The organism is Allobosea sp. LjRoot237 (assembly GCF_964253285.1).
GTDB lineage: Bacteria > Pseudomonadota > Alphaproteobacteria > Rhizobiales > Beijerinckiaceae > Allobosea.
This window is the reverse complement of record NZ_CAXUQP020000001.1, coordinates 5,291,114-5,679,484: the sequence shown is the minus strand read 5'-3', so window position 1 is coordinate 5,679,484 and position 388,371 is coordinate 5,291,114. Positions and strand designations below refer to the sequence as shown.

At 66.6% G+C, this 388,371-nt stretch carries 376 protein-coding genes, 1 tRNA gene and 2 pseudogenes (1 of these 379 running past the window's edge); 194 read left to right on the top strand and 185 right to left on the bottom strand.

Features of this window, described 5'->3' with window-relative positions; translation table 11 throughout:
* The 3 genes from ACSQ24_RS27580 to ACSQ24_RS27570 all read left to right on the top strand — a co-directional run.
* Nucleotides 1-216, top strand: a 216-nt coding sequence (locus ACSQ24_RS27580; protein ID WP_436097784.1) for a hypothetical protein, incomplete at its 5' end; no start/stop codon positions are given.
* Nucleotides 217-286: 70 nt separating this feature from the next.
* A complete protein-coding gene (locus ACSQ24_RS27575; protein WP_436097783.1) occupies nucleotides 287-2,317 on the top strand; it encodes a M23 family metallopeptidase in 2,031 nt (676 codons plus the stop codon).
* 24 nt (nucleotides 2,318-2,341) lie between these two features.
* Nucleotides 2,342-3,259 (top strand): AEC family transporter, encoded by a 918-nt coding sequence (locus ACSQ24_RS27570; RefSeq protein WP_436097782.1) that lies wholly within the window; start codon nucleotides 2,342-2,344, stop codon nucleotides 3,257-3,259.
* A gap of 30 nt (nucleotides 3,260-3,289) precedes the next feature.
* On the opposite strand, the gene gluQRS is transcribed toward ACSQ24_RS27570, so the two are convergent.
* Nucleotides 3,290-4,174, bottom strand: coding sequence for a tRNA glutamyl-Q(34) synthetase GluQRS (gene gluQRS, locus ACSQ24_RS27565; protein WP_436097781.1), 885 nt, complete (start codon nucleotides 4,172-4,174; stop codon nucleotides 3,290-3,292).
* A gap of 89 nt (nucleotides 4,175-4,263) precedes the next feature.
* Here gluQRS and ACSQ24_RS27560 point away from each other — a divergent pair, with 89 nt between their 5' ends.
* Nucleotides 4,264-4,905, top strand: coding sequence for a DNA-3-methyladenine glycosylase family protein (locus tag ACSQ24_RS27560; RefSeq protein ID WP_436097780.1), 642 nt, complete (start codon nucleotides 4,264-4,266; stop codon nucleotides 4,903-4,905).
* Nucleotides 4,906-5,058: 153 nt separating this feature from the next.
* Here the strand turns inward: ACSQ24_RS27560 and ACSQ24_RS27555 are convergent, their stop codons facing one another.
* Together ACSQ24_RS27555 and ACSQ24_RS27550 are read right to left on the bottom strand one after the other, a co-directional pair.
* Nucleotides 5,059-5,844: an HpcH/HpaI aldolase family protein gene (locus ACSQ24_RS27555; RefSeq protein ID WP_436097779.1), complete on the bottom strand. Its 786-nt coding sequence runs from the start codon at nucleotides 5,842-5,844 to the stop codon at nucleotides 5,059-5,061.
* A gap of 146 nt (nucleotides 5,845-5,990) precedes the next feature.
* Complete coding sequence (locus ACSQ24_RS27550) at nucleotides 5,991-6,314, bottom strand: DUF1476 domain-containing protein (protein WP_436097778.1); 324 nt, start codon at nucleotides 6,312-6,314, stop codon at nucleotides 5,991-5,993.
* 345 nt (nucleotides 6,315-6,659) lie between these two features.
* Here ACSQ24_RS27550 and purC point away from each other — a divergent pair, with 345 nt between their 5' ends.
* The 6 genes from purC (at nucleotide 6,660) to ACSQ24_RS27520 (ending at nucleotide 10,093) form a co-directional block, all read left to right on the top strand.
* A complete protein-coding gene (purC, locus tag ACSQ24_RS27545; protein WP_126114755.1) occupies nucleotides 6,660-7,454 on the top strand; it encodes a phosphoribosylaminoimidazolesuccinocarboxamide synthase in 795 nt (264 codons plus the stop codon).
* 62 nt (nucleotides 7,455-7,516) lie between these two features.
* A complete protein-coding gene (locus ACSQ24_RS27540; RefSeq protein ID WP_436097777.1) occupies nucleotides 7,517-8,050 on the top strand; it encodes a hypothetical protein in 534 nt (177 codons plus the stop codon).
* A 65-nt stretch (nucleotides 8,051-8,115) separates the two neighbouring features.
* Entirely contained in the window at nucleotides 8,116-8,358 is a 243-nt protein-coding gene (purS, locus tag ACSQ24_RS27535; RefSeq protein WP_152012628.1) for a phosphoribosylformylglycinamidine synthase subunit PurS, read from the top strand.
* Nucleotides 8,359-8,370: 12 nt separating this feature from the next.
* Nucleotides 8,371-8,955: a hypothetical protein gene (locus tag ACSQ24_RS27530; RefSeq protein WP_436097776.1), complete on the top strand. Its 585-nt coding sequence runs from the start codon at nucleotides 8,371-8,373 to the stop codon at nucleotides 8,953-8,955.
* A 17-nt stretch (nucleotides 8,956-8,972) separates the two neighbouring features.
* A complete protein-coding gene (gene purQ, locus ACSQ24_RS27525; protein ID WP_436097775.1) occupies nucleotides 8,973-9,668 on the top strand; it encodes a phosphoribosylformylglycinamidine synthase subunit PurQ in 696 nt (231 codons plus the stop codon).
* A complete protein-coding gene (locus tag ACSQ24_RS27520) occupies nucleotides 9,665-10,093 on the top strand; it encodes a hypothetical protein (RefSeq protein ID WP_436097774.1) in 429 nt (142 codons plus the stop codon). Before purQ ends, ACSQ24_RS27520 begins: the two co-directional genes overlap by 4 nt.
* Nucleotides 10,094-10,191: 98 nt before the next feature.
* Here ACSQ24_RS27520 and ACSQ24_RS27515 read toward each other — a convergent pair whose 3' ends face one another.
* The 3 genes from ACSQ24_RS27515 to ACSQ24_RS27505 are packed head-to-tail and all read right to left on the bottom strand — an operon-like array spanning nucleotide 10,192 to nucleotide 11,710.
* On the bottom strand, nucleotides 10,192-10,785 hold the full coding sequence (locus ACSQ24_RS27515; protein ID WP_436097773.1) for a DsbE family thiol:disulfide interchange protein: 594 nt from the start codon (nucleotides 10,783-10,785) through the stop codon (nucleotides 10,192-10,194).
* Nucleotides 10,782-10,952 carry a heme exporter protein CcmD gene (gene ccmD / locus ACSQ24_RS27510; RefSeq protein ID WP_436097772.1) on the bottom strand — a complete coding sequence of 57 codons (171 nt, stop codon included), beginning with the start codon at nucleotides 10,950-10,952 and terminating at the stop codon, nucleotides 10,782-10,784. Before ccmD ends, ACSQ24_RS27515 begins: the two co-directional genes overlap by 4 nt.
* A complete protein-coding gene (locus tag ACSQ24_RS27505; RefSeq protein ID WP_436097771.1) occupies nucleotides 10,952-11,710 on the bottom strand; it encodes a heme ABC transporter permease in 759 nt (252 codons plus the stop codon). The genes ccmD and ACSQ24_RS27505 overlap by 1 nt, the downstream gene beginning before the upstream one ends.
* 142 nt (nucleotides 11,711-11,852) lie before the next feature.
* Between ACSQ24_RS27505 and ACSQ24_RS27500 the strand changes: the two genes are divergently transcribed.
* Nucleotides 11,853-12,026: a hypothetical protein gene (locus ACSQ24_RS27500; RefSeq protein WP_436097770.1), complete on the top strand. Its 174-nt coding sequence runs from the start codon at nucleotides 11,853-11,855 to the stop codon at nucleotides 12,024-12,026.
* On the opposite strand, the gene ccmB is transcribed toward ACSQ24_RS27500, so the two are convergent.
* Nucleotides 12,014-12,679, bottom strand: coding sequence for a heme exporter protein CcmB (ccmB, locus tag ACSQ24_RS27495; protein WP_436097769.1), 666 nt, complete (start codon nucleotides 12,677-12,679; stop codon nucleotides 12,014-12,016). The genes ACSQ24_RS27500 and ccmB overlap by 13 nt on opposite strands.
* The gene (gene ccmA, locus ACSQ24_RS27490; protein ID WP_436097768.1) at nucleotides 12,676-13,296 is read right to left on the bottom strand and encodes a heme ABC exporter ATP-binding protein CcmA; all 621 of its coding nucleotides are present in this window, start codon (nucleotides 13,294-13,296) and stop codon (nucleotides 12,676-12,678) included. The genes ccmB and ccmA overlap by 4 nt, the downstream gene beginning before the upstream one ends.
* 235 nt (nucleotides 13,297-13,531) lie before the next feature.
* Between ccmA and acnA the strand changes: the two genes are divergently transcribed.
* The 11 genes from acnA (at nucleotide 13,532) to ACSQ24_RS27435 (ending at nucleotide 24,135) form a co-directional block, all read left to right on the top strand.
* Nucleotides 13,532-16,231, top strand: a complete 2,700-nt coding sequence (gene acnA, locus ACSQ24_RS27485; RefSeq protein ID WP_436097767.1) for an aconitate hydratase AcnA — start codon at nucleotides 13,532-13,534, stop codon at nucleotides 16,229-16,231.
* A 194-nt stretch (nucleotides 16,232-16,425) separates the two neighbouring features.
* Nucleotides 16,426-16,707 (top strand): acyl carrier protein, encoded by a 282-nt coding sequence (locus tag ACSQ24_RS27480; RefSeq protein WP_066473700.1) that lies wholly within the window; start codon nucleotides 16,426-16,428, stop codon nucleotides 16,705-16,707.
* A 215-nt stretch (nucleotides 16,708-16,922) separates the two neighbouring features.
* Nucleotides 16,923-17,384, top strand: coding sequence for a 3-hydroxyacyl-ACP dehydratase FabZ family protein (locus ACSQ24_RS27475; RefSeq protein WP_436097766.1), 462 nt, complete (start codon nucleotides 16,923-16,925; stop codon nucleotides 17,382-17,384).
* Between the two features lies 1 nt (nucleotide 17,385).
* Complete coding sequence (locus ACSQ24_RS27470) at nucleotides 17,386-18,516, top strand: beta-ketoacyl-ACP synthase (protein WP_436097765.1); 1,131 nt, start codon at nucleotides 17,386-17,388, stop codon at nucleotides 18,514-18,516.
* Between the two features lie 11 nt (nucleotides 18,517-18,527).
* On the top strand, nucleotides 18,528-19,811 hold the full coding sequence (locus tag ACSQ24_RS27465; RefSeq protein ID WP_436097764.1) for a beta-ketoacyl-ACP synthase: 1,284 nt from the start codon (nucleotides 18,528-18,530) through the stop codon (nucleotides 19,809-19,811).
* A complete protein-coding gene (locus ACSQ24_RS27460; protein WP_436097763.1) occupies nucleotides 19,808-20,554 on the top strand; it encodes an SDR family oxidoreductase in 747 nt (248 codons plus the stop codon). Before ACSQ24_RS27465 ends, ACSQ24_RS27460 begins: the two co-directional genes overlap by 4 nt.
* Before the next feature lie 99 nt (nucleotides 20,555-20,653).
* A complete protein-coding gene (locus ACSQ24_RS27455; protein ID WP_436097762.1) occupies nucleotides 20,654-20,905 on the top strand; it encodes a CopG family ribbon-helix-helix protein in 252 nt (83 codons plus the stop codon).
* On the top strand, nucleotides 20,902-21,186 hold the full coding sequence (locus ACSQ24_RS27450) for a type II toxin-antitoxin system RelE/ParE family toxin (protein ID WP_436097761.1): 285 nt from the start codon (nucleotides 20,902-20,904) through the stop codon (nucleotides 21,184-21,186). Before ACSQ24_RS27455 ends, ACSQ24_RS27450 begins: the two co-directional genes overlap by 4 nt.
* Before the next feature lie 18 nt (nucleotides 21,187-21,204).
* The gene (locus ACSQ24_RS27445; protein WP_436097760.1) at nucleotides 21,205-22,227 is read left to right on the top strand and encodes a zinc-binding dehydrogenase; all 1,023 of its coding nucleotides are present in this window, start codon (nucleotides 21,205-21,207) and stop codon (nucleotides 22,225-22,227) included.
* A gap of 60 nt (nucleotides 22,228-22,287) precedes the next feature.
* Nucleotides 22,288-23,316, top strand: coding sequence for a lipid A biosynthesis lauroyl acyltransferase (locus tag ACSQ24_RS27440; protein ID WP_436097759.1), 1,029 nt, complete (start codon nucleotides 22,288-22,290; stop codon nucleotides 23,314-23,316).
* A gap of 69 nt (nucleotides 23,317-23,385) precedes the next feature.
* Entirely contained in the window at nucleotides 23,386-24,135 is a 750-nt protein-coding gene (locus tag ACSQ24_RS27435; protein WP_436097758.1) for a DUF1223 domain-containing protein, read from the top strand.
* Nucleotides 24,136-24,201: 66 nt separating this feature from the next.
* Here ACSQ24_RS27435 and ACSQ24_RS27430 read toward each other — a convergent pair whose 3' ends face one another.
* From ACSQ24_RS27430 to ACSQ24_RS27420, 3 genes are all read right to left on the bottom strand, one after another.
* The gene (locus tag ACSQ24_RS27430; RefSeq protein WP_436097757.1) at nucleotides 24,202-24,810 is read right to left on the bottom strand and encodes a TPM domain-containing protein; all 609 of its coding nucleotides are present in this window, start codon (nucleotides 24,808-24,810) and stop codon (nucleotides 24,202-24,204) included.
* A 1-nt stretch (nucleotide 24,811) separates the two neighbouring features.
* The gene (locus tag ACSQ24_RS27425; protein ID WP_436097756.1) at nucleotides 24,812-25,624 is read right to left on the bottom strand and encodes a TPM domain-containing protein; all 813 of its coding nucleotides are present in this window, start codon (nucleotides 25,622-25,624) and stop codon (nucleotides 24,812-24,814) included.
* A 200-nt stretch (nucleotides 25,625-25,824) separates the two neighbouring features.
* A complete protein-coding gene (locus ACSQ24_RS27420) occupies nucleotides 25,825-26,391 on the bottom strand; it encodes a LemA family protein (protein ID WP_436097981.1) in 567 nt (188 codons plus the stop codon).
* A gap of 181 nt (nucleotides 26,392-26,572) precedes the next feature.
* On the opposite strand from ACSQ24_RS27420, the gene ggt (ACSQ24_RS27415) reads away from it, so the two are divergent.
* Complete coding sequence (ggt, locus tag ACSQ24_RS27415; protein WP_436097755.1) at nucleotides 26,573-28,333, top strand: gamma-glutamyltransferase; 1,761 nt, start codon at nucleotides 26,573-26,575, stop codon at nucleotides 28,331-28,333.
* A gap of 118 nt (nucleotides 28,334-28,451) precedes the next feature.
* Here the strand turns inward: ggt (ACSQ24_RS27415) and ACSQ24_RS27410 are convergent, their stop codons facing one another.
* From ACSQ24_RS27410 to ACSQ24_RS27400, 3 genes are all read right to left on the bottom strand, one after another.
* On the bottom strand, nucleotides 28,452-28,940 hold the full coding sequence (locus ACSQ24_RS27410) for a hypothetical protein (protein ID WP_436097754.1): 489 nt from the start codon (nucleotides 28,938-28,940) through the stop codon (nucleotides 28,452-28,454).
* Between the two features lies 1 nt (nucleotide 28,941).
* Complete coding sequence (rlmN, locus tag ACSQ24_RS27405; RefSeq protein WP_436097753.1) at nucleotides 28,942-30,165, bottom strand: 23S rRNA (adenine(2503)-C(2))-methyltransferase RlmN; 1,224 nt, start codon at nucleotides 30,163-30,165, stop codon at nucleotides 28,942-28,944.
* Nucleotides 30,166-30,245: 80 nt separating this feature from the next.
* Nucleotides 30,246-30,848, bottom strand: coding sequence for an invasion associated locus B family protein (locus tag ACSQ24_RS27400; protein ID WP_436097752.1), 603 nt, complete (start codon nucleotides 30,846-30,848; stop codon nucleotides 30,246-30,248).
* A 254-nt stretch (nucleotides 30,849-31,102) separates the two neighbouring features.
* On the opposite strand from ACSQ24_RS27400, the gene ACSQ24_RS27395 reads away from it, so the two are divergent.
* A complete protein-coding gene (locus ACSQ24_RS27395; RefSeq protein ID WP_436097751.1) occupies nucleotides 31,103-32,074 on the top strand; it encodes an NADPH:quinone oxidoreductase family protein in 972 nt (323 codons plus the stop codon).
* A gap of 4 nt (nucleotides 32,075-32,078) precedes the next feature.
* On the opposite strand, the gene ACSQ24_RS27390 is transcribed toward ACSQ24_RS27395, so the two are convergent.
* On the bottom strand, nucleotides 32,079-32,459 hold the full coding sequence (locus tag ACSQ24_RS27390; protein WP_436097750.1) for a YkvA family protein: 381 nt from the start codon (nucleotides 32,457-32,459) through the stop codon (nucleotides 32,079-32,081).
* 170 nt (nucleotides 32,460-32,629) lie between these two features.
* Here ACSQ24_RS27390 and ACSQ24_RS27385 point away from each other — a divergent pair, with 170 nt between their 5' ends.
* The gene (locus tag ACSQ24_RS27385) at nucleotides 32,630-33,415 is read left to right on the top strand and encodes an SDR family NAD(P)-dependent oxidoreductase (protein WP_436097749.1); all 786 of its coding nucleotides are present in this window, start codon (nucleotides 32,630-32,632) and stop codon (nucleotides 33,413-33,415) included.
* Nucleotides 33,416-33,422: 7 nt separating this feature from the next.
* On the opposite strand, the gene ACSQ24_RS27380 is transcribed toward ACSQ24_RS27385, so the two are convergent.
* The gene (locus tag ACSQ24_RS27380; RefSeq protein WP_436097748.1) at nucleotides 33,423-34,289 is read right to left on the bottom strand and encodes a LysR family transcriptional regulator; all 867 of its coding nucleotides are present in this window, start codon (nucleotides 34,287-34,289) and stop codon (nucleotides 33,423-33,425) included.
* Between the two features lie 132 nt (nucleotides 34,290-34,421).
* Here ACSQ24_RS27380 and ACSQ24_RS27375 point away from each other — a divergent pair, with 132 nt between their 5' ends.
* Nucleotides 34,422-35,273: an SDR family NAD(P)-dependent oxidoreductase gene (locus ACSQ24_RS27375; protein ID WP_436097747.1), complete on the top strand. Its 852-nt coding sequence runs from the start codon at nucleotides 34,422-34,424 to the stop codon at nucleotides 35,271-35,273.
* Between the two features lie 7 nt (nucleotides 35,274-35,280).
* Here ACSQ24_RS27375 and ACSQ24_RS27370 read toward each other — a convergent pair whose 3' ends face one another.
* Both ACSQ24_RS27370 and ftsY read right to left on the bottom strand, forming a co-directional pair.
* Nucleotides 35,281-35,904, bottom strand: coding sequence for a septation protein A (locus tag ACSQ24_RS27370; RefSeq protein WP_436097746.1), 624 nt, complete (start codon nucleotides 35,902-35,904; stop codon nucleotides 35,281-35,283).
* On the bottom strand, nucleotides 35,901-37,256 hold the full coding sequence (gene ftsY, locus ACSQ24_RS27365) for a signal recognition particle-docking protein FtsY (protein ID WP_436097745.1): 1,356 nt from the start codon (nucleotides 37,254-37,256) through the stop codon (nucleotides 35,901-35,903). The genes ACSQ24_RS27370 and ftsY overlap by 4 nt, the downstream gene beginning before the upstream one ends.
* Between ftsY and ACSQ24_RS27360 the strand changes: the two genes are divergently transcribed.
* From ACSQ24_RS27360 to ACSQ24_RS27350, 3 genes are all read left to right on the top strand, one after another.
* The gene (locus ACSQ24_RS27360; RefSeq protein WP_436097744.1) at nucleotides 37,199-37,873 is read left to right on the top strand and encodes an RluA family pseudouridine synthase; all 675 of its coding nucleotides are present in this window, start codon (nucleotides 37,199-37,201) and stop codon (nucleotides 37,871-37,873) included. The two genes, ftsY and ACSQ24_RS27360, sit on opposite strands and share 58 nt — an antisense overlap.
* A 94-nt stretch (nucleotides 37,874-37,967) precedes the next feature.
* Nucleotides 37,968-38,621 carry a DUF6875 domain-containing protein gene (locus tag ACSQ24_RS27355; protein ID WP_436097743.1) on the top strand — a complete coding sequence of 218 codons (654 nt, stop codon included), beginning with the start codon at nucleotides 37,968-37,970 and terminating at the stop codon, nucleotides 38,619-38,621.
* 2 nt (nucleotides 38,622-38,623) lie between these two features.
* Complete coding sequence (locus ACSQ24_RS27350; protein ID WP_436097742.1) at nucleotides 38,624-39,811, top strand: GNAT family N-acetyltransferase; 1,188 nt, start codon at nucleotides 38,624-38,626, stop codon at nucleotides 39,809-39,811.
* Here the strand turns inward: ACSQ24_RS27350 and ACSQ24_RS27345 are convergent.
* From ACSQ24_RS27345 to ACSQ24_RS27330, 4 genes are all read right to left on the bottom strand, one after another.
* On the bottom strand, nucleotides 39,808-40,110 hold the full coding sequence (locus ACSQ24_RS27345; protein WP_436097980.1) for a 4a-hydroxytetrahydrobiopterin dehydratase: 303 nt from the start codon (nucleotides 40,108-40,110) through the stop codon (nucleotides 39,808-39,810). The genes ACSQ24_RS27350 and ACSQ24_RS27345 overlap by 4 nt on opposite strands.
* Before the next feature lie 2 nt (nucleotides 40,111-40,112).
* Complete coding sequence (gene thpR, locus ACSQ24_RS27340; protein ID WP_436097741.1) at nucleotides 40,113-40,691, bottom strand: RNA 2',3'-cyclic phosphodiesterase; 579 nt, start codon at nucleotides 40,689-40,691, stop codon at nucleotides 40,113-40,115.
* A gap of 88 nt (nucleotides 40,692-40,779) precedes the next feature.
* Entirely contained in the window at nucleotides 40,780-41,835 is a 1,056-nt protein-coding gene (locus ACSQ24_RS27335) for an aldo/keto reductase (RefSeq protein WP_436097740.1), read from the bottom strand.
* Between the two features lie 75 nt (nucleotides 41,836-41,910).
* Nucleotides 41,911-42,684 carry an arylesterase gene (locus tag ACSQ24_RS27330; protein ID WP_436097739.1) on the bottom strand — a complete coding sequence of 258 codons (774 nt, stop codon included), beginning with the start codon at nucleotides 42,682-42,684 and terminating at the stop codon, nucleotides 41,911-41,913.
* Between ACSQ24_RS27330 and ACSQ24_RS27325 the strand changes: the two genes are divergently transcribed.
* The 3 genes from ACSQ24_RS27325 to ACSQ24_RS27315 all read left to right on the top strand — a co-directional run bounded on the left by ACSQ24_RS27325 (nucleotide 42,683) and on the right by ACSQ24_RS27315 (nucleotide 46,984).
* On the top strand, nucleotides 42,683-43,393 hold the full coding sequence (locus tag ACSQ24_RS27325; protein WP_436097738.1) for an ABC transporter ATP-binding protein: 711 nt from the start codon (nucleotides 42,683-42,685) through the stop codon (nucleotides 43,391-43,393). The two genes, ACSQ24_RS27330 and ACSQ24_RS27325, sit on opposite strands and share 2 nt — an antisense overlap.
* 1 nt (nucleotide 43,394) lies before the next feature.
* A complete protein-coding gene (locus tag ACSQ24_RS27320; protein ID WP_436097737.1) occupies nucleotides 43,395-45,989 on the top strand; it encodes an ABC transporter permease in 2,595 nt (864 codons plus the stop codon).
* Nucleotides 45,990-46,207: 218 nt separating this feature from the next.
* Nucleotides 46,208-46,984: a Bax inhibitor-1/YccA family protein gene (locus tag ACSQ24_RS27315; protein WP_436097736.1), complete on the top strand. Its 777-nt coding sequence runs from the start codon at nucleotides 46,208-46,210 to the stop codon at nucleotides 46,982-46,984.
* Between the two features lie 79 nt (nucleotides 46,985-47,063).
* On the opposite strand, the gene ACSQ24_RS27310 is transcribed toward ACSQ24_RS27315, so the two are convergent.
* Together ACSQ24_RS27310 and ACSQ24_RS27305 are read right to left on the bottom strand one after the other, a co-directional pair.
* On the bottom strand, nucleotides 47,064-47,432 hold the full coding sequence (locus ACSQ24_RS27310; RefSeq protein WP_436097735.1) for a DUF2794 domain-containing protein: 369 nt from the start codon (nucleotides 47,430-47,432) through the stop codon (nucleotides 47,064-47,066).
* Nucleotides 47,433-47,749: 317 nt separating this feature from the next.
* Nucleotides 47,750-48,298: a peroxidase-related enzyme gene (locus ACSQ24_RS27305; protein ID WP_436097979.1), complete on the bottom strand. Its 549-nt coding sequence runs from the start codon at nucleotides 48,296-48,298 to the stop codon at nucleotides 47,750-47,752.
* A 223-nt stretch (nucleotides 48,299-48,521) separates the two neighbouring features.
* Here ACSQ24_RS27305 and ACSQ24_RS27300 point away from each other — a divergent pair, with 223 nt between their 5' ends.
* On the top strand, nucleotides 48,522-53,360 hold the full coding sequence (locus ACSQ24_RS27300; RefSeq protein ID WP_436097734.1) for an NAD-glutamate dehydrogenase: 4,839 nt from the start codon (nucleotides 48,522-48,524) through the stop codon (nucleotides 53,358-53,360).
* Between the two features lie 45 nt (nucleotides 53,361-53,405).
* Complete coding sequence (locus ACSQ24_RS27295) at nucleotides 53,406-53,591, top strand: Trm112 family protein (protein ID WP_436097978.1); 186 nt, start codon at nucleotides 53,406-53,408, stop codon at nucleotides 53,589-53,591.
* 142 nt (nucleotides 53,592-53,733) lie between these two features.
* Here the strand turns inward: ACSQ24_RS27295 and ACSQ24_RS27290 are convergent, their stop codons facing one another.
* A complete protein-coding gene (locus ACSQ24_RS27290; protein WP_436097733.1) occupies nucleotides 53,734-54,987 on the bottom strand; it encodes a ubiquinone biosynthesis hydroxylase in 1,254 nt (417 codons plus the stop codon).
* 117 nt (nucleotides 54,988-55,104) lie between these two features.
* On the opposite strand from ACSQ24_RS27290, the gene tesB reads away from it, so the two are divergent.
* From tesB to ACSQ24_RS27275, 3 genes are all read left to right on the top strand, one after another.
* Nucleotides 55,105-55,971 (top strand): acyl-CoA thioesterase II, encoded by an 867-nt coding sequence (gene tesB / locus ACSQ24_RS27285; protein WP_436097732.1) that lies wholly within the window; start codon nucleotides 55,105-55,107, stop codon nucleotides 55,969-55,971.
* A 233-nt stretch (nucleotides 55,972-56,204) separates the two neighbouring features.
* Nucleotides 56,205-56,543, top strand: a complete 339-nt coding sequence (locus tag ACSQ24_RS27280; RefSeq protein ID WP_057192020.1) for a P-II family nitrogen regulator — start codon at nucleotides 56,205-56,207, stop codon at nucleotides 56,541-56,543.
* Nucleotides 56,544-56,572: 29 nt separating this feature from the next.
* Entirely contained in the window at nucleotides 56,573-58,051 is a 1,479-nt protein-coding gene (locus ACSQ24_RS27275) for an ammonium transporter (protein WP_436097731.1), read from the top strand.
* 82 nt (nucleotides 58,052-58,133) lie between these two features.
* On the opposite strand, the gene ACSQ24_RS27270 is transcribed toward ACSQ24_RS27275, so the two are convergent.
* Both ACSQ24_RS27270 and ACSQ24_RS27265 read right to left on the bottom strand, forming a co-directional pair.
* Nucleotides 58,134-58,934 (bottom strand): class I SAM-dependent methyltransferase, encoded by an 801-nt coding sequence (locus ACSQ24_RS27270; RefSeq protein WP_436097730.1) that lies wholly within the window; start codon nucleotides 58,932-58,934, stop codon nucleotides 58,134-58,136.
* 97 nt (nucleotides 58,935-59,031) lie between these two features.
* The gene (locus ACSQ24_RS27265; RefSeq protein WP_436097729.1) at nucleotides 59,032-59,373 is read right to left on the bottom strand and encodes an antibiotic biosynthesis monooxygenase family protein; all 342 of its coding nucleotides are present in this window, start codon (nucleotides 59,371-59,373) and stop codon (nucleotides 59,032-59,034) included.
* Nucleotides 59,374-59,550: 177 nt separating this feature from the next.
* On the opposite strand from ACSQ24_RS27265, the gene ACSQ24_RS27260 reads away from it, so the two are divergent.
* The 3 genes from ACSQ24_RS27260 to xth all read left to right on the top strand — a co-directional run bounded on the left by ACSQ24_RS27260 (nucleotide 59,551) and on the right by xth (nucleotide 64,012).
* The gene (locus tag ACSQ24_RS27260; protein ID WP_436097728.1) at nucleotides 59,551-62,124 is read left to right on the top strand and encodes a DNA translocase FtsK 4TM domain-containing protein; all 2,574 of its coding nucleotides are present in this window, start codon (nucleotides 59,551-59,553) and stop codon (nucleotides 62,122-62,124) included.
* Nucleotides 62,125-62,276: 152 nt separating this feature from the next.
* The gene (locus tag ACSQ24_RS27255) at nucleotides 62,277-63,122 is read left to right on the top strand and encodes an outer-membrane lipoprotein carrier protein LolA (protein ID WP_436097727.1); all 846 of its coding nucleotides are present in this window, start codon (nucleotides 62,277-62,279) and stop codon (nucleotides 63,120-63,122) included.
* 74 nt (nucleotides 63,123-63,196) lie between these two features.
* Complete coding sequence (gene xth, locus ACSQ24_RS27250; protein WP_436097726.1) at nucleotides 63,197-64,012, top strand: exodeoxyribonuclease III; 816 nt, start codon at nucleotides 63,197-63,199, stop codon at nucleotides 64,010-64,012.
* A 6-nt stretch (nucleotides 64,013-64,018) separates the two neighbouring features.
* Here xth and ACSQ24_RS27245 read toward each other — a convergent pair whose 3' ends face one another.
* Both ACSQ24_RS27245 and ACSQ24_RS27240 read right to left on the bottom strand, forming a co-directional pair.
* Nucleotides 64,019-64,483, bottom strand: coding sequence for a cyclic nucleotide-binding domain-containing protein (locus tag ACSQ24_RS27245; protein ID WP_436097725.1), 465 nt, complete (start codon nucleotides 64,481-64,483; stop codon nucleotides 64,019-64,021).
* Between the two features lie 7 nt (nucleotides 64,484-64,490).
* Nucleotides 64,491-65,177 (bottom strand): response regulator transcription factor, encoded by a 687-nt coding sequence (locus ACSQ24_RS27240; protein WP_436097724.1) that lies wholly within the window; start codon nucleotides 65,175-65,177, stop codon nucleotides 64,491-64,493.
* 195 nt (nucleotides 65,178-65,372) lie between these two features.
* Here ACSQ24_RS27240 and ACSQ24_RS27235 point away from each other — a divergent pair, with 195 nt between their 5' ends.
* On the top strand, nucleotides 65,373-65,927 hold the full coding sequence (locus tag ACSQ24_RS27235; protein ID WP_436097723.1) for a L,D-transpeptidase family protein: 555 nt from the start codon (nucleotides 65,373-65,375) through the stop codon (nucleotides 65,925-65,927).
* 130 nt (nucleotides 65,928-66,057) lie between these two features.
* Complete coding sequence (locus ACSQ24_RS27230; RefSeq protein WP_436097722.1) at nucleotides 66,058-66,435, top strand: VOC family protein; 378 nt, start codon at nucleotides 66,058-66,060, stop codon at nucleotides 66,433-66,435.
* A 14-nt stretch (nucleotides 66,436-66,449) separates the two neighbouring features.
* Here the strand turns inward: ACSQ24_RS27230 and ACSQ24_RS27225 are convergent, their stop codons facing one another.
* The gene (locus tag ACSQ24_RS27225; protein WP_436097721.1) at nucleotides 66,450-67,121 is read right to left on the bottom strand and encodes a YggS family pyridoxal phosphate-dependent enzyme; all 672 of its coding nucleotides are present in this window, start codon (nucleotides 67,119-67,121) and stop codon (nucleotides 66,450-66,452) included.
* A 111-nt stretch (nucleotides 67,122-67,232) separates the two neighbouring features.
* Here ACSQ24_RS27225 and leuS point away from each other — a divergent pair, with 111 nt between their 5' ends.
* The 3 genes from leuS to holA are packed head-to-tail and all read left to right on the top strand — an operon-like array spanning nucleotide 67,233 to nucleotide 71,423.
* Nucleotides 67,233-69,857 carry a leucine--tRNA ligase gene (leuS, locus tag ACSQ24_RS27220; RefSeq protein ID WP_436097720.1) on the top strand — a complete coding sequence of 875 codons (2,625 nt, stop codon included), beginning with the start codon at nucleotides 67,233-67,235 and terminating at the stop codon, nucleotides 69,855-69,857.
* A 10-nt stretch (nucleotides 69,858-69,867) separates the two neighbouring features.
* Nucleotides 69,868-70,389, top strand: a complete 522-nt coding sequence (lptE, locus tag ACSQ24_RS27215; RefSeq protein WP_436097719.1) for an LPS assembly lipoprotein LptE — start codon at nucleotides 69,868-69,870, stop codon at nucleotides 70,387-70,389.
* An 11-nt stretch (nucleotides 70,390-70,400) separates the two neighbouring features.
* Complete coding sequence (holA, locus tag ACSQ24_RS27210) at nucleotides 70,401-71,423, top strand: DNA polymerase III subunit delta (RefSeq protein ID WP_436097718.1); 1,023 nt, start codon at nucleotides 70,401-70,403, stop codon at nucleotides 71,421-71,423.
* On the opposite strand, the gene ACSQ24_RS27205 is transcribed toward holA, so the two are convergent.
* From ACSQ24_RS27205 to mnmE, 5 genes are read right to left on the bottom strand one after another with little or no spacing between them, the layout of a single operon-like run.
* Nucleotides 71,424-72,305, bottom strand: coding sequence for a ParB/RepB/Spo0J family partition protein (locus ACSQ24_RS27205; protein WP_436097717.1), 882 nt, complete (start codon nucleotides 72,303-72,305; stop codon nucleotides 71,424-71,426).
* A gap of 29 nt (nucleotides 72,306-72,334) precedes the next feature.
* Entirely contained in the window at nucleotides 72,335-73,165 is an 831-nt protein-coding gene (locus ACSQ24_RS27200) for a ParA family protein (RefSeq protein ID WP_436097716.1), read from the bottom strand.
* Nucleotides 73,165-73,869 (bottom strand): 16S rRNA (guanine(527)-N(7))-methyltransferase RsmG, encoded by a 705-nt coding sequence (gene rsmG / locus ACSQ24_RS27195; RefSeq protein WP_436097715.1) that lies wholly within the window; start codon nucleotides 73,867-73,869, stop codon nucleotides 73,165-73,167. The genes ACSQ24_RS27200 and rsmG overlap by 1 nt, the downstream gene beginning before the upstream one ends.
* On the bottom strand, nucleotides 73,823-75,715 hold the full coding sequence (gene mnmG / locus ACSQ24_RS27190; protein WP_436097714.1) for a tRNA uridine-5-carboxymethylaminomethyl(34) synthesis enzyme MnmG: 1,893 nt from the start codon (nucleotides 75,713-75,715) through the stop codon (nucleotides 73,823-73,825). The genes rsmG and mnmG overlap by 47 nt, the downstream gene beginning before the upstream one ends.
* A 45-nt stretch (nucleotides 75,716-75,760) precedes the next feature.
* A complete protein-coding gene (gene mnmE / locus ACSQ24_RS27185) occupies nucleotides 75,761-77,059 on the bottom strand; it encodes a tRNA uridine-5-carboxymethylaminomethyl(34) synthesis GTPase MnmE (RefSeq protein WP_436097713.1) in 1,299 nt (432 codons plus the stop codon).
* A 32-nt stretch (nucleotides 77,060-77,091) separates the two neighbouring features.
* On the opposite strand from mnmE, the gene ACSQ24_RS27180 reads away from it, so the two are divergent.
* On the top strand, nucleotides 77,092-79,089 hold the full coding sequence (locus tag ACSQ24_RS27180; protein ID WP_436097712.1) for a thioredoxin domain-containing protein: 1,998 nt from the start codon (nucleotides 77,092-77,094) through the stop codon (nucleotides 79,087-79,089).
* Nucleotides 79,090-79,170: 81 nt separating this feature from the next.
* Here ACSQ24_RS27180 and rho read toward each other — a convergent pair whose 3' ends face one another.
* The 3 genes from rho to hemE all read right to left on the bottom strand — a co-directional run bounded on the left by rho (nucleotide 79,171) and on the right by hemE (nucleotide 82,129).
* A complete protein-coding gene (gene rho / locus ACSQ24_RS27175; protein WP_436097711.1) occupies nucleotides 79,171-80,436 on the bottom strand; it encodes a transcription termination factor Rho in 1,266 nt (421 codons plus the stop codon).
* A 220-nt stretch (nucleotides 80,437-80,656) separates the two neighbouring features.
* The gene (gene hemJ / locus ACSQ24_RS27170; protein ID WP_436097710.1) at nucleotides 80,657-81,082 is read right to left on the bottom strand and encodes a protoporphyrinogen oxidase HemJ; all 426 of its coding nucleotides are present in this window, start codon (nucleotides 81,080-81,082) and stop codon (nucleotides 80,657-80,659) included.
* A gap of 12 nt (nucleotides 81,083-81,094) precedes the next feature.
* Entirely contained in the window at nucleotides 81,095-82,129 is a 1,035-nt protein-coding gene (gene hemE / locus ACSQ24_RS27165; protein ID WP_436097709.1) for a uroporphyrinogen decarboxylase, read from the bottom strand.
* 441 nt (nucleotides 82,130-82,570) lie between these two features.
* Here hemE and ACSQ24_RS27160 point away from each other — a divergent pair, with 441 nt between their 5' ends.
* The 5 genes from ACSQ24_RS27160 to dnaQ are packed head-to-tail and all read left to right on the top strand — an operon-like array spanning nucleotide 82,571 to nucleotide 86,218.
* Complete coding sequence (locus tag ACSQ24_RS27160) at nucleotides 82,571-83,401, top strand: pyruvate, water dikinase regulatory protein (RefSeq protein WP_436097708.1); 831 nt, start codon at nucleotides 82,571-82,573, stop codon at nucleotides 83,399-83,401.
* On the top strand, nucleotides 83,398-84,021 hold the full coding sequence (locus ACSQ24_RS27155; RefSeq protein WP_436097707.1) for a Maf family protein: 624 nt from the start codon (nucleotides 83,398-83,400) through the stop codon (nucleotides 84,019-84,021). The genes ACSQ24_RS27160 and ACSQ24_RS27155 overlap by 4 nt, the downstream gene beginning before the upstream one ends.
* Nucleotides 84,022-84,040: 19 nt before the next feature.
* Nucleotides 84,041-84,874: a shikimate dehydrogenase gene (locus tag ACSQ24_RS27150; protein WP_436097706.1), complete on the top strand. Its 834-nt coding sequence runs from the start codon at nucleotides 84,041-84,043 to the stop codon at nucleotides 84,872-84,874.
* 22 nt (nucleotides 84,875-84,896) lie between these two features.
* Entirely contained in the window at nucleotides 84,897-85,508 is a 612-nt protein-coding gene (gene coaE / locus ACSQ24_RS27145; RefSeq protein WP_436097705.1) for a dephospho-CoA kinase, read from the top strand.
* Between the two features lie 2 nt (nucleotides 85,509-85,510).
* Nucleotides 85,511-86,218, top strand: coding sequence for a DNA polymerase III subunit epsilon (gene dnaQ / locus ACSQ24_RS27140; protein ID WP_436097704.1), 708 nt, complete (start codon nucleotides 85,511-85,513; stop codon nucleotides 86,216-86,218).
* 47 nt (nucleotides 86,219-86,265) lie between these two features.
* Here the strand turns inward: dnaQ and ACSQ24_RS27135 are convergent, their stop codons facing one another.
* Together ACSQ24_RS27135 and secB are read right to left on the bottom strand one after the other, a co-directional pair.
* Entirely contained in the window at nucleotides 86,266-87,009 is a 744-nt protein-coding gene (locus ACSQ24_RS27135; protein WP_436097703.1) for a TerC family protein, read from the bottom strand.
* Nucleotides 87,010-87,167: 158 nt separating this feature from the next.
* Nucleotides 87,168-87,671, bottom strand: coding sequence for a protein-export chaperone SecB (secB, locus tag ACSQ24_RS27130; protein ID WP_436097702.1), 504 nt, complete (start codon nucleotides 87,669-87,671; stop codon nucleotides 87,168-87,170).
* A gap of 243 nt (nucleotides 87,672-87,914) precedes the next feature.
* Here secB and ACSQ24_RS27125 point away from each other — a divergent pair, with 243 nt between their 5' ends.
* From ACSQ24_RS27125 to ACSQ24_RS27105, 5 genes are read left to right on the top strand one after another with little or no spacing between them, the layout of a single operon-like run.
* The gene (locus tag ACSQ24_RS27125; protein WP_436097701.1) at nucleotides 87,915-88,640 is read left to right on the top strand and encodes a Tim44/TimA family putative adaptor protein; all 726 of its coding nucleotides are present in this window, start codon (nucleotides 87,915-87,917) and stop codon (nucleotides 88,638-88,640) included.
* Nucleotides 88,641-88,687: 47 nt separating this feature from the next.
* On the top strand, nucleotides 88,688-89,800 hold the full coding sequence (gene mltA, locus ACSQ24_RS27120; RefSeq protein ID WP_436097700.1) for a murein transglycosylase A: 1,113 nt from the start codon (nucleotides 88,688-88,690) through the stop codon (nucleotides 89,798-89,800).
* A gap of 3 nt (nucleotides 89,801-89,803) precedes the next feature.
* Nucleotides 89,804-90,364, top strand: a complete 561-nt coding sequence (locus ACSQ24_RS27115) for a Smr/MutS family protein (protein ID WP_436097699.1) — start codon at nucleotides 89,804-89,806, stop codon at nucleotides 90,362-90,364.
* Nucleotides 90,364-90,738: a helix-turn-helix domain-containing protein gene (locus tag ACSQ24_RS27110; protein ID WP_436097698.1), complete on the top strand. Its 375-nt coding sequence runs from the start codon at nucleotides 90,364-90,366 to the stop codon at nucleotides 90,736-90,738. The genes ACSQ24_RS27115 and ACSQ24_RS27110 overlap by 1 nt, the downstream gene beginning before the upstream one ends.
* 56 nt (nucleotides 90,739-90,794) lie before the next feature.
* Complete coding sequence (locus tag ACSQ24_RS27105) at nucleotides 90,795-91,793, top strand: adenosine kinase (RefSeq protein WP_436097697.1); 999 nt, start codon at nucleotides 90,795-90,797, stop codon at nucleotides 91,791-91,793.
* Nucleotides 91,794-91,966: 173 nt separating this feature from the next.
* Here ACSQ24_RS27105 and hemA read toward each other — a convergent pair whose 3' ends face one another.
* A complete protein-coding gene (hemA, locus tag ACSQ24_RS27100; RefSeq protein ID WP_436097696.1) occupies nucleotides 91,967-93,178 on the bottom strand; it encodes a 5-aminolevulinate synthase in 1,212 nt (403 codons plus the stop codon).
* 205 nt (nucleotides 93,179-93,383) lie between these two features.
* Between hemA and ACSQ24_RS27095 the strand changes: the two genes are divergently transcribed.
* Nucleotides 93,384-95,015 (top strand): HAL/PAL/TAL family ammonia-lyase, encoded by a 1,632-nt coding sequence (locus tag ACSQ24_RS27095; protein ID WP_436097695.1) that lies wholly within the window; start codon nucleotides 93,384-93,386, stop codon nucleotides 95,013-95,015.
* Nucleotides 95,016-95,252: 237 nt separating this feature from the next.
* On the opposite strand, the gene ACSQ24_RS27090 is transcribed toward ACSQ24_RS27095, so the two are convergent.
* The 3 genes from ACSQ24_RS27090 to rpsO all read right to left on the bottom strand — a co-directional run bounded on the left by ACSQ24_RS27090 (nucleotide 95,253) and on the right by rpsO (nucleotide 98,744).
* Nucleotides 95,253-95,885 carry a pyridoxamine 5'-phosphate oxidase family protein gene (locus tag ACSQ24_RS27090; protein ID WP_436097694.1) on the bottom strand — a complete coding sequence of 211 codons (633 nt, stop codon included), beginning with the start codon at nucleotides 95,883-95,885 and terminating at the stop codon, nucleotides 95,253-95,255.
* Between the two features lie 136 nt (nucleotides 95,886-96,021).
* Entirely contained in the window at nucleotides 96,022-98,193 is a 2,172-nt protein-coding gene (gene pnp, locus ACSQ24_RS27085; protein ID WP_436097693.1) for a polyribonucleotide nucleotidyltransferase, read from the bottom strand.
* 281 nt (nucleotides 98,194-98,474) lie between these two features.
* Nucleotides 98,475-98,744, bottom strand: a complete 270-nt coding sequence (gene rpsO, locus ACSQ24_RS27080; protein ID WP_126114668.1) for a 30S ribosomal protein S15 — start codon at nucleotides 98,742-98,744, stop codon at nucleotides 98,475-98,477.
* A gap of 184 nt (nucleotides 98,745-98,928) precedes the next feature.
* On the opposite strand from rpsO, the gene ACSQ24_RS27075 reads away from it, so the two are divergent.
* From ACSQ24_RS27075 to ligD, 4 genes are all read left to right on the top strand, one after another.
* Nucleotides 98,929-99,426 carry an NUDIX domain-containing protein gene (locus ACSQ24_RS27075; RefSeq protein ID WP_436097692.1) on the top strand — a complete coding sequence of 166 codons (498 nt, stop codon included), beginning with the start codon at nucleotides 98,929-98,931 and terminating at the stop codon, nucleotides 99,424-99,426.
* Nucleotides 99,427-99,514: 88 nt separating this feature from the next.
* Entirely contained in the window at nucleotides 99,515-99,748 is a 234-nt protein-coding gene (locus ACSQ24_RS27070; protein ID WP_436097691.1) for a hypothetical protein, read from the top strand.
* Nucleotides 99,748-100,638 (top strand): Ku protein, encoded by an 891-nt coding sequence (locus tag ACSQ24_RS27065; RefSeq protein WP_436097690.1) that lies wholly within the window; start codon nucleotides 99,748-99,750, stop codon nucleotides 100,636-100,638. Before ACSQ24_RS27070 ends, ACSQ24_RS27065 begins: the two co-directional genes overlap by 1 nt.
* A gap of 18 nt (nucleotides 100,639-100,656) precedes the next feature.
* Nucleotides 100,657-103,191 (top strand): DNA ligase D, encoded by a 2,535-nt coding sequence (gene ligD, locus ACSQ24_RS27060; RefSeq protein WP_436097689.1) that lies wholly within the window; start codon nucleotides 100,657-100,659, stop codon nucleotides 103,189-103,191.
* Here the strand turns inward: ligD and ACSQ24_RS27055 are convergent, their stop codons facing one another.
* The gene (locus ACSQ24_RS27055; protein ID WP_436097688.1) at nucleotides 103,192-103,563 is read right to left on the bottom strand and encodes a winged helix-turn-helix transcriptional regulator; all 372 of its coding nucleotides are present in this window, start codon (nucleotides 103,561-103,563) and stop codon (nucleotides 103,192-103,194) included. It abuts the gene before it with no gap.
* Between the two features lie 119 nt (nucleotides 103,564-103,682).
* Here ACSQ24_RS27055 and ACSQ24_RS27050 point away from each other — a divergent pair, with 119 nt between their 5' ends.
* Entirely contained in the window at nucleotides 103,683-104,294 is a 612-nt protein-coding gene (locus ACSQ24_RS27050) for an NAD(P)-dependent oxidoreductase (protein WP_436097687.1), read from the top strand.
* Nucleotides 104,295-104,331: 37 nt separating this feature from the next.
* Here ACSQ24_RS27050 and ACSQ24_RS27045 read toward each other — a convergent pair whose 3' ends face one another.
* Nucleotides 104,332-104,718 (bottom strand): Atu4866 domain-containing protein, encoded by a 387-nt coding sequence (locus ACSQ24_RS27045; protein WP_436097686.1) that lies wholly within the window; start codon nucleotides 104,716-104,718, stop codon nucleotides 104,332-104,334.
* 298 nt (nucleotides 104,719-105,016) lie between these two features.
* Between ACSQ24_RS27045 and ACSQ24_RS27040 the strand changes: the two genes are divergently transcribed.
* Nucleotides 105,017-105,916, top strand: coding sequence for an AraC family transcriptional regulator (locus ACSQ24_RS27040; protein ID WP_436097685.1), 900 nt, complete (start codon nucleotides 105,017-105,019; stop codon nucleotides 105,914-105,916).
* A 19-nt stretch (nucleotides 105,917-105,935) separates the two neighbouring features.
* On the opposite strand, the gene ACSQ24_RS27035 is transcribed toward ACSQ24_RS27040, so the two are convergent.
* The 7 genes from ACSQ24_RS27035 to rimP all read right to left on the bottom strand — a co-directional run bounded on the left by ACSQ24_RS27035 (nucleotide 105,936) and on the right by rimP (nucleotide 115,486).
* On the bottom strand, nucleotides 105,936-107,993 hold the full coding sequence (locus ACSQ24_RS27035; RefSeq protein WP_436097684.1) for a methyl-accepting chemotaxis protein: 2,058 nt from the start codon (nucleotides 107,991-107,993) through the stop codon (nucleotides 105,936-105,938).
* A 172-nt stretch (nucleotides 107,994-108,165) separates the two neighbouring features.
* Nucleotides 108,166-109,107, bottom strand: a complete 942-nt coding sequence (truB, locus tag ACSQ24_RS27030) for a tRNA pseudouridine(55) synthase TruB (protein WP_436097683.1) — start codon at nucleotides 109,105-109,107, stop codon at nucleotides 108,166-108,168.
* Nucleotides 109,094-109,549 (bottom strand): 30S ribosome-binding factor RbfA, encoded by a 456-nt coding sequence (gene rbfA / locus ACSQ24_RS27025; protein ID WP_436097682.1) that lies wholly within the window; start codon nucleotides 109,547-109,549, stop codon nucleotides 109,094-109,096. The genes truB and rbfA overlap by 14 nt, the downstream gene beginning before the upstream one ends.
* 99 nt (nucleotides 109,550-109,648) lie before the next feature.
* Nucleotides 109,649-112,483 carry a translation initiation factor IF-2 gene (gene infB / locus ACSQ24_RS27020; RefSeq protein ID WP_436097681.1) on the bottom strand — a complete coding sequence of 945 codons (2,835 nt, stop codon included), beginning with the start codon at nucleotides 112,481-112,483 and terminating at the stop codon, nucleotides 109,649-109,651.
* Complete coding sequence (locus ACSQ24_RS27015; RefSeq protein WP_436097680.1) at nucleotides 112,480-113,169, bottom strand: RNA-binding protein; 690 nt, start codon at nucleotides 113,167-113,169, stop codon at nucleotides 112,480-112,482. The genes infB and ACSQ24_RS27015 overlap by 4 nt, the downstream gene beginning before the upstream one ends.
* 17 nt (nucleotides 113,170-113,186) lie before the next feature.
* The gene (gene nusA, locus ACSQ24_RS27010) at nucleotides 113,187-114,782 is read right to left on the bottom strand and encodes a transcription termination factor NusA (RefSeq protein ID WP_436097679.1); all 1,596 of its coding nucleotides are present in this window, start codon (nucleotides 114,780-114,782) and stop codon (nucleotides 113,187-113,189) included.
* Between the two features lie 5 nt (nucleotides 114,783-114,787).
* Nucleotides 114,788-115,486: a ribosome maturation factor RimP gene (rimP, locus tag ACSQ24_RS27005; protein WP_436097678.1), complete on the bottom strand. Its 699-nt coding sequence runs from the start codon at nucleotides 115,484-115,486 to the stop codon at nucleotides 114,788-114,790.
* 310 nt (nucleotides 115,487-115,796) lie between these two features.
* Here rimP and ACSQ24_RS27000 point away from each other — a divergent pair, with 310 nt between their 5' ends.
* The gene (locus tag ACSQ24_RS27000; RefSeq protein WP_436097677.1) at nucleotides 115,797-116,912 is read left to right on the top strand and encodes a DUF2336 domain-containing protein; all 1,116 of its coding nucleotides are present in this window, start codon (nucleotides 115,797-115,799) and stop codon (nucleotides 116,910-116,912) included.
* Here ACSQ24_RS27000 and trmB read toward each other — a convergent pair.
* The 3 genes from trmB to ACSQ24_RS26985 form a co-directional block, all read right to left on the bottom strand.
* Nucleotides 116,860-117,552 carry a tRNA (guanine(46)-N(7))-methyltransferase TrmB gene (gene trmB / locus ACSQ24_RS26995; protein WP_436097676.1) on the bottom strand — a complete coding sequence of 231 codons (693 nt, stop codon included), beginning with the start codon at nucleotides 117,550-117,552 and terminating at the stop codon, nucleotides 116,860-116,862. The genes ACSQ24_RS27000 and trmB overlap by 53 nt on opposite strands.
* An 80-nt stretch (nucleotides 117,553-117,632) precedes the next feature.
* On the bottom strand, nucleotides 117,633-118,838 hold the full coding sequence (gene metK, locus ACSQ24_RS26990; RefSeq protein WP_436097675.1) for a methionine adenosyltransferase: 1,206 nt from the start codon (nucleotides 118,836-118,838) through the stop codon (nucleotides 117,633-117,635).
* A 157-nt stretch (nucleotides 118,839-118,995) separates the two neighbouring features.
* On the bottom strand, nucleotides 118,996-119,409 hold the full coding sequence (locus ACSQ24_RS26985) for a helix-turn-helix domain-containing protein (RefSeq protein WP_436097674.1): 414 nt from the start codon (nucleotides 119,407-119,409) through the stop codon (nucleotides 118,996-118,998).
* 146 nt (nucleotides 119,410-119,555) lie between these two features.
* Between ACSQ24_RS26985 and ACSQ24_RS26980 the strand changes: the two genes are divergently transcribed.
* The 3 genes from ACSQ24_RS26980 (at nucleotide 119,556) to ACSQ24_RS26970 (ending at nucleotide 121,304) form a co-directional block, all read left to right on the top strand.
* The gene (locus ACSQ24_RS26980) at nucleotides 119,556-120,287 is read left to right on the top strand and encodes an autoinducer binding domain-containing protein (protein WP_436097673.1); all 732 of its coding nucleotides are present in this window, start codon (nucleotides 119,556-119,558) and stop codon (nucleotides 120,285-120,287) included.
* 92 nt (nucleotides 120,288-120,379) lie between these two features.
* Nucleotides 120,380-121,024 (top strand): acyl-homoserine-lactone synthase, encoded by a 645-nt coding sequence (locus ACSQ24_RS26975; protein WP_436097672.1) that lies wholly within the window; start codon nucleotides 120,380-120,382, stop codon nucleotides 121,022-121,024.
* Nucleotides 121,017-121,304, top strand: a complete 288-nt coding sequence (locus tag ACSQ24_RS26970; protein ID WP_436097671.1) for a hypothetical protein — start codon at nucleotides 121,017-121,019, stop codon at nucleotides 121,302-121,304. Before ACSQ24_RS26975 ends, ACSQ24_RS26970 begins: the two co-directional genes overlap by 8 nt.
* A gap of 105 nt (nucleotides 121,305-121,409) precedes the next feature.
* Here the strand turns inward: ACSQ24_RS26970 and ACSQ24_RS26965 are convergent, their stop codons facing one another.
* From ACSQ24_RS26965 to hslV, 16 genes are all read right to left on the bottom strand, one after another.
* Nucleotides 121,410-121,829 carry a helix-turn-helix domain-containing protein gene (locus tag ACSQ24_RS26965; RefSeq protein WP_436097670.1) on the bottom strand — a complete coding sequence of 140 codons (420 nt, stop codon included), beginning with the start codon at nucleotides 121,827-121,829 and terminating at the stop codon, nucleotides 121,410-121,412.
* Between the two features lie 109 nt (nucleotides 121,830-121,938).
* Nucleotides 121,939-123,537 (bottom strand): apolipoprotein N-acyltransferase, encoded by a 1,599-nt coding sequence (lnt, locus tag ACSQ24_RS26960; RefSeq protein ID WP_436097669.1) that lies wholly within the window; start codon nucleotides 123,535-123,537, stop codon nucleotides 121,939-121,941.
* Entirely contained in the window at nucleotides 123,534-124,526 is a 993-nt protein-coding gene (locus tag ACSQ24_RS26955) for a hemolysin family protein (protein WP_436097668.1), read from the bottom strand. The genes lnt and ACSQ24_RS26955 overlap by 4 nt, the downstream gene beginning before the upstream one ends.
* Nucleotides 124,523-125,005: an rRNA maturation RNase YbeY gene (ybeY, locus tag ACSQ24_RS26950; RefSeq protein WP_436097667.1), complete on the bottom strand. Its 483-nt coding sequence runs from the start codon at nucleotides 125,003-125,005 to the stop codon at nucleotides 124,523-124,525. The genes ACSQ24_RS26955 and ybeY overlap by 4 nt, the downstream gene beginning before the upstream one ends.
* Before the next feature lie 116 nt (nucleotides 125,006-125,121).
* Nucleotides 125,122-126,273, bottom strand: coding sequence for a PhoH family protein (locus tag ACSQ24_RS26945; RefSeq protein WP_436097666.1), 1,152 nt, complete (start codon nucleotides 126,271-126,273; stop codon nucleotides 125,122-125,124).
* Between the two features lie 207 nt (nucleotides 126,274-126,480).
* Entirely contained in the window at nucleotides 126,481-127,833 is a 1,353-nt protein-coding gene (gene miaB, locus ACSQ24_RS26940) for a tRNA (N6-isopentenyl adenosine(37)-C2)-methylthiotransferase MiaB (RefSeq protein WP_436097665.1), read from the bottom strand.
* A gap of 125 nt (nucleotides 127,834-127,958) precedes the next feature.
* On the bottom strand, nucleotides 127,959-128,756 hold the full coding sequence (locus tag ACSQ24_RS26935) for a lysophospholipid acyltransferase family protein (RefSeq protein ID WP_436097664.1): 798 nt from the start codon (nucleotides 128,754-128,756) through the stop codon (nucleotides 127,959-127,961).
* 95 nt (nucleotides 128,757-128,851) lie between these two features.
* A complete protein-coding gene (locus ACSQ24_RS26930; protein ID WP_436097663.1) occupies nucleotides 128,852-129,349 on the bottom strand; it encodes a GNAT family N-acetyltransferase in 498 nt (165 codons plus the stop codon).
* 6 nt (nucleotides 129,350-129,355) lie between these two features.
* Entirely contained in the window at nucleotides 129,356-130,039 is a 684-nt protein-coding gene (tsaB, locus tag ACSQ24_RS26925) for a tRNA (adenosine(37)-N6)-threonylcarbamoyltransferase complex dimerization subunit type 1 TsaB (protein WP_436097662.1), read from the bottom strand.
* A gap of 175 nt (nucleotides 130,040-130,214) precedes the next feature.
* Nucleotides 130,215-130,781 (bottom strand): NifU family protein, encoded by a 567-nt coding sequence (locus ACSQ24_RS26920; RefSeq protein WP_436097661.1) that lies wholly within the window; start codon nucleotides 130,779-130,781, stop codon nucleotides 130,215-130,217.
* A gap of 91 nt (nucleotides 130,782-130,872) precedes the next feature.
* The gene (locus ACSQ24_RS26915; RefSeq protein WP_436097660.1) at nucleotides 130,873-131,367 is read right to left on the bottom strand and encodes a universal stress protein; all 495 of its coding nucleotides are present in this window, start codon (nucleotides 131,365-131,367) and stop codon (nucleotides 130,873-130,875) included.
* 193 nt (nucleotides 131,368-131,560) lie between these two features.
* On the bottom strand, nucleotides 131,561-132,622 hold the full coding sequence (gene trpS, locus ACSQ24_RS26910; RefSeq protein ID WP_436097659.1) for a tryptophan--tRNA ligase: 1,062 nt from the start codon (nucleotides 132,620-132,622) through the stop codon (nucleotides 131,561-131,563).
* Nucleotides 132,623-132,675: 53 nt separating this feature from the next.
* Nucleotides 132,676-134,280, bottom strand: coding sequence for a murein biosynthesis integral membrane protein MurJ (gene murJ, locus ACSQ24_RS26905; protein WP_436097658.1), 1,605 nt, complete (start codon nucleotides 134,278-134,280; stop codon nucleotides 132,676-132,678).
* Entirely contained in the window at nucleotides 134,277-135,584 is a 1,308-nt protein-coding gene (gene hslU / locus ACSQ24_RS26900; protein WP_436097657.1) for an ATP-dependent protease ATPase subunit HslU, read from the bottom strand. Before hslU ends, murJ begins: the two co-directional genes overlap by 4 nt.
* Nucleotides 135,584-136,084 (bottom strand): GNAT family N-acetyltransferase, encoded by a 501-nt coding sequence (locus tag ACSQ24_RS26895; protein WP_436097656.1) that lies wholly within the window; start codon nucleotides 136,082-136,084, stop codon nucleotides 135,584-135,586. Before ACSQ24_RS26895 ends, hslU begins: the two co-directional genes overlap by 1 nt.
* Nucleotides 136,081-136,650, bottom strand: coding sequence for an ATP-dependent protease subunit HslV (hslV, locus tag ACSQ24_RS26890; protein ID WP_436097655.1), 570 nt, complete (start codon nucleotides 136,648-136,650; stop codon nucleotides 136,081-136,083). Before hslV ends, ACSQ24_RS26895 begins: the two co-directional genes overlap by 4 nt.
* Before the next feature lie 41 nt (nucleotides 136,651-136,691).
* Between hslV and ACSQ24_RS26885 the strand changes: the two genes are divergently transcribed.
* From ACSQ24_RS26885 to hisA, 5 genes are all read left to right on the top strand, one after another.
* Complete coding sequence (locus tag ACSQ24_RS26885; protein ID WP_436097654.1) at nucleotides 136,692-137,198, top strand: hypothetical protein; 507 nt, start codon at nucleotides 136,692-136,694, stop codon at nucleotides 137,196-137,198.
* A 166-nt stretch (nucleotides 137,199-137,364) separates the two neighbouring features.
* Nucleotides 137,365-137,952 carry an imidazoleglycerol-phosphate dehydratase HisB gene (hisB, locus tag ACSQ24_RS26880; RefSeq protein WP_436097653.1) on the top strand — a complete coding sequence of 196 codons (588 nt, stop codon included), beginning with the start codon at nucleotides 137,365-137,367 and terminating at the stop codon, nucleotides 137,950-137,952.
* Between the two features lie 12 nt (nucleotides 137,953-137,964).
* A complete protein-coding gene (locus ACSQ24_RS26875) occupies nucleotides 137,965-138,456 on the top strand; it encodes a DUF2628 domain-containing protein (RefSeq protein ID WP_436097652.1) in 492 nt (163 codons plus the stop codon).
* Nucleotides 138,453-139,109: an imidazole glycerol phosphate synthase subunit HisH gene (gene hisH / locus ACSQ24_RS26870; protein ID WP_436097651.1), complete on the top strand. Its 657-nt coding sequence runs from the start codon at nucleotides 138,453-138,455 to the stop codon at nucleotides 139,107-139,109. Before ACSQ24_RS26875 ends, hisH begins: the two co-directional genes overlap by 4 nt.
* Entirely contained in the window at nucleotides 139,097-139,840 is a 744-nt protein-coding gene (hisA, locus tag ACSQ24_RS26865) for a 1-(5-phosphoribosyl)-5-[(5-phosphoribosylamino)methylideneamino]imidazole-4-carboxamide isomerase (RefSeq protein WP_436097650.1), read from the top strand. Before hisH ends, hisA begins: the two co-directional genes overlap by 13 nt.
* 15 nt (nucleotides 139,841-139,855) lie before the next feature.
* Here the strand turns inward: hisA and ACSQ24_RS26860 are convergent, their stop codons facing one another.
* Both ACSQ24_RS26860 and ACSQ24_RS26855 read right to left on the bottom strand, forming a co-directional pair.
* On the bottom strand, nucleotides 139,856-140,566 hold the full coding sequence (locus tag ACSQ24_RS26860; protein WP_436097649.1) for a carbonic anhydrase: 711 nt from the start codon (nucleotides 140,564-140,566) through the stop codon (nucleotides 139,856-139,858).
* Between the two features lie 53 nt (nucleotides 140,567-140,619).
* Complete coding sequence (locus ACSQ24_RS26855; RefSeq protein WP_436097648.1) at nucleotides 140,620-141,417, bottom strand: transporter substrate-binding domain-containing protein; 798 nt, start codon at nucleotides 141,415-141,417, stop codon at nucleotides 140,620-140,622.
* Between the two features lie 152 nt (nucleotides 141,418-141,569).
* Here ACSQ24_RS26855 and hisF point away from each other — a divergent pair, with 152 nt between their 5' ends.
* From hisF to ACSQ24_RS26820, 7 genes are all read left to right on the top strand, one after another.
* Nucleotides 141,570-142,334 (top strand): imidazole glycerol phosphate synthase subunit HisF, encoded by a 765-nt coding sequence (hisF, locus tag ACSQ24_RS26850; protein WP_436097647.1) that lies wholly within the window; start codon nucleotides 141,570-141,572, stop codon nucleotides 142,332-142,334.
* Between the two features lie 4 nt (nucleotides 142,335-142,338).
* The gene (locus ACSQ24_RS26845; protein ID WP_436097646.1) at nucleotides 142,339-142,659 is read left to right on the top strand and encodes a phosphoribosyl-ATP diphosphatase; all 321 of its coding nucleotides are present in this window, start codon (nucleotides 142,339-142,341) and stop codon (nucleotides 142,657-142,659) included.
* 52 nt (nucleotides 142,660-142,711) lie between these two features.
* A complete protein-coding gene (coaA, locus tag ACSQ24_RS26840; protein ID WP_436097645.1) occupies nucleotides 142,712-143,686 on the top strand; it encodes a type I pantothenate kinase in 975 nt (324 codons plus the stop codon).
* Nucleotides 143,687-143,719: 33 nt separating this feature from the next.
* The gene (locus ACSQ24_RS26835) at nucleotides 143,720-144,247 is read left to right on the top strand and encodes a DUF1697 domain-containing protein (RefSeq protein ID WP_436097644.1); all 528 of its coding nucleotides are present in this window, start codon (nucleotides 143,720-143,722) and stop codon (nucleotides 144,245-144,247) included.
* 41 nt (nucleotides 144,248-144,288) lie between these two features.
* Nucleotides 144,289-144,744 (top strand): YqaA family protein, encoded by a 456-nt coding sequence (locus tag ACSQ24_RS26830; protein WP_436097643.1) that lies wholly within the window; start codon nucleotides 144,289-144,291, stop codon nucleotides 144,742-144,744.
* Nucleotides 144,745-144,805: 61 nt separating this feature from the next.
* Complete coding sequence (locus tag ACSQ24_RS26825; RefSeq protein ID WP_436097642.1) at nucleotides 144,806-145,156, top strand: RidA family protein; 351 nt, start codon at nucleotides 144,806-144,808, stop codon at nucleotides 145,154-145,156.
* Nucleotides 145,157-145,190: 34 nt separating this feature from the next.
* Nucleotides 145,191-146,576: a hypothetical protein gene (locus tag ACSQ24_RS26820; RefSeq protein WP_436097641.1), complete on the top strand. Its 1,386-nt coding sequence runs from the start codon at nucleotides 145,191-145,193 to the stop codon at nucleotides 146,574-146,576.
* Here ACSQ24_RS26820 and ACSQ24_RS26815 read toward each other — a convergent pair whose 3' ends face one another.
* Nucleotides 146,577-147,728, bottom strand: coding sequence for an aminotransferase (locus ACSQ24_RS26815; protein ID WP_436097640.1), 1,152 nt, complete (start codon nucleotides 147,726-147,728; stop codon nucleotides 146,577-146,579).
* Between the two features lie 277 nt (nucleotides 147,729-148,005).
* Here ACSQ24_RS26815 and ACSQ24_RS26810 point away from each other — a divergent pair, with 277 nt between their 5' ends.
* The 3 genes from ACSQ24_RS26810 to ACSQ24_RS26800 all read left to right on the top strand — a co-directional run bounded on the left by ACSQ24_RS26810 (nucleotide 148,006) and on the right by ACSQ24_RS26800 (nucleotide 152,260).
* Nucleotides 148,006-149,490, top strand: a complete 1,485-nt coding sequence (locus tag ACSQ24_RS26810) for a cobyric acid synthase (protein WP_436097639.1) — start codon at nucleotides 148,006-148,008, stop codon at nucleotides 149,488-149,490.
* A gap of 148 nt (nucleotides 149,491-149,638) precedes the next feature.
* Nucleotides 149,639-150,235, top strand: a complete 597-nt coding sequence (locus tag ACSQ24_RS26805; RefSeq protein ID WP_436097638.1) for a TetR/AcrR family transcriptional regulator — start codon at nucleotides 149,639-149,641, stop codon at nucleotides 150,233-150,235.
* 57 nt (nucleotides 150,236-150,292) lie between these two features.
* A complete protein-coding gene (locus ACSQ24_RS26800) occupies nucleotides 150,293-152,260 on the top strand; it encodes an SDR family NAD(P)-dependent oxidoreductase (RefSeq protein WP_436097637.1) in 1,968 nt (655 codons plus the stop codon).
* Here the strand turns inward: ACSQ24_RS26800 and ACSQ24_RS26795 are convergent.
* Together ACSQ24_RS26795 and ACSQ24_RS26790 are read right to left on the bottom strand one after the other, a co-directional pair.
* Nucleotides 152,181-153,113 carry an NAD-dependent epimerase/dehydratase family protein gene (locus ACSQ24_RS26795; RefSeq protein ID WP_436097636.1) on the bottom strand — a complete coding sequence of 311 codons (933 nt, stop codon included), beginning with the start codon at nucleotides 153,111-153,113 and terminating at the stop codon, nucleotides 152,181-152,183. The genes ACSQ24_RS26800 and ACSQ24_RS26795 overlap by 80 nt on opposite strands.
* Nucleotides 153,110-154,129 (bottom strand): glycosyl transferase, encoded by a 1,020-nt coding sequence (locus tag ACSQ24_RS26790; RefSeq protein WP_436097635.1) that lies wholly within the window; start codon nucleotides 154,127-154,129, stop codon nucleotides 153,110-153,112. The genes ACSQ24_RS26795 and ACSQ24_RS26790 overlap by 4 nt, the downstream gene beginning before the upstream one ends.
* Nucleotides 154,130-154,200: 71 nt before the next feature.
* Here ACSQ24_RS26790 and ACSQ24_RS26785 point away from each other — a divergent pair, with 71 nt between their 5' ends.
* A complete protein-coding gene (locus ACSQ24_RS26785; protein WP_436097634.1) occupies nucleotides 154,201-154,674 on the top strand; it encodes an MmcB family DNA repair protein in 474 nt (157 codons plus the stop codon).
* Nucleotides 154,675-154,780: 106 nt separating this feature from the next.
* Complete coding sequence (locus ACSQ24_RS26780) at nucleotides 154,781-155,233, top strand: hypothetical protein (protein WP_436097633.1); 453 nt, start codon at nucleotides 154,781-154,783, stop codon at nucleotides 155,231-155,233.
* A gap of 23 nt (nucleotides 155,234-155,256) precedes the next feature.
* Here ACSQ24_RS26780 and ACSQ24_RS26775 read toward each other — a convergent pair whose 3' ends face one another.
* From ACSQ24_RS26775 to ACSQ24_RS26765, 3 genes are all read right to left on the bottom strand, one after another.
* A complete protein-coding gene (locus tag ACSQ24_RS26775) occupies nucleotides 155,257-155,700 on the bottom strand; it encodes a group III truncated hemoglobin (protein WP_436097632.1) in 444 nt (147 codons plus the stop codon).
* A 25-nt stretch (nucleotides 155,701-155,725) separates the two neighbouring features.
* Nucleotides 155,726-156,301 (bottom strand): ActR/PrrA/RegA family redox response regulator transcription factor, encoded by a 576-nt coding sequence (locus tag ACSQ24_RS26770; protein ID WP_436097631.1) that lies wholly within the window; start codon nucleotides 156,299-156,301, stop codon nucleotides 155,726-155,728.
* Nucleotides 156,302-156,376: 75 nt separating this feature from the next.
* Nucleotides 156,377-157,693: an ActS/PrrB/RegB family redox-sensitive histidine kinase gene (locus tag ACSQ24_RS26765; protein ID WP_436097977.1), complete on the bottom strand. Its 1,317-nt coding sequence runs from the start codon at nucleotides 157,691-157,693 to the stop codon at nucleotides 156,377-156,379.
* 215 nt (nucleotides 157,694-157,908) lie between these two features.
* On the opposite strand from ACSQ24_RS26765, the gene ACSQ24_RS26760 reads away from it, so the two are divergent.
* Nucleotides 157,909-159,210, top strand: coding sequence for a polyhydroxyalkanoate depolymerase (locus ACSQ24_RS26760; protein WP_436097630.1), 1,302 nt, complete (start codon nucleotides 157,909-157,911; stop codon nucleotides 159,208-159,210).
* A gap of 9 nt (nucleotides 159,211-159,219) precedes the next feature.
* Here ACSQ24_RS26760 and rhuM read toward each other — a convergent pair whose 3' ends face one another.
* A complete protein-coding gene (rhuM, locus tag ACSQ24_RS26755) occupies nucleotides 159,220-160,332 on the bottom strand; it encodes a RhuM family protein (protein WP_436097629.1) in 1,113 nt (370 codons plus the stop codon).
* A 79-nt stretch (nucleotides 160,333-160,411) separates the two neighbouring features.
* On the opposite strand from rhuM, the gene ACSQ24_RS26750 reads away from it, so the two are divergent.
* The gene (locus ACSQ24_RS26750; protein ID WP_436097628.1) at nucleotides 160,412-161,152 is read left to right on the top strand and encodes a M48 family metallopeptidase; all 741 of its coding nucleotides are present in this window, start codon (nucleotides 160,412-160,414) and stop codon (nucleotides 161,150-161,152) included.
* Between the two features lie 10 nt (nucleotides 161,153-161,162).
* On the opposite strand, the gene ACSQ24_RS26745 is transcribed toward ACSQ24_RS26750, so the two are convergent.
* Nucleotides 161,163-162,704: an MFS transporter gene (locus ACSQ24_RS26745; RefSeq protein WP_436097627.1), complete on the bottom strand. Its 1,542-nt coding sequence runs from the start codon at nucleotides 162,702-162,704 to the stop codon at nucleotides 161,163-161,165.
* Between the two features lie 122 nt (nucleotides 162,705-162,826).
* On the opposite strand from ACSQ24_RS26745, the gene ACSQ24_RS26740 reads away from it, so the two are divergent.
* Nucleotides 162,827-163,693 carry a LysR family transcriptional regulator gene (locus tag ACSQ24_RS26740; protein WP_436097626.1) on the top strand — a complete coding sequence of 289 codons (867 nt, stop codon included), beginning with the start codon at nucleotides 162,827-162,829 and terminating at the stop codon, nucleotides 163,691-163,693.
* Between the two features lie 11 nt (nucleotides 163,694-163,704).
* Here ACSQ24_RS26740 and ACSQ24_RS26735 read toward each other — a convergent pair whose 3' ends face one another.
* From ACSQ24_RS26735 to ACSQ24_RS26725, 3 genes are all read right to left on the bottom strand, one after another.
* The gene (locus tag ACSQ24_RS26735) at nucleotides 163,705-164,715 is read right to left on the bottom strand and encodes an Lnb N-terminal periplasmic domain-containing protein (protein ID WP_436097625.1); all 1,011 of its coding nucleotides are present in this window, start codon (nucleotides 164,713-164,715) and stop codon (nucleotides 163,705-163,707) included.
* Nucleotides 164,716-164,752: 37 nt separating this feature from the next.
* Entirely contained in the window at nucleotides 164,753-166,363 is a 1,611-nt protein-coding gene (locus tag ACSQ24_RS26730; protein ID WP_436097624.1) for a phosphoenolpyruvate carboxykinase, read from the bottom strand.
* A 209-nt stretch (nucleotides 166,364-166,572) separates the two neighbouring features.
* Entirely contained in the window at nucleotides 166,573-167,322 is a 750-nt protein-coding gene (locus ACSQ24_RS26725) for a HugZ family protein (protein WP_436097623.1), read from the bottom strand.
* Nucleotides 167,323-167,470: 148 nt separating this feature from the next.
* Between ACSQ24_RS26725 and ACSQ24_RS26720 the strand changes: the two genes are divergently transcribed.
* The 8 genes from ACSQ24_RS26720 (at nucleotide 167,471) to tsaE (ending at nucleotide 177,531) form a co-directional block, all read left to right on the top strand.
* Complete coding sequence (locus ACSQ24_RS26720; protein ID WP_436097622.1) at nucleotides 167,471-168,172, top strand: response regulator; 702 nt, start codon at nucleotides 167,471-167,473, stop codon at nucleotides 168,170-168,172.
* Nucleotides 168,173-168,235: 63 nt separating this feature from the next.
* A complete protein-coding gene (locus ACSQ24_RS26715; RefSeq protein WP_436097621.1) occupies nucleotides 168,236-170,029 on the top strand; it encodes a stimulus-sensing domain-containing protein in 1,794 nt (597 codons plus the stop codon).
* Nucleotides 170,026-170,478, top strand: coding sequence for an HPr kinase/phosphorylase (locus ACSQ24_RS26710; RefSeq protein WP_436097620.1), 453 nt, complete (start codon nucleotides 170,026-170,028; stop codon nucleotides 170,476-170,478). Before ACSQ24_RS26715 ends, ACSQ24_RS26710 begins: the two co-directional genes overlap by 4 nt.
* Nucleotides 170,479-170,580: 102 nt before the next feature.
* The gene (locus ACSQ24_RS26705; protein WP_129160293.1) at nucleotides 170,581-170,982 is read left to right on the top strand and encodes a PTS sugar transporter subunit IIA; all 402 of its coding nucleotides are present in this window, start codon (nucleotides 170,581-170,583) and stop codon (nucleotides 170,980-170,982) included.
* A gap of 17 nt (nucleotides 170,983-170,999) precedes the next feature.
* Nucleotides 171,000-171,332 (top strand): HPr family phosphocarrier protein, encoded by a 333-nt coding sequence (locus tag ACSQ24_RS26700; protein ID WP_436097619.1) that lies wholly within the window; start codon nucleotides 171,000-171,002, stop codon nucleotides 171,330-171,332.
* A 288-nt stretch (nucleotides 171,333-171,620) separates the two neighbouring features.
* Nucleotides 171,621-173,021 carry an adenosylhomocysteinase gene (ahcY, locus tag ACSQ24_RS26695; RefSeq protein ID WP_436097618.1) on the top strand — a complete coding sequence of 467 codons (1,401 nt, stop codon included), beginning with the start codon at nucleotides 171,621-171,623 and terminating at the stop codon, nucleotides 173,019-173,021.
* Nucleotides 173,022-173,500: 479 nt separating this feature from the next.
* A complete protein-coding gene (locus ACSQ24_RS26690; protein ID WP_436097617.1) occupies nucleotides 173,501-175,945 on the top strand; it encodes an ATP-binding protein in 2,445 nt (814 codons plus the stop codon).
* Nucleotides 175,942-177,531, top strand: a complete 1,590-nt coding sequence (gene tsaE / locus ACSQ24_RS26685; protein WP_436097616.1) for a tRNA (adenosine(37)-N6)-threonylcarbamoyltransferase complex ATPase subunit type 1 TsaE — start codon at nucleotides 175,942-175,944, stop codon at nucleotides 177,529-177,531. Before ACSQ24_RS26690 ends, tsaE begins: the two co-directional genes overlap by 4 nt.
* 272 nt (nucleotides 177,532-177,803) lie before the next feature.
* Here tsaE and ACSQ24_RS26680 read toward each other — a convergent pair whose 3' ends face one another.
* From ACSQ24_RS26680 to rph, 4 genes are all read right to left on the bottom strand, one after another.
* Complete coding sequence (locus ACSQ24_RS26680) at nucleotides 177,804-179,027, bottom strand: SMP-30/gluconolactonase/LRE family protein (RefSeq protein WP_436097615.1); 1,224 nt, start codon at nucleotides 179,025-179,027, stop codon at nucleotides 177,804-177,806.
* A gap of 179 nt (nucleotides 179,028-179,206) precedes the next feature.
* Nucleotides 179,207-180,409 (bottom strand): radical SAM family heme chaperone HemW, encoded by a 1,203-nt coding sequence (gene hemW / locus ACSQ24_RS26675; RefSeq protein ID WP_436097614.1) that lies wholly within the window; start codon nucleotides 180,407-180,409, stop codon nucleotides 179,207-179,209.
* Nucleotides 180,406-181,053, bottom strand: a complete 648-nt coding sequence (gene rdgB, locus ACSQ24_RS26670) for an RdgB/HAM1 family non-canonical purine NTP pyrophosphatase (RefSeq protein ID WP_436097613.1) — start codon at nucleotides 181,051-181,053, stop codon at nucleotides 180,406-180,408. Before rdgB ends, hemW begins: the two co-directional genes overlap by 4 nt.
* Nucleotides 181,054-181,057: 4 nt before the next feature.
* On the bottom strand, nucleotides 181,058-181,774 hold the full coding sequence (gene rph / locus ACSQ24_RS26665; protein ID WP_436097612.1) for a ribonuclease PH: 717 nt from the start codon (nucleotides 181,772-181,774) through the stop codon (nucleotides 181,058-181,060).
* A 136-nt stretch (nucleotides 181,775-181,910) separates the two neighbouring features.
* Between rph and hrcA the strand changes: the two genes are divergently transcribed.
* Nucleotides 181,911-182,993 carry a heat-inducible transcriptional repressor HrcA gene (hrcA, locus tag ACSQ24_RS26660; RefSeq protein ID WP_436097611.1) on the top strand — a complete coding sequence of 361 codons (1,083 nt, stop codon included), beginning with the start codon at nucleotides 181,911-181,913 and terminating at the stop codon, nucleotides 182,991-182,993.
* The gene (locus ACSQ24_RS26655; RefSeq protein WP_436097610.1) at nucleotides 182,990-183,646 is read left to right on the top strand and encodes an ankyrin repeat domain-containing protein; all 657 of its coding nucleotides are present in this window, start codon (nucleotides 182,990-182,992) and stop codon (nucleotides 183,644-183,646) included. The genes hrcA and ACSQ24_RS26655 overlap by 4 nt, the downstream gene beginning before the upstream one ends.
* An 11-nt stretch (nucleotides 183,647-183,657) precedes the next feature.
* Here ACSQ24_RS26655 and ACSQ24_RS26650 read toward each other — a convergent pair whose 3' ends face one another.
* The 11 genes from ACSQ24_RS26650 to ACSQ24_RS26600 form a co-directional block, all read right to left on the bottom strand.
* On the bottom strand, nucleotides 183,658-184,011 hold the full coding sequence (locus ACSQ24_RS26650) for a cupin domain-containing protein (RefSeq protein ID WP_436097609.1): 354 nt from the start codon (nucleotides 184,009-184,011) through the stop codon (nucleotides 183,658-183,660).
* A 1-nt stretch (nucleotide 184,012) separates the two neighbouring features.
* The gene (locus ACSQ24_RS26645; RefSeq protein ID WP_436097608.1) at nucleotides 184,013-184,627 is read right to left on the bottom strand and encodes a LysE family translocator; all 615 of its coding nucleotides are present in this window, start codon (nucleotides 184,625-184,627) and stop codon (nucleotides 184,013-184,015) included.
* Between the two features lie 87 nt (nucleotides 184,628-184,714).
* Complete coding sequence (locus tag ACSQ24_RS26640; RefSeq protein WP_436097607.1) at nucleotides 184,715-186,034, bottom strand: methyl-accepting chemotaxis protein; 1,320 nt, start codon at nucleotides 186,032-186,034, stop codon at nucleotides 184,715-184,717.
* A gap of 71 nt (nucleotides 186,035-186,105) precedes the next feature.
* Nucleotides 186,106-187,233, bottom strand: coding sequence for a DNA replication/repair protein RecF (gene recF, locus ACSQ24_RS26635; RefSeq protein ID WP_436097606.1), 1,128 nt, complete (start codon nucleotides 187,231-187,233; stop codon nucleotides 186,106-186,108).
* 13 nt (nucleotides 187,234-187,246) lie between these two features.
* Nucleotides 187,247-188,365 (bottom strand): DNA polymerase III subunit beta, encoded by a 1,119-nt coding sequence (gene dnaN / locus ACSQ24_RS26630; RefSeq protein WP_436097605.1) that lies wholly within the window; start codon nucleotides 188,363-188,365, stop codon nucleotides 187,247-187,249.
* Between the two features lie 132 nt (nucleotides 188,366-188,497).
* On the bottom strand, nucleotides 188,498-190,012 hold the full coding sequence (gene dnaA, locus ACSQ24_RS26625; RefSeq protein WP_436097604.1) for a chromosomal replication initiator protein DnaA: 1,515 nt from the start codon (nucleotides 190,010-190,012) through the stop codon (nucleotides 188,498-188,500).
* Nucleotides 189,978-190,136, bottom strand: coding sequence for a hypothetical protein (locus tag ACSQ24_RS26620; RefSeq protein ID WP_436097603.1), 159 nt, complete (start codon nucleotides 190,134-190,136; stop codon nucleotides 189,978-189,980). Before ACSQ24_RS26620 ends, dnaA begins: the two co-directional genes overlap by 35 nt.
* Before the next feature lie 661 nt (nucleotides 190,137-190,797).
* Complete coding sequence (gene rpsT / locus ACSQ24_RS26615; protein WP_126114587.1) at nucleotides 190,798-191,064, bottom strand: 30S ribosomal protein S20; 267 nt, start codon at nucleotides 191,062-191,064, stop codon at nucleotides 190,798-190,800.
* 170 nt (nucleotides 191,065-191,234) lie between these two features.
* A complete protein-coding gene (locus ACSQ24_RS26610) occupies nucleotides 191,235-191,630 on the bottom strand; it encodes a RidA family protein (protein WP_436097602.1) in 396 nt (131 codons plus the stop codon).
* Nucleotides 191,627-192,625 (bottom strand): threo-3-hydroxy-L-aspartate ammonia-lyase, encoded by a 999-nt coding sequence (locus ACSQ24_RS26605; protein ID WP_436097601.1) that lies wholly within the window; start codon nucleotides 192,623-192,625, stop codon nucleotides 191,627-191,629. Before ACSQ24_RS26605 ends, ACSQ24_RS26610 begins: the two co-directional genes overlap by 4 nt.
* A 118-nt stretch (nucleotides 192,626-192,743) precedes the next feature.
* Nucleotides 192,744-193,517 carry an enoyl-CoA hydratase gene (locus ACSQ24_RS26600; RefSeq protein WP_436097600.1) on the bottom strand — a complete coding sequence of 258 codons (774 nt, stop codon included), beginning with the start codon at nucleotides 193,515-193,517 and terminating at the stop codon, nucleotides 192,744-192,746.
* A gap of 293 nt (nucleotides 193,518-193,810) precedes the next feature.
* Between ACSQ24_RS26600 and ACSQ24_RS26595 the strand changes: the two genes are divergently transcribed.
* Nucleotides 193,811-194,284 (top strand): SRPBCC family protein, encoded by a 474-nt coding sequence (locus ACSQ24_RS26595; protein ID WP_436097599.1) that lies wholly within the window; start codon nucleotides 193,811-193,813, stop codon nucleotides 194,282-194,284.
* Between the two features lie 3 nt (nucleotides 194,285-194,287).
* Here ACSQ24_RS26595 and mutM read toward each other — a convergent pair whose 3' ends face one another.
* Nucleotides 194,288-195,178: a bifunctional DNA-formamidopyrimidine glycosylase/DNA-(apurinic or apyrimidinic site) lyase gene (gene mutM, locus ACSQ24_RS26590; RefSeq protein ID WP_436097598.1), complete on the bottom strand. Its 891-nt coding sequence runs from the start codon at nucleotides 195,176-195,178 to the stop codon at nucleotides 194,288-194,290.
* A 95-nt stretch (nucleotides 195,179-195,273) separates the two neighbouring features.
* Here mutM and ubiE point away from each other — a divergent pair, with 95 nt between their 5' ends.
* The 3 genes from ubiE to ACSQ24_RS26575 all read left to right on the top strand — a co-directional run bounded on the left by ubiE (nucleotide 195,274) and on the right by ACSQ24_RS26575 (nucleotide 198,447).
* Nucleotides 195,274-196,035 (top strand): bifunctional demethylmenaquinone methyltransferase/2-methoxy-6-polyprenyl-1,4-benzoquinol methylase UbiE, encoded by a 762-nt coding sequence (gene ubiE / locus ACSQ24_RS26585; protein WP_436097597.1) that lies wholly within the window; start codon nucleotides 195,274-195,276, stop codon nucleotides 196,033-196,035.
* 34 nt (nucleotides 196,036-196,069) lie between these two features.
* Nucleotides 196,070-197,629, top strand: a complete 1,560-nt coding sequence (ubiB, locus tag ACSQ24_RS26580; protein WP_436097596.1) for a 2-polyprenylphenol 6-hydroxylase — start codon at nucleotides 196,070-196,072, stop codon at nucleotides 197,627-197,629.
* Between the two features lie 182 nt (nucleotides 197,630-197,811).
* The gene (locus ACSQ24_RS26575) at nucleotides 197,812-198,447 is read left to right on the top strand and encodes a L,D-transpeptidase (protein ID WP_436097595.1); all 636 of its coding nucleotides are present in this window, start codon (nucleotides 197,812-197,814) and stop codon (nucleotides 198,445-198,447) included.
* On the opposite strand, the gene ACSQ24_RS26570 is transcribed toward ACSQ24_RS26575, so the two are convergent.
* Nucleotides 198,444-199,328 (bottom strand): hypothetical protein, encoded by an 885-nt coding sequence (locus ACSQ24_RS26570; protein ID WP_436097594.1) that lies wholly within the window; start codon nucleotides 199,326-199,328, stop codon nucleotides 198,444-198,446. The two genes, ACSQ24_RS26575 and ACSQ24_RS26570, sit on opposite strands and share 4 nt — an antisense overlap.
* Nucleotides 199,329-199,580: 252 nt before the next feature.
* On the opposite strand from ACSQ24_RS26570, the gene ACSQ24_RS26565 reads away from it, so the two are divergent.
* The 3 genes from ACSQ24_RS26565 (at nucleotide 199,581) to ACSQ24_RS26555 (ending at nucleotide 203,055) form a co-directional block, all read left to right on the top strand.
* Nucleotides 199,581-200,477 (top strand): 2-dehydro-3-deoxygalactonokinase, encoded by an 897-nt coding sequence (locus tag ACSQ24_RS26565; RefSeq protein ID WP_436097593.1) that lies wholly within the window; start codon nucleotides 199,581-199,583, stop codon nucleotides 200,475-200,477.
* Entirely contained in the window at nucleotides 200,474-201,382 is a 909-nt protein-coding gene (locus ACSQ24_RS26560; RefSeq protein WP_436097592.1) for a ribokinase, read from the top strand. Before ACSQ24_RS26565 ends, ACSQ24_RS26560 begins: the two co-directional genes overlap by 4 nt.
* 173 nt (nucleotides 201,383-201,555) lie before the next feature.
* Entirely contained in the window at nucleotides 201,556-203,055 is a 1,500-nt protein-coding gene (locus tag ACSQ24_RS26555; RefSeq protein WP_436097591.1) for a phosphomannomutase/phosphoglucomutase, read from the top strand.
* Nucleotides 203,056-203,086: 31 nt separating this feature from the next.
* On the opposite strand, the gene ACSQ24_RS26550 is transcribed toward ACSQ24_RS26555, so the two are convergent.
* Entirely contained in the window at nucleotides 203,087-203,557 is a 471-nt protein-coding gene (locus tag ACSQ24_RS26550; protein WP_436097976.1) for a pilus assembly protein N-terminal domain-containing protein, read from the bottom strand.
* Between the two features lie 495 nt (nucleotides 203,558-204,052).
* On the opposite strand from ACSQ24_RS26550, the gene ACSQ24_RS26545 reads away from it, so the two are divergent.
* The 9 genes from ACSQ24_RS26545 to ACSQ24_RS26505 all read left to right on the top strand — a co-directional run bounded on the left by ACSQ24_RS26545 (nucleotide 204,053) and on the right by ACSQ24_RS26505 (nucleotide 212,731).
* The gene (locus tag ACSQ24_RS26545) at nucleotides 204,053-204,217 is read left to right on the top strand and encodes a Flp family type IVb pilin (protein ID WP_436097590.1); all 165 of its coding nucleotides are present in this window, start codon (nucleotides 204,053-204,055) and stop codon (nucleotides 204,215-204,217) included.
* Between the two features lie 160 nt (nucleotides 204,218-204,377).
* Nucleotides 204,378-204,890, top strand: coding sequence for an A24 family peptidase (locus ACSQ24_RS26540; protein WP_436097589.1), 513 nt, complete (start codon nucleotides 204,378-204,380; stop codon nucleotides 204,888-204,890).
* Nucleotides 204,891-205,016: 126 nt separating this feature from the next.
* A complete protein-coding gene (cpaB, locus tag ACSQ24_RS26535; protein WP_436097588.1) occupies nucleotides 205,017-205,793 on the top strand; it encodes a Flp pilus assembly protein CpaB in 777 nt (258 codons plus the stop codon).
* Complete coding sequence (locus tag ACSQ24_RS26530; RefSeq protein ID WP_436097587.1) at nucleotides 205,790-207,280, top strand: type II and III secretion system protein family protein; 1,491 nt, start codon at nucleotides 205,790-205,792, stop codon at nucleotides 207,278-207,280. The genes cpaB and ACSQ24_RS26530 overlap by 4 nt, the downstream gene beginning before the upstream one ends.
* A gap of 18 nt (nucleotides 207,281-207,298) precedes the next feature.
* The gene (locus tag ACSQ24_RS26525; protein WP_436097586.1) at nucleotides 207,299-208,042 is read left to right on the top strand and encodes a CpaD family pilus assembly protein; all 744 of its coding nucleotides are present in this window, start codon (nucleotides 207,299-207,301) and stop codon (nucleotides 208,040-208,042) included.
* An 8-nt stretch (nucleotides 208,043-208,050) separates the two neighbouring features.
* The gene (locus ACSQ24_RS26520; protein ID WP_436097975.1) at nucleotides 208,051-209,298 is read left to right on the top strand and encodes an AAA family ATPase; all 1,248 of its coding nucleotides are present in this window, start codon (nucleotides 208,051-208,053) and stop codon (nucleotides 209,296-209,298) included.
* A 2-nt stretch (nucleotides 209,299-209,300) separates the two neighbouring features.
* Complete coding sequence (locus ACSQ24_RS26515; protein ID WP_436097585.1) at nucleotides 209,301-210,740, top strand: CpaF family protein; 1,440 nt, start codon at nucleotides 209,301-209,303, stop codon at nucleotides 210,738-210,740.
* Nucleotides 210,741-210,760: 20 nt separating this feature from the next.
* Nucleotides 210,761-211,741, top strand: a complete 981-nt coding sequence (locus tag ACSQ24_RS26510; RefSeq protein WP_436097584.1) for a type II secretion system F family protein — start codon at nucleotides 210,761-210,763, stop codon at nucleotides 211,739-211,741.
* Between the two features lie 12 nt (nucleotides 211,742-211,753).
* Nucleotides 211,754-212,731, top strand: coding sequence for a type II secretion system F family protein (locus ACSQ24_RS26505; protein ID WP_436097583.1), 978 nt, complete (start codon nucleotides 211,754-211,756; stop codon nucleotides 212,729-212,731).
* Between the two features lie 32 nt (nucleotides 212,732-212,763).
* On the opposite strand, the gene ACSQ24_RS26500 is transcribed toward ACSQ24_RS26505, so the two are convergent.
* The 4 genes from ACSQ24_RS26500 to ACSQ24_RS26485 form a co-directional block, all read right to left on the bottom strand.
* Nucleotides 212,764-213,918, bottom strand: a complete 1,155-nt coding sequence (locus ACSQ24_RS26500; protein WP_436097582.1) for an NAD(P)/FAD-dependent oxidoreductase — start codon at nucleotides 213,916-213,918, stop codon at nucleotides 212,764-212,766.
* On the bottom strand, nucleotides 213,915-215,276 hold the full coding sequence (locus tag ACSQ24_RS26495; protein WP_436097581.1) for an FAD-dependent oxidoreductase: 1,362 nt from the start codon (nucleotides 215,274-215,276) through the stop codon (nucleotides 213,915-213,917). Before ACSQ24_RS26495 ends, ACSQ24_RS26500 begins: the two co-directional genes overlap by 4 nt.
* On the bottom strand, nucleotides 215,269-215,583 hold the full coding sequence (locus ACSQ24_RS26490) for a (2Fe-2S)-binding protein (RefSeq protein WP_436097580.1): 315 nt from the start codon (nucleotides 215,581-215,583) through the stop codon (nucleotides 215,269-215,271). Before ACSQ24_RS26490 ends, ACSQ24_RS26495 begins: the two co-directional genes overlap by 8 nt.
* An 88-nt stretch (nucleotides 215,584-215,671) precedes the next feature.
* The gene (locus ACSQ24_RS26485; RefSeq protein WP_436097579.1) at nucleotides 215,672-216,496 is read right to left on the bottom strand and encodes an IclR family transcriptional regulator; all 825 of its coding nucleotides are present in this window, start codon (nucleotides 216,494-216,496) and stop codon (nucleotides 215,672-215,674) included.
* A gap of 121 nt (nucleotides 216,497-216,617) precedes the next feature.
* Here ACSQ24_RS26485 and ACSQ24_RS26480 point away from each other — a divergent pair, with 121 nt between their 5' ends.
* The 6 genes from ACSQ24_RS26480 (at nucleotide 216,618) to ACSQ24_RS26455 (ending at nucleotide 224,015) form a co-directional block, all read left to right on the top strand.
* Nucleotides 216,618-217,391 (top strand): enoyl-CoA hydratase/isomerase family protein, encoded by a 774-nt coding sequence (locus ACSQ24_RS26480; RefSeq protein WP_436097578.1) that lies wholly within the window; start codon nucleotides 216,618-216,620, stop codon nucleotides 217,389-217,391.
* A 63-nt stretch (nucleotides 217,392-217,454) separates the two neighbouring features.
* Nucleotides 217,455-218,522 (top strand): ABC transporter substrate-binding protein, encoded by a 1,068-nt coding sequence (locus tag ACSQ24_RS26475; protein WP_436097577.1) that lies wholly within the window; start codon nucleotides 217,455-217,457, stop codon nucleotides 218,520-218,522.
* A gap of 23 nt (nucleotides 218,523-218,545) precedes the next feature.
* Nucleotides 218,546-219,622 carry an ABC transporter ATP-binding protein gene (locus ACSQ24_RS26470; protein WP_436097576.1) on the top strand — a complete coding sequence of 359 codons (1,077 nt, stop codon included), beginning with the start codon at nucleotides 218,546-218,548 and terminating at the stop codon, nucleotides 219,620-219,622.
* The gene (locus tag ACSQ24_RS26465) at nucleotides 219,619-221,373 is read left to right on the top strand and encodes an ABC transporter permease subunit (protein WP_436097575.1); all 1,755 of its coding nucleotides are present in this window, start codon (nucleotides 219,619-219,621) and stop codon (nucleotides 221,371-221,373) included. Before ACSQ24_RS26470 ends, ACSQ24_RS26465 begins: the two co-directional genes overlap by 4 nt.
* Nucleotides 221,374-221,395: 22 nt before the next feature.
* Complete coding sequence (locus ACSQ24_RS26460) at nucleotides 221,396-222,931, top strand: class I adenylate-forming enzyme family protein (RefSeq protein ID WP_436097574.1); 1,536 nt, start codon at nucleotides 221,396-221,398, stop codon at nucleotides 222,929-222,931.
* A 1-nt stretch (nucleotide 222,932) separates the two neighbouring features.
* A complete protein-coding gene (locus ACSQ24_RS26455; protein WP_436097573.1) occupies nucleotides 222,933-224,015 on the top strand; it encodes a hypothetical protein in 1,083 nt (360 codons plus the stop codon).
* Nucleotides 224,016-224,209: 194 nt separating this feature from the next.
* Here ACSQ24_RS26455 and ACSQ24_RS26450 read toward each other — a convergent pair whose 3' ends face one another.
* From ACSQ24_RS26450 to ACSQ24_RS26395, 12 genes are all read right to left on the bottom strand, one after another.
* Nucleotides 224,210-224,851, bottom strand: coding sequence for an alpha/beta hydrolase family protein (locus ACSQ24_RS26450; RefSeq protein WP_436097572.1), 642 nt, complete (start codon nucleotides 224,849-224,851; stop codon nucleotides 224,210-224,212).
* 169 nt (nucleotides 224,852-225,020) lie between these two features.
* A complete protein-coding gene (locus ACSQ24_RS26445; protein ID WP_436097571.1) occupies nucleotides 225,021-226,016 on the bottom strand; it encodes an ABC transporter ATP-binding protein in 996 nt (331 codons plus the stop codon).
* Nucleotides 226,013-227,050: an ABC transporter ATP-binding protein gene (locus ACSQ24_RS26440; protein WP_436097570.1), complete on the bottom strand. Its 1,038-nt coding sequence runs from the start codon at nucleotides 227,048-227,050 to the stop codon at nucleotides 226,013-226,015. Before ACSQ24_RS26440 ends, ACSQ24_RS26445 begins: the two co-directional genes overlap by 4 nt.
* Nucleotides 227,051-227,055: 5 nt before the next feature.
* The gene (locus tag ACSQ24_RS26435; protein ID WP_436097569.1) at nucleotides 227,056-227,949 is read right to left on the bottom strand and encodes an ABC transporter permease; all 894 of its coding nucleotides are present in this window, start codon (nucleotides 227,947-227,949) and stop codon (nucleotides 227,056-227,058) included.
* A gap of 1 nt (nucleotide 227,950) precedes the next feature.
* The gene (locus ACSQ24_RS26430) at nucleotides 227,951-228,904 is read right to left on the bottom strand and encodes an ABC transporter permease (protein WP_436097568.1); all 954 of its coding nucleotides are present in this window, start codon (nucleotides 228,902-228,904) and stop codon (nucleotides 227,951-227,953) included.
* A 27-nt stretch (nucleotides 228,905-228,931) separates the two neighbouring features.
* Entirely contained in the window at nucleotides 228,932-230,530 is a 1,599-nt protein-coding gene (locus ACSQ24_RS26425) for an ABC transporter substrate-binding protein (RefSeq protein ID WP_436097567.1), read from the bottom strand.
* Nucleotides 230,531-230,682: 152 nt separating this feature from the next.
* Nucleotides 230,683-232,335, bottom strand: a complete 1,653-nt coding sequence (locus ACSQ24_RS26420; RefSeq protein WP_436097566.1) for an ABC transporter substrate-binding protein — start codon at nucleotides 232,333-232,335, stop codon at nucleotides 230,683-230,685.
* 109 nt (nucleotides 232,336-232,444) lie between these two features.
* Nucleotides 232,445-233,308 carry a formyltetrahydrofolate deformylase gene (gene purU, locus ACSQ24_RS26415; protein ID WP_436097565.1) on the bottom strand — a complete coding sequence of 288 codons (864 nt, stop codon included), beginning with the start codon at nucleotides 233,306-233,308 and terminating at the stop codon, nucleotides 232,445-232,447.
* Nucleotides 233,309-233,395: 87 nt separating this feature from the next.
* On the bottom strand, nucleotides 233,396-234,028 hold the full coding sequence (locus tag ACSQ24_RS26410; protein ID WP_436097564.1) for a sarcosine oxidase subunit gamma: 633 nt from the start codon (nucleotides 234,026-234,028) through the stop codon (nucleotides 233,396-233,398).
* On the bottom strand, nucleotides 234,021-237,002 hold the full coding sequence (locus tag ACSQ24_RS26405) for a sarcosine oxidase subunit alpha family protein (RefSeq protein ID WP_436097563.1): 2,982 nt from the start codon (nucleotides 237,000-237,002) through the stop codon (nucleotides 234,021-234,023). The genes ACSQ24_RS26410 and ACSQ24_RS26405 overlap by 8 nt, the downstream gene beginning before the upstream one ends.
* Entirely contained in the window at nucleotides 236,999-237,274 is a 276-nt protein-coding gene (locus ACSQ24_RS26400) for a sarcosine oxidase subunit delta (RefSeq protein ID WP_436097562.1), read from the bottom strand. The genes ACSQ24_RS26405 and ACSQ24_RS26400 overlap by 4 nt, the downstream gene beginning before the upstream one ends.
* A gap of 21 nt (nucleotides 237,275-237,295) precedes the next feature.
* A complete protein-coding gene (locus tag ACSQ24_RS26395) occupies nucleotides 237,296-238,546 on the bottom strand; it encodes a sarcosine oxidase subunit beta family protein (protein ID WP_436097561.1) in 1,251 nt (416 codons plus the stop codon).
* A 55-nt stretch (nucleotides 238,547-238,601) separates the two neighbouring features.
* Between ACSQ24_RS26395 and ACSQ24_RS26390 the strand changes: the two genes are divergently transcribed.
* From ACSQ24_RS26390 to ACSQ24_RS26355, 8 genes are all read left to right on the top strand, one after another.
* Nucleotides 238,602-239,603, top strand: coding sequence for a GlxA family transcriptional regulator (locus tag ACSQ24_RS26390; protein WP_436097560.1), 1,002 nt, complete (start codon nucleotides 238,602-238,604; stop codon nucleotides 239,601-239,603).
* Nucleotides 239,604-239,690: 87 nt separating this feature from the next.
* On the top strand, nucleotides 239,691-240,512 hold the full coding sequence (locus tag ACSQ24_RS26385) for a transporter substrate-binding domain-containing protein (protein ID WP_436097559.1): 822 nt from the start codon (nucleotides 239,691-239,693) through the stop codon (nucleotides 240,510-240,512).
* Between the two features lie 108 nt (nucleotides 240,513-240,620).
* Nucleotides 240,621-241,370 (top strand): amino acid ABC transporter permease, encoded by a 750-nt coding sequence (locus ACSQ24_RS26380; RefSeq protein WP_436097558.1) that lies wholly within the window; start codon nucleotides 240,621-240,623, stop codon nucleotides 241,368-241,370.
* A complete protein-coding gene (locus tag ACSQ24_RS26375) occupies nucleotides 241,367-242,218 on the top strand; it encodes an amino acid ABC transporter permease (protein ID WP_436097557.1) in 852 nt (283 codons plus the stop codon). Before ACSQ24_RS26380 ends, ACSQ24_RS26375 begins: the two co-directional genes overlap by 4 nt.
* A gap of 2 nt (nucleotides 242,219-242,220) precedes the next feature.
* Complete coding sequence (locus ACSQ24_RS26370) at nucleotides 242,221-242,973, top strand: amino acid ABC transporter ATP-binding protein (protein WP_436097556.1); 753 nt, start codon at nucleotides 242,221-242,223, stop codon at nucleotides 242,971-242,973.
* A 114-nt stretch (nucleotides 242,974-243,087) separates the two neighbouring features.
* A complete protein-coding gene (locus ACSQ24_RS26365; protein ID WP_436097555.1) occupies nucleotides 243,088-244,698 on the top strand; it encodes an FAD-dependent oxidoreductase in 1,611 nt (536 codons plus the stop codon).
* 19 nt (nucleotides 244,699-244,717) lie between these two features.
* Nucleotides 244,718-245,884, top strand: a complete 1,167-nt coding sequence (locus ACSQ24_RS26360; protein ID WP_436097554.1) for an NAD(P)/FAD-dependent oxidoreductase — start codon at nucleotides 244,718-244,720, stop codon at nucleotides 245,882-245,884.
* A 158-nt stretch (nucleotides 245,885-246,042) separates the two neighbouring features.
* Complete coding sequence (locus tag ACSQ24_RS26355; RefSeq protein ID WP_436097553.1) at nucleotides 246,043-246,879, top strand: peptidoglycan-binding protein; 837 nt, start codon at nucleotides 246,043-246,045, stop codon at nucleotides 246,877-246,879.
* 3 nt (nucleotides 246,880-246,882) lie between these two features.
* On the opposite strand, the gene ACSQ24_RS26350 is transcribed toward ACSQ24_RS26355, so the two are convergent.
* Together ACSQ24_RS26350 and ACSQ24_RS26345 are read right to left on the bottom strand one after the other, a co-directional pair.
* Nucleotides 246,883-247,941, bottom strand: coding sequence for a 2Fe-2S iron-sulfur cluster-binding protein (locus ACSQ24_RS26350; RefSeq protein ID WP_436097552.1), 1,059 nt, complete (start codon nucleotides 247,939-247,941; stop codon nucleotides 246,883-246,885).
* Nucleotides 247,938-249,176, bottom strand: a complete 1,239-nt coding sequence (locus tag ACSQ24_RS26345; protein ID WP_436097551.1) for an aromatic ring-hydroxylating oxygenase subunit alpha — start codon at nucleotides 249,174-249,176, stop codon at nucleotides 247,938-247,940. Before ACSQ24_RS26345 ends, ACSQ24_RS26350 begins: the two co-directional genes overlap by 4 nt.
* Nucleotides 249,177-249,360: 184 nt before the next feature.
* Between ACSQ24_RS26345 and ACSQ24_RS26340 the strand changes: the two genes are divergently transcribed.
* The 8 genes from ACSQ24_RS26340 (at nucleotide 249,361) to ACSQ24_RS26305 (ending at nucleotide 256,453) form a co-directional block, all read left to right on the top strand.
* Nucleotides 249,361-250,353 (top strand): GlxA family transcriptional regulator, encoded by a 993-nt coding sequence (locus ACSQ24_RS26340; RefSeq protein ID WP_436097550.1) that lies wholly within the window; start codon nucleotides 249,361-249,363, stop codon nucleotides 250,351-250,353.
* A gap of 139 nt (nucleotides 250,354-250,492) precedes the next feature.
* Nucleotides 250,493-251,125, top strand: a complete 633-nt coding sequence (locus ACSQ24_RS26335) for an ABC transporter permease (protein ID WP_436097549.1) — start codon at nucleotides 250,493-250,495, stop codon at nucleotides 251,123-251,125.
* The gene (locus ACSQ24_RS26330) at nucleotides 251,122-252,228 is read left to right on the top strand and encodes an ABC transporter ATP-binding protein (RefSeq protein ID WP_436097548.1); all 1,107 of its coding nucleotides are present in this window, start codon (nucleotides 251,122-251,124) and stop codon (nucleotides 252,226-252,228) included. The genes ACSQ24_RS26335 and ACSQ24_RS26330 overlap by 4 nt, the downstream gene beginning before the upstream one ends.
* A gap of 1 nt (nucleotide 252,229) precedes the next feature.
* Nucleotides 252,230-252,958 carry an ABC transporter permease gene (locus ACSQ24_RS26325; RefSeq protein WP_436097547.1) on the top strand — a complete coding sequence of 243 codons (729 nt, stop codon included), beginning with the start codon at nucleotides 252,230-252,232 and terminating at the stop codon, nucleotides 252,956-252,958.
* Between the two features lie 37 nt (nucleotides 252,959-252,995).
* On the top strand, nucleotides 252,996-253,886 hold the full coding sequence (locus ACSQ24_RS26320; protein WP_436097546.1) for a glycine betaine ABC transporter substrate-binding protein: 891 nt from the start codon (nucleotides 252,996-252,998) through the stop codon (nucleotides 253,884-253,886).
* 29 nt (nucleotides 253,887-253,915) lie between these two features.
* Nucleotides 253,916-254,773, top strand: a complete 858-nt coding sequence (locus tag ACSQ24_RS26315; RefSeq protein ID WP_436097545.1) for a nitrilase-related carbon-nitrogen hydrolase — start codon at nucleotides 253,916-253,918, stop codon at nucleotides 254,771-254,773.
* Nucleotides 254,770-256,107, top strand: a complete 1,338-nt coding sequence (locus tag ACSQ24_RS26310) for an MmgE/PrpD family protein (RefSeq protein ID WP_436097544.1) — start codon at nucleotides 254,770-254,772, stop codon at nucleotides 256,105-256,107. The genes ACSQ24_RS26315 and ACSQ24_RS26310 overlap by 4 nt, the downstream gene beginning before the upstream one ends.
* A gap of 85 nt (nucleotides 256,108-256,192) precedes the next feature.
* Nucleotides 256,193-256,453 (top strand): hypothetical protein, encoded by a 261-nt coding sequence (locus ACSQ24_RS26305; RefSeq protein ID WP_436097543.1) that lies wholly within the window; start codon nucleotides 256,193-256,195, stop codon nucleotides 256,451-256,453.
* 110 nt (nucleotides 256,454-256,563) lie between these two features.
* Here ACSQ24_RS26305 and ACSQ24_RS26300 read toward each other — a convergent pair whose 3' ends face one another.
* From ACSQ24_RS26300 to ACSQ24_RS26280, 5 genes are all read right to left on the bottom strand, one after another.
* A complete protein-coding gene (locus ACSQ24_RS26300; RefSeq protein ID WP_436097542.1) occupies nucleotides 256,564-257,268 on the bottom strand; it encodes a fumarylacetoacetate hydrolase family protein in 705 nt (234 codons plus the stop codon).
* A 32-nt stretch (nucleotides 257,269-257,300) separates the two neighbouring features.
* Nucleotides 257,301-258,053 carry an ABC transporter permease gene (locus ACSQ24_RS26295; RefSeq protein ID WP_436097541.1) on the bottom strand — a complete coding sequence of 251 codons (753 nt, stop codon included), beginning with the start codon at nucleotides 258,051-258,053 and terminating at the stop codon, nucleotides 257,301-257,303.
* Between the two features lie 9 nt (nucleotides 258,054-258,062).
* Nucleotides 258,063-258,890: an ABC transporter ATP-binding protein gene (locus tag ACSQ24_RS26290; RefSeq protein ID WP_436097540.1), complete on the bottom strand. Its 828-nt coding sequence runs from the start codon at nucleotides 258,888-258,890 to the stop codon at nucleotides 258,063-258,065.
* Nucleotides 258,887-259,705: an ABC transporter permease gene (locus tag ACSQ24_RS26285; protein WP_436097539.1), complete on the bottom strand. Its 819-nt coding sequence runs from the start codon at nucleotides 259,703-259,705 to the stop codon at nucleotides 258,887-258,889. The genes ACSQ24_RS26290 and ACSQ24_RS26285 overlap by 4 nt, the downstream gene beginning before the upstream one ends.
* Before the next feature lie 93 nt (nucleotides 259,706-259,798).
* Nucleotides 259,799-260,785 carry an ABC transporter substrate-binding protein gene (locus tag ACSQ24_RS26280; protein WP_436097538.1) on the bottom strand — a complete coding sequence of 329 codons (987 nt, stop codon included), beginning with the start codon at nucleotides 260,783-260,785 and terminating at the stop codon, nucleotides 259,799-259,801.
* A gap of 204 nt (nucleotides 260,786-260,989) precedes the next feature.
* Between ACSQ24_RS26280 and ACSQ24_RS26275 the strand changes: the two genes are divergently transcribed.
* The gene (locus tag ACSQ24_RS26275) at nucleotides 260,990-261,712 is read left to right on the top strand and encodes a FadR/GntR family transcriptional regulator (protein ID WP_436097537.1); all 723 of its coding nucleotides are present in this window, start codon (nucleotides 260,990-260,992) and stop codon (nucleotides 261,710-261,712) included.
* Nucleotides 261,713-261,969: 257 nt separating this feature from the next.
* Here the strand turns inward: ACSQ24_RS26275 and ACSQ24_RS26270 are convergent, their stop codons facing one another.
* From ACSQ24_RS26270 to ACSQ24_RS26235, 8 genes are all read right to left on the bottom strand, one after another.
* Nucleotides 261,970-262,566, bottom strand: coding sequence for a GNAT family N-acetyltransferase (locus ACSQ24_RS26270; RefSeq protein ID WP_436097536.1), 597 nt, complete (start codon nucleotides 262,564-262,566; stop codon nucleotides 261,970-261,972).
* 142 nt (nucleotides 262,567-262,708) lie between these two features.
* Nucleotides 262,709-263,968: a TRAP transporter large permease gene (locus tag ACSQ24_RS26265; RefSeq protein ID WP_436097535.1), complete on the bottom strand. Its 1,260-nt coding sequence runs from the start codon at nucleotides 263,966-263,968 to the stop codon at nucleotides 262,709-262,711.
* Nucleotides 263,965-264,465, bottom strand: a complete 501-nt coding sequence (locus ACSQ24_RS26260; RefSeq protein ID WP_436097534.1) for a TRAP transporter small permease — start codon at nucleotides 264,463-264,465, stop codon at nucleotides 263,965-263,967. The genes ACSQ24_RS26265 and ACSQ24_RS26260 overlap by 4 nt, the downstream gene beginning before the upstream one ends.
* A 62-nt stretch (nucleotides 264,466-264,527) precedes the next feature.
* Entirely contained in the window at nucleotides 264,528-265,544 is a 1,017-nt protein-coding gene (locus ACSQ24_RS26255) for a TRAP transporter substrate-binding protein (protein WP_436097533.1), read from the bottom strand.
* Between the two features lie 55 nt (nucleotides 265,545-265,599).
* Complete coding sequence (locus ACSQ24_RS26250; protein ID WP_436097532.1) at nucleotides 265,600-266,484, bottom strand: NAD(P)-dependent oxidoreductase; 885 nt, start codon at nucleotides 266,482-266,484, stop codon at nucleotides 265,600-265,602.
* Nucleotides 266,485-266,531: 47 nt separating this feature from the next.
* A complete protein-coding gene (locus tag ACSQ24_RS26245) occupies nucleotides 266,532-267,545 on the bottom strand; it encodes a transketolase family protein (protein ID WP_436097531.1) in 1,014 nt (337 codons plus the stop codon).
* Nucleotides 267,542-268,384, bottom strand: coding sequence for a transketolase (locus tag ACSQ24_RS26240; protein ID WP_436097530.1), 843 nt, complete (start codon nucleotides 268,382-268,384; stop codon nucleotides 267,542-267,544). The genes ACSQ24_RS26245 and ACSQ24_RS26240 overlap by 4 nt, the downstream gene beginning before the upstream one ends.
* A 17-nt stretch (nucleotides 268,385-268,401) precedes the next feature.
* On the bottom strand, nucleotides 268,402-269,154 hold the full coding sequence (locus ACSQ24_RS26235) for an SDR family NAD(P)-dependent oxidoreductase (protein WP_436097529.1): 753 nt from the start codon (nucleotides 269,152-269,154) through the stop codon (nucleotides 268,402-268,404).
* Between the two features lie 138 nt (nucleotides 269,155-269,292).
* Here ACSQ24_RS26235 and ACSQ24_RS26230 point away from each other — a divergent pair, with 138 nt between their 5' ends.
* Complete coding sequence (locus ACSQ24_RS26230; RefSeq protein ID WP_436097528.1) at nucleotides 269,293-270,195, top strand: LysR substrate-binding domain-containing protein; 903 nt, start codon at nucleotides 269,293-269,295, stop codon at nucleotides 270,193-270,195.
* Between the two features lie 107 nt (nucleotides 270,196-270,302).
* On the opposite strand, the gene ACSQ24_RS26225 is transcribed toward ACSQ24_RS26230, so the two are convergent.
* Nucleotides 270,303-271,163, bottom strand: a complete 861-nt coding sequence (locus ACSQ24_RS26225; RefSeq protein ID WP_436097527.1) for a tetratricopeptide repeat protein — start codon at nucleotides 271,161-271,163, stop codon at nucleotides 270,303-270,305.
* Between the two features lie 98 nt (nucleotides 271,164-271,261).
* Between ACSQ24_RS26225 and ACSQ24_RS26220 the strand changes: the two genes are divergently transcribed.
* The 3 genes from ACSQ24_RS26220 (at nucleotide 271,262) to ACSQ24_RS26210 (ending at nucleotide 274,118) form a co-directional block, all read left to right on the top strand.
* The gene (locus ACSQ24_RS26220) at nucleotides 271,262-272,686 is read left to right on the top strand and encodes a leucyl aminopeptidase family protein (protein WP_436097526.1); all 1,425 of its coding nucleotides are present in this window, start codon (nucleotides 271,262-271,264) and stop codon (nucleotides 272,684-272,686) included.
* 181 nt (nucleotides 272,687-272,867) lie between these two features.
* On the top strand, nucleotides 272,868-273,221 hold the full coding sequence (locus tag ACSQ24_RS26215; protein ID WP_436097525.1) for a MarR family transcriptional regulator: 354 nt from the start codon (nucleotides 272,868-272,870) through the stop codon (nucleotides 273,219-273,221).
* 39 nt (nucleotides 273,222-273,260) lie between these two features.
* Nucleotides 273,261-274,118, top strand: coding sequence for a C40 family peptidase (locus ACSQ24_RS26210; protein WP_436097524.1), 858 nt, complete (start codon nucleotides 273,261-273,263; stop codon nucleotides 274,116-274,118).
* A 177-nt stretch (nucleotides 274,119-274,295) separates the two neighbouring features.
* Here ACSQ24_RS26210 and ACSQ24_RS26205 read toward each other — a convergent pair whose 3' ends face one another.
* From ACSQ24_RS26205 to ACSQ24_RS26155, 11 genes are all read right to left on the bottom strand, one after another.
* Entirely contained in the window at nucleotides 274,296-275,240 is a 945-nt protein-coding gene (locus ACSQ24_RS26205; protein ID WP_436097523.1) for a 2-hydroxyacid dehydrogenase, read from the bottom strand.
* Nucleotides 275,241-275,356: 116 nt separating this feature from the next.
* A complete protein-coding gene (gene deoA / locus ACSQ24_RS26200; protein ID WP_436097522.1) occupies nucleotides 275,357-276,664 on the bottom strand; it encodes a thymidine phosphorylase in 1,308 nt (435 codons plus the stop codon).
* A complete protein-coding gene (gene deoC / locus ACSQ24_RS26195) occupies nucleotides 276,664-277,425 on the bottom strand; it encodes a deoxyribose-phosphate aldolase (protein WP_436097974.1) in 762 nt (253 codons plus the stop codon). The genes deoA and deoC overlap by 1 nt, the downstream gene beginning before the upstream one ends.
* Nucleotides 277,426-277,430: 5 nt before the next feature.
* Nucleotides 277,431-278,243, bottom strand: coding sequence for a purine-nucleoside phosphorylase (locus ACSQ24_RS26190; protein ID WP_436097521.1), 813 nt, complete (start codon nucleotides 278,241-278,243; stop codon nucleotides 277,431-277,433).
* Between the two features lie 63 nt (nucleotides 278,244-278,306).
* Nucleotides 278,307-278,717: a cytidine deaminase gene (locus ACSQ24_RS26185; protein ID WP_436097520.1), complete on the bottom strand. Its 411-nt coding sequence runs from the start codon at nucleotides 278,715-278,717 to the stop codon at nucleotides 278,307-278,309.
* Nucleotides 278,718-278,720: 3 nt separating this feature from the next.
* Nucleotides 278,721-279,692: an ABC transporter permease gene (locus tag ACSQ24_RS26180; RefSeq protein ID WP_436097519.1), complete on the bottom strand. Its 972-nt coding sequence runs from the start codon at nucleotides 279,690-279,692 to the stop codon at nucleotides 278,721-278,723.
* 121 nt (nucleotides 279,693-279,813) lie between these two features.
* On the bottom strand, nucleotides 279,814-280,920 hold the full coding sequence (locus tag ACSQ24_RS26175; RefSeq protein ID WP_436097518.1) for an ABC transporter permease: 1,107 nt from the start codon (nucleotides 280,918-280,920) through the stop codon (nucleotides 279,814-279,816).
* 217 nt (nucleotides 280,921-281,137) lie between these two features.
* Nucleotides 281,138-282,673 carry an ABC transporter ATP-binding protein gene (locus ACSQ24_RS26170; RefSeq protein WP_436097517.1) on the bottom strand — a complete coding sequence of 512 codons (1,536 nt, stop codon included), beginning with the start codon at nucleotides 282,671-282,673 and terminating at the stop codon, nucleotides 281,138-281,140.
* Nucleotides 282,670-283,407, bottom strand: a complete 738-nt coding sequence (locus tag ACSQ24_RS26165) for an MBL fold metallo-hydrolase (protein WP_436097516.1) — start codon at nucleotides 283,405-283,407, stop codon at nucleotides 282,670-282,672. The genes ACSQ24_RS26170 and ACSQ24_RS26165 overlap by 4 nt, the downstream gene beginning before the upstream one ends.
* Nucleotides 283,408-283,432: 25 nt before the next feature.
* The gene (locus ACSQ24_RS26160) at nucleotides 283,433-284,434 is read right to left on the bottom strand and encodes a BMP family lipoprotein (RefSeq protein ID WP_436097515.1); all 1,002 of its coding nucleotides are present in this window, start codon (nucleotides 284,432-284,434) and stop codon (nucleotides 283,433-283,435) included.
* A gap of 132 nt (nucleotides 284,435-284,566) precedes the next feature.
* Entirely contained in the window at nucleotides 284,567-285,337 is a 771-nt protein-coding gene (locus ACSQ24_RS26155; RefSeq protein WP_436097514.1) for an SDR family oxidoreductase, read from the bottom strand.
* A gap of 127 nt (nucleotides 285,338-285,464) precedes the next feature.
* Here ACSQ24_RS26155 and ACSQ24_RS26150 point away from each other — a divergent pair, with 127 nt between their 5' ends.
* Complete coding sequence (locus ACSQ24_RS26150) at nucleotides 285,465-286,253, top strand: HesA/MoeB/ThiF family protein (protein ID WP_436097513.1); 789 nt, start codon at nucleotides 285,465-285,467, stop codon at nucleotides 286,251-286,253.
* Nucleotide 286,254: 1 nt separating this feature from the next.
* Here ACSQ24_RS26150 and gshB read toward each other — a convergent pair whose 3' ends face one another.
* From gshB to rsmI, 3 genes are all read right to left on the bottom strand, one after another.
* A complete protein-coding gene (gene gshB, locus ACSQ24_RS26145; protein ID WP_436097512.1) occupies nucleotides 286,255-287,202 on the bottom strand; it encodes a glutathione synthase in 948 nt (315 codons plus the stop codon).
* Nucleotides 287,203-287,471: 269 nt separating this feature from the next.
* Entirely contained in the window at nucleotides 287,472-287,852 is a 381-nt protein-coding gene (locus tag ACSQ24_RS26140) for a YraN family protein (RefSeq protein ID WP_436097511.1), read from the bottom strand.
* Nucleotides 287,849-288,769: a 16S rRNA (cytidine(1402)-2'-O)-methyltransferase gene (gene rsmI / locus ACSQ24_RS26135; protein WP_436097510.1), complete on the bottom strand. Its 921-nt coding sequence runs from the start codon at nucleotides 288,767-288,769 to the stop codon at nucleotides 287,849-287,851. Before rsmI ends, ACSQ24_RS26140 begins: the two co-directional genes overlap by 4 nt.
* 172 nt (nucleotides 288,770-288,941) lie before the next feature.
* Between rsmI and ACSQ24_RS26130 the strand changes: the two genes are divergently transcribed.
* A complete protein-coding gene (locus ACSQ24_RS26130) occupies nucleotides 288,942-290,144 on the top strand; it encodes a penicillin-binding protein activator (RefSeq protein ID WP_436097509.1) in 1,203 nt (400 codons plus the stop codon).
* Nucleotides 290,145-290,275: 131 nt separating this feature from the next.
* Here ACSQ24_RS26130 and ACSQ24_RS26125 read toward each other — a convergent pair whose 3' ends face one another.
* Nucleotides 290,276-292,564 carry an NADP-dependent malic enzyme gene (locus ACSQ24_RS26125; protein ID WP_436097508.1) on the bottom strand — a complete coding sequence of 763 codons (2,289 nt, stop codon included), beginning with the start codon at nucleotides 292,562-292,564 and terminating at the stop codon, nucleotides 290,276-290,278.
* A gap of 131 nt (nucleotides 292,565-292,695) precedes the next feature.
* Nucleotides 292,696-294,528: a methyl-accepting chemotaxis protein gene (locus tag ACSQ24_RS26120; RefSeq protein WP_436097507.1), complete on the bottom strand. Its 1,833-nt coding sequence runs from the start codon at nucleotides 294,526-294,528 to the stop codon at nucleotides 292,696-292,698.
* Between the two features lie 103 nt (nucleotides 294,529-294,631).
* On the opposite strand from ACSQ24_RS26120, the gene mutS reads away from it, so the two are divergent.
* Complete coding sequence (gene mutS / locus ACSQ24_RS26115) at nucleotides 294,632-297,358, top strand: DNA mismatch repair protein MutS (RefSeq protein WP_436097506.1); 2,727 nt, start codon at nucleotides 294,632-294,634, stop codon at nucleotides 297,356-297,358.
* Here mutS and ACSQ24_RS26110 read toward each other — a convergent pair.
* Together ACSQ24_RS26110 and ACSQ24_RS26105 are read right to left on the bottom strand one after the other, a co-directional pair.
* Nucleotides 297,342-298,562, bottom strand: a complete 1,221-nt coding sequence (locus tag ACSQ24_RS26110) for an NAD(P)/FAD-dependent oxidoreductase (protein WP_436097505.1) — start codon at nucleotides 298,560-298,562, stop codon at nucleotides 297,342-297,344. The genes mutS and ACSQ24_RS26110 overlap by 17 nt on opposite strands.
* On the bottom strand, nucleotides 298,559-299,602 hold the full coding sequence (locus ACSQ24_RS26105) for a GMP reductase (RefSeq protein WP_436097504.1): 1,044 nt from the start codon (nucleotides 299,600-299,602) through the stop codon (nucleotides 298,559-298,561). The genes ACSQ24_RS26110 and ACSQ24_RS26105 overlap by 4 nt, the downstream gene beginning before the upstream one ends.
* A 189-nt stretch (nucleotides 299,603-299,791) precedes the next feature.
* On the opposite strand from ACSQ24_RS26105, the gene ACSQ24_RS26100 reads away from it, so the two are divergent.
* The 14 genes from ACSQ24_RS26100 (at nucleotide 299,792) to phoB (ending at nucleotide 313,066) form a co-directional block, all read left to right on the top strand.
* Nucleotides 299,792-300,145: an ArsR/SmtB family transcription factor gene (locus tag ACSQ24_RS26100; RefSeq protein ID WP_436097503.1), complete on the top strand. Its 354-nt coding sequence runs from the start codon at nucleotides 299,792-299,794 to the stop codon at nucleotides 300,143-300,145.
* Nucleotides 300,142-300,615, top strand: a complete 474-nt coding sequence (locus tag ACSQ24_RS26095; protein ID WP_436097502.1) for an SRPBCC family protein — start codon at nucleotides 300,142-300,144, stop codon at nucleotides 300,613-300,615. Before ACSQ24_RS26100 ends, ACSQ24_RS26095 begins: the two co-directional genes overlap by 4 nt.
* 58 nt (nucleotides 300,616-300,673) lie before the next feature.
* A complete protein-coding gene (locus ACSQ24_RS26090; protein WP_436097501.1) occupies nucleotides 300,674-300,805 on the top strand; it encodes a hypothetical protein in 132 nt (43 codons plus the stop codon).
* A gap of 80 nt (nucleotides 300,806-300,885) precedes the next feature.
* Nucleotides 300,886-302,679 carry an ABC transporter ATP-binding protein/permease gene (locus ACSQ24_RS26085; RefSeq protein ID WP_436097500.1) on the top strand — a complete coding sequence of 598 codons (1,794 nt, stop codon included), beginning with the start codon at nucleotides 300,886-300,888 and terminating at the stop codon, nucleotides 302,677-302,679.
* Between the two features lie 71 nt (nucleotides 302,680-302,750).
* On the top strand, nucleotides 302,751-303,314 hold the full coding sequence (locus ACSQ24_RS26080; protein WP_436097499.1) for a hypothetical protein: 564 nt from the start codon (nucleotides 302,751-302,753) through the stop codon (nucleotides 303,312-303,314).
* A 327-nt stretch (nucleotides 303,315-303,641) separates the two neighbouring features.
* Nucleotides 303,642-305,165, top strand: a complete 1,524-nt coding sequence (locus ACSQ24_RS26075; RefSeq protein ID WP_436097498.1) for an ABC-F family ATP-binding cassette domain-containing protein — start codon at nucleotides 303,642-303,644, stop codon at nucleotides 305,163-305,165.
* 203 nt (nucleotides 305,166-305,368) lie between these two features.
* Nucleotides 305,369-306,316, top strand: coding sequence for a lysylphosphatidylglycerol synthase domain-containing protein (locus ACSQ24_RS26070; protein WP_436097497.1), 948 nt, complete (start codon nucleotides 305,369-305,371; stop codon nucleotides 306,314-306,316).
* Between the two features lie 133 nt (nucleotides 306,317-306,449).
* On the top strand, nucleotides 306,450-307,502 hold the full coding sequence (locus ACSQ24_RS26065) for an ATP-binding protein (protein ID WP_436097496.1): 1,053 nt from the start codon (nucleotides 306,450-306,452) through the stop codon (nucleotides 307,500-307,502).
* Nucleotides 307,503-307,610: 108 nt separating this feature from the next.
* A complete protein-coding gene (pstS, locus tag ACSQ24_RS26060) occupies nucleotides 307,611-308,636 on the top strand; it encodes a phosphate ABC transporter substrate-binding protein PstS (protein ID WP_436097495.1) in 1,026 nt (341 codons plus the stop codon).
* Nucleotides 308,637-308,873: 237 nt separating this feature from the next.
* On the top strand, nucleotides 308,874-309,842 hold the full coding sequence (gene pstC / locus ACSQ24_RS26055) for a phosphate ABC transporter permease subunit PstC (RefSeq protein ID WP_436097494.1): 969 nt from the start codon (nucleotides 308,874-308,876) through the stop codon (nucleotides 309,840-309,842).
* A gap of 19 nt (nucleotides 309,843-309,861) precedes the next feature.
* Nucleotides 309,862-310,746 (top strand): phosphate ABC transporter permease PstA, encoded by an 885-nt coding sequence (pstA, locus tag ACSQ24_RS26050; RefSeq protein ID WP_436097973.1) that lies wholly within the window; start codon nucleotides 309,862-309,864, stop codon nucleotides 310,744-310,746.
* A gap of 22 nt (nucleotides 310,747-310,768) precedes the next feature.
* Nucleotides 310,769-311,575 (top strand): phosphate ABC transporter ATP-binding protein PstB, encoded by an 807-nt coding sequence (gene pstB / locus ACSQ24_RS26045; protein ID WP_436097493.1) that lies wholly within the window; start codon nucleotides 310,769-310,771, stop codon nucleotides 311,573-311,575.
* Between the two features lie 40 nt (nucleotides 311,576-311,615).
* On the top strand, nucleotides 311,616-312,338 hold the full coding sequence (gene phoU, locus ACSQ24_RS26040; protein ID WP_436097492.1) for a phosphate signaling complex protein PhoU: 723 nt from the start codon (nucleotides 311,616-311,618) through the stop codon (nucleotides 312,336-312,338).
* Between the two features lie 29 nt (nucleotides 312,339-312,367).
* Nucleotides 312,368-313,066, top strand: a complete 699-nt coding sequence (gene phoB, locus ACSQ24_RS26035; RefSeq protein WP_436097491.1) for a phosphate regulon transcriptional regulator PhoB — start codon at nucleotides 312,368-312,370, stop codon at nucleotides 313,064-313,066.
* A gap of 8 nt (nucleotides 313,067-313,074) precedes the next feature.
* Here the strand turns inward: phoB and ACSQ24_RS26030 are convergent, their stop codons facing one another.
* From ACSQ24_RS26030 to ACSQ24_RS26020, 3 genes are all read right to left on the bottom strand, one after another.
* Nucleotides 313,075-313,395 (bottom strand): YnfA family protein, encoded by a 321-nt coding sequence (locus ACSQ24_RS26030; protein ID WP_436097490.1) that lies wholly within the window; start codon nucleotides 313,393-313,395, stop codon nucleotides 313,075-313,077.
* Nucleotides 313,395-313,832, bottom strand: coding sequence for an NUDIX hydrolase (locus tag ACSQ24_RS26025; RefSeq protein ID WP_436097489.1), 438 nt, complete (start codon nucleotides 313,830-313,832; stop codon nucleotides 313,395-313,397). The genes ACSQ24_RS26030 and ACSQ24_RS26025 overlap by 1 nt, the downstream gene beginning before the upstream one ends.
* Before the next feature lie 88 nt (nucleotides 313,833-313,920).
* Nucleotides 313,921-314,469: a GcrA family cell cycle regulator gene (locus ACSQ24_RS26020; protein ID WP_436097488.1), complete on the bottom strand. Its 549-nt coding sequence runs from the start codon at nucleotides 314,467-314,469 to the stop codon at nucleotides 313,921-313,923.
* 393 nt (nucleotides 314,470-314,862) lie between these two features.
* Here ACSQ24_RS26020 and ACSQ24_RS26015 point away from each other — a divergent pair, with 393 nt between their 5' ends.
* Genes ACSQ24_RS26015 through ACSQ24_RS26000 form a run of 4 tightly spaced genes read left to right on the top strand, consistent with a single transcriptional unit; the run spans nucleotide 314,863 to nucleotide 318,165 of the window.
* Nucleotides 314,863-315,018, top strand: a complete 156-nt coding sequence (locus tag ACSQ24_RS26015; RefSeq protein WP_436097487.1) for a hypothetical protein — start codon at nucleotides 314,863-314,865, stop codon at nucleotides 315,016-315,018.
* Nucleotides 315,015-316,235, top strand: a complete 1,221-nt coding sequence (locus ACSQ24_RS26010) for an aspartate aminotransferase family protein (RefSeq protein ID WP_436097486.1) — start codon at nucleotides 315,015-315,017, stop codon at nucleotides 316,233-316,235. The genes ACSQ24_RS26015 and ACSQ24_RS26010 overlap by 4 nt, the downstream gene beginning before the upstream one ends.
* Before the next feature lie 2 nt (nucleotides 316,236-316,237).
* Nucleotides 316,238-317,167, top strand: a complete 930-nt coding sequence (gene argF / locus ACSQ24_RS26005) for an ornithine carbamoyltransferase (RefSeq protein WP_436097485.1) — start codon at nucleotides 316,238-316,240, stop codon at nucleotides 317,165-317,167.
* Entirely contained in the window at nucleotides 317,167-318,165 is a 999-nt protein-coding gene (locus tag ACSQ24_RS26000) for an Hsp33 family molecular chaperone (RefSeq protein ID WP_436097484.1), read from the top strand. The genes argF and ACSQ24_RS26000 overlap by 1 nt, the downstream gene beginning before the upstream one ends.
* Nucleotides 318,166-318,331: 166 nt before the next feature.
* On the opposite strand, the gene argE is transcribed toward ACSQ24_RS26000, so the two are convergent.
* Both argE and apaG read right to left on the bottom strand, forming a co-directional pair.
* Nucleotides 318,332-319,501 carry an acetylornithine deacetylase gene (gene argE / locus ACSQ24_RS25995; RefSeq protein WP_436097972.1) on the bottom strand — a complete coding sequence of 390 codons (1,170 nt, stop codon included), beginning with the start codon at nucleotides 319,499-319,501 and terminating at the stop codon, nucleotides 318,332-318,334.
* 2 nt (nucleotides 319,502-319,503) lie between these two features.
* Nucleotides 319,504-319,896, bottom strand: a complete 393-nt coding sequence (apaG, locus tag ACSQ24_RS25990; RefSeq protein ID WP_436097483.1) for a Co2+/Mg2+ efflux protein ApaG — start codon at nucleotides 319,894-319,896, stop codon at nucleotides 319,504-319,506.
* Nucleotides 319,897-320,122: 226 nt separating this feature from the next.
* Here apaG and ACSQ24_RS25985 point away from each other — a divergent pair, with 226 nt between their 5' ends.
* From ACSQ24_RS25985 to ACSQ24_RS25965, 5 genes are all read left to right on the top strand, one after another.
* On the top strand, nucleotides 320,123-321,280 hold the full coding sequence (locus ACSQ24_RS25985; RefSeq protein ID WP_436097482.1) for a 2'-deoxycytidine 5'-triphosphate deaminase: 1,158 nt from the start codon (nucleotides 320,123-320,125) through the stop codon (nucleotides 321,278-321,280).
* A 264-nt stretch (nucleotides 321,281-321,544) separates the two neighbouring features.
* Nucleotides 321,545-321,850 (top strand): hypothetical protein, encoded by a 306-nt coding sequence (locus tag ACSQ24_RS25980; RefSeq protein ID WP_126114519.1) that lies wholly within the window; start codon nucleotides 321,545-321,547, stop codon nucleotides 321,848-321,850.
* 128 nt (nucleotides 321,851-321,978) lie between these two features.
* Nucleotides 321,979-322,053, top strand: a tRNA-Gly gene (locus ACSQ24_RS25975).
* Nucleotides 322,054-322,148: 95 nt separating this feature from the next.
* Nucleotides 322,149-322,325 carry a hypothetical protein gene (locus tag ACSQ24_RS25970; RefSeq protein WP_436097481.1) on the top strand — a complete coding sequence of 59 codons (177 nt, stop codon included), beginning with the start codon at nucleotides 322,149-322,151 and terminating at the stop codon, nucleotides 322,323-322,325.
* Between the two features lie 23 nt (nucleotides 322,326-322,348).
* On the top strand, nucleotides 322,349-322,951 hold the full coding sequence (locus ACSQ24_RS25965) for an SCO family protein (protein WP_436097480.1): 603 nt from the start codon (nucleotides 322,349-322,351) through the stop codon (nucleotides 322,949-322,951).
* Nucleotides 322,952-322,963: 12 nt separating this feature from the next.
* On the opposite strand, the gene ACSQ24_RS25960 is transcribed toward ACSQ24_RS25965, so the two are convergent.
* Nucleotides 322,964-324,760: a glycosyltransferase family 2 protein gene (locus ACSQ24_RS25960; RefSeq protein ID WP_436097479.1), complete on the bottom strand. Its 1,797-nt coding sequence runs from the start codon at nucleotides 324,758-324,760 to the stop codon at nucleotides 322,964-322,966.
* Between the two features lie 617 nt (nucleotides 324,761-325,377).
* On the opposite strand from ACSQ24_RS25960, the gene ACSQ24_RS25955 reads away from it, so the two are divergent.
* The 7 genes and pseudogenes from ACSQ24_RS25955 to ACSQ24_RS25925 all read left to right on the top strand — a co-directional run bounded on the left by ACSQ24_RS25955 (nucleotide 325,378) and on the right by ACSQ24_RS25925 (nucleotide 331,748).
* Nucleotides 325,378-326,367, top strand: a complete 990-nt coding sequence (locus ACSQ24_RS25955; protein WP_436097478.1) for an ABC transporter substrate-binding protein — start codon at nucleotides 325,378-325,380, stop codon at nucleotides 326,365-326,367.
* Entirely contained in the window at nucleotides 326,364-327,206 is an 843-nt protein-coding gene (locus ACSQ24_RS25950; RefSeq protein WP_436097477.1) for an ABC transporter ATP-binding protein, read from the top strand. Before ACSQ24_RS25955 ends, ACSQ24_RS25950 begins: the two co-directional genes overlap by 4 nt.
* A 3-nt stretch (nucleotides 327,207-327,209) precedes the next feature.
* Nucleotides 327,210-327,956 (top strand): ABC transporter permease, encoded by a 747-nt coding sequence (locus tag ACSQ24_RS25945; protein WP_436097476.1) that lies wholly within the window; start codon nucleotides 327,210-327,212, stop codon nucleotides 327,954-327,956.
* 5 nt (nucleotides 327,957-327,961) lie between these two features.
* Nucleotides 327,962-328,693 (top strand): ABC transporter permease, encoded by a 732-nt coding sequence (locus ACSQ24_RS25940; RefSeq protein ID WP_436097475.1) that lies wholly within the window; start codon nucleotides 327,962-327,964, stop codon nucleotides 328,691-328,693.
* A 94-nt stretch (nucleotides 328,694-328,787) separates the two neighbouring features.
* The gene (locus ACSQ24_RS25935) at nucleotides 328,788-329,054 is read left to right on the top strand and encodes a hypothetical protein (RefSeq protein WP_436097474.1); all 267 of its coding nucleotides are present in this window, start codon (nucleotides 328,788-328,790) and stop codon (nucleotides 329,052-329,054) included.
* A 110-nt stretch (nucleotides 329,055-329,164) separates the two neighbouring features.
* Nucleotides 329,165-329,352, top strand: a pseudogene (locus tag ACSQ24_RS25930) (integrase core domain-containing protein); the annotation flags it as partial.
* Between the two features lie 134 nt (nucleotides 329,353-329,486).
* Nucleotides 329,487-331,748 (top strand): response regulator, encoded by a 2,262-nt coding sequence (locus ACSQ24_RS25925; protein WP_436097473.1) that lies wholly within the window; start codon nucleotides 329,487-329,489, stop codon nucleotides 331,746-331,748.
* On the opposite strand, the gene ACSQ24_RS25920 is transcribed toward ACSQ24_RS25925, so the two are convergent.
* A complete protein-coding gene (locus ACSQ24_RS25920) occupies nucleotides 331,706-332,488 on the bottom strand; it encodes a response regulator transcription factor (RefSeq protein ID WP_436097472.1) in 783 nt (260 codons plus the stop codon). The two genes, ACSQ24_RS25925 and ACSQ24_RS25920, sit on opposite strands and share 43 nt — an antisense overlap.
* Before the next feature lie 118 nt (nucleotides 332,489-332,606).
* Between ACSQ24_RS25920 and ACSQ24_RS25915 the strand changes: the two genes are divergently transcribed.
* The 5 genes from ACSQ24_RS25915 (at nucleotide 332,607) to ACSQ24_RS25895 (ending at nucleotide 339,973) form a co-directional block, all read left to right on the top strand.
* Nucleotides 332,607-333,668 carry an ABC transporter substrate-binding protein gene (locus ACSQ24_RS25915; protein WP_436097471.1) on the top strand — a complete coding sequence of 354 codons (1,062 nt, stop codon included), beginning with the start codon at nucleotides 332,607-332,609 and terminating at the stop codon, nucleotides 333,666-333,668.
* Nucleotides 333,665-334,579, top strand: coding sequence for an ABC transporter permease (locus ACSQ24_RS25910; RefSeq protein ID WP_436097470.1), 915 nt, complete (start codon nucleotides 333,665-333,667; stop codon nucleotides 334,577-334,579). Before ACSQ24_RS25915 ends, ACSQ24_RS25910 begins: the two co-directional genes overlap by 4 nt.
* Nucleotides 334,580-334,581: 2 nt before the next feature.
* A complete protein-coding gene (locus ACSQ24_RS25905; RefSeq protein ID WP_436097469.1) occupies nucleotides 334,582-335,406 on the top strand; it encodes an ABC transporter permease in 825 nt (274 codons plus the stop codon).
* A 10-nt stretch (nucleotides 335,407-335,416) separates the two neighbouring features.
* Nucleotides 335,417-336,481: an ABC transporter ATP-binding protein gene (locus ACSQ24_RS25900; protein ID WP_436097468.1), complete on the top strand. Its 1,065-nt coding sequence runs from the start codon at nucleotides 335,417-335,419 to the stop codon at nucleotides 336,479-336,481.
* A 102-nt stretch (nucleotides 336,482-336,583) separates the two neighbouring features.
* A complete protein-coding gene (locus tag ACSQ24_RS25895) occupies nucleotides 336,584-339,973 on the top strand; it encodes a molybdopterin-dependent oxidoreductase (RefSeq protein ID WP_436097467.1) in 3,390 nt (1,129 codons plus the stop codon).
* A 167-nt stretch (nucleotides 339,974-340,140) separates the two neighbouring features.
* Here ACSQ24_RS25895 and ACSQ24_RS25890 read toward each other — a convergent pair whose 3' ends face one another.
* From ACSQ24_RS25890 to ACSQ24_RS25855, 8 genes are read right to left on the bottom strand one after another with little or no spacing between them, the layout of a single operon-like run.
* Nucleotides 340,141-341,073 carry a dihydrodipicolinate synthase family protein gene (locus ACSQ24_RS25890; protein WP_436097466.1) on the bottom strand — a complete coding sequence of 311 codons (933 nt, stop codon included), beginning with the start codon at nucleotides 341,071-341,073 and terminating at the stop codon, nucleotides 340,141-340,143.
* 10 nt (nucleotides 341,074-341,083) lie between these two features.
* Nucleotides 341,084-341,869: an SDR family oxidoreductase gene (locus tag ACSQ24_RS25885; RefSeq protein WP_436097465.1), complete on the bottom strand. Its 786-nt coding sequence runs from the start codon at nucleotides 341,867-341,869 to the stop codon at nucleotides 341,084-341,086.
* A 7-nt stretch (nucleotides 341,870-341,876) separates the two neighbouring features.
* Nucleotides 341,877-342,602 carry a GntR family transcriptional regulator gene (locus ACSQ24_RS25880; protein ID WP_436097464.1) on the bottom strand — a complete coding sequence of 242 codons (726 nt, stop codon included), beginning with the start codon at nucleotides 342,600-342,602 and terminating at the stop codon, nucleotides 341,877-341,879.
* Nucleotides 342,602-343,609, bottom strand: a complete 1,008-nt coding sequence (locus ACSQ24_RS25875; protein WP_436097463.1) for a Gfo/Idh/MocA family protein — start codon at nucleotides 343,607-343,609, stop codon at nucleotides 342,602-342,604. The genes ACSQ24_RS25880 and ACSQ24_RS25875 overlap by 1 nt, the downstream gene beginning before the upstream one ends.
* Nucleotides 343,606-344,760, bottom strand: a complete 1,155-nt coding sequence (locus ACSQ24_RS25870) for an ABC transporter ATP-binding protein (protein WP_436097462.1) — start codon at nucleotides 344,758-344,760, stop codon at nucleotides 343,606-343,608. Before ACSQ24_RS25870 ends, ACSQ24_RS25875 begins: the two co-directional genes overlap by 4 nt.
* A gap of 15 nt (nucleotides 344,761-344,775) precedes the next feature.
* Nucleotides 344,776-345,615 (bottom strand): carbohydrate ABC transporter permease, encoded by an 840-nt coding sequence (locus tag ACSQ24_RS25865; RefSeq protein WP_436097461.1) that lies wholly within the window; start codon nucleotides 345,613-345,615, stop codon nucleotides 344,776-344,778.
* Nucleotides 345,616-345,617: 2 nt separating this feature from the next.
* Nucleotides 345,618-346,580 carry a carbohydrate ABC transporter permease gene (locus tag ACSQ24_RS25860; RefSeq protein WP_436097460.1) on the bottom strand — a complete coding sequence of 321 codons (963 nt, stop codon included), beginning with the start codon at nucleotides 346,578-346,580 and terminating at the stop codon, nucleotides 345,618-345,620.
* A gap of 4 nt (nucleotides 346,581-346,584) precedes the next feature.
* Nucleotides 346,585-347,856, bottom strand: a complete 1,272-nt coding sequence (locus ACSQ24_RS25855) for an ABC transporter substrate-binding protein (RefSeq protein WP_436097459.1) — start codon at nucleotides 347,854-347,856, stop codon at nucleotides 346,585-346,587.
* Between the two features lie 193 nt (nucleotides 347,857-348,049).
* Here ACSQ24_RS25855 and ACSQ24_RS25850 point away from each other — a divergent pair, with 193 nt between their 5' ends.
* From ACSQ24_RS25850 to ACSQ24_RS25835, 4 genes are all read left to right on the top strand, one after another.
* Complete coding sequence (locus tag ACSQ24_RS25850; protein WP_436097458.1) at nucleotides 348,050-349,756, top strand: IlvD/Edd family dehydratase; 1,707 nt, start codon at nucleotides 348,050-348,052, stop codon at nucleotides 349,754-349,756.
* Between the two features lie 15 nt (nucleotides 349,757-349,771).
* Nucleotides 349,772-350,710, top strand: a complete 939-nt coding sequence (locus ACSQ24_RS25845) for an SMP-30/gluconolactonase/LRE family protein (RefSeq protein WP_436097457.1) — start codon at nucleotides 349,772-349,774, stop codon at nucleotides 350,708-350,710.
* 796 nt (nucleotides 350,711-351,506) lie between these two features.
* The gene (locus ACSQ24_RS25840; RefSeq protein ID WP_436097456.1) at nucleotides 351,507-352,490 is read left to right on the top strand and encodes a Bug family tripartite tricarboxylate transporter substrate binding protein; all 984 of its coding nucleotides are present in this window, start codon (nucleotides 351,507-351,509) and stop codon (nucleotides 352,488-352,490) included.
* 102 nt (nucleotides 352,491-352,592) lie between these two features.
* Nucleotides 352,593-353,252 (top strand): TetR/AcrR family transcriptional regulator, encoded by a 660-nt coding sequence (locus tag ACSQ24_RS25835; protein WP_436097455.1) that lies wholly within the window; start codon nucleotides 352,593-352,595, stop codon nucleotides 353,250-353,252.
* A gap of 126 nt (nucleotides 353,253-353,378) precedes the next feature.
* Here the strand turns inward: ACSQ24_RS25835 and ACSQ24_RS25830 are convergent, their stop codons facing one another.
* From ACSQ24_RS25830 to ACSQ24_RS25785, 10 genes are all read right to left on the bottom strand, one after another.
* Complete coding sequence (locus tag ACSQ24_RS25830; protein ID WP_436097454.1) at nucleotides 353,379-354,245, bottom strand: sugar phosphate isomerase/epimerase family protein; 867 nt, start codon at nucleotides 354,243-354,245, stop codon at nucleotides 353,379-353,381.
* Nucleotides 354,246-354,248: 3 nt separating this feature from the next.
* Nucleotides 354,249-355,436, bottom strand: coding sequence for a dihydrodipicolinate synthase family protein (locus tag ACSQ24_RS25825; RefSeq protein WP_436097453.1), 1,188 nt, complete (start codon nucleotides 355,434-355,436; stop codon nucleotides 354,249-354,251).
* A 44-nt stretch (nucleotides 355,437-355,480) separates the two neighbouring features.
* Complete coding sequence (locus ACSQ24_RS25820; RefSeq protein ID WP_436097971.1) at nucleotides 355,481-356,605, bottom strand: Gfo/Idh/MocA family protein; 1,125 nt, start codon at nucleotides 356,603-356,605, stop codon at nucleotides 355,481-355,483.
* Nucleotides 356,606-356,834: 229 nt separating this feature from the next.
* Entirely contained in the window at nucleotides 356,835-358,130 is a 1,296-nt protein-coding gene (locus ACSQ24_RS25815; protein WP_436097452.1) for an NAD(P)/FAD-dependent oxidoreductase, read from the bottom strand.
* A 101-nt stretch (nucleotides 358,131-358,231) separates the two neighbouring features.
* A complete protein-coding gene (locus ACSQ24_RS25810; protein ID WP_436097451.1) occupies nucleotides 358,232-359,857 on the bottom strand; it encodes a dipeptide ABC transporter ATP-binding protein in 1,626 nt (541 codons plus the stop codon).
* Nucleotides 359,854-360,735, bottom strand: coding sequence for an ABC transporter permease (locus tag ACSQ24_RS25805; RefSeq protein WP_436097450.1), 882 nt, complete (start codon nucleotides 360,733-360,735; stop codon nucleotides 359,854-359,856). Before ACSQ24_RS25805 ends, ACSQ24_RS25810 begins: the two co-directional genes overlap by 4 nt.
* Nucleotides 360,736-360,743: 8 nt before the next feature.
* Nucleotides 360,744-361,685 (bottom strand): ABC transporter permease, encoded by a 942-nt coding sequence (locus ACSQ24_RS25800; protein ID WP_436097449.1) that lies wholly within the window; start codon nucleotides 361,683-361,685, stop codon nucleotides 360,744-360,746.
* Entirely contained in the window at nucleotides 361,685-363,262 is a 1,578-nt protein-coding gene (locus ACSQ24_RS25795) for an ABC transporter substrate-binding protein (RefSeq protein ID WP_436097448.1), read from the bottom strand. The genes ACSQ24_RS25800 and ACSQ24_RS25795 overlap by 1 nt, the downstream gene beginning before the upstream one ends.
* A gap of 61 nt (nucleotides 363,263-363,323) precedes the next feature.
* Nucleotides 363,324-365,018 carry a gamma-glutamyltransferase gene (gene ggt / locus ACSQ24_RS25790; protein WP_436097447.1) on the bottom strand — a complete coding sequence of 565 codons (1,695 nt, stop codon included), beginning with the start codon at nucleotides 365,016-365,018 and terminating at the stop codon, nucleotides 363,324-363,326.
* 93 nt (nucleotides 365,019-365,111) lie between these two features.
* The gene (locus ACSQ24_RS25785; RefSeq protein WP_436097446.1) at nucleotides 365,112-366,047 is read right to left on the bottom strand and encodes a LysR substrate-binding domain-containing protein; all 936 of its coding nucleotides are present in this window, start codon (nucleotides 366,045-366,047) and stop codon (nucleotides 365,112-365,114) included.
* Nucleotides 366,048-366,182: 135 nt separating this feature from the next.
* Here ACSQ24_RS25785 and ACSQ24_RS25780 point away from each other — a divergent pair, with 135 nt between their 5' ends.
* From ACSQ24_RS25780 to ACSQ24_RS25750, 7 genes are all read left to right on the top strand, one after another.
* Nucleotides 366,183-368,501 (top strand): molybdopterin guanine dinucleotide-containing S/N-oxide reductase, encoded by a 2,319-nt coding sequence (locus tag ACSQ24_RS25780; protein WP_436097445.1) that lies wholly within the window; start codon nucleotides 366,183-366,185, stop codon nucleotides 368,499-368,501.
* A complete protein-coding gene (locus ACSQ24_RS25775) occupies nucleotides 368,498-369,706 on the top strand; it encodes a CaiB/BaiF CoA transferase family protein (RefSeq protein WP_436097444.1) in 1,209 nt (402 codons plus the stop codon). Before ACSQ24_RS25780 ends, ACSQ24_RS25775 begins: the two co-directional genes overlap by 4 nt.
* A gap of 270 nt (nucleotides 369,707-369,976) precedes the next feature.
* Nucleotides 369,977-370,501 (top strand): RNA polymerase sigma factor, encoded by a 525-nt coding sequence (locus ACSQ24_RS25770; RefSeq protein ID WP_436097443.1) that lies wholly within the window; start codon nucleotides 369,977-369,979, stop codon nucleotides 370,499-370,501.
* A gap of 112 nt (nucleotides 370,502-370,613) precedes the next feature.
* Nucleotides 370,614-371,570: a FecR family protein gene (locus tag ACSQ24_RS25765; RefSeq protein ID WP_436097442.1), complete on the top strand. Its 957-nt coding sequence runs from the start codon at nucleotides 370,614-370,616 to the stop codon at nucleotides 371,568-371,570.
* 107 nt (nucleotides 371,571-371,677) lie between these two features.
* Nucleotides 371,678-373,966 carry a TonB-dependent receptor gene (locus tag ACSQ24_RS25760; protein ID WP_436097441.1) on the top strand — a complete coding sequence of 763 codons (2,289 nt, stop codon included), beginning with the start codon at nucleotides 371,678-371,680 and terminating at the stop codon, nucleotides 373,964-373,966.
* A gap of 12 nt (nucleotides 373,967-373,978) precedes the next feature.
* Nucleotides 373,979-375,088 (top strand): ABC transporter substrate-binding protein, encoded by a 1,110-nt coding sequence (locus ACSQ24_RS25755; RefSeq protein ID WP_436097440.1) that lies wholly within the window; start codon nucleotides 373,979-373,981, stop codon nucleotides 375,086-375,088.
* On the top strand, nucleotides 375,085-375,831 hold the full coding sequence (locus tag ACSQ24_RS25750; RefSeq protein ID WP_436097439.1) for a siderophore-interacting protein: 747 nt from the start codon (nucleotides 375,085-375,087) through the stop codon (nucleotides 375,829-375,831). Before ACSQ24_RS25755 ends, ACSQ24_RS25750 begins: the two co-directional genes overlap by 4 nt.
* Nucleotides 375,832-376,030: 199 nt before the next feature.
* On the opposite strand, the pseudogene ACSQ24_RS25745 reads toward ACSQ24_RS25750, so the two are convergent.
* A pseudogene (locus ACSQ24_RS25745) lies at nucleotides 376,031-376,255 on the bottom strand (transposase); the annotation flags it as partial.
* Between the two features lie 207 nt (nucleotides 376,256-376,462).
* Here ACSQ24_RS25745 and ACSQ24_RS25740 point away from each other — a divergent pair.
* Nucleotides 376,463-378,904: a hypothetical protein gene (locus tag ACSQ24_RS25740; protein ID WP_436097438.1), complete on the top strand. Its 2,442-nt coding sequence runs from the start codon at nucleotides 376,463-376,465 to the stop codon at nucleotides 378,902-378,904.
* A 372-nt stretch (nucleotides 378,905-379,276) separates the two neighbouring features.
* Nucleotides 379,277-379,513 carry a hypothetical protein gene (locus ACSQ24_RS25735; RefSeq protein WP_436097437.1) on the top strand — a complete coding sequence of 79 codons (237 nt, stop codon included), beginning with the start codon at nucleotides 379,277-379,279 and terminating at the stop codon, nucleotides 379,511-379,513.
* On the opposite strand, the gene ACSQ24_RS25730 is transcribed toward ACSQ24_RS25735, so the two are convergent.
* From ACSQ24_RS25730 to ACSQ24_RS25715, 4 genes are all read right to left on the bottom strand, one after another.
* On the bottom strand, nucleotides 379,449-379,784 hold the full coding sequence (locus tag ACSQ24_RS25730) for a hypothetical protein (RefSeq protein WP_436097436.1): 336 nt from the start codon (nucleotides 379,782-379,784) through the stop codon (nucleotides 379,449-379,451). The genes ACSQ24_RS25735 and ACSQ24_RS25730 overlap by 65 nt on opposite strands.
* 356 nt (nucleotides 379,785-380,140) lie before the next feature.
* Nucleotides 380,141-380,908 (bottom strand): alpha/beta fold hydrolase, encoded by a 768-nt coding sequence (locus ACSQ24_RS25725; RefSeq protein WP_436097970.1) that lies wholly within the window; start codon nucleotides 380,906-380,908, stop codon nucleotides 380,141-380,143.
* Between the two features lie 146 nt (nucleotides 380,909-381,054).
* Nucleotides 381,055-381,990 carry a pirin family protein gene (locus ACSQ24_RS25720; RefSeq protein ID WP_436097435.1) on the bottom strand — a complete coding sequence of 312 codons (936 nt, stop codon included), beginning with the start codon at nucleotides 381,988-381,990 and terminating at the stop codon, nucleotides 381,055-381,057.
* A 143-nt stretch (nucleotides 381,991-382,133) separates the two neighbouring features.
* Nucleotides 382,134-383,027, bottom strand: coding sequence for a LysR family transcriptional regulator (locus ACSQ24_RS25715; protein ID WP_436097434.1), 894 nt, complete (start codon nucleotides 383,025-383,027; stop codon nucleotides 382,134-382,136).
* Nucleotides 383,028-383,178: 151 nt separating this feature from the next.
* Between ACSQ24_RS25715 and ACSQ24_RS25710 the strand changes: the two genes are divergently transcribed.
* Genes ACSQ24_RS25710 through ACSQ24_RS25700 form a run of 3 tightly spaced genes read left to right on the top strand, consistent with a single transcriptional unit; the run spans nucleotide 383,179 to nucleotide 386,935 of the window.
* The gene (locus tag ACSQ24_RS25710; RefSeq protein ID WP_436097433.1) at nucleotides 383,179-383,832 is read left to right on the top strand and encodes a hydrolase; all 654 of its coding nucleotides are present in this window, start codon (nucleotides 383,179-383,181) and stop codon (nucleotides 383,830-383,832) included.
* A 9-nt stretch (nucleotides 383,833-383,841) separates the two neighbouring features.
* Nucleotides 383,842-385,374 carry an alginate export family protein gene (locus tag ACSQ24_RS25705; protein ID WP_436097432.1) on the top strand — a complete coding sequence of 511 codons (1,533 nt, stop codon included), beginning with the start codon at nucleotides 383,842-383,844 and terminating at the stop codon, nucleotides 385,372-385,374.
* Nucleotides 385,375-385,426: 52 nt separating this feature from the next.
* Nucleotides 385,427-386,935: an Atu2307/SP_0267 family LLM class monooxygenase gene (locus ACSQ24_RS25700; RefSeq protein WP_436097431.1), complete on the top strand. Its 1,509-nt coding sequence runs from the start codon at nucleotides 385,427-385,429 to the stop codon at nucleotides 386,933-386,935.
* 242 nt (nucleotides 386,936-387,177) lie between these two features.
* Here ACSQ24_RS25700 and ACSQ24_RS25695 read toward each other — a convergent pair whose 3' ends face one another.
* Both ACSQ24_RS25695 and ACSQ24_RS25690 read right to left on the bottom strand, forming a co-directional pair.
* Nucleotides 387,178-388,155 (bottom strand): ABC transporter ATP-binding protein, encoded by a 978-nt coding sequence (locus ACSQ24_RS25695; protein ID WP_436097430.1) that lies wholly within the window; start codon nucleotides 388,153-388,155, stop codon nucleotides 387,178-387,180.
* Nucleotides 388,152-388,371 carry the final stretch of an ABC transporter ATP-binding protein gene (locus tag ACSQ24_RS25690; protein ID WP_436097429.1) on the bottom strand. 761 nt of this gene lie beyond the right edge of the window, so only the last 220 of its 981 coding nucleotides appear in the window; its start codon lies off the right edge, out of view; it ends in the stop codon at nucleotides 388,152-388,154. The genes ACSQ24_RS25695 and ACSQ24_RS25690 overlap by 4 nt, the downstream gene beginning before the upstream one ends.

Below are 388,371 nucleotides of genomic sequence, written 5' to 3'. Positions count from 1 at the left end.
GGGACGCGCTTTTTTATCCGGCTCGCGATTTCAGCGGTTTTTCACCGCTTCCCGGGACTTCGGATGATCCGCTTCCACCTCGATGGCAGCGGGCCTCGCCTGCAAACAGCCGCAATTATTTCCCACAGCCGCAATGTCTGCGCGGCGGCATCTGCCGGGGCCCGGCCCTCAAGATTGATTCCGGCGCGTGACGAAGGCATGCTCTCTTCTATATAGGGTCCATGCACACTCACGGCATCGAGCCCGGCGCCCGTCGGGTGCTTTTCATGGATTCGCCAGACGCCCTATGAACGCCCCTCCGGATCTGAGAGCGCCGCATGAGCCGCTGACGCCGGAAGCGACGGCGCTGCTCGTCGATCTCGGAATCGAGCCGCCGATCACCCCGGCGGGCTCCGCGCCTGCCGGCATGGATCGTCGCGGTGTCTCGCTGCGCTGGCTTGCCGCCTGCCTGTTGGTCGGCTCCTGCGGTGCAGCACTGCTCGGCGGCGCCATTCTCGTCGCGGTGCGCGGCGACACCAGTTTCGCCGAGCGCCCGGAACCGATCACCCTGCATCAGACCACCTCGGTCGGCGGCGGCGCCCGCAAAGGCGACAAGCTCGTCGCCGAGCAGCCGATCGCCTCCGCGCGGCACACGCTGCGCGCGCCGATGTCCCAGCGTATCGGCGACCGTGAAGTCATCCGGGTCCGCCCCTTTGTCAGGCTCTCGACCAATCTCTCGCTGACCAGCGGCGTCTACGCCACCAACATCCCGCCATTCAATCCGCTGCGACTCTTCGCCGAGGGAGCGCCCGGCAGCGAGCGCTATGCCGAGCCGGTCAGCGAGATGCCGGATGCGGACGTCTCGATCACCAAGCGCGATCTCGCCGATCTGCCGGTCACGCCGGGCAAGGCCAATCTGACCGACGCCGACGTGATCAACCAGATGGAGGAAGAGCGCGCCAATCTCGCCGCCGCCGACCGCCGGGCCGCCTTGCCGATCCCGCCGCAGCTGATGTTGAGCCGCACGCTCGCGCAAGGCAGCCAGGCCGCCGGCGCCGGCAGTCTGCTCTCCTATGCGCCTGCGACCGACACCTCGTTCTCGGGCATCGAGGTCCGTGTCGTTCCGGAGAACGTGACAAACGCGCCGAAGACCCCGATCGCCGCTTCGCGCGAGCCGCTGGTCGAGGAGAAGTTGCTGATCACCCGTCGCGGCGAGAATTTCGAGACTGTGGTTCGCAATGCCGGAGCGAGCCGCGACCAGATCGTCTCGATGATGAAGGCCTTCGACGGGCGGGTGAAGGTCGCTGCCCTGCCGGAAGGCCAGGTGCTGCAGGCGCTGTTCGCGCCCGGCCCGCGCCCCGGCGATCCACGTCAGATCGCTCGCGTCGCCTTGCTCGAGAACGGGCGCCCTTCGGCGATGATCGCGATCAACGACAAGGGCCTCTTCGTTCCCGTGGCCTTGCCGAAGGCCGAGACGATCGGCCCGCAACCAAAATCGCAGGCCAATCCGGAGGAGGACGAAGAGGATGAAGAGGAAGGCGGTACGGGTGCGCGCCTCTATGAGAGCCTTTATGAGACCGGACTGCGCCATGACCTGCCGCGCCCGTTGATCGACGAACTCGTGCGCATCTTCTCCTATGACCTGGATTTCCAGCAGCGTGTGCGCGGCGGCGACAATCTCGAGGTCATCTTCACCGACGAGGACGAGGGCGAGCGCGCCGAGATTCTTTCGGCCACGCTCACCATCGGTGGCGAGACCAGGCAGGTTTTCCGCTATCAGGCGCCCGAGGACGGGCTGATCGACTATTTCGACCCGGAAGGCCGGTCGCTGAAGAAGTTCCTGCTGCGCAAGCCGATCACGGACGCCGAAATGCGTTCGGGCTTCGGCATGCGCTATCACCCGATCATGCGCTATTCGAAGATGCACACCGGCGTCGACTGGGCCAACAAGATCGGGACGCCGATCCTCGCCGCCGGCAACGGCACGATCATCAAGGCGGAGTGGGATTCAGGCTATGGCCGCCGCATCGAGATCCAGCACGCCAACGGCTACGTCACGGCCTATTCACACCAGTCGGCTTTCGCCAAGGGCATCGCGCCCGGCGTCAAGGTCCGCCAGGGCCAGGTGATCGGCTTCCTCGGCAATACCGGTCTCTCGACCGGCCCGCATCTGCACTACGAGGTCATGGTCAACGGCAATTTCGTCAACCCGATGAAGATCAAGGTGCCGCGCGGCCGCGAGCTCGACGGCAAGGCCCTCGCCGAATTCAAGCGCCAGCGCGACGAGGTCCAGGGCCTGATCGAAAAGGCCGGAGGCCAGACCGCGCAATTGCGCTGACAGTTCACTCCTGTTACCGGCCAGATGCTCTCCTCGCTGCTCATCGTCCTGCCTGTCTTCGGCCTGATCGCGATCGGCTATGCTGCGCGCTGGGTGAAACTGCTGCGCGAAACCACCGGCGAGGGTCTCTCCGACTTCGTCTTCGTCCTCGCCGTGCCCTGCCTGCTGTTCAAGACCTTGGCGACGGCTGCGATCCCGCCGGACCAGCCCTGGGGCTACTGGGTCTCCTATTTCACCGGCCTCGCGATCGTCTGGGTCATCGCCCAGCTCGTGGCGCGACAGCTGTTCGCCCGCAAAGGCCCCGAGCTCGTCGTCTCCGGCTTTGCCGCGGCGCAGTCGAACACCGTCTTCGTCGGCGTGCCGATGATCCTGAAGGCCTATGGCGAAGCCGGCGCCGTCCCGCTCGGCCTGCTGCTCGCGGTGCATCTGCCGGTGACGATGACGGCCGCGACCATGCTCGCCGAAGGCCGGGGCACCTCGCCGCTCCTGTTGCTGAAACGGCTGTTCACCCACCCGATCGTCGTCGGCATCCTGCTCGGCAGCGCAGCGCGCCCCTTCGTTGCCCTGGTTCCAACGCCACTCTGGTCGATCGTCGACTTGATCGCGGGCGCGGCCGTTCCCTGCGCGCTGATCAGCCTCGGCATTGCGCTCCGGCGCTACGGACTCGCCTCCGGCATCGGCCTGCCGGCGGTGTTGAGCTTCCTCAAGCTCGTGCTGCACCCGCTGATCGTCTTCCTGCTCGCGACGAAGGTATTCGCCATGCCGGTTGCCTGGGCCGGCGTCGCCGTGCTCTTTGCCGCCTGCCCTTGCGGGATCAACGCCTATCTCTTCGCCGAGCGCTACAAGCAGGGCGTCGCCGACGCCTCCAGCGCGATCGCGCTCTCGACCGCGCTCTCGCTCTTCACGACGATCGGCTGGCTGACCTTCCTCGGGGTTGGCTGACCGAGCGGCCCTTGCCCGATCGGCAGCGATTCACGTGAAACCGAGCTGCCTTCGAATCGCTTCTGGCGTCATCCCTTGCGCCCGCAGATCGGCGAGGCTCTGCGACAGCCGGCTCTTCGCAAGCTTCTGACCGCCCTCATCCAGCAGCAGCGCATGGAAATGATAGCGCGGCGTCGCCAGGCCGAGCAGGCGCTGCAACAGGACATGGATGTCGGTCGCAGCCTCGAGGTCCTCACCCCGCACGACGTGGCTGACGCCCTGCAGCGCGTCGTCGGTGACCACCGAAAGATGATAGCTCGTCGGCACATCCTTTCGCGCCAGCACGACATCACCCCAGCGCGCCGGATCGACCGCGACCTCGCGCTCCTCTCCATTGCCGTCGAAGAGGCGGTAGGTGAGTGCTTCGCTCGCTGTTCGTGCCAGCGCCCGGTCCATCGCGAGCCGCAGCACATGTAGTTCGCCTGCCTCGATGCGCCGCTGCACATCCGCCTCGCTCAGCAAGCGGCACATCCCCAGATAGAGCGGCGCACCGTCGGGATCGCGCGGCCAGGGCATTCCGGTCTCGGCCTCGCGCCGTTGGACCGCGTCCTTCACCTCCTGCCGCGAACAGAAGCACGGATAGACCAGTCCCAGCGCGTCGAGCCGATCCAGCGCCCGGCGATAATCGTCGAAATGCTCGGATTGCCGCCGGGCATCGGGCGAGAAGGATATTCCGAGCCAGGCGAGATCGTCATGGATGCCTTGCTCGAACTCAGGCCGACAGCGGGCGCGATCGATATCCTCGATCCTAAGCAGGAGATCGCCGCCAAGACGCGCCGCCAGCCGCTCATTGGCCAGGGCCGAATAGGCATGGCCGAGATGCAGCCGCCCGTTCGGGCTCGGCGCAAACCGGAAGACAGGGGAAGACGATGCCATCCTCTCCTGTCTATGGTCTGCCGTGAGCACAGCCAAGCCTGGCATCCTGACAGGAACCGGAACGGCGATCGGCGATAGACCGGACCAGCATGACGACGATTTCCTGCATTGCCGATCTCGAAGAAGGCATGGCGACCCTCGTCGCCCTTGATCCCGTCTGGGAGCGGATCATCGCTCGCACCGGCATCCCGCCTTTGCGCCGGCGCGAGAGCGGCTTCCTCAGCCTCGCCTCGATCATCGTCTCACAGCAGCTCTCGGTGGCGAGCGCCCGCGCAGTCTGGAGCCGGGTCGAAAGCGTGCTCAGCCCCCTGACGCCGGAACGCGTCCTCGCCGCCGATGACGAAGAGATGCGGCTCTCGGGCCTGTCGCGGCCGAAGCAGAAAACGCTGCGCGCCGTCGCTGCCGCCATCGTCGAGAGCCGGCTCGATCTTGCCGGCCTCGAGGCGGCGACACCGGAGTTCGTCCACGCACATATGACGGCCGTCTCCGGCATCGGCCCCTGGACTGCGGATGTCTACCTGCTGTTCTGCCTTGGCCATCGCGACGGCTTCGCCGCCGGCGACCTCGCGGTCCAGGAGGCGGCGAAAGTCGCCTTCGACCTGCCGGTGCGGCCGAAACCAGCCGAGCTGACCGAACTGGCAGAGGCGTGGCGCCCCTGGCGCGGCGTCGCCGCGCGCCTGCTCTGGGCCTATTATGCCGCGCTGAAATCGCGCGAGGGCATCAACGCCTGAGACTTCGCAGGTGTTTCGACACCTGCAGCCCTCATCCTGAGGAGCGGACATGTGTCCGCGTCTCGAAGGATGTTCGAACGGTCCCTGGAGCCTCCTGAAGCATCCTTCGAGACGCAGCCTCCGGCCGCATCCTCAGGATGAGGGCTCAGCAGGTCAGCCCTTGATCACCTTCAGCGCCGCCTGGCTCGCCGCGCGCAGCAGGCCGGTATCGCTCATCACCGTGACCAGACGCGCGCCCATCTCGACGCCCTGCTTGGCGCGCTCCGCCGTTGCCGCATAGAAGGCGACCGGCTTCTTCACCGCATTCGCCCGCGCCACGATATGGCGCAGCGCATCGTCGACTTCCTTGGCCGAGGCATTAACGGAGGCGCCGCCGGACAGCGCGATCGAGAGATCGGACGGGCCGACGAAGAGTGCGTCGATCCCGTCGAGGGCAAGAATGTCGTCGACGATCGCCATCGCCTCGCGGGTCTCGATCATCGCGAAGGTCAGCGAGAAATCGTTGGCCTGCTTGAGATAGCTGTTCTGGTCGAGCCCGGAAGCGCCGAGGCCGCCATAGCTGCCCCAGCTGCGCTCGCCGAGCGGCGGATATTTGGCATAGGCCGCAAGCCGGCGCGCATCCTCGATCGTGTTGATCATCGGCGCGATCACGCCCGAGGCGCCGGAATCGAACAGCTTCGAGACGTTCTGGAACTCGCCGACCGGAATGCGCGCTATGGCCGGCTTGCCGGCAGCGTTGATCAGCGGGATCGCCCGGATGACCTCTGCCAGCGTGATCGGGCCATGCTGCATGTCGAGCGTGACCGCATCGAAGCCTTCCTGGGCCAGGATCGCGGCGATGCTCGGATCAGGCAGCCCGCACCAGGCGGAGAGCAGTGTCTCGCCCCTGGCGAGGCGATCGGCGAGCGAGGACAGCACGGTCGGCTTGGCGGTGGTCATGAGCGCATTCATCCGGTTGCCCGCTCTTTCACCACTGGCGGGTCCACCGACCCTGAACCGAACCGGCGGTGAAAGGCAAACGCTGCGGCATGCGCCATGCTCAAGGGCGCAATGCGGCCAAGGCCGCCTTGCGCCCGAGCGATCTCTCAGCGGCCAGCCTGGATCTCGTCGGCGGCCTTGATCAGCAGCTCGGTCATGGTCTGGCGGATCTCGTCGTCGGCGACGGTGACGCTGCCAGCGGCGAAATCGGCCTTGACCTTGCGCAGCACGTCGTCGTCGCCGGCCTCCTCGAAATCGGCGAGCACGACCGACTTGGCATAGGCGTCGGCATCGGCGCCGCTCTTGCCGAGCTTCTCCGCTGCCCACAGGCCGAGCAGCTTGTTGCGCCGGGCCGTCGCCTTGAAGCGCAGCTCCTCGTCATGCGCGAACTTGTTCTCGTAGGCGTCCTTGCGCTGGTCGAAGGTGGTCATGGGGTTTCTTATCCTCTTCGGAGCGGCAATCTTGCTGCGGCGCGATATCAGCTTCGCCATATAGCAATGTGATGGCGGTGCGGGCTAGAGGCCATGCCGTTCAAGCCGATCCAACCCAGTCGAACCAGGCGCCGGCGTACCGCCTCAGGCGCTTTGTTGCGTTTGCAGCACGAAAGGCCCATATAGCGCGAAGTGTGGCCGGTTCTTAGGGAGCAAGGCCCGCATGAACCAGCCGGACCGGCGCGCCAGGATCGAACTCGACAGAGCAACGAGATTGCGCGAGAGCGTGCTGAAAAGGGCCATGATCCCGCCGCGGGCAACCGCGACCAGAGAGAGGCCGACCCTTTGGATTTCCTCAAGCCACGGTATATCCCGATGAACCGCCGCCGTCGCATTTACGAAGGCAAGGCGAAGGTCCTCTATGAGGGACCGGAGCCCGGAACGCTGATCCAGCATTTCAAGGACGACGCGACCGCCTTCAATGCCAAGAAGCATGAAGTGATCGACGGCAAGGGCGTGCTGAACAACCGCATCTCCGAGCACATCTTCAGCAACCTGAACGATATCGGCGTCCCCACGCATTTCATCCGCCGGCTCAACATGCGTGAGCAGCTGATTCGCGAGGTCGAGATCATTCCGCTCGAGGTCGTGGTCCGCAATGTCGCGGCCGGCTCGCTCTCGACCAAGCTCGGCATCGAGGAAGGCACCCAGCTGCCGCGCTCGATCATCGAGTTCTACTACAAGAACGACGCGCTGGGCGATCCGATGGTCTCGGAAGAGCACATCACCGCCTTCGGCTGGGCGACGCCGCAGGAAATCGACGACATCATGGCGCTCGCCATCCGTGTCAACGACTTCCTGTCCGGCCTCTTCCTCGGCGCCGGCATCCGTCTCGTCGACTTCAAGATCGAGTGCGGCCGGCTCTGGGAAGGCGAGATGATGCGCATCGTCGTTGCCGATGAGATCAGCCCCGATTCCTGCCGTCTCTGGGACATCCGGTCGAAGGACAAGATGGACAAGGATCGCTTCCGCCGCGATCTGGGCGGGCTGATCGAGGCCTATACCGAAGTGGCGCGCCGCCTCGGCATCCTCGGCGAGAACGAAAAGCCGGGCCCGGCAGGCCCCCGGCTGGTGCAATAATTGCCGCGCCTGGTGCAGTGACCGCCGCGGCTACCGAGACTCTGATTGTCGGACGGGAGCGCTTGCGCTCCCGTTTGCGTTTGGGCGTACTCTCGCTGGGCGCTCTGCTGATCGCCGGCTGCGCCGACCATTTCGGCCCGGGCCTGGTCCAGCTCGCCGCCGGTCGCGGCTGGGAGCCGTTGCCGATCCAGAACTGGGTGGTCAACGACGGCATCAATCCGAAGGCGATGGTCTTCTGCACGCCGCAGGACTGCCAGCGTCCAGGTGTCGCCGCGCTGCTGAGCTTCGAAGGCCGTGAAGCCGCCGACATGGCAAGGACGCTCGCGCTCGATCCGGCGCGGCTGGCGCGGGAATTCTCGAAACGCCCAAAGGCGAAGCAGGCCGACAAGCCGGCGAGCACGACCACGGTCTCCCGCTTCAAGCAGGAGGGCACCGATGGCATCCTCGTCGAGATCCGCGCCAAGGATGGCGGCCGCCTGGCCTCGACCGCCATCCTCTACGCCCGCAAGGACACTACGCTCGCCATGGCGATCGCAGTGACCGATGATTCGCAAGCCGCCCAGGATTTCGCCCGCGCCACCTGGGCGAGCCGCTGAAATGGTTGAGCCTCCATCGATTCGCGGTTAAGCGAACCCACAAGCGCCCTGTTCCGGAGATCACGATGAAAGCCCGCGTCACCGTCACCCTCAAGACCGGCGTGCTCGACCCGCAGGGCAAGGCGATCGAGGGCGCGCTGAAATCGCTCGGCATCGACGGCGTCGGCTCCGTCCGCCAGGGCAAGGTCTTCGACATCGAGCTCGACGGCGCCGACAAGGCCGCCGCCGAGGCCGCCCTCAAGGCCGCCTGCGAGAAGCTCCTCGCCAACACCGTGATCGAGAATTACCGCGTCGAGCTGGTTGGCTGACCAATGCCCCACATGATCAAGATCGGCCTCGCCGCTCTGCTGGCTCTCGCGCTCGGCGCCTGCCAAACAACCGTAACCAAACCGAACCGGCTGACTGAAGCTGAATTCGACGCACCGATCCGGCCGGGCGAGACCCGGCTGCGCCTGCAGAATGTCGATCGCGAGAAATGGCAGGGTCGCGGCATCGACACGCTCAGCGCCGCGCGCACCGTCTTCGTTTGCCGGCCGCTGGCATGTCCTGCCCCCTCCGCAGTCATCTATGCGCGTCTCGCTAGTCCGACCCGCAAGCCCGACCCGCAGGCGCTGCTCGATCTGGCACAGCGTGTCGCCGAAAAAGCGGCACAGGAGGGTGCAGCAATCACGGCTACGCCGCGAACGGGAACGACCAAGGGCTTCCCGTCCTTCAGCTTCGCCTACACCAAGCAGCGCGACGGCAAGACTGAATTCAGCCGGTCGACTTCGGTCTTCGCCGGCTCGCTTGCATTCAACATCCTGTCGATCTCGCAAAACGAAGCGGCAGCGGGCCGCCATCTCGACGAATTTCTCAGGTCGGTCGAGGTCGTCGATGGCGGCCCACGCCGCAGCGCCAGCCGTTGATAGGAAAGGGCCATCCCATGCGCGCCGCCGTCATCACCTTCCCCGGCTCGAACCGCGACGGCGACGTCGCCAAGGCGCTGCGCCAGGCCGGCGCGACCGTCGACCATGTCTGGCATGCCGACCATGAGCTGCCGGCCGGAACCGACCTCGTCGTCCTGCCCGGCGGCTTCTCCTATGGCGACTATCTGCGCTGCGGCGCCATCGCCGGACGCGCCCACATCATGGACGCGACGCGGGCGCATGCGGCGCGCGGCGGCCTCGTCCTCGGCATCTGCAACGGCTTCCAGATCGCCTGCGAGGCCGGGCTGCTGCCCGGCGTGCTCGCCCGTAACGCCAACCTCAAATTCGTCTGCAAGCGCCAGCACCTCAAGGTCGAGCGCAACGACACCGCCTTCACGTCGGCCTATACCAAGGGCCAGGTGATCGACGTCTGCATCGCCCATGGCGAGGGCAACTATATCTGCGACCCCGAGACGCTCGCCCGGCTCGAAGGCGAGGGCCTCGTTGCCTTCCGCTATTGTGACTCCGAAGGCCGGATCACGGCCGAAGCCGATCCGAACGGCTCGCTCAATCACATCGCCGGCATCTACTCAGCCAGCCGCAACGTCCTCGGCCTGATGCCGCATCCGGAGAACCTGATCGACGGCCTCGTCGGCGGCACCGACGGGCGCGGCATGTTCGAAAGCCTGGTCGGTGGGAAAAAGGCCGCGTGAGCGAGGCGCCCCCGCTCGTCGAGGGCCGCCAGCCGCTCGTCCCGGACTGGAGTCTCGTGCTGCCCTTCCCGATGGCCCGCCGTGTCGAGGATGGCTCGCTGGTCTTCTGGCATAGTCCGCGTGGTCTGACCTTCTGGCTCAACGCTTACGATGCCGGTGATCCGGAGGATGCGCTTGCCGAATGGCGGGAAATCCACGCCTCGGCCGCTTTCGATCTGATCGAGGAGCGCGAGACCGACTTCATCCGTTTCGCTTATCGTCTCCATGAAGGGGCGGAAGACGAGCGCCAGCCTGCATTCTATGGCTTCGCCTGCGCACGTGACGGCGGGCAGATCCACATCGCCGGCTATTTCGATGAGCCGAGCCTGCTCGATGCCGTACTCGCGACCTGGCGCAGCCTGCGCTTCGGCCCGCCGCTGCAATAGAGCATTTCCAAGCGAAGTGGCACCGGTTCGCGTGAAGAAAATGCGATAAAACAAAGAACCAGAGCGCTTCTGCAGTTTGGGAAACGTTCTGGACCGCTTCAGCTGCCCTTCTGCGCCCGCGCCAGCAATCGCGACGCCGCCGGACCGTCGAGCGGGCCGACATGCTTATCGAGGATGCGCCCGTCCGGCCCGATCAGGAAGGTCTCGGGCACGCCGTAGACGCCCCAGTCGATCGCGGCGCGGCCGTTGCGATCGACGCCGACGGCGGAGTAGGGATTACCGAGCGCGCCGAGGACGCGGCGGGCATTCTCGGCCTCGTCCTTGTAGTTGAAGCCGACGAGCGCAACCTTGCCTCCCTTCACCGCAGCTGAATCTGCCATGGCGACGAGGAAGGGATGCTCGACCCGGCAGGGCGCACACCAGCTCGCGAAGACATTGACGATCGTTGTCTTGCCCTTGGCCAGATCCGCCATGCTGAAAGTCGGCACGGGCTGACCGTCACGCTGCAGCCCTTCGAGCGGAGGCAATGTGATCGCCGGAGCCGGCTTGCCGATCAGGGCCGATGGCACCTTGCTGGCGTCACCGGAGAACAACCCCTTGGCGAACACCGCGGCCAGCGCCGCAAAAATCAGCAGCGGGATCGCATAGAGCCAGGGCGAGCGCCGCGGCGGTGAGGTCGCAGCCTCGCTCATGACGTGGCTCCGCTGCGGCGGCCCGCCCCACGTTCCTCCAACGCCGCCAAGGCCCGCCTCTGCGCGCGCCGGTCGACCAGGATAGCTGCCGCAAGGCCGGAGAGAATCACCGCCGCCGCCAGATAGGCGGCGAGGATGAAGCCGGCATGGGGTCCAAGTGCGTCCATCATTGCGCCGCCTGCAAGGACAGCCGGTCGAGCCGCTCGGCCTCGAAGATCGTCAGCGTTCTGACCCGTCGGCGCAGGATCTCGGCCTGCATCGCGGCGCAGTGCAACGCGAGCGCCAGCAACGTGAAGCCGAGCGCGGTGATCAGCAGCGGCCAGAGCATCGAGGCATGGATGGTCGAGCCACCGAGCCGGAGCACCGAGGCCGGCTGATGCAAGGTGCTCCACCAGTCGACCGAGAACTTGATGATCGGAATGTTGACGCAGCCGACCAGCGTCAGGATCGCGACGGCGCGGCCGGCACGGGATGGCTCATCGATGGCGCGGCGCAGCGCGAAGACGCCGAGATAGAGCAGGAACAGCACCAGCATCGAGGTCAGGCGCGCATCCCAGACCCAGTAGGTCCCCCACATCGGCTTGCCCCAGAACGAGCCGGTGAGCAGGCAGATCAGCGCGAAGCAGGCGCCGATCGGCGCCGCCGCCTGTTGGGCGATGTCGGCAAGCGGATGGCGCCAGACCAGGACGCCAAGCGCGGAGAGCGCCATCATCGAATAGAACATCAGCGCCAGCCAGGCGGCCGGCACATGGATGTACATGATCTTGATCGTCTCACCCTGCTGGTAGTCGGCGGGAGCAACGAACCAGACGAGATAGAAGCCGATGGCGAGCAGCAATGCCGCCGCACCCGTGAGCCAGGGCAGCAGCACACTCGACAGGCGCATGAAGCGCGCCGGATTGGCCAGTTCGGTAAGGCTCGCCATGGAGGTGGTGGCCGGCTCTGCTCTTAATTTCAACGAGAGAGCATGTAGCAATCGCCGGCCCGGCTCACAATCGACCTTGCAGCCCTGCGACGATGCGGCCCGGACGGCGCTAGTCCTTCTCGGGCGCGCCTGACTATCGCGCGTGCTCGACGTTTTCGGCGTCGCCGAAGAAATCCAGGCGCGTTTCAGCCAAGACAATGTCGCGTTCGAGGATATCACTACGATGATCGCCCGTCTCGGGGCTCAGTCAGGCTGCGCACTTGAACTCGACGCCGATGCGCATTCTCCCGGCACGAGCGTGGTCTATTCCGGCTGACGCAGCGCGCCTGCCGCTGCGATGCAGCCAATCGCAGCCGAGGCCAGCGAAAGAGCTCCGAGGATCAGCAACGGGCTCTGCAGCGACATCGGGCTGCGGCTGATATCCGCGACCGAAACACCGAAGATCAAGACCGGCACGCAGAGCGGCGCGACCAGGATCGGCAGGATCAGGCCGCCGCGGCGCAGGCTCGCGGTCAGCCCCGCCGCCGCCGCTCCAATAAAGCTCAGGGACGGCGTGCCGAGCGCCAGACTCGCCATCAGTGACAACACTCCCTCTGCCGGCAGGGCGACGAGCAGGCCGAGCAGCGGCGCGGCCAAGGTCAGCGGCAGGCCGGTCGTCAGCCAGTGTGCCAGCGCCTTGGCAAGCACGGCGAGCTCCAATGGCAGCGGCGTGCCACGGATCAGGTCAAGCGAACCGTCCTCCTCATCGGCCTGAAACAGGCGGTCGAGCCCAATCAGCGTCGCCAGCAGCGCCCCCAGCCAAAGGATCGCCGGACCGATCCGCGACAGCAGGTTGAGGTCGGGCCCGAGCGCGAATGGGATCAGGACGACGACCGTCAGAAAGAAGACCAGCGCGAGCTCACCGCCGCCACCGGCCCGCACCGCCAAGGCGAGATCACGCTTCAGGATGGCGAGGAAGGCGCGGCTCACAGTCCGATCCTGAGTTCGCGCGCGCCGTCGAGGCCGAGTGGCCCGTGGGTCGCAGCAAGAATTGCTCCTCCCGCCGCCAGATGCGCCTGCATCAGCCCGGAGAGCATCGCCTGCGAACCGGTATCGAGCGCCGCCATCGGCTCGTCGAGCAGCCAGATCGGCCGCGATGCCACCAGGAGCCGCGCCAGCGCCACGCGCCGGCGCTGACCGGCGGAGAGGTAGCCGGCCGGCAGCGCCCCGACATGCGGCAGGCCGACCGTGGCGAGTGCATCGGCCGGCGTCAGGCGCGGCGCGCCAAGCAGGTCCTGCGCGAACTGCAGGTTCTCCGTTGCCGTCAGCGCAGTCTTCAATCCGTCGCGGTGGCCGATGAGATGAGCCGCTTCTGCCAATGGCATGTCGTCGAGTCCCTCGAGCCTGATCGCCCCGGCTTCAGGGCGCAAACGCCCGCACAGCATGGCGATCAGGCTCGACTTGCCGGCGCCATTGCGGCCGGTCAGCGCGATCGCCTCGCCACTCGCCAGACGAAAGCCCACGCCGTCGAAGATCGCACGACCGCCGCGGCGGCAAACGAGCCCTTCGGCAGTCAGGGCGAATGTCTGGAACCGAGTCTGCGTCACGCCGAGCCTGTCTTCCGAAGCGTCATTAGCTCTTCACCTGACGCATATCGAGCCTGTAGCGGCCTTCTTGGAATTGATCTATAGAACCCGTGGCTACGCCGCACGCCGATCCGGCGCGGGGCTCGGGCACTCCCGGGGCGGCGAGCGCGTCATGCGCAATAGGCCTTCGACCGGATTCATCCGCAAGGACGGTCCGGCTCGCGACCGCAACCCCTTGATCAGGATGTAAGCCCTCATGGCCTCGCTCGATTCATTCAAGTGCCGGAAGACGCTGACCGTCGGCACCAGGACATACGTCTATTATTCGCTGCCCGACGCTGAGGCGAATGGCCTTCCCGGCATCTCGAAGCTGCCCTTCTCGATGAAGGTGCTGCTCGAGAACCTGCTGCGCTTCGAGGACGGCCGCTCGGTCACCAAGACCGACATCGAGGCCTTCGTCGCCTGGCTCGACGACAAGGGCAAGGGTGGCAAGGAGATCGGCTTCCGCCCCGCCCGCGTGCTGATGCAGGACTTCACCGGCGTTCCGGCGGTGGTCGACCTGGCGGCGATGCGCGACGGCGTCGTTGCGCTCGGCGGCGACCCGGCCAAGATCAACCCTCTCGTTCCGGTCGACCTCGTCATCGACCACTCGGTGATCGTCGACGAATTCGGCACGCCCAAGGCGCTGTCGCAGAATGTCGAGCTCGAATACGAGCGCAATGGCGAGCGCTATCGCTTCCTGAAATGGGGCCAGGGCGCCTTCGACAATTTCCGCGTCGTGCCGCCCGGCACCGGCATCTGCCACCAGGTCAACCTCGAATACCTCGCCCAGACCGTCTGGACCCGTAAGGAGACCATCGATGGCGTCGAGGTCGAGGTCGCCTATCCCGACACCGTCGTCGGCACCGATTCGCACACCACCATGGTCAATGGCCTCGCCGTTCTCGGCTGGGGCGTCGGCGGCATCGAGGCCGAGGCCGCCATGCTCGGCCAGCCGCAGTCGATGCTGCTGCCGGAGGTGATCGGCTTCAAGCTCACCGGCTCGCTGCGCGAGGGCATCACCGCGACCGACCTCGTGCTGACCGTCACCCAGATGCTGCGCAAGAAGGGCGTCGTCGGCAAGTTCGTCGAGTTCTTCGGCCCCGGCCTCTACAATCTGACGCTGGCCGACCGCGCCACCATCGCCAATATGGGCCCGGAATATGGCGCCACCTGCGGCTTCTTCCCGGTCGATGCTGAAACCCTCGACTACCTGACCACGACCGGCCGCACTGCCGAGCGCATCGCGCTGGTCGAGGCCTACAGCAAGGCACAGGAGCTGTTCGCGACCCGCGAGACGGCCGACCCGGTTTTCACCGACACGCTCGAGCTCGACCTGACCACGGTCCAGCCCTCGATGGCCGGTCCGAAGCGCCCCGAGGGCCGCGTCGATCTCGGCGCCGTCGCCAAGGGCTTCGCCGCCGCGATGGACACCGAGTACAAGAAGGGCGCCGAGATTGCCCGCCGCGTGCCCGTCGAGGGCCGCGACCATGACCTCGGCCATGGCGACGTCGTCATCGCCGCCATCACCTCCTGCACCAACACCTCCAACCCCTCGGTGCTGATGGCGGCGGGCCTGCTCGCCCGCAACGCGGTCGCCAAGGGCCTCAAGGTCAAGCCCTGGGTCAAGACCTCGCTGGCCCCCGGCTCGCAGGTCGTTGCGGAATACCTCGCCAAATCCGGCCTGCAGACCGATCTCGACACCCTCGGCTTCAACCTGGTCGGCTTCGGCTGCACCACCTGCATCGGCAATTCCGGCCCGCTGCCCGCGCCGATCTCGAAGGCGATCAACGAGCAGGGGCTGATCGCTGGCGCCGTGATCTCCGGCAACCGCAATTTCGAGGGCCGCGTCTCGCCCGACGTGCAGGCGAACTACCTGGCATCACCGCCGCTGGTCGTCGCCTACGCGCTCGCCGGCTCGGTCCAGATGGACCTGACCAGCGAGCCGCTCGGCACCGGCTCGGACGGCAAGCCGGTCTTCCTCAAGGACATCTGGCCTTCCAACAAGGAGATCCAGAGCTTCATCGCCCAGAACGTCACGCGCGCCATCTTCGAGGCGAAATACGCCGACGTGTTCAAGGGCGACGAGCACTGGCAGGCGGTCAAGACCCCGTCGAGCCAGACCTATGCCTGGGAAGACGCATCGACCTACGTCCAGAACCCGCCCTATTTCCAGGGCATCAACAAGACCCCGACGCCGGTCACCGACATTGTCGGCGCCCGCATCCTCGGCCTGTTCGGCGACAAGATCACCACTGACCACATCTCGCCGGCCGGCTCGATCAAGGCAGCCTCGCCTGCCGGCCATTACCTGAGCGAGCATGGCGTCGCCGTCGCCGACTTCAACCAATACGGAACGAGGCGCGGCAATCATGAGGTGATGATGCGCGGCACCTTCGCCAATATCCGCATCCGTAACCACATGATGGGGCCGAACGGACGCGAGGGTGGCTACACCATCCACTATCCGAGCAAGGAGGAGCTGCCGATCTACGACGCCTCGATGCGCTATCAGGCCGAGAAGGTGCCACTGGTGATCTTCGCCGGCGTCGAATACGGCAACGGCTCGTCGCGCGACTGGGCGGCCAAGGGCACCAACCTGCTCGGCGTCAAGGCCGTGATCGCCCAGAGCTTCGAGCGCATCCACCGCTCGAACCTGGTCGGCATGGGCGTGGTGCCGTTCACCCTGCAGGAAGGCACAAGCTGGGCCTCGCTCGACCTCAAGGGCGACGAGATCGTCTCGATCAAGGGCCTCGCCACCGTCAAGCCGCGCCAGATGCTCGAAGCCGAGATCACCTATGCCAACGGCAAGGTGAAGAAGGTTCCGATCCTCTGCCGCATCGATACGCTCGATGAGCTCGACTACTTCAAGAACGCCGGCATCCTGCATTACGTGCTGCGCGGCATCGCGGCGTAAGGTTCGGCATCGACGATACTGGACGCCCGGTCCTGGAGCCGGGCGTCTCTCTTTGGCCCCAACGGTTGTCCTATCCTGCACGCAGGTGTAAGGGGGCGTCACAGTCATCCTCGGCGGGGGGCTTGGGGCAGGCGCGGGGCGAACGCGCCCGGACGCCGTCCGCCATCATCATCATTCACGACGGGAGCACCCGCATGTCCGCCACGTTCGAGACGGTCGCCGGCATTATTTCGGAGACTTGCGACATTCCTCGCGAGAAGATCACGCCCCAGAGCCACGCGATCGACGATCTCGGCATCGACTCCCTCGCTTTCCTCGACATCGCCTTCGCGATCGACAAGGCCTTCGGCATCAAGCTGCCGCTGGAGCAGTGGACCCAGGAGGTCAACGAGGGCAAGGCGCCGGCCGAGCAGTATTTCGTGCTCGAGAACCTGTGCAAGCGAATCGACGATCTCGTCGCCGCCAAGGCCGCCTGAACGAGCCCTGGCCCGTCCGGGCCAGCGCAAGAGCAGGATGCGAAAAAGTGAGAACCGGTTTTTTCACGAAGATCCTGCTCTCACTCTTTAATGAGAGACGGATCCAGATATCAGATGGAAACGCGAAGCGATTCCATCTGACATCATCCGGCTCTGGACGTTGACACGCCGCAGGCGGGGTAAGACCCGATCGCGGCGAGACGGGTTGGAGCCGCATGCGCCTCGAATATTTCGAGATGATCGACAAGGTCGAGAGCTTCGATCCGGCGAACAAGCGGATCCTGACCCGCTCGACCGTTCCGACTGAGAGCCCGGTCTTCGAGGGCCACTTCCCGGGCCACCCGCTCGTTCCCGGCGTGCTGCTCACCGAAACCATGGCCCAGGCCTCGGGCTATCTGCTTCTCGGTCTGAACGGCCTGACGCAGATGCCGTTCCTGATGATGGTCGACAAGGCGCGCTTCCGCACCTTCGTCGAACCCAACGCCGTGCTCGACGTCAGCGCCGAGCTCGTCCACGAGGGCTCCGGCTACGCTGCGACAAAGGCAAGGATCGCGATCGCCGGTAAGCCGATCTGCGATGCCGAGCTGCGCTTCCGCCTGATGCCGTTCCCCGCCGATATGCGCACCCTGATGCAGAGCCGCATCGCTGCCATCGGCCTCTCGCCGGAGGCAGCCTGACATGGCCCGCGACGTCGTCATCACCGGCATCGGCCTCGTCTCCAGTCTTGGCGAGGGCGTCGAGATCCACGCGCAGGCGCTTGCGACCAACGCAGCGCCGGTCATCGATGCGCAGGGCTTCGCGCCCTACCCGCTGCACCCGCTGAAGCCGCTCGAGCTCGACCGGCAGATCCCGAAGAAGTCGGACCAGCGCCAGATGGAGCCCTGGCAGCGCCTCGGCGTCTATGCCGCGGGCCTTGCCCTCGACGATGCCGGACTGAAGCAAGACGTTGAGGCGAAGAGCCAGCTCCAGGTCATCGTCGCCGCCGGCGGCGGCGAGCGCGACCACGCCGTCGATGCCGCCGTGCTGGCCGGTCTGCGCAATGCGAACCAGCCGGGCGCTTTCCTCAACGAACGGCTGATGAGCGATCTCAGGCCGACGCTGTTCCTGGCCCAGCTCTCCAACCTGCTCGCCGGCAATATCGGCATCGTCCACGGCATCACCGGCGCCTCGCGCACACTGATGGGCGAGGAGCAGGCCGGCGTCGACGCCATCCGCACCGCCCAGGCCCGCATCGCGGCCGGCCAGGCCGATGTCATCCTCGTCGGCGGCGCCTACAATGCCGAGCGCCGCGACATGCTGCTGCTCTTCGAGCTCGGCGGCTATCTGCGCACCGGGGACTTCGCCCCCGTCTTCGCGCGGGCCGATCAGCCCGGCCTGATCACCGGCAGCGCCGGCGCCTTCCTCGTGCTCGAATCGGCTGAGCGCGCCGCGGCGCGCGGCGCCAAGGTGCATGCCCGCCTGAGCCACGCCGCCGCTCATCGCAGCCGCCGCCAGCCCGGCTCGGTCGCCAAGGCGCTCGACGATTTGCTCGCCGGCTTCGGGCCCCTTGCGCCCGACGCACTCGCGATCTCCGCCGCGACCGGCTGCGCCGGCATTACCGACGAAGAGGCGGCCGCGATCGCCAAGGCTGTCCCCCAGTCGCGCCGCATCGCCGCCGGCGATCTCGTCGGCCATTCCATCGAAGCTGCCTTCCCGGTCTCGGTTGCGCTCGCCGCGGCCGCGCTTTCGACCGGCGCGGCGAATGAAGCAATCGTCACCGGCGCAGCGCATTGGCGCGGCGAAGGCGCGGCCCGCCTGGTCAAGGCTTGAGGAGAGGCGTCATGGGTGCAAACCATCGCGACAGCCAGGGCCGACCGATCGTCGCCGTCACCGGCCTCGGTATCGTCACCTCGCTCGGACAGGGCAAGGATGCCAACTGGGAAGCGCTGACCGCCGGGCGTTCCGGCATTCACCGCATCGAGCGCTTCCCGACCGAGGGTCTGCGCACCACCATCGCAGCAACGGTCGACTTCCTGTTCGACGGGTCCTTCGCCGCCCCGGAACTCTCCGAGAAACTCGCCACGCTCGCCGCAGACGAAGCCGTCGCGCAGAGCGGCCTCGGCGAGTCCGGTGATTTTCCCGGCGAACTCTTCATGGCGGTGCCGCCGGTCGAGATGGAATGGCCCCAGAAGCAGGAACTGGCGCAGGCGATCGAGGGCGATACGGATTACGACGCACTGCTGCGCGTTGCCGCCGGCCACAAGCACCAGCCGATGCACGAACTCTTCCTGTTCGGTGGTGTCGCCGAGCACATCGCCGAGAAGTTCGGCACCAAGGGCTCGCCGATTTCGCTGTCGACCGCCTGCTCCTCGGGCGCGACTGCGATCCAGATGGGCGTCGAGGCGATCCGGAGGGGCGAGACTGAAGCTGCCTTGTGCATCGGCACCGACGGCTCGGTGCATGCCGAGGCGCTGATCCGCTTCTCGCTGCTCTCGGCCCTGTCGACCCAGAACGACCCGCCGGAGGCCTCCGCCAAGCCGTTCTCGAAGAACCGCGACGGCTTCGTCATGGGCGAGGGTGCCGGTGCGCTGGTGCTGGAGGATTACGACCACGCGCTCGCCCGCGGCGCGACCATCCTCGGCATCGTCGCCGGCTGCGGCGAGCGTGGCGACGGCTTCCACCGCACCCGCTCGAGCCCGGACGGCAAGCCGGCGATCCTCGCCATGCAGGACGCGCTCGCCGATGCCGGGCTGACCCCTGATGACGTCGACTACATCAACGCGCACGGCACCTCGACGCCCGAGAACGACAAGATGGAGGCGATGAGCTGCTCTGCCGTCTTCGGCGAGCGCATGGCGAAGCTGCCGATCTCCTCGAACAAGTCGATGCTCGGCCATACCTTGACCGCCGCCGGCGCCGTCGAGGCGGTGATCTCGCTGTTGACCATCGCGAACGGTCGCATCCCGCCGACGATCAACTACAGCCAGCCCGACCCGGCGATCGCGATCGACGTCGTCCCCAACCAGGCCCGCGACGCCGAGGTGCGCACCGTGCTGTCGAACTCCTTCGGCTTCGGCGGCCAGAACACCTGTCTCGTGCTGACCGCCGGGCCGAAAGCAGCATGAGCCGGGTTCTCGTCACCGGCGGCGCCAAGGGCGTCGGCGCCGCGATCGTGCGGGCTCTGGCCGCATCCGGCCATGATGTCGACTTCACCTATCGCTCCTCGGGCGAGCAGGCGCAGGCGCTCGCCGCCGAGATCGCGGCGACCGAGCCAGGTCGGACCGTGCGCGCTTTGTCGCTCGACCTCTCCGACAAGGCAGCGCTCGACGCCTTCTGCGAGCAGTGCGAGGGCGAAGCCTATTTCGGCTTCGTCCACAATGCCGGCCAGCCCTATGACGCGCTGGCCGCCATGCTGGTGCAGGACAAGGCCGAGGCGGCGATGCAGGTCAATTTCTGGGCCTTCACCCGTCTCGCCAAAAGCCTGATGCGCGGCATGATCCGCGCCAAGGCCGGCCGCATCGTCGCGATCGGCTCGGTCGCGGCGCTGCGCGGCAACCCCGGCAACGCCGCCTATGCCGCCTCCAAGGGCGCGCTGATCTCCTATGCCAAGACGCTCGCGGTTGAGACCGGCAAGCGCGGCGTCACCGTCAACGTGATCGCGCCGGGCTTCGTCGACACCGACATGATGGCGCCCTACGCCGCCTATCGCGACAAGATGGAAGGCCAGATTCCGGCCGGCCGCTTCGCCAGGCCGGATGAGGTCGCCGGTCTCGCGGCCTTCCTGCTGAGCCCTCCAGCGGCCTACATCACCGGTACGGTCCTGCCGGTAGATGGCGGGTTGACTGCGCAGATGGGCGTGCATCGCTAACGGTCGGCGCCAGCGCTTCACGTGAAACATGGTGAACGGCCAGCGCTTGGCGAAGGGCCGGAAACCACCTATGTTCACTTCGAACCGGAGTGAACCATCATGACGGCAGCCTTCACAATTCGGCTCGACGGCGAGACGCTCGCCAAGCTCGACGCGCTGGCGGCAGATACCGATCGCTCGCGCAACTGGCTCGCTGCCAAAGCGATCGAGGCCTACATTGAGCTCAATGCCTGGCAGATCGCCCACATCAGGGAAGGCATCGCTCAGGCCGATCGCGGTGAGTTCGCCACGGAGGAGGAACTCGATGCGATAGAGACGGAACTGCAGGCGCGCATCGCTTCGACCAAATGAAGCTTCTCTGGACCGCGCGAGCGAGGGCTGACCTCCGCGAGATCGCCCACTATGTCGCCGAGTTCAGCCCAGCTGCGGCGCTCATGCTCGTTCGTCGGCTCCGATCCGTCGCTGTTCAACTGGTTGACTATCCGCATAGCGGAAGGGCGGGGCGGGTAGAAGAAACGCGCGAACTCGTGGTAGCCGGCACTAACTACATTCTTCCCTATCGTGTCCGCGACGGACGCGTCGAAATCCTCGCGGTTCTGCATGCCTCGCGGCAATGGCCGGACCAGCTCTGACAAGGCTCGAACCTCCCCATGCTCTCGCTCCAGCTCCATGGCGACCGCGACCTCCGCCTCGAACAGATCGAGCCGCCGCCGCCGCCGGCCGCCGGCGAGGTCCAGATCCGCGTTCGTGCGGTCGGCCTTAACTATCTCGACCTCTGGGGCTTCCGCGGCATGGCCTTCGCCAAGCGCAAGATGCCGCAGGCGGCCGGCGTCGAGGCTGCGGGTGAGGTCGTTGCCGTCGGCGAGGGCGTCTCGCGTTTCCGCGAAGGCGACACGGTGACCATGTACGGCGCCGAGACCTGCGGCCACTGCAAGGCCTGCCGCGAGGGCCGCGACAATCTCTGCGAGAACGTCGCCGGCATCATGGGCTTCCATATCGACGGCTTCGCCCGCGAGCTGGTCAACCGGCCCGAGCGCCTGGTGATCAAGGCGCCGAAGGGCGTCTCCTTCGAGGAAGCCGCCTGCGCCCCGATCGGCTTCGGCACCGTCCAGCATATGCTGTTCGACAATGCCAAGCTGGAGCCCGGCGAATCCATCCTCGTCCATGCCGGCGGCTCCGGCATCGGCACGGCGGCGATCCTGATGGCCAAGGCGATCGGCTGCACCGTCTACACCACCGTCGGCGACGATGAGAAGGGCGAGAAGGCAAAGGCGCTCGGCGCCGATTTCGTCGTCAACTACAAGACCGAGCGCTTCGAGGGCGAGGTCCGGCGCCTGACCAAGCGCAAGGGCGTCGACGTCGTCTTCGAGCATGTCGGCGCCGATACCTGGAACGGCTCGCTGCTCTGCCTGAAGCGCGGCGGCCGCCTCGTCACCTGCGGCGCCACCTCGGGCCCCTCGGCGACGATCAACCTGATGCAGCTGTTCCAGCAGCAGTACCGGATCACCGGCTCCTTCGGCTGCCGGATGGAGAACATCGCCCAGTCGCTCGACAAGATGGCTGCCGGCATGAAGCCGGTAATCGATGCGGTTTTCCCGCTGTCCAAGTTCGAGCAGGGCCTCGCCCGGATCGAGGGCCGCAAGGTCTTCGGCAAGGTCATCGTCACGCTCTGAGCAGTGCCGCAAGCGGGCGCGACTTGACGCGCCGGCTGCAATCCCGCAAGTCGCGCCGCAATGGCGAGGTCCGGTCCGGACGTTGCGCCGGCGGACCGGGCTGGGATCTTGAGGCAGCTGAAGCAATTCGCGACGCGCATCGGCGCTGCGCTGATGATCGGGCTCATCCGCGCGGTCTTCGCCTTCCTGCGCGCGCTCGGGCCAGAGCGGGCCTCCGATCTCGGCGGCTGGCTCTTGCGCAGCGTCAGCCCGCTGATCCCGGTCAACCGCGTCGCCTATGCCAATATCCGCGCCGCCTTCCCAGGGATCGCCGAGGCCGAGGTTCGCCGCATCGCCCGCGGCGGCTGGGAGAATCTCGGTCGCACCGTCGCCGAATACGCTCATCTCAAGACGCTGTTCGACTATGACTATCACAACCCCGATCCGAATGGCCGGATCGAGGTCGTCGGCATCGAGCACTTCATCGCGCTGAAGGACGACGAGAGGCCGGGCCTGATTTTCTCGACCCATCTCGGCAACTGGGAATTGCCGGCGATCTGCGCCGCCACCTACGATCTCGACACCACCGCCGTCTTCCGCGCGCCCAATGATCCGGCGATCGCGGCAGTGGTCCACGAGATCCGCTCCGGCGCCATGGGTGGGCTCGCCGCCGCCAAGCAGGGCGCGGCCTTCGCCATGCAGGGCGTGCTCGAGAATGGCGGCCATCTCGGCATGCTGATCGACCAGCATTTCACCCGCGGCGTGGTCGTGCCCTTCCTTGGCCGCCCGGCGTTGACCAATCCGATCCTTGGCAAGTTCGCCCGCCGCTTCGAGTGCCCGGTGCACGGCGTGCGCGTCATCCGCCTGCCGAACCGGCGCTTCCGCATCGAACTGACCCCGCCGCTCGACCTGCCGCGCGACGCCAATGGCGAGATCGACGTCACCGGCGCCATGGCGATGATGACCGCGGTGGTCGAGGGCTGGGTCCGCGAGCATCCCGAGCAATGGCTCTGGATGCACCGGCGCTGGCGGCCAAACCTGATCGGCACCGAGGCTTTGGCACGTTTTCGCGAGCAGGCGCCGCCGAAGCCGGTTTTCAAGGCAACGTGATTTCCAATTGAGTGGAGAGTAGCGCTTTTGGTAACCGCCTGCTTTTATACAGGCGTCGAGTTCGAATTGATGGTCCACCACATCAGCAAGATCGCTGCTGCCACATTCCTCCTGCTCGCAGGATTGCCGGCGCATGCCCAGCAGCCTGCGGCGCGGCCGAAGGCGGTGGTCGAGCTCTTCACCAGCCAGGGCTGCTCCTCCTGCCCGGCCGCGGATGCGCTCTTTGTCGAGCTGGCCAAGGATCCGCGACTGATCACGCTGACGTTGCCTGTGACCTACTGGGACTATCTCGGCTGGAAGGACACGCTCGGCCAGGAGGTCTTCGGCAAGCGCCAGAAGCTCTATGCCAAGGCGCGCGGCGACGGCCAGATTTACACGCCGCAGGCCGTGGTCAACGGCACCGCCCATATCGTCGGCTCCGACAAGGGCGGCATCGACAAGCTCGTCCAGGAGCAGGGCAAGGACGGCTTCGCGGTGAAGGTCGACCTCGCCGAGGCGGACGGCGCGCTGCGCGTCGCCTTGGGCGCAGCCTCTTATCAGAGCGAGAAGCCGGCCGTGGTCTGGCTGCTCCAGGTCAGCCGTACCGCCAGCGTGCCGATCGAACGCGGCGAGAACAGCGGCAAGACCGTGACCTACGCCAATGTCGTGCGCGGCATTAGCCGCATCGGCGAATGGAATGGCGCAGCTGCGACCCTGAGCGTGCCGCTGGAGACTGTCCGCTCCGCCGCGAAGGCTGACGCTTACGTCGTGCTGGTCCAGGGCGACCTCTACGCCCGCCAGAGCGCGATCATCGGGGCCGCACGCGGTCCGGCGAAGTAGGCCGCCAGAGTATTTTCAAGCGAAGCGGTACCCGTTCGCGTGAAGAAAATGCGATAAAATATAGAACTACAGGATCACCACCTTGTTCGGGAGTTCGTCGACGTCGTCGGCGGCCGGCGGGGCATGGGCGGCGAGCACGGCGCCGACATCGCGCACCGCCGCGATCAGCCCCTCGCGCAGAGCGTCCTGCGCCGCCGCTGCGAGCAGAGGCTCGACGATTCTTTGCCAGGCCTCGCCGTCGACCTTGGCCGAGATGCCGGCATCGGCTACCATCTCGGCATAGCGTTCCTGCACGGCGATGTAGAGCAGGACGCCGGTGCGCCCGCGCGTCAGCGTCAACCCGCGCGCCGTGAATTCGCGCAGCGCCGTCTCATGCGCCTGCCGCCGCTTGACGAAGCCCGGCACGAAGCGCCCGCCGCGCCCATACCAGAGCAGCGTCGCGAGCAGCAGCGCCGCCGCGATCAATTGGGTCAGGAAGATGCTCGCCGCGCTCAGCGTCGTCAGCAGCAGGAATGGCCAGGGCACGAACAGCGAGAGCGCCAGCGCCAGCACGAGCGGCACCGCGACATAGCTCCCCGCTGCCCGGTCGACAACCACGACGATCTCACCGGAGGTCTGGCTCTCGGCCTCGCGCACGGCTTCGGCGATGGCGTCGCGATCGTCGGAATTCAGCATCTCACCAATCCCCCGAAGCACCGCCGCCACCGGACGAGCCGCCGCCGCCCGAGAACCCGCCCGTGCTCGAACCGGAGCTCCAGCCGCCAGAGGAGGAGCCGCCGCCCCAGCCTGAGCCGCCGGATGGCGGCAGGACGATCCAGCGCCCATCCCGTGTCCGGTGCTGGCGCGCACCACCGGAGGAGCGCCCGAGCTCCCGCATGAAGCTCACGATCAGGATGAACACCATGATCATGACGAAAATCACCGCGGCCGTTTCGACCCAGGACGATTCGTCGCTGCGGATTTGCGCACGCCGCTGCCATTCCTCGGCATCACCGGTGAGGATCGACAGGATCGCGTCGACGCCGCCCTCGATGCCCCCGGCGAAATCGCCGTTCTTGAACTTGGGCGCGACCGCCGTGGTGATGATCACCTTGGAGAGCGCGTCGGTCAGCGCGCCTTCCAGCCCGTAGCCGACCTCGATCCGGACCTTGCGCTCGTTCGGCGCGACCAGCAGCAGCAGGCCGTTGTTCTTCGCCTTGTCGCCGAGCTTCCAGGCCCGGAACAGGCCGTTGGCGAATTCCTCGATCGGGTAGCCTTGCAGCGACGGCAGCGTCGTGACCACGACCTGGTCGCTGGTCTTCTCTTCATGCGTCTTCAGCTTCTGCTCGATCCGGCTGAGCGCCTCGGCGTTGAGCAGATTCGCATTGTCGACGATGCGGCCGGTGAGGGCGGGATAGCTCGGCTCAGCGGCCGCGGCGAGGAATGGGCAGAAAAGGAAAAGGAGCAGAACGGCGAGCAAGCGCCGCAGTGGCGCTGCCGACTCAGGCACACGCGCCTCTCTCCCCCCTTGTGGGGGAGAGCTGGAGAGGGGGGTAGTCAGCCGTGAGGGAAAACGCCTCGCTTTACCGGCTCGCGCGCCGAGCCGGGAGCAGAGCGCTGCAAAGCCCCCCTCCCAACCCTCCCCCACAAGGGGGGAGGGCTCCCGTCGAGCCAACCATCGCGATATCAGCATGCGCGGCACAAAGCCGCTCAGAACTTCACCGCCGGCGGCCGCTCCGCTCCTGTCGTCGCCGAGAAGCTCTCCATCGGCTTAGCGCCCCAGAACAGCTTCGCCCAGATCACGCCCGGGAAGGTCCGGATCTCCGTGTTGAAGGCTTGCACCGTCTGGATGTAGTCGCGCCGGGCCACCGCAACCCGGTTCTCGGTGCCCTCAAGCTGCGACTGCAGGGCAAGGAAGTTCTGGTTCGACTTGAGCTCCGGATAGCGCTCCACCGTCACCAACAGCCGCCCGAGCGCACCGCTGAGCTGGTTCTGCGCGTCCTGGTATTCCTTGAACTTGGCGGGATCGGTGATGGTCGAGGCGTCGACCTTGACCTGCGTCGCCTTGGCACGCGCCTCGATCACCTGGGTCAGCACCTCGCGCTCCTGCTGGGCATAGCCCCTCACGGTCTCGACCAGGTTTGGGATCAGATCGGCGCGGCGCTGATACTGGTTCTGGACCTCGCCCCAGGCTCCCTTCGCCTTCTCCTCCAGCGTCGGCACGTTGTTGTAGCCGCATCCCGCCAGCGCGAGGCCGAGCAGCCCGACCAGCAACATGGCGAGGGGCCGGCGAAACACCAAAGACTGCGCGAGCACCATGACGAACCCCTTCGGCTAGGCAGGACAAATCGGATGCCGACCATAGCTGCGCCGCCGGGCAGATCAAACCAGCGCCACAGGCATGGCGCGCAAGTCGACAAGCGCGTTAGTCTGCGCAGCCAACGAGGAGGAGTGGACCATGCCGCTTACATCGTCCGCATTGGGCATCCGCTCGATCATTGCTCTCGGCCTTTGGTTCGCCGCTGTAACCGCAGCCCCCGCTCAAACCTTGGCGCCCGCGCCCGAAGCCGCTACCGGCCGCACTGCCAAGACGCTCGGCACCGCCCAGCGCTACATGGCCGCTGCTGCCAATCCGCTCGCCGCTGCGGCCGGCCGCGACATCCTGCGCGCCGGCGGCAGCGCCACCGACGCCGCGATCGCGATCCAGCTCGTGCTCAACCTGGTCGAGCCGCAAAGCTCGGGCATCGGCGGCGGCGCCTTCTTCGTCTACTGGGACGAGGCCGGCCGGAAGCTGACGACACTCGACGGGCGCGAGACCGCGCCAAAGGCCGCAAAGCCCGAGCGCTTCCTTGGCGCCGACGGCAAGCCGATGAAGTTCGTCGACGCCGTGGTCGGCGGCCGCTCGGTCGGCGTGCCCGGCACGGTCAGGCTGCTTGAAGCGGCGCACCAGCGCTGGGGCAAGCTGCCCTGGGCCGAGGTCTTCGCCCCGGCGATCAAGCTGGCAGAGGAAGGCTTCGCGATTTCGCCGCGTCTGGGCGGCCTGCTGGCGCTGGAAAAGAACCTCGGCAAGGACGCCCAGGCTGCGCCCTATTTCTACGAAGCCGACGGCAAGCCCAAACCGGTCGGCGCGATCCTGAAGAACCCGGCCTTCGCCGTCACCCTGCGCGCCATCGCCGGCCGCGGCGCCGACGCCTTCTATGAGGGTGCGATCGCGCAGGACATCGTCGCGACGGTGACCGGCCACAAGGACAACCCCGGCGACATCACGCTCGACGACCTCAAAGGCTACAAGGTCGAGGAACGCGCGCCGCTCTGCGGCCGCTATCGCGTCTATACGCTCTGCGGCATGGGCCCACCGAGCTCGGGCGCCATCGCCGTGCAGCAGATCCTCGGCATCCTCGCGACCAGGGACATGGCTCGCCTCGGCGCCGGGGCCGAGGCGGCGCACTGGTTTGCCGAGGCCGGCAGGCTCGCCTTCGCCGACCGGGCGCTCTATCTCGGCGACCCCGCCTTCGTCAGCGTCCCGGCCGCCGGCCTGATCGACGAGGGCTATATTGGGGATCGGGCGAAGCTGGTCAGCCCTGACAAGGCGATGGGCAAGGCCGTCGCCGGCAACCCGCCAAACAAGCGCGCCATGCTGCTCGCGCCCTCCGACGGCGTCGAGAACGGCACCAGCCATATCTCGGTGATCGACGGCGAGGGCAATGCCGTCTCGATGACGACGACGATCGAGGACGGCTTCGGCTCGCGCCTGATGACCAAGGGCGGCTTCCTGCTCAACAACGAATTGACCGATTTCTCCTTCGCGCCGTCAGAAGATGGCAAACCGGTCGCCAACCGGGTCGAGCCCGGCAAGCGGCCGCGCTCCTCGATGGCGCCGACCATCGTCTTCGACGCCTTCGGCCGGCTCCATGCCGTCACCGGCTCGCCCGGGGGCAGCCAGATCATCGGCTATGTCGCCAAGACGCTCGTCGCCCTGCTCGACTGGAAGATGGACCCGCAACGCGCCGTCGATCTCGCCAATTTCGGCAACCGCAACGGCCCGACCGAGCTGGAAAAGAGCAGCGAGGCCGAAGCCTGGAAGGCGGCGCTCGAAGCCAAGGGGCATGAGATCAGGCTGATCGAGATGACCTCGGGCATCCAGGCGATCGTCAAGACGCCGGAAGGCTATCTCGGCGGCGCCGACGGAAGGCGCGAGGGCGTCGCGATCGGGGATTAACCATCGTCATTCTCGGGCGCAGCGAAGCGCAGACCCGAGAATCTCATGACCAGAAGGCGATGACCGGAACCTCGTCCGGCCTGAGAGCTCGGATCACGCCCGAGCATGACGTGCGAGATCAGGCCTGCTGCGCTGGCGTCCGCGGCTCCCCGCCGGCCCCACGGCCCGCGATCACCCAGTAGACGGACCCGGTTGCGGCGCCGACCAGGAAGAGCGCCGCCACGACCTGCAGTTCACGCGCGCTCGGCGTCCGGGCCATGCCGAGCATGGCGAGCGGCAGTAAAGCCGCCAGGAGGCCGGTGAGGCCGCTCTGGATCAATCCGCTGCGCAGGCGGAACAGCTCGGAGCCAACAGCGACCAGCACCACCGGCAAGACGAGGATGGCGAAGCCGAGCCGGCCGAGCAGAGCAAAAGCGGCTTCCGCCGTCGGGCCGGGATCGAAGCCGCGCTCGGCCTGATCGAACAGCGCCGCGAGCAGGCGCTCGAAGCCGCCGCCGATCAGCAGGCCGAGATCGGGCGAAGCGACGCCAGCAAACAACAGCGCGATCAGGCCGACGCCGATGGCGAACAGCAGCGCAAATGGAATCAGCAGCAGCCAGCGCAGCATGTCAGTGCGCGGCCGCCGTAGTTTCGGCTTCGTCCTGCTCCAGCATCAGCCGGGCGCGGGCCGAAAGCTTCTCGGTCTCGCTCTTGAGCTGGCCGCAGGCGGCGAGGATGTCGCGACCGCGCGGCGTGCGCACCGGCGAGGCATAGCCAGCCTTGAAGACGATCTCGGAAAAGCGTTCGATCCGCTCCCAGTCCGAGCATTCATAACGCGTGCCGGGCCAAGGGTTGAACGGGATCAGGTTGATCTTGGCCGGAATGCCCTTGAGCAGACGCACCAGTTCGCGCGCCTCGGCGTCGGAGTCGTTGACGCCCTTCAGCATCACATACTCGAAGGTGATTCGCTTGGCATTCGACAGGCCCGGATAGTTCCGGCAAGCCTCGAGCAGGTCCTTGATCGGGTATTTCTTGTTGAGCGGCACCAGCTCGTTGCGCAATTCGTCGCGCACGGCATGCAGCGAGATCGCCAGCATCGTGCCCATCTGCGCGCCCAGCGCCTCGATCTGCGGCACCACGCCCGAGGTCGAGACGGTGATGCGCCGGCGCCCGAGCGACAGGCCCTGGTCGTCGGAGATCACCGCGATCGCATCGCGCACCCCGTCGAAATTGTAGAGCGGTTCGCCCATGCCCATGAAGACGATGTTCGAGACGAAGCGCCCGCCATCATTGGGAACGAAGGCGCCATCGGGCGCGGCGCGATTCGGGAAATCGCCGAGCCGCTCGCGTGCCACCATCAACTGGGTGACGATTTCCTCGGTGGTAAGATTGCGCACCAGCCGCTGCGTGCCGGTATGGCAGAAGGTGCAGGTCAGCGTGCAGCCGACCTGGCTGGAGACGCAGAGCGTGCCGCGGTCGACCTCCGGAATATAGACGCATTCGATCTCGGCGCCGCGGTCGCGTGGGCCGGTCGGCGCCATGCGCAGCAGCCATTTGCGCGTACCGTCGGTCGAGACTTGCTCGGCGGTGACTTCCGGCAGGTCGAGCGTGAAATGCTCGGCGAGCTGGGCGCGCAGGCCCTTGCCGATCGTCGTCATCTCCTGGAAGTCGCGGACGCCGTAATGGTAGATCCAGTTCCAGAGCTGATCGACGCGCATGCGCCGCTCCTTCCCGGGAACACCGATCTCGGCCAGGGCCTCGTCAAGGCCGGCGCGCGTGCGCCCGGCCAGGGATGGCCGCCGCATAACAGGTTCGGCCGCCGGGAGGGCGGCTTCAGCAACAGAGAGATTCATCGGAACTCGGCTCGCAACGGGCGCTTCCCGCCCGGAATTGGCCGCCTCATAACACGAGAGCGGCCTATCACGAAATCACCTTACTTGCAGGCGTCTTCGGCCCGCTTGACGATCTGCGAGATGCCGGCGAGCGAATACTTGTCGCTGGTTGCGTTGCCGCGCTTCGAGGTGCCCTTGATCTCGAGGCCAGCGCCCTTGCGCAGCGCATCGAGCATGCGGCCTTCCTCGGCCGGGTTCTTCAGCCAGACATTCTGGCCCTTAGCGACCAGCGCGAAGCGGTCGCTGCCGATGATCGCCTGATGCTCGACATCTTCCTTGAGGTCGAAATTCATGACGAGGCTGATCTCGTTGCGCACGCCCTCGCCTGGGCGGCTTGAGATGAACAGCAGCCCCTCGACATCCTTGAGATTTGCGGGAACGCGGGTTTCGGCCTTGGACAAGGCGTAGCAGATCTTCGAGCGGCCCTGCTGCGAGGAGAAGGCCTGCCATTTGCCGGCGGTTTCGAGCAGGAGCGCCTGGCCCTGCCCGCCGGCCGCGGCGGTCTTCGCCGGCTGTGGCTTGGCGGGAGCGCGCTGCGCCTGCGCTTGCGCTGGAGCGCCCGCAAAGGTCAGGGCCGCCAGGCCGAGCAGGGCAGCGGCCTGGAACGAAAGACGGGCGGAGGAGAGAGCCGGAATGCGAATCATGGATCGCTACTAACCAACAAAAATCTTAACGCCGAATGGAGAATGCGCGGGATCGGCGATCCGGATTGACGCAACGCGCCGGATAGGATGTCACGATCCTGGCGAAAATGCGAACGCTCGCGGTTGGTTCGCCGATCGGGCGACGCCTTCTCCTTCAATAGTTTAGGACCGCCCCGCGCTCTGTTCCGTTCGGCTTGCGCCTGTGCCAGCCTCAGGCGGACACGAACGGATCAAACACTCGGGATGGACAATCGATGAAGGCGCTGCTCTGCGAGGCCCTCGGACCGGCGGAGACCCTGGTGATCCGCGATCTGCCCGAACCGAAGCCCGGACCCGGCGAGATCGCGATCCAGGTCAGGGCCGCGGCGCTCAACTTCTTCGATACGCTGGTTATCCAGGGCCGCTATCAGGTGAAGCCGCCGCTGCCCTTCTCACCCTCGGCTGAATGTGCCGGCGTGGTCAGCGCCGTCGGTGATGGCGTTACCGGGTGGCGGGTCGGCGAACGCGTCGCCGCCTGGCTCGGCCATGGCGCGGCCCGCGAGACGGTGGTGGTTCCCACCGATGCGGCCATCCGAATCCCGGATAGTCTCGACGACCATCAGGCCGCCGGCCTCTTCGTCACCTATGGCACGGCGATGCACGGGCTGATCCAGCGCGGCGGGATCAGGCCGGGCGAAACGCTCGCCATTCTCGGCGCGGCTGGCGGCGCGGGCCTCGCCGCAGTCGAGATCGGCGCCCTGCTCGGCGCACGGGTGATCGCCTGCGCCTCCTCGCCGGAGAAACTCGCCCTCGCCCGCGGGCATGGCGCGCAGGAGGGGCTGGACTATGCCGCCGATGATCTCCGGGCGGGTCTGCGGCGTCTGGTTCCCGATGGTGTGGACGTGCTCTACGACACGGTCGGCGGCGAGCTTGCCGAGCCGGCGCTGCGCTCAATGGGTTGGGGCGGGCGCTATCTCGTCGTCGGCTTCGCCGGCGGCGAGATCCCGAAGATCCCGCTCAACCTCTTGCTGCTGAAGGGCTGCGACCTGCGCGGCGTGTTCTGGGGCGATTTCGTCAGGCGCGATCCAGCCGGCCACCGCGCCAATATGGAGCGCCTGCTGGCCTGGGCCGCGGCCGGGAAGATCCGCGCCCATGTCCATGCCGCCTTCCCGCTGGAGCAGGCCGCCGAGGCGCTGGCGCTGATCGCCGGCCGCAAGGTCCAGGGCAAGGTCGTGCTGGTTCCCTGACCGATCAGAGGTCGGTCAGCATCTCCTTGGCCCTCTCGCGATGCTGCGGCGTGATCGAGCCGGCGACGGCAGCGAGCGCTGCAGCAATCACCGCGGCATCATCCGTGAAGCCGAGCAACGGCATCACGTCGGGCAGGGCGTCGAGCGGCAGCACGAAATAGCCGAGCGCCGCCAGCAGCGTCAGCTTGACCCGCCGTGGCGTCGCCGGATCGCGCGCGCAGACCCAGGCGGCGAGCAGGTCCTCAGCGAAGGGAATGCGCTTCGCCACCCGTTTCAGCCGGCCGATGAACTCGGACCCGAAACGCGCCTCGTCACGCAGGCTCTTGCGGATCGCCGCCATCTCCTCGCGCGTGAAACTCTGTCCGAAACCGAAGCTGTCGCTCATCTATCCTCTCCCTTGACGTGCCAAGTCTAGCCCGCCGTCGACGCAAAAATGTGGCCCCGCATGGAAGCCTGCACAAGGGATCGACTCATAATCGCACGCGCAAACTGCTTGGATGACGAGCATCGCCCCTCTAAAGCCCATTCAGCACTGTCAAAAGCTTGGGGAACGCCATGAAGCTCGACTCCTCCGTTTCCGCCATCGTCACCGGCGGCGCCTCTGGCCTCGGCGAGGGCACGGCCCGCATGCTCGCCAGCCATGGCGTCAAGGTCGCGCTGTTCGACCTCAATGCCGAGCGCGGCGAAGAGGTGGCGAAAGAGATCGGCGGACTGTTCTGCCTCTGCGACGTCACCAGCGAGCAATCGGTCGACACCGCCCTCGAAAAGGCCCGCGCTGCCCATGGCGTCGCCCGCATCGTCGTCAACTGCGCCGGCATCGCGCCCGGCCGCCGCGTCGTCTCAAAGAAGCGCGACACCGGCGAGCTCGTCGCCCATGACCTCGCCACCTTCGAGAAGGCGGTCGCGATCAATCTGACCGGCACCTTCCGCCTGATCGCCAAATCGGCGGTCGCGCTCGCCGCGCTCGATCCGGTCACCGAGGATGGCGGCCGCGGCGTCTTCGTCTGCACGGCCTCCGTCGCCGCCGAGGACGGCCAGATCGGCCAGGCCGCCTATGCCGCCTCGAAAGCCGGCGTCGTCGGCCTGACGCTGCCGGTCGCGCGCGATCTTGCCGGGGTCGGCATCCGCGTCGTCACGATCATGCCAGGGCTGTTCGAGACACCGATGTTCGCCGGCCTGCCGGACGAGGCCCGCGCCTCGCTCGCCGTCTCGGTGCCGCACCCCTCACGCCTCGGCCGGGCCTCGGAATATGCCGCGCTGGTCAGGAGCATCGTCGAGAACGACATGCTGAACGGCACCGCGATCCGCCTCGACGGCGCCATCCGGCTCGCGCCGAAATAGCTGGCCATTAGCGCAACCTCGTCCTGGCGAAATCGATGAAGGCCCGCAGCTTCGGCAGGACCTGGTGGCGCGACGGGAAATACAGAAAGAAGCCCGGCGTCTGCGGGCAGAACGGCTCGAGTACGCGCTCCAGCAGCCCGCGCTGGCAGAGCGGCTTGGCCACGGGGTCGAGCATATAGGCGAGGCCCAGCCCCATCACCGCCGCCGAGATCATCACATTGGCCTCGTTGGCGATGATCGGCCCGTCGACGGCGAGCGCGAATTCTCGCCCGTCCTCTTCGAACTCCCAATGGTAGAGGCTGCGGTCGCTCTGGCGGAAATTGATGCAGGCGTGCCGCTTCAGCTCTTCCGGGCGCTGCGGCCGGCCGTGCCTAACGAAATAATCGGGTGAGCCGACCACCGCGAGCCGAAACGGCGCGCTCAACGGCACCGCCACCATGTCGGCCTCGACCAGCTCGCCGATGCGGATGCCGGCGTCGAAACCCTCCGTGACGATATTGGCGAAACGGTCGTCGACATGGATCTCGACCTGGACCTCCGGATAGCTCGCGCAGAACTCGGCGAGGATCGGCTCGATCAGGCTCGGTAGCGCCACGCGCGGCACGTTCAGCCGCAGCAGGCCGCTCGGCTTGTTTCCGAGGCTCGACGCCTCCCGGAATGCCGAAAGGATGTCGTCGACCGCAGGGCGCGCCCGCTCCAGGAAGCGTCGCCCCGCCTCGGTCGGCGCGACGTCGCGGGTCGTGCGCGCCAGCAGCGCGACGCCGGCCCGCCGCTCCAGCGCCCGCACGCTCTGGCTGATGGCCGAAGGCGTGACGCCGAGCGCCGCTGCTGCCGCGGTGAAGGAGCGCTTCTCCGCCACGGTCAGAAGGGCCACCAGCCCATCGAGATCACCACGCCGCATTATGTAGCAGTACTGAAAGATACGTTCAGAATACAGCAGATTATCGCAGATATCGCCGAGGACTAGGTTCCCCGCATCGAGCAACACTCTCCGCAGGAGACCGCCATGACCGACGGGACCGACGACCGTCGCGCCTTCATCCGCACCGCCATGGCCGGCGGCCTCGGCGTCGGCCTGATCGCCACTGCCCGCGCCCAGCCGGCTCCGTCCGGCGCCCTTATCGGCAAGGTCGTGCTGATCACCGGCGCCACCTCCGGCATCGGTCGCATCACTGCCGAGCTCTTCGCCGCACAGGGCGCCAGGGTCGCCTTCTGCGGCCGGCGCGAGGCGCTCGGCCGCGAGGTCGAGGCCGGCATCCGCGCCAAGGGCGGCGATGCCTTCTATGTTCGGGCCGATGTTCGTGATGAAGGAGAGGTCAAAGCCTTCGTCGACGCGGTCATCGCCCGCTATGGCCGGCTCGACATCGCCTTCAACAATGCCGGCGCCGACAAGCCCCCCGCTCCGATCGCCGAGACAGCCGCTGACGGCTTCGACGACCTGATCGCCACCAATCTGCGCGGCGTCTTCCTCGCCATGAAGCACGAATTGCCGCATCTGGTCCGAACCAAGGGTGCCATCGTCAACATGGCCTCGATCGGCGGCCGCCATGCCTTCCCGAACATCATCGGCTACGGCGCCTCGAAGGCGGCGGTGATCCACATGACCAAAGCGGCCGCGCAGGAATACGGCCTCGACGTCCGCGTCAACGCGATCGCACCCGGGCCGATCGAGACGGCCATGCTCGAGCGCGTGCGCCGCGACTGGAAGGTGACGAGCGAGCAGCTCGCCAGCGCCTATCCGGCCAAGCGCATCGGCCGGCCGGAGGAAGTCGCCGAACTCGTGCTCTGGCTGGCGAGCCCCGCGGCGTCCTACGTCAACGGCCAGACCGTCGGCGTCGACGGCGGCGGGTTGGCTTGAGAAAAACCTACTCCGCCGCTTCCGGCCGCTTGATCTCGTGCTTGAGGATCAGCGGCGTCTGGGCAAGGGCGAAGATCATGGTCAGCGGCATCACGCCCCAGACCTTGAAGGCGACCCAGAAATCCTGGGTCTGCGTCCGCCAGATCACCTCGTTCAACACCGCAAGCACGAAGAAGAACAGGCCCCAGCGCAGGGTCAGCTTGCGCCAGCCCTCCTCGTCGAGCTGCAGCACGCTGTCGAGCACTAGCGCCAGCAGCGAGCGGCCGAAATAGAGCCCGCCGAGCAGTATGCAGCCGAACAGCGTGTTCACGATCGTCGGCTTGACCTTGATGAAAAAGGCGTCGTCGAGCGCGAGCGTCAGCCCGCCGAAGACGGTGACCACGACTGCATTGACGATCGCCATGCGCGGCAGGTGGTTCATCACGATCTTCGACAACACCAGCGCGATCAGCGAGGCCGCGATGAAGATGCCGGTGGCGACGAAGATGCGCCGGTCCTCGGCCACGCCGAACCAGCGATCGCCATAGGAGTTGGCGAAGAAGAAGATCGCCAGCGGCCCGAATTCGAGCGCCAGCTTGAGCAGCGGATTGATCGGTTTTGCCTCGCTCGGGCTCGCCGCCGTCCCGCTCATGCCGCTTCTCCCAGTCCTGCCACGGCACGGGCGAAATCACGCGCCGAGAACGGTTCGAGGTCGTCGACGCTCTCGCCGACGCCGATGAAATGCACGGGCAGGCCGAACTGCGCCGCCAAGGCGACGAGGATGCCGCCGCGCGCCGTGCCGTCGAGCTTGGTCATCACCAGGCCGGTGACGCCGGCGGTCTCGCGGAAGGCCTCGACCTGGCTGACCGCGTTCTGGCCGACCGTCGCGTCGAGCACGAGCAGCGCCGTATGCGGCGCTTCTGCGTCGAGCTTGCGGATCACCCGCACCACCTTGGCCAGTTCGTCCATCAGCCCCGTCTTGTTCTGCAGCCGCCCGGCCGTGTCGATCAGCAATACGTCGGTGCCGTTGGCCCTGGCCTTTTGCAACGCCTCAAAGGCGAGCCCGGCCGCATCGGCGCCCTGTTGACCGGCGATGACCTCGGCTCCGGTGCGCTCGCCCCAGACCTTGAGCTGCTCGATCGCCGCGGCACGGAACGTGTCGCCCGCCGCCAGCATCACCGATTTGCCCTCGGCCCGGAACTTGGCCGCGAGCTTGCCGATCGTCGTCGTCTTGCCCGAGCCATTGACCCCCACCATCAGGATCACGAACGGCTTTTTGGTGGCGTCGATCGCAAGCGGGGTGGCGACCGGCATCAGGATCGCCTCGACCTCGCGCGCCAGGATCGCCTTCACCTCATCGGGCTCGATCTGCTTGTCATAGCGACCTTCGCCGACCGCCTTGGCGATCCGGGCCGAGGTCGCGAGGCCAAGATCGGCCTGGATCAGGATATCCTCGAGATCCTCCAGTGTCCCGGCGTCGAGCTTGCGCTTGGTGAAGAGGTCGCTGATGCCTGTCGTCAACGCGGAGGAGGTGCGCGACAGCCCGTCCCGCAGCCGGCGCCACCAGCTGCGCTTGGGCTGTACGGGCTCCGGCGCCGCAATCGGCAAGGGCGCGGCTTCGCCGAGCAGAATCTCGGGCGCGAGCGGCGCCTCGGGCTCGGCTTCGGGCACAATCTCCGCTGCAGGCTCGGCCGGCGGCTCGGAGAGAGGAGTGGGCGCCGGTTCCGGCAGCGGCATCTCCGCCGGCTGATCCAGTCCGAACAGCTTCGAGAAGAAGCCGCGTTTCTTCGGTTCGGTCTCGCTCATCACCCGTCCTGCTACCGCAAATTCCGGCGCTGCTGGTTGCGCTGCACGGCGGCCTTGGTTAGCGCAATGCCATGACCACGCCCGAGCGACCAGCCCTTTCGCAGGACGACCTGCCCTTCGCGCTACTGCATCGCGACGCGATGATGCTCGTGATCGACAAGCCGGCGGGGCTTCCGGTGCATCGCGGCCCGGCGGCAAAAGGCCGCATCATCCCGGTTCTGACCGACCATCTCGACGCCCTGCGCTTCGGCCTGCCGCGACGCCCGGAGGCCGCGCACCGTCTCGACAAGGATACGTCGGGCTGCCTCGTGCTCGGCCGTCACCCCCGCGCCATGGCGCAGCTCAACCAGCTTTTCCGCGACGGTCGCATCGGAAAAACATACTGGGCGGTCGTCGAAGGCGAGCCTGCCGAGGACGAGGGCCTCATCGATCTGCCGCTCGGGAAACGCTCGCCTGAGCGCGGCTGGTGGATGAAACCGGACCCGGATGGCCTGCCCTCGCAGACACGCTACCGCGTGCTCGGCCGCGGTCGTTTCAATGACATGGCCACTGCCTGGCTGGCACTCGAGCCGCTGACCGGCCGCACGCACCAATTGCGCGTGCATTGTGCCTCGAGCTTCGGGCCGATCCACGGTGACGAAATCTACGGCACGGCGCCGCGCGACACCGGGCCAGGCTTGCACCTGCATGCGCAAAGCGTCTCGATCCCGCTCAACCCGAAGCGCGAGCCAGTGAACGTCACTGCGCCGCCGCCGCCGCATATGCACGCGGCGCTCGCGGCCTGCGGCTGGCCAGGCGGCGATAAGCTTTCCTAAACCCTAACGCCGCGATGGCTTGCGACAAGACCTCGTCAACCATTCTCTAAGGCGTTCCTGCTATCCCCGGTTGCAGAGATCGCGGGGCTTTTTCATGCTGAACAGGGTAGCGAGAACGGCGGAAGCGCGCGATGCGCTGCTGACCTTCGCGCAGGCGCGCGCCGACGTCGCCGCCGAGCCCCAGACGAATGCCGCGCTCGCCACCCTGATGAGCTGGGTCGAGGGCTATCTGATGCGCGAGCATCCGGAACTCGGCCGCACCGGCGCCGTCTGCCCATTCACCCGCCAGGCAGCCCGTATCGATACGGCGCGCCTTGCGGTCTGCACTGCCGGCCCGGACGAGGAGGAGCGCGCCTTCACACTTATCCGCAGCTGTTTCGGGGCGCTCGACGCGATTCCCTGCAAGCCGGGCATGGCACATTTCCGCACCGTCATCATCGGCTTTCCCGGCTGTGCCGACGCGCGCGGCGTCGCAATGCTGCAGCGCGTCCAGAAACGGCACAAAGTCTACTCCCTGGCCCGTGGCCGGATGGTCGGGCTGATGCACGAAACCTCCGAGGCTCCGGGATTGTGGAACCACGAATTTCGTCCCTTGCGAGCGCCGCTGCCGGTGCTCGCCATCCGCCACATGGTCGAGCATGACGCCCCTTTCGCCGCCCGCCATCCGCTCCTGCTCGTGCCCTATCTCGCGAAGTTCCGCCTGGCAGGTGGACGGCGCCTGATCGACCATCTCCGCGGCCAGGGTTGAGCATGCGCGCCAAGCCCATGCAGGCGGTTGCCGAAGGATCGCCCTCGCCCGATGGCAGGGCCGCTACCGGCTTTGCCGTCGAGATTCTGACGGGCCGCGATGCCTTCCTGGCTCTGAAGCCGGAATGGGACGCGCTTTTCGCACGCGCCGGCCTGCCGCATCAGCTTTTCCAGCGTCATGCCTTCCTGCGGCATTGGTGCGACCACTACCTTGTTGCCGGTGATCGCCTTTGCCTCGTCGTTGGTCGCGAGGCCGGGCGCCTGGTCATGCTCTGGCCGTTGGAACGCCGGCACCGCCTCGGCCTCGAACTGGTGCGCCTGATGGGAGCGCCGGTCGCGCAATTCGGTGATGTCCTCATCGAGGCCGACCCGCGGCGCGAACACTGGCTGGAGCGCGGCTGGGAGGCGCTGCGCCGGCGCGGTGTCGATCTGGTCGAGCTGCGCCTGGTGCGGGACGACGGCGCGCTCGGCCATTGCAACCGACTTGGTCTGACTACTCCGGTGGTGAACCAGGAAGCACCGTTCGCCGATCTGGCCTTGCGGGTGGCACCTGACGGGCCGAGCCTCGCTTATCCCGCGCGCGATCGCTCCAGCTACCGCCGTCGCCTGCGCCGTCTCACCGAGCGAGGCGAGATCGCCTTCACCAGCATCGAGCCGGGCGAAGAGGCAGCTGCACTAGCCGAGCAGGCCGCCTTGATGAAACGGGGAGCGCTCGCCCAGCACGGCATTGTCGCGCCCGCCGTGGCGGATCCCCGCTTCGCTCGCTTCTTCGCGGGGCTTGCTGCCGACCTGGATGACGAAGCGGGCCTGCGCCTCTCTGTCGTCAGCTGCGACGGGTGTCCAATCGGGATCGATCTCTCTTTCGATTGCAAGGGACGCAGTTTCGGCCACGTCATCGCCAGCGATCCGAGTTTCGAGCGGGAAGGTCTGGGCCGCGTGCTGGTTCACCACGCCTTCGCCAGCGCCAGGACACGCGGCAGCTCGATTTTCGACCTGCTGGCCCCCGCCGATCCCTATAAGCAAGAACATGCCGACGGGGCCGTGCCAGTGCGCGATTTCACCGTGCCGCTGAGCTGGCGCGGACAGCTCGCCTGCGATTTCGCCCTGCCGCACCTGCGCCCGACACTGAAGGCGATCGCCAAGCGACTCCCGGCGGGCTGGGTCCGGCGCTTGACGAGCCCGGGCAGCTAGCTCGCCATCGCATCCATGGCGCGCGCCAGCCTGACGTCGAGCTCGGTCAGACCGCCGGCATCATGCGTCGACAGCGTCACCTCGACCGTCTTGTAGACATTCGACCACTCCGGGTGATGGTCGAGCTTTTCGGCGAGTAGCGCGACCCGGCTCATCCAGCCGAAGGCCTCGTTGAAGTCGCGGAAGACGAAGCGCTTGCTCATCGCCTCGCGGCCCTCGACCAGCGTCCAGCCTGTGAGGACCGACAACGCCTCCTTGCGGGCCTCCGGACTCAAGCGTTTCGGCCGGTCATGTCCCAATGTCACCTCCGCTGCGAAAGCGCGCCGAGTGGGCGATTCGGATAGTGCAGGCCGAGCGGATAGGCCGCCTCCAGCACATAGGGCCCGCCGCCGATCGAATCACGCGAGGACATCAGCGCGAATCGGCGCGCCGTGAAACTGATCGGGCGCACGATCGGATGCGTGGCGAGATAATGGGCGACATCGGCAGGCAATGAATCGCGCAGCCGGGCCAGCGTCACATGCGGCGTGAACTTCCGCGATTCGGGCGGCAGCCCGAGCCGTCGCACCAAGCGTTCCAGTTCGGCCTGCAGCTCGTTGAGCTTCTGCGAAGGCTGGACGCGCGCGAACACCGCGCGCGGCCGGTCGCCGCCGAAACTGCCGAGCTGATCGAGCGTGATGACCAGCGGCTCGCCGCCGACATCGTTGAGAAAGCTGTCGATGTCATGGGCCGTGCGCCGGTCGACATCGCCGAGGAAGCGCAAGGTGATGTGATAGTCGGCGGGCTCGATCCAGCGGGCGCCAACCAATCCGCCGCGATGCAGCGTCAGGCTCGAGGCGACCTCAGCGGGAACTTCCAGGGCGGTGAATAGCCGGGGCATGGCGAACCAGTGCCAGTGATTTGTGACTCTGGCGAGACGCGAGCCTCGCACCATGCACCGCTGCCGACAAGCCGGCTCTGCTTCCCGCTCATGGGCAGGGGTTGCCGACGCGCTGATGGATCGCATCGATCTTCGCCTCGAGCTCGGGTGAGATCGCAACCGTAGCCGAGCCGATCGCTGTCCTGAGCTGCTCCATGCTGGTCGCCCCGATGATGTTCGAGGTGACGAAGCAGCGCGAGGTCACGAAGGCCTGTGCCATCTGCACGGGATCGAGCCCGGCCTCATCGGCAAGCGCGATATAGGCCTTGATCGCCAAGTCTGCGCCCGCGGTCTGGTAGCGCTGGGCGCGATCGAACAGCGTCGTACGGGCGCCAGCCGGCCGGGCGCCGTCGAGATATTTGCCGGAGAGATAGCCCTGGGCCAGCGGTGAATAAGCCAGCAGCCCGACCTGCTCGCGCATGGCGATCTCGGCCAGCGCCGTCTCGAAGGTCCGGTTCAGGAGATTGTAGGCGTTCTGGATCGACTGCACGCGCGGGCGGCCATTCCCCTTCGCCTCGGCAAGGAAATTCATCGTGCCCCAGGCACTCTCGTTCGACAGGCCGAGATGGCGGATCTTGCCGGCCTTGACGATTCCCGCGAAGGCGTCGAGCTGCTCGGCGATCGGCGTCTCGTCCTCGGCCTGCGTGAAGGCCGCCTGGTTGAAGCGCGTCGGGTTCGAGCCCCAGGCCATCGGTCGGTCGGGGAAATGGATCTGGTAGAGGTCGATATAGTCGGTCTGCAGCCGCTTCAGGCTCTTGTCGACGGCTTCCTCGATCTGCCGGCGATTGACCCGAGTCGGCCCCTTATCGTCGCGGAACCAGTCATTGGCCGAGCGGCCGACCACCTTGGAGGCGAGGATCACCTTGTCGCGATTGCCGCGCGCCTTAAACCAAGTGCCGATGATCCGCTCGGTCGAGCCTTGCGTCTCCGCCGTGGGCGGGATCGAATAGAGCTCGGCCGTGTCGAAGAAGTTCACGCCTTGGTCGAGCGCGTAATCCATCTGCTCATGCCCCTCGGCCTCCGTGTTCTGCTGACCCCAGGTCATCGTGCCCAGGCAGATCGCCGAGACCTTGAGATCGGTGCGGCCGAGACGGCGGTATTCCATGGCGAAAAGCTCCGATAGCGGACGCACCGGAAGCGCGCCGCGCATGACTAGGGTGATGGCAGGGTGCGCCCTAGCTCAGGAGCGCGGGCGCAGGGAGAAAAGGAACCGCTCCACCGTCGGCAGGATGCGCTGCGCGATGACGCGCACGCCCTCAACCTTCGGATGCAGCATGTCGGGCTGGTTCAATAACCGGTCCCCGGCGATCCCGTCCAGAAAGAAGGGATAGAGAACGAGCCCGTGCTTCTCGGCGAGTTTCGGATAGATGGCATCGAAACGGGCGACATAGTCCGGACCGTTGCTGCGCGGCGCGTACATGCCGGCAAGCAGGACCGAGATGCCGCGCGCCTTCAGCCCGGTCACGATTGCGTCAAGCGACCTCTCGGTCAGTGCCGGATCGACACCGCGCAAGGCGTCATTGGCGCCGAGCTCGAGGATGACGCCGTCGGTCCCGTCAGGCACCGACCAGTCGAGCCGCTCCAGCCCGCCCTGCGAGGTATCGCCGGAGACGCCGGCATTGGCGATCTCGACCGAAATCCCCTTGTCGCGCAGCATCTTCTCCAGCACCGCCGGAAAGGCGGCGCTGCCCGGCAGATTGTAGCCGGCAGTCAAGCTGTCGCCGAACGCGACCAACTTGAAAGGCTTGGTCTGGGCGAAGGCGGAGCTGTTCATTGAAAAAGAACTCAAGCTGGCGAAGACGAGCAGCATCGCCGCCCAAATGCGCGGCGACAGCTGGATTCGAGACGCTAAGCGCCCATATCGGGTGACGGCGCGACGCATGGCGGTTCTTGTCCCTTCGGCTCGGAATGAAAGTCGAAGCGGCGGCATCGGACGGGATGAAAGCGGAAACATGGCGGTGAGCGAGGCAACCCCGACGATCGAACTCAGCGACGTCGAGCTCAGTCTGGGGCGTGGCGCTGCCCGCGTCCATATCCTCAAAGGCGTCTCGCTGACCATCCCGCAAGGGCAGGCCACCGGCCTCGTCGGCCCCTCCGGTTCCGGCAAATCGACCTTGCTAATGACGATGGCCGGGTTGGAGCGGCCCGATTCCGGGCTGGTGAAGGTCGCCGGACAGGATCTCGGCCTGCTCGGCGAGGACGCACTCGCCATCTTCCGTGGCCGCCATATCGGCATCGTCTTCCAGTCCTTCCACCTCGTGCCGACCATGACGGCGCGTGAGAACGTGGCGCTGCCGCTCGAGCTCGCCGGCATCGACGATGCTCTCGAGCGCGCTGCCGCCGAATTGCGCAATGTCGGCCTCGGCGAACGCATGGACCACTACCCGGCCCAGCTCTCCGGCGGCGAGCAGCAGCGCGTCGCCATCGCCCGCGCGGTCGCACCCGACCCGGCGATCCTCGTCGCCGACGAGCCGACCGGCAATCTCGACGAGAGCACCGGCCGCTCGATCGTCGACCTGATCTTCGCGCTCCGGCGCGAGCGCGGCGCCACGCTCGTGCTCGTCACCCACGATCTGTCGCTGGCCGCAAACTGCGACCGCACCGTGCGCCTGCGGGCCGGCCGCATCGAGACCGAGGCCGGCACCGAGGCACTGGCGATCTGACATGCACGCTCCCGTCAGACCGTCGGCTACTCCTTCCAGTCCCACACGCAGGCCTGTCGGCCTGAAGCTCGCCCTGCGCCTCGCCTGGCGCGACCTGCGTGGCGGCCTGCGCGGCTTTGGTGTCTTCATCGCCTGTCTCTCCCTCGGCGTCATGGCGATTGCCGCCGTCTCCTCGGCCTCGCGCGGCTTGAGCGAAGGCCTCGGCCGCGAGGGTCGACGCATCCTCGGCGGCGATGCCGCCTTCAGCCTGATCCATCGCGAGCTGACCGCGGAAGAGCATGCCTTCCTCGCCCGCCATGGCGAGGTTTCGACCATTGCGACGCTGCGCAGCATGGCCAATGCCGGCGAGAAGGGCGCAGCGCTGGTCGAGCTCAAGGCCGTCGACGGCTCCTATCCGAGCATCGGCGAATTGCGCACCGACCCGTCAGCACCGGCCGCCGATCTGCTCGCCCTGCGTGATGGTGTCTATGGCGGTATCGCCGATCCCGTCCTGCTCGGCCGGCTCGATCTCAAGCCCGGCGACACCGTGCTGATCGGCTCCGCCCGGGTGCAGCTGCGCGCCAATCTTGTCTCCGAGCCCGACAAGATCGCTGCCGGCGTCGGCTTCGGGCCGCGCCTGATCCTCTCGCAAGACGCTCTCCGCGCCTCCGACCTGCTCCAGCCCGGCAGCCTGGTTCGCTGGACGGCCCGCGTGGTTCTGCCGGCGGGGGCAAACACCGACGTCGCGCTCGACGCCCTGTTGGCTGACGCCACACGCGAGCAGCCGAATGCGGGCTGGGAAGTCCGCTCGCGCGCCAACGCCGCGCCGAACTTCCAACGCAATATCGAGCGCTTCACCCAGTTCCTGACGCTGGTCGGCCTGACTGCGCTTCTGGTCGGCGGCGTCGGCGTCGCCAATGCGGTGCGCCGCTTCGTCGAGGCCAAGCGGCTCGACTTCGCCACGCTGAAGGCGATCGGCGCCACCGGCGGCCGGGTCGTCGCCATCCATCTGATCGAAGTCATGCTGATCGCCGGTATCGGCATCGCGATCGGGCTCGCGCTCGGCGCGGCGGCGCCCTTTGCGCTGGGCTACGCGCTCGCCGACATCCTGCCGCTGCCGTTCGAGCCGACCCTGGCGCCGGCCGAACTCGCTATCGCCGCCCTCTACGGCCTGCTGACAGCGCTGGTCTTCGCCATCATCCCGCTCGGCCGCGCTCATGACGTGCCGGTCTCGGCTCTGTTCCGCGACCAGGTCGAACCTGACCGGCGCCAGCCGCGCTGGGTCTACAAAGCGATCTTCCTGGCCGCGCTCGCCGGCCTCGTCGGCGTCGCGCTTGCCTTCGCCTATGACCGGCGCATCGCGCTGATCTACATCGCCGCCGCCGGAGGCGTCTTCCTTCTCTTGCGCCTGGTTGCCCTTGGGCTGATGGCGCTGGCGCGCCGCGCCGGGCGCCCGCGCCGGCCGGCGCTTCGGATGGCGCTTGCCAACACCTATCGTCCGGGCGCGCTGACCCAGTCGCTCGTGCTGTCGCTCGGTCTCGGCGTCGCGCTGCTGTCGACCCTCGCCTTCATCGATGTCAGCCTGAGGCGGCAACTGACCCAGTCGCTGCCGCAGAAGGCGCCGAGCTTCTTCTTCCTCGACATCCCCAACGCCCAAGCGGCCGAGTTCGACCGCTTCCTAAGCGAGCAGCGCCCCGGCGCGCATGTCGAGCGCGTGCCGATGATGCGCGGGCGGATCGTCAGCGTGAACGACGTCCCCGCCGAACAGATCAAGGCGAGCGAGCAGATGGCCTGGGTGCTGGAGGGCGATCGCGGCATCACCTATTCCGCGACGATGCCCGAAGCCTCCAGGCTCGCTTCGGGTGAATGGTGGCCGGAAGGCTATCGCGGCGAGCCGCTGGTCTCCTTCGACGCCCGCGCTGTCGAGGGGCTGGGGCTGAAGCTCGGCGACAGGCTCACGGTCAACGTGCTCGGCCGCAACATCACCGCGCGCATCGCCAATTTCCGCGACATCGAATGGCGCTCGCTCGGCATCAACTTCGTCATGGTGTTCTCGCCGAACACCTTCGCCGGCGCACCGCACACCAACCTCGCCACCGTGACCGACAACGGCGCGGCAGCCACCACCAGCGATGCGGTCCTGATGCGCCAGCTTGCCATCGCCTTCCCGGCTGTGACGGCGGTCAGGGTCAAGGACGCACTGGAGGCGGTCAACACCATCGTCAGCCAGCTCGCCGGCGCGATTCGCGGCGCCTCTAGCCTCGCCATCGCTGCAAGCCTGCTGGTTCTCGCGGGGGCGCTGGCGGCCGGGCAGAGGGCGCGGCTCTATGACGCGATGATCCTGAAGACGCTCGGCGCCACCCGTCGCTTCATACTTTCGTCGTACGTCCTCGAATACGCAGGCATCGGCATTGTTTCTGCCCTGTTCGGGCTCCTGGCAGGTGCCGCGGCCGGATGGGGCGTCGTCACGCAAGTGATGAAGATAGATTTCGTCTTCGATCCAACAGGCGCCATCATCGCTGCGACTGCAGCCGTCGTGGTCACCGTCGCGTTCGGATTGGTCGGGACGCTACAAATACTGTCGAAAGCGCCAGCTTCTCATCTGCGGAATTTATGAGTTCTGACTCATCGCAGCGCGGCATAAACATGAACGGAGTGTAATGTTGCATCGACTGGCCGGTGAAATTCTATGCCGGCGGCGGCGCTAACCATGCTTGCCTCTTGTAAGGCCGCGCGATCCCCATCATATTTCGCAGTGTCGCGACGATGGTGCGCGGCGGTGGGCGCCGCAACGGCGGTTATCCACCAGGCAAAGTTTCAAGGGGAACTCTCTCCATGAGCGATTTCGACCGCAACGCTCAGGTCTGGGGCGCCGGCCGCGCCCAGCAGACCAGCGCTGCCGAGCTGGACCAGGGCCTGCGCTCGTTCATGCTCGGCGTCTACAACAACATGACGATCGGCTTGGCCATCACCGGCCTGATGGCGATCGGCATCTCGATGCTGGCGATCGCCGGCTACTCGCCCTCGGGCAAGGTCACCGCGCTGACGCCGCTGGGCGACTTGCTGTTCCGCAGCCAGCTGCGCTGGGTCATTATGCTGGCGCCGCTCGCCTTCATCCTGTTCTTCTCGTTCAAGGCCGAGAGCATGAGCTCGTCCTCGGCCCGCGCCATGTTCTTCGCCTTTGCGGCGGTGATGGGCGTATCGATGGCAGCGATCTTCCTCGTCTTCACCAGCGAGTCGATCGCCCGCGTGTTCTTCATCACCGCAGCCTCCTTCGCTGGTCTCAGCCTCTACGGCTACACCACGAAGAAGTCGCTCTCGGGCATCGGCTCGTTCCTGATCATGGGCCTGATCGGCCTGGTGATCGCCTCGGTCGTGAACCTGTTCCTGCAGTCGGGCCCGCTCGGCTTCGTCATCTCGGTGATCGGCGTGCTGGTCTTCGCCGGCCTGACCGCCTGGGATACGCAGCGCCTGAAGGAAATGTACCTGTACTCGGACCTCGACTCCGAGTCGGCTGCGAAGCTTTCGGTGAACGGCGCCCTGTCGCTCTACCTGAACTTCGTCAACATGTTCCAGATGCTGCTTTCGCTCTTCGGCTCCAAGCAGGAGTGATCAGGGCGACAGCCTGAAAACACGAAGCCCCGGCCGCAAGGCCGGGGCTTTTCTTTTGGGTCAGCCTTGTGTGGCGATCTCAGCCCACTACACTCAGCCGCTTGTCGAGCACTTTGAGCACCCGGCTCAACTCGGCTCCGCGCTTCAGGATCAGCCCGGTCGCGGTCACCACCGAATAGGTGCCCTGCCGCCTCGCCAGCGACGGGTCCTTGACGATCCGGTAGAGCGGCACTTCGGCTGCGCGACGAAAGACTGAGAACTGCGCCTTGTTGCGCAGGAAATCGATGGCGTAGTCACGCCACTCACCGGCCGCGACCATCCGGCCGTAGAGGTTGAGCAGCTCGTTCAGCTCACGGCGATCGAAGGTGACGGAAGAGGGCGCGGCGGCGGCCGGAAAGGCGACGACCGCGCCTGCTCGCTGCGCTGGCGGAATTTCGCTTTCGCTCATCGCGCCTCCTATTCATCGCCTGCCGTTACCCGGCAAGAGATGATGCGCCCAACCCCCGGGCCCTGGCAAGACAGCTTGATGACGGCGCCGAGACCTTCCTCCGCCTTCAGCGCGATTGCCATGATTTTGCCGCGCTTGCGCCAAGCGAGCGCCCCGTTGCGGCGTTCAACTCCGATTCGTTGCCTAGACGGCCCGGCCTGTCCGGTTCCGGACACGTCAGCCCCCCAGCCCCTCCGGCGCTGCGGCGGGTCGGGCCAACTAGTCCAGGCTAACTTACGGCTGGCGGTTTCCGCCGGCCGTTTTCTTTGACCGGAAGCTCAGCGCGACGCGCCGTGATATTCGGGATTGGGCCGCATATCGACCGCCGAGGCGATCCGATTCGACATGTTGAAAAAGGCGGCGACCGCGCCGATGTCCCAGATATCGCGCTCGCCAAAGCCGGCCTTGCGCAAGGTCTCCCGATCCTCTTCCTCGATCCTGTGCGGCGCCTCGGTCAGCTTCACCGAAAAATCGAGCATGGCGCGGTGGCGGGGGGAGAGCTGCGCGGCGCGATAGTTCATCACCATCATCTCGCCGAGAACCGGATCGCCGGAGAGCTGGCGTACCGCCTGACCATGCGCGGTGAGGCAGTAATAGCAGCGATTCACGCTGGAGACCGCGACCGCAATCATCTCGCGCTCCAGCTTCGACAGGCCGGACGGCGCCAGCATCAGGTCGTTGTAGAAGGTGGCGAAGGCAGAGAGCTTGGCGTCATCATGCGCATAGGCCGTGAGGACATTCGGCACATAGCCGAGCTTCTCCTCGCATTTGGCGAAATAGGCCTGCATCTCCTCCGAAAGCGCGGCGCGCGGCAACGCGAGTGCCATCACGGCAGGCTGTGCGTCCTGCTTCGCAGGCACCTCGCCCACCATCGCTTTGTCATGCTTCTTCGTCATCTCTGCACTCCTCGCGCTGATATCCGCGCGGATCGGGCACAAGCTGCCGTTTCCGCGCCATATTGGTGCAATCTGGCCGCTAGCCTGCGACGAAAGTTGCAGAGGCCTGAGAGCTATGTCATCGCTGCGGCAAAATAGCAGGGGGAAGATGACGATGGCTAAGCGGGAAGCGAATGCCACGGCTGCAGCCGTGATCGCAATCGAGACCACCGCTCGCGAGCTCGGCTCGGCGATGCCCGCAGAATTCCCCAAGCTGCTTTACGGCCGTACCGTCGCCGAGGATCTCGTCGCGCTGCCGGCCGACTTGCTCGCCCGTGCTGCCGACGCCGCCTATGTGCACCTAACCAGCCGGCGCAAGCCCGGTGAGCCCAATCTGCGTTTCCGGGACGAGGCTGTCGCAGATGGTGGGCGCGAACGCCAGATCACGATCCTCGAGGTCGTCAACGACAACAAGCCGTTCCTGCTCGATTCCACCCTCGCCGAGCTGGCCGAGCAGGGCTACGAGCCGCGTCTGGTCGCCCATCCCATCCTTGCCGTGGTGCGTAAGGACAACGGCACCTTCGAATCGCTCGCCGGTGAAGCCGCCGGTCGCGCCGTCGAAGGTACGCGCCGCGAAAGCCTGATCCATATCCATCTCGACCGGATCGACACGCCCGAGGCGCGCGACCGGCTCGCCGCCGGCCTGGCCCGCGTCTATGTCGATGTCGGCCTCGCCGTCGACGACTGGGCCGCAATGCGCGGCCGCATCACCGAGGTGATCCAGTCCTACCGCGCCAACCCGCCTCCGCTGCCGGAGGACGAGGTCACCGAGGCGCTGAACTTCCTCGAATGGATCGCCAGCGACAATTTCACCCTGCTCGGCGTGCGCGCTTATCGCTTCGCCGGCGGCGACACCGCCGCCGACCCGGTCGATTCCTCCGGCCTAGGCATCCTGCGCGATCCGGATGTTCGGGTCCTGCGCAAGAATCGCGAACTCGTGGTGATGACGCCTGAGATTCGCGCCTTCCTGGCCAAGCCGCAGGCGCTGATCATCACCAAGGCCAACGTCAAGAGCCGTGTCCATCGCCGCGTCCATCTCGACTATGTCGGGATCAAGCTCTTCACCGCCGATGGCAGGCTCGACGGCGAATTGCGCATCGTCGGCCTTCTGACCTCGAACGCCTATACCGGCACCGCCCGCGCCATTCCCTATCTTCGTCTCAAGGTCGCGCGCGTCCTCAAGAGCACCGGCTTCGATCCGTCGAGCTATTCCGGCCGCGCCCTCTACAGCGTGCTCGACGCTTTCCCGCGCGACGAGCTCTTCCAGATCGATGTCGAGACGCTGGAACGCTTTGCGCTCGACATCATGCAGCTGACGGAGCGGCCACGCATCCGCGCGCTCGCCCGCGCCGACGAGTTCGACCGTTTCGTCTCGGCGCTCGTCTTCATCCCGAAGGACCGCTACGATACCACCGTGCGCCGCCGCGTCGGCGAGTTCCTCGCGCGCATCTATCAGGGCCGCGTTTCCGCCGCCTATCCGGCCTATCCGGAAGGCCCGCTCGCACGCACGCACTATATCATCGGCCGCGACGAGGGCCGCACGCCCAAGATCGACCGCGGCACGCTCGAGGCCGGCATCGCCGCGATCGTGCGGACCTGGGGCGATGGGCTGAAGGATGCGCTCGACGCGCAGAAGGCGGGCCCGGCCGCACGCTCACTAGCCGAGCGCTATGCCGAGGCCTTCGGCGCCGCCTATCGCGAGCGCTATTCCGCCGAGGATGCGCTGATCGATATCGACATGCTGCAGAAGCTGTCGGATGAGCGCCCCCGCGCCGTCAATCTCTACCGCCGTGAGGGCGACGGCCCGACCCGCGCCAACCTCAAGCTGTTCTCACGCGGCGCCGCGATCTCGCTGTCGGCACGCGTGCCGATGCTGGAGAACATGGGCTTCCGCGTCGTCAACGAGCGCACCTTCAACATCACGCCGCAGCAGAATGGCGGGGCCAGCGCCGACACGCGCGTCTGGCTGCACGACATGACGCTGGAGCGCGCCAGCGGCGGCGAGATCGACATCGAGAATCTCGATCCGACGATCGAAGCGGCGCTGATGGCGCAGTTCCGCGGTCTCACCGAATCCGACCGCTTCGACCAGCTCGTGCTCGCCGCCGGCCTCGCCTGGCGCGAGGCGGCGCTGCTGCGGGCGCTCGGCCGCTATCTGCGCCAGGTCGGCGCGCCCTATGCGCAGGATTACATCGCCGATGCACTGACCCGCCATTCCGGCATCGCCACCGGCCTGGTCAAGCTCTTCATCGCCAAGTTTGATCCTCGCTTGTCCGACGAGAAGCGGGCCGAGCAGGTGACAGCCGAGCGCGAGCGCATCGAAGCTGCGCTCGCCGACGTGACCAGCCTCGACGAGGACCGCATCCTGCGCCGCTTCGTCAACCTGATCGACGCAGGCCAGCGCACCAACTTCTTCCAGATCGGCCCCGACGGGCATCCGCGCGGCACGATCTCGTTCAAGTTCGCCTCCGGTCAGGTCGATGGCATGCCGCTGCCGCGCCCGCTCTACGAGATCTTCGTCTACTCACCACGCGTCGAAGGCGTGCACATGCGCTTCGGCAAGGTTGCGCGCGGCGGCCTGCGCTGGTCAGACCGGTCGCAGGACTTCCGCACCGAGGTGCTCGGGCTGGTCAAGGCACAGCAAGTCAAGAACGCCGTCATCGTGCCGGTCGGCGCCAAGGGCGGCTTCGTGCCCAAGCAATTGCCGCCGGCGAGCGACCGCCAGGCATGGCTCGCCGAAGGCACCGAGAGCTATCGCATCTTCGTGCGCACCTTGCTCGAGCTCACTGATAATCTCGATGGCGAGACGGTCGTGCCGCCGCCGGACACGGTCCGCCATGACGGCGATGACCCTTACCTCGTCGTCGCCGCCGACAAGGGCACCGCGACCTTCTCCGACACCGCCAATGCACTCTCGGCCGAGAAGCATCACTGGCTCGGCGACGCTTTCGCCTCCGGCGGCTCGCAGGGCTACGACCACAAGGGCATGGGCATCACGGCGCGCGGCGCCTGGGAGGCGGTGAAACGCCATTTCCGCGAGATCGACGTCGATATCCAGACGACGCCCTTCACCGTCGCCGGCGTCGGCGACATGTCCGGCGATGTCTTCGGCAACGGCATGCTGCTCTCGCCGGCGATCAAGCTCGTCGCCGCCTTTGACCATCGCGATATCTTCCTCGACCCCGATCCCGATTCGGCAAAGAGCCTGGCCGAGCGCCAGCGCATCTTCGCGCTGCCGCGCTCCTCCTGGGCCGACTACGATAAGTCGCTGATTTCCAAGGGCGGCGGGATCTTCTCGCGCCAGGCTAAGAGCATCACGCTCTCGGCCGAGGTGCGACAGGCGCTCGATTTCGACAAGGCGCAGGTCACGCCGGCCGAGTTGATGACCGCGATCCTGAAGGCGCCGGTCGACCTGCTCTGGTTCGGCGGTATCGGCACCTATATCCGCGCCGGCGACGAGAGCGACGCCCAGGTCGGCGACCGCGCCAATGACGCGATCCGCATCGCCGGCGCCGATCTGCGCGCCAAGGTGATCGGCGAGGGCGCCAATCTCGGCGCGACCCAGCGTGGCCGCATCGAGGCCGCGCGTCAGGGCGTGCGCCTCAATACTGACGCGATCGACAACTCCGCCGGCGTCAACACCTCCGACGTCGAGGTCAACATCAAGATCGCACTCGCCGACCCGGTCCGCGACGGCCGCCTGCCCGAGAAGAAGCGCAACGCTTTGCTCGCGCAGATGACCGACGAGGTTGGCTTGCTCGTCCTGCGCAACAATTACCTGCAGAGCCTGGCGCTCTCGCTGACCGAGGCGCAGGGCATCCAGGCCACGCCGCATCTACGCCGGCTGATGGTGCAGCTCGAGGAGGACGGCCGGCTCGACCGCAGCGTCGAGTACCTGCCGTCCGACGCGGTCCTGATCGAGCGCGAGAAGCGCGGCGAGGGTCTGACCCGGCCAGAGCTCGCGGTCCTGCTCGCCTATGCCAAGCTCGCTTTGCATGACGCGCTGCTCGACTCGGCCATCCCCGACGATCCCTATCTGAAGAGCGAGCTCGTCCGCTATTTCCCGCAGCCGCTGCGCGAGGGCTATGGCGCTGAGATCGCAGGCCACAAGCTGCGCCGCGAGATCGTCGCGACCCAGCTCGCCAACGCCATCATCAACCGCGGTGGCCCGGCCATCGTCTCGACACTGGCCGACCAGACCCGCGCCGAGGCTCCGGCGATCGCCGCCGCCTACGCCGTCGCGCGCGATTCCTTCGACCTGATCGTGCTCAACGGCGCCATCGACGCGCTCGACGCCAAGCTGCCGGGCAAGATCCAGACCGGGCTCTACGCCGCTGCGCAGGAACTCGTCGTCGACCGGATGCGCTGGTTCCTGCGCCGCGGCGTCGCCATGCCTGGCACGATCGAGCAGACTGTGGTGCACTATGCCAAGGGCGGCGCGGCGCTGGAGGTTGCGTTGGCCGAGCTGCTGCCGGAGGCAGCGGCCCAGGCGCGCACCGCCCGCATCGCCGCGCTGACGGCCGAAGGCGTGCCCGAGCCGCTGGCAGTGCGCGTTGCCAGCTTGCCCTGGCTCGCCGAGGCGACTGACATCGTCGACATCGCCAGCCGCACCAAGCGCGACATCGTCGACGTCGCGCGGATTCATTTCGCTGCCGATTCGGTCTTCGGCTTCTCGACGCTCGCCTCCTCGGCCGCTGCCGTGCCGGCGACCGACGACTATGAGCGTCTGGCGCGCCAGCGCGCGGTCGAGACGCTGACCGACGCCCATGCCGGGCTGACGCAGGAGATCGCGACTGGCAAATCGGGCCCCGATGCGCTGAAGGACTGGCTGGCAGAACGGGGCGCCGACGCCGAACGCACCCGCGCTACCGTCTCGGCCATTGCCATGTCCGGCCTCTCCCTGCCAAAGCTGATGGTGGCGGCCGGGATGCTGGCCGATCTGCCACGCCGGTAAGGCCGAGAAGAGAGTTTGGCGATGAGCCCCGAAGACGAGAGTACGATGCCGGCTGCGACGCGAATCGATCCGAAGCTGCTGGAGATTCTCGTCTGCCCGGTCACCAAGGGCACGCTCGAATACGACGCCGCCCGTCAGGAGCTGATCAGCCGCGCCGCCAAGCTCGCCTATCCGATCCGCGACGGCATCCCGATCATGCTGCCGGAAGAGGCCCGGCAGCTGGAGGGATAACACTGGAAATTGCAGGTCCTACTTGGGCTGACTCAAGTAAGATTCGGGTATGCGCGGAGGCTTGCTGCGTGACCTGCTGAGAATAATCAGGTCCGACTCGGTATGGCCGGGTCTGATTCTGCGTCACGGCAACAAGGAGTGCCTACAGCATCTCGCCCTTGAGCAGGCGTGGCGTCGATCCCGCCAACCCGGCGGCCTCGCGGATGAAGAGGCGCTTCAGCCCCGGCATGCGCTCGACCAGGCCGAGCCCGAGATCGCGCGCCAACCGCAGCGGCGTCGAATCGTTCGAGAACAGCCGATTGAGCCCGTCGGTGACGACACCCATGGCGACCGTGTCGAAGCGCCGCGCCTTCTCATAGGCCTCGAGCACGTCCGCACCGCCGACGTCGAGGCCGAGCCGGGCGGCATCGACGATCGCCTCGGCCAGAGCCGCCACGTCCTTCAGCCCAAGATTGAGCCCCTGGCCGGCGATCGGATGGATGACATGAGCGGCATCGCCGAGCAGCGCCAGCCGCTCGCCGACGAAACGGCGTGCCACGCCGAAGGAGAGGGGATGGGCGCCCGGGCGGCTTTCCATGGTGATCTCGCCGAGTTCGAGGCCGAAACGGCGCTCGACTTCGAGCAGCAGGTCGCTTTCATCGAGCGCCAGCAGCGCCGCGACGTTCTCGCTTGCTTCCGTCCAGACGATCGAGGAGCGATGGCCGAGCTTGCCGCCATCGGCCAAAGGCAGGATCGCGAACGGGCCGGACGGCAGGAAGTGCTCGACCGCCCGCCCCTCATGCGGCCGCTCATGGCCGATGGTCGCGACGATCCCCGATTGCGGATAGGACCAGCCGACCCAGCCGATGCCGGCCTGCTCGCGGAGCTTGGAACGCGCCCCGTCCGCCGCGACCAGCAAGGCGCAATCGAGTCTCTCGCCGCCCGCGAAGCTCACCGCAGTCATATCGCCTTCGTCGGCTGCGCCCGAGCGGACGCCCTCGGCCCGCAGCTCGACGCCATTGGCGCGCGAGACCTGGAGTAGTGCCGCCATCAACGCGCCATTCTCGACCATATGGGCGAAGGGCTGACCAGGTTCGACCTCGCCGTCGAAGCTGAGAAAAACCGGCCGCACCAGATCCGGTGTGCGGCTGTCGGTGATCACCATCTCGGTCATCGGCGTCGCCGCCGTTTCCGCCAGGCGCCAGACGCCGAGCGCTTCCAGCATGTTGCGCGCTGCCGCCGCGACAGCATAGGCGCGGCTATCGGCTCGCGCCGGCCCGGCCAGCGCCGGATCGGCGACGATCACGCAAAAGCTCTCGCCCAGTGCCTGCTTCAGAGCGACCGCCAGCGTCAGCCCGGCGACGCCGCCGCCGGCGATGACGATGCGCTGGCTCGCATTTTCGGGGCTCTGCACCATGGCCTTCCTCGCATCGCACCGCTTGACGCGGCCGGATCGCTCGTTGCTGATGCAACCCTGCCGTCTTGCCTAGAGCCGGCCCGGGCCGCAAGCCCGCGCCGAGCCGGTTTCCTGCCGATGACCCGCACCACCGACACCCTGCTCTCGATCTTCGATCTCGAACCACTTGGACACAACCGGTTCCAGGGTCGCAGCCCCGACAATGGCTGGACCCGCGTCTTCGGCGGCCAGGTGATCGGCCAAGCGCTCTATGCCGCCTGCAAGACGGTCGAGGAGCGCCAGCCCCATTCGCTCCACGCTTATTTTCTCCTTCCGGGCGATCCGCAAATCCCGATCGTCTACGAGGTCGAGCGCCTGCGCGATGGCGGCTCGTTCACGACGCGGCGCGTGCTCGCACTGCAGAAAGGCGCCGCGATCTTCGCGATGTCGGCCTCCTTCCAGATCGCCGAGCCGGGCTACGATCACCAGATGCCGATGCCGGCAGTACCGATGCCGGAGGACCTGCCAGATCGCGACGGTATGGAGCGCGACGTGCTGCCGCACATGCCCGAGGCGGTGCGCGCCTATTACCGGCGCGAGCGACCGATCGAGATCCGCCCGGTCGAGATGAGCCGCTACGCCGCAGACGGATCGCGGGAGCCGAGATTCGACGTCTGGGTCAGGGCCTCGCAGAAATTGTCGGACGAGCCGGCGCTGCACCAGAGCGTGCTCGCCTATGCCTCCGACCTGATGCTGCTCGATTCCAGTCTGATCGCCCATGGCACCAGCGTCTTCGACCGGCGTATCCAGGCGGCGAGCCTCGATCACGCGCTCTGGTTCCACCGGCCCTTCCGCGCCGATGACTGGCTGCTCTATGCCCAGGACAGCCCCTCGGCTTCGGGCGCGCGCGGCTTTTCGCGTGGGCTGATCTTCGACCGGGAGGGGCATCTCGTCGCCTCGGTCGCGCAGGAAGGGCTGATCCGGCCTCGCCCCGACCGCGTTTGAGCAAAAGCCGCCTGCTTTCTAGGCATCTGCCTAATTATTAGCCAGTATAGCCCGCTGATGCCCGCCTGATCGTGGCGGAATCGCGGCATTGCCCGCTGACGCGCCACATCTCCCGGTTGGCACGCTGCTTGATAGGTCGACCACGACGCGCCTGGCTCCACAAGCGCGCAGAGGCGCAACGAGGTCGTCCGGACTGAAGGTTTGGCGGCGCAGAAAGCGGGGGTAACCCAGCCATGAAGATCGTGATGGCTATCATCAAGCCGTTCAAGCTGGAGGAGGTGCGCGACGGGCTCACCGCCATCGGCGTGCACGGGCTGACCGTGACCGAAGTGAAAGGCTATGGCCGCCAGAAGGGCCATACCGAAATCTACCGCGGCGCTGAATACGCCGTGAGCTTCCTGCCGAAGATCAAGATCGAGGTCGCCGTCACCGACGATCTCGTCGCCAAGGTGATCGAGGCCATCACCGCCGCCGCCCGCACCGGCCAGATCGGCGACGGCAAGATCTTCGTCTCGTCGATCGAGAAGGCCGTGCGCATCCGCACCGGCGAGACCGACGGCGACGCCCTCTGATCCCGACCTTCCGTCCAGGAGTTTCAACAATGAAGATCAAGACCCTTAACCGGGCTGGGCTGGTCGGGCTGGCGCTCGCCGCGATGGCCGGCGCCGCGCTGGCGCAGACCCCCGCCGCGCCACCTGCCCCCGTGCCCAACAAGGGCGACGTCGCCTTCATGATGAGCTCGACGATCCTCGTCCTGCTCATGACCGTGCCCGGCCTCGCTCTGTTCTATGGCGGCCTCGTCCGCAGCAAGAACATGCTCTCGGTGCTGACCCAGGTCTTCGCCATCGTCTGCATCGTCAGCCTGATGTGGATCATCTTCGGCTACTCGCTCGCCTTCACCAATGGCGGCGGCCTCAACGATTTCGTCGGCGGCTTCTCCAAGGCTTTCCTGCGCGGCGTCGACGGCAATTCGACCGTCGCGACCTTCTCCAACGGCGTCGTCATTCCGGAATATGTCTATATCGCCTTCCAGATGACCTTCGCCTGCATCACGCCGGCCCTCATCGTCGGCGCCTTCGCCGAGCGCATGAAGTTCTCGGCGCTGCTGCTCTTCATCGTGCTCTGGGTCACCTTCATCTACTTCCCGATGGCCCACATGGTCTGGTACTGGGGCGGGCCTGATGCGGTCGGCAATGCCGCCAAGGCGCTGGCCGAGGCCGGCGCGGACGGCAAGGTCGCGGCCCAGGCCGCGCTCGACGCGGTCAACGCCGATGCCGGCATGCTGTTCAAGTGGGGCGCGCTCGACTTCGCCGGCGGCACCGTCGTGCACATCAACGCCGGTATCGCGGGTCTGGTCGGCTGCATGCTGATCGGCAAGCGCATCGGCTTTGGCAAGGAGCTGATGGCTCCGCATTCGTTGACCATGACGCTGATCGGCGCCGCCTTGCTCTGGGTCGGCTGGTTCGGCTTCAATGCCGGCTCCAACCTCGAAGCCAATGGCACGGCCGGCCTTGCCATGATCAACACCTTCGTCGCCACGGCGGCGGCGGCCGTCGCCTGGCTGTTCGTCGAATGGGCGGTCAAGGGCAAGCCATCCATGCTCGGCATGGTCTCGGGCGCGGTCGCTGGCCTCGTCGCCGTCACCCCGGCCGCGGGCTTTGCCGGCCCGATGGGCTCGATCGTGCTCGGGCTGATCGCCGGCGCGGTCTGCTTCGTCTTCTGCTCGACCGTCAAGAACGCGCTCGGCTACGACGACTCGCTTGACGTCTTTGGTATCCACTGCATCGGCGGTATCATCGGCGCACTCGGCACCGGCATCCTGGTCAACCAGGCGCTCGGCGGCGCGGGCATCCCCGACTATGCGACCAAGCCGGGCGAGCTGGTCGCCGCGACCTACGAGTTCGGGACCGCCTTCATGGCCCAGCTCAAGGCGGTGCTGTTCACCCTGGTGTTCAGCGGCGTCGGCTCGGCAATCCTCTACAAGATCGTCGACGTGATCGTCGGCCTGCGCGTCCCGGCCGACCAGGAGCGCGAAGGCCTCGACATCGCCGAACACGGCGAGCGCGCCTATCACGACTGAGCGCCGGCTGGTCTCACGTGAAACATCGCCCCGGCGGGAAACCGCCGGGCTTTTCATTACCGCGGGAAAGCCCGCCGCCGGCTCAGTGAACGGTGCCCCGGCATGCCCAGGCGACATTCGCGAAAGACCGCGGACCGTCGGGCCGGCCGGCCTCGTAGGCGTCGCGCACGGCCGCATCGACGCGCGCGCGTTCTGCGGTATCGAGCGTAGCCACATATTTGCCGAGTGGCCCTTCGCCCGCAGCAATCGGCGCCCAGAAATCGTCGAAGTTCCAGTAGTCCATGCGTATCATCAGCTCGGTCTCTTCGACGTCCGCGAGCCCCTGCTCGACAAAGGCGCGCCTCATTTCGCCCGGTTGCGTCATCGGCTGGAAGCAGTAGCGGGCGCGCATCTGACGCCCGCCTTCGCTCAGCACCGAAACTGTATCGACCATCATGCGCATGCCCGGCATGCCGCCATAATGATCCCACACCGCCGCTGCGACCACGCCGCCCGGGCGCACGACGCGGACCATCTCGGCAATTGCCTTGCCGGTCTCGGGCACGAAATGGAGCACGAGCAGCGCCATGGCCCGGTCGAACAAGCCATTCTCGAACGGCAGGGCGCAGGCATCGGCCTGCCGAATGCTGATGCGCCGGTCGCTGTTGCGCCGAGTCGCTTCCGCGACGAAGACGGGGGAAAAGTCGATCGCGGCGATTTCGGCGGGCTTCGCGGATTCGGCCAGCGTGAAGGTTAGGCTGCCGGTGCCGCAACCGACATCGAGAACGCGCTCGCCATCGGCAACCCCGGCAAAGTCGATGAACAGGGACGCGAGCTTTTTGCTCCAGCGGCCCATGAGTTGCTCGTAGCCGGCCGCATCGTGGATGGTGAAGCTTGAGGCCATCGAACTCTCCTCGTGACAGGTCGGGAAAGTGGGCTCCGACAGCACGACAATAGGCCAACCGCGATGCTGGGAGAGCCGCTCGAACGGAGGATGTGGCTCACTCTTTGTCTGCAGTGCGGTCGAGCACGATCTCGAGCACCTGCACGCCCTCCGGCAATTCGATCAGGAATTCGGCATCGCGTTCGAGATGATGGATCCGGCGCGGATCGGGCCCGGCGAAGCGCGACATCGCCTCGACGCTCTCCCAATACGAGATCGTCACGAACTCGCTCTCGGTCTTCCGAGCCTCGCGGAACATCTGCGCACCGAGCGCCTTTTTGGCCAGCGGCCTGACGCCGACCTCAAGCAGGTAATCCGCATAGGCATCGGCCTTCTCCGGCACGGTCCGGCCGCGCCAGATCCGGGCAATCCGCGCAATTCTGTCATCGCCGTCGGCCATCTCGCCCTCCTCGCTATCGCTTGTCGAAGAATGCTTTGCTCGCGCCATCGTTCCCCAACCTCGCGACAGCACGCGTCGGCAGCGCAAGGTTAAGCGCGCCTTAACCGGACCTTCCTAACCTGCCGGTTCGATGGGGCGGTCTCAGCCGCCTTCCTCACGCCCGCAGACTACGGCCCGATGCGCACGATCCGACGCTCCTCATCGCTGATCGACCGCCTGCCCGATCCGGTGCGGGAGTTCCTGTCGCGCCGCGCCGCCGAGATCGGCGGCATGGCGATGCTCGCGCTGATGGTCGCCGTCGCGGTCGCCCTCGCCACCTGGTCGGTGGACGATCCCAGCCTCAACAACGCCACGCGCGGCACCGTGCGCAACCTGCTCGGCCGTCCCGGCGCGATGATTGCCGACCTCGCCATGCAGTTGCTCGGCCTCGGCGTAGTCGCGTTGCTGCTGCCGCCGCTGCTCTGGTCGCTCAGGCTGATCCGCTTCCATCTCTTTGATCGCAGCGCGCTCAAGCTCGTGCTCTGGGTCATCGGCATCGTCTCGACCGCCGCGGTGGCGAGCGCCCTGCCGGCGACGCCGCGCTGGCCGCTGCCGACCGGCATGGGCGGCGTGATCGGCGACGCGCTGCTGCATGGCACCCGCAATATCGTCGGGCTCTCCGGCACCGCGCTCGGCGGCCTCGTCGCCTTCGTCTTCGCCGGCATCGCCATCCTCTCGGTCACGGCCGCTGCCGGCTTCGGCCTCGTCACGGACGCCGATCCCGATCTCGACAACGACGATGATCCGGCCTGGGCCGATTCGGACGACCGCCGCGACGACGAGCCGGGCCTGTCGGTGATCCTGATCGGCTGGCTTGCCCATGGCGCCATGGCGCTGAAGGCCGCGATCATGCGCCGTCTGCCGCGGCCGCCACAGCCGGCCTCGGCGAGCGCCGGCTCGGTGCCGGCACCGGTGCAGACCGGCCGGGTCCGCCGCGAGCCCAACTTCGCCGGCGAACCAGAGCCTTACAGGTCACCTGTCGTCGTCCCGGAACTTGCGCGCGCAGCAGCTATCAGACCGGGAACGAGTGCCCGCCCGGCCTATGACGATGATGACGAGCCATTCGAGGCGCAGGATCTGCGCGACCTCAATGCGCCGCGCGTCACGCAGCCCGCGCGCGCCCCCAAGCCGGGCAAGCGTCTGACGCGCGAGGCCCAACCCTCGCTGCTCGAGCGCGACGGCTTCGAATTGCCTCCGCTGACCTATCTGGCCGAGCCAAAGAAATTGCCGGCGAGCACCGTCTCCACCGACGCGCTGGAACAGAATGCCACCTTGCTCGAAGGGGTGCTCGAGGATTTCGGCGTGCGCGGCGAGATCAGCCAGGTCCGCCCCGGCCCTGTTGTGACGCTGTACGAGCTTGAGCCTGCGCCTGGGACGAAGAGCTCGCGTGTGATCTCGCTTGCGGACGACATCGCGCGGTCGATGAGCGCGATCTCGGCGCGTGTCGCGGTGGTGCAGGGCAAGAACGCGATCGGCATCGAACTGCCCAACGCCAAGCGCGAGACCGTCTTCCTGCGCGAGTTGCTCGCCAGCCAGGATTTCGAGGGCACCAAGCACAAGCTGGCGCTCTGCCTCGGCAAGACCATCGGCGGCGAGCCGGTGATCGCCGATCTTGCCCGCATGCCGCATCTGCTCGTCGCCGGCACCACCGGCTCGGGCAAATCGGTCGCGATCAACACCATGATCCTGTCGATTCTCTACCGGCTGAAGCCGGAAGAGTGCCGGCTGATCATGGTCGATCCCAAGATGCTCGAGCTCTCGGTCTATGACGGCATCCCGCATCTGCTCACCCCGGTCGTCACCGACCCGAAGAAGGCGGTCGTCGCGCTGAAATGGGCGGTGCGCGAGATGGAGGAGCGCTACAAGAAGATGTCGAAGCTCGGTGTGCGCAACATCGACGGCTTCAATGTCCGGGTCGGCGAGGCGCTCGCGGCGGGCGAGGTCATCACCCGCACGGTCCAGACCGGCTTCGACAAGCATTCGGGCGAGGCGATCTACGAGGAGGAGGCGATGGACCTGTCGCCTCTGCCCTACATCGTCGTGATCGTCGACGAGATGGCCGACCTGATGATGGTCGCCGGCAAGGAGATCGAGGGCACGATCCAGCGCCTGGCCCAGATGGCGCGCGCGGCCGGCATCCATGTCGTGCTCGCCACCCAGCGCCCTTCCGTCGACGTGATCACCGGCACGATCAAGGCGAACTTCCCGACGCGGATCTCCTTCCAGGTCACCTCGAAGATCGACAGCCGCACGATCCTCGGCGAGATGGGCGCCGAGCAGCTGCTCGGCCAGGGCGACATGCTCTACATGGCCGGCGGCGGGCGGATCACCCGCGTGCACGGGCCGTTCGTCTCGGACGCCGAGGTCGAAAAGGTCGTGGCGCATCTGAAGACGCAAGGGCGGCCGGACTATCTCGACGCGGTCACCGCCGAGGACGAGGCCGGAACGGCTGAGGACGAGGACGGCGCGGTCTTCGACAAGAGCGCGATGGGCGCCGAGAGCGACGACCCCTATGAGCAGGCGGTGGCGGTCGTGCTGCGCGACAAGAAGGCCTCGACCTCCTATATCCAGCGCCGCCTGCAGATCGGCTACAACCGCGCCGCCTCGATCATGGAGCGGATGGAGAACGAGGGCATCGTCGGCCCGGCCAACCACGCCGGTAAACGCGAGATCCTCGTCGAAGCCGGAAGAGCACGCGAAGACGAGGACTGAGGGGCGGGCGCGGCCAAGTGACGCGAAACCGGTCCTGAAAATGCCATCAGCCCGGTGCAACCTCGCCGCCTACTGAAGCGTTGAACCCTTGCCTGCCAGCCTTGGCGGCACGATATTTCGCCAGAACGCTGCCAACCGGACATCCGAGCTCCATGACCAGTCTCTCGCCCATGTCAGCCTTCGCAGCCGCCGCCCTGGCGCTCGCGCTGGCCTCGGGCCAGGTCTTCGCCCAGCCGCTCGACATCAAGCCCAGCGGCCAGCCCGCTGTCGCCGCCCGCCCGGCTCAGCGCGCACTTCCCCTGCCGCCGGTCCGACCGCCGGGCCTCGGCCTGCCACGCGCCGAGGCTGCTGCACAGCCCGCCCGGACGACATCGGCACCGCCCCCCGCGCAGGAGCCTGTCGTCACCGCGAACAACGAGCCGCGCGCAACGCCGGCTGCCAAGCCGTTGAGGCCTAGCGCTCCCCTGTCGAAGGCTGAGGCCGTCGAGCGATTGAACGCCTATTTCAACGGCTTCTCGACACTGCAGGGCGACTTCATCCAGTTCGCCGCCGACGGCCGCCGCTTCGAGGGCAAGCTCTATATCCAGCGCCCGGGCAAGATGCGCTTCGAATACCGGCCGCCCGTGACGATGGAGGTCATCGCCGACGGGACTTCGGTGGCGATCCGCGATCGCAAGCTCGCCACCCAGGATCTCTACTCGATCGGCCAGACCCCGCTGAAGTTCCTGCTCAAAGAGCAGATGAATCTTGAGAAGGACAGCATCGTCACCGGCGTCAGCACCAAGGGCGACATCCTCTCGCTCAAGCTCGAGGACCGCTCGACCCTGGGCGGCACCTCGAAGATCACCCTGAACTTCGACCTTGCCGCCAACGCGCTGCGGCAATGGGTGGTGATCGACCCGCAGGGCTACGAGACTTCGGTCTCGGTCTACAATCTCGACACCCAGCGCCGGCCAGACCAGAAGAACTTCGTGATCAACTACGAGCGGGTGCTCTGAGCGGCGCAGCAGCGCTTGCTTTTCGGAGGCTGACGACCCAGTTTCCGGCTTCCCTTTCCGCCGGATTTCCCCGCGTGCAGCTCAGCGTCACCACCTGGAACATCAATTCGGTGCGCCTGCGCATCGGGATGGTCACCGACTTCCTGAAGGCCCACCAGCCCGATGTCCTCTGCCTGCAGGAGACCAAGACGCCGGACGAGCAGTTCCCGGCGAAGGCCTTCACCGAGGTCGGTTATGTCCACCAGGCCTTCATCGGCAACAAGGGCTACAACGGCGTCGCCATCGTCTCGAAGCTGCCCTTCTCCGAGACCGAAGCGATGGCGATGTGCGAGCGCAACGACGCCCGACATATGACCATCGTGCTCGATCAGGGCGCCGGCGCGGCTGCCGGCATCGCCATCCATAATTTCTACATCCCGGCCGGCGGCGACATCGCCGATCCCGAGGCCAATCCGAAATTCGCCCACAAGCTGCAATTCCTCGATGCCATCGGCGCCTGGGGCATCGCCCGCAATCCGGCCGGGCGGCCGAGCATCCTGGTCGGCGATCTCAATATCGCGCCCTACGAGCACGATGTCTGGAGTCACAAGCAGCTGCTCGACGTCGTCAGCCACACCCCGATCGAGACCTCGGCGCTGGAGAAGCTGCGCAGCGAGCTCGGCTGGACCGATGCCGCCCGCACGCTCAGGCCCGAGCCCGAAAAACTCTACAGCTGGTGGAGCTATCGCGCCGCCGACTGGCAGGCCTCGAATCGCGGCCGCCGTCTCGACCATATCTGGCTTTCGGACGGACTGAAGCCGACGCTGCGCGACCTCTCCTTCCTGAGCGAGGCCCGCGGCTGGGAGCGCCCCTCTGATCACGTTCCGGTGACGGTCCAGCTGGAACTCTGATCGCCGTCAGCGCAGGTCGATCGCCCTGAGTGCCGCCCCGACCGAGGCAAGCTCGCTGTTGAAATCATGCAGGCGCTCAGCGACTGCAGCGGCGATCGCCTGCGCAGAATCGGGTGATTCGCCGAGGACGCGGCGCATCACGCTGCGCGCCAGGCGCATCACCTGGGTCGGCTCGCGTGCGATCGCCGTCACCGGACGCTCCAGCGCCGTGAACAGTGCGAGCTCGCCGATCAGCGTACCCGGCCCGACAACCTCGTCTGCCGGCCGGCCGTCATCCTCGCGCTTCAGCGCCACCGTCCCGGATACGACGAGAAAAGCCCCGTCCGAGCCTTCGCCGCGCCGGAACAGCACGTCGCCGGCGCGCAGGGTCCGGGTCTCGGCGGCGAAGGCGACGAGGCGCAGCGCATCGCGATCCATCAGGCCCAGCAGCGGCTGACGGGCCAGCAGGGTGATGTCGTCGTTGAGCGACATCCGGCGCTTAAGGGTTCAGCCGGTAGCCACCGGCATCGGTGACGAGCAGCCGTGCATTGGCGGGATCCGGCTCGATCTTCTGGCGCAGGCGGTAGATATGGGTCTCGAGCGTGTGCGTCGTGACCTGCGAATTATAACCCCAGACCTCCTGCAGCAAGGTCTCGCGCGCGATCGGCTTGCGGCCGGCGCGGTAGAGGAAGCGCAGGATCGCCGTTTCCTTCTCGGTGAGCTTGGTTTTCGAACCCTTGGCGCTGACCAGGAGCTTGGACCCCGGATGGAAGGTGTAGGGGCCGACCTGGAAGATCGCGTCCTCGCTCGCCTCGTACTGCCGAAGATGCGCGCGGATACGCGCCAGCAGCACGGCGAACTTGAACGGCTTCACCACATAATCATTGGCGCCGGCCTCGAGCCCGAGCACGGTGTCGGCGTCCGAGCTCTGCCCGGTCAGCATCACCACCGGCCCCTTGAAGCCGTTCTTGCGCATCAGCTTCACCGCCTCGCGGCCATCCATGTCGGGCAGGCCGACATCCATGACCACGAGGTCGATACGCTCGGCCTGGACAGCCTTGAGGCTCGCCGTCGCGGTCGGCGCCGACGATACCTTGAATTCGTCGTAGAGCGCGAGCTGCTCGGCGAGCGCATCGCGCAGCGTCTGGTCGTCATCGACCAGCAGGATATGGTGGGTAGCCGACATGGAGCGATTCAGCCCGTTTGCGTTGGCGCGACATTAGAGCATGTTCGGGAGAAGTGGGAGCCACCTTTACGGGCGGGCTCATGCTCCAACATATTGAGTTCAGCGCAGATTCTGACGGTCCGGCTGGCGCCGGTCAAACCGAAAGCGCGCTGGATGGCGCTAAACAGACGGCAGATCACGCAAGATGGATGTCCTGTGAAGAAACGTGATGATGGCGCCGCAGCCGGCGGGCGGCTGACCCGGCTCGTGGTGGTGCGCTCGGTGCGCGATCGCCGCCAGGGCTTCCTGATCGCCGGTTCCGCGGCCTTTCCCTGCGCCCTCGGCCGCTCCGGCATCGTCGTCACCAAGCGCGAAGGCGATGGCGGCACGCCGCGGGCCAAGCTGCCGCTACGCCGGGTCTTCTACCGCGCCGACAGGCTGCCACGGCCATCGAGCCTCTTGCCGGTCCGCGCAATCACGCCGCGCGACGCCTGGTGCGACGATCAGAACGACCGGCGCTACAATCGCCTGATCGACCGCCCACCCGGCGAGGCCGAGGAGCGGCTCGCCCGCGCCGACAACCTCTACGACGTCATCGTCGAGCTCGGCTGGAACGATGCGCCCGTCCAGCGCGGCCGCGGCAGCGCAATTTTCTGGCATCTCGCCCGATCGGGCTTCACGCCGACTGCCGGCTGCGTCGCCGTGACCGGCGACATCTTCGGCAAGATTCTGCCGCGGCTGGCGCGGCGCTGCGCCATCGTGGTGCGCTAGCCGCTTGCAAGCTGGCGCGGACCGAGGATACTAGTTTCGAGCACCGTCTCGCCGATCGATTTTCAGGAGCGCTGGACTGCGCGGGCACCGTCCCGCTCAGGAAAGCCAGCTCCCAGCAAGAGACTGTGCCATGACTGATTCAATCCCGACCGGGATCGGCTTCGGCCGCGTCGCCGCGATGTTCCCCGTCAAGGATATGGAGCGCGCCTGCGCCTTCTATGTCGGCGTGCTCGGCTTCACCAAGACCTTCGAGAACGGCCAGCCGGTCGGCTTCATGATACTCAAGAAGGGCAGGGCCGAGATTCACCTGACCCTGCAGCAGGACCACAAGGCCGCGCCCTTCAACATTGCCCATATCATGGTCGATGATGTCGACGCCTTTCATGAGCTCTGCCGCGGTCACGGGCTACGCATCGTTAAGGGTTTGCGCGACCAGGATTACGGCTTGCGCGCTTTCGTCTTCGAGGATCCCGACGGCAATCGCATCGACGTCGGCCAGCCAATCTAGGCGACCGACATCTGTCAGCCGCGCGCGCCAAAAATCGCGCTGCCCACCCTGACATGGGTGGAGCCGAGCTGGATCGCTGCCTCGTAGTCGGCGCTCATACCCATCGACAGAATCGCCAGATCGTTGCGCTTGGCGATCTTGGCGAGCAGAGCGAAATGCGGCGAAGGCTGATCCTCGGCCGGGGGAATGCACATCAGCCCCGCGATCATCAGCCCGTAGCGGCTCCGGCACAGCTCGAGGAAAGCGTCGACCTCGCCGGGCAGCACGCCGCCCTTTTGCGGCTCGGCGCCGGTGTTGACCTGCACGATCAGCTGCGGCGCCTTGCCGGCGCGCTCGATCTCGCGGGCAAGCTCCTTGGCAAGGCTTTCGCGGTCGAGCGAGTGGATCACATCGAAGAGCGCGACAGCCTCGCGCGCCTTGTTCGACTGCAACGGCCCGATCATGTGCAGCCTGGCCTGCGGGAAGCGCTCACGCAGCGCCGGCCACTTGGCCGTGGCCTCCTGCACGTAATTCTCACCGAAATCGATCTGCCCGGCTTCCAGCGGCGGCACGATCACCTCCGCTGGCTTGGTCTTGGAGACCGCGACAAGCGTCACTGCCTCGGGCTCGCGGCCGAAATCGCGCGCGGCGCGGGCGATCGCCGCCCGCGTCTCCTGCAGCCTTGCCGCAACATCCTGCATCGCCATCGCCTTTCGTCCGCCACGCACGGCGCCCAAGCCGTTCTGAACGTTGACCGGGCGCGTTGCTTCGTGTCCTAGTCCGCGCAACTCCGATCACGCAAGAACGACACGATCAGCATGGCCGTCGAACGCTACAATCCGAAGGAAGCCGAACCGAAATGGCGCAAGGTCTGGGATGAGCGCAAGCTCTTCGAGACCCGCAATGACGACCCGCGGCCGAGCTATTACGTGCTCGAAATGTTCCCCTATCCGTCGGGGCGCATCCATATGGGCCATGTCCGCAACTATGCCATGGGCGACGTGGTGGCGCGCTACAAGCGCGCCAAGGGCTTTGCTGTGCTGCACCCGATGGGCTGGGACGCCTTCGGACTGCCGGCTGAGAACGCCGCCAAGGCCAACAAGGTCCATCCGCGCGACTGGACCTATGCCAATATCGCGACCATGCGCGGTCAGCTGCAGTCTATGGGCCTGTCGCTCGACTGGAGCCGTGAGCTCGCCACCTGCGATGCCAGCTATTACCAGCACCAGCAGAAGCTCTTTCTCGATTTCCTGAAAGCCGGGCTGGTCGACCGCAAGACCGCCAAGGTCAACTGGGATCCGGTCGACGAGACCGTACTCGCCAACGAGCAGGTCATCGACGGCCGCGGCTGGCGCTCGGGCGCACCGGTCGAGATTCGCGAGCTGACGCAATGGTTCTTCAAGATCACCGCTTTCGGCCAGGAGCTGAATGACGCGCTCGACGGGCTGAGCCGCTGGCCGGACAAGGTCCGGCTGATGCAGAAGAACTGGATCGGCCGCTCGGAAGGGCTGCTGGTTCGTTTCGTACTCGAATCGAATTCGCTGAAGCAGGACGAGGTCGAGGTCTATACGACACGCCCCGACACGCTGTTCGGCGCGAAGTTCATCGCGGTCGCGCCTGACCATCCTTTGGCCAAAGCCGCCGCCGAAACGAACCTGGCGCTGCAGGACTTCATTGCGGAATGCAAGAAGACCGGCACGGCCCAGGAGAATATCGACAAGGCCGAGAAGCAGGGCTTCGACACCGGCCTTCGCGCCGCCCATCCCTTTGATCCGTCATGGACTTTGCCGGTCTATGTCGCGAACTTCGTGTTGATGGAATATGGCACCGGCGCGATCTTCGGCTGCCCCGCGCACGACCAGCGTGACCTCGACTTCGTCAACAAGTACGAGCTCGGAAACACCCCGGTGGTCTGCCCTGAAGGCGTGGATCCGGCGAGCTTCATCATCACCGATACCGCCTATGTCGACGATGGCCGGATGATCAATTCGCGCTTCCTCGATGGCATGACCATTCCGGAAGCGAAAGAAGATGTCGCCAGACGTCTGGAGGCCGAAACCCTCGGCAACCGCTCTGTCGCCCAGCGCAAGGTCAATTTCCGTCTGCGCGATTGGGGCATTTCGCGCCAGCGCTACTGGGGCTGTCCGATCCCGATCATCCACTGCGAGAGCTGCGGCGTCGTGCCGGTGCCGGAGCAGGATCTGCCGGTCAAGCTCCCCGACGACGTCTCCTTCGACAAGCCTGGCAACCCGCTCGACCATCATCCGAGCTGGAAGCATGTCGCCTGCCCGCAATGCGGCAAGCCGGCGCGGCGCGAGACCGACACCATGGACACCTTCGTCGATTCGTCCTGGTATTTTGCCCGCTTCACCGATCCCTGGCGGACTGACAGCCCGACCGACCGCAAGGCCGTCGACCGTTTCCTGCCGATCGACCAGTATATCGGCGGCGTCGAGCATGCGATCCTGCATCTGCTCTATTCGCGCTTCTTCACCCGGGCGATGAAGGCGACCGGCCATGCCGGCCTGGACGAACCTTTCGACGGCATGTTCACGCAAGGCATGGTCGTCCACGAGACCTATCGGGCTGAGGACGGCTCCTGGATCGAGCCCGGCAATGTCCGGATCGAAGCGACCGGCAATGAGCGCCGCGGCTTCGACGTTGAGACCGGGGTTCCGATCGAGATCGGCCCGATCGAGAAGATGTCGAAGTCGAAGAAGAATGTCGTCGATCCCGACGACATCATCGCCTCCTACGGTGCCGACACCGCCCGCTGGTTCATGCTGTCGGATTCGCCGCCCGATCGCGACGTGATCTGGAGCGACGAGGGTGTCCAGGGCGCTGCCCGCTTCGTGCAGCGGCTCTGGCGCCTCGTCGCCGAGATCGGCGAGCGCGTCGGCAGCAAGCCCGCCCTGCCGGCGAGTTTCTCGGAGCCCGCGCTCGCCTTGCGCAAGGCGAGCCATCGCGCTCTTCATGCCGTCGGCGCCGATATCGAGCGGCTCGGTTTCAACCGTTGCGTCGCGCATATCTACACGCTGACCAACGCGATCGGCAAAGCCCTCGACGCTGCAGCCGAGTCGGCCGATATCCCCGCCGATATCGCCTTCTCGCTGCATGAATCCGCCATGATCGCCACGCAGCTTGTCGCGCCGATGATGCCGCATCTGGCCGAGGAATGCTGGCAGGCTCTCGGGCTCCCCGGCCTCGCCGGCGAAGCCGCCTGGCCCAAGGCAGAAACGGATTTGTTACAGGATGACAGCAAGATCCTGCCAGTACAGGTCAACGGCAAGAAGCGGGCAGAGGTGACGGTGCCCGCCGATGCCGATACGGTGGCAGTCGAGGCGATCGTGCGCGCCTCCGAGGCTGTCGCCAGGGCTCTCGAGAACCGGCCGATCCGCAAGGTGATCGTGGTGCCGGGGAGGATCGTAAATGTCGTCGTCTGAGACCGGAGCCATGACGCGCCATCGTCCGCTGGCGCTCGTAGCCGTGCTCGCCTTTGCTGCGCTTGCTGGCGGCTGCTTCCAGCCGCTTTATGGCGAGGGCACGGTCAGCAGGGTCGGCGGCAATGTCCGCAATGCCATGCTCGGCATCGAGGTACCTGAGATCAAGGGCTTGGTCGGCCACTACCTGCGCAACGAGCTCGTCTTCGAGTTCGACGGCGGCGGCGAGCCAGACCGGCAGAAGATCCTGAAGCTTACCGCGACCACAAGCGAAACGCTCGAGGTCATCACGGTCGACTACGCCAATGGCCGCGCCGATTCCGCTGTTCTGGTCGCCACGGCCGACTGGCAACTGGTCCGCGCCGGTTCGAACGAGGTGGTGGCTTCAGGCCAGAGCGTCGTCCGGGCACCCTATGAGCGCTCGCAGCAGCGTTTTGCCTCGCTGCGTGCCGCGCGCGACGCTCAGGTCCGCGCTGCGAAGAACCTGGCTCAGCTGATCAAGGCTCGCGTCGCCGCTTCGCTCGTCAGCGGCTGAGGCAGCTTTCCATGGCGATGGTCAAGGCGCATGAGGCCGATCGCGCGCTCGCGCGCCCGGACCCGGCTTGGCGCCTGTTCCTCTTCTATGGCCCCGATGCTGGACTGATTTCCGAGCGGGCCGCCGCCTTGGCTCGTAGTAGCGTCGACGACCCTCACGACGCCTTCCAGCTGATCCGCATGGATGGCGACGACATCGCCTCCGATCCTCTGAAGCTGGTCGACGAGGCCAATACCATCGGGCTGTTCGGCGGATGCCGCGCGATCCGCGTCTCGCCGACCTCGCGTCCGCTCGTGTCCGCGGTCGAACCGTTGCTGGCGACGCCGTCGCAGGACGCGATCGTGATCGTCGAGGCCGGTGACCTGCAGAAGAGCAATCCGCTGCGGATGGCCTGTGAGCGCGCGAAATCCGCGCTCGCCGTGCCTTGCTATGGCGATGCGGCGCGCGATCTCGGCACGATTGTCGACGAGATGGCTCGGGCGGCCGGCAAGAGCATCGACCGAAGCACCCGAGACCTTCTGACCGGCCTGCTCGGCGGCGACCGCCAGACCTCCCGTCAGGAGATCGACAAGCTGATCCTCTATGCTGGCAATGACCCGGCCTTGACGGCTGCCCATGTCGAAGCCGTCGTCGGCGATACCGCTCAGCGCGAGCAAGCCGGCGTGGTCGATGCTGTCTTCGCTGGCCGCCTGCCGAGCCTCGATCTCGCGCTCGCCAAGCTCAGCAGCGAAGGGCTGGATCAGGGTGTGCTGCTCGGCGCAGTTCTGCGCCATGCGCTTGCGCTCCTGAAGGCGAAGCTCGCCATAGAAAGCGGTAAGCCGACGCGCGAAGCGATCGGTGCCATGCGGCTGCCCTACCCGCGCATTGCAACTGCGGAAGCCGCGCTCAGCGCCTGGCCGGCGACGAGGCTGCGTGACGCCGTGACAATCCTCGGAACGGCGATACTGGCCGTGCGCCGTGACGGCGACATGGCGAAGCCCATTGCCGCCCGCGCGCTCTGGACGCTCAGCCGAATGTCCGGCAAGGGGCGCTGATCAAGCTTTCAGGCGCCGGCAGAGTGCGTCGAGCTGCTCCAGCGTTTTGTAACTGATCCGCATCTCGCCGCCACCGGTCGCGCGGTGCTGGATCGAGACTCCGAGGCCGAGCGCCTCTTCCAGCGCTTTCTCGACCGCGCGGGTATCCGGATCTTTCTCCGGTTTCGGAGCCGCGGCTCGCACCGGCTTGTTCTCGCTGCGCGCCTCGTCCTGGCCGAGCCGCTCGATGTCGCGGACGGTAAGGCTTTGTTCGACAATGCGTTTCGCGACCTGTTCCGGATCCGAAACAGCGAGCAACGCGCGGGCATGGCCGGCCGAGACCGACCCTTCGCTGACCATTTGCTTGACCGGCTCAGGCAATTTGCTCAGGCGCAACGTGTTCGCCACATGCGAGCGGCTCTTGCCGATCACCTTGGCGAGGTCGTTCTGGGTATAGTCGAATTCGGCGATCAACCGCTCATAACCGGCCGCCTCTTCCATCGCATTGAGATCAGCGCGCTGGACGTTCTCGACGATGGCGATTTCGAGGGCCTCGCGATCATTGGCCTCGACCAGGATCACCGGCACATCATGCAACTCAGCGCGCTGCGCGGCCCGCCAGCGCCGTTCGCCGGCGATGATCTCGTAGGCGTCGATCATGCCCGGGATCGCGCGCACGATAATTGGCTGCAAGATGCCGCGCTCGCGCACCGAGGCGGCCAAATCCTCCAGCTCCGCGTCGTTGAAGGTCTTGCGTGGATTGCGCGCATTCGGACGCAGGAACTCGACCGGAACCTTGCGCTGCCCGCGGGCCCGCTCGAGTGCACCGATCTCATCGCCGACATCGCCGATCAAAGCGGCGAGACCACGGCCAAGACGCGAACGTCCCTGTTCCTCGACCATTGCCATTCCTCTTGAACCCTTCACCCGCTTCAGGCCGCGGCGCGCAAGCTGCGCTCGCGCCTGATCACCTCCGAGGCCAGCTTCAGATAGGCCTGCGAACCCGCACAGCGTAGGTCATAGAGCAGCGCCGGCTTGCCATAAGACGGCGCCTCCGAGATCCGCACATTGCGCGGAATCACCGTCTCGTAGACCTTGTCGCCGAGAAAATCGCGGACATCGGCCATGACCTGGCCGGAAAGGTTGTTGCGCGGATCGTACATGGTCAGCACCACGCCCTGGATGATCAGGCGGGGGTTGAGGCCGGCGCGGACCTGCTCGACCGTCTTGAGCAGCTGACTGAGACCTTCCAGCGCGAAGAACTCGCATTGCAGCGGCACCAGCACCGCATCCGCCGCGGTCATGGCGTTGATGGTGATCAAGCTGAGCGAGGGCGGGCAGTCGATCAGGATATAGGTCAGGTCGCTGCAGCGCTGGTCGTCGACGAGTTCATCGATCGACTTCTTTAGTCGCGTCGCCCTGTCCTTGGCGCTAGCGATCTCCAGCTCGACGCCAAGCAGGTCGAGCGTCGACGGCGCCAGGAACAGATTGGGAACAGCCGTGGCCTGCATCGCCATGCCGAGCCCGATGTCGCCACAGAGCACGTCGTAGGTCGAAGCCTTCCGGCTCTTGCGATCGACGCCGAGCCCCGTCGAGGCATTGCCCTGCGGGTCAAGATCGATGATCAGCACCTTCTCGCCGATCGCAGCGAGTGCCGTACCGAGATTGATCGCGGTCGTGGTCTTGCCGACCCCGCCTTTCTGATTGGCGAGCGCCAGAACGCGCGGTCGCGCCGGAACGGAAATAGAGAGAGGTTCGGTCATCAATCCGCCCGTTTCTCGGCGCCGCTGATCACCAGGATAGCAGCCGCCGAATCCGTCAAGGATGGAAACGTTGTGGCTTGAATCTTCCAATATTTAGCCGCAGCGGTCAATTCCGCATCTAGATGTTGTCCCTTTGGAAAGACTCCCGTCACCCCGGTTCTCAACAGCTCTTTGCACCAGTCGAGCAGGAGCGGCAACGGCGCCAGCGCCCGCGCCGTCACAGCATCGACCTTGCCGACAAAGCCATCGACAACGTCCTCGATGCGAGCCGCATGCACGGTTACCGGCGCGCCTGTCAGCCGCGCGACGTGGCGCAGGAAGGCGCATTTGCGGGCATTGCTCTCGACCAGGTCGATATGACCGCCCAGCTCCGCCAGCCTGATGCCGAGCACCAGACCTGGAAAACCGCCGCCCGAGCCTAGATCGAGCCAGCGTCGAGCTTGCGGCGCGCGCTCCAGTAATTGCAGCGAGTCAGCAATATGCCGGGTCCAGACCTTGTCCAGCGTCGTACCCGAGACCAGGTTCTTCGCTTGCTGCCAGCGCCGAAGCTCGCCGACCAGAATGGCAAGGCGCTCCTCTGTTTCACGTGAAACAGGCGTCAAGCGAAAAGCGCGGCGCCTGTCCTCGTTATCCCCCTTATCAACAGAACTCACAGGGTCATGCCTCGACGCGCGACGTGCGCCCGGCTTTGTGCCTGCGCGCATGCGCCGCCAGCAAGGTTAAAGCCGCTGGGGTCATGCCCTCAATTCGGCCCGCTTGCGCCAAATTGCCCGGCCAGGCAGCTTTCAGCTTGAGCCGCAATTCGTTCGACAAGCCGGATATCCCGTCGAGGTCGAGATCGCTCGGTAGCGCAAGGGCCAGATCACGCTGATAGGAATCGATCTCCGCCGCCTGCCGGTCGAGATAGACCGCATAGGTCGCATCGGCCGCAACGCGAGCCCGTACCGTTTCGGAGAATGCCTCAAGATCGGGCCAGATTCGGATCAGCACCTCGAAATCAGCCGTCGGATAGGACAGAATCTGGAAGGCCGAACGCCTGACTCCGTCCCGGTTCAGCTCCAGCCCCGCCGCAGCGGCCTCCGTGGGCGACAAGACCCGCTCACGCAACACTTCGGTAAGCTTAACGATCTCCAACTGGCGGTCCTCATAGCGCTCACGACGGACCGTACTGACGAGGCCATACGCGATCCCAAGCGGCGTCAGGCGCTCGTCGGCGTTGTCCACGCGCAACGACAGCCGGAACTCGGCGCGGGAGGTGAACATCCGGTACGGCTCCGTAACGCCACGTGTCACCAGATCATCGACCATCACGCCGATATAGGATTGCGTGCGATCCAGGCCAACCGGCTCGCTGCCGCCGGCGCGGCGTGCCGCGTTGAGGCCAGCAAGCAGCCCCTGCGCCGCTGCTTCCTCGTAGCCGGTGGTGCCATTGATCTGCCCGGCGAGGAAGAGGCCAGCGACCGCCCGCGTCTCGAGTGTCGGCTTCAACGCACGCGGATCGACATAATCGTACTCAATCGCATAGCCCGGCCGCAGCATCACCGCCTGCTCCAGGCCCGGGATTGTCTTCAACAGTCCGAGCTGCACATCCTCCGGCAGCGAGGTTGAGATTCCGTTCGGATAGACCGTCGGATCGTCAAGACCCTCGGGCTCGAGGAAAATCTGGTGGCCGTCACGATCGCCGAAGCGGCCGACCTTGTCCTCGATCGACGGGCAATAACGCGGCCCGCGCCCTTCGATCTGCCCGGAGAACATCGGAGCCCGGTGCAGGTTGGCGCGGATCAGATCATGCGTCGCCAACGTCGTCCGCGTCACGCCGCAGCTGATCTGCGGCGTGGTGATCGCCTCGGTCATCGCCGAGAACGGTTCCGGCGGATCGTCGCCCGGCTGCATCTCCAGGCCGGACCAGTCGATCGTACGACCGTCCAGCCGCGGCGGCGTCCCAGTTTTAAGCCTTCCGAGCGGAAAGTTGTGACGTTCCAGCGTGGCGGAGAGACCGAGCGAGGGCGCTTCGCCGACCCGGCCGGCCGGGATCTTCTGTTCGCCGATATGGATCAGGCCACGCAGGAACGTGCCGGTGGTGAGCACGACCGTTCCGCAGGCGAATCGACGACCGTCCGCGAGTACAACGCCGGCAATGGCGCCTGCCTTGATATCCAGATCGAACGCCTCACCCTCGATCAGGGTGAGATTGTCCGGAACGGCCAGCGCAGCCTGCACCGCCTCACGATAGAGCTTGCGGTCGGCCTGGGCCCGTGGCCCCCGTACTGCCGAACCCTTGCGCCGGTTGAGCATGCGGAACTGGATGCCACCCTGGTCGGCGCAGCGCGCCATGATCCCGTCGAGCGCATCGATCTCACGCACAAGATGGCCCTTGCCGAGCCCACCGATCGCCGGGTTGCACGACATAGCGCCGACGGTCGCAATCTGCTGGGTGATCAGCGCCGTCCTGGCGCCGACACGCGCAGCCGCAGCCGCGGCTTCCGCCCCGGCATGGCCGCCGCCCACCACGACGACATCGTAGTGCCCGTTCGCCCGCGCATCCGACATGAGCCTTCGCTAGCCAAGCCCGATCACGAGGTCAACGAAAACCGCTTATTTGCCGATGCAGAAACCGGAAAACAGGCTGTCGAGCACATCCTCGACATCGACCTTGCCGATCAGGCGCTCCAGCGCCCTGACCGCGAGGCGCAGCTCTTCCGCAATCAGCTCCGGCTGCTCATGCGGAAGCATGGCAGCGCGCTCGATAGCAACCACAGCATCTGCCACCGCGACACGCTGGCGCTCGCGGGTGACGAGCGCAGGCTCCGCCTGGCCCAGCTTGCCCAGGCGAACTGCAATGGTGTCGATCAGCTCGGGCAACCCAGCTCCCGTTACGGCTGACACGCCGATTTCCCCAGGGCGGGCAGTTCCACCAAGATCGGTCATCGTCGCGATAACCAAAGCGTCGCCTTGAGATTGTTCCGCTTCCGAATCGGGGGAGCGCAAGCTCAGAACCAGATCTGCGTGTGCCACTCTCTGCCGGGCGCGCCTCACGCCTTCGGCCTCGACCGCATCGCTACTCTCGCGCAAGCCAGCGGTGTCGACGAGCACGACAGGAATGCCGCTCAAGTCCAACCTCACCTCGATCGCGTCCCGCGTCGTTCCCGCAATCGGCGAGACGATCGCGACGTCGCGACGTGCCAACGCATTGAGCAGACTGGACTTGCCCGCATTGGGCGGCCCGGCGAGGACGACCACGAAGCCTTCTCGGACGCGCTCGCCAGCTTCGAAACTGCCTAGCGCGGAACGCAAGCTAGCGAGCGTGGCCTGCGCTGCCGCTACCGCATCGACGATCAATGGGCCTCCAACGTCGCTCTCGTCCGAAAAATCGATCTCAGCCTCGAGCAACGTCATCGCCTTGATTAGAGCGCTCCGCCATTCGCCGGCAGCGCGGCCAAGGGCACCTTCCATCTGACGCAGTGCCTGCTTGCGCTGCCATTCCGTCTCCGAATCGATCAGGTCCGCGAGCCCCTCGACAGCGGCCAGGTCGAGCTTGCCTGCCTCGAAGGCACGGCGGGTGAATTCGCCGGCTTCGGCCATGCGCAAGCCTGGCAGCGCGGTGAGTACCGAGAGCAGGCGTGACAGCACCGCGCGCGAGCCATGGATATGGAATTCGGCGACATCCTCACCAGTAAAGCTCGCGGGCGCAGGGAAGAACAGCACCAGGCCATGGTCGATGACCGCACCATCATGATCGCGCAGGGCTCGGTAAGCGGCCTTGCGTGCCTCGGGCACGGCTCCAGCGATCGTTTCGAGGACGAATCGGACGCGTTCGCCCGAGACCCGCACCACTGCGACACCGGCGCGCCCGGCACCGGAGGACAGTGCCACAATCGTCGGATAGGCTTTCACCGCTCGTTCCCGCCAGGGCTGGAGTTTCGCCGATGAACCGCCTGAAGCATGCCGCCAGTCCCTATCTGCTGCAACACGCCGAGAACCCCGTCGAATGGTGGGAATGGAGCGACGAGGCTTTCGCCCACGCCCGTGCCAGCAATCGCCCTGTCCTGCTCTCCGTCGGTTACGCTGCCTGCCATTGGTGCCATGTCATGGCGCATGAGAGCTTCGAGAACCCGGCCATCGCTGCGGTGATGAACGAGCTCTTCGTGAACATCAAGGTCGACCGCGAGGAGCGGCCCGATATCGACCATGTCTATATGAGCGCCCTGCACACCCTCGGAGAGCAGGGCGGCTGGCCACTGACCATGTTCCTCGACAGCGAAGGCGCGCCGTTCTGGGGCGGCACTTACTTCCCGCCGACCTCGCGTTATGGCCGGCCGGGCTTCATCGACGTGCTCCGGCAAATCGCCGGCCTCTATCGCAGCGATCGCGAGCGCATCGACCGCAATGCCGCAGCCATTGGCGAGGCGCTGCAGCAGAGCCTCCAGCGCGCCACGGAGGTCAGCGAGCCCGATCTCGACCATCTCGCCAGCCAGATCGCGCGCCGCTTCGACCGCGACCATGGTGGCCTCGGCGGAGCCCAGAAATTTCCGAACCCCAGCCTGGTCGAACTGCTTTGGCGCCATGGCGCCCGCAGCGGCGACGAGGCCTCCCGCGAAGCTGCCAGCCGCACCCTGGTGCAGATGGCGCGCGGCGGCATCCATGACCATCTCGGCGGCGGCTTTGCCCGCTATACCGTCGACGAGCGCTGGCTCGTGCCGCATTTCGAGAAGATGCTCTACGACAACGCCCAGCTGCTGCCCCTTTACGCGCTCGAGGCGGCGCGCACCGGCGATCCGCTTCTGTACGAAGCGGCGGACGGGATCGTCAGCTGGCTGAAGCGCGACATGCTGCTATCTGAAGGCGCCTTTGCCGCCAGTCTCGACGCCGATTCGGAAGGGGTGGAGGGCAAATTCTATGTCTGGACGCTTCCCGAGCTGAGCGAGGTTCTCGGCCCGGAAGACGCTGCCCTTTTAGCCCGCCACTACGACGTGACCGCCGACGGCAATTGGGAAGGCCATGCCATCCTCAACCGGCTGGATACGCCTGATCCGCCTCCAGAGGTGGCTGCCAGGCTCACCGAGCTCCGCACGCGCCTGCTGTCTGTCCGTAGCGAGCGCGTCCCCCCTGGCCGTGACGACAAGATCCTCGCCGACTGGAACGGCCTGATGATTTCAGGTCTCGTCCGCGCTGCCGGCATTGTCGACCGCAAGGACTGGATCAACCTCGCCGCCGACGCCTTTCGTTTCGTTGCCGAATCCATGGCGGTTGGCGAAGGCCTTGCTCATTCCTATCGGGCCGGCCGCCTAATTGCCCCAGGCTTTGCGCTCGATCACGCCGCCATGGCCGAGGCGGCCCTCGCGCTGCACGACTTCACCGGTGAGCAGCACTACCTTGATCTCGCCAGACGTTGGAGCACCCATCTCGACCGGTACTACCGCGAGGCTGACTCTGGCCTCCTGCGCATGACGCGTGCGGACAGTGCGGCCCTACCGATCATACCCAGGCCGACTCATGACGACGCCGTGCCCAACGCCAACGGCCTACATGCCGCCAACCTGCTGCGGATCGCGGCGCAATCCGGACCGCCGGAGGATCGCGAATGGGCCGACCGTTTCCTGGCGGTCATACTCGCTGCTGCGGTCCATGCTCCGATGGCGCATGGCTCGGTTCTCAACGCCTATGACCTCGCCCGCAACGGCGTCGAGATCGTGCTGGCAGGTCCGGAGCGGGAAATCTTCCGGCGGGCAGCCCTGGCACTACCGCATCTGACGACCATGCTGGTCGACTGCCCCGACCCGGACGGGTTACCGCCCGAGCATCCGGCGCATGCTTACGCGAGGCAGGCAGGAACTGGTGCCGCTTTCGTCTGCCTGCGCGGCCGCTGCCTGCCGCCTGTCACGGAGCCGAATCGATTGGCGGAGGCCGTCGCAAGCGCGCGCTGAGCCTCGGGACACATCGCAAAAGAAAAGGCCCCGGCAACAGAGCCGAGGCCTTTTCCATATCGCTCAGGCGACGATCGTCGATCAAGTGTTCATCGAGTCGAAGAATTCGGAATTCTGTTTGGTCTGGCGCAGCTTGTCCAAGAGGAACTCGATCGCGTCCTGTGGACCCATCGGGTTGAGAATGCGGCGCAGCACATAGGTCTTCTGCAGGTCGGAGCGCGGCGTGATGAGCTCTTCCTTGCGGGTGCCGGACTTGATGATGTCGATCGCCGGGAAGATGCGCTTGTCGGCCACCTTGCGGTCGAGAATGATTTCCGAGTTACCCGTGCCCTTGAACTCCTCGAAGATCACCTCGTCCATGCGGCTGCCAGTGTCGATCAGCGCGGTCGCGACGATGGTCAGCGAGCCGCCTTCCTCGATATTGCGGGCCGCGCCGAAGAAGCGCTTCGGACGCTGCAGGGCGTTGGCGTCGACACCGCCGGTCAGCACCTTGCCGGAGGACGGCACGACCGTGTTGTAGGCGCGGCCGAGACGGGTGATCGAATCGAGCAGGATGACGACGTCGCGGCCATGCTCGACCAGACGCTTGGCCTTCTCGATCACCATCTCCGCAACCTGGACGTGGCGGGTCGCCGGCTCGTCGAAGGTCGAGGACACCACCTCGCCCTTCACCGAGCGCTGCATGTCGGTGACTTCTTCCGGCCGCTCGTCGATCAGCAGCACGATCAGGTAGCATTCGGGATGATTGGTCGTGATCGACTGCGCGATGTTCTGCAGCAGCACGGTCTTGCCGGTGCGCGGGGGCGCCACGATCAGGGCACGCTGGCCCTTGCCGACCGGCGCGACGATGTCGATGACGCGCGGCGAGAAATCCTTCTTGGTCGGATCCTGAACCTCGAGCTTCAGCCGCTCATCGGGATAGAGCGGCGTCAGATTGTCGAAGTGGATCTTGTGCTTGATCTTCTCCGGATCCTCGAAGTTGATCGTGTTGACCTTGAGCAGGGCGAAATAGCGCTCGCCATCTTTCGGTCCGCGGATCGGGCCTTCGACGGTATCGCCGGTACGCAGGCCGAATTTCCGGATCTGGGTGGGCGAGACGTAGATATCGTCCGGTCCGGGCAGATAGTTCGAATCGGAGGAGCGCAGGAAGCCGAAGCCGTCCTGGAGGACTTCGACGACGCCTTCGCCGAGAATCTCGGTTTCCTGGGAAGCGAGCTGCTTCAGGATCGCGAACATGAGCTCCTGCTTGCGCATCGTGCTCGCGTTCTCGACCTCCATGCCTTCGGCAAAGGTGAGCAGCTCGGTCGGCGATTTCGCCTTGAGTTCGTGGAGTTTGATTTCCCGCATGGGGCACCCGGGTTGAGCAGGCCTGCATAGAGGCGGGCCAGACGGCAGTGAGGGATCGACGGGGACGAAGGGCTGGGAGCCCCACTTGTCAGGATGTCGTGTCGGCAGGCGAAAGCCGCCGTGGCACGAACCGTCGACGATAGGGAAGGACGCGAACAGAAGGCGCAGAGGCTTGATAACCGCTTTCCCCGCCGGGCTCAAGCGGGAAACCGCGCCGATCTCAGAACGGCTTGACGATCACCAGGATGACGATTCCAGCCATCAGCAGCGCCGGCACCTCATTGAGAATGCGATAGAAGCGCGCCGGCTTGTCGTTGCGGTCTTCGGCGAAGGCTCTGACCCTGCCGCTCAGATAGCCATGCAGGCCCGAAAGGACAAGGACCAGCGCGATCTTGCCATGCAGCCAGCCGCCCTTGAAGCCGAAAGCGCTCCAGGCGAGGTAGAGCCCGAGCACCCAGGCAACGATCATCGCGGGGTTGATGATCCCCTTGAGCAGCCGGCGCTCCATGATCTTGAAGGTCTCGGACTGGATCGAGCCGGTCTGCGCCTCGGCATGGTAGACCATCAGGCGCGGCAGATAGAGCATCCCGGCCATCCAGGCGATCACCGCCATCACGTGGAAAGCCTTGATCCATTCGTAAGCCATAGGATCGATCCTTCAGGCGCGCACCAGCTCGACGAGCCGCTCGACATGAGCGATCGGCGTGTCCGGCAGAATGCCATGCCCGAGATTGAACACGAACGGACCTGCGCCGAATGCCGCACGGATCGCCTCGACCTCCCGATCCAGCTCCGGGCCACCCGCACGGAGCAATTGCGGGTCGAGATGACCCTGCACCGGGACCAGCGTCTGGATCGCGTCGCGCGCAAAAGTCCGGTCGATCTCGGTCTCGAGCCCGACGGCATCAACACCGGTACCGCGAATGTAATCGGGAGTGCCGGCGCCGGCCCCGCGCGGAAAGCCGATGATCCTAGCCTGCGGGTGGCGAGCGCGAACCAGATCGACGATTCGCCGGGTGGGTTCGACGCACCAGCGCTTGAAATCCTCCGGCCCCAGCGAACCTGCCCAGCTATCGAAGATCTGCACGACGTCGACGCCAGCCTCGATCTGGGCATTGAGGTAAGCAGCTGAATTAACGACAAGCCGGTCGATTAACCTGGCGAACAGCTCAGGGTCACGGCGGAACAGCTCCTTCGCTGGCCCTTGATCCGGGGTGCCTCGTCCTGCGACCATATAGGTCGCCACCGTCCAGGGCGCACCGCAGAAGCCGATCAGCGCGGTTCCCGCGGGAAGAGCCGCCTTCACCCGGCGAACCGTCTCGTAGACTGGCGCCAGCACGTCCGGATCGATCTCCTCATGGATCTCGCCAAATCGACTTTCGTCGGCGACAGGCTCCAGCCGTGGTCCTTCACCTTGCGCAAACCAGAGCTTCTGCCCGAGCGCATGCGGTATCACAAGAATGTCGGAGAACAGGATCGCGGCATCGAAGCCGAAGCGCCTGATCGGCTGCAGTGTCACTTCCGCGGCCATATCGGGATTGTAGCAAAGGTCGAGGAACCCACCCGCCTTGGCCCGGAGCTCACGATACTCCGGCAGATAGCGCCCTGCCTGACGCATCATCCAGAGTGGAGGTTTCGGCAATATCTCGCCGGAAAGGGCACGGAGGAAAAGGCTTTGGGTCATGAAACGCATCGGGCTCTTGGCCCTTCTTCTAAAAGAATCTCTTCTAAGAGAGTCTTCTGTTTTGACTCTTGGATAGGGGCACATAGCCCGCCCCAAGATTGTCCACAACCGGTCCACAGGCCATGCCCGGGCAAGTGGGGCGGCCCTTGCGCCGGGGGAGGGCCTTAACAGTTTCTTAACCAATTGGTTTCTGCTCGGAGGCGCGGTCTCGCGCCGCGCCCCAAAATGATTCACGTGAAACATCGACATTCGGCCCACAGGCGAATGCCTGTTGAGCTTTCGCCGAGTTATCCCGTCCGTCCGCGGCAGGGTTCCGGCTGAGCCCAGTTATCCCCACTTGTCCCGGCCAGCTGAAACGGTGTCCCGCTCCGCCCGTCGGACGAAAGAGGGATTCCCCCGCTGGCTGAACACCTCTAGAGCTGAGTTGGAGATGGGCCGGCGGGGGAAGCCGTGGCGCGTAATTATTTTCACCTGCACCTGGTCTCCGATGCGACCGGCGAGACCCTGATCGCGGTCAGCCGTGCGGCGGCTGCGCAGTATGAGGCGGTCTCGGCGATCGAGCACGTCTATCCGCTCGTCCGTTCCGAGAACCAGTTGTCGCGCGTGCTCGCCGAGATCGAGACCTCTCCAGGCGTGGTGCTTTATACGCTGGTCGAGCCGGAATGGTCGGAGCGGCTGGAGGCATTCTGCCGCGAGATCGGTTGCCCTTGCCTCTCGGTGCTGCAGCCGGTGCTGTCGCTTTTTCAATCTTATCTCGGCCAAGCCGCAGCGCCGCGGCCTGGCGCGCAGCACATGCTCAACGCCGAGTACTTCCGGCGCATCGATGCGATGAATTACACGCTGATGCATGATGACGGCCAGCTCGGCGGCGATCTCGAAAGCGCCGATGTCATCCTTGTCGGCATCAGCCGGACCTCGAAGACGCCGACTAGCATCTATCTCGCCAATCGCGGCATCAAGACCGCCAACATCCCACTCGTGCCGAACGTGCCGCTTCCCCTCGAGCTCGAGAGCTTGAAGAAGCCTTTGGTCGTCGGTCTCGTCGCCAGTGCCGAACGCATCATCCAGATCCGGCAGAACAGGCTCCTATCGCTAAAGGCGGATGACGAGACGCCCTATGTCGATCCCGATGCAGTTGCCGATGAGGTCACCCAGTCGCGTCGGCTCTGCGCGCGCCGGGGTTGGCCAGTCATCGACGTTACCCGCCGCTCGATCGAGGAAACCGCCGCGGGAATCCTCGATCTGCTGCGCGATCACCGTATGAAGTTCATCGCGACGTGACGGCTCAAGCGACATTCTGGCGAGGCGACCGGCCACTCATCCTCGCCTCCGGCAGTGCGACGCGCCTGCAGTTGCTCGAAGCTGCGGGGGTGTCGGTCGAAGTGATCAAGCCGGTCGTCGATGAGAGGGCAATCGAAGCGGAGTTCCTCGCCGTTGGCGGACCGCCTGCGGGCGTCGCTGCAGCGCTGGCTGAAGCCAAGGCCCTGTCGGTCTCGCCACGTCACTCCGATCGGATTGTCCTGGCGGCGGACCAGATGCTGATCTGCGAAGGCCGGCCATTTCATAAGCCGGAGGATGCGGCCGCCGCCGCACGGCAGATCGCCAAGCTCGCCGGTCGCAAGCACGTGCTCACATCGGCATTCGCCCTGGCCCGTGATAATCAGATCATCAGCCGCGGCACTAGCAGCGCGACGCTTGCAATGCGCCCGCTGACACCGGACTTCATCGAGGACTATGTCGGGCAGGCGGGCCAGGCAGCGATTACGAGCGTCGGCGGCTATCAGCTCGAAGGGCTGGGTATCCACTTGTTCGAGGCCATCGAGGGCGATCATTTCACCATCCTCGGCCTGCCGATGCTGAGCCTGCTCGCCACGCTCCGCGACCTTGATCTCGTCGCATGACCTTCGCCCCAAGCTTCATATGACCAAGCGCTGCTTCATCATCGGCCATCCGGTCGCGCATTCCCGCTCGCCGCTGATCCATGGCCACTGGCTCGCCGAGCATGGGCTGGCCGGCAGCTATGAGCGCGTCGAGGTGCCGCCTGCCGAGGTGCCCGCTCTCATCGCGCGGCTGCGCGCCGGCGAATTCGTGGGCGGCAACGTCACCGTGCCAAACAAGGAAATCGTGCTGCCGCTGCTCGATCGGCTCAGCGAGACGGCGCGGGCCATGGGTGCTGCCAACACGCTCTGGATGGAAGATGGCCGGCTCTACGGTGACAACACCGACGCCTATGGCTTCCTTGCCCATCTCGATGCCTGCGTGCCGGGCTGGGCAGGGCGGACCGAGACGGCGCTCATCCTTGGCGCGGGGGGCGCAGCCCGCGCGGTCATTTATGGCCTCGTTGAACGCGGCCTCAGCCGCATCCTGCTAGCCAATCGCAGCCCGGATCGCGCGGTCGAGTTGGCGGCAGCCTTCCCCAAGACGGTTGAGGCATGGCCTTGGCAGGAGATCTCCGGGTTGGTCGGCCAGAGCAATCTGATCGTCAACACGACCTCTCTCGGCATGTCTGGCCAGGCTCCGCTGGAGATCGACCTCTCCGGCTTGCGTCCTGGCACGATCGTCGACGATATCGTCTACGTCCCACTCGAGACGCCGCTGCTTGCCGAGGCCAGACTCCATGGCGGCATTCCGGTCGACGGGCTCGGGATGTTGCTGCACCAGGCGGTGCCGGGTTTTGAGCGCTGGTTCGGCGTCCGGCCGCAAGTAACAGATGCGCTGCGGGCGAAGCTCGAAGCCGATATTCCTGCTGGATGAGCATGATGGCGGAGGTGATGCCATGACCTTCCTGCTCGGCCTCACCGGTTCGATCGGCATGGGCAAGTCGACGACCTCGGCGATGTTCCGTACGGCCGGGGTGCCCGTCCATGACGCTGACCAGGCGGTGCATGACCTTTATGCCGGCGCTGCAGCGCCGCAGATCGAGGCAGCCTTCGCGGGGACAACGGTGGATGGTGTCGTCGACCGGGCCAAACTCTCGGCCGCGGTGCTTGGCCGACCCGAGGCACTGGCTAAGCTCGAGGCCATCGTCCATCCACTGGTGCGCGCTGAGGAGCAGGCCTTCCTGGCACAATGCCGCAAGGGTGGCGCGACAGTGGCTGTGCTCGACGTACCGCTTCTGCTGGAGACGAGTGGGGAGGGGCGCTGCGACGCCATCGTCGTCGTCACCGCGCCCGCCGAGGTCCAGCGCAAGCGTGTCCTCGGCCGTCCTGGCATGAGCGAGGAGAAGTTCGCAGCGATCCTTGCCCGCCAGATACCGGATGCGGAGAAGCGGCGCCGGGCCCATTTCCTTGTGGACACCTCGCGCGGGCTCGTGGCCGCCGAGCGCCAGGTCCGCTCTATCCTGAACGCCGTCGCCGGCCGCTTCGGCCAAACTGAAAGGGCGGGCTGAGCATGCGCGAGATCGTTCTCGACACCGAGACCACCGGCGTCGAACCCTTGAAGGGTGATCGCATCGTCGAGATCGGCTGCGTCGAGCTCGTCAATCATTGCCCGACCGGCCGCAATTACCACGTCTACATCAATCCCGAGCGGAACATGCCGGACGGCGCCTTCAGGGTGCACGGGCTTTCCGAGACTTTCCTCTCCGACAAGCCGGTCTTCGCTGCGGTCGCCGCCGAGTTCGCCGCCTTCATCGCGGATGCCAGGCTGGTCATTCATAACGCGGCCTTCGACGTCGGCTTCATCAATATGGAGTTCGGCCGGCTTGGCCTGCCCTCGATCGTGCCGGCGCTCGTGGTCGACACGCTGGCGATGGCGCGGCGCAAGCATCCTGGCGCGAGCAACAGCCTGGACGCGCTCTGCGCCCGCTACGGCATCGACAACAGCCGTCGTACCAAGCATGGCGCGCTGCTCGACTCCGAGATCCTGGCCGAGGTCTATATCGAGCTGATCGGCGGCAAGCAGACGAGCCTCGGTCTCGGCATAGCTGCTGCCGGCAGGGCTGGCGTTGGAGTTGCCGTCACGACCGAGCGGCCGGTTCGCCAGCGGCCGCTCGGTCCGCGTCTCACGCCTGAGGAGCGAGCCGCCCACGAAGCCTTCGTGGCGAAGCTCAAGGGGCCGCTCTGGCGCGGCTATCTCGGCCTGCCCGAGGAGGCGTGAGGCCGGCCGTCATGCACGGCCAGGGCCGAGCATGACGATCCCGTCGATTACTCCACCCGCTTCCGGATCGCTCGACGCGACATCATGTTCAGCCCCTCGATCAGGGCCGAGAAGGCCATCGCCGCGTAGATGTAGCCCTTAGGGATATGGGCGCCGAAGCCCTCGCCGATCAGCGTGCCGCCGATCATCAGGAGGAAGCCGAGCGCCAGCATCACGATCGTCGGGTTCTTGTCGATGAAGCGCGCCAGCGGGTCGGCTGCGAGCAGCATCACCAGCACCGCGACGATCACCGCGATCACCATCACCGGCACATGGTCGGTCATGCCGACCGCGGTGATGATACTGTCGATAGAGAAGACGAGGTCGAGCAGCAGGATCTGGAAGATCACGCCGCCGAAGGTCACGGCTGCGGCCGCTCCCCCATCGAACATGTCCGGCCCGTGATCCGGATCGACCTTGTGGTGGATCTCCTTGGTCGCCTTCCAGACCAGGAACAGGCCGCCGGCGATCAGGATGATGTCGCGCCAGGAGAAGACCTTGCCGAAGACCGAGAACACCGGCGCGGTGAGCTGCACGATGAAGGCGACGGTCGAGAGCAGGCTGAGCCGTAGGACCAGTGCCAGGCCTATGCCGATCTTGCGGCCGCGCGAGCGCTGATGCTCGGGCAGCTTGTTGGTCAGGATCGAGATGAAGATGAGGTTGTCGATACCGAGCACGACCTCCATGGCGATCAGGGCGCCGAGCGCCGCCCATATGGCTGGGTCGGCGGCGAGCGTCATAAGGGCATCCATGGAAATCGTGAACCTCGCGGAAATGGCGCGCCGGAACGGGCACCTCTGGCGAGGTCGAGATGGAAAGCAGCTGGCTGCTTCGCAAGCAGCTGCGCAAATAAACAATAAAAAGAGCCCCGGAGGGCTCTTTTCTGTCTCTTGTGCCTGGCAGCTAGCGCTCAGGCGTTCGGAGTACCTTGCTGTGCCTGCATCTCCTCGAGACGCTGGCGGTAGAGCTGGGCGAAGTCGATCGGGTCGATATAGAGCGGCGGGAAGCCGCCATTGCGCACCGCATCGGCGACGATCGCCCGGGCGAACGGGAAGAGCAGGCGCGGGCAGTCGATCATCACGACCGCGTGCAGCTGCTCCTGCGGCACGCCGAGGATGCGGAAGACACCGGCATAGCTCAGCTCGAACGCGAACAGCGTCTCGTCATTCAGCGTTGCCTTGCCCTCGAGCGTGAGGATCGTCTCGATGTCGTTCTCGCCGAGCGCATTGGCGTGGACATTGACCTGGAGGCCGATCTGCGGCCCGCCCTGCTGTTGCTGCTGGGTCAGCGAGCGCGGAGCATTGGGGTTCTCGAAGGAGAAATCCTTGATGTACTGGACCAGCGTGTTGAGGCTGGGCCCCTGCTGGTTGGCGGCGCCGGCGCCGTTGCCGTTTTCGTTGGCCATCGGTCCCATCACTATCTGCACAAAATCATCAGGAAATTCCGTGCCGTGGCCGGAACTGCCCGGCAAGGCGGCGGCGCCGGGCTCGCGTCGGCTATCATGGCAGCGGGGCTGGCACAAGCGAAGCGAGCTCTCACGCCCTTGTCGCGCACCGGGGGTGGATGTTACGAGCCTCCCTCACCATATCCGTTCGATGACGGGCGGCAGAAGCGCGCCCGCGCGGGAACGAGTTTTCGAGGTTCGGATCAGCCGGCGATGCAGAATTTCGATATGACGACCCTGGTCTTCCTGGCCCTGGCCGTTTTCGTCGCCTGGAAACTGCGCTCGGTTCTGGGCCAGAAGACCGGGCACGAGAAGCCGCCGGTCGATCCATTCGCGCGTCGTGAGGCGCCGCCCCTGCGTCCTGACCAGGCGAGCAATGGCGAGCGCCGCGACAATGTCGTCCGGTTGCCGGGCGCCGCCAATGATGCCGCGGCTGCCCCGGTGGCCGACGCGGAGCGCTGGAAGGACATTGCCGAGCCAGGATCGCCCATCGCCGTCGGCCTCGACGCCATCGCTCGTCAGGAGCCACGCTTCGATGCACCGGGTTTCCTTGGCGGTGCGAAGTCGGCCTACGAGACCATCGTCACCGCCTTTGCTCGCGGTGATCGCAAGACCTTGAAGGGCCTGCTCGCCAAGGAAGTCTATGACGGCTTCGAGCAGGCGATCGCCGAGCGCGAGAAGCGCGGCGAGAAGGCCGAATCCAATTTCGTCTCGATCGACAAGGCCGAGATCACCGCGGTCGACGTCAAGGGCAAGGCCGCGAATGTCACCATCGCCTTCGTCTCGCAGTTGATCAGCGCGGTCCGCGATGCGCAGGGCAATGTCGTCGACGGCAGCGCCGAGGCGGTCTCCGAGGTCAACGACGTCTGGACCTTCTCGCGTCAGCTCGGCAGCCGCGATCCGAACTGGCTGCTGGTCGCCACCGAATCGGCCGCGTGATTCGTGCCGCCGGTCTCGTTCTGGGGCTGCTTGCCGCAGGCCTATCGATGACCGGCGCCGAAGCTTCATCTCCACCTCTGCCGCAGGGCGCCCGGGCCGAGCCCGTGGCGCCCGCCATGCTTTCCGGCTGGGGCGTCGACGATCAACGCGTCACCCTGGGCCTGTTCGCGCAGGGCTGCGAGACCGATCCACCGCTGCGCCAAGGGGCAACTTCGCCTCCCGCCTTGGCGGTGCTCTGCACGAAGGCCGCAGCTCTGCTTGCGGCGGGAGAGCCGAGCCGCGAGACAGCCCGCCGCTTCTTCGAGGATAACTTCGCCTTCTGGCGCATTCGTCCTACCGGCGCCGAGCGTGGTTTCATGACCGGTTATTTCGAGCCGGAATTCGAGGGCTCGCTGACGCGCTCGGACGCCTTTCCGACGCCGCTCTATGGACGCCCTGCCGACCTCGTGACCAAGATGCCAGGCGACGACTGGCCCGGCCTCGATCCGACCCTGACCTCCGCCCGCCGGATGGCCAAGGGGCTGGAGGCTTTTCCGGATCGCACCGCGATCGAGGAGGGTGCGCTCGCCGGTCAGGGGCTCGAGATCCTCTGGATGCGCGATCCGGTCGACCGCTTCGTCCTCCAGGTCCAGGGCTCGGGCCGGATTCGCTTGCCGGACGGCAAGGTGACGCGCCTCGTCTATGCCGGGCGCAACGGCCACCCCTACACCTCGCTCGGGCGCGAGCTCAGCCGGCGCGAGAACATCCCGCCCGAGCAGATGACGATGGACAAGCTCATCGCCCGGCTGAAGGCTGATGCTGGCTTCGCCCGCGAGCTGATCCGGCTCAACCGCTCCTTCGTCTTCTTCGCTCGCAACGATGATCTCCCGGCCGACTCCGGCCCGATCGGTGGCGCCGGCCTGCCGTTGACGCCGCTGCGCAGCGTCGCGGTCGACCGTTCGCTCTGGCCCTATGGCATGCCGGCCTGGATCGAGACCGAGATTCCCGACGGCAAGGGCGGCAGCGAGAGGCTGGCCCGGCTCGTCCTGGCCCAGGATACGGGAACCGCGATCGTCGGCCCGGCCCGGCTCGATCTCTTTATCGGCTCGGGCGCGGAAGCCGGTCATCGCGCCGGCCTGATCCGGCACCCCTTCGATTTCGTCGTGCTCTGGCCGCGCTGAGCCATGCGACGGCGCGGCAAGCTCCTCTCCGAGGCGGAACTCGCGCTCTGGCGCCAGGTCGCGCGCACGGTCAAGCCGCTACCCGGCCGCGCGCCGGTCGAAGCCGAGCCGGAAGCGAAAACGGAAAAGCCGCCCCCGCCCGTAGAGAGTGCCCAGCCTCCCGCAGCGCCTGCGCTCAAGGGGCACCCAGCGAAGCTCACCGCGCCACCGCTGGTGCCGTTGGAACGGCGCATGCGTACGCAATTGCGTCGTGGCCAGCAGGGCGTCGAAGCGGTGATCGACCTGCACGGCCTGCGCCAGGACGAGGCGCATTCGGCCTTGCGCGGCTTCCTACGCCAGCAGCAGCAGCGTGGCGCGAAGCTCGTTCTGGTGGTTACCGGCAAGGGCATTGCCGGCGATGTCCCTTATGGCGAGGAACGCGGCATCCTGCGCCGCAACGTTCCGCACTGGCTGCGGCTGCCGGATCTGCGACCCCTCGTGCTCGGCTTCGACGAGGCCGAGCAGCGTCACGGTGGAGCAGGGGCGCTCTATATCCGCCTGCGCCGCAGTCGGGAGCTGGACTGATGACGCCGTTCGGCCGCCGCGTTCGCGAATTGCGCGCTGCCCGCGGCGTCACGCTGGCGCAGATGGCGCAGGCGCTCGGCGTCACCCCGGCCTATCTCTCCGCGCTGGAGCACGGCAAGCGCGGCCAGCCTACCTTCACGCTGATCCAGGGCGCCATCCATCATCTCGGCGTGATCTGGGACGAGGCCGACGAACTGATCCGCCTCGCCGAGCTCTCCCATCCGCGCGTCGTGATCGACACGGCCGGTCTCGAACCGGAAGCGACGCTGTTCGCAAACCGCCTCGCCCATGAGGTAGAATGGCTCGGCCCGTCCGATCTGGCGGCCCTGACTTCGATCCTCGACAGTGCCGCGCGGCGGCGCGGCGGCGCTTGACCTCACCGGTCGGCAATGCGACACGCCGCCATCCTCCTGCTATCACGGACCTTTTCATGACCTCCAAGCGCTACGACGTGCTCGCCCTCGGCAATGCCATCGTCGACGTTTTCGCTTCGGCGGAGGAAGATTTCCTCGTCAGCCATGGACTCGCCAAGGGCGCGATGATGCTGATCGACGAGGCGAGGGCCGAGCTGCTCTATGGCGCGATGGGTCCGGGCAAATATGTTTCGGGCGGCTCGGCGGCCAACACCGCCGCGGGCCTCGCTTCCTTCGGCGGGCGCAGCGCCTTTATCGGCAAGGTCAAGGCCGACGAGCTCGGCAAGCTCTATCGCCATGATCTGACCTCGCAGGGCGTTGCCTTCGACACGGCGGCTGCGGCGGATGGTCCAGCCACGGCGCGCTCCTTCATCATCGTCACGCCGGACGGCGAGCGCACCATGAACACCTATCTCGGCGCCTGCCAGGGCCTGATGCCGGCCGATGTCGATGCGGCGACGGTCGAGAACGCCGATATCGTCTATCTCGAAGGCTATCTCTGGGATCCGCCGGCGGCCAAGGACGCCTTCCGCAAGGCCTCGGAGCTTGCCCACAAGGCCGGCGGACGGGTGGCCATCACCCTGTCCGATTCCTTCTGCGTCGACCGCTATCGCGACGAGTTCCTCGGTCTGGTACGCAACGGCCTGGTCGACCTCGTCTTCGCCAACGAGCATGAGCTGAAGAGTCTGTACCAGACCGCCGATTTCGACACGGCGCTGGCCGGTCTGCGGGCGGAGAACATCCTCGCCGTGGTGACGCGCTCCGAGAACGGCGCGCTGGCGGTGACGCCGGAGGGGATCGTGGCCGAGCCGGTCTTCCCGGTCGAGCGCGTGGTTGACGCCACCGGTGCCGGCGATCTCTTCGCCGCCGGCTTCCTGTTCGGCCTGACCTCGGGCCGCGAGACTTGTGATTGCCTGCGCCTCGGCGCGCTGGCGGCGGCCGAGATCATCAGCCATGTCGGCGCACGCCCGGACGTCAACCTGAAGACGCTCGCCGGCAATAACGGCCTGCTCTGAGTGACAGCCTTTCCCTTCTCCCCTTGCGGGAGAAGGTGGCCCGAAGGGCCGGATGAGGGGTCGCGCAGGTCTGGGCGATTTCAGCGCTTTCCGATCGGGTGCTCGCGATCAGCGTCGTGAGACCCCTCACCCTAACCCTCTCCCGCAAGGGGAGAGGGGATTTCTCGCGCCCGTCAGGCCGCCCGCTTTAACCCGACGGCGCCCCAGATCTCGCTGAGGGCGCCGACCAGCGCGGCGATGTCCTCGTCCGAATGCAGCGGCGTCGGCGTGATGCGCAGCCGCTCACCGCCGCGCGCCACGGTCGGGTAGTTGATCGGCTGGACGTAGATCGCAAAGCGCTCCAGCAATTCGTCGCTGATCCGCTTGCACAGCGCGGCATCGCCGACCATCACCGGCACGATATGGCTCGGATTGGGCAGATGCGGGATGCCGGCCTGGTCGAGCTGGCGGCGCAGACTGCGCACCCTGTCCTGCTGCCCCTCGCGCTCGGCCGAACTCGCCTTGAGATGCCGGATCGCGGCCAGCGCACCGGCGGCGAGCGCCGGCGGCAGCGAGCTCGAGAAGATGAAGCCTGAGGCGAAGCTGCGGATGAAGTCACAGAGCGCAGCCGAGCCGGTGACATAGCCGCCCATCACGCCGAAAGACTTGGCCAGCGTGCCCTCGATCAGGTCGAGCCGGTGGCTAAGCCCGTCGCGCTCGCTGACGCCGCCCCCGCGCGGGCCGTAGAGCCCGACGGCATGGACCTCGTCGATATAGGTCATCGCGCCGAACTCGTCGGCGAGATCGCAGAACGCGGCGACCGGGGCGATGTCGCCATCCATCGAATAGACCGACTCGAAGGCGATCAGCTTCGGCCGGGCCGGGTCGATCGCCTGGAGCTTGCGGCGCAGGTCGTCCGCGTCGTTATGGGCGAAGATCAGCTTCTCGGCCCGCGAATGCCGGATGCCCTCGATCATCGAGGCATGGTTGGCCGCATCGGTCAGCACGACGCAGCCGGGAATGCGCGCAGCGAGCGTCGAGAGCGAGGCCCAGTTCGACATGTAGCCGGAGTTGAACAGCAGCGCCGCTTCCTTGCCGTGCAAATCGGCGAGCTCGCGCTCCAGAAGGACGTGATAGTGATTGGTTCCGGCGATATTGCGGGTGCCGCCGGCACCGGCGCCGCAATTGTCGAGTGCTTCGCGCATCGCCGCGAGCACCGCCGGGTGCTGGCCCATGCCGAGATAATCGTTCGAGCACCAGACGGTGACCTCGCGTGGCCCGCCGGCGCCGTGGAAGGTGGCTCGCGGAAAGCGGCCGGCGCGGCGCTCGAGATCGGCGAAGACGCGATAGCGGCCCTCGGCCCTGAGGCTGTCGAGTTCGCTGCGGAAAAAGGCTTCGAAATCCATCGTGACGCTCCTGGCGGCACCTTTGAGGGATTCCAGGCGCGGGGTAAAGGCGCGCCGATGTCGCGCCGCAGCAGGCCGCGACGGCCCATCCTAGCGCAAACTGCGCCACTTCATGCAAGGTGCTTTTCGGTTCCGGGTAGGAATGGGCCTTTCCCTTTGGCGCCATGGCCCGTTAGATCGGTGGCGAAGCTGACGAGGACAGGCCATGGCGGTAACGATCGACGGACGCACCCTGAAGGGCCGGCAGGTGCTGCGCGTGGCCCGGCCCGGCGCCTCCGGCCGCTATGAGAAGGCAAATCTCGCGCCGGCGGCGCGCGCGGCGATCGCGGCGACGCGGGCCCATATCGACGCCAATTTCATGAACGACGAAGCCCCGTTCATGTATTCCTTCAACACCGGCGTCGGCCTGTTCAAGGACCAGCGCGTGCTGATGTCGGAGATGACCGAGTATCAGCGCAAGAGCGTCTACGCCCACGCCACCGGCATCGGCGAGCCCTTCCCGGAGGACGTCACGCGCGCCACCATGCTGCTGCGCGCCAACGCCTTCGCCTCGAACTATTCCGGTCCGCAGGTCGCGCTGGTCGAGCGCCTGCTCGCCTGCCTCAACGCCGGCGTCCATCCGGTGATCCCGCAGAAGGGCTCGGTTGGCGCTTCCGGCGATCTCGCGCCGCTCGCCCATATGTCGGCGGCGGTCTGCGGCTTCGAGGAGGGCGAAGCCGTTTACAAGGGCAAGCGGATGAAGGCCCGCGATGCCCTGGCGCGGGCTGGGCTGGAGCCGGACTTCAAGCTTGGCGCCAAGGACGCGTCTGCCCTGATCAACGGCTCGACCGTCTCGCTCGCGCTCGGCGTGCTCGCGACGGAAGACGCAAAGCGCCTGATCAAGGCGGCCGATATCGGGCTGGCGCTCTCGCTCGAAGCGATGCGCGGCGAGCTCGCCGCCTTCGATCCGCGCGTCCATGCCGCCCGTCCGCATCCCGGCCAGGCGCTGGTCGCGCGCAACCTGCTCAAGATCACGCAGGCCTCGAAGCGCTGCTCGGCCTCGGCCCGCGAGACGATCTATCCTGACGAGATCGGCCGCACGCCGGGCAAGCCGCCGGCGCCGCGCGTGCAGGACGTCTATTCGCTGCGCTGCGCTCCGCAGGTGCACGGCCCGGCGCGCGAGGCGCTCGACTATGTCAGCCGCATCATCGCGACCGAGACCAATTCGGCGACCGACAACCCGCTGATCTTCCCCGAGGATGACGGCTACCGCGTCATCTCCGGCGGCCATTTCCACGGCCAGTACGTCGCCCAGGCGATGGATCTGCTCGCCATCGCCATGACCGATCTCGGCTCGATCTGCGAGCGCCGGCTCGCCCGCCTGGTCGACCCGACCATGAGCTACGGCCTGCCGCGCAACCTGCTCGCCGGCAAGCGCGGGTTGAACACCGGCTTTGCGACGGTGCAGTGCTCGATGTCGGCGCTTGTGATGGAGAACCGCACCCTGTCGTCGCCCGGCTCGGTCGATTCGATCCCCGGCAAATCGAATGCCGAGGACCATGTCTCGAACTCGACCTGGTGTGGACGCAAGGCGCGCACCGTCGTCGAGAATGTCGAGATGATCATCGCCGCCGAGATCCTGATGGCCTGCCAGGCGCTGTCGCTGATCGCCGAGACGGCCAAGGCCCACCCGCTCGGCAAGGGCACGCAGGCGGCGCTCGAGGCGCTGCGCCAGACGATCCCGCCGGCGCTCAATGGCGACCGCTGGTATGCTGCCGAGATGAATCAGGCGACGGCACTGGTGCGTTCCGGCGCAATCGTCGAGGCGGTCGAGGCGGTGGTGGGGGTGTTGGAGTAGGCTCCGACGTTACTTCGAAAGGCGCGAGGAACCCCTCTCCTGGAAGGAGAGGGGCAGGGGTGAGGTGTTCGGAGCGGAAACGTTGGCCTGAACCCGGCCGGGCGGTGAGCGTCCGCGGCACTGGTCAAGCGGCCTACACCTCACCCTACCCTCTCCTTACAGGAGAGGGTTCCCGCGTTTCGTGGCGACGGTTGAGCATCTAATGGCCGCGCTCCGCCCGGGACGACTCGCGCTCGATTAGTATAGCGTCGCCTTGACCCGCTCCGGCAGCGCCTTGTCGTAGGCCTCGCCATCGAACGTCTCTGCCGCAGCGCGAGCCGAAATCTCCCGCAGGATCGTGCCGGCGCTCGGCAGCGCCCGCTTGTCGACCTGCGTTGCCGGGTTCCAGAGGTCGGCGCGCACCACTGCGCGCGAGCACTGGAAGTAGGCCGCCTCGACGGTGACGACGATCACGCAGGCTGGCAGCTTTCCAGCCATCTCGAAGCGCGCACATAGCTCCGGCTCGGTCGAGAGCACCGCAGTGCCGTTGACGCGCAGGGTTTCGCCATATCCGGGGATCAAAAAGAGCATTCCGATTCGATTGTCGGACAGAAGATTCTTCAATGAATCGAGGCGGTTATTGCCTCTTCGGTCCGGAATCAGCAGCGTTTTGGCGTCGCTGACCGCAACGAAGCCCGGCAGATCCCCGCGCGGCGAGCAATCCAGGCCATCCGGACCGTTGGTCGCCAGCACGAAAAACGGCGAGGCCGCGATCAGCGCGCCGTAGTTGGCATCGATGTGATCGATCTCCTTGATCACCGAAGCCGGCGCGATCGGGTTGGGATAGAGCGCGACGAGCTGCTCGGGCGAAGTGATGCGGTGCGCGGTCATGCTGGCCTCCGAAGGCGATAAGTCTAGACTATTTGAATTTGCCGCAACGCACCAGAGGGACCCTCAAAAAGAAACGCCCCGCATCGCAGGATGCGGGGCGTCTGATTCACGTGAAACGCTCAGCGTTTCGGGCGCCTCAGTTTTCGGCGCCCTGGCGCTCGCGGGACTTCTCTGCGTCGCGCTCGGCCTTCAGCTTCTCGGTGATGTCCTCGCCGGTGGTCTGGTCGACGACCTTCATCGACAAGCGGACCTTGCCGCGCTCGTCCATGCCGAGGAACTTGACCTTGACCTTCTCGCCTTCCTTGACGACGTCCGAAACCTTCTGGACCCGGTTGGGGGCCAGCTCGGAGATATGGACGAGGCCATCCTTGGCACCGAAGAAGTTCACGAAGGCGCCGAACTCCATGACCTTCACGACGGTGCCGTCATAGATCATGCCCGGCTCGGCTTCCGAGACGATCGACTTGATCCACTTGATCGCCGCTTCGATCGACTTGCCGTCGGCCGAGGCGATCTTGATGGTGCCGTCGTCCTCGATGTTGACCTTGGCGCCGGTCTTCTCGACGATCTCGCGGATGACCTTGCCGCCGGAGCCGATGACTTCGCGGATCTTGTCGACCGGAATCTTCATCGTCTCGATGCGCGGGGCATATTCGCCGAGCTGGCCACGGGCCACCGAAAGCGCCTTGTTCATCTCGCTGAGGATGTGATCGCGGCCGCCCTTGGCCTGGTCGAGGGCGACCTTCATGATCTCCTCGGTGATGCCGGCGATCTTGATGTCCATCTGCAGCGAGGTAATGCCCTCGGCCGTACCGGCGACCTTGAAGTCCATGTCGCCGAGATGATCCTCGTCGCCGAGGATGTCGGAGAGCACTGCGAAGCGCTCGCCTTCCAGGATCAGGCCCATGGCGATGCCCGCGACCGGCGCCTTCAGCGGCACGCCGGCATCCATCAGCGCCAGCGAGGTGCCGCAGACGGTGGCCATCGAGGAGGAGCCGTTCGACTCGGTGATCTCCGAGACGACGCGGATCGTGTAGGGGAACTCCGACTTCGCCGGCAGCATCGGGCGGATGGCGCGCCAGGCGAGCTTGCCGTGTCCGATCTCGCGACGGCCGGGCGAACCCATGCGGCCGGCTTCACCAACCGAATAGGGTGGGAAGTTGTAGTGCAGCAGGAAGGTTTCCTTGTAGGTGCCTTCCAGCGAGTCGATGTACTGCTCGTCGTCGCCGGTGCCGAGGGTCGTCACGACCAGCGCCTGCGTCTCGCCGCGGGTGAACAGCGCCGAGCCGTGGGTGCGCGGCAGGATGCCGGCTTCCGAGACGATCTTGCGGACGGTCTTGAGGTCGCGGCCGTCGATGCGGACGCCGTCGTCGAGGATGGTCCAGCGCACGACCTTGGCCTGGGCTTCCTTGAACTGGCCGCCGACCTGCTCCTTGGTGAAGGTGGTCTTGCCGTCCGGCGTCTCCGAGACGAGCACCTGGACCTTGGCCTTGGCGGCGTCCAGGGCCTTGTAGCGCTCGGCCTTGGTGGTGATCTTGTAGGCGGCGCGGATATCCGCATCGACCAGCTTGAGCACGGCCTCCAGCACGACCGAATTGTCGGCCGGCACGTAGTCGCGCGGCTCCTTGGCGGCCTTCTCGGCCAGGCGGATGATCGCGTCGATGACCGGCTGGAAGTGCTTGTGGCCGAACATCACGGCGCCGAGCATGATCTCCTCGGAGAGCTGCTTGGCCTCCGACTCGACCATCAGGACGGCGTCGGGCGTGCCGGCGACGACGAGGTCGAGCTGCGACTCCTTGATCTCGTCGACCAGCGGATTGAGCTTGTAGGCGCCGTCGAAGTAGCCGACGCGGGCAGCGCCGACCGGGCCCATGAAGGGCACGCCCGACAGCGTCAGGGCGGCGGAGGCGGCGACCATCGCGACGATGTCGGGATCGTTCTCGAGGTCATGCTGCAGCACGGTGCAGACGACCTGCGTCTCATTGCGATAGCCCTCGACGAAGAGCGGGCGGATCGGCCGGTCGATCAGGCGCGAAACCAGCGTCTCCTTCTCGGTCGGGCGTCCCTCGCGCTTGAAATAGCCACCGGGAATGCGGCCGGCGGCGAAGGTCTTTTCCTGGTAGTTCACGGTCAGCGGGAAGAAGTCGATCCCGGCCTTCGGCGACTTGGCGGAGACGACGGTCGCGAGCACGACGGTCTCGCCATAGGTCGCGAGCACGGCCGCGTCGGCCTGGCGGGCGATCTTGCCGGTTTCGAGGACGAGCTTGCGGCCGCCCCAGATCAGCTCTTCGGTTTGGATGTCGAACATGGATTTTCTTTCGGTCGGATGCGATCCGTCCGGCGTCGCTCGAGCCCATGGGCAAGACGGCGGAACGTCCGGGATATGCTTGAAGGAAGCGGCGCCCGGGCGCTCGGCGATCCTGCCATGGACGTCGCTGACGCCGGCGGATCATGCGGAAGGCCGCCCCATGCGGCTGCCGCACTGGAAGGGGCGTCGCGTCATTGCGGCGCTCCCGGACAAGGCCGTTGATACGACCCCTTAGCAGAACCGCCCGGAGCAGCGAGGCACCGGGCGGAATTCGGTCTCGATCAGCGGCGGATGCCGAGCTTCTCGATCAGCGTCTTGTAGCGCGCTTCTTCCTTGCCCTTGAGGTAGTCGAGCAGGGAGCGGCGCTGCGAGACCAGCTTGAGCAGGCCGCGACGCGAATGGTTGTCCTTGGTGTGGGACTTGAAGTGGCCGGTCAGGTTGTTGATGCGCTCGGTGAGGATCGCGACCTGGACTTCCGGCGAACCGGTATCGTTCGGCTTGGTGGCGTGTTCGTTGATGAGCGCGGTCTTGCGCTCGGCAGTGATCGACATCGTCATGTCCTTTGGTTCGGTGTTGATCTGGCGGGCCAGGCCGGGATGTCGTCCAGCAGGGTCCGAAGCCCGCATCCGCCTCATCACGGAAGGGATGCGCAGCCGGCCATCGGGCCGGTTGCCCGGGCATATACACGAAACTGGCGGAAACGCTAGCATGCAGCGTCGCGACGGAGAGAAGAGCATGAAGCAAGTCGAGGAAAGACGGGCCGTGCGCGCTCTCATCCTCACGCCGGAACGGGAGACATTACTCTTCCGCCTGCGACCGCCGGGGGAGACGCGGTGCTTCTGGATCGCGCCGGGCGGCGGGCTCGATCAGGGCGAGACGATCGAGGACGGGCTGAAGCGCGAGCTCCGCGAAGAGCTCGGGCTGGTCGAGTTCAGGGTCGGCGCGCTGGTCTGGCGCCGCCACCATACCTTCGACTGGGGCGCTCGCCGGATATCGCAGCGCGAGGAGTATCGCATCGTCGAGGTCGCACGCTTCGATCCCGTCATGATTGACGAGGTCGAAGCGCAGAACGTCGTCGAGCATCGCTGGTGGCCGGTTGCCGAGCTCGACAGCGTGCAGGAGCCGCTCACGCCATTGAGCCTGCCGGCGATCCTGACGCGATATTTTGCCGAGGGCGCGCCCGACCCGGTTCCGCCTGAGGAGGTGCTGGTGGACGATGAGCCAGCTCGCTGACTCCGAGGCACTGCCCGCCGGAACCTCTGCCGGCTCCAAAGGTTGACTCGCCGCAGGTCTCCAAACCAGGTCGAGTATCATGCCAGCCATGCCGAAGGATCGCCTCATCGCCGCGCTCGGCGCCCAGCTGCGGGCTGAGCGCGAGACCCGCGATGCGCTTGCCGATGTGATCGCCAACGGCCAACTCGACCCGGAGATCCTACTGGCGATCCTCTCCGATCCAGTGCCGGTCGTGACCCGTGACGAGATCGTCCGGGCCGAGGCCTGGCTGCGCGGCCTGCCGCCGGCCTTCCCGGCCCGCCCGGCGCTGAGGGCGGCCTGATGGCGCCCCGCCCGGCCTGGAAGGGCTATCTTAAGCTCTCGCTGGTCTCCTGCGCCGTCGAACTGACCTCGGCGACAGACCATAGCGAGAAGGTCTCCTTCCGCGTCATCAACCGCAAGACCGGCAATACCGTCCGGCGGCAATATATCGACAGCGTCAGCGGCAAGCCGGTCGATCCCGACGACGAGGTCAAGGGCTACGAGATCGGCGGCGACGAATACCTGCTCATCGAGGAGGACGAGATCGACGCGGTCCAGATCGAGAGCTCACATACACTGTCGATCGAGCAGTTCGTCGATCGCGCCGCAATCCCGCAGGTCTATTTCGACCAACCCTATTATCTCAGCCCGTCCGACGAGGTCTCGGAAGAGGCCTTCGCCGTGATCCGCGAGGCGATGGCGAAGCAGAAGAAGGCCGGCATCGCCCGCATCGTGCTTTATCGCCGCGAGCGGCCGGCGATGATCGAACCCTTCGACAAGGGGCTGCTGCTGACAACGCTGCGCTACGACAAGACCGTGCGCCAGCCGAACGAGGTCTTCGACGGCCTGCGCAAGGGCAAGCTCGACGAGGAGCTGGTCGATCTTGCCACCCACATCATCGAGAAGAAGCAGGCGAAGTTCGATCCCAGTGGCTTCGAGGACCACTATGAGGAAGCGCTGCTCGACCTGATCGAGGCCAAGCGCAAGGGCAAGAAGCCGCCGGTGGCGAAGCCGGCCGAGCGTCCCTCCAATGTCGTCAACCTGTTCGAGGCGCTGAAGAAGAGCCTTGGCGAGGAGAGCGGCTCGTCGGCCGAGACGCCGCGCAAATCAGCCGCTCGCGGCAAGAAGCCAGCGGGCGCGCGAAAGCCGACTCAAAAGCCTGCGGCCGGCAAGGCCAAGAAAAGCGCCTGACCGGCGTCGGAGGGCGCCATGGCCAATCTCGACCTCTATCGTTCGAAGCGCGATTTCTCCCGCACCCGCGAGCCGAAAGGTGCTGCCGGCCGCCGGAAGGCCGCTCAGGCCGGCGGTGCCTTCGTGATCCACAAGCACGCCGCCCGCCGCCTCCATTACGATCTCAGGCTCGAGCATGGCGGCGTGCTCTGGTCCTGGGCGGTGACGCGGGGGCCGAGTCTCGACCCGGGGGAGAAGCGCCTCGCCGTCCATGTCGAGGACCATCCGCTCGAATACGGCTCCTTCGAAGGCACGATTCCGGAAGGCGAATACGGCGCCGGCTCCGTGGTCGTCTGGGACGAGGGCAAATGGATTCCAGAGGGCGATCCGGTGCGCGGCATGGAAAAAGGCCACCTTGCCTTCGCGCTCGAAGGCCACAAGCTGGCTGGCCGCTGGCATCTGGTGCGGCTGAAACCACGCCGCGGCGAGAAGCGCGACAACTGGCTGCTGATCAAGGTCGACGACGATTTCGCTCGCGACGACGAGGACATCCTGGAAACCGCGCCGGATTCGGTGAAGTCGGGCAGGAGCGTCGAGGAGATTGGCAAGGATCCCGGAGGGGACGTCTGGTCGACCGACGAAAAGCCCGCGAAAGGCCGCAAGTCCGAGGTTGCCAAGTCCAAGCCGGCAAAAGCCAAGGCCACCGGGCGCTCAGCGAAGGCCAAGGGCGAGCAGCTGCCGCGCTTCGTCGAGCCATGTTTGGCAACCTTGCAGGATAAGCCACCGGCCGGCGAAGCCTGGCTGCACGAGGTCAAGTTCGACGGTTATCGGCTGCAGGCGCGGATCTCCGACGGAAAGGTCAAGCTGCTCACCCGCACCGGGCTCGACTGGACCGAGCGCTTTGGTAGCCGCATCACCGATGCTTTCGGCGCGCTGCCTTGCGAGACCGCGCTGATCGATGGCGAGGTCGTGGCGCTGGGCGAGAGCGGCATCTCCTCCTTCTCCGCCCTCCAGGCGGCATTGTCGGAGGACAAGACTGCGAACCTCGTCTTCTTCGCCTTCGATCTGCTGCATCTCGACGGCGAGAACCTGCAGGCCGAGCCTCTGCTCGCCCGCAAGGGCCTGCTCGAGGAGCTGTTAGGGTCAGCAGGACCGGATGCGCCACTGCGCTATTCCGAGCATTTCGTCGAGCCGGGCCAGACCATGCTGCGCCATGCCTGCCGCATGGGGCTGGAGGGCGTGATCTCAAAGCGCGCCGAGGCGCCTTATCGCAGCGGGCGTGGGCGGGACTGGGTCAAGTCGAAATGCACGCAGCGGCAGGAATTCGTCATCGCCGGCTATGTGCCCTCGAGAACCTCGCGCAACCAGCTCGGCTCGCTCGTCCTCGGCTATCATGAGGATGGCGAACTGAAGCCCGCCGGCCGGGTCGGCACCGGCTTCACTCGCAACTCGGCCGCCGCGCTGAAAAAAACGCTCGATGCCATCGCCGCGGACGCTTCGCCCTTTTCAGGCGAAGCCGGCCGCGAGCGCGGTATCGTCTGGGTCAAGCCCGATCTCGTCGCCGAGATCGCCTTCGGCTCCTGGACGGCCTCGAAGACCCTGCGGCATTCGGCCTTCCTCGGCCTGCGCGAGGACAAGCCGGCGCAGGAGGTGGTCGAGGAAAAGCCCGTCAAGGCCGTAACGAAGACGTCACGAGCAGCGAAGCCCGCTGGCAAGCCCGCAGCCGGGCCGGAGACCGCCGTGAAACTGAGCAATCCAGACAAGCCGCTCTGGCCCGATATCGGCTTCACCAAGCAGGATCTGCTCGACTATTACGCCAGCGTTTGGGAGCGCATGGCGCCGTTCGTGGTCGAGCGCCCGCTGAGCCTGCTGCGTGCGCCCGACGGCGTCGGCGGACAGGTCTTCTTCCAGAAGCACGCTGGCGCCGGCCTGCATAAGGCGGTCTCGCGTATGAAGGACAAGGATGGCGAGGAACTGCTCTTCATCCGCGATTTCGACGGTCTTGCCGCGCTGGTTCAACTTGGCACGGTCGAGGTTCATGTCTGGGGCGCGACCATCGACGCGGTCGAGACGCCTGACCAGATCATCTTCGATCTCGACCCCGACAAGGGCGTTCCGATGGAGCGGGTGCGCGAGGCGGCGCTGAGCGTGCGCCAGCGCCTCGAAGAGCTCGGCTTCGAGAGCTTCCTCAAGACCTCCGGCGGCAAGGGCTTCCACGTCGTGCTGCCGCTGAAGCCGAAAGCGGACTGGGACGAGGTCAAGGGCTTTGCACGCGACTTCGCCAAGGCGATGGAGCAGGCCGAACCGAAGCTCTACACCGCGACCCTGTCGAAGAAGGCGCGCAAGGGCCGCATCTTCATCGACTATCTCCGCAATGGCCGCGGCTCGACCGCGATCGCGCCGTTCTCGACGAGGGCTCGCCCCGGCGCCGCGGTCGCCATGCCGATCGCCTGGGAGATGCTGGAGAAGGGATTGGCGCCCGACGCCTTCAAGGCGCCGGAGGTTATGCAGGAGGGCCCGCCGGATGACGCCTGGACCGCGTTCCTCAAGCCGAAACGTTCGCTGAAGCGCTGATCAGGCGGCGGCCTCGCCGTGGTCGTAGCGGCGCTGCGCTTCCTCGACCTCGCCGATATGAGCTTCGGCCCAGCGCGTCAGCGCCGCGACCGTGCCGGCGAGCGTGTGGCCAAGCGGCGTGAGGGAGTACTCGACCGTGACCGGCACTGTCGGGAAGGCGCGGCGGGTGATCAGGCCGTCGCGCTCCAGGCTCTTCAGCGTCTGCGACAGCATCTTCTGCGAGATGTTCTCGATCTTGCGGCGCAGCTCGTTGAAGCGCAGCGTTTCCTGCTCCAGCAGGATCAGCACCAGCACGGCCCATTTGTCGCCGATCCGGTCGAGCACCTGCCTTGTCGGGCAGCGGGCGTCGAATGCGTCGGGGCGGTGCAGCATGGCAGGTTTCCGGCAGGTGACCTTGTGGCGTGAAAGTGCCTTCTTGAGGGAAAATCTCACATGCGCCATCTGGTGTCCATCGGGATGTTGGTTCCCATCAGATACTAGGGGTATCGATCATGAAGATTGCTCTCATCGGCGCCACTGGCTTCATCGGCTCGCGCCTGCTCGCCGAGCTGACCAGCCGCGGCCACCAGGTCACTGCCATCGTGCGCAATCCGGAGAAGGTGCCGCAGGGCGCCGGTGTGACCGCGAAGACCGGCGATGTCTACGACAAGGACGGGCTCGCCGCCCTGCTCGCCGGCCATGATGCGACGATCAGCGCGGTGCACTTCTCCGCAAGCGATCCGGCGACGCTGCTCGCCGCAGTGAAGCAGTCCGGCGTGAAGCGCTATCTCGTCGTCGGCGGCGCCGGCAGCCTTGAGGTCGCGCCCGGCGTGAAGCTGTTCGACACGCCCGAATTCCCGGCGATCTATCTGGATGAAGCCAGGAAGGGCGGTGCCTTCCTCGACCTGCTGAAGGGCGAGAGTGGTCTCGACTGGACCTTCCTCTCGCCCTCCGCCGTGATCGCGCCGGGCGAGCGCACCGGCCAGTTCCGCCTCGGCAAGGATCAGCTCCTGGTCGACGGCAAGGGCCAGAGCCGAATCTCGGCCGAGGACTATGCCGTCGCTTTGGTCGACGAGCTGGAGGCGCCGGCGCATGCGCGCCAGCGCTTTACTGTCGGCTATTGAGGCAGGAGGCCTACTCCAACCTCAAGATCGAGACGCTTCACCGGTCAGGTTGGACCAACCTGGCCGGATCCAGCTGCATGGTCCGGCGAAAACGCTTCTCGCCGAATGCGAGCTGGCCGCGGCGGAGTTCGCCGCGCCAGACATGGCCGGCATCGCTCTCGAAATAGAGCAGCGACGCATCGACCTCGTAGCGGCCGGCGTGGCTCGGCGCCTGATCGCGCTGCTTGCCGAAGCGGCCATTGGGCCGCAGATCGAGCCGGATGGCGCCGTCCTCGCTGACCCAGCGGCCGAGCACGGCGAGCTCGGCTTTGGTCAATGGCTCGGGGAGCTCGAGATCGATCTCGAGCGGACGAACCACCGGCTTAGCCGGCGCGATGATCGACGCGATCGCGCCGAGCGACTGGATGACCTGGCTGAAGGGCATGATGTCCTCCTTTTGTTCAGGGTGTTGGGCGGTGCAGATAGCGCCGCCTCTGACAGGAACATGTCAGTAGTGACCGGCACGGGACGCCAGGGCGTTTGCCCATGGGTCCGTTGTTCATCAACGCTGCCGGTATGATCCGACGATGCACCGGCGCAGGCGAGACGCGGTAGATCGATCCGCCGCGATCATTGCCTGATCCTCCAGTGATGGGGCCAAGCCATCGCAAAACCCTGGTGCTTCCTTATATGAAAGTCCGAAGCCGAGGCGGCTCCCGTCGTTGGTGAAGGAGGATTCTCGCATGCGTCAGGTCGAGGAACTCGCCGCGCTGATCGAGCGCTTCGCGCCGACCGACGGTGTTCACATGACGCCGATCCCGCGGTTGAAGGTGGTCCGCCTCTCGCAGCCGAGCGAGCCGATGCATGGCCTGCACGAGCCGGCGCTCTGCGTCATCGCCCAAGGCGCCAAGCAGGTGATCCTGGGTGACCGGATCTATCGCTACGATGCGGCGCACAGTCTCGTCGTCTCGCTCGATCTGCCCGTCATTGGTCAGGTGATCGAGGCGACGCCGGACAAGCCCTATCTCTGCGTCAAGCTCGAGCTCGACCCGCTCGCCATCAGCGCGCTCATGCTGGAATCAGCGCCCCTCGCCGAGCGGGAGCTGCCGCCTGGCTCGGGTATGACAGTCAGCCCGATGACACCAGTCCTGCTCGATGCCGTGCTCCGGCTGACCAACCTGTTGGCCAATCCTGCCGACGTTCCGGTTCTCGCGCCGTTGGCCGAGCGCGAGATCCTGTACCGTCTGCTGACCGGCGAGCAGGCGGCGCGCCTGCGCCAGATCGCAGTGGCGGAGAGCAAGTTGCAGCAGGTCAATCGCGCCATCGGCTGGATCAAGCGCAACTACCGCAAGCCTTTCAGCATCGAGATCGTCGCCACCGAGGCACGGATGAGCCCCTCGGCGCTGCATCAGCATTTCAAGGCCGTGACGGCGATGAGCCCGCTGCAATACCAAAAGCAGCTGCGGCTGCAGGAAGCCCGCCGGCTGATCCTGGCTAATGCGCAGGACGCGGCCTCGGCGGGTTTCGAGGTCGGCTATGAAAGCCCCTCGCAGTTCAGCCGGGAATACAGCCGCCTGTTCGGCGCTCCGCCGCTGCGCGATGTCGCCCGTCTGCGCGGCGGCGAAGCGGTCTTCAGCGGCTGAGCGCTCGGCTTAACAGCCCTCAGAACTCCTCCCAGCCATCGTCGCCGGCGCGACCGTTGGCGACCTTTCGGGTCGGTGCAGCTGGCGCGTGTTCGCGGCGTGGCGCGGTGGCCTTGCTCTGGGCGAAGGCGGCTTCGGCAAGCTGGCGCAGCCGCTGGGGCTCGGATTCCGCCGCGGTCGGCCTGACGCCAGGCCTGGCTACGCGGGTAGCCGCCGGCCGCGCCATGGGGCCGGCAGAGACCGATCCGGCGGCCATGGCGACGCTGGCGCTGCTTCCGGTGCGGAAGCTCGCGACCAGCGTGTTGAGCTCGCCGATGCGGCCCGACAGCGCCCCGGCCGAGGCGGCGCTCTGTTCGGCCAGCGCGGCGTTGGCCTGCGTCATCTCGTCGAGATGGGCAACCGCCTGGCTCATCTCGTCGATGCCATGCGCCTGCTCGGCCGAGGCTGCCGAGATCTCCTGGATGGTGCCGGTGACCTTCTGCGAGGCCGACAGGATCTTCTCCAGCGAGTCGCCGGCCCGGCGCACCAGCTTGACCCCGGTCTCGACCTCGCTGTTCGAGGAGGAGATCAGCCCGGAAATGTCCTTGGCCGCCTCGCTCGAGCGCTGCGCCAGGGTACGGACCTCGCTGGCGACGACGGCGAAGCCCTTGCCGGCATCGCCGGCACGGGCGGCTTCCACCGCTGCGTTGAGCGCGAGCAGGTTGGTCTGGAAGGCGATGTCGTCGATCACCCGGATGATGTCGGAGATCTTCTTCGAGGCTTCCTCGATCCGGGCCATGGCCGCGACCGCCTCGCCGGCGATGGCGCCGCCATCCTGCGCCGCCTTCATCGCCTCCTCGGCGATCGCCGCCGCCTGGCGCGCGCCTTGCGCCGAGGCCTTCACCGAAGCGGCCAGCTCCTCCGTCGTCGCGGCGGTCTCCTCCAGCGAGGAGGCCTGCTCCTCGGTGCGCTTCGACAGATCGTCCGCGCCCGTGTTGATCTCACGCGCCGCCATGCCGACCTCCGACGCCGTCGACTGGATCGTCGAGACGGTCGCGGACAGGCGATCGACGGCTTCGTTGAAATCGGCACGCAGCTGTTCGTATTCCGCCGGGAAGGCATCTTCGATCCGGCAGGTCAGGTCCGCCTGGGCGAGGCGCTCCAGCCCGGAGGCGAGGGTGCGGACGATCGCCTCCTGCTGTCGTGCATGGTCGCGCTGCTGCTCTGCCGCGCGCTCACGCTCTACCTGGTTGCTGCGGCGCTCGGTATCGCTGCGTTCCGATTGCTCTGCCGCTTCGGTCTCCAGCCGCGCCTTCTCGATTGCTGCCTGGCGCAGGATGGCGACCGCATCGGCCATGGCCGCGACCTCGTCGCCGCTGCGCAGCTTAGGCGGTTCGCTGGCAAGATCGCCGGCTGCGAGCTTCAGCATCGTTTCCTTGAGCTGGCCGAGAGGCCTCAACATCCGGCGCGTCAGCCAGAACAGCAGTGCTCCGCCGATCGCAGCGATCGCAAGGCCCGCGGCGATGTTGTTGCGGATCATCTCGTCGATGACGGTGAGGAAGTCCGATTGCTTGATCCCGACATAGAGAATGCCGATCACCGCATTGTTCGATTTCTGGACGATTGGCTCGTAGATGGTGAAATAGGGAATGCCGAGGATATCGGCGGCGCCGGAATAGGTCCTGCGATCCTTGAAGACGGCATCATGGGCCGGGCCCTGCGCCAGCTTGGTGCCGACCGCACGCGAGCCGTCCGGCTTCTGCACATTCGTCGAGACGCGGGTGTCGCCCATGAACACGGTCGCCGTCCCGCCGGAGAGCGCCTTGACCTTGTCGACCGCGGCGAAGTTGCCGTTCACCAGGTCGGGGCCGAAATAGAGCTTGTCGCCATCGAGGCGCGGCTCGCCCTTGGAGGTCAGGACATCGCGCAACAGGTTGCTGTTGACGATCAGGCTGGCCTGAGCCCGTTCGCGCATCGCGCTGTCGGCCGCGCGGATCGACAGGACGACCGACGCAGCCACGGCGGCGGCGATGATGACAACCCCGAGGATGGTGAGACGGTTCGAGATGGGTAGCCAGAGCGAGGCGAGCTTCTTCACGGGCGGCTCCTTGAGGGGGCCGAGACCGGCCAGCACTTAAGAACCCGTCCAAACTGGTAAATTTCGTTTTAAAAGATGCCGAATTCGGCTGAAAACCGTTTATTTTAACGGGGATTCGTCCCATTCAGTACGAAGTTCACCACGATATACGTGTGCTTCGCATGGCGTTCTTCTAAAGGTTGAAGACGCGATGCGGGACGAATTCGCCCTGTGCGATCGAGCCGGTGGCGATCAAGACGCCGCCACTCACGGCATAGACCGCCTCGGCTTCCAGCGGCGCGTCGCGGCCGCGCAGCAGCACGCTCTGGCCGCGCTTGAGCCTGAGCGCGGCATCGCGATGCACAGTGATCTCGGGGATCAGCGCCAGCGCGGCCGAGACCGGTAGAAGCGCCTCTGTGGCGTTGCCGCCATCGCGCAGCGCCTCGACGGTCGCTGCATCCGCCACCGCGAACGGCCCGACACGGGTCCGGCGCAAATGCGCGACATGGCCGAGGCAGCCGAGCGCCAGGCCGAGGTCGCGGGCGATCGCGCGGACATAGGTGCCCTTGCCGCATTCGGCCTCGAAGGTCGTGGTTGGGCCATCGTGCCGGACGATGCGCAGCGCGGTGATCTCGACCGGGCGGGCCTGCAGCGTCACCTCCTCGCCGTCGCGGGCGAGGTCGTAGGCGCGCTCACCGGCGATCTTGATCGCCGAGAACTTTGGGGGCACCTGCTGGATCGTCCCGGTGAAGCGCGGCAGCAGGGCCGCGATCGCCGCCTCATCAGGACGCTGCTCCGAAGTCGCGACGACCTTGCCCTCGGTATCGTCGGTGTCAGTCTGCGAGCCCCAGGCGACGGTGAATTCATAGGCCTTGCGACCATCCATCACGAAGGGGACCGTCTTCGTCGCCTCGCCGAGCGCGATCGGCAGCAGCCCCGACGCCAGCGGATCGAGCGTGCCGGCATGGCCGGCCTTCTTGGCGCAGAAGGCGCGCTTCACCACGGCGACGGCATGGGTCGAGGTCATGCCGACCGGCTTGTCGAGCACCACCCAGCCATGCACGTCGCGCTTCTTCGGGCGCGGCGGTCGGCCGCCATCGGTCTCCGCCGGGCGGTTCTCGTCAGTCGTCATCATCGTGCTTGTCTTGTTGGTCCGGCTGGTCCTGATCGATGCGCAGCGGCTGTTTCAGGATGTCTTGGCGCACCTTGTCCGAATAGAGCAGCGCATCGATGCGCTCGGCCTCAGCGAAGCTCTCATCCCGCAGGAAGCGGACGTTCGGCGCGTATTTCAGGTTCACGCGATGGGCGATTTCGCCGCGGATGTAGCGCGTATGGGAGGCCAGCGCCTTCAACACCGGCGCGACGTCCTGGCCGCCAAGCGGCATGATGTAGCAGGTCGCGAGCTTGAGATCGGGCGAGAGCCGGACCTCAGGGACGGTGATGACGTGCTTGGCCAGCACATCGTCATGGATGTCGCCGCGCGCCAGCATCTCGGCGAGCGCATGCCGGATCAGTTCGCCGACGCGCAATTGCCGCTGCGAGGGCCCGGAGCCCTGTGTGTTTGGTTTTTTTGCCATGGTTCTCGTTCTCCGGGATCGGACCGGACGGACGGGTTTGAAACGTCATGGCCGGGCGAAAGCCCGGCCATCTGGACTATCCGGGAGCAAGCGAGCCGATCAGAGGGTCCGCTTGATCTCCTCGACGCGATAGCACTCGATTACGTCGCCGGCGCGCATATCCTGATAGTTCTCGAAGGACATGCCGCACTCCTGGCCGGCCACAACTTCCTTGGCGTCGTCCTTGAAGCGCTTGAGCTGGGCGAGCTTGCCCTCGTGAACCACGACGTTGTCGCGGATCAGGCGGACATTGGCGCCGCGCTCGATCGTGCCGTCGGTGACGCGGCAGCCGGCGATCTTGCCGACCTTCGAGACGTTGAAGATCTCGAGGATCTGGGCATTGCCGAGCATGGTCTCGCGCAGCGTCGGGGCCAGCAGGCCCGACATCGCCGCCTTAACGTCATCCACGAGGTTGTAGATGATGTTGTAGTAGCGGATCTCGACGCCGGCCCGTTCGGCCGCCTCGCGCGCTTCCTTGTGGGCACGCACGTTGAAGCCGATCACGGCGGCGCCCGAAGCCTGCGCGAGCGTGACATCGGATTCGGTGATGCCGCCGACGCCGGACGAGAGCACGCGAGCGCGGACCTCGTCATTGCCGACCTTTTCGAGCGTGCCGACGATAGCCTCGACCGAACCCTGCACGTCGCCCTTGACGACGAGCGGGAATTCCTTGCGGCCAGCGCCTTCCTTGAGGTCGCGCATCATCTCGGCGAGCGAGCGGCCGGCGCCCGATCCGCCGCCGCGTGCGGCGATACGGTCGCGCTTCTGGCGTTCACGGTAATCGGTGATCTCGCGGGCCCGCGCCTCGGACTCGACAACCGCGACGCGGTCACCGGCCTCCGGCGTGCCGTTGAAGCCGAGCACCTCGACCGGGAGCGATGGCGACGCTTCCTTGATCTGGGCACCGGTATCGCCGATGAGCGCGCGGACGCGGCCCCATTCCGAGCCGGCGACGATGATGTCGCCGGTGCGCAATGTACCGCGCTGGACCAGCACGGTCGCGACCGGGCCACGGCCGCGGTCGAGCTTGGCCTCGATCACGGTACCTTCGGCGGCGCGCTCTGGATTGGCCTTCAGGTCGAGCAGCTCGGCCTGAAGGGCGATCGCCTCGAGCAGCTTGTCGAGGTTCTTGCCGGTCTTGGCCGAGACCTCGATTTCCAGCGTCTCGCCGCCGAGCGTCTCGACCTGGATCTCGTATTGCAGCAGCTCGGAACGCACGCGATCCGGGTTGGCGTCCGCCTTGTCGATCTTGTTGATCGCCACGATCAGCGGCACCTTGGCCGCCTTGGCGTGGTTGATGGCCTCGACCGTCTGCGGCATGACGCCGTCATCGGCCGCGACGACGAGCACTACGACGTCCGTCACCTTGGCGCCGCGGGCGCGCATCGCCGTGAAGGCGGCGTGGCCGGGCGTGTCGATGAAGGTCACCTTCGCGCCGTTCGGCGTCGTCACCTGATAGGCGCCGATATGCTGGGTGATGCCGCCGGCTTCGCCGGTCACGACATGGGTCTGCCGGATCGCGTCGAGCAGCGAAGTCTTGCCGTGGTCGACATGGCCCATGATGGTCACGACCGGCGGGCGCGAAACCAGGGTCTCGTCGGTGTCCGGCGTGTCGAACAGGCCTTCCTCGACGTCGGATTCGGCGACGCGCTTGACGGTGTGGCCCATTTCCTCGGCCACGAGCTGGGCGGTGTCGGCGTCGATCACGTCGGTGATCTTGTGCATCGCGCCCTGCTTCATCAGCAGGCGGATGACGTCGACGCCCCGCTCGGTCATGCGGTTGGCGAGTTCCTGGATGGTGATCGTCTCCGGGATGATCACCTCACGCATCACGCGTTCCTTGGCGACGTCCGAAGCGCGATGACCCGTCATGCGCTGCACGCGGCGGCGGAAGGAAGCGAGCGAGCGGGTCCGCTCGTCGTCTCCGCCAGTCGCGGTCGACAGCGTCAGGCGGCCGCGCGGCTTCTCGCCGACCTTGGGCGTCTTGGGCGCAGGGGCCGGCGCGCCTCGGGGTGCGCCGGGAGCTCCACCCGGGCGGCGGAAGGCGGGACGCGCCTCGCCATCATCGGGGCGGCTGCGCGGAGCGCCAGCGGATGGCGCCTGCCGGACCGGCCGGGCGACGACCGGCTCGGCGGGCGCGCTCGCATCGGGGCGCGGCGGACGCGGCGAATCCGGCCGCGGCGGCCGGAAATCCAGACGCGGCGGACGGGCGCCGACATCGCGTGCCGGCGGGCGCGGCCCACCGAATTCGCGCGGCTCCCGTGGTCCAGAAGGAGCGGGGCGCGGTGTCTGCGTGTAGGTCGAGGCCGGGGGAGCGCTGGCAGGTACTGCTGCATCGCGCACCGGCGCGGGCCGCGGCGGCGCAGCCTCCTCGCTCATGCGCTGGCGGGCCGCGCTCTCGGCCCGGCGCTTGTGCTCGTCCTCCTGCCGGCGGCGGTCTTCTTCCTCGCGCTGGCGGGCCTGGGCGGCCTCGCGCTCGGCGCGCTCACGCTGTTCGCGGGCGGCGCGCTGGCGCGCTTCCTCCTCGGCGTGGGAGCGGGCTTCGGCCTCGCTGGCGCGTGCATCGGAGAGGGCGCGCTGGCGCGCATCCTTCTCGTCGTCGGAGAGCGTGCGCAGCAGCATGCCGCTGGCCGGCCGGTTGACCTGCGGCGGCGCCTGAGGCGGTTGCGGCCGCGGTGGTGTCGGAGCCTGAGGCGGCTGGGGGGCGCGCGCTACGGGAGCCGGAGCCGGCTCGTGGCCGGCGACGCGGCGCTTGACCTCGACGACGACCTGCTTCGAGCGCCCATGCGAGAAGCTCTGTCGGACAGTGCTCTGTTCGACAGGCCGCTTCAGCGACAACGTCTTGGGAGGCGTCACGCTCAAGGTCTTGTCGCCGGGGGTCTTGGTATCACTCATTCCGCTTTCGGTCCTGCCGGTTCGGTCTTCGTCTGGTCACGCGCGTCGGATTCAGTCGGGTCGATAAACGCCGTTTCGCCAGCATCGTTCGTCCGAAAACGGACGAGCCGACGCCAGCGCGCGAGGAAACCCTCAGTCGCCGGACCCGGAGCAAGCGCTGCATGTATCACATGCTCACGCCCGAGCGCCAGTTCCAGTTCAGCCGAGGCGAAAATCGCCACGACCGGTATGTCTTTCGGCGTCGCCGCCCGCCGGAGCGCCTGGCCGATCTTGCGCCTGCCGTCCTCTGCACCGTCGCTAGCGGCGATCACCGCAGCGGGGCGTCCGGCTCCTGCCTGCGCCTCGACCTTGGCGAAGCCGGTCGAGACCAGCCCTGCCTTGTTCGCCATGGCAAGCGCCTGGATCGCATCCCTGACCAGCAGGGCGTCGACCTCGGCCGCGAGATCAGGCGACACCGTCACCTTCGTCTTCAGCGAGCGCTCGAAGGCGCGCCGCTTGACCGCTTCGCCGACCGCAGCAGCACTGAGCGAGACCCAGACGCCGCGCCCCGGCAATTTGCGCCTGATGTCCGGCACCAGCGCGTCGCCGGGGCCGACCACGAAGCGGATCAAATCCTCCGGCGCCCGTGCCTGCCGCGTCAGCGCGCAGGTCCGTTCCGGACCTTCGCGCAGGCCGCGCCGGTTCATCTCGATGTCGCTCCGGCTCAGGCCTGCGACTCCTCGGTCTCGGTTTCGGTCTCAGCCTCGGGCTCTGGCGCCTCGATCCAGCCCGCCTTGACGCGCGCCGCCATCACAATCGCCTCGGCCTCCTGCCGAGACAGGTCGAAACCGTCGAGATAGCCGGAATGACGGGTGGACTCGCCATCCTTGCGCTCGGTCCAGCCGACGAGGTCATCGGTGGCGCAGCCGGCGAGGTCCTCTACGTTCTTCACGTCGTTCTCGCCGAGCGCGACCATCATCGCCGTGGTGATGCCTTCGACCTCGCGCAGCTCGTCCGCGACACCCAGCGCCTTGCGCTTGTCGTCGAACTCGGCCTCGATCGCAGCGAGATACTCCTGAGCACGGCTCTGGATTTCCCCAGCGGTGTCCTCGTCGAAGCCCTCGATCGAGGACAATTCGGTCGGCTCGACATAGGCGACCTCCTCGACCGAGCGGAAGCCTTCCGAAGCGAGCAGCTGGCCGACCGTCTCGTCGACGTTGAGTGCGTTCATGAACAGCTCGGTGCGCTGCACGAATTCCTTCTGGCGGCGTTCCGATTCCTCGGCTTCGGTCAGGATGTCGATGTCCCAGCCGGTGAGCTGCGAAGCGAGTCGAACATTCTGACCGCGGCGGCCGATGGCGAGCGAGAGCTGCTCGTCCGGCACCACGACCTCGATCTTGTCGGCTTCCTCGTCCAGCACCACCTTCGCGACTTCTGCCGGCTGCAATGCGTTGACGACGAAGGTCGCGACATCGGGCGACCACGGGATGATGTCGATCTTCTCGCCCTGCAGCTCGCCGACCACGGCCTGCACGCGCGAGCCGCGCATGCCGACGCAGGCGCCGACCGGATCGATCGAGGAATCGCGCGAGATCACCGCGATCTTGGCGCGCGAGCCCGGATCGCGGGCGACGGCCTTGATCTCGACGATGCCGTCATAAATCTCCGGCACTTCCTGGCCGAACAGCTTCGACATGAACTGCGGATGCGTGCGTGACAGGAAGATCTGCGGCCCGCGCGGCTCGCGGCGAACATCGTAGACATAGGCGCGAGCCCGGTCGCCGACCTTGAAGGTCTCGCGCGGAATCATCTCGTCGCGGCGGATGATCGCCTCGCCGCGGCCAAGATCGACGAAGACATTGCCGTATTCGACGCGCTTGACGGCGCCGTTGACGATCTCGCCGATGCGATCCTTATACTCGTCATACTGCCGGTCGCGCTCGGCCTCGCGCACCTTCTGCACGATGACCTGCTTGGCCGACTGGGCGGCGATGCGGCCGAAATCGAAGGGCGGCAGCGGATCGGCGATCACGTCGCCGACCTGAGCGGCCGGGTTGTGGCGCTTGGCCTCGTCGACCGTGATCTCGACGGCGCCGTTCTCGACGAGATCGACGACCTGGAGATGGCGGGCCAGCCGGAGCTCGCCCGATTTCGAATTGATCTCGGCATGGACGTCGGTCTCGGCGCCGTAGCGCGAGCGCGCCGCCTTGGCGATCGCGTCCTGCATCGCGTCGATCACGATCTGGCGGTCGATCGACTTCTCGCGGGCGACGGCATCGGCGATCTGCAACAGCTCGAGCCGGTTGGCGCTAACAGCCATGGCGCTCACTCCTCTTCCTGTGTGTTCTGCACTGGCCCCTTGCGGCCCTTGCCCGGTTTGCGGGCCTTGGGGTCGCGGGGGCCCAGCGACTTGCCGCGCCCGGGCGCGGGCTGGGCGATTTCGTCGGCGGGCGGCATTTGCGGCGCCAGGCCGGATTTGCCGCGTCTGAGCGACTCGGTGACGAGCGCATCGGTCAGTACCAGCCGCGCCTCGAGGATCAGCCGCATCGGGATCGCGACATCGCGTTCCTCTTCCGTCTTGGCATCGTCGCGCGTCAGCAATGCGTCGGTGCCGCTTGCCCCCCGAAGAATGCCGCGGAAACGCTTGCGGCCGGCATGAGGCTCGCTGGTCTCGATCTTGGCCAGATGGCCGGCCCAGCGCTCGAAGTCGCCCGGCCTGACCAACGGGCGATCGATGCCCGGCGACGACACCTCCAGATGATACGCCGCCTGGATCGGATCGTCGACGTCCAGCGCCGGCGAAACCGCCTGGCTCACCGCCTCGCAACCTTCGACGGTCATGGTGCCGTCGGGCTTTTCGGCCATGATCTGGACAGTGCAGCCATTCTGGGCGGTGATGCGCACGCGCACCAGCCGGTAGCCGAGATCCGCGATCGCTGGCTCGATGATCGCGGCAACGCGCGCGGCGACGCCGCTCTCGACGACGATCCGCGCTTCCTGATCCTGGCTGTTCTGCTCGCCCATCCGTATGGCTCGCCCATCTCCCGCGGCGCGCGCGTTCTCTACCAAAAGTTTAGAGGCGGATTCACCAACGAGGTTGTTCCAACCTGATTGGATCCGGCTCCAGGCTCGTGGAAGGGTTCGGCCAATAAAAAAGAGCGGGCCGGTGGGCCCGCTCTTGATCGCCGGCTTACACCGAAACCAGAGCTGTTGGCCGCTATCTAGTCCTGTTTCGATGATCTTGCAAGCGTCTCCGCGATTGCGGCGATCCCGCTAACCCACTGGTCATTCTTCGCTGTTACGACATGGGGATGGTGTGTCGCGAGGTTGCGTGATGAGTCCTGTCGGTACGTTGCTGCGCGATCTTGAGACGACGATGGCGCGGGGCTCGAACAGCGAGCGCGCCGCGATCCTGGCGCGGCTGACCGATCTCTTCCTCAGCACGGCCCAAAATATGGGCGAGGATCAGGTCGGCGTCTTCGATGTGGTCATCGGCCGCCTCGCGCGTGCGATTGAGATCAGGGCGCGCATCGAACTGGCGGAGCGGCTGGCGCCCGTCCCCAACGCGCCGAGCGGCGTCGTCCGCCAGCTCGCCCTCGACGAGATCGCGGTCGCCCGACCGGTTCTCGTCGGCTCGCCTCGTCTCAGTGACCATGATCTCGTCGCCGTCGCGGCGGCGAAAGGGCGCGATCACATGCTTGCCATCACCGAGCGTCCCGATCTCGGCGAGCCGGTCACCGATTTCCTGATCCTGCGGGGCGGCCGTGTCGTGACGCATGCCGTCGCTGCCAACCAGACCGCCCGCTTCTCGCGGCACGGCATGGGCGTCCTGGTCATGCGGGCCTCCCAGGACGATGCCCTGCAGGCGACGCTCGGCGCCCGCGTCGACATTCCGGCCGATCTCGCCGAACAGCTGATGGCTGCGGCCAAGAGCTCGGTCCGCCGCCGGCTCGAAGCCTCACTCGAACCGGCCCTGGCGGGTGCGGTCGCCGGCGCGGTCGAACGCGGCGCCGAGGCCGTCTCGGTCCAGGCGACCATCGGGGACGAGCTCGGCCGGTTCGGTAAAGCGCTGGCCGACGTCAAGGCCCTCGACGAGGCCGCCAAGCTCGACGAATCCGTGATCTCGCAATATGCGACGTCCGGCGCGGTGGAGCACGCCATCTGCGGCGTCGCCACTCTGGCTCGCCTGACCCTGCCGGCGACCGAGCAGATCGTGTTCGGCCCGGATCGCGACGCCGTTCTTCTGGTGGCGCGTGGCATGGGATGGTCCTGGGAGACGACCAGGGCGCTGATCGGCCTGCGCAAGGGCGATGGCAAGTCCGCGTCACTGCTTGAGCGGGCTCGTCAGAGCTTCCGCAACCTCACGCCGACGACGGCCCAGCGCGTGCTCGGCTTCCTCAGGATGCGCGACGGTGCGCAGTCAGATAGCTTGGCACCCGCCCGGCCTTGACCGCCTTGGCCTCGTAGCGCGTGCGGACCCAGCCAGGATAGGGTCGGCGCCAATTCTCGGCGCTCTCATCGACCCAATCGAAATCGGGCGAGGCGATGAGCCGCGCCAGTGTCCAGCCGACATAGTCGTCGATATCGCTGGCGAAGCGGAAGCGGCCACCCGGCCGCAGCACCCTGGCGAGCAGCGCCAGCGTCCGTTCGGAGACGAAGCGGCGCTTGCGCTGACGGCGCTTGGGCCAGGGGTCCGGATAGAGCAGATCAGCCGCGTCGATGCTTCCGGCCGGTAAGAGCGGAAGGAGCAGCGCGGCATCGCGGTCCCAGAGCCGGATGTTGCGCAGACCCTCCTGTTCGATCACGGCCAGGAACTTGGCCATGCCGTTGACGAAGGGCTCGACGCCGATGAAGCCGATCTGCGGGCTCTCCCGCATGCGCGACAGGAGATGCTCGCCGCCGCCGAAGCCGATCTCGAGTCGGACAGCCTCGACCGGAACCGGGAAAAGCGCCTTCAGGTCGAGGATCGGTCCTTCGGGCAGGCGGAGCGCCGGTAGGGCCTCGGCGATGCGCTCGGCCTGGCCCTGGCGCAGCCCCTTGCCCTTGCGCCGGCCGAAGAAGGCCCGTTCTGAATCGTGCTGGTCTGTCATGAGGACGCTTTTACGGCCTGGACGGAAAAGAAAAAGGCCGGGGCGCAGCCCCGGCCTTCACGCATGCGGTGACGACGGGATCAGGCGACAGCCTTCTTCAGCGCGTCGACCAGATCGGTCTTCTCCCAGGAGAAGCTGCCGTCGCGGCCAGCCTTGCGGCCGAAATGGCCATAGGCTGCCGACTTGGCATAGATCGGCTTGTTGAGAGCGAGATGGGTGCGGATGCCGCGCGGCGTCAGGTCCATGACGTCGCCGAGTACGCTCTCGAGCTTGGCCTCGTCGACCTTGCCGGTGCCGTGCAGATCGACATAGATCGACAGCGGCTTGGCGACGCCGATGGCGTAGGAGAGCTGGATCGTGCAGCGGTCGGCGAGCTTGGCCGCGACGACGTTCTTTGCGAGATAGCGCGCCGCGTAAGCCGCCGAGCGGTCGACCTTGGTCGGATCCTTGCCCGAGAAGGCACCGCCGCCATGCGGAGCCGCGCCACCATAGGTGTCGACGATGATCTTGCGGCCGGTCAGGCCGGCGTCGCCGTCGGGGCCGCCGATCACGAACTTGCCGGTCGGATTGACGTGCCAGACGGTCTCCTTCGAGATCCAGCCATCGGGCAGGGTCTGGCGGATATAGGGCTCGACGATCTTGCGGACGTCGGCCGAGGTCAGCTTCTCGTCGAGATGCTGGGTCGAGAGTACGATCTGCGTGACGCCGACCGGCTTGCCGTTCTCGTACTTGACGGTGACCTGGCTCTTGGCGTCGGGGCCGAGCTTGGCGGCGGCGCCTTCGCCGGCATGGCGCGCCTTGGCGAGGACCTCGAGGATCTTGTGGGCGTAGTAGATCGGAGCCGCCATCAGTTCCGGCGTCTCACGGCAGGCATAGCCGAACATGATGCCCTGGTCGCCCGCACCGACATCCTTGTTGCTGCTTTCGTCGACGCCCATGGCGATGTCGGCCGACTGCGGGTGCAGCAGCACGTCGATCTTCGCCTTCTTCCAGTGGAAGCCGTCCTGCTCGTAGCCGATCGCGCGGACCGCTTTGCGCGCCGCCGACTTCACCTTCGACTTGATCTGCTTCTCGTCGAGATGGGTGCGGACCTCACCGGCAATGACGATGCGGTTGGTGGTCGCAAGCGTCTCGGCGGCAACGCGCACCTGCGCCGGATCATGCCCCGCCTTGATCGCCTCCTTGAAGAACAGATCGACGATCTCGTCGGAAATTCGGTCACAGACCTTGTCCGGATGGCCTTCGGAGACGGATTCGCTGGTGAAGAGATAATTCTGGCGGGACACGGGTGGGGATCCTTCCCAAGCTGCGATGCGACGCCGGCGGACAGCCGGTTGCAAATAAAAAAGCGCAGCGTCTTTTGCAGCGGAAAGGTTCGCCGTCAAGGCGAGAAATTCTTTTCATCGACATTTCGTTCGTCGAGGCGAACAAAAAAACGAAGAATCAGGCAGTTTCCCCGGAGTCGTGCGCCAGAGCTTCGACCAGGTCGATAACCCGTCGACGTACGCGCGGGCTCTTGATGCGCACGAACGCCTTCGACAGCTGTATGCCCTCGCTCGTGGCCAGGAAGTCGGCGACATAGGAAGTAGCGGCAGTGTCGGTGAAGCCGCCTGCTACCGCATCTCCGGCTGGGGCGCCCTCGAAAAAGAAAGCAACAGGAACGCCCAGCATCTTGGCGATCTGCTGCAGCCGGCTGGCGCTGATTCTATTGGTGCCCTTCTCGTATTTCTGAATCTGCTGAAAGGTCAGGCCGAGCGCCTCGCCGAGTTTCTCCTGGCTGATTCCTGCCAGCATGCGCTGCATGCGCACACGGCTGCCGACATGGCGATCGATCGGGTTCGGGAGTTTCTTCAGCATGGGCCGTTCACCTCATTCCACACTCAATCGCACTTCCGATCTCGCGTCTACCGCCGCTCTTTGCAGGAAATAGACGGGTATTCGTTGGTATGCGTTGATTCTTGGACGCACTGGGCCGAAACTGGCATGGTCAAGGAAGGCGGGACATGTCGGGACGGCATTTCAACGCGGGACGGGACGCGCTCGATTTCATCGACCGGCTGAGCACCCTCACCGATCCGACCACGGTCGTCGCCGCGCTACGCGACAAGCTCGCTGGCTATGGCTTCCACGCCTTCCTGATCACCGGGCTACCGGAGATCGGGGACCGGATCGATCCGCTGGTCCTCCTCAATGGCTGGCCGCCGGGCTGGTTCGAGCTCTATCTGGAAAGATCGTTCTCGGATTGGGATCCGATCGCGGCCTATTGCAAGACGACGATCGATCCTTTCGCCTGGGGCGACATCTATCACGAGGATGAGGCATCTGCGCGCCAGCGCGAGGTGATGCATCGGGCACGCGACTTCAACATGATCGAAGGCTTCTGTGTTCCGATCCATGGCGAAGCGGGCTTCCAGGCCGTCGTCACCATGGCGGGTGATCGGCCGGACTTGTCGCGCCAGGCCCGCTCGGCGATCCATCTGATGTCGATCTACGCGCATGGCAAGGCGGCGGATTGCTTGCGACCGGCGCGGCTCGATCACGTCCTGACCGTCCGCGAGCGCGAGGTCCTGACCTGGTTCGCAACCGGCAAGACGACCGAGGGCGTCGCGGAACGCCTCGGTGTTTCGCCGGGGACCGCGGAAGCGCATTTCGAGAACGCCGCCAGGAAGCTCGGGGTCCGCGGGCGAACACGCACGGTTATTGAAGCCTATCGCCGCGGTGAAATCAGCATCTGAACTGAAATTCGGCGCCAATCTTCCGGAATTCCGGAATACCCGGGTGGACGGAAAAGCGGCAGCTTGCGTTCCTTGAACAGGGGGACGCGGTGATGATCCATGTTGTCGATGCCGGCAATCGGCATCTCTACGGTGCCGAACTCGAGCAGCATTTCAGGATTCGGCACCAGATTTATGTCGGCGAGCGCAAATGGATGGCGCTCGAGCGGCCCGATGGCCGGGAGATCGACCAGTTCGACAACGAGGAAGCGACTTATCTGCTCGCGGTCGAGAACGGGCGGGTGATCGGCGGCACCAGGCTCGTCCCGACGCTGGGTCCGCATCTGATGGCGGATGTGTTCCCGTTCCTGGCCGATGTGCGCGGGCTTCAGCGCGGCAGCGATATCGTCGAATGGACGCGCATCTTCGTCGTGCCGGAACGGCGCGGTGGCGACAGCAAGGTTCTGTACACCGTTCTGGCCGGCATGTTCGAGCATTGCCTGGCCAATGATGTCGCCGCGATCACGGTGGTGATGGAAACCTGGTGGATGCCGCGCTTTCTGGAGCTGGGCTGGGAGGTCCGGCCGCTCGGCCTGCCGGCGATGATCGACGGCATGAACTGCGTCGGCACGATCATTACCGTGAGCGAAGAGGCTTACCGCCGCACGCTTGCTTTCAAGGACATCGCTGCACCGGTGATCCAGCCGCGCCGCGAGGCAAAGCGGGCTCCGGGCGAGCGGAGGATTCCGCATGGCTAGTCAGCACGATGCCGACAGTAGCCGCGCCAAGATCGAATACGCGCTGGGACTACTCACAAACCTGCTTCGTAACCAACCGATGCATCAGGAGCTGGTGGACGTCGCCTACCGCATGGACTTGCCGGATGAACTCTGGCTTGCGGTCCAGATCCTCTCAATGTCGGAGCCGGATCAGGTGAAGCTCAGGGATTTCCTGCTGGTGAATCCCAATCCACAGCTGCAGCGGATCAACCGGAGCACGCTTGTTCTGACTCAGGAGACGGCGCCGGTCCTGCACTGAAGCGGCTCGACAGCGATCTCAATTCGCGTTGGGAATCGCTGGTCAGGCCGGAAACGGCCTGACCAGTCGGCTATCGAGTGCCCGTCGCCCCGCGTAACCCGAGTGCTATTGCTCGATGGTCTCGGCCGGGACGTCGGCGAGCGAATCGACCAGATCGACGATACGCCGGCGCACCCGGGGATTCTTGATGCGCACGAAAGCCTTGGTCAGCTGCACGCCCTCGCTGGTGGCGAGGAAGTCGGCGACATAGGTCGTGGCCGAGGAATCGGCGAAGCCGCTTTCTATGGTGTCGTCGTTCGGCGCCCCGTCGAAGAAGAATGCAACCGGAACGCCCAGCATCTTCGAGATCTGCTGCAGGCGGCTGGCACTGATCCGATTGGTGCCCTTCTCGTATTTCTGTACTTGCTGGAAGGTCAGGCCGAGCGCCTCCCCGAGCCTTTCCTGGCTGACGCCGGCAAGCATGCGGCGCATGCGGACGCGGCTGCCGACATGACGATCGATCGGGTTGGGTACTTTCTTCAGCATTCTCGCCGGCCCCTTTTGCTGTTCTTCGTTCAGACCTGTCGGCGGCCCGCTGAAGGCCCGGTGCGGCCGACTGTTCGGCGGCCTTCCCAGAAGAAAGTTCCAAATGGGATCACCGTCGCCGCATTAATACTCCAGCGAGCATTAGGCTGGCAACTACACCTGCAAAGAAAAGATCGCCGAAGCGGGAATAGGCCGTTGCCGGCCCTGCCCGCGGCAGTGAGGTGTCGAGGACGCCGGTTTCGCCGAGGGGCAGGGCCGCGCGAATCCGGCCATAATGATCGACCACTGCCGAGATTCCGGTATTGGCGACGCGGACCAGCGGCAACCCCTCCTCGATGGCGCGCAAGCGCGCCTGCGCGAGGTGCTGGTAGGGCCCACTCGTCTGCCCGAACCAGCCGTCATTGGTGAGGTTGAGGATGAAGCCTGGTCGCGGGCCGCTGGGCATGGCCTCGCCAGGAAAGATCACCTCGTAGCAGATCAGTGCCGTGGCGGGCGGCAGGCCGCGGATCTGCAAGGGCGTGCGCCGGCTGCCAGAAGCAAAGCCGCCGGGGACCGAGACGAACTCGGAAAGGCCGACGGCGCGGATCAGCCGCTTGAGAAGGGGCGGCAGGTATTCGCCGAAGGGGACGAGATGGACCTTGTCGTAGCTGCCGGTGATCACGCCCTCATCGTTCACCACCTGGATCGAATTGTAGATCGGCGGCCGGCTTTCGCCGGGCAGGGTCTCACCGGCGCGGGCGGCGCCGGTGATCAGCGTGGCATTCGGAGGCAGCAGGGCGGCGATCCGCGCCAGTGCCTGCGGTGTGCGCCCAAGCAGGAAAGGAAAGGCCGATTCCGGCCAGATCAGATGCGTAACGTCCTGCACGCCCGTCGTCGCCGGACTGGTCGCGCGGTCGCTCAGCGCCAAGTATTGCGACAGGATCATCTCGCTGTTGCGCGGGCTGAACTTCGCATCCTGCGGCAGGTTCGGCTGCATCAGGCGCAGCTTCACGCCGCTGACTGCCGCGACCGGCTCGGCCGGAATCCGCCAGGCGCCAAAGCCGGCCATGGCGGCAAGCGCCAGAACTGCCAGCATCGGAGCGCGCCAGGGCGCCGAGCCTTCCTCGCTTGTGCCGAGCACTGCCGGCGCTGCGCCGATCGCGACCGCAAGCGCCGTCAGCCCGTAGAGCCCGATCAGGCTGGCGCTCTGGGCGAACCAGGCAGGGCCGGCCAGCATCATGCCGTAGACGTTCCAGGGGAAGCCGGTGAGGATATGACCGCGCAGCCATTCGCTCAGCGCCAGCACAGCGGCCAGCACCAGGATGCGGCCGGCGCCAGTGGGCCAGATCGCGCGCGCCAGCACGAAACCGGCGGCCGGAAAGAGCGCCAGGAAGGCCGGCAGTGCCACGACACCGAGCGGCATTGCCCAGGCGAATTTGTCGGCCTCGACCAGGAAGGCGGCGCCCAGCCACCACAGGCCGGCGAGGTGGTAGCCGAAGCCCCACCACCAGCCCGCAGTCGCCGCTGCCCAGAGGCGGCCGCGCCGGCTCTGGGCGACCGAGCCGTCGATCAGCCAGACCGCGGCCGTCATCGGCACGACCATCAGCGGCCAGAGGTCAAGCGGCGCCAGCGCCAGCGCCCCGCAGGCGCCGCAAAGGAGCGCGATCAGTCTGCGCGGCCAACCCCAGGCGAGGATGACGCGGTCGGCCAGCACCGGCAGGCTTGTCATGCAGCGTCCGGTGTTGCCGGCGGTTCGGCCGTGACCGGGTCGCGACGATGGATGCGCAGGCGCTTGACCCGGCGCGGGTCGGCGTCGAGCACCTCGAATTCGAGCTCCTCGGGGCCCTTGATCAATTCGCCCCGCACCGGCACGCGGCCAGCCAATGTCACGATCAGCCCGCCGAGCGTGTCGACCTCTTCGGCGACCTCGGCGCTCGACAGATCGATCCCCGTCGCCTGCTTCAGCTCATCGAGCGTGGCGCGGGCATCGGCGATGAAGCGGTTCTCGCCGGCGGGCGCGATCGCCGGGGCCTCGTCGAGATCGTGCTCGTCCTCAATGTCGCCGACGACGATCTCGACCAGATCCTCGATCGAAATCAGCCCGTCGGTGCCGCCGTATTCGTCGATCACCAGGGCGATATGGGTGCGCGTCGCCTGCATCCTGACCAGAAGGTCGACCGCAGGCATCGAGGGCGGCACATAGAGCACCGGCCGCAGGATCTTCGCCTGGGCCAGCGTCATCGACAGGTCGATCGCCCCCAGACTCGGCCCTGCATTGACCTCCGCCTCGCCGCGTGCCCGTCGGCCCGGCTTGGCTCGCGCGGCGATGAAGTCGAGGAAGTCGCGGATGTGGATCATCCCGCGCGGGTCGTCGAGCGTCTCGCCATAGACCGGCAGGCGCGAATGGCCGGCGGTGCGGAACAGCGCCAGCAGGTCGCCGAGCGTCGCCTCCGATGAGACTGCGATGATGTCGGCGCGCGGCACCATCACGTCGGCGACGCGGCGCTCGCGCAGGCTCAGCACATTCGAGAGCATTGCCCGCTCTTGCGGGGAAAGGTCGGTGATCTGGCCGCTGTTCTGCGCCAGCGCCTCGGTGATGTCCTCGCGGATCGAGCCGCCCTGGCGCAGGCCAAGCTTGTCGAGGAACTGGCCGAGCCAGTGGGACAGGCCGCGGCCGGTCGGTTCCGACGATGAGGAAGATCGGGGGTCGTCGCTCATGACGCAGGCTGGGGGCTTGGGTTTTTCACGGTCTTCGGGCGGGGTTGAGTCGGCTCGGGGTCCGAGCCGGCATAGGGATCGGCGATGCCGAGCCGGGCGAGCGCCGCAGTCTCGAGCGCTTCCATGCGCTGGGCCTGGTCCTCGGTCTCGTGATCTTCGCCGACCAGGTGCAGCAGGCCGTGTATCACGAGATGGCTGAGATGGTCGCCAAAGGACTTCTCCTCGACTTCAGCCTCGCGCGCGACCGTCTCGAAGGCGAGCACGATGTCGCCGATGATCGGGCTTGCGGCGATCTTCTCCGGCGGCACGGCGGGGAAGGAGAGCACGTTGGTCGCCTTGTCGAAGCCGCGCCAGTCGCGGTTGACGATGCGGATGCGCTTGTCGTCGGTCAGGAGCAGGCTGAGCTCCGCGCCCGGCAGGGTCTTGACCGGAGCGAGCGCCAGCCCCGCCTCGACTGCGGCGGCGATACGAGGCCGCAAATCCGCGACCTCGCGCCAGCGCCGTGACTGGGTACGGATGTCGAGCGAAGGCCCGCTTATGGCGGGCTCTGATGTCCCGGTTCGCGGCGCCGCGCGCCGCGATCGAGGTCGGTCGTTCATCGCGGCCGCTCCCGCGACAGCATGCGCTTCAGCCCTTCGGCATCGCCCTCGGCGGGCGCATCCGGCGCAGGCAAGGCGGCGAGGCGGGCTTCGCGTTCGTCGCGCTCCTTCCGGGAGGCGTCCTCATAGGCCATGACGATGCGGCGCACGAGCTCGTGACGCACCACGTCGCCCTCCTCGAAGCGGGCGTGCCCGACGCCCTCGACGCCGGACAGGAGCCTGACCGCTTCGATCAGGCCCGAGCGCTGGCCCGGCGGCAGGTCGACCTGCGAGGGGTCGCCGGTGATGATCATCCGCGAGCCCTCGCCTAGGCGGGTGAGGAACATCTTCATCTGCACCGAGGTGGCGTTCTGTGCCTCGTCGAGCAGGACCACGGCATTGGTCAGCGTCCGCCCGCGCATGAAGGCGAGCGGGGCGATCTCGATCATGCCGGTCTGCAGGGCGCGCTCGACATGGCGCGGCTCCATGAAGTCGTTGAGCGCATCGTAGATCGGCCGCAGATAGGGATCGACTTTCTCGCGCATGTCGCCCGGCAGGAAGCCGAGCCGCTCGCCGGCTTCGACGGCCGGCCGCGACAGCACCATGCGCTCGACCACGCCCTGCTCGATCAGCGAGACGGCGTGGCCGACCGCGAGCCAGGTCTTGCCGGTGCCGGCCGGGCCCTCGGCGAGCACGAGCTCGTGGCGTTTGAGCTGGCGCAGATAAGCGTCCTGTGCCGCGTTGCGGGCCCTGACCGGGCCGCGCTTGCGTGTCACCACCGCGTCGAAGGCGGCTTTGCCGGCATTGTCGGACGGGAAGAGCGAGCGCTGCACATTGCTCTCCTCGATCGCACCGTCGACCTCACCGAGATTGACGGCGGCGCCGGTCTTGGCGCGGGCATAGAGGGTCCGCAGCACGCGGCTCGCCTGCTCGGCGGTCTCGCGCGGGCCCTTGATGGTGACGTGATTGCCGTTCGGGCTGACGACGATACCAAGGCGGCGCTCCAGATGCGCCAGATTCTGGTCGTAATGGCCGAAGACCAGGCCAGCGGTCTGGTTGTTGTCGAAGGTGAGCTCGACCTCGGCGCCGGGCAAGCCCTCGCGCGTCAGCGTCTCGTCGCGGCGTGCGCCGCGCTCGGCTCTCGGATTGAATTGATCGGCCTGGGCCAAAACCATTGTCTCCATTCGGAATGAGTCGGACAGGCGCAGTCACCAGAGCCGGATCCGATCAGGTCGGTTCAACCTGATCGGTGATTCCGTCTCTCACTTTTAGAAAGAGACCGTTTGATCCGATCAGCTTGCGGTGCAAGTTGACCGAAACGGGCTCTAACCATCACCACAACGCCGACACCATCGCACGCAACACACCAACTCTCGTTAGGCAGCCAGATCCGGCCGTTCCACGGCGCGGCCGAACAGCGAATTCGAGCCGGCGCGCTCGATCAGGGCCAGGACGCGGTCGCCGATCCGGTGCGTCGCGCTCTCGATCTGCACAGCCTGCATATAGGGCGTCTTGCCGGCGAGTTGGCCGGGATGCCGGCCTGCGCGCTCGATCAGGATCTCGACCGTGCGCCCGACCATGGCGTGGTTGAAGCCCTGCCGGTGTTCCTCGACCAGCGCCTGCAGCCGGTGCAGCCGCTCATCCATGACCGCAAGCGGGATCTGCTCGGCGAGTTCCGCCGCCGGCGTTCCCGGGCGTGGCGAATATTTGAACGAATAGGCGGAGGCGAAGCGCACATCGGCGATCAGCCGCAGCGTCTCCTCGAAATCCGCATCGCTCTCGCCGGGGAAACCGACGATGAAGTCGGAGGAAAGCGCAATATCCGGCCGCGCCATGCGGATCTTGTCGATCAGCCGGCGATACTCGTCGGACGTATGCTTGCGATTCATCGCTGCGAGGATCCGATCCGAGCCCGCCTGCACCGGCAAGTGCAGGAAGGGCATCACCTGCGGCAGGTCGCGATGGGCGGCGATCAGCTCCTCGTCCATGTCACGCGGATGGCTCGTCGTGTAGCGGATGCGGGTGATGCCCGGCACCTCGGCGATGCGGTGCATCAGCCGCGCCAGGGTCCAGACGCCATCCGGCCCCTTGCCATGATAGGCGTTGACGTTCTGACCGAGCAGCGAGACGTCCTGCACGCCGGATTCCGCCAGCCGCTCGACCTCGGCGATCACCTGCGCGACGGGCCGCGAGAATTCGGCGCCTCGGGTATAGGGCACGACGCAGAACGCGCAGAACTTGTCGCAGCCTTCCTGCACGGTGACGAAGGCCGAGATGCCGCGGGCCAGGATCACGGCCGGCTTCGGCGCCGGCAGATGGCCGAACTTGTCCTCGGGCGGCAATTCAGTGTCGACGACGCGGCCGCTCCTTGCCTGTGCGAGCAGTGCCGGCAGGCGATGATAGGTCTGCGGGCCGATGACCAGGTCGACAGCCGGCTGGCGCCGCTGGATCTCGGCCCCTTCCGCCTGTGCGACGCAGCCGGCGACGACGAGCGTGGTCTCGCGTCCCTGCGCCTTCCGTTCGCGCTTCAGGTCGCGCAGCTTGCCGAGTTCGGTGTAGACCTTATGCGCCGCGCGCTCGCGGATATGGCAGGTGTTGAGCAGGATGAGGTCGGCATCGTCAGGCGTCGCAGTCTCGACATAGCCCTCCTGCCCGAGGACGTCGGCCATGCGCTGGCCGTCATAGACGTTCATCTGGCAGCCATAGGACTTGATATGGACTTTCTTCATCAACGCTGATCCGGCCTCAACCGCGTCTCCTTATCCCGATCGCCCATCGAATGGGAATCATATCGCTTCCAATGGCAAGCAGGCAATATCCGGGCCGCTACCGTCCAACGCGAAGCGAATCTGGCTCAGCTGCGTGACCGGCCGGTGACGGCGTCCTGCCGCGCCCGCCGGATCGAAATCTCGGCGAGGCGCGTCGCCTCCTTGCGCGAAAGCTTGCGGCCCATGCGGATCGGCTCGCCCCAGGCAAGCTCGACATCGATGGCGCCGGAATTGATCATCGCCTGGAAATGCGGCGCGAGTTCGGTGTCGCCATACCAGGACAGCGCCGAGCGCTCGGCCCGTCCGCCGCGCAGCCCATGGAAGCCGGTATAGGTGACGCAGAGCGGATAGATCGTGGTCTCGGCCTCGTCAGCGCCGCGCACGGCTTCGTGAGCGGCTCCGAGCAGTGAGGAGCGCAGCGACAGGACGCGCGTGCCGTCACCGGTCGTGCCTTCGGCGAACAGCACCACAGATTGCCCGTTCTGCAGGCGCCGGCCCATCTCGCTGGCGACGCCGGCGGTGGCGCCGCGGCGCATCCGGTCGATGAAGACGGTGCGCTGCAGGGTCGAGAGCCAGCCGACGACCGGCCAGGTCGCGACCTCGGCCTTAGCGACGAAGGAGAGCGGACCGGTCGTGCCGATGACGGGGATGTCGAGCCAGGAGGTGTGATTGGCGACGATCAACCCGCCCTGTCCGGCCGGCGGAGCCGCACCGCGCGTGGTGATGCGCACGCCGAAGCAGCGGCAGCCCAGTTTCTGGAACAGCCGCGTGAAATAGAACGGCCGCCCGAGGCGCATCGCGACGAGCTGCGGCGGGATCAGGACGAGCGTGCCGAGGACGAGCAGCGCGAGCCGAACCATGGCGCCGGGACGGAGGCCTTTCATGCTGAGCCGTTCATTCTCTGCGTTGGCGCCCCGTTTCTGCGATCCGGCTATAATCGGACCTCTGACAGCCGTCTATGCCGCCGGCGCGAGGAGGGTCAGCCGAGATCGCGCCGCATCACCAGCGCCGCGACGCGGCTGCCATCCGGCTTCGGATAGTACCCCTCGCGCCGTCCGACGGTCTCGAAGCCGAGACGATGATAAAGGCCGATCGCGGGGGCGTTGCCTTCCTCGACCTCGAGAAAGAGGCGCGCCGCACCACGTGCCGCCAGCTGCGCCAGATGGGCGCAGAGCAACGTCTGCCCGAGTCCGGATCGGCGTCTTGAGCCGCCGACGACGATGCTGAGGATTTCTGCTTCATCGGCAGCGATCCGCGACATCACGAAGCCGCAAGGCTCGCTGGCACTGCCGATGAACACGCCGTCGGTGATGACCGCACGGTCGGCGAGCAGCGCCGCGCATTCACTGGGGTCCCAGAGCCGCGCGAAGCCCCCTTGATGATGCAGGGCTGCGACCTGCCTTGCATGACGGACATCGAGCGGGCCGGTCCGGCCCGTCGCCGGCCGGCGTCTGAACAGAGATTGGAGCCAGTTCATCGTCTTCTAGCGCCGCGGCAGCCGGGCGCGGTCCTGCGGCGTCGTTTCCGGCGCCTTGAGATAGAGGGGCCGGGGCGGCGCGCTCTCGGGATCGGCGATCAGCCCGAGCCGAGCCACCCAGATCACGTCCGGCGCCCTGGCATCGTCGACGACGAGCGCGTCGAGCCCGATCGCCCAGGCCTCATTGGCGACGGCGAGCGCGGCCGAGCCGACCAGCGAGACGGGGCCGGCACCGATGGCGCGGGCGGCGTCGCGATGGTTGACCTGGCGAATCGAAACCAGCTGCTTGCCATGCGCGTTCAGCGCCTGGAACCAGACCTGGCCGTGCCTGGCGTCGACTGCGGCGGCGACCACGCGTCCGCCCTCGCGGCCGATGAAGGGCGCGGCGCTGGCGGCCAGTGTCGAGATGCCGACGGCCGGGATGCCGGCGGCGAGCGCGATCGCCCGGGCCGCGCTGATGCCGACGCGCAGGCCGGTATAGCTGCCGGGGCCGATGGTCACGGCGACGCGATCGAGCGAAGCGAAGCCGCCTTCCGTCTTACCCATGACGCGTTCGATCATCGGCATCAGCGCCTCAGCGTGGCCGCGCTCCATGGCGGTCTGCTCGATCGCGACCGGAGCGAGCTCGCCGGTGTCGAGGACGCAAGCGGAGCAGGCGCCGAGCGCGGTGTCTATCGCGAGGATGCGCATCAGCCGCCCACCGGGCTTAGAACAAAGCCGGTCGTTCCGGGCGACCAAAGGGAGACCCGGGACCCATGCCGGAAGATAACCGATGAGGGTTCAGGCATGGATCCCGGCTCTGCGCTGCGCTCCGGCCGGGATGACCCGTGGAGAATGTTCAAAGGAACGAAATGGGCGGCGGCGATCAAACCGCCTCAACCTCGCGCACCTGTGGCAGGAAATGGCGCAGCAGGTTCTGGATGCCGTGCTTCAGGGTCGCGGTCGAGGAGGGGCAGCCCGAGCACGAGCCCTTCATGACCAAGTAGACCGTGCCGTCCTTGTAGCCGCGGAAGGTGATGTCGCCGCCATCGCCGGCGACAGCCGGGCGGATACGGGTCTCGAGCAGTTCCTTGATCGTCTCGACAGTCGCGGCGTCCTCGTCCGCGAAGAATTCCTCCTCGCTCTCGGCGAGTTCGTCGCTCGGTGCGCCCTCGCTCATCAGCGGCGCACCCGACATGTAATGTTCCATGATCGCGCCGAGGATAGCGGGCTTGAGATGCGGCCACTCGCCTTCAGTCTTGGTCACGGTGATGAAATCCGACCCGAAGAACACGGCGGAGACGCCCTTGACGCCGAACAGGCGGGTGGCGAGTGGCGAACGCTCGGCGAGGGCTGGGTCGCGCAACTCGACCGGACCTTGCGGCGAGACGCTGCGGCCGGGCAGGAACTTCAAGGTGGCGGGGTTGGGTGTCGCTTCGGTCTGGATGAACATGTCTTTGTCTCCGGCGCCGGCGGGTCAAGGCCGCCGTTCCTGACCTCGATATAGGCCCTCAGCTGGAATCATTCCAGCTGCGGCACGTGGATCAGGCCAGTGCGTCGATCTCCTCGTCGGCGAGGTGGCCGGGCACGATCGCGACCGGGATCGGGAAGCTGCCGGCGCCCTTGCCGGCCAGCGCGCTGACCAGCGGGCCGGGTCCGTCGCGGCCGATGCCGGCGGCCAGCACCAGCAGCGAGATGTCCTCGTCCGCCTCGATGAGCTTGACCATTTCGTCGGCCTTGATGCCGGTGCGCACGACTTTTTCAGGCTCCAGCCCGGCCAGAGAGCGCACGGCAGCGGCGGCCACGTCGATCAACTCCTCCGCCTCGGCCTCGGCGTCGGCCTGCACCATGTCGCCGACGCCGAGCCAGGTCTCGTCCGGCGGCGGAGTGACCACGCCGAGCAGCACGATCGACGCGCCGAGGCGGGCGCAGCGCCGCGCCGCAAAGCGCACGGCCTTGGCGCATTCGGGACTGTCGTCAACGACAGCGAGGAATTTCGGGCGATGGCCCGTCTCGTAGGACCGCCGTCTCTTGACCATTGCTGCTGCCTCGGCGCGCTTTCCGATCGACCGGTATCGGTCGGTCGATCAGAATTCGCGCCCATTCTAGGGTCAGGGCATGTTCCGCAAAAGTGGTCCCCACTTTTGCGGAACATGTCCGCCGATTTCAGGTCGTCTCATGGTGACAGGCGTCGCAAGGTCAGCGCAAGCCTTCCTGTGGCGCCTACTAAGATCAGCGTCGGCGCACGAAGCCAACGATGTCCTTGACGTGGCGCATGATCGGCTCGGCGATCGCTGCGGCGTTGTCGGCTCCGTCGCTGAGGATGCCGTCGATATGGCCGGGATCAGCCAGGAGGCGGCGCATGTCCTCGGCGATCGGCGCGAGCTTGCCGACGGCGAGCTCGACCAGCGCCGCCTTGAAACCGGAGAACTGGCTGCCACCGAACTCAGCCAGAACCTGCGCCTTCGTCTCCCCGCTGAGACCTGCATAGATGCCGACCAGGTTTTCGGCCTCGGACCGGCCCTCTAGCCCCTTCTCTTCCGAGGGCAACGCCTCGGGATCGGTCTTCGCCTTGCGGATCTTCTGAGCGATCATGTCGGCATCATCCGTCAGGTTGATGCGCGAATAATCTGATGGGTCCGATTTCGACATCTTCTTGGTGCCGTCGCGCAGGCTCATCACCCGCGGCGCCGGGCCCTGGATCATCGGCTCGGGCAGCGGGAAGAAGCCGAGCTCGCCGGTGCCGACGCCGAGCTTGCCGATCTGCTCGGCGAAGTCGTTGTTGAACTTCTGGGCGATGTCGCGGGTCAGCTCGAGATGCTGCTTCTGGTCCTCGCCGACCGGGACATGCGTCGCCTTGTAGAGCAGGATGTCGGCCGCCATCAGCACGGGGTAGTCGTAGAGCCCGATCGAGGCGTTCTCGCGGTCCTTGCCGGCCTTCTCCTTGAACTGCGTCATGCGGTTGAGCCAGCCGAGCCGGGCGACCGTGTTGAACACCCAGGTGAGCTCGGCATGGCCGGCGACCTGGCTCTGGTTGAAGATGATGCTCTTCTTTGGATCGACGCCGGCGGCGATATAGGCGGCCGCGACCTCGCGTGTGGCACGGGTCAGTTCGGCCGGGCCGCCCCAGACGTCGAAGCCCTGCGTGATCGCATGCATGTCGACGACGCAATAGATGCAGTCATGGGTCTTCTGCATCGCGACCCAGTTGACCAGCGCGCCGAGATAATTGCCGAGATGGAGCGTCGAGGTCGGCTGCATGCCGGAGAAGACGCGGGGAGAGAAAGCGGCCATGGGGCGCTCCGTCGTCAGGGCGAAAAAATCCTCTGAGTCGGTGGTCGATCCGCTCAGGAACGCGGCGTTCTGACGGAAGCGCCGCGAAGGCGCAAGAGCCGTGGCGGCAGGACAGGGTCGAAGGCGCCGAGGAGGAAGCCGGCGACGGCATAGGTCGCGGCGCCCGCGCAGCATAGGAGCGCCAGCGCGCCGGCTCGCTGCAATGCTGGCTCGCCCGGGTTCAGAGCGGGAAGGAGCGGTCCGATCGCGACGTTCAGCACCAGGACCATGAGCGCGGCTGTCAGCAGGATCGCAAGGACCATCCGGGCATCCGTCCAGCGCGGCCGCCACAGCCCGGTTCGCAGGAGATTCACTCCCATCAAGCCCGTCTGGACGATAAAGGCGAGGCTTGCTGCCAAGGCGCCGATCATCGCCGCATTGCGCCAGCCGAGCAGGAAGAACCCGGCCAACGCCGCGACGAGGACCGCGGTAAGGCCGGCGATCACAGGCAAACGTGGCTGCTGGCGCACGAAATAGACCTGCCCGAAAACCTTGGCGGCGAGCGCGAAGGGCAGCCCGCAGGCGAAGGCTGCCAGCGCCGCGGCAGTGCGCTCGCGATCGGCCACGCCGAACTGCCCGTTCTCGAACAGCACCGAGACGATGGGCTCGGCCAGCACGATGAGCGCCGCAGCGGCCGGGATCGCGAGTGCCAGCCCGAGCGCCAATGCCCGGCCGAGCAGGGCGTCGTGGTCTGCCTGCGATACTTCGCCGGCCATGGCCGAGAGCACGACCGTGCCCATGGCGACGCCGAAGAAGGACAGCGGCAGCTGGAAGACGCGGTCGGCGTAGTACAAGGCCGAGACGGAGCCGGGTTCGGTCGAGGCGATCTGCGTCGAAACCAGCAGGACAAGCTGTGCGGCGGAAGCGGCAAGCAGCGTGGCCCCGCCGGTCCTGATCAGCCGGGTCATGTCCGGTGACCAACGCAGGCTGGGGCGCGGGAGGCCGATTCCGCGCAGGCACCACAGGATCATGACGAGATGGGCGAGGCCCGTCAGGCTGAGGCAGGCGGCGAGCAGCGTCGCGCTGGCATGGCTGTCGCTGCCCCGGAACGTTTCGAACAGCAGCGCGGCGAGCAGGATCGCGTTCATCAGCGCCGGCGCCAGCGCCGCGACGGTGAAGCGCCCTTCGGCATTGAGCAGCGCAGCGAGCAGGGCGGCGAGCGTGGTCAGCAGCACGAAAGGCAGCATCAGCCGCATGTAGAAGGCGGCTAGCGCCAGCGTCTGCGGCTCGTCGGCAAAACCGCCGGCCAGCCCAAGCACGACCCAGGGCGCGAACATCTCCGCCAGTGCGACGAAGCCGATCAGCAGCAGCCCGAGCTGGCTTGCCGCCGCGCCGGCGAAGCGTTTCGCCGTCTCGCCGCCTCGCTCGGCCTTGATGGCGAGATAGAGCGGCACGAAGGGCGCGTTCAGCCCGCCTTCGCCGAGGACGCGCCGGACGAGATTCGGTAGCCTCAGTGCGGCCAGGAAAGCATCCGCCACAGGGCCGGTGCCGAGCAGCCGCGCGATCAGCACGTCGCGGGCGAAGCCGAGCAGGCGCGACAGTATCGTCGCTGCGCCGACGATCAGAGAATCGCGGGCGAGGCGGGAGGATGGTGCCTCTGCCCCGCCCGGATCGCTCACAGAATGAACCGGCTCAGATCGGCATTCCTGGCGAGATCGCCGATGCGCGCTTCGACATAGGCGGCGTCGATGGTGACGCTCTCCCCGCCACGATCGGTCGCGGTGAACGAGATCTCGTCGAGGATACGCTCGATCACGGTCTGGAGCCTTCGTGCGCCGATGTTCTCGACGCTCGAATTGACCTCGACCGCGATGCGGGCGATCGCCGCGATCGCGTCCGGCGTGAAGTCGATCGTGACCTGCTCGGTCGCCAGCATCGCCACCGACTGCTTGATCAGGCTGGCTTCGGTCTCGGTCAGGATGCGCTTGAAATCCTCGACGTCGAGCGGCGAGAGCTCGACCCGGATCGGCAGGCGTCCCTGCAGCTCCGGCAGGAGGTCGGACGGCTTCGAGACATGGAAGGCGCCGGACGCGATGAACAAGATGTGGTCGCTTTTCACCGGCCCGTGCTTGGTCGCGACCGTCGTGCCCTCGATCAGCGGCAGCAGGTCGCGCTGCACGCCCTCGCGCGAGACATCGGCGCCGGCGCGGCCCTCGCGGGCGCAGATCTTGTCGATCTCGTCGAGGAAGACGATGCCGCTGTTCTCGACCTCGCGGATCGCTGTCTGGATGATCGCGTCCTGGTCGATCAGCTTGTCGCTCTCCTCGGCGAGCAGCGGGCCATAGGCATCCTTGACCTGAACGCGCCGGGGCTTGCCCTTCTGGCCGAAGGCCTTGCCGAACATGTCGGAGAGGTTGATCGCGCCGATCGAGGCGCCAGGCATGCCGGGCACCTCGAACATCGGCTGGGCCCCGCCGCCCGAGGCGATCTCGATCTCGATCTCCTTGTCGTCGAGCTCGTTGGCGCGCAGCTTACGGCGGAAGGCGTCGCGCGTGGTCGCGCTCGCGGTGGCGCCGACCAGCGCGTCGAGCACGCGCTCTTCCGCCGCGATATGGGCCTTGGCTTGCACGTCCTTGCGCCGGCTCTCGCGGACCAGCCCGATCGCGACCTCGACCAGATCGCGCACGATCGATTCGACGTCGCGGCCGACATAGCCGACCTCGGTGAACTTGGTCGCCTCGACCTTGAGGAAGGGTGCATTCGCCAGCTTGGCGAGGCGGCGGGCGATTTCGGTCTTGCCGCAGCCGGTCGGCCCGATCATCAGGATGTTCTTCGGCGCGACCTCTTCGCGCAACGGGCCTTCGAGCTGCTGCCGGCGCCAACGATTGCGCAGGGCGATCGCGACGGCGCGCTTGGCGTCGTTCTGGCCGACGATGAAGCGGTCGAGCTCGGAGACGATCTCGCGGGGGGAAAACGACGTCATCAAACAGGTTCCTGGATCATGATCAGCGCGGCGCCGTCGCCGGTCGCGCGAATGTCGAGCGCCGTGAAGCCCGCCTTCTCATAGGCGCGGATCGCGGCGAGATTCTCCGGATCGGGGTCGATCACCACCCGCGGCGCACCCTCCGCCAGCAGGTGCCGGGCGAAGGCGCCGATGAAGCGCGTGCCATGGCCCTGGCCGAGCATGTCGGGCTCGCCGATGAACTGGTCGATGCCGCGCGTGCCCGCCGGCTGGTCCTGCAGCGGATAATCCGGCCAGAGCGCGGGATCCCAGCTCTGCTGATGGGCGAAGGGTCGCCCGTCATGGCTGACGATCAGCGCCTCCATGCTCGGATCGCCGAAGATGCGCGCGATCTCGGCGAGTTCCTCGTCGGGATCGCCCCACCAGCGCCGGACATGGTCCTGTTCGAGCCAGCGCGCCAGCAACGGGAAATCGTCGGGCGTCGCGGGGGCGAAGGCATAGCCGTCAGCGACGAAGTTCATGCGCTCTCCAGGCTCTCGATAACGAGGGAATGATTGGTGTAGACGCAGATGTCGCCGGCGATCTTCATCGCTTTCCGCACGATCGCCTCGGCATCGCCCTCGCCATCGACCAGCGCGCGGGCCGCCGCGAGCGCGTAATTGCCGCCTGAACCGATCGCCATCACCGAGCCATACTCGGAAGCTTCCGGCTCCAGCACGTCGCCGGTGCCGGAGATCAGCAGCGAGACCTCCTTGTCGGCGACGAGCAGCATCGCTTCGAGCCGGCGCAGATAGCGGTCGGTCCGCCAGTCCTTGGCAAGTTCGACACAGGCGCGCAGCAATTGCGTCGGGAACTGCTCCAGCTTGGCTTCGAGCCGCTCGAACAAGGTGAAGGCGTCGGCGGTCGCGCCGGCGAAGCCCGCGATCACCGCGCCCTTGGCGAGGCGGCGCACCTTCTTCGCATTGCCTTTCATGATCGTCTGGCCGAGCGAGACCTGGCCGTCGCCGCCGATCACGACACGGCCGCCCTTGCGCACCATCAGGATGGTGGTCGCGTGCATCACGGGGGCATTGCTAGTCTCGGACATCGCGATTCGATCTCGATCAATGGCAGTCAGGAACCGCCAACATGTTCAGGCTGAAGCCCGGTATCAAGAGCGACCCGGTCAAACGCTGGAATCTCTCCGAGCGGGTCTTCTTCGCCTGCGGCGCCTGCCACATCCTCGCCTATGCCTTCCTGGAGGCCTATCCAGAGCGCGGTTTCCACCCCGTTTGGATCCGGCCGGCCGAGAGCTTCACCGGCAATCATGTCTTCGTCAGCGATGGTAAGATCGCGTTCGATTTTCACGGTTATCGCTGCGAAGAGGTCCTGATCGCCCATCACTGGGCCAAGGGCCGGCTCTGGTGGCCGGGCTGGGACGGCACGCTCGTGCCCTTGCCGCAAGACGTGCTGATCTCGGAAGCGAAGTCGAAAACCTATGACGGGCTATGGCTGCGCGAGCCCGGCCAGTTCCTCCACGACGCAATGCCGCGGGCACGTGCCTTCCTTCGCCGCTTTGGCCCGCCGCCGGACAGGGCGTTGGAACCTCTGCGTCATCCTGGCCGTAGCGAAGCGGAGCGCCGGGATCCATCGTAGGGCTCCAAGCTTTACGATGGATCCCGGGCCGCCCTTCGGGCGCCCAGGATGACGCGTCGAGGCCTGCCTTGGCCGCTCCGCGTTAGTCCTGCAGTGGGATGGCGATGGCCTTCGCGCGACCCGCCTGCTAAAGCGACGCGATATTTGTGAGAGTACAGAGGCCAGCATGCGTTCGGGCGAAGTGAAGCGCCGCACCAATGAGACCGATATCGCGGTCAAGCTTGTGCTCGACGGCACGGGCAAGGCCGAGATTGCGACCGGCGTCGGCTTCTTCGACCATATGCTCGATCTCTTCGCCCGCCATTCGCTGATCGACACCACGGTCAGCGTGAAGGGCGACACCCATATCGACGATCATCACTCGGTCGAGGATGCCGGCATCGCGCTCGGGGAGGCGCTGAAGCAGGCGCTCGGCGACAAGAAGGGCATCCGCCGCTATGCCGACGTCCACCTGCCGATGGACGAGACCCTGACCCGCGTCGCGGTCGACGTCTCCGGCCGGCCCTTCCTGGTCTTCCGCACGCAGTTCAAGGCGGAGAAGATCGGGACGTTCGACACCGAGCTGGTGCGCGAGTTCTTCCAGGCCTTCGCCATGAATGCGGGCATCACGCTGCATGTCGAGACGCTCTATGGCGACAATGCCCACCATATCGCCGAGAGCTGCTTCAAGGGCCTGGCGCGGGCTTTGCGCAGGGCGATCGAGGTCGATCCGCGCGAGGGCGGCCGCGTGCCCTCGACCAAGGGCGCATTGTAGGGGATTGCTGCGATGGCGTTCTATCAGGCTCTGATCCCGCCGCCGGACGCGGGAGGCTTGCGCGAGGAGATCGAGCAGGCCCGCCTCCTGCCGGAGAGCTTCACCTGGCCGGCCCTGATCTTCGGCGGAGTCTGGTTGCTGTTCAAACGGCTCTGGCTCGCCTTCATCGTCTACGCCCTGGTCTGGGGCGGGCTGATCTATCTCCAGCGCCAGATCGGCTTCTCCTTTCTCGCAGTGATGCTCTCGCATACCGCCCTGGCGGTTTTCCTGGGTCTCGAGGGCCAGAACCTGATCGCGCGCAAGCTGCTGCGTAAGGGCTGGCGGCTGGTCGATGTCGTCGAGGCGCCGGACCTCTCCAGCGCCGAGCGCCGCTTCTTCGAGCGGGCGCTGCCGGCTGTCACATCATCGCGAGTTGTCGAGGCGCCGTCGGCTCCGGCGCCGACCCGCTTCGCAGCCGGCCCGGCGCCGGTGATCGGCCTCTTCCCCGAGGCGAACGGACGATGAGCCAAACTGTCGCCATCGTCGATTACGGCTCGGGCAATCTGCACTCGGCCGCCAAGGCCTTCGAGCGCGCCGCCACGGAATCCGGCATTCCCTCGACCATCCGCGTCACCAGCGACCCCGCTGAGGTTCGCACCGCCGACCGCATCGTGCTGCCCGGCGTCGGCGCTTTCGCTGATTGCCGGCGCGGGCTCGATGCCGTCCCCGGCATGGTCGAGGCGCTGGAGGAGACGGTTCGGACCAAGGGCCGGCCCTTCCTCGGCATCTGCGTCGGCATGCAATTGATGGCGAGCCGGGGGCTCGAATACGTCACCACGCCAGGTCTTGGCTGGATCGCCGGCGATGTCGCGCTGATCCGGCCGCAGGACGATGCCCTGAAGATCCCGCATATGGGCTGGAACACGCTGCATCCGCAGGACGAGCACAAGCTGCTCGAAGGCATCGAGACCGGCCCCTCCGGCTGGCACGCCTATTTCGTGCATTCCTATGCGCTGACGGCGCAGAATCCGCAGGAGGTGCTGGCGCTGACCGATTATGGCGGCCCGGTCACCGCGATCGTGGCAAAGGGCAATATCGCCGGCACGCAGTTCCACCCGGAGAAGAGCCAGAAGCTCGGCCTGAAGCTGATTGGCAATTTCTTGAGGTGGACGCCGTGATCCTCTTCCCCGCCATCGACCTGAAGAATGGCCAGTGCGTCCGCCTGAAGCAGGGCGATATGGGCCAGGCGACTGTTTTCAACGACGATCCCGCCGCCCAGGCCGCGACCTTCGAGCGCCAAGGCTTCCAGTGGCTGCATGTCGTCGATCTCGACGGCGCCTTCGCAGGCAAGCCGATGAACGCGGCGGCCGTCGAGGCGATCCTGCAGCGCGTCTCCTTCCCGGTGCAGCTGGGTGGCGGCATCCGTGACATCAGGACGGTCGAGGGCTGGCTCGCCAAGGGCGTCGCCCGCGTCATTATCGGCACGGCGGCGGTGCGCGATCCCGGCTTCGTGCGCGAGGCGGCCAAGGCCTTTCCGGGCAAGGTCGCGGTCGGCATCGACGCGCGTGACGGCTTCGTCGCGGTCGAAGGTTGGGCCGAGACCTCGGCGCTGGCCGCCGACGATCTCGGCCGACGCTTCGAGGACGCCGGCGTCGCCGCGATCGTCTACACCGACATCGCCCGCGACGGCATGCTCCAGGGCATCAACTGGGACGGCACGATCGCGCTGGCACATGCGCTCTCGATCCCCGTGATCGCCTCCGGCGGGCTCGCCTCCATGGCCGATATCGAGCGGCTCATGGCGCCCGACGCCGCGATCCTCGAAGGCGCGATCACCGGCAGGGCGCTCTATGACGGGCGCATCGATCCTGCGGCGGCATTGGCGAGAGTCGCCGCGGCGGTCAGCTGAGCTTCGAGAGCTCGGCTAGACCAGCTCGACCTTGCCCGTCGCCAGATCGTAGACGCCTCCGACCACGGCAAGCCGCTTCTGCGCGATGCGCTGCGACAGGATCGGCGTGGCCTTCTTCAGTTTGGCGACGTTGAGCCGGACATTGGCGATGGTGGCCGCCTTCAGCAGATCGGCCGCTCCCTCCTTCTGCGCCGCGAGCACGGCAGGCCTGATCGCGTTGATCAACGAGGGCAGGTGCCCCGGCAGCTTGGTGTTGTTCTTGACCACGTCGATGGTGGCCGAGACGGCGCCGCAATTGCTGTGACCGAGCACCAGGACGAGCTGGGACCCCAGCACCTGCGCGCCGTATTCCAGGCTCGCCAGCCCGTCCTCGTTGACGAAATTGCCAGCGACGCGCACGACGAAGAGCTCGCCCGGCCCACGGTCGAAGGCGAGCTCCGGCGCGATCCGCGAATCGGCGCAGCTCAGGATCGAGGCGAAGGGTGCTTGCGAGGCGGCGCGCGCCGCCCGCCCGGCCGAGAAGTCACGTTCGTTCAGATTGCCAGCGGCATAGCGGGCATTGCCTTCCACCAGCCGCTTCAGCGCTTCATCGGCGCTGACCGCGGCCGGTTGCGCCCACGCGGGAGTGGACAGCGCGCCGGCCAAGGCCAGGCCGGCGCCGGCCGCAAACAAGCCACGGCGCGAAAGCCCGGTCTTGCTGGCGGTTGAGATACAATGGTCGCACATCGTTGCAATCCTCGCACGGGCAGGATGTGTTCCAGCGGAGCCGGCCGACCGGATCAGCGCACGAACTGGTCGTAGATCTTCGCGAATTCGCCGGTCGCCTTGGCGAGATGCAGCCACTGGTCGACGAAGGCCTTGAAGACGATATCGCCGCGCGGCAGCAGATAGCCCATCTCGCCATATTGCAGGGGGGCATCGGGGTTGATGGCGCATAGGCCCGGGCGGATCTTCTCCTGGACCTTGGTCTCGATCGACTCGGCCACCATGATGTCGGCCTTGCCGGCGAGGATCTGGTCCCAGATCGTGACGTTGTCGGGGAAGATCTCGATCTTGGCCTGCTTGAAATTGGCGCGCACGAAGCGTTCGTTGGTGCCGCCCGGATTGACGATCACCCGGGTTTCGGGCTTGTCGATGTCCGCGACGGTCTGGAACTTGGAGACATCGGCGCAGCGCGCGATCGGGGCCTTGCCGTTGATCAGGTAGGGCGCGGAGAAGAAGGCGCGCTTTTGCCGGTCGAGCGTCACCGAGATGCCGCCCATGGCGATGTCGCATTTGCCGGCAGTGAAGTCGTTCATCAGCTCGGCCCATTTCGTCTGCACGAACTTGGCCTCGACGCCGATGGCCTTCGCCAGCGACTTCGCGAGCTCGATGTCGATGCCCTCATAGCTGCCGTCCTTGGCCAGTGTGAACGGCTTGTAGTCGCCGGTGGTGCAGACCTGCAGGGCGCCGCGGCTCTGGATCGCCTCGAGCTGGCTGGCCGGAGCCTGCGCCAGTGCGGCAACGGTGAGGCCAAGCCCTGCGGTGGCGCTCAGCGCCGCGAGCTTCAGGGCCTTGAAGGACGATGTGATCGTCATGGAAATTCCCCTCGGTTTTGCTTATGACGCGCAAGAGAGCAGGGATCGTGCCGGCGATCAATCCGGCCGGCGCGCGCTGCGTTTGCGTGCAGTGCAGCCGCGGCGCTATATGCGGCCGATTGTTTTGTCGTTCCGCCCGAGCAGGCCCGCCGATGACCCTGAAGACCCGCATCATCCCCTGCCTCGACGTCAAGGACGGCCGTGTCGTCAAGGGCGTGCAGTTCCTCGATCTCGTCGATGCCGGCGATCCCGTCGAGGCGGCCAAGGCCTATGACGCAGCCGGCGCCGACGAGCTCTGTTTTCTCGACATCACCGCCAGCAGCGAGGACCGCGGCATCCTGTTCGATGTGGTGACGCGCACGGCCGAAGCCTGCTTCATGCCGCTCACGGTCGGCGGCGGCGTGCGCTCGGTCGAGGACATCCGGCAATTGCTGCTGGCCGGGGCCGACAAGGTCTCGATCATGACCGAGGCGGTGAAGCGCCGTGAGTTCGTGCGTGAAGCCGCGCAGAAATACGGCGCGCAATGCATCGTCGTCGGGATCGACGCCAAGCAGGTTTCGCCCGGTCGCTGGGAAGTTTTCACCCATGGCGGGCGCAACCCGACCGGGCTCGACGCAATCGCCTATGCCCGCGAGGTCGCCTCGTTGGGAGCAGGCGAGATCCTGCTCACCTCGATGGATCGCGATGGCGCCAAGACCGGCTTCGACCTCGACTTGACCCGCCGCGTCGCCGATGCGGTCTCGATCCCGGTCGTCGCCTCGGGCGGCGTCGGCACGCTCGACCATCTCGTGGAGGGCGTGCGCGAGGGCCGCGCCTCGGCCGTGCTGGCGGCCTCGATCTTCCATTTTGGCACCTTCACCATCCCGCAGGCCAAGGCGCATATGGCGGCGGCCGGGCTGGCGATGCGGCTGGATTGACGCGATGACAGCTTTCTCGCTGACCGATCTCGAACGCATCGTCGCCGAGCGCGCCAGCGCCCCGCCCGAGGAATCCTGGACGGCGAAGCTTCTTGCTGCCGGTCCCGAGCGCGCCGCCAAGAAGCTCGGCGAGGAGGCGGTCGAGGCGGTGATTGCCGCCGTGAAGGGCGATCGCGACGAGCTGATCGCCGAGAGCGCCGATCTGCTGTATCATCTTTTGGTCGTGCTCAAGGCGCGCGATGTTGCATTGCGGGACGTCTTGAGCCAGCTTGAGGCCCGTACCGCGCGCTCCGGCCTGGCCGAGAAAGCGGCGCGGCCCCGTTGAAGTCGAGGCGAGTGTCGCGTTGAACCTCGAAGCCTGGAATACGGGGGGCATCATGGACCAGCGTCCGATCGCGGCGCCGCCTGGCCCCGACCTCGTCTCGCCCTATCGCAGCTTCACGCGCGACGAGTGGGCGCATCTGCGCGCCGATGCGCCATTGACGCTTTCGGTCGACGACCTGACCAAGCTGCAGTCGATCAACGACCCGATCTCGCTCGACGAGATCGTGGCGATCTACCTGCCGCTCTCGCGCTTGCTCTCGCTCTACGTCGCCGCGACGCAAGGGCTGTTCAAGGCGACGCAGCGCTTCCTGATGGCCGAGGCCGAGGTCAAGGTCCCCTATGTCATCGGCGTCGCCGGCTCGGTCGCGGTCGGCAAGTCGACCACGGCCCGCGTGCTTAAGGCTTTGCTGTCGCGCTGGCCGAATACGCCCAAGGTCGAGCTCGTCACCACCGACGGCTTCCTCTTGCCCAATGCCGAGCTCGAGCGGCGCGGCCTGATGCAGCGCAAGGGCTTCCCCGAGAGCTATGACAGCGCCGCGATCCTGCGCTTCCTCTCCGAGGTGAAGGCCGGTAAGCGCGCCGTCAGCGCGCCGGTCTATTCGCATCTGGTCTACGACGTGGTGCCGGGCGAGCAGGTCACGGTCGAGCGGCCGGACATCCTGATCCTCGAAGGGCTCAATGTGCTGCAGGCGAGCCGCCTGCCGAAGGACGGCACGATCATCCCGTTCGTCTCGGACTTCTTCGACTTCTCGGTCTATCTCGACGCGGACGAGAATGACCTGCACCGCTGGTACGTCAATCGCTTCATGACGCTGCGCCAGACCGCCTTCCGCGATCCGCGCTCCTTCTTCCGCAAATATGCCGAGATCGGCGAGGAGGAGGCGCTCTCGATTGCCGAGAACCTCTGGACCGGCATCAACCTACCGAATTTGCGCGAGAACATCGTGCCGACCCGCCAGCGCGCCGGCCTGATCCTGACCAAGGGCGCGAGCCATCGCATCCAGCAGGTCGCGCTGCGGCGGCTGTAACGCGGGCGTGAAACCGCCGGTTCTGAAGCCGCTATGACGACCTATGTCGCCCTCCTGCACTCGATCGTGCTCGGCCCCGGCAAGCGCCTGGTGATGGCGGATCTGAAGGCCATGGCTGCGGAGCTCGGTTTTGGCGATCCGCGCACCTGGGTCGCCACCGGCAATCTGATCTTCGAGGGCGACGACGCGCCCCTCGCGGCGATCGAGAGCCGCTTGGAAGCGGCTTTCCGCGCCCGGTTCGGCAAGCATGTCGATATCATCCTGCGCACCGCGCAGGACTGGCGGCGGCTCGCCGCCAAAAATCCCTTTCCGGGCGGGAACGGCGCCGATATCGGCATCCGCGTCATGCGAAAACCACTCGGACCAGGCGCCTTGGCCATGCTCGGCAGGATCGCCGCGCCCGGCATTGCGCTCGCCCTCGCGGACGGCGATTTATGGATCGATTTCGGCGGCAAACCGAGCGAGGCGAAGCTGCTCTCGCATCTGACGACCAAAAAGCTCGGCATCGGCACGCTGCGCAACGCCAATACCGTCAATGCTCTTGTCGCGATGCTGGACTGATGCGCCAGCCAGTTCGTTCGGCGCGATAGGAACTATTGGCGGTGCTGGAGCAGCTCGATCTTTCCGCCCTTGGCCTGATGGCCGGAGCGGCCTTCGTCGCCGCGACGCTGCTGCCGGCCCAGTCGGAGGCCGTCTTCGTCGGGCTACTGGCGGCAAAGACCGTCGATCCGACATTCCTCTTCATCGTCGCCTCGCTCGCCAATACGGCCGGCTCGGTCGTCAACTGGTGGCTCGGTCGGCTGATCGCGACAGGCGGCGTCGAGCGCCTGCCCGTGCGGCTGCGACCGGATCCGGTGCGCTTCGCCAAGGCGCAGGGCTGGTTCGCCCGTTTCGGCTGGCCGTCCTTGCTCTTCGCCTGGCTGCCGATCGGCGGCGACCCGCTGACCTTCGTCGCAGGCTCGCTGAACTATCCGCTTCTGCGCTTCATTCTGCTCGTGTTCATCGGCAAAGCGGCGCGCTATGCCCTGCTCTGGGCCGGCTGGGTGGCTGCGTCATAAGCATTTGCGCGCTTTCGCCTCTCGGGCTACCAGCAAGGCCCATTCTGATGGAGACCAGATCATGAGCATCAAGCGCATCGCCCCCGGCCCGCGCATGTCGAAGGCCGTCGTGCATGGCAACACGGTCTATCTCGCCGGTCAGGTCGCCGACAAGGCGGCCGGCAAGAGCGTCGGCGAGCAGACCAAGGACATCCTCTCGATCATCGACGGGCTTCTCGCTGAGGCCGGCACCGATAAGTCGAAGCTGTTGATGGTCAACATCTGGCTCTCCGACATCTCGACCTTCGCCGAGATGAACGCGGTCTGGGACGGTTGGGTCTCGGCGGGCAACACGCCTGGCCGCGCCACGGTCGAGGCCAAGCTCGCCGGCCCGCAATACACCGTCGAGATCGCGGTCATCGCCGCGATCTGACCCGCGGTTGCACCGGGGTGGCGGTCCCGAATTCATGAATCCGGAACTCGCCACCATCCTGGCGCGGGTCTCGCAGCGCGAGGGGGTCCCCCCCGCGCTGCTGCTTGGCGTCCTCGCCTCGATGGCAGCGCCTGGCAAAACTGATTTCAGCCGAATCGAGCATGATCTCCTTCGCAAAGCCGGCGACTACAAGGCTCTTCATGCCCGCCTGCTGAAGCCGTCCGGCGTCGATCCCGAACTCGATCGCTTGCGCACGGAGGCGGCGCGTCTGCTGGCCGAAGGGCGTCTTGCGGAGGTGGACCGCATCCTGGCTCAGGCGGAGCAGCGAAACCTCGACGGCACGATCGCACTCGACAAGATGTCGAAGGAGCGGCTTCTGGCGGCCGCGGCTGGCCGTGCCGATCGTGCCGCCGCGGCGATCCTGCAACTCAATCCGAAAGCCTATGGCGAGGCGGCGGAGCGCTTCGCCGAAGCGGCGCTGATCGCGGCTTCGGCCGACGCCGAGAGTGGGCGCGGCTATGCCTGGATGCAGGCCGATGCGCTGGCGCGCAAGGGCGCCGACTTTTCCGACAGGTCCGCTTTCGTCGCTGCGATCGAGCAATTGCGTGGCATGCTCGCCAAGCTCGACAATTTCGATGAGACCGTGCCCTGGGCCGAAACGCAGCTCCGGTTGGCGCGTTCGCTCACCGGCCTGTCGCATTATGAGGGCGGCGGCGCCCTGCTCCGCCAGGTGGTCGAGATCTATCGCACGACGCTGGAGGATCTGACCCGGGCCAAGGCGCCACGTCTGTGGGCCGCGCTCCAGACCCGGCTCGGCGAGGCGCTGGCCCGTCTCGGCGAGATGGAGGATGATGCCGGCCTGCTCGAGGAGGGCGTCTCCGCGTTCCGGGCCGGGCTCTCGGGCCTGACGCGGGCCGATATGCCGCGCGAATGGGGCCGGCTGCAATGGGAACTCGGCAAGGCGCATGTCGCGCTCGGCCTGCGCGCCAGCGGCGTAGCCGCGTTCGAAGCCGCTGTGAACTGCTTCAAGCTCGTGCTCGAGGACCGTCCCCGCGAGAGCGTTCCGCTCGATTGGGCCGAGGTGCAGGATCGGATCGGCGCCGCGCTGGTCGGCCTCGCAACCTATTATCGCGAGCCGGTCGTATTGGAAGAGGCGATCGCCGCTTTCGATGCGGCGCTGGAGGTCAGGCGCCGCGAGATCGTGCCCGCGCTCTGGGCGCAGAGTGCGGCCAACCGGGCTGAAGCGCGCCTGGAGCTCGCCGAGCGTATCCGCGACCGTGCCGAGGCCGAGAAGGCGACCACGGAACTCGTCATGGCGATCGAGACGATGCGCGGTCATGATCTTGCGGCCGAAGCCAAGCGGCGCGAACTGAAGCTGCTGCGGGCCGCGGCCCTGGTCGAGACACTCCGGAAGGGCTGATCAGGCGCTGGCTTGCATTGTGGCGAGCCGTTCCAGCGCCTTGTCGAGCGTCGCGTCGTGCTTGGCGAAGCAGAAGCGCACGACATTGCGCACTGCACCCTCGGCATAGAAGGCACTGACGGGAATCGCCGCAACGCCGTGCTCGCTCACGAGCCGCTGGCAGAACGCGACGTCGTCGCCCTCGCCGAGCGGGCCGATGTCGACGTTGAGGAAATAGGTGCCGGCGCTCGGCAGTACGCTGAAGCCGAGATCCGTCAGCCCGGACGCGAACCGGTCTCGCGAACGCTGGAAATCGGTGCGCATCCCCTCGAAATACGCGTCGTCCTTGCCGAGGCCATAGGCGACGGCCGCCTGCAGGTTCGGTGGCGTGGTGAAGGTGATGTATTGATGCGCCTTGGCCAGCACGCGCATCAGCTCCGGCGCCGCCATCACCATCCCGACCTTCCAGCCGGTCAGAGAGAAGATCTTGCCGGCCGAGGAAATCTTGACCGTACGTTCGCGCATACAGGGCCGGCTCATCAGCGGCGCATGGCGGTGACCGTCGAAGACGACATGCTCCCAGACGTCGTCGCAGATCGCGACCGCATCGTGCCGGACGCAGAACGATGCCAGCAGGTCGAGATCGGCCTCGCTGAAGTTGGTCGCGGTCGGGTTGAGCGGATTGTTGAACAGCACCACCCTGGTCTTCGATGAGAACGCCCGCGCCAGCGCCTCCTCGGAGAGCCCGAAGGCGGGCGGGGTCAGCGTCACGAACTTGGGAATGCCCCCGGCGCGGCGGACCAGCGGCAGATAGGCATCGTACATCGGCTCGAACAGCACGACCTCGTCGCCGGGCGAGATGAGCGCCATCAGCGCGCCTGCGATCGCCTCGGTCGCGCCGGAGGTGATCATAACCTCTGCCTCGGGATCGAGTTCGAGCCCCTGCCAATGGCGAAAATGCGCGGCCGTTGCCTGGCGCAGCTCAGGCAGGCCCATCATCGGCGGGTACTGATTCCAGCCGTCGATCACCGCCTCGGCCGCCTTGCGGCGCACATCGAGGGGGCCGGGATCGTCGGGAAAGCCCTGGCCGAGATTGACGGCCTGGTGCTCGCGCGCGAGCCGCGACATTGTTTCGAAGATCGTTGTCGGAAGTGCGGAGAAGATCGGATTCATCGCGGCTTGCTTCAGGTCCGGGAGGCTTGAGTGCCGGCCATAGCACGCGCAACGCCGACGCGCATCGGTTCAGAAAAGCGGCAGAATCTGCGGAGTGATGAATATTGACATTCGTCAGCAGTCAGTATTTTCTACCCCTCAGCCGGTTCACGCCAGCTTCTGCTGCTTCTTCGCCCCTTTGGAGCAGTGGGACGCTGACGTGGATCGGTGAGCTTTTTCCGCCGCCGGGCCACATGCGCCGTTTCCGCCCGGGGCCGAAGCGCGCTAGGCAGGGCTCATGCGCTCTTCTCGTCCAACCCCCGCGCTGATGCTGCTCGGCACCGGTTCCAATGTCGGCAAGTCGCTGCTCGTTGCCGGTCTCTGTCGGCTCTTCGCCGATCGCGGCCTGAAGGTTCGTCCCTTCAAGCCGCAGAACATGTCGAACAACGCCGCTGCCACTGCGCAAGGTGAGATCGGGCGAGCTCAGGCCCTGCAAGCGCGCGCCGCCCGGATCGCGCCCGATGTCGATATGAATCCGGTGCTGCTCAAGCCCGAGAGCGAGCGGGGCAGCCAGATCATCCTGCAGGGTCGCGTCGCCGGCCATCTCGCCTCGGGTGATTTCAGTCGGCGCGGCGACTTCATGCCCAAGGTGCTGGAAAGCTTCGCGCGGTTGAGCGACGGCGCCGATCTGATCCTGGTCGAGGGGGCGGGCTCGCCGGCGGAAACCAATCTGCGCGCCCGCGACATCGCCAATCTCGGTTTCGCTCGCGCGGCCGGCGTTCCGGCCATTCTGATCGGTGACATCGACCGCGGCGGCGTCATAGCCAGCGTGATCGGGACCCATGCCGTGCTCGATTCCGACGACCGGGCGATGATCCGCGGCTTCGCGATCAATCGCTTTCGCGGCGATGTCGGCTTGTTCACGCCGGCGCTCGACACGATCACCAAGGCCACCGGCTGGCCGAGCTTCGGCGTCGTCCCCTGGTTCGCCGATGCCGCGCGCCTGCCGGCCGAGGATGGGCTCGACCTGATGCGGGGCGTGCCGGTCCGTGACGGCGCGCTGAAGATCGTCGTCCCGGTCCTGCCCGGCATCGCCAATTTCGATGATCTCGACCCGCTGAAGCTCGAGCCCGGCGTCGAACTCGTCTTCATCGGGCCGGGCACACCGCTGCCGGGTGATGCCGCCCTGGTGATCCTCGCGGGCTCGAAGACGACGCTGCGTGATCTTGCCCGGTTACGGGAGGAGGGCTGGGATATCGACATCATCGCCCATCGCCGTCGCGGCGGCCATGTGCTCGGCCTGTGCGGCGGCTACCAGATGCTTGGCACGGTCGTGCGCGATCCGCTCGGCCTGGAAGGGCCGGCGGGGGCGGCCCCTGGGCTCGGCCTGCTCGATATCGAGACAGAGCTGACGCCCGACAAGACCGTTCGGGAGGTTGCGGTCGAACATCCCGGCAGCGGTGCCATCGGCCGCGCCTACGAAATCCATCTCGGCGCCAGCGACGGACCGGACCGGTCACGGGCGCCATTTAGGGTCGAAGGGCGGCCGGAAGGCGCTCGCAGCGCCGACGGCCGGGTGGTCGGGACCTATCTCCATGGCGTCCTGACATCGGACCCGCTGCGCCGGGCCTGGCTCGAAAATCTGGCAGGAAAACCGCTCGCGACCGGAGAGGCCTACGAACCCGCGGTCGAGGCGGCGCTCGACCGGCTGGCAGAGCATCTGGAGCGATATCTCGACACCGCCGCGCTGCTCGAACTGGCGCGGTCGCGATCCAGAGATTGAAGGCTGCTCGGCGAAAAACTGTCAGGAGCGGACAAATAAAGCTTTGCCGTTCAATTTGTTGACGACTGACGAAATTCGTCATACTCAACAATGGCGTCCGCAGACGGCCTATGGGAACAAGTCACCAGACCGGGAAGTTGCCCCTGGCATGAGCACAATAGAGCGCGATACACGGCACGAGATCATCGACGTCGCCGAGCGGTTCTTCCGCCAGATCGGCTACCAGAAGACCACTGTCGCCGACATCGCCAAGTCGCTGCGCATGAGCCCGGCAAATGTCTATCGTTTCTTCGACTCCAAGAAGGCGATCAACGAGGCGGTCGCCGAGCGCTCGATGATCGAACTCGAGGCTACCGTCGCCGCGATCGCGGCCGAAAAGCGCCCCGCCGCCGAACGTTTGCGCGATATCCTCGCTGCGACCTGCCGCATCAACGCCGCCCGTTATCTCGACAATCACCGCCTGCACGAGATGGTCGCCTGCGCCATGGAGGAGAGCTGGGACGTCGTGCGGGGCCATATCGAGCGTTATGACGCGATCCTGCGCGTCGTCGTCGCCGATGGTGTCGCCAAGGGCGAGTTCACCGCCCGCGATCCGATCACGGCGACCCATTGCGTGCGCATGGCGATGTTGCGCTTCTGTCACCCGCTCCTGCTCGGCCAGTGCGCTGAATTGCCGGGCCCGAGCATCGAGGAGATGATCGACTTCATCCTCGCCGGGCTGGGTGCCGGGCGACAGGTCGCCTGACCCACCGGCTCCGCCTGCGTTGACAAGGCGGTGAGGGAGCGGGATACCCCGCCGCACATGCTGACCCTCTCCAAACAAAGCGCCAAGAAGCTCGCCGTCATCGTCCATGACCTGGCGATGACCGCGCTCGCGATCGTCTTCGTCTTCGCCGTGCGCTTCGAGGGCTGGCTGTTCGAGGAGCGGATGCGGCAATTGCCGACGATCCTGCCCTTCTTCGTTGCCTATGCCGGAGCAGTCTACTGGTTTTTCCAGCTCTATCGCTCGAAATGGCGCTTCGCCTCGCTGCCGGATCTGTCGAACATCGTCCGAGCGGTCACGGTCCTGACCCTGACCTTGCTGGTCGTCGACTACGTCCTCGTTGCGCCGAATCTCTATGGCTACTTCTTCTTCGGCAAGATCACGATCGTTCTCTATTGGCTGGTCCAGATCGCGCTGCTCGGAGGCCCGCGCCTGGCCTATCGCTATTTCAGATACTCCCGCACCAAGCATCAGGCGGCGCGCGAAGCGACGCTGCCAGCCCTGCTCCTGGGCCGTGGCGTCGATATCGAGATGGTGATCCGCGCCATGGAATCGGGGACCATGGGCAAGATGCGTCCGGCAGGCATTCTCTCACCGCGCAGTGACGATCTCGGGCAATCCATCCGGGGCGTGCCGGTGCTCGGCCTGCTCTCGCAGATGGAGATAGTCGCAGCCGACGCCAGTGAGCGCGGCGAGCCGTTCCGCCGCATCGTCGCAACGCCGAGCGCCCTGGCGCCGGAGGCCGAGCCGGACAAGTGGTTGGCGAAGACGCGCAAGCTCGCCATCCCGATCTCGCGCCTCGATACGCTCGGCGAGAGCGTACGTGGCAATGAGCTGGCGCCGTTGGAGATCGAGGATCTTTTGGTGCGCCCATCGATCAAGATCGACCGCGAGCGGCTCGAAGGCTTCCTCAAGGGCAAGCGCGTCATCGTCACCGGTGGCGGCGGCTCGATCGGTTCCGAGATCTGCCTGCGTTGTGCCGCCTTCGGTGCGACGGAGCTGCTTGTCGTCGAGAATTCCGAGCCGGCGCTGTTTCACGTCACCGAGGCGCTGGCGGTGCAGGATCTGCCGATTCGGGTCACCGGCGCGCTTGCCGATGTCCGCGACGAAGCCCGCATCGGCCCGCTGTTCAAGGCGTTCGCGCCCGATATCGTGATCCATGCCGCCGCCTTGAAGCATGTGCCTTATCTCGAAGCCGATTGGGGCGAAGGCATCAAGACCAATATCTTCGGCTCGGTCGCCGCCATCGAGGCGACAATCGCCGCCGGCGCCGGCATCTTCGTGATGATCTCGACCGACAAGGCGATCGAGCCGGTCTCGATGCTCGGCGCGACCAAGCGCTTCGCCGAGATGTATGCCCAGGCTCGCGACGCGGAATTCGCCGCTGGCAATCGCGGCACGCGTCTCGTTGCGGTCCGCTTCGGCAACGTGCTCGGCTCGGTCGGCTCGGTCGTGCCGAAGTTCAAGGCGCAGATCGAGCGCGGTGGACCGGTCACCGTGACCAGCCCGGATATGATCCGTTACTTCATGACCATCCGCGAGGCCTGCGATCTGGTGCTGACCGCCGCGTCGCATGCGCCCGAGCACGAGGCGCAGGATGAGCGCGCCGCCGTCTACGTCCTGAAGATGGGCCAGCCGCTCAAGATCATCGATCTCGCCGAGCGCATGATCCGCCTCGCAGGCTACGAGCCCGGCGTCGACATCGAGGTCGCGATCACCGGCGTCAGACCGGGCGAGCGCCTGAACGAGATCCTCTTCGCCAAGGATGAGCCGATGGCCGAGACCGGGCTGGACGGCGTCATGGCGGCCAAGCCGATCTTCGCCGGCCGCGCCCGCCTGCAGAGCTGGCTGGGCGAGCTGGAGCGGGCGCTCGCGGCGCAGGACAGGCTCGGCGCGGAGGCAGTGCTCGAAGCGGCGATTCCGGATTTCAGCCGGCGTCAGTCGGGCTCGCCGCCAATCGTGCCAGAGCAGCTTTCGTCTCCGCAGGCGGTCGCCAGCCAGCGCTGAGCAAGGCGCCGGGAGAAGCGACGAGTCCTTTGGCCAGGCGCTCAAAGGCGGCGGAACGCCCGGCGAGCTGCGCCGCCAGTGCGAGCAGAGGCGGCGGAACCGCGATCAGCCCGGGCTCTCGCCCGAGGCCGGCCCGCATCGCGGCGAGCATCTCGGCGACCGATAGAGGCTCCGGATCGGCGACGATGTAGCTGCGCCTTGCCGGGCAGGCTTCGCTCAGCGCGAAAGCGACCGCCGCGGCGAGATTCTCGACCGCCAGCAACGAGCGCTTGGCCGACAAGGCGCCGAGCGGCAGCGGTATGGGTAGTCGCGCCAGCTTCAGCAGCGCCGCCATATTGGCCTTCACACCCGGCCCGTAGACCAGCACCGGCCGCAGCGCGATCCAGTCGATATCGAGGCCAGCGAGCCCCTCTTCGGCTGCTAGCTTGGACCGGCCATAGGCGTCTGTCGGTGCAGGTGGATCAACCTCGCTCAACAGTTGATCGCTGATCGGTCCGCTCTGCGCCCGGATCGAGGACAGGAAGACGAAGCGCCGGATTCCGACCGCCTGCGCCGCCCGTGCCAGCGCCAGCGTTGCATCGGTGTTGACCGCCCGGTAGCGCTCTTCGGGGATCGTGCCGTCGGCATGGGCGAGCCCGGCGCTATGGACGACGAGATCGACGCTCTTGAGCAGCGGCCGCCAGGCGATCGGCGTGCCGAGGTCGCCGATCGCGACCCGTTCGACACCGGCGATGCTAGGCGTCGTGCTACGGCCTGCTGTCCGCAGTCGGTAGCCGCGGGCGATGAGGTCGTGAAGCAGATGCCGGCCGACGAAGCCGCTGGCCCCGGTGAGCAGGACGCGTTCGCCGCTCACGGCCGCACCCGTTTGCGGGAGAAGCGACGCAGAAGGGCGCCGGTCAGCGTCAATGCGGCCAGCAAGCAGCCGAGCTGAGCCCAGAACGCGGGCAGGGCGATGCTGACCGCCGCGAGCGCGATCAGGCAAAGATTGAGCAGGGCCACCTGCGCGACGATCTCGATGACCTTAAAGCCATTATCGGTCGCCTGCTGGTAGAAGTGCGAGCGGTGCGCCTGCCAGACTTTCTCGCCGCGCGCGAGGCGGCGGAAGAGCGTGATGGTCGAATCCATGACATGATAGAGCGGCAGGATCAGCGCTGCGGTCAGTGCGCCGGTGCCCGCCAAGCGGTAAAGCAGATAAGCCCCGAGCAATCCCAGCGGTAGTGCCCCGACATCGCCGAGAAAGATACGCGCCATCGGCTTGTTGAACGGGGCGAAGCCGAGGAGCCCACCGAACAGCGCCGCGGCGAGGAGGCCGGTGGCGGGGTCGGTGAGGCCATAACTCCCCGCGAGCGCGAGCGCGCCGGTCAGCGGTACCAGCCCCGCCAGCGTGATCCAGTCGATCCCGTCGATGAAGTTGACGAGGTTGACGAACCAGACGCCGGCGATCAAGGCGAGACCGCGCTCCACCCAGAGCGGCAGCGCGTCCGGCAGCAGGCGCATCTCAGGCGCGGTGTAGAACACGACGATGCCGACGCAGAAAATCTGCAACGGCAGACGTAAGGCCGGGGAGAGCGGTCTGATATCGTCCCAGGCGCCGACGAGCGCCAGCAGCGCAGCCGCAGCCATCACGAGGACGAGACCCTGCTTCGCGTTTGCCTCCATGGGGATGAGGGCCAGCGCCAGGCTCAATGCCAGGAAAGCACCGGCGAGCACGGCGATGCCGCCACCCTGCGGCGTCGGTGTGCGGTGGCTGGAGCGCGCATTCGGCCGCGCCAGCGCATAGCGCATCATCAGGGGCCGCAAACCTAAGCACAGCGCAAAGGCGAGGCCGGCGGCAAGCGCGATCAGCAGGATGGGGGCGAAGCGTTCCAAGGCGCGCGGACCATAGCCATACCGGGCCTTGCTGCAAGCGGCTCTTGCATCGGCGAGCACAAAAAGAGAACATGTCTGGCATGGTCGTCGCCGATTCCGTCCTCAATCCGCCGCCTGCCCGGCCGGAGATCACCCGTGCCGTCTGCCGCGGCGCCTCGCGCCATCTGCGCGAGCGCGGCTATGCCATCGTCAAGGAGATGACCTTCGCCAACGGCAGGCGCGGCGACATCGTTGCGCTCTCGCCCTCGGGCGAACTGCTCGTCGTCGAGGTCAAGTCCGGGATCGAGGACTACCGGGTCGACGGCAAATGGCCTGATTATCGCGATTATTGCGACGGTTTCCTGTTCGCGGTCGCGCCCGAATTCCCGCTGGACATCCTGCCCGAGGACGTCGGCCTGATCATCGCTGACGCCTGGGGCGGCGAGATGCTGCGCGAGCCGCCGCGCCATCAACTGGCCCCGGCACGCCGCAAGATGCTGACCATCGCCTTCGCCAGGCTCGCGGCGGGGCGGCTGGCGGTCAGCGAGGATCCGGGCCTGGGTTGAAAGCTGCGCCGGTTGCTGGGGGATCGGATTACCGCTTTGGAGCGCATGACCTAAGGTAAGAATTGAGTTAGCGATTCCGGTCCGCCGACAATCCGTGGGGACCGGAATGGTGCTGAAGCCCTGGTTTACCGTCGCCGTGTTCGGAGCCCTCGTGGCAGGCACAGCTTCCGCCGAGACGCCTGAATCGATTGTCCGCGGGATATACGCGGGTGGCCTGACACAGAGCTCGATCGGGCGACTGCGCTCTCCGGAGAAACGCGCCCGCTATTTTCAGCCGGGCCTCATCAAATTGCTAGCTGCTGACGATCGGACCGAAAACCTCTGCATCGATTTCGCCATCACGAGCAGCGGGCAGGATTACGACGACAAGGAAATCACGCGCACCTTGCGGATCGAGACCAAAGCTGACGGCAATCGCACCGCCATCGACGTTCGTTTCCGGACCTTCGGCGAGCCGAACCATATCCGTTACGATTTTGTGCGCGCGGGCGATCTCTGGAAGATCGCCGACATCGCCTCGCTCAGTCATCGCTGGCGCTTGTCGAAGCTACGCTGCTGAGCAGCACCGCTCCGCGATCGACGTCAGCCTGCCTTGTGGCGTTCCGGCAAATTGAGCGCCTTCGGGCCGATGTTCAGGCTGATCTGCAGGCTGTCGGCGATGCGATGGGCGCGGTCGACGAACAGGAAGGCGGCCGGGCCGGTACAGAGTTCGGAAACCGTCGTCTCGAACAGTGAAAGCCAGCGCTCGAAATGCTGCATCTCGAGCGGGAGCGGCATATGGACTTGTTGCGGCTTGCCGCGATAGCGCCCGCTCATCAGCGTTACCGACGACCAGAAGTCGCACAGCTTGGCGAGATGCGGCCCCCAGTCCTCGCCGAGCTTGGCGAGGAAGATCGGGCCGATCAGCGGGTCCTGGCGCACGCGGCCGTAGAAGGTCTCGACGAGCTCCGCGATCAGCTCTTCCGAAATACGCTCCGGCAGCGGAGCAGAGCCTTGCCCAGAAAAGCGGTCACCGGTTTTCTGCACAGGCAGGGCTCTCAAAACCTCAGACTCATCGCGGGGCGCGTTTGGCCAGGATGCGCTGCAGCGTCCGGCGGTGCATGCCGAGCCGGCGCGCCGTCTCGGAGACGTTGCGGTTGCACAGTTCGTAGACGCGCTGGATGTGCTCCCAGCGGACGCGATCGGCCGACATCGGGTTCTCCGGCGGCACCGGGCGCGCATTCGGCCCGGCGGCCAAGGCCGAATGGATCTCGTCGGCATCGGCGGGCTTGGCCAGGAAGTCGAAGGCACCGAGCTTCACCGCGCTCACCGCCGTCGCGATATTGCCGTAGCCGGTCAGGACGACGCCGCGCGCATCCGGGCGCTTTTCCTTGAGGCGGGCGATCACGTCGAGCCCGTTGCCATCACCGAGGCGCAGGTCGATCACCGCGAAGGCCGGCGCCTCCTCCTCGACGGCCGCGAGCCCGGCCTGGACTGATTCGGCTGTTCTCACTGAATAGCCCCGCCCTTCCATGGCGCGCGCAAGGCGGTTCAGGAACGGCTTGTCGTCGTCGACGAGCAGGAGGGACATGTCCCTGCCGGCATTGTCGGTGAGCTCGCCTGTCGTCGGCGCCGTGTCCATCGCCATCATCTCCTCCGGGCGACCTGCCCGGCTCACTATCGATTGTATCGATTGCGCGACGCGTTGAAACGCCGCAACGCCTCATTCTGTCGCATATGGGGCCAAAAGCTCCGAGTTTGAAGGTCCAGCCGGCCGGTCGTCGCGCTCAAAAACCGCGCGCAGCCAGGTGATTCGGACGCTGGCGCCCGTCGCCGGCAGCGGCAGGTTGGAGAATTCGAGCGTCGCGCCACTGCGTTCCAGCAGCGTTTTGGCGATGAACAGGCCAAGCCCGAGGCCGCCGCCGGCGCGTGATTCCTTGGCATGCGAGCGCGAGAGATAAGGATCACCCGCCCGCATCAGCACTTCGGGCGTGAAGCCCGGCCCGTCATCGGCGATCGTCAGGAGGACGGCGCCTTCGGTCCACTGTGCCGTGATCGTCACCTTCGAGCCGGCGAAGTCGACGGCATTGTCGACGATGTTGCCGAGCCCGTAGATCATGCCCGGATTGCGCCGGCAGACCGGCTCGGGCTTCTCGCCGACGAGCGCGATCTCGAAGGGCACGCCGAAGGGGCGCTGCGGTCCGGCCGCCTCCTCGATCAGCAGGCTGAGCGAGAGCTGGTCGAGCGGCCCGGCATCGTCGTCCTGCAGCGAGGCGAGCTTGCCCAAAATGCCGCGGCAGCGCTCGACCTGTTCGCGCAACAAGGTGATGTCCTCCGCCATCTCGCCTTCGGCCGGGGCGAGCCGAGAAAGCTCGCGGGCGACCAGCGCGATGGTGGCGAGCGGCGTGCCGAGTTCGTGGGCGGCTGCGGCCGCGAGCCCATCGAGCTGCGAGAGATGCTGTTCGCGCGCCAGCACCAGCTCGGTCGCGGCCAACGCTTCCGAGAGGTCGCGAGCCTCCTTGGCGACGCGCCAGGCATAGATGCCGGTGAAGCCGAGCCCGAGCAGCAGGGCGATCCAGTTGCCGACCTGGTATTGCGGCGGCAGCACTGGCCGGTCCGCGCCGGCCCAGGGCAGGGGCCAGTGCAGGAAGACGAGCAAGGTAGCGAGCCCGGCGGCGAGCAGGCCGAGCGCCAGCGTGTGCCGCGGCGGCAGCGCCGTCGCCGAGATCATCACCGGCGCCAGGAACAGGATCGCGAACGGATTCTGCAGGCCGCCGGTGAGGTAGAGCAGCGCCGCGAGCTGGAGGATGTCGAAGCCGAGCAGCGCCGTCGCAGCGCCCTCGCGCAACCTGTGGCTGAGCGGGAAGCGGATGCGCAGCGCGATGTTGAGCCAGGCCGAGACCGCTATGACCAGGAAGCACCAGCCGAAGGGCAGGGAGAAGCCGAGGCCGAAATGGACGCCAGCGACGGCGACGCTCTGGCCGGCGATCGCCAGCCAGCGCAAGCGCACCAGCGTATCGAGCCGCAAATGGCGCGGCATGCCTCCCGGAGCGGATGGAATGAGGTCGGCGATCGTCACGGCACGCAATCCTGGCAAAGCGGCGGACGGCCGTAGAGGACAAAGCTGTGGCTAATCGGCATCACAAGGAAATCTTAGCCCTTTGAACGATTGAATGAGAACAAATACCACTTAGGCTGCGTTCTCTGTTGCGGTGCATCGTGAATGCGGCACTGCGAAAGAGCGAAAGGGCCACCATGTCGTTCGCCTATCACGCCTATGAAGCGGTTCATATGATGGTCAGCCCGGCGCGGGCTTTGTCCGACGCCATGCAGCTCGCCTTCAAGAACCCGGCGAACCCGCTGACCTATACCCCGCTCGGCCGCTCGATCGCCGCCTCCTGCGAATTGTTCGAACGCAGCACCCGCCGCTATGGCAAGCCGGCCTTCGGCCTCGACGAGACGACGATGAACGGCGTCAAGGTCGCGGTCGAGGAGCGCGTCGTCTGGCAGCGGCCTTTCTGCAATTTGATCTATTTCGACCGTCAGATCGACGGCCGGCGCAAGCCGCAGCCCAAGGTGCTGCTGGTCGCGCCGATGTCGGGCCACTACGCCACGCTGCTGCGCGGCACGGTCGAGACCTTGCTGCCCGACCATGAGATCTACATCACCGACTGGATCGATGCCCGCCTCGTGCCACTCGCGGCTGGGAGCTTCGATCTCGACGACTATATCGACTACGTCATCGCCATGCTGCAGAAGCTCGGCCCCGACACCCATGTCATGGCCGTTTGCCAGCCGTCCGTGCCGGTGCTTGCCGCGATTGCGCGCATGGAGGCCGAGGGCGATCCCTCGTCGCCGCGCTCGATGACGCTGATGGGCGGGCCGATCGACACCCGCCGCTCGCCGACCGCGGTCAACCAGCTCGCCATGGAACGCGGCACCGACTGGTTCCGCCGCAACTGCATCACCCGCGTGCCCTTCCCGCATCTCGGCGCCTTCCGCGAGGTCTATCCCGGCTTCCTGCAGCTCTCCGGCTTCATGGCGATGAACTTCGACCGCCATCTCACCGCGCATTACGACATGTACAAGCACCTCATCGAAGGTGACGGTGATTCGGCCGAGAAGCACCGCGACTTCTATGACGAGTACATGGCGGTGATGGACCTGACCGCCGAATTCTACCTGCAGACGGTCGACATCGTCTTCGTCAAGCACGCCTTGCCGAAGGGCGAGATGATGCATCGCGGCAAGCCGGTCGACCTCAAGGCGATCCGCAGCGTCGCGCTGATGACGGTCGAGGGCGAGAATGACGACATCTCCGGCGTCGGCCAGACCAAGGCGGCGCATGATCTGTGCGTCAACATCCCCCAGGACATGCGGGTCGAGTATCTGCAGAAGGGCGTCGGCCATTACGGCGTCTTCAACGGCTCGCGCTTCCGTTCCGAGATCGCCCCGCGCATCTCCGACTTCATGCTGACCCTCGACATGAAGGCGGCCAAGGAACGTCGCAACGGGACCGCGGAGACGGCGCGCAAGGCGCTGAAGGTCGCGAGCTGAACGAGGCGGCTATTGCCCGGGCCGTTTAGGCAGGCGCTTCGCCTCGGCGGCGAGCTCGGCGAGCTGCGCGTCGGCCTCGTGCCGGCGTTCTAGCTTCCTTCGGCGGTCGAATTCGAGGTACTGCGTTTCGGCGCGCGTCTTCGCCTGGTCCGCGCTGACCGAGCCGCCGCCGCGGAGCACCGCGCGCCCGAGCTGCTGCAATTGCCGGTCCAGAAGCTGGCGTGCATCCTCCATCATGACGAGCCTGCCGATGTCGAGCTGGTCCTCGAAGATGTCGAGCAGGATCGAAGTCAGACGGTTCAATTCCTTGATTTCGGCATCGGCGAGATAGTTCTTCGAGGTCGCGACATCATGCTTGCGGATATTGTCCGCCGGCCATGTCTTCAGGCCCATATTCGGCGCTTCGCTATTGGCGCGTTCCACCACGATTTCGGCCGGGGTATGCGACGTCACCGCGTAGACGAGCTTGGCCTGGACGCGCTGATAGAAGGTCCGGGCGACTTCGCTTGATCCGTCGTAGTCTTGGCAGAGCGAGCAAATCCGTCGCAGCTCGGCATAGAGATTCGCCTCCTCGGAACGCAGGTCGCGGATGATCTCGCGTAGTTCCGCAATGCGGTCGAAACTGCCGGGCTCCTTCAGTCGCCGGGTGTCGACGACGAAGCCCTTCTTGGCGAACTGGACCAGGATGCCGGTTGCCCAGCGGCGGAACAGGGTCGCCTGCGCGGAAGAGACGCGATAGCCGACCGAGATCACCATATCGAGGCTGTAGAGGGTGGCAGGACGGCCGGTACTTGTTTGCGTTTTTTGCAAAGAAGTGGATTCGTCGAGCTCGCCTTCCTCATAAATGTTGGCGATATGCCGAGAGATGGTCGAGACATCGCGCGCAAACAGTTGCCCAATCTGCGCCTGGGTCATCCAGAGCGTTTCGCCTTCATAGCGGATATCGATCCGCAGGCCTTTCTCTGTTCCATAGACGAGGAGCAGATCGCCGGTCTCGGCATCTTCTTCCAGCCTAACCGGTTCGGCCTGATCCTGAGTCATGTGTGCCTTTGATTCCGGGTGAGAACAAAGAGAATACACGATGTCCGCAAGAGGCAAGCGAAACAGCGCGGCGGCGCGCAATCGAGGCTGCGGTCCTCAGCCGTGAGCGGCGTTGCCCACCCTCTTCCGCTTCCGCTGCGAATCCCGCACAATCGTCGGGATGCGGTTCTCCCTGTTCAGGCGCAAGCCCGATCCCGACCGGATCGAGGTCGCTTATGCCGGCCTGCTCTATCCGGTCACCGTCAGGCGGCGCTCGACGGCGCGGCGGCTGACGCTGCGCGTCTCGCAGGCAACCGGCGAGATCACGCTGACCCTGCCTGAGCGCGTCGATTTCACGACCGGCCGCATCTTTGCCGAAAAACATGGCGGCTGGATCGCGGCGCGTCTCGCCAAGCGGCCGCAGGGCGTACCGTTCGAGCCCGGCGCTGTCGTGCCGCTGCGGGGTGTGCCCCACCGCATCGTGCACTGGACCAAGGTGCGCGGGCTGACTCGCGCCACCCTCTCGGCCGAGGGCGAGCCGATTATCGCGGTTTGCGGCGAGGCCGGCCATGTCGCGCGCCGGGTCAAGGACTTCCTGCGCCGCGAAGCGCTCGCTGACCTCGAGAAGGCGGTGCGCGCCCATACCGCCGTGCTCGGCATCCCCGCCCGCAAGCTCACATTGCGCGACACCACCAGCCGTTGGGGCTCATGCTCCTCGAGAGGACATCTGAGCTTCTCCTGGCGGCTGATTCTCGCGCCCGCGCCGGTGCTCGACTATCTCGCTGCCCATGAAGTCGCCCATCTCAAGGAGATGAACCACTCGCACCGCTTCTGGGCGCTGACCCACAAGCTCTGCCCGGGCACAGATCAGGCGGAGGCCTGGCTCAAGCGCCACGGTGCGAGCCTGCACGGCTACGGCTGATCGCCCGCTCTCATTGCGCCTGGCAAGAAGCCGCGTTCTTGGGCGTTGACGTCCCTGCGAAGACCACAAGGCTCGCCGCGGCGAGCAGCCACACGCCGATCCCACCATAGAGCATGACCAGCCCGAAGCCGTCGGCGAGCGCCTGCCGCGCAAGCGTTATCGACAGGCCGGTCTCGGGAGAGATCGGCGCACCGGCGGCCAGCTTCTCCGCCAGGCCGCGCAAGGTCGTGGCATCGGTGCCGGCTGCCAGCTTGGTCGCGAGCGACGCACGCACGCCTTCGACGAGGATGAAGCCCATCAGCGCGATATTGATGGTGAGCGAGATCATCCGGGCGCTGAGATCGATGCCCGAGGCCATGCCGGCGCGCTCGGCCGGTACGGCAGCGGTCGAGGTGTTGGTGACCGGCGTGTTGGCGAGGCCGATGCCGATGCCGGAAAGCAGGCAGCCCGGTAGCATCGTCAGCCAGCTCGGTGCGGCGACGGTGGAGCCGAGCTTCATCGCCATGAAGCCGAGCCCGATGGTGAAGAGCCCGGCCGGGATGACGATGCCCGGCCGGTAGCGTCGCGCCAGCTGCTCGGCCAGCGGCGGCACGGCCAAGGTGGGCAGCGTATAGGCGAGCAGCACCAGCCCCGCGGTGAGGCCGTCATAGCCGAGCCCGGCCTCGAACCAGATCGGCAAATAGATCATGAACGGCCAATAGCTGACGTTCATCGCCGCGGCGCCGATGATGGCGCCGGAAAAGGCGCGGATCTTGAAGACCGAGACATCGATCATTGGCCGGCTGACCGTCCGTTCGATGAGGAGGAAGGCGACGAAGCTCGCGGCGGCGATGGCGAGCACGGTCAGAGCTTGCGGGCTGGTGAAACCAAGGTCGGGGCCCTGCGTGATGAAATAGGCGAGGCAGAACACCGAAAACGATAGCGTGGTGATGCCGCCGATATCGAGCCGTTCCGCTGCGGGGTCGCGTGATTCCGATATGGCAGCCAGAGCCAGAAGCGCCGTCCCGACAGCAATAGGCGCGTGGACGAGGAAGACCCATTGCCAGCCCGAGAGTGCGACGATGGCACTGCCGATGATCGGCCCGAAGCCGAGGCCGATGCCGAAGACGACGCCCCAGATGCCGAACGCCATCGCCCGTTCGGCTGGCTCGCGGAACTGCTGCGACAGGAGGGCGACGCTGCAGATGAGACCGGCCCCGCCGCTCAGGCCCTGAAATATGCGGGCGACGATCAGGACCGGGGCGTTGGCCGCCAGGCCGCAGACCAACGACGCGACGGCAAAGGCCATGACCACGATCAGGAAGACGCGTTTGCGCCCATAGCGATCGGCCAGCGTGCCGGCCGCCATCAGCACGCCCGTCACCGCGATGGTATAGGCGTTCATGATCCACTGCATGTCCTTGAAACTGGCCGGTAAAGCCCTTTCGAGCGTCGGCAGGATCGCCGGCACGCTGGAAATCTCGAGGCCGAACATCAGCGCCATCAGGCAGGCGGCGATGAGGGCCGGCATGCCGCGCGTGCGCGACGCCGGCAGCGTTTGGGTGGCGTCCATCGTGTCGGATCTTTCCTGTCGGCGGGCGCGCGAGCGGCCCTGCGGCGAGTCGCGGGCAAGCTAGCGGGCACTGGGCAATAACAGAACAGAATGCCTTGCTATTTCAGTGATGATGAATTGATATGGCTGGTACCATGACACTCGACGTCGATGCCGTCAGAGCTTTCGTTACGATTGCGGAGCTGCGCAGCTTCACCCGCGCCGCGACGGCTCTGGATTGCCACCAGGCTGCCGTCAGCCTCAGGCTGAAGCGGCTGGAAGAGCGTCTCGGCCATCGCTTGATCGAACGCACGCCGCGGCTTGTGCGCCTGTCCGCGCAGGGCGCGATGTTCCTAGACGAAGCCCGCGCCTTCCTTGCCGCGCACGACCGAGCGCTCTCGGCGCTGTGCAATGCGCGCCGCCGTTTTGGTCTCGGCATCGCCGCGCATGTCTTCGGGCCGGAAGTGCCGACGCTGCTCGCGAGGCTCAACGCGCACGACCCCGGACTGATGATCGAGGTGCAGCTGGGTCATTCCCGTCCCTTGCTCGAGGCTTTCGACAAGGGCGAGCTCGATGCGGCCATCGTCCGCCGCGACGATGATCGTCGGCCGGCCGAGGTTCTGGCGCCGGAGTCGTTCGGCTGGTTCGCGGCGCCGGATTTCGAGTACCGTCAGGGCGAGCCGCTGCGGCTTGCGACGCTCTCGGTCTCCTGCGGCGTGCGCGACATCGCCACCAAGGCGCTCGATTCTGTCGGCATCCCCTGGGTCGAGGTCTTCATCGGCGGCGGTTCGATCGCGGTCGACGCGGCCGTCGCTGCCGGCCTTGCAGTCTCGGCCTTCTCCTGCCGGCTCGCCCCCGCCGGCACGGTCGAGGTCAGCCGCCGTTTCGGCCTGCCGGATTTGCCGACATCGGAGATCGTCATGGTCTCGACCCTCACCGACGCCAGATCGCGCGCGGCCCTGCGCACGCTCGCCGCGGCGTTCCGCGAGCATCGACCGATTGTGTGCTGAAGCTCTGAGCCTCAGTTCCGTGCGCTCGGCACGCCCTCGCGGATGACGCGGGAGAAGTCCGGGCTGTCGGGCACAAGGCCACGGGCCTTCTCGCCGATCCGGCCGAGTCGGACCAACTCGTCGAGCGGCAGGTCCTGGCGTACCGCGCCGATATCCCTGAGATAGCCGGTCAGGTAGCCGGAGAGCAGCACCCGCGGATCGAGCGGCAGCGAGAACTTCCAGCCGGGCGCGACCTGGCCGACGAGGTGATAGACCACGGTGGTGCAGTTGGTGGTCAGCGTGTTGTACCAGCGCGGCTTCTGCGCCAGCTCGTTGATATCCTTGGCATAGGCGAGCAGCAGGTCGCGCGCCTGCGAGGGCGAGGCGTTGAGCCGGAACAGGCGGGTGTCCTCGCCGCGCGCCTGGGTCCTGAGGCCGATCAGGTCGCGCTCGTCGGCGGCGACATAGGCCATTTCGTAACTGCGGAAGAAGCCGGCCAGTGCCGACCATTCCTCGCCCTGCTCGCGCCGGACCTCGATCGAGATGGTCAGGGGTTGGCTGTCGGCGAAGGTGAAGCTCACCAGGAGATGCGCGATCGCCTCGCCCGACCAATAGGACAGGAAGAGATCGGCGCCCTGGATGCGCGCGAGGTCATAGCTGCGGGTTTCCCAACGCTGGTCGTAATCGCTTTCCGTGCGCCAGGTGAAATGACGCAGATTGCTCACGGTCAGGCTGTTATCGGCGACGCTCATCTGCGGCAGGCGCGCCAACTCAGGGATCCAGTTGCGCTCATGCGAGGGCTTGAGGCTGCCCCACCAGCCGAGCAGACCGATGAAGAGGACGGCGAACGCCAGCGGCAGCCGTGGCGCGCCGGTCCAGAGGCCGATGGCACCGGCGAGTCCGGCCAAGCCAAAGCCGACCGCGGCGGCCGTGCCGGTCGCTCCCGGCAGGCGGAAGGCGAGCAGCCCGGCGCCCCAGCTGGCTGCGCCGAGAATGATGAGGGTCAGGAGAAGCTGGAGCAAAACGATCAGGAGGCGGCGCATCGCCGCCTCCCATAGCACGCTTTTGCGCCGATTGCGCTCAAGCCGCGAGCGAGCTCGTCGGCGCCGCCGCCTTCACGGCGTCGTCGACATGGGGCTCGAACTTCGCGAAGTTCTCCGCGAACATGCCGATGAGCTTCTTCGCGGTCTCGGCGAAGGCGGCTTTGTCCTGCCAGGTCTTCACGGGATAGAGGATATGCGGCTCGACGCCGGGCACCGAGGTCGGCACCGCAAAGCCGAAATAGGGGTCGCGGCGGAAATCGGCGCGATTAAGCGAGCCGTCGAGTGCCGCAGTCAGGAGCCGCCGTGTCACGCGAATCGGCATCCGTCGTCCGGTGCCGTAGCCGCCGCCGGTCCAGCCGGTGTTCACCAGCCAGCAGTCGACATGGTGCTTGGCGATGAAGTCGCGCAGCAGGTTGGCGTATTCCGACGGATGGCGCGGCAGGAAGGGCGAGCCGAAGCAGGTCGAGAATTCCGGCTGGACGCCGACAAGCCCGCGCTCGGTGCCGGCAACCTTGGCGGTATAGCCGGAGAGGAAATGGTACATCGCCTCGGCCGGGGTCAGCTTGGCGATCGGCGGCATCACGCCGAAGGCGTCGGCGGTCAGCATCACGATGTTCTTCGGCGTGCCGGCGCGGCCCGAGCGCGAGGCGTTCGGGATGGCGTCGAGCGGATAGGCCGAGCGGGTGTTCTCGGTCTTGCTCTCATCGTCGAAATCGACCTCGCGCGAGATCGGATCCATGACGATGTTCTCGAGCACGGTGCCGAAGCGCTGCGAGGCCGCGAAGATCTGCGGCTCGGCCTCGGCCGAGAGTCGGATCGTCTTGGCGTAGCAGCCGCCCTCGAAGTTGAAGATGCCGTCCTTCGACCAGCCATGCTCGTCGTCGCCGATCAGGGTGCGGTCGGGATCGGCCGAGAGCGTCGTCTTGCCGGTGCCGGAGAGACCGAAGAAGACCGCCGGGTCGTCCTTGGATCCGACATTGGCCGAGCAGTGCATCGGCACGACGCCCTTGGCCGGCAGCGTGTAGTTCAGATAGGTGAAGACTGATTTCTTCATCTCGCCGGCATAGGCGGAGCCGCCGATCAGCACGATCTTGCGAGAGAAGTCGATTGCGACCACCGTTTCGCTGCGGCAGCCATGGCGTTTCGGATCGGCCTTGAAGCTCGGCAGGTCGACGATCGTCAGTTCGGGAACATAACCCGCGATCTCGCCGGCTTCGGGCCGGATCAGGAGATTGCGGATGAACAGCGAATGCCAGGCGAGTTCGGTGAAGACCCGTGCCTTCACCCTGTGGGCCGGATCGGCACCGCCATAGAGGTCCTGCGCGAACAGTTCCTTGCCCTCGGCGTGCTTGATGAAGTCGCCGAGCAGGGTCTCGAACTGCTCCGATGAGATCGCGCCGTTGTTCTCCCACCAGACGGTCTTTTCGGTCAGCGCATCCTTGACGACGAACTTGTCCTTGGGCGAGCGGCCGGTATGGGTGCCGGTATCGGCGCAGAGCGCCCCGCCGCGAGCGAGCTGCGATTCGCCGCGGGCGAGCGACTGCTCGTAGAGCGGGGCGGCCGCGAGATTCCAATAGACCGCCTTGAGCCCGCGGAAGCCGAAGCTGTCGGCGCCGCTGTTCGGGTTGACGTGACCGATGGTCTCCACTGGCAATTCCTCCTGCCGAGAAGCCGCCGCCTGACGATGCCGGCGCCGTGGTTGGTAGTGGGGCGAACCCCACTATGGGCCCGATGGGCCGGTGAAGTGGAGGGCTCTTTAGGCGGATGACGACGCCGGCTCAAGTCATGACGTTAACCTGCCAATGACGATCGCCGATCTAAATCGTTTAAAAATTCAGCTGTGGTGAATGACGACACTCACGCGGCACTGCGGGCCTTTCCGGCAAGCGCGACCAGGGTGTTGCGAAGCGCATCGGGTGTCGTCACCGGCTCGTCGAAGGCAAGGCGCAGCGCCTTGTCGCCGAGCATCAGATCGGCGCCATCAGGGTCGAGCCCGGACAGGCGCCATGCGCCATCCTCGCCACCGAGCAGGTTCGTCGCATAGAGCCGGATGGCGTCGGCATGGTCCTCGTTCATGTGCTCGACCGCGCCTTCCTCGTCCTCGATGAGGGCCCCAGCCTGCGAGCAGTCGCTGAGCACGTCGCCTGCCTCGAGCTCATAAGCGCGACCGAAGCCGCCATTCAGGCTGGCGCGCTCGAGCTTGAGCGCAAAGAAGGAGAAGTCGGGGAAATCGACATAAAGCGAGGCTTTCGGCTGGCGCGCCAGAAAGCGGCGGCGCACGCGCTGGCCGAACTCGCTCTCGCGGTCGATCGTCTCGGCCGTGGCGATGAGCGTGATCCGGGCATGGGCGAGCGGATCGCCCTTGCCGCCGGGCGCGATCAGGAGCGAGCAGCGTGGATCGGCGATGAGATTGCCCGTGTGTCCCGACAGCGACGAGACCAGGATCAGCGGCGTCCCGTCGATATCGGTGGCGAGGCTGGTCAGGCTGGCGAAGGGGTGGCCGTCCGGCGTCAGCGTCGCCAGGGATCCTGAGCGCGCGCTGCGCAGCAGCCCTCGTGCAAGTCCACGCGCGCTGGCATCGGTCGGCCTGATCGGATCGCTCGCCATGGCACTTTTCGTTGTCTTAAGGGTTTTCGAAGGCGAGACGTAGCGAAACCGCCTTGGCTTGGCTAGATTGCAGCCATGCTTTGGCCGCTCTCGCGCGAGAGTGGACCCTTTGATTGCAACGCCAGAACACAAAGAGCTGGAAAAGCTTATGCCAACCATTGCGCTGGTCGACGACGACCGCAACATCCTGACCTCGGTTTCGATCGCATTGGAAGCCGAGGGCTATCGCATCCAGACTTATACGGATGGCGCCTCGGCCCTCGACGGGCTGAAGCAGAATCCGCCCGATCTCGCCATCTTCGACATCAAGATGCCGCGCATGGACGGGATGGAGCTGTTGCGCCGCCTGCGCCAGAAATCCGACCTGCCGGTGATCTTCCTGACCTCCAAGGACGAAGAGATCGACGAGCTCTTCGGCCTGAAGATGGGCGCCGACGACTTCATCCGGAAGCCGTTCTCGCAGCGCTTGCTGGTCGAGCGCGTCAAGGCGATCCTGCGCCGCGCCGGCGGCAAGGAGGCGGGCGCGCCTGCCCGCACCGAGGACGCCAAGGCGCTGGAACGCGGCTTGCTGCGCATGGATCCCGAGCGTCACACCTGCACCTGGAAGGGCGAGCCGGTGACGCTGACCGTGACCGAATTCCTGATCCTGCAGTCGCTGGCGCAGCGGCCGGGGGTGGTCAAGAGCCGCAACGCGCTGATGGACGCGGCTTATGACGACGAGGTCTATGTCGACGATCGTACCATCGACAGCCACATCAAGCGCCTGCGCAAGAAGTTCAACCAGGTCGATGTCGAGTTCGACATGATCGAGACGCTCTATGGCGTCGGCTACCGCTTCAAGGAAGGCTGAGAGCGCTCCGGCGCGGCCCAAGACCGCGTTTGCGCGGGCGCCGGGACAGGGTATGAGCCGTTCATGGCTACGATCGAACAGGAAGGGGCTCGCGCCGGCGGGCCGCGGACGGGGCTGACGTTGCGCCGCCGCGCCGCGCTGTTCAGTCGCCGTGTCTGGCGCGCCATCTCCGGGCGGGCCGCCTCGAGCCTGACCCGGCGCATCGTCGTCCTCAATCTCGCCGGCCTCGTCGCCCTCCTCGTCGGATTCCTCTACCTCAACCAGTTCCGCGAGGGCCTGATCGAGGCGCGCGTGCAGAGCCTGCTGACGCAGGGCGAGATCATCGCCGGGGCCATTGCCGCCTCCGCCACGGTCGAGACCGACACGATCGCGATCGATCCGGATAAGCTCCTGCAGATGCAGGCCGGCGAGAGTGGCGCCATCGCCGAGGACCCGCTGGATTTCTCGATCAATCCGGAAAAGGTCGCCCCGCTTCTGCGCCGTCTGGTGACGCCGACCAAGACGCGCGCCCGCATCTACGACAAGGACGGGATGCTGACGCTCGATTCGCGTAACCTCTATTCGCGCGGCGACATCTTGCGCCTCGATCTGCCGCGCATTGGCGAGAGCGACGAGCCGCCGCTGCTCGAGCGCACCTGGAACATGTTCCGCAACCGGCTCGGCCGCGCCGACGTGCCGGCCTATGACGATTTCGCCAACGCCAACGGCAGATCCTACACCGAGGTCGCCCGCGCCCTTGCCGGCTCGCCGGCGAGCGTGGTGCGGGTCAATACGCGCGGCGAGACGATCGTTTCGGTCGCCGTGCCGGTGCAGCGCTTCCGGGCGGTGCGTGGCGCGCTGCTGCTGTCGACGCAAGGCGGCGACATCGACACCGTCATCGCCTCCGAGCGCTATGCCATCTTCCAGGTCTTCGTGGTCGCGGCCGGGGTGATGATCGTGCTTTCGGTCCTGCTCGCCGGCACCATCGCCGAACCGATCCGCAAGCTCGCCGATGCAGCCCAGCGCGTCCGCCGCGGCGTCAAGTCGCGCGAGGAGGTCCCGGATTTCTCGAGCCGCCATGACGAGATCGGCCATCTCTCCGGCTCGTTCCGCGAAATGACCCAGGCGCTCTATAACCGGATGGAGGCGATCGAGCGCTTCGCCGCCGATGTCGCCCACGAGCTCAAGAATCCGCTGACTTCGCTGCGCAGTGCCGTCGAGACCTTGCCGTTGGCGAAGAACGACGACTCGCGCAGCCGCCTGCTCGCGGTGATCCGTCATGACGTGAAGCGGCTCGACCGGCTGATCTCCGACATCTCGGACGCATCTCGCCTCGATGCCGAGCTCGCCCGCGACGATGCCGCCCCGCTCGACGTCGCCCAGCTGATCGAAGCAGTCGTCTCGGTCCAGAACCAGATCAGTCGGGAGGACCAGCCGGTCGTCGAACTCTCGATCGACCGGCGCGGCCCGCGTCCGGGCAGCGACCCTTTCCGGGTGCTTGGCCACGATTCCCGCCTCGGACAGGTCTTCGTCAACCTGATCGAGAATGCCCGCTCCTTCTCGCCAGTCGACAAGCCGGTCAGGGTCAGGCTGTCGCGCGTCGCCGGCGACGTGTTGATCACGATCGAGGATGACGGCCCGGGCATTCCGCCGCATGCGCTGGAACGGATTTTCGAGCGCTTCTACACCGACCGGCCGGAAAGCGGCTTCGGCCAGAATTCCGGGCTCGGCCTCTCGATCTCGCGCCAGATCGTCGAAGCCCATCGCGGCTCGATCCGGGCCGAGAACCGCTATGCCTCCGAACAGTCCGAGGGCGAGGACAAGCGGCTCGGCGCGCGTTTCGTCGTGCGGCTGCCGGCGGCGGCGCAGCCCGTATGAGCGCCGCTTCTCCGCTTCGCCTGCATGCCGGCGCCGTCGTCGTCGGCGAGGCCGGTGTCCTGATCCGCGGCCCATCCGGCACCGGCAAGTCGAGTCTGGCCCTGACGCTGATCGGCTTGGCGCAGTCGCAGGGCCGGTTCGCCCGGTTGGTCGCCGATGATCGCACCGAAATCACCGTCCGCGCTGGCCGTGTCATCGCCGGGCCGGTATCGCCACTCGAGGGGCTGGTCGAGCGGCGCGGCCTTGGCCTGACCCCGGAACCGTATCTCGCCGGTGCGGTGATCCGTCTTGTGATCGATTGTGGCGCTGAGCCCGAGCGCATGCCGGAACCGGAGGCGCTGGTCGAGACCATCGCCGGCGTCACCCTGCCGCGGCTTTGCCTGCTTCCCAGGGCTGGCGACGAACGTCTAGTGCTTGCGGCGCTTGCGCTCTTTGCCGGAGCGAGGTGAATTGGTTTCGAGGAGTTCGAGACAAGCCTTGCCTATATTTCGCACCTGCCGCATAAACCGCGACCTTGTCCGGGCGCCGTTGGCGCTCTCCGGTGGTACTGAATGATCGGACTCGTGCTTGTCACGCATGGGCACTTGGCGACGGAATTCCGCGCCGCGCTCGAACATGTCGTCGGCCCTCAGGCCAACCTTGCCACCATCGCCATCGCCCCCGATGACGATATGGAGGGCCGCCGACGCGACATCATCGCGGCGGTGGAGCAGGTCGAGAACGGCAAGGGCGTCATCGTCCTGACCGACATGTTCGGCGGCACGCCCTCCAACCTCGCCATCTCGGTGATGGAACCGGGCCGGATCGACGTCGTCGCCGGCGTCAACCTGCCGATGCTGATCAAGCTCGCCAGCGTGCGCGAGGAAAAGACCCTCGACGAAGCTGTCAGCAGCGCGCAGGATGCCGGCCGCAAGTACATCACGGTCGCCAGCCGCGTACTGGCGGGCAAATGAGGCCCGGCGTGCAGGACATGCGCGAAGAAGACATTCGCGACGGGGATTGCGACTGCTCCGAGGTCGAGATTCCGGCCGGTGCCGTCTATGGCGAGTTCCAGATCATCAACAAGAAGGGCCTGCACGCCCGCGCCACGGCAAAGTTCGTGCAGTGTGCCAGCCAGTTTGACGCCGATATCACTGTCAGCCGCTGTGGCGAGACGGTCGGCGCCACCTCGATCATGGGTATCCTGACGCTGGGGGCCGGCATCGGCTCGACCATCACCGTGGTCGCCAAGGGCGCCGACGCCAAGGACGCGCTCCAGGCGCTGGGGACGCTCGTCGCTGACAGGTTCGGTGAGGGGGAGTAGGCCTCTCGTGTGGCCGGTCGCTCAGGCGTTGCTGGTTTACGCCAAGGGAATTGCCGTCGTTCTCGCGCTAATTTGGTTCTTCTTCGCGCTTCTGACGGGCCGCCTCTCACTGTGCGCTATGCGGAATCGGAGTTGGTGGCCGTAGCGCGTTCTGCCGCGCGGCCTATGCCCTGCTTTCCGCTCCCTGCAGGGCGCACATAAAGACATCTTTATATCTTTGATTGCCTTCTGGCGGGCGCCCTGCTAGAGAGCCGCCGTCATTCAAAGCACGATCGATTGGAGCGCCCCGTGTCGAAGCAGGATTACGTCGTCAAGGACATCAGCCTCGCGGATTACGGCCGCAAGGAAATCAACATGGCCCAGGACGAGATGCCGGGCCTGATGGCGATCCGCGCCGAGCACAAGGGCAAGAACCCGCTGAAGGGCGCCCGCATCGCCGGCTGCCTGCACATGACCATCCAGACGGCCGTGCTGATCGAGACGCTGACCGAGCTCGGCGCCGATGTGCGCTGGTCGTCGTGCAACATCTTCTCGACCCAGGATCACGCCGCCGCCGCGATCGCCGCTTCCGGCGTGCCGGTCTTCGCCATCAAGGGCGAGACGCTGGAGGAGTACTGGGAATACGTCCTGCGCACCGCGACCTGGGGTGATGGCGGCACGCCGAACATGATCCTCGACGATGGCGGCGACCTGACCATGCTGGTCATCCTCGGCGCCGAAGCCGAGGCCGGCAACGCCGCCTTCCTCGACAAGCCGGGCAATGAGGAAGAGACGATCTTCTTCAAGCTGATCAAGCGCGAGCTCAAGGCCAATCCGGGCTGGTTCACCAAGACCCGCGCCGCGATCAAGGGCGTCTCCGAGGAGACCACCACCGGCGTGCATCGCCTCTACGACCTCGCCAAGGCTGGCCGCCTGCCCTTCCCGGCGATCAACGTCAACGACTCCGTCACCAAGTCGAAGTTCGACAACCTCTATGGCTGCCGTGAATCGCTGGTCGACGCCATCCGCCGCGGCACCGACGTGATGATGTCGGGCAAGGTCGCGCTCGTCGCCGGCTATGGCGACGTCGGCAAGGGCTCGGCCGCCTCGCTGCGCCAGGCCGGTTGCCGCGTCATGGTCACCGAGATCGACCCGATCTGCGCGCTGCAGGCGGCGATGGAGGGCTATGAGGTCGTCACCATGGAGGACGCCGCTCCGCGCGCCGACATCTTCGTGACCGCCACCGGCAACCTCGACGTCATCACCGTCGACCACATGCGCGCGATGAAGCACCGCGCCATCGTCTGCAACATCGGCCATTTCGACTCGGAGATTCAGGTCGCCGGCTTGAAGAACTTCAAGTGGGATAACGTCAAGCCGCAGGTCGACGAGGTCGAGTTCCCTGACGGCAAGCGCATCATCCTGCTTTCGGAAGGCCGCCTGGTGAATCTCGGCAACGCCACCGGCCATCCGTCCTTCGTGATGTCCTGCTCGTTCTCGAACCAGACGCTGGCCCAGGTCGAGCTCTGGAACCACCACGCCAAATACGAGAACAAGGTCTACACGCTGCCGAAGCATCTCGACGAGAAGGTCGCGGCACTGCATCTCGCCAAGGTCGGCGCCAAGCTGACCGTGCTGAACGACGCGCAGGCGAAATATCTTGGCCTCGCGCCGACCGGTCCGTTCAAGCCGGAACTCTACCGCTACTGAGCCACGTTCCGCTCGGCCGCAGACGGCCGGGCGACGCCATACCGCGTGGAACCTGCCCCCAGGCGGCGGCTGCAATGATGAGAAAGCCCGGCCCTCGTGCCGGGCTTTGTCGTATTCGAAGCACAACCGGGCGCCTCCGCTACTACTAATAGACGTTCGCTCTTTTCCGGCATCAACTTGTTGTTTGTCGCCAGAACACACCTGGCTCAGCCGTCGCCATTCGGCCTTTACTATCGATTAAGTACTTCCTGACGGAGTCCTGCGGTGATTACAGTGGCACTGATTCGGGCTGCCGGCAGGCTTTGCACGCGGCGTCCGGTTTCGTGCAGCGGTGGCTTTGCGCAGGTTGCGGGCGTGGGTCCTCAAGGGGAGCCATGGTCGGCTGCCATGCCGATGGCGCCTCGCCAATTGCGGCCACAGGCTGGCCTTAGGACAGGACGGACGCGGGAATGAGACGGGCAAGGCAGGTCGGACGGGAGATGAACGGAGCGGTCCGCTTTCTCCTGCCTGGGCTTGCCGGCGTGGCACCGGCCCCCGCCTTCGCTCAGGTCGAGGCCATCTTGCCCGTGCGCGCCGAGTGGTTCAACGCCGGCGGCCTCTCGCTGATCTTCGTCGGACTTGTCGTCTTCGCCACGACCACCTCGGTTCTTTATGTCCGCGAGCGCTCGCGCTGGACCCGGCGGGAAGGCGAGCTCGCCGCCAGCCTGGAGGCGACGCGCGGCCATCAGGAGCGCCTCGGTGCACTGCTCGCAGCGGATCGGCAGGTCGTGCTGAGCTGGCAAGGGCCGAAGGCGAGCCCGGTGGTCGAGGGCGACAGCGGCTTCCTCGGCATCGGCGGTTCCGCACCGGCTCTGGCCTATGGCACCTGGGCTCCGCCAGCCGAGGCAAAGCGGCTCGAACTTGCGATGCAAGCTCTCAAGGAGCATGGCGAAGCCTTCGCCTTCACCTTCAAGGCCAAAGCCGGACGCTATGTCGACGCAGAGGGCCGGCCCGTGGCCGGCCGCGCCGTGATCCGGCTGCGCGAGGTCGACGGTGAGCGCGCTCGGGCGCTGGCGCTGGAGGATGAACTCGGCAAACTCGCCAGCGACCATGCCGCGCTGACGACGCTGCTCGCCGGCGTGCCGCAGCCGGTCTGGATGCGCGCCACCGATGGTCGCCTGACCTGGGTCAACGGGGCCTATGCCCGGGCGGTCGAGGCTGCCGACGGCCAGCAAGCGGTCAAGGCTGGGCTTGAACTCTTCGATCGCAGCGAGCGCGAGGCGGCGACGAAGGCCCGCAAGGACGGCCGCGTCTTCCAGCTGCGCGCACCCGTCGTCATGGCTGGCCAGCGCCGGATCGTCGATATCCTGGAAACGCCGACGCCCTCGGGCTATGCCGGCATCGCCACCGACATGAGCGAACTGGAGGCGGTCCGCGCCGATCTGCAGCGCCAGATGGACGCACATGTGCGCACCCTCGACCGGCTGAAGACCGGCGTCGCCGTTTTCGACGCCTCGCAGCGCCTGATCTATCGCAATAGCGGCTATGAGGCGCTTTGGTCGCTCGATCCGGGCTTCCTCGACAGTGCGCCCGGCGACGGCGAGATCCTCGATCGCCTGCGCACTGAGCGCCGCCTGCCCGAGCTTGGCGACTATCGCACCTGGAAGACCTCGGTGCACGCTGCCTACACCGCGACCCGCGCCAGCGAGGATTGGTGGTACCTGCCCGACGGGCGCACCATCCATGTCGTCGCCAGCCCGAACCCGCAGGGCGGCGTCACCTATCTCTTCGACGACGAGACCGAGCGTTTCACGCTCGAATCGCGCTTCAACGCGCTCTCGCGCACCCAGCGCGAGACGCTCGATTCATTGCGCGAAGGCGTCGCCGTGTTCGGATCAGACGGCCGCCTCAAGCTCTCCAATCCCGCCTTCGCCCAGCTCTGGAAGCTTTCGTCCGAGCGTGTCGCCGCTGCCCCCCACATCGATGAGGTCGTGTCCCTGAGCCGGCCGCTCTTCCCGGACGACGCGGTCTGGACCGAGATCCGCAGCGCGGTTGCCGGCGTGCGCGATGCGCGCGAGGATTATCGCTGCCATATGGAGCGCCGCGACGGCATGGTGCTCGACTGCACCGCCGCGCCGCTGCCCGATGGCGCAACGCTGATCACCTTCGCCGACGTCACCGCCGGCGTGAACGTCGAGCGGGCGCTGACCGAGCGCAACGAGGCGTTGGAGAAGGCTTCGCGGTTGCGCGAGGAATTCGTCCATCATGTCTCCTACGAATTGCGCTCGCCGCTGACCAACATCATCGGCTTCGCGCAATTGCTCGGGGAGGAGACGGTCGGGCCACTGAACGACAAGCAACGCGACTATTCCGGCCACATTGTTCGCTCCTCCGGCGCGCTGCTCGCCATCATCAATGACATTCTCGACCTCGCCTCGATCGACAATGGCGCGCTCGCGCTCGATCTCGCGGAGGTCGACGTGGCCCAGACCATCGCCCAGGCCGCGACCGGCCTGCAGGACCGCCTCGCCGACAGCAAGCTCAAGCTGCAGGTCGACATCGCGCCTCAGACCGGGCCCCTGCGCGCCGATCCCAAGCGCCTGCGCCAGATCCTGTTCAACCTGCTCTCGAACGCGATCGGCTTCTCCCAGCCCGGCCAGACCATCCGCGTCAGCGCTGGGCGGATCGGCGGCGAAATCCGCATCACCGTCGCCGACGAAGGCCGCGGCATCCCGGACGAGGTCAAGGAGAAGGTGTTCGACCGGTTCGAGAGCCATTCGCTCGGCTCGCGCCATCGCGGTGTCGGGCTCGGCCTGTCGATGGTGCGTTCGATCGTCGAACTGCATGGCGGCCGTGTCGAGCTCGATTCCGCTCTCGGCCAGGGCACGCGCGTCACCGCCGTCTTTCCGCCTGAGGGCATGCGCATCTCGGATGCCGCCGAATGAGTGACGAGGCCGCGCGAGCGGGCAGCCACACCGTCGTTCTGTCGAGCGAAGCCGCGACGGTACGCCTGGCCCAGGACATCGCCGATATCCTGAAGACCGGCGACATCGTCGCGCTTTCAGGCCATCTCGGCGCCGGCAAGTCGCTGCTGGCCCGCGCCATGCTGCGCCGCCTCGTGGGCGATCCCGCTTTGGAAGCGCCGAGCCCGACCTTCACTCTGGTGCAGAGCTATGACAGCCCGCGCGGGCTTCTGCTGCACGCCGACCTCTACCGCGTTCGCAATCCCGACGAGCTCGACGATATTGGCCTGGTCGAGGATCTCGATCTTGCGATCACCATCGTCGAATGGCCGGATCGAGCCGGCACGCGGCTGCCGGCGGGCCGGCGGCTCGACATCGTGCTCGAGGTCGATCCCGAGAATCCCGAGCAGAGCCGGATCGCGACACTGTCCGGCGGCGTGCTCTGGCGCCAGCGGCTGGCGCTTGCGATCGGCGCGCGGCAGCTGATCGACGAGGCCGGCTGGAGCGAGGCAAGGCGTGAGTTCATGCTCGGCGATGCCTCGAGCCGCGCCTATGAACGCCTGAGCAGGCCTTCGGGCGAGACCGCGATCCTGATGATCTCGCCGCCGCGTCCGGACGGGCCGGCGATCCGCCAGGGCAAGTCCTATAGCGCCATCGCCCATCTCGCCGAATCCGTCGACGCCTTCGTCGCCATGGACAAGGGTTTGCGGTCGCTCGGCCTCTCAGCGCCGGAGATCCTGGCGCAGGACCTCGTCACCGGTCTCCTGATCATCGAGGACCTCGGCTCCGAGCCGGTGGTCGATGAGGACGGGCCGATCCCCGAGCGCTACGAGGCAGCGGCCCGTCTGCTCGCCGAACTCCACCGGCACGCTTTGCCGACGATCCTGCCGGTAGCCGAGGGGCGCGACCACGTCCTGCCGGATTATGATCGCGAGGCGCTCGCCATCGAGACCGAGCTGGTGCTCGACTGGTATGCCCCGCATATCGCTGGCGTGACCCTGCCGGCGGTGACGCGGGCCGAGTTCAGCCGCATCTGGGAAAAGCTGTTCGACGAGCTCTTCGCGACGCCTGCGACCTGGACGCTGCGTGACTATCATTCGCCCAACCTGCTCTGGCTGCCGGATCGCGTCGGCCATGCGAGGCTCGGCCTGATCGACTTCCAGGACGCGGTGCTCGGCCACCCCGGCTACGACCTCGTCGCGCTTGGTCAGGATGCCCGGGTCGACGTGCCGGCGGCGCTGGAACTGCGCCTGCTCGCCGCCTATGCTGGGGCGCGGCGCGGCACGGACCCGAGCTTCGATGTACCGGGCTTTGCCCGCGCCTATGCGATCCTCGGCGCGCAGCGCAACACCAAGATCGCCGGCATTTTCGCCAGGCTCGACCGGCGCGACGGCAAGCCGGGCTATCTCAAGCACCTGCCGCGGATCGAAGCCTATTTGCGCCGCAACCTCGAGCATCCGGCTCTGGCCGAGCTGAAGGCCTGGTACGAAACCTACCTGCCCAAGCTCTATGCCGGGCAGGAGCCGGCGCGAGAAGAACCAGCGCCGGACGAAATCGACCCTGCGTGAAAGCAGACTCGCCGTAAGGCGATAAGCGCGGGAACCGCTCTCTCACCCGGATTTTTCTGTGAAAGTCACGTCGCCCAAGCTCCTCCCTTCCCCCTTGTGGGGAAGGGTATGGGGATGGGGGTGGTTCCACTTGGTGACCGGCGACAAGAATGGAGTCTGGCAGTCGCGGCAGAGTTATCAGCTTTTACCGATCGCCCGGGCTTTGCGACCCCACCCCTGCCCCTCCCCACAAGGGGGAGGGGTTCCCTGCGTCTATCAGCAAGGCAGGCTTCTCACCCTGGCCCGGCGCCTTGCGTGCCGAGATAGACCGCGTAGATCGACTGGCTCGCCGCCATGAACAGCCGGTTGCGCTTCGGCCCGCCAAAGCAGACATTGCCGCAGACCTCCGGCAGACGAATGCGGCCGATCAGCTTGCCCTCGGGGTTGAAGCAGAGCACGCCATTGTAGCCGACGGCACGGCCGGCATTGCTGGACGCCCAGAGATTGCCCTGCACGTCGCAGCGCAGCCCGTCCGGCCCGCATTTCACCCCATCGACCATGCAGTCCGAGAACAGCTTGCCGTTCGAGAGCTTGTTGTCGGCGCCGACGTCGAAGACATGGATGTCGCCCTTGCCGCCGGGGCCGGTATCGCCCGGGCCCTTGCCGGTCGAGGCGATGTAGAGCTTCTTGAAGTCGGGCGAGAAGCACAGGCCGTTCGGGTCGGGCACCTGCTGCTCGGTGACGACGAGGTCGACCCGGCCGCTCGGATCGATACGGTAGCAGTTCGTTGGCAATTCGCGCTTGTAGGAGCCGATCTCGGGCGGTTGGCCGAGCCGGGGATTGAGTTTGCCGCCGGCATTGCTCGGGCCGCCGGCTGCGTCGGGCGCGCCCTCGTAGAGCTGGCCGCCATAGGGCGGGTCGGTGAACCAGTAGCTGCCGTCGGGGTGCTGCACGACATCGTTGGGCGAATTCAGCCGCTTGCCGTCGAACTTGTCGGCGAGGACCGTCACCGAGCCGTCGAGCTCATAGCGCACGACGCGCCGGTTCAGATGCTCGCAGGAGAGCTGCCGGCCCTGGAAGTCGAAGCTGTTGCCGTTGCTGTTGCCGGAGGGCGTGCGGAAGACGCTGACGCGGCCGTCATCCTCGAGCCAGCGCATCTGCCGGTTGTTCGGGATGTCGCTCCAGACGAGATAGCGCCCCTGCGCATTCCAGGCCGGCCCTTCCGCCCAGAGCGCCCCGGTCCAGAGTCGCTGGATCGGCGCATTGGGCTGGGCCAGCCCCTCGAAGGCCGGATCGACGGCGATGACGTCCGGGTCCCAGAAATAGGTGGTCGGCGCACCGCCGCGACTGAAATCGCGCGGAGGGGTAGTCACCGTGCTCGGCGGCCCCGGTCGGGCGGCAGGAGCCTGCGCCAGGGCCGTGTCGGCGGCGGCTACGAGCGCGCCCGCTCCCGCGACCTGCAACAAGCGGCGGCGCGACAGCGCCGGGCGCATTTCGTCGATCTTGCTCTGCTGCATCTTGACCTCCCTGAGCCGGACTGTCCCGTCCATGCGAGCGACATCGGGGGCGCCGATTGCGGCGGTGACGTGGCGGAAGGTGGCCGTTTCGTCATGACGAGGTCGGCTTCAGCAGGGCTTCTCACCGACCTAAATCGGTTTAATGATATCGAGTCCGGCGACGGCGCCGCGATCCGTCCTCAGGCCGCCAGATCCGCGACGAGCGCGTCGAGCAGAAGAGCGCCTTCGGGCGTCGCGGCGAGGCGGCCATTCGGCTTGCGGGCGAGGAAGCCCTCGGCGATGAGGCTACCGATACGATTGCCGTTGAGCTTGCGGCCGGCCAACCCCTCGAACACGTCGAGATCGATGCCTTCGACGAGTCGGAGGCCCATCAGCAGGTACTCGTCGCCCTGCGCCTCGGCCGAGAGGCGCTCGTTCTCGACCAGTGCGTCGCTGCCGGCCTCGATCCGCTCCAGCCAGGTCTCGGGGCGCTTCTCGGTCGATTGCGCATAGCGGCCATCGGCCGTCACCAGCCGGCCATGGGCGCCTGGCCCGACGCCGGCATATTCGCCATAGTGCCAGTAGACCAGATTATGCCGGCATTCCGCGCCCGGCCTCGCATGGTTCGAGATCTCGTAGACCGGCAGGCCGTGCTTGGCGGTGATCTCCTGCGTCAGCTCGTAGAGCGCCGCGCCCGCATCGGGATCGGGGATGGCGAGCTTGCCGGCGCGGAAGAGCTGGTCGAAGGCGGTGCCGGGCTCGATGGTCAGCTGGTAGAGCGAGAGATGCTCGGCGGCGTGGCTGATCGCGAGTTCGAGCTCGGCCTGCCACAGCGCCGGTGTCTGGTTCGGCGAGCGGGCATAGATCAGGTCGAAGGAGTAGCGCTCGAAATAGCGCCGGGCGATCGCGACTGCATCGAGCGCTTCTTGCGCCGAATGCATCCGGCCGAGCGCTTTCAGGTCGGTATCGTTCAGCGCCTGGACGCCGAGCGAGACGCGGTTGACGCCCGCCGCGCGGAAATCGCGGAAGCGGCCGGCCTCGACGCTGGTCGGATTGGCCTCCAGCGATACCTCGCAATCGGAGGCGACGGCCCAGTGCTCGCCGATCGCATCGAGGATCGCGCCGACCGTGGCGCCCTCCATCAGCGAGGGCGTGCCGCCGCCGAAGAAGATCGAGGACACCGTACGTCCCGGTGCCAGCTCGGCACGCTGGGCGATCTCCCGGCGGAAGGCGGCGATGTAGCGCGCCTGGTCCGGTGGCTGGTGCCGGACATGGGAGTTGAAGTCGCAATAGGGGCATTTGGCCAGGCAGAACGGCCAATGCACATAGACGGCGAAGCCGGCAGCCGCGGTCGGATGCGCCGGCACGCGAGGCCGCCCCGCCAAGGCGGCTGCGATCGTCAAGCGGGCTTCCTCAGGCAGGCGGCGGCCAGCACGTGGAAGGCGCGGGCCCGGTGCGACAGGCCGGGCGAGCCGTCCTGCGGAATGCCGTGCTTCTCTTCCGCCGTCATCTCGCCGAAGGTCTTCCCATGGCCGGCCGGCTGGAAGATCGGGTCGTAGCCGAAGCCGGACAACCCGCGCGGAGCCTCGACGATCGTGCCGAAGACGCGGCCCTCGAACAGCTCCTGATGCCCGTCCGGCCAGGCGATCACCAGGGCCGAGACGAAATGCGCCTTGCGCTGCTCCGGCGTCGTCGCGCCGCGCTTGGCGAGCTCCATCTGGACGCGGGCCAGCGCCGGGGCGAAATCCTTGCCCGGCCCGGCCCAGTTGGCCGAGAACAGGCCGGGCGCGCCATCGAGTGCGTCGATGCAGACACCGGAATCGTCGGCGAGCGCCGGCAGGCCGGAGGCTTCCGCTGCCGCGATCGCCTTGATCGCGGCGTTCTCAGCGAACATGTGGCCGTTCTCCTCGGGCTCGGGCAAGCCAAGCTCGCCGGCCGAGACCAGCTCGACGCCATAGGGCGCCAGAAGCTCGCGCATCTCGCGCAATTTGCCCTGGTTATGGGTCGCGATCACGACCTTGCCGGTGAGGAGGCGGTTCGCGCTCATGACGTCAGGCTACCGTCGCCTTCTGCAGCGCGACCAGCTTGGTGACGCCGCCCTTGGCGAGTTTGAGTAGCGCCATCAGCTCATCCTCGCTGAAGGGCGCGCCCTCGGCGGTGCCCTGCACCTCGACGAGGCCGCCAGAGCCGGTGATGACGAAGTTCGCGTCGGTCTGCGCGCCGGAATCCTCGACATAGTCGAGATCGATCACCGGGTTGCCGGCGACGATGCCGCAGGAGATCGCCGCGACATGGTCCTTCAGCGGATTGGCGCCCTTGAGCATGCCGCGGCCTTCCATCCATTTCAGCGCATCGTGCAATGCGACCCAGGCGCCGGTGATCGAGGCGGTGCGGGTGCCGCCATCGGCCTGGAGCACGTCGCAATCGACGACGATCTGGCGCTCGCCGATCGCGGTCAGGTCGACCACGGCGCGAAGCGAACGCCCGACCAGGCGCTGGATCTCCTGCGTCCGGCCCGACGGCTTGCCGGAGGTGACCTCGCGGCGGGTGCGCTCATGGGTGGCGCGCGGCAGCATCGAGTATTCGGCGGTGACCCAGCCCTTGCCGGTACCGCGCAGCCAGGGCGGCCCCTTTTCCTCGACAGTCGCGGCGCAGAGCACTTTGGTCTCGCCGAAGGTGACCATGCACGACCCTTCCGCATAGCGGACCACGCCACGTTCCAGCGTGACCTTGCGCATCTCGTCGGCTGCGCGCTTCGAGGGTCTCATCGTGCCATCCTGTCTTCTGAATTCGCGGCTTGTAGGCGTTTAACCGGAGAGCGGCAAGGCGAGCCGGCCATGGGACTTGATCCGGCCGCCTGCGCCGGGGACAATAGGGCATGGTCACCAGGCTGTTCACGAGGCGATGAGCGCCCATACCCGCCCGGATTCGCCCGGCGGTCTGGTCGAGATCGACCAGCGCTCGCGCGAGATCTTTCGCCAGATCGTCGATGGCTATCTGAACACCGGCGAGCCGGTCGGCTCGCGCAACATCGCCCGACTGCTGCCGATCGCGCTCTCGCCGGCGACGGTGCGCAATGTCATGACCGATCTGGAGATGGCCGGGCTGATCTATGCGCCGCACACCTCCGCCGGGCGCCTGCCGACCGAACGCGGCCTGCGCTTCTTCGTCGACGGCATGATGGAGGTCGGCAATCTGACCTCGGACGAGCGCTCCCGCATCGAGGCGCAGATCAGGGCCGCCGCCAGCAACCGCTCGCTCGACCAGACGCTGACTGAGGCTTCGGCGCTGCTTTCGGGGCTGTCGCGCGGCGCCGGCGTCGTCGTCACCACCAAGGCCAATGCCCGCCTGCGCCATATCGAGTTCGTCCGGCTCGATGCCGCCCGGGCGCTCGCCGTGCTCGTCGCCGATGACGGTACGGTCGAGAACCGCATCCTGGCGCTGCCGCCGGGCCTGCCGGCTTCGGCGCTGGTCGAGGCCGGCAATTTCCTCAATGCCCGCATCGTCGGCAAGACGCTGGATGAGCTCCGGCGCGAGATCGCCGACAGCCGCGTGCAGATGGAGCGCGAACTCGACGAATTGACCGCGCGGCTGGTCGAGACGGGGATCGCGACCACCTCCGGCCCCTCGGGCGACCGGCATCTGATCGTGCGCGGCCAGGCCAATCTGCTCGAGGACCTGAAGGCGCAGGAGGACCTTGAGCGCATCCGCCTGCTCTTCGCCGATCTGGAGACCCAGACCGAATTGATCGACCTGCTTTCGCGCGCCGAGGCCGGCGACGGGGTACGCATTTTCATCGGCTCGGAGAACAATCTGTTCTCGATGTCGGGCTCGTCGATCATCGCGGCGCCCTTCCGCGACGGCGGCCAGCGCATCGTCGGCGTCGTCGGCATCATCGGCCCGACGCGATTGAACTACGCCCGGATCGTGCCGATGGTCGACTATACCGCCAAGGTGGTCGGGCGCCTGCTCGATGGCGGGCGATGAGGCGGTTGCTGCGCACCGCCGCGATCCTGGCGGGGGTGTTGCTGATGACGGGGGTGGGTGAGGCACAGACCGGGCTGCTCGGAGCGGCCGGTCGTGGCGATCTTCCTGCTGTGAACCGCCTGATCGCGACCGGCGCCGATCTCGAAGCGCGCGACGGCCAGAGGCAGACGCCGCTCCTGCTCGCCGTCGCCGGTAACCACGTCGCCGCTGCCAAGGCACTGCTCGCCGCAGGCGCCAGCCCGAACGCCCAGTCGGCGAACCAGGACACGCCCTGGCTGCTCGCCGGCGCCAGCGGCCGCACCGAGATCATCGCGGCGATGCTGCCGCTCAAGCCCGATCTGTCGCTGCGCAACCGCTATGGCGGCAATGCGCTGATCCCCGCCTGCGAGCGCGCCCATGTCGAGACGGTGAAGCTGCTGCTGACCAGCGGCATCGACGTGAACCACGTCAACAATCTCGGCTGGACCTGCCTATTGGAGATCGTGATTCTCGGCGATGGCGGCCCGCGCCATCGAGAGGTGGCCAGGCTCGTGCTCGATGCCGGCGCCAACCCCAATCTCGCCGACCGCGACGGCGTCAGCCCGCTCCAGCACGCCCGCAAGCGCGGTCAGAACGAAGTCGCGAAGCTGATCGCAGCCGCCGGCGGGCGCTGAGGCCGGCCGGCCTACTCCAGCCAGTCGGTGGCGAAGCGCTCGCGGGGGTGGATGTCGACGGATTCGAGCGTCTCCGGCCCGAGGCTGCGGAATTTGTGCGGCACGCCGGCCGGCACGACCAGGATCTGTCCGGGGCCAGCTTCTATCTCCTCCTCGCCGATCGTGTAGAGCGCTCGTCCGGCGCGCACGATGAAGGTCTCGGGATAGGGATGGCTGTGCAGCCGCGGTCCCTTGCCCGGCTCGGCCCTAACGAAGATCAGCGAGACCTCGCCGCCGAAGCCCTGCACCTCGCCATGCCATTCGCCGGGTGTCTCGGACCAGTCCTCGCGGCGAATGGCGCGGGGCTCTGCGCTCTTGTCAGCCATCTCAGCCACGCGCCGCGATTGCTGCCGCCGCGCCGGCCATCACGCCGCCGGTGACGCGGTTGATCCGGCGCATGGTGCGTGGGCTCGCCACCAGCCGCCGCGCCCGGTCGGCGGCGAAGGCATAGCCGAGCAGGGTGGTGTTGATGATCAGCATGGTCAGCACGGCGACCTCGACGAAGGCGAGCGGCGTGATCGCCTGCAGGTCGACGATCAGCGGCAGGATCGAGACGAAGAACACCATCACCTTGGGGTTGCCGAGCGTCAGCGCGACGCCGCCGAGGAAGAGGCGGACGCCCTCGCCACGCATCGCCGGCTGGTGCTCCAGGCTCTCCACTGGCGCGGTCCAGAGCTTCCAGGCGAGATAGACCAGATAGGCGCAGCCCGCGTACTTGATGACCAGGAACAGGCCATGGAAGTTCTGCATCAGCACGGACAGGCCGAGTGCCGAGAAGCTCAGCCAGACCAGATCGCCGGCTGCGATGCCGAGCACGAAAGGCACGGCCCGCCGGAATCCGGTCGAGAGTGAGCGCGCCACGATCGCGGCGATGCCGGGGCCGGGCGAGGCGACGGCGAGAAAATAGACACCGGCGAAAACCAGAAGTCCGGCGAGATCCATCGGGCGCTGCTCCCTCATGTCGGCTTGTTGGGCTCAGACTAGCAGCCTGCGGCGGACGTGTCCCATCGCCATGCGTGATGGGAGGGATCAACCTGTCTGGCGGATGCGACCGCGGCGCCTCTCGGCGCGTGCCTTCGCGACGGAGCCGACGAAGTCGCCGATCGACTGTTCCAGCGCCTTCGATTGCGACGAGGTCGCTCGGACCCGGTCGTCAACCTGCCGGGCGAGTGCAGCAGCTTCGCTGGCAAGTCCCTCGACGAGCGCGGCATGGCGCGCGATGGCGTCGACGCCCGAAGACGAGCTTTCCGCCCGCTGGGCGATCGAGCGGATATGGCTGGCTTGTCCCGCAACGGACTCGGCAACGACGCCGGCACTGTCCTGCAGTGTCTGCATGGTCTCTCCGAGCCCGCGCACCGCTTCTCCGATGGCGTGTCCGGCATCGACGACCTCGCCGACGCCTTGACGGATGGTCTCGGTCGCGTTGTTGGTCGCAGTGGCAAGCGACTTGACCTCGGCTGCGACAACGGCGAAGCCCTTGCCCGCCTCGCCGGCGCGAGCCGCCTCGATGGTTGCGTTCAGCGCCAGCAGGTTGGTCTGCGCGGCTAGGCTGCGGATCAGTTCGACCAGGTTGCCGATGCGGTCGCTCGCCTGTTGCAGCAGGGCGACGCTGTCGGTGATCGCGTGGCATTCGGCGTTTGCCGCTTGCGTGGCGCGGCTCGAGCCGGCCGTTTCCTGCGAGATACGTGCGCTGGCGAGCTCGAATTGCCGCGTCGCCGCAACGATCTCGGCGACAGAGGCGGCGACCTGTTCCGGCCGCTCCTGCGTACCCGCGAGAGCCGACAGCGTCGCGCCGGCTTTGGTCGAGAGCTGGCCGGAAAACCCGGCGACGTCTCCCATGCTGGCCTCGATCGTCGAGATGCGTTCGGCGATGCCGTCGCGAAAGGCGTTTTCGAGCGCGCCGAGGCGGTCGTTGACGTCACTTTCGAGCGCCTCGTCGAAACAGGCGAGCGAGTAGGAGATGTCGGTCAGCATGATCTTGGTGAACACGCGCAGCGCCACGTCGACCGGTCCCCAGCGCCGCTTCCAGCATGCGACCAGGACAGCGAGGAAATTCGAGAAGTCCTCGATGAAGAACTGCGGATAGTCGGCGAGCAGGATGTCGCGATCATTCGCACGAGCGACGATGCGCAGCTTCGCCAGCCGGTAGCGCTCATCGAATTCGAGCTTGAACAGTTTGCGATATTTCAGCTGCTCGTCGGCGAAGATGTCGAGCTGGTCGAGGTCGCGGCCGAAGGTCTTCACATAGAGCTTGCGCACCGAGGCGTCGAAATGCGGCTCCAGGATCGTCAGCAGGCGGCTGGCGATCGCAGCTTCAGCCTCCGTGAAGGACGGTTGCGAGGGATGCATCACCGGGAGCGTCGCTCAAAATGGTTAACCGCCTTCAAACCTGAAGGCTCCGCCGCTGCGAGCCGCTTTCGCTAGGACGCTTGCCGGACCTCGCCCGGCGTGACCAGGAAGCGCTGCGCCCCATCAGGAAGATCGCCGAACAGGGCCGGATCGGCGCCGGTCATCCAGACCTGGCAGCCGAGCTCGGACAGCGTTCCATAGAGCGCCGCGCGCCGACGCGGGTCGAGATGCGCTGCGACCTCGTCGAGCAGGACGAGCGGCGGCAGGTCGCTCATCGTCGCGACGAGACGCGCATGGGCGAGCACGAGCCCGATCAGCAGCGCCTTCTGCTCGCCGGTCGAGCCCTGTCCGGCCGGGATGTCCTTGGCCGCATGGCGTACGGCGAGGTCGGAAGCCTGCGGCCCGGTGAGCGTACGTCCGGCCGCCTTGTCGCGCGGGCGCATCCCAGCCAGCAATTCGCGATAACGATCCTCGGCATCGAGCGCCGGCAGGCTCGCGACCAGGGCGTCGATCTCGCCCTCCAGCGCGATATCGGCCTGCGGGAAGGGCGAGGCGTCGTCCCCGGTCTGGGCGATGATGGCGGAGAGCCGCGCCACCGTCTCCGCCCTCGCGGCGGCGACGGCGACGCCAAGCTCGGCGATCTCGCGCTCGACCGCGTCGAGCCAGCGCTGCTGGTGCGGGCTCTCCTCGAGGATGCGATTGCGCGAACGCAGCGCCTTTTCGAGCGCGTTCGAGCGCGTGCCATGGCCGGGATCGACCGCGAGCACCAGCCGGTCGAGGAAACGGCGGCGCTCGCCGGCGGAGCCGCGGAAGAGCCCGTCGAGATCGGGCGTCAGCCAGACCAGGCGCAAATAATCGCTGAAGGCGAGTGCCGAGCCGGCCGAGACACCGTCGATGCGGGCGATCCGTGCCCGCCGCCCCTCGGCATCCGGCGGCTCCAGCCCGATCCCGAGCCTTGCTCCGTCATCGGCCAGCGCGATCGAGACGGCAAAGCCGCCATCGCCGGGCTGGCGCGCCATCTCCAAAAGATCGGAGCGTCGGAGGCCGCGGCCGGGAGCGAACAGCGACAGCGCTTCGAGGAGATTGGTCTTGCCGGCGCCGTTCTCGCCGCACAGCGCAACGAGCCGGCCCTCGATCGCCAGATCGAGGGCCGGATAGGAGCGGAAATTCTGCAGCGTGAGGTGGGCGACCGCGGTCAAGACGGCAAACGGATCAGACCCGCATCGGCATCAGCACATAGAGGGCCGAAGCGCCTTCGCGGTCCTGGATCACCGTCGGCGAACCCGGATCGGCAAGCTTGAGCAGGGCGGTGTCGCCGTCGAGCTGGGCGGCGATGTCCATCAGGTAGCGCGCGTTGAAGCCGATATCGAGCGGGCCGGCATCGTAATCGACCTCGATCTCCTCGGTCGCCGAGCCGGAATCGGGGTTGGTCACCGAAAGCGTCATGCGGCCATCGGCCATGGAGAGCTTCACGGCACGGCCGCGCTCGGACGAGATCGTCGAGACGCGATCGACGGAGGCCGCGAAATCGCCCCTGTCGACGGTGAGCAGCTTGTCGTTGCCGGATGGGATGACGCGCTGGTAGTCGGGGAAGGTGCCGTCGATCAGCTTCGAGGTCAGCACGACCTCGGCCGTGGCGACACGGATCTTGGTGGCCGAGAGCTCGACCTGAACCTCGCTCTCGCCGTCCTCCAGCAACTTCTGGATCTCGGCCACGGCCTTGCGCGGCACGATCACCCCCGGCATGCCGAGCGAGCCCTGCGGGGCGGCGGTGTCGACGCGGGCAAGGCGATGGCCGTCGGTCGCGACCGCGCGCAGGACGGGGCGCCCGTCGACGTCGATCGCGTGCAGATAGATACCGTTGAGATAGTAGCGCGTCTCCTCGGTCGAGATCGCGAACTGGGTCTTGTCGATCAGGCGCTTGAGCTCGCCGGCCGGCAGCACGAAACGATGCGCCATCTCGCCGGCGGTGATGTCGGGGAAGTCGCTCTCCGGCAGGGTCTGCAGAGTGAAGCGCGAACGGCCCGAGCGCAGCAGCATCTGGCCGGTCTCGCCGGTGGTCTCCAGCGAGACCTGGGAGCCGTCCGGCAGCTTGCGGACGATGTCGTAGAGGGTATGGGCGGGAACCGTCGTCGCGCCGGGCTCGACCACGTCGGCCGGCACGGTCTCGACCACCTCGATGTCGAGGTCGGTCGCCTTGAGCTTCAGCCCATCCTCGCTGCCGCGCAGCAAGAGGTTGGACAGGATCGGGATCGTGTTGCGCCGCTCGACCACACGATGGACATGCCCGAGCGACTTCAGGAGCGTGGAGCGTTCGACCGTAACCTTCATGGGCGTCTTCTGGCGTGCTGGCGCCCGCGCAGCAAGGTGCGCGGGCGAGAGAATGGCCCGCGACATTGCCGGAGGGCCGGTTCCCGCGCAAGGGTGGGAATGCCCACAATCACAGCTAACACGAGGGCAGGCTCACTCCTGCAGCATGCGCTTCAGCAGGTCGACCTCGTCATGCAGCAGCCGGTCCTCGACGATCGCCTTCTCGATCTTGCGCACGGCGTGCAGCACGGTGGTGTGATCGCGCCCGCCGAAGCGCCGGCCGATCTCGGGCAGCGAGCGCGGGGTGAGCGCCTTGGCGAGGTACATCGCGATCTGGCGCGGCTTGACCACCGCCGCGGTCCGGCGCTCCGACAGGATGTCGGCGCGGCTGACATTGTAGCGGGTCGCGACCAGCTTCTGGATGTCCTCGATCTTGACCCGGCGCGGCTCGCGCGTCCGCACCAGATCGCGGATCGCCGCCTCGGCGGTCTCCATCGTCACCGTCGCGCCAGTGAGCGTCGCATGCGCCAGGATGCGGTTGGCGGCGCCGTCGAGATCGCGGCCATTGGTGGCGACCGCCCGGGCGACATAGGCGATCACGTCCGGGTTGACGTGGAAGCTCGGATGGGCGGCCTTCAGCCCGTCGAGACGGATCGTCAGGATCTTGACGCGCAGCGCCTCGTCGAGCTCGCCGATCTCGACGACGAGACCGCCGGCAAGCCGCGAGCGGATGCGCTCGTCGAGCGCCTCCAGATCGGTGGGCAGCCGGTCGGCCGCGACGACGATCTGCTTGCCGGCGTCGATCAGCGCATTGATCGTGTGGCCGAACTCCTGCTGGATCGAGCGGCCCTGGATGAACTGGACGTCATCGACGATCAAGAGGTCGATGCCGCGCAGCTTCTCCTTGAAAGCGAGCGCCGTCTGCGACTTCAGCGCCGCGACGAAGCCGTACATGAAGCGGTCGGCGGTGAAATAGGCGACGCGCTTGCCGTGCTGACGCGCATCCTGGGCGATCGCCTGGATCAGATGCGTCTTGCCGAGGCCGACACCGGCATGGAGGTAGAGCGGGTTATAGGGCGTCGAGCCGGCCGGTGCTGCCGAGATCCGCTCGGCCGCGGCGAAGGCGAGCGCGTTCGACTTGCCGACGACGAAGCTCTGGAAGGTCATGCGTCGGTCGAGCAGCGTGCCATTGGCGTCCATGGCATCGCGTTCGCCGGACTGATGGGTCGCCGAGGTGGGAGCGATCTCTGCGACGGCAGCTGTGGCACGGGGCTGAGTCATGCGTGCCCGCTGTGCCGGGGTGTCCCGGCAGGGCTCGGAGCTATCCCGCGCCACCTGGCGCACCGAGAGGGCGATCCCATTGAGGGCATCGAGCTCTGCCATGCAATGCGCCCGCAGGCGCTCGGCATAGTGCGCTTCGAGCCAGCTCTTCAGGAAGCGGGTCGGAACGGTGAGATGGACGACGCCATCGACGATGGCACCGATCTCGACGCGGGCGAACCAGCTGGAGAACACGTCTTCGCCGAGCTCGGCGCGCAGACGCCGGCGGACCCTGTCCCAGCGATCCTTGATCCCGGCAGCACCCGTCGGCTCGCTCAGGACAAGTCCCGTCAGCACCGTGGTGGTGGTTGCCTCAGTCAAGTTGCCAGTCTCCATCCGCTCGAACATTCCAATTGCCCCGTTTCAATGCCACGCACTTGACCACCCGTTCTGGGGTCGGTTGTGCAATATTTTCGGTTTTAGAAAAAGCGTCGCTCTCCTCGTCGGCAAAAACGCCGCGAAGCGAGGTCATCCCAACGCTCTTCCGGGTAGTGCTGCGCGCTCTGAAAGGATCAGTCGCAGCTGTGCTTCATTTCAAGGCATTTAAATCTTTGAGACATAAAAGCTCATTCTTCCAACCCCGCCTGGTTGTAAGCCAAAACCATCAACAAATCTGTGGAGAGCCGGTCAAACATCGCTGTCCGCCCGGCGATGAAAAAGACCTTACAGGGCCGCCTCGAACGGGGGCAATATCCCCCTCAGCCGGCTTCACGGATCAGGGGGTGGTGACCCCCTCCCTGACCTACCGGTAAGTGCCTCGCAATCAGTTGGGGAAGTTAAGCTTTTCTTTACCGGCGAGGTCTCGTGCCGGCTCCGAATCTTTTTTTTCGAAGGGTGCGGCCTACCCCTTCCGGGGGAGGGTGATTCCTCAAGGCGAATTGCTTTGCCCACTAAGGTCATGAAAAATATGGAGGAATTTTGTGCGGTCAAAACCTTGAAACGGGGTGGTTTCCGACCTCTAAAACAGCCCCGAAGTCAAGCTGGTAAAGCAGTGGAAAGATTGCGGAATCTGCGTTGACAGCGGGTGTTGCGCCGCAGCATCGGGCGCGCGTTCCGCTGGCGACCCGGCAAACAAAAAACCCGGCCTCGCGGCCGGGTCGAATTCAGCTGAAAGCCGCTCTACGGAACGGTGATCAGGAGGCGAGCGCGCTCACGCGGTGAGCCAGACGCGAAACCTTGCGCGAAGCGGTGTTCTTGTGAACCACGCCCTTCTGCGCGGCCCGCATGATCTCCGGCTGGGCGGCCTTCAGTGCGGCGGCAGCGGCGGTCTTGTCACCGGAGGCGATCGCCTCCTCGACCTTGCGCAGGAAGGTGCGCACGCGGCTGCGGCGCGCCTTGTTCACTTCGGTGCGCCGCACGATCTTGCGCGCGGCCTTCTTGGCCGAAGTCGTGTTGGCCATGGTCTGTCCTCGTCCTCATCGCGGTGAGCGCCTGGCTATCCGCCGGCTGGCACGACCACGAACCTTCGGTTGAAAATGCGAGCGACGGTCCTGCCGGAGCAAGACCGCCGCGAGGCCCGACCCTATAGTTCCTGCCGCGCGCGGCGTCAACGGTGGAATCGCCGCTGCCTTCAACCTGCCTTGCGGCGGACCGCCACGGCTTCGATCTCGATGAGATAGCCATGATGCAGTTCCGGTATCGGAACGACGGCGCGCGCCGGCCGATGCGGCCCGAAGACCTCGGCATAGACCGCGTTGAACTCCGGCCAGTGCGCGGCGCCGACCAGATAGGCGGTGACCTTCAGCACATCGGCCGGGCCGCAGCCGGCGGTGTCGAGCACGGCGAGGAGATTGTCGAGTGCCTGCCGCGCCTGCACGGCAAACGGCTCCTGCGCGGTATGGCTGCCGTCCGGGCGCGGGGCGAGCTGGCCGGAGACGAAGACCAGATCCTTGTAGGCGACCGCTTGCGAATAGTGCCCTGCCGGCGCCGGTACCTGCGGCGAGAGGATCGTCTCGATCTGGCTCATGCGCCGTCTCCGATGAAGCGCGCGAAGCTGGCGAGATCGACATTGCCGCCGCTGATGATGACGCCGACGCGCTTGCCCTCGACAGGCACCGCCCCCGTGAACGCCGCCGCCGCGGCAAGGCAGCCGGTCGGCTCGACCACGAGCTTCATCCGCTCGGCGAAGAAGCGCATCGTCGCGACGAGCGCCGCATCCGGCACCGTGACGATGTCCTCGACGAGATCGCGGATGATCGGGAACGTATAGTCGCCGAGGAAGGCGGTCTGGGCGCCGTCGGCGATGGTCTTGGGCACGTCGATCTTGACGATTTCGCCCTTGCGCAGCGATTGCTGGCCGTCATTGCCGGCCTCCGGCTCGACGCCGTAGACTTTGCAGCCGGGATTGAGCGCTTTCGCCGCGAGCAGTGCGCCGGCCAGGAGCCCGCCGCCGCCGAGGCAGACCAGCAGCACGTCGAGCTCGCCAGCCTCCTCGATTAGCTCCTTGGTCGCTGTACCCTGCCCGGCGATCACCTCGGGATGGTCGTAGGGCGGGATCAGCGTCAGCCCGCGTTCGGCCGCCAGCCGGTCGCCGAGCTCGAGCCGATCCTGACTATAGCGGTCATAGGTCACGATCTCGGCGCCATAGCCCTTGGTCGCCGCGACCTTCGCTGCGGGGGCATCGAGCGGCATGATGATCGTCGCCGGCGCACCGAGCAGCTTGCTGGCATAGGCGATCGCCTGGGCATGGTTGCCGGAGGAATAGGTCAGCACACCCGCCTTGCGCTGCTCGGGCGTGAGCGCCGCGATGGCGTTGTAGCCGCCGCGGAACTTGAAGGCGCCCATGCGCTGCAGGTTCTCGGCCTTGAAGACGAGATTGGCGCCGGTGCGTTCGTTTGCCGTGCGAGAGGTCAGCGCCGGGGTGCGGTGGGCGACGCCGGCGATGCGCTGCGCCGCCGCCTCGACATCGGCATAGGTCGGCAGCGCGATGCCGTCGGTGAGGGAGCTGGCTGCGGCGGTCATGGCGAATCCTGCATGCTTCAAGAGTGCAGGCCATGGTGTCAGCAGCGCCGCCGGCCTTTCAAGTGAAAGAACGTGACCCCGGCCATGCATGGCGCTGATCGGCCGGGGTTGCAGGGTCTCAGCGGTTCTTGAACTCCGGCTTCCGCTTCTCGATGAAGGCGGCCATGCCTTCCTTTTGGTCATGGGTGCCGAACAGCGCCGAGAAGACGCGGCGCTCGAAGCGTAGGCCCTCGGCCAGCGTCGTCTCGAAGGCCCGGTTGACCGATTCCTTGGCTGAAAGCAGCGAGGGCAGTGACTTGCCCGCGATCTGCTCGGCCGCTTTCAGCGTCTCGGCCATGAGATCGGCGAGCGGAACGATGCGGGCGACGAGCCCGGCGCGTTCGGCTTCCTCCGCGCCCATCATCCGGCCGGTGAGGCACAGATCCATCGCCTTGGCCTTGCCGATCGCATGGGTCAGGCGCTGGGTGCCGCCGGCGCCGGGAATGACGGCGAGGTTGATCTCGGGCTGGCCGAACTTGGCGTTGTCGGCGGCGATGATGAAATCGGCCATCATGGCGAGCTCGCAGCCGCCGCCGAGCGCAAAGCCCGCCACCGCCGCGATGATCGGCTTGCGGCGCTGGCCGATCCGGTCCCAATCGGCGAACTTGTCGTCGAGATAGGTGCCGGGATAGCTGCGCTCCTGCATCTGCTTGATGTCGGCGCCGGCGGCGAAGGCCTTTTCCGAGCCGGTCATGACGACGCAGCCGATGCCGTCATCCCGCTCGAAGCCGTCGAGCGCCGCATTGATGTCGGCGATCAGCTGGACGTTCAGCGCGTTCAGGGCCTGCGGCCGGTTCAGCGTGATGACGCCGACCTTGCCCTTCACCTCGACGAGAATGGTCTCATAAGCCATGGCGGCCTCCCGGATGCTTCTGTCGCCGCAGCTTTAGCGGGTGGCGCCGCGGCAAGTCCATGCGCGCCGGTGCAAGGCTGGATGGGGCTGCGCGTTCGCGGGCCAAACCCGAGGAAACATGCTGCCCGGTTCGGGCGTTTCATCCCGTTAGAGCCGGATCCGATCAGATTGGCTCAATCTGATCGGTGAATCCGTCTCTCCTTTGAGTTTAGAGACCGTTTTGCCGATCAGCTTGCGATGCAAGCCGATCGGAACGGCCTCTAGCCTTCGCCCAACCGTTCAGGGAGCCTGCCATGCCCGCCGAGACGAGAACCGACACGGCCTCGCGGTTGATCAAGGCTTCGCCGGGCGCGATCTATAACGCCTTTGTCGATCCTGCAGCGCTCGCCCGATGGCTGCCACCGAAGGGGATGCGGGCGAAGATCGAGCGCTTCGAGCCACATCCCGGCGGCAGCTACCGCATGGTCCTGACCTATGACGATCCGGCGGGGGCGCCCGGCAAGGCCAGCACCGACAGCGATATCGTCGAGGGGCATTTCGTCGCGCTCGAACCACGCGAGCGCATCGTCTGGGAGGTCGGCTTCGTCTCGGACGACCCGGCCTTCGCCGGAACGATGACGATGACGTGGCGCTTCAAGGAGGTCCGGGACGGGACCGAGGTCACCATACTCTGCGAGAACGTGCCGGTCGGCATCGGCAAGGAGGATCACGACGCCGGGCTGCGCTCGACGCTGGAGAACCTCGCGCGCTTCATGGAGAACGCGTGACGCTCAGCCGCGCTTCTGGCAGCTCTCGCAATAAAAGGTCGAGCGGCCCGACTGGACGAGGCGCTTGACGAGATGGCCGCAGCCCGGCGTGACGCAAGAATCGCCTTCGCGGTCATAAACCTTGAAGCGGTGCTGGAAATAGCCGAGCGAGCCGTCGGCATGGGCGAAGTCGCGCAAGGTCGAGCCGCCGGCGGCGATCGCCTCCTCCAGGACATCGCGGATGATCTGCGCCAGCAGATGCGCCTTCTCGCGCGGCTTGCCGGTCGGCGTTGCCAGCGTGCCGGCCTCGGCTTCCGGATGCAGCCCGGCGCGGAACAAGGCTTCGCAGACATAGATATTGCCAAGGCCGGCGATCAGCCGCTGGTCGAGCAGCGCCGCCTTCAGCGGGGCGATCTTCCCGGAAAACAGCTTGGCCAGCAGCTCGCCGGAGAGTTCGTTGCCGAGCGGCTCGATGCCCATTCCGGCAAAATGCTTCGACGTTTCCAGCCCGGCGCGCGGGACGAGGTCCATGAAGCCGAAGCGGCGGACGTCGTTGTAGGTGACCCGCGCGCCCGAGCCGAGATGGAAGACGACATGGTCGTGGATGAGATGCCGGCCGATTTCGTTGTAATAAGCGCCGGGCTCAGTCGGCTTCGTGCCGGGGGCTTCGACGATGAAGCGCCCGCTCATGCCCAGATGCATCACCAGCGCCTGCCCGTCGTCGAGATCGGCGATCAGGTACTTTGCCCGTCGCGACAGAGCTTCGATGCGCCGCCCGGTCAGCCGCTCGGCGAAGCGCTCGGGCAGGGGAAAGCGCAGATCGGGCCGGTTCTGCTCGACGTGTGCGAAGCGCTCGCCGAGCATGGCGGGCTCGAGCCCGCGCCGGACGGTTTCGACTTCGGGAAGTTCAGGCATGGCATCGGCTCTTCAGCATGCGTCGAGAGGGCCCGCGACAACGGCCCAGCCTTTCGCTATTCATCGCCTCACCCGAACACAAGAGCGGCCCAACCGTGACAGCAGCCTCCGACACCACCCATTTCGGCTTCGAGAGCGTGCCGCTCGGCGAGAAGCAGGCCAAGGTCGACGACGTCTTCTACAAGGTCGCCGGCCGCTATGATCTGATGAACGACCTGATGTCGGCCGGCCTGCACCGCGCCTGGAAAGAGGCGCTGCTCACGGCGCTGAAGCCGCCGCGCGATCGGCCCTTCCAGCATCTCGACGTTGCCGGCGGCACCGGCGACGTCGCTTTCAAGGTGCTGGAGGAGGGCGGGCCGCAGACTGAGGTCACCGTGCTCGACATCAATGCCGAGATGCTCAGCGTCGGCCGCGAGCGCGCCCAGAAGCGCTTTCCGGATGACGACCGCATCAGCTTCGTCCAGGGCAATGCCGAGGAGCTGGCGCTGCCGAACGCATTCTTCGATGCCTATACAATCGCCTTCGGCATCAGGAACGTGCCGCGGATCGAGAAGGCGCTGGCCGAGGCCTATCGCGTGCTGAAGCGCGGCGGCCGCTTCCTCTGCCTCGAATTCTCCCATGTCGACGTGCCGCTGCTCGATAAGGTCTACGAGGCCTATTCCTTCAACATCATCCCGCCGATGGGCAGGATGGTGACGGGCGAAGCCGAGCCCTACCAGTATCTCGTCGAGTCGATCCGCAAGTTCCCGCGCCCGCAAATCTTCGCCAACATGATCGCGGAGGCCGGCTTCCGCCGCGCCAGTTTCACGCCGATGACCGGCGGAGTGGTGGCGCTGCATTCTGGCTGGAAGCTGTGACGACGCCAGCGATGCCGATCCGCCGCATTCCCGCATGATCTCCGCCCTCGCCCATCTCGCCCGCTCGGCGCGGGTCGGCTTCGTGCTGGCGCGCGAGGGCGCGCTGGCCTTGGTCGACCCGTCGGTGCTGCCGCCGGCGGCGCGGGCGCTGATCGCGCTCGGCCGATTGATCGAGCGCCGCGGCGCCGGCTCTTCCGCGACGCGCCTCGCCGCGGCGCTGACGCGGCTCGGCCCGTCTTATGTCAAGTTCGGCCAGTTCCTGGCGACGCGGCCCGACGTCGTCGGCATGAAGATCGCCGAGGACCTGTCCGCCTTGCAGGACCGGATGGCGCCGTTCCCTATGGCGCAGGCGCGCGCCGCGATCGAGACTGCCCATGGCAAGCCGGTCGAGGCGATCTTCGTCGACTTCAGCGAGCCGGTTGCGGCCGCCTCGATTGCCCAGGTTCACCGCGCACGCCTCAAGGACGGTTCCGAGGTCGCGGTCAAGATTCTCCGGCCCGGCATCCGCGACCGCTTCCACCGCGACCTCGCGTCCATGCGCTTCGGCGCGCAATTGGCGGAAGCGCGTTCGCCCGAGGCGCGCCGCCTGCGCTTCGTCGCCATCGTCGAGACGCTGGCGCGTTCCGTCACCATGGAGATGGACCTGCGGCTGGAGGCGGCGGCGCTCTCGGAGTTCACCGAGAACACCAAGGAGGATGCCGATTTCCGCGTGCCGGCGCCGGACTGGCAACTGACCGCGCGCGAGATGCTGGTCGACGAATGGATCGACGGCATCCGCCTCTCCGATGTCGAGGCCCTGCGCGCCGCCGGCCACGACCTGGCGGCGCTCGGCCGCAACGTCATCCAGTCCTTCCTGAAGCATGCGATCCGCGACGGTTTCTTCCACGCCGACATGCATCCCGGAAACCTGTTCGTCGATGCTGAAGGCCGGCTGGTTGCGGTCGATGGCGGCATCATGGGCCGGCTCGGTCACAAGGAGCGGCGCTTCCTCGCCGAGATCCTGTTCGGCTTCATCACCCGCGACTACCGGCGCGTCGCCGAGGTGCATTTCGAGGCCGGCTATGTCCCGGCCCATCATTCGGTCGACGATTTCGCCCAGGCGATCCGCGCCGTCGGCGAGCCGATCCACGACAAGCGCGCCGACGAGATCTCGATGGCGAAGGTGCTGACGCTCCTGTTCGAGATCACCGGGCTGTTCGACATGGTGACGCGCACCGAGCTCGTCATGCTGCAGAAGACCATGGTCGTCGTCGAGGGCGTCGCCCGCACGCTCGATCCGCATTTGGACATGTGGACCACGGCCGAGCCGGTGGTGCGCGACTGGCTGACGCGCAATCTCGGGCCGATCGGCAAGCTCGAGGATGTCGGCCGCAGCGTTCGCACGCTTGCCGCCAGCCTCGCCAATCTGCCGGAAACGGTCGGCCGGGCCGAGCGCGTGCTCGGGCAGCTCGAGGACGCCTCGCGCCACGGCTTCTCGCTGGACGAAGCCAGCGTCCAGGCGATCGGGCGGGCGGAAGCGGCGCGCAACCGCTGGGGAAATTGGGCGCTCTGGCTGATCGCAGCGCTGCTCGCCTGGACGGCGTTCTTCGACTAGCGCTTGAGCGCACTTCCGACACACGCGATTGGAAACCATTTGAGCGGTTTGCGCTTTACAAGCGCGTGGCCCTCGGGATTCCTTTGCGGCAAGGCCGGAGCTGTCCTCGCAGAGCGCATGCGTCCCTGCGGCAGCAACCAAAGAGCCGTTTTCTTCAGGTTGCGTCGTTCAGGAGCAGCGTCATGTATCGCCTTCTCGGCATTCTGGCCTTTCTATGCGCGTCATTCGCCGGTCTTGCGTCGGCTGAGGCCAAGCTCGACGTCCGCGTCGATATCGTCGCCCAACGTATGAGCGTCGTCACCAGCGACGGCGAGGTCCACAGCTGGGCGATCTCATCCGGCCGCAAGGGTTTTCGCTCGCCCAACGGCGTCTATCGCCCGACCCGGCTCGAACGCAGCTGGTACTCCCGCAAGTACGGCGGGGCGATGCCGTATGCGGTGTTCTTCCGCGGCGGCTATGCCATCCACGGCACCACTGCCGTCGGTGCGCTCGGCCGCCCGGCCTCGCATGGCTGCATCCGCCTGCATCCCGCCAACGCGGCCAAGCTCTTCGCGCTGGTCAAGAAGCACGGCGCCGGCAGCACCCGCATCGCGCTGAACGGGGCCGCGCCGGATAATCTCTCGCGCTTCGCCAAGGCGTCCTCCGGCTCCAAGCACAAGATCGCCAAGGCCAAGATCAAGACGCAAAAGGCCGTGCTGAGCGCCAAGCAGCAGCGCCAGGCCCCGGCTTGGGGCGAGGCACGCGAGCAGATGCTGCTCAGGCCGGCGATACCCGCCGGCGCGATCGGCTTCCAGCCGGTGGGGCCAGGCTGGCGTTAGATCGCGTCCGCCGCGATCCGCATCCAGCCTTCCAATGTCTCCCCCGGCTGAAGCCGGGCGAGCGGCGAGACTTCGCGCACGGTTTGTTCGCTCGGCGCACCGGCGGCGTGGCTCTGCGGCTCGACGCAAAGGAAATCGGCGCCGGCCGGCGCCCAGACGACCGGGCAGCGCAGGCTCTCGCTCGCTGTGATCGTGATGGCGAGGCCGGTCGAGGGCGTCTCGATCCGGGCCGCGCCGTCCCAACCCAAAAAGCTCCAGGCGCTCTCGGCGCCGGTGGCGAAGACGGGATTGCCGGCATAGGGGCCACCATCGGCGAAGCCTTGCGTGCCGCTGGCGCGGAACAGGTCGCCGAAGACCAGCGCACCGGTCGCGGTCATACCAAGACGGGTATCGGCGGCGCAGGGAAACCAGGGATGCAGGCCCATGCCGAAAGGTAGGGCCTGATCAGCCTCGTTGGTTAGCGACAGAGTGACGGCCATACCGCTCTCGTCGAGCCGGATCTCCTGTTTCGCCAGGTAGCGATAGGGATCGGGGCCGGCATTGCGGCGATGCGCCAGCACGGTATGGCCGGCGTCCTGCCGCTCGACCTGCCAGGCGGACTGCCAGCCGAAGCCATGGATCGTGCCGGCAGGGTTGTTGGACGGCACGGTGAAGCGGGTATGACCATCGTCGATCAGGCTGTCGAAGGCACGGTTGGCGAAGGGCAGCATCGCCCAGGCGCCGAACTTGTTCGGCGTCTCCGTCTGCGGCGCGAGTCCCGCCGGCGCGTGCAAGAGCGGATGCCTCCGGCCGTCCGACCCCTGCCAGTCGAGCGCGGCGATCATGCCGCCGGCTTCCGGCGCGATGCGGGCGGAATAGCGGCCGGCCGAGAGGATCAGCATTGCGGGGTCCTTTAAGGCGATCAGGGGCTTCACGGTACCCGCAAGCGCCATGTCTGCGCAGGAAGGCCGAACGCGTTCGTCTTCGCCTCGATTGCGCTCGCCGACGACATCGTCAAGCGCTGGATTCGCCAAGGGTGGCGGATCAACCGCTGCCGGACTTGACCGGGCCTTGCTGGCCGGAGAGATTCCCCGCCCTTTCGCCTCGCCTCGACCGGGATATCGGACGAGGCACGCATCTCGCCGGAGCCTGCCATGCCCACCCCCCTGATCGCGCTCGACTGGGGCACGACGCGTGCTCGCGCCTTCCTGATCGGCGAGGATGGCGCGGTCTTGGCGAAGCGCAGCGCCGATCGTGGTATCCAGTCGGTGCCGGCGGGCGGTTTCCCGGCGGCCTTCGCCGAGATCGCTGGCGAATTCCGCCAGGCGCGCCCGGATGCGAAGGTGCTGCTCGCCGGCATGGTCGGCAGCCGCAATGGCTGGGTCGAAGCGCCTTATGTCGCCTGCCCGGCGAGACCCGAGGAGATCGCGGCGGCGGGCCTTGCCGTTACCCTCGACGACGGCACGCAGGCGACCATCCTGCCAGGCCTGTCCTGCGATGAGGGCGCCTTCGACGTGATGCGCGGCGAGGAGACGCTGATCGTCGGCCTCGGCCTCAGCGACGGCATCGCCTGCCTGCCCGGCACCCATTCGAAATGGGCTGAGATCAAGGGCAGCCGCATCACCCGCTTCGCCAGCTTCATGACCGGCGAGGTCTACGGCCTGCTGCGCGAGCATTCGATCCTGTCGCGATTGGCGAGCGAACCGGTTGGTGACGATGCTGCCGAGGGGGCGCGGCGCGGCCTCGCTGCGGCCAAGCGGCCGGGCGGCCTACTCAACGCCGCCTTCCATGCGCGCAGTGACGTCCTTGGCGGAGGCATGCAAGGCGGTGCAGTCGGGCCCTATCTCTCCGCTTTGCTGGTGGCGCAGGAGATCGAAGGCGCCCGCTCCTTGTTCGGCGGCCTCGCCAATTTCCATCTCGTTGCCGACGGGGTGCTGGCGCAGAGCTATGGCCGGGCACTTGCCACAGCCGGGCTCGAGCATACGCTGACCACGCCCGAGGACGCCTTCGTCGCCGGTGTTACCCGTCTCGCCGCTGGGCTACAGGCATGATCATCGTCTTTGGCTCGCTCAATGTCGATCTGGTCACGCCGGTCGAGCGCTTGCCGGGTGCGGGGGAAACCGTGCTGGGGCCCGGCTATGCGCTGCATCCCGGCGGCAAGGGCGCCAATCAGGCACTGGCGGCGCGCCGGGCCGGCGCCGAGGTGACGTTGGTCGGCGCGGTCGGCCGCGACGGTTTCGCCGAGATTGCGCTCGGACTCCTGGCCGAGGATGGTGTCGATCTGTCCCATGTCGCACGCACCGAGGCACCAACCGGGGCCGCCTTCATTGCCGTCGATGCCGATGGCGCCAATCAGATTGTGGTGGCAGCGGGTGCCAATGCGCTGGCAAAGGCCGATGCCGTCGAGGAGTTGAAGCTGGGCGAGGGCGATCTGCTGCTGCTCCAGCGCGAGGTCCCGGAGAGCGAATGCCTGCTTGCTGCGCAGGCGATACGGGCCGGAGGTGGGCGGGTGATCCTCAACCTCGCACCGGCCGGGGAGCCGGCGCCGGAACTGCTGGCGCTCACCGATATCCTGATCGCCAACGAGCACGAGGCGCTGATCCTGGCCAGCTCGCTCGGCTGGGGCGAGACCGACCCCGATGCGATCGCGCAACGGGTCGATGGCGAGCGCGGCATCGCCTGCATCGTCACGCTCGGCGCGGCCGGTGCGGTCGGCTGGCATGGCGGCGTCCAGCGAAGGCTCGAGGCACCCGCTGTCGAGGCCGTCGATACGGTCGCGGCCGGTGACAGCTTCGTCGGTGCCTTCGCCGCCGCGCTGCAGGCCGGCTTCGGTTTCTCCGGCGCGCTCCAGCGCGGGCTCGCCGCGGGCTCGCTTGCCTGCACGGTTGCAGGCGCCCAACCGAGCGTGCCGCGCCGCGAGGCGATCGAGGCGCTGGTCGGCAGGAGTTTCCTCTAGGCCGGCCCGGCATTCCGCTTCGGCTGTGGATCGGCTATGCCAGCCTTGCGTCCTCGCCCTGTCATGCTCAGGCTGCATTCATGTAGCCTGTGGCCTGTCCGTTCCGCACGCGTCTCGCTGCATGATTTCCGCGCAGGCCTCACGGCCGGCGCTCCTCGAAGATGGATGGCCCGATGTTTCCGAAGCCCCTGCCCGAGCTCTTCCCGAACACCTTCGACTACGAATCGCTGCCGATGGTGAAGCCGACCGGCTTCCGCGAATACGATGCGCGCTGGTTCTTCGGCAAAGAGCTCAACCTGATGGGCGTCCAGGCTGTCGGCATGGGCCTCGGCACGCTGATCAAGCGCATGGGCGTCAAGCCCGAGATCGTCACCGCCCATGATTTCCGCAGCTATTCCTCCTCGATCAAGATGGCGCTGGTCACCGGCCTGATGGCGGCTGGCTGCAAGGTCCACGACATCGGGCTCGCCATGTCGCCCATGGCCTATTTCGCCCAGTTCGACCTCGACGTGCCCTGCGTCGCCATGGTCACAGCTTCCCACAACGACAATGGCTGGACCGGCATCAAGATGGGCGCCCAGCGCCCAGTCACTTTCGGCCCCGACGAGATGGGGCAGTTGCGCGACATCGTGCTCGCCGGTGATTTCGACCTTTCGGGCGGCGGCTCCTATCAATTCGTGCCCGACTTCCCGGCGCGCTACATCGCCGACCTGACCAATCGCCCGAAGATCAAGCGCAAGCTCAAGGTCATCGCCGCCTGCGGCAATGGCACCGCCGGCGCCTTCGCGCCGCAGATCCTGGAAGCGCTGGGCTGCGAGGTCATCCCGATGGATGCCGAGCTCGACCACACCTTCCCGCGCTACAATCCGAACCCCGAAGACATGAAGATGCTGCACGCCATGGCCGACGCCGTGAAGCAGCACGGCGCCGATGTCGCGCTCGGCTTCGACGGCGACGGCGATCGCTGCGGCGTCGTCGACAACCATGGCGAGGAGATATTCGCCGACAAGATCGGCGTGATGCTGGCCCGCGACCTCGGCAAGCTCAATCCGGGCGCGCAGTTCGTCGTCGACGTCAAGTCGACCGGCCTGTTCTCGACCGACCCGGAATTGCAGAAGCTCGGCGTCAAGACCGACTACTGGAAGACCGGCCACTCCTACATCAAGCGCCGGGTCCGTGATCTCAACGCCCTCGCCGGCTTCGAGAAGTCCGGCCACTTCTTCTTCAACGCGCCGGTCGGCCGCGGCTATGATGACGGCGTCGTCACCGCGATCGCCGTGATCGACATGCTCGACCGCAATCCGGACAAGTCGATGGCCGAGCTCTACGCCGCCGTGCCCAAGACCTGGGGCACGCCGACCATGGCGGCCAAATGCGCCGACGAGATCAAATACGGCGTCAGCGACAAGATCACCAAGCGCATCGAGGCGATGAAGGCGGCGGGCGACAAGATCGCCGGCCAGGCAATCCGCGACGTCATTACCGTCAACGGCGTGCGCGTCGTCAACGAGGACGGCACCTGGGGGCTGGTCCGCGCCTCCTCGAACAAGCCGGAACTGGTCGTGGTCTGCGAGAGCCCCGTTTCGGAGGCGCGCATGCGCGAGATGTTCAAGGCGATCGACGGCGTTCTGCGCGAAAACCCGGAAGTCGGCACTTACAACCAGACGATCTGATCAGGCTTTCGGCGTCGGGCGCGGAGGAGTTTTATTTCTTCTCTGCGCCCGTCGCAACCGCGTTGCGTGCACCGCTTTGGCCATTCGTGCCGTCGAAGAAGCTCTTGGAATCGCCGAGCTGTGCGCTCGGTTGGCAGGCCGGCGTGCATGAATAGCTCTCGCGCTCGAGGCCGCGCTGCACGGTCAGGATGGAATCGCGCGCGGCGCCGACGCGCAAGGTGGACTCTGCCAGCAATGCGCCGGTGGCATCGAGCGCGATCAGGTTGGTGACGCCGTAGCTCTTGCCGGTGACGACCATGACGCCGTTGCGCTGGACCGTGACATCGGCGATCGCCGGGTTGCCGACGATGACCGTCTGTGCTCGCTCGGGCAGCCGCAGGACCTTGGCGTGATCGACCGTCACGGAGACCGCATCGATTATCGTGTCGTCGCCACGGGCTTCCGGAGCTGGAGCGGGAACAAGCCTGGCTTGTGCGCGTGCGGGGTCGATTGACAAGCTCAGCCCGCCCGCTACCGCGAGCCCGACGCAAAACAGCGCCGGAAAGCTTCTGCAGAGCCGCGATCCCGGCATCGCAATGGACATGGTCCGCGCCCCAAAGTTTCGAACAGGCCGAGCAAAGCGGAAAATGATGAATGGTTTGCTAAGATGGCCAGTCTGCGCTGGGAGCGACCAGCCTGATTGCGGGGAAAGCTCGCGTTGGCGCAGTGAAGAGCCTGCGCGCTTGCAGAAATCAGATCGTCTGACGCAACGTAATATCCGGGGCTAGGCGGGTCTGTTTCGGAATATATTTGTAGATGAAGAAGTTTTACATCGCTCGTTAACTGTAACTTCCTGCTAAAAGCCTATTAACCATCGAGAGCAGACCTGTAAAATTCGGCGAATTATTCGGTCTCTTTAACCGATCGGCAAGATGGGGTCCGTAATGTCACTCCTGTCGCTGACCGAAGCCACTCTAGAGCGAAGGCAGCAGTCAAACGTGGTGCAAAGGAGCTACCCATGAAGAACCTGTTTGCGCGCTTCGCCAAGGACGAGTCCGGCGCGACCGCCATCGAATACGGCCTGATCGCCGCCCTGATCGCCGTCGTCTGCATTGCCATCTGGGGCAGCATCGGCACCAGCCTGAACACCAAGTTCAGCGCCGTCAACACGGCCCTCAAGTAAGAGCCGTTTCGGCCGATCATCTTCGGATGGCATGAAGCGCCCTGGAGGATATCCAGGGCGCTTCACGTTTCTTCGGCGTCAATCTAAGTCTGTGCGCGAGTTGGTAAGTCTTTGGTGAGGCGGCCCGGGCAAGATCGGGTCTCCTCATCGGATGTCTGTGATGTCGATCTCACTCTTCCTGGCCCTCGTCGTCTTCCCTGCCGCCATGGCCTACGCCGCGGCCAGCGATATCGTGTCGATGACGATCTCGAACCGCCTTTGCCTGGTATTGGTTGCCAGCTTCGCCCTTTGTGCGGTCAGCGTAGGCCTGACCTGGACTCAGCTGGGTTGGCATCTGGCTTCCGGCCTTCTCGTGCTGGCCGCTTGTTTCGGCTTCTTTGCTGCCGGCTGGATCGGCGGCGGCGACGCCAAGCTTGCCGCTGCGACAGCACTTTGGTTCGGCTTCGACCAGTTGCTGCCCTATATTCTGATCTCGTCCTTCGCAGGTGGCGCACTGACCCTCGCATTGCTCAGCTTGAGGCAAATGCCTTTGCCCCGCCCGGCGGCGGGATGGAGTTGGGCGCAGCGCCTGCACGATAAGGATGAGGGCGTGCCCTATGGTGTGGCGCTTGCTTTCGCCGCGCTCATCGTGCTGCCGGATACGGCGATCTGGCGTGCTGCGATCGGCGCCTGAGAGGTTCGACCCTGCCCTGAATCGGCGGATCCGCGCAAAAAGATACCTCCGGTTAACCATAAGTTGACGATTCGAAGGTCACGATCTGGCTGAAGGTCGGCGTATGCCGGCCAAGGATCGTGTGCTATGAGTCCCGCCCGCATCATCGTTTTGGCTGTAGCGATCGTCGCCGGTCTCGGCGCTGCCTTGCTGATCAGCCGGCCGCCGAAGGTCACTACCCCGTCGGAGACCACGTACGAGCCCGCTCCCACGGTCGAGGTGCTGGTCGCTGCCGCTGATGTCCCGCTCGGCAACAAGCTGGCCGCGGGCGACCTCAAATGGCTGGCCTGGCCGCTGGCGAGCCTACCGGCCGAGGTGATCCGCCGTCAGGACCTTCCCGGAGGCGAGGGCGAATTCGTCGGACAGATCGCCCGCGCGCAGCTTTACGGTTCGGAGCCGATCCGGCGGGAGAAGTTGCTCAAGGCCGATTCCGGTTTCCTGGCGGCGATCCTGCCGCCCGGCAAGCGCGCGGTCGCGATCACCACCGATAGTCGCGGAGCCAATACCGCTGGCGGCTTCATCCTACCCAATGATCGCGTCGACGTCATCCGCACGAGCCGTGATGACAGTAATTCGAGGGACGGCGCGCCGGCGGCGAGCGAGACTCTGATCGCCAATGTGCGCGTGTTGGCGATCGGCCAGAACATCCAGGAGAAGAACGGCGAGAAGGTCGTGGTTGGCGAGACCGCGACGCTCGAACTCGATCCGAGGCATGTTGAAGCGGTGACGCTGGCGCAGAAGACCAGCACCCTCTCGCTGGCGCTGCGCAGCCTGCAGGATGCCGGCGAGAAGAGCTCGCCGAGCGAGGAGGGCGGGCTCACGCTCGTCCGCTTCGGCGTCGTCACCAAGGCGGTGAAGCCATGATCCCGATGCCGAAGTCCACGCCGCTGTTCCGCTGTGCCCATAAGCGCTGCCTTGCCTCGGCGCTGGCGATCGTACCTATCATAACATCGCTGGCCGTTGCTCCGGCCCTGGCGCAGAGCAAGGGCGCGGCGCCGGTCCTGAATGTCGGCGCCAGCGAGCACGCGATCTCGCGCCGGCTCGACCTTTCGATCGGCCGTTCGCTGATCGTCGAGTTGCCGCGCGACGCCAAGGAGGTCTTCGTCGCCAATCCCAAGGTGGCGAACGCCGTGGTGCGCTCGGCTCGCAAGCTCTTCGTCATCGGCATGGCCGACGGTTCGACCTCGATGTTCGTGATGGATGCCGAAGGCAGGCAGATCACTGCGCTCGAGATCGAGGTCGGCCGCGACCTCAACGTATTGCGTCAGACCCTGCGCACGGCGATGCCGGGCGCGGACATCCAGGTCAAGCCGGCCGGGAACTCCATCCTGCTGGTCGGCAATGTCGCGAACGCCTCCGAGGCGACGCAGGCGATGGATATCGCCAACGCCTTCGTCGGCATCTCCGGCGAAGGCGCGAACGCGACCAAGGGCGCGGTGATCAACTCGGTGACGATCCGTGGGCGCGATCAGGTCATGGTCAAGGTCACGGTCTCCGAGGTTGCTCGCAAGGCGATCAAGCAACTCGGCATCAACTCGACCGGCGAGTGGAAGCTGGGCAAGCTCAGCATCACGCCGACGCTCGACAACCCATTCACAGTGCAACCGCAGCAGCTCGCGGCGACCTCGATCGCCGCCGGCATTGGCAATTCAACCAATGTCACCCTGCGTGCGCTCGAGCGTGCCGGCATGTCGCGCATCCTTGCCGAGCCCACCGTCACGGCGATCTCGGGCGAGAGCGCCAAATTCACGGCGGGTGGCGAGATTCCAGTTCCGAGCGGGTATAGCTGCGATATCTCGGGACGTTGCAATCTCGGCATCGTCTACAAGACGATCGGCGTCTCGCTGAATTTCACCCCGATCGTGCTGTCCGAAGGCCGGATCTCGATGCGGATCGCGACCGAGGTCACGGAGCTCGACGCCGAGAACCAGCTGCGCCTCGCCGATTCCACCCAGACCGGTTCGGTCAACGCCCCGGGATTCCGGACGCGCAAGTCGGATACCACGGTGGAGCTGCCGTCCGGCGGGACCTTGGCGACCGCTGGCCTGATCCAGCGCGTCTCGCGCCAGGCGATCAACGGCATGCCTGGGCTGATGAACATTCCGATCATCGGCACACTGTTTCGTTCGCGTGACTACCAGCGCGAGGAGACCGAGCTGATGATCGCAGTGACGCCTTACATCGTGAAGCCGGTCGGGCCCAACGGACTGCAGCGGCCGGACGACGGCTTCGTCGAAGCGCACGATGCCCAGACCATCCTGATGGGGCGCTTGAACAAGATCTACGGCTCGACGAGCGGCGGGCCGATCCCGCAGGCCTATAAAGGCCGCGTCGGCTTCATTGCGGATTAAGGACGGGGCGCGAGAAGGATGGCGATCGTGACCGTGGTCAGCAACTCGAATCGCGCAGGCCGAGCTGCACTGCTTGCCGCACTTGGCGCTGCGCTCCTGCTTGGGGCCTGCGCCAAGGGCGACATCTCGACCTCCGGCATCCCTGTCGATACCCGCGAGCGTCATCCGATCGTATTGCGCGATGCGCCACGTTCGCTGGATGTCTTCGTCGGTCGGACTGGTCGCGGATTGGACCCGCGCCAGGCCGATGACGTCGCGCGCTTCGGCGAGGACTATCGTCGCAGCGGCAAGGGCGGCCTCGTCGCGGAGGTGCCGACGGGAACCGGACGTGACCTTGCCGCGCGTGACACGCTCGATGGCATCCGCAGCTCGCTCGCCCGGGCTGGTGTCTCGCCCGGCGCTCTTTCGGTCAGGACCTATCCGATCACCGACCCCGGGCTCGCATCGCCGATCCGCCTGACCTATGCCTCGCTGCAGGCCGGGCTGCCGCATTCCTGCGGACAATGGCCAACTGACCTGGGCGCTTCCAGCTACAAGACCAGCGCCACGAACGAACCCTACTGGAATTTTGGCTGCGCCACCCAGGCCAATCTCGCGGCGCAGATCGCCGATCCGCTTGATCTGGTGCGTGCGCGCAGCGAAGGTCGCCTCGACACCCAAAAGCGCATGGAAGCGATCAAGAAACTACGTGAGGGCAAGGATCCTTCCACGCAGTATCGCCAGGAACAAACCAAGGTCAGTGACGCCGTCGGAGGCAAGTGATGGCGAATATGCCGGGATTTGAGCCGGATACCGGCGGGGAGGAGATCATCGCCCCCCTACCGCGCGTTACCTTGCAGGCCTTCTGCGAGACACGGGAGGTCGCGGACTCGATGCAGGCGGTCGCCGCCGACCGCCGTATGGACAAGGTCCAGGCCCGAGTTCAGATGGGGGGCCCGGCCGCCGCGGTCGAGGCTTTCCGCGGCGCCCCGACACCGAATGTGATCGTCCTGGAAACGGTCAGCGAGCCGTCGGGGCTGATCGCGAATCTCGATGCACTCGCCGCGAGCTGCGATCCCGGCACCAAGGTCGTCGTCATCGGGCATGTCAATGACATCCAACTCTATCGCGAGCTGATCCGGCGCGGCGTCAGCGACTATCTGGTCGCCCCGTTCGGCGTTCTCGACCTGCTGCGCACCCTGTCCGAGCTCTATGCCGCGTCGGGCTCTGCGACACTCGGGCGTACCATGGCCATTGTTGGCGCCAAGGGCGGCGTCGGCGCTTCTACTGTTGCACACAATGTCGCTTGGGCGGTCGCCCGCGATCTCGGCGCCTCGACGGTGATCGCAGATCTCGACATCGCCTTCGGCACGGCCGGGCTGGATTTCAATCAGGATCCACCGCAGGGCATCGCCGACGCCGTGTTCGCACCGGAGCGGCTCGATGCCAACATGCTCGACCGGCTTCTGTCGCGCTGCAGTGATAACCTCTCTTTGCTCGCAGCTCCGGCCATGCTGGACCGGACCATCGATCTTAGCGACGACGCGTTCGAGCTCCTGTTCGACCTGCTTCGCGCAAGCGTGCCCTGCATCGTGCTGGACGTGCCGCATCTGTGGTCCGGCTGGGCGAAGCGCGCGCTCGTCGGCGCCGATGAGGTGGCGATCGTCGCCGCGCCGGAGCTCGCCTCGCTGCGCAACGCCAAGAATCTGGTCGATCTCCTGCGCGCGGCCCGACCCAACGATTCCGTCCCACGCCTGATCCTGAATCAGGTCGGCCTGCCCAAACGGCCGGAGATCGAGGCCAGCGAGTTCGCCAAAGCCCTCGGGATCGAGGTGTTGAGCTCCATCCCCTTCGATGCCCAGCTCTTTGGCACGGCAGCCAATAACGGTCAGATGATCGCCGAGGTCCAGTCGGGCGGAAAGGCGGCGGAGGCCTTCGTCCAGATCGCAACCGCTCTCACCGGACGCGGCGAGCAGAAGCGCGGCAAGCGCGGCCTGTTCGAGCCCTTGGTCGCCAAGCTGATGCGTCGGAAGGCCTGAAGATGTTCGGCAAGCGACAGGCGACTGCCCCGGCTCCGACGACTCAGCCGAACGCAGCGCCGCTTTCGTCGGTGCGCCCGGTCGAATCGCGTTCCGCCGCCGTCGAGGCACGGCGTTTGCCGCCGCCTGTGCCGGTCGAGGCGCAAAAATCCGACGAATACTACCAGATGAAGAGCATGATCTTCGGTGCCCTCATCGAAGCGATCGACCTCTCCCAACTGGCCAAACTCGACGGCGAATCGGCCCGCGAGGAAATCCGCGACATCATCAACGAGATCATCTCGCTGAAGAACGTCGTGCTCTCGATCTCCGAGCAGGAGGAACTGCTCGACGACATCTGCAACGACGTGCTCGGCTACGGGCCGCTCGAGCCGCTCCTGGCGCGCGACGACATCGCCGACATCATGGTCAACGGCGCCGGCCGGACTTTTATCGAGACCGGCGGCAAGATCCAGCTCACCAGCATCCGCTTTCGTGACAACGCGCAGCTGATGAATATCTGCCAGCGCATCGTCAGTCAGGTCGGACGCCGTGTTGATGAGTCGTCGCCGATCTGCGATGCGCGCCTCGCTGACGGCTCGCGCGTCAACGTCATTGCTCCGCCGCTTGCGATCGACGGGCCGGCCCTCACCATCCGCAAGTTCAAGAAGGACAAGCTGACCCTCGACCAGCTCGTCCGTTTCGGCGCGATCTCGCCGCCCGGCGCCGAGATCCTGAAGATCATCGGACGAGTCCGCTGCAATATCGTGATCTCGGGCGGCACCGGTTCAGGCAAGACGACGCTGCTCAACTGCCTGACCAACTATATCGAGCACGATGAGCGTGTGATCACCTGTGAGGACGCGGCCGAGCTGCAACTGCAGCAGCCGCACGTGGTCCGCCTCGAGACCCGCCCGCCCAATCTCGAAGGGTCGGGCGCGGTCACGATGCGCGATCTCGTCAAGAACTGCCTGCGCATGCGGCCCGAACGCATCATCGTCGGCGAGGTGCGCGGCCCGGAGGCCTTCGACCTGCTCCAGGCGATGAATACCGGCCATGACGGCTCGATGGGCACGTTGCATGCCAATACGCCGCGCGAATGCCTGAGCCGCATCGAATCGATGATCACCATGGGCGGCTTCAGCCTGCCTTCGAAGACCCTGCGCGAGATGATCTGCTCCTCGGTCGATGTGATCATCCAGGCGCAGCGCATGCGCGACGGCTCGCGCCGCATCACCCACATCACCGAGGTGCTGGGCATGGAAGGCGACGTGATCATCACCCAGGACCTGATGCTCTACGACGTGCTCGGCGAGGATCCCAACGGCAGGCTCATCGGTCGGCATCGTTCGACGGGTATCGGCCGGCCGCGCCTCTGGGAACGCGCGCGCTATTTCGGCGACGAGCAGCGGCTCGCCGCGGCGCTCGACCAGCTCGAGCTCGAAGGCCAGGCCGACACCTAGGCGCGGGGAGAGGGCACGTCATGGACTATGGCCAGATCGCCGCTGCCATCCTCGCCGCTGTCTCGGCGGGCGGGATCGCCTATGCCCTGTTCTATCCCCGGCTGAGCGGCCAGGCCAAGGCCGAGCAGCGGCGCCGGGATTTCGCCAGCCCCGCTGCCACGCGGGCTGCGGTCGACCGCGAGGCGCAGAGCCAGACCAGGCGCGGACAGGTCGCGCAGAGCCTGAAGGACATCGAGAACCGCGAGAAGGCGCGTCACGAGCTCACGATTGACGGGCGAATCGAACAGGCAGGGCTGTCCTGGTCGCGCAAGCAGTACTGGCTGCTCGGCGTCGCGCTGGGCATTGCCCTGGCTGTTGTGCTTTTCATCGTCTCGGGCAACTTGGGCGTCGTGCTGGTCAGCTTCCTCGTCGGCCTTTTCGGCCTGCCGCGCTGGTACCTGGGCTATCTCGGCAAGAAGCGAATGCTGCGCTTTACCAACGAATTTCCGAACGCGCTCGATGTCATCGTGCGTGGCATCAAGTCGGGCCTGCCGCTGAACGATTGCCTGCGGATCATCGCCAGCGAGGCCCAGGAGCCGGTCAAGACCGAATTCCGGCTGATCGTCGAGGCGCAGACGCTCGGCATCTCGCTGACGGACGCCGTCGCCAAGCTGTTCGAACGCATGCCCTGCGCCGAGGCTAATTTCTTCGGCATCGTCCTGGCGATCCAGCAGAAGACCGGCGGCAATCTCGCCGAAACCCTGGCCAATCTCTCGCGCGTGATCCGCGAGCGCCGCAAGATGCGCGACAAGATCAAGGCCGTGTCGATGGAGGCGAAGGCGTCCGCCTCAATCATCGGCTCCTTGCCTCCGGTCGTCGCCGCCCTCGTCTACCTCACGAGCCCTGGCTACATGGACGCGCTTTGGACGACCGACACGGGACGAGTGGCGCTCGTCGGCTGCGCCGTCTGGATGGCAACCGGCGTGCTGGTGATGCGCAAGATGATCAACTTCGACATTTAAGGGAGCTTCGGCATGCTCGCGCTCCTGATCGAGAAACTCACCGACATAAGGGTTCTGCTCGCCATGGTCGGCGGGGTGGCCGTCGCGATTACGATCATGACCGTGGCGGCGCCCTTGCTCGAAGGCAATGTGCTGGGCAAGCGCATGAAATCCGTCGCCACCGAACGCGACAAGATTCGCGCACGCGAGCGCGACCGGCTGGCGCGGCAGAACGAGCGAGTCTCGCTTCGGCAGGAGCCGAAGGTCTTCATGCGCGACATCGTCGAGCGCTTCAAGCTCAGCAACTGGCTCGGTACCGAAAACGCCAAGAGGCAGCTCACCATGGCCGGCTTCCGCGGTCAGCAGGCCGAAGTGGGTTTCCTCTTCTTCAGGCTGATCACCCCGATCGCCCTCTTCTTGTTCGCCGTGTTTTACATCTTCGTGATCAACAGCTTCGGCCAGACCTTTATTACGCGTGTCGGCATCGTGATCGGCGCTGCCTATCTCGGCATCAAGGCGCCGGAAATCTACCTGTCCAATGTGACGACAAAGCGCCAGCACTCGATGCGGCGCGCCTTCCCGGATGCGCTCGACCTGATGCTGATCTGTGTCGAGTCGGGTATGTCGATCGAACTCGCGTTCCGCAAGGTTTCGACCGAGATCGGCAGCCAGTCGGTGCCGCTGGCCGAGGAGTTCTCCCTCTGCACGGCGGAGCTATCCTATCTCTCCGAGCGTCGGCAGGCCTATGAGAACCTCGCCATACGCACTGGACTCGAATCGGTGAAGTCGGTGTGTACGGCGCTGATCCAGGCCGAGCGTTACGGTACGCCGCTCGGAACAGCGCTGCGGACGCTCGCGCAAGAGAGCCGTGATCAGCGGATGAACGAGGCGGAAAAGAAGGCCGCGGCCCTGCCGCCAAAGCTGACAGTGCCCATGATCCTGTTCTTTCTGCCGGTGCTGTTCGTGGTGATCATGACCCCGGCGATGATCAAAGTCTTCGCCAAACTCTAAACAGCCCCAGTGACGAAGTTCGGAGAAGCTGTTCAGTCGAACTCCTTGCGGAATTTTTCGCTGACGGTCTGTTCGGTGCGGAAGCGCCCGATCGAGAAGGGCTCCAGCGGCGTCTGTGTCGCTCCGTCGATGATCATCTCACTGAGGCAGAGCCCGACGCCGGGGCCGATCTGGAAGCCATGGCCGCAGAAGCCGAAGGCATGGAAGAGCCCGGCGGTCGTCTCGCTCGGCCCGATCACCGGGATCATGTCGGGCAGATAGGCCTCGATGCCGGACCAGACGCGGATGACATGGCACTGCGCGAGCATAGGCGCGACGCGCGCCAGCGCCCTCATCGCCGCGAGCGTCTTGGCGGGAGGAACCGGCGCGCGGTTGTTCACCGGATCTGCTGCCGTGCGCGGATAGCCGGCCAGGATGATGTTGCCGCGCGGGATCTGACGGAAGATCACCGAGCCGTCGATCGCCTGAACCGACGGGCCGATCAGATAGGGGAACGGCTCCGTCACGAACTGGGGCGGGCCGGCCGGGAAGACCGGTGCGGTCTCGCCGAATCTCTGCGCGATATCGAGCGCCCAGGCGCCGGCGCAGTTGACGAGCGCGCCGCAGCTCAAGCTTCCGCCGCTGCCGAGCGTCAGAGCGAATCCGTCTCCCGAGCGCTCGATGCCGGTGACAGGCGTGTTCTCGCGGATGACGGCTCCGTGCCTTGCGGCGGCGCGAGCAATGGCTGGGGTGGCGAGACGTGGATTAGCGGTGGCGTCGCGTGCCGAGAAGGTCGCTGCGAGGACGCGATCGCCAAGCCAGGGCCAGCGCCGTTTGAGATCGGCCAATCCGAGCCTTTCAATGGCGAGCCCATAGGATTCCGAGACCTTGGCGTAGCCTTCGAGCTTGGCGCGCTCCTCCTCGTCATAGGCGAGATAGAGATGGCCGGTCTGCTCGAACTCGCAATCCTCGCCGATCAGCGCATCGAAATCCTCCCAGAGCGCCTGGGATCGCAGGGACAAAGGATACTGGCCGGGACAGCGGCCTTGCAGACGCAGGTTCCCGAAGTTGACGCCGCTCGACTGCGCGCCGACCACGCCCTTCTCGATCAAGGTCACGCGCTGTCCGCGCCGGGCGAGGAAGAAGGCGGTCCAGGCGCCGATCAGCCCGCCGCCGACGATCGCGACATCGCTCGTCCGGTCGCTCATGCCGGCTCCCCGGCTACCGCGAGCGCGATCGGCTTGACCGGGGCCTGGCCGCGCAGCCGCCCGGCGGCGGCACCGTCCCGCCCGGCCGCCACGATCTCCTGCAAGGCGGGGCCGCAGACCCGGCCCTGGCAACGCCCCATCCCGCAGCGCGTCATCGCCTTGACCCGGTTGACCTCGATCGGTCCGAGCTCCTTGGCCATCGCTGCACGGACCTCGCCGACCGTCACGTTCTCGCAGCGACACAGCATGACGGAATCGGACAGGGCAGCGATCTGTGCCGTCGGCCAAGCGAAAGCACGCGCCAGATCTCGCTGGAAAGCGCGCAAGCGCTCGACCTGCCGTGCCAACCGCCTCACGACCTCGATGTCCTGCGGCTGGCCGAGATCGGTGAGGATCGCGTGGGCGGCGAGCGCGCCGCTCGCCTCGGCCGCGTCGGCACCGCCGATCCGCACCCCGTCCCCGGCGAGATAGAGGCCAGGCCGGGCTCGACCCAGGCCATCGATCTTCGGCAGATGCAGTCTGAAACCCGGATCGTAGGCGAACTCGGCCTGCGCCAGGTCGGCGAGCTGCGTCTCCGGCTTCAGGCCGTAGCCGAGCGCAATCGCATCGCAGGCGAAACGGCGTTCGCGGCCCTGCGCATCGCGCAGCAGCAAAGCCTCGACGCGGCCCGCTCCCTCGACGGCGAGAGGCGTCACGCCGTGTAGCATCTGCGTCCCGGCACGCAGCGACGCGCCCATATACGAGATGCCGCGCAGCAGCGTCCGCGGGGCCCGCAGCAGCAGCGCCGGCAGCGTAGCGATCTTGACTCCGAATGGCGTCGTATCGGCGATCACCGCGATCTCCGCGCCCATGTCGCGGTACTGCTTCGCCGCCAGTGCCAAGAGAGGCGACGAGCCCAGGAAGGCGACGCGGCTTCCGATCAGGCAGCCCTGATCCTTCAGCGCGACCTGCGCGCCGCCGACGGTGAACACGCCGGGCAAGGTCCAGCCGGGCAAGGGCGCCACCCGGTCCATCGCGCCGCTGGCGATCAGCAGCCTGTCGAAGGCGAGCGTCTCGGCGCGTCCGTCCCGCAGCAGACGCAACTGATCGCCGTCGATGGCCCAGACCAATGTCCGCGGTCGATAGTCGACCTTCGGTCGCAGCGCCTCGAAGCGGCGATGCAACGCCGCATATTTCCCGGCCTCAGAGCCCATCAGCCGGTTCATGTCGAGGGCGAGATCGTCGGCCGGCCGGCGATAGCCCTGGCCGCCCGCCCGCGCGCCTTCGTCGGTCAGAACGGGCCTCAGCCCCTTCGCGCACAGCACCTCGGCGGCGCTGATGCCGGCCGGCCCGGCTCCGACGATGACGATGTCAGCCATCTGCCCTGACCAGTGGCTGCGGCTCGGCGGACAGGACCATTCCGTCGGCGACCTCTGTGGTGCAGGCCCTGAATCTTCCGCCTTCCGCGCTCCAGACCCAGCAATCCTGGCAGGCGCCCATCAGGCAGAAGCCGGCACGCGGCTCAGCCCCGAACTCCAGTCGGCGGATCAGGGCGCCGCTCTCGAGCAGCGCGACAAGGACGCTGTCGCCGGTCGTCGCCCGGATGGTCGTGCCGTCGAAGCTGAGCGTCGCCTGTCGCCCCGTACGGGTCGCGACGCGGCGAAACTGGGCCTTCGGAGCGTCCACATGGGCCTCAAAGTTATTTCAATGCAATAATAGTTCTCGAATATTGATAAAACAGCGGCCGACGCTGTCAAGCGCTCCTGCTTGTGGCTCAGACCCGCGAGATCGCGTGCGCGGTGGCGATGACCAGGGAGGAAAACCGCGAGACGACCTCGGCACGGCTGTAGCGCGAGGTCGAGGTCGCGATGTTCACGGCGGCTTCCGGCCGGCCGTGATGATCGACGATCACGGCGGCGATCGAGGCATCGCCGAGATAGACCTCCTCGAAGGCGGTGGCGTAACCCTGCGCCGCGGACTGGCGCAGCTTCTCGCGCAATACCTCGCGCTGCCAGGTCGTCGAGGGCGTGTGCGCCTTGAGGTCGGAGGCGTCGATGATCGCCATCGCCTCCTCCTCGGGCAGGCGCGACAGCATGGCGATGCCGGGCGCGGTGCAATAGGCCGGCATCCGCGTCCCGATGATGACGTCGGTATTCAGCACATGACGGCTAAGGAAGCGCGAGACGAAGATGATTTCCGTGCCTTCGCGCACGGTGAGATTGACCGTCTCCTCGGTCTCCTTGCTGAGGTGCATGAGATAGGGCATCGCGCGGTCGAGCAGGCGGCTGCTTCGCACGAAGTGGTAGCCGAGATCGAGCGTCTTCGCGGTCAGCTCGAAGCGCTTGGTCTGCGCATCCTTGCGCAGATAGCCGAGCTTGGTGAGCGTGTGGGTGAAGCGCTGCGCGGCGCTGACGTCCATCCTCGTCTCGGAGGCGACCTGCGACAGGTTGAGCGTCTGGTGCTGGCGGCCGAAGGCGGACAGCACGCGGAAGGCCTTCTCGACCGAGTTGACCATCAGCACGTCGTCCTTGCGCCCGGCCCGATCGGCCGGCGCAGCTGCTTTCCTGCGGCCGTTCTGTGTCGCTTCGGGCATCGTCATCGGGGCCTGTTCTCCTGGCTCGATCAATGGCTGCGGCCAAGCGCCTTGACAAGGTGAGCCTTTCGCGCAGAATATTCAATAGAAGTTATCGTATTGTAATAAAAACTCATCGGAGGGCGGTATGAAGGACTCTGTTCTGGTCGAGGTGCGCAGCGCGGTCGGCATCCTGACCCTCAACCGCCCGCAGATCCTCAATGCCTGGAATGCGCCAATGCGGGCCCGGCTCGTCGAAGGCCTCGACGAGCTCGAAGCGAACGAGGCCGTGCGGGCCATCATCCTCACCGGCGCCGGTGACCGCGCCTTCGGAGCCGGCCAGGACCTCAACGAGACCAAGACCTTCGATCCAGACCGCGCCGAATTGTGGATGGGCGAATGGGAGCGGCTCTATGACCGCATCCGCTCGCTCTCGAAGCCGATCATCGCCGCCTTGAACGGCGTCGCCGCGGGTTCCGCCTTCCAGGTCGCGCTGCTCTGCGATCTGCGCATCGGCCATGATGGCGTCACCATGGGCCAGCCCGAGATCAATTCCGGCATCGCCTCGGTGACCGGCCCGTGGATCATGCGCGAGATGATCGGCATCGCCCGGACCATCGACCTGACCCTGACCGGGCGAATGATGGATGCCGACGAATGCTTCCGGATCGGACTGATCAACCGGATCGTGCCGAGGCAGAAGGTGATGGAGGCGGCCCTCGCTCTCGCAGAAGAGCTCGCCGGAAAGCCGCCCGTCGCCATGCGTCTCAACAAGGCCCGCTTCCGCGAGGTGACGGAGGAGAGCTTCCGCGAATGCCTCGCCGCCGGCATCCGCAACCAGCGCGCGGCCTACGCCACCGGCGAGCCGGCTCGGATGATGGAGCAGTTCCTGGCCGTTCGCGCCGCCCGCAAGAGCGCCTGACGCGAGCAACGATCTGATCACCCACGGGGAAATGCGGAAAACCGCTTGAAAGGGGAGAAGACGATGACGACCGGAACGACCAAGCCGACGCGGCGCACCCTGCTGCAACTGGCGGGCGGCGCGGCCGCCGGCGCCCTCGCAGCGCCCTATCTCGCCGGGATCGCGCGGGCAGCGACCCAGATCACGGTCGCCGATCCCGGCGGGCCGTTCGGGCCGGCCTTCCGCAAGGCCTTTTACGACCCGTTCGAGAAGGCCACGGGCAACAAGGTCGTCAACGTCGCCCGCGAAGCTGAGCCGACCGCCCAGTTCAAGGCGATGGTCGAGACCAAGTCGTACACATGGGACGTCTGCACGCTGACGCTCTCGGCCCGCGACATCCTGAAGGCTCAGAAGCTGCTCGATCCGATCGGCTTCGCGCATGCCGATGTGCCGAAGTTGATGCCGCAGGCGATCTCGCCCGAGTTCATGGGCACGGACGTCTATTCGACGATCTTCGCCTACCGCACCGACCGGGTGAAGAATGCCCCGGCGAGCTGGGCCGATTTCTTCAATGTCGAGAAGTTCCCGGGCCGGCGCGCGCTGCGCAAGAATCCCATCGACACGATCGAGCAGGCCTTGCTCGCCGACGGCGTGCCGCTCGACAAGCTCTACCCGCTCGACATCGACCGCGCCTTCAAGGTTCTAGACAAGATCAAGCCGCATGTCGCGGTCTGGTGGACCGGCGGCGCGCAATCGACCCAGCTGCTGCAGAGCGGCGAAGTCGACATGCTGCCGGGCTGGAATGCGCGCCTGCAGGCGGCGATCGACGGCGGCACGCCCGCCAGGATCGTCTGGAACCAGGGGCTTTACTCGATCGAGGGCTGGGGGTTGCCGAAGGGCGGACCGAAGGCGGATGTCGCCCGCCAGTTCATCCGCTTCTGCTCGGACCCGAAGGCACAGGCTGCCTTTACCGAAGCCCTTGCCTATGGCCCGACCAATCTCGACGCTTATCAGACCATTCCGGCCGAGCGCGCAAAAGTCCTGCCGACCTCGCCGGAGAACCTGAAGCAGATGGCGATCGCCAATGAGGATTGGTGGAGCGCCAATCGCTCGAAGGTCACCGAGCGCTTCAACGCCTGGCTCCTGACCTGATGCCGATGGCGGCGAGCGCCGGGATGACCACAACCGAACCGAAGGCGGCCAAGCTCGTCGTCGAGGGCAAGCTTGTCATCGAAGGACTTGGCAAGCGCTATGGCGCGACCACGGCCCTCGAACCGAGTTCGCTCAGCGTCGCCGAGGGCGAGTTCCTCACCTTGCTGGGGCCTTCGGGCTCCGGCAAGACCACGCTGCTGCAGCTGATCTGCGGGCTGGTCGAGGCGAGCGAAGGGCGGGTCGTGATCGACGGCGGCGACCAGTCGGCCACGCCGGTTCACCAGCGCGATATCGGGCTCGTCTTCCAGCATTATGCGCTGTTCCCGCACCTGACCGTGGCCGAGAACATCGCCTTCCCGCTCAAGATGCGCGGACGCCCGGGCGCGGAGGTCGCAAGCCGCGTCTCGGCGACACTGGAGATGGTTCATCTCGGCCATCTCGCCGGGCGGTTCCCGCGCGAACTGTCCGGCGGCCAGCAGCAGCGCGTCGCGTTGGCACGCTGCTTCGTCTACCAGCCCTCGATCATCCTGATGGACGAACCGCTCGGCGCACTCGACAAGAAACTGCGCGAGCACATGCAGATCGAGATCAAGCGGCTGCATCGCGAGAGCGGCGCCACCATCGTTTACGTCACGCATGACCAGGAAGAGGCGCTCGCGATGTCAGATCGCATCTGCCTGATGAATCATGCCAGGATCGAGCAGCTCGGCACGCCGCGCGAGATCTACGAGCGCCCGCGCACCGCATTCGCGGCCGATTTCATCGGCATCTCCAACATCTTCCGCGGCCGCTGGGACGGCAACGGCGCGATCGAGACCGCACATGGGCGCTTCGCCCTGCCGAGCGGCGCGCGCTGCCAGAGCAAGGACGCCACCCTCGTCATCCGGCCGGAGAACCTGCGTCTCGGCGCCGGGGACGGCAACGCCGTGAGCGGCCGCGTCAGCGAGGTCGTCTATGCCGGCTCCGAGACGCGCGTCATCGCTGCGCTCGACGACGGCAGCCCGCTCGTGCTGCGGCTCGGCCCCGACGATTTGGTGCCCGCGATCGATGAGAGGATCGTCGCCGGCTGGTCGCGCGACAAGGCGGTGCTGGTCGCATGAGCGCAGTGACCCTCAGCAGCGCACCGGCGCGCCCCAGCAAATTGCGTTTCGGCCCGCTCTGGCTGGCGGTGCCCGGCCTCCTGTTCCTGGCGGTCTTCTTCGTCTATCCGGTCGCGCAGCTGCTCGGCCTGAGCGTCGTCGATTCGGAGAGCGGGGCCTTCTCGGCCGGCGCCTATCAGCGCATCGCCGCGACGGACGTCTATCTGCGCGTGCTCGGCATCACCTTCCGCATCGCCGGCTGGACCGCGGTCTGGTCGCTCCTGATCGGGTATCCGCTCGCCTACTGGATCGCGCGTCTGCCCGACCTGTTTCGCGGCCGCATGCTGCTCTTCGTCATGGTGCCGTTCTGGACGAGCTATCTCGTCAAGACCTTCGCCTGGATGATCGTGCTCGGGCGCAGCGGCATCATCAACTCGCTGGCGACCGGCTCCGGCATCGTCGACCAGCCCTTGCCGCTGCTGCACAACCAGTTCGGCGTCATGGTCGGCATGGTGCACGCCATGGTGCCGCTGGCGGTGATGACCATGCTGCCGGTGATGACCGGTATCGACCGGCGGCTGGTCCAGGCGGCGCAGACGCTCGGGGCCGCACCGGCGCGCGCCTTCTGGCTGGTCTATTTCAAGCTCTCGCTGCCGGGCGTGGCGGCGGCCGGCCTGCTCGTCTTCATCTCCTCGCTCGGCTTCTTCATCGTGCCGGCCTTCCTCGGAGGGCGCCAGGAGACCATGCTCGCTCAGCTCATCATCACGCAGGTGCAGGAGCTGCTGAACTGGTCTTTCGCCGGCGCGCTGTCCGCGATGATGCTGGCGGCGGCGCTCGTCTCCTGCGTGATCTACGACAGGCTCTTCGGGCTCTCGACCATCGCCGGTGGCTCTGCCCAGGTCGGCACCGGGCGCATCCGCAACCTCGGCCTGGCGGTCCTGGCGGCGGTCGCGACCATTGCCGCCCATCTCGCGACGCTGGCGCGATCCCTGCTCGGAAAGCGCGTTTGCGATCTGCTGCTGCCCGGCTTCTGCTGGCTCGTCATCGCCTTCCTGGTGCTGCCGACGCTGCTCGTCATCCCGCTCGCTTTCACCTCCTCGCAGTTCCTCGAATTCCCGCCGCCCGGCTATGGCCTGAGCTGGTTCCAGGCCTATTTCAGCTCGCCGCTGTGGATCCAGGCGACGATCCGTTCCTTCGCGGTCGCCTTCGTCACGGCAATTGCCGCGACCGCCATCGGCGGCTTTACGGCGCTGGCGCTGGCCAACAGCCGCACGCGCTGGGGCGGGCTGATCTTCGCCTTCTTCCTCGCGCCGATGATCGTGCCGCGCATCGTTATCGCGGTCGGGCTGTTCTACCTGTTTGCGCGGCTCGGGCTGATCGCCACCGATCTTGGCCTCGTCATCGGCCACACCGTGCTGGCGATCCCCTTTACGCTCGTCACCATCGCCGCCGTGCTGAAGACCTATGACCAGCGTCTCGACCAGGCGGCGGCGACGCTCGGCGCCAATCGGCTGCGGACCCTGACTGGCGTCACCATCCCGCTCGTGAAGGGCGGTCTCGTCGCGGCCTTCCTGTTCGCCTTCATCACCTCCTTCGACGAATTGACGATCGCGATCTTCGTCTCGGGCGGCATCAAGACCACCCTGCCGAAGCAGATGTGGGACGACATGATCCTGCAGCTCAATCCGACACTTGCCGCGGTCTCCGTGGTCGTGTTCGTCGTGGTGACGGTGATGCTGCTGCTCGCGGAACGCTTCCGCTCCTCCTCCTGATCGACCGAGCCGACGACCGAGCATGACCTCCTTCAACGACGACGGCTTCGTGAGCCTTCTGACCAGGCGGGCTGCCGCTGAGCCGGACAGCGTCTATGCGCGCTTCTGCGGCGAGCCCGTGACCTATGCCGGGCTCGAACGCCGCTCGGCCGCCTTCGCCGCGCATCTCAGGGCACGCGGCATCAAGCCTGGCGACAGGGTCGCCGTGATGATGCGTAACTCGATCGCCACGATCGCCGTGGTTTTCGGTTTGGCCAGGGCCGGTGTCGCCTGGGTACCGGTCAATGCCCAGCAGCGCGGCGAGGGGCTGCGCTACCTGCTGACGCACTCGCAGCCACGCCTCGTCGTCGCCGATGCGGAGCTGGCGCCGCAGATCGCCGAGGCGATGGGCTCGGAGCCGGAACTGCCGCAACTACTGTATGCGCCGGGCGGCGAACTCGAAGCCATCCTGGCCCGCAACGAGCGCTTCCCCGAGCCGGCCCCGGCCGCCGACGTGGTCTTCGCCATCATGTACACATCGGGCACCACCGGCCGGCCGAAGGGCGTGATCGTCTCGCATCGCATGCTCCGGCTTGCGGCAGAGAGCGTCGCGAGGCTGTCCGACGCGCAGCCGGCAGATGTCTTCTTCGTCTGGGAACCGCTCTACCATATCGGCGGCGCCCAGCTCCTGCCGCTGCCGATGATCAGCGGCATCACGCTCGCCATGGTCGAGCGCTTCAGCGCCAGCCGCTTCTGGGATCAGGTCAGGGACGAAGGCGCCAGCCATATCCACTATCTCGGCGGCATCCTGCAGATCCTGCTGAAGCAACCGCCGTCGCCACGCGATCGCGAGCATGGCGTGCGCATCGCCTGGGGCGGCGGCTGTCCGCCCGACATCTGGCCGCAGTTCCGTGACCGCTTCGGCATCGACATCCGCGAATGCTACGGCATGACCGAGGCCTCCAGCCTCACGACCTGCAATGTGACCGGCGTGCCGGGCTCGGTCGGCCGGCCGCTGCCCTGGTTCACGGTGAAGCTGCTCGACACCGGCGGCCGGCGGGTTGCCGCTGGCGAGCGTGGCGAGATCGTGGTCGAGACCAGCATCCCCGGCGCCATCTTTCCCGGCTATCTCGACAATCCGGAGGCGACGGCGAAGGCGTTGCGCGAGGATGGATTCCACACCGGCGATCTCGGTTCCTTCGATGCCGACGGCAATCTCTATTTCCATGGCCGGATAACCGACAGCGTGCGCTGCCGGGGCGAGAATGTTTCGGCCTGGGAGGTCGAGCATGTCGCGGCCGAGCATGAGGCGATCGAGGATTGCGCGATGATCGGCGTCGCCGCCGATGTCGGCGAGCAGGACATCAAGCTCTTCGTCAAGCCGCGCGATGGCATCGTCATCGATCCGCAGGCGCTCTCCGGCTGGCTCGGGCTGCGCCTCGCGCCCTACCAGAACCCGCGCTACATCGCCGTCGTCGACGAGTTCGAGCGCACGGCGAGCCAGCGCATCATGAAGCACAAGCTCTCGCCCCGGCTCGACGACTGCTGGGATCGGGCTGCGATGGCGACGAGACCCTGACATGGCCGCTTGCGACATCCTGATCTCGGGCACCGGCGGCTTTGCCGCACGGATCGCCTTCGACATCGCCGCGACGGCGGACGAGCCGGTCGAGGTGATCATCGCCGGGCGCAATCGCGAGCGCCTGAACTGGCTGCGCACCGCCGCGAACGCCCGCGCGGCACTGTTCGGCAAGAAGGCGCGCTTCACGACACAGGCAGTCGATCTGCTTGCCCCGGACGCGTCGGACGAGATGCTCGCGGCGACCGCTCCGCGCATCGTGGTGCAGGCCGCCTCGATCCAGACCTCGCAGGTTATCGCCCAGAGCGGCAATGCCTGGACGCAGCTCGTCGCCGAGGGCGGCCTGAGCGCCACCGCGGTTTTCCAGGCGCTGCTCAGTTCGCGGGTCGCCGCGGCGATCACGCGCAGCGGCAAGCCCGTGACGCTGATCAATTGCGGCTTCCCCGACGTGGTCAACGGCATGATCCGCGCGATGGGCCACGATGTCGCCTGCGGCATGGGCAATGTCGCGATCCTGTCCAATGTCTTCGCAGGCTCGGCCGCCACGCCGCCCGGGGCCGAGGTCAAGGTCCTCGCGCATTACCAGAACCTCGCGGCCTGGCGCCGTCGACCCGAAGAGCGTAGCGGGCGGCCACCACGCGTCTGGCTTGATGGCGTCGAGGTCAAGGATGTCTACGGGCATTTCGCCGACATCCAGCTCACACCCGAGCCGGTCATCGAGATCTCGGGGGCGAGCGGGGTCCCCATGCTGCTCGCGATGGCGGCCGGCCGCTCCTGGCGCGGCCATGTCCCCGGTCCGAACGGGCTGCCTGGCGGCTACCCGGTCCGGCTCGTCGACGGCAGCCTCGAACTGGAGCTTCCGGATGGCGTCAGCGAGGCTGAGGCGATCACTTGGAATGCCTCCTTCGAGGAGCAGAACGGCCTGATCGTCTCCCCCGATGGCTGGGTCAAGTTCACGGGCATCCTGGCCACCAAGCTCGGCGAACACGTCCCCAGCCTTCGCGTGGGGTTTGCGGTACGGGAGCTGGAATCGATCTGCGATGAACTGCTCGAGCTACGCGCCGCGCTGATGCGCGAAGCCTAGGCAAAGCTTGCATCCACGCACCATTCGCACGGCTTGGACGCTGGTCCGCTTCCAGGAAAGAGCGAGAATCAGCGATTGGCCAAGCACGGCCGAACGAGCATCGGCGACGGACTTCACCCGACCGATTTTGCTCCAATCAGTGCGAGGGCACCGTCAGCGTCATCAAGGCCGGTGGCCTTATACGGCAATTGCCGTCAGCCGGGCTCGCCCATCACGCGCTCAGCCCAGCTCGAAACTGCCTCGGCCATGGTCTTGAGATGGTCGGCCGTCGAAAAGCCGGAGATCGTTTTCCGGGGTTTCAGATCGTGATCGCCGTCTTCGAGCCATAACAGCTCGATGAGCGGTGAAAGCTTGTACGCTGACACGTCCTCCCGGGTGCCGAATTCGTCCCGCGTTCCCTGGACGATGAGGGTCGGCGTCTTCAGGTCGGCAAGGTGCTGTGTTCGCGGCTGCTCCGGCTTGCCGGGGGGATGGAAGGGGTAGCCGAGGCAGAGAAGACCACGGACGCGACCCGCAGCGAGGAGCTCGTCGGCAACCATGCTCGCCACGCGGCCGCCCATCGACTTGCCGCCGATGATGAGTGCGCCCTTGGTGCCGAGCGCGGCGACGGCGGCGAGGTATTCCGGTTTCAGCTTTTCGGCGCGCGGAGGCGGTACGCGGCTCGCGCCCGTCCGCCTGCCCGCCATATAGCCGAACTCGAAGCGGGCGACGCGAAAGCCCGCTTCGCCCAGAGCCTTGGCGGCTGCCGCCATGGATGACGAGTCCATCGGGGCTCCGGCTCCGTGAGCCAGCAGAATGGTAATCTTGGCCCGGCCCGGACCATCGAAAAGAAACATCACGCTTTCCTGCTCTCGGGCCGAGGCTCTCTGCCTCGCTCTGCGATCGGCGCGAGATGCTAGCGCAGCAGCCCCTCCGCTTTGAAGGCTTTCCGCAGCCGCTCGGGCTGGAAGACCGAGAGGCATGGCCAAGGGTGTTCGGATTGATGATGAGCTTGGAGAACCGACCTCAGGCCGGAGCGAGCGCCGCTTCCGCCCGGGTGCAGCGCACGATGCGACCTTCGCCCAGCACGATCGCCGGCGGCAAACCGGTGCGGCAGCGGTCCTCGGCATGCTTGCAGCGCGGCGCGAAGGAGCAGGAGGATGGCGGCTCGTTCAGCGCCGGCGGCGCGCCGGGGATGGCCTCGAGCCGCTCGCCCTTCCTGGCGCCATGCAGATTGGCGGCGAGCAGGCCGCGCGTATAGGGATGCTGTGGGTCGCTGATCAGCTCGCGCACCGTGCCGGTCTCGACGATCTGGCCGGCATACATCACGGCGAGCCGGTCCGAGACTTCGACGGCGACGCCGATGTCATGGGTGACGAAGATCACGCCCATGCCGAGATCGCGCTGGAGCTGGCGCAGCAGCAGCAGGATCTGGATCTGCACGGTGGCATCGAGCGCTGTCGTCGGCTCGTCGGCGAGCAGCAGCTTCGGCCGCGCCGCCAATGCCAGCGCGATCATGGCGCGCTGGCGCATGCCGCCGGACATCTCGTGCGGATAGGCCTTCAGCCGCCGCTCCGGCGAGGGAATGCGCACGAGCTGGAGCAATTCGAGCGCGCGCTGCATCGCGGCCTTCTTGCCGATCTTCTCGTGCCGGACGATCGCCTCGGCGATCTGCTCGCCGACGGTGTAGACCGGATCGAGCGCCAGCATCGGATCCTGGAAGATCATCGAGGTGACGCGGCCGCGATAATCGGCGAGCTCCTGAGGTCCGAGCGCCAGCACGTCCCGGCCGTCGACCATGACCGTGCCGCCGATATCGGTGCGGCTCTCGGGCAGCAGCCTGAGCAGCGTCTTCAGCGTCACGCTCTTGCCGGAGCCGGATTCGCCGAGGATGCCGAGCACCTTGCCGGGCTCCAGCGTCAGCGAGACGCCGTTGACGGCATGGACATTCTGCGTGCCACGGAAGCGCACGGTGACGTTCTCCATCACGACGAGCGGCGGGCTGGTCGAAGCCGAGCTCATGCGGCATCCTCCAGCGCCGGCGCCCGGCTATGGCCCGATCCCGCGATCTCCATATGACAGGCGGCGAGCCGCGCTCCGGCACCGGTCCGGGTCAGCGCCGGTTTCACCTTGGCGCAGACGGTCTGCGCCTGCGGGCAGCGCGGGTGGAAGCGGCAGCCCTCGGGCGGGTTGATCGGGTTCGGCGGATCGCCGGCGAGCGGGGCTTCCATCGTCCGGTTGTCCGGGTCCATCGACGGCATCGCCGAGAGCAGCGCCCGCGTATAGGGATGGCGCGGATCGTCGTAGAGCTCCTCGACCGGGCCGATCTCCACGACCTCGCCGAGATACATCACCATGACACGGTCGCTGATGAAGCGGACGACATTGAGGTCGTGCGAGATGAAGATGTAGGTCAGCCCGAACTCCTCGCGCAGGTCCATCAGCAGGTTGAGCACCTGCGCCTCGACCGATTTGTCGAGCGCCGAGACGGCTTCGTCGAGGATCACCAGCCGTGGCCCGAGCGCCAGCGCGCGGGCGATGTTGACGCGCTGGCGCTGGCCGCCGGAGAGTTCGTGCGGATAGCGCGCCGCGAAACGGGCCGGATCGAGCCCGACGCGGGCGAGCAGGTCGCGGGCGCGGGCGATGGCAGCGCTCCTGGAAATGCCGTGAACCGTCGGCCCGAAGGCGACCGAATCCTCTATGGTCAGCCGCGGATTGAGCGAGGCGTAGCTGTCCTGAAAAACCATCTGCGCCTGGCGGCGGTATTCCTTCAGCGACAGCGCCGCGCTGCCGACGGCTTCGCCGTCGAACAGCATCTCGCCCTTGTCCTGCAGGATGAGCTGCATGACGACACGCGCGGTGGTCGACTTGCCGCAGCCGGATTCGCCGACGACGCCGAGCGTCTCGCCCTTCAGCACCTGGAAATCGACGCCGTCGACGGCGCGCACCACGGCGCCGCGCCCGAGCGGAAAATGCTTGGTCAGGGTGCGTGCCTCGAGCAGCGGCGTGCCGGCGCCGCCGCGGTCGCGCTCTTCAATTGATATTTCAAGCGACATGCCGGTCAGCCTTTCACATCCATGGCCGAGCGCAGCCCGTCCGAGAGCAGGTTGAACGAGATTGAGGTGATGAAGATTGCGGCGCCGGGCAGCGCCGCGACCCAGGGCTGGACATAGATCGCGGTACGCAGCGTGTTCAGCATCAGCCCCCATTCCGGCGTCGGCGGCTTGGTGCCGAGGCCAAGGAAGGACAGGCCCGAGGCCAGGATCATCGAGACCGAGATCAGGCTGGTGGCGTAGACGAAGATCGGCCCGAGCACATTGCCGAGGACATGGACGCGGATGATGATGCCCGGCCCGGCCCCGCTGGCGCGCGCCGCCTCGACATAATCCATCGAGCGCACCTGCGTCGTCACGCTCTCGGCGATGCGCGCGATCGGCGGGATGAAGACGATGGTCAGCGAGAGCAGCGAGTTGAAGACGCCGGCGCCGAGCGCGCCCGACAGCGCGATCGCCAGCAGCACCGAGGGGAAGGCGTAGAAGATGTCGACCGTCCGCATCGTGATGGTGTTGAACTTGCCGCCGAAGAAGCCGGCCGAGACGCCGATCACCGAGCCGACGGCGAAAGCGATGAACACCGGCACGACGCCCATGAACAGCGACAGCCTGGCGCCATGGATCAGGCGCGAGAGCATGTCGCGGCCGAGCTCGTCGGCGCCGAGCGGATAGCCGGGCGTACCGATCGGCCGCAGGCGCCGGAGCATCGAGGAGCGCGTCGGGTCGGCTGGGGCGATATAGTCGGCGAAGACCGCCATCAGGATGATCGCCAGCACGACGATGCCGGCGCCGACCGCGACCTTGTCGCGTTTGAAGCGTGTGAAGACGCCGGCCCAGTAGCCCGGCGAGCGCAGCGGCTGCGTGATCGCGACCGGGACCGCACCGGTGGTGACAGCGCTCATCTCAGCGCCTCCTGACGCGCGGGTCGAGCAGGCCCTGGACGATGTCGACCAGGACGTTGAGCCCGACGAAGAACATCGCCAGCACCAGGATCGTGCCCTGCAGCAGCGGCAGGTCGCGCTGGAAGATGGCATTGCCGAGCAGGAAGCCGGTGCCCGGCCAGGAGAACACCGTCTCGATCAGGATCGAGCCGCCGAGCAGATAGCCGAGCTGCAGGCCCATCACGGCGAGCGCGGTCGGCGCCGCGTTCTTGACGACATGGCGGAAGACGCCGAAATCCATCAACCCCTTGGCCCGCAGGGCCGGGACGAATTCCTGGTTCAGGATGTCGGCGACGAGGGCGCGCACGGTGCGCGAGATGATGCCCATCGGGATCACCGACATGGTGACCGCCGGGAGGATCATGTGGCTGACATGCTCCCAGTCCCATTTCCAGGCGGCCGAGCCGCCCGGCCCGGCGCCGCCCGGCGGCAGCCAGCCGAGCTGCACCGAGAACACGATGACCAGCACCATGCCGAGCCAGTAGTGAGGCACGCTGACGCCGAGCACCGCCAGCATCGAGGCGAACTTGTCGAGGAAGGAGCCGCGGAAATAGCCGGCGACGAAGCCGAAGAAGCAGCCGAGCACGAAGCCGATCACGGTGGCGAGGCAGGCGATCAGCAAGGTGTTGCCGACGGCGCGCCAGACCTCGGCGGCAACCGGGCGGCCGGTCGCGATCGAGGTGCCGAGATCGCCCTGCAGCGCCTTCCACAGCCAGAGCCCGAATTGCACCGGCAGCGGCCGGTCGAAACCGTAGATCTTGCGCAGCTCGTCCTGCATCTGCTGCGAGGCGTCGGGCGGCAGCACCGAGGTCAGCGGGTCGCCCGGCGCGATATGGACGAGCAAGAAGCAGAACACACTGACGCCGAGAGCGACCGGCAGCACATAGAGGATGCGCTTGGCGAGATAGATCAGCATGGCCGGCGCCGCGCTTTCATCGCCGCCTCACTTGTCCATGGTGATCGGCGAGAAGTCCTGGAACCAGTTCTGCGCCTGGACGAAGCCCTTGACCTTCGGCGAGAGCGCCCGCGGGTTGACGTCGTGCGTCACCATCAGGAAGAGCGCGTCGTCGACGTATTTCTCATGCGTCTTCTGCAGGATCTTGGTCTGCTCCACGGGATCGAAGGTGGTGCGGATCTGCGCGAAGAGCGCGTCCATCTCCGGATCGCAATAGAGGCCCCAATTGGTGCCTGCCGGCGGCTTCAGATCGCATTGCAGATGCCGGATCAGCCCGGTGAAGGGGTCCTGGATGAAATAGGTGTAGTTCATCCCCGTCGCCTTGCGCGAGGATTCATGGTTGGCGCCGGCGCGCCAGATATTGATCAGCGTGTTCCACTCGACCACCTCGAAATCGATCTTGATGCCGATCTCGGCGAGGTTCTGCTGCACGAATTCGTTCATCGGCAGCGGCTGCATCTGGCCCGAGCCCGAGGGCGCGATCAGGATGCGGGTCTGCAGCGGCTTTGCAGGCGAGTAGCCGGCTTCGGCGAGCAGCTTCTTGGCCTCGGCCTGATCGAGCCTGAGCTTGAATTTCGGGTTTCCGAACCATTGATGGCCGGGCGGATAGAATCCCTCGGCCGGGATCATCATGCCGCCGAGCAGCTCCTTCAGCCCCTCGCGGTCGACGGCGAGATTGGCCGCCTTGCGCACCCGGATGTCGTTCCAGGGCGAGCCCTCGGCCCGCGACAAATGCCAGGTCCAGTTATGCGGATAGGCGTTGGTGACGATCTTGAAACCGGCGCCCTTCAACGAAGGGATCAGGTCCGGCGACGGCGCCTCGATCCAGTCGACCTGTCCGCCGCGCAGCGCCGCGGCGCGGGCGTTGGCTTCCGGCAGCGGCAGCAGCACGAGCTTGTCGAGCTTCGGCACGCGCGCCTTGTCCCAATAGTCCTTGAACGGCGTGAGCTCGGCGCGCTCGCGTGGCTGGAAGGCGGTGAGCTGCCAGGGGCCGGTGCCGGACGGCGTCTTGGCGAAAGCCTCCCAGCTCTTGCCGAGTTTCTCCCACTGCGCCGGCGACGACATCATCACCCAGGCGATCTGGTAAGGCAGCGTCGCGTCCGGCGCCTTCGTGGTGATCTCGACCTTGTATTTGTCGATCACCTTGTAGCCGGCGACGGCCGGAATGCGCGAGCGGCCTTGTGCGGCCTGGCGCTGGTCGAACTGGGCCGCCTCGGTCTTGAGCAGCTTGTCGAGGTTCCAGACTACGGCCTCGGCGGTGAATTCCGAGCCGTCGTGGAACTTCACGCCCTCGCGCAGGACAAACGTCCATTTCGTCTTGTCGGCAGCGTCGACCGCCCAGCTGGTGGCAAGGCCCGGCATCAGGTCGGACGCCTTGTCGGCCTTGCTCAAGTCCCAGTTGATCAGCGCGTCATAGACCGTATAGCCCATGAAGCGCATGCCTTCGCCGCCCTGGTCGGTCTGGCCGGTGGTCAGCGGGATGTCGGACGCCGTCATCCCGATGCGCAAGATACCCTGAGCGGAAACTGGTTGCGCGAACAGCGCGACGCCGGCGGCAAGCGACAAGGCGAGAGCGGAACGGATCATCGGCTACCTTCGATCTGGAAGAATTCTCGAACCGGCTCAGCAAGTGGCGTGCCATTATCCGGCGTCATGCCCGGGCCTGACCCGGGCATCTCCGGCAGGAGATCCTCGGGTCGACCTGCGGTCGCCCGAGGATGACGAGGCCTAAAGCCTCGTCACTCCATCGACATCGGCGCAAGGTCGATGAACCAGCTCTTCGGCTGGACCACGCCCTTGACCTTGGCCGAGAGCGCGCGCGGGCCGACATCATGCGCCACCCAGACGAAGGGCGCTTCCTCGACGATGCGGGCATGGAGCTTGGCCAGCGCCGCGTCGCGGGCGGTGCCGTCGAAGGAGGTGCGGGCGTCGGCGATCAGCTTGTCGAACTCGTCATTGCCGAAATAGCCCCAATTGTTGGAGACCGGCGGGAAGGTCTTGGTCGAGACGAAGCGGACCATGGCGAAGAACGGGTCCATCGCCGCATAGGTGACGTTGGTCGCGTTGGCGCCGCGGGCATTGGCGTGCTTGGCGCCTTCGCGCCAATTGGTAAAGACGGCATTCCATTCGCCGACCTCGAGCGCGACGTCGAAATAGCAGTCCTTCAGCGCCTGCTGCATGAACTCGTTCATCGGCAGCGGCTGCATCTGGCCGGAGCCGGAGGCCGAGGTCAGAACCTTGACCTTCGCCGGCTTGGATGCCGAGAAGCCGGCTTCGGTCATCAGCTTCTTGGCGGCATCGAGATCGTATTTGATCTCGAACTTCGGATTGCCCCACCAGGGATGGCCGGGCGGCACCGTGCCCTTCGGCACCTCCATCAGCCCGCCGAGCAGGGTCTTCAGCTCCTCGCGGTTGACGCAAAGATTGGCGGCGTGGCGCACCTTCTTGTCGAGCCAGACCGAGCCTTCGGCGAAGGAGAGTTGCCAGGGCCAGACATGCGGCTGGGCGTTGGTATAGACCATGAAGCCGCGCTGCTTGATCTGCGGTACGGCGTCGGGCGACGGCGCCTCGATCCAGTCGACCTGACCCGAAAGCAGAGCTGCGGTCCGGGCATTCGCCTCGGGCAGCGGCAGCAGCACGACGCGATCGATCTTCGGCACCCGCTTGGGGTCCCAATAGCTCTTGTTGGCGACCATCTCGAAGCGCTCGCGCGGCGAGAGCTTGACGCCCTTGAACGGACCGGTGCCGGAGGGGTCGGCCGAGAAGGCGGCCCAGGCCTGCTTGGAGCGCTCGGCCGGCTCGGTCACCGAAGCCGGCACCGCCGCGAGCTTGGCTGCCCAATGCGCAGGCGAGGCCATGTAGAGATTGGTCAGGTTGATCGGCAGGAAGGCGTCGGGCTCCGAGGTTGTGAGCTCGACGGTCAGCGGGTCGACGACCTTTGCCGCCTTCAGGGTCGGCATGCGCGAGACAGTGACGCCGATCTGGTCCGGGGCGAACTGCGCTGCCTCTTTATTGAGCACTTTGTCGACATTCCAGACGACGGCGGCGGCATCGAAGGCGGAGCCGTCCTGGAATTTCACGCCGGGCCTGAGTTTGAAGACCCATTTTGTCTTGTCGTTGGCATCGACCGCCCACTCGGTCGCGAGGCCGGGAATGACGACGCTCGCCTTCTCGGCCGAGGACAGATCCCAATTGGTCAGCCCGTCATACATCGGGATGCCGGTGAAGCGATTGCCTTCAAAACCCTGGTCGGGCTGGCCATGAGTGCGCGGGATATCCGCGGCGGTCATGCCGATGCGCAGCACTTTCTCCTGGGCCAGCGCGGTGGTGGCCAATGCGGTCGAGAATCCGAACGCCAGCACTGCGGCGCGCGTGATGAACCTGGACGACATGACGATGCTCCCCTCAAGGCCCGGCGTTGGTTCGCGCGGATCGAGGAGGAGCTAGCAATGGGCGTGCCATTGGATCCGGCGGGCCGTCTGCCTCCGCTGACATTCAAAATCAATCTGTGAAGACGACGGCCTTCTTGCCGTTGAGCAGCACGCGATCCTCCAGATGGTAGCGCACTGCCCGGGCGAGCACGCGCCGCTCGATGTCGCGGCCCTTGCGCACGAGGTCGTCAGGCGTGTCGCGATGGCTGATGCGCTCGACGTCCTGTTCGATGATCGGCCCCTCGTCGAGGTCCGGGGTGACGTAGTGCGCGGTCGCGCCGATCAGCTTCACGCCGCGCTCATGCGCCTGGTGATAGGGCTTGGCGCCCTTGAAGCCCGGCAGGAACGAGTGGTGGATGTTGATGCAGCGCCCGGCGAGCTTGGCGGACAGGCCGTCCGACAGGACCTGCATGTAGCGGGCGAGCACGACGAGGTCGGTCTTGCTCTCCTGCACGATCCGCCAGACCTCCGCTTCCTGCTCCATCTTGGTCTGGCGCGTTACCGGCAGATGGTGGAAGGGCAGGTCGCCGATATCGATCGAGGCGATCGCGGCGCGCTCATGGTTGGAGACGATGCCGACGATCTCCATCGGCAATTCGCCGATCCGCCAGCGATAGATCAGGTCGACCAGGCAATGGTCGAACTTCGAGACCAGCAGCAGCACGCGCTTGCGGGCGGCGGCATCGCGCAGCGAGACGGTCATCTTGAAATGCGTCGCCAGATCATCGACGAGGCTACGGATCTCGGCGGCGCTACGAGCGCCTTCCAGCCGGTCGAACACGACCCGCATGAAGAAGCGGCCGGTTTCGAGGTCGTCGAATTGCTGTGCGTCGCGGATGTTGCAGCCGGCCTCGGCCAGCAGCGTCGAGACGGCGGCAACGATGCCCGGTCGGTCGGGGCAGGACAAGGCAAGGATCATAGGAGAATTGGACATGAGGAAGGATCAACCCGCTCGCACGGGCCCTTGAAGGATGAGGATCTGGAAAGGTCGGCGGAAGGGATGGCGCGCTGCGCGCTGCCGTCAACCTCGGCCCGCTGCGCGGTCTATAGAAACCCGGCAGCCGAACTCGGCGGCTGAGGCGGCGAGCCAGGACCAGAAGCTGCCCACCATGCTGCGTGCGACCATGATCTCGAACACCGATCCGTCCGGTCCGTCGGCGAGCTGCCAGAGATGCAGACCGATATGGGCGACGCTCGTCAGAGCGGCATCGCCGACAGCGAAGGCAGCAGGGTGGAGATCGAGCATCACGCCCTTGGCCAGCGCGGCACGCACATGCGGGCCGCTGAGCCGCATGGCCGCGCGCGCATCACTCAGGTCGCTGACGGCAGCCTGGGCCGACAGCGCCTCCAGAAGGTCGGCGAAGCCCTCGCGCGCGGCGGCGCGCAGCAGCCATTGATCGGGGCCGGACCAGATCGCATCGTGAGATGCACGCGAGACGATGCGTGGCGAGGACGGCAAGGCGACGCCGACCCGGCTTTCGACGAGGTCAGACAAGGCTGCAGCCCCGCCCGGCGCGGCGATCAGTGTCGCCAGGCCGAAGCCGTCGAGCAAGGTCGCGGTGACGCCGGCCGGGCCGGGCGAGCCGATCTGCCCTGCCTGCGCGATGCCCGCCCAGGCGCTGCGCGGCACCCATGAGGGCGCTGTCTCAGCCATGGAGGCGGGCTCCTTCGGGATCGACGAAGACGGGCGAGCAGATCTCAACGACGACGTCGCCATTGCGCACCGGGTCATAGGCGCGCACGCGCTCGCCGATGCGAGCGGCGCCACCCCTGATCAGGCCAAGGCCGATCCAGTGATCGAGATGCGGCGAGCAGGCGACCGAGGTCATGTAACCCTCGTCGTTCTCCATCACCGCCGGCCTGCCGACGCCGATGAAATGCGCACCAGCCCGCAGGCGCTGGGCGGGGTCGACCGGCTTGAAGCCGACGAAGGAGAGCCGGTTCTGCTCGACCAGGGCCTGCCGGCCCGCCATCAGCCGACCGACATAATCCTTCTTCGACGACATCATCTTGCCGAGGCCAAGATCGCGCGCCGTGGTCTGGCCGTTGAGCTCGTTGCCGGCGACATGGCCTTTTTCGATGCGCATCACACCGAGCGCCTCGGTGCCGTAGGGCGTGATGCCGAAGGGATTGCCCGCCTGCATCAGCGCCCGAACCATCGCATCGCCATAGTCCGCCGGCACGGCCAGCTCATAGGCGAGCTCGCCCGAGAAGGAGATGCGGAACAGCCGCGCCGGTATGCCGCCGCCGACAGTGACGGCGCGCGCCGCGAGATAGGGCAGGGCCTCGTTCGAGAGGTCGTGCTGGGCATCGACGACGCCGCGCAGGGTTTCACGCGCCTTCGGCCCGGCGACGGCGACCTGCGCCCATTGCTCGGAGACCGAGACCATGCGGAGGTCGAGCTCCGGCCAGAGCACCTGGTGGCAGAATTCGAGATGTTGCATCACCTTGCCGGCATTGGAGGTGGTGGTCGTCATCAGGAAATGCGTCTCGCCGAGGCGCGAGGTGGTGCCGTCGTCCATGACGAAGCCGTCCTCGCGCAGCATCAGCCCGTAGCGGGCCTTGCCGACAGGCAGCGTTTTCCAGCCGTTGGTGTAGACCCGCTCCAGGAACTCGGCGGCATCAGCGCCCTGAATGTCGATCTTGCCGAGCGTCGAGACGTCGCAGATGCCGACGCTCGCGCGCACCGCCTTGACCTCGCGGTTCACCGTCGCCAGCCAGTCCGCCTCGCCGGGGCGCGGATAGTATTGCGCCCGCAGCCAAGGGCCGGACTCGACGAAGACGGCGCCTTGCTCCTTCGACCAGTCATGGGTCGGGGCAAGGCGCACCGGCCTGAAGTCCTTGCCGCGATGGTGGCCGGCGAGCGCGCCGATTGCGACCGGTGTATAGGGCGGGCGGAAGGTCGTGGTGCCGGTCTGCGGGATCGTTCGGCCGGTCTGCTCGGCCATGATCGCGAGCCCGGAGAGGTTCGAGGTCTTGCCCTGGTCGGTCGCCATGCCGAGCGTGGTGTAACGCTTGAGATGCTCCACCGGCCGGAAGCCCTCGCGGGCGGCGATCTCGACATCCTTGTCGGTGACGTCGTTCTGGTAGTCGACGAAGGCTTTCCCCTTGCCGCCGCTCACCCGCCAGAGCGGTGCAAGCCCTGTCGTCTCCGGATCGGTCGCTGGGGTTGGCTCGACCGCCTTGGCGGCGAGACCGGCCTCGGTGGCCGCCTCACGCCCGAGCCTTGCACCGTCCTCCAGCGCCTGTGCCAGGGTGAAGCGCCCGGCGGCGCTGCCCGCGACCGCAAGACCCGCCGGCAGGCTGCCCGGCACGAAGCATTGCAGCGCCTCGTCCCAGGCCGGCTTGCCGTTCTGGTGCGAGGTCAGGTGCAATGTCGGGTTCCAGCCATTCGAGACGGCGAGCAAGTCGCAGGCGAGCTCGGTCACCGTTCCCGAGGCATCGCGGATCGCGACGCCGCTGATCTGCCGTCCACCACGCGTGCCCGTCACAGCGCCGCCGGCGAAGAGCCGCGCGCCGAGCCTGTCCGCCAGCGCCTTGCGCGCCGGATCGGCGGGACGGGAATCGACGATCGCAGCGACCTTGCCACCCGCCGCGGCGATGTCGCGCGCTGTCGTCCAGCCGTCGTCGCCCGCTGTGAACAGCACGCTCTCGCGGCCGGGCAGCACGCGATGGCGGTTGACGTAAGAGCGCACCGCCCCGGCCAGCATGACGCCGGGCCGATCATTGCCTGCAAACACAATCGGCCGTTCGAGTGCGCCCGCAGCGAGGATCGCCCGCTTGGCATGGATGCGCCAGCCGCGCTGGCGCGGCTGATGCGCCGGCGGCTCCGGCAGATGGTCGGCGACCTGCTCGACCGCGCCGTAGATGCCGTGGTCGTACAGGCCGAACACGGTGGTGCGCGGCATGACCCGCACCTCCGGCAGGCTTTCGAGCTCGGCCAGCGTCGCGGCAAGCCATTCGGCGGCCGGCTTGCCGCCGATCTCGCGCCTTTCCGCCAGCAGGCGTCCGCCCAGCCGGAAATCCTCATCGCAGAGGATGACGCGGGCGCCGCTGCGCCCGGCCGCCAGCGCGGCTGCGAGGCCAGCCGGCCCGCCGCCGATCACCAGCAGGTCGCAGAAGGCGAAGGCTTTTTCGTAATGGTCGGGATCTTCCGCTCCGGCAGCGCGGCCGAGGCCGGCGGCGCGGCGGATCAGCGGCTCGTAGAGCTTCTCCCAGAAGGAGGCCGGCCACATGAAGGTCTTGTAGTAGAAGCCGGCGACCAGCGCCGGCGAGATCAGCCCGTTGAGCGAGAGCAGGTCGAAGGCGAGCGAGGGCCAGCGGTTCTGGCTCGCCGCCTCCAGCCCGGCGAACAACTCGACCACTGTCGCGCGGGTGTTGGGCTCGCGGCGCGCACCGGAGCGCAGTTCGACCAGCGCATTCGGCTCCTCCGGCCCGGCCGAGAGGACGCCGCGCGGACGGTGATATTTGAACGAGCGGCCGACCAGGCGCACACCATTGGCGAGCAGCGCCGAGGCCAGCGTGTCGCCGGCATAGCCTCGGTAGGATTTGCCGTCGAAGCTGAAATCCAGCGCCCGGCCGCGGTCGATCAGGCCGCCTGAGGCGAGGCGGAAAGGCTGTGCGCTCATGCTGCCGCTCCCGCTTTGCGCGCCTTTGCGGGCTCGACTGCCGCGATCATGTGGGTACGGGTGTCGCGTGTGACCACCAGCCAGGCATGGCAGCCGGCGGCGTGATACCAGAGCTCGCGATGGACACCGGCCGGGTTGTCGCGCTGATAGACGTAATTAGCCATCGCGGCCTCGCTCGCGGCCATGCCATCGGGCCGCTGCGGATCCGCGGCGCCGAGATAGCTGAATTCCTGGGCGTCGCGCGCGCCGCAATGGGGACAGGTGATGCGCATGATATCCTCGGCGGCGGGCTGTCAGTGCAGGTTCGGCTGGGCGCCTGCGCCCTTCTCGTCGATCACGTGCCCGGTGGCGAAGCGGTCGAGCCGGTAGGCGGCCGCGACCGGGTGCGGCTGCCCCGTTGCGATCAGATGGGCGAAGCAGAAGCCCGAGGCCGGCGTCGCCTTGAAGCCGCCATAGCACCAGCCGGCATTGAGATAGAGGCCGTCGACCGGTGCGAGGTCGATGATCGGCGAGCCGTCCATCGACATGTCCATGACCCCGCCCCAATGGCGCAGCATCCGCACCCGGCCGAGACCCGGCCACAGCGCCATCGCCGATTCCATCACGTCCTCGATCACCGGCAGGTTGCCGCGCTGGGCGTAGGAATTGTAGCCGTCGATATCGCCGCCGAAGACGAGGCCGCCCTTGTCGGACTGGCTGATGTAGAAGTGCCCGGCGCCGAAGGTGACGACGCCGTCGATCAGCGGCTTGAGGCCCTCCGAGACGAAGGCCTGCAGGACATGGGTCTCGATCGGCAGGCGCAGGCCCGCCATCGCCGCGACCCGCGACGAGTTGCCTGCGACCGCCATGGCGATCTTCTTCGCCCGGATCGGCCCGCGCGAGGTCTCGACACCGACGACGCGCCCGCCCGACATGGTGAAGCCGGTGACCTCGCAGTTCTGGATCATGTCGACGCTGCGGCTGTCGGCGGCGCGCGCAAAGCCCCAGGCGACGGCGTCGTGCCGGGCCGAGCCACCGCGGCGCTGCAGCAATCCGCCCTCGATCGGGAAGCGGGCATTGTCAAAGTCCAGATAGGGCAGCATCGCCCGGACCTGCTCGGTGCCGAGCAGTTCGGCATCGACCCCGGCGAGCCGCATCGCGTTGCCGCGCCGGGCGAAGGCGTCGCGCTGTGCGTCGGAATGATAGAGGTTCAGCACGCCGCGCTGGCTGACCATGGCGTTGTAGTTCAGGTCCTGCTCAAGCCCCTCCCAGAGCTTCATCGAGAGCTCGTAGAAGGGAGTGTTGCCGGGTAAGAGGTAGTTCGAGCGGATGATCGTGGTGTTGCGGCCGACATTGCCGGAGCCGAGATAGCCCTTCTCCAGTACCGCGACATTGCTGATGCCGTGCCGGCTGGCGAGGTAATGCGCCGTCGCCAGGCCGTGGCCGCCGCCACCGATGATGATGACATCGTATTCGGGCTTCGGCGCGGGATCGCGCCAGGCCGGAGTCCAGCCCTTGTGGCCCTGAAGGGTCTGCGACAGCAGCGAGAAGATGGAATAGCGCATCGACGGGTCCGGGCGGTCTTGTCTTCAGGAGATTGACCGACATAGGCTCGCCGACATGCTCGATAGCGACACGCGATTGTCCGATAGCGACGACAGTACGCCGAACCACATCGGCTTCCTGCTGATCCCGGACTTTGCGCTGCTGCCCTATGCCTCGGCGATCGAGCCGCTGCGCGCCGCCAACCGGCTCTCGGGCCGGCCGCTTTATCGCTGGAGCCATGTCTCGATCGACGGCGCCGCGGCGCCGGCCTCGAACGGTGTCGCCATCGCCGCCGATGCCAGTGTCGGCGCCGAGCTTCGGCTCGACTACCTCTTCGTCTGCGCCGGCGGCAATCCGGCGCTCTTCCAGCATCAGCCGACCTTCGCCTGGCTGCGCCAGCTCGCGCGGCGTGGCGTCCGGATCGGCGGCGTCTCGGGCGGACCCTATCTGCTGGCGCGCGCCAACCTCCTCGCCGGTTATCGCTTCACGATCCACTGGGAGCATGCCCCAGCCTTGCTGGAGGAATATCCCAACCTCGACCTGCGGCGCTCCTTGTACGAGATCGACCGCGACCGGCTGACCTGCAGCGGTGGCACCGCGCCGCTCGACATGATGCACGCCGTGATCGCACGCGAGCACGGCAGCGAGCTGGCGCTCGCTGTCAGCGAATGGTTCCTCCAGACCCATGTCCGCGAGGGCGCGGGGCCCCAACGCATGCCGCTGCGCGAGCGGCTCGGCATCGCGCATGCGCCCCTGCTGCGCGTGATCGCACGCATGGAACAGACCATCGAGACCCCCGAACCGCGTGAGGAGCTCGCCCGACTCGCCAATGTTTCTTTGCGCCAGCTCGAACGCCTGTTTCGCCAGCATCTCGGCCGCTCGCTCGGCGAGCACTACCTCGCTTTGCGCCTCGACCGTGCCCGCGACCTGCTGCGCCAGACCAGCCTGTCGATCCTCGAGACGGCTCTCGCCTGCGGCTTTGCCAGCGCTAGTCATTTCTCGCGCAGCTATCGCGAGCGCTTCGGCCATCCGCCGCGAGCCGAGCGGCTTCAGAAGGCCCGTCCGGATCGGCGCTGAGAGTCAAGAAAGCGTCGCACTGCGTCAAATCTGTGCGCCGATCCGCCGGAAGCTAGAGCTTCAAATAAAACAAGGGGATCGCAGCCGATGAAACGACTGACCGCTTTGGCGCTCGCAGTCGCAGCCACGCTCGCCGCCGTGCCGGCCTTCGCACAGGACACGCTCGCCAAGATCAAGGAGAAGGGCGTCCTCACCGTCGGCGTCAAGAACGACTACAAGCCCTGGGGCTTCCTCGATCCGTCGGGCAAGATCGTCGGCCTCGAGATCGATCTAGCCCAGGAGGTTGCGGGCAAGATCGGCGTGAAGCTCGAAATGGTGCCGGTGATCGCCGCCAACCGCATCGAGTTCCTGCGCCAGGGCCGCATCGACATGATCCTGGCGACGCTCGGCGACACGCAGGACCGGCGCAAGCAGATCGGCATGATCGAGCCGAACTACTATGCGGGGGCCACCAATGTGCTCGCGCCCAAGAGCGCTGGCCTGAAGAAATGGGAAGACCTCAAGGGCCGCAAGGTCTGCGCCGTGCAGGGCGCCTATTACAATCGCCGCGTCTCGCAGATCTATGCGCCGGACATGGTCGTGTTCCCCTCGGTGCCGGACGGGCTGAACGCGTTGCAGGGCAACAACTGCGTCGCCTTCCTGTTCGACGACACGCTGATCGTCTCAACGCTGTCGGGCGGCGATCCGAAATGGGCGAACTACGAGATGCCGCTGACCTCCGAGGACCCGCAACTCTGGGCGATCGGCGTGCGCCTCGACGATCTCGACGGCCCCTTCGCCAAGCTGGTCAAGGACATGTCGGTCGACTGGCACAAGAGCGGCAAGCTGCTCGCGCTCGAGACCAAATGGGGCATCAAGCAGAGCCCCTATCTGATCGAGACCAACAAGAAGCTGAAGGGCGGCTCGTAGCCTCGGTGCGTCATTCTCGGGCTTGCCCCGAGAATCTCATGACCAGAAGGCTCTGGTTTCCGAGATGGTCGGGTCAAGCCCGACCATGACGCACCAAGCTCACCCGCGATGTCGGACATGATCGCCGCTTTCTTCGAGCGCCTGAACGAGGCTCACGGCCTCAACTTCTCGATCTTCTACGACGCCTTCGACCGCTCGCGTTTCCTGACCGGGCTGTGGACGACGACCTATATCTGCATCGTCTCGATCCTGGCCTCGCTCGCGATCGGGCTGCTTGGCGTCTGGATAGCCGGCAGCAATTCTCGGCTCGGCCGGCTCCTGGTGCGGGCTTACGTCCAGTTCTTCCGGAACACGCCGCCGCTGGTGCAGCTCTCCTTCTTCTACTTCGCCGTGGGTAGCCTGCTGCCGACAGTCTCGGACGGCTTCGGCGGGCAGTCGCCCCTCGTCAGCGGTACCGGCTGGGCGATCGTCTCGCTCTCGCTCTTCGCCGGCGCCTTCAACGTCGAGATCTTCCGCGCCGGGATCGAGGCGGTACCGGAGACGATGGTCGAGGCGGCGGAATCGCTCGGCTATACCCGCTTCCAGCTCTGGCGCCAGATCGTGCTGCCGCTCGCCTTCCGCATCTGCCTGCCGGCGCTCAACAACAACCTCGTCAACCTCGTGAAGACCACCACGCTCGCCTACGCCATCGGCGTACCCGAACTGCTCTACGCCGCCTCGCAGATCTGGTCCGAGGTCTTCAATGTCCGCGAGATGATGAACGTGCTGCTTGTGGCCTATGTGCTGCTCGTCGCAGTGCTGGTCTGGGTGATGCATCGCTGGGAGCGGGCCATGCGCATTCCGGGCTACATGCCATGAAGACTGTCGCAACCGATCTCCCGGTCCTGAAGCCATTCCGCGCGCCGTCGATCGCGCCGAGCGGGCTCGCCGCACCGGCTCTGCTCAGCGCTGGCCTCGTCGCCGGTGTCGTCATCGTCTTCGCCGCCTCCCTTGCCGTGGCGCAGGTGACGGCTCCCACCGCGCGCGACAGCGCCGTCACCATCCTGCTGCGCTGGGCGCCGCTGATCTTCCAGGGCTTCCTGTTCAACCTGCTGATCAGCTTCCTTTCCATGGCGCTGGGGACCGCGGTCGGCGTGCTGTTCGGCATCGGCCAGGTCTCGCCATCGGCGGCGCTGCGCAAGCCGGCCTGGGCAGCGACGCAGTTCTTCCGCAACGCACCCTGGCTCGTCCTGCTGTTCTACGCGATGTTCCTCCTGCCCTTCGAGATCAGGCTCGGGCCGGTCACCATCGCCTTCCCGGCCTGGGTCAAGGCGATCATCGGGCTCGCGCTGCCGGTCGCGGCCAATGTCTCGGAGATCGTGCGCGGCGGCATTCGCTCGATCCCCTCCGGCCAGTGGGAATCGGCCGAGGCGCTCGCCTTCACCCGCCGCCAGACGATGTGGATGATCATCCTGCCGCAGGCGGTGAAACGGATGCTGCCGCCCTGGATGAACCTCTACGCCATCCTGACCATGGCGACGACGCTGATCTCGGTCGTCGGCATCCAGGACGGACTCACCATCACGCGCGCCGCCCTCGTCGCGGAGAGCAGGCCGGAGCTGATGCTGCCGATGTACCTGCTGCTGATGATGATGTTCTTCGCCTATTGCTATCCGATCGCGCGCCTCACCATGGCGCTCGAGCGCCGCTTCAATGTGAAGGGATGACCATGGCCGCCAAGCACCAACTCGGCGAGCCGGTCGTCGTCGTCGAGGGCGTCGAGAAGGCGTTCGGCGCCTTCGCGGTGCTCAAGGATGTGAGCCTCACCATCCGCCGCGGGGAGACTGTCTGCATCATCGGCCCGTCCGGCTCGGGCAAATCGACGCTGCTGCGCTGCATCAACGCGCTGGTGCCGATCAGCCGGGGCTCGATCACCGTCGCCGGCCGACAGGTCAACGATTCCGCTCTGGACAAGCTTGCGCTGCGCCGCGATGTCGGCATCGTCTTCCAGCAATACAATCTCTTCCCGCACAAGACGGCACTGCAGAACGTGATGATGGCGCCGGTCCATGTGCTGAAGCAGGACCGCGCCGAGGTCGAGGAGCGGGCCAAGCGCCTGCTTGCAAAGGTCGGCCTCTCGCACAAGCACGACGCCTATCCCGGCGAACTCTCCGGCGGCCAACAGCAGCGCGTCGCCATCGCCCGCTCGCTGGCGATGAACCCGAAGGTCATGCTCTTCGACGAGGTCACCGCCGCGCTCGACCCCGAGACCAAGAAGGAGGTGCTGGTCACCATCCGCGACCTCGCGGCCGAGGGTATGACCTGCATCCTGGTCACCCACGAGATGGGCTTCGCCCGCGAGGTCGCTGACCATGTCTACTTCACCGATGGCGGCGTGATCGTCGAGCACGCGCCGCCGGCCGAGTTCTTCGGGGCGCCGCGCGAGACCCGCACCCGCGCTTTCCTCGAGCAGGTTCTCTGAGGCGGCAGGTGCCTGAGCCGGATGTCGCGTCCCGACCGGTCAATGTCGCAAAACCGGCCGGCTCCGCCAGGCGCCGGAGCCAAGAATGAACGCAGTCATTCGAAAGCGCAGCCCATGACCGTCCCGGCCTCCGACCCCAAATCCGTCACCGGCAAGCCCCTCGCCATCGCCGAGAGCGTCGATGTCCTCGTCGTCGGCGCCGGCCCAGCCGGTCTCGCAGCTGCGATCGGGGCGGCAGCGCGGGGCTTGAGTGTCCTGCTGGTCGATGAGAACCCCGTTCCGTTCAAGACGATGGGGGACGAGGTGCCGCTGCATTTCGGCCAGGGGATGGCGGCGAGCGTCCGCAACCGCAACGCCATGATGGAGGCGTTCGTCACCTCCGAGCCGCGGATCGCCGAGGCCTTCGAGGCCGGCGTCGATCTCCGCCTCGGGACCGCCTGCTGGGCGCTCTACGCCAATGGTCCGGCGCTCGGCTGGATGCCCGGCCTGGTCGCCGGCCTCGCCGACGACGAGCGCAGTTTTCTGGTGCAGGCGGAGCACGTCATCCTCTCCTGTGGCCGCCGCGACATGGGCCTCGGCTTCCCCGGCTGGGAGAAGCCGGGCGTTATGGGCGCCACCGCCGCGCTCAGCCTTGCGACGCGCTATGGCGCACTGGGTCCGCGCCGGATCGTGCTCCTCGGCTCGAGCACGGAGGCGCTGACCGCGGCGCTGGCGCTACGCGAGGCAGGCGCCACGATCGTCGCCATCGTCGAGCAGGCGTCCGAGGCCATCGGCGATGCGACGCTGCTCGCCAGTCTGCGCGAAGGCGGCACGGAGATCGTGACGCGCCATATCGTGCGCGAGGCCGCCGGTCGCGACAGCGTCGAAGCGGCACTGCTGGCGAAGATCGACGAGAACGGCAAGCCTGCGGAAGAGGAACACGCCCTCGCCTGTGACGGCATCGTGCTGGCTGTCGGCACCACCCCGGTCGTCGATCTGATCGACGCAGCCGGCTGCAAAATGGCGTTCCAGGCCGAGCGCGGCGGCTACGCGCCGGTACTCGACGCGAACCAGAGAACCAGCGTCGCGAACGTCTATGCGATCGGCGACTGCGCCGGGATCTGGGCGGATAAGACACGCGACCGGACAATCGCCGAGGCGGAGGCGGTGCGTGCCATAGCTGCCCTCGGCACGACTGCAACTGATGAGCAGGCCCCGGCCTTGCCGGCCCCGGAATGCGATATCTCCGACTATCGCCTCGCCTGGGTCCGGGCGAGCGTCATCGAGGCGCGGGCCGAGTTCCATGTCTGCCAATGCGAGGAGGTGACGGCGCGCGAGATCCTCGAGGTCCGTCCACCGCGCTATCTCGATTGGCAGAACGAGCGCCGCAACGACCGCTCGCTCTCGGCGCTGCTCGGCGAAGGCCCGCCCGATCCCGACCAGGTCAAGCGCCTGACGCGCGCCGGCATGGGCCCCTGTCAGGGCCGCCGCTGCCGCGAACAGGTCGCCGCCCTGCTGGCGCTCGGCGCGGCGCAGCGGCTCTCGGCGATCCCGCTCGCGGGCTATCGGGCTCCGGTCAGGCCGATGCCGCTGTCGATGACGGCGCAGGTGCCCGAAGCGCCCGAGCAGGCCGAACATTGGGACACCTGGTTCGGCATGCACGCGCAATGGGTACCGTTCTGGGAGGTTCCGGAGCGCTACACCGTCGCAACCAATGACGCGACCGGCCCTGTCGCGAGCGAATGAGACCGAGGAGCTCTAACTCATGAGCGAGATCAAGGGAGCCTCGGTCGTGATCGTCGGCGGCGGCGTCACGGGCCTTTCCGCCGGCTGGTGGCTGGCGCAGGGCGGCATCGACGTGCTGGTGCTGGAAAAGGGCCTGATCGGCTGGGAGGCCTCCGGCCGCAATGGCGGCGGCTGCTCACACCACCATTCGCCCCTCTTCGCCGAGGAGCAGCGGCTCTGGCCGATCATGGACGAGTTGCTCGGCTATCCTACCGAATTCCGGGGGGAGCGCGTTCGCCTCGCCTCCAGCGAGCAGCAGATGGCACTCTATGGCCGTGCCCTGCGCAACGCCGAGCGGCAGGGCTTCCAATCGGAGGTGCTCGACGTCAAGCAGGCCAAGGAACTCGTCCCGCTTGCGGGCGACACCATCGTCGGCGGCTATCACTACAAGTTCGGCGGCCATGCCAACCCGCACCGGACGCTGCAGGGCTATGCCTGGGCGATGCAGGACCATGGCGGGCGCATCCTGCAGCACACCACCGTCACCGGCTTCCGGACCGAAGGCGGCCGCGTCACCGCCGTCGAGACCGATCGCGGCGAGGTCGGCTGCGACAGCCTTGTGCTCGCCGCCGGCCCGCAGACCGGGCGGCTCTCCGCCATGCTCGGGCAAGAGGTGCCGGTGCAGTCGGCCCGCTGCGAGATGATCGTGACCGAGCCGCTGCCGCTGATGCCGCTCGGCGGTGTCGATGGCTGCGGGCTCTATGGCCGCCAGACACTGCGCGGCAATCTCGCCTATGGCGGTGGGCCGCATGAATGGCTGGCGCTGGCCGAAGAGGGCACGCTGCCTAAACCGACCACACCGCTGATGTTGCACATGGGCAGGCGCCTCGCCGAATTGCTGCCCAGGGCGGCGCATGCCCGCATCATCCGCTCCTGGGCCGGCGTCGTCGAGAACACGCCGGACGGCCGGCCGGTGATCGACCGCCTTGCTTCACAGGCCAATGTCGTGGTGGCGACGCTGTCGAGCGTCGGCTTCGGCCTCTCGCCGGCGAGCGGGCGGGCGATCCGCGATCTCGTGGTGGATGGCGCCTGCGGCTTCGCCGACATCTCGAGTTTCAGGCTGGCGCGTTTCGCCGAGCTGGAGCCGGACTGGCGCGAGTTGCAGGGCTGGCAGGTGACCGCCGCGACCGAGGCATTGGCGGCGTAGTCTCGCGACAGATCAATCTCGCCCTGCAATCTCAAGTTGACGTTGCGTAATGTTGCGTTAATCTCCGCGCTATTCTTGCAATCCGCCTTTCGACAGTGTTTCGCGCGAGCCGCACTGCGACAGCCGGATCGCGAACGTCTTGCGTGTCGGAGGGCAGCATGCTCGGCCTTGAACTTCTTCGCAGGCTCTATCCATCGGCAGAGGAGGCCAATCTCCGCCACTTCTCCGAACAATCCGGCAGCTTGTTGCCGGAGTTCGGTATTTCCGAGCGGCGCAATCGACTGCATTTCTTCCTTGCCCAGATGGGCCATGAGTCCGGCGGACTGCGGATCCGCAGTGAGAACATGAACTATTCGGCAAGGCGCATGATGCAGGTCTGGCCAGCGCGCTTTCCGACGCTGGCCTCGACGGACGGCCTTGCCGGCAACCCGGAAGCCCTTGCCAACAAGGTCTATGGCGGGCGCATGGGCAACGACAAGCCAGGGGACGGCTTCAGGTTTCGCGGTCGAGGCTATATCCAGATCACCGGCCGCGAGGGTTATCGCGAGGTCGGCGACCAGGCCGGGCTGAATCTGGAAAGGAATCCGGAGCTCGCTCTGGAACCGGAGCACGCGTTACGGATCGCCTGCGCCTTCTGGACCTGGAAACGGATCAACCCGCTTTGCGATCAGGGCGACTTCGTCGCTCTCACCAAGCGGATAAACGGGGGCACCGTCGGGCTTCAGGATCGCTTCCACTGGTTGGAGAGGGTCCAGGAGATCGTCGCGTGGCCAGGCACGGCAGCCCCGGCGGTCGAGCTCAAGGAAATCGCGCTCTCGACCGCGCGACTCAAGGCGATCCAGATCAAGCTTGCCGATCTCGGCCTTTATCAGGGCTCGATCGATGGCATCTTCGGCAAGAACAGCCGCACTGCCCTCAAGATATTCCAAGCCGAAACGGGGCTGCCGAAGAACGGCCTTCTGGATCAGAAGACTATCGACGCCCTCGGCGTGTGACGCTCATTGCAGTGCGATCGTCACATCCGAGCGCGCTCGCGAGGAGCAGGCGAGGATGTAGCCCTGCGCTTCCTCCTCGGGTGAGATCCCGCCTTCGTGCCGCATCTCGACGGAGCCCTCGACGAGAGCGACCCTGCAGGTGCCGCACATCCCCAAGGCGCAGCCGCAGGGGATGATAATGGTCTGGCGCGTCGCCGCCTGCAGCAGCGTTTCGCCCGGCTGCGCGGTGAAATGCTTGTCGCCGAACGTGACCGCATAGCCTCCAGCCGGTGCATCGGCTGGGACCGGAGGCGGCGCGACGGCTGCGACAGCGCCGAAATGCTCGACATGGAAGAGTTCGCGCGTGCCACCCTCGGCGGCATGGATCAGCCGCGCCTCCTCCATGAAGCCGGCGGGACCGCAGCAGAAGACCTCGCGGCGCCCGTAATCCGGCAGCGCGACCGAGACCAGCCTTCGGCCGAGCCGGCCGCTGAAGCCGAACCAGCCGGGCTCCGGCCGGCTGACGAGCATCGCGACTTTCAGTTTCGGCATCCGCGCCTGCAGTTCGGCGAGTTCACCGGCGAACAGGATGTCGCGCGGCATGCGCGCCGCATGGAGCCAGTGCACATCGGTATCAGGCGCAGTCGCCGCGAGGTGGCGCAGCATCGCCATCAACGGGCTCGCACCCGAGCCGGCCGAGATCAGAGCGAGCCTGTCGGTCGTGCGATTGTCGATGGTGAAGCGGCCCTTCGGCGGCCGGCCTTCGAGCCGCGCGCCCACCACGAGCTCATCGTGCAGCCAGCGGGTGGCGCGGCCCTTGGCATGAGCCTTGATCGTCATCGCGATCGTGCCCGAGACGTCAGGCGCCGAGGCGAGCGAGAAGGTGCGGAACAGGGTCTCGCCGTCGATCTGCAGCTTCAGCGTCATCGACTGGCCGGCGGCATAGGCGGGCACGCCCTCCTCGGGTCGGAAGACGAAAGTCTTCACGTCATGCGTCTCATAGCGGATGCCGGCGACGGTCAGTTGCAGCAGGCCGGCCGAGGATGCGTCCGCTGTCGGCGCGTCCAGGCTATCGCCGCTCATTCGGCGGCCATCCTGAACGGAGCGGGCTCGCCGGCATAGGCCGCCATCTTGCCGGCATACCAGTTGGTGAAATTGATCAGCATGAACTCGGTCGGGGCGTAAGGCCCGGGCTGGTAGCCCATCGAGCGGATGCCGGCATGGTTCACCGCCGCGAGCTCGGCATCCTGCGCATTGGTCGCGATCCAGACCTCGGTCAGCCGCTGGATGTCGTAATCGATGCCTTCGACCGCATCCTCATGCACCAGCCAGGTCGTGCGCACCGCGGTCTTGTCCTGCGAGAGCGGCAGCACCCGGAAATGCAGGATGTGATCGGCGAGGAAGTGGTTCCAGTTGTTCGGCACGCGGAACATCCTGACCGAGCCGAGATCGGGTTCAGTGAAATCCGCGAGCAGCTTCCGGCAGGCCGGTCCGCCATCGAGCGTGAACGACAGCGCCCCTTCATGGAACGGCAGGCGGATGCAGCGGAACTCCTCTCCGCCATCGACAGGCTGATGCGGCAGGCCCAGTGCATCCCACTTCGCCGTCTTGCGATCCATCAGCCCCTTGAACTCGGCCGGCCCGCGCGGATCGTCCGGCAGTGCGAACTCGACCAGCGTCACCAGGAGCTCGGGATGGTTGCCGGCGCAGTGGTAGCACTCGCGATTATTCTCGATGACGAGCTTCCAGTTGGCGTCCTCGATCAAGGTCATCTCGAAGGCAACCTTGGTGCGCTCCGGCATATGCGGCGCGATATAGGGCGTCACCGCCTCGCGATAGCGCGTCAGGTCGGGGGGATCATCGGCAAGGCAGATATAGACCATGCCGCAGATCACCTCGACATGCACGGGCTTCAGCCCATGGGCCGAGCGGTCGAAATCTGCAGGCATCTGGCGGGCGTTGAGCAGCGAGCCGTCGAGCTCGTAGACCCATTGGTGATAGGGGCAGACGAGGCGGTTGGCGCGGCCCTTCTCATGGCCACAGATGCGCGAACCGCGATGACGGCAGCTGTTATGGAAGGCGCGCACCTGACCGTCGCGGTCGCGCAGCACGATCACCGGATTCTCGCCGACCGTTAGAGTGAGATAGTCGCCCGGTTTCCTGATCTCGCAGGCATTGCAGGCGAACAGCCAATCGGTCTCGAACACCACCTTGATGTCGGTCTCGTGCATTGCCGGGTCGACATAGAAGGCCTGCGGCAGGCTGAAGCCCTCGCGTCGCTCGGCGAGGAGCTGGCGGATGCGGTCGCGATCGATCATCGGCTGAGACCCTGCGGGTGTGTAGGCCACGATCTTGCGCCGCCGGAGGGCGGAGAGGCCGGAATATTCCGACCTGGCTGGCAAGCTTTCCGACGAACGCATGTCGCTTTCATTGCAACAATGTCGGAAATCCGCTTTCCTTGGAACGGCTCCAGGCCGGATCATCGCTGGAGGAGGTCAAGGCATGAGCGAGGCGCCAGCCGGCACCCAGATCGTCACTCTCTTGCTCGTCGAGGGTTTCTCGATGATGAGCGTGGCCTCGGCCATCGAGCCGCTGCGCTCGCTCAACCGGCTGATCGATCGGGAGGCCTGGCGCTGGCGGCTGGCGAGCCTCGATGGCGTCATCCTGGCCGCCTCGAACGGCATCCCGATCCCGACCGAGCCGGCCGAGACCGCCCTGCCCGGCTCGCATTACTTCCTTGTCTGCGGCGGCCTGCGCATCCAGTCGGTCGACGAGCGGCGCTATCTCGCGATCCTGCGCAAGGCGGTACGCGCCGGCATACGCGTCGGCTCGCTCTCCACCGGCACCTATCTGCTCGCCCGCGCCGGTCTGCTCGACGGCTATCGCTCGACGATCCATTGGGAGAACCGCCCGGCCTTCCAGGAGGAGTTCCCTGATCTGGTCTGTACCGATAAGCTCTACGAGATCGACCGCGACCGCATGACCTGCTCCGGCGGCACCGCGGCGATGGACCTGATGCTGCATCTCATCACGGAACGGCATGGCGCCGATCTTGCGCGCCGCGTCGCCAACCAGTTCCACCATGATCGTATCCGCGACGAGCGCGACAACCAGAGCGGCGGCCGGCTGGAGCGGATGACGAGCCTGCCGCCGGCCGTGCGCAACGCGGTCAGGCTGATGCAGCGCCATGTCGAGGACACGATCTCGATCGCCGAGATCGCCGGGAAGGTCGGCATGAGCCCGCGCCAGCTGGAGCGACTGTTCCTGCGTTATCTCCAGACCTCGCCGGCACGCTATTATCTCTCCCTGCGCATCGACCGGGCGCGGGAACTGCTCCTCTACTCCGATCGCCCGATCCTCGAGGTCGCGATCGCGGCCGGCTTCACCTCGACCTCGCATTTCGCCCACTGGTTCAGGAAGCTCCAGGGCGTGCGGCCGAGCCAGTTGCGCGGGCGGCCGGCGATCGACGAGGCGGCGACGGTCCCGATCGCCTGAGGCGAGCGCGCGGCAAGTCGTAACCGCGATGTTCGGTGTCGCTTCCCCGGCCCGAGCCTCGAACAGTTCTGATCGACACTTTTAGCGCAAGACCGATAACCGTCGGCGGGGAGCGGCAGTGGAAACGATCGCCTTCATCATGGCGAATCTTCCCGTGATCGGGCAGCGGATGCTGGAGCACGTCTCGCTCGTGGCCGTCTCGGTCGGCGTCGCGATCCTGACCGGTGTGCCGACAGGCATCGCGATCACGCAGAACCGGCGCGCCGCCGACACGGTGCTCTACATCGCCTCGATCATCATCACGATCCCCTCGATCGCGCTGTTCGGTGTCCTGATCCCGCTGCTTTCGACGATCGGCCACGGCATCGGCTACCTGCCTGCGGTGATCGCGCTCATCCTTTATGCCCAGCTGCCGATCATCCGGAACACCTATACGGCGATCATGAACGTCGATCCGGCGCTGCGCGAGGCGGCGCGCGGCATGGGCATGACGACGCTCGAGCGGCTGCGCCGGGTCGAGCTGCCGCTGGCGCTGCCGGTGATCCTCAACGGCGTGCGCAGCGCCGTGGTGCTCAACATCGCGATCGCCGCGATCGCGACCTATATCGGCGCCGGCGGGCTCGGCACCTTCATCTCGCGCGGCATTTCGCAGACCGACATCCGCCAACTCCTGACCGGTGCCATCGCCGTCAGCCTGCTCGCGATCCTCGCCGACTATGGCCTGCTCTTCGCGCAGCGCCTGCTCACCTCGCCGGGATTGAGGCTGAAATGATCCGTCTCGATCAGGTCTCCAAGCATTTCGGGACGATGATCGCCGTCGACCGCATCGACATGGAGGTGCCGGCAGGCGCCGTCTGCGTCCTGCTCGGCCCGTCAGGCTGCGGCAAGACCACGACCATGAAGATGATCAACCGGCTGATCCCGCCGACCTCGGGCAGGATCTATGTCGACGGCAAGGATACGGCTGGTGTCGACGAGGTCAGCCTGCGCCGCTCGATCGGCTACGTCATCCAGCAGATCGGCCTGTTCCCCAACATGACGATCGAGGAGAACATCTGCGTCGTGCCGGACCTGCTCGGCTGGCCGACAGCGAAGTCGCGCAAGCGTGCTGCCGAATTGCTCGACATGGTCAATCTCGACCCGTCGGTTTTCCTGAAGCGCTATCCCAAGCAGCTCTCCGGCGGCCAGCAGCAGCGCGTCGGCGTGGTGCGCGCGCTCGCCGCCGACCCGCCGGTCCTGCTGATGGACGAGCCTTTCGGGGCGATCGACCCGATCAACCGCGAGGTGATCCAGGACGAGTTCATGAAGCTCCAGGCCGAGCTCAGGAAGACCATCGTCTTCGTCAGCCATGACATCGACGAAGCCGTGAAGATGGCGAGCCGCATCGCGATCTTCCGCGACGGCAAGCTGATCCAGTACGACACGCCCGACAACATCCTCGCCCATCCGGTCGACGCCTTCGTCTCGGAATTCGTGGGCTCCGACCGGACATTGAAGCGGCTGCGGCTGATCAAGGTCACCGACGCGATGATGGCCGAGCCGCCGCGCGTGCGCGCCGAGGACACGCTCGATACCGCCGTGAAGCTGATGGAGGAGCACGGCCATGTCTCGGTGGTGATGGTCGGCCCGCGTGGCCGGGCCCGTGGCGTGATACGGTTGGAGGAGGCGCGCGAGCGCAAGGGCACGGTCGGCGAGCACCAGGAGCCACTGCCCGGCGTCGTCAACATCCGCGACGACCTGCGCACCGCCGTCTCGCAGATGTTCACCCATGGCGTGACCTGGCTCGCCTGCGTCGACGATGACGGCTTCTACAAGGGCTACGTCACCCAGAAGAGCATCACCCAGGTGCTCGGCGCGACCTATCGGGAAAGCTGAGATGGGGCGCGCGGGCCTCGCCGGAACGCTTCGCTGGCTTGTCGTCTTCGGCGCCTTCGCGCTCGGCGCCTGGCTGCAGGCGCGCGGCACGATTCCCGCCATCCTCAGCCACGCGCAGGATGTCACCTATCTCATCCGCCAGCACCTTGCGCTCGCCGCGATGTCGGGCGCGATCGCGCTCGTCGTCGGCATTCCGCTCGGCATCATGCTGACACGGCCACGCTTCGAGATTTTCGCCGACGCGGTGACGCAGATCGTCAATCTCGGCACCACCATCCCGACGCTCGCCCTGCTTGCGATCGCGATGTCGTTCCTCGGCATCGGCTCGCCGCCGGCGATCTTCGCGCTCTTCGTGCTGACATTGCTGCCGATCGTGCTCAACACCATCGCCGGCCTGCGCTCCGTGCCGCAGCATTTGATCGAGGCGGCGCGCGGCATGGGCATGACGCCCGGCCAGATCCTGCGGCGGGTCGAACTGCCCAACGCCGTCTTTGTCATCCTCGCCGGCGTGCGCACCGCCTTCGCCATCAATATCGGCACGGTGCCGCTGGCCTTCCTGATCGGCGGCGGCGGCCTGGGCGAGCTGATCTTCACCGGCATCGATTTGATGGAGCCGAGCATGCTGCTGGCGGGGGCGATCCCGACTGCGCTGCTCGCCGTGCTCGTCGATTTCCTGATCGGCCAGATCCAGTTCTGGCTGATCCCGAAAGGCGTCAACCCGCTGCGCTGAGCAGCGGCCCATTCAACCAGAAAAGGGGAACACGACCATGCTCAAGCGCACCTTCCTAGGTCTCGCCTCCGCCACGCTGGCCTTCGCCGTCCTGCCCCTCGCCGCGCAGGCGCAGTCCGTCGTCGTCGGCGGCAAGAATTTCACCGAACAGCAGATCATGGCGGAGATGACGACGCAGTTGCTCAAGGCCAAGGGCTTCACGGTCGACAAGCGCGCCGGGCTGGGCACCGCGCCGCTGCGTCAGGCGCAGGAAGCCGGGCAGATCGACCTCTATTGGGAATATACCGGTACGTCGCTGATCACCTTCAACAAGGTGAGCGACAAGCTGGATGCGGCCGCAACCTATGCCAAGGTCAAGGAACTCGATGCCGCCAAGGGCCTCGTCTGGCTGAATCCGTCCAGAGCGAACAACACCTATGCGCTCGCCATGCGCAAGAAGGACGCCGACGCCAAGGGCGTCAAGACGCTTGACGACCTCTCTGCCAAGGTGACGGGGGGCCAGGCCCTGAAGTTCGGCTGCAATGCCGAGTTCTACGCCCGTCCCGACGGGCTCGCGCCGCTGCAGAAGACCTATGGCTTCGATTTCGGCCGAGAGAACGTGGTGCGGATGGATACCGGCCTGGTCTACCAGGCGCTGCGCGACAGTCAGGTCGATGTCGGCCTCGTCTTTGCCACCGACGGACGCGTCCCGGCCTTCGATTTCGTGATCCTGACGGACACCAAGGGCTATTTCCCGACCTATGCGATGACGCCCGTCATCCGCAAGGAGACGCTCGACAAGAACCCGAAGCTGGCAGAATTCCTGAACGGGCTCTCCGCCAAGCTCGACGATGCGACGATGGCCAGGCTCAACGCCTCGGTCGATGTCGACAAGAAGAGCATCGAGGAGGTCGCGGCCGGCTTCCTCAAGGCGCAATCGCTGGTCTGATCGCTCCGTCTAAACCCCGCGAGGGTCCCATGTCGACGCTGAAGGTCGCGGTCGCCCAGATCCTGTGCGAGCCGGCCGATCTCTCCGCAAACCTCGCTGCGCACCTCGACGCCATCGTCAGGGCGTGCGGCGAGGGCGCAGAGCTGCTGCTGTTTCCCGAGCTGTCGCTGACCGACTATCTCGCCGCGCCCGATTGCAAGACCCTGGCCCTGAAGCCGGATGCCGAAGTGCTCATGCGCCTCGCCGAAGCGGCGGACGGCATCACCGTCTCGGCCGGCTTCATCGAGCGCGACGAACAGGGCCGCTTCTTCAACAGCCAGGGCCTCTTCCGCAACGGCAAGCTGCTCGCGATCCATCGCAAGCTCAACCTGCCCGGCTACGGCACCTTGTGCGAGGACCGCGTCTATGCCCGCGGCAGCGATCTTTCTTCGACCGAGCTGGCACCGGGTTGGCGCGCCACCACGCTGATCTGCGCCGATGCCTGGAACCCGGCACTGCCTTGGCTCGCCGCGCTCGGTGGCGCCAATCTGCTGCTACTGCCGGCAGCCTCGGCGCTCGGCGCAGTCGGAGGCGGCTTCGACAATCCGCGCGGTTGGGAGATCAACCTCGCTCATACCGCGATGACCTACGGCCTGCCGACCCTCTTCGCCAATCATTGCGGCATGCGCGGCGGCGCGGCGTTCTGGGGCGGATCGCGCATCCTCGATGCCTCCGGCCACGAGCTTGCCCGGGCCGGGACTGCGCCCGGGCTCATCGTCGCCGAGCTCTCGCAAGCCGACGGCGAAGCGGCTCGGCGCCGTCTGCCGACTGCGCGTGACGGCGACCCGATGCTGATCGGAGCGTTGCTGCGCGATTTGATCTCGAAAGACGAAAGCTTGCGAGCGTGAATGATCCGGTCGACTGCATTCATGGCCTGACGTTCTCCCGCCTGCCGGCCGAAGTGGTTCATCAGGCCCGCCGTTGCCTGCTCGATCTCGTCGGTGTCGCTATCAGCGGTCGGCAGACGCAGCTCTCCCGCATCGCGCATGATTTCGCGATCGACCATCTCGGCGCCGGACGAAAGAGCGCGCGCCTGCTCTTCGACGGGCGCCGGGCAAGCGCTGCGGGCGCGGCCTTCGCCGGAGCCACGACGATCGATTCCTTCGACGCACATGACGGTCACGCCTTGACCAAGGGCCATGCCGGGGTCGCGATCCTGCCGGCGCTGCTCGCAGTCGCGGATGCCGAAGGGCTGCTCGATGATTGCGCTCTCGACGGCGAGGCGCTGCTGAGCTGCCTCGTCTTGGGCTATGAGATCGCGACGCGCGCCGGCATCGCCCTGCACGCCAGCGCCTGCGACTACCACACCTCCGGCGCCTGGAACACGCTGGGCTGCGCCGCCGTCGCCGCCCGCCTGCTCGGCCTTGACCGCGAGCGCACCCGTCATGCGCTCGGCATCGCCGAATATCACGGTCCGCGCAGCCAGATGATGCGCTGCATCGACCACCCGACCATGGTCAAGGACGGCTCGGGCTGGGGCGCCCTGGCCGGCGTCAGCGCCGCCTATCTCGCGAGGGACGGCTTCACGGGAGCTCCAGCGATCACCATGGAGGCACCCGATCAGGCCGCGATCTGGGCCGATCTCGGCGAGCACGGGCTGATCCTCGATCAGTATTTCAAGCCGTGGCCGGTCTGTCGCTGGGCTCAGCCGGCAATCGAGGCTGCAAGCCGCCTCCTGTCCGGGCATGCTCTTGCGGCATCTGACATTGAACGCATCGAGGTCGACACCTTCCACGAGGCGGTGCGCCTGGGCGCGCAGCTGCCGACGACGACGGAGGCAGCGCAGTATGCGATCGGCTACCCACTGGCCGCCTACATCGTGCGCGGGCAGCTCGGCGCGGACGAGATCGGCGCCGATGGGCTGGGCGACCCCGCGATCCACGGCATGCTGCTCCGTGTCCGGCTCATCGAGGAGACCGAATTCTCCCGACGTTTTCCGGTGGAGCGGCTTGCACGCCTGCGCCTCGTCCTGAAGTCAGGTCAGATCGTTGAATCCGCGGCCAGGGCCGCTCGCGGCGACAGAGCCTGTCCCCTGTCGGACGCAGACCTGCTTGCGAAATTCGATTTCGCCACCGCCGCACTCGACAATGAGCGCAGCATCGCACTGGTCGATAATTGCCTGACGCTCACCGGGCGAGGCACGATGGAATCCCTCTGCCGGAACCTGTTTGCGCCGATTTGAATTCGAAGCCGTCGGACGGATCTGCCCGGCGACCAGCACCGTGATCCGCTCGGCGAAGCGGAAGACCAGGCCCATATCGTGCTCGATGAAGACCACGGTCAGGCTGGCGGTCAAGGCGTGGACGTGCTCGAAGATCGCCGCGCTTTCGGCGGCAGGTACACCGGCCGCCGGTTCGTCGAGCACGAGCACACGCGGGCGCGCCGCCATGGCGATCGCTAATCTGCTGTTTTCCGGCACGATCGGCAGGTATCCGAAGCTGTGCCTGATCTTCTCCCATGCCGGTCGAGTAGGGCTCAACGGCCGACACTCCGCGCCATCGCTTGATGATCTACACGTCTGGCCTTGAGGAAGGTGCCGACGGAGCGCCCATCCGTCGGCACCTTTTCCGAAATTTTCCTTCCGCAGCATTGTCGGCCAATGCGAGCCCGCCGCTTCAGGAGCCGTATTCGTCGCCGCTCAGACCACCTTGGTGCGCAAGGTACCGATGCCCTCGATATGACCTTCCATCACGTCGCCGCGCATGATCGCACCGACGCCGGAGGGCGTGCCCGACATGATCAGGTCGCCCGGCTGAAGCTCGAATAGGCCGGAGAGATAGGAGATCATCTCCGGCACCTTCCAGATCATGTGGTTGAGGTCGCCCTGCTGGCGGATCTCGCCGTTGACCTTCAGCCAGATCGCTCCGTTCTCGGGATGGCCGATCGTGCTCGCCGGCACGATTTCGCCGAGTGGCGCCGAATGCTCGAAGGCCTTGCCGATCTCCCAGGGTCGGCTCGCCTTCTTGCACTCGTCCTGCAGGTCTCGCCGGGTCATGTCGAGGCCGACGGCATAGCCGTAGACGTGGTCGATGGCGTTCTCGACGGGAATATCCTTGCCGCCCTTGGCGAGGGCGACGATCATCTCGATTTCGTGGTGAACATTGCTGCTGTGCGGCGGATAGGGGAAATCGCCGCCATCGAGGACGACGTTGTCGGGGTTCTTCTGGAAGAAGAAGGGCGCCTCGCGGGTCGGGTCTCCGCCCATCTCGATCGTGTGGGCGGCGTAGTTGCGGCCGACGCAATAGATGCGGTGAACCGGGAAGCGGCTTTGCGTCCCGCGCACGGGAAGCGAAACCGGCGCCGGGGCCTGGACGACATGGTTCTGAGGCGTGGCGATGTTCATCTTGCAGGATCCTTCGTTGGCAAGAGGATTGGTCAGCGCGAGGCGGCGTAATAGGCGAACCGGCGTTCGAGCCCGGCCAGCAACTCGTTGAGGGTGAAGGCGAAGCTGAAGAGCACGAGCAGCAACGCCCAGAAGTGCTCCATCAGGAAATGCGACTGGTAGATCTCGAACAGCGTGCCGAATCCGACGACGGAGACGAGCAATTGCCCGATGACCACGCCCTTGACGGCGCGGATCATGCCCAGCCGGATGCCGGCCAGGATTTCGGGCAGCGCCGCCCAGAGATAGATCCGGCTGAAGGCCTGCCAGCGATTGGCGCCGAAACTGCGTGCCATCTCGACCAGCGAGGGTGAAATGGCGCGGACGCCGGCGCGGGTGTTAAGCACGACGATCCACATCGAGAACAGCACGACGACGAGGACGATCGTCGTCTCGCCAAGCCCGAACAGCACCATGATCACCGGGACCAGTGCACTGAGCGGCGCCGAGAGGAAGAGGTTCACCCAGGGCAGGAGCAGCCGGTCGGCAATGACCGAGCGGCCCATCAGGATCCCGAGCGGGACGCCGATGCCGACCGCAATGGCATTGCCGAGCAGGAAGGCGCGGCCGGTGATCAAGAGCGCGTCGAGGAACGAAGCGGTCGGGACGATCTCGAAGACGCGCCAGACGATGCGCGACAGCGGCGGCAGGATGAAGCCCGCATCCGTATGGCCTGCGATCTCCCAGATCACGGCCCAGACGATGAGTGACGTCATCATGGGAAGGCGGATGCCGGAAATGACCATGGCCGCCCCCTAATCCAGATAATGCTTGAGCTGCTGCCAGATATCCTCGACGACATCGAGATAGGCACTGTCGCGCCTGATCTTCTCCGGGTCGCCGCCGCGCACGATCCTCGGCTCGATGATCGCCGAGACGCGGCTCGGACGGCGCGAGAGCAGCGCGATCCGATCGGAGACGTAGACCGCCTCTTCGATGCTGTGGGTCACGAAGATGAACGACTTGCCCTCGTTGGCGACGAGCTCGAGCAGCTCCTCCTGGAACTTGCGGCGCGTCTGCTCGTCGACGGCCGAGAACGGCTCGTCCATCAGCACGACCTTGGCGTCGACCGCGAGCGCGCGGGCAAGGCCGACGCGCTGGCGCATGCCGCCCGAGAGCTCGTGCGGGTATTTCTGCTCGAAGCCCTTGAGCCCGACGCGCGCGATGTGGCGTTCGGCGATCGCCTCGCGCTCGCCATGGGCGACACCGCGCAATTCGAGCCCGAAGGCGACATTGCGGATGACGCTCGCCCAGGGCATCAGCGCGAAATCCTGGAAGACGAAGGCGCGTTCGGGTCCCGGCCCCTTCACCTCGCGGCCGTCGACGAAGACCTGGCCGCCGCTCGCCGGGATCAGGCCGGCGATGATCTTCAGGAGCGTGGTCTTGCCGCAGCCCGATGGCCCGAGCAGGGTCGTCAATCGGCCTTCCGGAAAGTCCAGCGATATGCCGCTGAGCGCCTCGATGCCGCCGGCATAGGTCTTCGAGACGCTCTTGACCTCGACGATCGGCCGCGTGGCGAGCGGCGGGATCGGCGCGGAACCGGACATCTGCCGTGGTTCAGCAGGAGCGATGGTCGGGTTCATGCACGGGCCTCCGGTCGGAACAGGGTGAGCTCGATCCGCTCCAGCAACTCGATGAACAGGACCGAGAACACGATGATGGCGAGAATGGCCGCGTACATCTTCGGATAGTCGGCGACCGACTGGTTGTAGGAGATCACGTCGCCGATACCGGTCGGCGTGATCAGCAGCTCGGCGAGGATCACGCCGATGAAGGCGGCCGCGCAGCCGAGCCGGAGACCGGCGAAGATCATCGGGCTCGCTGCGGGCAAGATGACGAGGCGGATGCTCTGGCTGCGGCTGGCGAGAAAGGACCGGCCCATTTCCAAAAGCGATTTTGGCGTGTTGCGCACCGCCCCGAGCGTGTTCAGCACGATGACCGGCATCGCCATGATGCAGACGGTCATGATCTTGGCGGTGAGCCCGATGCCGTAGGCGAAGGTCAGGATCGGGATGAGCGCGGCCAGCGGCGCCGCCTGCGCGATCACGAAGACGGGCGCGATCAGCCATTCCGAAGGCTCGTGCAGACCCATCAACACGCCGAGCGCCACGCCGAGCAGGACTGACATGGCAAGGCCGATCACGAGCGGGTGGAGCGTGATCAGGAAGGCCTTGTAGAGCGTTCCATCGGCGATGATCGCACTGAGGCCGCCCATGGTTTCGAGGAAGGTCGGGAAGGCTGGGCTTAGTGGAATCCGCCCGGCATATTCCCAAAGCGCGAGTACTGCCGCGAAGGAAACCAGGCGCAGGACGAGCGGGTGGATCAGCGCATCGCGCCAGTAGCTGGCCGGAGGCTCACGGCGCGTCGGGAGGGCAGTGGCAAGGTCGGAAATCTGCAAGGGAGGTCACTCCGCTCGTGAGAGCCGCAGCGAGGGGCAGGCCGGGCCGTATTCGCCCGGCATGCCGGTTGGCTGGACAGGCGCGAGCTCGCCCTAGCTGCCCAATGCCTTGCGTGCCCGCTCGAGCGGCGCGAGATACCAGAAGTCCTCGACCCTCAGCTCCGCAGCCGGCCCCTGCATCTGTCCGGCCTCGGTGTAGAACTCGAAATCGGCCTTCGCGATTTCGGCGCTGCCGCCGGTCGGCGCATAGACGCCCTCCTTGGTCGCCATCGTGTAGAACTTGGTGATGCCCTCCAGCACCTCCTTGGGCTGGTCGGCCATCAGCTTGCGCTTGGTGCGCTCCTGCTCGACGATTCCCGGGTTGGCCGCCATCTCCTGCCAGAGGCGCAGGAATTCGGTGACGATGACGTCCACCTGCTTTTCGTTCTTCTTGATCCAGTCGATCTGCCCGAACAGGGTCTCGTCGGAAGCGGGCTCGCTGACCCCGGGAAGGACGTGGAAGCGGTCGCCCGCCTTCTCGAGCAGCAGGTTCTTGTTGGCGAGATCGACGACGGTGGCTTTGATCTGGCCCTTCATCATGCCGATGATCCGGTTCTCTGATCCGGGTACATAGCTGCGCTCGCCGAACTGGATGCCTTCGCGCTTGGCGATGATGTTGCCGATGGCCTCCGTCCCCGTCGCACGGGCGTGGAAGGTGATCGGCTGGCCGTTCATGTCCTTCCACGATTTGTAGGACTTGTCGGCAACCGGGAAGAAGACGAGGCGCGTGCCCTGGAAGAGCACCCGTAGCGGCGCCTTGCTCTTCTGGACGACGGCATAGGGCGTGCCGATGCCCAGATCCGCCTGACCGTTGATCACGGCCTGGATGGCGAGATCCTCCTTCGAGAAATGCGTCACCTGATAGTCGACGCCTTTCTCCTTGGCACGCTCGAGCGCAACGATCATCGCGAGCGTCTCAGTCGACAGCACGTCTCCGAGCGCCACCCGGACCTTGCTCTGCGCCTGCGCGGTCACGCTCCCGATCGTCAGGGCGGCAGCGACGGCAAACACGGCGGACAGCCTTCTTCCCAAGGGCTTCATGACGACTCCTCCCAGAGTTCTGTTTGGTCTTTTTTGCGCGATCTGGTCGCAACCAATTTTATTTTGGGCAGTGTCATACCCAAGATTGATCCTGTCAAGACCAAGGGGGATCTCTAAATTGACCAGGAACTCAGCTTATAAACCCGATTGTTTCAACCAATTTCAAAATGGTTGCAATCGTCGCCCATCCGTGGAATCAAGGCGATGTCACTCACCACCGGTCGCCGCATGATGGATCAGACAGTCGATTCTCCCCCCGATGCCGCCGTCTCGGGCGTCCTGACGCAGCTCTATGGTTTTCTCTCTGCCGCGAGGCTGCCGGATGACGGGCGCCTGCCACCGGAGCGGGAGCTCGCCGAACTCCTCGGCGTCAAGCGCGCCGAACTGCGCAAGGGCCTGGCGGTGCTCGAGCGCGAGGGCCAGCTCTGGCGCCATGTCGGCAAGGGCACCTTCGTCGGGCCGCGGCCACCGCAATTGCTGGACATTTCGGATCTGGCGCAGCGCAGCAATCCGATCCAGGTGATGAAGGCGCGCATCGGCCTCGAACCTGAACTTGCCCGCCTCGCCGCGATCAACGCCACGGCGGCCGAGGTCACCACGCTCGCCGAACTGAATACCGCCTGCCGCGCTTCGACGACCTGGCGCGAATACGAGGCTTACGACGCGCGCTTCCACCATCAGATCGCCGAGGCTGCGCATAACCCGATCCTGCTCGCGCTGCTCGAAACGCTGAATGCCGTGCGCCGCGCCGTCACCTGGGGGCGGCCACGGCCGAGCCACAGCAGCCCGCCCGCCGATCACCATAGTTTCGACGACCATGACCGGATCGTCGACGCCATCGCCCACCGGGAGCCTGCGGGGGCCGCCGACGCGATGCGCCGGCATCTTCAGAACGTCGAGGATCGGCTGATCGGGCGCTCGCCTTGAGACAAAAAGAGCTTCTCGGAAGGACCGTCTCGACTCAAGGCAAGCTCTTCACTCTGCGCTGGCCTCGGAAGCTCGCCGCATCTCGGCCGACGCGCCAAACGCCTGCGAGGCGCTGAGCCGATCGCGGCTGCTGGTGCGAGGCGGGATAAGGACGCGGCCCGGCCGACGAACTCTACTGCCATTTCGGCATCACCGCCGAGGCAGTCGCTGAAGAGGCGCGCTCGCGCCTGTAAGCTTGAAAAAGGGGCGTCGTCCGATCAGCTTGCGGCAGGACGCGGCGGGCGCAGCATCGGCGTCAGGACCGGCGACGATCCGATCTGGATGGTTCCCAGAATTTCGAAGCCATGTCGCTGGTAGAGCGGGATGTTCCGCGGATTCGATGATTCCAGATAGGCTGCGACGCCATCGCGGTCGCAGCGTGCGAGCGCGTGACGCATGAGCGCGCTACCGATTCCCTGGCCCTGCCGCGCCGGATCGGTGCCGATCAGCGGCAGATACCAGTGTGGGGCCTCCGGATGATAGCGCGCCATCGCGTCGAACATCGCGTCGACGTCGGGCAGGATCGCCGGATCGGCGTTCGTCCGGACGAGGCGATCGAGCGTCTCCATGTCGGGCTCCACGCCGGGCGGCAGCCATAGCGCCGCGCCGCCGAAACCGTCGCTCGCATAGGCGCTGTCGCTGTCATAGGCGGCGCCGCCGAACGCACGGATCAGGTCGGGCATCACGGCGAGATAGACCTGGGCGTCGCTCAGCGACCAGCGCGCCATCGGATCGGTCGCGAAGGCGAGCGTGATCAGCGCGGAGACGGAGCTCGCCTCGTCGCGGGAGGCGGAACGGACAGCAATGGACGTCATGGCATGGTCCGGATGTTTGCGGTCGGCCTCAGCCGATATGGGATCGCCGACACGCTTGTGCCATGACGGCCCGTCCGCAAGAGTCAGGATGCGGACGGGTGCCGGCAGTCCGGTATCCGCGCAACACGCCGAGCCGAGCCGCTCAGTAGATCGTCAGAGCCGGCACATAGCTGACCAGCAGCAGCACGATCATCGCCACCCCGAAGAAGGGCCAGAGCTCGCGCGTCGTCTCACCGAGCGTGGTCCGGGCGATCGAAGTCGAGATGAACAATGTCGTGCCGATCGGCGGCGTATAGAGGCCGATGCCGAGATTGAGCACCATGATGATGCCGAGCTGGACCGGATCGAGCCCGATCGAGGCGGCGAGCGGCACGAAGATCGGCCCGAGCAGCAGGATCGCCGGCGGCAGGTCGATCGGCATGCCGACGAGCAGCAGCAGGACGTTCATCGCCAGGATGACGAAATAGGGGTTCGAGATCGTCGCGGAGACCCATTCGGCGAAACGCTGCGGCACCTGGTCGAAGGTCAGGATCCAGCCGACGATGGCGCTGCCCATGATGACGAGCATCACCACGCCAGTGGCGACGCCGGCCTCGACCATGCTGATCCGGAACCGGCTCCAGCTCATGTCGCGATAGAGCGCGACGCTGAGCACCAGCGCATAGAGCACGGCGAGAACCGCGATCTCCGTCGGCGTCGCGATGCCGAAGCGCAGCCCGAGCAGGATGAAGACCGGCATCAGCAGCGCCGGCATGCTGCGCCAGGCCAGTCGCGCCAGTTCCGCCTTGGAGACCGGCGCCTCCGGCGAGACATAGCCGCGGCGCCGCGCGATCCAGCTGCACAGCACGATGAAGCCGCCGGCCATGAGCAGGCCGGGCAGGATGCCGGCGGTGAAGAGATCGGCAATCGAGACGTTCGAGACCAGCGAATAGAGGATCAGCGGGATCGAAGGCGGGATCAGGATGTCGATGATCGCCGAGGTCGCGTTGTTGGCGGCGCAGAGCGGAGCGGGATAGCCCTGCCGCTTCTGCCAGGGGATCAGCACCGAGCCGAGCGCGCTGGCATCGGCGACGGCGCTGCCCGAGACGCCGCCGAACACCACCGAGGCGACCACCGTCGTCGAGAGCGGCCCGCCGCGCCAGCGCTGCATCGCCTTGGAGGCGAAGGCGAGAAGCTCGTTGCCCAACGCCCCGCCGAGCATGAGCGAGCCCGCCAGCATGAAGAAGGGCAGCGCCAGCATCGGGAAGGACTGGGTCTGCTGGTACATCTGCTGGGCGATGATCGTCAGCGGGATCTGGCCCTGCACCAGCAGGGCCGTGCCCGCCGCGACGATCAGCGCATGGCCGACCGGGATGGCGAGCAGCATCAGGATGGTGAAGGAGAGAATGAGGGTGAGGCTCATGCGACCTGCTCCTCGGGCGCCGGGACCGGCATGGCTTCCGGGCCCATCAGGGCGACGCGCACCGCCTGCGTCGTGGTGACCACGATGATCAGCGCGAGCCCGATGGCGAGCGTGTAATAGCCATAGCTCGCCGGGATCCCCATCACCGGGGAGCGGTCGATCCAGAGCATGTCCGCGAGAAGCAGGATGTCCTTGCTGAGCAGGATGTAGCTGCCGATCACGATCGCATGCCCGACCAGCAGCATGATCCGCGCGCCTTCACGGCCGAGCATGGCGAGCACGGTCTCGACCGCCATATGTCCGCCCTTCTGCACGCCGAGCACGACGCCCGCCATGATGAAGACCGGGAAGAGCCGCTCTGGCAGTTCCTGCGCGAAGCGGAAGCCGCCGGAATCGAGCGCATAGCGGGCGCCGACATTGGCGGTGAGCATGGCGAGCAGCGCCGAGCCGACCGCGATGACGACCGCCTCGCAGAACCTGGCGGCGAGGCGATCCACGCCGTCGGCCAGGGCGATGGCGCTTGGGCCCCATCCCTTTCCGGGCTGCTGTGCCATAGCCTTCAGCCCCTCGCCGCCTTGGCGAGTCGGTCGACGAAATCGCCGAACGGCTTGGTCTTCCAGGCGTCGTAGACTTTGGCGGAGGCCTCGCGGAAGGCGGCCATGTCGGCCTCGTTGACCTGCAGCTTCGCATTCGCCCTGAACTCGGCCGCGAACTTGATCTCGGCGTCGAGGAAGAGCTTGCGTTGCAACTCACCCGCCTCCTTGGCGGTGGCCTTGACCACCTCGCGATCGGCCGGCGACAGGCGCATCCAGGTGATCTGCGACATCAGGAAGGGCGAGCACTCCCATTTATGGGCCGAGAGCGAGATGAAGCGGTTGACCTCGAAGAGCTTGGACGAGGCGATGTTGACGAGCGGGTTCTCCTGCCCGTCGACGACGCCCTGCTGGAGCGCGACATAGAGCTCGCCGAAGGAGATCTGCTCGGTGCCGGCGCCGAGCGCCTGGAAGATGTCGATCGTCATCGGATCGGGCGGCGTGCGGATCTTGAGGCCCTTGAGGTCGGCCGGCTTCACGATCGGGCGCTTGCTGTTGGTGATGTGGCGGATGCCGTTGTCCCACCAGCCGAGCGGCACCATGCCGATCTTGGCGAAGCGCTGGTCGAACTCGGCACCGATCGGGCCTTCGAGGACCTTGAAGGCGGCAGCGGAGTTCGCAAACAGGAAGGGCAGGCCGAGCGCCGCGAGTTCCGGCAGCAGCGCCGAGGTCGAGCCCTGGCTGTTGACGGTCATGTCGACCGCACCGGTGCGCAGGCTGGTCAGGAGCGACTGCTCGTTGCCAAGCTGCTCGGCGCCGGCGACACGGACCGCGAGCCGGCCGTTGGTGCGCGCCTTGAGCAGCTCGCTGAACTTGTCGGCCGCGATCCAGCGTGGGTTGCCGGCGGCGGCGTTGTGGCCGAGTGTCATGGTAGCCTGCGCCTGCGCGCCGCGCGGCAGGCTCAGCACGGCGGGCATCGCAAGGCCGGCCGCCAGCATACCGCGGCGGCTTGGTCCCCTCATTGACAGATCGAATTTCGTCATCAGTCCCTCCCGTTATGGTTCGCCGCTTCCGCGGCTTCTTTGCTGATCGTTCCGGTCAGGGCCCGTCCCGCCCCTGAAGGCTGCGGTAGGCCGAGATCACCTGGCTGTCGTCGAGGGCGCCAAGGCCGCGTCCCGACACCGACAGGAAGAGCTGATGGGCGAGTGCGGCCATCGGCAGCGCCGCCTTCGCATCGCGTCCGGCTTCGAGGACGATGCCGAGATCCTTGACGAAGATGTCGACCGCGCTGGTCACGCGCGGCTCGCGCTCCAGCATGCGGGCGCCGCGATCCCTGAGCATCCAGCTCGAGGCGGCCGAGCCGGAGACGATGTCGAGCATGGCCTGCGTATCGACGCCGAGTTTCTCGGCCAGCGACAGCGCCTCCGCCGCGATGGCGAGATGGGCGCCGCAGAGCAATTGGTTGACCGCCTTCGCCGTCGCCCCCTGCCCGGGCTCCTCGCCCATGAAGACGACCTTCGAGCCCATGGCGTCGAGCACCGGTTTCACCGCGTCGAAGACAGGCCGGCGCGCCGCCGCCATGATGGTCAGGCTGCCTGCCTCGGCGCCGACGACGCCACCGGAGACCGGCGCATCGACCAGCGCATGGCCGGCGGCCTCGACACGGGCGGCGAGCGCAGCAACGGCGGTCGGCGGGCAGGTCGCCATCAGAATGATGATGCCGCCGGGAGCGAGCTGCGCCAGCGCCGCCTGACCGAACAGGATGTCCTCGGCCTGCGCGGCGTTCACGACCATGAGCACGGCGGCATCGCGGCCGGAGAACGCCTCCGCGAGCGAGCCGGAGACCCGGCCTCCCGCTGTCTCCAAGGCGCCGCGAGCCTCGGCGCGCAGGTCGAAACCTGTCACGGCAAAGCCTGCCCTGCCCAGGTTGATCGCCATGGGCAGGCCCATCGAACCGAGCCCCACGAAACCGATCGTCTTCATCATTCCTCCCCGTCGTACCCTTCGGCGGAAGCCGCAGCGTGCTCAGGCTATTTCAACCAGTCCTTGACCCTGTTGCAGAGGGCGTCTGTCGAGATGCCGTAGCGGTCGTGCAGCGTCGGCAGCGCGCCGGCTGCGAGGAACTCGTCCGGCAGCCCGATCATCCGGAAAGCGGGATGCACGCCCGCGCGCATCAGCAGCCCGGCGACGGCTTCGCCGAGCCCGCCATTGACCGTGTGGTTCTCGGCCACGACGACGAGCCGGCCCGGCTTGGCGCAGGCTTCGAGAATCGTCGCGGCGTCGAGCGGCTTGATCGTCGGCACGTGCAGCACGCCGACATCGATGCGGTCCTGCTCGAGCGCCTTCGCAGCTTCCAGCGCACGCATCGTCATGATGCCGGAAGAGATGAACAGGACCTCGTAGCCGTCGCGCAGGAGCTTGGCTTTGCCAAGCTCGAAGCTGTAGCCGTACTCGTCGAGCACGAGCGGCACCTGTCCGCGCAGCAGGCGCATGTAGACCGGCCCCTTGTGCCGGGCCATGGCGGGCACGACCTGCTCGATCTCGTGGGCGTCGCAGGGGTCGATCACCACCATGTTCGGCATGGCGCGGAACAGCGCCAGATCCTCGGTCGCCTGGTGCGACGGCCCATAGCCCGAAGTCAGGCCCGGCAGCGCACAGGCGATCTTCACATTGCGGTCTTCCTCCGCGATCGTCTGGTGGATGAAGTCGTAGGCGCGGCGCGAGGCGAAGACGGCATAGGTCGTCGCGAAGGGCGTGAAGCCTTCCGCTGCCAACCCGGAGGCGGCGCCGAACAGGAGCTGCTCGGCCATGCCCATCTGGTAGTGCCGGTCGGGAAAGGCCTGCGCGAAGATGTGCAGATCGGTGTATTTGCCGAGATCGGCGGTCATGCCGACAATCGATGCGTCCTGCTTCGCCAGCTCGACCAGCGCATGGCCGAAGGGTGCGGCCTTGGTGCGCTGCCCGTCGCCGGCGATCGAGGCGATCATCGCCGAGGTGGTCAGACGCGGCTTGCCGGAGCCGGTTTTGGCGGCTGCGGGCTTCATGACGGCTTCCTCTCGTCGAGCGCCTGAAGCGCGAGCTGCCACTCATGCGCTTCTACCCGGATGAAGTGGTTCTTCTCGCGCGCCTCGAGGAAGGGCACGCCCTTGCCCATCAGCGTGTCGGCGATGATCATGCTGGGCTTAGCCAGCTGAGCCTTGGCGGCGTCGAAGGCGGCGCGGACGGCGGCGAGATCGTTGCCGTCGACGCGCTGGGTGAACCAGCCGAAGGCTTCGAGCTTCTGCGTCAGCGGCTCGAAACCCATGATCTTGGTCGAGGGGCCGTCGGCCTGCTGGTTGTTGACGTCGACGACGGCGACGAGATTGTCGAGCTTGTAATGGGCGGCGGACATGATCGCCTCCCAGACCGAGCCTTCGTCGAGCTCGCCATCGGAGAACAGGGTGTAGACGCTGGCGCTTGAGCCCTTGCGCTTGAGGCCGAGGCATTTGCCGACCGCGATCGACAGGCCCAAGCCCAGCGAGCCGCCGGACATCTCCATGCCGGGCGTGTAGCTCGCCATGCCGGACATCGGCAGGCGGCTTTCATCCGAGCCATAGCTGTCGAGCTCGTCCTCGGGGATGGTCCCGGCCTCGATCAGCGCGGCGTAGAGCGCGATCGCATAATGGCCGTTCGAGAGCAGGAAGCGGTCGCGCCCTTCCCAGTCCGGATCGTCTGGCCGGTAGCGCATCGCGTGGAAATAGGCGACGGCGAGGACATCGGCGATGTCGAGCGCCTGCGCGATATAGCCCTGGCCCTGCACCTCGCCCATCAGGATGGCGTGGCGGCGGATATTCCAGGCGCGGCGTTCGAGGGAGACATTGTGGCCGAGGGACGCGGTGCTCATGGGGCGATGCTTTTGGCTCAACCGTGGATCAGCATGCCGCCATTGACGTCGATGACGGCGCCGGTGACGTAGGCCGAGAGGTCGGAGGCGAGGAACAGATAGATGCCCGCGACATCGCTCGCATCGCCGAGCCGGCCGAGCGGGATGCCCTTGATGATGTCCTTGCGCATCTCGTCGGTGAGCTTGCCGCCGGTGATGTCGGTCTGGATCAGGCCGGGGGTCACGCAGTTGACGCGGATGCCGTCCGGGCCGAATTCGCGCGCCATCGCCTTGGCGAGGCCGAGCACGCCCGCCTTGGCGGAGGAATAATGCGGGCCACCGAAGATGCCGCCGCCGCGCTGCGCCGAGACGGAGGACATGCAGGCGATCGCGCCCTGCTTGCGTGCCTGCATATGTGGGATGAAGACCTGGCTCAGGAACAGCACGCCCTTGCAGTTGATGTCCTGGACCCGGTCCCAGCTCGCCTCGTCGATCTCCAGTGTCTTCACCGGCTGGGTGACGCCTGCATTGTTGATCAGGACGTCGAGATGGCCGAAGGCCGCGATCACCTGATCCGCCGCTTCCTGGCAGGACGGCTTGTTCGCGACGTCGCAGCCGAGGCCGATATGCTGCGGGCCGAGGTCGGCGGCTGTATGCTTCGCAGCGGCTGCGTCGATGTCGAGGATCGCGATGCGCGCGCCATGGGCGGCGAACAGCTGGGCCGTGGCGAGGCCGATGCCGCGCGCGCTGGCCGCGCCCGAAATCGCGGCGGTCTTGTTCTGCAGGAGCATTCCATCCCTCGATCGGCAAATTCTTGTTGCCTGAGGGTGGCTCATGCTTCAGCGCATGAAAAACGCAAAAATTACGTTATGACATGAACTGCATTCACCATTGGTCGACCGGCGCGATATCCGGCTGAGGAGACGATCATGCGACGCTTGCCGCTTTCCGCGCTCCAGGCTTTCGAGGCGGCGGCCCGGACTGGGTCCTTTCGCGCGGCCGGCGAGGAGCTCGGGATTTCACCCAGCGCAATCAGCCACGCGGTCCGCAAGCTCGAAATCCTGATGGGCGCTGCGCTGTTCGATCGGCAGAGCCGTGCCGTCCATCTCAATGTTGCGGGCGAAGCGCTGCTGCGCCATGTCGCGGCGGGTTTCGACGAGATGCGGCAGGGTATCGAGACCGTCGGCGCCCGCTCCGGCAACCTCTTGCGGCTGCATTGTGCGCCGTCGATGGCGGCGCAATGGCTGCTGCCGCGCCTGCGCGACCTCCTCGCCAAGCAGCCCGGCCTCGAAGTGCGGCTGGCGGCCGGGATCGATTATCCTCAGTTCGAGCATGACGAGTTCGACGCCGACATCTGCTACGGGCCGCCGCGGCAGGAGGGGCTGATCGTCATCCCGCTCGGCGAGGAAACGGTCACCCCGCTCTGCGCGCCGGAGCTTGCCGCGCGGATCAATTCACCCAAGGACCTCCTCGGCGCGAAGCTGATCGAGAGCGACAACAAGCGGGTACGCTGGACCAGCTGGTTCGGTGCCAACGACATCAGCCCGCCGGCGCCGCGCGGCTCGCGTTTTGATCGATCGTTCATGGCGATAGCTGCGGCAGTGGACGGTCTCGGCGTCGCGCTCGAGTCGACACGGCTTGCCGAGCGCGAGATCGCCGATGGTCGGCTGGTGGCGCCTCTCGCAGGGCGGGCGCAGGATGTGCGCTATATCGGCCACTACCTGGTCTTTCCGCGCATGGCGAAGGCACGCCGTTCGGTGCGCATGTTCGCGCAATGGCTGACACAAGAGCTGGGCGTGCCTGAGCCAAAGATCCAGGTTGGAACGATGTAAGGAGCAGCAGCGCAGGTCTGGACGCATCGCCTGCGGTGATGAAGCACGGATCAGTTCCGCCGGAAAGCCGCGGTGCCAGAATAAGGGCTCAGGAGCGCTGCGGGTCTTCAGCCGTTGGTGGACTGAGTGTCGTCCTGCGTTGGCCTGGGCGTCGGGGCAGCGGCACGGGCTGCCGGCTTGGCCTTGCCGCCGCGCAGCAAATCCCAGCTGTTCGGCTGGCTGACCGAGCGACGCAGATAGGCAATCGTCGCCGAAGCCTCAGCCGGGCTCATGTCCTGGCGGGCGAGTTGCTCGGCGTCCTGGAAACGCCCCTGCAGGCCGAGCACCAGGACGAGATTCTGGCGCACCCTGGCGTCGGCGCCAGCTACGGTCGCGGCCTCGCGCAGTACGCGTTCGGCATCCGGCAAGCGCTTCGACAGGGCGAGCGACAGGCCCAGATTGGACATCACGGTCGGCTCGTTCGGCACCAGCTTCAGCGCGGCCGCGTAGAGCTGCTGGGCGCGGTCATGCTCGCCGAGCTGGTCGGCGACGGTGCCCTGTGCCGACAGGATCCGCCAATCGGGCCTCTCCGGCATATGGGCGCGGCTCAGCACGTCGTCGGCCTGCTTCAAGCGGCCATTGTCGGCGAGTGAGCGGCCATAGGCGCCGAGCAGCTCGCGATCCTCGGTATGGACGAGAACCGCGCCTTCCAGAACGGCGAGGGCCTGAGCATTCTTGTCGAGTGCGCGCAAGGCGCGGGCGTAGAAGAAGGCGGCGTTTCGGTCCTTCTGATTGGCCTCGTAGCGCGGCGCCCATTGCGTCTCCTCGCTGCGCCATTGCGCCTCGGTGCGTGGCTGGGTCTGCCTGGCGCCGATCGAGCCGGTGACGTCGCCGGGGCCGCCGCGCATCTGGCAGGCGCCGAGTGCAAGGCAGAGGGCCGAGGCTGCGGCGAAATGGCCGAAACGGAGTGCGCGAATGCGGATGGACATCAGCCGGAATGCCTCGCCGGTACGGGAAAGCTGTTGCCCTCGGTGATAAAACGTTAACCCTAACGGACTGTTAACCGGGCGGATTCGCGTGGGCCTGAATGCCGGCGCCAGGCTCGCCAATCCGAGGTTCGTCGATCGTGCATTCTCTGCTTCAGCCCGCCGGAACACCCGCCATCCCCGTCCATTGCGTCGCCAAGGCCGACTGGCCGGCCTTGCAAGAAAGACTCGCCTCCGTCTCACGTAGCTTTGCCCAGGCTCAGGGCTTCGAAGCGCGGACCGGACAGCATGTCCTGCTGCCGGATGCGGCGGGTTCTCTTGCCGCCGTGCTGCTCGGGGTCGATGCGACGGGGCCACGCCGGCGCGATCCGTTCGCCCCCGGCCGTCTTGTCACGAGCCTGCCGCCGGGCAGCTACGCTCTTGCGGGCGATATTGGCGATGCCGGCCTCGCAGCGCTTGGCTGGCTGCTCACCGCCTATCGTTTCGAACGTTATCGCAAGCAAAAGCCGGTCGCGGCGCGACTCGTCCTGCCCGAGGGCGTCGACGGCGAAGAACTGACCAATCTCGCCGAGGCGACCGGCCTGGCGCGCGATCTCGTCAACACCTCCGCCGCCGATCTCGGTCCGGCCGAGATCGAGGCGGCCATGCGGACGCTCGCTGAAACCTATGGCGCCGAGGTTGGCAGCATCGTCGGCGACGATCTGCTCGTGGCCAATTTTCCGATGATCCATGCCGTTGGCCGGGCCTCGACCCGGGCGCCGCGGCTGATCGATCTTCATTGGGGCGCGGCCGATCACCCCAAGGTGACCCTGGTCGGCAAGGGCGTCGCCTTCGATACGGGCGGGCTCAACCTCAAGACTGATGCCGGCATGCTGCTGATGAAGAAGGACATGGGCGGTGCGGCGGCTGCGATCGCGGCGGCGCGCATGATCATGCAGGCGAAGCTGAAGGTCCGGCTTCGCCTGCTGGTTCCAGCGGTCGAGAACGCCGTCTCAGGCGCATCCTTCCGTCCCGGCGACGTGCTGCACAGTCGGAAGGGCCTGACCGTCGAGATCGGCAACACCGATGCCGAGGGAAGGCTCATTCTCGCCGATGCGCTGGCGCTCGCCGACGAGGAGGCGCCCGAGCTGCTGATCGATTTCGCCACGCTGACCGGCGCCGCTCGCGTCGCGCTCGGCCCCGATCTGCCGCCCTTTTACACCCATGACGACGGGCTGGCCGCCGAGATCGCTCGCCTCAGCGCTGTGGTGAACGACCCGGTCTGGCGCATGCCGCTCTGGCCGCCCTATGACGGCCTGCTCGATTCCAAGATCGCCGACCTCAACAACGTCTCCGGTGGCGCCTTCGCCGGTTCGGTGACGGCGGCGCTATTCCTCAACCGCTTTGTCGAGAAAAGCCGGTCCTACGCTCATTTCGACATCTATGGCTGGAACCCCTCGACCAAGCCCGGCCGCCCCGAAGGCGGCGAATGCCAGGCGGCGCGCCTGACCTATGCGCTGGCGAAGCAGCTTTACGGCACGCGCTGAGCGCCAACCGTCATTGCGAGCGAAGCGAAGCAATCCAGAGCCGTCGGGCGAGTCGCTGGATTGCTTCGTCGCTGGCGCTCCTCGCAATGACGGGGACGCCTGTTAAGCTTGCTTTGCGACTCCAGTTGCGCAGCATCGCCGCCGCGATAATGATACGGCCCCGTAACGATCCGGGGACGGCATGGCGCTGGAGATCAAGCCGACGCAGGCGCTCAGGCTCTGGCGCGAGGTGCATCTCGATCTGGTGCGCGACACGCAAGCCGATCTTTCGGTGCGCCAGACCGCGATCCTGCTGACCATCTATCTCGAGCTGCCGCCGCATACCGTGCGCGGCCTCGCCGCGCGGCTCGGCGTCACCAAGCCGGTGATCACCCGCGCCCTCGACAGCATGGGCAAGCTCGGCCTGGTCACGCGGAAGCGCGACGAGTTCGACAAGCGCAATGTCGTCATCCAGCGGACGGTGGCGGGCGCGCTCGCGGTCGAGCATCTCGCCGATCTCGTCACGGCGCGGGCGGGCGAGCTCGGCGCGACCTGAACGCTTCGCCCGTTAACCGGACAGGGCTAGAGTGCGGCCATGACCGCGATTCTCGACCGCCGCCTCACCCCCGCCCGCCCGGACCTCGCCGCCCGTCATCTCGACGGCAAGGTCGAGGCACTGGCCTTCGCCGATCCGATCCCGATGCGGGTGGTGACGCCGTCAGTTCCGCTGCGGCGCGAGCCGCGGCCCGACGCGCCGCTCGACACCGAGGCGCTCGCCGGCGAGGCGGTCCGGGTCTTCGAGCAGCATGAGGGCTGGGCCTGGGGCCAGCTCGTCGGTGATTCCTATGTCGGCTACCTGCCCGAGGACTGCCTGGCCGGCGATGCTCCAGTTCCGACGCATCGCGTCAGCGCGCTCCGGACCTTCGTCTACCCCGGTCCCTCGATCAAACTGTCGCCGCTGGAAGCGCTGTCCATTGGCGCGGCGCTGGCGGTCACCGGCGAGAGCGGCGACTTCTTCACGACCGAGCGCGGCGGCTACGTCTTCAAGCAGCATCTTTGCCCGCGTGATCAGCATGAACCGGATTTCGTTGCAGTGGCGGAGCGCTTCCTGCACGTGCCCTATTTCTGGGGCGGCAAAACCAGCCTTGGCCTCGACTGCTCGGCCCTCGTCCAGCTCTCGCTGGCCGCTGCCGGGGTGATGGCGCCGCGCGATTCGGACATGCAGGAGCAAGGATTGGGCGAGGCCGTCGCCTTCGATGACAGCCTCGATGGCCTGCGCCGCGGCGACCTCGTTTTCTGGAAGGGCCATGTCGGCATCATGACCGATCCGGGCACGCTCCTGCACGCCACTGCCTATACGATGAGCGTGATCAGCGAGCCCCTGCGCCCGGCGCGCGATCGCATCCTCGCCCGCAAGGGCGGTCCGATCACCGCGATCAAGCGGCTGAGCTAAGCCTTCGCCGTCTTTCCGGGGCGCTGCGCAGCAGTGAGCCCGGAACCCACCCATGCCACGACGGCGCCGATGATTACTCCGTCATTGCGAGCGCAAGCGAAGCAATCCAGGGGCGGCAGAGCTCCAAGTCTTCCTGGATTGCTTCGTCGCTGACGCTCCTCGCAATGACGGAGAGCCTCAGTAGCCCCGCGCCGGATCGACGACGTTCTCGAGCTCTCCGCCGGCTTCCAGCCGCTTGATCTGCGCCGCGATCTGGTCGGCGACGGTCTCGGGCGCCGACATCGCGGCGTTGTGTGGCGTCACCGTCACGGCGGGATGGCTCCAGAGCGGCGAATCCTGCGGCAGCGGCTCAGTCTCGAAGACGTCGAGTACTGCCGCCCTGAGTTCGCCGGCGTCGAGCGCCGCCAGGATGTCCGCCTCGACCTGCAATTTACCGCGCCCGGCATTGATCAGCGCCGGCCCGCCGAGCCGGCCGTCGCGCGCCAGCCCCGCGAGCAGCGGACGATTCAGGATGCCTTGCGTCTCAGGGGTGTGCGGTAGCAGGCAGACAAGGATGTCGGTGCGGGCGAGGAAGGCTGCCATTCCGTCCTCTCCGGCGAAAGTGACGAGGCCCTCGATCGTCTTGGGCGACCGGCTCCAGCCAGCAGCGTTGAAGCCGATGATCTGGAGCTTGCGCGCCGCATCCTGCCCGAGCTCGCCGAGCCCCATGATGCCGACGCGGACCTCGCGCGCTGCCGGCTGGTGGCGGTCGTCATCCCAGGACTTCTCCTGCTGCTGACGATCGTAACGGCGCTGCTGGCGCAGCTGCATCAGGCAGTGCATGACGACATATTCGCTCATCCGCGTCGTCAGGTCGGGATCGATCACCCGTGCGATCGGCACCTCGGGCAGGCGGCTGTCGGTAAAGAGATGGTCGACGCCGGCGCCGAGCGAGAAGATCGCGGCGAGATTGGGCAGGCCGGCGAGGCTGCCTTCGGGGTGCTTCCAGCTCGCGACATAATGGACGGCGCGCCGGTCGAACGGTTCGCCGAGCGTGACGATCGGCAATTCTGGCAGCAGCGCCGCGAAGCGCTCGCGCCAGCTCTCGACATGCCAGCCGGTGATCGCCAGAAGCAGGCTCATGGGCGGGAACTCTCCTAGAGCATTTTCGAGCGAAGTGGATACCGGTTCGCGTGAAGAAAATGCGATAAAATAAAGATCTAGAGCACGTCCGCGATTCGAAGAAACGCGGACGTGCTCTAAGCGGGGATGATCAGCGGCCCACGCGTAACAGCGGCTTCGCCGCGGCGATAGGCGCTCTTCAGGCGGATGCGGGCGGCGTCGAAGCCGGCCTCGCTGCGGGCATGGATGATGCCGAGCGGTCGGTCGGGACCGACCCGGTCGCCGAGCCCGGCGAGCTCGGTGATGCCGACGGAATGGTCGATCTCGTCCTGCGGCCGGGTCCGGCCGCCGCCGAGCGCGACCACGGCGAGGCCGATGCCACGCGTGTCGATCGCCTCGACCAGGCCCGGTCGGTCGGAGAAGACCGGGCGGACGATCGGCGCGCGGGCGAGGTGCCGTTCGGGGTGTTCCAGCAGGTCGGCCGGGCCGCCAAGCACCGCGATCATGTGAATGAAGCGCTCAGCCGCCGCGCCGCTGGCGAAGGCGTCCTCGATCTTGGCGACCGCCTCCTCGCGCGTCGCCGCCAGCCGGCCGAGCAGCAGCATCTCGGCCGACAGCGCCACCGTGACCTCGTGGAAGCGCGGCTCGCGCCGACGGCCGGTCAAGTGGTCGAGCGCATAGGCGACCTCGAGTGCATTGCCGGCGGCGGAGGCCAGCGGCTCGCTCATATCGGTGAGCAGCGCCCGCGTCGGCAGACCGGCGCCGTTACCGACGTCGGAGAGGCTCTGCGCCAGAGCCTCCGCCTTGTCGAAATCGCGCATGAAGGCGCCGGAGCCGAACTTCACGTCCATGGCGAGGCCATGGAGGCCAGCGGCGAGCTTCTTCGACAGGATCGAGGCGGTGATCAGCGGGATCGATTCGACCGTGCCGGTCACGTCCCTGATCGCATAGAGACGCTTGTCGGCCGGGGCGAGATCGGCGGTCTGGCCGATGATGGCGCAGCCGACCTCGCGCACGACGTGGCGGAAGAGGTCGATCCCCGGCTGGGTGACATAGCCCGGCACCGCATCGAGCTTGTCGAGCGTGCCGCCGGTATGGCCGAGCCCGCGGCCGGAGATCATCGGGACATAGCCGCCGCAGGCCGCGACCGCAGCGGCGAGCGGCAGCGAGACGGTGTCGCCGACGCCGCCGGTCGAATGCTTGTCGAGCGCCGGGCCGGGGAGATCGCGCCAATCCAGCACCGTGCCGGAATCGCGCATGGCGAGCGTCAGCGCGACGCGCTCCTCGGCGTCCATGTCGCGGAAGAAGATCGCCATGGCGAAGGCGGCGGCCTGGCCCTCGCTGACCGAGCCATCGGTCAGGCCTGCGATCATCTGCCGGATGTCGTTGGCGCCGAGGCGCTCGCCGTCGCGCTTGGCGGCGATGATCTCCTGCGGCAGGCGCATCAATAGGCTCCGTCGGTCCGTTCGGCCGGGGCGGTGCCGGCGATGATGTCGGCGAGGACGCCGTAGAGGCTGCTGGCGCCGAAGCGGAAGGTCTTCGGCGTCGCCCAGTTCGGGCTCATCAATTCACCGGCAAGGTCGAGATAGATCTTGGCGTCGGCGAGCGTGCGCAGGCCGCCGGAGGGTTTTAGGCCGACCGGCTTGCCCGAGACCTTGATCGCCTCCAGCATGGTGCGAGCGGCGGCCGGCGTGGCAGAGGTCCTGGTCTTGCCGGTCGAGGTCTTGATGAAGTCGGCCCCGGCCGCGATGGCGAGTTCGGATGCCGCTAAAACCGAAGCCTGATCGGGATATTCGCCGGTTTCGAGTATGACCTTGAGCGTCTTGTCGCCGCAGCCGGCGCGGGCTTCGGCCAGCATATCGCGGGCAATGTCGACATCGCCGGCGAGGAAGGCGCGCCAGGGCAGGACCATATCGATCTCGTCGGCGCCATCGGCGATCGCTTCGGTGATGTCGCCGCCGATCGGGCTGCAATTGCTGCCGCCGGCCGGAAAGTTGATCACGGTCGCGATCCTGACCGGCGAAGCCTTCAGCGTCTGGCGCGCCAGCTTGACGAATTGCGGCCAGATGCAGATCGCGGCGACCGGGCCGGGCGCCGCGACGGCGCGGGCGCAGAGCTGCAGCGTGCCGGTCTCGCTGGCCTGGTCGGACAGATCCGTCAGGTCGAGCAGGCGGAGCGCACGCAGGGCGAGGTCGGCATCGGACATCGGCATCAGAGCTCACTCAGGAAGGCGCGCAGCACCCGCCGCAGCGCAGTCGATGCGGTCGCGGCGACATCGCGCGTCTCGCCATGGCTGGGGGCGCCACCGAGGATGCCAGCGCCCATATTGGTGACGATCGAGATGCCGGCGACACGCAGGCCGTAGCGGCGCGCCAGGATCACCTCGGGCACGGTCGACATGCCGACGAGGTCGGCGCCCAGCATCTTGGCCATCTTGATCTCGGCCGGCGTCTCGAAGCTCGGCCCGGAGAACCACATATAGACGCCCTCGCCCATATTGGCGCCGCTGGCGGCTGCCGCCTTCTTCAGGCGGGCGCGCAAATGCGGGTCATAGGCGTCGATCATCGGCACGAAGCGGCCGTCGCCGGTATCGCCGACCAGCGGGTTCGGGCCGTTGTAATTGATATGGTCGGTGATCAGGGCGAGGCTGCCGGGCCGCAAATCCGGCCTGAGCGAGCCGGCGGCGTTGGTCAGCACCAGCGGCGGCGAGCCGAAGGCGGCGAGCATGCCGAGCGGCACGCGCATGATGGCGGGATCGCCGGTCTCGTAGAAATGCGCGCGCCCCTCGAAGACCAGCACCCGCTTGCCGTGCAGCACGCCATAGCTGAGCCGCTTGGCATGGCCCGAGACCGAACCTTTCGGAAAGCCCGGAATCTCCTCGAAGGGAACGGAGATCGGATCGACCATGTCGTCGATGATGCGTCCGAGCCCGGTGCCGAGCACGATGGCGCAGTCGATGCCGCCATCGATGCCACGATCGATCAGTACCGATGCCGCTTGGTCGAAAAGCGCATCCGCCGCCATGTTGTCTGCTCCATCGGCGCGTTTGGCCGCGCTCATCGGGTTGCCGCAGGGGACGCCCGCAAATCAGGTCGGCAAATTGGCCGGTCCGAACGAGGCTGGCAACAGCTCGGCCAGCGAAAACCGTGCGCGGATGCCTTCGGGCCCGGCGATCAGGACCGGCATCTCCGGAACGGCGAATTCGCGGATGCGCTGGCGGCAGGCGCCGCAGGGCGTCACCAGCTCGGCGCCGTCGCCGATGATCAGGATGGCGCGAATGGCGCGCGCCCCGCCCGCGACCATCGCCGAGATCGCGCCGGCCTCGGCGCAAGCCCCGACCGGATAGGCCGCGTTCTCGACATTGCAGCCGGGATAGATCGTGCCGTCATCGGCCAGGATGGCAGCGCCGACCTTGAAGCGCGAATAGGGCGCATAGGCTCGTCGCTGTGCGGCCTGAGCTATGGCGAAGAGCGCGTCGAGATCGGGTTCGGCGGACACCTCTCAGCGCTCCTTTACATAGGGCAGGCCCGAGGCCTTGGGCGGCGTCGCCTTGCCGATGAAGCCGGCGAGCAGCACCACCGTCATCACATAAGGCAGCGCCTGGATAGCCTGAACCGGGACGAGGCCAATCCCCGGCAGACTCACGCCCTGGAGCCGGATCGCGATTGCGTCGAGCAGGCCGAAGAGCAGGCAGGCGAATAGAGCGGGCCACGGCCGCCAATTGGCGAAGATCACCGCGGCGAGCGCAATGAAGCCCTTGCCGGCGGTCATCTGCGGCAAGAAGCCGGCCGATTGCGACACCGCGAGATAGGTACCCCCTAACCCGCAGAGCGCGCCGCAGATGATCACCGCGGCATAGCGCAAGCCGGCGACGGAGACGCCGGCGGTGTCGACCGCAGCCGGATTCTCGCCGACCGCCCGCAGGCGCAGGCCGAAGCGGGTGTGTTTCAACGTCAGCGCCGTCAGGATGAGGGCCAGCACGGCGAGATAGACCGGCGCGGCATGGCCGGAGATCGCGATATCGTAGATCGGGCCAAGGACGGGAACCCCCTTGAGTGTCCCGACCAGCGGCAGGTTGAGCTCGGGAAAGCGCGCCGATCCTTCGAGGTTCGGCGTGCGTCCGCCCTGGCCGTACCAGGCATTGCCGAGGATGGCGGTGAGCCCGACCGCCAGCATGTTGATGGCGACCCCGGAGACGATCTGGTTGCCGCGCCAGGTGATCGCGGCAAAGCCGTGCACCAGCGACAAGGCGATCGCGGCGAGCATGCCGGCGCCCAAGCCTGCCCAGGCCGAGCCGCTGTGATAGGCGGCGACAGCCGAGGCGAAGGCGGCGATCAGCATCTTGCCCTCGAGGCCGATGTCGACGACGCCGGAGCGCTCCGACCAGAGCCCGGCCAGCGCCGCACAGAGCAATGGGATCGACAGGCGGATCGTCGAATCCAAGATGACGGCGAGCGTCTGGACGATCTCCATCGTCACGGACTCCCCGTCATTGCGAGGAGCGAAGCGACGAAGCAATCCAGGGAGACGTCGAGCGCTGTTGCCCCTGGATTGCTTCGCTGCGCTCGCAATGACGTAGTGGGAGCCATCGCTGTCATGCGGGCTTCCTTGCGGCGAAAGACAGCAAAATCGCGACGAGGCGCCGGAACAGCCCGTCGAGCGCACCGGCGAAGAGGATGACGATGCCGCCGATGACCACGACCATGTCGCGGGTGATGGTCGGCTTGTCGAAGGAGAGCTCGGCTCCGCCCTGATAGAGCACGCCGAAGAGCAGCGCCGCGAGCCCGACGCCGACCGGATGCCCGCGGCCCATCAGCGCGACCGCGATGCCGACGAAGCCGTAGCCGGCGGTGAAGTCGAGCACGAGCCGGTGCTGCACGCCCATGGCTTCGTTGACCGCGAGCCCGCCGGCGAGCGCGCCCGAGATCGCCATCGCCACCATCGTAATGCGGGCCGGTGAGATGCCGGCATAGGCGGCGGCGCGCGGATTGGCGCCGACGGTGCGGATCGCATACCCCAGCCGCGAGCGGTAGATCAGCGCCCAGACGGCGACGAGCGCGGCGAGCGCCAGCAGGAACGAGGTGTTGAGCGGCGTCGAAGGCAGCTTCAGCCCGAAGCCGCCGAGCAGCTCATGGATCGGCGTCAGGATCGCCTGCTTGGGGAAGTCCGGGGTTTCCGGCTGCATCGAGCCCGTCTTCCCCATCACCTCGACCAGGAGATAGACGATCAGCGTCGCCGCGATGAAGTTGAACATGATCGTGGTGATCACGACATGGCTGCCGCGCGTCGCCTGCAGATAGCCGGGAATGAAGGCCCAGAGCGCTCCGCCCGCAGCCGCGGCGAGAATGGCGAGCGGCACCAGCAGGATACCCGGCAGCGGTGCGAGCCAGAGGCAGGCGAGCGCGGCGAAGATGCCGGCGATGGTGGCCTGGCCCTCGCCGCCGATATTGAACAGGCCGGCATGGAAGGCGACCGCGACGGCGAGGCCGGTGAAGATGAAGTTGGTGGTGTAGTAGAGGGTGAAGCCGAGCCCCTCCAGGCTGCCGAGCGAGCCTTTCAGCAAGAGCGCCGTCGCCTCCAGCGGGCTTTCGCCGATCGAGAGCACGACGAGCCCGGCGACGACGAGCGCCGCTGCGACCGAGACCAGCGGCACCAGCGCAGTATCGGCCCAGCGCGGCAGGTCGAGCGGGGCGGTGCTCATGGCATGACCGTCTTGCCGAAAGAGGCACGACGCAAGCCCTCCCCCCTTGTGGGGGAGGGTTGGGAGGGGGGTATCGCGCCCGCAGTCCGCTCCGCGCCAAGCAAGGCAGATGTCGAGGATGGCATACCCCCCTCTCTAACTCTCCCCCACAAGGGGGGAGAGGACCTGTCGGTGCCAGCTGTCAGGGGCGCGCCTTTCGCCAATGCTATAACCACCATCACGCCGCCCGCTCGCTGACGCCGGCCATCAGCAGGCCGAGATCGCGCTCGTCGGTGGTGGTCGCCTCGCGCTCGCCGGTGATCTGGCCGCCGCAGAGAGCGAGAATCCGGTCGGACAGTGCCATCACCTCCTCGAGCTCGACCGAGACAAGCAGGATCGCGACGCCGGCATCGCGTAGCGCGATCAGGCGGCGATGGATGAACTCGATCGCGCCGATATCGACGCCGCGCGTCGGCTGGCCGACCAGCAGCACCTTCGGCGCCCGCTCGATCTCGCGGGCGAGCACGATCTTCTGCTGGTTACCGCCGGAGAACTTGGCCGTCTTCAGGGTAGGGTCGACCGGCCGGACATCGTAATCCTGCATGCCGGCCCGGGCATGCTGTTCGATCAGCGTCGGCGACAGGAAGGGGCCGCGTCCGAAGGCCGGATCGCCATGGTAGCCGAGGATGGCGTTCTCGGCCGCGGCGAAGGCGGTGACGAGGCCGGTCCTGAGCCGATCTTCCGGGATGTGCATCAGGCCGAGCCGGCGCAGATTGGCCGGGTTGCGGTCGGCGGCGTTGAGGATCTTGCCGCCGAGCCGGATCACGCCGCGGGCCGGCTGGGTCAGCCCGGCGAGCACGTCGAGCAATTCGCTCTGGCCGTTGCCGGCGACGCCGGCGATGCCGACGATTTCGCCTTCGTGCAAAGTCAGGCTGGCGTCCCGCAAGGTCTCGCAGCCGCGCTCGTCGATGACGGAGAGGCCGGCCGCCTCGAGCACCGGAGCGCCGCGTTTGCGCGGCGTCTTCTCGACACGCAGCAGCACGCGCCGGCCGACCATCGCCTCGGCGAGCTCGGCCGGCGAGGTCCTGATCGTCTCGACATGGGCGACCATCTCGCCGCGCCGCATCACCGAGACGCGGTCGGTCACCGCCATGATCTCGCGCAGCTTGTGGGTGATCAGGATCACCGTCTTGCCCTGCGCCTTCAGCGCCCGCAGCAATTCGAAGAGCTGGTCGGCCTCGGCCGGGGTCAGCACCGCGGTCGGCTCGTCGAGGATCAGCACCTCGGCACCGCGATAGAGCGCCTTCAGGATCTCGACGCGCTGCTGCAGGCCGACCGAGAGCGTACCGACGATCGCGTCGGGGTCGATGGCGAGGCCGTATTCCTGCGACAGGCGCGCCAGCTCCGCCCGCGCCTTGCCGATGCCGCGCTTGAGCAGCGCGCCGCCCTCGACGCCGAGCACGATGTTCTCGACCACGCTGAGCGGCTCGACCAGCATGAAATGCTGGTGGACCATGCCGATCCCCGCCGCGATCGCATCCGAGGAGGAGCGGATGCGGCGCGGCTCGCCGCGCACCCGGATCTCTCCGGAATCGGCCTCGTAGAAGCCGTAGAGGATCGACATCAGCGTCGACTTGCCGGCGCCGTTCTCGCCAACGATGCCGTGGATCGAGCCGGCTGCGATGGTGAGCGACACGTCCTTGTTGGCCTTGACCGGGCCGAAGCTCTTGCTGATGCCGATCAGCGCGATGGCCGGGGATATGGCTTCACTCATAGCGACAGCACCATGCCGTCATGGGCGCGCGCTTCCGGCAGTTCCTCCTGATGCGCCAGCATCAGCGGACCCATATGGGTCAGAACGATGCGTTTCGTGCCAAGATCGGCCCTGTGCTCCCGCAGCGTGCCATAGTCGAGATGGTTCGCCAGGACCTGGTCCCAAGTGTAGCACTCGATGAGCAGCACGTCGGCGCCGGCCGAGAGCGGGATCAGCGCGTCCGTCCAGGCGCTGTCGCCGGAGAAGGCGAAGACCTTGCCGCCATGCTGCAGCCGGTAACCCTGGCAGGGGCCGGCGCGCTGGTCATGCTCCATCGGGAAGGCCTCGACCGCGACGCCGGCGAGCGTTGCCGGCGTCTCCGGCGTGACCTCGACATAGGTGATCGGGAAGCGCCAGGCATTGCCCGACGCCCCTGGGAAATCGTTTTCGATCGCCTGCAATGCCCGCTGCTCGACACCTCTCGGTCCGGCGATGGTCAGCGGTTGGGTCCGCCGCGACACAAACTGTGCTTCCAACAGGAAGGCTGGCAGCCCGCCGAAATGATCTCCGTGGAAATGCGTGAACAGCAGCGTCGAGAGTCTGTTGCGCTCGATCCCTGTCTTGTTGAGCGCCACCAAGCTCGAGCCACCGCAGTCGAGCAGCATCTGCTCGCCACCCGCCTCGACATGAAGGCAGGTGTTGAAGCGGCCGCCGGACCCGAAGGCGTCGCCCGAGCCGAGGATCGTGACCTTCATCGCGCCGGCGCGGCGGTACGACCCGTCACATCGTGCACTTGGAATCCGACATGTAGTCGTGGACCTTGACGGTGCCGGCGATGATGTCGGCGCGCGCCTTGTCGGCGGCCGCTTTCATCTCGGGCGTGATCAGCGCCTTGTTGTTGTCGTCGAGGGCCCAGCCGACGCCGTCCTCCTTCAGCCCGAGCACGGAGACGCCCGGCTTCCAGTTACCGTCGCGCGCTTCCTTGAACGAGGTATAGGCGGCGACGTCGACGCGCTTCAGCATCGAGGTCAGCACCTTGCCGGGATGCAGCATGTTCTGGTTTGAATCGACGCCGATGCCGAGCTTGCCGGCGTCGGCTGCCGCGCGCAGCACGCCGATGCCGGTGCCACCGGCAGCGTGGTAGATCACGTCGGCGCCGCGGTCGATCTGCGACTTGGCGAGCTCGCCGCCCTTGACCGGATCGTTCCAGGCGGCCGGGGTCGAGCCGGTCATGTTCTGGAAGATCTCGGCGTCCTTCTTGCCGGCCTTGACGCCCTGGACGTAGCCGCAGGCGAATTTGCGGATCAGCGGGATGTCCATGCCGCCGACAAAGCCGACCTTGCCGCTCTTCGAGGCGAGGCTGGCGATGAGGCCGACGAGATAGGAGGCCTCATGCTCCTTGAACACGACCGACTGCACGTTCGGCAGCTCGACGACCATGTCGATGATCGTGAACTTCAGGTTCGGGAACTCGGTCGCGACCTTCTGCAGCGCGGTCGCCTGCGAGAAGCCGACGGCGATGATCGGCGAATGGCCGTCGCGGGCGAAGCGGCGCAGCGCCTGCTCGATCTGGGCGTCGTTGGTAGGCTCGAAATCGCGGAACTCGACGCCGGTCTCGGTCTTGAACTTCTCGGCTCCGACGAAGACGCCTTCGTTGAAGGATTTGTCGAACTTGCCGCCCTTGTCATAGACGATCGCCGGCTTGATCGCGGTCTGGGCCATGGCCGCCATGGCCGAGAGGGCGACGCCCGCCAGCGCGAGCGCGAGAGATTTCAGTTGCATCGAGCCGTTCCCCTGTCACGCGCGGAATGGTTGCCCCATCCCTGCCTGCGGTCACGATGGCACGGCTTGCCGGCGGGGCCAAGCGGGCTGGAGAGCCCGCTTGGCGATATATGTCATATATGAACAGTCGCTTCAGCCACGCTGGATCGAGACGCCGCCATCGGCGAGGAAGGCCGTGCCGGTAACGAAGCTCGACGCGTCGGAGGCCAAAAAGAGCGCGGCGCGGGCGATCTCCTCCGGCTGCGCCATCCGTTTCAGCGCATGGATGCTCTCGACGAAGGCGGTAATCTCGGGACCGGAAGCCGGATCATTCGTGATGCTCGCCGGCGTGTCGGTGCCACCCGGCAGCAGGGCGTTGACCCGAATGCGCTTGCCGCCGAGCTCGGCCGCGAGCGCCTTCACCAGGCCGATCTGCCCGGCCTTGCTCGCCGCATAGGCCGACATGCAGGCGAGCCCGGCGGTGTAGCCGACGAAGCTCGCGGTGAAGATCAGCGAGCCGCCGCCGCGCGCCTCCAGCGCCGGCGCCTGGTACTTCGCGCCGAGGAAGGCGCTGGTCAGGTTGGTCTCGATCAACTCGCGCCAGCTTCCACTCGCCATCTGCCCGATCGGGCCGAGCTCGCCGACGATGCCGGCATTGTTGAAGCCGATGTCGAGCCCGCCGAAGCGTTCGGTGGCGGTTTCGACCAGCTGCTGCGCCAGCGCCTCCTCGCGAATGTCGCCGGCGACGGCGATCGCCGTGCCGCCGCCCGCGGTGATCTCGTCGACGAGCTGGTCGAGCTCGGCCTGTCGCCGTGCGGTGACGACGAGCCTGGCGCCCTCGGTGGCGAACAGCTTCGCCGCTGCTCGCCCGATGCCGGAGCTCGCCCCGGTCACGATCGCGACCTTGTCCTTCAGTGCCGTCATGTCCCGTTCCTTCGTTCAGACGATGAGGCGCGGGTGATCGCAGGCGGATGGACGGTGCAGACACCCGCTTCCTGTCACGGCATCGCACCCGATTGCTGGCGCAAGCAGATCAGCCTAGCTTGCCGCCATGACGCTGAACGACGCCGAGATTGAGCGCTATGCCCGCCATCTGGTGCTGCCGGAGATCGGCGGCCCCGGCCAGGCGAAGCTCAAGCGCGCCCGGGTTCTGGTGATCGGCGCCGGCGGCTTGGGCGCGCCATTGATCCCCTATCTGGCAGCGGCTGGCGTCGGCACGATCGGCATCGTCGACGACGACCATGTCTCGCTCTCGAATCTGCAGCGGCAGATCATCTTCGGGACGGAGGATATCGGGGCGCGCAAGGTGGTCGCGGCGGCCAACTTCGTCACGCGGCTCAACCCGCGGGTCGAGATCGAGGAATACGTCACGCGGATCGACCCGCACAACGCGCGTGCGCTCGTCGCCTTCTACGATGTCGTCGCAGATGGCTCGGACAATTTCGCGACGCGCTATGCCGTCTCGGACGCCTGTTTCCACGAGAAGAAGCCGCTGGTGACCGCGGCGCTCGGCCGCTTCGACGGCTCGCTGACGACGATAAGGGCGCATGAGACCAGCGCCGACGGGCGGCCCAATCCGACCTATCGCTGCCTGTTCCCGCAGGAGCCGCCGCCCGGCACCGTCGCGCCTTGCGCCGAGGCAGGCGTGCTTGGTGCGCTCGCCGGCGTCATGGGCTCGATGATGGCGCTGGAGGTGATCCGCGCGATCACCGGTTTCGGCGAGCCGCTCGTCGGCAAGCTCCTGCTGGTCGACGCGATGGCGATGCGCTTCGAGACGATGAAATACGGCTGGGATCCGGACAATCCCTTGAACGGCACAGCGGCCGGCGTCGCCGCCTGAGCTATACCGAGGCGCGTTTCGCCTCGATCACGTCCCAGAGCTGCGCCGCCAGATCGGGACCGCCGAGCTTCTTGATGGCGCGCACGCCGGTGGGCGCAGTGACGTTGATCTCGGTCAGCTTGCCGCCGATCACGTCGATGCCGACGAGCAGCAGGCCGCGCTCCCTCAAGGCCGGGCCGATGCGCTCGCAGATATCGAGCTCGCGCTTCGACAGGTCGGTCGGCTTGGCCGCGCCGCCACGCACCATGTTGGCGCGAAGGTCGCCGGCAGCCGGCACGCGGTTGACTGCGCCTGCGGCCTTGCCGTCGATCAGAATGATACGCTTGTCGCCCTCCGAGACCTCCTTCAGAAAGGCCTGGACCACCCAGGGCTCGCGGAAGAGGTTGGAGAACAGGTCGTAGAGCGAGCCAAAATTCGGGTCGCCCTTGCCGGTCTTGAACACGGTCGCGCCGCCATGGCCGTAGAGCGGCTTCATGACGATGTCGCCGAATTCCTCGCGAAAGGCCTCGATCTCGGCGCGGTCGCGCGTGATCAGCGTCGGCGGCATCAGGTCCGGGAAATGCGTGACGAAGAGCTTTTCCGGGGCGTTGCGGACCTCGGTGGGATCGTTGACCACCAGCGTCTTCGGATGGATGCGCTCGAGCATATGCGTCGAGGAGACATAGGCCATGTCGAAGGGCGGATCCTGGCGCAGCAGCACCACGTCCAGCGTCGAGAGGTCGGTGCGCTCGGGCTTGCCGAGCGTATAGTGGTCGCCTTCAACGTCGCGCACCTCGACCGGATTGATCGTGGCCGTGACCTTGCCGTCGCGCAGGGTCAGCTTGTCGGGCGTGTAGGTGAAGAGTCGGTGCCCGCGCGCCTGCGCCTCCAGCATCAGCGAAAAGCCGGTGTCGCCGGCGATGCGGACTTGTCCGATCGGGTCCATCTGGATGGCGACGTTCAGCGGCATGGGCGAAAGCTCCGGTTGCGGCCGTTATATCGGCTGTGGGGCTGCTGAAGCGCAAGGGTTTACGCCCTGCGTCCAGGACAATGGTTTAGAGCGACGTGCGCACCACAAATCCCCTTCCCCCCGCTTGCGGTGGGGAAGGGTTAGGGATGGGGGGCCGGAAAGCAGGGCTGGACCATTCGTCCAGTTCAGTGCCGAGCGGCACAGCCCCCCACCCAACCCTCCCCACCGCAAGCGGGGGGAGGGCTCACCGCCGGCGCAATGGTCCAGCGTCAGAGCACGAGCTCGAACACGCGGGGAACATGGCGAGGTAGCCGCCAGGGCGCGAGGAAGACGGCGTCGGCCCGAAGGTTGCGTTGCATCGCCCAGGGATTGCGCGCCAGCCATTGCCTGATGCGCGCTTCGATCAGCCGGCGCTTGTCCGCCGTGATCGCCATGGCGGCATCGTCGAGCGAGGCGCGCGCCTTGACCTCGACGAAGACGATGTCGTCGCCGCGCACCATGATCAGGTCGATCTCGCCGCCCTTGCCGCCGAAGCGTCGCTGCAGCAGGCGATAGCCCTTGAGGGTGAGGAAAGCGACGGCGAGCCATTCGCTGCGGCGGCCGGCAAGGCCGGAACGGCGCGCGCGCCGGCTGCGCAGTGCCTCGCTCATGGCGTGCGCGTCAGTTCGAGGGCGCGGGCATAGACCACACGGCGCGGCTGGCCGCTGGCGGCCGCGACCTGTGCCACCGCCTCCTTCAGCGAGACTTTTTCGAGTGCCGTACGCAGCGCCTCATCGAGCGAGTCGCCCTGTATCGCCGCGGCGGAGGTGTCGGGCGGGCCGATCAGTACGACGATCTCGCCGCGCGCCTCCTCGGCTTCCGCGTAATGCGCGGCGAGTTCGACCAGCGCGCCGCGCCGGACGTTCTCGTAATACTTGGTCAGCTCGCGGGCGACGGCGCCCTGCCGCCCGCCCAGCACGGTCGCGGCGTCCGCGAGCATCTCGGCCAGGCGCCGCGGCGATTCGAAAAAGACGAGTGTGCCGGGGATGGCGGCAAGCTCGGTGAGGCGGCCTTTCCGCGCCGCGCTCTTCGGCGGCAAAAAACCCTCGAAGAAGAAGCGGTCGGTCGGCAGCCCCGCCAGCACCAGCGCCGCCAGCACGGCCGAGGGTCCGGGGATGCCGGTGACCGGCAGCCCTTCCTCGACCACCTCGGCGACGAGCTTGTATCCGGGATCGGAGACCAGCGGCGTGCCCGCATCCGAGATCAGCGCGAGCTTGCCGCCCTGTCGCAGCCGCGCGAGGATCTTCGGGCGCATCTGCGCCGCGTTGTGCTCGTGATAGGGCAGAAGCGGCGTCGCGATGCCGTAATGCGCCAGCAGTGTCTTGGACGTCCGGGTATCCTCCGCCAGCACGGCATCGGCGGCGGCGAGCGTCGACAGCGCCCGAAAGGAGATGTCCTTCAGATTGCCTATCGGCGTTGCGACGATGTGGAGGCCGGGCGCGAGCGGTTCGGCCTCGGCCCTAAGCCCGAAGGCCGTATAGCTCGGAGCGCGACCTGTGGCGGGCGGGGCGGATACGGGGCCGGACATGGCGGCGAAACTGCCACAGCGATCGGCAAGATGCCACCGCCGGCCCAGCAACCTAGAGTTAACAACTTGAAAATAGCTTCGCTCACTGGCAGGACTTGTTCACGGTTCGGGACAAGACATTCAGCTGGCGCGAGCTTGCCTTGCGTCTCGCCGAGGAGTGGAGACGAAAACCGTGTCGCGTCACTTGAAGCTCCTCGTCCCGCCGAGCCGCCGGCTAATCCTGTTGTCCGGCGTCGGCGCCGCGCTCGCGGCCTGCACCGGCGGCTTCCCCGGCTTCGATAACCCGACCGCGCCCCAGGCGGGCGGCAACACGCCGCCTAGCGGCCCGACCATCGGTACAGGCTCGGTCAAGGTCGGGCTGATCCTGCCGCTGACCGCCGAGGGCTCGGGCGCGACCGTCGGCAATTCGCTCAAGAACGCCGCCGAGATGGCGCTCGCCGAATTCCCCGGCGCCGACCTCACGCTGCTGGTCAAGGATGATCGCGGCACGCCGGAAGGCGCCCAGGCCGCCGCGCAGGAAGCCCTTCGCGAGGGCGCCGAGTTGATCATCGGCCCACTCTTCGCGCCGTCCGTACAGGCCGTCGGTCAGGTCGCACGCGGCGCCGGCCGTCCGGTGATGGCCTTCTCCAGCGACAGCAATGTCGCCTCGCGCGGCGTCTATCTGCTCTCCTTCCCGCCGGAGAACGACGTCAACCGCGTCATCGCCTACGCTTCGGCGCAGGGGCGCAAATCCTTCGCCGCGCTGGTCCCCGAGACCGCCTATGGCAAGGTCGTCGAAGGCGCCTTCCAGCAGGCGGTCGCCAATCACGGCGCCCGCGCCGTCGTGATCGAGCGCTTCGGCTCTGACCAGAACAGCATGCGCGCGGCCGCCACGCGCCTTGTGCCGGCGCTGCAGCAGGCGGATGCGCTGTTTGTGCCGGCCGATGCCGCAGCGATGCCGACCCTCGGCCTCGTCCTGCAGCAGGCCGGCTATGACCCGGCCAAGGTCAAGCCGCTCGGCACCGGCGTCTGGAACGACGCCAATGTCGCGCGCGTCCCGGCGATCCAGGGCGGCTGGTTCGCCTCGCCCGACACCGCCGGCTTCAACGCTTTCTCCGGCCGCTACCAGAAGCGCTTCAACAGCGCGCCGACGCGCACCGCGACGCTGTCCTACGACGCGGTCTCGCTGGCGGCGGCGCTCGCCCGCACCCAGGGCAGCCAGCGCTTCTCCGAAAGCGTGCTGACCAATGCCTCGGGCTTCGCCGGTGCCGACGGGGTCTTCCGCTTCCGCCCTGACGGTCTGAACGAGCGTGGTCTCGCCGTGCTCGAACTGCGCAACGGTCAGATCGTCACCGTCAACGCGGCTCCGCGCGATCTCGGCCCGCGGACGAACTGACGCTGCGACAGGGCGTCATTCTCGGGCGTAGCGAAGCGTAGACCCGAGAAACTCCGGCAGGATGAGGCGCCTTTCAACGGCGCCTTCTCGTCCTGAGATGCTCGGGTCTTCGCCCGAGCACGACGGCAGTGTCACCCGCCGATGTTGAACGCCGCCAGTGCGGCCATGTTGACGATGTCGGAATCCTTGGCGCCGAGCGGCACGATCTGCACGGGCTTGTCGAGCCCGACCAGCAGCGGGCCGATCACGGTGGCGCCGCCGAGTTCCTGCAGCATCTTGGTCGAGATCGAGGCCGAGTGGAACGCCGGCATCACCAGCACGTTCGCCGGCCCGGTCAGGCGGCAGAACGGATACTGCGCCATCAGATCGCGATTGAGCGCGACGTCGGCAGCCATCTCGCCATCATACTCGAAGTCGACGCGCTGGCCGTCGAGGATCGTCACCGCGTCGCGCACCTTTTCCGAACGCTCCCCCGCCGGATGGCCGAAGGTCGAGAAGGCGAGCATCGCGACCTTCGGCTCGTAGCCGAGCCGGCGGGCGACGCCGGCGGCCTCGATCGCGATCTCCGAGAGCTCCTGCGCCGTCGGCATTTCGGTGATCGCGGTGTCGGCGACCAGCACTGTGCGCCCGCGCGTGATCGCGAGCGAGACGCCGATCAGGCGGTGGCCCGGCCGGTCGTCGATGACGCGGCGGACCTCCTCCAGTGCGATCGAGTAGTTGCGGGTGACGCCGGTGACCATCGCATCGGCGTCGCCGAGCGCGACCATGGCGGCGGCGAAATGGTTGCGATCCTGATTGATCAGGCGCTGGCAGTCGCGGAACAGGTAGCCGTGCCGCTGCAGCCGCTCGTAGAGATACTGCGCATAGGCAGAGTTGCGGTGCGAGAGCCTGGCGTTCTGGATCTCGATGCCCTTGGCGGCAAGATCGACGCCGAGATGCTCGGCCGTCTCGTTGATGCGCTCCTCGCGCCCGACCAGGATCGCTTTGCCGAGCTCCTGGTTCACGAAGGAGGTGGCGGCGCGGATGACCTGCTCCTCCTCGCCCTCGGCGAAGACGACGCGCTTGGGGTAGCGCCGGACGCGCTCGAAGATGCGGTTGAGCGCGCCGGTGACCGGGTCGCGCCGGGCCGAGAGCTGGGCCTTGTAGGCGCCGGTATCGACGATCGGCTTGCCAGCGACGCCCGTGTCCATCGCCGCCCTGGCGACCGCCATCGGCACGACATGGATCAGCCGCGGATCGAACGGCACCGGGATGATGTAGTCCTTGCCATAGCGCGGGCGCGCGCCCTGATAGGCGGCAGCGACCTCGTCGGGGACATCCTCGCGCGCCAGCGAGGCCAGCGCCTCGGCCGCGGCGATCTTCATCTCCATGTTGATCGTCGTGGCGCGGACATCGAGCGCGCCGCGGAAGATGAAGGGGAAGCCGAGGACGTTGTTGACCTGGTTCGGATAATCCGAGCGCCCGGTCGCCATGATCGCGTCGTCGCGAATGGCGTGCACCTCTTCTGGCGTGATCTCCGGATCGGGATTGGCCATGGCGAAGATGATCGGGTTCTCCGCCATCGAGGCGACCATCTCGGGGGTCACCGCGCCCTTCTGCGATAGGCCGAAGAAGGCGTCGGCCCCTTCCAGTGCCTGCGCCAGCGTGCGCCGGTCGGTGACCGCCGCATGCGCCGATTTCCACTGGTTCATGCCCTCGGTGCGGCCCTGGTAGATCACGCCCTTGGTGTCGCAGAGGATGACGTTGTCGGGCTTGAAGCCCATCGCCTTGAGCAGTTCGATGCAGGCGATGGCGGCGGCGCCGGCGCCATTGATGACGAGCTTCGTCGACTTGACGTCGCGCTCCGTCAGGTCGAGCGCGTTGATCAGGCCGGCGGCGGCGATGATCGCGGTGCCGTGCTGGTCGTCATGGAAGACCGGGATGTCCATCAATTCGCGCAGGCGCTGCTCGATGATGAAGCATTCCGGCGCCTTGATGTCCTCGAGGTTGATGCCGCCGAAGGACGGGCCGAGATAGCGCACGGCGTCGATGAACTTGTCGGCATCCTCGGTGTCGACCTCGAGGTCGATCGAATCGACATCGGCGAAGCGCTTGAACAGGATCGACTTGCCTTCCATGACCGGCTTGGAGGCGAGCGCGCCGAGATTGCCGAGGCCGAGGATGGCGGTACCGTTCGTGATCACCGCGACGAGATTGGCGCGGGCGGTGTAGTCATAGGCGCGGCTGGGGTCCTCGGCGATCGCCAGGACCGGCACCGCGACACCGGGCGAATAGGCTAGCGACAGGTCTCGCTGCGTCGCCATCGGCACGGTTGGAATGATCTCGAGCTTGCCTGGCCGCCCCTGCGAGTGGAAGAGCAGCGCCTCCTGGTCGGTGAAGGTCGGACGGGTGCGCTTGGGCGGCGGGGAGCGATCGTTCATGCGCTTGTTCTTTTTCAAAGGCGTTTCCTCGGGGGAGCCGACCATAGGGTAGCGCCGCTTTCCTCGACAAGGCGCGATTGTGCGACAGCACCTTTCCTGTGGCGGCAGGGATAGGGGCGGTGCCGAAAGCGTCAGAGGCCGGCGCGCATGCGTGCGACGCTGTCGCCAACATAGCGGTCGAGCTCGACCGCCTGCTCGCTGACCAGGCGCGCAGCCTCGACGACACGGGCGGCGGCCTCGCCAGTGGCGCGGGCCTCGTCCCCGGCTCCGGCGACGTTCTCGGTGACGGTGGCGGCCGAGCCTGCCACGGCCTGGGCGTCGAGGGCGATACCCGAGGCGATGGTGCCCTGGCTGGTGACGACCAGCGCGATCGCGCCCGATGTCGTCTCGATTGTCTCCATCGTGCCTTCGATCTGCGCGACGGCATTGGCGACGGCGGCAGCGGCGCCCCGAATCTCCTGTAGCGTGGCGCCGATGTCCTGCGTCGCCTTCTGGGTCTGCTCGGCGAGGTTCTTGACCTCGCCGGCGACGACCGCGAAACCGCGCCCGGCAACCCCAGCGCGTGCTGCCTCGATCGTCGCGTTGAGCGCGAGCAGATTGGTGCGCACCGCGATGTCCTCGATGAAGGCGAGCACGGCACCGACCTTGTCGGCGGCGACGGCGAGCCCGTTGACGTCGGTTCTGGTCGAGCGGACATGCTTCGCCGCCTGCAGGGCGGTCTCGGCGGCGAGATCGGTCTGGCGCGTCAGCTCGCGGATCGAGGCGTCGATCCGCTCGGCCGCGTGGGCGACGCTGCCGACGCGCTGCGAGGCGAGCTCCGCCTGTTGCGTCGCCTCGCCGGCCCGCAAGGTGGTACGGTCGGCGTTCGCCGCCATGCCGCGCGCCGCCTCGTGCATGCCGCGCGCCGAATCGCCGACCTGGCGCAAGGCCTTGCCGACTGTCACTTCGAGATTTGCGGCCAGCTCCTCGAGCGCCGCGCGGCGCAAGGTCTCAATCTCGTCCCGGCGGGTCTCCAGTGTCTTCTCGGGCGTGACGTCGAGCAGGATGCCGTCCCAGATCGCCGTGCCGTCGGACAGGCGTCGCATCGTCGCCTCGCTGCGCAGCCAGACGATACCGCCATCGGGCGCGGCATAGCGCGCCTCGAAGCGCCAGAGATCGTCGGTCGGTTGCCGCGCTGAGCGCGCGGCCTCGAAGCGCTCGCGATCTTCCGGCAGCATCTTGCCGAGCCAGGCCTCCGGATCGCGCTCGACCTCCTCCTTGGTCACCCCCAGGAGTTTGTCGATGGCAAAGGATGCGAACTGGTAGCGTAGCGAACCATCGGGTGACACGACACGCTGATAGAGGGTGCCGGGTGCGCGCTGGATCAGCGTGCGCAGGCGATAGGACGTCTCGCGCCGGTCGCGGTCGTTGCCGAGGACGAGCCCGACCAGGACGGTGCCGATCGTGCTGACCACGATCATGATCGGCACAGCTTCGCTGAGGAAGCGCTCGGCTGCAGCCCAGGTCGGCATGAAGATGTTCGAGGCGATCAGGCAGCCGGCGCTGATCAGGCTGAGAAGGACGAGGTCGCGCAGCGTCAGCGAGCGCTTCTGCCGGCCGAGCCAGGCGGCGTAGATCACGCCGGCAACGGCGTGCAGGACGATTCCGGCGATCCCGGTCGGCATCCCGACGCCACCCAGATTGTAGCGTGCAGCGGCGAGGGGGACGGCCGTCAGCAGCGCGGCGAGCGGCCCGCCGATCGGGCCGGCCAGGATGGCGAAGGTGTTGCGCGAATCGACGACCAGCCCCGGCTGGATCACGAAGGGATTGGCCATGCTGCAGAGGGCGCCAGCCGCGAAAAGGGCGCCGACGGCGAGCTGGCGCAGCAGCGGACGCTGATCGATCCACGTGGCGGCCGCTGTCAGTATGAGGGCCGCCAGGAGCAGGAAAGAAAGGCTCTCGATCAGGTTGATGAACAGCGACATGACGGGCCCTTGGCCGGAAACGGCCCGATGAGGCTGCTTTAATTTGTTGAAAGCCATCCTAACGGATGGCCTTGCCGGCGCGATTTGCTAGCGTGCCGGCCCCATGCGCCACACCACACCAAGCGATGTTGCGGAAGCCCGCCCCGCCGGCGCGGCCGATCCCGGCCGCGTCACGCCGATGATGGCGCAGTACGTCGAGATCAAGGCTAATAATCCCGATTGCCTGCTGTTCTACCGGATGGGCGATTTCTACGAATTGTTCTTCCAGGACGCCGAGATCGCCTCGCGCACGCTCGGTATCGTGCTGACCAAGCGCGGCAAGCATCTCGGCGAGGACATCGCGATGTGCGGCGTGCCGGTCGAGCGTGCCGACGACTACCTGCAGAAGCTGATCGCCGCCGGCCATCGCGTCGCCGTCTGCGAGCAGACCGAGGATCCGGCGGAAGCCAGGAAGCGCGGCGCCAAGTCGGTGGTGAAGCGCGACGTCGTCCGGCTCGTCACGCCGGGCACCATCACCGAGGAGCGCCTGCTCGATCCCGGCAGGGCGAGCCTGCTCGTCGCGGTGGCGCGGCGCCGGCTCTCCGACGAGGTCTATGCCTACGGCATCGCTGCCGTCGACATCTCGACCGGTCGCTTCGCCGTGCTGGAAACCGACCAGCGCGGGCTCGCCGTCGAGCTCGCCCGTCTGGAGCCGCGCGAGATCGTCTGTCCCGACGCGATCCATGACGATCTCGAGCTGAAGGAATTCTGGAGCGACGTCGCAGCTCCGGTGACGCCGCTGGCACGCGAAGGGCTCGACCCGGCCTCCGGCGAGCGCCGGCTGAAGGAGTTCTTCGGCGTCGCCACGCTCGACGCCTTCGGCGCCTTCACCCGCGCCGAGATTGCCGCCGCTGCTGCCGCGCTGGCCTATGTCGAGCGAACCCAGCTCGGCGCCCGCCCACCTCTGTCGCCGCCCGTCCGCGAGGGGCAGAGCGCGACCATGCTGATCGACGCGGCGACGCGCGCCAATCTCGAACTGACCCGCACCCTCGCCGGCGAACGCTCGGGCAGCCTGCTCGCCACGATCGACCGGACGGAGACGCCGGGCGGCAGCCGCCTGCTCGCCGAACGCTTGGCTGGGCCGCTCACCGATCCGATTGCGATCGGCAAGCGGCACGATGCCGTCACGTTCCTGGTCGAGATGCCGTCCTTGCGGGAGGCGCTGCGGCGCGATCTCTCCCGCGTGCCTGACATCGCCCGGGCGCTGGCGCGGCTCTCGCTCGACCGCGGCGGCCCCCGCGATCTCGCTGCGCTCGGCGCCGGGCTGGAGGCGGGGCGTGGCGTCGCGGCGGCGCTGCTGCGCCAGGGCGATCTGCCCGACGAACTGCGCGAGGCGGCGCTCGCGCTCGGCCGCACCGACCCCGACCTGGCCACGCGTCTGTCCGCCACGCTCGCCGACGAGTTGCCACTTTTGAAGCGCGACGGCCGTTTCGTGCGCGAGGGCTTCGATGCAGCGCTCGACGAACTCCGGCTGCTTCAGGTCGATTCGCGCAAGGTGATCGCGCAATTGCAGGCGCGCTACGCCGCCGAGACCGACTGCCGGACGCTGCGCATCAAGCACAATTCGATGATCGGCTATTTCGTCGAGGTGCCGCAGGCTATCGGCGAGACCTTCCTGAGGGAGCCCTGGCGCGCGGTCTTCGTGCATCGCCAGACCATGTCGGACGCGATGCGCTTCTCCTCGGTCGAGCTCGGCGAGCTCGAGGCCAAGATCGCCTCCGCCGCCGACCGGGCGCTGAAGCTCGAACTCTCGGTCTTCGCCGCGCTGACGGAGGCTGTCCTCGCTCAGGCCGAGCCGATCAAGGCAGCAGCGCAGGCGCTCGCAGTGATCGATGTCGCGGCCGCCCTCGCCGAGCTCGCCGTCGATGGCGGCTGGACGCGTCCCATCATCGATGACAGTGCCGCCTTCACGATCAAGGCCGGCCGGCACCCGGTGGTCGAGGCGGCGCTGAAGCGGCAGGGCCAGCCTTTCGTCGCCAATGACAGCGAATTGTCCGCCACCGCACAAGGCCGGGACGGCCGCATCTGCCTGATCACCGGCCCGAACATGGCGGGTAAGTCGACCTTCCTGCGCCAGAACGCCCTGATCGCGGTGCTGGCCCAGATGGGCTCCTTCGTGCCGGCTGGGAGCGCCCATATCGGCGTGGTCGACCGGCTGTTCTCGCGCGTCGGTGCAGCCGACGACCTGGCGCGCGGCCGCTCGACCTTCATGGTCGAGATGGTCGAGACCGCCGCGATCCTCAACCAGGCCGGACCGCGGGCGCTCGTCATCCTCGACGAGATCGGCCGCGGCACGGCGACATTCGACGGGCTTTCGATCGCCTGGGCCGCGATCGAGCATCTGCACGAGGCCAATCGCTGCCGGGCCCTGTTCGCGACGCATTATCACGAGCTGACGGCGCTGGCGGAGCGGCTCGACCGCGTCGTCAACGCCACCGTGCGCGTCACCGAATGGAATGGCGAGGTCATCTTCCTGCACGAGGTCGTGCCCGGCGCGGCTGACCGCTCCTATGGCATCCAGGTCGCCAAGCTTGCCGGCCTGCCGCCGGCCGTGGTCGAGCGGGCGCGTGCCATCCTCTCCGAGCTGGAGAAGAGCGAGCGCGAGAAGCCGGTCGCGGCCCTCGTCGACGACCTCCCGCTCTTCGCCGTGCAGGTGCGGCGTCCGGCGCCGGCTGCCGTACAAGCTTCTGAACCCGATAAGCTACGGGAGGAACTTGGCGCACTCGACCCCGACGAGATGACGCCGCGCGAGGCGCTGGACGCGCTCTACAAGCTCAAGCGGCTGAACTGAGGCGTCGCTTGATCCCCTCCGCCGCTGCCACGCCGGTCGCAAAGCAGGCCTGCAGCAGATAGCCGCCGGTCGGTGCCTCCCAGTCGAGCATCTCGCCGGCGACGAAGACACCGGGCAGGCGTTTCAGCATGAAGTCCCGATCGATTTCCTCGGCGGGGATGCCGCCAGCGGTCGAGATGGCGCGGGCGATCAAGGCCATGCCGGTCAATCGTACAGGAGCCGCCTTGATCAGTCCGGCGAGCGCATTCGGCTCGGCCGGCAACGACCCGTTCGTCGCCTCGCGCAGCACGGCTGCTGCCGCCGGCGACAGTCCGGCCGCCTTGCGCAGATGATTGCTCATCGTCTCGCCAGGGCGGCGCTTGGCCAGCCGGATCGCGAGTTCGGCCTCGCTCAGGTCGGGGCGCAGGTCGATGGCGAGCGTCGCCTCGCCCTCAAGGGCGATCGTCTCGCGCAACGGACCGGACAAGGCGTAGATCGCTCCGCCCTCGATGCCTCCAGCGTCGATCATCGCTTCGCCGAGGACGCGCTGCCCCGCGAAACTCAGCGCGATGCGCTTCAGCGGCTGCCCGGCGAAGCGCTCGCGCATCAGAGGCGACCAGGCGACCGAGAAACCGGCATTGGCGGGGCGCAGCGGCGCGATCGCGACGCCCTTCTCGGTGAGCAACTTGACCCAGGAGCCATCCGAGCCGAGCCGCGGCCAGCTCGCGCCGCCGAGCGCCAGCAACGTCGCTCGCGCCCTCACGATCTCCTCGCCGTCGTCTCGGGGCGCAAAACGCAGCGCGCCGCTCCCGTCCCAGCCGGTCCAGAGCCGCCCTGGATGCAGTTGCACGCCGAGCCCGTCGAGTCGCGCCAGCCAGGCGCGCAGCAGTGGCGAGGCCTTCATCGCCCTCGGGAAGATGCGCCCGCTCGAACCAATGAAGCTCTCTGCCCCCAGCCCATCGGCCCAGTCGCGCAGCGCCTGTGGCGGAAAGGCGCGGATCGCCGGTTCGAGCCAGCCGCGAGCCTCGCCATAGCGGTCGAGAAGGGCGTCGAGCGGCTCGGAATGCGTCAGGTTGAGTCCGCCGCGGCCGGCGAGCAGGAATTTTCGCGCCGGCGAGGCCATCCGTTCGTAGATCGCGACGCGGTGGCCGGCCGCAGCCAACCGCTCGGCCGCGATCAATCCGGCCGGGCCGGCGCCGATGATGGCGATGTCGGGGTCGCTCAATTGCCGAACACGGTGTTGAGCTGGCTGCCGACCATGATGAAGGTGGTGCGCTTCGGCATCTCCTTCAGCCTGACGGCGCCGATATAGGTCATTGCCGAGCGCACCCCGCCCATGATCTCCTGCATCGTGCCCTCGACCGGGCCGCGATAGGGCACCTCGACGGTCTTGCCCTCGGAGGCCCGGTATTTGGCGACGCCGCCGGAATACCGCTTCATCGCCGTGTTGGAGGACATGCCGTAGAAGACCATCGCGACCGGCACGGTCTCGCCGTCACGGGTCTCGTAGCGGATCTCGCCCTCGCATTCGTCGTGGCCGGCGAGCATGCCGCCCATCATCACGAAATCGGAACCGCCGCCATAGGCCTTGGCGACGTCGCCCGGCACGGTCAGCCCGCCATCGCCGCAGACCAGTCCTTTCAGGCCATGCGCTGCGTCGGCGCATTCGATGATCGCCGAGAGCTGCGGATAGCCGACGCCGGTCATCTTGCGGGTGGTGCAGACCGAGCCTGGGCCGATGCCGACCTTGACGATGTCGGCGCCGGCCAGGATCAGCGCTTCCGTCATATCGCCGGTGACGACGTTGCCGGCCATGATCGCGGCGTTCGGGAAGGCGTCGCGGGTCGCCTTGACCGTGTCGACGAACTTCTCGGTGTAGCCATTGGCGACGTCGAGGCAGATCTTGTCGATCGGCGCCTTGGCGTGGACGGCCTTGAGCTTGTCGTGGTCGGAATCGGTGGTGCCCAGCGAATAGAAGGCGTTGGCGGAACCTTCCTCCTTGAAGAAGGCGATCAATTCGTCGGCGTCGTAATGCTTGTGCAGCGCGACCATGGCGCCGTGCTTCAGCAAGGCACGCGCCATCGCCATGGTGCCGACCACGTCCATATTCGCGGCGATCAGCGGGAAGCCGGACCATTCGCGCCCGGTATGCGCGAAGCGGAAGCTCCGGTTGACGTCGACTTCGGCGCGACTGCCGAGCGTCGAGCGCTTCGGCCGGATCAGCACGTCGCGGAAGTCGAGCTTCGGATCGTTCTCGATGCGCATGGCGAAAGCTCCGGCGGCTGGCGCAGACGGTGAAAAGGCGCACGCGGCTTGAGGGAGCGTGCCGGGATTCATAGCCGCTCGTAGCCCCCGGAGGCAATGCGCCGGTGCGCCTAGAGTTCCGGAAATGAAACTTTAGCAGGCTCTAAAGTTTTCTCTGGACAGCCCACCTGCACTACGATACTTAAGCGCATGCTTCACCAACCAGAGCAGCTCGACCTGATGTTCCAGGCACTGGCGGATCCGAACCGTCGGCAGATGGTGCAACGGCTCTGTGAGGGGCCGGCGAGCGTCAGCGAGCTGGCCCAGCCGCTGCAGATGACACTGTCGGCTGTGGTGCAGCATCTCGCAGTGCTGGAAGGGGCGGGGCTGGTGCGGTCGCAGAAGATCGGGCGGGTTCGCACCTGCCAGCTCGACACGCAGGCGCTACGGGCGGCGGAGCGCTGGATCAGCGAGCGCCGCTCCCTCTGGGAGCGGCGTTTCGACCGCCTCGGCGCTTTCCTCGCCGAGCAGGACCAGGATTCGAAAGAGGGAGACGGAGCATGACCGAACGGACCGTCGTCCATGCCGATTTCGCCATCGAGCGTCACTACGATGCGAGCCCGGCGCGTGTCTTCGCCGCCTTCGCCGATCCCGCCGCGAAAAGGCGCTGGTCGACCTGCCATGACGAGGGTGGGCACGGCGAGCATAGTCTCGATTTCCGCGAGGGCGGCTCCGAGACGATGCGCGGTGCGCCGACGCCGGATGGCGTCTATGCGATGCGCGCGATCTTCCACGAGATCGTGCCGCGTGAGCGCATCGTCTATTCCTACGAGATGCTGCGCGACGACATCCGCCTCTCGGTTTCGCTGGTGACGCTGGAGTTCCACGGCGAGAGCGCCGGCACCCGCCTCGCCTTCACCGAACAGGCGGTCTTCCTCGACGGCCACGACACTCCGCAGGCGCGCGAGCAGGGCACCGGCATCGGCTTCGACCGGCTCGCGCAGGAACTGGCGCGGGAAGCCGCCCCCGCCTGAGTGCCAATCAGATCGGCTTTTTCAACCCGTGCCGATCCGACCGCAGGAGGGACCAGCCATGTCTTTGACGCTCTACTTCCACCCGCTCTCCTGCCACTGCCAGAAAGCGCTGATCGCGCTCGACGAGAACAACACGTGCGACGGAGCACCTGCCGATCCATTCAGCCGCAGTTCATCCTCGGCCGGCTAACCGGCATGGTGGCGCAGCTTGACCGGGAACACCCGGCGAGTCGCGCCTCCGATTTCACGATCCGGGGGGATCTTTCGGCTGTGCTCAAGGCCGTCGACCAACATATCCAGGCCGCCGGCCCGCCATCCGATTGGCAGGTCGCCAAGAGCTTTGCGCGCCTGACCGGCGGCTTCTGGCGCGGCGGCACCGCTGGCCGGGCCTGGTTCTGGTCGCTCGCTTTGGCGAGTGCGATCATCCTCTCCGTCTTCGCCAACGTCACCGTCAACCGCTGGAACGGCTGGTTCTTCGACGCGCTCGAGAAGAAGGACGGCGAAAGCGCGCTGATCGCCATGGCGGTCTTCCCGGTGCTGGTGCTGATCGCCGCGGGCCTCGGCGTCATCATCCTGATCTCGCGCGAGACCTTCCAGGTCCATTGGCGCGCCCATGTCACCGCCAAGCTCGCCGATCGCTGGATTGGCGAGCGTCGCTTCTACCGGCTCGGCCTCTCCGGCTACGAGCCGGCCAATCCGGAATACCGCATCGCCGACGATGTCCGCTGGGCGACCGAGCCGGTGGTCGACTTTGCCATCGGCCTGCTCTCGGCGGTCATCACCGCAATCACCTTCATCGGCATCCTCTGGTCGATCGGCGGCTCGCTCAGCGTCGAGGCCCACGGCGTTCCCTTCGAGATACCCGCCTATATGGTGCTGGCCGCGATCGTCTATGCCGTCCTGGTCTCCGGCCTGATCACCTGGGTCGGTCGGCCGCTGCCGCGCCTGATCGCCGCCCGCAACGAGGGCGAGGCGCGCCTGCGCTTCGCGCTGATGCGCATCCGCGACCATGGCGAGACCATCGCGCTCTCGCGCGCCGAGGTGGGCGAACGCCGTGCCGTCGCCGCGACCTACGACACGCTGGTCACGCGCTGGCTCGCCATGATCCGCCAGCGCGGCCGATTGACCTGGATCACCAATGGCAGCGGTGCCCTGGTTCCGGTCGTGCCGCTCCTGCTGGCGGCGCCAAAATACCTCTCCGGCGAGATGTCGCTCGGCGATGTCGTCCAGGTCGCCGCCGCCTTCGTCGCGGTCCAGAACGCCTTCAACTGGGTGCTCGACAACTTCATGCGCATCGCCGAGTGGCTGGCTTCGGCGCGGCGCGTCAACGAGCTCGCCATCGCGCTGGGCGCGATCGAGGCTGGCTCAGCGGAAAGCGATATCGTCGTCCTGCCGAGCGAAGAAGGCGGCCTACGGCTGGAGGATCTGACTCTGACCGACCGCGACGGCCGCACGCTGCTCGCCGATTTCGGCCTGGCGCTGCCGACCGGTGCGACGATCCATGTCGCCGGCGAGATGGGCCACGGCAAGACCGCCCTGATCCAGGCCGTCGCGGGTCTCTGGCCCTGGGGCCGCGGTTCGGTGGCGCTACCGGACGAGGCGCGTATCGCGGTGCTGCCGCAGCATCTGCACCTCTCGGAAGGCAGCCTGCGGGCCGCGCTCGATCCGATCGGCGGCCATAGTGCCGAACAGGCCGGCGAGGTGCTGCGGCGTTACGGTCTTTCAGGCCTCGTGCCCCAGATCGATCTGTCGCGCGACTGGGACAAGGCGCTCACCACCGGCGACCGCCAGCGCCTCGCCCTGGCGCGCGCCGAGCTGGCCGAGCCCGACATCCTCGTCCTCGACGAAGCCACGAGCGGGCTCGAGACCGAGGCTGCGTTGGAGCTGCTGGCGCGGTTGAGGGCCGCCCGGCCGAATGCGATCATGTTGCTGATCGGTCAGAGCCCCGGCTTTGCCGAGGCCGCCGACCGCCATCTCACCATGCGCCGGGCCGGAGGCGTCGCACGCATCGCTTCTATCGATGGCGCGCGCCCAACAGTGCTCGCCGAAGCCGGCGGCGGCTGAGGTCCAGGCGCAGTCTGGGATTCATTCATTCAGCGCCGGGTAGACCGGCCCTTCCAAAACGGAGCTTCGCCATGCTGAACATCTGGGACGTCTATTGGGGCCTGCGCGTCGAGCAGTGCCCCTGCGACGTGCATTTCGTCGAATGGCTCGAGGAGCAGGGCCTGACCGGCAAGCGCATCTATCATTTCGGCACCGGCGGTCACCATTATGTCGGCATTCGCTGCGCCGAGCCGGAGTTCGACAACACGGTGCTCGGCATCACCGCCTCGCCGAAGGAATACGACGCCTTCGTCAAGCTCGCGATCGACAACCCGACGATCACCAAGACCTACAGCGCCTATTTCGGCGACATCTACACCAGCAACGCCAAGCTGCTGCCGCGCTTCGACGTCGTCACGCTCTTCCATTCCTGCGAGTTCCGCACCGAGAAGAATGACGCCTATGGCGCGCTTACTGACCTCGAGGTGATGCAGCTCTTCGCCGACCAGACCGATACCGGCGGCTACATTCTCTTCTACACCGGCTCCTTCGCCTACGAGGCGGCCAAGCCGATCATCGCGGACTGGGCCAACTCCCGCTCGGTCGAGGAGATCGGCGAATTCAAGACGCTCCGCATCTTCCGCAAGACCGCCTGAGGCGATTGCGCCGACTGCCGATCGGCGCTAGCTCTCACCGTCGAGCCACACGAACCAAGGAGGGCTGCGTGATTACGTTCTTTCGTCACCATCGTCAGCGCGGCCCCGTTCAGGCCCTGCAAGCCGGCTTGCAGGGCTGACCGCACAAGTGATCCCTACGGTTCTCTTCCAGGTCTGCCCGTCATGAGGGCGTAGTGTCTTCGAGCCCAAGGCTCGGATGGCTGCGTCCTGTTCCACTCAACGAGCCGTAAGGCGTCCGCATTCGTGAAGCTCCGGGGAGACCCGGCCGAATGGCGGCGCACGGTTCGGGCAGTCCAGAGACTGACTATGACCTTGATCACCCTGCGCAATCTCGGCGTCACGCTGGGCGCACCGCTCTTTTCCGATCTTTCCTTCTCCCTCGTTGCCGGCGATCGCCTCGGCCTCGTCGCCGCCAATGGCCGCGGCAAGTCGACCTTGCTGCGCTGCCTTGCCGGCCTGGTCGAGCCGTCCGCTGGCGAGATCATCCGCTCGCGCGGCCTGCGCATCGGCCATGTCGAGCAGGATGTTCCCCCGCAACTGCTCAGTCGGCCGGTCGACCAGCTGATGCTCGACGCCCTGCCGGCCGAGCAGCGCGAGAGCGAGCACTGGCGTGTCGAGGTCGCGCTCGATGCACTCGCTGTGCCCGAGGAGCTGCGCCGGCGCCCGCTCGGGGAGTTGAGCGGCGGCTGGCAAAGGCTCGTCCTGCTCGCGCGTGCCGGCGTCGCCGAGCCGGACCTGCTGCTGCTCGACGAGCCGACCAACCATCTCGATCTCGCGCGCATCGGCCTGCTTGAAAGCTGGCTCGCCGGCCTGCCACGCGACATGGCCGTGATCCTGTCGAGCCATGACCGCGCCTTCCTCGACATGGCGACTGGCAAGACGCTGTTCCTGCGCCAGGAGCATTCGCAGCTCTTCGTGCTGCCCTATTCGCGAGCCCGCGTCGCGCTCGACGAGAGCGACGCCGCCATGGCGCGCCGCAACGAGCGCGATCTCAAGGCCGTCCAGCACATGCGGCGGCAGGCGGCGAAGCTGGGCAATATCGGCATCAACTCCGGCAGCGATCTCCTGCTGAGCAAGACCAGGCAGCTGAAGCGACGCGCCGACGAACTCGAAGCCGTGGCCCGCCCCGCCCATCGCGAGCGCTCGGCCGGAGCGATCAGGCTTGCCGGTCGCGGCACGCATGTCAGGGCGTTGATCGCGCTCGACGATGCCGCGGTCGAGACGCCGGACGGACGGCTGCTGTTCAGGAGCGGCAAGCGCTGGATCAGCCCCGGCGACCGCATCGTGCTGCTCGGCTTGAACGGCGCCGGCAAGTCGCGCTTCATCGCCATGCTCCACAAGGCGATTGCAAGCGGCGATCAGCCCGGCATCAAGCCGACGCCGTCGCTGGTGCTCGGCCATGCCAGCCAGAGCCTCGCCGAGCTGCCCGATGTCGACACGCCGCACGGGCTGATCAGCCGGCGCTTCGATATCGGCGACCAGTCGGCCCGCGGCCTGCTCGCCGGCGCCGGCATCGCCATCGACCGCCAGACCGGCCCGATCGGGGCGCTTTCGGGTGGGCAGCGCGCGCGGCTCGCCATGCTGGCGCTGCGCCTCGCCAGGCCGAATTTCTACCTGCTGGACGAGCCGACCAACCATCTCGACATCGAGGGGCAGGAAGCGTTGGAAGCCGAGCTCACCGCCGGCGAGACGAGTTGCCTGCTGGTCTCGCATGATCGCAGCTTCGTCCGGGCCGTCGCCAACCGCTTCTGGTTGATCGACAGGCGGCGGCTGCTCGAGGTCGACGATCCCGAAGCGTTCTTCGCGGAGGCCATGGCGGGCGCGGGCTAGCTGCAACCCTGAGCGCACGGCCGGTGTCCTGCGCCAGCTTCATGGCGCGCATTCGCCGCGGTGCACCGGCTTGTGCATCGCGGCGGAGGCGCTATCTCTCGGGTCCGGCCGTCAGGGCCAGCCGCCACAAACCCGCCTTGCCCGCTGCGTGCGAGCACAACCCGACAAGAGTGCTGATGTCGTTTGGCCCGCACGAGCCAGGGATGCCGCTGCGCAAGCGCAGCCGCTGGTGGTGGCTCGGCCCGCTCGCCTCCTCGGTGATCTTCGTCGCCTCGCTGGTGGTGCTCTACTACATCGTCCGCGAGATCGAGCCGGGCGAGCTCGCCCGCGCCTTTGCCAATGCGAGCCAGCGCCAGCTCCTGCTCGCGCTCGGCTTCACCGCGCTGAGCTATCTGCTGCTCACCGGTTATGACGCGGTGGCGCTGCGGCGGCTCGGCCTGTCGATTCCCTATCGGACGACGGCGCTCGCCTCCTTCACCAGCTATTCCGTCGCGTTCACGCTCGGCTTTCCGATCGTGACCGGCGGCACGGTGCGCTATTGGATCTATTCGGCCAAGGGCGTGCGCGCCTCCGAGGTGGCGAGCCTCACCGTGATCGCCGGCCTGACCTTCTGGCTCGGCCTCGGCATGATCCTCTGCGCCAGCCTGTTCTATGCCACGGATTCGGTTGCGCAGCTGGCGCGGACCTCGCCGCTGGTGGTCCAAGCGGTTGGCGCTGCCGTCGCGCTGGGTACGGCGGGCTATCTTTTCTGGGTCGCGACGGGCGAGCGGACCTTGCGGGTCCGCGGCTGGAACCTGCCGCTGCCCGGCCTCGGCGTCACGCTAACCCAGATGCTGCTCGGCGCCGCCGAGGTCTGCGCTGCCGCCGCGGTGCTCTACGTGCTGCTGCCGGGCGGCCACAACCTGCCCTATGAGAGCTTCCTGGCGGCTTACATCTTCGCCTGCCTGATCGGCATCGCCAGCCATGCGCCGGGCGGGCTCGGCGTTTTCGAGGCGACCATGCTGATCGCGCTGAGCCGCCTGCCCTTCGAGCAGGTGCTCGGCGCGTTGCTGCTCTTCCGGATCATCTACTATATCCTGCCCTTCATCCTGGCGCTGGTGCTGCTGGCGCTGAACGAGATGATCCGGCGCATCAGGCGGCACGAGCTTTAGCCGGCCTCCGGTCGCAGGCGGCGCATGCTTGCTCATGTATGTCGCCGCATCTCGTTTCCTGGCCGATTTCAGTCGGACGGAAAGCAGGCTATGAGCCTTGCTTCGCGATGATTGCGTGGAAGGCAGGAGCCGCATGAACGCTTTGGTCGATCCCCAGGCGCCGGTGACGGCAGCGCTGATCGAGGCCATCGGCGTCCCCGCCGTGCTGCTCGATCCGCAGGGCGTGATCCAGGCGCTCAGTCCGACAGCGCCGGCTTTGATCACGGCACTCGCCAGGGGCAAGCCGCTCGCCCTCGTGATGCGCGATCCCGATCTGATCGATGCGATCGAGCAGGTCTCGCGTCATGGCGGCCGCCGGGCCATCGAGCTGATCGAGCGCGTGCCCGTCGAGCGCACCTTCCGCATCCATATCGCTGCGCTCGCCGGGAGTGGCTGGCGCCGGGCCGTGCTGCTGACCTTCGAGGATCTCAGCGAACAGCGCATGACCGAACGCATGCGCGTCGATTTCGTCGCCAATGCCAGCCACGAATTGCGCACGCCGCTCGCCTCGGTGCTCGGCTTCATCGAGACCCTGCAGGGCCCGGCCCGCAACGACACTGCCGCCCGCGACCGCTTCCTGACGATCATGCGCGAGCAGGGATTGCGCATGGCCCGCCTCGTCGACGACCTGCTCTCGCTCTCGCGCATCGAACTGCGCGCGCATCTCGCGCCGGAGGCGCCGGTCGATCTCGCCGGCATCGCCCGCGAGATCCTTGACTCGCTCGTCCTGATGGCGCGCGAGCGCGAGGTGACGCTGAAGCTCGACGTGCCGCAGCAGCCCGTCACCGTCGCCGGCGACCGCGACGAATTGCTGCGGCTGATCGAGAATCTGGTCGAGAACGCGATCAAATACGGCCAGCGCGGCGGCGAGGTCGATATCGTCGTCGGGGTGTCCGACGGCGAGGCGAGCCTCAGTGTACGCGATGACGGGCACGGCATCGCACCGGAGCACCTGCCGCGCCTGACCGAGCGCTTCTATCGCGTCGATACCGCCGCGAGCCGCGAAGCCGGCGGCACGGGCTTGGGTCTGGCCATCGTCAAGCACATCGTGCTGCGCCATCGCGGCCGTCTGACGATCGAGAGCGTCGTCGGTCAGGGCGCGACCTTCAGGGCGATCCTGCCGCGCCTGCCCGAGCCGGTCCGTTAACGATTTGTGACGACGGCGGGGGCGCTTTCATGACTGTCTGTCATGCAGCTGTCATATAGCCGGTGTTCTAGCAGGGTCGCTGCACTTGCGACCCAGAGAGGACATCTCATGCGCAAAATTCTCATTCTCGCGGCCGCTGCCGTCGGCCTGTCGGGCGTTGCCCAGGCTGCCGACATCACCGGTGCCGGCGCGACTTTCCCGTTCCCGATCTACTCCAAATGGGCCGAGGCCTATAAGAAGGAGTCCGGCATCGGCCTGAACTACCAGTCGATCGGTTCGGGCGGCGGCATCCGCCAGATCAAGGCGAAGACTGTCGCCTTCGGCGCCACCGACGCTCCGCTCAAGGGCGAGGACCTCACCAAGGACGGCCTGATCCAGTTCCCGACCGTGATGGGTGGCGTCGTTCCGGCGGTCAACATCGCAGGCGTCGAACCCGGAAAGCTCAAGCTCTCGGGCGACCTGATCGCCGAGATCTATCTCGGCACCATCAAGAAGTGGAACGACCCGAAGATCGTTGCGCTGAACGGCGACCTGAAGCTGCCCGACGCCAACATCAATCCGGTCTACCGTTCGGACGGCTCGGGCACGACCTTCGTGTTCACCGATTACCTCTCGAAGGTCTCGGCCGACTGGAAGTCGAAGATCGGCACCAACACGGCCGTCCAGTGGCCGGTCGGTATCGGCGGCAAGGGCAATGAGGGCGTTTCCGCCTCGGTCAAGCAGGTCGCCAACTCGATCGGCTATGTCGAATACGCCTATGCCAAGCAGAACAAGTTGGCCCACGCCCTCGTCAAGAACGCCGACGGTAACTTCCCGGCTCCGGACGACAAGGCCTTCCAGGCCGCTGCCGCCAACGCCAACTGGAACGAGGCTCCCGGCTTCGGCATCTCGCTGAACAACCAGAAGGGCGCCCAGGCCTGGCCGATCACCTCCGCCACCTTCCTGCTCGTGCATGCCAAGCCCGAGAAGCCGGAAGAGGTGCAGGCCGCGCTGAAGTTCGTCGACTGGGCCTACAAGAGCGGCGACCAGCTCGCCCTCGACCTCGACTACGTGCCGCTGCCGGCCAATGTGAAGGATCAGGTCCGCAACGCCTGGAAGGGCGTGACCGACCCGGCGGGCAAGCCGATCTTCTGATCGCTCCCGTCTTCCTTCTCCCACCCATCTCGGGCTTGCCCGAGATGGGCAAGCCAAGGTGCCAAAATCGGCAATAGCCGGTTTTGGTGCGGGAGAAGGTGGCCCACAGGGCCGGATGAGGGGTCGCGCGACGCTTGTCGTCGGCGGCCCTTCGAGCGAATACGGGGACGCGTTACGCGACCCCTCACCCCAGCCCTCTCCCGCAAGGGGAGAGGGGGTCTGCCGGAGCCCCTGTAGATGACCGCAGCAACCGACTTCGACCACACGCTGACGGCCCCTGTCCGCAAGACCCCGAAGGGAACCTTCGATCTCGTCTTCCGGAATGCCAGCTTCCTGGCGGCCCTGTTCGTGCTGGTGCTGCTCGCCGGCATCATGGCCTCGATGGTCATCGGCGGCTGGCCGGCCTTCCGCGAATTCGGCTTCGGCTTCATCACCTCGAGCGTCTGGGACACCCAGAACGAGCAATACGGCGCCTGGCCGGCGATCGTCGGCACCTTGTCGACCGCGCTGATCGCGCTCGTCATCGGCGTCCCGCTCTCGCTCGGCATCGCCGTCTATCTCACCCAGCTCGCGCCGGCCTGGTTCAAGCGCCCGGTCTCCACCGCGATCGAGCTGCTCGCCGCCGTGCCCTCGATCATCTACGGCATGTGGGGGCTCTTCGTCTTCGTGCCGCTGTTCGCGGCCTATGTGCAGATCCCGGTCTCGAACATCGTCGAAGGCATCCCGCTCATCGGCACGGTGCTGTATTCGCGCTCGCCCTCGGGGCTCGGCATCCTGACGGCGGGCATCATCCTCGCCTTCATGATCATCCCCTTCATCGCCTCGATCACCCGCGACATGCTGGAGCAGATCCCCTCGGTGCTGCGCGAGAGCGCCTATGGCATCGGCGCGACGACCTGGGAGGTGGTGCGCCATGTCCTGGTGCCGCAGGCCGGCGTCTCGATCATCGGCGCGATCATGCTGGGCCTCGGTCGTGCGCTCGGCGAGACCATGGCGGTGACCTTCGTCGTCGGCAACGCCAACCGGCTCTCGGCCGCGATCATGGATCCGGGCTCGACCATCGCCTCGCGCATCGCCAACGAGTTCAACGAGGCGCTCGGCCTGCAGCTCAACGCGCTGATCGCGCTCGGCTGCATCCTTTTCTTCGTCACCTTCGTCGTCCTCGTCATCGCGCGCATCCTGGTGTCGCGCGTCAAGGCTTACTGAGCGGGTCCCGACCATGAGCATGACGACATCGCCGACCACCCGCCCGCTGCCCCACGCTCCCTGGGGCCGCGTCCGCCAGTCGCGCCGCACCGCCGACAAGGCGATGCGGATCATCGCCGCGGGCTTCACCTTCATCGCCATCTTCGTGCTGTTCTGGATCCTCGGCATGCTGATCGTGAAGGGCATTGGCGGCTTGTCCGTCGCCACCTTCACGCAGACGATGCCGGGCCCAGGCAGCGAGGGCGGCGGCCTCGCCAACGCGCTCGTCGGCTCGGTCGTGCTGACCTTCCTCGGCATCGCGGTGGCGACGCCGATCGGCGTGCTCGCGGGCACCTATCTCGCCGAATACGGCAAGGGCTCGAAGCTCGCCGACCTGATCCGCTTCATCAACGACATCCTGCTCTCGGCTCCGTCGATCCTGATCGGCCTCTTCGTCTACGTGATCATGGTCGAGCCACTGGGCGGATATTCCGGCTGGGCCGGTGGCGTCGCGCTCGGCATCATCGCGATCCCGGTCATCGTGCGCACCACCGAGGACATGCTGCGGCTCGTCCCCGGCTCGCTGCGCGAGGCGGGTTCCGCGCTCGGCGCGCCGCCCTCCGTCGTCATCACCTCGATCACCTGGCGGGCGGCAAAATCGGGCATGGTCACCGGCATCCTGCTGGCGCTGGCCCGTATCGCCGGCGAGACGGCGCCGCTGATTTTCACCGCGTTGAACAACAATTTCTGGTTCTCGCCCAATCTCTGGGGCGGCGTCTCCAACCTGCCGGTGACGATCTACCAGTTCGCCTCGGCCCCTTACGAGAACTGGCAGGAGCTCGCCTGGGCGGGATCGCTGATCATCACCGTCTCAATCCTCGTGCTTTCCATCATCGCCCGGCGCATCGTGCGCGGCGGCAAGTGAACAGCGTCCGATCGGAAGGACCATGCAGATGCTTTCGACCCTGGAATTGAGCCCGCAGACGCTGGACGTCGACGCTCCCGTCCGCATCGCCGTCAAGAACCTCGATTTCTACTACGGCGAGCACAAGGCGCTGAAGAACGTCAATCTCGATTTCCGTGACCGCCACGTCACGGCGCTGATCGGCCCGTCGGGCTGCGGCAAGTCGACCCTGCTGCGCATCTTCAACCGCATCTATTCGCTCTATCCCGAGCAGCGGGCGACCGGCGAGGTCATGCTCGATGGCCGCAACGTCATCTCGAACCAGGTCGACGTCAACGAGCTGCGCTCGCGCATCGGCATGGTCTTCCAGAAGCCGACGCCGTTCCCGATGTCGATCTACGACAACGTCGCCTTCGGTATCCGCCTCTACGAGAAACCGCCGAAGTCGGAGCTCGACGATCGCGTTGAGGGCGCGCTGCGCCGCGCCGCGCTCTGGGACGAGGTCAAGGACAAGCTCAAGGCCTCGGGCATGGGCCTCTCCGGCGGCCAGCAGCAGCGCCTCTGCATCGCGCGCACCATCGCGCAGAAGCCCGAGGTCATCCTGTTCGACGAGCCGACCTCGGCGCTCGACCCGATCTCGACTGGCAAGATCGAGGACCTGCTCGAGCAGCTCAAGACCGACTTCACCATCGTCATCGTCACCCACAACATGCAGCAGGCGGCGCGCATCTCGCAGTACACCGCCTTCATGTATCTCGGCGAAGTCATCGAGTTCGCCGCCACCAACACGATCTTCATGAACCCGCACAAGAAGCAGACGCAGGACTACGTCACCGGCCGTTTCGGCTGACGCCCTGAAATCGTCGGCCAGCCCCGAAGGATACGCCCCGATGTCCGACCATATCGTCCGCTCCTACGACGCCGATCTCGAGGGCCTGCGCCGCAGCCTCGCCGAGATGGGCGGCATGTCCGAGCGCATGCTCGGCGATTCGACCGTGGCGCTGGTGCGCCGCGATACCGTGCTCGCCCAAAAGATCATCAGCGCCGACCAGCGCCTCGACAACCTGCAGCGCGACGTCGAGGAGAAGGCGGTGCTGACCATCGCCCGGCGCCAGCCGCTGGCGAACGATCTGCGCGAGCTGATCTCGGCGATCCGCATCGCCGCCGATATCGAGCGGGTCGGCGACCTCGCCAAGAACATCGCCAAGCGCGCCGTCGCGATCTCCGGCCAGTTCTCGCCGCCGCACCGCGCTGTCGTCGGCCTCGAACATATGAGCCGCCTGGTCCAGGCCCAGCTCAAGGACGTGCTCGACGCCTACGCCGCCAGCAACGAGCAGAAGGCGATGGAGGTCTGGCGCCGCGACGACGAGATCGACGCGCTCTACACCTCGCTGTTCCGCGAACTCCTGACCTACATGATGGAGGACCCGCGCAACATCACCTTCTGCACGCACCTCCTGTTCTGCGCCAAGAACGTCGAGCGCATCGGCGACCACACCACCAACATCGCCGAGACCATCCATTACCTCGTTACGGGTCAGTCGATCGATGAGACCCGGCCCAAGCTCGACACCACCAACATTCTCGTCGACCTGCCGGCGGCCAATGGCTGAGCTTGGCAGAGGTTTGAACGGACGCTGACATGCCCGCACGCATCCTGATCGTCGAGGACGAGGAGCCGCTGACCCTGCTGCTGCGCTATAATCTCGAGGCCGAAGGCTTCGAGGTCGACAGCGTGGCGCGCGGCGACGACGCCGAACTGCATCTGCGCGACCACACGCCGGATCTCGTCCTGCTCGACTGGATGCTGCCCGGCCTCTCCGGCATCGAGCTCTGCCGGCGTCTGCGCACAAGGCGCGACACCGAGCGCGTGCCGATCATCATGCTGACGGCGCGCGGCGAGGAGACCGAGCGTGTGCGCGGCCTTGCCACCGGCGCCGACGACTATGTCGTCAAGCCGTTCTCGTTGCCCGAACTGATCGCGCGCATCCAGGCGCTGCTGCGCCGCGCCAAGCCCGGCCATGTCGCCGGCCTGCTTGCCGCCGGCGATCTCGAGCTCGACCGCACGACGCGGCGTGTCCGCAGGGCCGGTGCCGAGCTGCATCTCGGGCCGACCGAGTTCCGCCTGCTCGAATTCCTGATGCAGGCGCCGGGCCGGGTCTATTCGCGGGCGCAACTGCTCGACGCCGTCTGGGGCCGCGACGTCTATATCGACGAGCGCACCGTCGACGTCCATGTCGGGCGCCTGCGCAAGGCGATCACGCCGGCCAATGCCAAGGATCCGCTCCGCACCGTGCGCGGCGCCGGTTACGCCTTCGACGAGACGTTTGCGCGCGCCTGACACCTCCGTCAGCGCGGCGCTGCAACGATGACCGCTGCGCCGGCGAGGCAGAGCGCGGCGCCGGCTAGGTCGTAGCGGTCGGGTGCGACCTTCTCGACCAGCGCCATCCAGACCAGCGACGCGATGATATAGACGCCGCCATAGGCGGCGAAGGCGCGCCCGGCCGCGGGGCTGTCGACCAGGGTCAGCAGCCAGGCGAAGGCTGCGAGCGAGACCAGGCCCGGCAGCAGCCACCAGACCGGCTTGTCCAGTTTCAGCCAAACCCAGAAGGCGAAGCAGCCGGCGATCTCGGCCAGCGCCGCTCCCGCATAGATCGCGATCGTAGCCATTACGTGCCCGGCCCGAAGGCTGCCGCGAGCCGGGCGAAGACAGGGCGGTAAGCCTCGGACGCCAGCGGTGTCAGCGATTGGGCCTCGTCGAAGGTGAACCAGCGGATTTCGCTGTGCTCGTCATTGCTGATCTCGGGTTCGCCTGCCCATTCGCCCACGGTGAACAGATGCCAGAGCGCGGGAGTGACGCCGTCCGTCTCCGTCGTCTCGATGGTCTCGAAGCGGCGGAAACCTGTCGGCGTGACGCCGATCTCCTCCTGGAGCTCGCGGACAAGGGCTGCCTCGGCGCTCTCGCCGGGCTCGACGTGACCACCGATCGTGTCCCAGCAGGATGGGCGGTTCCAGCGGTGCGCGGCTCGCAATCCCAGCAGGAGCCGCCCCTCCCTGATCGGCAGGGCACAGGCGTATTCGATCGGGCTAGATCCGGGGATGTTCATGGATGCCTCGTGCATCGAGCCTGGCTTCGACGAAAAAAGCCGGCCTTTCGGCCGGCTTCCGCTATTCTGGCAGTCTCGCGTCAGTTGCTCAGGCGCGAATGACCTTGCGGTCGCGGCGCCGGTCGGCCGCCGGCTGGTAGGCGATACGGGCGTGATAGGCGCAATAGGGCATTCCGGTCGCGCTGCGGCCGCCGCAGAAGCGGAATTCCGGGGTGGTCGGATCGCCCATCGGCCAGCGGCACATATACTCGCGCAGCTCCATGATCGTGACCCGCTCGGAGAACGGCACGACCACATCCTCGGACGGAGCCGGCTCGCGCGCGACCTGTGCCTCGGCCTCGATCTCCGGCGCGAACTGCGGGGCGAGCGCGGTATTACCGCGGGTCAGGCCGCCGCCACTGCTGTGGTGGCCGGCCGGGTGGCTCGGCGGGCGAGCCACCGGCTTGCGCGGGCGCGGTGTCGCCGAACCCGGGCTCTTGGCGCGGCCCGACAGTCCAAGGCGATGCACCTTGCCGATGACGGCGTTGCGCGTGACGTTGCCGAGCTCGGCGGCGATCTGGCTCGCGCTCAGGCCGTCGTTCCAGAGCTTCTTGAGCAGCTCGACGCGTTCCTCGGTCCAGGCTCCGGCTTCGGTCATGGAGTTGCACCTGTCTTCGTCATGTCCCGCTGGCACGCCGGCGAGGCATAGGGAGAGATCATGGCGGAATCCGATACCGGCAGCGCCCGTTGCTAAACGGAAGCCGTTACGCCCGGAACTGACGATACTGGAGACGCCGCACGAGATGTCGTATCTGACGAGGGAGACCATACAAGATGGCCTGACTCGGCCACAAGAGTCGCCGAATCGTAATTCGGCTTTTCCCCAGCCAATCACTGCAAACGGCGAAACGGTGAGTCTATTCGGCAACGCTGCCGCGAGGTCAGCCGCAATTGACAGGGCGGGGCCGGTTTTGCATAGTCGCCTCACGCAGCCGCCCCCATCGGGCGGCGCTTATGTTTTTGAGCGATCGGGATTTTCCATCGATGCGGCTTGACGCGCGACGAGACGGCGGGAACGGCCAGCGACGATAATGTCGCCGGCGGGTCGCATCATGCCGGCATCATGCCGAAAGCGCTCCGCATCTCCGTTCCCGATCTGAGGTTCCGCGCTTCCTCCCTGTTTCGCCGCAAGGATTTCGCTCCATGAGCACCGCTCCCGTTTCCGCCGCGTCCTCCGTTCTCCTGCCGACCTATGCCCGCGCCCCGATCGCTCTCGAGCGCGGCGAGGGCGCCTGGGCGATTGCCACCGACGGCCAGCGCTATCTCGATTTCGGCGCCGGCATCGCCGTCAATTCGCTCGGCCATGCCCATCCGCACCTGGTCGAGGCGCTGACTGCCCAAGCGCAGCGCATCTGGCACACCTCCAATCTCTACACGATGCCCGACGGCGAGAAGCTGGCGCGGCGGCTCTGCGAGGCGACCTTCGCAAGCCGTGTCTTCTTCACCAATTCGGGCGCCGAGGCGAACGAGTGCGCGATCAAGATGGCGCGCAAGTATCACGCCGCGAAAGGCCATCCCGAGCGCTATCGCATCATCACGTTCGAAGGCGCCTTCCATGGCCGCACGCTCGCGACCATCGCCGCCGGCGGCCAGCAGAAATACATCGACGGCTTCGGTCCGAAGGTCGACGGCTTCGACCAGGTGCCCTTCGACGACGAGAAGGCGCTGAAGGCGGCGATCGGGCCGGAGACCGCTGCGTTGATGATCGAGCCGATCCAGGGCGAGGGTGGCCTGCGCTCGGTGCCGATGCGTGTCCTCAAGCAGCTGCGCGAGCTTTGCGACGAGCATGGGCTGATGCTGATCTTCGACGAGATCCAGACCGGTGTCGGCCGCACCGGCAAGTTCTTCGCCTATGAGCATTACGGTGTCGCCCCCGACATCATGTCGATCGCCAAGGGCATCGGCGGCGGCTTCCCGATGGGCGCCTGCCTAGCCACCGAAGAGGCGGCCGCCGGCATGACGCTCGGCACGCATGGCACCACCTTCGGCGGCAACCCGCTCGCCATGGCGGTCGGCAATGCCGTGCTCGACATCATCCTGGCGCCGGGCTTCCTCGACCGCGTCCAGAAGACGGCGCTGCGTCTGCGCCAGTCGCTGGCCCAGCTCAAGGACCACCATCCCGCCGTGATCGAGGAGATCCGCGGCGAGGGGCTGATGCTCGGCCTCAAGCTCAGGACACCGAACACCGATTTCGTCGCCCAGGCGCGGGCAGCCGGCCTGCTCGTGGTCGCTGCCGGCGACAATGTCGTGCGCCTGCTGCCGCCGCTGATCATCGGCGAGAGCGAGGTTGCCGAAGCGGTGGCGCGGCTCGACAAGGCGGCGGGCGCGGTCGAGGCCGAGCTTGCCCGGCCGGCGGCGGAATGAGCATGGGGGCTCCAGTGCGTCATTTTCTCGACCTTTCCGATTTCTCCGCCGGCGAATTGCGCTCCATCCTCAGGGCCGGCGAGGAGATCAAGGCCCGTCGGCGTACGCCCGACGCTGCCGGCGACCGCCTACTCGAGGGCAAGGTCATCGCCATGATCTTCGAGCAGCCCTCGCTCCGCACCCGCGTCTCCTTCGATGTCGGTATCCGCGAGCTCGGCGGCTCGCCGATGATGGTGACCGGCCAGGAGATCGAGCTCGGCGAGCGCGAGACCATCGCCGACACCGCCCGCGTGCTCTCGCGCTATGTCGACGCGATCATGATCCGCATGCTCGACCATGACGCGGTGGTCGAGATGGCGAAATACGCCACCGTGCCGGTGATCAACGGCCTGACCAAGCGCCAGCACCCCTGCCAGGTCATGGCCGACGTCATGACCTTCGAGGAGCGCAAGGGCTCGATCAAGGGCAAACGCATCGCCTGGACCGGCGACACCAACAATGTCCTGACCTCCTGGGTCCATGCCGCCGGCCGGCTCGATTTCGAGCTGGCCATAGCGACGCCGGAGGAGCTCGCGCCCCCGCCTGCCCTGCTCGATTGGGCCCGCGAGCAGGGCGCGAAGCTGCAACTGACCAGTCGGCCCGAAGCTGCGGTCGAAGGCGCCGACTGCGTCATCACCGATTGTTGGGTCTCGATGGGTGATCAGGAAGGCACGCGCCACAACCTGCTGCGGCCCTATCAGGTCGACGAACGCCTGCTCGGCCGCGCCGAAAAGGATGCGATCTTCATGCACTGCCTGCCGGCGTCGCGTGGCGAGGAAGTGACCGATCAGGTCATGGACGGCCCGCAATCGGCCGTTTTCGACGAGGCCGAGAACCGGCTGCATGCCCAGAAGGGCATCCTGGCCTGGTGCTTCGGCGCGGTGGCGGCCTGATGGCCGAAGCCTCGCCAGTGGGCGCGCCCGACGACCGGGTGCTGCCCTTCGCGGTGCCGGAGCTCGATGTGCGCGGCCGGGTCGTCAGGCTCGGCCCCTCGCTCGACCAGGTCCTCGAACGGCACCATTATCCCGAGCCCGTCGCGCGTGTTCTCGCCGAGGCTGCGGCGCTGACGGTCATGCTCGGCACCACGCTCAAGGGCGAAGGCCGCTTCCAGCTCCAGACCAAGAGCGACGGGCCGATCTCGATGCTGGTCGTCGACTTCAACGCGCCCGACTGCTACCGGGCCATGGCCCGCTACGATGCCGATGAGCTGGCGGCTGCGATCGACACGAATGCGGTCTCGACCGGCGAACTGCTCGGCAAGGGGCATCTCGCCATGACCGTCGACCAGGGCTCGGAGGCGACACGCTATCAGGGCGTCGTCGCGCTCGACGGGCAGAGCCTGGAAGAAGCCGGCCACCAGTATTTCCGCCAGTCGGAGCAGATTCCGAGCCGTATCCGCCTCGGCGTCGGCACGGTCCTGACCGGCAGTGGCCTGGCCTGGCGTGCAGGCGGCTTGATCGTCCAGTTCATGCCGAACTCGCCCGATCGAATGCGCGCCGCCGATCTCCATCCCGGCGATGCGCCGGAAGGGCACGAGATCCTCGCCGCCGACAATGATGACGGCATCAGCGACGACGCCTGGGCCGAGACACGCTCGCTGGTCGGGACGGTCGAGCATCACGAATTGCTCGATCCTTTGCTGGAGAGCGAGCGCCTGCTCTACCGGCTCTTCCATGAGCGCGGCGCCCATGTCTTCGAGCCGGTCGCGGTGCACGAGGCCTGCCGCTGCTCGCGCGAGCGCGTGCTCGGCATGCTCAACGGCTTCTCGGCCGACGACCGCAAGGCGATGATCGCCGATGACGGCACGCTCGGCGTCACCTGCGAGTTCTGCTCGCGCCGCTACAGCTTCGACCCGGCCGAGGTCGAGGTGGAGATCTCGGCGGGGCAGTGATGGCTCCCCTTCTCCCCTTGCGGGAGAAGGTGGCGCGAAGCGCCGGATGAGGGTCTCGCGACGACTGCCGATTTGCACTTGTGAAATGCGGACTACGGAGAGGGGTGTGCGACCCCTCATCCGTCAGCGCTGCGCGCTGCCACCTTCTCCCGCAAGAAGGAAGGGCCTACGCCCTGCACTCGTCCATCAGCCGGCGCATGAAGGCCTCGCCCGCCGCGAACTGCTCCAGCGTGATGTACTCGTCCGGCTGATGCGCTTGGTCGATCGAACCCGGGCCGCAGACGATGGTCGGCAGTCCCGCGCGCTGGAAATGCCCGGCCTCGGTGGCGTAGGCGACAGCGATCGTGCTGTTGCGCCCGGCGAGACGCATGACCAACGTCTCGGCTTCCGAACCGGGATCGGGCGCCAGGCCCGGCACATCCGAGCTCATCACCGTCTCGATCGCCGCCGACTGCGCGGTCTTGCGCATGCGCGCCAGCACCTCCTGCGACAGCGTGGCGAAACGAGCCGGCACCGCCTCGGGGTCCGAGCCCGGCAAGGTGCGCACCTCCCAGGCGAGATCGCAGCGATCGGCCAGGATGTTGCGGGCAATGCCGCCATGGAATTTGCCGATATGGACTGTGTCGTAAGGCGGGTCGAAGCGACCGCTCTCGTCGAGCTGGCCTTCGTGCTCGTCAGCCATGGCGACGAGGCCGGCGGCGAGCCGCGTTCCGGCATGGACCGCGCTGGCGCCGAGATGCGGCTTCGAGGAATGCGCCGCAAAGCCGGTGATCGTGGTGAAGAAGGTGCGGATGCCCTTGTGCGCATCGGCGAGTTCGAGCGAGGTCGGCTCGCCGACGATGATGGCGCGCGGCTTGGGCAGGCTCTTGCCCATCGCGGCGATACCATCGACCACGCCGAGGCAGGTCACCTCCTCGTCATAGGAGAAGAACAGGTGGATCGGCGTCTTCAGGTTGGCGCTAAGGAAATCCGGCACGAGCGCCAGCGCCAGCGCGACGAAGCCCTTCATGTCGACCGAGCCGCGGCCATAGGCGCGGCCATCCTCGACATGCAGGGTGAACGGATCGCGCGACCAGGCCTGGCCTTCGACCGGCACGACATCGGTGTGGCCGGAGAGCGCGATGCCGCCTTTGTCCTGCGGGCCGATCGTGGCGAACAGCGCCGCCTTGTCCCCTGTCGCATTTGGAAAGCGCACCGACGGCACGCCCCAGCCCGTGAGATAGTCCTCGACGAAGGCGATCAGCTCGAGATTGGATTTATGGCTCACCGTGTCGAAGGCGACGAGGCGGGCGAGCATGTCGAGCGGCTGGTAGCGCTGCCCGGTCGGGGTTGCGATATTCAATGCAAGACCTTCTTCACATAGGGCGAGTCGAGCGGGAAGAGCGGCACCTCGACATCGAAGATCACGCCGTCCTCGCCGAGCATGGCATAAAAGCCGCGCATGCTGCCGTCGGGCGTCATCAGCGGACAGCCGGATGTGTAGCTGAAGCGCTCGCCCGGTTGCAGCACCGGCTGCTGGCCGATCACGCCGTCGCCGCGGACCTCGTGCACCTCGCCGCGCCCGTCGGTGATGAACCAGTGGCGCGTCATCAATTGCACGGTGCGCGGCGAGAAGTTCTCGATCTCGATCGTGTAGGCCCAGAAATAGCGGCCCTGGTCGGGCGTGGACTCAGAGTCCATGAACTTGGGCGAGGCGGTGACGCGCACGCCATGCGTTTCGGCCTGGTACATGATTGCGGTTCCGTGCCGGCAGGGCGGAGAGGCCTTGTTATGACTTGGCTCGGCGTAGCGTCAATGCCGCCGGCCGGTTGTACTTGCGTGCCGGTCCGGCGGCGAGCGGGCATGTGGACAACGCGATGCCGGACTCGCCAGCAGCGTCCCGGCGCGGCAAGAAGAGCGACTGATCTCGCGGCGGACCGGCTTTGCGCCGCACTTCACAAGGTGGTCTGATAGCACCATGGCGACATCGCCCGACATGCTGGCCGAGACCGCGCCGGCCTCGCTCGCCGGCCCCACCGGCGTGCTGCCGCGCCAGGACATCCGCAAGCTCGTCCATCGCGGCATGGTCCGCTCGACCTCGGGTGCCTTCGCCGAGAGCCAGTACCAGCCAGCGAGCCTCGATCTCAGGCTCGGCCACAAGGCCTATCGCGTCCGCGCCAGCTTCCTGCCCGGACCGAACAAGAGCGTCGCGCAGATGCTCGCCGATCTCACCCAGGACGAGGTCTCGCTCGAGGAGGGCGCGATCCTTGAGAAGAACTGCGTCTACGTCGTCGAGCTGATGGAGTCGCTGCACGAATTGCCGGCGACGATCTCCGCCTTCGCCAACCCAAAGAGCTCGACCGGCCGGCTCGATGTCTTCACCCGCCTGATTGTCGACCGGAGCGAGGCCTTCGATAGCGTCGCAGGCGGCTATTCCGGCAAGCTCTACGCCGAGATCTCGCCGTCGAGCTTCTCGATCAAGGTCCGCAAGGGCAGCCGCCTCAACCAGCTGCGCTTCCGCCGCCGCAGCTCCGGCCAGGACGAGGCGGAAGGTTTTCGCGTCTCCGATCGAGAGTTGCGTGAGGTCCATCGGCGCACGGCTCTGGTCGATGGGCCGGCCGCGATCCGCAACGGCCTCCTGTTCAGCATCCATCTCGGCGATGCCGAGGGTGAGATCATCGGCTATCAGGCCCAGCGCTTTACCGACGTCATCGATGTCGACCGTGTCGGCGCCTACGAGATTGACGATTTCTGGACGCCGATCCCGGCCAAGCGCAAGCGGCTGATCCTCGACCCGCACCAGTTCTACATCCTCGCCTCCAAGGAGAGGCTGCATATCCCGCCGGCCTTCGCCGCCGAGATGGCGCCGATCGACCCGGCTATGGGTGAGTTTCGCGTGCACTATGCCGGCTTCTTCGATCCAGGCTTCGGCGTCGGCACGGACGGCATGCCCGGCAGTCGAGGCGTGCTCGAGGTCAGGAGCCACGAGGTGCCTTTCTTGCTCGAGGATGGGCAGGTGGTCGGTCGCCTGGCCTTCGAGCGCATGGCGGCCGAGCCGGACGCCCTCTATGGTGCAATCGGCACCTCGAACTATCAGGGCCAGGCGCTGAAGCTCTCCAAGCATTTCCGCAGCTAGCTTCGGGGTTCAGAACCGCTCGCTCTGCGCGGTCGCCTCAAGTCTTCGTTAGCCGCAGATTCCTGTTTCGCCAGGGAATGTTACCCATGCGGCAACCTTCGGGGCGACATGGTGGCGATTCCGTGTCAGATGGCAGCAAGCGCGGAGGACGCCGCCGGCCCCTGGCCTGCGGCGTGTTCATGCTTGTGTCACCAGCGGGGCGCAATTGACGGCTTCCCGCTCCATGGCTTTTGTGGCCAAACGTCTACAGGGAAAGGATTTCTCATGCGCGCCCTCATCATCGCCGGCGTTCTCGCCGCCGGCCTCGCCGGCTGCCAGTCCGTCGAGCAATCGGCGGCCGAGTCCGACCAGGTCTGCCTCGATGCCGGCCATCGCCCCGGCACCCGCGCCTTCGAGCGCTGCCGCAGCGAAGTGTTCCAGAGCTTCCGCCGCTCCAACGCCCAGGCCAGCAACGCGGTCGCGGCCGGCGTCGTCGCCGGTGCCGTCGGCGGCGCGGTCATCGCGGCGTCCTCCCGGCGCAGCTACGGCTACTATGGCTACGGCGGCTGTGGCTATTACGGCTGCTGGTAAGACGCCCCGCGTCTGAACCAAGCCGCGCCGGGCGACAGGGGCCCGGCGCGGTTTTTTGTCCACGGTCGGGAATCTCACCTCGACCGGCTTGCCGCCGGCAGCCCCGCCCGGCTATACGGGCAAGGCACGCGGGCGTAGTTCAGTGGTAGAACGTCAGCTTCCCAAGCTGAATGTCGTCGGTTCGATCCCGATCGCCCGCTCCAAGTTCTCCGATATCGTGTATTCCTCCCGCTTTCGGGATATCCCTGCGGCACGAACGCAGCTTCCGGTTGATGCTGTGCGGCGCTAGATTGCGCATATGAGCGCATCTCCGCAGATCGATAATCAGGATGCCGCCCCGGCCTCCCGCATCGGCCTCTGGTTGCTCGGCGGCGGCTTCGGCCTGCTGCTGGTGACTGGCCTGCTGCTCTGGTGGCGCGAGGGCGATCGTCTGTTCACCGACGGGCTGATCGCCGCGCTCCTCGCCTGCTTCTGAGCGGTGCTTCGCCGCATTCGAGGATGTCCCCTGTGAACCGCCGCCTGCTCCTGCCCCTGCTGGTCTTCGTGCTTGGCGCCGCCGCGCTCGCCGCAGCCGCCTTCATTACCTTCGCGTCGGGCTCCCGTCAGGGCGGACAGAGTCTTGCCTCGAGTGTCGGCGGGCCGTTCATGCTCACCACCGGCGAGGGCAAGACGCTGACCGACAAGGATTTGCGCGGCGCACCCTTCCTGGTCTTCTTCGGCTTCACCCATTGCCCCGACATCTGCCCGACCAAGCTGTTCGAGATTTCGGAGGTGCTGCGGGCGGCCGGAGCCAAGGGCGAAAAGCTCAAGGCGCTCTTCGTCACGGTCGATCCCGAGCGCGACACGGCCGAGACGATGAAGAGCTATCTCGGCTCCTTCGATCCGCGCATCGTCGGGCTGACCGGCGAGCGCGCCGCGATCGACGCGACGATCAAGGCTTATCGCGCCTATGCCCGCAAGGTGCCGCTCAAGGATGGCGACTACACCATGGACCATACCGCTTTGGTCTACCTGATGGACAAGAATGGCGGCTTCGTCGGCGCGTTCAATATCGAGCGCCCGCCCGCAGAGGCGGCGCAGGAATGGCTGCGCCATCTCTAGGCCCAGCGCAGGCTAGGTGCGACTGCGATAACGGGAGGAGCGCGCGAGGCCGTGCGTCGTCTTGTGCCAGCCGAACCGGTCGTGGAAATAGTCGTAGAGCGCGAGCCAGGCTGCAAGCGAGGCGAGCAGATGGTAGATCGGCAGGCGCGGCAGCCAACGCCACAGGTCGGGCGCGCCGCGCCGCCAGGCGCCGAGCGCAGGCACCAGGAAGACGGCGCAGATTCCACTTCCTGCCAAGCCGAGCGCAAGCGAGGAACACAGCAGCTCCACCGAGTTGCTGGGAGAAAGCAGCGAGCCGTCGAGCACCGCCAGCACCGTCGTCGCGATGAACAGCGGGTAAAAGAGCGTTCCGAGCAAGGTGCCCAGCACCAGCGCCAGAAAGGTCAGTGTGGCGGTGGCACCGGCCTCGCCCAGGAAGCGGCCAGGCCGTAGCAGATGGCTGATCAGCGTCTGCAGATAGCCCTTGAGCCAGCGCCGGCGCTGCTTCAGCCAGGCTGGCACGCGGTGCGGAGCCTCTTCGAGCGTGCTGCAGGGCAGGTCGGCCATATAGCCGCCGGCCCGGATAAGGCGGAAGCCGATGTCGGCATCCTCCGTGACGTTCCAGGGGTCCCAGCCGCCGACACGGCGCAGAGCTTCAGTCCGGAAATGGTTCGAAGTACCGCCGAGCATGATCGGCAGGCCCGATTGCAGCAGGCCGGGATTGAGCACGTCGAACAATCCGGCGTATTCGAGCGCGAAGCAGCCGCTGAGCCAGCTGTCGTCGGGGTTGTCGATGACGAGGCGGGCTTGCAGGCAGACGAGCTCGGCGTCGGAGCGCAGGAAGCGCGCCGCGGCCAGTCGCAGCTGCCGGGAATCGGGGACATCCTCCGCGTCGAAGATGGTGAACAGCTCTCCGCGGGCCTCGGCGAGTGCCCGGTTGAGCGCGCGCGGCTTGGTCTGTGGAAGGCCGCGCGGGATGATCATGACCTGCATGAAAGGTGGAAGCTCGCGGGCCGCAAGGGCGCGGCGCAGGCGCCAGTCGATTTCCTCCACGAGGATCCGGATGTCGAGCTTGGCCGCAGGATAGTCGATGGCCGCCAGCGCGCCGATCAACTGGTCGAGCACCGCCTCCTCACCAAAGATCGGAACGGCTACGGTGTAGACCGGCAACCGGCTATCGTCGATCTGCCAGCGATGCTCACGCCAGAGATCGACCGGTGCCTTCTCCATCAGGGCGGCGAGCCGCAGGACCACGGTGGCGAAGAAGAGCGGGCCCAGTACCAGAGCCACGCTGATCAATGTCATGACCGGTGCCAGCATGCCGATCGCGCCAAGGAAGCCGACGAGGAGAAGGGCCAGGAACTTCTGAGCCCAGTTCGTGCCGGTCCGGGCGCTGAAGCGTTGAAGTCCGGCTTCATCCATCCAGGCCGCTTCGCAGGCGAGGGCTCCGGCGTTGGTGCGCCGCATTTCGGCCGCCAGTGTTGCCGGCGTCAGAACCACGAGATCCCGGCGGGCATAAGGGTCGGCCGCGAGGAAACGGCGCAGCGCCGGCCCGGGGGGAGGCGCAACCGCAAAGCGCACTGCACTTTGAGGCCGAGCGATCGTGGCGGCCATGCCTTCGCGCAGGATCGCCGAAACGTCACCGCCAGGTTGCAAAGGCGGCGAGCGGGCTTGGAAACGGAGTTCGAGCTCGGCCGCCAGCGCCTGATAGAATTGCTCTTCCGTGACAAGACCCGAGGCGATGACCTGCCGGCTTGGAGAGACGCCAATCCGTTCCGAGACCCTGGCGGCCTCCTGCAATTGCGCAGGTGGAACACCTTGCCCGGCCAAAAACGCGATCTCTGCAGGCAAGCCGAACGCGTATGCCCGGCCTGCGCCGACTTGCGGCCAAGCTTGAGCCCCCATCCCAGTCCCCCAGCCGCAGCCGATGGCTCCTTTAACCTGCAGCAACTTATGGTTGCTTATCGTAACGTCAGAGTCGAGTCGGGAGCGGTTGGATCGGAGCGAGACCCTGAATCCGCTGCGGACATCGCGAGCGAGGGGTGGAAAACACTCAACAATCATTTGTATGCAAATGAGGTGAGGCCGTTAACCCAGACGGCGGCAGTCGATACCCCGCAGATGTCGCCAGTTAGGAGGTGGGACACCTTGCGCTCCATGCCTCGGCCGGGGCGGCCCAACACTTGCCAAAAATTCTTATTTTTAGGCCGTATTTGCTCCGCGCGCAGCGATTTTGGCTCAACCTCATTTCGCAGTTGCGAACGGCTTTTGGCGCGATAGTCTCGCTTCCTCGCTGCGGCCTGCCGTTTGCAATTCGTCGGTCTCAAATCGCTTGACAAGCTTCGACTCCGTTGAGATCGTTGTTTGCATACAAATGAAATTTGGACGCGAACGTCCGGCCTGCTGCAACGATAACGATCGGCGGCGTGCCTCAATGGGAGAGTGACATGACCGCTCGGCTTGGCCTGACTTCGTTCAACCGTTTCGCGGCCGTGGCCGCTGCGGCCGTGCTCACTCTGCAGGCGCCGGCCCGCGCCGAGGAAATTTCCGTCACCCAATGGGGCGCGAGCCTCTATGGCGCGCCCTATGCGGTGGCGATGGAAAAGGGCCTGTTCAAGCAGGCCGGCATCGACATCACCGGCATCATCGGCTCGGGCGGCGGCGGCACCACGGTCCGCAACATCCTGGCCAGCGCGACGCCCTATGGCGAGGTCGCGGTCTCCGCTGCGCTCGCCGCCAAGGCGCAGGGGCTCGACCTGATCATTGTCAACACCGGCACGCGCAGCGTCGCCGAGGCCTCGATGGTCGTCATGCCGAACTCCGAGCTCAAGGGCGTCGAGGACCTCGCCGGCAAGAAGGTCGCGATCACCTCGCCGAAATCCGTCTCGGAAATGCTGCTGCTGATGGTGCTGCGCGAGAAGGGCGTCGACCAAAGCAAGGTCCAGCGTGTCGCGGCCGGCGGCTATGTCCCGGCCCTGACCATGCTCGAGCAGAACGCGGTCGTCGGCTCGGTGCTGATCGAGCCGCTCTCGATCATCCGCAAGGACAAGTACCGGACGCTCTACAAGGCCGGCGAGATCCTGAAGCCGATGACGACCTCGGTCGGCATCACCACGCGCAAATTCGCGCAGGAGAATCCCGAGAAGCTCAAGGCGATCATCGCCGGCCGCCGCGCCGGCGTGCAGGCGATCTACAAGGACCCGGCCGAAACCGCCAAGATCATCGAGAAGCTCTACAAGCTCGATCCGCCGATCGCCAAGGAAGCGGTCGACAACATGATCGGGCCGAAGATGTGGAGCGAGGGCGAGTTCAACCTCGCCGAGCTCAACCGCATGGTCGACGGTCTCAAGCTGATCGGCGAGGTCAAGACCGACGTGGACTGGGCGACCGTCCTCGACAAGTCCTACCTGCCGGCCGACCTCCAGGCCAAGCAATGAGCGCGGCGCCGGGGGGCAAGGTCGTGCCGCTCGCGCCCCAGGCCGCCGTCGCCCCGGCCCATGCCAGGCTGCGCGGCGTCACCCGGGTCTTCGAGCTGCCGAAATCGACGCTGCATGCGCTCGGCCCAGTCGACCTCGACCTGGCCAAGGGCGAGTTCTTCTCGGTGGTCGGCCCGTCCGGCTGCGGCAAGTCGACCCTGCTCGATATCCTCGCCGGCCTGAGCGAGCCGCAAGCCGGCACGGCCGAGTTCGAGGGCAAGCCGATCAGGGGCGTGCCCGATGGGGTCGGCGTCGTCTTCCAGGAAGACGCGTCGTTTCCCTGGCTCAGCGTGCGCGACAATGTCGCCTTCGGCCTGCGCCGTGCCGGCGTCGACCCGGCTGAGATCACGAGGCGGGTCGACTATGCCGTCGGTTTCATGGGGCTGAAGGACTTCGCCGGCTCCTATCCCGCCCAGCTCTCCGGCGGCATGCGCCAGCGCGTCTGCATCGCCCGCACCCTCGTCCTGCAGCCCAGATTGATCCTGCTCGACGAGCCTTTCGGCGCGCTCGACCAGCAGACCCGCCTGCTGATGGGCGACGAACTGCTCCGGCTCTGGCGCGAGACCTCCGCCACCGTGCTGCTCATCACGCACGCGCTCGACGAGGCGGCGATGCTATCGGACCGCGTCGGCGTGATGTCGACAAGGCCCGGCACCTTCATCGATTTTGTCGAGACCGGCTGGGAACGGGACCGCGACAGCCGCGTGGTTTCGACCCCGCATTTCGGCGACATCACCGCCCGCCTCTGGGAAAAGCTGCGCATCGAGGCGCTGAAGATCATGTCGGCCGGAAAGGCCTGAGCCATGTCCGAGAAATGGCTGCGCGTTGCGGTCGTCGCCGCGATGATCCTGCTGGTCGAGGCGCTCTGCCGCGTCGACATCATCCCACGCATGGTGATGATCGCCCCGTCCGACATGGTCGTCGAACTTGGCAAGATCCTCGCCTCCGGGCAGTTCTCGGCCGATATCCAGATTACCTTCACCAATATCGCGATCTCGACCGTGCTCTCGGTCCTGCTCGGTTTCGCGGCCGGCGTGATCATCTACTCGCTGCCGAGCCTGCGCGATGCGATCGAGCCGCTTCTGGCGAGCTACTACGCCGTCCCGACCTTCGTCTTTTATCCGATCTTCATCACCCTGTTCGGGGTCGGTTCGGCCTCGATCATCGCGATCGCCGTGCTGCTCGCCATCGTCTCGATGATCACCGCGACGCTGAACGGGCTCGACCGCATCCCGCGTGTGCTGCGCAAGACCGGCCAAATCTACCGGATGTCGCGGGTCAAGACCGCGCTGTTGATCGAGTTGCCGGCGGCGATGCCCTATCTCTTCACCGGGGTGAAGCTCGCGGTCGCCTATTCCTTCATCGGCGTCATCGCCTCGGAGTTCATCCTGTCGGGCGCTGGTGTCGGCTATGCCATCGCCTATGCCTACAACCTGTTCGAGAACGGGCACATGTACGCGCTGATGCTGCTCGTCCTCATCGTCGTGACCGTCGTCAACACCCTCCTCAACATTGTCGATCGGCGCCTCCAGGCGCGCCGGCAGCGGTGAGCCTCATGCCAAGATCCGCCGGCACGCTCCTCGTCCTCCTCGCGTTCATCGTCCTCTGGCAGGGCCTGCACCTTCTGGTCGGCGCCTCCTCGCTGGCCTCGCCGGTGCAGACCGTCGCCAAGCTCGCCGCCTTGCTCGCGACCGGCGAGTTCTGGCTCAACGTCTCCGAGACGATGCGCGCCTTCATCGCCGCCTTCGCGATCTCGCTCGCCGGCGGGATCGCACTCGGCATCGTGCTGGGGGTCCGCAAGCTCGCCGGCAATGTCGCCGAGCCGATCCTGACGACGCTCTACTCGATCCCCAAGGTCGTGCTCTATCCGCTGGTGCTGCTCTGCTTCGGCCTCGGCATCTCCGCCAAGATCGCCTTCGGCGTCATGCATGGGCTGATCCCGATCACGCTGTTCTCGATGAACGCGATCCGCCAGATGAAGCCGGTCTATCGCCGGACCTCGCAGGTGATGCGGCTGACGCCTTCGCAGAACGCCCTCACCGTGATCATGCCGGCGATCCTGCCCGAGATCATCTCCGGCGTCCGGCTCGGCTTCTCGCTGACGCTGCTCGGCGTGCTGATCGGCGAGATGTTCGCCTCGCAGCGCGGCCTCGGCTTCCTGCTGACCAGCGCGATCAATATCGGCCAGATCGACACGATCATGGCGATCACGCTGCTGCTGACCGTCTTCGCGGTCACCTGCAACACCTTGATGATGCGCTTCGACCGGCGCCTGACGCACCGCTAAAGCGCCTTACGGCGCTTGCGCCGGGCGTGCCGGTCATGCAGGTTGCGGCGACTCGTCCCGCTCGCCGCGGGCTGCGCCCTGCATTGGAAAAGCCATGAACCTTCATCATTTCGGCGCGGCCGCCGTCCTCGTCGCCCTGCTGGGCGGGTGCGTTGCGCGCGAGGAGCCTATCGCCGTCTCGGAGCCCGCTCCGGTGCGGACCCGCGTCGTGCGGACGGCACCGCCGCCGGATGGTGGCACGCTCGATCTCGGCCTGCCTCCGGCCCGTGAGGGTGGGCCGGCCTATGTCCGCTCCGGCATGAACAGCACGACCCGGCAGACCGACTTTTACGGCAGCGGCGTCCTGCCTCAGGGCTTCTGAAGGCAGCCTCGCGCGGTATGACCCCGGCGGCGTGGAGATCCGAGATCGGCTGAAGGCCCTGGCCGATCAGCGTCGTCGGTTCCGCTACCGGCACCTGCACATCCTGCTGCGCCCGCGAGCTCGATGCGCTCATCGCCGTCCGCGGCCGGCCGCTCATGGTCGTCAGCGACAACGGCACCGAACTGGCCTCGCGGGCGGTCCTGCAAGGCAGGAGGACCAGGGCGTCGAATGGCACGATATCGCACCGGGCAAGCCCATGCAGAACGGGCTCATTGAGAGCCTGAACGGCTGCTTCCGCGCGGATAAAGCGCTCGGGCCGGAGCTAGTCTGTCGCCGAAACAACCTGGCCCCGCTGCAATTCCTCGGGACTTTCGAGACTGAGATTTGCTCTTATGCTGCCGGTCAGGCGAACCGGATCGCGGCGGAACCACCATGAGACCGCTATACCTTTGGCAATGGTCGGCTCGCACGGGCGAGATCGCCTGGGCGAGGCTCGGAAACCGCGGATCGCCCCCGCGCTCCTGGCACGCACCCGTCGACGGTCACGCAGACCCGATCATTGAATTGGAGACGGGTGGAAGCTGCGCACTGAGCACGCTCGTTCGCGGAGCGACGATAGGCACCGCATTCCACGGCAAGATCGCAAGATGTCAGGAACAACCGCACTTGCAGGGTGCACGTCTCGAGGGTTTTCGAACCGGTGACGTCGCGAGCGGAGCGGCCTTTCAAGATGCTGAGGATGCAGAGCTTGCACAGCCTGCTCCGACGAGCGCGCTGATCGAGGGAATAGAGGCGCTCCCGGAAGCCTTCGTGCTCTACGATGAGCAGGACCGGATGGTCATCTGCAACGAGCAGTATCGACGGCTCTATCCGGCCGTCGCGGACATGATGACGCCCGGTGTGCGCTTCCCCGACATCGTCCACGAGAGCCTGGAGCGCGGCGTCTTCCAGATCGAGGAGGACCGCGCGCTCTGGGCCGAGCGCAGGATCTCCTTCCACCAGGCGGGAATCGGCTTCTTCGAGCAGCACCTTGCCGACGGGCGCTGGATCCAGGTCAGCGAACGGCACACGGCCTCCGGCGGCACGACGAGCATCCGCGCCGATATCACCGTGCTCAAGGAACGCGAGCGCGATCTGCGGGTGGCACGCGCACAAGCCGAGGCCGAGAGCACGGCGAGGACCGAGTTCATCGCCAAGGTCGGCCACGAGCTGCGCAATCCGCTCAACGTCATCTTCGGTATCGCCCAGCTGCTCGCCGACGAGACGATGTCGAAGCGGCATAAGGCGATGATCGGTAGCCTGTTCGGGGCTGCCCGCGCCACCCGCGACGTGCTGAACGACATCCTGGACGTCGCGCGGGTCAAGTCGGGCCACGTCGACATCAGATGGGAGGCCGTCGAATGCCGGCCAATGCTGCAGGAGATGATCAACATCGCCCGCACGATGGCCGATCAGAAGGGCTTGACTGTCCGTGCGAGGCTCGGGGCCGACCTGCCCGAGCGTATCCTGACAGATCCCAGGCGCTTGCGACAGATACTGTTCAACCTGCTGGGCAATGCGGTGAAGTACACCGCCTCCGGCGCCATCTCGATCACCTGCTCAATTCGCCGGGCAACGGCGGCCGAGACCGCGCTGAGGATCGCGATCACCGATTCCGGTCCCGGCATAGCCAGCGAGTTCAAGGAGCGGATGTTCTCGCCCTATGCGCGGCAGAAGGCACATGTGGCAGCGGGCATCGAAGGGCTCGGCCTCGGTCTTGCGATCAGTGAGGAGCTGGCGCGCGCGATCGGCGCTCGCGTCGGTGTTGAACCGGGCCCGCAGCGCGGTACGCGCGCCTGGGTCGATATTCCGATCAGGCCCGAGGCGGAGCTGCAGCACCCGCCACGCACCGCGCCGGCGAGACCTGCTGTCGCGGCCGGTCCGTCGCTCGATATCCTCGTCGTCGACGACGAGCAGGCCAATCTCATCGTGGCGGATGCGCTGCTGAAACGCCTGGGGCATCGCGTTACGACGGCTCTCGACGGCCGCAGCGCGCTGCGCAGCCTGCGCGAGAGCGGCTATCATGCGGTTCTTCTCGATATCTCGATGCCGGACATGACGGGGATCGAGGTCGCCCGGCAGATCGGCGAGGAGGAATTGGGCGGCCCGGCACTCGCCGTGATCGCGATGACCGGCAATGTGATGCCCGAGGACATCAAGGCCTATCTCGCCGCCGGCTTCACCGGATTCGTCGAGAAACCGGTCGATCTGGAGGAATTGAGCGAGACGCTCGCCGCCGCGCGCAGGGATCTCGCCGGCAGCGTGCTGCAACCGGAGGACCGTATCCGTTTTCCGCGGTCGGAGGTGGTCCGGACCTTCGACCGGACGCCGCTCGACCGCATGGTGGCGGATATCGGCCACGAAAGCGTCGCCTCGATCGTCTCGGCCGGCATCGCGGCCTTCCGGCAGACCGCTGCCGCCATTGACGACGGCGCGGGCGAGAATCTGGGACGCCTTCTCCACAACGCGCACGCGATCGCTGGATTGCTCGGCCTCGACGAGCTCTCGGCACGGAGCTCCCGGCACAAGGAGAACACTGCGCATCTCATGACCCGGCAGCAGCTCGACGCCTTGCGGAGCTGCCTGGTCAAGGCCACCACCCAGATGGAGCTCTATGCGCTGGATCTGGAGGCTGCTGCGCCGCCTCCCGGCTGACGGCCAGCTGCGGCGGAAACCAGCTTGTAGCCGCTGCCATGAACTGTCCTGAGCAGCGAGGCATCCAGCCCGAGCTCCCGCAGCTTCCGGCGCAGGCGCGAGATCCGGACATCGATGGCGCGTTCCGACTCCGGCGGCTCGCCATCGGCGATCGCATCGATGATCTGGGCGCGTGTCAGCACGCGGTCCTGGTTGCGCGTCAGGAATCTGAGCAGGGCGAATTCCGACGCGCCGAACTCGACGCTCTCACCCGAAGGCGAGACGAGCGCATAGCCTGCAAGGTCGAGCTCGCCGCCAGCGCAAGGCAGACGTGATCCGCCGGAGCGGGTGCGCTGCTGGCCACGGCGCAGAATGTTGTTCAGGCGCAGGACGAGTTCGCGCGGCTCGAAGGGCTTCGTCACGAAATCGTCGGCGCCGATCTCCAGCGCCGCTAGCCTGTCCTCCCGCCCGCTGCGCCCGGTCGCGACGATGATCGGGACGGCCGAGCGGGCTCGCAGCATGCGGGTCAGCACGATGCCGTCCTCATCGGGCAAAGTGAGGTCGACGATGATGGCGTCCCAGATCTCGCTTTCCAGCTTGCGCAGGCCCGCATTGGCTGACCCAACACGCTCGATCGCATAGCCCGCCGTCCTGAAATAGGCCGCAAGCAGGATGGCGAAGGTGTCGTCGTCCTCGATGAGGAGAAGCTTCTTGATCGCGAATGCCCTTCTTCGGTTCAGTCGACCCGGATGCTGAAACATTGTTGAAACATTTGCAACACATCCTGGAAGCTTCCCCGGCCTAACCTGCCTCACGGGTCCGTACGCGGTCCGAACGATCGGCCGTCAAGAGCTGGTCGCCAAATCAAGGGGAACAACCGTGACAGATCTGACCGTTTCGCAGTGCCGGTTGAGCCGGCGGCAGCTTCTCGCTGGAGGAACGGCGCTGGGCGCCGCCTCGCTCATTCCGGATTCGAGCCGAGCGCAAAGCGGCGAGCTCGTCGTCTCGAACTGGGGCGGCGACTGGAACGACCGCATCGTCAAAGGTTTCGAGACTCCCGCCTTCGGGGCTTCGCAGGTTCGCATCATCCACGATCTCGCCCCGGTGCCGGAGCGCAAGGCCAAGCTCCTTGCCGAGCGTCGCCTGCCGCGCGGCAGCATCGATGTGACCTGGCTCAGCGATGCCGACGCCTATGAGATGAATGCACAGGGCGCGCTGGAGACGCTCGACGCGTCTCGCATCCCGAGCAGCAAGACCATCGTCGAGAAACTCAGGCTGCCCTATCTGGTGCCCTGCATCTATGGCGGCGTGGTGATCCTCTACAATCCCGCCAAGATTCCCGAGCCGCCGACCAGCTTCGCCGATCTGTGGAATCCGAAATATGCCGGCCGCGTCGGCATCATGGACCAGCTCCATTTCAACTACATCTATGCCGCCTCGCTCGCCCATGGCGGCACGATGAGCGATGTCGGCAAGGCGTTCCCGGCCCTGCTCGACCTGAAGAAGGCGGTGCAGCCGCGCCTGTACCCGTCGCACCAGGCGCTCGCTGCCGCCTTCCAGTCCGAAGAGATCTGGATCTCGGCCAATTACAGCGCTCGCGCTGTGCAGTGGGAGGCGGAAAAGCTGCCGATCCGCTGGTCCTATCCGAAGGAAGGCGCGATCTTCATCTCCTTCGGCGCGGGCATTCCCAAGAAGGCGCGCAATCCCGAGGCAGCCTATGCCTATCTGGAAGCGATGCTGCAGCCCAAGCCGATGGGCGCGATCTCGCAGGCAACCTCGTATTCGGTCGTCACCACCAATGCCGATCTGCCAGCCGAGGATCGCAAGCGGCTCGACTTCACGTCCGACCAGATCGCGAAGCTCAACTTCGTCGACTACCCCTATGCGGCGAAGAGCGACCCGAAATGGGTCGAATGGTGGAACAAGGAATTCAAGGCTTGACCACCCTTTCTGCAGTCAACGGGACCGTTGAGGTTAGTCTGCCGGGCCGGGCGCCCCGCGCGGCCCGGCGCTCGGATGCGCGCTGGCTGCTGGCGCCGAGCCTGGCGCTGGTGCTGGCTGGTCTCGTCCTGCCGCTTTTCCTGATGGCTCGCTACAGCCTGGCCCATTTCGAGCCGGCGGCGACCGAATTCACCGGCTGGACGCTGGAGAACTTCGTCAAGTTCTTCGGCGATCCCTTCTACCTCTGGATTCTGGCCAGGACGCTGACGGTCGCGCTGAGCTGCACGGCGATCTGCCTGCTGCTCGGCGTGCCGGCGGCCTACATCATCAGCCGCATCTCCCATCGCGGCCTGAAGACAGCGCTGATCCTGGCGACGGTGATCCCGTTGCTGATGGGCAACGCCGTACGCGCCGCCGGCTGGATGGTGCTGCTCGCCGACAAGGGACTGGTGAACTCGGCCCTGATCTCCAGCGGCGTGATCAGCGAGCCGGTCCGCATCCTCTATACCGGCACGGCGGTCGTGATCGGGCTGATCGCCGTGCTCCTGCCCTTCATGATCATCTCGCTGCAGAGCGTCTTCGAGGGGATCGGGGAGGTCTATGAGGAGGCGGCGCTGACCATGGGCGCCCGCCCCTGGACGACCTTCTTCCGCGTGACGTTGCCGCTGGCGATGCCCGGCATCTTTTCCGGCTGCCTGCTGTGCTTCGTGCTCGCGGTCAACGCTTATGCCACGCCGGTCCTGATCGGCGGCCCGTCCTTCCAGATGATGGCGCCCAAGGTCTATGAGCAGGCGATCAAGATCAACAACTGGCCCTTCGCCGCCAGCCTGGCTTTCGTCCTGATGGGCGTGACCTTCGCGCTGACTGTGCTCTCCAGCATCACGCTGCAAAAACGCTACGGAGCAGTCTGACCATGCGGCGCGCCAGCATGACACCGACGCGGTCGTTCAGGCCGGTGATGATCGGCAGCTGCGTCCTGGCCTTTGTCATGGTGCTGGCGCCGCTCGCCGCGATCATCTGGGTGAGCTTCTTCGCCAACAAGATCATCAGCTTCCCGCCGACCGGCTACACGCTCGACTGGTACAAGGCCGCCTGGGACATTCCGCGCTTCCGCGACGGCTTCCTGACCAGCCTGCAGCTCGCCGTCGTCGCGACCGGTATCAGCCTCCTGGTGGGCGTGCCCGCTTCGGTGGTCCTCGCCCGCGGCCGTTTCCCCGGCCGCGAGGCGATCCAGTCGCTGCTCCTGGCGCCGCTGATCGTGCCCGGCATCGTCGCGGGCGCAGCCTTCTACATGTTCCTGATCGAGGTCGAGGTCTCGACCGGCATCCAGGTCGCCATGACCTTCACGGGCCTCGCCATCGCCCACAGCCTCATTGCCTTGCCTTGGACGGTGCGCCTGGTCACGGCCTCGCTGCTCGGGGTCGATCCCCAGCTCCGCGAGGCGGCTCTCACCATGGGCGCGCGTCCTCTCACGGCCTTCTTTCGCGTCACCTGGCCAGTGATCAAGCCGGGCGTCGTCGCCGGCGCGCTCTTCTCCTTCGTGGTGTCCTTCGTCGATCTGGAGAAATCGCTCTTCCTGGTCGGGCCGGGCACGACGACGCTGCCGATCGTCATCGTCAACTATCTCGAGTGGAGCGTCGATCCGACCATCGCCGCGGTCGCGACCGTCCAGATCGCGCTGATCGCGGCCGGGCTGATCGTCACCGACCGCTATTTCAAGCTCGCTCGCGCCTTCTGAAAGGCTCCCGATGTCACAGATTTCGCTCAAGGATGTCACCAAACGCTACGGCACGCTGACGACGGTCGACCGGGTGTCACTGGACATCGGCCAGGGCGAGTTCGTCGCCTTCCTCGGCCCCTCCGGCTGCGGCAAGACCACGACGCTGCGCATGATCGCCGGACTGACTCTGGCGAGCGAAGGCAGCGTCTGCTTCGGCGCGCGCGACGTCACCGATCTGCCGCCCTATCTGCGCAATGCCGGACTGGTGTTCCAAGGCTATGCGCTCTTCCCGCATATGAGCGTGGCGCAGAACGTCGCCTTCGGACTTGAGATGCGCAAGGTCGGCGGCGCCGAAGCCCAGCGCCGCGTCATCGAGGCGCTCGCCCTCGTCAAGCTCGACCATCTGGCCGACCGTTTGCCGAAGCAGCTCTCCGGCGGCCAGCAGCAGCGGGTCGCGCTGGCGCGGGCGATCGTCTACGAGCCGGAGGTGCTGCTGCTCGACGAGCCCTTGTCGGCGCTCGACGCCAAGCTGCGCCACGAGGTCCGGGCCGACCTTCGGCGCCTGCAGTCCAAGCTCGGCCTGACGACGATCTTCGTGACCCATGATCAGGACGAGGCGCTCAGCGTCGCCGACCGGATCGTGGTCATGTCGGCCGGAAAGGTCGAGCAGGTCGGAACACCGCGCGAGATCTATCAGCGCCCGGCCAGCCGCTTCGTCGCCGAGTTCATCGGCATGACCAACATCTTCGCCGGCGGCGTCGAACCCGGTGGACACTTCCGGACTGCCGGAGGCGAGAGCTTCGCCATCCCGGCTGGGACACGCCGGGACGGCATCTCCGCCTTTGCGGTCCGACCGGAGCAGATCGTGCTTCGCCGCGCCGCTGCGGAGGACGGTGCCGACGCCGGCTGCTTGCCGGCGACCGTCGAGGACATCGTCTACAGGGGGGCGCTGACGGAGCTGGTCGTCAGGACCGCGTCGGGCATGCCGCTGATCGTGCAACGACAGAACAGCGACCTGCCGCAGGCCGACGAACCCAGACCGGGCGATGCGGTCATCGCCTCCTGGCCGAGTGGCTCGACCATGCTGTTCTGACGGTCGCAGGACCACGGATCACCCATAGCGAAGCGAGCAGTCGGACCCGCCGGTCCGGCGAGGGACGGTGCATGCGCCGATGCCCAGGGAGGCGTGCGGATCATGGTGGAAAGACACCCGGGCTACTGCACGCTGTGCCGCTCGCGCTGCGGCTCGATCACCCTGATCGAGAACGGGCGGATGATCAGCGTGGAGCCGCGCCCAAGCCATCCGACCGGCGGCGCCCTCTGCGCCAAGGGTCGCGCCGCGCCCGAAATGGTGCACAGCCCGAAGCGCCTGACGCGGCCCTTGCGACGCATCGGCCCGAAGGATGGCGGGCCGCCGCGCTGGCGCGAGATCAGCTGGGACGAGGCGCTCGACGAGATCGCTGAAAGGCTGCTCGCGATCCGGGCGGAATCCGGGGCAGAGGCGGTCGCCTTCGCGCAGACGACCTTCAGCGGCACGCCGATCGTCGACAGCTATGACTGGGTCGAGCGCTTCATCCGCTGCTTCGGCAGCCCGAACCTGATCTATGCCGTCGAGGTCTGCGGCTGGCACAAGGATTACGCCCATGCACTGACCTTCGGCCGGGGCCTGGGCGTACCCGACTACGACAACGCCGAGCTGATCCTGCTTTGGGGACACAATCCGGCGCGGACCTGGCTGGCGCAGGCCAGTCGTATCGCCGAGGCGAGGCGGCGCGGCGCCAGGGTCGTGGTGGTCGACCCGAAGCCGGACGGTTCGGGCCAGCAGGCGGATCTTTGGCTGCGCATCCGGCCTGGCGCCGACGCCGCGCTGGCCATGGGCGCGATCCATCATCTGATCGAGACGCGCGGCTATGACGACGCCTTCGTGCGCAACTGGACCAACGCGCCTCTTCTCATCGACGAAACCAGCGGCGCTTTCGTCAAGGCGGCCGAAATCATCGATGGCGCGCCGGCGGACAGCTTCCTCGTCCTGCGTTCCGACGGTGGCGTCGCGTCCTATGACACCAGCCAGGCCTTGCCGAATGCAGCCTCGGTCCAGCTTCTTGGCCGCCGGAGCCTGCAAGCCAGGAACGGCCGAAGCCTGATGGCGGCGACGGCCTTCACTCTGCTATCCGAGCGGGCACGGGACTATCCGCTGGCGAAGGTGGCGGAGCTGACCTGGATCGACCCAGTCGAGGTCACCGCATTCTACGATCTGCTGCTGCGGGCGCCTCGCCTCGCCTATTACAGCTGGACGGGGGTGGGGCAGCACACCAACGCCACGATGACAGAGCGGGCGATCGCGACCCTCTCCGCCCTGGTCGGCTCCTGCGACCGCAAGGGTGGCAACATCTGGACGGTGCCGCCGCCGGCGCGCGCGATCAACGACATCTCGCTCCTGCCGCCGGGGCAGAAGGAGAAGGCGCTCGGGCTCGCCGAGTTGCCGCTCGGCCCGCCGGCCCATGGCTGGATCACGGCGCGCGACTTCGCCCGCGCCGCGCTGGAGCAGCAGCCCTATCGCGTCCGTGCCCTGATGAGCTTCGGCACCAATTTTGCGGTCTCGCAGATCGATACCAGCCGCAATCTCGCGGCGCTGCGCGCCCTCGAATTCCATGTCCATGCCGACATGTTCATGAACCCGACGGCGGAATGCGCCGACATCGTGCTGCCGGTCAGCATGCCCTGGGAGCGCGATGCGCTGCGCATCGGCTTCGAGATCACGCAGGAGGCGGCCGAGACCGTCCAGTTCCGCCGCAAGATGCTGCCGACGCTCGGCGAGTGCCGCGCCGACTACGACATCGTCATGGCGCTCGCCACCCGCATGGGGCTGGGCGACAGCCTTTTCGGCGGCGACATCGTCGCCGGCTGGAACCATCAGCTCGCGCCCCTCGGCGTCAGTGTGGACGACCTGCGCGAGCGGCCGGACGGCATCCGGTTCCCGCAGTCCTTCGCTTATCGCAAGTTCGCCGCCGCGGTCGAAGACGGCACGATATGCGGCTTCCAGACACCGACCCGGCGGGTCGAGCTCTACTCCGCACGCCTTCGCGAGCACGGCTATGATTCGCTTCCCGGCTTCGTGGAACCTGGCGATGGGCCGGCCTCGCCCGGGGCGCTCCCTCTGGTGCTGACGACAGCCAAGAGCGGCGTTTTCGTCCACACCTCGCACCGCCATGTCGCGTCCTTGCGCCGCAAGGCCCCGGATCCTTCGTTCGAAATCGGCCCTGCCCTGGCGGCGGCACGCGGCCTCGCCGCCGGTGACTGGGCCCGGCTGCGCACGAGGGCCGGAACCGCCCGGCTGCGCGTACGCATCAACCCTGCTCTGGATGAACGCACGGTCGTCGCCGAATTCGGCTGGTGGGAGGCCTGCGAGCCGCTCGGGCGTGACGGCGGACCGATCGAGGGCGACGACACCGGCAACGTCAACGCCGTTCTCTCGGACGAGCAGCGCGACCCGGTCAGCGGCTCGGTGCCGTTGCGCGCGGTGACCTGCGATATCGAGGCTCTACCCGAAGCCAATCGCGGTCGCTGGTCGGGAAAGCGGCGTTTCCGGGTGATGGCGACGCAGCCGATCGCCCTGGCCACCGTCGCATTGTCGCTGCGCCCGAGCGATGGCGCCGATCTGCCGGATTTCCTGCCCGGACAGCACGTTCTCCTGCGGTTGCCGGAGGGGATGGCTGCCCGGGCCTATTCGCTGACCGGCTCGTCGAGCACGCCGGGAGAGCTTTCGGTCGCTGTGCGCTGGGATCCGTCAGCGCCGCGCCCCGCTACCGCGGTCTCGCTGTCGCGCGAGGTCCAGAGTCTGCGCATTGGCGACGAGGTCCTGCTGGAGGCCCCGGCGGGCATCTTCACGCTTCCCATCCGCAGCGGGCGGCCGGTTGTCCTGCTCGCCAACGGCATCGGCATCACGCCCTTCGTCGGCTACCTTGAGACTGTTGCGCGGGCGCGGCCACAGCCGGCGCACCCGATCCATCTGCTGCACGGCTGCCGCAGCGGCGCCGAGCACCCGTTCTCCGCCCGTCTGGATGAGCTCGCCAGCGCGATCCCGTCATTGCAACGGATCACCGCCTACTCGCAGCCGAGCCAGATGGACCGACAGAGCAGCCGCTTCGATCAGGTCGGACGCCTCGATCTGTCCGCGATTGCCGGTGTGTTGACGCAGCGCCCGCTGGCCTATCTTTGTGGCTCGCCGGGGTTCACAGCGTTGATGACCGAGGAGCTCGTTCGCCTGGGCGTACCTCGCTTCGACATCTTCGCCGAAGCCTTTGCTGCGGCGGCCGAGGTTCCGAAGCAATTGTCGCCGCGCAAGATCAGGCTCGCCGGCACGCAGCAGGCCTTCGAATGGACGCCGGCAGCCGGATCGATCCTCGACGCGGCTCTCACCGCCGGCCTGCCGCTGCCGAGCGGCTGCCGTGTCGGGCAATGCGAAAGCTGCATGGTTCGGATCGTCGAAGGGCGCTTCGCCCATCTTGCCCCATTCGACGGCGAGCCCGACCAGTGCCTGACCTGCCAGGCGATCCCCTTGTCCGATCTCGTCATCGCCAGATGAGCACGAGACCGCGCAACGGACGAATGCATAGCAACGGCTGCCGGGACTGCTGCAGGCGTGAAGTATCGATTCAAGCCCTCGGGCAAGATGCGGTGACGGAGCGATAAGTCGCGCAGGGGGCGGCGTTCGTTCGCCATCTGGGGCGAAGTCTGGTTTCAGATACCAGGTTAGAGGAGCTTCGCGCGCGGGTCGTGCTTCGCCAGGCGGCCGAGCAGGTAGTCGACCTCGGCCTTGGCCGCGGCGGTGAGGCCGGGGCCCGGCTTGCGCTGCGCGTCGCTCGCCAGGATGCCGCGCTTCATCATCACGTATTTGCGCACGGCCAGGCCGACACCCTGCTGCTGCTCATAGCGCAGCAGCGGCAGATGCGCGTCGAAGATGTCGTGTGCGTCGTCGCGGCGGCCGGCCTTGCTGGCGTTGACCACGTCGATCAGCAATTCCGGGAAGGCATAGCCGGTATTGGCGCCGTCGGCACCGCGCTCCATCTCGAAATCGAGGAAGAGCCCGCCATTGCCGGTGAGGATGGCGACGCGCCGGAGCGAGCCCTCGGCCTCGAACCTGCGCAGCGTCGCAATCTTCTCCAGCCCCGGCCAGTCCTCATGCTTCAGCATCACGCAGGACGGATTGTCCTGGATGATCTTGCGGATCACCGCCGGCGTCATCACCACCGAGAGCGTCAGCGGATAGTCCTGGATGACGAAAGGGATGTCGGTGCCGATCGCCTCGACGGCCTGCGCGTAATAGCCGGTGATCTGGTCGTCGGTGCGCAGCGAGGTGGGCGGGGCGATCATCACGCCGCCAGCGCCGAGCTCCATGACCTGGCGGGCGAGCGAGCGCATCGCTGCGAAGCCCGGGGCGGAGACGCCGACGATGATCGGCTTGGCCCCCATCTTCGCCACGGCGCGCTTGACCAGGCCGAGCGATTCCTCGGGCTCGAGCTTGGGCGCCTCGCCCATGATGCCGAGCACGGTGACGCCATCCGAGCCGATGCCGGCATAGAACTCGAAGAGCCGCTCCGCCGAAGTCCAGTCGACGCTGCCATCCGGATGGAACGGCGTCGGCGCGATCGGGAAGACGCCGGCGGCGTCGGGGGTCAGGCGCATGGGGTGTCCTTCAGATGCTGGCGATCAGCCCGCCATCCACCCGGATGACTGAGCCATTGACATAGGACGCCGCCGTGCTGGCGAGGAAGGCGACGACATTGGCGTATTCCTGCGGCTCGCCATAGCGGCCCACCGGAATCGAGGCTGTAGAGGCCGCAGAGACCTCCGCCACGGATTTGCCCTCGCGCTTGGCGCGCTGCTCGTCGAGGAAACGGATGCGGTCGGTCGCGATCCGCCCCGGCAGGACGATGTTGGCGGTGACGCCGTCGCGGGCGACTTCGCCGGCCAGGGTCTTCGACCAGCCGACGAGGGACAGGCGCAGCGCGTTCGAGACGGCGAGATTGGGGATGGGTGCGACGACGCCGGAGGATGTGGATGTGATGATCCGCCCCCAGCCGCGCGCTCGCATGCCCGGCAGCACGCGATCGGTCAGCGCGATCACCGAGACCACCATGCCCTGGAAATGTTTCTGCCAGAGCGCGGGATCCTGTCCTGCCGCGGGTGTCGGCGGCGGGCCGCCGGTATTGTTGATCAGGATGTCGACGCCGCCGAAACGCGCCTCGATGGCCGCGACATGGTGCTCGATCGCGGCCAGGTCGGCGAGGTCCCAGACCAGTTCAAGCGCCTCGCCGCCGGCCGCCTTCACCGCCGCGGCGGCCTTCGCCAGCGCCGTCGCATCGAGATCGGCAAGCGCCAGCCGAGCCCCCTCCCGCGCCAAGGTGAGCGCGATCGCGCCGCCGAGGCCGCCGCCGGCCCCCAGCACCAGCGCCGTCCTGCCCTTCAGTCCGAGATCCATGAGATCCTCACCTCGTGCGGCGCTGCCGGAACGGCGCGCCCTCCTCTTCCGCTTGCTCGCGCGTTGCTGCGGCGATGCGACGAAGATAATCGGCCTTGCTCGATTGCATGTGGTCGACGCTGAGCTGGGCGAAGGCCCAGATGTCCCGGCCGGTCAGAAGCTCGATCATCAGCTCATGTTGCGAGATCGACAGCCGCAGGCCCTCCGCATCCGCCAGGTTCTTGGCGCGCATCGGCAGCGTCAGGTCCATATAGTCCTGCAGCGTCCGCACGAGATAAGGATTGCCGCAGGCCTCGAACAAGGCGATGTGGAAGGCGTCATTGGCGTCGTGGACGCCGCGCAGGTCGAGACGGTCGGCCTGTTCGCGATAGGCGGCCTGCAGGCCGCGCAGCCGCTCGATCAAAGCGGGCGGCGCCGGTAGCGGGATCATCAGCGCGGCCTGACGCGTCAGCATCTCGCGCACATCGTAGATCTGCCGAACCTCGTCCTGCGAGTAGCTTCGGACGGTCGCGCCGATATTCTTCTCGCGCCGCACGATGCCGCGACGCTCCATCTCGACCAGCGACTGCCGCACGAAATGACGCGAGGCGTCGTAGCGTGCCATCAGCATGTCCTCGGTGAGCCGCGCCCCCGGCGCCAGACGCCCGAAGATGATGTCCTCCTCCAGATGCGCGATGACCTTGTCGACGTCGTCGCGCGGCAGGCTGGCGATGGTCTGGTCGTGCTCGCGCATCAGCGCATCTCCTGAAGGCCGGCGAGACGATAGCAGTCTTCCACCAGCGCGAGCGTCTGCAGATTGTCCTCCGGCCCGGTCTCGAAGGGGCTGCCATCGGCGAGGCGCGCAACGAAATGCGCGATCGTCGCGTCATAGGAGCCCTGATAGACCGCAGCCGCGTCGAAGCTTTGCTGGCGGGGCGCGGCGCCCGCAAGGCTCAGCTCGCCGCCCTCCAGCGTCAGCGCGCCTTTCGGTCCCAGGATTTCCAGGCGATCGACGGCCCCGGCGGGATGACCATGGGCCGCGAAGCTGGCGAAGACCTGTACCGCTAGCCCGCCTTCGCCGCGAAGCTGCACGATCGCTGTGTCCTCGCCGCTGAGCTCGGGGCAGGTCCGGTTCATGCTGCAGGCCGTGACCTCGAGCGGGCCGAGCAGCATGCGCAGCGTGTCGAGGTGATGGATCAGGATCTCCGCGACGAGCATCCGCCGCTCATGCCGGATGAAGGGCTGGCGCTCCAGCGCCGGATAGCGTCCCTCGGCACCCGGCAACGCCCCGCTGCTGACCAGAGCCAGCCGCGCCGCGAAAGGCGCGCCGACGGCTCCGGCGCGGAGCCAGGCGGCCGCCTCGCGGTAGCTTGCGCGAAAGCGCCAGTTCTCGTGGACCATCAGCCGCGTGCCGAGCGGCAGGCCGGCGGCCAGCTCCGTCGCCTCGGGCAGCGTCGGCGCCAGCGGCTTCTGGCAGAGGATGGCGAGGCCATGGCGTGCCGCAAGCCGCGCGAGCTCGGCATGGACTGCCCGCGGCGCCGCGATGTCGACCGCGTCGAGACCGTTTGCCGCCAGCATCGCGGCCGCGTTCTCATATCCCTGCGGGATGCCGAACTCGATCATCCGTGCCGAGCGCGCGGATGAGGACGGGTCGGCGATGGCGACGATTTCGGCCTTGTCGCGCAGTGCTGCCCAGGCGCGCAGATGATACTGCGTTACCCAGCCGGCCCCGATCAGCCCGACGCGCAATCTGTTTGTCATTGCGCGGTCCCGATCGCATGGCGCGGAACTGCATCGACGGCGCTGATCTGGGCGGGAATGGCCTTGCCCGTTGCCTTGTCGAACAGATAGCCGGCTGAGGCGGGAAAATGCAGCTCGACCAGTTCACCCGGCCGCGCGGTCACATCGCGCGGCAGGCGCGCTGTGCACTCGACACCGCCTTCGGTCTCGACGGCGAGCAGGGTTTCGGCGCCAAGCGGTTCGACCGCGAAGACGCGGCCGCGGATGCTCCCGCCACCCGCCCCGGCTGCTGCGGCGTCGAGATGCAGATCTTCAGCACGCACCCCGAAGATCGCCTCGCGCCCCATATGCGGCGCGCGTGCCGCCTCGCTCCAGCGGGAAAGCGGCCCGCTGACGGTCTCGCCTCCAATCCGCTCGCCATCCGTGGCAACCGGCAGGGTGAACAGGTTCATCGGGGGCGCGCCGAGGAAGCGGGCGACGAAGGTGTCCGCCGGATGCCAGTAGACATCGAGCGGCGCGCCGATCTGCGCGACCTTGCCGCCGTTCATCACGCAGATGCGGGTGCCCATGGTCATCGCCTCGACCTGGTCGTGCGTGACATAGATCATCGTCGAGGCGAGGCGGTGATGCTGGCGGATCAATTCGTTGCGGGTGTTGACCCGCAGGGCCGCGTCGAGATTGGAGAGGGGCTCGTCGAATAGGAAGACGATCGGCTCGCGGACCATGGCGCGACCGAGGGCGACGCGCTGGCGCTGGCCGCCGGAGAGCGCGTGCGGCTTGCGCTCCAGCAATGGCGACAGGCCGAGGATCTGCGCGGCATCCGCGACCCGGCGCGTGATCTCCGCCGCCGGCACGCGCCGGCGCTTCAGCCCGAAGGCGAGGTTCTCCGCCACCGTCATATGCGGGTAGAGCGCATAGGACTGGAACACCATGGCGATGTCCCGGTCCTTGGCCGGGACATTGTTGACGACGCGCCCGTCGATCGAGAGCGTGCCGGACGAGATGTCCTCCAGCCCTGCGATCATGCGCAAAGTCGTCGACTTGCCGCAGCCGGAAGGGCCGAGCAGCACCATGAACTCGCCATCGCCGATGGTGATGTCGACATTGTCGACAGCCACGGGGCCGGAGCCGCCATAGCGCTTGCAGATATTGTCGAGCTGGACGATCGCCATATCGGTGTTTGACCTCTACTTGACCGCCCCGGCCGTCATGCCGCGGATCAGCTTCTCGGAGAAGAAGGCATAGGCCAGGATCACGGGGATGACCGAGATCATCACCCCGGCGGCGATCATGCCGATGTCCTGGAAGTGGTCGCCCATGAAGGCGCGGATACCGATCGGCAGCGTGCGCTTCTCGGGATCGGTGATCAGCACGACGGCGAACAGGAACTCGTTCCAGAGCTGGATGAAGTTCAGGATCAGCGTCGTCGCGATCGCCGGCATGCCGATCGGCAGGACGATGCGCCGGAAGATCTCGATGTCGCCATAGCCGTCCATCTTGGCGGCGTCGAACAGGTCCTGCGGGATGCGGGCGAAGAAGCCCTCCAGCAGATAGACCGTCAGCGGCAGCTGCAGCGAGATGTAGACCAGCGTCAGCCCGATGAGACTGTTGTAGAGATTGTAGTCGACCAGGATCTGGTAGAGCGAGATCAGCGTGATCTGCGGCGGGAAGATGATCGACGAGAACAGGATGCCGTAGAGCACGCGGTTGCCGCGGAAGCGGTAGCGCGCCAGGGCGTGGGCCGCCGCCGCCCCGACCAGCGTCACCACAGCGACGGCCGTGACGACCACGAGCGCCGAGTTCCAGAAATAGGCGGCGAAGTTCGAGTCGACCCAGGCGATGCGGAACTGCTCCCAGCGCACCGGGCTCGGCCAGGCATAGTGATTGGCCGAGATCTCGCCGGTGTTGCGCACCGACATGGTCGCGAGCCACAGGAACGGGCCGAGCGTATAGGCCGTGTAGGCGCCGATCACGAGCGCGAGCGCGCCGCGGCCGAACAGCCGGGGCATCTGTCGATGGGTCTGCATCGTCAGTACTCCAGCCGATCTTTGGACTTGAACGCCTTGTTCAAGAGGATCACCGCGGCGCAGACGACGCCGAACCACACCGTCGCGATCGCCGACGGATAGCCGAGGTCGAAGGTGTTCCAGTTGAAGGCGCGCTTGTAGACATAGGTCGAGACGGTCTCGGTCGCCCAGAGCGGGCCGCCGCCGGTCATGATCCAGACCAGGTCGAAGACCTTCATCTTGCCGATGAAGGCGAGCACGTAGAGGTTCAGCAGCGTCGGCTTGAGCATCGGCACGATGATGTGGCGCAGCTTCGCGCCCCAGCCGCAATTGTCGAGCTCGGCCGCTTCCAGCACCTCCGAGGGCAGCGAGTGGATCGCCGCTAGGCAGACCACCATGTTGAAGCCGGCCCATTTCCAGGCATGCGTCACCATCACGGATGCGAGCGCGAAATTCGGGTCGCCCAGCCAGGAGCGGGCCCAGCCGTCGAGGCCGACGGCCCGCAGCGCGACGTTCACCACGCCCCAGTCGTAGTTGTAGATCCACATCCACAGGATCGCGACGACGACATAGGAAAGCAGGACAGGCGTGAACCAGGCGATCCTGAGGAAGCGCGCGAAAGGCACGCCGGCATAGAGCGCCAGCGCCAGGAGCAGCCCGGTCGTCACGTCGAGAACGGGCGCGACGAAGGACCAGATGAAGGTGTTGCGCACCGCCACCCAGAAGGTCTCGTCCTGCAGCAGTGCGGCATAGTTGGCCAAGCCGACCGGGATGCGCTCCAGCCCTTCGATGGTGAAGAAGCTGTCATAGATCGTGCGGAAGGCGGGATAGGCCGTCAGCCCGACATAGACCAGCAAAGCCGGGAGCAGGAAGACGAGCAGGACGGGAAAGCTCGCCCGGCGCGGATCCGAGAAGCTCCGGGCGAGCGGCGCGCCCGAAGCGCGCGCCGTTGCCGAAACCTCTGCGCTGGTCAGTTGGACCGTCATCGCATCACTTCTTCAGGCAGGCCGCGTCCATCTTCTCAGCCGCGTCGGCGACGCTGATCAGACTGGCCGGGAAAGCGTTGTTCATCACCTGCGTATAGGTCTCGGCGCATTTCGCCCGATAGTGGAACAGCGGCGTGCCGAAGAAGTACTTCACGCCGGTGTTCCGCGCGTTCAGCTCCTTGAAATATGCCTCGCGCGGCGACTTGATCTTGTCCGGGTCGGATTTGAGACCGGTCTGGAGCGAGACCTGCTCCATCCATTTCGTGCCGTTCTCGACGGTCGCCATCGACTTGAGCAAGGCGCCGGCGCAATCCTTGTTCTTGCTCTTGGAATAGAGGACGTAGCTGCCGGCGACCGCGAGGGTCTTGCAACTCGGACAGTCGCCCTTGTCCATCGCCGGGAACTGCATGATGCCGAGCGGGAAGTCCGTCGGCATGCCGCCGCTCTCCGGCGGGGCGAAGGCGCGGCCGGTGAACCAGCTCGGATCGGGGAAGGTCAGCGCGCCGGGCTTCTGGTAGAAATAATAATGCGACTCGCCGAGCTTCAGCGTCGCGAAGCTCTTCGGATAGGCGCCGGCATCGACGAGTTCCCTGACCCAACCCATCACCTCGACGATGCGCGGATCCTTGTAGGAGAGCTCGCCCGCCATCAGCTTGCCGTAGTCCTCGGCGCCGAGCCGGCGCAGGAGCGACTCGTAGAGCAGGAACCCGCCGGGGAAGGGCCGGTCGCCCACGCCTTGCGACACCGGCGTGATGCCGGCCGCGACGCCCTTCTTCACGAGATCGGTGAACTGCGCCTGGGTGAGCTGGGCCGACGCCGGCACGTCGATGCCGACCTTCTTCACCAGATCCTTGTTGTAATAGAGCTCGACCGTATAGGCCTCGACCGGAACACCGTAGACCTTGCCCTTCGATGTCCAGGCCGGCTTTGCCCAGTCCTCGAGCCCCTTCAGGTCGATATGGGCATCGAGCGGCTCAAGGAAGCCGCCGGCCAGAAACTCCGGCTGGTCCGGCTCCATGTAGAAGATGTCGGGTGCCTGCCCGGTGCGCACAGCCGACTTCGCCTGCGTGTAGATGTCGGCCTTGGGGATGAAGCTGAGCTTCACCGAGCACTGCTTGTTGGCGTCCTCGAACTCCTTCACCCGGGCGGACACCCAGTCCTTCTTGGCCGGCTCGTCCGGCCAGTTCGACCACATGGTGACCTGGGTCTGCGCCTGTGCCGCGCTCGCCGTGGCGACCACGAACAAGGCGGCGTTGAGACTTGCCCTCACTGTCATCACGATTTCCTCCCCAGTTGACCTTCTTGTTGGCCGCAGCTAGGCCGAGGGAAATCAGATTGTCAATAACATAATTCTGAATTGCCGGATTATTGCTGCCGCAACGTCGAGTGAGCGCATCATTATTGACAATCATTGCGCTCGAAGCGATAGCTTCCACTCAGCCGGCACGGACCGGCGCTGGAGGAACGAGATGAGCAAAGGGCTGCGCAAGGGCCTGACGAGCTATGGCGATGCGGGCTTCTCGCTGTTCCTGCGGAAGGCCTTCATCAAGGCGATGGGCTATTCCGACGACGCGCTCGACCGGCCGATTGTCGGCATCACCAACACCTACAGCGACTACAACCCCTGTCACGGCAACGCGCCCGCCCTGATCGAGGCCGCCAAGCGCGGAGTCATGCTGGCGGGCGCGATGCCGATGGTGTTCCCGACCATCTCGATCCATGAGAGCTTCGCCCATCCGACCTCGATGTTCCTGCGCAACCTGATGGCGATGGACACCGAGGAGATGATCCGCGCTCAGCCGATGGACGCAGTGATCGTCATCGGCGGCTGCGACAAGACCTTGCCGGCGCAGATCATGGCGGCAGCCAGCGTCGACCTGCCGACGGTCGTGATCCCGGTCGGCCCGATGGTGGTGGGCCATCACAAGGGCGAGGTGCTCGGCGCCTGCACCGATTGCCGCCGGCTCTGGAGCGCGCATCGCGCCGGCGAGATCGACGCCGCCGAGATCGAGGTTGTGAACGGACGCCTCGCGCCGTCGGTCGGCACTTGCATGGTGATGGGCACGGCCTCGACCATGGCCTGCATCACCGAAACGATGGGCCTGTCGCTGCCAATGAGCGCGACGATCCCGGCCCCGCATGCCGAGCGCGTGCGCCTCGCCGAGGCGAGCGGCCGACGCGCCGCCGAGATGGCGGTGAGCGGCGGGCCGAAGCCGAGCGAGCTGATGACGCCCGCATCCTTCCGCAACGCGCAGGTGGTGATGCAGGCGATCGGCGGCTCGACCAACGGCCTGATCCACCTCACCGCCATGGCCAACCGCGCCGGCGTCGCGATCGATCTCAAGACCTTCGACGCGATCGGCCGGGAGGTGCCGGTGCTGGTCGATCTCAAGCCCTCGGGCGAGCATTACATGGAGCATTTCCACCATGCCGGCGGCGTGCCGAAGCTCCTGCGCGAACTCGGCGCCCTGATCGATCTCGAGGCGAGGACGGTGGCGGGTGGCACGCTGCGCGAGATCGTCGCCGCTGCCGAGGAGGTGCCGAGCCAGAATGTGATCCGCGGCGCCGCGAGCCCGATCAAGCCGGTTGGGGCCATGGCCGTGCTGCGCGGCAACCTCGCGCCGCGCGGCGCGCTGATCAAGCACTCGGCCGCGACGCCGCGCCTGCTGACCCATACCGGCCGCGCGGTGGTGTTCGACTCCGTGGCCGACATGGCCGCGCGCATCGACGACCCCGCTCTGGACGTGACTGCCGAGGACATTCTTGTCCTGCGCAATGCCGGTCCCAAGGGCGCGCCCGGCATGCCCGAGGCCGGCTATCTGCCGATCCCGAAGAAGCTCGGCCGGCAGGGCGTCAAGGACATGGTGCGGATCTCGGACGCGCGCATGAGCGGCACGGCCTTCGGTACGATCGTGCTGCACATCACCCCGGAAGCGGCCGATGGCGGCCCGCTCGCCCTGGTCGAGAGCGGCGACATGATCCGCCTCGACGTGTCCGCACGCAGCATCGAGCTCCTGGTCGACGAGGCCGAGTTCGTCCGCCGCCGCGCGGCGCTGCCGCCGCCGCCTCCTCGCCCCGCCTGGGCCGAGCGCGGCTATGCGCGGCTGTTCCATGACAGCGTGACCCAGGCCGACGAGGGCTGCGATTTCGACTTCATGATGCGGCCGAAAGGCTGACGGGGAGCTGACACGATGTGGCAGCCTGCCGAGCGCTATCCCGATCCCGCCATCGAGGCCCTGGATGCCTCGTTCGAGCGCTACCGGCTGTTCAACGCCGCCGTCGAGCGGCTCTACACCGGCTGCCGCTGGAGCGAAGGTCCGGTCTGGTTCGGCGATGCCCGTCACCTGCTATGGAGCGACATTCCCAACAATCGCATCCTGAAATGGGACGAGGAGACTGGCGCGGTTGCGCCCTACCGTGCTCCCTCCGGCTATGCCAACGGCAACACGCGCGATCGCCGCGGGCGGCTGGTCACCTGCGAGCATGGCGGCCGACGCGTCACCCGCACCGAGCCGGACGGGTCGCTCACGGTGCTGGCCGAGAGTTTCGACGGCAAGCGGCTGAACTCGCCCAACGATGTCGTGGTCAAGTCGGACGGCTCGATCTGGTTCAGCGATCCGGTCTTCGGCATCGCCGGGCATTACGAGGGCGAGCGCGCCGAGTCGGAGCTGCCCCAGCATGTCTACCGGCTCGATCCGGACGCCGGCACGCTCGAGATCGTGGTGGAGGATCTGCGCGGGCCGAACGGGCTCTGCTTCTCACCGGATGAAAGCGTGCTCTACATCGTCGAATCCCGCGCCGCCCCGCACCGCCGCATCCTTGCCTATGACGTCGTCGGCCGTGGACTCTCCAACCAGCGCGTCTTCATCGACGCCGGGCCTGGCGGCACGCCGGACGGATTGCGGTGCGACGTCGATGGCAATCTCTGGTGCGGCTGGGGCATGGGCCGCGACGAGCTCGATGGCGTGATGGTCTTCAATGCCGGCGGCCGCGCCATCGGTCGCGTCCGCCTGCCCGAACGGTGCGCCAATCTCTGCTTCGGTGGTAAGGCGAGGAACCGACTGTTCATGGCTGCCAGCCGTTCGCTCTATGCTCTCTACATCAATACCCAGGGCGTCGTAGGAGGCTAGGCGATGCGAGAGCTGCGCCGGCAAGCGCTTGATGGCAGCTCTGCGCATTTGATCGACTTCGATGGCGAGGCCGGCTACTGCCTGACCTGCCAGGCTGTTCCGTTGTCGGGCCTCACACTTTCAGTTTGACGCAGATCAGCTCTGCTGGCGTGCCCGATCCCCATGACGAGAAAAATTTGAGGAATGATAGGCCTGCCTCCAGATTGTTCGCAGGCAGGGGCCCCTTCGTCTAGTTGCTGACCGTCGCGAAGCTGTTTCAGAACCTCCGCGACTTGAATGAGCAGGAATGTCGGCTCCGTGACGAGTGTGCTGAACGATGCGCCGCATTGGCAGCGCGCTATACCCGGACGCTGCCAATCTCCCAGGCTCCCACCACACAGCGCTCAGTCAAAAAGCACTGATGGAGCGGGCAGCTGACGTCCCCTACCTTATGCGAATCGAACGTGTAGACCAACGTTAGAAAGATCACCGGTCTCCCCGTTAGAGATGTCGCTCGTGCTGAGTGCTGGCTTGCTGGGAGCTTCGCGTGATGACGGTGGTGTCGATGGAGCAAACGATCTCTGCGCGTTGCCACCCGCCTCGAGCCAAGGCTCGATGCCACTCAGAAAAGCCGCGGCATACGGTTCGAGATCACGCTTGACGTCTGCTGGCCCGGCGGCGAGCTCGCGACCACCGGCCCACTGCCAACCGTCCCAGCCTGCCTCAATTTGTATCTCACTGGTTAGATACTTAATTGACGCGGTGATGAGCGCGCGTTAGCCTTCCTGAAAAGAATACCCAACCGGAGGAGGAAGCTATGTCCCTATGGAAGGCAGCGCTCTCGGCCGCTGCATTGCTTGCGCTCGGCGGCTTGGCGGTGCACGCGCAACAGAACTATCCAAACCGCTACATCACCATGGTCGTGCCCTTCGCGGCCGGGGGGCCAACCGACATCGTCGGCCGCATCGTCGCGGAGCACATGTCGCGCACGCTGGGCCAGCAGGTCGTGATCGAAAACACCGCGGGCGCAGCGGGGACGACCGGAGCGGCACGCGTCGCCAAGGCGGCGCCGGACGGTCACACCATTCTGGTCGGGCCGATGAGCACGATGAGCTTCTCGCCGGCACTCTATCCGAAGCTCACCTTCAATCCGCTGACGGATTTCGAACCGATCGGGATCGCCGCCTCCGCGCCGATCATGCTCGTTTCCAACAATGCGGTGCCGGCGACCAACCTCACCGAGTTCGCGGGCTACATGAAGACGAACCCGGCCAAGTTGACCAATGGCAATGCCGGCGTCGGCTCGACTTCGCACCTCGCCTGCCTGCTCCTCAACAACCGCGTCGGCGCCTCGGTCACCCTCGTGCCCTATCGCGGGACCGGACCGGCCCTGCAGGATGTCGTTTCGGGTCAGGTCGGCTATCTGTGTGACCAAGTGACGAGCCTGATGTCGCAGGTCAAAGCCAATGCCGTCAGGCCCCTCGCCGTGCTGGCTCCAACTCGCTCCCCGGTCCTGCCGGACGTACCCACGGCCACCGAGGCGGGCATGAGCGGCATCGATATGGTCGTGTGGAACGCGCTGTTTGCTCCGAAAGGGACGCCACCCGAGATCATCGAGAAGCTGAACGGCGCCCTGGTCAAGGCCATTACCGATCCCGCCTCGCGCGAGAAATTCCTGCAGCTGGGTGCCGAGCCGCCGCCGGAGAGCCTGCGCTCGCCACAGGCACTGCATCAGGTGCATGCCGCGGACGTCACGAAATGGGGCGAGGTCATCCGCTCGGCCAAAGTCACGATCGAATGACGCGATCCAGCTTGTCCGGGCTCCGCTTTCTTGTCACATGGCTTGGGAGACAGATCGAACCCGGGCCATTGTGACGACGTGCGCAAGAAGGATGCAGATAGCGTGACAGCGGCTGGAGAGGTCTCCGAAAAGCCTGTCCGCCGCCGCGATAGCGCAGCGACGCGCGCCCGCATCATGCGCGTCGCGGCTCGCGAATTCGCCAGCAAGGGCTACGAAGGAGCCGGCACCGACGAGATCGCGGCGAAGGCAGCGATCAACAAGCGGATGATCTACCACTATTTCTCGTCGAAGGAGCTGCTTTACCTGGCTGTCCTCGAGGACGCCTATCACAAGGCTCGTGTCGCCGAGCAGAAGCTCGAGCTCGACAGCCTGGAGCCGCTGGCCGCGCTGCAGCGCTTCGTCGAATTCAGCTTCGATTCCTTCGTGCGGGACCGGACCTTCATCAACCTGCTGGCAACGGAGAACCTGCAGAAGGCGAAGGTCCTGAAGAAGTCGGCGCATGTGAGCCGCTTCAACTCGCCGATCATCCAGGCGGTAGGCCGGATCATCGCGCGCGGCGAAGCCGCGGGCTCCATCCGCGCGGGCCTGGACCCCTTGCAGTTATGGATCACGATGATCGGGACTTGCTATTTCTTCTTCTCCAACATCTACACGCTTTCCGTCATCCTCGAGACTAAATTCGATGAGCCGGAGGTCCTGGAGGCCAGGCGCGCGCATGTCGTCGATTTCGTCTTGAACGCGGTGCGACCACACGCGGGCTGAATGCCCGTGATTATGGCCATCGGACCGAGAAGTGAAATCCACGCTTCGAGCAAATCCGATGTAATAACAAATAGATAGACTCCTGTTACCGCGTCCGGCAGGACGCGCGGTGTTCCAGGCGTCGTCTCAGACCGCCGATCTGTGCCGCGCGATGCAGGTCGGCAGGACCTCGTCCATCGGACGCGTCCACCAATCCGCCTCGGAGAAGATCTCGACCTCCGAGAAGCCGGCGAAGCCTTCGGCCTCGACAGCCTGGCGGATTTTGCGGATCTCGATGACGCCATCGCCCATCATGCCACGGTCGAGCAGAAGATCGCGCGTCGGCACCAGCCAGTCGCAGACATGGAAGGCGAGCAGCCGGGCAAGGCCCGCCCGTCTGATACCGGCATAGAGCTCCGGATCCCACCAGACGTGATAGACGTCGAGCGCGACGCCGAGCGCGCCGGTCTTCTCCGGATCGAGCCTGTCGCAGATGTCGAGCGCCTGACCGAGCGTGTTCACGCAGGCGCGGTCGGCCGCATACATCGGATGCAGAGGCTCGATGGCAAGCGGCATGCCGACGGACTTCGCATAATCCAGCAATTCGCCGATGCCGTCCTCGACCTGGGTGCGGGCGAGGGCGATATCGAGCGAGACGGCCGAGCCCGGCCGCGAATAATGCGGCAGGCCGCCGACGACGAGGACGAGGCAGGCGGCATCGAGCGTCGCAGCCTCGTCGACGGCGCGGCGGTTGTCGTCGCGCGCCTCCTGCCGCTTTGACGCATCGGCCGGGAACATGCCGCCGCGGCAATAGCCCGAGAGCTTGAAGCCGTGCCGCCGGACCGCAGCCTTGACCGCATCCAGCCCGACGGCAGCGACCTGGTCGCGCCAGGGCGAAATGGCGCGGATCCCATGCCTGGCGCAGGCCTCGGAGATCTGCAGCAGATCGCCCTGCTTGCGAATGGTTGCCGTGTTGATCGATAGCCAAGCGTGGTCACGCGAGAAATCCCGCATGGACTAGGCTCCGATACCGTAGGTCGCCATGACACGGCCCATGCGAGTTGCCGCCTGGTGCGGATCGTGGAACAGGCCGGCCTTGTCGGCGAGGCGGAAAAGCTCGGCCAAATGCAGCATCGAGCGGGTGCTCTCCTGACCGCCGAGCATGGTGAAGTGGTCCTGGTGCCCGTTCAGATAGGCGATGAAGACGATGCCGGTCTTGTAGAACCGCGTCGGCGCCTGGAAGATATGGCGCGAGAGCGGCACGGTCGGGCCGAAGGCAGCGTGAAAGCCGTCGAGGTCGCCATCGGTCAACGCCGCCAGGGCTGTCGCGGCAACGGGAGCGATCGCATCGAAGATGCCGAGCAGCGCGTGCGAGTGGCCTTGCTCGTCGCCGGCGATCAGCTCGGCGTAGTTGAAATCGTCGCCGGTATACATCAGCACCGACTTTTCCAGCCGGCGCCGCATTGCGACCTCCTTCTCCTTGTCGAGCAGGGAGATCTTGACGCCATCGACCTTGGCGGCATTTGCATTGATGACGCCGATGGCGACATCCATCGCGGCATCCAGGTCATGTGTACCCCAGTAGCCGCGGAGCGCAGGATCGAACATGTCGCCGAGCCAGTGGATGATCACCGGCTCCCGCGCCTGCGACAGGATGCGGTCATAGACCTTGACGTAGTCGTCCGGGCCCTTCGCGACGCGGGCGAGCGCCCGCGAGGCCATGAAGATGATGCGGCCGCCAACGGCCTCGATCGCCTCGAACTGCGTCTCATAGGCCTTGATGACATCGTCGATCGAGCGCGCCTCGGCCGGATCGAGATGATCGGTGCCGGCGCCCGAGAAGATCACGGCGCCGGACTTGCTGCGGGCCAGCGCGGTCGAGCGCTTGATCAGTTCGAGCGCCAGCGGCCAGTCGAGCCCCATGCCGCGCTGGGCGGTGTCCATCGCTTCGGCGAGGCCGAGCCCCAGGTCCCAGAGATACTCGCGATAGGCCAGCGTCTTGTCCCAGTCCGGCGCGGCCTTGAGCCAGGGATCGTTGTCGGCGAAGGGATCGGCGACCATATGCGCCGCCGCGAGCGCCAACCGGTTGAAAGGCTTGCCCGAGCGCGGCGCGCGCGGCATCGGCTCGCCGAGCGCGTAGAGCTCAGTAGTGCGGTCGGCCTTCGGCAGAGTGACCGTGGCCGTCAGGTGAGGCGTGTCGTGCATGGCGTTCGATCCTCGTACTTGCCAATCCGGCTTCAGCGCGCGGGTCAGAGCGTCAGCTTCGGCACGTCGATCCAGCGACGCTCCTTCCAGCTCTGCAGCGCGCATTCGACGAGCTGGACGCCCTTCGCGCCCTCGATCAGCGTATGCGGATAGGGCGTGTCCTCGACCACGTGGCGGATGAACATCTCCCACTGGGTCTTGAAGCCGTTGTCGTAGGTCGCGTTGTCCGGCATCGTCATCCAGGTTTTGCGGAAGTCGATGCTCTGCCGCTGATCGGGGTTCCAGACCGGGCGTGGCGTGGCGTGGCGTGGCTGGATGACGCAGTCGTGCAGGCCAGCCACGGCCGAGCCGAGTGTGCCGTCGACCTGGAAGGTGACGAGGTCGTCGCGATAGACACGCGTCACCCAGCTCATATTGATCTGAGCGATCACCCCACCCGCCAACTGGAACGTGGCATAGGCAGTATCGTCGGTGGTTGCCTTGTAACGTTTGCCGTTCTCGTCGACGCGCTCCGGGATGTCGGTCGTGCCCAGGCAGCTCACGGCCTCGACCTCACCGAACAGATTGTCCAGCACGTAGCGCCAGTGGCAGACCATATCGAGAATCATGCCGCCGCCATCTTCGGCGCGGTAGTTCCAGGACGGCCGCTGCGCCGCCTGCCAGTCACCTTCGAACACCCAATAGCCGAACTCGCCGCGAACGGAGAGCATCCGGCCGAAGAAGCCGGAATCGCGCAGCGAGCGCAGCTTCATCAGGCCGGGCAGGAAGAGCTTGTCCTGCACGGTGCCGGTCTTGACGCCCTTCTCCTTGGCGAAGCGGCAAATGCTCAGCGCCTCGTCGAGATTGGTTGCGATCGGCTTCTCGCAATAGATGTGCTTACCGGCGGCGACCGCCTTTTGCAGCAATGTCGGCCGCATCTGGGTCGTGGCCGCGTCGAAGAAGATCTCATTGCGCGGATCGACGATTGCAGCGTCGAGATCGGTACTCCAGCGCTCGATGCCATGTGCCTTGGCGAGACCCTCGACCTTCTCGGCGTTGCGACCGATCAAGATCGGGTCGAGCTGGACGCGCGATCCGTCGGAGAGCGGAACGCCTCCCTGAGCGCGGATCGCGACCACGGAGCGGATGAGATGCTGGTTCATCCCCATGCGGCCGGTCACGCCATTCATGACGATGCCGAGTGTCTTGGCTGGCACGAGCAGTCCTCCCTGACTCCATGCGCCTCCAGCTGTTGCCGGGGCAGTGTTTTATAACTCAATAGTTAGTTACTTAGGTCAGCGCGGCTGAGCTGTCAACGCTGCTCCCGGAGCGTGATGAGGATAATTGCCTGAGGTCTGGGCCGCGAAACCCGACGCTCGTCCATATGCCCAGGTGGGCCTCGGCAACGTTGCGAACGGATTAACGCTCCGCGCCCGCAAGCCATTGCTCCCAGGCGATCTGGGCGGTTGCTCCCATGCGCCTGAACGGTTCGGGCGGCAGCCAGTTTGGGCCACGCAATGCGAGGCGGTCGGTGAGGAGTGTGCTCTGGGAGCCGCATGCGAGCTCCGCCAGCAGCTTACCATGGATCGTTCCCCGCGTGACTCCAGCGCCACCGCATCCCACCGACGCGAACAGTCCCGGTCTGGCCTGCCCGAAATAGAAGGCGCCATTATGCGTCACGGCGGTCAAGCCACCCCAGACATGCTCGAATTCATGGGTCCTCATGCCCGGAAAACGGTCCCGATAGAGCCGCGCCAGCATCGCGCGGACCTTGTCGGGATCGAGCTCCCTCTCATAGGAGTCGCCGCTCCTGATGAGCAGGCGCCCCATGGTCTTCCGCAGCGTCGTGCCCATGCGATGGGCCGGCAGAGCACCCCATTGCGGCGCTTCGCCCAGCGGGCTCAGCTCAGCTTCGTCGAGCTGCGGCGTGAAGGCGCCGTAGGTGTAGATGCCGATCATCCGGTTGCGCGCGATTCCGAGCGACCGGGCATGCAGGTTGTTCGTCACGAAGAGCCGATCGGCGACGAACTCGCCGCGACTGGTCTGCAGCCGGAAGGGCGCTTCGCCGCTGAACGAGTTCACCGCGGTGTTCTCGAGAAGAGTGACCGCGTCAGGCAGGCTGTCCGCGAGACCGCGATGAAGCGCCGCCGGCTGGACGAGAGCCCGCGTCAGGGACTGGATTCCGTAGCGATAATAGCCCGTGCCGACAAGCCGCCGGAGCTCGTCGTGACGATACTCCTTCGACTCGATGGCCCAGGACTGGTAGCGGCTGCAGGTGGCGCGAACGGATTCCTCGCCGCGGGACGTGGCGGCGGCCGTGATGGCCGGCACGCTTTCCTGCCAGTCGCAATCGATCGAATAGATCTCGACCAGCTGCCGCAGCCAATCGAGACCCGCCTGAACCAGCGCGATCTGCCGAACCGCCCAATCCCCGGCGAAGCCGGCGGCATTGGCGCTCGGTTCCCCAGGATTGATCAGCAGGAAGCCGGAATTGCGACCCGAGGCGCCCTCTCCAATGGTCGCGGCGTCGAGAAGGAGCACCTCCTCGCCCGGAGCCAGTTCGGCCAGCCGGCGCGCAGCAGCCAACCCCGTATAGCCGGCGCCGACGACGACCGTGCGGAATCTTCGATCCTTCGGGGCCTGGTTCTTGGCGATGCGCTGCGGCAGCAAGGCATTCCAGCCCGACCGTGACTTATAGGCAGGAGCGACTTCCAAGCTTCTTACCTCACATCGTCACTCGAAATTGCGCCGCCGCGCGTCCGGTCCATGCCATGGATGGGTTTGCCGAGGGCGCGTCCCGGCCGCCGGACAAGGCTTCAATCCGGGGCAGCGCGTTCGCTTGCCAATCCCGGCACGGCTGCCAGGAGTTCGCGGGTATAGGCCGCTTCCGGCGCCTGGAAGACGCGCCTTGCCGGGCCGAGCTCGACGACCTTCCCGCGCTGCATCACGGCGATACGATCGCAGATATTGGAGGCGACGCGCAGGTCATGCGTCACGAAGATCATAGCGAAGCCGAGTCGCTTCTGCAGGTCCTCGAACAATCGCAGCACCTGCGCCTGCACCGAGACGTCGAGCGCCGAGACCGCTTCGTCCGCGACGATGATCGCCGGCTCCATGGCGAGCGCGCGTGCAATGCAGATGCGTTGGCGCTGACCGCCCGAGAACTCGTGCGGGAAACGGTCGAGCGCGTCGCGCCGCAGCCCGACGAGCTCCATCAGATCTTCGGCACGCGCGGTCGCCTGACGGCGCGAGAGCCCATGCTGGACCGGCCCCTCGATCAGCGACTGGCCGACCCCGCGGCGCGGATTGAGCGACTTGTAGGGATCCTGGAAGACCATCTGGATATGGCGGCGCATCTCACGCAGGGCCGACCCGGCCAATCCGGCGATATCCTGCCCCTTGAACAGGATGCGGCCTGAATCCGGCGTCTCGAAGCGCAGCAAGGTCTTGGCCAGGCTGGTCTTGCCCGATCCCGATTCCCCGACGACGCCGAGCGTCTCGCCTGCGGCAAGGCCGAAGGAGACGCTGTCGAGCGCGCGCGTCTCCCGCTTGCCGCCGAGAAAGCTCGTGTTGCGATAGGTCAGCGACAGGGCTTCCACCGCGAGCACCGGCGCTTCGGCCGCCTTCAGCCGAGGCCGGTATCGGAAGCGGGGCACGGCCTCGATCAGCGCGCGCGTATAGGGATGCTCCGGCGCCTTCAGCACCGTCTCCGGCGCGCCATGCTCGACGACCTCGCCCTGGCGCATCACCACGACATGGTCGGCGACATCGGCCACCACGCCGAAATCATGGGTGATCATTAGCACGCCGCTGTCGTGCTTGGTCAGCAGCTCGCGGAACAGGCGCAGGATCTGCGCCTGGGTGGTGACGTCAAGCGCCGTGGTCGGTTCGTCGGCGATGATCAGCGCCGGCTCCAGCGCCAGTGCCATCGCGATCATGACGCGCTGGCGCTGTCCGCCGGAAAGTTGATGCGGATAGGCCCGCGCCAGCCGCTCCGGCTCCGGCAGGTGCACATCGGCCATCAGCTCGAGCACGCGCGCCTGCCTCTGCTCGGTCGTCATCTGCGGGCGATGGAGCAGCAGGACCTCGGCAATCTGGTCGCCGGCGCGCATGACCGGGTTCAGCGCCGTCAGCGGCTCCTGGAAGATCATCGCCATGCGGTTGCCGCGCAGCTGACACAGCCGCGCCGGCGAGGCGGCGGCGATGTCCTCGCCCTCGAGCCGGATCGTGCCGCCGGTGATGCGCAGCACCGTCTCGGGCAGCAGCCGCATCACCGCCGCGGCCGTAACCGACTTGCCGGAGCCGGATTCGCCGACGACGCAGAGGATCTGCCGGCGATGGACGTCAAACGAGACGTCGCGCACCGCATGGCTGCGGTCGAGGCCCGCCGGCAGCGCGACGCTCAGATTCTCGATCCGCAGGATCGGCTCGGGCGCGCTCATGACGACACCTTGGCGGCACGGGACAGCCTGGGATCGAGCCGGTCGCGCAGCCCATCGCCGAGCAGGTTCACCGCCATCACCGTCACGGCCAGGAACAGGCCCGGTGCGATGATCGTCCAGGGCGCGCGTTGGAAGACGGCGCGGCCCTCGGCGAGCACATTGCCCCAGCTCGGGACGTCCGGCGGGAAGCCGACGCCGAGGAAGCCGAGCACGGCCTCGGACAGGATCGCCGCGGCGAACATGTAGGTCGTCTGCACAATCAGCGGCGCGATGCAGCTCGGCAGGATGTGACGTAGCAGCACCAGCATCGGCGGGATGCCGAGCCCCTCGGCGGCGCGGACATAGGATTCCTCGCGCACGCTGAGCACGACGCTGCGCACCAGCCGCGTCACGCGCGGAATCTCGGAAAAGGTGATCGCCGCGACGATGGTGACGATGCTCGGGCCGACGAGCGAGACGAGTGCCACCGCGAAGAGGATGCCCGGGATCGCCATGATGCCGTCCATGATCCGCATCACCACCGGATCGAGCCAGCGCAGATAGCCGGTCAGCAGACCGACCACGGTGCCGATGGCGGCGCCCGCCAGCGCCGCGAGCAGGCCGACGAGCAGCGAGATGCGCCCCCCGTGCAGGACCAGGGCGAAGACATCGCGCCCGAGCGCGTCCGTGCCGAACCAGAACTCTCCACCAGGCGGACGCAGCCTCAGGCGCGGGCGGATCAGGAAAGGGTCGTCGCCGGTAATCGTTCCGGCGGCCACCGCCGAAAGGGCGATGGCGAGCAGCAGCAAGGCGCTGAGCAGCGCGATGCGGTTTGCCAGGAGCGCTTCGAGAAGGCCGTCGCGCCGCGAGAGAAAGCTGCTCTGTCCGGTTGTCGACATGGCTGCTCTCAATAGCGGATGCGCGGATCGACGATCACATAGGCGATGTCGATCAGCAGGTTCACGCCGACATAGATCAGCGCGAAGAACAGCATCAGGCCCTGAACCACGGGGTAGTCGCGGGCGAGGATCGCGTCGATCGTCAGCCGGCCGACGCCGGGCAGGTTGAAGACGCTCTCGGTCACCACCACGCCGCTGATCAGCAGCGCGATGCCGAGGCCGATCACCGTGATGATCGGCACGGCGGCATTCGGCAGGGCGTGGCGCCAGAGCACGCGGCGCTCGACATTGCCCTTGGCGCGGGCCGTGCGGACGAAGTCCTCGCCCAGGACCTCGAGCAAGCTGGAGCGCGTGACGCGCGAGATCAGCGCCATGAAGACGAGCGCGAGCGTCAGGGAGGGCAGGACCAGGTGCCGCAGCGCGGCGAGCGGGTCCTCGAAGGGGCTGACATAGCCTTGCACCGGAAAGATGTCCGCCTTGACCGAGAGGAACAGGATCAGGATGTAGCCGATCACGAAGGCCGGCACGGAGAAGCCGACGACCGACAGCATCATCACGGCGCGGTCGATCCAGCTGTTATGGCGCCAGGCGGCGATGGCCCCGAGCGGCACCGCGACCACGACCGTGATCAGGATCGCGCTCAGCGCCAGGACGAGCGTCGGCTCCAGCCTGTCGATGATCAGGTTGAGCACCGGGATCTTCGACAGGACCGAGAGGCCGAGGTCGCCGCGCGCGATCGCGGTGAGCCAGGCGAAGTATTGCACGGTCAGCGGCCGGTCGAGCCCCATCTCCGAGCGGATGCGCGCGAGCGCCTCCGGCCCGGCGGTCTCACCGGCGATGATCAGCGCAGGATCGCCAGGGCTGAGCCGCAAAAGCAGGAAGACGATGGTGGCGACGACGAGCATCACCGGCACCGCCATCGCGATCCTGAGGGCGATCAACCGAAGCATCAGGCTTTGCTCACGCCCCATGCGACCATCACGGCGGATGGCACATAGTCGGAGACGTTGGCGCGGAAGGCCTCGTAGTCGAAATAGGTGCCGAGCGGGATGTAGAAGACCAGCTCATAGGCGCGCTTCTGCATCTCCTCGACGATCGCCTTCTGCTTGGCCGGATCGGTCTCGCGCTGGTAGCGCCCCTTGAGCGCCTCGGTTTCGGGATCGTCGACGAAGCCGGTATAGGCCCCCTTGCCGCGCGCGTCGAAGTTCAGGTTGCCCAGCGGCGAGATCAGGTCGACCCGGTCGAAGACGGCATGGGCCAGGTTCCAGCCGCCTTCCGCGACGGGATCGGGCTTGGCGCGCCGCGCCAGGAAGGCGCTCCATTCCATGGTCTGGATCTCGGACGGCATGCCGATCTGGCGAAGAAGCTGCTGGGTCAGCGGCGCCAACGGTGCGAAGGAGGCGACGTCGCCGGGGGTGATGATGACGACCTTCTCGCCCTTGTAGCCGGCCTCCTGCAGCAGCGCCTTGGCCCTGGCGATGTTCGGCTTACCGGTGTCGGGAAAGCCGACATTGGTCTCGAGCGGCGTGCCGCACCCGAAGAAGGCCGGGCAGATCTGATAGGAGTCCGGATCGCCGATGGCGGTGTCCATATAGTCCTGCTGCGTGACCACCGCCTGCACGGCCTGGCGGATCTTCAGCTTGTCGAAGGGCGGCTGCGCCCAGTTGAAGCGGATGGTCGAGGCGCTCGGCCCGGCCTTGCGCCTGACCACGACATCCTTGTTGTCCTGGAGCAGGGAGCGCTGGTCGGCGTTCAGGCTCTCGAGCAGGTCGATCTCGCCCTTGGCCAGCGCGTTGATCGCGGTCTGCTTGCTCGGGAACCAGACCACCTCGACGCGGTCGACCTTGACGAGCTTGCCGCCGGCGAGTCCGCTCGGCAGCTCGTCGCGCGGAACGTATTTTTCGTTACGCTCATAGGCCCAGCTGACGCCCGGGCGGAACTCGGACGGCAGGAAGCGGAATGGGCCGGAGCCGACGACCTCTTCCAGCACCTTGTCGGCCGGCAGCTCGGCGATGCGCTTGGGCATCACGAAGAGCGGGATCGAGCTGGGACGCGCGAAAGCTTCCAGCATCGGACCGAAAGGCTCCTTCAGCGAGATGCGAAACGACTTGGCATCGAGCGCCTCCATGCCCGCCGTCACGGCGGCGAGACGCAGGCCGATGACGTCCTTCTTGGCCCAGCGCGCGATCGAGGCGATGCAGTCGACCGCGGTGACGGGTTGCCCGTCATGGAAGGCAAGTCCCTCGCGCAAGGTGAAGGTATAGGCCTGCTTGTCGGCGCTGACGGACCATTCCTTCACCATCTGGGGCTGCGGCCGATACTGCGCATCGACCGCGAACAGCGTGTCGTAGACCATAAAGGCATGGTTGCGGGTGATGTAGGCATTGGTCGCGACCGGGTCGAGCACGCGCAGGGCGGCGTGCGGCGCCAGCCGCAACGTCTTCTTTGCTTGCGCCCTTGCGGGGCTCATCGTGGCGAAGAGCGCACCGGCAGACAGCGCCAGGGCGTCGCGTCGGTTGATCAGCATAGCTCCGTTCCCTTTTGTCAGGCGGGCTTTGCGCCCGCTTCGTCGGTGACGAGCGTTTCGCTCAGTAGCTGCGACCCCTCCGGGGATCGGGCCAGAAGGAGGTGCCTTCCCGCGCCGCGCCGCCGCCAACTCCCATCGGGACGCCATCCGCACGCCAGCAGGCCGCGCCGGTCATGGCGCCGTCGGGCTCGAAGCCGATGATCCCCATGCCGCCGGCGACATGGTCGACCGGTGCGACGCGGTGGCCGAGCCCGGCCAGCCGCGCGCGCACTGCCTCGGGCACACTGCGCTCGATCTCGGCTTCCTGTCCCCAGGTGAAGACGCGCGGGGCCTCGGCCGCCTCTTGCGGGCTCATGCCGTGGTCGACGAGGTTGAGGACGGCCTGCATTGCCGAGGCCGGGATGCGGTGTGCGCCGGGCAGGCCGAGCGCGAAGAGCGGGCAACCGTCACGCTTGCCGATCAGCGCGGTGATGCCGCTGGTGATGCGCTTGCCTGGCTGCAGCGAGAGCGCCTTTCCCGGATGCGGGTCGAACAGGTACATGTAGTTGTTCGGGATGATCCCGGTGCCCGGGATCATGATCCGCGCGCCAAACAGGCTGTTGATCGTCTGGGTCGAGGTGACGATGTTGCCCTCGTCATCGGCGATCGTGACATGGGTCGTGTTGGCGGACTCGTTGGAGAGAATGCCGGCCTCGAACGCCTTGGCGCGGCCGCGATCGATCTCCGGCCGGCGCAGTGCAGCATAGTCCTTCGAGATCAGCCGCGCGGTCGGCACGTCGACGAAATCGGGATCGGCCGTGACGGCGCGCCTGTCGGCGGCAGCGATCTTCAGCGCCTCGAGCACGAGATGCAGTGTCTCGGCCGTGCCGAAGCCGAGCTGCCCGATATCATAGGCTTCGAGCAGATTGAGGATCTGCAGCGTCTGGACGCCGCCTGAACAGGGCGGCGGCGGCCCGACGATCTCGACGCCGCGGTAAAGCCCGCGCACCGGCTCGCGCTCGATCGTCCGGTAGGTGACGAGATCCTCGACGCGCAGGAAGGAGCCGACCTCCTCGAGATAGGCGGCAATGCGCTTGCCCAGCTCACCGCCATAGACGGCTCCCGGCCCCTCGGCCGCGATCCGCCGCAGCGTTTCGGCATAGTCCGTCTGGACCAGCAGATCGCCGGCCTTCAGGGGCTCCCCGCCCGGCAGGAACACCGCGGCGATCGCCGTGTCGAGCGCCAGGTCCGGGGCGATCTCCCGGATGCAGGTCGCCAGATAGGGCGAGAGCCGGAAGCCGCGCCCGGCATGGCGGATCGCCGGCTCGACCAGGTCGCGCAGCGGCAGGCGGCCGAAGCGTTCCGCCGCCTCGCACCAGGCCTTGAGCGTGCCGGGCACCGCGACTGCCTTCGGGCCGACGCGGTTGGCGCGGCCCCTGGTCTCCATATAGTCGGGCCATTCGTCCGAGATCGGCGTGAAGCTGTCCGGGCGCGCCGCCGCCGGCGCGGTCGAAAGGCCGTCCAGCACCAGCTCGCGCCCGTCCGCCAGCCGGATCAGCGCCGCGCCGCCGCCGAGGATGCCGACCATCATCGGCTCGACCACGGTCAGCGTGAACAGGGCCGAGACCGTGGCGTCGATGGCGTTGCCGCCGGCCGCCAGCATCTCCACCGCCGCGGCCGACGCCAGCGGGTGGTTGGTCACCGCCATGCCGCGATGGGCCGCAACAGCCATCTTTTCGCAGGAGAAGGGGCTGCCCGCCCGGTCGCGCCAATCCATCGCCTCATCCGACCTCGAGGATCGTCAAGTATCGGCGCGGAACATCAAATCAGTCCAATACGCATTCCTGGCATTTTCGATAGCTTGAAGTTATCAGGAGACGCCAACCGACGCCGCAACGCGCCGGGCGTGGGCCGCGAAGGCCCGCGCCACCGGCGAGGGCTCGTTGCGGCGGTAGGCGACAGCGAGCTCCGCCAGCACCGGCTCGCCGGCAATGGCGCGGTAACGCAGTCCGGGAACCTGGATGCTCTGCAGCGACTGCGGCACCAGGGCGACGCCGAGGCCGACGGCAACCATGCTCGCAATGGTGACGAAGTCGCGCCCCTGCGGTCCCAGCCGCGGAAAGAAGCCGGCAGCGCGGCAGGCGGAGGTCGTATGCTCTTGGAAGCTGACGCCTGCGGGATGGCGCGGCGTGATGAAGATATCGCCGTTGAGCGCCGAGAGCGGTACGCGCTCCCGCTTCGCGAGGACATGGCTCTGCGGCAGGGCGAGCATGATCTCCTCGAACAGGATCGGCGTCGAGACGATGCCCAGCGGCAGGGGAACGGGCGGGCGGATGAAGCCGATATCGAGCTTGCCCTGGTCGAGCTGGTCGAGCTGCTGCAGCATCTCCATTTCCGAGATATCGAGCTCGACCTCCGGATAGGCGTTGCGGAACTCCCCGACCATCGTTGTCAGCGCACCGGTATAGGCGGCCGAGCCGACATAGCCGATGGCGATGCGCCCGACCTCGCCGCGCCCGGCCCGGCGCGCCACCAACAATGCCGTCTCGGCCTGCTGCAGCGCCTTGCGCGCTTCTGCCAAGAAGAGCTCGCCCGCGAGCGTCAGCTTCACCGAGCGGCGCGTGCGGTCGAAGAGTGGCGTTCCGACGATCCCCTCGAGGTTCTTGATCTGCTGACTGAGGCCCGGCTGGGCGATGCGCAGCTTTTCCGCCGCGCGCCCATAGTTCAGCTCCTCCGCCGTGGCGAGAAAGTAGCGCAGGTGACGCAGTTCGAGATGGGCACTGCTGGGGCGGCGGCCAGGCGCCATGACAGCCTCGTAAGAAGTGTGGATTCTTAAAATCGACCACCCTCCATATTGGACTGATATGAAAGCGGCCAGCAATATCGTCCGGAGCAGCCGGCCGGCGTAGCGGGTATCGGCGGCATTCTCGACGAGTTGCGAATGGACGATCCTGGCCTGCCATCCCGCGGCATTCCCCATAGCGCCCATTGGGGCAGCTTCTTCGCTCGCCGCGACGGCGAGCGGCTGGTGGTGATGCCGCACCCGGAGGATCCGGCCCCCTCGCCGATCCTCGGTAACTTCACCGACGTCCTGGACCACAAGGCCCGCATCCGCCGGCCGATGGTCCGCCGCGGCTGGCTCGAAGCGAGCCCCGGCCCGCGCGAACGCGATTTCCGCGACGATCTTGTGGCGATCGGCTGGGACGAGGTGCTGGATCGCCTCGCCGCCGAGATCAGCCGCGTCCGCGAGAATTTTGGCCCGCAGGCGATCTATGGCGGCTCCTATGGCTGGGCGAGCGCCGGGCGTTTCCACCATGCCCAGAGCCAGATCCATCGCTTCCTGAACCTCGCCTGCGGCGGCTATGTCCGTTCGGTCAACAGCTACAGCGCCGGCGCCTCCTCGGTGATCCTTCCCCATGTGCTCGGGCCGTTCGAGGCCCTGTCGCGGCGCAACGTCACCTGGGAGCAGATCGCCGAGCACAGCGATTTCGTGCTCGCCTTCGGCGGCATGCCGCTGAAGAACTCGATGATCGCCAGCGGCGGCATCACCCGCCATGTCGAGCCCGACGCGATGGCACGCGCCGCCGCGCGCGGCTGCGCGTTCTGGTCGGTCAGTCCGCTGCGTGACGACATGCCGGGGGAAGCGCGCCCGCGCTGGCTGCCGATCCGGCCAAGCAGCGACGTCGCACTGATGCTCGCGCTCGCGCACACCCTGCTTGCCGAGGGGCTGCACGACCGCGTCTTTCTCGACCACTATTGCGTCGGTTTCGATAGATTTGCCGGCTATCTGTCCGGTGCCTCCGACGGCGCCGTCAAGAGCGCGGAATGGGCGGCCGCGATCACCGGCATCGACGCCGCAACGATCCGCGACATCGCCGGCAAGCTCGTCGCCGGGCGCAGCCTCATCACCGTGGCGCATGCCTTGCAGCGCGCGCAATATGGCGAGCAGCCGGTCTGGATGGCCGCGGTCCTGGCTGCGATGGTCGGCCAGATCGGCCTGCCCGGAGGGGGGTACAATTACGCGCTCGGCGCGATGGGGCATACCGGGCGCCGCGTCAATGCCGTGCCGATCCCGACCATGCCGCAGGGCAGCAACGGCGTGAAGTCCTTCATCCCGGTCGCCCGCATCACCGACATGCTGCTGAACCCGGGCGCGCCGTTCGATTACAATGGCGAGACGCTGGCCTATCCGGAGATTCGGCTGGTCTACTGGGCCGGCGGCAACCCGTTCCATCACCACCAGGACCTCAACCGGCTGCGCCGCGCCTTCTCGCGGGTCGACACCATCATTTGCCACGAGAGCGCCTGGACCCCGATGGCGCGCTTCGCCGATATCGTGCTGCCCGCCACCATGTCGCTGGAGCGCGACGATATCGGCGCCGCCGCCACGGACCCGCGGCTGATCGCGATGAAGCGCGTTGCGGAACCGATCGGCGAGGCGCGCAACGATTTCGAGATCTTCCGCGGCCTCGCCCGGCGTATGGGCTGCGAGGACGCCTTCACCGAGGGGCGCACGCCCGCGCATTGGCTGGAGCATCTCTACGAGCCGACGCGCAGCGCGCTGGCGGCGCAGGGCTGGCCGGCGCCGTCATTCGCGGAGTTCTGGGAGCAGGGCGAAATCCCGCTGCCATCCGCGCCGGATGATGGCGGCCTGCTGCGCGCCTTTCGCGAGGATCCCGAGCGCAATGCCCTGCCGACCCCGAGCGGCAGGATCGAGATTGTCTCGCGGACCATCGGCGGCTTCGGCTACGACGATTGCCCGGAGCACCCGGTCTGGCTGCCGGCCACCGAGCAGCCGGATGCCGACGCGCCGCTCATCCTCATCGCCAACCAGCCCGCGACGCGGCTGCACAGCCAGCTCGATTTCGGCGCCTATAGCCAGTCAGCCAAGCTGCACGGTCGCGAGGTCGTGCGGCTGAACCCGCAGGATGCCGCGGCGCGCGGCATCGCCGATGGCAACCTCGTGCGCATCTTCAATGCGCGCGGCGCCTGCCTGGCTGCCGCCCGGATCAGCGAGGGCGTGATGCCCGGCGTCGCCAACCTCTCGACCGGTGCCTGGTACGACCCGGTCGAGGACGGCAGCAGCCAGCCGCTCTGCGGCCACGGCAATCCCAATGTCGTGACGCGCGACATCGGCACCTCGCGGCTGGCGCAGGGCAGCTGCGGCCAGGTGACGACGGTGCAATGCGCGCGCTTCGACGGCGAGGCGCCGCCTTTGCGCGCCTACGACCCGCCGCGCGACGCGGGTGGCCCGCGATGACTGGCCCCCTGTCCGGCATCCGGATCCTCGACATGACCTCCGTGCTCATGGGTCCCTATGCGACCTCGATCCTCGGCGACATGGGCGCCGACGTCATCAAGCTGGAATCGCTGGAAGGCGACCTCATTCGCCAGGTCGGGCCGGGCCGCAGCGATGCGATGGGCGGCATGTTCATGCATGCCAACCGCTCCAAGCGGAGCATCGCGGTCGACCTCAAGAAGCCGGCAGGCCGGGACATTGCCTTGAACCTTGCCCGGACGGCCGATGTGCTCGTCTACAATCTGCGGCCGCAGGCGATGGAGCGGCTCGGTCTGGGCTATGAGGCCGTGGCGCGGGCGCGGGCCGACATCGTCTATGTCGGCACTTTCGGCTTCGGTCAGGATGGACCCTATGCCGCGAAGCCGGCCTATGACGATCTCGTCCAGGGACTCTGCGCCGTGCCGGCCCTGGTCGCCGAGGCCGGCGACGGGACGCCCCGCTACGCGCCGATCAACATCGCCGACCGCGTGGTCGGGCTGCATGCGCTCGCCGCCATCCTCGCCGCCTTGCGCCATCGCGACAGGACGGGAGCGGGCCAGCGCATCGACGTGCCGATGTTCGAGACGATGGCGAGCTTCGTCCTCGGCGACCATCTCGGCGGGCTGAGCTACGAGCCGCCGCTGGACGAGGGCGGCTATGCGCGCCTGCTCGCGCTGGAGCGCCGGCCCTTCCGGACTGCCGACGGCTTCCTCTGCGCGGTGATCTACACAGATCGGCACTGGCAGCGCTTCATCGAGATCGCCGGGCGGGACGACTGGCACGGCGATCCGCGCTTCGCCAGCCATGCCAGCCGCACGCGTCATATGGCGGCGATCATGAAGGGTGTCGCCGAGACCTTCCTCGGCCGGTCGACGACCGAGTGGGAAGGCCTGCTCGGCGCGGCGGATATTCCGCATGCGCGGATGCATACGCTCGCCTCCTTGCTCGAGGATCCGCATCTGGTCGCGGTCGGTTTCTTCCCCGTGTCGGAGCACCCTTCGGAAGGGGCGGTCCGGACCATGCGGGTTCCCTCTCGCTGGAGCAGTAGTCAGCCAGAACCTGGCGGGCCGGCCCCGCGCCTGGGTGAGCACAGCCGCGAAGTGCTAGGCGAAGTCGGCTACTCCACGGATGAGATCCACCAGTTGATCACGGCGGGTGCTATAGCCGCCTGCGATTGCGGCGATTGATGAACAGGCGGACTGCCGGCGCCGCTGTGCGCCACTTGCGCACATCGCGAGGTTGCCCGGAGGCGGACATTGCGCACTCCGGCACCAGGGAGTCTGCAACCGACCCACCGCCCTCTATCGGATTGCCGCGGCCGAGCGAGGGACCAGGCGGGTTGAGGCGCTTAACCAATGCGTACATTAGAGATCGTATAAACTACTGTTTTCATTGACATTTTAATGCCTGACACTCATTAGCAACTTGCGCCGCTCGGCGCTGTGCAGTGGGGGTCGATGTCTGACGAGGCGCTCAGCGTCGCCGCTCTTTACGCAACCGAGCAGGACAGGCTTCGGCGGCGGCTGATCGGGCGTGGGCTCAGCGCGCAGCAGGCGGCCGATGCCGTGCAGGAGCTGTTCCTGCGCCTGCTCAGGGCGCCCCGTGCTGATGTTCGCGATCCGAGTGCCTATCTCAGCCGCGCGGCCGACAGCATCGCGGTCGATCATTGGCGCCGGGAGCAGCGGACGAATCTCCTATTCGAGAGCGAACCGCCGGATGCGCTGCTGATCGCCGATCCGACGCCATCCAGCGAAGCGCGGCTCGTCGAACAAGAGACGATCCAGGATCTGGAGCAGGCTCTCTCAACGTTGCCGCCGCGCTGCCGCGAGGTGCTGCTGTTGCACAAGTTCGAGGAGCTCAGCTATGCCGAGATCGCGCTGCGCCTTGGCATCTCGCGCAACACCGTCATGGTGCATCTCGCCAACGCCATGAACCTGCTGCGGCGGCATATGCGCGAGAAAAATCGGCTGGGCGCTAATTAGTTTTCCGCGCGAGATCGTCTAAAGAACAGGCCAGCCCGGCGGGCCGAGAGATGGAGCTTTGGCGCGCGATGCATCTGCGACAACCGGCACTGTGGCTCGGTCTGGCGCGCTGATGGACACAGGCCCCAATACCGTCGATGACGACGCCGTCGCCTGGTTCGTCAGGCTGCGGGACGAGGAGTCCTCCGAGGCGGACCGGGCTGCCTTTGCCGCCTGGCTGAAGGCCAGCCCCGCGCATGAGCGGGCCTGGCGCGAGCTCGAGGCCGTCTGGGGAGCGCTGGCTGCGGTCGTTGTGCCTAAGCCGGCGGCTGCACCGAACGTCGTCACGAACAACCTTGCCCTACGCAGGCGCCGGCCGCCATGGCGGCCGCTGGCCGTCGCCGCGATGCTTCTTCTGGCCGTGACCGCGGCCTGGCGCTTGCTGCCGGCCGGGTTGCTCGCAGATCATCGCACCGGCATCGGCGAGCGCCGCGTCGTCGCGCTGGCGGACGGGACACGGATCGAGCTTGGCCCGGCGAGCGCGATCGATGTCGACCTCTCGGATGCCCGACGCGCCATCACGCTGGTCGCGGGCGAGGCCTTCTTCACGGTGGCCCGGGACGGAGCCCGGCCTTTCGTGGTCAGTGCCGGCCAGGGCCAGGTCGCGGTGCTTGGAACGGCCTTCGACGTCAAGATCGGCCAAAGCGAGACCGTCTCGGTCGTCGTCACCGAGAGCAAGGTCGCAGTCAGTGCGGCGGGAAGCAGAGCCGTCGGCGTCAGTGCGGGCCAGGAGGTCAGCTACGACCGAAACGGCGTTTCAGCCGTTCGCCCGGCTGATCTCGACGCGGCTCAGGCCTGGCGGCAGGACCAACTCGTCTTTCACGACGCGCCGCTCGATACCGTGCTGAGCGAGCTGCGGCGCTATCGCGGCGGCACCATCCAACTGCTCGGCGGTGAGCTTGGCAAGCGGCGAATCACCGCCGTATTCGACGCCAGGCGCCCAGACGCGGCGCTCGAGACCATCGCCCATAATCTCGACCTGCGCCTTCTGCGCGCAACCAACTATTTCGCCGCGCTCGTCGCCTGGTGAGAAAAAATCGGCCGGCGGCTTAATTAGTTTTCCCCCCGCGAGCGTCTTCCCCAACAGGGGAACGCCAGAACGGCGCTTCGCGTGATCGCGGACAGGGGCATCGGACTATGAAGAGCACGAACGGGGTCGGACAGCAGGCAGTCCGGCCGGCGATGATCGCTGCGCTGCTGGCGGGCACTGCGCTCGGCTGCTTCGCCACGCAGCCGGTGCTGGCTCAAGCACCTGCGGCGGCAAGCGCCACGATCAATATCCCCGCCCAGACGCTGTCCTCGGCCCTGATCGCCTTCTCGCGCCAGACCCGGATCGAGATCTTCGTGCCGTCCTCGCTCGCCGCCGGCAAGCGTTCCAGCGCGGTCGCAGGTGCGCAGGCGCCGGAAGCGGCGCTGCAGCGCCTGCTCTCCGGCACGGGGCTGACCTACCGCTTCACCGGCGCCCGCTCGGTCACGGTCGAGGCTATTCCGTCAGCGGCAGCGGTCGGCGCGGCGCCCGCCGGCGCGATCGCGCTCGATGCGATCGACGTCCGGGGCGCGACGATGGCGCGCGGCGGCGTCAGCGAGATTGTCATCGGCCCACAGGAGATCGAGCGCAAGAACCCGACCGACACGCGTGGGCTCTTCGCCGGCGAGCCGGGCATCAAGGTCGGCGGCTCGATCCCGATGTCACAGAAGGTCTATGTCCACGGCGTCGAGGAGAACAATCTTTCAGTCACGATCGACGGCAGTCGCCAGAACAACAAGGTCTTCCACCATAACGGCACGACACTGATCGACCCGTCCTTCCTCAAGGCGGCCCGCGTCGATGCCGGCGTCGCGCCCGCCGATGCCGGCCCGGGCGCGCTGGCCGGTGCGATCGCCTACGAGACCAAGGACGCCCGCGACTTCCTGTCGGGCAACGGCGTGGGTGGCTTCGCCAAGACGATGTTCAACAGCAACGGCAAGGTCTTCACCAATACCCTCTCCGGCTATGCCCGTTACGACGGCTTCGACGCCCTCGGCCTCGTCACTTACGGCAAGGGCCAGGCCTACAAGGCGGGCGACGGGCGCGAGGTCCCCGGCACCGCGACCGATATCCTCAGCGGCCTCGTCAAGCTCGGTTGGGAAGCGCCGAGCGGCGACCGTTTCCAGATCAGCCATGAACGCGTGCGCGACGATGCGCTGCGCCCCTTCCGCGGCAATATCGGTTTCATCAGCGGCCGCCCGGCCTGGGAGCCGCGGGTCCGGAACTACGAGATCAATCGCCAGAACACGGTGCTGAGCTACAGCCGCACATCGCCGATCGGCCTATGGGATCCCAAGGCCGTGCTGGCCTACAGCACGACCGAGGTCAGGACGCGGATCTTCGAACGCCCCGTCGGCGCCAATCCTTTGCCGGTGACCTATCCCGGCACCGGCGGGACCGACAGCTTCAACGGCAAGTTCGAGAACCGCTTCGGGTTGGGTGCGGTCGGCGCCATCACGGCCGGCGTCGACTTCTACAAGGACAAGGCGCTCTACAAGGACCGCAATATGCGGATCAGCGAGAAAGCCAGCAATGTCGGCGCCTATGCCCAGGCACGGCTGACGCCGATCGAACGGGTGCGCCTCTCCTTCGGCCTGCGCGGCGACAAGCAATGGTTCACCGGTGTCGACGGCTCCGGTCATGACAGCTCGGGCGTCAGCCGCAACGCCTCGGCCGAGGTCGATCTGATCCCCGAGATCCTCACCGCCAAGGCTGGCTATTCGCATGCATTCGGCGGCGTCCAGCTCGCCGAGAACTTCATCCTGAATCCCGCCTGGCGCTATGGCACGCGCGGGGTCGAGCCCACCACCGCCGACAACTACGTCGCCGGGCTGGTGGCGCGCTATGCCGGGTTCACCGTCGAAGGCAGCATCTTCCGCACCGTGATCGATCATGCCCGCTCGGCCCGCTTCGCCCTGGCCGCAGCGACACAGACCCGCCATGTCGAATCGCATGGCTACGAAATCTCGGCCGGCTACGATTGGGCTGATGGCTTCGTGCGGGCGAAATATGCCGATATCGACGTCAAGATCGACAATCTGCCCGCCGATTCCGATACCGGCACCTATCTCGCGACCCCGATCGGCCGCGTGCTGACGCTGACCGGCGCCCACACCTTCCAGCAATGGGGCGTGACCGTCGGCGCCGATCTGGAGATCGTCTTCGATTACAAGAAAGTGCTTCCCGGCAACCTGCCGCTCAAGGGCTACGAGGTCGTCAACGCCTTCGTCGAGTACAAGCCGCCGACGCTGCCGAACTTTACCTTCCGCGTCGAGGCCAAGAACATTCTCGACAAGACCTATGCCGACCGGGCCACCTACGGCCAGGAATTCGGCACGGTGACGCCGCTCTATCAGCCCGGTCGGGCGATCGTGCTCAGCGCCGCGGCGCGCTTCTGAGGGCCGGCGGTGATGTTGCGCGCGCTCCTGGCCACGCTTGCACTGCTCGCCGCGGCCGCGGCGGGTGAAGCTCGCGAAGTCACGGACCTCGCCGGCAGGACGGTCACCGTGCCCGACAAGGTCGAGCGCATCATCATCGGCGAGGGCCGCTATGTGCCGGCCCTCGCCATCCTCGACCGCGACGACCCGGTCGGCCGCATCGTCGGCATGATGGGTGATTACGAGGCCGTCGACCCGGCGAACTATGCCCGCTATCGCCAGCGCTTCCCGAAGATCGCCGAGATCGCCCGGATCGGCCGCGCTGCCAAGGAAAGCTTCAGTCTGGAGAAGGCGATCACGCTGAGACCGCAAGTCGCGATCTTCGGGCTCGGCGGCCATGGCCCCGACACCCACTCGGGCGAGGTGATCGCGGCGTTGGAGAAGACCGGCACGGCGATCGTCTTCATCGATTTCCGCAGCGATCCGTTGGTCAATACGCCGAAATCGATGGAGCTGCTCGGCCAGGTGCTCGGCCGCGAGGCCGAAGCGGCAGTATTCGTCGCGGCCTGGCGCGCCGCGCTGACACGGGTCGAGGAGCGGCTGGCCCGAGACAAGCCGGCTCCCGTCGGCGTCTTCATCGAAAGCCGCGTCGGACTCGATGTGAGCTGCTGCGAGACGATGACACGCGGCATGATGGGGCGCTTCGTCACCGCCGGCGGCGGCGTCAATATCGCAGAGGCGATGGTGCCAGGCGAGGCCGGAACGGTCAGCCTAGAGTGGCTGATCGCCCATCCGCCACAGGTCTATATCGGCACGGCGATCGGCAATCTCGGCTCCGCCGGTAACAAGCCCTGGCTCGCGCTCGGCGCCGACGTTCCGGCCGAGGTCGCGCAAATGAGCCTCAAGCGCTCGATGGCGCGCTCCGGCATCGCACAACTCGAGGCGGTGCGCGCCGGCAGGGCCCATGCGATCTGGCACCATTTCTACAACTCGCCCTTCAACGTCGCGGCGGTGCAGGCCTTCGCCAAATGGCTGCATCCGGCCCTCTTCGCCGATCTCGACCCAGAAGCGCTACTGCGCGAGCTGCATGAGCGCTTCCAGCCTTTTCCGCTCGAAGGCGTCTACTGGATCTCCCTGCCATGACCGACATGCCTGCCGCTCCCGCGTCCCGTCCCGCTCTCGATGAGTGGCATCTCTCCGTCGTCGAGGCCTTCGACGTCGAACCGCGGCTTCGGCGTGTCGTCTTCAGCGCCGACACGCTCGACCAGCTCGATTATCGGCCGGGTCAGGCGCTCGTCTTACGCATGCCGCTGCCGGAGGGCGGCACCGGCCGGCGCGACTATACCATCCGCTGGCTGGACCGGCAGGCGAAGCGCCTCGCCATCGATTTCGTCCTCCACGGGGCGACGCCGGCGCCGAGCTGGGCAAAGGCTGCGCGGCCGGGCGATTTCCTGCTGGCCCATGGCCCGCGCGGGCGCACCATGATCGCTGCGGATGCCGACTGGCACCTGTTCTGCGTCGACGAAACCGGCATGCCGGCGCTACGGCATATGCTCGAGACGATGCCAGCCGGAGCGACCGTCCATGCGTTAATCGAAACCGCCTCCGCCCAGGACGAAACGGCGATCGAAACCGCCGCGGCACTGGCCTGCCAGTGGCTGGCGCGCAATGGCGCTACGCCCGGCCCCAATGCCCTGGTATTGGGAGCCCTCCAGGCGCTGCCGCTCCCGGCCGGCCACGGCCAGGCCTATTTGATGGGCGAGACCAGCAATGTACGCTCATGGCGGCATCACCTCGTTCAGTCGGGGATGCCGAAGGCGGCGATCTTTTCGGAAGGCTATTGGCGGCCCGGACGCATCGGCGGCCACGACCATGTCGACGACTAAGTGAGGTTCTGTCGGCTTCGAAGTTCAGATAGGCGCTGTCCACGCGTCGGACCATTTTCGACCGCGACAGCTTCCCTCCCAACGCGGTCTTTCAGCATCGCGAGTGAACTGAGGTCTCGGCCGCGCCGATGTCGTTGAAAAAGTCGGCCAGGAGAGCGCTGCTGGGGGTGTTGGATTTGGCCAATGAGGCTTCGGCGTCTCAGGCTGCCCTGATCTGCGGTCCGTTCGGCATGAACTTGGCGAGCTTCCTGAGGTTCTGGGCTGCCGCGGCGAGGTGGAACTCGTCTCTGGCGCCATTCGATCCGCGTAATCGCAGCCGATCGAGCCCCAGGATGCGCTTGAGATAGGCGAAGAGCATCTCGACCTTCTTCCGCTCTCGCCGCGAGGTGACATAGGCGTCGGTCTCGGCGATGTCCCTGGCCATGCGCCCTCGGGGCGGCGCTCCGAGCGGATGCCGGAGCAGTAGCGCGAACCCAAGCCGGCTCCCCCCAGTCAAGCTGACATCGCTCTTGAATTATGGGACAGTCCTTCATCGGATTTCTTGCCGATGAGACTGCTGAGCTAGACGCCGTGGATCTGGCGGGGTGATCGGCAGGAGGAGCGATCGGTGTGCCGTGAGATGGAGGCGCGATTGCAGAAGGTCGCGCAGCGGCTGCCATTCTATGTGGGCCTTGGTCTGATCACAGCAGCGACGCTGATGCTGCAGATTGTCGAGACCCGGATCATTTCCGTCACGTCCTGGTATCATCTCGCGTTCTTCGTCATCAGCATCGCGATGTTCGGCCTCACCGCCGGAGCCGTCTGGGTCTATTTTCGCTCCGAAGCCTATCGCCCCGCTCAGTTGTCCTATCATCTGAGCATCGCTTCGCTCGGCTTTGCCCTGGCGACCGTCTTCGCGGTCCTGGTGCAACTGACCATCGTCACGAGCTTGCCTGCATCGGTGATGTCGTTCGTCGTCTGGGCCGAGTTCGCCGTCGCGCTTTCGCTGCCATTCTTCTTCTCCGGCATCGTCGTCAGCCTGGCGCTGACCCGCAGCCCGTATCCGATCGGCATCGTCTACGGCGCTGACCTGCTCGGCGCAGCTCTGGGCTGCCTCGGCGCCCTGGCGCTGCTCAACCTGGTCAGCGGTCCCTCGGCCGTGCTCTGGATCGCCGTCCTCGGCGCGGCGGCCAGCCTGCTCTTCGCCAGGGCGGGCTTCGAGGGCATGCCGCCCGGCCAATCTGTTGCGGCCAAGCTGTTTCGGCATCGTTGGGTCGCGCTCGGCTGCCTGACGGCCCTCGCGACAGCCAACAGCGCAACCGAAAGCATTCGCCCGACCATCGTGAAGGACGGGATCGAGCACCCGGAGACGATAGCTTACGAGAAATGGAACTCGTTCTCGCGCATCACAGTCAGCCGGAACGAGAAATCGTCCCCCATGCTCTGGGGGCCGTCCAACCGGTTCGCTCCGCAACAGATCGAACAGCGCTCGATGAACATCGATGGCGGCGCCGGAACGGCGGTCTATCGCTTCTCTCGCGACCTCGAGGAGCTTGCGTTCCTCCGTTACGACGTGACGAATCTCGCCTACTCGCTCCCTGGTCTTCAGACCGGGGCCGTGATCGGTGTCGGCGGCGGCAGGGACTTGCTGTCCGCGCGCCTGTTCGGCCTCTCTGAAGTGGTCGGGGTCGAGATCAACCCGATTTTCATCGATCTGTTGAAGGGACGGTTCTCCGATTACACGGCCATCGGCCGCCAACTCGGCATCAGCTTCGAGGTGGACGAGGCCCGAAGCTGGTTCGCCCGCACCGATCGCGCCTTCGACATCATCCAGATGAGCCTGATCGACACCTGGGCCGCGACAGGGGCTGGCGCCTTCACCTTGTCGGAGAATGGTCTCTACACCGTCGAGGCCTGGCGGATCTTCCTCGAACGTCTGACCCCCGGCGGCGTATTCACCGTGAGCCGCTGGTATGCTCCCGGCGAGGTCAATGAAACCGGCCGCATGGTGAGCCTCGCGGTTGCGGCACTTCAATCTCTCGGAGTGAGCGACCCGAAGCGACATCTGTTCATGGCGTCGTCAGGCCATGTTGCGAGCCTTGTGATGTCGCGTTCGCCCTTGTCGGACCAGGCCCTGCATGCCGCGCGGAAAGCCGCGGAGACTTATGCCTTTTCCGTTCTGCTCGATCCGCAGACGCCGGCCGCCTCGCCACTGCTTGAGAGCATCGCCTCAGCGCCTGACCATGAGGCCCTCCAGCGCGCCACGCGCGCCTCCTATCTCGACTTGAGCGCGCCGACCGACGCGCGCCCCTTCTTCTTCAATCAATTGCGGCTCGATCGCCTGTTTGATCAGAACCTCCTGGCGATGGCCTCCAGGCCTGGCGTCTATGGGGGCAACCTGAGCGCTACCCTGACGCTTGCCATGCTGATCCTGATCTCCGCGGTCCTCGTCGCGGCGACAATCATCATTCCGCTTCGTTCCACCGTGCTCGCAGCATCGTCGACACTTGCCATCGCCGGAACAGCTTATTTTGCGCTGATCGGCATCGGCTTCATGATGGTCGAAATCGCGCTGCTCCAACGCATCAGTGTCTTCCTGGGCCACCCGGTCTATGCTCTCAGCGTCGTCCTCTTCAGCCTGATCCTGTCGACCGGCCTCGGCAGCCTGGCATCCGAACACGCCAAGTTAGGCAGCGGCCCGCAATTGGTCGGCTGGTCGGTCCTCACCAGCCTATATCTCCTCGCCTTACCTCTGTGGCTTCCCGAGCTTCTGCTCCAACTGGAGAGCGCAAGCCTGCTGGCGAGGGCCGGCTTGGCCGTTCTGGTTCTCGCGCCAGCCGGTTTTCTCATGGGCTTCGGTTTTCCCACGGGGATGCGGCTGGTCGCGATGATCGACGCGCGACCAACGCCGTGGTTCTGGGGCATCAACGGCGCAGCGGGCGTGCTTGCAGCGAGTATCGCGGTGCTGACGAGCATCGAGTTCGGCATCGATACGACGCTTCGGGCCGGGGCGGCCTGCTATCTACTGCTGCCGGGACCGGCTCTGCTCCTCGTCAGATGCAGATTGCGCGGAAAGACAGTTCCAATGATCTGAGAGGCGCCATCGTCGTCTGACCGACCGAAGAGACCGGCGTCCGCCGCCGTCACTTCGGCGCCTTGCCCGAAACCAGACACTCCAGGCAGTGGTGCGAGCTACACTCCTGGCGCCCGCGAGCCAGCGCAGCGCTATCGACCTCCGGACATATGCGGTGGCAGGTCGCTTCTCGCCGGTACAATCCGCGCATAGCGCCTGAAATACCCCATGGCGCGGCAAATTGTGCTTGCGCATGATCGGATAATGCGCCCATCCCTAGAGCGAGGCGCGATCCGCACAAATGCTGAACAATCTACATGGCCAGGCGCGGTCTACGCTCGCGGCGCGACGATCGGCGCCGGCACCTCGCTGAAATTCTGAGGGGACGGCGCGATGACGATTATCGACGCCTCGGCCTGGCCGGTGGTGCGCTGGACCATGCCGGCGGTGATCCCGGGCGAGGAGGCCGACGAGCTGCTCGGCGCCTTCGACGCGCTGCTCACCCGCGGCGAACGCTTCGTCCTGATCTTCGATGGCGTCGAGCGGCCGGAACAGTCCTCGCGCTTCAACCGGCTCTACAAGGGCCCTCATCGAGCAGGATTCGCGACAGGAGGCCGGTCTTCGCGCTGAATACCAGCACGACGCCGCCAAAGGGCGGCAGGCCGGCTTCGCCATTGCGCGGAAAGCCGGTCGCGAGCTTGACCACGAACACGTCGTCGCCGCGGATCGCGCCATATTTGATATGCATCTCGCCGGGCGGGTCGTCGAACAGCAGTTCTCCCACGGGCGGCACCGTGACCTCGTCGCGGGAATAGGCGGCGAACGCCCGTTCCATGGTCGCGATGGTATCGATCCTGACGAGAGCCTTTTCGATTTCGGCCAGGCCGACGATCTTCGTCATAGTTCACGCATCTTCATGCTCGGCCGGCATGCCGCAGGGGCGGTAAGGCCGCGCCCGGCTCGAGGACACGGCAAGGCCGCGGCGAGCCGCAAGCATAGCGCCGCCACATTTCCAGAAATTTCCTTTGCCCGCGTCCTGGAGGAATTCCTGCCTTCGATGATACCGCGAGGGCAGTTTTTAGTCCGCTCGCACAGCAAGTTCTCACATCAATTGCAATCGATCTGCAGTTGCGCGCCAGGAGCGGACATTGGTGCGCTGCCCGAAACCGGACACTCGGCTTGACCTTAGCGTAGCTGGAGATGGTCAGACGGGCCGTATCGGCGAGGGTGTCCGCGCGCCGCGCCCCTGTCCCGAGGCTATCGCGCTGCTTCTTCGATTAAACCCGCGACAACCTTCGGTTGCGAAACCATTACGACATGCGACGCGCCGGCGACCACGACCGTGCGCTTGGACCGCGCGCGCTCGGCCATGTATGCGAGCGCGTTGGCTGGTATGTTCTTGTCCCCGTCGCCATAGACGAAATAGGACGGCAGCGACTTCCATGCAGGCTCGCCCGACTTTTCGGTCAGGGCCGCTTCGGTGATCGGCCGCTGGCCGGCGGCCATCAGCGCGGCCGCCTCGGCCGGAACGTCGTGAGCGAACTGGTCACGGAACTTGGCCTGATCAATGTAGAGGTCGACGCCGCCGCCGGCGAGCTTGACCGGCGGCGCGAGCGCCTCGCCGAGCGTTCCGCCCGGGAACTTGCCAGCGAGATCGGCAGCCGCCTCGCCGGCCTCCGGCGCGAACGCCGCCACATAGACCAGCGACTTGACGTTGTCGTGGCCCTTTGCCGCGTTCGAAATGACCTGGCCGCCATAGGAATGGCCGACGAGGACCACCGGACCCGCAATGCTCGCGACGACGTCGGACACCAGGCGCGCATCACCCGACACGCTCCGCAGCGGATTGGCGACGGCGACCGTCGTGTATCCGTCCTTCTGGAGATTGGCGATGACCCCGTTCCAGCTCGACGAGTCAGCGAAGGCGCCATGGACGAGGACGATGGTGGGCTTGACCGGCTGGGCCACGGCGGCGCCGGACAGAAGAACGGTCGCGACAGCAACCGTTGCAGCGATCCTGGACATGGTTTTTCCTTTCAGGGAATGCAGACGCGCTCGGGCACGGATAAAGTTCAGGATATCGGTGTTGAAACGTTCGATCTCGGTCTCGGCGAGCCCGCGCAATCCGCCGGGATAGCCCGTTAAGGTCGCTTTCAGGACGAGAGCGCTCTTCAATCCGGGAGAGGAATGTGCTCGTCCCGGTCGTCGACCGGGAGATCGAAGCGTCCCTTGCCCCAGTTCTGCGCACGCCATTCGGCTTTGGCTTCCTCGATGCGCTCCTTCGAGGAAGCCACGAAGTTCCACCAGATGTAGCGCGGTCCGCTCAGAGTGGCGCCGCCGAGGATCATCAGCCGCGCGCCCCTGGCGCCGGCCGCGACGGTGATCCTGTCGCCTGGGCGAAAGACCATCATCTGGGGAGCCTCGTATTCCTGACCTGCGATCGAGATCGAGCCCTCCACGATGTAGATACCCCTGTCCTCGTGATCGTCCGGCATGGGCAGCCGGCTGCCCGCTTCGAGCCCGACATCGGCGTAGAACGTCTCCGAGAACATCGTTGCCGGGGCGCGCTTGCCATAAGCGTTCCCGAGGATGAGCCTGACGGAGACGCCGCGGTCCTTGATGACCGGCAACGCCTCCTTGCCGTGATGCTCGAAGGTAGGCGCCATGTCCTCATGGCTTTCGGGCAAGGCCACCCAAGTCTGGATGCCAAATAGGCTGTTCGGCCCGCTTCGGCTGGCTGCGGAGGAGCGCTCCGAATGGGACACGCCGCGCCCGGCGACCATCCAGTTCAACGCGCCGGGGCGGATGATCTGGTCGGCCCCAGTGCTGTCCCGATGATGAAAATCGCCGCGGAAGAGATAGGTTACGGTGCCGAGACCGATATGCGGGTGTGGCCGGACGTCGATGCCTTGGCCGGTCAGCAGCTCGGCCGGCCCGGCCTGGTCGAAGAAGATGAACGGCCCGACCATCTGCCGCTTCGGAGCCGGCAAGGCACGCCGTACCTCGAAGCCGCCGATGTCCCGGGCGCGCGGAACGATCAGGGTCTCGATCGCGTCCATGCCGACCTCGTCGGGGCAGCCTGGTTCGATGGCTGGGTTCCAACTCATGCGCGTCGCGATCTCCTGGCAGCCGCCTCTACGGACGGTCGACCTAGCGAGCCGCCACTCCCGCGACTAGCCGCGAAACGCGCCTAGCTGTGTCGCGAAAAGCGGAACGCGGAGGATCGATGCGGGGTCTCAGGGCTCACCTGCTAGCGACGCATTCCCCCAAAGCGCGGATCGTGTTCGAATAACTCGATCAGCAACTCGGTGAGCACCCGAATCTTCCGTTCGGGATGCTGGCCTGGCGGACGCACGACATACGCGCCTGCCTGGGGCAGCGGATAGCGAGGCATGACCGGAACGAGCGCGCCAGAGGCCACATGCTCGTGGATGATGCAGTCGGGAAGTTGGGCGATGCCCAGTCCCGCCACAGCGGCGACGGCGAGCGCTGTGCCGTTATCGGCCTTGAAGTGTCCGCTGGGCTGCAGAGTGATGATGTTATCACCGTCCATGAACCGCCAGGCTTCGGTGCCTTGCATGAGAACCCGATGGGAAAGGAGGTCCTCAGGCGTCTCAGGTGAACCATGGATCTTGATGTAGTCTGGACTTGCGACCAGCGTGCCATGGATCGGCCCGACGCGCCTGGCGACCAGAGTGGAATCCCGAAGGGTGCCAACCCGGATCGCGCAATCGAAGCCCTCTGCGACGAGATCGACAAAGCGGTCGCTGTAAGACGCGTGAATGTGGAGCTGCGGATGCCGCCGCGACATCTCCGCGAGCATGGGCGTAAAATGCGTCGGGCCGAATGTGAGCGGCATGGCGATCCGCAGACGCCCGCGGAGGTCGCCGTCGGGTACGATTGTTTCCCGGGCAATATCGATCTCTAGGCAGGCTCTGGCGGCGTAGTCACGGAACAATACCCCCGCCTCCGTCAGCGCGGCGCCACGCGTGGTTCGCGCGACAAGTTGCACGCCGACATCCGCTTCCAGCCGGATCAGACTGCGGCTGACAATGGATTTCGAGATGCCGAGTCGGCGCGCGGCAGCCGATACGCCTCCGGCATCTGCAACTTCAACGAATGTTTGCAAATCCTCGATGTTCACGGCGCTGTTCCCCAAAGTGCGACGCAGTTTAGCGCTTACTGGGGCTACCGTAATGCCGAATGGAACGACAAAACAACACTGCGCGCCATGGGCTGGAGCGCCCCGAGCGCGCCCGCACTTGCCTTCAGACGATACCAGCAGAGGGAAGAAAATGACCTTTCGAAATGGCCTAAATTCGCTTCTTCGCCCGGAAGACTCCGTTCTCGTCCTGATCGACCACCAACCTTATCAGCTCACCAACCTGAACAGTCACGACCCGCATATGGCGGTCAACAATGCTACGGGCCTGGCCAAAGCCGCCAAGGCATTTAGCGTCCCGACCATCCTCACGAGCGTGCTGGCTGACCGGGGTGGGCTCATCTTCCCGCAGATCACCGACGTCTTTCCCGGCCAGGAAGTGATCGACCGGATGCTCATCAACACCTGGGAAGACCGGAAGGTCGTCGACGCGGTCAAGAAGACCGGCCGCAAGCAGCTGATCATCGCCGGTCTGTTCACAGAGATCTGCGTGGCAATGCCGGCGATCCAGGCTGCCGGCGAAGGCTGGGACGTCACGGTCATCACGGACGCCTGCGGCGGCGTGTCGGTTGAAGCCCATGAGGTGGCGATCCAGCGCATGATCGCGGCGGGCTGCAACATGATGACGTGGATGGCGCTCGCGTGCGAATGGCAGCGCGACTACACGAGGGCCGAGACCCTGCCTGCATTGGTCGAGCTCCTCAAGGATCACATGGCCGGCAGCGGCATGGCGTACCTGTGGGAGCAGCAGCTGCTCAACACGCCGGTCCCGAGCGCCGCCGGCTGAACTGGTCGGATGGCGAGTCGCGGCGCGATCGCGATGTTTTGCGAGACGACGGGTCCGGTGCCGCGGCTCGTCATCCCTTCCGTGCCAGGCTCCGCGAGGCGCCGGCGATCCAGCTGGCGCTTCCGCCGAAGCCTGAAGCAATTGTCGCCGAGAAAGTGGGCCATCGCTCTCGCGGCGGCAACGCTGCCTGCTATCGCGGACGCCCAGACAGGCACGGATATCGGGCGCGCGCCGACCCTGACGATCGAGCGTTATCCGGAGAGCTGGTCTTATCTGGCAGACCCCGCGCGGCGGACGGGGCGGTGGACGGAGCCGTTCAAATACATCCCCTTGAGCGCGGATGGATCGAGCTATCTCACGACAGGCCTCGAAGTCCGATCGCGCTACGAGGGGTATGCCAATGTGAGCTGGGGAGCGGCGCCGGACGATGGCTATGTCTGGCATCGATTCATGCCTTATGCGGACTTTCATGCGGGTAGGCTGCGCCTGTTCGCACAGCCCATCGTCTCCGGGATATCGGGCGTTCGCCGCACCAGGAGGCCTGTCGATACGACCGGCGCCGACATGTTGCAGGCCTTCATCGAGGTGGAGACGGATGTCGCGGAGGAGACCTTGTTGCGGCTGTCGGCAGGCCGCAAGCTCGTCTCGCTAGGCGCGGGACGCTTCGTCGACACGCGCTATGGCCCCAACATTCCGCTGGCGTTCGACGGCTTCGACATGTCGCTGACGGCCAAGGCCTGGCAGGTGACGGCTCTTTATTTCCGCCCGGTCGACAACCGGCTGGACGATTTCGATGACCGAATGTCGACCCAGAAGTCCCTTTGGGGCGTCTATGCGACGCGATGGCTGGAAGATAGTCGGGCGACCGGCCTCGACGTCTATTATCTCGGGCTGCGGGACCGGAATGCGGTCTACGACCAGGGCGCCGGCAGAGAGCTGGTCCATACCATCGGAACCCGCATCTTCGGAGACACAGGCAGGACGTACTGGAACCTCGAGGCCGCCATTCAGCGTGGGACGTTCGCCGGCCACCGGAGGGCGGCGTGGGGGATCGGTGGCGAGATCGGTCACCGGTTCTCGCAAGTCCCGTTGCAGCCCGACCTCAGGCTCACCGCGGACGTGATCTCGGGCGACGACGACCCGGACGATCCCGAGCTCGGAACGCTTAATCCGCTCTTTCCCCGGGGCAAGTACTTTGCCTCCCAATCGCCGATCGGACAGCGCAACCTGATCCATGTCCGGCCTTCCATCACGATCCGCCCGCACAAGGATGTCGAACTGTCTCTGTCGGGTACGGCCTATTGGCGACAGAGCGCCGGCGACGGCATCTATGCGATCTCAGGCACCCTCGTCCGCAGCGGCAAGGACAGCGATGCGCGCTTCATCGGAACGCAGGCCGAGATCGCCGTAGCCTGGCAGGCAACACCGGAGCTGAACCTCGCGGCCTCGGTCGGAGTCTTCGACCCGGGAACGTTCATCCGAGCGACGGGCCCGGCGCAGATCATAAAACTGGTCGGCGTCATGGCGAACTACCGATTCTGACCATGCGAGCGTCGGCCACTGACAACCCCGTGTTCCAGCAAGCGAAGGCTGCGTGGCCGCCGAAGCAGTTGCGCGGATCGCCGCTCTTCTCCCGCGCCGCTACACGAATTTGCAAGGACCCTTGATGGAAATCGGTATCGACAGTTTCGCCGCAATCCTTCCCGACCCGGCGACGGGCAAGCTTCCTTCGGCAACCGATCGCATGGCCGATCTCCTTGAGGAGGTCGAGGTCGCCGATCGGGTTGGGCTCGATGTCTTCGGCATCGGCGAGCATCATCGCGCCGAGTTCCTCGATTCCGCGCCGGCGATCATCCTGGCCGCAGCCGCGGCCCGCACCAGCCAGATCCGGCTGACGAGCGCCGTGACGGTGCTGAGCGCCGCCGATCCGGTCCGGGTCTTTCAGGAGTTCGCGACCCTCGATCTGATCGCCAGGGGCCGTGCCGAGATCGTCGTCGGCCGCGGCTCGTTCGGCGAGGCCTATCCGCTGTTCGGTATGGACCCGCGAGACTATGACGAGCTCTTCGCGGAGAAGCTTGACCTACTCCTGACGCTCAACGCGACGACCTACCCGATCTGGAAAGGTCGCTTCCGTGCCGCGCTGGAGGGCCAGGGTGTCTACCCTCGCCCCCATCAGCCCCGGCTGCCGCTCTGGCTCGGCGTCGGCGGCACGCCGCAATCCTTCGCTCGTGCCGGCGCTCTCGGTCTCCCCCTGATGGTGGCCATCATCGGTGGCACCTTCGAGCGTTTCCGCCCGCTCGTCGATCTCTATCGGGAATCCGGCTTGAGCGCCGGGCATGGCCCCGAAACACTCAAGGTGGGTGTCCACGCGATGGGCTTCGTCGGCGAGACCGACATGGCGGCCAGGGATGCGTTCTTCCCGGGCTGGGCGCATCTGACGGGAAGGATCGGCCGCGAGCGCGGCTGGCCGCCGCCGTCGCGCCAGCAGTTCGACGCCATGGCGAGCCCGGAAGGCGCGTTCCTGATCGGCGATCCAAAGACGGTCGCGGCCAAGATGCTCCATGCCAGCGAAGTGCTAGGCGGCGTCTCGCGCATCACCTTCCAGATGAGCACCGCCTCGCTCGAAACAGCGGCGATGAAGCGTTCGATCGAGCTGTTGGGGCAGCGAGGTCGGGCCGAGCGTCCGGGCGGCCACCCATGCCACGAGAAAGGCGACCTGATGGCCGGGGTGAGCCTAAGGCCTGTTGAGATTCATCGCGAATTTATCACAGCTGCCGCGAGATGGACGATGGCGCTGAAGCTCTTGTCGGTTTTGTCGGCTCGCATGGCGATGCGCTTGAACTCTTTGCCATCCGCCCCGTCAGTTCGGGCGCCGGGGCAAGCCCGACCCGTTATCGCGGGAGAGACGCGGCGCCGATGCTGGCGGGGTGCCTGCGCTGGCGGAGTAGATCTCGACGAAGAGTTTCGCCGCCAGCGTCCTTGGAAGGGACGCGGGCGAGGAGCGCCAGATTCCGCCCATGGCCGTTCCCCCGCTAGGCCGCCCGAAACCGGACGTCCCCAGCGTCCGCAAGGGGCCAAAAATGCCCGTCGGCTGTCCGGGTGAAACGCGCCATTTCCGGACATTGAGATCCTGCCCGAAAGCGGGAATGCGCTTCCTGCGCATTTTTTGGCGTTATGCTTGGTTTTTTTCTGCTTGAGGCCGTCTTGCGATGCCATCGAAATGTGGCCGTGGCCGCTCGTGCGCTTCACCGGCGAACGCCCATCCTTTCCAGGTGAAGAAGCTGCGAATCTCATGCCGATAGCCGGCCTGACCTGACGCGGCGGGCGCAGAACCTATCCGTCGCGCTACCGTGTCAGGAAGCAAGCTGCCTCGGTCCCCGAGACTGTCAGGCGCAGCTCAGGTCGCGCCGTCGGGCAGATCTCGACGCGGATCGGGCAGCGGCTGACGAAGGGACAGCCAGGCGGCGGCGAGAGCGGGCTCGGCAGATCTCCGGTCAGGATGATCTTTTCGCGCTTGCGCTGCAGCACCGGGTCCGGCAGCGGGATCGCGGAGAGCAGCGCCTTGGTATAGGGGTGCTGCGGCGCCTCAAACATCAGGTCGATCGGTCCGCGCTCCATTACCGTGCCGAGATAGAGCACCATGGCCTCGTCGGCCAAGTGGCGCACCACCGAAAGGTCGTGCGAGATAAAGAGATAGGCCAGATCGAGGTCGCGCTGCAGCTCCAGCAGCAGGTTCAGCACCTGCGAGCGGATCGAAACGTCGAGCGCCGAGACCGGTTCGTCGAGGATCAGCAGGCGCGGCGACAAGGCGAGCGCGCGCGCGATCACGACGCGCTGACGCTGCCCGCCCGAGAGCGCGCTCGGCAGGCGCTCGGCAAAGGCCGTCGGCAGGCCGACGCGGTCGAGCAGCTCGGCGATGCGCTTGCGCCGGTCGTTGCGCGTCCAGCCCGCGATGGCGAGCGGCTCTGCAATGCTGTCAGCGATGCTCATCTTGGGATTGAGCGCGGCGCTCGGGTCCTGGAAGACGATCTGGATGTCGCGGGCGAGGCTCGCGCGCTCGCTGCCGCGCAGATGGGTGATGTCGCGGCCATCGAACAGCACCTTGCCGTCCGTCGGCTGTTCCAACCCGATCACCGCATAAGCCGTCGTCGACTTGCCGCAGCCGGATTCTCCGACGAGCGCGACCGTGCGTCCGGCCGCGACGTCGAAGGAGATGCCATCCACCGCCTTGACCACGCCGCCGGGCGTGCCGACGCCCCGGCGCAGCTTGAAATGGACTTTGAGGTCGCGGACCTGCAGGAGCGGTTGCGCGGTCGCGGTCATGCCCGCGCCTCGACTTCAGCCGAATGCCAGCAGGCGGCGGCATGGCCCGGCCCGACATCCGCCAAGGGAGGCGTCGCGACGCAAGCCGCATCGGCAAGCGGGCAGCGGGTGCGGAAGCGGCAGCCATCGGGCCAGGATTCGGAGCTCGGGACCATGCCCTCGATGGTGCGCAGCGTCATCTTGCGCTGTCCTTGCAGCGTCGGGATCGTCGCCAGC

Bases quoted from the DNA above. Each gene is read 5' to 3' on its own strand.
- ACSQ24_RS27575 (WP_436097783.1), top strand. From the start codon at position 287: ATGAACGCCCCTCCGGATCTGAGAGCGCCGCATGAGCCGCTGACGCCG.
- ACSQ24_RS27570 (WP_436097782.1), top strand. From the start codon at position 2,342: ATGCTCTCCTCGCTGCTCATCGTCCTGCCTGTCTTCGGCCTGATCGCG.
- gluQRS (WP_436097781.1), bottom strand. From the start codon at position 4,174: ATGGCATCGTCTTCCCCTGTCTTCCGGTTTGCGCCGAGCCCGAACGGG.
- ACSQ24_RS27560 (WP_436097780.1), top strand. From the start codon at position 4,264: ATGACGACGATTTCCTGCATTGCCGATCTCGAAGAAGGCATGGCGACC.
- ACSQ24_RS27555 (WP_436097779.1), bottom strand. From the start codon at position 5,844: ATGACCACCGCCAAGCCGACCGTGCTGTCCTCGCTCGCCGATCGCCTC.
- ACSQ24_RS27550 (WP_436097778.1), bottom strand. From the start codon at position 6,314: ATGACCACCTTCGACCAGCGCAAGGACGCCTACGAGAACAAGTTCGCG.
- purS (WP_152012628.1), top strand. From the start codon at position 8,116: ATGAAAGCCCGCGTCACCGTCACCCTCAAGACCGGCGTGCTCGACCCG.
- ACSQ24_RS27530 (WP_436097776.1), top strand. From the start codon at position 8,371: ATGATCAAGATCGGCCTCGCCGCTCTGCTGGCTCTCGCGCTCGGCGCC.
- purQ (WP_436097775.1), top strand. From the start codon at position 8,973: ATGCGCGCCGCCGTCATCACCTTCCCCGGCTCGAACCGCGACGGCGAC.
- ACSQ24_RS27515 (WP_436097773.1), bottom strand. From the start codon at position 10,785: ATGAGCGAGGCTGCGACCTCACCGCCGCGGCGCTCGCCCTGGCTCTAT.
- ccmD (WP_436097772.1), bottom strand. From the start codon at position 10,952: ATGGACGCACTTGGACCCCATGCCGGCTTCATCCTCGCCGCCTATCTG.
- ACSQ24_RS27505 (WP_436097771.1), bottom strand. From the start codon at position 11,710: ATGGCGAGCCTTACCGAACTGGCCAATCCGGCGCGCTTCATGCGCCTG.
- acnA (WP_436097767.1), top strand. From the start codon at position 13,532: ATGGCCTCGCTCGATTCATTCAAGTGCCGGAAGACGCTGACCGTCGGC.
- ACSQ24_RS27480 (WP_066473700.1), top strand. From the start codon at position 16,426: ATGTCCGCCACGTTCGAGACGGTCGCCGGCATTATTTCGGAGACTTGC.
- ACSQ24_RS27475 (WP_436097766.1), top strand. From the start codon at position 16,923: ATGCGCCTCGAATATTTCGAGATGATCGACAAGGTCGAGAGCTTCGAT.
- ACSQ24_RS27470 (WP_436097765.1), top strand. From the start codon at position 17,386: ATGGCCCGCGACGTCGTCATCACCGGCATCGGCCTCGTCTCCAGTCTT.
- ACSQ24_RS27465 (WP_436097764.1), top strand. From the start codon at position 18,528: ATGGGTGCAAACCATCGCGACAGCCAGGGCCGACCGATCGTCGCCGTC.
- ACSQ24_RS27460 (WP_436097763.1), top strand. From the start codon at position 19,808: ATGAGCCGGGTTCTCGTCACCGGCGGCGCCAAGGGCGTCGGCGCCGCG.
- ACSQ24_RS27455 (WP_436097762.1), top strand. From the start codon at position 20,654: ATGACGGCAGCCTTCACAATTCGGCTCGACGGCGAGACGCTCGCCAAG.
- ACSQ24_RS27450 (WP_436097761.1), top strand. From the start codon at position 20,902: ATGAAGCTTCTCTGGACCGCGCGAGCGAGGGCTGACCTCCGCGAGATC.
- ACSQ24_RS27445 (WP_436097760.1), top strand. From the start codon at position 21,205: ATGCTCTCGCTCCAGCTCCATGGCGACCGCGACCTCCGCCTCGAACAG.
- ACSQ24_RS27440 (WP_436097759.1), top strand. From the start codon at position 22,288: ATGGCGAGGTCCGGTCCGGACGTTGCGCCGGCGGACCGGGCTGGGATC.
- ACSQ24_RS27435 (WP_436097758.1), top strand. From the start codon at position 23,386: ATGGTCCACCACATCAGCAAGATCGCTGCTGCCACATTCCTCCTGCTC.
- ACSQ24_RS27430 (WP_436097757.1), bottom strand. From the start codon at position 24,810: ATGCTGAATTCCGACGATCGCGACGCCATCGCCGAAGCCGTGCGCGAG.
- ACSQ24_RS27420 (WP_436097981.1), bottom strand. From the start codon at position 26,391: ATGTTGCTGGTCGGGCTGCTCGGCCTCGCGCTGGCGGGATGCGGCTAC.
- ggt (WP_436097755.1), top strand. From the start codon at position 26,573: ATGCCGCTTACATCGTCCGCATTGGGCATCCGCTCGATCATTGCTCTC.
- ACSQ24_RS27410 (WP_436097754.1), bottom strand. From the start codon at position 28,940: ATGCTGCGCTGGCTGCTGCTGATTCCATTTGCGCTGCTGTTCGCCATC.
- rlmN (WP_436097753.1), bottom strand. From the start codon at position 30,165: ATGAATCTCTCTGTTGCTGAAGCCGCCCTCCCGGCGGCCGAACCTGTT.
- ACSQ24_RS27400 (WP_436097752.1), bottom strand. From the start codon at position 30,848: ATGATTCGCATTCCGGCTCTCTCCTCCGCCCGTCTTTCGTTCCAGGCC.
- ACSQ24_RS27395 (WP_436097751.1), top strand. From the start codon at position 31,103: ATGAAGGCGCTGCTCTGCGAGGCCCTCGGACCGGCGGAGACCCTGGTG.
- ACSQ24_RS27390 (WP_436097750.1), bottom strand. From the start codon at position 32,459: ATGAGCGACAGCTTCGGTTTCGGACAGAGTTTCACGCGCGAGGAGATG.
- ACSQ24_RS27385 (WP_436097749.1), top strand. From the start codon at position 32,630: ATGAAGCTCGACTCCTCCGTTTCCGCCATCGTCACCGGCGGCGCCTCT.
- ACSQ24_RS27375 (WP_436097747.1), top strand. From the start codon at position 34,422: ATGACCGACGGGACCGACGACCGTCGCGCCTTCATCCGCACCGCCATG.
- ACSQ24_RS27370 (WP_436097746.1), bottom strand. From the start codon at position 35,904: ATGAGCGGGACGGCGGCGAGCCCGAGCGAGGCAAAACCGATCAATCCG.
- ACSQ24_RS27360 (WP_436097744.1), top strand. From the start codon at position 37,199: ATGATGCTCGTGATCGACAAGCCGGCGGGGCTTCCGGTGCATCGCGGC.
- ACSQ24_RS27355 (WP_436097743.1), top strand. From the start codon at position 37,968: ATGCTGAACAGGGTAGCGAGAACGGCGGAAGCGCGCGATGCGCTGCTG.
- ACSQ24_RS27350 (WP_436097742.1), top strand. From the start codon at position 38,624: ATGCGCGCCAAGCCCATGCAGGCGGTTGCCGAAGGATCGCCCTCGCCC.
- thpR (WP_436097741.1), bottom strand. From the start codon at position 40,691: ATGCCCCGGCTATTCACCGCCCTGGAAGTTCCCGCTGAGGTCGCCTCG.
- ACSQ24_RS27335 (WP_436097740.1), bottom strand. From the start codon at position 41,835: ATGGAATACCGCCGTCTCGGCCGCACCGATCTCAAGGTCTCGGCGATC.
- ACSQ24_RS27325 (WP_436097738.1), top strand. From the start codon at position 42,683: ATGGCGGTGAGCGAGGCAACCCCGACGATCGAACTCAGCGACGTCGAG.
- ACSQ24_RS27330 (WP_436097739.1), bottom strand. From the start codon at position 42,684: ATGTTTCCGCTTTCATCCCGTCCGATGCCGCCGCTTCGACTTTCATTC.
- ACSQ24_RS27320 (WP_436097737.1), top strand. From the start codon at position 43,395: ATGCACGCTCCCGTCAGACCGTCGGCTACTCCTTCCAGTCCCACACGC.
- ACSQ24_RS27315 (WP_436097736.1), top strand. From the start codon at position 46,208: ATGAGCGATTTCGACCGCAACGCTCAGGTCTGGGGCGCCGGCCGCGCC.
- ACSQ24_RS27310 (WP_436097735.1), bottom strand. From the start codon at position 47,432: ATGAGCGAAAGCGAAATTCCGCCAGCGCAGCGAGCAGGCGCGGTCGTC.
- ACSQ24_RS27305 (WP_436097979.1), bottom strand. From the start codon at position 48,298: ATGGCACTCGCGTTGCCGCGCGCCGCGCTTTCGGAGGAGATGCAGGCC.
- ACSQ24_RS27300 (WP_436097734.1), top strand. From the start codon at position 48,522: ATGGCTAAGCGGGAAGCGAATGCCACGGCTGCAGCCGTGATCGCAATC.
- ACSQ24_RS27295 (WP_436097978.1), top strand. From the start codon at position 53,406: ATGCCGGCTGCGACGCGAATCGATCCGAAGCTGCTGGAGATTCTCGTC.
- ACSQ24_RS27290 (WP_436097733.1), bottom strand. From the start codon at position 54,987: ATGGTGCAGAGCCCCGAAAATGCGAGCCAGCGCATCGTCATCGCCGGC.
- tesB (WP_436097732.1), top strand. From the start codon at position 55,105: ATGACCCGCACCACCGACACCCTGCTCTCGATCTTCGATCTCGAACCA.
- ACSQ24_RS27280 (WP_057192020.1), top strand. From the start codon at position 56,205: ATGAAGATCGTGATGGCTATCATCAAGCCGTTCAAGCTGGAGGAGGTG.
- ACSQ24_RS27275 (WP_436097731.1), top strand. From the start codon at position 56,573: ATGAAGATCAAGACCCTTAACCGGGCTGGGCTGGTCGGGCTGGCGCTC.
- ACSQ24_RS27270 (WP_436097730.1), bottom strand. From the start codon at position 58,934: ATGGCCTCAAGCTTCACCATCCACGATGCGGCCGGCTACGAGCAACTC.
- ACSQ24_RS27265 (WP_436097729.1), bottom strand. From the start codon at position 59,373: ATGGCCGACGGCGATGACAGAATTGCGCGGATTGCCCGGATCTGGCGC.
- ACSQ24_RS27260 (WP_436097728.1), top strand. From the start codon at position 59,551: ATGCGCACGATCCGACGCTCCTCATCGCTGATCGACCGCCTGCCCGAT.
- ACSQ24_RS27255 (WP_436097727.1), top strand. From the start codon at position 62,277: ATGACCAGTCTCTCGCCCATGTCAGCCTTCGCAGCCGCCGCCCTGGCG.
- ACSQ24_RS27245 (WP_436097725.1), bottom strand. From the start codon at position 64,483: ATGTCGCTCAACGACGACATCACCCTGCTGGCCCGTCAGCCGCTGCTG.
- ACSQ24_RS27240 (WP_436097724.1), bottom strand. From the start codon at position 65,177: ATGTCGGCTACCCACCATATCCTGCTGGTCGATGACGACCAGACGCTG.
- ACSQ24_RS27230 (WP_436097722.1), top strand. From the start codon at position 66,058: ATGACTGATTCAATCCCGACCGGGATCGGCTTCGGCCGCGTCGCCGCG.
- ACSQ24_RS27225 (WP_436097721.1), bottom strand. From the start codon at position 67,121: ATGGCGATGCAGGATGTTGCGGCAAGGCTGCAGGAGACGCGGGCGGCG.
- leuS (WP_436097720.1), top strand. From the start codon at position 67,233: ATGGCCGTCGAACGCTACAATCCGAAGGAAGCCGAACCGAAATGGCGC.
- lptE (WP_436097719.1), top strand. From the start codon at position 69,868: ATGACGCGCCATCGTCCGCTGGCGCTCGTAGCCGTGCTCGCCTTTGCT.
- holA (WP_436097718.1), top strand. From the start codon at position 70,401: ATGGCGATGGTCAAGGCGCATGAGGCCGATCGCGCGCTCGCGCGCCCG.
- ACSQ24_RS27205 (WP_436097717.1), bottom strand. From the start codon at position 72,305: ATGGTCGAGGAACAGGGACGTTCGCGTCTTGGCCGTGGTCTCGCCGCT.
- ACSQ24_RS27200 (WP_436097716.1), bottom strand. From the start codon at position 73,165: ATGACCGAACCTCTCTCTATTTCCGTTCCGGCGCGACCGCGCGTTCTG.
- rsmG (WP_436097715.1), bottom strand. From the start codon at position 73,869: ATGCGCGCAGGCACAAAGCCGGGCGCACGTCGCGCGTCGAGGCATGAC.
- mnmG (WP_436097714.1), bottom strand. From the start codon at position 75,715: ATGTCGGATGCGCGGGCGAACGGGCACTACGATGTCGTCGTGGTGGGC.
- ACSQ24_RS27180 (WP_436097712.1), top strand. From the start codon at position 77,092: ATGAACCGCCTGAAGCATGCCGCCAGTCCCTATCTGCTGCAACACGCC.
- rho (WP_436097711.1), bottom strand. From the start codon at position 80,436: ATGCGGGAAATCAAACTCCACGAACTCAAGGCGAAATCGCCGACCGAG.
- hemJ (WP_436097710.1), bottom strand. From the start codon at position 81,082: ATGGCTTACGAATGGATCAAGGCTTTCCACGTGATGGCGGTGATCGCC.
- hemE (WP_436097709.1), bottom strand. From the start codon at position 82,129: ATGCGTTTCATGACCCAAAGCCTTTTCCTCCGTGCCCTTTCCGGCGAG.
- ACSQ24_RS27150 (WP_436097706.1), top strand. From the start codon at position 84,041: ATGACCAAGCGCTGCTTCATCATCGGCCATCCGGTCGCGCATTCCCGC.
- coaE (WP_436097705.1), top strand. From the start codon at position 84,897: ATGACCTTCCTGCTCGGCCTCACCGGTTCGATCGGCATGGGCAAGTCG.
- dnaQ (WP_436097704.1), top strand. From the start codon at position 85,511: ATGCGCGAGATCGTTCTCGACACCGAGACCACCGGCGTCGAACCCTTG.
- ACSQ24_RS27135 (WP_436097703.1), bottom strand. From the start codon at position 87,009: ATGGATGCCCTTATGACGCTCGCCGCCGACCCAGCCATATGGGCGGCG.
- secB (WP_436097702.1), bottom strand. From the start codon at position 87,671: ATGGGACCGATGGCCAACGAAAACGGCAACGGCGCCGGCGCCGCCAAC.
- ACSQ24_RS27125 (WP_436097701.1), top strand. From the start codon at position 87,915: ATGCAGAATTTCGATATGACGACCCTGGTCTTCCTGGCCCTGGCCGTT.
- mltA (WP_436097700.1), top strand. From the start codon at position 88,688: ATGACCGGCGCCGAAGCTTCATCTCCACCTCTGCCGCAGGGCGCCCGG.
- ACSQ24_RS27115 (WP_436097699.1), top strand. From the start codon at position 89,804: ATGCGACGGCGCGGCAAGCTCCTCTCCGAGGCGGAACTCGCGCTCTGG.
- ACSQ24_RS27110 (WP_436097698.1), top strand. From the start codon at position 90,364: ATGACGCCGTTCGGCCGCCGCGTTCGCGAATTGCGCGCTGCCCGCGGC.
- ACSQ24_RS27105 (WP_436097697.1), top strand. From the start codon at position 90,795: ATGACCTCCAAGCGCTACGACGTGCTCGCCCTCGGCAATGCCATCGTC.
- hemA (WP_436097696.1), bottom strand. From the start codon at position 93,178: ATGGATTTCGAAGCCTTTTTCCGCAGCGAACTCGACAGCCTCAGGGCC.
- ACSQ24_RS27095 (WP_436097695.1), top strand. From the start codon at position 93,384: ATGGCGGTAACGATCGACGGACGCACCCTGAAGGGCCGGCAGGTGCTG.
- ACSQ24_RS27090 (WP_436097694.1), bottom strand. From the start codon at position 95,885: ATGACCGCGCACCGCATCACTTCGCCCGAGCAGCTCGTCGCGCTCTAT.
- pnp (WP_436097693.1), bottom strand. From the start codon at position 98,193: ATGTTCGACATCCAAACCGAAGAGCTGATCTGGGGCGGCCGCAAGCTC.
- rpsO (WP_126114668.1), bottom strand. From the start codon at position 98,744: ATGTCGATCACTGCCGAGCGCAAGACCGCGCTCATCAACGAACACGCC.
- ACSQ24_RS27075 (WP_436097692.1), top strand. From the start codon at position 98,929: ATGAAGCAAGTCGAGGAAAGACGGGCCGTGCGCGCTCTCATCCTCACG.
- ACSQ24_RS27070 (WP_436097691.1), top strand. From the start codon at position 99,515: ATGCCGAAGGATCGCCTCATCGCCGCGCTCGGCGCCCAGCTGCGGGCT.
- ACSQ24_RS27065 (WP_436097690.1), top strand. From the start codon at position 99,748: ATGGCGCCCCGCCCGGCCTGGAAGGGCTATCTTAAGCTCTCGCTGGTC.
- ligD (WP_436097689.1), top strand. From the start codon at position 100,657: ATGGCCAATCTCGACCTCTATCGTTCGAAGCGCGATTTCTCCCGCACC.
- ACSQ24_RS27055 (WP_436097688.1), bottom strand. From the start codon at position 103,563: ATGCTGCACCGCCCCGACGCATTCGACGCCCGCTGCCCGACAAGGCAG.
- ACSQ24_RS27050 (WP_436097687.1), top strand. From the start codon at position 103,683: ATGAAGATTGCTCTCATCGGCGCCACTGGCTTCATCGGCTCGCGCCTG.
- ACSQ24_RS27045 (WP_436097686.1), bottom strand. From the start codon at position 104,718: ATGCCCTTCAGCCAGGTCATCCAGTCGCTCGGCGCGATCGCGTCGATC.
- ACSQ24_RS27040 (WP_436097685.1), top strand. From the start codon at position 105,017: ATGCGTCAGGTCGAGGAACTCGCCGCGCTGATCGAGCGCTTCGCGCCG.
- truB (WP_436097683.1), bottom strand. From the start codon at position 109,107: ATGATGACGACTGACGAGAACCGCCCGGCGGAGACCGATGGCGGCCGA.
- rbfA (WP_436097682.1), bottom strand. From the start codon at position 109,549: ATGGCAAAAAAACCAAACACACAGGGCTCCGGGCCCTCGCAGCGGCAA.
- infB (WP_436097681.1), bottom strand. From the start codon at position 112,483: ATGAGTGATACCAAGACCCCCGGCGACAAGACCTTGAGCGTGACGCCT.
- ACSQ24_RS27015 (WP_436097680.1), bottom strand. From the start codon at position 113,169: ATGAACCGGCGCGGCCTGCGCGAAGGTCCGGAACGGACCTGCGCGCTG.
- nusA (WP_436097679.1), bottom strand. From the start codon at position 114,782: ATGGCTGTTAGCGCCAACCGGCTCGAGCTGTTGCAGATCGCCGATGCC.
- rimP (WP_436097678.1), bottom strand. From the start codon at position 115,486: ATGGGCGAGCAGAACAGCCAGGATCAGGAAGCGCGGATCGTCGTCGAG.
- ACSQ24_RS27000 (WP_436097677.1), top strand. From the start codon at position 115,797: ATGAGTCCTGTCGGTACGTTGCTGCGCGATCTTGAGACGACGATGGCG.
- trmB (WP_436097676.1), bottom strand. From the start codon at position 117,552: ATGACAGACCAGCACGATTCAGAACGGGCCTTCTTCGGCCGGCGCAAG.
- ACSQ24_RS26985 (WP_436097674.1), bottom strand. From the start codon at position 119,409: ATGCTGAAGAAACTCCCGAACCCGATCGATCGCCATGTCGGCAGCCGT.
- ACSQ24_RS26980 (WP_436097673.1), top strand. From the start codon at position 119,556: ATGTCGGGACGGCATTTCAACGCGGGACGGGACGCGCTCGATTTCATC.
- ACSQ24_RS26975 (WP_436097672.1), top strand. From the start codon at position 120,380: ATGATCCATGTTGTCGATGCCGGCAATCGGCATCTCTACGGTGCCGAA.
- ACSQ24_RS26970 (WP_436097671.1), top strand. From the start codon at position 121,017: ATGGCTAGTCAGCACGATGCCGACAGTAGCCGCGCCAAGATCGAATAC.
- ACSQ24_RS26965 (WP_436097670.1), bottom strand. From the start codon at position 121,829: ATGCTGAAGAAAGTACCCAACCCGATCGATCGTCATGTCGGCAGCCGC.
- lnt (WP_436097669.1), bottom strand. From the start codon at position 123,537: ATGACAAGCCTGCCGGTGCTGGCCGACCGCGTCATCCTCGCCTGGGGT.
- ACSQ24_RS26955 (WP_436097668.1), bottom strand. From the start codon at position 124,526: ATGAGCGACGACCCCCGATCTTCCTCATCGTCGGAACCGACCGGCCGC.
- miaB (WP_436097665.1), bottom strand. From the start codon at position 127,833: ATGAAGAAAGTCCATATCAAGTCCTATGGCTGCCAGATGAACGTCTAT.
- ACSQ24_RS26935 (WP_436097664.1), bottom strand. From the start codon at position 128,756: ATGAAAGGCCTCCGTCCCGGCGCCATGGTTCGGCTCGCGCTGCTCGTC.
- ACSQ24_RS26930 (WP_436097663.1), bottom strand. From the start codon at position 129,349: ATGAACTGGCTCCAATCTCTGTTCAGACGCCGGCCGGCGACGGGCCGG.
- tsaB (WP_436097662.1), bottom strand. From the start codon at position 130,039: ATGCGCATCCTCGCGATAGACACCGCGCTCGGCGCCTGCTCCGCTTGC.
- ACSQ24_RS26920 (WP_436097661.1), bottom strand. From the start codon at position 130,781: ATGTTCATCCAGACCGAAGCGACACCCAACCCCGCCACCTTGAAGTTC.
- ACSQ24_RS26915 (WP_436097660.1), bottom strand. From the start codon at position 131,367: ATGGTCAAGAGACGGCGGTCCTACGAGACGGGCCATCGCCCGAAATTC.
- trpS (WP_436097659.1), bottom strand. From the start codon at position 132,622: ATGGCCGCTTTCTCTCCCCGCGTCTTCTCCGGCATGCAGCCGACCTCG.
- hslU (WP_436097657.1), bottom strand. From the start codon at position 135,584: ATGACGTCGTTTTCCCCCCGCGAGATCGTCTCCGAGCTCGACCGCTTC.
- ACSQ24_RS26895 (WP_436097656.1), bottom strand. From the start codon at position 136,084: ATGAACTTCGTCGCTGACGGCTATGCCTTCGCCCCCGCGACGCCCGAC.
- hslV (WP_436097655.1), bottom strand. From the start codon at position 136,650: ATGTCCGAGACTAGCAATGCCCCCGTGATGCACGCGACCACCATCCTG.
- ACSQ24_RS26885 (WP_436097654.1), top strand. From the start codon at position 136,692: ATGTTCAGGCTGAAGCCCGGTATCAAGAGCGACCCGGTCAAACGCTGG.
- hisB (WP_436097653.1), top strand. From the start codon at position 137,365: ATGCGTTCGGGCGAAGTGAAGCGCCGCACCAATGAGACCGATATCGCG.
- ACSQ24_RS26875 (WP_436097652.1), top strand. From the start codon at position 137,965: ATGGCGTTCTATCAGGCTCTGATCCCGCCGCCGGACGCGGGAGGCTTG.
- hisH (WP_436097651.1), top strand. From the start codon at position 138,453: ATGAGCCAAACTGTCGCCATCGTCGATTACGGCTCGGGCAATCTGCAC.
- ACSQ24_RS26860 (WP_436097649.1), bottom strand. From the start codon at position 140,566: ATGTGCGACCATTGTATCTCAACCGCCAGCAAGACCGGGCTTTCGCGC.
- ACSQ24_RS26855 (WP_436097648.1), bottom strand. From the start codon at position 141,417: ATGACGATCACATCGTCCTTCAAGGCCCTGAAGCTCGCGGCGCTGAGC.
- hisF (WP_436097647.1), top strand. From the start codon at position 141,570: ATGACCCTGAAGACCCGCATCATCCCCTGCCTCGACGTCAAGGACGGC.
- ACSQ24_RS26845 (WP_436097646.1), top strand. From the start codon at position 142,339: ATGACAGCTTTCTCGCTGACCGATCTCGAACGCATCGTCGCCGAGCGC.
- coaA (WP_436097645.1), top strand. From the start codon at position 142,712: ATGGACCAGCGTCCGATCGCGGCGCCGCCTGGCCCCGACCTCGTCTCG.
- ACSQ24_RS26835 (WP_436097644.1), top strand. From the start codon at position 143,720: ATGACGACCTATGTCGCCCTCCTGCACTCGATCGTGCTCGGCCCCGGC.
- ACSQ24_RS26825 (WP_436097642.1), top strand. From the start codon at position 144,806: ATGAGCATCAAGCGCATCGCCCCCGGCCCGCGCATGTCGAAGGCCGTC.
- ACSQ24_RS26820 (WP_436097641.1), top strand. From the start codon at position 145,191: ATGAATCCGGAACTCGCCACCATCCTGGCGCGGGTCTCGCAGCGCGAG.
- ACSQ24_RS26815 (WP_436097640.1), bottom strand. From the start codon at position 147,728: ATGAATCCGATCTTCTCCGCACTTCCGACAACGATCTTCGAAACAATG.
- ACSQ24_RS26810 (WP_436097639.1), top strand. From the start codon at position 148,006: ATGCGCTCTTCTCGTCCAACCCCCGCGCTGATGCTGCTCGGCACCGGT.
- ACSQ24_RS26805 (WP_436097638.1), top strand. From the start codon at position 149,639: ATGAGCACAATAGAGCGCGATACACGGCACGAGATCATCGACGTCGCC.
- ACSQ24_RS26800 (WP_436097637.1), top strand. From the start codon at position 150,293: ATGCTGACCCTCTCCAAACAAAGCGCCAAGAAGCTCGCCGTCATCGTC.
- ACSQ24_RS26785 (WP_436097634.1), top strand. From the start codon at position 154,201: ATGTCTGGCATGGTCGTCGCCGATTCCGTCCTCAATCCGCCGCCTGCC.
- ACSQ24_RS26780 (WP_436097633.1), top strand. From the start codon at position 154,781: ATGGTGCTGAAGCCCTGGTTTACCGTCGCCGTGTTCGGAGCCCTCGTG.
- ACSQ24_RS26770 (WP_436097631.1), bottom strand. From the start codon at position 156,301: ATGGCGATGGACACGGCGCCGACGACAGGCGAGCTCACCGACAATGCC.
- ACSQ24_RS26765 (WP_436097977.1), bottom strand. From the start codon at position 157,693: ATGCCGCGCCATTTGCGGCTCGATACGCTGGTGCGCTTGCGCTGGCTG.
- ACSQ24_RS26760 (WP_436097630.1), top strand. From the start codon at position 157,909: ATGTCGTTCGCCTATCACGCCTATGAAGCGGTTCATATGATGGTCAGC.
- ACSQ24_RS26750 (WP_436097628.1), top strand. From the start codon at position 160,412: ATGCGGTTCTCCCTGTTCAGGCGCAAGCCCGATCCCGACCGGATCGAG.
- ACSQ24_RS26745 (WP_436097627.1), bottom strand. From the start codon at position 162,704: ATGGACGCCACCCAAACGCTGCCGGCGTCGCGCACGCGCGGCATGCCG.
- ACSQ24_RS26740 (WP_436097626.1), top strand. From the start codon at position 162,827: ATGGCTGGTACCATGACACTCGACGTCGATGCCGTCAGAGCTTTCGTT.
- ACSQ24_RS26735 (WP_436097625.1), bottom strand. From the start codon at position 164,715: ATGCGCCGCCTCCTGATCGTTTTGCTCCAGCTTCTCCTGACCCTCATC.
- ACSQ24_RS26725 (WP_436097623.1), bottom strand. From the start codon at position 167,322: ATGGCGAGCGATCCGATCAGGCCGACCGATGCCAGCGCGCGTGGACTT.
- ACSQ24_RS26720 (WP_436097622.1), top strand. From the start codon at position 167,471: ATGCCAACCATTGCGCTGGTCGACGACGACCGCAACATCCTGACCTCG.
- ACSQ24_RS26715 (WP_436097621.1), top strand. From the start codon at position 168,236: ATGGCTACGATCGAACAGGAAGGGGCTCGCGCCGGCGGGCCGCGGACG.
- ACSQ24_RS26710 (WP_436097620.1), top strand. From the start codon at position 170,026: ATGAGCGCCGCTTCTCCGCTTCGCCTGCATGCCGGCGCCGTCGTCGTC.
- ACSQ24_RS26705 (WP_129160293.1), top strand. From the start codon at position 170,581: ATGATCGGACTCGTGCTTGTCACGCATGGGCACTTGGCGACGGAATTC.
- ACSQ24_RS26700 (WP_436097619.1), top strand. From the start codon at position 171,000: ATGCGCGAAGAAGACATTCGCGACGGGGATTGCGACTGCTCCGAGGTC.
- ACSQ24_RS26690 (WP_436097617.1), top strand. From the start codon at position 173,501: ATGAACGGAGCGGTCCGCTTTCTCCTGCCTGGGCTTGCCGGCGTGGCA.
- tsaE (WP_436097616.1), top strand. From the start codon at position 175,942: ATGAGTGACGAGGCCGCGCGAGCGGGCAGCCACACCGTCGTTCTGTCG.
- ACSQ24_RS26680 (WP_436097615.1), bottom strand. From the start codon at position 179,027: ATGCAGCAGAGCAAGATCGACGAAATGCGCCCGGCGCTGTCGCGCCGC.
- rdgB (WP_436097613.1), bottom strand. From the start codon at position 181,053: ATGAGCGCGAACCGCCTCCTCACCGGCAAGGTCGTGATCGCGACCCAT.
- rph (WP_436097612.1), bottom strand. From the start codon at position 181,774: ATGAGACCCTCGAAGCGCGCAGCCGACGAGATGCGCAAGGTCACGCTG.
- hrcA (WP_436097611.1), top strand. From the start codon at position 181,911: ATGAGCGCCCATACCCGCCCGGATTCGCCCGGCGGTCTGGTCGAGATC.
- ACSQ24_RS26655 (WP_436097610.1), top strand. From the start codon at position 182,990: ATGAGGCGGTTGCTGCGCACCGCCGCGATCCTGGCGGGGGTGTTGCTG.
- ACSQ24_RS26650 (WP_436097609.1), bottom strand. From the start codon at position 184,011: ATGGCTGACAAGAGCGCAGAGCCCCGCGCCATTCGCCGCGAGGACTGG.
- ACSQ24_RS26645 (WP_436097608.1), bottom strand. From the start codon at position 184,627: ATGGATCTCGCCGGACTTCTGGTTTTCGCCGGTGTCTATTTTCTCGCC.
- ACSQ24_RS26640 (WP_436097607.1), bottom strand. From the start codon at position 186,034: ATGCATCCCTCGCAACCGTCCTTCACGGAGGCTGAAGCTGCGATCGCC.
- dnaN (WP_436097605.1), bottom strand. From the start codon at position 188,365: ATGAAGGTTACGGTCGAACGCTCCACGCTCCTGAAGTCGCTCGGGCAT.
- dnaA (WP_436097604.1), bottom strand. From the start codon at position 190,012: ATGTTCGAGCGGATGGAGACTGGCAACTTGACTGAGGCAACCACCACC.
- ACSQ24_RS26620 (WP_436097603.1), bottom strand. From the start codon at position 190,136: ATGACCTCGCTTCGCGGCGTTTTTGCCGACGAGGAGAGCGACGCTTTT.
- rpsT (WP_126114587.1), bottom strand. From the start codon at position 191,064: ATGGCCAACACGACTTCGGCCAAGAAGGCCGCGCGCAAGATCGTGCGG.
- ACSQ24_RS26610 (WP_436097602.1), bottom strand. From the start codon at position 191,630: ATGAGCCAGATCGAGACGATCCTCTCGCCGCAGGTACCGGCGCCGGCA.
- ACSQ24_RS26605 (WP_436097601.1), bottom strand. From the start codon at position 192,625: ATGACCGCCGCAGCCAGCTCCCTCACCGACGGCATCGCGCTGCCGACC.
- ACSQ24_RS26600 (WP_436097600.1), bottom strand. From the start codon at position 193,517: ATGGCTTATGAGACCATTCTCGTCGAGGTGAAGGGCAAGGTCGGCGTC.
- ACSQ24_RS26595 (WP_436097599.1), top strand. From the start codon at position 193,811: ATGCCCGCCGAGACGAGAACCGACACGGCCTCGCGGTTGATCAAGGCT.
- mutM (WP_436097598.1), bottom strand. From the start codon at position 195,178: ATGCCTGAACTTCCCGAAGTCGAAACCGTCCGGCGCGGGCTCGAGCCC.
- ubiB (WP_436097596.1), top strand. From the start codon at position 196,070: ATGATCTCCGCCCTCGCCCATCTCGCCCGCTCGGCGCGGGTCGGCTTC.
- ACSQ24_RS26575 (WP_436097595.1), top strand. From the start codon at position 197,812: ATGTATCGCCTTCTCGGCATTCTGGCCTTTCTATGCGCGTCATTCGCC.
- ACSQ24_RS26570 (WP_436097594.1), bottom strand. From the start codon at position 199,328: ATGCTGATCCTCTCGGCCGGCCGCTATTCCGCCCGCATCGCGCCGGAA.
- ACSQ24_RS26565 (WP_436097593.1), top strand. From the start codon at position 199,581: ATGCCCACCCCCCTGATCGCGCTCGACTGGGGCACGACGCGTGCTCGC.
- ACSQ24_RS26560 (WP_436097592.1), top strand. From the start codon at position 200,474: ATGATCATCGTCTTTGGCTCGCTCAATGTCGATCTGGTCACGCCGGTC.
- ACSQ24_RS26555 (WP_436097591.1), top strand. From the start codon at position 201,556: ATGTTTCCGAAGCCCCTGCCCGAGCTCTTCCCGAACACCTTCGACTAC.
- ACSQ24_RS26545 (WP_436097590.1), top strand. From the start codon at position 204,053: ATGAAGAACCTGTTTGCGCGCTTCGCCAAGGACGAGTCCGGCGCGACC.
- ACSQ24_RS26540 (WP_436097589.1), top strand. From the start codon at position 204,378: ATGTCGATCTCACTCTTCCTGGCCCTCGTCGTCTTCCCTGCCGCCATG.
- cpaB (WP_436097588.1), top strand. From the start codon at position 205,017: ATGAGTCCCGCCCGCATCATCGTTTTGGCTGTAGCGATCGTCGCCGGT.
- ACSQ24_RS26530 (WP_436097587.1), top strand. From the start codon at position 205,790: ATGATCCCGATGCCGAAGTCCACGCCGCTGTTCCGCTGTGCCCATAAG.
- ACSQ24_RS26525 (WP_436097586.1), top strand. From the start codon at position 207,299: ATGGCGATCGTGACCGTGGTCAGCAACTCGAATCGCGCAGGCCGAGCT.
- ACSQ24_RS26520 (WP_436097975.1), top strand. From the start codon at position 208,051: ATGCCGGGATTTGAGCCGGATACCGGCGGGGAGGAGATCATCGCCCCC.
- ACSQ24_RS26515 (WP_436097585.1), top strand. From the start codon at position 209,301: ATGTTCGGCAAGCGACAGGCGACTGCCCCGGCTCCGACGACTCAGCCG.
- ACSQ24_RS26510 (WP_436097584.1), top strand. From the start codon at position 210,761: ATGGACTATGGCCAGATCGCCGCTGCCATCCTCGCCGCTGTCTCGGCG.
- ACSQ24_RS26505 (WP_436097583.1), top strand. From the start codon at position 211,754: ATGCTCGCGCTCCTGATCGAGAAACTCACCGACATAAGGGTTCTGCTC.
- ACSQ24_RS26500 (WP_436097582.1), bottom strand. From the start codon at position 213,918: ATGAGCGACCGGACGAGCGATGTCGCGATCGTCGGCGGCGGGCTGATC.
- ACSQ24_RS26495 (WP_436097581.1), bottom strand. From the start codon at position 215,276: ATGGCTGACATCGTCATCGTCGGAGCCGGGCCGGCCGGCATCAGCGCC.
- ACSQ24_RS26485 (WP_436097579.1), bottom strand. From the start codon at position 216,496: ATGACGATGCCCGAAGCGACACAGAACGGCCGCAGGAAAGCAGCTGCG.
- ACSQ24_RS26480 (WP_436097578.1), top strand. From the start codon at position 216,618: ATGAAGGACTCTGTTCTGGTCGAGGTGCGCAGCGCGGTCGGCATCCTG.
- ACSQ24_RS26475 (WP_436097577.1), top strand. From the start codon at position 217,455: ATGACGACCGGAACGACCAAGCCGACGCGGCGCACCCTGCTGCAACTG.
- ACSQ24_RS26470 (WP_436097576.1), top strand. From the start codon at position 218,546: ATGACCACAACCGAACCGAAGGCGGCCAAGCTCGTCGTCGAGGGCAAG.
- ACSQ24_RS26465 (WP_436097575.1), top strand. From the start codon at position 219,619: ATGAGCGCAGTGACCCTCAGCAGCGCACCGGCGCGCCCCAGCAAATTG.
- ACSQ24_RS26460 (WP_436097574.1), top strand. From the start codon at position 221,396: ATGACCTCCTTCAACGACGACGGCTTCGTGAGCCTTCTGACCAGGCGG.
- ACSQ24_RS26455 (WP_436097573.1), top strand. From the start codon at position 222,933: ATGGCCGCTTGCGACATCCTGATCTCGGGCACCGGCGGCTTTGCCGCA.
- ACSQ24_RS26450 (WP_436097572.1), bottom strand. From the start codon at position 224,851: ATGTTTCTTTTCGATGGTCCGGGCCGGGCCAAGATTACCATTCTGCTG.
- ACSQ24_RS26445 (WP_436097571.1), bottom strand. From the start codon at position 226,016: ATGAGCTCGGCTTCGACCAGCCCGCCGCTCGTCGTGATGGAGAACGTC.
- ACSQ24_RS26440 (WP_436097570.1), bottom strand. From the start codon at position 227,050: ATGTCGCTTGAAATATCAATTGAAGAGCGCGACCGCGGCGGCGCCGGC.
- ACSQ24_RS26435 (WP_436097569.1), bottom strand. From the start codon at position 227,949: ATGAGCGCTGTCACCACCGGTGCGGTCCCGGTCGCGATCACGCAGCCG.
- ACSQ24_RS26430 (WP_436097568.1), bottom strand. From the start codon at position 228,904: ATGCTGATCTATCTCGCCAAGCGCATCCTCTATGTGCTGCCGGTCGCT.
- ACSQ24_RS26425 (WP_436097567.1), bottom strand. From the start codon at position 230,530: ATGATCCGTTCCGCTCTCGCCTTGTCGCTTGCCGCCGGCGTCGCGCTG.
- ACSQ24_RS26420 (WP_436097566.1), bottom strand. From the start codon at position 232,335: ATGTCGTCCAGGTTCATCACGCGCGCCGCAGTGCTGGCGTTCGGATTC.
- purU (WP_436097565.1), bottom strand. From the start codon at position 233,308: ATGTCCAATTCTCCTATGATCCTTGCCTTGTCCTGCCCCGACCGACCG.
- ACSQ24_RS26410 (WP_436097564.1), bottom strand. From the start codon at position 234,028: ATGGCTGAGACAGCGCCCTCATGGGTGCCGCGCAGCGCCTGGGCGGGC.
- ACSQ24_RS26405 (WP_436097563.1), bottom strand. From the start codon at position 237,002: ATGAGCGCACAGCCTTTCCGCCTCGCCTCAGGCGGCCTGATCGACCGC.
- ACSQ24_RS26400 (WP_436097562.1), bottom strand. From the start codon at position 237,274: ATGCGCATCACCTGTCCCCATTGCGGCGCGCGCGACGCCCAGGAATTC.
- ACSQ24_RS26395 (WP_436097561.1), bottom strand. From the start codon at position 238,546: ATGCGCTATTCCATCTTCTCGCTGCTGTCGCAGACCCTTCAGGGCCAC.
- ACSQ24_RS26390 (WP_436097560.1), top strand. From the start codon at position 238,602: ATGCTCGATAGCGACACGCGATTGTCCGATAGCGACGACAGTACGCCG.
- ACSQ24_RS26385 (WP_436097559.1), top strand. From the start codon at position 239,691: ATGAAACGACTGACCGCTTTGGCGCTCGCAGTCGCAGCCACGCTCGCC.
- ACSQ24_RS26380 (WP_436097558.1), top strand. From the start codon at position 240,621: ATGTCGGACATGATCGCCGCTTTCTTCGAGCGCCTGAACGAGGCTCAC.
- ACSQ24_RS26375 (WP_436097557.1), top strand. From the start codon at position 241,367: ATGAAGACTGTCGCAACCGATCTCCCGGTCCTGAAGCCATTCCGCGCG.
- ACSQ24_RS26370 (WP_436097556.1), top strand. From the start codon at position 242,221: ATGGCCGCCAAGCACCAACTCGGCGAGCCGGTCGTCGTCGTCGAGGGC.
- ACSQ24_RS26365 (WP_436097555.1), top strand. From the start codon at position 243,088: ATGACCGTCCCGGCCTCCGACCCCAAATCCGTCACCGGCAAGCCCCTC.
- ACSQ24_RS26360 (WP_436097554.1), top strand. From the start codon at position 244,718: ATGAGCGAGATCAAGGGAGCCTCGGTCGTGATCGTCGGCGGCGGCGTC.
- ACSQ24_RS26355 (WP_436097553.1), top strand. From the start codon at position 246,043: ATGCTCGGCCTTGAACTTCTTCGCAGGCTCTATCCATCGGCAGAGGAG.
- ACSQ24_RS26350 (WP_436097552.1), bottom strand. From the start codon at position 247,941: ATGAGCGGCGATAGCCTGGACGCGCCGACAGCGGACGCATCCTCGGCC.
- ACSQ24_RS26345 (WP_436097551.1), bottom strand. From the start codon at position 249,176: ATGATCGATCGCGACCGCATCCGCCAGCTCCTCGCCGAGCGACGCGAG.
- ACSQ24_RS26340 (WP_436097550.1), top strand. From the start codon at position 249,361: ATGAGCGAGGCGCCAGCCGGCACCCAGATCGTCACTCTCTTGCTCGTC.
- ACSQ24_RS26335 (WP_436097549.1), top strand. From the start codon at position 250,493: ATGGCGAATCTTCCCGTGATCGGGCAGCGGATGCTGGAGCACGTCTCG.
- ACSQ24_RS26330 (WP_436097548.1), top strand. From the start codon at position 251,122: ATGATCCGTCTCGATCAGGTCTCCAAGCATTTCGGGACGATGATCGCC.
- ACSQ24_RS26325 (WP_436097547.1), top strand. From the start codon at position 252,230: ATGGGGCGCGCGGGCCTCGCCGGAACGCTTCGCTGGCTTGTCGTCTTC.
- ACSQ24_RS26320 (WP_436097546.1), top strand. From the start codon at position 252,996: ATGCTCAAGCGCACCTTCCTAGGTCTCGCCTCCGCCACGCTGGCCTTC.
- ACSQ24_RS26315 (WP_436097545.1), top strand. From the start codon at position 253,916: ATGTCGACGCTGAAGGTCGCGGTCGCCCAGATCCTGTGCGAGCCGGCC.
- ACSQ24_RS26305 (WP_436097543.1), top strand. From the start codon at position 256,193: ATGAAGACCACGGTCAGGCTGGCGGTCAAGGCGTGGACGTGCTCGAAG.
- ACSQ24_RS26300 (WP_436097542.1), bottom strand. From the start codon at position 257,268: ATGAACATCGCCACGCCTCAGAACCATGTCGTCCAGGCCCCGGCGCCG.
- ACSQ24_RS26295 (WP_436097541.1), bottom strand. From the start codon at position 258,053: ATGGTCATTTCCGGCATCCGCCTTCCCATGATGACGTCACTCATCGTC.
- ACSQ24_RS26290 (WP_436097540.1), bottom strand. From the start codon at position 258,890: ATGAACCCGACCATCGCTCCTGCTGAACCACGGCAGATGTCCGGTTCC.
- ACSQ24_RS26280 (WP_436097538.1), bottom strand. From the start codon at position 260,785: ATGAAGCCCTTGGGAAGAAGGCTGTCCGCCGTGTTTGCCGTCGCTGCC.
- ACSQ24_RS26275 (WP_436097537.1), top strand. From the start codon at position 260,990: ATGTCACTCACCACCGGTCGCCGCATGATGGATCAGACAGTCGATTCT.
- ACSQ24_RS26270 (WP_436097536.1), bottom strand. From the start codon at position 262,566: ATGACGTCCATTGCTGTCCGTTCCGCCTCCCGCGACGAGGCGAGCTCC.
- ACSQ24_RS26265 (WP_436097535.1), bottom strand. From the start codon at position 263,968: ATGAGCCTCACCCTCATTCTCTCCTTCACCATCCTGATGCTGCTCGCC.
- ACSQ24_RS26255 (WP_436097533.1), bottom strand. From the start codon at position 265,544: ATGACGAAATTCGATCTGTCAATGAGGGGACCAAGCCGCCGCGGTATG.
- ACSQ24_RS26250 (WP_436097532.1), bottom strand. From the start codon at position 266,484: ATGAAGACGATCGGTTTCGTGGGGCTCGGTTCGATGGGCCTGCCCATG.
- ACSQ24_RS26245 (WP_436097531.1), bottom strand. From the start codon at position 267,545: ATGAAGCCCGCAGCCGCCAAAACCGGCTCCGGCAAGCCGCGTCTGACC.
- ACSQ24_RS26240 (WP_436097530.1), bottom strand. From the start codon at position 268,384: ATGAGCACCGCGTCCCTCGGCCACAATGTCTCCCTCGAACGCCGCGCC.
- ACSQ24_RS26235 (WP_436097529.1), bottom strand. From the start codon at position 269,154: ATGCTCCTGCAGAACAAGACCGCCGCGATTTCGGGCGCGGCCAGCGCG.
- ACSQ24_RS26230 (WP_436097528.1), top strand. From the start codon at position 269,293: ATGCGACGCTTGCCGCTTTCCGCGCTCCAGGCTTTCGAGGCGGCGGCC.
- ACSQ24_RS26225 (WP_436097527.1), bottom strand. From the start codon at position 271,163: ATGTCCATCCGCATTCGCGCACTCCGTTTCGGCCATTTCGCCGCAGCC.
- ACSQ24_RS26220 (WP_436097526.1), top strand. From the start codon at position 271,262: ATGCCGGCGCCAGGCTCGCCAATCCGAGGTTCGTCGATCGTGCATTCT.
- ACSQ24_RS26215 (WP_436097525.1), top strand. From the start codon at position 272,868: ATGGCGCTGGAGATCAAGCCGACGCAGGCGCTCAGGCTCTGGCGCGAG.
- ACSQ24_RS26210 (WP_436097524.1), top strand. From the start codon at position 273,261: ATGACCGCGATTCTCGACCGCCGCCTCACCCCCGCCCGCCCGGACCTC.
- ACSQ24_RS26205 (WP_436097523.1), bottom strand. From the start codon at position 275,240: ATGAGCCTGCTTCTGGCGATCACCGGCTGGCATGTCGAGAGCTGGCGC.
- deoA (WP_436097522.1), bottom strand. From the start codon at position 276,664: ATGCGCCTGCCGCAGGAGATCATCGCCGCCAAGCGCGACGGCGAGCGC.
- deoC (WP_436097974.1), bottom strand. From the start codon at position 277,425: ATGTCCGATGCCGACCTCGCCCTGCGTGCGCTCCGCCTGCTCGACCTG.
- ACSQ24_RS26190 (WP_436097521.1), bottom strand. From the start codon at position 278,243: ATGGCGGCGGATGCGCTTTTCGACCAAGCGGCATCGGTACTGATCGAT.
- ACSQ24_RS26180 (WP_436097519.1), bottom strand. From the start codon at position 279,692: ATGGAGATCGTCCAGACGCTCGCCGTCATCTTGGATTCGACGATCCGC.
- ACSQ24_RS26175 (WP_436097518.1), bottom strand. From the start codon at position 280,920: ATGAGCACCGCCCCGCTCGACCTGCCGCGCTGGGCCGATACTGCGCTG.
- ACSQ24_RS26170 (WP_436097517.1), bottom strand. From the start codon at position 282,673: ATGAGTGAAGCCATATCCCCGGCCATCGCGCTGATCGGCATCAGCAAG.
- ACSQ24_RS26165 (WP_436097516.1), bottom strand. From the start codon at position 283,407: ATGAAGGTCACGATCCTCGGCTCGGGCGACGCCTTCGGGTCCGGCGGC.
- ACSQ24_RS26160 (WP_436097515.1), bottom strand. From the start codon at position 284,434: ATGCAACTGAAATCTCTCGCGCTCGCGCTGGCGGGCGTCGCCCTCTCG.
- ACSQ24_RS26155 (WP_436097514.1), bottom strand. From the start codon at position 285,337: ATGACGGCACTGAAGGACAAGGTCGCGATCGTGACCGGGGCGAGCTCC.
- ACSQ24_RS26150 (WP_436097513.1), top strand. From the start codon at position 285,465: ATGACGCTGAACGACGCCGAGATTGAGCGCTATGCCCGCCATCTGGTG.
- gshB (WP_436097512.1), bottom strand. From the start codon at position 287,202: ATGCCGCTGAACGTCGCCATCCAGATGGACCCGATCGGACAAGTCCGC.
- ACSQ24_RS26140 (WP_436097511.1), bottom strand. From the start codon at position 287,852: ATGAGCGAGGCACTGCGCAGCCGGCGCGCGCGCCGTTCCGGCCTTGCC.
- rsmI (WP_436097510.1), bottom strand. From the start codon at position 288,769: ATGTCCGGCCCCGTATCCGCCCCGCCCGCCACAGGTCGCGCTCCGAGC.
- ACSQ24_RS26125 (WP_436097508.1), bottom strand. From the start codon at position 292,564: ATGAACGATCGCTCCCCGCCGCCCAAGCGCACCCGTCCGACCTTCACC.
- ACSQ24_RS26120 (WP_436097507.1), bottom strand. From the start codon at position 294,528: ATGTCGCTGTTCATCAACCTGATCGAGAGCCTTTCTTTCCTGCTCCTG.
- mutS (WP_436097506.1), top strand. From the start codon at position 294,632: ATGCGCCACACCACACCAAGCGATGTTGCGGAAGCCCGCCCCGCCGGC.
- ACSQ24_RS26105 (WP_436097504.1), bottom strand. From the start codon at position 299,602: ATGCGCATCGAGAACGATCCGAAGCTCGACTTCCGCGACGTGCTGATC.
- ACSQ24_RS26100 (WP_436097503.1), top strand. From the start codon at position 299,792: ATGCTTCACCAACCAGAGCAGCTCGACCTGATGTTCCAGGCACTGGCG.
- ACSQ24_RS26095 (WP_436097502.1), top strand. From the start codon at position 300,142: ATGACCGAACGGACCGTCGTCCATGCCGATTTCGCCATCGAGCGTCAC.
- ACSQ24_RS26090 (WP_436097501.1), top strand. From the start codon at position 300,674: ATGTCTTTGACGCTCTACTTCCACCCGCTCTCCTGCCACTGCCAGAAA.
- ACSQ24_RS26080 (WP_436097499.1), top strand. From the start codon at position 302,751: ATGCTGAACATCTGGGACGTCTATTGGGGCCTGCGCGTCGAGCAGTGC.
- ACSQ24_RS26075 (WP_436097498.1), top strand. From the start codon at position 303,642: ATGACCTTGATCACCCTGCGCAATCTCGGCGTCACGCTGGGCGCACCG.
- ACSQ24_RS26070 (WP_436097497.1), top strand. From the start codon at position 305,369: ATGCCGCTGCGCAAGCGCAGCCGCTGGTGGTGGCTCGGCCCGCTCGCC.
- ACSQ24_RS26065 (WP_436097496.1), top strand. From the start codon at position 306,450: ATGAACGCTTTGGTCGATCCCCAGGCGCCGGTGACGGCAGCGCTGATC.
- pstS (WP_436097495.1), top strand. From the start codon at position 307,611: ATGCGCAAAATTCTCATTCTCGCGGCCGCTGCCGTCGGCCTGTCGGGC.
- pstC (WP_436097494.1), top strand. From the start codon at position 308,874: ATGACCGCAGCAACCGACTTCGACCACACGCTGACGGCCCCTGTCCGC.
- pstA (WP_436097973.1), top strand. From the start codon at position 309,862: ATGACGACATCGCCGACCACCCGCCCGCTGCCCCACGCTCCCTGGGGC.
- pstB (WP_436097493.1), top strand. From the start codon at position 310,769: ATGCAGATGCTTTCGACCCTGGAATTGAGCCCGCAGACGCTGGACGTC.
- phoU (WP_436097492.1), top strand. From the start codon at position 311,616: ATGTCCGACCATATCGTCCGCTCCTACGACGCCGATCTCGAGGGCCTG.
- phoB (WP_436097491.1), top strand. From the start codon at position 312,368: ATGCCCGCACGCATCCTGATCGTCGAGGACGAGGAGCCGCTGACCCTG.
- ACSQ24_RS26030 (WP_436097490.1), bottom strand. From the start codon at position 313,395: ATGGCTACGATCGCGATCTATGCGGGAGCGGCGCTGGCCGAGATCGCC.
- ACSQ24_RS26025 (WP_436097489.1), bottom strand. From the start codon at position 313,832: ATGAACATCCCCGGATCTAGCCCGATCGAATACGCCTGTGCCCTGCCG.
- ACSQ24_RS26020 (WP_436097488.1), bottom strand. From the start codon at position 314,469: ATGACCGAAGCCGGAGCCTGGACCGAGGAACGCGTCGAGCTGCTCAAG.
- ACSQ24_RS26010 (WP_436097486.1), top strand. From the start codon at position 315,015: ATGAGCACCGCTCCCGTTTCCGCCGCGTCCTCCGTTCTCCTGCCGACC.
- argF (WP_436097485.1), top strand. From the start codon at position 316,238: ATGGGGGCTCCAGTGCGTCATTTTCTCGACCTTTCCGATTTCTCCGCC.
- ACSQ24_RS26000 (WP_436097484.1), top strand. From the start codon at position 317,167: ATGGCCGAAGCCTCGCCAGTGGGCGCGCCCGACGACCGGGTGCTGCCC.
- apaG (WP_436097483.1), bottom strand. From the start codon at position 319,896: ATGTACCAGGCCGAAACGCATGGCGTGCGCGTCACCGCCTCGCCCAAG.
- ACSQ24_RS25985 (WP_436097482.1), top strand. From the start codon at position 320,123: ATGGCGACATCGCCCGACATGCTGGCCGAGACCGCGCCGGCCTCGCTC.
- ACSQ24_RS25980 (WP_126114519.1), top strand. From the start codon at position 321,545: ATGCGCGCCCTCATCATCGCCGGCGTTCTCGCCGCCGGCCTCGCCGGC.
- ACSQ24_RS25970 (WP_436097481.1), top strand. From the start codon at position 322,149: ATGAGCGCATCTCCGCAGATCGATAATCAGGATGCCGCCCCGGCCTCC.
- ACSQ24_RS25965 (WP_436097480.1), top strand. From the start codon at position 322,349: ATGTCCCCTGTGAACCGCCGCCTGCTCCTGCCCCTGCTGGTCTTCGTG.
- ACSQ24_RS25955 (WP_436097478.1), top strand. From the start codon at position 325,378: ATGACCGCTCGGCTTGGCCTGACTTCGTTCAACCGTTTCGCGGCCGTG.
- ACSQ24_RS25950 (WP_436097477.1), top strand. From the start codon at position 326,364: ATGAGCGCGGCGCCGGGGGGCAAGGTCGTGCCGCTCGCGCCCCAGGCC.
- ACSQ24_RS25945 (WP_436097476.1), top strand. From the start codon at position 327,210: ATGTCCGAGAAATGGCTGCGCGTTGCGGTCGTCGCCGCGATGATCCTG.
- ACSQ24_RS25940 (WP_436097475.1), top strand. From the start codon at position 327,962: ATGCCAAGATCCGCCGGCACGCTCCTCGTCCTCCTCGCGTTCATCGTC.
- ACSQ24_RS25935 (WP_436097474.1), top strand. From the start codon at position 328,788: ATGAACCTTCATCATTTCGGCGCGGCCGCCGTCCTCGTCGCCCTGCTG.
- ACSQ24_RS25925 (WP_436097473.1), top strand. From the start codon at position 329,487: ATGAGACCGCTATACCTTTGGCAATGGTCGGCTCGCACGGGCGAGATC.
- ACSQ24_RS25920 (WP_436097472.1), bottom strand. From the start codon at position 332,488: ATGTTTCAGCATCCGGGTCGACTGAACCGAAGAAGGGCATTCGCGATC.
- ACSQ24_RS25905 (WP_436097469.1), top strand. From the start codon at position 334,582: ATGCGGCGCGCCAGCATGACACCGACGCGGTCGTTCAGGCCGGTGATG.
- ACSQ24_RS25900 (WP_436097468.1), top strand. From the start codon at position 335,417: ATGTCACAGATTTCGCTCAAGGATGTCACCAAACGCTACGGCACGCTG.
- ACSQ24_RS25895 (WP_436097467.1), top strand. From the start codon at position 336,584: ATGGTGGAAAGACACCCGGGCTACTGCACGCTGTGCCGCTCGCGCTGC.
- ACSQ24_RS25890 (WP_436097466.1), bottom strand. From the start codon at position 341,073: ATGCGCCTGACCCCCGACGCCGCCGGCGTCTTCCCGATCGCGCCGACG.
- ACSQ24_RS25885 (WP_436097465.1), bottom strand. From the start codon at position 341,869: ATGGATCTCGGACTGAAGGGCAGGACGGCGCTGGTGCTGGGGGCCGGC.
- ACSQ24_RS25880 (WP_436097464.1), bottom strand. From the start codon at position 342,602: ATGCGCGAGCACGACCAGACCATCGCCAGCCTGCCGCGCGACGACGTC.
- ACSQ24_RS25875 (WP_436097463.1), bottom strand. From the start codon at position 343,609: ATGACAAACAGATTGCGCGTCGGGCTGATCGGGGCCGGCTGGGTAACG.
- ACSQ24_RS25870 (WP_436097462.1), bottom strand. From the start codon at position 344,760: ATGGCGATCGTCCAGCTCGACAATATCTGCAAGCGCTATGGCGGCTCC.
- ACSQ24_RS25865 (WP_436097461.1), bottom strand. From the start codon at position 345,615: ATGCAGACCCATCGACAGATGCCCCGGCTGTTCGGCCGCGGCGCGCTC.
- ACSQ24_RS25860 (WP_436097460.1), bottom strand. From the start codon at position 346,580: ATGACGGTCCAACTGACCAGCGCAGAGGTTTCGGCAACGGCGCGCGCT.
- ACSQ24_RS25855 (WP_436097459.1), bottom strand. From the start codon at position 347,856: ATGACAGTGAGGGCAAGTCTCAACGCCGCCTTGTTCGTGGTCGCCACG.
- ACSQ24_RS25850 (WP_436097458.1), top strand. From the start codon at position 348,050: ATGAGCAAAGGGCTGCGCAAGGGCCTGACGAGCTATGGCGATGCGGGC.
- ACSQ24_RS25845 (WP_436097457.1), top strand. From the start codon at position 349,772: ATGTGGCAGCCTGCCGAGCGCTATCCCGATCCCGCCATCGAGGCCCTG.
- ACSQ24_RS25840 (WP_436097456.1), top strand. From the start codon at position 351,507: ATGTCCCTATGGAAGGCAGCGCTCTCGGCCGCTGCATTGCTTGCGCTC.
- ACSQ24_RS25830 (WP_436097454.1), bottom strand. From the start codon at position 354,245: ATGCGGGATTTCTCGCGTGACCACGCTTGGCTATCGATCAACACGGCA.
- ACSQ24_RS25825 (WP_436097453.1), bottom strand. From the start codon at position 355,436: ATGCACGACACGCCTCACCTGACGGCCACGGTCACTCTGCCGAAGGCC.
- ACSQ24_RS25820 (WP_436097971.1), bottom strand. From the start codon at position 356,605: ATGAATGGCGTGACCGGCCGCATGGGGATGAACCAGCATCTCATCCGC.
- ACSQ24_RS25810 (WP_436097451.1), bottom strand. From the start codon at position 359,857: ATGAGCGCGCCCGAGCCGATCCTGCGGATCGAGAATCTGAGCGTCGCG.
- ACSQ24_RS25805 (WP_436097450.1), bottom strand. From the start codon at position 360,735: ATGTCGACAACCGGACAGAGCAGCTTTCTCTCGCGGCGCGACGGCCTT.
- ACSQ24_RS25800 (WP_436097449.1), bottom strand. From the start codon at position 361,685: ATGCTTCGGTTGATCGCCCTCAGGATCGCGATGGCGGTGCCGGTGATG.
- ACSQ24_RS25795 (WP_436097448.1), bottom strand. From the start codon at position 363,262: ATGCTGATCAACCGACGCGACGCCCTGGCGCTGTCTGCCGGTGCGCTC.
- ggt (WP_436097447.1), bottom strand. From the start codon at position 365,018: ATGGATTGGCGCGACCGGGCGGGCAGCCCCTTCTCCTGCGAAAAGATG.
- ACSQ24_RS25785 (WP_436097446.1), bottom strand. From the start codon at position 366,047: ATGGCGCCTGGCCGCCGCCCCAGCAGTGCCCATCTCGAACTGCGTCAC.
- ACSQ24_RS25780 (WP_436097445.1), top strand. From the start codon at position 366,183: ATGGACGATCCTGGCCTGCCATCCCGCGGCATTCCCCATAGCGCCCAT.
- ACSQ24_RS25775 (WP_436097444.1), top strand. From the start codon at position 368,498: ATGACTGGCCCCCTGTCCGGCATCCGGATCCTCGACATGACCTCCGTG.
- ACSQ24_RS25770 (WP_436097443.1), top strand. From the start codon at position 369,977: ATGTCTGACGAGGCGCTCAGCGTCGCCGCTCTTTACGCAACCGAGCAG.
- ACSQ24_RS25765 (WP_436097442.1), top strand. From the start codon at position 370,614: ATGGACACAGGCCCCAATACCGTCGATGACGACGCCGTCGCCTGGTTC.
- ACSQ24_RS25760 (WP_436097441.1), top strand. From the start codon at position 371,678: ATGAAGAGCACGAACGGGGTCGGACAGCAGGCAGTCCGGCCGGCGATG.
- ACSQ24_RS25755 (WP_436097440.1), top strand. From the start codon at position 373,979: ATGTTGCGCGCGCTCCTGGCCACGCTTGCACTGCTCGCCGCGGCCGCG.
- ACSQ24_RS25750 (WP_436097439.1), top strand. From the start codon at position 375,085: ATGACCGACATGCCTGCCGCTCCCGCGTCCCGTCCCGCTCTCGATGAG.
- ACSQ24_RS25735 (WP_436097437.1), top strand. From the start codon at position 379,277: ATGACGATTATCGACGCCTCGGCCTGGCCGGTGGTGCGCTGGACCATG.
- ACSQ24_RS25730 (WP_436097436.1), bottom strand. From the start codon at position 379,784: ATGACGAAGATCGTCGGCCTGGCCGAAATCGAAAAGGCTCTCGTCAGG.
- ACSQ24_RS25725 (WP_436097970.1), bottom strand. From the start codon at position 380,908: ATGTCCAGGATCGCTGCAACGGTTGCTGTCGCGACCGTTCTTCTGTCC.
- ACSQ24_RS25720 (WP_436097435.1), bottom strand. From the start codon at position 381,990: ATGAGTTGGAACCCAGCCATCGAACCAGGCTGCCCCGACGAGGTCGGC.
- ACSQ24_RS25710 (WP_436097433.1), top strand. From the start codon at position 383,179: ATGACCTTTCGAAATGGCCTAAATTCGCTTCTTCGCCCGGAAGACTCC.
- ACSQ24_RS25705 (WP_436097432.1), top strand. From the start codon at position 383,842: ATGGCGAGTCGCGGCGCGATCGCGATGTTTTGCGAGACGACGGGTCCG.
- ACSQ24_RS25695 (WP_436097430.1), bottom strand. From the start codon at position 388,155: ATGACCGCGACCGCGCAACCGCTCCTGCAGGTCCGCGACCTCAAAGTC.